At 53.0% G+C, this 461,373-nt stretch carries 416 protein-coding genes, 10 tRNA genes, 3 rRNA genes, 1 other RNA gene, 11 pseudogenes and 1 other annotated feature (2 of these 442 only partly in view); of the genes and pseudogenes, 222 read left to right on the top strand and 219 right to left on the bottom strand.

What is annotated here, in order from left to right; translation table 11 throughout:
- The 3 genes from KO116_RS12280 to ffs all read left to right on the top strand — a co-directional run.
- Positions 1 to 818 carry the 3' portion of a choline ABC transporter substrate-binding protein gene (locus KO116_RS12280; protein WP_035563663.1) on the top strand. 121 nt of this gene lie to the left of the window's left edge, so 818 of the gene's 939 nt are visible here — the last part of the coding sequence; the start codon falls outside the window, past its left edge; it ends in the stop codon at positions 816 to 818.
- A 99-nt stretch (positions 819 to 917) separates the two neighbouring features.
- Positions 918 to 994, top strand: a tRNA-Met gene (locus tag KO116_RS12275).
- Positions 995 to 1,046: 52 nt separating this feature from the next.
- An RNA gene (ffs, locus tag KO116_RS24670) (signal recognition particle sRNA small type) lies at positions 1,047 to 1,143 on the top strand.
- Positions 1,144 to 1,449: 306 nt separating this feature from the next.
- Here ffs and KO116_RS12270 read toward each other — a convergent pair.
- From KO116_RS12270 to KO116_RS12250, 5 genes are all read right to left on the bottom strand, one after another.
- Positions 1,450 to 1,818 carry a hypothetical protein gene (locus KO116_RS12270; RefSeq protein ID WP_035563666.1) on the bottom strand — a complete coding sequence of 123 codons (369 nt, stop codon included), beginning with the start codon at positions 1,816 to 1,818 and terminating at the stop codon, positions 1,450 to 1,452.
- A gap of 75 nt (positions 1,819 to 1,893) precedes the next feature.
- Positions 1,894 to 3,561 carry a phosphoethanolamine transferase gene (locus tag KO116_RS12265; protein WP_045812129.1) on the bottom strand — a complete coding sequence of 556 codons (1,668 nt, stop codon included), beginning with the start codon at positions 3,559 to 3,561 and terminating at the stop codon, positions 1,894 to 1,896.
- 24 nt (positions 3,562 to 3,585) lie between these two features.
- Positions 3,586 to 4,272 carry a phosphatase PAP2 family protein gene (locus KO116_RS12260; protein WP_022523382.1) on the bottom strand — a complete coding sequence of 229 codons (687 nt, stop codon included), beginning with the start codon at positions 4,270 to 4,272 and terminating at the stop codon, positions 3,586 to 3,588.
- Positions 4,254 to 4,631, bottom strand: a complete 378-nt coding sequence (locus KO116_RS12255; protein ID WP_022523383.1) for a diacylglycerol kinase — start codon at positions 4,629 to 4,631, stop codon at positions 4,254 to 4,256. The genes KO116_RS12260 and KO116_RS12255 overlap by 19 nt, the downstream gene beginning before the upstream one ends.
- 74 nt (positions 4,632 to 4,705) lie before the next feature.
- Positions 4,706 to 5,899 (bottom strand): glycosyltransferase family 9 protein, encoded by a 1,194-nt coding sequence (locus KO116_RS12250; protein ID WP_022523384.1) that lies wholly within the window; start codon positions 5,897 to 5,899, stop codon positions 4,706 to 4,708.
- A 293-nt stretch (positions 5,900 to 6,192) separates the two neighbouring features.
- Here KO116_RS12250 and KO116_RS12245 point away from each other — a divergent pair, with 293 nt between their 5' ends.
- The 3 genes from KO116_RS12245 to KO116_RS12235 all read left to right on the top strand — a co-directional run bounded on the left by KO116_RS12245 (position 6,193) and on the right by KO116_RS12235 (position 9,141).
- The gene (locus tag KO116_RS12245) at positions 6,193 to 6,855 is read left to right on the top strand and encodes a response regulator (RefSeq protein ID WP_022523385.1); all 663 of its coding nucleotides are present in this window, start codon (positions 6,193 to 6,195) and stop codon (positions 6,853 to 6,855) included.
- Positions 6,852 to 8,264, top strand: a complete 1,413-nt coding sequence (locus KO116_RS12240; protein WP_022523386.1) for an ATP-binding protein — start codon at positions 6,852 to 6,854, stop codon at positions 8,262 to 8,264. Before KO116_RS12245 ends, KO116_RS12240 begins: the two co-directional genes overlap by 4 nt.
- Before the next feature lie 187 nt (positions 8,265 to 8,451).
- Positions 8,452 to 9,141, top strand: a complete 690-nt coding sequence (locus KO116_RS12235) for a VIT1/CCC1 transporter family protein (protein ID WP_022523387.1) — start codon at positions 8,452 to 8,454, stop codon at positions 9,139 to 9,141.
- A gap of 107 nt (positions 9,142 to 9,248) precedes the next feature.
- Here the strand turns inward: KO116_RS12235 and KO116_RS12230 are convergent, their stop codons facing one another.
- From KO116_RS12230 to KO116_RS12220, 3 genes and pseudogenes are all read right to left on the bottom strand, one after another.
- Positions 9,249 to 9,818 carry a cytochrome b/b6 domain-containing protein gene (locus KO116_RS12230; RefSeq protein ID WP_035563672.1) on the bottom strand — a complete coding sequence of 190 codons (570 nt, stop codon included), beginning with the start codon at positions 9,816 to 9,818 and terminating at the stop codon, positions 9,249 to 9,251.
- A gap of 13 nt (positions 9,819 to 9,831) precedes the next feature.
- On the bottom strand, positions 9,832 to 10,113 hold the full coding sequence (locus KO116_RS12225) for a PepSY domain-containing protein (RefSeq protein WP_022523388.1): 282 nt from the start codon (positions 10,111 to 10,113) through the stop codon (positions 9,832 to 9,834).
- A gap of 733 nt (positions 10,114 to 10,846) precedes the next feature.
- A pseudogene (locus KO116_RS12220) lies at positions 10,847 to 11,727 on the bottom strand (IS3 family transposase).
- 66 nt (positions 11,728 to 11,793) lie between these two features.
- On the opposite strand from KO116_RS12220, the gene KO116_RS12210 reads away from it, so the two are divergent.
- From KO116_RS12210 to KO116_RS12185, 7 genes are all read left to right on the top strand, one after another.
- Entirely contained in the window at positions 11,794 to 12,420 is a 627-nt protein-coding gene (locus tag KO116_RS12210; protein WP_045812126.1) for an isochorismatase family protein, read from the top strand.
- A gap of 200 nt (positions 12,421 to 12,620) precedes the next feature.
- Positions 12,621 to 13,253 (top strand): pyridoxamine 5'-phosphate oxidase family protein, encoded by a 633-nt coding sequence (locus KO116_RS12205; protein ID WP_035563678.1) that lies wholly within the window; start codon positions 12,621 to 12,623, stop codon positions 13,251 to 13,253.
- A 1,257-nt stretch (positions 13,254 to 14,510) separates the two neighbouring features.
- Entirely contained in the window at positions 14,511 to 14,687 is a 177-nt protein-coding gene (locus KO116_RS25315) for a hypothetical protein (protein ID WP_158414213.1), read from the top strand.
- Positions 14,688 to 15,114: 427 nt separating this feature from the next.
- Entirely contained in the window at positions 15,115 to 16,062 is a 948-nt protein-coding gene (locus KO116_RS12200) for a pirin family protein (protein WP_035563681.1), read from the top strand.
- A 391-nt stretch (positions 16,063 to 16,453) separates the two neighbouring features.
- Positions 16,454 to 17,530: an HlyD family secretion protein gene (locus tag KO116_RS12195; protein ID WP_035563683.1), complete on the top strand. Its 1,077-nt coding sequence runs from the start codon at positions 16,454 to 16,456 to the stop codon at positions 17,528 to 17,530.
- Positions 17,527 to 20,250, top strand: a complete 2,724-nt coding sequence (gene rbbA / locus KO116_RS12190) for a ribosome-associated ATPase/putative transporter RbbA (protein WP_035563685.1) — start codon at positions 17,527 to 17,529, stop codon at positions 20,248 to 20,250. The genes KO116_RS12195 and rbbA overlap by 4 nt, the downstream gene beginning before the upstream one ends.
- A 1-nt stretch (position 20,251) precedes the next feature.
- Positions 20,252 to 21,367, top strand: a complete 1,116-nt coding sequence (locus KO116_RS12185; protein WP_035563687.1) for an ABC transporter permease — start codon at positions 20,252 to 20,254, stop codon at positions 21,365 to 21,367.
- Positions 21,368 to 21,373: 6 nt separating this feature from the next.
- On the opposite strand, the gene ftsH is transcribed toward KO116_RS12185, so the two are convergent.
- The 4 genes from ftsH to KO116_RS12160 all read right to left on the bottom strand — a co-directional run bounded on the left by ftsH (position 21,374) and on the right by KO116_RS12160 (position 25,557).
- The gene (gene ftsH, locus KO116_RS12180) at positions 21,374 to 23,221 is read right to left on the bottom strand and encodes an ATP-dependent zinc metalloprotease FtsH (RefSeq protein WP_035563690.1); all 1,848 of its coding nucleotides are present in this window, start codon (positions 23,219 to 23,221) and stop codon (positions 21,374 to 21,376) included.
- A 61-nt stretch (positions 23,222 to 23,282) separates the two neighbouring features.
- Positions 23,283 to 23,609, bottom strand: coding sequence for a TraR/DksA family transcriptional regulator (locus KO116_RS12175; RefSeq protein WP_008956633.1), 327 nt, complete (start codon positions 23,607 to 23,609; stop codon positions 23,283 to 23,285).
- Between the two features lie 78 nt (positions 23,610 to 23,687).
- A protein-coding gene (locus tag KO116_RS12170) for an IS3 family transposase (RefSeq protein ID WP_144408586.1) occupies positions 23,688 to 24,904 on the bottom strand; the annotation gives its coding sequence in 2 pieces (ribosomal slippage) (positions 23,688 to 24,619 and positions 24,619 to 24,904; 1,218 coding nt in all).
- Positions 24,513 to 24,629: a sequence feature (AL1L pseudoknot), on the bottom strand. Its footprint overlaps the gene before it by 117 nt.
- A gap of 194 nt (positions 24,905 to 25,098) precedes the next feature.
- A complete protein-coding gene (locus KO116_RS12160; protein WP_008956632.1) occupies positions 25,099 to 25,557 on the bottom strand; it encodes a hypothetical protein in 459 nt (152 codons plus the stop codon).
- A gap of 910 nt (positions 25,558 to 26,467) precedes the next feature.
- Here KO116_RS12160 and KO116_RS12150 point away from each other — a divergent pair.
- The 4 genes from KO116_RS12150 (at position 26,468) to KO116_RS12135 (ending at position 31,848) form a co-directional block, all read left to right on the top strand.
- Positions 26,468 to 26,971 carry a hypothetical protein gene (locus KO116_RS12150; protein WP_035558708.1) on the top strand — a complete coding sequence of 168 codons (504 nt, stop codon included), beginning with the start codon at positions 26,468 to 26,470 and terminating at the stop codon, positions 26,969 to 26,971.
- 286 nt (positions 26,972 to 27,257) lie between these two features.
- Positions 27,258 to 28,280, top strand: a complete 1,023-nt coding sequence (locus tag KO116_RS12145) for a zinc-dependent alcohol dehydrogenase family protein (RefSeq protein WP_035558705.1) — start codon at positions 27,258 to 27,260, stop codon at positions 28,278 to 28,280.
- Positions 28,281 to 28,415: 135 nt separating this feature from the next.
- Positions 28,416 to 31,154: an HAD-IC family P-type ATPase gene (locus KO116_RS12140; protein ID WP_052703762.1), complete on the top strand. Its 2,739-nt coding sequence runs from the start codon at positions 28,416 to 28,418 to the stop codon at positions 31,152 to 31,154.
- A 16-nt stretch (positions 31,155 to 31,170) separates the two neighbouring features.
- Positions 31,171 to 31,848 carry a DUF2238 domain-containing protein gene (locus KO116_RS12135; protein ID WP_035558699.1) on the top strand — a complete coding sequence of 226 codons (678 nt, stop codon included), beginning with the start codon at positions 31,171 to 31,173 and terminating at the stop codon, positions 31,846 to 31,848.
- Between the two features lie 443 nt (positions 31,849 to 32,291).
- Here KO116_RS12135 and KO116_RS12130 read toward each other — a convergent pair whose 3' ends face one another.
- Entirely contained in the window at positions 32,292 to 34,019 is a 1,728-nt protein-coding gene (locus KO116_RS12130) for a PHA/PHB synthase family protein (RefSeq protein WP_082072582.1), read from the bottom strand.
- Positions 34,020 to 34,451: 432 nt separating this feature from the next.
- Between KO116_RS12130 and KO116_RS12125 the strand changes: the two genes are divergently transcribed.
- From KO116_RS12125 to KO116_RS12110, 4 genes are all read left to right on the top strand, one after another.
- The gene (locus KO116_RS12125) at positions 34,452 to 34,955 is read left to right on the top strand and encodes an Hsp20/alpha crystallin family protein (protein ID WP_035558697.1); all 504 of its coding nucleotides are present in this window, start codon (positions 34,452 to 34,454) and stop codon (positions 34,953 to 34,955) included.
- Between the two features lie 58 nt (positions 34,956 to 35,013).
- Positions 35,014 to 35,667, top strand: coding sequence for a BON domain-containing protein (locus KO116_RS12120; protein WP_235272379.1), 654 nt, complete (start codon positions 35,014 to 35,016; stop codon positions 35,665 to 35,667).
- Between the two features lie 209 nt (positions 35,668 to 35,876).
- Positions 35,877 to 36,113, top strand: a complete 237-nt coding sequence (locus KO116_RS12115) for a winged helix-turn-helix domain-containing protein (RefSeq protein WP_052703761.1) — start codon at positions 35,877 to 35,879, stop codon at positions 36,111 to 36,113.
- Positions 36,114 to 36,382: 269 nt separating this feature from the next.
- On the top strand, positions 36,383 to 37,147 hold the full coding sequence (locus KO116_RS12110) for a DUF3750 domain-containing protein (protein WP_035558694.1): 765 nt from the start codon (positions 36,383 to 36,385) through the stop codon (positions 37,145 to 37,147).
- Between the two features lie 70 nt (positions 37,148 to 37,217).
- Here the strand turns inward: KO116_RS12110 and mntR are convergent, their stop codons facing one another.
- Positions 37,218 to 37,697: a manganese-binding transcriptional regulator MntR gene (mntR, locus tag KO116_RS12105; RefSeq protein WP_035558690.1), complete on the bottom strand. Its 480-nt coding sequence runs from the start codon at positions 37,695 to 37,697 to the stop codon at positions 37,218 to 37,220.
- 262 nt (positions 37,698 to 37,959) lie between these two features.
- Between mntR and KO116_RS25815 the strand changes: the two genes are divergently transcribed.
- The 3 genes and pseudogenes from KO116_RS25815 to KO116_RS25060 form a co-directional block, all read left to right on the top strand.
- Complete coding sequence (locus KO116_RS25815; RefSeq protein WP_327050453.1) at positions 37,960 to 38,430, top strand: metal ABC transporter ATP-binding protein; 471 nt, start codon at positions 37,960 to 37,962, stop codon at positions 38,428 to 38,430.
- The gene (locus KO116_RS25810) at positions 38,421 to 38,594 is read left to right on the top strand and encodes a hypothetical protein (protein WP_235272375.1); all 174 of its coding nucleotides are present in this window, start codon (positions 38,421 to 38,423) and stop codon (positions 38,592 to 38,594) included. The genes KO116_RS25815 and KO116_RS25810 overlap by 10 nt, the downstream gene beginning before the upstream one ends.
- 48 nt (positions 38,595 to 38,642) lie before the next feature.
- Positions 38,643 to 38,772 (top strand): annotated as a pseudogene (locus KO116_RS25060) (metal ABC transporter permease); the annotation flags it as partial.
- A 64-nt stretch (positions 38,773 to 38,836) separates the two neighbouring features.
- Here KO116_RS25060 and KO116_RS26315 read toward each other — a convergent pair.
- From KO116_RS26315 to KO116_RS12085, 5 genes and pseudogenes are all read right to left on the bottom strand, one after another.
- Positions 38,837 to 39,178, bottom strand: a pseudogene (locus tag KO116_RS26315) (NAD-binding protein); the annotation flags it as partial.
- 240 nt (positions 39,179 to 39,418) lie between these two features.
- Positions 39,419 to 40,378 (bottom strand): annotated as a pseudogene (locus tag KO116_RS26310) (cation:proton antiporter domain-containing protein); the annotation flags it as partial.
- A gap of 31 nt (positions 40,379 to 40,409) precedes the next feature.
- A complete protein-coding gene (locus KO116_RS12090; protein ID WP_035558684.1) occupies positions 40,410 to 40,859 on the bottom strand; it encodes a potassium channel family protein in 450 nt (149 codons plus the stop codon).
- Between the two features lie 35 nt (positions 40,860 to 40,894).
- Positions 40,895 to 41,020 carry a hypothetical protein gene (locus tag KO116_RS26075; RefSeq protein ID WP_268762322.1) on the bottom strand — a complete coding sequence of 42 codons (126 nt, stop codon included), beginning with the start codon at positions 41,018 to 41,020 and terminating at the stop codon, positions 40,895 to 40,897.
- On the bottom strand, positions 41,017 to 42,225 hold the full coding sequence (locus KO116_RS12085) for an MFS transporter (RefSeq protein WP_035558682.1): 1,209 nt from the start codon (positions 42,223 to 42,225) through the stop codon (positions 41,017 to 41,019). The genes KO116_RS26075 and KO116_RS12085 overlap by 4 nt, the downstream gene beginning before the upstream one ends.
- 166 nt (positions 42,226 to 42,391) lie before the next feature.
- Here KO116_RS12085 and KO116_RS12080 point away from each other — a divergent pair, with 166 nt between their 5' ends.
- Positions 42,392 to 43,735, top strand: a complete 1,344-nt coding sequence (locus KO116_RS12080; RefSeq protein WP_035558678.1) for a Na+/H+ antiporter family protein — start codon at positions 42,392 to 42,394, stop codon at positions 43,733 to 43,735.
- Positions 43,736 to 43,808: 73 nt separating this feature from the next.
- On the opposite strand, the gene KO116_RS12075 is transcribed toward KO116_RS12080, so the two are convergent.
- The 4 genes from KO116_RS12075 to KO116_RS12060 all read right to left on the bottom strand — a co-directional run bounded on the left by KO116_RS12075 (position 43,809) and on the right by KO116_RS12060 (position 47,465).
- On the bottom strand, positions 43,809 to 44,543 hold the full coding sequence (locus tag KO116_RS12075) for an RNA methyltransferase (RefSeq protein ID WP_035558776.1): 735 nt from the start codon (positions 44,541 to 44,543) through the stop codon (positions 43,809 to 43,811).
- Positions 44,544 to 44,723: 180 nt separating this feature from the next.
- Positions 44,724 to 46,367, bottom strand: a complete 1,644-nt coding sequence (gene groL, locus KO116_RS12070) for a chaperonin GroEL (protein ID WP_035558676.1) — start codon at positions 46,365 to 46,367, stop codon at positions 44,724 to 44,726.
- 84 nt (positions 46,368 to 46,451) lie between these two features.
- Entirely contained in the window at positions 46,452 to 46,745 is a 294-nt protein-coding gene (locus KO116_RS12065; RefSeq protein WP_008956441.1) for a co-chaperone GroES, read from the bottom strand.
- A gap of 234 nt (positions 46,746 to 46,979) precedes the next feature.
- A complete protein-coding gene (locus KO116_RS12060; RefSeq protein WP_035558673.1) occupies positions 46,980 to 47,465 on the bottom strand; it encodes an FxsA family protein in 486 nt (161 codons plus the stop codon).
- 200 nt (positions 47,466 to 47,665) lie between these two features.
- On the opposite strand from KO116_RS12060, the gene KO116_RS12055 reads away from it, so the two are divergent.
- On the top strand, positions 47,666 to 48,427 hold the full coding sequence (locus tag KO116_RS12055; RefSeq protein ID WP_035558670.1) for an SDR family oxidoreductase: 762 nt from the start codon (positions 47,666 to 47,668) through the stop codon (positions 48,425 to 48,427).
- A 110-nt stretch (positions 48,428 to 48,537) separates the two neighbouring features.
- Here KO116_RS12055 and KO116_RS12050 read toward each other — a convergent pair whose 3' ends face one another.
- The 3 genes from KO116_RS12050 to KO116_RS12040 form a co-directional block, all read right to left on the bottom strand.
- A complete protein-coding gene (locus KO116_RS12050) occupies positions 48,538 to 49,524 on the bottom strand; it encodes a hypothetical protein (RefSeq protein ID WP_035558667.1) in 987 nt (328 codons plus the stop codon).
- 58 nt (positions 49,525 to 49,582) lie between these two features.
- Positions 49,583 to 50,212 (bottom strand): hypothetical protein, encoded by a 630-nt coding sequence (locus tag KO116_RS12045; protein WP_035558664.1) that lies wholly within the window; start codon positions 50,210 to 50,212, stop codon positions 49,583 to 49,585.
- Between the two features lie 328 nt (positions 50,213 to 50,540).
- Positions 50,541 to 50,625 (bottom strand) — tRNA-Leu (locus KO116_RS12040).
- An 80-nt stretch (positions 50,626 to 50,705) separates the two neighbouring features.
- On the opposite strand from KO116_RS12040, the gene KO116_RS12035 reads away from it, so the two are divergent.
- Together KO116_RS12035 and KO116_RS12030 are read left to right on the top strand one after the other, a co-directional pair.
- Complete coding sequence (locus tag KO116_RS12035) at positions 50,706 to 51,410, top strand: ComF family protein (protein ID WP_035558663.1); 705 nt, start codon at positions 50,706 to 50,708, stop codon at positions 51,408 to 51,410.
- 54 nt (positions 51,411 to 51,464) lie between these two features.
- Positions 51,465 to 52,439: a serine/threonine protein kinase gene (locus tag KO116_RS12030; protein WP_035558660.1), complete on the top strand. Its 975-nt coding sequence runs from the start codon at positions 51,465 to 51,467 to the stop codon at positions 52,437 to 52,439.
- Positions 52,440 to 52,450: 11 nt separating this feature from the next.
- On the opposite strand, the gene KO116_RS12025 is transcribed toward KO116_RS12030, so the two are convergent.
- Positions 52,451 to 53,014, bottom strand: a complete 564-nt coding sequence (locus tag KO116_RS12025) for a hypothetical protein (protein ID WP_035558657.1) — start codon at positions 53,012 to 53,014, stop codon at positions 52,451 to 52,453.
- 341 nt (positions 53,015 to 53,355) lie between these two features.
- Between KO116_RS12025 and folE the strand changes: the two genes are divergently transcribed.
- Positions 53,356 to 53,907 carry a GTP cyclohydrolase I FolE gene (gene folE / locus KO116_RS12020; RefSeq protein ID WP_035558653.1) on the top strand — a complete coding sequence of 184 codons (552 nt, stop codon included), beginning with the start codon at positions 53,356 to 53,358 and terminating at the stop codon, positions 53,905 to 53,907.
- A 119-nt stretch (positions 53,908 to 54,026) separates the two neighbouring features.
- Positions 54,027 to 55,484, top strand: coding sequence for an NAD-dependent succinate-semialdehyde dehydrogenase (locus KO116_RS12015; RefSeq protein ID WP_035558642.1), 1,458 nt, complete (start codon positions 54,027 to 54,029; stop codon positions 55,482 to 55,484).
- 125 nt (positions 55,485 to 55,609) lie between these two features.
- Here KO116_RS12015 and purH read toward each other — a convergent pair whose 3' ends face one another.
- From purH to ppa, 8 genes are all read right to left on the bottom strand, one after another.
- A complete protein-coding gene (purH, locus tag KO116_RS12010) occupies positions 55,610 to 57,226 on the bottom strand; it encodes a bifunctional phosphoribosylaminoimidazolecarboxamide formyltransferase/IMP cyclohydrolase (RefSeq protein WP_179915198.1) in 1,617 nt (538 codons plus the stop codon).
- 50 nt (positions 57,227 to 57,276) lie between these two features.
- Positions 57,277 to 57,615, bottom strand: coding sequence for a DNA-binding transcriptional regulator Fis (gene fis, locus KO116_RS12005; protein ID WP_035558638.1), 339 nt, complete (start codon positions 57,613 to 57,615; stop codon positions 57,277 to 57,279).
- A complete protein-coding gene (gene dusB / locus KO116_RS12000; protein WP_082072581.1) occupies positions 57,612 to 58,664 on the bottom strand; it encodes a tRNA dihydrouridine synthase DusB in 1,053 nt (350 codons plus the stop codon). Before dusB ends, fis begins: the two co-directional genes overlap by 4 nt.
- A 99-nt stretch (positions 58,665 to 58,763) precedes the next feature.
- On the bottom strand, positions 58,764 to 59,678 hold the full coding sequence (gene prmA, locus KO116_RS11995; protein ID WP_035558636.1) for a 50S ribosomal protein L11 methyltransferase: 915 nt from the start codon (positions 59,676 to 59,678) through the stop codon (positions 58,764 to 58,766).
- A gap of 100 nt (positions 59,679 to 59,778) precedes the next feature.
- Complete coding sequence (gene accC / locus KO116_RS11990) at positions 59,779 to 61,119, bottom strand: acetyl-CoA carboxylase biotin carboxylase subunit (RefSeq protein ID WP_008956427.1); 1,341 nt, start codon at positions 61,117 to 61,119, stop codon at positions 59,779 to 59,781.
- A gap of 31 nt (positions 61,120 to 61,150) precedes the next feature.
- Positions 61,151 to 61,615, bottom strand: coding sequence for an acetyl-CoA carboxylase biotin carboxyl carrier protein (gene accB / locus KO116_RS11985; protein WP_035558633.1), 465 nt, complete (start codon positions 61,613 to 61,615; stop codon positions 61,151 to 61,153).
- A 357-nt stretch (positions 61,616 to 61,972) separates the two neighbouring features.
- Entirely contained in the window at positions 61,973 to 63,832 is a 1,860-nt protein-coding gene (gene dsbD, locus KO116_RS11980) for a protein-disulfide reductase DsbD (RefSeq protein WP_035558621.1), read from the bottom strand.
- Positions 63,833 to 64,011: 179 nt separating this feature from the next.
- Positions 64,012 to 64,542, bottom strand: coding sequence for an inorganic diphosphatase (gene ppa / locus KO116_RS11975; protein WP_035558619.1), 531 nt, complete (start codon positions 64,540 to 64,542; stop codon positions 64,012 to 64,014).
- 299 nt (positions 64,543 to 64,841) lie between these two features.
- Here ppa and KO116_RS11970 point away from each other — a divergent pair, with 299 nt between their 5' ends.
- Positions 64,842 to 66,557: a bifunctional protein-serine/threonine kinase/phosphatase gene (locus KO116_RS11970; protein WP_035558617.1), complete on the top strand. Its 1,716-nt coding sequence runs from the start codon at positions 64,842 to 64,844 to the stop codon at positions 66,555 to 66,557.
- Between the two features lie 85 nt (positions 66,558 to 66,642).
- Here the strand turns inward: KO116_RS11970 and KO116_RS11965 are convergent, their stop codons facing one another.
- Entirely contained in the window at positions 66,643 to 67,902 is a 1,260-nt protein-coding gene (locus KO116_RS11965) for a 6-phosphofructokinase (protein WP_035558614.1), read from the bottom strand.
- A 199-nt stretch (positions 67,903 to 68,101) separates the two neighbouring features.
- The gene (rnt, locus tag KO116_RS11960; protein WP_008957300.1) at positions 68,102 to 68,770 is read right to left on the bottom strand and encodes a ribonuclease T; all 669 of its coding nucleotides are present in this window, start codon (positions 68,768 to 68,770) and stop codon (positions 68,102 to 68,104) included.
- 192 nt (positions 68,771 to 68,962) lie between these two features.
- On the opposite strand from rnt, the gene KO116_RS11955 reads away from it, so the two are divergent.
- The 3 genes from KO116_RS11955 (at position 68,963) to KO116_RS11945 (ending at position 71,742) form a co-directional block, all read left to right on the top strand.
- Positions 68,963 to 70,183 (top strand): argininosuccinate synthase, encoded by a 1,221-nt coding sequence (locus KO116_RS11955; RefSeq protein ID WP_035558611.1) that lies wholly within the window; start codon positions 68,963 to 68,965, stop codon positions 70,181 to 70,183.
- Between the two features lie 67 nt (positions 70,184 to 70,250).
- A complete protein-coding gene (locus tag KO116_RS11950; protein ID WP_035558609.1) occupies positions 70,251 to 70,583 on the top strand; it encodes an HlyU family transcriptional regulator in 333 nt (110 codons plus the stop codon).
- Between the two features lie 31 nt (positions 70,584 to 70,614).
- Positions 70,615 to 71,742, top strand: a complete 1,128-nt coding sequence (locus KO116_RS11945) for a DUF294 nucleotidyltransferase-like domain-containing protein (RefSeq protein WP_035558607.1) — start codon at positions 70,615 to 70,617, stop codon at positions 71,740 to 71,742.
- Positions 71,743 to 71,752: 10 nt separating this feature from the next.
- On the opposite strand, the gene KO116_RS11940 is transcribed toward KO116_RS11945, so the two are convergent.
- From KO116_RS11940 to KO116_RS11925, 4 genes are read right to left on the bottom strand one after another with little or no spacing between them, the layout of a single operon-like run.
- Entirely contained in the window at positions 71,753 to 74,506 is a 2,754-nt protein-coding gene (locus tag KO116_RS11940) for a sensor histidine kinase (RefSeq protein WP_035558766.1), read from the bottom strand.
- A 2-nt stretch (positions 74,507 to 74,508) separates the two neighbouring features.
- A complete protein-coding gene (locus KO116_RS11935; RefSeq protein ID WP_035558603.1) occupies positions 74,509 to 74,718 on the bottom strand; it encodes a hypothetical protein in 210 nt (69 codons plus the stop codon).
- 13 nt (positions 74,719 to 74,731) lie between these two features.
- Positions 74,732 to 76,795, bottom strand: coding sequence for a 3'-5' exonuclease (locus tag KO116_RS11930; RefSeq protein ID WP_035558601.1), 2,064 nt, complete (start codon positions 76,793 to 76,795; stop codon positions 74,732 to 74,734).
- Complete coding sequence (locus KO116_RS11925) at positions 76,792 to 77,166, bottom strand: response regulator transcription factor (RefSeq protein ID WP_035558598.1); 375 nt, start codon at positions 77,164 to 77,166, stop codon at positions 76,792 to 76,794. The genes KO116_RS11930 and KO116_RS11925 overlap by 4 nt, the downstream gene beginning before the upstream one ends.
- A 237-nt stretch (positions 77,167 to 77,403) precedes the next feature.
- On the opposite strand from KO116_RS11925, the gene KO116_RS11920 reads away from it, so the two are divergent.
- Positions 77,404 to 78,480 carry a tRNA-queuosine alpha-mannosyltransferase domain-containing protein gene (locus KO116_RS11920; RefSeq protein ID WP_035558596.1) on the top strand — a complete coding sequence of 359 codons (1,077 nt, stop codon included), beginning with the start codon at positions 77,404 to 77,406 and terminating at the stop codon, positions 78,478 to 78,480.
- Here the strand turns inward: KO116_RS11920 and KO116_RS11915 are convergent.
- The 13 genes from KO116_RS11915 to KO116_RS11855 all read right to left on the bottom strand — a co-directional run bounded on the left by KO116_RS11915 (position 78,463) and on the right by KO116_RS11855 (position 92,018).
- A complete protein-coding gene (locus tag KO116_RS11915; protein WP_035558594.1) occupies positions 78,463 to 79,533 on the bottom strand; it encodes a carboxysome shell carbonic anhydrase domain-containg protein in 1,071 nt (356 codons plus the stop codon). The two genes, KO116_RS11920 and KO116_RS11915, sit on opposite strands and share 18 nt — an antisense overlap.
- A 12-nt stretch (positions 79,534 to 79,545) precedes the next feature.
- Positions 79,546 to 80,184, bottom strand: a complete 639-nt coding sequence (gene nth / locus KO116_RS11910) for an endonuclease III (protein ID WP_035558592.1) — start codon at positions 80,182 to 80,184, stop codon at positions 79,546 to 79,548.
- Between the two features lie 74 nt (positions 80,185 to 80,258).
- On the bottom strand, positions 80,259 to 80,960 hold the full coding sequence (locus KO116_RS11905) for an electron transport complex subunit E (protein ID WP_035558762.1): 702 nt from the start codon (positions 80,958 to 80,960) through the stop codon (positions 80,259 to 80,261).
- Positions 80,961 to 80,971: 11 nt separating this feature from the next.
- Positions 80,972 to 81,607, bottom strand: a complete 636-nt coding sequence (gene rsxG / locus KO116_RS11900; protein ID WP_035558589.1) for an electron transport complex subunit RsxG — start codon at positions 81,605 to 81,607, stop codon at positions 80,972 to 80,974.
- Entirely contained in the window at positions 81,604 to 82,644 is a 1,041-nt protein-coding gene (locus KO116_RS11895) for an RnfABCDGE type electron transport complex subunit D (RefSeq protein ID WP_035558586.1), read from the bottom strand. Before KO116_RS11895 ends, rsxG begins: the two co-directional genes overlap by 4 nt.
- Positions 82,641 to 84,314, bottom strand: a complete 1,674-nt coding sequence (rsxC, locus tag KO116_RS11890; RefSeq protein WP_035558583.1) for an electron transport complex subunit RsxC — start codon at positions 84,312 to 84,314, stop codon at positions 82,641 to 82,643. The genes KO116_RS11895 and rsxC overlap by 4 nt, the downstream gene beginning before the upstream one ends.
- Positions 84,298 to 84,909 (bottom strand): electron transport complex subunit RsxB, encoded by a 612-nt coding sequence (gene rsxB / locus KO116_RS11885; RefSeq protein ID WP_035558581.1) that lies wholly within the window; start codon positions 84,907 to 84,909, stop codon positions 84,298 to 84,300. Before rsxB ends, rsxC begins: the two co-directional genes overlap by 17 nt.
- Positions 84,910 to 84,921: 12 nt before the next feature.
- Positions 84,922 to 85,503: an electron transport complex subunit RsxA gene (rsxA, locus tag KO116_RS11880; RefSeq protein WP_007114112.1), complete on the bottom strand. Its 582-nt coding sequence runs from the start codon at positions 85,501 to 85,503 to the stop codon at positions 84,922 to 84,924.
- A complete protein-coding gene (locus tag KO116_RS11875; protein ID WP_035558579.1) occupies positions 85,500 to 87,098 on the bottom strand; it encodes a sensor domain-containing diguanylate cyclase in 1,599 nt (532 codons plus the stop codon). Before KO116_RS11875 ends, rsxA begins: the two co-directional genes overlap by 4 nt.
- Before the next feature lie 103 nt (positions 87,099 to 87,201).
- Entirely contained in the window at positions 87,202 to 89,238 is a 2,037-nt protein-coding gene (gene metG, locus KO116_RS11870; RefSeq protein WP_035558578.1) for a methionine--tRNA ligase, read from the bottom strand.
- A gap of 125 nt (positions 89,239 to 89,363) precedes the next feature.
- Positions 89,364 to 89,645, bottom strand: coding sequence for a hypothetical protein (locus KO116_RS11865; RefSeq protein WP_035558576.1), 282 nt, complete (start codon positions 89,643 to 89,645; stop codon positions 89,364 to 89,366).
- Positions 89,646 to 89,772: 127 nt separating this feature from the next.
- Positions 89,773 to 90,954 (bottom strand): 1-acyl-sn-glycerol-3-phosphate acyltransferase, encoded by a 1,182-nt coding sequence (locus tag KO116_RS11860; protein ID WP_035558574.1) that lies wholly within the window; start codon positions 90,952 to 90,954, stop codon positions 89,773 to 89,775.
- A 134-nt stretch (positions 90,955 to 91,088) separates the two neighbouring features.
- On the bottom strand, positions 91,089 to 92,018 hold the full coding sequence (locus KO116_RS11855) for a recombination-associated protein RdgC (RefSeq protein ID WP_035558571.1): 930 nt from the start codon (positions 92,016 to 92,018) through the stop codon (positions 91,089 to 91,091).
- Between the two features lie 176 nt (positions 92,019 to 92,194).
- Between KO116_RS11855 and KO116_RS11850 the strand changes: the two genes are divergently transcribed.
- The 8 genes from KO116_RS11850 (at position 92,195) to KO116_RS11815 (ending at position 103,271) form a co-directional block, all read left to right on the top strand.
- Positions 92,195 to 92,629, top strand: coding sequence for an acyl-CoA thioesterase (locus KO116_RS11850; protein ID WP_035558569.1), 435 nt, complete (start codon positions 92,195 to 92,197; stop codon positions 92,627 to 92,629).
- A 153-nt stretch (positions 92,630 to 92,782) separates the two neighbouring features.
- Positions 92,783 to 95,539 carry a DNA gyrase subunit A gene (gene gyrA / locus KO116_RS11845; protein ID WP_035558566.1) on the top strand — a complete coding sequence of 919 codons (2,757 nt, stop codon included), beginning with the start codon at positions 92,783 to 92,785 and terminating at the stop codon, positions 95,537 to 95,539.
- A complete protein-coding gene (gene serC / locus KO116_RS11840) occupies positions 95,523 to 96,626 on the top strand; it encodes a 3-phosphoserine/phosphohydroxythreonine transaminase (protein ID WP_035558563.1) in 1,104 nt (367 codons plus the stop codon). Before gyrA ends, serC begins: the two co-directional genes overlap by 17 nt.
- A gap of 5 nt (positions 96,627 to 96,631) precedes the next feature.
- Entirely contained in the window at positions 96,632 to 97,723 is a 1,092-nt protein-coding gene (pheA, locus tag KO116_RS11835; protein ID WP_035558560.1) for a prephenate dehydratase, read from the top strand.
- Between the two features lie 5 nt (positions 97,724 to 97,728).
- Complete coding sequence (locus KO116_RS11830; protein WP_035558558.1) at positions 97,729 to 100,008, top strand: bifunctional prephenate dehydrogenase/3-phosphoshikimate 1-carboxyvinyltransferase; 2,280 nt, start codon at positions 97,729 to 97,731, stop codon at positions 100,006 to 100,008.
- Positions 100,001 to 100,699 (top strand): (d)CMP kinase, encoded by a 699-nt coding sequence (gene cmk, locus KO116_RS11825; RefSeq protein WP_035558555.1) that lies wholly within the window; start codon positions 100,001 to 100,003, stop codon positions 100,697 to 100,699. Before KO116_RS11830 ends, cmk begins: the two co-directional genes overlap by 8 nt.
- Before the next feature lie 183 nt (positions 100,700 to 100,882).
- Positions 100,883 to 102,562, top strand: a complete 1,680-nt coding sequence (gene rpsA / locus KO116_RS11820) for a 30S ribosomal protein S1 (protein ID WP_035558553.1) — start codon at positions 100,883 to 100,885, stop codon at positions 102,560 to 102,562.
- Between the two features lie 334 nt (positions 102,563 to 102,896).
- The gene (locus KO116_RS11815; RefSeq protein WP_008957328.1) at positions 102,897 to 103,271 is read left to right on the top strand and encodes a histone-like nucleoid-structuring protein, MvaT/MvaU family; all 375 of its coding nucleotides are present in this window, start codon (positions 102,897 to 102,899) and stop codon (positions 103,269 to 103,271) included.
- Positions 103,272 to 103,501: 230 nt separating this feature from the next.
- On the opposite strand, the gene KO116_RS25805 is transcribed toward KO116_RS11815, so the two are convergent.
- Together KO116_RS25805 and KO116_RS25800 are read right to left on the bottom strand one after the other, a co-directional pair.
- On the bottom strand, positions 103,502 to 103,801 hold the full coding sequence (locus KO116_RS25805; RefSeq protein ID WP_235272373.1) for a hypothetical protein: 300 nt from the start codon (positions 103,799 to 103,801) through the stop codon (positions 103,502 to 103,504).
- Positions 103,802 to 103,872: 71 nt separating this feature from the next.
- Entirely contained in the window at positions 103,873 to 104,115 is a 243-nt protein-coding gene (locus tag KO116_RS25800; protein ID WP_235272561.1) for a helix-turn-helix transcriptional regulator, read from the bottom strand.
- A gap of 443 nt (positions 104,116 to 104,558) precedes the next feature.
- Here KO116_RS25800 and KO116_RS11805 point away from each other — a divergent pair, with 443 nt between their 5' ends.
- Complete coding sequence (locus KO116_RS11805; RefSeq protein WP_035558550.1) at positions 104,559 to 104,900, top strand: hypothetical protein; 342 nt, start codon at positions 104,559 to 104,561, stop codon at positions 104,898 to 104,900.
- 30 nt (positions 104,901 to 104,930) lie between these two features.
- On the opposite strand, the gene KO116_RS11800 is transcribed toward KO116_RS11805, so the two are convergent.
- The 6 genes from KO116_RS11800 to pilB all read right to left on the bottom strand — a co-directional run bounded on the left by KO116_RS11800 (position 104,931) and on the right by pilB (position 110,750).
- Positions 104,931 to 105,806, bottom strand: coding sequence for a DNA replication terminus site-binding protein (locus KO116_RS11800; RefSeq protein ID WP_144408585.1), 876 nt, complete (start codon positions 105,804 to 105,806; stop codon positions 104,931 to 104,933).
- Between the two features lie 51 nt (positions 105,807 to 105,857).
- Entirely contained in the window at positions 105,858 to 106,091 is a 234-nt protein-coding gene (gene yacG / locus KO116_RS11795) for a DNA gyrase inhibitor YacG (protein WP_035558545.1), read from the bottom strand.
- Positions 106,092 to 106,124: 33 nt separating this feature from the next.
- Positions 106,125 to 106,727: a dephospho-CoA kinase gene (gene coaE, locus KO116_RS11790; protein ID WP_035558541.1), complete on the bottom strand. Its 603-nt coding sequence runs from the start codon at positions 106,725 to 106,727 to the stop codon at positions 106,125 to 106,127.
- A 109-nt stretch (positions 106,728 to 106,836) separates the two neighbouring features.
- Positions 106,837 to 107,682: a prepilin peptidase gene (locus KO116_RS11785; protein ID WP_035558537.1), complete on the bottom strand. Its 846-nt coding sequence runs from the start codon at positions 107,680 to 107,682 to the stop codon at positions 106,837 to 106,839.
- Positions 107,683 to 107,744: 62 nt separating this feature from the next.
- Positions 107,745 to 108,974, bottom strand: coding sequence for a type II secretion system F family protein (locus KO116_RS11780; RefSeq protein WP_035558534.1), 1,230 nt, complete (start codon positions 108,972 to 108,974; stop codon positions 107,745 to 107,747).
- A gap of 3 nt (positions 108,975 to 108,977) precedes the next feature.
- Entirely contained in the window at positions 108,978 to 110,750 is a 1,773-nt protein-coding gene (pilB, locus tag KO116_RS11775; RefSeq protein ID WP_035558531.1) for a type IV-A pilus assembly ATPase PilB, read from the bottom strand.
- 302 nt (positions 110,751 to 111,052) lie between these two features.
- On the opposite strand from pilB, the gene KO116_RS26195 reads away from it, so the two are divergent.
- The 4 genes from KO116_RS26195 to KO116_RS11755 all read left to right on the top strand — a co-directional run bounded on the left by KO116_RS26195 (position 111,053) and on the right by KO116_RS11755 (position 113,279).
- Positions 111,053 to 111,460: a pilin gene (locus KO116_RS26195; protein ID WP_035558528.1), complete on the top strand. Its 408-nt coding sequence runs from the start codon at positions 111,053 to 111,055 to the stop codon at positions 111,458 to 111,460.
- Between the two features lie 244 nt (positions 111,461 to 111,704).
- A complete protein-coding gene (locus KO116_RS11765; RefSeq protein ID WP_035558525.1) occupies positions 111,705 to 112,154 on the top strand; it encodes an anti-virulence regulator CigR family protein in 450 nt (149 codons plus the stop codon).
- Positions 112,155 to 112,248: 94 nt separating this feature from the next.
- Positions 112,249 to 113,064, top strand: coding sequence for an inositol monophosphatase family protein (locus tag KO116_RS11760; protein ID WP_035558522.1), 816 nt, complete (start codon positions 112,249 to 112,251; stop codon positions 113,062 to 113,064).
- A gap of 138 nt (positions 113,065 to 113,202) precedes the next feature.
- Positions 113,203 to 113,279 (top strand) — tRNA-Pro (locus KO116_RS11755).
- A gap of 164 nt (positions 113,280 to 113,443) precedes the next feature.
- Here KO116_RS11755 and KO116_RS25790 read toward each other — a convergent pair.
- The 3 genes from KO116_RS25790 to KO116_RS11740 all read right to left on the bottom strand — a co-directional run bounded on the left by KO116_RS25790 (position 113,444) and on the right by KO116_RS11740 (position 115,148).
- On the bottom strand, positions 113,444 to 113,656 hold the full coding sequence (locus KO116_RS25790) for a hypothetical protein (RefSeq protein WP_235272371.1): 213 nt from the start codon (positions 113,654 to 113,656) through the stop codon (positions 113,444 to 113,446).
- Between the two features lie 284 nt (positions 113,657 to 113,940).
- Positions 113,941 to 114,456, bottom strand: coding sequence for a gamma-glutamylcyclotransferase family protein (locus KO116_RS11745; protein ID WP_052703760.1), 516 nt, complete (start codon positions 114,454 to 114,456; stop codon positions 113,941 to 113,943).
- A 41-nt stretch (positions 114,457 to 114,497) separates the two neighbouring features.
- Positions 114,498 to 115,148, bottom strand: a complete 651-nt coding sequence (locus KO116_RS11740; protein WP_045812123.1) for a helix-turn-helix transcriptional regulator — start codon at positions 115,146 to 115,148, stop codon at positions 114,498 to 114,500.
- 712 nt (positions 115,149 to 115,860) lie between these two features.
- On the opposite strand from KO116_RS11740, the gene KO116_RS11735 reads away from it, so the two are divergent.
- The 14 genes from KO116_RS11735 to KO116_RS24665 all read left to right on the top strand — a co-directional run bounded on the left by KO116_RS11735 (position 115,861) and on the right by KO116_RS24665 (position 140,825).
- Complete coding sequence (locus tag KO116_RS11735) at positions 115,861 to 116,373, top strand: hypothetical protein (RefSeq protein ID WP_035558517.1); 513 nt, start codon at positions 115,861 to 115,863, stop codon at positions 116,371 to 116,373.
- 148 nt (positions 116,374 to 116,521) lie between these two features.
- On the top strand, positions 116,522 to 116,872 hold the full coding sequence (locus KO116_RS11730; protein ID WP_158414212.1) for a lysozyme inhibitor LprI family protein: 351 nt from the start codon (positions 116,522 to 116,524) through the stop codon (positions 116,870 to 116,872).
- Between the two features lie 87 nt (positions 116,873 to 116,959).
- Complete coding sequence (locus KO116_RS11725) at positions 116,960 to 117,562, top strand: DUF1819 family protein (protein WP_035558513.1); 603 nt, start codon at positions 116,960 to 116,962, stop codon at positions 117,560 to 117,562.
- 129 nt (positions 117,563 to 117,691) lie between these two features.
- Positions 117,692 to 118,315: a DUF1788 domain-containing protein gene (locus KO116_RS11720; RefSeq protein WP_200897099.1), complete on the top strand. Its 624-nt coding sequence runs from the start codon at positions 117,692 to 117,694 to the stop codon at positions 118,313 to 118,315.
- Between the two features lie 94 nt (positions 118,316 to 118,409).
- The gene (gene brxC / locus KO116_RS11715) at positions 118,410 to 122,120 is read left to right on the top strand and encodes a BREX system P-loop protein BrxC (RefSeq protein ID WP_035558509.1); all 3,711 of its coding nucleotides are present in this window, start codon (positions 118,410 to 118,412) and stop codon (positions 122,118 to 122,120) included.
- 34 nt (positions 122,121 to 122,154) lie between these two features.
- Positions 122,155 to 124,278 (top strand): RecQ family ATP-dependent DNA helicase, encoded by a 2,124-nt coding sequence (locus tag KO116_RS11710; RefSeq protein ID WP_035558506.1) that lies wholly within the window; start codon positions 122,155 to 122,157, stop codon positions 124,276 to 124,278.
- The gene (locus KO116_RS11705; protein ID WP_035558505.1) at positions 124,278 to 125,828 is read left to right on the top strand and encodes a DNA-processing protein DprA; all 1,551 of its coding nucleotides are present in this window, start codon (positions 124,278 to 124,280) and stop codon (positions 125,826 to 125,828) included. Before KO116_RS11710 ends, KO116_RS11705 begins: the two co-directional genes overlap by 1 nt.
- Positions 125,829 to 126,200: 372 nt before the next feature.
- The gene (gene pglX / locus KO116_RS11700) at positions 126,201 to 129,905 is read left to right on the top strand and encodes a BREX-1 system adenine-specific DNA-methyltransferase PglX (protein ID WP_035558502.1); all 3,705 of its coding nucleotides are present in this window, start codon (positions 126,201 to 126,203) and stop codon (positions 129,903 to 129,905) included.
- Between the two features lie 44 nt (positions 129,906 to 129,949).
- Positions 129,950 to 131,317, top strand: coding sequence for an SIR2 family protein (locus tag KO116_RS11695; protein ID WP_035558500.1), 1,368 nt, complete (start codon positions 129,950 to 129,952; stop codon positions 131,315 to 131,317).
- A complete protein-coding gene (locus tag KO116_RS11690; RefSeq protein WP_035558497.1) occupies positions 131,314 to 133,404 on the top strand; it encodes an ATP-binding protein in 2,091 nt (696 codons plus the stop codon). The genes KO116_RS11695 and KO116_RS11690 overlap by 4 nt, the downstream gene beginning before the upstream one ends.
- A gap of 96 nt (positions 133,405 to 133,500) precedes the next feature.
- Positions 133,501 to 135,246 carry a DUF262 domain-containing protein gene (locus tag KO116_RS11685; protein ID WP_035558495.1) on the top strand — a complete coding sequence of 582 codons (1,746 nt, stop codon included), beginning with the start codon at positions 133,501 to 133,503 and terminating at the stop codon, positions 135,244 to 135,246.
- A gap of 53 nt (positions 135,247 to 135,299) precedes the next feature.
- Positions 135,300 to 137,930: a BREX-1 system phosphatase PglZ type A gene (gene pglZ, locus KO116_RS11680; protein ID WP_035558492.1), complete on the top strand. Its 2,631-nt coding sequence runs from the start codon at positions 135,300 to 135,302 to the stop codon at positions 137,928 to 137,930.
- 122 nt (positions 137,931 to 138,052) lie between these two features.
- A complete protein-coding gene (gene brxL / locus KO116_RS11675; protein WP_200897098.1) occupies positions 138,053 to 140,125 on the top strand; it encodes a protease Lon-related BREX system protein BrxL in 2,073 nt (690 codons plus the stop codon).
- Between the two features lie 289 nt (positions 140,126 to 140,414).
- On the top strand, positions 140,415 to 140,825 hold the full coding sequence (locus tag KO116_RS24665; protein ID WP_082072580.1) for a transposase: 411 nt from the start codon (positions 140,415 to 140,417) through the stop codon (positions 140,823 to 140,825).
- Positions 140,826 to 140,932: 107 nt separating this feature from the next.
- On the opposite strand, the gene KO116_RS11670 is transcribed toward KO116_RS24665, so the two are convergent.
- Entirely contained in the window at positions 140,933 to 141,808 is an 876-nt protein-coding gene (locus KO116_RS11670; protein WP_035558489.1) for a LysR family transcriptional regulator, read from the bottom strand.
- 138 nt (positions 141,809 to 141,946) lie between these two features.
- Between KO116_RS11670 and KO116_RS11665 the strand changes: the two genes are divergently transcribed.
- Genes KO116_RS11665 through KO116_RS11655 form a run of 3 tightly spaced genes read left to right on the top strand, consistent with a single transcriptional unit; the run spans position 141,947 to position 145,676 of the window.
- Complete coding sequence (locus tag KO116_RS11665; RefSeq protein ID WP_035558486.1) at positions 141,947 to 142,828, top strand: HalD/BesD family halogenase; 882 nt, start codon at positions 141,947 to 141,949, stop codon at positions 142,826 to 142,828.
- Between the two features lie 53 nt (positions 142,829 to 142,881).
- Positions 142,882 to 144,156, top strand: coding sequence for a M24 family metallopeptidase (locus tag KO116_RS11660; protein ID WP_035558483.1), 1,275 nt, complete (start codon positions 142,882 to 142,884; stop codon positions 144,154 to 144,156).
- A gap of 29 nt (positions 144,157 to 144,185) precedes the next feature.
- Positions 144,186 to 145,676 carry a CoA-acylating methylmalonate-semialdehyde dehydrogenase gene (locus tag KO116_RS11655; RefSeq protein ID WP_035558748.1) on the top strand — a complete coding sequence of 497 codons (1,491 nt, stop codon included), beginning with the start codon at positions 144,186 to 144,188 and terminating at the stop codon, positions 145,674 to 145,676.
- A gap of 57 nt (positions 145,677 to 145,733) precedes the next feature.
- Here KO116_RS11655 and KO116_RS11650 read toward each other — a convergent pair whose 3' ends face one another.
- The 6 genes and pseudogenes from KO116_RS11650 to KO116_RS11625 all read right to left on the bottom strand — a co-directional run bounded on the left by KO116_RS11650 (position 145,734) and on the right by KO116_RS11625 (position 151,803).
- Positions 145,734 to 146,576, bottom strand: coding sequence for a nitrilase-related carbon-nitrogen hydrolase (locus KO116_RS11650; RefSeq protein WP_035558480.1), 843 nt, complete (start codon positions 146,574 to 146,576; stop codon positions 145,734 to 145,736).
- A 97-nt stretch (positions 146,577 to 146,673) separates the two neighbouring features.
- Positions 146,674 to 147,558, bottom strand: coding sequence for a glycine betaine ABC transporter substrate-binding protein (locus KO116_RS11645; protein WP_035558478.1), 885 nt, complete (start codon positions 147,556 to 147,558; stop codon positions 146,674 to 146,676).
- Between the two features lie 42 nt (positions 147,559 to 147,600).
- On the bottom strand, positions 147,601 to 148,332 hold the full coding sequence (locus tag KO116_RS11640) for an ABC transporter permease (RefSeq protein ID WP_035558475.1): 732 nt from the start codon (positions 148,330 to 148,332) through the stop codon (positions 147,601 to 147,603).
- Between the two features lie 2 nt (positions 148,333 to 148,334).
- Complete coding sequence (locus tag KO116_RS11635) at positions 148,335 to 149,495, bottom strand: ABC transporter ATP-binding protein (RefSeq protein WP_035558471.1); 1,161 nt, start codon at positions 149,493 to 149,495, stop codon at positions 148,335 to 148,337.
- Positions 149,496 to 149,537: 42 nt separating this feature from the next.
- Positions 149,538 to 150,203, bottom strand: a complete 666-nt coding sequence (locus KO116_RS11630; RefSeq protein ID WP_035558468.1) for an ABC transporter permease — start codon at positions 150,201 to 150,203, stop codon at positions 149,538 to 149,540.
- Positions 150,204 to 150,716: 513 nt separating this feature from the next.
- A pseudogene (locus KO116_RS11625) lies at positions 150,717 to 151,803 on the bottom strand (IS3 family transposase).
- A 351-nt stretch (positions 151,804 to 152,154) separates the two neighbouring features.
- Here KO116_RS11625 and KO116_RS11615 point away from each other — a divergent pair.
- On the top strand, positions 152,155 to 154,821 hold the full coding sequence (locus tag KO116_RS11615) for a bifunctional acetate--CoA ligase family protein/GNAT family N-acetyltransferase (protein ID WP_035558461.1): 2,667 nt from the start codon (positions 152,155 to 152,157) through the stop codon (positions 154,819 to 154,821).
- Between the two features lie 104 nt (positions 154,822 to 154,925).
- Here the strand turns inward: KO116_RS11615 and KO116_RS11610 are convergent, their stop codons facing one another.
- The 5 genes from KO116_RS11610 to KO116_RS11590 form a co-directional block, all read right to left on the bottom strand.
- Positions 154,926 to 156,419: an MFS transporter gene (locus KO116_RS11610; protein ID WP_035558458.1), complete on the bottom strand. Its 1,494-nt coding sequence runs from the start codon at positions 156,417 to 156,419 to the stop codon at positions 154,926 to 154,928.
- A gap of 58 nt (positions 156,420 to 156,477) precedes the next feature.
- Positions 156,478 to 156,936, bottom strand: coding sequence for a universal stress protein (locus KO116_RS11605; RefSeq protein WP_035558455.1), 459 nt, complete (start codon positions 156,934 to 156,936; stop codon positions 156,478 to 156,480).
- 72 nt (positions 156,937 to 157,008) lie between these two features.
- The gene (locus KO116_RS11600; RefSeq protein WP_035558452.1) at positions 157,009 to 158,601 is read right to left on the bottom strand and encodes an antiporter; all 1,593 of its coding nucleotides are present in this window, start codon (positions 158,599 to 158,601) and stop codon (positions 157,009 to 157,011) included.
- A 238-nt stretch (positions 158,602 to 158,839) separates the two neighbouring features.
- On the bottom strand, positions 158,840 to 159,508 hold the full coding sequence (gene narL / locus KO116_RS11595; protein WP_027959366.1) for a two-component system response regulator NarL: 669 nt from the start codon (positions 159,506 to 159,508) through the stop codon (positions 158,840 to 158,842).
- Positions 159,508 to 161,406 carry a type IV pili methyl-accepting chemotaxis transducer N-terminal domain-containing protein gene (locus KO116_RS11590; RefSeq protein ID WP_035558449.1) on the bottom strand — a complete coding sequence of 633 codons (1,899 nt, stop codon included), beginning with the start codon at positions 161,404 to 161,406 and terminating at the stop codon, positions 159,508 to 159,510. The genes narL and KO116_RS11590 overlap by 1 nt, the downstream gene beginning before the upstream one ends.
- Positions 161,407 to 161,582: 176 nt before the next feature.
- Here KO116_RS11590 and KO116_RS11585 point away from each other — a divergent pair, with 176 nt between their 5' ends.
- The 3 genes from KO116_RS11585 (at position 161,583) to KO116_RS11575 (ending at position 163,040) form a co-directional block, all read left to right on the top strand.
- Positions 161,583 to 162,152, top strand: a complete 570-nt coding sequence (locus KO116_RS11585; protein WP_235272369.1) for a hypothetical protein — start codon at positions 161,583 to 161,585, stop codon at positions 162,150 to 162,152.
- Positions 162,153 to 162,222: 70 nt separating this feature from the next.
- Positions 162,223 to 162,615, top strand: coding sequence for a hypothetical protein (locus KO116_RS11580; protein WP_035558443.1), 393 nt, complete (start codon positions 162,223 to 162,225; stop codon positions 162,613 to 162,615).
- A gap of 11 nt (positions 162,616 to 162,626) precedes the next feature.
- A complete protein-coding gene (locus KO116_RS11575) occupies positions 162,627 to 163,040 on the top strand; it encodes a SirB2 family protein (protein ID WP_035558440.1) in 414 nt (137 codons plus the stop codon).
- Between the two features lie 14 nt (positions 163,041 to 163,054).
- Here the strand turns inward: KO116_RS11575 and hmpA are convergent, their stop codons facing one another.
- On the bottom strand, positions 163,055 to 164,227 hold the full coding sequence (hmpA, locus tag KO116_RS11570; protein WP_035558437.1) for an NO-inducible flavohemoprotein: 1,173 nt from the start codon (positions 164,225 to 164,227) through the stop codon (positions 163,055 to 163,057).
- Positions 164,228 to 164,385: 158 nt separating this feature from the next.
- On the opposite strand from hmpA, the gene KO116_RS11565 reads away from it, so the two are divergent.
- Positions 164,386 to 165,597: an NnrS family protein gene (locus tag KO116_RS11565; protein WP_035558434.1), complete on the top strand. Its 1,212-nt coding sequence runs from the start codon at positions 164,386 to 164,388 to the stop codon at positions 165,595 to 165,597.
- Between the two features lie 55 nt (positions 165,598 to 165,652).
- On the opposite strand, the gene KO116_RS11560 is transcribed toward KO116_RS11565, so the two are convergent.
- Positions 165,653 to 166,099, bottom strand: coding sequence for an Rrf2 family transcriptional regulator (locus tag KO116_RS11560; protein ID WP_035558431.1), 447 nt, complete (start codon positions 166,097 to 166,099; stop codon positions 165,653 to 165,655).
- Positions 166,100 to 166,383: 284 nt separating this feature from the next.
- Here KO116_RS11560 and KO116_RS11555 point away from each other — a divergent pair, with 284 nt between their 5' ends.
- Genes KO116_RS11555 through moaA form a run of 9 tightly spaced genes read left to right on the top strand, consistent with a single transcriptional unit; the run spans position 166,384 to position 177,390 of the window.
- Entirely contained in the window at positions 166,384 to 170,166 is a 3,783-nt protein-coding gene (locus tag KO116_RS11555; RefSeq protein WP_035558428.1) for a nitrate reductase subunit alpha, read from the top strand.
- On the top strand, positions 170,163 to 171,725 hold the full coding sequence (gene narH, locus KO116_RS11550; RefSeq protein WP_035558424.1) for a nitrate reductase subunit beta: 1,563 nt from the start codon (positions 170,163 to 170,165) through the stop codon (positions 171,723 to 171,725). The genes KO116_RS11555 and narH overlap by 4 nt, the downstream gene beginning before the upstream one ends.
- Entirely contained in the window at positions 171,718 to 172,530 is an 813-nt protein-coding gene (gene narJ / locus KO116_RS11545) for a nitrate reductase molybdenum cofactor assembly chaperone (protein ID WP_035558421.1), read from the top strand. Before narH ends, narJ begins: the two co-directional genes overlap by 8 nt.
- Positions 172,531 to 172,543: 13 nt before the next feature.
- Complete coding sequence (gene narI / locus KO116_RS11540; RefSeq protein ID WP_035558418.1) at positions 172,544 to 173,227, top strand: respiratory nitrate reductase subunit gamma; 684 nt, start codon at positions 172,544 to 172,546, stop codon at positions 173,225 to 173,227.
- A gap of 39 nt (positions 173,228 to 173,266) precedes the next feature.
- Positions 173,267 to 174,088 carry a peptidylprolyl isomerase gene (locus KO116_RS11535; protein WP_035558415.1) on the top strand — a complete coding sequence of 274 codons (822 nt, stop codon included), beginning with the start codon at positions 173,267 to 173,269 and terminating at the stop codon, positions 174,086 to 174,088.
- 35 nt (positions 174,089 to 174,123) lie between these two features.
- Positions 174,124 to 174,702, top strand: a complete 579-nt coding sequence (moaB, locus tag KO116_RS11530; protein WP_035558412.1) for a molybdenum cofactor biosynthesis protein B — start codon at positions 174,124 to 174,126, stop codon at positions 174,700 to 174,702.
- A complete protein-coding gene (locus KO116_RS11525) occupies positions 174,699 to 175,961 on the top strand; it encodes a molybdopterin molybdotransferase MoeA (RefSeq protein ID WP_035558409.1) in 1,263 nt (420 codons plus the stop codon). The genes moaB and KO116_RS11525 overlap by 4 nt, the downstream gene beginning before the upstream one ends.
- 53 nt (positions 175,962 to 176,014) lie before the next feature.
- Positions 176,015 to 176,422 (top strand): putative zinc-binding protein, encoded by a 408-nt coding sequence (locus KO116_RS11520; RefSeq protein WP_035558406.1) that lies wholly within the window; start codon positions 176,015 to 176,017, stop codon positions 176,420 to 176,422.
- Positions 176,419 to 177,390 carry a GTP 3',8-cyclase MoaA gene (moaA, locus tag KO116_RS11515; RefSeq protein ID WP_035558403.1) on the top strand — a complete coding sequence of 324 codons (972 nt, stop codon included), beginning with the start codon at positions 176,419 to 176,421 and terminating at the stop codon, positions 177,388 to 177,390. Before KO116_RS11520 ends, moaA begins: the two co-directional genes overlap by 4 nt.
- 146 nt (positions 177,391 to 177,536) lie before the next feature.
- On the opposite strand, the gene KO116_RS11510 is transcribed toward moaA, so the two are convergent.
- Positions 177,537 to 177,722 carry a hypothetical protein gene (locus KO116_RS11510; protein ID WP_008958040.1) on the bottom strand — a complete coding sequence of 62 codons (186 nt, stop codon included), beginning with the start codon at positions 177,720 to 177,722 and terminating at the stop codon, positions 177,537 to 177,539.
- Positions 177,723 to 178,193: 471 nt separating this feature from the next.
- On the opposite strand from KO116_RS11510, the gene KO116_RS11505 reads away from it, so the two are divergent.
- Together KO116_RS11505 and KO116_RS11500 are read left to right on the top strand one after the other, a co-directional pair.
- Positions 178,194 to 179,723, top strand: coding sequence for a UxaA family hydrolase (locus KO116_RS11505; protein ID WP_035558400.1), 1,530 nt, complete (start codon positions 178,194 to 178,196; stop codon positions 179,721 to 179,723).
- 37 nt (positions 179,724 to 179,760) lie between these two features.
- Positions 179,761 to 180,726: a GntR family transcriptional regulator gene (locus KO116_RS11500; protein WP_035558395.1), complete on the top strand. Its 966-nt coding sequence runs from the start codon at positions 179,761 to 179,763 to the stop codon at positions 180,724 to 180,726.
- 27 nt (positions 180,727 to 180,753) lie between these two features.
- Here the strand turns inward: KO116_RS11500 and KO116_RS11495 are convergent, their stop codons facing one another.
- Genes KO116_RS11495 through KO116_RS11475 form a run of 5 tightly spaced genes read right to left on the bottom strand, consistent with a single transcriptional unit; the run spans position 180,754 to position 185,726 of the window.
- Positions 180,754 to 181,644, bottom strand: coding sequence for an NAD(P)-dependent oxidoreductase (locus KO116_RS11495; protein WP_035558392.1), 891 nt, complete (start codon positions 181,642 to 181,644; stop codon positions 180,754 to 180,756).
- Between the two features lie 56 nt (positions 181,645 to 181,700).
- Positions 181,701 to 182,747, bottom strand: a complete 1,047-nt coding sequence (locus KO116_RS11490) for an Ldh family oxidoreductase (RefSeq protein ID WP_035558390.1) — start codon at positions 182,745 to 182,747, stop codon at positions 181,701 to 181,703.
- Positions 182,744 to 184,258, bottom strand: coding sequence for a tripartite tricarboxylate transporter permease (locus tag KO116_RS11485; protein ID WP_035558387.1), 1,515 nt, complete (start codon positions 184,256 to 184,258; stop codon positions 182,744 to 182,746). Before KO116_RS11485 ends, KO116_RS11490 begins: the two co-directional genes overlap by 4 nt.
- A gap of 3 nt (positions 184,259 to 184,261) precedes the next feature.
- Positions 184,262 to 184,702, bottom strand: coding sequence for a tripartite tricarboxylate transporter TctB family protein (locus tag KO116_RS11480; RefSeq protein WP_235272560.1), 441 nt, complete (start codon positions 184,700 to 184,702; stop codon positions 184,262 to 184,264).
- A 43-nt stretch (positions 184,703 to 184,745) separates the two neighbouring features.
- Positions 184,746 to 185,726 (bottom strand): tripartite tricarboxylate transporter substrate binding protein, encoded by a 981-nt coding sequence (locus tag KO116_RS11475; RefSeq protein ID WP_035558381.1) that lies wholly within the window; start codon positions 185,724 to 185,726, stop codon positions 184,746 to 184,748.
- A 248-nt stretch (positions 185,727 to 185,974) separates the two neighbouring features.
- Between KO116_RS11475 and KO116_RS11470 the strand changes: the two genes are divergently transcribed.
- Both KO116_RS11470 and KO116_RS11465 read left to right on the top strand, forming a co-directional pair.
- A complete protein-coding gene (locus tag KO116_RS11470; RefSeq protein ID WP_035558378.1) occupies positions 185,975 to 187,111 on the top strand; it encodes an iron-containing alcohol dehydrogenase in 1,137 nt (378 codons plus the stop codon).
- A gap of 30 nt (positions 187,112 to 187,141) precedes the next feature.
- The gene (locus KO116_RS11465; protein ID WP_035558375.1) at positions 187,142 to 187,930 is read left to right on the top strand and encodes an SDR family oxidoreductase; all 789 of its coding nucleotides are present in this window, start codon (positions 187,142 to 187,144) and stop codon (positions 187,928 to 187,930) included.
- A gap of 133 nt (positions 187,931 to 188,063) precedes the next feature.
- On the opposite strand, the gene KO116_RS11460 is transcribed toward KO116_RS11465, so the two are convergent.
- A complete protein-coding gene (locus tag KO116_RS11460; protein ID WP_035558372.1) occupies positions 188,064 to 188,951 on the bottom strand; it encodes an NAD(P)-dependent oxidoreductase in 888 nt (295 codons plus the stop codon).
- A 369-nt stretch (positions 188,952 to 189,320) separates the two neighbouring features.
- On the opposite strand from KO116_RS11460, the gene KO116_RS11455 reads away from it, so the two are divergent.
- A complete protein-coding gene (locus KO116_RS11455) occupies positions 189,321 to 190,070 on the top strand; it encodes a DUF6694 family lipoprotein (protein WP_035558370.1) in 750 nt (249 codons plus the stop codon).
- A 101-nt stretch (positions 190,071 to 190,171) separates the two neighbouring features.
- Here the strand turns inward: KO116_RS11455 and KO116_RS11450 are convergent, their stop codons facing one another.
- Entirely contained in the window at positions 190,172 to 190,372 is a 201-nt protein-coding gene (locus KO116_RS11450; RefSeq protein WP_035558367.1) for a hypothetical protein, read from the bottom strand.
- A gap of 168 nt (positions 190,373 to 190,540) precedes the next feature.
- Entirely contained in the window at positions 190,541 to 191,923 is a 1,383-nt protein-coding gene (ppnN, locus tag KO116_RS11445) for a nucleotide 5'-monophosphate nucleosidase PpnN (protein ID WP_035558365.1), read from the bottom strand.
- 147 nt (positions 191,924 to 192,070) lie between these two features.
- Here ppnN and KO116_RS11440 point away from each other — a divergent pair, with 147 nt between their 5' ends.
- Positions 192,071 to 192,979 (top strand): LysR family transcriptional regulator, encoded by a 909-nt coding sequence (locus KO116_RS11440; RefSeq protein ID WP_035558362.1) that lies wholly within the window; start codon positions 192,071 to 192,073, stop codon positions 192,977 to 192,979.
- Positions 192,980 to 193,004: 25 nt separating this feature from the next.
- On the opposite strand, the gene gcvP is transcribed toward KO116_RS11440, so the two are convergent.
- Positions 193,005 to 195,899: an aminomethyl-transferring glycine dehydrogenase gene (gene gcvP, locus KO116_RS11435; protein WP_035558359.1), complete on the bottom strand. Its 2,895-nt coding sequence runs from the start codon at positions 195,897 to 195,899 to the stop codon at positions 193,005 to 193,007.
- An 84-nt stretch (positions 195,900 to 195,983) separates the two neighbouring features.
- A complete protein-coding gene (gene gcvH, locus KO116_RS11430) occupies positions 195,984 to 196,373 on the bottom strand; it encodes a glycine cleavage system protein GcvH (protein ID WP_008958023.1) in 390 nt (129 codons plus the stop codon).
- 325 nt (positions 196,374 to 196,698) lie between these two features.
- Here gcvH and KO116_RS11425 point away from each other — a divergent pair, with 325 nt between their 5' ends.
- Both KO116_RS11425 and gcvT read left to right on the top strand, forming a co-directional pair.
- Positions 196,699 to 198,105: an alanine/glycine:cation symporter family protein gene (locus tag KO116_RS11425; protein WP_008958022.1), complete on the top strand. Its 1,407-nt coding sequence runs from the start codon at positions 196,699 to 196,701 to the stop codon at positions 198,103 to 198,105.
- Positions 198,106 to 198,229: 124 nt separating this feature from the next.
- Positions 198,230 to 199,342: a glycine cleavage system aminomethyltransferase GcvT gene (gene gcvT, locus KO116_RS11420; RefSeq protein WP_035558356.1), complete on the top strand. Its 1,113-nt coding sequence runs from the start codon at positions 198,230 to 198,232 to the stop codon at positions 199,340 to 199,342.
- A 97-nt stretch (positions 199,343 to 199,439) separates the two neighbouring features.
- Here the strand turns inward: gcvT and KO116_RS11415 are convergent, their stop codons facing one another.
- The 3 genes from KO116_RS11415 to KO116_RS11405 all read right to left on the bottom strand — a co-directional run bounded on the left by KO116_RS11415 (position 199,440) and on the right by KO116_RS11405 (position 202,235).
- A complete protein-coding gene (locus tag KO116_RS11415; RefSeq protein ID WP_045812120.1) occupies positions 199,440 to 200,306 on the bottom strand; it encodes a LysM peptidoglycan-binding domain-containing protein in 867 nt (288 codons plus the stop codon).
- A 32-nt stretch (positions 200,307 to 200,338) separates the two neighbouring features.
- On the bottom strand, positions 200,339 to 201,220 hold the full coding sequence (locus KO116_RS11410) for an acyltransferase (protein WP_035558353.1): 882 nt from the start codon (positions 201,218 to 201,220) through the stop codon (positions 200,339 to 200,341).
- A gap of 118 nt (positions 201,221 to 201,338) precedes the next feature.
- Positions 201,339 to 202,235 (bottom strand): LysR family transcriptional regulator, encoded by an 897-nt coding sequence (locus KO116_RS11405; RefSeq protein ID WP_035558350.1) that lies wholly within the window; start codon positions 202,233 to 202,235, stop codon positions 201,339 to 201,341.
- A 165-nt stretch (positions 202,236 to 202,400) separates the two neighbouring features.
- Here KO116_RS11405 and KO116_RS11400 point away from each other — a divergent pair, with 165 nt between their 5' ends.
- Complete coding sequence (locus KO116_RS11400) at positions 202,401 to 203,099, top strand: CoA transferase subunit A (protein ID WP_035558347.1); 699 nt, start codon at positions 202,401 to 202,403, stop codon at positions 203,097 to 203,099.
- A gap of 78 nt (positions 203,100 to 203,177) precedes the next feature.
- On the top strand, positions 203,178 to 203,840 hold the full coding sequence (locus KO116_RS11395) for a CoA transferase subunit B (RefSeq protein ID WP_035558343.1): 663 nt from the start codon (positions 203,178 to 203,180) through the stop codon (positions 203,838 to 203,840).
- Positions 203,841 to 203,920: 80 nt separating this feature from the next.
- Here KO116_RS11395 and KO116_RS11390 read toward each other — a convergent pair whose 3' ends face one another.
- Complete coding sequence (locus tag KO116_RS11390; protein WP_035558339.1) at positions 203,921 to 204,688, bottom strand: hypothetical protein; 768 nt, start codon at positions 204,686 to 204,688, stop codon at positions 203,921 to 203,923.
- Between the two features lie 139 nt (positions 204,689 to 204,827).
- On the bottom strand, positions 204,828 to 205,091 hold the full coding sequence (locus KO116_RS11385) for a GrxA family glutaredoxin (RefSeq protein WP_035558335.1): 264 nt from the start codon (positions 205,089 to 205,091) through the stop codon (positions 204,828 to 204,830).
- A 177-nt stretch (positions 205,092 to 205,268) separates the two neighbouring features.
- Between KO116_RS11385 and hybE the strand changes: the two genes are divergently transcribed.
- Entirely contained in the window at positions 205,269 to 205,694 is a 426-nt protein-coding gene (hybE, locus tag KO116_RS11380; RefSeq protein ID WP_035558332.1) for a [NiFe]-hydrogenase assembly chaperone HybE, read from the top strand.
- A gap of 55 nt (positions 205,695 to 205,749) precedes the next feature.
- Positions 205,750 to 206,523: a 3-hydroxybutyrate dehydrogenase gene (locus KO116_RS11375; protein WP_035558329.1), complete on the top strand. Its 774-nt coding sequence runs from the start codon at positions 205,750 to 205,752 to the stop codon at positions 206,521 to 206,523.
- Between the two features lie 70 nt (positions 206,524 to 206,593).
- On the opposite strand, the gene KO116_RS11370 is transcribed toward KO116_RS11375, so the two are convergent.
- From KO116_RS11370 to KO116_RS11360, 3 genes are read right to left on the bottom strand one after another with little or no spacing between them, the layout of a single operon-like run.
- Complete coding sequence (locus KO116_RS11370; RefSeq protein ID WP_035558327.1) at positions 206,594 to 207,133, bottom strand: response regulator transcription factor; 540 nt, start codon at positions 207,131 to 207,133, stop codon at positions 206,594 to 206,596.
- A gap of 42 nt (positions 207,134 to 207,175) precedes the next feature.
- On the bottom strand, positions 207,176 to 208,447 hold the full coding sequence (locus KO116_RS11365; RefSeq protein WP_035558324.1) for an ATP-binding protein: 1,272 nt from the start codon (positions 208,445 to 208,447) through the stop codon (positions 207,176 to 207,178).
- A gap of 7 nt (positions 208,448 to 208,454) precedes the next feature.
- Complete coding sequence (locus KO116_RS11360; protein WP_035558320.1) at positions 208,455 to 208,871, bottom strand: hypothetical protein; 417 nt, start codon at positions 208,869 to 208,871, stop codon at positions 208,455 to 208,457.
- A gap of 191 nt (positions 208,872 to 209,062) precedes the next feature.
- Between KO116_RS11360 and pyrC the strand changes: the two genes are divergently transcribed.
- A complete protein-coding gene (gene pyrC, locus KO116_RS11355; protein WP_035558317.1) occupies positions 209,063 to 210,100 on the top strand; it encodes a dihydroorotase in 1,038 nt (345 codons plus the stop codon).
- Positions 210,101 to 210,114: 14 nt separating this feature from the next.
- Here the strand turns inward: pyrC and mtnN are convergent, their stop codons facing one another.
- Positions 210,115 to 210,822, bottom strand: coding sequence for a 5'-methylthioadenosine/S-adenosylhomocysteine nucleosidase (gene mtnN, locus KO116_RS11350; protein ID WP_035558314.1), 708 nt, complete (start codon positions 210,820 to 210,822; stop codon positions 210,115 to 210,117).
- Positions 210,823 to 210,862: 40 nt separating this feature from the next.
- The gene (gene folD / locus KO116_RS11345; RefSeq protein ID WP_035558312.1) at positions 210,863 to 211,735 is read right to left on the bottom strand and encodes a bifunctional methylenetetrahydrofolate dehydrogenase/methenyltetrahydrofolate cyclohydrolase FolD; all 873 of its coding nucleotides are present in this window, start codon (positions 211,733 to 211,735) and stop codon (positions 210,863 to 210,865) included.
- A gap of 257 nt (positions 211,736 to 211,992) precedes the next feature.
- On the opposite strand from folD, the gene KO116_RS11340 reads away from it, so the two are divergent.
- The 4 genes from KO116_RS11340 to KO116_RS11325 all read left to right on the top strand — a co-directional run bounded on the left by KO116_RS11340 (position 211,993) and on the right by KO116_RS11325 (position 212,500).
- A tRNA-Pro gene (locus KO116_RS11340) sits at positions 211,993 to 212,069 on the top strand.
- 91 nt (positions 212,070 to 212,160) lie between these two features.
- Positions 212,161 to 212,237 (top strand) — tRNA-Arg (locus KO116_RS11335).
- 79 nt (positions 212,238 to 212,316) lie between these two features.
- A tRNA-His gene (locus KO116_RS11330) sits at positions 212,317 to 212,391 on the top strand.
- A 34-nt stretch (positions 212,392 to 212,425) separates the two neighbouring features.
- Positions 212,426 to 212,500: transfer RNA gene (locus KO116_RS11325), tRNA-His, on the top strand.
- Between the two features lie 112 nt (positions 212,501 to 212,612).
- Here the strand turns inward: KO116_RS11325 and amt are convergent.
- Positions 212,613 to 215,993 (bottom strand): ammonium transporter, encoded by a 3,381-nt coding sequence (amt, locus tag KO116_RS11320; protein WP_035558310.1) that lies wholly within the window; start codon positions 215,991 to 215,993, stop codon positions 212,613 to 212,615.
- Positions 215,994 to 216,320: 327 nt separating this feature from the next.
- On the opposite strand from amt, the gene KO116_RS11315 reads away from it, so the two are divergent.
- From KO116_RS11315 to KO116_RS11305, 3 genes are all read left to right on the top strand, one after another.
- Positions 216,321 to 217,562: an NAD(P)/FAD-dependent oxidoreductase gene (locus KO116_RS11315; protein WP_035558307.1), complete on the top strand. Its 1,242-nt coding sequence runs from the start codon at positions 216,321 to 216,323 to the stop codon at positions 217,560 to 217,562.
- Between the two features lie 237 nt (positions 217,563 to 217,799).
- Positions 217,800 to 219,389 carry a peptide chain release factor 3 gene (locus KO116_RS11310; RefSeq protein WP_035558305.1) on the top strand — a complete coding sequence of 530 codons (1,590 nt, stop codon included), beginning with the start codon at positions 217,800 to 217,802 and terminating at the stop codon, positions 219,387 to 219,389.
- 8 nt (positions 219,390 to 219,397) lie between these two features.
- Positions 219,398 to 220,165, top strand: coding sequence for a TatD family hydrolase (locus tag KO116_RS11305; protein ID WP_035558302.1), 768 nt, complete (start codon positions 219,398 to 219,400; stop codon positions 220,163 to 220,165).
- 12 nt (positions 220,166 to 220,177) lie between these two features.
- Here KO116_RS11305 and ygfZ read toward each other — a convergent pair whose 3' ends face one another.
- Complete coding sequence (gene ygfZ / locus KO116_RS11300; RefSeq protein ID WP_035558300.1) at positions 220,178 to 221,164, bottom strand: CAF17-like 4Fe-4S cluster assembly/insertion protein YgfZ; 987 nt, start codon at positions 221,162 to 221,164, stop codon at positions 220,178 to 220,180.
- A 174-nt stretch (positions 221,165 to 221,338) separates the two neighbouring features.
- Here ygfZ and KO116_RS11295 point away from each other — a divergent pair, with 174 nt between their 5' ends.
- The 7 genes from KO116_RS11295 to KO116_RS11265 all read left to right on the top strand — a co-directional run bounded on the left by KO116_RS11295 (position 221,339) and on the right by KO116_RS11265 (position 229,060).
- Complete coding sequence (locus tag KO116_RS11295; RefSeq protein ID WP_035558295.1) at positions 221,339 to 221,536, top strand: hypothetical protein; 198 nt, start codon at positions 221,339 to 221,341, stop codon at positions 221,534 to 221,536.
- Positions 221,536 to 221,943 carry an OsmC family protein gene (locus KO116_RS11290; protein ID WP_035558292.1) on the top strand — a complete coding sequence of 136 codons (408 nt, stop codon included), beginning with the start codon at positions 221,536 to 221,538 and terminating at the stop codon, positions 221,941 to 221,943. Before KO116_RS11295 ends, KO116_RS11290 begins: the two co-directional genes overlap by 1 nt.
- A 36-nt stretch (positions 221,944 to 221,979) precedes the next feature.
- Complete coding sequence (uvrB, locus tag KO116_RS11285; protein ID WP_035558289.1) at positions 221,980 to 224,004, top strand: excinuclease ABC subunit UvrB; 2,025 nt, start codon at positions 221,980 to 221,982, stop codon at positions 224,002 to 224,004.
- 4 nt (positions 224,005 to 224,008) lie between these two features.
- Positions 224,009 to 224,830: an endonuclease VIII gene (gene nei / locus KO116_RS11280; RefSeq protein WP_035558286.1), complete on the top strand. Its 822-nt coding sequence runs from the start codon at positions 224,009 to 224,011 to the stop codon at positions 224,828 to 224,830.
- 219 nt (positions 224,831 to 225,049) lie between these two features.
- Positions 225,050 to 226,555 carry a fumarate hydratase gene (locus tag KO116_RS11275; RefSeq protein WP_035558283.1) on the top strand — a complete coding sequence of 502 codons (1,506 nt, stop codon included), beginning with the start codon at positions 225,050 to 225,052 and terminating at the stop codon, positions 226,553 to 226,555.
- A gap of 112 nt (positions 226,556 to 226,667) precedes the next feature.
- Entirely contained in the window at positions 226,668 to 228,086 is a 1,419-nt protein-coding gene (cls, locus tag KO116_RS11270) for a cardiolipin synthase (protein WP_035558280.1), read from the top strand.
- 56 nt (positions 228,087 to 228,142) lie between these two features.
- Positions 228,143 to 229,060 carry a LysR substrate-binding domain-containing protein gene (locus KO116_RS11265; RefSeq protein WP_008957993.1) on the top strand — a complete coding sequence of 306 codons (918 nt, stop codon included), beginning with the start codon at positions 228,143 to 228,145 and terminating at the stop codon, positions 229,058 to 229,060.
- Positions 229,061 to 229,098: 38 nt separating this feature from the next.
- Here the strand turns inward: KO116_RS11265 and KO116_RS11260 are convergent, their stop codons facing one another.
- The gene (locus KO116_RS11260; RefSeq protein WP_035558278.1) at positions 229,099 to 230,193 is read right to left on the bottom strand and encodes a bifunctional nicotinamide-nucleotide adenylyltransferase/Nudix hydroxylase; all 1,095 of its coding nucleotides are present in this window, start codon (positions 230,191 to 230,193) and stop codon (positions 229,099 to 229,101) included.
- Positions 230,194 to 230,334: 141 nt separating this feature from the next.
- Here KO116_RS11260 and KO116_RS11255 point away from each other — a divergent pair, with 141 nt between their 5' ends.
- Positions 230,335 to 231,234: a YihY/virulence factor BrkB family protein gene (locus tag KO116_RS11255; RefSeq protein WP_035558275.1), complete on the top strand. Its 900-nt coding sequence runs from the start codon at positions 230,335 to 230,337 to the stop codon at positions 231,232 to 231,234.
- 24 nt (positions 231,235 to 231,258) lie between these two features.
- Positions 231,259 to 231,534: an acylphosphatase gene (locus KO116_RS11250; RefSeq protein ID WP_035558272.1), complete on the top strand. Its 276-nt coding sequence runs from the start codon at positions 231,259 to 231,261 to the stop codon at positions 231,532 to 231,534.
- A 43-nt stretch (positions 231,535 to 231,577) separates the two neighbouring features.
- Here KO116_RS11250 and KO116_RS11245 read toward each other — a convergent pair whose 3' ends face one another.
- Positions 231,578 to 232,519 carry a D-2-hydroxyacid dehydrogenase gene (locus KO116_RS11245; protein WP_035558268.1) on the bottom strand — a complete coding sequence of 314 codons (942 nt, stop codon included), beginning with the start codon at positions 232,517 to 232,519 and terminating at the stop codon, positions 231,578 to 231,580.
- A gap of 238 nt (positions 232,520 to 232,757) precedes the next feature.
- Here KO116_RS11245 and KO116_RS11240 point away from each other — a divergent pair, with 238 nt between their 5' ends.
- The 13 genes from KO116_RS11240 to KO116_RS11180 all read left to right on the top strand — a co-directional run bounded on the left by KO116_RS11240 (position 232,758) and on the right by KO116_RS11180 (position 243,743).
- Positions 232,758 to 233,057, top strand: coding sequence for an FmdB family zinc ribbon protein (locus KO116_RS11240; RefSeq protein WP_035558265.1), 300 nt, complete (start codon positions 232,758 to 232,760; stop codon positions 233,055 to 233,057).
- Between the two features lie 65 nt (positions 233,058 to 233,122).
- On the top strand, positions 233,123 to 234,904 hold the full coding sequence (gene aspS, locus KO116_RS11235) for an aspartate--tRNA ligase (protein WP_035558262.1): 1,782 nt from the start codon (positions 233,123 to 233,125) through the stop codon (positions 234,902 to 234,904).
- A 76-nt stretch (positions 234,905 to 234,980) separates the two neighbouring features.
- Positions 234,981 to 235,544 carry a crossover junction endodeoxyribonuclease RuvC gene (ruvC, locus tag KO116_RS11230; RefSeq protein WP_035558259.1) on the top strand — a complete coding sequence of 188 codons (564 nt, stop codon included), beginning with the start codon at positions 234,981 to 234,983 and terminating at the stop codon, positions 235,542 to 235,544.
- Between the two features lie 103 nt (positions 235,545 to 235,647).
- Positions 235,648 to 236,256, top strand: coding sequence for a Holliday junction branch migration protein RuvA (ruvA, locus tag KO116_RS11225; RefSeq protein WP_035558255.1), 609 nt, complete (start codon positions 235,648 to 235,650; stop codon positions 236,254 to 236,256).
- Between the two features lie 68 nt (positions 236,257 to 236,324).
- A complete protein-coding gene (gene ruvB, locus KO116_RS11220; RefSeq protein ID WP_035558252.1) occupies positions 236,325 to 237,362 on the top strand; it encodes a Holliday junction branch migration DNA helicase RuvB in 1,038 nt (345 codons plus the stop codon).
- Between the two features lie 44 nt (positions 237,363 to 237,406).
- Entirely contained in the window at positions 237,407 to 237,772 is a 366-nt protein-coding gene (gene ybgC / locus KO116_RS11215; protein WP_045812260.1) for a tol-pal system-associated acyl-CoA thioesterase, read from the top strand.
- A 58-nt stretch (positions 237,773 to 237,830) separates the two neighbouring features.
- Positions 237,831 to 238,526, top strand: coding sequence for a protein TolQ (tolQ, locus tag KO116_RS11210; RefSeq protein ID WP_008957981.1), 696 nt, complete (start codon positions 237,831 to 237,833; stop codon positions 238,524 to 238,526).
- Between the two features lie 11 nt (positions 238,527 to 238,537).
- Positions 238,538 to 238,975 (top strand): protein TolR, encoded by a 438-nt coding sequence (gene tolR, locus KO116_RS11205; RefSeq protein ID WP_035558246.1) that lies wholly within the window; start codon positions 238,538 to 238,540, stop codon positions 238,973 to 238,975.
- A 13-nt stretch (positions 238,976 to 238,988) separates the two neighbouring features.
- Positions 238,989 to 240,155 carry a cell envelope integrity protein TolA gene (gene tolA, locus KO116_RS11200; protein ID WP_035558740.1) on the top strand — a complete coding sequence of 389 codons (1,167 nt, stop codon included), beginning with the start codon at positions 238,989 to 238,991 and terminating at the stop codon, positions 240,153 to 240,155.
- Positions 240,155 to 241,441 carry a Tol-Pal system beta propeller repeat protein TolB gene (gene tolB / locus KO116_RS11195; protein WP_035558243.1) on the top strand — a complete coding sequence of 429 codons (1,287 nt, stop codon included), beginning with the start codon at positions 240,155 to 240,157 and terminating at the stop codon, positions 241,439 to 241,441. The genes tolA and tolB overlap by 1 nt, the downstream gene beginning before the upstream one ends.
- A 54-nt stretch (positions 241,442 to 241,495) precedes the next feature.
- Positions 241,496 to 242,041 carry a peptidoglycan-associated lipoprotein Pal gene (pal, locus tag KO116_RS11190; protein ID WP_035558240.1) on the top strand — a complete coding sequence of 182 codons (546 nt, stop codon included), beginning with the start codon at positions 241,496 to 241,498 and terminating at the stop codon, positions 242,039 to 242,041.
- A gap of 95 nt (positions 242,042 to 242,136) precedes the next feature.
- Complete coding sequence (gene ybgF, locus KO116_RS11185) at positions 242,137 to 242,937, top strand: tol-pal system protein YbgF (RefSeq protein WP_035558237.1); 801 nt, start codon at positions 242,137 to 242,139, stop codon at positions 242,935 to 242,937.
- 44 nt (positions 242,938 to 242,981) lie between these two features.
- On the top strand, positions 242,982 to 243,743 hold the full coding sequence (locus KO116_RS11180) for a YciK family oxidoreductase (protein ID WP_035558234.1): 762 nt from the start codon (positions 242,982 to 242,984) through the stop codon (positions 243,741 to 243,743).
- Positions 243,744 to 243,791: 48 nt separating this feature from the next.
- Here KO116_RS11180 and KO116_RS11175 read toward each other — a convergent pair whose 3' ends face one another.
- Both KO116_RS11175 and ubiG read right to left on the bottom strand, forming a co-directional pair.
- Complete coding sequence (locus tag KO116_RS11175) at positions 243,792 to 244,460, bottom strand: HAD-IA family hydrolase (protein ID WP_035558232.1); 669 nt, start codon at positions 244,458 to 244,460, stop codon at positions 243,792 to 243,794.
- The gene (ubiG, locus tag KO116_RS11170) at positions 244,461 to 245,204 is read right to left on the bottom strand and encodes a bifunctional 2-polyprenyl-6-hydroxyphenol methylase/3-demethylubiquinol 3-O-methyltransferase UbiG (protein WP_035558228.1); all 744 of its coding nucleotides are present in this window, start codon (positions 245,202 to 245,204) and stop codon (positions 244,461 to 244,463) included.
- 172 nt (positions 245,205 to 245,376) lie between these two features.
- Between ubiG and galU the strand changes: the two genes are divergently transcribed.
- The 7 genes from galU (at position 245,377) to KO116_RS11135 (ending at position 255,652) form a co-directional block, all read left to right on the top strand.
- Positions 245,377 to 246,267, top strand: coding sequence for a UTP--glucose-1-phosphate uridylyltransferase GalU (galU, locus tag KO116_RS11165; RefSeq protein WP_035558225.1), 891 nt, complete (start codon positions 245,377 to 245,379; stop codon positions 246,265 to 246,267).
- Positions 246,268 to 246,270: 3 nt separating this feature from the next.
- A complete protein-coding gene (locus KO116_RS11160; RefSeq protein ID WP_035558222.1) occupies positions 246,271 to 247,563 on the top strand; it encodes a nucleotide sugar dehydrogenase in 1,293 nt (430 codons plus the stop codon).
- A 9-nt stretch (positions 247,564 to 247,572) separates the two neighbouring features.
- Entirely contained in the window at positions 247,573 to 248,394 is an 822-nt protein-coding gene (locus tag KO116_RS11155) for a hypothetical protein (protein ID WP_035558219.1), read from the top strand.
- Positions 248,395 to 248,508: 114 nt separating this feature from the next.
- The gene (gene tamA / locus KO116_RS11150; RefSeq protein ID WP_035558216.1) at positions 248,509 to 250,362 is read left to right on the top strand and encodes an autotransporter assembly complex protein TamA; all 1,854 of its coding nucleotides are present in this window, start codon (positions 248,509 to 248,511) and stop codon (positions 250,360 to 250,362) included.
- 9 nt (positions 250,363 to 250,371) lie between these two features.
- Positions 250,372 to 254,436, top strand: coding sequence for an autotransporter assembly complex protein TamB (tamB, locus tag KO116_RS11145; RefSeq protein WP_052703758.1), 4,065 nt, complete (start codon positions 250,372 to 250,374; stop codon positions 254,434 to 254,436).
- Positions 254,437 to 254,447: 11 nt separating this feature from the next.
- Positions 254,448 to 255,074 carry a peptide-methionine (S)-S-oxide reductase MsrA gene (gene msrA, locus KO116_RS11140; RefSeq protein WP_035558213.1) on the top strand — a complete coding sequence of 209 codons (627 nt, stop codon included), beginning with the start codon at positions 254,448 to 254,450 and terminating at the stop codon, positions 255,072 to 255,074.
- A gap of 47 nt (positions 255,075 to 255,121) precedes the next feature.
- Positions 255,122 to 255,652 carry a c-type cytochrome gene (locus KO116_RS11135; protein ID WP_035558211.1) on the top strand — a complete coding sequence of 177 codons (531 nt, stop codon included), beginning with the start codon at positions 255,122 to 255,124 and terminating at the stop codon, positions 255,650 to 255,652.
- A gap of 27 nt (positions 255,653 to 255,679) precedes the next feature.
- Here the strand turns inward: KO116_RS11135 and can are convergent, their stop codons facing one another.
- Positions 255,680 to 256,327, bottom strand: coding sequence for a carbonate dehydratase (gene can / locus KO116_RS11130; protein ID WP_035558207.1), 648 nt, complete (start codon positions 256,325 to 256,327; stop codon positions 255,680 to 255,682).
- Positions 256,328 to 256,513: 186 nt separating this feature from the next.
- On the opposite strand from can, the gene gorA reads away from it, so the two are divergent.
- The 4 genes from gorA to KO116_RS11110 all read left to right on the top strand — a co-directional run bounded on the left by gorA (position 256,514) and on the right by KO116_RS11110 (position 260,585).
- Positions 256,514 to 257,896 (top strand): glutathione-disulfide reductase, encoded by a 1,383-nt coding sequence (gene gorA / locus KO116_RS11125; protein WP_035558205.1) that lies wholly within the window; start codon positions 256,514 to 256,516, stop codon positions 257,894 to 257,896.
- Positions 257,897 to 258,145: 249 nt separating this feature from the next.
- Positions 258,146 to 258,724 (top strand): diaminobutyrate acetyltransferase, encoded by a 579-nt coding sequence (ectA, locus tag KO116_RS11120; protein WP_008957963.1) that lies wholly within the window; start codon positions 258,146 to 258,148, stop codon positions 258,722 to 258,724.
- A 109-nt stretch (positions 258,725 to 258,833) separates the two neighbouring features.
- The gene (gene ectB / locus KO116_RS11115; RefSeq protein WP_035558202.1) at positions 258,834 to 260,102 is read left to right on the top strand and encodes a diaminobutyrate--2-oxoglutarate transaminase; all 1,269 of its coding nucleotides are present in this window, start codon (positions 258,834 to 258,836) and stop codon (positions 260,100 to 260,102) included.
- Between the two features lie 90 nt (positions 260,103 to 260,192).
- Entirely contained in the window at positions 260,193 to 260,585 is a 393-nt protein-coding gene (locus tag KO116_RS11110; protein ID WP_035558199.1) for an ectoine synthase, read from the top strand.
- Between the two features lie 98 nt (positions 260,586 to 260,683).
- Here KO116_RS11110 and KO116_RS11105 read toward each other — a convergent pair whose 3' ends face one another.
- Complete coding sequence (locus tag KO116_RS11105; protein WP_035558191.1) at positions 260,684 to 261,214, bottom strand: DUF3833 domain-containing protein; 531 nt, start codon at positions 261,212 to 261,214, stop codon at positions 260,684 to 260,686.
- Between the two features lie 227 nt (positions 261,215 to 261,441).
- Between KO116_RS11105 and KO116_RS11100 the strand changes: the two genes are divergently transcribed.
- Genes KO116_RS11100 through yidD form a run of 6 tightly spaced genes read left to right on the top strand, consistent with a single transcriptional unit; the run spans position 261,442 to position 266,195 of the window.
- Entirely contained in the window at positions 261,442 to 262,278 is an 837-nt protein-coding gene (locus KO116_RS11100; RefSeq protein WP_035558188.1) for an ATP-dependent zinc protease family protein, read from the top strand.
- A 38-nt stretch (positions 262,279 to 262,316) separates the two neighbouring features.
- Positions 262,317 to 263,840, top strand: coding sequence for an inactive transglutaminase family protein (locus tag KO116_RS11095; protein ID WP_035558186.1), 1,524 nt, complete (start codon positions 262,317 to 262,319; stop codon positions 263,838 to 263,840).
- Positions 263,837 to 264,835, top strand: coding sequence for an alpha-L-glutamate ligase-like protein (locus KO116_RS11090; protein WP_035558183.1), 999 nt, complete (start codon positions 263,837 to 263,839; stop codon positions 264,833 to 264,835). Before KO116_RS11095 ends, KO116_RS11090 begins: the two co-directional genes overlap by 4 nt.
- Positions 264,836 to 264,892: 57 nt before the next feature.
- The gene (locus tag KO116_RS11085) at positions 264,893 to 265,333 is read left to right on the top strand and encodes a transcriptional repressor (RefSeq protein WP_035558180.1); all 441 of its coding nucleotides are present in this window, start codon (positions 264,893 to 264,895) and stop codon (positions 265,331 to 265,333) included.
- Positions 265,334 to 265,374: 41 nt separating this feature from the next.
- The gene (hisI, locus tag KO116_RS11080; protein WP_035558177.1) at positions 265,375 to 265,845 is read left to right on the top strand and encodes a phosphoribosyl-AMP cyclohydrolase; all 471 of its coding nucleotides are present in this window, start codon (positions 265,375 to 265,377) and stop codon (positions 265,843 to 265,845) included.
- A gap of 17 nt (positions 265,846 to 265,862) precedes the next feature.
- The gene (yidD, locus tag KO116_RS24660) at positions 265,863 to 266,195 is read left to right on the top strand and encodes a membrane protein insertion efficiency factor YidD (RefSeq protein ID WP_082072684.1); all 333 of its coding nucleotides are present in this window, start codon (positions 265,863 to 265,865) and stop codon (positions 266,193 to 266,195) included.
- A gap of 9 nt (positions 266,196 to 266,204) precedes the next feature.
- Here yidD and KO116_RS11075 read toward each other — a convergent pair whose 3' ends face one another.
- The gene (locus tag KO116_RS11075; RefSeq protein ID WP_035558174.1) at positions 266,205 to 266,621 is read right to left on the bottom strand and encodes a SufE family protein; all 417 of its coding nucleotides are present in this window, start codon (positions 266,619 to 266,621) and stop codon (positions 266,205 to 266,207) included.
- 66 nt (positions 266,622 to 266,687) lie between these two features.
- Positions 266,688 to 267,851, bottom strand: a complete 1,164-nt coding sequence (locus KO116_RS11070) for a tyrosine-type recombinase/integrase (protein WP_035558172.1) — start codon at positions 267,849 to 267,851, stop codon at positions 266,688 to 266,690.
- A 225-nt stretch (positions 267,852 to 268,076) separates the two neighbouring features.
- On the opposite strand from KO116_RS11070, the gene KO116_RS11065 reads away from it, so the two are divergent.
- Positions 268,077 to 269,126 (top strand): DNA-binding protein, encoded by a 1,050-nt coding sequence (locus KO116_RS11065; protein ID WP_035558169.1) that lies wholly within the window; start codon positions 268,077 to 268,079, stop codon positions 269,124 to 269,126.
- A gap of 93 nt (positions 269,127 to 269,219) precedes the next feature.
- Here the strand turns inward: KO116_RS11065 and nfuA are convergent, their stop codons facing one another.
- Positions 269,220 to 269,843 carry a Fe-S biogenesis protein NfuA gene (nfuA, locus tag KO116_RS11060; protein WP_035558166.1) on the bottom strand — a complete coding sequence of 208 codons (624 nt, stop codon included), beginning with the start codon at positions 269,841 to 269,843 and terminating at the stop codon, positions 269,220 to 269,222.
- Positions 269,844 to 270,136: 293 nt separating this feature from the next.
- Between nfuA and metH the strand changes: the two genes are divergently transcribed.
- The 4 genes from metH to KO116_RS11040 all read left to right on the top strand — a co-directional run bounded on the left by metH (position 270,137) and on the right by KO116_RS11040 (position 277,525).
- The gene (gene metH, locus KO116_RS11055; RefSeq protein WP_035558163.1) at positions 270,137 to 273,832 is read left to right on the top strand and encodes a methionine synthase; all 3,696 of its coding nucleotides are present in this window, start codon (positions 270,137 to 270,139) and stop codon (positions 273,830 to 273,832) included.
- A 3-nt stretch (positions 273,833 to 273,835) separates the two neighbouring features.
- On the top strand, positions 273,836 to 275,179 hold the full coding sequence (locus tag KO116_RS11050; RefSeq protein WP_035558160.1) for an MATE family efflux transporter: 1,344 nt from the start codon (positions 273,836 to 273,838) through the stop codon (positions 275,177 to 275,179).
- A 137-nt stretch (positions 275,180 to 275,316) separates the two neighbouring features.
- Positions 275,317 to 276,969, top strand: a complete 1,653-nt coding sequence (locus KO116_RS11045) for a nitrite/sulfite reductase (protein WP_035558157.1) — start codon at positions 275,317 to 275,319, stop codon at positions 276,967 to 276,969.
- Complete coding sequence (locus KO116_RS11040) at positions 276,962 to 277,525, top strand: DUF934 domain-containing protein (protein ID WP_035558153.1); 564 nt, start codon at positions 276,962 to 276,964, stop codon at positions 277,523 to 277,525. The genes KO116_RS11045 and KO116_RS11040 overlap by 8 nt, the downstream gene beginning before the upstream one ends.
- A gap of 59 nt (positions 277,526 to 277,584) precedes the next feature.
- On the opposite strand, the gene smrA is transcribed toward KO116_RS11040, so the two are convergent.
- On the bottom strand, positions 277,585 to 278,175 hold the full coding sequence (gene smrA / locus KO116_RS11035) for a DNA endonuclease SmrA (protein ID WP_008957944.1): 591 nt from the start codon (positions 278,173 to 278,175) through the stop codon (positions 277,585 to 277,587).
- Between the two features lie 226 nt (positions 278,176 to 278,401).
- Here smrA and KO116_RS11030 point away from each other — a divergent pair, with 226 nt between their 5' ends.
- From KO116_RS11030 to KO116_RS11020, 3 genes are read left to right on the top strand one after another with little or no spacing between them, the layout of a single operon-like run.
- Positions 278,402 to 278,872, top strand: coding sequence for a gamma-glutamylcyclotransferase family protein (locus KO116_RS11030; protein WP_035558734.1), 471 nt, complete (start codon positions 278,402 to 278,404; stop codon positions 278,870 to 278,872).
- 58 nt (positions 278,873 to 278,930) lie between these two features.
- Positions 278,931 to 279,554 (top strand): NAD(P)H:quinone oxidoreductase, encoded by a 624-nt coding sequence (gene wrbA, locus KO116_RS11025; RefSeq protein ID WP_035558149.1) that lies wholly within the window; start codon positions 278,931 to 278,933, stop codon positions 279,552 to 279,554.
- Positions 279,551 to 279,940, top strand: coding sequence for a DUF2069 domain-containing protein (locus tag KO116_RS11020; RefSeq protein ID WP_035558146.1), 390 nt, complete (start codon positions 279,551 to 279,553; stop codon positions 279,938 to 279,940). The genes wrbA and KO116_RS11020 overlap by 4 nt, the downstream gene beginning before the upstream one ends.
- Before the next feature lie 7 nt (positions 279,941 to 279,947).
- On the opposite strand, the gene KO116_RS11015 is transcribed toward KO116_RS11020, so the two are convergent.
- The gene (locus KO116_RS11015) at positions 279,948 to 280,634 is read right to left on the bottom strand and encodes a cytochrome b/b6 domain-containing protein (RefSeq protein WP_035558143.1); all 687 of its coding nucleotides are present in this window, start codon (positions 280,632 to 280,634) and stop codon (positions 279,948 to 279,950) included.
- A gap of 237 nt (positions 280,635 to 280,871) precedes the next feature.
- Between KO116_RS11015 and pdxH the strand changes: the two genes are divergently transcribed.
- A complete protein-coding gene (pdxH, locus tag KO116_RS11010; protein ID WP_035558141.1) occupies positions 280,872 to 281,516 on the top strand; it encodes a pyridoxamine 5'-phosphate oxidase in 645 nt (214 codons plus the stop codon).
- A 59-nt stretch (positions 281,517 to 281,575) separates the two neighbouring features.
- Here the strand turns inward: pdxH and KO116_RS11005 are convergent, their stop codons facing one another.
- The gene (locus KO116_RS11005; protein WP_035558137.1) at positions 281,576 to 284,323 is read right to left on the bottom strand and encodes a bifunctional acetate--CoA ligase family protein/GNAT family N-acetyltransferase; all 2,748 of its coding nucleotides are present in this window, start codon (positions 284,321 to 284,323) and stop codon (positions 281,576 to 281,578) included.
- A 103-nt stretch (positions 284,324 to 284,426) separates the two neighbouring features.
- On the opposite strand from KO116_RS11005, the gene KO116_RS11000 reads away from it, so the two are divergent.
- Together KO116_RS11000 and KO116_RS10995 are read left to right on the top strand one after the other, a co-directional pair.
- A complete protein-coding gene (locus KO116_RS11000; RefSeq protein WP_008957937.1) occupies positions 284,427 to 285,368 on the top strand; it encodes a histone deacetylase family protein in 942 nt (313 codons plus the stop codon).
- A 106-nt stretch (positions 285,369 to 285,474) separates the two neighbouring features.
- Complete coding sequence (locus KO116_RS10995; protein WP_035558135.1) at positions 285,475 to 286,107, top strand: helix-turn-helix domain-containing protein; 633 nt, start codon at positions 285,475 to 285,477, stop codon at positions 286,105 to 286,107.
- Between the two features lie 17 nt (positions 286,108 to 286,124).
- Here the strand turns inward: KO116_RS10995 and KO116_RS10990 are convergent, their stop codons facing one another.
- The 5 genes from KO116_RS10990 to KO116_RS10970 form a co-directional block, all read right to left on the bottom strand.
- Positions 286,125 to 286,475 carry a TusE/DsrC/DsvC family sulfur relay protein gene (locus tag KO116_RS10990; protein ID WP_035558131.1) on the bottom strand — a complete coding sequence of 117 codons (351 nt, stop codon included), beginning with the start codon at positions 286,473 to 286,475 and terminating at the stop codon, positions 286,125 to 286,127.
- 3 nt (positions 286,476 to 286,478) lie between these two features.
- On the bottom strand, positions 286,479 to 286,769 hold the full coding sequence (gene tusB / locus KO116_RS10985) for a sulfurtransferase complex subunit TusB (protein ID WP_035558127.1): 291 nt from the start codon (positions 286,767 to 286,769) through the stop codon (positions 286,479 to 286,481).
- A gap of 10 nt (positions 286,770 to 286,779) precedes the next feature.
- Positions 286,780 to 287,145 carry a sulfurtransferase complex subunit TusC gene (tusC, locus tag KO116_RS10980; RefSeq protein ID WP_035558123.1) on the bottom strand — a complete coding sequence of 122 codons (366 nt, stop codon included), beginning with the start codon at positions 287,143 to 287,145 and terminating at the stop codon, positions 286,780 to 286,782.
- Between the two features lie 11 nt (positions 287,146 to 287,156).
- Positions 287,157 to 287,546, bottom strand: coding sequence for a sulfurtransferase complex subunit TusD (gene tusD / locus KO116_RS10975; RefSeq protein ID WP_008957932.1), 390 nt, complete (start codon positions 287,544 to 287,546; stop codon positions 287,157 to 287,159).
- A gap of 102 nt (positions 287,547 to 287,648) precedes the next feature.
- Positions 287,649 to 288,329, bottom strand: coding sequence for a Bax inhibitor-1/YccA family protein (locus KO116_RS10970; RefSeq protein WP_008957931.1), 681 nt, complete (start codon positions 288,327 to 288,329; stop codon positions 287,649 to 287,651).
- A gap of 173 nt (positions 288,330 to 288,502) precedes the next feature.
- Between KO116_RS10970 and KO116_RS10965 the strand changes: the two genes are divergently transcribed.
- Positions 288,503 to 289,084: a dienelactone hydrolase family protein gene (locus KO116_RS10965; RefSeq protein WP_144408584.1), complete on the top strand. Its 582-nt coding sequence runs from the start codon at positions 288,503 to 288,505 to the stop codon at positions 289,082 to 289,084.
- Here KO116_RS10965 and KO116_RS25475 read toward each other — a convergent pair.
- The 9 genes from KO116_RS25475 to KO116_RS10925 form a co-directional block, all read right to left on the bottom strand.
- Positions 289,081 to 289,251, bottom strand: coding sequence for a hypothetical protein (locus KO116_RS25475; RefSeq protein ID WP_200897097.1), 171 nt, complete (start codon positions 289,249 to 289,251; stop codon positions 289,081 to 289,083). The two genes, KO116_RS10965 and KO116_RS25475, sit on opposite strands and share 4 nt — an antisense overlap.
- A gap of 128 nt (positions 289,252 to 289,379) precedes the next feature.
- Positions 289,380 to 290,402 (bottom strand): LacI family DNA-binding transcriptional regulator, encoded by a 1,023-nt coding sequence (locus KO116_RS10960; RefSeq protein WP_035558119.1) that lies wholly within the window; start codon positions 290,400 to 290,402, stop codon positions 289,380 to 289,382.
- Between the two features lie 101 nt (positions 290,403 to 290,503).
- Entirely contained in the window at positions 290,504 to 291,436 is a 933-nt protein-coding gene (locus KO116_RS10955; protein WP_035558116.1) for a 3-keto-5-aminohexanoate cleavage protein, read from the bottom strand.
- A 34-nt stretch (positions 291,437 to 291,470) separates the two neighbouring features.
- Positions 291,471 to 292,439 carry a 3-hydroxyacyl-CoA dehydrogenase gene (locus tag KO116_RS10950; RefSeq protein WP_235272366.1) on the bottom strand — a complete coding sequence of 323 codons (969 nt, stop codon included), beginning with the start codon at positions 292,437 to 292,439 and terminating at the stop codon, positions 291,471 to 291,473.
- Between the two features lie 24 nt (positions 292,440 to 292,463).
- Complete coding sequence (locus KO116_RS10945; RefSeq protein ID WP_035558113.1) at positions 292,464 to 293,237, bottom strand: SDR family oxidoreductase; 774 nt, start codon at positions 293,235 to 293,237, stop codon at positions 292,464 to 292,466.
- A gap of 26 nt (positions 293,238 to 293,263) precedes the next feature.
- Positions 293,264 to 294,532: a TRAP transporter large permease gene (locus KO116_RS10940; protein WP_035558110.1), complete on the bottom strand. Its 1,269-nt coding sequence runs from the start codon at positions 294,530 to 294,532 to the stop codon at positions 293,264 to 293,266.
- Between the two features lie 2 nt (positions 294,533 to 294,534).
- Positions 294,535 to 295,062, bottom strand: coding sequence for a TRAP transporter small permease (locus KO116_RS10935; protein WP_035558107.1), 528 nt, complete (start codon positions 295,060 to 295,062; stop codon positions 294,535 to 294,537).
- A 59-nt stretch (positions 295,063 to 295,121) separates the two neighbouring features.
- On the bottom strand, positions 295,122 to 296,120 hold the full coding sequence (locus KO116_RS10930) for a DctP family TRAP transporter solute-binding subunit (protein WP_035558105.1): 999 nt from the start codon (positions 296,118 to 296,120) through the stop codon (positions 295,122 to 295,124).
- Positions 296,121 to 296,581: 461 nt separating this feature from the next.
- Positions 296,582 to 296,764 carry a hypothetical protein gene (locus KO116_RS10925; protein ID WP_045812118.1) on the bottom strand — a complete coding sequence of 61 codons (183 nt, stop codon included), beginning with the start codon at positions 296,762 to 296,764 and terminating at the stop codon, positions 296,582 to 296,584.
- 96 nt (positions 296,765 to 296,860) lie between these two features.
- Between KO116_RS10925 and KO116_RS10920 the strand changes: the two genes are divergently transcribed.
- From KO116_RS10920 to KO116_RS10910, 5 genes are all read left to right on the top strand, one after another.
- Entirely contained in the window at positions 296,861 to 297,343 is a 483-nt protein-coding gene (locus tag KO116_RS10920) for a hypothetical protein (RefSeq protein ID WP_052703757.1), read from the top strand.
- Between the two features lie 89 nt (positions 297,344 to 297,432).
- Positions 297,433 to 297,603 (top strand): hypothetical protein, encoded by a 171-nt coding sequence (locus KO116_RS25310; RefSeq protein ID WP_158414211.1) that lies wholly within the window; start codon positions 297,433 to 297,435, stop codon positions 297,601 to 297,603.
- A 33-nt stretch (positions 297,604 to 297,636) separates the two neighbouring features.
- Positions 297,637 to 297,963 (top strand): hypothetical protein, encoded by a 327-nt coding sequence (locus KO116_RS10915; protein ID WP_144408583.1) that lies wholly within the window; start codon positions 297,637 to 297,639, stop codon positions 297,961 to 297,963.
- Positions 297,960 to 298,103: a hypothetical protein gene (locus tag KO116_RS25305; protein WP_158414210.1), complete on the top strand. Its 144-nt coding sequence runs from the start codon at positions 297,960 to 297,962 to the stop codon at positions 298,101 to 298,103. The genes KO116_RS10915 and KO116_RS25305 overlap by 4 nt, the downstream gene beginning before the upstream one ends.
- Before the next feature lie 134 nt (positions 298,104 to 298,237).
- Positions 298,238 to 299,299 (top strand): potassium channel family protein, encoded by a 1,062-nt coding sequence (locus KO116_RS10910; protein WP_035558097.1) that lies wholly within the window; start codon positions 298,238 to 298,240, stop codon positions 299,297 to 299,299.
- Positions 299,300 to 299,337: 38 nt separating this feature from the next.
- Here the strand turns inward: KO116_RS10910 and KO116_RS10905 are convergent, their stop codons facing one another.
- From KO116_RS10905 to KO116_RS24655, 3 genes are all read right to left on the bottom strand, one after another.
- Positions 299,338 to 299,805 (bottom strand): flavodoxin family protein, encoded by a 468-nt coding sequence (locus KO116_RS10905; protein ID WP_035558094.1) that lies wholly within the window; start codon positions 299,803 to 299,805, stop codon positions 299,338 to 299,340.
- Positions 299,806 to 299,972: 167 nt separating this feature from the next.
- A complete protein-coding gene (locus KO116_RS10900; RefSeq protein WP_035558091.1) occupies positions 299,973 to 301,106 on the bottom strand; it encodes an endonuclease/exonuclease/phosphatase family protein in 1,134 nt (377 codons plus the stop codon).
- Between the two features lie 182 nt (positions 301,107 to 301,288).
- Positions 301,289 to 301,621, bottom strand: coding sequence for a hypothetical protein (locus tag KO116_RS24655; RefSeq protein ID WP_235272363.1), 333 nt, complete (start codon positions 301,619 to 301,621; stop codon positions 301,289 to 301,291).
- Positions 301,622 to 301,743: 122 nt separating this feature from the next.
- On the opposite strand from KO116_RS24655, the gene KO116_RS10895 reads away from it, so the two are divergent.
- From KO116_RS10895 to KO116_RS10875, 5 genes are read left to right on the top strand one after another with little or no spacing between them, the layout of a single operon-like run.
- A complete protein-coding gene (locus KO116_RS10895; protein WP_035558088.1) occupies positions 301,744 to 302,391 on the top strand; it encodes a peroxiredoxin in 648 nt (215 codons plus the stop codon).
- A gap of 50 nt (positions 302,392 to 302,441) precedes the next feature.
- Positions 302,442 to 303,350, top strand: coding sequence for an MBL fold metallo-hydrolase (locus KO116_RS10890; RefSeq protein WP_035558085.1), 909 nt, complete (start codon positions 302,442 to 302,444; stop codon positions 303,348 to 303,350).
- A 45-nt stretch (positions 303,351 to 303,395) separates the two neighbouring features.
- The gene (locus tag KO116_RS10885; RefSeq protein WP_035558083.1) at positions 303,396 to 303,824 is read left to right on the top strand and encodes a TIGR01244 family sulfur transferase; all 429 of its coding nucleotides are present in this window, start codon (positions 303,396 to 303,398) and stop codon (positions 303,822 to 303,824) included.
- Between the two features lie 53 nt (positions 303,825 to 303,877).
- On the top strand, positions 303,878 to 305,659 hold the full coding sequence (locus tag KO116_RS10880; RefSeq protein WP_035558080.1) for a SulP family inorganic anion transporter: 1,782 nt from the start codon (positions 303,878 to 303,880) through the stop codon (positions 305,657 to 305,659).
- The gene (locus tag KO116_RS10875; RefSeq protein WP_035558077.1) at positions 305,635 to 307,101 is read left to right on the top strand and encodes a dihydrolipoyl dehydrogenase; all 1,467 of its coding nucleotides are present in this window, start codon (positions 305,635 to 305,637) and stop codon (positions 307,099 to 307,101) included. Before KO116_RS10880 ends, KO116_RS10875 begins: the two co-directional genes overlap by 25 nt.
- A 105-nt stretch (positions 307,102 to 307,206) precedes the next feature.
- On the opposite strand, the gene KO116_RS10870 is transcribed toward KO116_RS10875, so the two are convergent.
- Positions 307,207 to 307,818, bottom strand: coding sequence for a LysE family translocator (locus KO116_RS10870; RefSeq protein WP_035558073.1), 612 nt, complete (start codon positions 307,816 to 307,818; stop codon positions 307,207 to 307,209).
- 142 nt (positions 307,819 to 307,960) lie between these two features.
- On the opposite strand from KO116_RS10870, the gene KO116_RS10865 reads away from it, so the two are divergent.
- From KO116_RS10865 to KO116_RS25780, 12 genes and pseudogenes are all read left to right on the top strand, one after another.
- Positions 307,961 to 308,446, top strand: coding sequence for an Lrp/AsnC family transcriptional regulator (locus tag KO116_RS10865; RefSeq protein WP_035558070.1), 486 nt, complete (start codon positions 307,961 to 307,963; stop codon positions 308,444 to 308,446).
- Positions 308,447 to 308,888: 442 nt separating this feature from the next.
- Positions 308,889 to 309,479, top strand: coding sequence for a rhodanese-like domain-containing protein (locus KO116_RS10860; protein WP_035558067.1), 591 nt, complete (start codon positions 308,889 to 308,891; stop codon positions 309,477 to 309,479).
- Positions 309,480 to 309,549: 70 nt separating this feature from the next.
- Entirely contained in the window at positions 309,550 to 310,038 is a 489-nt protein-coding gene (locus KO116_RS10855) for a hypothetical protein (protein ID WP_045812258.1), read from the top strand.
- 29 nt (positions 310,039 to 310,067) lie between these two features.
- Positions 310,068 to 310,256, top strand: coding sequence for a YgaP family membrane protein (locus tag KO116_RS10850; RefSeq protein ID WP_035558063.1), 189 nt, complete (start codon positions 310,068 to 310,070; stop codon positions 310,254 to 310,256).
- A 291-nt stretch (positions 310,257 to 310,547) separates the two neighbouring features.
- The gene (dsrO, locus tag KO116_RS10845; RefSeq protein WP_035558060.1) at positions 310,548 to 311,324 is read left to right on the top strand and encodes a sulfate reduction electron transfer complex DsrMKJOP subunit DsrO; all 777 of its coding nucleotides are present in this window, start codon (positions 310,548 to 310,550) and stop codon (positions 311,322 to 311,324) included.
- Positions 311,308 to 312,537: an NrfD/PsrC family molybdoenzyme membrane anchor subunit gene (gene nrfD, locus KO116_RS10840; protein WP_035558056.1), complete on the top strand. Its 1,230-nt coding sequence runs from the start codon at positions 311,308 to 311,310 to the stop codon at positions 312,535 to 312,537. The genes dsrO and nrfD overlap by 17 nt, the downstream gene beginning before the upstream one ends.
- Positions 312,530 to 315,625 carry a molybdopterin dinucleotide binding domain-containing protein gene (locus KO116_RS10835; protein WP_035558053.1) on the top strand — a complete coding sequence of 1,032 codons (3,096 nt, stop codon included), beginning with the start codon at positions 312,530 to 312,532 and terminating at the stop codon, positions 315,623 to 315,625. Before nrfD ends, KO116_RS10835 begins: the two co-directional genes overlap by 8 nt.
- Before the next feature lie 233 nt (positions 315,626 to 315,858).
- Positions 315,859 to 317,241, top strand: a complete 1,383-nt coding sequence (locus KO116_RS10830) for an NAD(P)/FAD-dependent oxidoreductase (RefSeq protein WP_035558050.1) — start codon at positions 315,859 to 315,861, stop codon at positions 317,239 to 317,241.
- 11 nt (positions 317,242 to 317,252) lie between these two features.
- Positions 317,253 to 317,594 carry a DUF5368 family protein gene (locus tag KO116_RS10825; RefSeq protein ID WP_035558047.1) on the top strand — a complete coding sequence of 114 codons (342 nt, stop codon included), beginning with the start codon at positions 317,253 to 317,255 and terminating at the stop codon, positions 317,592 to 317,594.
- Positions 317,595 to 317,695: 101 nt separating this feature from the next.
- Positions 317,696 to 318,251 (top strand): annotated as a pseudogene (locus KO116_RS10820) (cytochrome d ubiquinol oxidase subunit II); the annotation flags it as partial.
- A 501-nt stretch (positions 318,252 to 318,752) separates the two neighbouring features.
- The gene (locus KO116_RS25785) at positions 318,753 to 318,890 is read left to right on the top strand and encodes a YfdQ family protein (RefSeq protein WP_235272361.1); all 138 of its coding nucleotides are present in this window, start codon (positions 318,753 to 318,755) and stop codon (positions 318,888 to 318,890) included.
- Positions 318,891 to 318,950: 60 nt separating this feature from the next.
- Positions 318,951 to 319,133, top strand: a pseudogene (locus tag KO116_RS25780) (hypothetical protein); the annotation flags it as partial.
- A gap of 34 nt (positions 319,134 to 319,167) precedes the next feature.
- On the opposite strand, the gene KO116_RS10810 reads toward KO116_RS25780, so the two are convergent.
- Positions 319,168 to 320,255, bottom strand: a protein-coding gene (locus KO116_RS10810; protein WP_144408582.1) for an IS3 family transposase whose coding sequence is annotated in 2 segments (ribosomal slippage) — positions 319,168 to 320,003 and positions 320,003 to 320,255 — 1,089 coding nt in all. Because the reading frame shifts where the segments join, the coding sequence is not laid out codon by codon here.
- 95 nt (positions 320,256 to 320,350) lie between these two features.
- On the opposite strand from KO116_RS10810, the gene KO116_RS10800 reads away from it, so the two are divergent.
- Both KO116_RS10800 and ssb read left to right on the top strand, forming a co-directional pair.
- A complete protein-coding gene (locus KO116_RS10800) occupies positions 320,351 to 320,602 on the top strand; it encodes a DUF2303 family protein (protein ID WP_035558038.1) in 252 nt (83 codons plus the stop codon).
- Positions 320,603 to 320,654: 52 nt separating this feature from the next.
- Positions 320,655 to 320,870, top strand: a pseudogene (gene ssb / locus KO116_RS10795) (single-stranded DNA-binding protein); the annotation flags it as partial.
- On the opposite strand, the gene KO116_RS10790 reads toward ssb, so the two are convergent.
- Together KO116_RS10790 and KO116_RS10785 are read right to left on the bottom strand one after the other, a co-directional pair.
- Positions 320,865 to 321,164 (bottom strand): hypothetical protein, encoded by a 300-nt coding sequence (locus KO116_RS10790; protein ID WP_035558035.1) that lies wholly within the window; start codon positions 321,162 to 321,164, stop codon positions 320,865 to 320,867. The pseudogene ssb and the gene KO116_RS10790 overlap by 6 nt on opposite strands.
- 101 nt (positions 321,165 to 321,265) lie before the next feature.
- Entirely contained in the window at positions 321,266 to 321,616 is a 351-nt protein-coding gene (locus tag KO116_RS10785) for a cupin domain-containing protein (protein WP_035558715.1), read from the bottom strand.
- Between the two features lie 52 nt (positions 321,617 to 321,668).
- Here KO116_RS10785 and KO116_RS10780 point away from each other — a divergent pair, with 52 nt between their 5' ends.
- The gene (locus tag KO116_RS10780) at positions 321,669 to 322,688 is read left to right on the top strand and encodes an IS30 family transposase (RefSeq protein ID WP_035565798.1); all 1,020 of its coding nucleotides are present in this window, start codon (positions 321,669 to 321,671) and stop codon (positions 322,686 to 322,688) included.
- Positions 322,689 to 322,867: 179 nt separating this feature from the next.
- Here the strand turns inward: KO116_RS10780 and KO116_RS10775 are convergent, their stop codons facing one another.
- From KO116_RS10775 to KO116_RS10700, 16 genes are all read right to left on the bottom strand, one after another.
- Positions 322,868 to 323,716, bottom strand: a complete 849-nt coding sequence (locus KO116_RS10775) for a PhzF family phenazine biosynthesis protein (RefSeq protein ID WP_035555755.1) — start codon at positions 323,714 to 323,716, stop codon at positions 322,868 to 322,870.
- Between the two features lie 734 nt (positions 323,717 to 324,450).
- Positions 324,451 to 325,494 carry a hypothetical protein gene (locus tag KO116_RS10770; protein ID WP_035555751.1) on the bottom strand — a complete coding sequence of 348 codons (1,044 nt, stop codon included), beginning with the start codon at positions 325,492 to 325,494 and terminating at the stop codon, positions 324,451 to 324,453.
- Positions 325,495 to 326,058: 564 nt separating this feature from the next.
- Positions 326,059 to 326,352, bottom strand: coding sequence for a hypothetical protein (locus KO116_RS10765; RefSeq protein ID WP_035555750.1), 294 nt, complete (start codon positions 326,350 to 326,352; stop codon positions 326,059 to 326,061).
- 97 nt (positions 326,353 to 326,449) lie between these two features.
- Positions 326,450 to 327,085: a hypothetical protein gene (locus tag KO116_RS10760; protein WP_144408581.1), complete on the bottom strand. Its 636-nt coding sequence runs from the start codon at positions 327,083 to 327,085 to the stop codon at positions 326,450 to 326,452.
- A gap of 146 nt (positions 327,086 to 327,231) precedes the next feature.
- Entirely contained in the window at positions 327,232 to 328,767 is a 1,536-nt protein-coding gene (locus KO116_RS10755; RefSeq protein ID WP_045812117.1) for a YfjI family protein, read from the bottom strand.
- Positions 328,760 to 329,287, bottom strand: coding sequence for a hypothetical protein (locus KO116_RS10750; protein ID WP_052703756.1), 528 nt, complete (start codon positions 329,285 to 329,287; stop codon positions 328,760 to 328,762). The genes KO116_RS10755 and KO116_RS10750 overlap by 8 nt, the downstream gene beginning before the upstream one ends.
- Complete coding sequence (locus KO116_RS10745) at positions 329,277 to 329,693, bottom strand: hypothetical protein (protein WP_035555745.1); 417 nt, start codon at positions 329,691 to 329,693, stop codon at positions 329,277 to 329,279. The genes KO116_RS10750 and KO116_RS10745 overlap by 11 nt, the downstream gene beginning before the upstream one ends.
- The gene (locus KO116_RS10740; RefSeq protein WP_035555742.1) at positions 329,690 to 329,938 is read right to left on the bottom strand and encodes a hypothetical protein; all 249 of its coding nucleotides are present in this window, start codon (positions 329,936 to 329,938) and stop codon (positions 329,690 to 329,692) included. Before KO116_RS10740 ends, KO116_RS10745 begins: the two co-directional genes overlap by 4 nt.
- Complete coding sequence (locus KO116_RS10735) at positions 329,935 to 330,369, bottom strand: hypothetical protein (RefSeq protein WP_035555740.1); 435 nt, start codon at positions 330,367 to 330,369, stop codon at positions 329,935 to 329,937. The genes KO116_RS10740 and KO116_RS10735 overlap by 4 nt, the downstream gene beginning before the upstream one ends.
- Positions 330,366 to 330,602 carry a hypothetical protein gene (locus KO116_RS10730; RefSeq protein WP_035555739.1) on the bottom strand — a complete coding sequence of 79 codons (237 nt, stop codon included), beginning with the start codon at positions 330,600 to 330,602 and terminating at the stop codon, positions 330,366 to 330,368. Before KO116_RS10730 ends, KO116_RS10735 begins: the two co-directional genes overlap by 4 nt.
- Positions 330,599 to 330,805 carry a hypothetical protein gene (locus KO116_RS10725; protein ID WP_045812116.1) on the bottom strand — a complete coding sequence of 69 codons (207 nt, stop codon included), beginning with the start codon at positions 330,803 to 330,805 and terminating at the stop codon, positions 330,599 to 330,601. The genes KO116_RS10730 and KO116_RS10725 overlap by 4 nt, the downstream gene beginning before the upstream one ends.
- Positions 330,806 to 331,080: 275 nt before the next feature.
- Positions 331,081 to 331,299, bottom strand: a complete 219-nt coding sequence (locus tag KO116_RS10720; RefSeq protein ID WP_045812115.1) for a helix-turn-helix transcriptional regulator — start codon at positions 331,297 to 331,299, stop codon at positions 331,081 to 331,083.
- Positions 331,300 to 331,389: 90 nt separating this feature from the next.
- On the bottom strand, positions 331,390 to 332,142 hold the full coding sequence (locus KO116_RS10715; RefSeq protein WP_035555737.1) for a hypothetical protein: 753 nt from the start codon (positions 332,140 to 332,142) through the stop codon (positions 331,390 to 331,392).
- Complete coding sequence (locus KO116_RS10710) at positions 332,135 to 333,418, bottom strand: tyrosine-type recombinase/integrase (protein WP_035555734.1); 1,284 nt, start codon at positions 333,416 to 333,418, stop codon at positions 332,135 to 332,137. Before KO116_RS10710 ends, KO116_RS10715 begins: the two co-directional genes overlap by 8 nt.
- A gap of 161 nt (positions 333,419 to 333,579) precedes the next feature.
- Positions 333,580 to 333,670, bottom strand: a tRNA-Ser gene (locus KO116_RS10705).
- A gap of 48 nt (positions 333,671 to 333,718) precedes the next feature.
- Positions 333,719 to 335,425, bottom strand: a complete 1,707-nt coding sequence (locus KO116_RS10700) for a potassium/proton antiporter (protein ID WP_035555732.1) — start codon at positions 335,423 to 335,425, stop codon at positions 333,719 to 333,721.
- A gap of 152 nt (positions 335,426 to 335,577) precedes the next feature.
- Between KO116_RS10700 and KO116_RS10695 the strand changes: the two genes are divergently transcribed.
- Both KO116_RS10695 and KO116_RS10690 read left to right on the top strand, forming a co-directional pair.
- Positions 335,578 to 336,723, top strand: coding sequence for an ABC transporter substrate-binding protein (locus KO116_RS10695; protein ID WP_035555729.1), 1,146 nt, complete (start codon positions 335,578 to 335,580; stop codon positions 336,721 to 336,723).
- Positions 336,724 to 336,767: 44 nt separating this feature from the next.
- The gene (locus tag KO116_RS10690) at positions 336,768 to 338,156 is read left to right on the top strand and encodes a 3'-5' exonuclease family protein (RefSeq protein WP_035555724.1); all 1,389 of its coding nucleotides are present in this window, start codon (positions 336,768 to 336,770) and stop codon (positions 338,154 to 338,156) included.
- Positions 338,157 to 338,163: 7 nt separating this feature from the next.
- Here the strand turns inward: KO116_RS10690 and KO116_RS10685 are convergent, their stop codons facing one another.
- The 3 genes from KO116_RS10685 to KO116_RS10675 all read right to left on the bottom strand — a co-directional run bounded on the left by KO116_RS10685 (position 338,164) and on the right by KO116_RS10675 (position 341,797).
- A complete protein-coding gene (locus tag KO116_RS10685; protein ID WP_035555721.1) occupies positions 338,164 to 338,967 on the bottom strand; it encodes an alpha/beta fold hydrolase in 804 nt (267 codons plus the stop codon).
- Between the two features lie 42 nt (positions 338,968 to 339,009).
- Positions 339,010 to 339,678 (bottom strand): 7-cyano-7-deazaguanine/7-aminomethyl-7-deazaguanine transporter, encoded by a 669-nt coding sequence (locus KO116_RS10680; protein WP_035555718.1) that lies wholly within the window; start codon positions 339,676 to 339,678, stop codon positions 339,010 to 339,012.
- Positions 339,679 to 339,883: 205 nt separating this feature from the next.
- Positions 339,884 to 341,797 (bottom strand): propionyl-CoA synthetase, encoded by a 1,914-nt coding sequence (locus tag KO116_RS10675; RefSeq protein ID WP_035555715.1) that lies wholly within the window; start codon positions 341,795 to 341,797, stop codon positions 339,884 to 339,886.
- 304 nt (positions 341,798 to 342,101) lie between these two features.
- On the opposite strand from KO116_RS10675, the gene KO116_RS10670 reads away from it, so the two are divergent.
- Positions 342,102 to 342,422: an ArsR/SmtB family transcription factor gene (locus tag KO116_RS10670; protein WP_035555712.1), complete on the top strand. Its 321-nt coding sequence runs from the start codon at positions 342,102 to 342,104 to the stop codon at positions 342,420 to 342,422.
- Positions 342,423 to 342,511: 89 nt separating this feature from the next.
- On the opposite strand, the gene sohB is transcribed toward KO116_RS10670, so the two are convergent.
- Positions 342,512 to 343,555, bottom strand: a complete 1,044-nt coding sequence (gene sohB / locus KO116_RS10665; RefSeq protein WP_035555709.1) for a protease SohB — start codon at positions 343,553 to 343,555, stop codon at positions 342,512 to 342,514.
- A gap of 185 nt (positions 343,556 to 343,740) precedes the next feature.
- On the opposite strand from sohB, the gene KO116_RS10660 reads away from it, so the two are divergent.
- On the top strand, positions 343,741 to 344,052 hold the full coding sequence (locus KO116_RS10660) for an SCP2 sterol-binding domain-containing protein (RefSeq protein ID WP_035555706.1): 312 nt from the start codon (positions 343,741 to 343,743) through the stop codon (positions 344,050 to 344,052).
- A gap of 24 nt (positions 344,053 to 344,076) precedes the next feature.
- Here KO116_RS10660 and nudC read toward each other — a convergent pair whose 3' ends face one another.
- The 4 genes from nudC to KO116_RS10640 are packed head-to-tail and all read right to left on the bottom strand — an operon-like array spanning position 344,077 to position 346,867.
- Entirely contained in the window at positions 344,077 to 344,856 is a 780-nt protein-coding gene (gene nudC / locus KO116_RS10655; RefSeq protein ID WP_035555702.1) for an NAD(+) diphosphatase, read from the bottom strand.
- Entirely contained in the window at positions 344,849 to 345,586 is a 738-nt protein-coding gene (gene dnaQ / locus KO116_RS10650) for a DNA polymerase III subunit epsilon (RefSeq protein ID WP_035555700.1), read from the bottom strand. Before dnaQ ends, nudC begins: the two co-directional genes overlap by 8 nt.
- Positions 345,586 to 346,056 carry a ribonuclease HI gene (gene rnhA / locus KO116_RS10645; protein ID WP_008956920.1) on the bottom strand — a complete coding sequence of 157 codons (471 nt, stop codon included), beginning with the start codon at positions 346,054 to 346,056 and terminating at the stop codon, positions 345,586 to 345,588. The genes dnaQ and rnhA overlap by 1 nt, the downstream gene beginning before the upstream one ends.
- Complete coding sequence (locus tag KO116_RS10640; protein WP_035555696.1) at positions 346,049 to 346,867, bottom strand: class I SAM-dependent methyltransferase; 819 nt, start codon at positions 346,865 to 346,867, stop codon at positions 346,049 to 346,051. The genes rnhA and KO116_RS10640 overlap by 8 nt, the downstream gene beginning before the upstream one ends.
- A 154-nt stretch (positions 346,868 to 347,021) precedes the next feature.
- Here KO116_RS10640 and gloB point away from each other — a divergent pair, with 154 nt between their 5' ends.
- From gloB to KO116_RS10610, 6 genes are all read left to right on the top strand, one after another.
- Complete coding sequence (gene gloB / locus KO116_RS10635; RefSeq protein WP_035555693.1) at positions 347,022 to 347,789, top strand: hydroxyacylglutathione hydrolase; 768 nt, start codon at positions 347,022 to 347,024, stop codon at positions 347,787 to 347,789.
- A gap of 30 nt (positions 347,790 to 347,819) precedes the next feature.
- Positions 347,820 to 349,067: a transglycosylase SLT domain-containing protein gene (locus tag KO116_RS10630; RefSeq protein ID WP_035555691.1), complete on the top strand. Its 1,248-nt coding sequence runs from the start codon at positions 347,820 to 347,822 to the stop codon at positions 349,065 to 349,067.
- Between the two features lie 43 nt (positions 349,068 to 349,110).
- Positions 349,111 to 351,039 (top strand): extracellular solute-binding protein, encoded by a 1,929-nt coding sequence (locus KO116_RS10625; protein WP_035555688.1) that lies wholly within the window; start codon positions 349,111 to 349,113, stop codon positions 351,037 to 351,039.
- 77 nt (positions 351,040 to 351,116) lie between these two features.
- Positions 351,117 to 352,190 carry a microcin C ABC transporter permease YejB gene (locus KO116_RS10620; RefSeq protein WP_035555685.1) on the top strand — a complete coding sequence of 358 codons (1,074 nt, stop codon included), beginning with the start codon at positions 351,117 to 351,119 and terminating at the stop codon, positions 352,188 to 352,190.
- Between the two features lie 2 nt (positions 352,191 to 352,192).
- Positions 352,193 to 353,269, top strand: coding sequence for an ABC transporter permease (locus tag KO116_RS10615; RefSeq protein ID WP_035555682.1), 1,077 nt, complete (start codon positions 352,193 to 352,195; stop codon positions 353,267 to 353,269).
- Positions 353,262 to 354,845, top strand: a complete 1,584-nt coding sequence (locus tag KO116_RS10610; protein WP_035555679.1) for an ABC transporter ATP-binding protein — start codon at positions 353,262 to 353,264, stop codon at positions 354,843 to 354,845. Before KO116_RS10615 ends, KO116_RS10610 begins: the two co-directional genes overlap by 8 nt.
- 152 nt (positions 354,846 to 354,997) lie before the next feature.
- Here the strand turns inward: KO116_RS10610 and KO116_RS10605 are convergent, their stop codons facing one another.
- The gene (locus KO116_RS10605) at positions 354,998 to 355,702 is read right to left on the bottom strand and encodes a pseudouridine synthase (RefSeq protein ID WP_035555763.1); all 705 of its coding nucleotides are present in this window, start codon (positions 355,700 to 355,702) and stop codon (positions 354,998 to 355,000) included.
- Positions 355,703 to 355,704: 2 nt separating this feature from the next.
- A complete protein-coding gene (locus tag KO116_RS10600) occupies positions 355,705 to 356,517 on the bottom strand; it encodes an amidohydrolase (RefSeq protein ID WP_035555676.1) in 813 nt (270 codons plus the stop codon).
- A gap of 72 nt (positions 356,518 to 356,589) precedes the next feature.
- Between KO116_RS10600 and rarD the strand changes: the two genes are divergently transcribed.
- On the top strand, positions 356,590 to 357,498 hold the full coding sequence (rarD, locus tag KO116_RS10595; protein ID WP_035555674.1) for an EamA family transporter RarD: 909 nt from the start codon (positions 356,590 to 356,592) through the stop codon (positions 357,496 to 357,498).
- Here rarD and KO116_RS24640 read toward each other — a convergent pair.
- A pseudogene (locus KO116_RS24640) lies at positions 357,469 to 357,693 on the bottom strand (methyl-accepting chemotaxis protein); the annotation flags it as partial. The gene rarD and the pseudogene KO116_RS24640 sit on opposite strands and share 30 nt — an antisense overlap.
- Before the next feature lie 356 nt (positions 357,694 to 358,049).
- Here KO116_RS24640 and KO116_RS10585 point away from each other — a divergent pair.
- From KO116_RS10585 to KO116_RS10550, 7 genes are all read left to right on the top strand, one after another.
- On the top strand, positions 358,050 to 359,750 hold the full coding sequence (locus tag KO116_RS10585) for a SulP family inorganic anion transporter (RefSeq protein WP_035555671.1): 1,701 nt from the start codon (positions 358,050 to 358,052) through the stop codon (positions 359,748 to 359,750).
- Between the two features lie 224 nt (positions 359,751 to 359,974).
- Positions 359,975 to 361,135, top strand: a complete 1,161-nt coding sequence (locus KO116_RS10575) for a TAXI family TRAP transporter solute-binding subunit (RefSeq protein WP_035555666.1) — start codon at positions 359,975 to 359,977, stop codon at positions 361,133 to 361,135.
- Positions 361,136 to 361,185: 50 nt separating this feature from the next.
- The gene (locus KO116_RS10570; protein ID WP_045812114.1) at positions 361,186 to 363,195 is read left to right on the top strand and encodes a TRAP transporter permease; all 2,010 of its coding nucleotides are present in this window, start codon (positions 361,186 to 361,188) and stop codon (positions 363,193 to 363,195) included.
- 62 nt (positions 363,196 to 363,257) lie between these two features.
- Complete coding sequence (locus KO116_RS10565) at positions 363,258 to 364,670, top strand: enoyl-CoA hydratase/isomerase family protein (RefSeq protein WP_035555663.1); 1,413 nt, start codon at positions 363,258 to 363,260, stop codon at positions 364,668 to 364,670.
- Entirely contained in the window at positions 364,667 to 365,860 is a 1,194-nt protein-coding gene (locus KO116_RS10560; RefSeq protein ID WP_035555660.1) for an acyl-CoA dehydrogenase family protein, read from the top strand. Before KO116_RS10565 ends, KO116_RS10560 begins: the two co-directional genes overlap by 4 nt.
- A 7-nt stretch (positions 365,861 to 365,867) precedes the next feature.
- The gene (locus tag KO116_RS10555; RefSeq protein WP_035555657.1) at positions 365,868 to 366,986 is read left to right on the top strand and encodes an acyl-CoA dehydrogenase family protein; all 1,119 of its coding nucleotides are present in this window, start codon (positions 365,868 to 365,870) and stop codon (positions 366,984 to 366,986) included.
- A 47-nt stretch (positions 366,987 to 367,033) separates the two neighbouring features.
- Positions 367,034 to 367,813, top strand: coding sequence for an enoyl-CoA hydratase/isomerase family protein (locus KO116_RS10550; RefSeq protein WP_035555655.1), 780 nt, complete (start codon positions 367,034 to 367,036; stop codon positions 367,811 to 367,813).
- Here the strand turns inward: KO116_RS10550 and KO116_RS10545 are convergent.
- The 7 genes and pseudogenes from KO116_RS10545 to KO116_RS10515 all read right to left on the bottom strand — a co-directional run bounded on the left by KO116_RS10545 (position 367,795) and on the right by KO116_RS10515 (position 375,284).
- On the bottom strand, positions 367,795 to 368,754 hold the full coding sequence (locus KO116_RS10545; protein WP_035555652.1) for an NAD(P)H-dependent flavin oxidoreductase: 960 nt from the start codon (positions 368,752 to 368,754) through the stop codon (positions 367,795 to 367,797). The genes KO116_RS10550 and KO116_RS10545 overlap by 19 nt on opposite strands.
- Before the next feature lie 77 nt (positions 368,755 to 368,831).
- Positions 368,832 to 369,758, bottom strand: coding sequence for an electron transfer flavoprotein subunit alpha/FixB family protein (locus KO116_RS10540; RefSeq protein ID WP_035555649.1), 927 nt, complete (start codon positions 369,756 to 369,758; stop codon positions 368,832 to 368,834).
- 29 nt (positions 369,759 to 369,787) lie between these two features.
- Positions 369,788 to 370,536, bottom strand: a pseudogene (locus KO116_RS10535) (electron transfer flavoprotein subunit beta/FixA family protein).
- Positions 370,537 to 370,679: 143 nt separating this feature from the next.
- Positions 370,680 to 372,068, bottom strand: a complete 1,389-nt coding sequence (locus tag KO116_RS10530) for a hypothetical protein (RefSeq protein ID WP_035555641.1) — start codon at positions 372,066 to 372,068, stop codon at positions 370,680 to 370,682.
- A complete protein-coding gene (locus tag KO116_RS10525; protein WP_035555638.1) occupies positions 372,065 to 372,535 on the bottom strand; it encodes a PaaI family thioesterase in 471 nt (156 codons plus the stop codon). Before KO116_RS10525 ends, KO116_RS10530 begins: the two co-directional genes overlap by 4 nt.
- Positions 372,532 to 374,133, bottom strand: a complete 1,602-nt coding sequence (locus KO116_RS10520) for a class I adenylate-forming enzyme family protein (RefSeq protein ID WP_035555635.1) — start codon at positions 374,131 to 374,133, stop codon at positions 372,532 to 372,534. Before KO116_RS10520 ends, KO116_RS10525 begins: the two co-directional genes overlap by 4 nt.
- Positions 374,133 to 375,284, bottom strand: a complete 1,152-nt coding sequence (locus KO116_RS10515; protein ID WP_035555633.1) for an acyl-CoA dehydrogenase family protein — start codon at positions 375,282 to 375,284, stop codon at positions 374,133 to 374,135. Before KO116_RS10515 ends, KO116_RS10520 begins: the two co-directional genes overlap by 1 nt.
- 216 nt (positions 375,285 to 375,500) lie before the next feature.
- Between KO116_RS10515 and KO116_RS10510 the strand changes: the two genes are divergently transcribed.
- The 7 genes from KO116_RS10510 to KO116_RS10480 all read left to right on the top strand — a co-directional run bounded on the left by KO116_RS10510 (position 375,501) and on the right by KO116_RS10480 (position 382,824).
- Complete coding sequence (locus KO116_RS10510) at positions 375,501 to 377,024, top strand: 3-hydroxyacyl-CoA dehydrogenase (RefSeq protein WP_035555630.1); 1,524 nt, start codon at positions 375,501 to 375,503, stop codon at positions 377,022 to 377,024.
- A gap of 27 nt (positions 377,025 to 377,051) precedes the next feature.
- Entirely contained in the window at positions 377,052 to 378,260 is a 1,209-nt protein-coding gene (locus KO116_RS10505) for a 3-oxoadipyl-CoA thiolase (RefSeq protein WP_035555627.1), read from the top strand.
- 102 nt (positions 378,261 to 378,362) lie between these two features.
- Positions 378,363 to 379,184 carry an IclR family transcriptional regulator gene (locus tag KO116_RS10500; protein WP_035555624.1) on the top strand — a complete coding sequence of 274 codons (822 nt, stop codon included), beginning with the start codon at positions 378,363 to 378,365 and terminating at the stop codon, positions 379,182 to 379,184.
- A 93-nt stretch (positions 379,185 to 379,277) separates the two neighbouring features.
- Entirely contained in the window at positions 379,278 to 380,426 is a 1,149-nt protein-coding gene (locus tag KO116_RS10495) for an MlaE family ABC transporter permease (protein ID WP_035555620.1), read from the top strand.
- Positions 380,426 to 381,250: an ABC transporter ATP-binding protein gene (locus KO116_RS10490; protein ID WP_045812257.1), complete on the top strand. Its 825-nt coding sequence runs from the start codon at positions 380,426 to 380,428 to the stop codon at positions 381,248 to 381,250. The genes KO116_RS10495 and KO116_RS10490 overlap by 1 nt, the downstream gene beginning before the upstream one ends.
- 6 nt (positions 381,251 to 381,256) lie before the next feature.
- Positions 381,257 to 382,198, top strand: coding sequence for an MlaD family protein (locus KO116_RS10485; protein WP_035555615.1), 942 nt, complete (start codon positions 381,257 to 381,259; stop codon positions 382,196 to 382,198).
- Entirely contained in the window at positions 382,195 to 382,824 is a 630-nt protein-coding gene (locus KO116_RS10480; RefSeq protein ID WP_035555612.1) for an ABC-type transport auxiliary lipoprotein family protein, read from the top strand. Before KO116_RS10485 ends, KO116_RS10480 begins: the two co-directional genes overlap by 4 nt.
- A 25-nt stretch (positions 382,825 to 382,849) precedes the next feature.
- On the opposite strand, the pseudogene KO116_RS10475 reads toward KO116_RS10480, so the two are convergent.
- The 10 genes and pseudogenes from KO116_RS10475 to KO116_RS10430 form a co-directional block, all read right to left on the bottom strand.
- Positions 382,850 to 384,711, bottom strand: a pseudogene (locus KO116_RS10475) (protein kinase domain-containing protein).
- 11 nt (positions 384,712 to 384,722) lie between these two features.
- The gene (locus KO116_RS10470) at positions 384,723 to 385,997 is read right to left on the bottom strand and encodes a 2-oxo acid dehydrogenase subunit E2 (RefSeq protein WP_035555606.1); all 1,275 of its coding nucleotides are present in this window, start codon (positions 385,995 to 385,997) and stop codon (positions 384,723 to 384,725) included.
- Between the two features lie 38 nt (positions 385,998 to 386,035).
- Entirely contained in the window at positions 386,036 to 387,013 is a 978-nt protein-coding gene (locus KO116_RS10465; protein WP_035555603.1) for an alpha-ketoacid dehydrogenase subunit beta, read from the bottom strand.
- Position 387,014: 1 nt separating this feature from the next.
- Positions 387,015 to 388,217 (bottom strand): thiamine pyrophosphate-dependent dehydrogenase E1 component subunit alpha, encoded by a 1,203-nt coding sequence (locus KO116_RS10460; protein WP_035555600.1) that lies wholly within the window; start codon positions 388,215 to 388,217, stop codon positions 387,015 to 387,017.
- A gap of 134 nt (positions 388,218 to 388,351) precedes the next feature.
- Positions 388,352 to 389,125 (bottom strand): ABC transporter permease, encoded by a 774-nt coding sequence (locus KO116_RS10455; protein ID WP_045812113.1) that lies wholly within the window; start codon positions 389,123 to 389,125, stop codon positions 388,352 to 388,354.
- Positions 389,118 to 390,080, bottom strand: a complete 963-nt coding sequence (locus tag KO116_RS10450) for an ABC transporter ATP-binding protein (RefSeq protein ID WP_035555597.1) — start codon at positions 390,078 to 390,080, stop codon at positions 389,118 to 389,120. The genes KO116_RS10455 and KO116_RS10450 overlap by 8 nt, the downstream gene beginning before the upstream one ends.
- Complete coding sequence (locus KO116_RS10445) at positions 390,077 to 391,276, bottom strand: ABC transporter permease (protein ID WP_035555594.1); 1,200 nt, start codon at positions 391,274 to 391,276, stop codon at positions 390,077 to 390,079. Before KO116_RS10445 ends, KO116_RS10450 begins: the two co-directional genes overlap by 4 nt.
- A 27-nt stretch (positions 391,277 to 391,303) precedes the next feature.
- Entirely contained in the window at positions 391,304 to 392,230 is a 927-nt protein-coding gene (osmF, locus tag KO116_RS10440; protein ID WP_035555590.1) for a glycine betaine ABC transporter substrate-binding protein OsmF, read from the bottom strand.
- 98 nt (positions 392,231 to 392,328) lie between these two features.
- Positions 392,329 to 393,723: a cysteine--tRNA ligase gene (gene cysS / locus KO116_RS10435; protein ID WP_200897149.1), complete on the bottom strand. Its 1,395-nt coding sequence runs from the start codon at positions 393,721 to 393,723 to the stop codon at positions 392,329 to 392,331.
- Between the two features lie 26 nt (positions 393,724 to 393,749).
- Entirely contained in the window at positions 393,750 to 395,429 is a 1,680-nt protein-coding gene (locus tag KO116_RS10430; protein ID WP_035555584.1) for a glutamine--tRNA ligase/YqeY domain fusion protein, read from the bottom strand.
- A gap of 155 nt (positions 395,430 to 395,584) precedes the next feature.
- Here KO116_RS10430 and KO116_RS10425 point away from each other — a divergent pair, with 155 nt between their 5' ends.
- Both KO116_RS10425 and KO116_RS10420 read left to right on the top strand, forming a co-directional pair.
- Complete coding sequence (locus tag KO116_RS10425) at positions 395,585 to 396,085, top strand: peptidylprolyl isomerase (protein ID WP_035555581.1); 501 nt, start codon at positions 395,585 to 395,587, stop codon at positions 396,083 to 396,085.
- Between the two features lie 13 nt (positions 396,086 to 396,098).
- A complete protein-coding gene (locus KO116_RS10420; RefSeq protein WP_035555578.1) occupies positions 396,099 to 396,872 on the top strand; it encodes a UDP-2,3-diacylglucosamine diphosphatase in 774 nt (257 codons plus the stop codon).
- A gap of 72 nt (positions 396,873 to 396,944) precedes the next feature.
- Here KO116_RS10420 and KO116_RS10415 read toward each other — a convergent pair whose 3' ends face one another.
- The 8 genes from KO116_RS10415 to KO116_RS10380 all read right to left on the bottom strand — a co-directional run bounded on the left by KO116_RS10415 (position 396,945) and on the right by KO116_RS10380 (position 406,518).
- Positions 396,945 to 398,765, bottom strand: coding sequence for a SurA N-terminal domain-containing protein (locus KO116_RS10415; RefSeq protein WP_035555574.1), 1,821 nt, complete (start codon positions 398,763 to 398,765; stop codon positions 396,945 to 396,947).
- Positions 398,766 to 398,891: 126 nt separating this feature from the next.
- Positions 398,892 to 399,164 carry a nucleoid-associated protein HU-beta gene (gene hupB, locus KO116_RS10410; RefSeq protein ID WP_027335814.1) on the bottom strand — a complete coding sequence of 91 codons (273 nt, stop codon included), beginning with the start codon at positions 399,162 to 399,164 and terminating at the stop codon, positions 398,892 to 398,894.
- A 196-nt stretch (positions 399,165 to 399,360) separates the two neighbouring features.
- Entirely contained in the window at positions 399,361 to 401,772 is a 2,412-nt protein-coding gene (lon, locus tag KO116_RS10405; RefSeq protein WP_035555568.1) for an endopeptidase La, read from the bottom strand.
- Between the two features lie 247 nt (positions 401,773 to 402,019).
- Positions 402,020 to 403,300: an ATP-dependent Clp protease ATP-binding subunit ClpX gene (clpX, locus tag KO116_RS10400; RefSeq protein WP_008956869.1), complete on the bottom strand. Its 1,281-nt coding sequence runs from the start codon at positions 403,298 to 403,300 to the stop codon at positions 402,020 to 402,022.
- Positions 403,301 to 403,374: 74 nt separating this feature from the next.
- Entirely contained in the window at positions 403,375 to 403,992 is a 618-nt protein-coding gene (clpP, locus tag KO116_RS10395) for an ATP-dependent Clp endopeptidase proteolytic subunit ClpP (RefSeq protein ID WP_035555564.1), read from the bottom strand.
- 68 nt (positions 403,993 to 404,060) lie between these two features.
- Entirely contained in the window at positions 404,061 to 405,413 is a 1,353-nt protein-coding gene (gene tig / locus KO116_RS10390; RefSeq protein WP_035555561.1) for a trigger factor, read from the bottom strand.
- A 259-nt stretch (positions 405,414 to 405,672) separates the two neighbouring features.
- Positions 405,673 to 406,050 (bottom strand): hypothetical protein, encoded by a 378-nt coding sequence (locus KO116_RS10385; RefSeq protein ID WP_035555557.1) that lies wholly within the window; start codon positions 406,048 to 406,050, stop codon positions 405,673 to 405,675.
- A 3-nt stretch (positions 406,051 to 406,053) separates the two neighbouring features.
- Complete coding sequence (locus KO116_RS10380) at positions 406,054 to 406,518, bottom strand: flavodoxin (RefSeq protein ID WP_035555554.1); 465 nt, start codon at positions 406,516 to 406,518, stop codon at positions 406,054 to 406,056.
- Positions 406,519 to 406,661: 143 nt separating this feature from the next.
- Here KO116_RS10380 and KO116_RS10375 point away from each other — a divergent pair, with 143 nt between their 5' ends.
- Positions 406,662 to 406,868: a DUF2788 domain-containing protein gene (locus KO116_RS10375; protein ID WP_008956864.1), complete on the top strand. Its 207-nt coding sequence runs from the start codon at positions 406,662 to 406,664 to the stop codon at positions 406,866 to 406,868.
- A 148-nt stretch (positions 406,869 to 407,016) separates the two neighbouring features.
- Here KO116_RS10375 and KO116_RS10370 read toward each other — a convergent pair whose 3' ends face one another.
- The 13 genes from KO116_RS10370 to KO116_RS10310 all read right to left on the bottom strand — a co-directional run bounded on the left by KO116_RS10370 (position 407,017) and on the right by KO116_RS10310 (position 419,461).
- The gene (locus KO116_RS10370) at positions 407,017 to 407,316 is read right to left on the bottom strand and encodes an integration host factor subunit alpha (RefSeq protein ID WP_035555549.1); all 300 of its coding nucleotides are present in this window, start codon (positions 407,314 to 407,316) and stop codon (positions 407,017 to 407,019) included.
- A 127-nt stretch (positions 407,317 to 407,443) separates the two neighbouring features.
- Positions 407,444 to 409,825 carry a phenylalanine--tRNA ligase subunit beta gene (pheT, locus tag KO116_RS10365; protein WP_035555546.1) on the bottom strand — a complete coding sequence of 794 codons (2,382 nt, stop codon included), beginning with the start codon at positions 409,823 to 409,825 and terminating at the stop codon, positions 407,444 to 407,446.
- A gap of 26 nt (positions 409,826 to 409,851) precedes the next feature.
- Positions 409,852 to 410,871, bottom strand: coding sequence for a phenylalanine--tRNA ligase subunit alpha (gene pheS, locus KO116_RS10360; protein WP_035555543.1), 1,020 nt, complete (start codon positions 410,869 to 410,871; stop codon positions 409,852 to 409,854).
- Positions 410,872 to 411,030: 159 nt separating this feature from the next.
- The gene (gene rplT, locus KO116_RS10355; protein ID WP_007114344.1) at positions 411,031 to 411,384 is read right to left on the bottom strand and encodes a 50S ribosomal protein L20; all 354 of its coding nucleotides are present in this window, start codon (positions 411,382 to 411,384) and stop codon (positions 411,031 to 411,033) included.
- A gap of 64 nt (positions 411,385 to 411,448) precedes the next feature.
- On the bottom strand, positions 411,449 to 411,643 hold the full coding sequence (rpmI, locus tag KO116_RS10350) for a 50S ribosomal protein L35 (protein WP_007114345.1): 195 nt from the start codon (positions 411,641 to 411,643) through the stop codon (positions 411,449 to 411,451).
- A gap of 81 nt (positions 411,644 to 411,724) precedes the next feature.
- Entirely contained in the window at positions 411,725 to 412,216 is a 492-nt protein-coding gene (gene infC, locus KO116_RS10345) for a translation initiation factor IF-3 (RefSeq protein ID WP_008957470.1), read from the bottom strand.
- A 60-nt stretch (positions 412,217 to 412,276) separates the two neighbouring features.
- Complete coding sequence (gene thrS / locus KO116_RS10340) at positions 412,277 to 414,199, bottom strand: threonine--tRNA ligase (protein WP_035555538.1); 1,923 nt, start codon at positions 414,197 to 414,199, stop codon at positions 412,277 to 412,279.
- A 218-nt stretch (positions 414,200 to 414,417) separates the two neighbouring features.
- Positions 414,418 to 415,287: an OmpA family protein gene (locus KO116_RS10335; protein WP_035555535.1), complete on the bottom strand. Its 870-nt coding sequence runs from the start codon at positions 415,285 to 415,287 to the stop codon at positions 414,418 to 414,420.
- Between the two features lie 335 nt (positions 415,288 to 415,622).
- Entirely contained in the window at positions 415,623 to 416,090 is a 468-nt protein-coding gene (locus KO116_RS10330; RefSeq protein ID WP_035555533.1) for a DUF2489 domain-containing protein, read from the bottom strand.
- Positions 416,091 to 416,213: 123 nt separating this feature from the next.
- Positions 416,214 to 417,131 (bottom strand): heme o synthase, encoded by a 918-nt coding sequence (gene cyoE, locus KO116_RS10325; RefSeq protein ID WP_035555529.1) that lies wholly within the window; start codon positions 417,129 to 417,131, stop codon positions 416,214 to 416,216.
- Between the two features lie 13 nt (positions 417,132 to 417,144).
- Positions 417,145 to 418,194, bottom strand: coding sequence for a COX15/CtaA family protein (locus KO116_RS10320; protein ID WP_035555526.1), 1,050 nt, complete (start codon positions 418,192 to 418,194; stop codon positions 417,145 to 417,147).
- Between the two features lie 32 nt (positions 418,195 to 418,226).
- Positions 418,227 to 418,736 (bottom strand): hypothetical protein, encoded by a 510-nt coding sequence (locus KO116_RS10315; RefSeq protein ID WP_035555523.1) that lies wholly within the window; start codon positions 418,734 to 418,736, stop codon positions 418,227 to 418,229.
- Between the two features lie 14 nt (positions 418,737 to 418,750).
- Positions 418,751 to 419,461, bottom strand: coding sequence for an SURF1 family protein (locus KO116_RS10310; RefSeq protein ID WP_035555520.1), 711 nt, complete (start codon positions 419,459 to 419,461; stop codon positions 418,751 to 418,753).
- On the opposite strand from KO116_RS10310, the gene KO116_RS10305 reads away from it, so the two are divergent.
- Positions 419,460 to 419,651: a DUF2909 domain-containing protein gene (locus tag KO116_RS10305; RefSeq protein ID WP_035555517.1), complete on the top strand. Its 192-nt coding sequence runs from the start codon at positions 419,460 to 419,462 to the stop codon at positions 419,649 to 419,651. The two genes, KO116_RS10310 and KO116_RS10305, sit on opposite strands and share 2 nt — an antisense overlap.
- A gap of 5 nt (positions 419,652 to 419,656) precedes the next feature.
- On the opposite strand, the gene KO116_RS10300 is transcribed toward KO116_RS10305, so the two are convergent.
- The 5 genes from KO116_RS10300 to KO116_RS24635 form a co-directional block, all read right to left on the bottom strand.
- The gene (locus tag KO116_RS10300) at positions 419,657 to 420,517 is read right to left on the bottom strand and encodes a cytochrome c oxidase subunit 3 (RefSeq protein WP_035555514.1); all 861 of its coding nucleotides are present in this window, start codon (positions 420,515 to 420,517) and stop codon (positions 419,657 to 419,659) included.
- Complete coding sequence (locus KO116_RS10295; RefSeq protein WP_035555511.1) at positions 420,514 to 421,149, bottom strand: cytochrome c oxidase assembly protein; 636 nt, start codon at positions 421,147 to 421,149, stop codon at positions 420,514 to 420,516. Before KO116_RS10295 ends, KO116_RS10300 begins: the two co-directional genes overlap by 4 nt.
- A gap of 41 nt (positions 421,150 to 421,190) precedes the next feature.
- A complete protein-coding gene (ctaD, locus tag KO116_RS10290) occupies positions 421,191 to 422,825 on the bottom strand; it encodes a cytochrome c oxidase subunit I (protein ID WP_035555494.1) in 1,635 nt (544 codons plus the stop codon).
- A 48-nt stretch (positions 422,826 to 422,873) separates the two neighbouring features.
- Positions 422,874 to 423,989 (bottom strand): cytochrome c oxidase subunit II, encoded by a 1,116-nt coding sequence (gene coxB, locus KO116_RS10285; protein WP_035555491.1) that lies wholly within the window; start codon positions 423,987 to 423,989, stop codon positions 422,874 to 422,876.
- Positions 423,990 to 424,116: 127 nt separating this feature from the next.
- A complete protein-coding gene (locus KO116_RS24635; protein ID WP_008957483.1) occupies positions 424,117 to 424,290 on the bottom strand; it encodes a DUF2970 domain-containing protein in 174 nt (57 codons plus the stop codon).
- Between the two features lie 200 nt (positions 424,291 to 424,490).
- On the opposite strand from KO116_RS24635, the gene KO116_RS10280 reads away from it, so the two are divergent.
- Positions 424,491 to 424,703 (top strand): hypothetical protein, encoded by a 213-nt coding sequence (locus tag KO116_RS10280; RefSeq protein ID WP_035555488.1) that lies wholly within the window; start codon positions 424,491 to 424,493, stop codon positions 424,701 to 424,703.
- A gap of 27 nt (positions 424,704 to 424,730) precedes the next feature.
- Here the strand turns inward: KO116_RS10280 and hrpB are convergent, their stop codons facing one another.
- Positions 424,731 to 427,169, bottom strand: a complete 2,439-nt coding sequence (hrpB, locus tag KO116_RS10275; protein WP_035555485.1) for an ATP-dependent helicase HrpB — start codon at positions 427,167 to 427,169, stop codon at positions 424,731 to 424,733.
- Positions 427,170 to 427,176: 7 nt separating this feature from the next.
- Complete coding sequence (locus KO116_RS10270; protein WP_008957486.1) at positions 427,177 to 427,839, bottom strand: TetR family transcriptional regulator C-terminal domain-containing protein; 663 nt, start codon at positions 427,837 to 427,839, stop codon at positions 427,177 to 427,179.
- A gap of 189 nt (positions 427,840 to 428,028) precedes the next feature.
- Between KO116_RS10270 and xdhA the strand changes: the two genes are divergently transcribed.
- Genes xdhA through guaD form a run of 4 tightly spaced genes read left to right on the top strand, consistent with a single transcriptional unit; the run spans position 428,029 to position 434,086 of the window.
- Positions 428,029 to 429,486, top strand: a complete 1,458-nt coding sequence (gene xdhA, locus KO116_RS10265; RefSeq protein ID WP_035555481.1) for a xanthine dehydrogenase small subunit — start codon at positions 428,029 to 428,031, stop codon at positions 429,484 to 429,486.
- Positions 429,470 to 431,893: a xanthine dehydrogenase molybdopterin binding subunit gene (gene xdhB, locus KO116_RS10260; protein WP_035555478.1), complete on the top strand. Its 2,424-nt coding sequence runs from the start codon at positions 429,470 to 429,472 to the stop codon at positions 431,891 to 431,893. Before xdhA ends, xdhB begins: the two co-directional genes overlap by 17 nt.
- Complete coding sequence (gene xdhC / locus KO116_RS10255) at positions 431,890 to 432,765, top strand: xanthine dehydrogenase accessory protein XdhC (RefSeq protein ID WP_035555476.1); 876 nt, start codon at positions 431,890 to 431,892, stop codon at positions 432,763 to 432,765. The genes xdhB and xdhC overlap by 4 nt, the downstream gene beginning before the upstream one ends.
- Position 432,766: 1 nt before the next feature.
- Positions 432,767 to 434,086 (top strand): guanine deaminase, encoded by a 1,320-nt coding sequence (gene guaD, locus KO116_RS10250; RefSeq protein ID WP_035555473.1) that lies wholly within the window; start codon positions 432,767 to 432,769, stop codon positions 434,084 to 434,086.
- Positions 434,087 to 434,360: 274 nt separating this feature from the next.
- On the opposite strand, the gene rrf is transcribed toward guaD, so the two are convergent.
- From rrf to KO116_RS10220, 5 genes are all read right to left on the bottom strand, one after another.
- Positions 434,361 to 434,476: ribosomal RNA gene (rrf, locus tag KO116_RS10240) — 5S ribosomal RNA — on the bottom strand.
- 150 nt (positions 434,477 to 434,626) lie between these two features.
- A 23S ribosomal RNA gene (locus KO116_RS10235) occupies positions 434,627 to 437,517 on the bottom strand.
- Positions 437,518 to 437,784: 267 nt separating this feature from the next.
- A tRNA-Ala gene (locus tag KO116_RS10230) sits at positions 437,785 to 437,860 on the bottom strand.
- 97 nt (positions 437,861 to 437,957) lie between these two features.
- A tRNA-Ile gene (locus KO116_RS10225) sits at positions 437,958 to 438,034 on the bottom strand.
- A gap of 211 nt (positions 438,035 to 438,245) precedes the next feature.
- A 16S ribosomal RNA gene (locus KO116_RS10220) occupies positions 438,246 to 439,778 on the bottom strand.
- Together the 16S, 23S and 5S rRNA genes with 2 tRNA genes alongside form the textbook arrangement of a ribosomal RNA operon.
- A 448-nt stretch (positions 439,779 to 440,226) precedes the next feature.
- Here KO116_RS10220 and KO116_RS10215 point away from each other — a divergent pair.
- Positions 440,227 to 441,213, top strand: a complete 987-nt coding sequence (locus tag KO116_RS10215; RefSeq protein WP_035557588.1) for a cytochrome-c peroxidase — start codon at positions 440,227 to 440,229, stop codon at positions 441,211 to 441,213.
- A gap of 80 nt (positions 441,214 to 441,293) precedes the next feature.
- On the opposite strand, the gene KO116_RS10210 is transcribed toward KO116_RS10215, so the two are convergent.
- The 6 genes from KO116_RS10210 to KO116_RS10185 all read right to left on the bottom strand — a co-directional run bounded on the left by KO116_RS10210 (position 441,294) and on the right by KO116_RS10185 (position 449,344).
- A complete protein-coding gene (locus KO116_RS10210) occupies positions 441,294 to 442,286 on the bottom strand; it encodes an adenosine deaminase (protein WP_035557585.1) in 993 nt (330 codons plus the stop codon).
- Positions 442,287 to 442,335: 49 nt separating this feature from the next.
- Positions 442,336 to 444,042, bottom strand: coding sequence for a thiol reductant ABC exporter subunit CydC (gene cydC / locus KO116_RS10205; protein ID WP_035557583.1), 1,707 nt, complete (start codon positions 444,040 to 444,042; stop codon positions 442,336 to 442,338).
- The gene (cydD, locus tag KO116_RS10200; RefSeq protein WP_035557581.1) at positions 444,039 to 445,712 is read right to left on the bottom strand and encodes a thiol reductant ABC exporter subunit CydD; all 1,674 of its coding nucleotides are present in this window, start codon (positions 445,710 to 445,712) and stop codon (positions 444,039 to 444,041) included. The genes cydC and cydD overlap by 4 nt, the downstream gene beginning before the upstream one ends.
- Before the next feature lie 3 nt (positions 445,713 to 445,715).
- Positions 445,716 to 446,717 carry a cytochrome d ubiquinol oxidase subunit II gene (gene cydB, locus KO116_RS10195; protein WP_035557579.1) on the bottom strand — a complete coding sequence of 334 codons (1,002 nt, stop codon included), beginning with the start codon at positions 446,715 to 446,717 and terminating at the stop codon, positions 445,716 to 445,718.
- 2 nt (positions 446,718 to 446,719) lie between these two features.
- A complete protein-coding gene (locus tag KO116_RS10190) occupies positions 446,720 to 448,135 on the bottom strand; it encodes a cytochrome ubiquinol oxidase subunit I (protein WP_035557576.1) in 1,416 nt (471 codons plus the stop codon).
- Positions 448,136 to 448,366: 231 nt separating this feature from the next.
- On the bottom strand, positions 448,367 to 449,344 hold the full coding sequence (locus KO116_RS10185) for a calcium/sodium antiporter (RefSeq protein WP_035557573.1): 978 nt from the start codon (positions 449,342 to 449,344) through the stop codon (positions 448,367 to 448,369).
- Between the two features lie 412 nt (positions 449,345 to 449,756).
- On the opposite strand from KO116_RS10185, the gene KO116_RS10180 reads away from it, so the two are divergent.
- The 9 genes from KO116_RS10180 to KO116_RS10140 all read left to right on the top strand — a co-directional run bounded on the left by KO116_RS10180 (position 449,757) and on the right by KO116_RS10140 (position 458,740).
- Positions 449,757 to 451,079, top strand: coding sequence for a paraquat-inducible protein A (locus KO116_RS10180; RefSeq protein WP_082072575.1), 1,323 nt, complete (start codon positions 449,757 to 449,759; stop codon positions 451,077 to 451,079).
- A complete protein-coding gene (gene pqiB / locus KO116_RS10175) occupies positions 451,072 to 452,772 on the top strand; it encodes an intermembrane transport protein PqiB (protein ID WP_035557567.1) in 1,701 nt (566 codons plus the stop codon). The genes KO116_RS10180 and pqiB overlap by 8 nt, the downstream gene beginning before the upstream one ends.
- Positions 452,773 to 452,782: 10 nt before the next feature.
- Positions 452,783 to 453,388: a PqiC family protein gene (locus KO116_RS10170; RefSeq protein ID WP_235272544.1), complete on the top strand. Its 606-nt coding sequence runs from the start codon at positions 452,783 to 452,785 to the stop codon at positions 453,386 to 453,388.
- Between the two features lie 65 nt (positions 453,389 to 453,453).
- The gene (locus tag KO116_RS10165) at positions 453,454 to 453,951 is read left to right on the top strand and encodes a hypothetical protein (protein ID WP_035557564.1); all 498 of its coding nucleotides are present in this window, start codon (positions 453,454 to 453,456) and stop codon (positions 453,949 to 453,951) included.
- Between the two features lie 280 nt (positions 453,952 to 454,231).
- A complete protein-coding gene (locus KO116_RS10160; RefSeq protein ID WP_035557561.1) occupies positions 454,232 to 455,488 on the top strand; it encodes a DEAD/DEAH box helicase in 1,257 nt (418 codons plus the stop codon).
- 95 nt (positions 455,489 to 455,583) lie between these two features.
- Complete coding sequence (locus tag KO116_RS10155; protein WP_035557558.1) at positions 455,584 to 456,087, top strand: hypothetical protein; 504 nt, start codon at positions 455,584 to 455,586, stop codon at positions 456,085 to 456,087.
- 8 nt (positions 456,088 to 456,095) lie between these two features.
- Positions 456,096 to 457,307, top strand: coding sequence for an MFS transporter (locus KO116_RS10150; protein WP_035557555.1), 1,212 nt, complete (start codon positions 456,096 to 456,098; stop codon positions 457,305 to 457,307).
- A gap of 29 nt (positions 457,308 to 457,336) precedes the next feature.
- Positions 457,337 to 458,413: an asparaginase gene (locus KO116_RS10145; RefSeq protein WP_035557552.1), complete on the top strand. Its 1,077-nt coding sequence runs from the start codon at positions 457,337 to 457,339 to the stop codon at positions 458,411 to 458,413.
- 87 nt (positions 458,414 to 458,500) lie between these two features.
- On the top strand, positions 458,501 to 458,740 hold the full coding sequence (locus tag KO116_RS10140) for a DUF2789 domain-containing protein (protein WP_035557549.1): 240 nt from the start codon (positions 458,501 to 458,503) through the stop codon (positions 458,738 to 458,740).
- A gap of 39 nt (positions 458,741 to 458,779) precedes the next feature.
- Here the strand turns inward: KO116_RS10140 and KO116_RS10135 are convergent, their stop codons facing one another.
- Positions 458,780 to 459,196 (bottom strand): SRPBCC family protein, encoded by a 417-nt coding sequence (locus KO116_RS10135; protein ID WP_035557546.1) that lies wholly within the window; start codon positions 459,194 to 459,196, stop codon positions 458,780 to 458,782.
- A 221-nt stretch (positions 459,197 to 459,417) separates the two neighbouring features.
- On the opposite strand from KO116_RS10135, the gene queC reads away from it, so the two are divergent.
- The 3 genes in view from queC to KO116_RS10120 are tightly spaced (each overlapping or abutting the next) and all read left to right on the top strand, a layout consistent with a single transcriptional unit that may run on beyond the window.
- Entirely contained in the window at positions 459,418 to 460,125 is a 708-nt protein-coding gene (queC, locus tag KO116_RS10130) for a 7-cyano-7-deazaguanine synthase QueC (protein ID WP_035557543.1), read from the top strand.
- Positions 460,125 to 460,781, top strand: a complete 657-nt coding sequence (gene queE / locus KO116_RS10125; protein ID WP_035557540.1) for a 7-carboxy-7-deazaguanine synthase — start codon at positions 460,125 to 460,127, stop codon at positions 460,779 to 460,781. Before queC ends, queE begins: the two co-directional genes overlap by 1 nt.
- On the top strand, positions 460,781 to 461,373 hold the 5' portion of the coding sequence (locus KO116_RS10120) for a 6-carboxytetrahydropterin synthase (protein ID WP_035557537.1). The gene runs 253 nt beyond the window's last position; the window shows 593 of its 846 coding nt (coding positions 1-593); it begins with the start codon at positions 460,781 to 460,783; its stop codon lies off the right edge, out of view. The genes queE and KO116_RS10120 overlap by 1 nt, the downstream gene beginning before the upstream one ends.

Below are 461,373 nucleotides of genomic sequence, written 5' to 3'. Positions count from 1 at the left end.
TTACCGCCACCACTGCGCTCGCCAGCGAAGTCCTCGAAGGGCTTGGCTATGAACCAAGCGTGGATACGGTTTCCGTGCCGATCGCCTACGCAGGCATGCGCAACAATGATTTTGATGTCTTCCTGGGTAACTGGATGCCTTCGATGGCTTCTATCAGCGACCCCTATATCGAGCGTGGCGAGGTTGAGCGCCTGGTGGCTAACCTGGAAGGGGCGAAGTACACCCTCGCGGTGCCCCAGTATGTTTACGATGCCGGTGTGACATCGGTTAACGATCTGGCAGAGCATGCCGACCAGTTTGATCGCAGCTTGCATGGTATCGAGGCGGGTAACGACGGCAACGAGATGATCGAGCAGATGATCGATGATGACGCTTATGGCCTTGGCGATTGGCAGGTAATCGATTCCAGCGAAGCGGGAATGCTGGCTGAGCTAAGTGCCCGAGTACCCAACGAGCAGTGGATGGTGTTTTTAGGCTGGGAGCCGCACCCCATGAATTCCAACTTCGAGATGGCCTACCTATCTGATGCCGATGACTATTTTGGCCCAGATTTAGGCGGTGCGACGGTGCACACCAATACCCGTGCGGGCTTTGTGGAGGAGTGCCCCAATGTGGGAACGCTATTGCGCAACATGACGTTTACCCTGGAAATGGAAAACCAACTAATGAGCGCGATCATGGATGATGGCGAAGACCCTCGTGATGCCGCGCGTGATTACTTGAAGGCCAATGATGGCGTGCTTGACGAGTGGTTAGACGGCGTGACCACACGCAACGGCGAGCCTGGTGCTGAAGCCGTGCGTACTGCTATTCAATAAGTCAATTTCGATACGCTTTGTTAACTAGCAGGGCAAGCCGGAATCCGGCTTGCCTTTCATCGTTAAGATAGGCATAATCTGCACCCGTTGATGAGGAAAGGCTACGTAGCTCAGCTGGTTAGAGCACATCACTCATAATGATGGGGTCCCCTGTTCAAATCAGGGCGTAGCCACCACATCAGCATTAACACACTTATTTAACAACCGAGTGTGCCGTTATGGTGGCCCCTTAGGTCCTCCCGCAACGCTAAACTGCGAACCCCGCCAGGCCCGGAAGGGAGCAACGGTAGTGGTGGCTGCGTGTGCCGGGATGTGGCTTTTGGGGCCGCCTCCATTTTGGCTTTTCTAGTCTGTTGTGATATGAATTCCAGCCAAAATGCCATATTTTCCGGTTTGTCGTGACATAACCTATCTTTGTAGTAATTCTACGAAATGGGGTGGAGTCATTTATAAACACAAGCTCAGCCACCCCCGTGTCAGAAACTCTATAAATTTGTAGCGCAAAATCCATAACAGTAATAACTGTTGACTCGCTGCTCGAATTTTATGCATCCGCTATTTTCTTCATTCTTTAGTTTTACCTAGCTGCATAAACAAGGGTGCTTTGTCCCTGGATTAAATATTAAGTTTGCTAAACCAATAAATATAAAATTATTAAGGTTCCAACTCCTGCAGCTCCTAATGCGTCGAGCGTATCGAACAAATCATTTTCAACCATTTTCAATTCACTGAGAGAAAAATAGCGACCGAGTAACTGTGATATACCATTTGACGTTACACTTAATATGGCGATGGTGATCTCGATGTTTTCTATTCCCGTTAACCACAGCAGAGTCGCTAGTAAAGTAACTAAAACAACGCTGGCTCTAAAGGAAAGCCATTTAGCAGAATGAATAGAGGCGTTGACACCGCCTACCAAGCCCTCCGAGGTTGCCATTTTTTTGGGTAGAAGCCGTCTCCAAAAACCTTGGCTGGAGCCCAATAAATGCGATAAAACCATGTGCATACACCAGAATAGTTGAGCAGAGTGGAAAGCAGCTTGCCATGGAATACTTAACGATCACTTAAGCATTCATTAATTGGCGAGGCTCCGGCACGTTTGGCTAATATCTTTTGCCTGCTGGTAAACGTCCGTTGCTACGTCAAGCAAACCCAACACGCTGTGAAATAAGTTATCGTGCGAGGCGGCTTGATCAGAGACTTGGCGTAAGCAGTCCGTATCAAGCCCTTGCTGCTGTGAAAATGAGTTGGACAGCCACCACACCATAGGCACATGCGTCTGTTCGTCGGGGGCAATAGCGTAGGGAATGCCGTGCAGATAAAGCCCTTTTTCGCCAAGTGATTCACCATGATCCGAGAGATAGATCATCGCCGTTGCGTATTCATCCTGATGCTTTAACGTCTCAATCACCTGATCCAATACGGTGTCGGTATATAGAATGGCGTTGTCGTAGCTATTGGTAATGGCCTCTCTTGAGCACGTGGCTAAATCAGCGCTGTTGCAGGTGGGCACAAAACGCTCATAAGCAGGAGGGTAGCGTTGGTAATAGCTGGGTCCATGGTTGCCTAGCTGATGCAGCACGACCACCTGATCTGCTGAGGTACCGCTAATTTGCGTGGTTAATGCTTGAACCAGTGCTTCATCAAAGCAACGTCCATCTTGACATAAAGACGCATACTCCTCTGGCGAGAGCGCTTTTGTTGTCACTCCGTCGCAGACACCTTTACAGCCTGACTGGTTATCAAGCCAGGTGACCTCTAACCCGGCGTGAGCTAATACGTCCAGCAAGGATTCATGTTGCTGAGCATACGATTTAGCGTAATCGGCACGCCCTGGTAATGAAAACATGCAGGGTAATGAGACCGCTGTGCTTGTACCGCATGAGAAAACATCTGAAAAATTGATAACGTCAGGCTGCTGGGCAAGTTTGGGTGTGGTTTGGCGTTCATAACCATTTAACCCCCAATTCGCCGCCCGTACCGTTTCGCCCACCACGATGACGAGCAGTGTGGGTTTGTCACCCGCTTGTGAACTGATACTGGCGTCCTCACCCACCGGGGAACGCACCGTATTCGCGGAAGCGTGTTGGCTGGAAAGCGCCTGCGCCATCGAAACAATATAATTACCTGGGGTCACCAAGTAGCGAAGCTCTTTATTGTTGCGCATGAGTGACGACACTTCTTGATAAGATAAAAAGAGCGCTAACAGCAATATAACAGCGCTAGCAAGGCAATAAGCCGAGCGACGCAACATTGCCTTCTTCCAGGTTGAAGGTGTGATGTTAACGCGCCAAATCATGACGGTAGGCAAGCCAAAAAAGATTGCCAAATGAATCAGTAAACCAGCGGTGAGAAGTTCCTGTGCTTCGTTAGTGTCCGTTTGAAGCACATTGTCTAGCATGGAGGTGTCAAAATAGGTGCCGTAGTAACTGGTAAAGTAACTGACAAAGGCGGCAATCAGAAACAGCAAGGTTAATAAAGGTTTTACCAGCGTTCGAAAAGCAAGGCTCACGAAGATCAAATAGTTAAGGCAGGTCATCACCAAAAACATATTGGCAAAGGTTAGCCACGTCTGGACGGCAAGAGGGTCATAGCCAGCAAAGGCTTGTTGCCAAAAAGGGACATTGTAAAAAACACTGAATATGACAACACCCCATAAGACAAGCTGCTCCGTACTTAATGTGGGGCGATAATGCCAAGCGGTGCCTACAATTTTTGAAGGCAATGACAGCAAAGGGGGCATTGAAAGGCTCTCTATATGAAAAGATTAATGAACGCTGGGGGGTAATAAGAATCTTGAAAGGACAAAGCTTACGGTCCAACAAATCATGACGGTCCAGAGGTCATGGGAGAGAAAGTGCGCCCCGCGGAACTGTTGAGTGATCCCAAACGTAAGGCCAAGCCCTAAGCCCAGTGCAAGCCCTGCCCATCGCCAGTGGGGCCGTATGGCGGCAAAAAAGAAGTAGAGGGCTATCCAGGTATACCCTGCGCTGGCATGCCCGGCGGGAAAGCAGGCGGACGCTGGCATTGAGGAAGGCCGTATGCTGAGCAAGCCAATAAAGTCGCGTGCCCCACCATAGCGAACTAAATCCCAAGGGCATTCCATGCTCACTAGGTGTTTAATCGTTGCTACAAGTAGCGCTGAAAGAAGCGTTGCGGAAAAAAGATATAAAAGCGGCGTGCGATACGCTTTAAGACGAGTAACCACGGTGCTTAGTATTAATAGGAGGAGTGTGGCTAAACCCATCGCCAAGCTTAGCCATTTACCGCCTTTGTGAAGAATATCTTGGGTAATTAAGGTGTTTTTCCATGCCCAAGCATTACCCTGAAGGCGATATATAAAGTCCGTTATCGTAAAATCTATGTTTAGAGTGCTGAAGGCTGACATGGCGATTATAAATAAAAGCCAGGCGGATGCTACGGGTTTGAAAGAATTTAGTAGAGCAGCACGCATAGCCACACACCCATCATCATAAAAATGGTCATCATGACGGCGGCAGCCCCCATGTCTTTAGCACGCCCGCTAAGTTCGTTATGTTCTAGTCCAATACGGTCAATGGTGCTTTCGATGGCGGAGTTAATGAGCTCCACTATCACTACAAGGGTGAGTGAAGAAAACAGCAATGCTTTTTCCACTGAAGTGGCATTAACAAAAAATAAAAAAGGGTAGAGGACGAGGCATAGCATCACCTCTTGTCTAAAGGCAGACTCATTTATCCAGCAAGCTTTTAAACCCGATACTGCATTCATAGAAGCGCGGAAGATGCGTTTGAAACCCGTGCCATTGGGTTTTGACGTCGTTGAAATAGGCAAGACAGTACTCTCGATAACGTAACAGTAGGGTCACTATAAAGTGCAAAACTTAACGAACAGTTATGCGCTTTAATTCAGTGGCTAGAATGCAAAGGGGCAGCGCTGGGTGGTGGTGTTACCCACTGTGTTGGTTGATTTGTTGCCGAGGCCGATTGAACGGGATCCGTTGCGTTTTGTCCGTTAAGATTAGTGCGTATGGCTTCTATTACCGTGCTGATTTCTGGGTGCCACAGAATAGTGTCATAGGCTTCTCGTGGTACGAAAGCGAGTGATTTTTTTTGGCGTACCAGGGAAATGGTGGCGACATCGAGTGCTGCCGCTAAGTGCATAGGCCCAGAGTCTGGCGTCACGAGTAACCGCGCACGTTCCAAAACCGCGGCAAAGTGGCGGATAGGAAGCGGTGAGCATAAGCTGCCATAAAGTGATGACTTCAAACGCTTCTCAATAGGTGCTAGAAGCCTAAACTCCTCCGGTCCAAGAAATACAATATAGCGTATTTTACGGGCTTCCATGGCATCGATAAGCATTAACCAAAATTCCAACGGCCAACGCTTGTTTTGATGCCCGCCTACGAAGATCGCAATAAAATTTGTATCTGGTGGTTGTTCGCTATGAAGGCTGGCTAGCTGTTGTATTTTCGTTATTGCCTGATAGCGTTCCTGCTCTGTTATCTGGAGCAATGGCCGGTTACGGCAAGCAACACCGAGCGGACGTGTTAAGTTAACGATGGCATCGTAGGCATGTGATGACGTACCTTCCGCCTCAATGCTGTACCAGCGCTGGTGACCTTTACCTGAACCCATGGTGTACCGTGCCCCTATTAACCGGGTCACTATAAAACCGCTCGTTGATCCTCCACTCACTTGTACCGCCAGGTCATAGCGTTGTGCTCGTAGACGTCGTAATAATGTCACACACTGCCAAGGTCGAAGAATGGCGCTTCTCGACAGTAAAAAGAAATAATCAACAGGTCGTTGTTGCAACAGTGGCCATGTTTTATCAGTCGCTAAATAGTCTATGCGCGCGGAAGGAAAACGTTCACGAAAAGCATCGATGACAGGGGTACTAATTAGCGCGTTGCCTAGACGAAAATTGGGGCGAATAATGAGAATTTTTTCTACGCCCACAAGGCTGTCAATGGTTTCTGGTGTAGGTGCTTTGAGGATATACCGTATGCCTCCCAGTAAATATTGCTTCATTCTTTTTTCTAAAAAACGGGCCATTATTTTTAAATAATAGTTTGTTCTAATAAGTGTTAGTAATTGCATGTTATGGCGCTCTCTCAATTAATAAAAAATAGCCTGCCCACGGTTGCGACAGGGCATAATCAAAATAACTGTCACTGAAGGCACTGCTTGGGCTTTGCCCATGGCGAAAGAGGCAGCATGAGCCTAAATAACTTAAAGAAGAGTTAAACTGCGTAAGAAGTTCGAAAAGATAGGGTGGTTGGCTTACTGGTTGCATTCAGATGAGGTTGCTTTTTGAGAAGTAAGTTACCCTATTTAAGAAAAGCTTAAGTTTTGGTAGCCAAGATAGCGGCTTGTCGATTGAGGGAATCAGCATGCGTGCACTACTAATAGAAGATGATCCCTTGCTTGGGGATGGCATCAAGACGGCGCTGGAGCGCGAGGGCTACGCGGTTGATTGGTTTATGCTTGGCCGCGAGGCAATCAGCGCTATCGGCAGCGAGACCTTTAGTGTGATTATTTTGGATCTTGGGCTGCCCGATATGGACGGTATGCAAGTACTGCATTTACTCCGACAGCAATCTACTCTGCCTATTCTTATTTTGACGGCCCGTGATGCGATGGAAGACCGTATTGGGGGTTTAGATGCGGGGGCGGATGATTATGTGCTCAAGCCTTTCAATTTGCAGGAGCTCCTCGCCCGTTTGCGTGTCGTAATGCGGCGCGCTGAGGGGCGGGCCTCGCAAATATTGACGCTGGGTGCACTGAGTATTGATGAGGCTCTCCATGCGGTGAGTTGGCGGGGCAAAGACGTAAAGTTGGGCCGACGCGAGTATGCCTTATTGCTAGAGCTAGCTAGGCACCCTGACAGGGTGCTATCTCGCCCTCGTTTAGAAAATTTGCTTTACGGCTGGGGCGAAGAGGTAGAGTCCAACACGGTGGAAGTTCACATTCATCATCTGCGAAAAAAGCTTGAAAAACATCTAATTATTAACGTGCGGGGGATTGGCTACCGACTGGATAGCCAGGCGCAATGAGATCGATACGGCGTTATCTGCTTCGCACGCTAGCCATTACCATGGTGGTCGCTGGGGGCGTTGCGGTTACCGCGGCTTACTTAATTACGGATCACGAGCTAGAAGAAATTCTCGATACACAACTCAGTCTGCATAGCCGGATTGTGGCTGGCCAACTCGATCCAAACGCTACCATCGACGACTATGCTCGCCTTGCTGCGCGCATGGGCCTTCCCGCGCATCCAACCCAGCTATATCGTGACGGTATCGCCGTGCCCGTGAGCAGCTCTGAATCAGGTCCCAAGCTTTACCACGAGGAAGAGCTTAAATTAGTACTGGGTTTTTGGAATGCCGATGGCTCACCCAGGCTGTTAGGGGGCAAATGGAATGATGCAGGGCCTTTCCCCGCGCCTTTAGAGGAGGGTTTTCGCTGGGAAAGCTACGATGGTCACCGCTGGCGGGTTTTCAGCATGTTCGATGTTGCCAGCGATACCTGGATCAGCATGGGACTACGGGGTTCGTTTCATGATGAAGTGGTGGAGCGCATCACCTGGAACAATTTATTGCCGATGCTCTTGTTGCTGCCACTCCTTCTTTGGCTGATGAGTAGAGTTATCCGGCGGGGTGTTGCACCCATCCAAGCACTTTCCAGCCAGGTACAAGGTCGCTCCGCCCACGACCTGCGTCAAATCAATAATCCGGTTCCTCAAGAGCTTAATGGATTACGCCAATCACTAAACGACTTTATCGCCCGGTTGAAAGCCACGTTAGAGCGCGAGCGGCGCTTCACTGCAGATGCGGCCCATGAATTACGCACGCCCTTGGCAGCGCTGAGAATCCACTTAGATAATGCGCAGGCAGGGGGAGAGCAATCATTACAAAAGGCTTATGTCGGGGTTGAGCGGCTTCAACGGGTGGTAGAACAGCTGCTCATTTTGGCTCGTTTGGATCAAGTTGCCACAACCTCACCGGCCACTATTGACCTCTATCCGATTATTGCTGAATTGATAGCCGAGCTGTGGCCACTCGCTGATGAGCGAGATCAGCACTTGAGGCTAACAGGCTTAACCCGGTTGGAGGTTCGCGCCGACGAAGTCGAGGTGGGAATGCTCTTTCGTAACCTACTGGATAATGCCTTGCGCTATACGCCGGAAGGCGGTCAAGTGGAGGTAGAGTTAGCGCTTTGGGAGGGGTTGCCTCAACTCACGGTGAGTGACACTGGCCCCGGCCTCCCCGAGGCACTGTTGGATAAAGTCACTGAGCGCTTTCGGCGCGCGTCTGGCCAGGGTACCACCGGCAGCGGGTTGGGTTTATCGATTGTCTCGGAGTTGGCTCAGCGCCAGAACGCACGCCTTACGCTTAGTAATCGTACGCCCAATGGCCTGGCGGTCAGTGTGGTGTGGGAGCAAAACCAACATCAGGATCGCTGATTAGCTTACAGTGCTTTTCTTTGGAACAAGTGATTGAATCTAAATGCATTTCAACCGTTATATGCACCAGAGAATCGCACTGTTGCTACAAGCGCTGGCTAAAAATATGCCCTGAAGGCTGTTGCCACACAGCTATCTGCCACTCTCCCTCTGAAAAGAAAGGGGAAATCAATCACGAGGTGAGGCCATGCAACATACAGAGCACCATCGATCTAACCGTTCAGGTTGGCTGCGCGCAGCCGTCATGGGCGCGAATGATGGCCTTGTCTCGACTAGCAGCCTGATACTCGGCGTGGCAGCAGCGAGCACCGCGCATAGCGACATTATGTTGGCCGGTATTGCGGGGCTAGTGGCCGGGGCTATGTCGATGGCCGCCGGTGAATACGTCTCCGTTAGCTCACAGTCTGACACCGAACATGCGGATCTTGCGCTTGAGCGCCAAGCGTTGATAGAACATTTTGATGCTGAACTGGAAGAGCTGGCAGCGATTTATGAAGCGCGTGGGTTAACACCGGCGCTAGCCACGCAAGTCGCTGAACAGCTGATGGCAAGCGATGCGCTAGGCGCTCACGCCAGAGATGAGATTGGCATCACCGAGACAAGCCAAGCGCGCCCACTCCAGGCGGCCTTTTCATCGGCTGTGACCTTCACGGCTGGCGCCATGTGGCCGTTGCTAATCGCCTGGTGGGCGCCGCCGCCATTGCTTATTCTTCTGGTGGCGCTCTTCTCGATACTGTTTTTAGCCTTTCTAGGGGCGGCGGCTGCCCGTGTGGGTGGCGCGCCGATACTCAAAGCCTCGGTGCGCGTAATGTTCTGGGGCGCATTGGCGATGACCTTGACCTTCGGCATAGGCCGCTTGTTCGGTGTCGTGGCATAAATAAGGGATAGTGCAGCCATTGCTCTGTGTCAAACAGGTCTGAAAAGGCCACTCGTGCAAAATTAAGGAGTGGCCATTATCATTGCATTGTCTTAACAACATCTTAATTAAGACTGAACATCATGAGCCTTAGTGTTGGGGGTAGAGGTAGGGCGGCGGCGATAGCCATGCAACATGCTAGCGATCAAATTATCGCCTTGTTTGATGCTTTCTACCACTGCACCCAATACATGCAGTGGTACTAGAAAAAGAATCGCGTTGGCCATGAGTTCGTGGGCTTCTTCAACCCAGTCAACCCCCCAGAAACGATCCGTTTCTTCCATCATGTAGCCAGTAAGTCCCAGACCGAGGATTAGCCCAAGCAGCACCAGCATCATGATGGCGCCCAGCGGTGTATGGGTAATGCCGGTTTGCTCTATCTTGCTGTCGCGACCGCGCAGCACACATTGAAGTCGGCTCACGGTAGGCCAAAAGCTCCGCCAGCGTGCACTCCAGGGACCGATAAATCCCCAAAGGATGCGTACGACGATTAATGCCACCAAGGCATAACCGACCCATTGGTGTATATCGCCCCCTTCTTCGGTTAGCCATAAGTTGACGGCTACGCCAGCAACCAAAGCCCAATGTACCAACCTGACCAACGGGTCCCAAACACGGATACGGGTATTATCGGCCATGGTAACCTCCTGATCAGTCTTCGACTTCCTGCTTCACGATGCTGGCATCTACTGGGTTGAAATAGATCTCTACCCGGCGCTCCTGCTCGTCCCAGCCGTATATCTCGTAGCAGTTTCCCTCGGTGACCTTAAATTCTTTGATTTTGTAACCCATCTCGCTGATACGTTCTTCCATATCAGCTTGGCTGATCCATTCGTCACTGGGGGCATCAGTACAATGAGTCTCGGCCAGCGCAGCCGTGCTAGCCGTCAGTAACAACGCCGATGTTATAATCTTAGTGATGTGAGTTCGCATAAGTAATACCTCTTTTCGATGATGGGTGGCTGTGCAAGACATATTTGTCGATTGGCACAAGGATCATCCTAAATGAGGTAACTTATGGCAGGCTTAAAAAAAGGTAAGCAGCAAAAAAACTGATTATTGAGAACGTTTCTCTGGCGCCTGATGGGCAGATAAGTGAATAGCTGGGTTCGCTTTCAATTTCTTCGCAGGTTGCGGTTACCCCAGGCGATTAGGCCAACGACAGATCGCGCTGGCTAGCCATCGGTTTTATCACCTGGATTGCCAATTTACCGGGGCGGGGGAGTCGATGGTACTGTAAGGCGCTTTCGCGCAAATCGTCTGCCATGTGATTTACCTCGCTCGCTTTCGCTCACGGCGATAACGGTGACCACATCGCCGATCTTGTTTTTGTTTTGTATTGCTAATCGCCTAGCCACAATTCCATTTCTACAAGCCTTCCTAATTTTTAAATTAGTGGTCTCCGTTGTTTTGTCAATTTTTGTAATCTCAGCGACTAGTAGTTGGCGCTGTACACTTCAGGTGGGATCTACTTAGACGTCGTGTGAAATCTTTCAGTGGCAGCCCCGCTTATGAGGGTATTGAATCCCCTCGTGGGCTGCGTGCGTTATCGGTAGCGGGGATGATGTTGCGAGCTTTAGAAAATTGCGTCGACTCAGTTGCAGCATTATTTGGCATTCCAGCGTTATCATCGGCAGGATACCGATGTCTCGACGTCACCCCATTTTCAGTAGCAGCCGAGTTTAGAGTCAGAAGTAACTTTATCGTGTTTTAACATCAGTTGCTCGGCATAGGCTGAAGGTGTCAGTCCGCCAAGACTCTTCTTCGGTCTTTCCTCGTTGTACTCCCGCCGCCATGCTTCGATGACAACCTTGGCGTGATGAAGACTGGTGAACCAATGCTCATTCAGACATTCATCTCGAAAACGCCCATTGAACGATTAGATGTAGGCGTTTTGATTGGGTTTTCCAGGTTCAATTAAAAACAGGGCAATGCCATGTAGATGAGCCCATAACAGCATGGCACGCCCACAAAATTCCTTTCCATTATCCGTACGAATGGCGCTAGGTAGGCCACGTTGTAAAGCCAGTTGATCTAGAATCCGTGTTAACAACAGTCCCCCGATGGCACGTTCAGGCACGATAGCCACGGCTTCATGGGTAGCATCGTCGACAATGGTGAGGTTCTTTAACACTCGCCCGTCGGCCGTACGGTCAAACACAAAATCCATTGACCAGACCTGGTTGGCGGCACAAGGACGGCCAAGGGGCTTTCGCTCAGACGCAGGAACCTTCTTGCGCTTGCGGCGTTTTATCTGCAATCGAGCCGCCGCGTAGAGGCGTTCGACGCGCTTATGATTGACCCGTTCAGAGTGACCTCCATCTCCAGTAGCGACTCCTCGAGCAGCTTTTTCAAGCGTCCATTTTCGGCTTCGAGTTCTTTGAGTCGTTTGGTATCGGATACGCTCATGCCGCCAAACTTGCTGCGCCATAGATAGTAATTAGCTGCTGAGAAACCGTGCCGACGGCATAGCTCCTTGATGGGCAGTCCTGCTTCTGCTTCGCCTAGAAAACCAATGATCTGTTCTTCTCTGAAACGCTTCTTCATGTCCAATCTCCTGACTCATAGAATCGGACTCTAAAGTGTAGCGCTATTCAACCAGGGGGTGACGTAATGCTTCTGGATCCTGCCGACACGCTGGTTCTGCAGCTTGATCATCAGTCCGGCCTTTTCCAGACTGTCAAAGATATCCCGGTCGCTGCCCTTCGCCGCAATGTAGAGATGATTGCCAAGCTTTGTACGCTGCTGGAAGTTCCGGTGATTACCACGGCTTCGGAGCCTGCTGGCACTAATGGCCCGTTAATGCCGGAAATTCACCAGTTTGCTCCGCATGCTATTTATGTGCCGCGCAAGGGGGAAGTGAACGCCTGGGACAATGATGATTTTGTAGCCGAGGTCCGATCGAGGGGTCGCAAGACGCTCGTGATGGCTGGCGTTTGGACCAGTGTCTGCGTGATGTCTCCCGCACTTGATGCTCGAGAATCTGGTTATGAGGTCTATGCTGTAATTGATGCATCAGGTGATCCAAGCGAAATGGCATCTCGGGTCTCCCTTGCACGTTTTGTTCAGAGCGGTGTTAAGCCGACCACAACCAACTCACTGTTGTCTGAATTTCATCGCACCTGGGCTCGTCCGGAAGCAGCCGACCTTGCTCAGCTTTATGGGCTTGTCGCGCCAAACTATGCAGCTGTTACCGAAAGTTATTTACGGGCACAGCAGGCAGCGAGGGATGCCGGTTAAGGTAACTGTGTTTTGCCTGCGCAAGTGCCTGCAGCGCTGGTGATGACAATCATGGCTGGGGTTTGGGTGGTAGTTTTTGTGCCTATATGCAGAGGTTTTAGAGTTCACTAGGAAACGAGCTTTGTGTCATTAATGAAGAATGTTAAGCGCTAGCTTTTTAACCGCCTGCACTTCGTTCATGCTTTTTTTTGGGGCAGCCAATGACTTACGGTTTTATGGATATAGCTCTTACGCCCAGTGTACAAGCTGCTCAGGCAGAGATGGGCGTAGACCATCTCTGGTCTGGGTTCAAAGGCAATCGCACGTTTGACCGCTTCACAGATCAAGAAGCTACGTTCATTGCACAGCGAGATACCTTCTATATCGCATCTGTGTCAGAAACCGGCTGGCCTTACGTTCAGCATCGCGGAGGGCCTCCCGGTTTTCTCAAAATGATTGATGACCGGACGCTCGCTTTCATGGATTATCGAGGAAACCGGCAGTACATCAGTACTGGCAATTTCAAGGCCAATGATCGCGCCTGCCTGATTTTAATGGATTACCCTCGACGTGCTCGCCTCAAGATTTACGCACACGTTGAAAAGTTGGCGCTTGATGCTGATGCGGTGTTAGCTAAGCAAGTGGTGGATAAGGATTACGTGGCGAAACCGGAAAGGATATTCCGGCTGCGGTTGGAGGCATTCGATTGGAATTGCCCGCAACATATCACTCCACGCTTCACAGAAGAAGAAATCGCCAAAGGGGTTCAGCCACTTCGTGATCGTATTGAACAGTTGGAGCGTGAGAATGCGTTGTTACAGGTTCAGCTCGAACGTCAAGAGGGCAGCGATTGATGATCCTAACGCTTCGTATGCAGCTTTTCGTAGGGATTAAAATTGCTAAACCAGTACATCAGAATCTTGAGGATGAACGTCTTGCAACTATCCCATCCGACAATCTCCACAAAGGATAATCACGTACAGTTCTGCCGAGCTTGATTACGGAAATCGTAACCTTTCAGCTTGTACATTCATCGCGCACCTTACAACGTCACATCGTGCCACTTTGAGTGATGTGCAAAATGCGCCTTTACAAATGGGCATAGCGGTACGGCTTTCTCTGATGGGAGCAATAAGTGTCGGCCGACAGCATGCCACATTTTCCTGCCTCTCACGTCTAGAGCCAACCCTATGAGCTGGATGCCTGATATAGAGCCTAAATGTCCTTCCGCAGGTAGGTAACTTTGTTGTTCAACCAGACGTCTATTATTAGCAGTTATTAAATAATATTTTTTAAGTGTCAATTTTTAGTTCTGCGATTGTGCTAATAACTCCATTTTGTTGAAGTGATAACATTTTTATAAAGCAGAAAAAGAAGACTATTGGGGCGATAGCGTTACGCTCAGATTAGTGCCATAGTCGGGATGAGAACATCAGCCTGAGCTTTTGAGTATATAGGAAGCGGACGGTAGGTTTGTGTGTCAAAATCACATGATTTGGCAACTTTAAATACACTCGTTTGACTGAATGTAAAGAGGAAATAGAGAGATGAAGCTAAGTAAGAAAAAGATCTATAAGTTTCAGTTGTCACGTTCTGCTTATTTCAATTCAAAATATAAACGACAATTTCTGACGTTCAGTAACCCATAACTGCCAGTTGTATTAAGTTGGCCGTGTATTTTTTCTACAGAATATTATCGCAACTAGTTAATAAGATTCTATATTTTCTATGAGTCGTGCCATATTTTTTTTTCGAGAGAGGCGATTACCAAATCAGGCAAGAAATGGACAGTATTGTGTAATGCGCTTCACTCTTATTGAAGCTAATAATGTAGATGTTGGTGGAAAGTCTAATTAGTTTGGAGTCAAAAAAATGTAATGAAATACCAGATTGATGGTGGTTAAAGAGATGGAGTCTGCAATGGGTTCGACGCCGAATTGAAAATATACTGGCTGTTGGTCTAAGCGACAGGCTTTTCTTGTAATAAGAAGTATTAACAAGCGTTGGCGCGGAAGCAACATGGGTTCTCATCATCTGTAGAGGCGTTTTCGTACGTACCTTTTTCAGCTGTGGGAATGGAACAACACTAGTTAAGCAAAAGGAGTAAAATTATGAAAATGTTAAATGTGGCATTAATAATTACATTAATGCTTATCTCAGGTGTAGCACTCGCTGAGAAGGGATCGGGTCAGAAAAACATGATTGTTAAATATGAACCGGTGACTACGCAGCTAGACAGCGGCCCACGGGCTGATATTACATTCCGTGAGGGAACCAGAAGTCCTTAGACGAAGCTATCTCTAGCTGATGTAGCAAGTATTACCGGGTAGGCATAGCATCCTTCGGTCTGCCCGGTAATTTATAAGGTTTTATTTAAGAAGGTTTCATTAAAGTCAGCCGTTAATGAGGCAAAAATTCATACTTATGGTGTGCCGTTAATGACAAGCTGTAGGTAATAAAATATTTGGTGAAAAGCCAGTTATTGAACTTCCCTCTTAAATAATCGCCTATTATCTTGATAACGTTTCTTTTTTGACATGTAACTTTTCATTCAAAAGCGATGGAAGTCGCTCGCTCCTCGGGTAAGAAAGTCATACCCCTGTGCCGCTATACCCTTTTGCCAAGGGATAGTTTGCACACCATTCAGAGTGGCAGGCTCTATTATTGTAAGGTGCGTGCCACATTTTCCTGCCTCTCACGTCTGGAGCCAACCCTATGAGCTGGATGCCTGATATAGAGCCTAAATGTCCTTCCGCAGGTAGTCTGAACGACATAGAGACACTGATTATTCCCCGAGCACGAGACCTGGGTGGTTTCGAGGTTCGCCGTGCGCTTCCCGCTCCAAAACGTCAGATGGTGGGTCCGTTCATTTTTTTCGATCAGATGGGGCCTGCTGAGTTTCTTAAAGACGAGGGTATTGATGTTCGCCCACATCCTCACATTGGGCTTGCCACGGTTACTTATCTGTACCAGGGGGAGTTCCAGCACCGCGACAGTCTAGGCACTAATCAAATAATCCGTCCTGGTGCTGTTAATTGGATGGTGGCGGGTAATGGGGTCACCCATTCGGAGCGCACCAGTTCTCTCACTCGTCAGAACAAACATTCTATGTTGGGGATACAGACCTGGGTGGCGCTTCCCGAAGCTTATGAAGATAAGCCTGCAAGCTTTGAGCACCACAGCGAGGAGGCGCTGCCAATGCTGAAAGGTGAAGGCAAAGAAGTGCGCTTGATTCTAGGCACGGCTTGGGGAGAGCGGGCACCGGTACAAACCTTCTCTGAAATGTTCTATGCGGATGCCGTGCTGCAGCCAGGAGCAAAGATCCCATTGCCGGATGACCATGAGGATCGTGGTATTTATGTCATGTCCGGTAGTGTCATTATTGCAGGGGAAACATTCGACGCTGGCCGCATGATGGTATTCCGACCAGGCGATCCGATAACGGTGGTGGCGGGCGAAACAGGCACTAGGTTGATGCTACTGGGCGGTGAAACGCTAAATGGCCCCCGCTATATATCTTGGAACTTCGTCGCTTCTTCGCAGGAAAAGCTGGAGGCCGCCAAGCAGGCTTGGGTTGAAGCGGATTTTGAAAATGGTCGCTTTCGCCTTCCTCCAGGAGATGATGCTGAGTATATCCCTTTTCCTGGTCAGCTCGGTAAATGACGTTTTACAAAAATCTAACTGCCTGAGGTAGTTAGATTACTTCTACAAGTGAAATAATAATGATTAGCTGGCCATTAGGCTAAACCGCGGCCGCTGTTTAAGTCACAAGGAATACATAACTCACGACGGCTTCTTTAAGAGGAAATTGCTAGCCGATGGCAGAGAACCTCCTACTTAGGAGAGTCTGAATGCAACCATAGCACAGCATTAAACTGCAAGCTTATCTGATCAAGTATTGTTATCAGGAATGCAAGATATCTTGAGAAATTCTTGATCTGCGTCACCACGTTTAAATTTTCCAGTTTCATACTGATTGCAAAGGCTAATGCTGGCACTAGCCGTTATACGTTCTTTTCCTTTTGAATGACTAGTTAGTCTAGGATGTCGAATCGTGCCCTCCACGCTGAGAAAAGTCGTATGGCGAATGTTAATAATTGCCGGTGTTGCATTTATTGCCGGTGTGTTGGTGTGGCTGGAGCTTCGACCTGAGGGGCTGGGTGATGGTTTTGCCAGCGGTAATGGGCGAATTGAAGCGACAGAGATCGATATTGCTACCAAGCAGGCGGGTCGTATCGAAGCGGTGCTTGTTGGCGAAGGGGAGCAGGTCGAGCCGAATCAGCTCTTGGCGCGTATGGACATGAAAGTGCTAGAAGCCGAACTGGGGCAGGCCAGGGCACAGGTTCGACAGGCCGAAAGTGCGACACGGACCGCCCAGGCACAAGTCGCTCAACGACAGAGCGAAAAAACGGCTGCTGAGGCCGTCGTGTTGCAACGTAACGCTGAGCTGTCTGCAGCACACAAGCGTTATGACCGCACCCGGGCATTGGTGGCTCGCAATGCCTTGCCGAGGCAGCAACTCGACGATGACTTGGCCAGCCTGGAGAGTACCGAAGCCGCGCTGGCCGCTGCACGTGCGGGTGTGCTCTCCGCCTTGGCAGCCATCGAGGCAGCCGACTCAAAGGTTATCGAATCACAGGCGGCCATTGAGGCAGCCAGCGCTACGGTGGACAAGCTGGAGGCAGATCTTGAAGACAGTCAGCTGCGTAGTGACCGGGTGGCAAGGGTTCAGTATCGTGTCGCCCAGCCCGGTGAGGTGCTGCCAGCCGGGGTCGTGGTACTCAATCTCGTCGATCTGACCGATGTCTACATGACCTTTTTCCTGCCCGAGCGTCAAGCCGGTCGTGTTGCGCTGGGTGCCGATGTGCACTTGGTGCTGGATGCAGCGCCTCAGTATGTGATCCCGGCTAACGTCAGCTACGTCTCTAGCGTGGCCCAATTCACTCCCAAGACCGTGGAAACAGCTAGCGAACGTGAAAAGCTGATGTTTAGGGTCAAGGCCCGTATCGACCCCGCGCTACTTGAAAAGCACCTAGACAAAGTCAAAACCGGTTTGCCGGGCATGGCCTATCTCAAGCTTGATGATACGCTCGATTGGCCCGACGAATTGAAGGTCAACGTGACGCCATGAGCATTGATGGATCTGTGGTGCGGCTGGAAGGTGTTAGCTTGCGCTATGGTTCAGTGCATGCGTTATCCGGCCTAAATTTGGCCATTCCCGCTGGTTGTATGGTGGGGTTGATCGGGCCCGATGGCGTCGGTAAGTCCAGTCTGATGGCCCTGATTGCCGGTGCTAGAAAAATTCAGCAGGGTAGGGTTGTCGTATTAGACGGCGACATGGCGGAAGGGCGGCATCGCAAACAGGTGTGTCGGCGAATTGCCTATATGCCTCAGGGGTTGGGAAAGAACCTCTATCCCACCCTGACAGTCTTTGAAAATCTCGATTTCTTCGGCCGTCTATTCGGTCAGGATCGCCAGAACCGGCATAGGCGTATTGCCGAACTTTTGCATAGTACTGGGCTGGCTAGGTTCACGGAACGCCCTGTCGGCAAGCTCTCCGGGGGTATGAAGCAAAAGCTGGGGTTATGCTGTGCGCTAATCCACGATCCCGACCTTTTGATACTCGATGAACCCACCACGGGCGTCGATCCTTTATCACGGGCTCAGTTTTGGGAACTAATTGGGCGGATACGGAGCAAGCGTCCAGCTATGAGCGTATTAGTCGCCACTGCCTATATGGAGGAGGCGCGAAGTTTCGACTGGTTGGTGGTGATGGATGACGGGCAGGTATTGAATACTGGCGCGCCTAACGATCTGCTAGCAGCGACGGGAAGTGCAACGCTCGAGGAAGCTTTTATCAGGTTGTTGCCCGAGACTAAACGGCGCAGGTATCGCGAGTTCAATATATCGCCCCGCCAACCTGATGCCAATATAGCCATCGAGGCCCATGGACTGACCAAGCGGTTCGGCGATTTCGTCGCCGTGGATCACGCCGACTTTCGTATCGAGCGCGGTGAAATATTTGGTTTCCTGGGATCCAATGGTTGTGGGAAGACCACCACGATGAAGATGCTCACCGGGCTGCTATCCGCCAGCGAAGGAAAGGCATTGCTGTTCGATAAGCCCGTCGATCCGCGCGATATTGCTACGCGCAGTCGGGTGGGCTACATGTCCCAGGGTTTTTCTCTCTATACAGAGCTGACGCTACGTCAGAACCTTGAATTGCATGCGCACCTGTTTCATCTTCCTAAGGCTGAGCGTGCCACACGCGTGAGGGAGATGCTGGATCGCTTTGATCTCACGGCAGTGGCTGACAAATTACCGCCAGCGCTTCCACTGGGAGTGCGTCAAAGGCTGTCGTTGGCGGTGGCAGTTATTCACCGTCCTGAGTTATTGATTCTCGATGAACCCACCTCCGGGGTGGATCCGATAGCACGTGATGACTTCTGGCTGCTGTTAGGGCAGATCTCCCGTGGAGAGGGAGTGACGATTTTCATCTCCACCCACTTCATGAACGAGGCAATGCGCTGCGACCGGATTGCTTTGATGCATGCCGGGCGCGTATTGGCTACCGACACCCCTGAGAAGCTACTAGCGTCGCGTGGCTTACCCACACTAGAAGCTACCTTTATGGCGTACCTGAAAGAGGCTAGCAAGATAGATGAAGCCAAGCCCGAAAAGCCGACGACTACCTCTCTCAAACCGCACCCGCCGACCCGGTCAGGCGGGTTGACCGTTAGCTTGCGCCGAATGTTCAGTTACACCCACCGAGAGACTCTGGAGCTACGTCGCGACCCGATACGTGCCACGCTGGCGCTGCTGGGTACTCTGATCCTAATGTTTATCATGGGATATGGCATCAATATGGATGTCGAACATTTGACCTATGCCGTGCTCGACCGTGACCAGACCACGACCAGCCAAGCGTATACTCTCAATCTAACGGGATCGCGTTATTTCACCGAAAAGCCTCCTCTGACCGACTACAGCGATGTACAGCAGCGTCTACGCAGCGGCGACATCAGCCTGGCGGTGGAAATTCCGCCAGGGTTTGGCCGTGATCTCAAGCGTGGCAATGTGCCCAAAGTTGCTTACTGGGTCGATGGTTCCATGCCGGTCAGGGCCGATACTATCAAGGGGTATGTCGAGGGGATTCATGCGGACACCTTGGCTCGCTTGAGCGAAGGGGCTGGAGCTTTTTCTCCTCCCGTCGAGATTGCCATTCGCTACCGCTACAATCCCGACGTTAGAAGTCTGCCAGCCATGGCCCCGGCGATGATCCCACTGCTGCTCATGTTGATACCTGCGATGCTGACTGCCTTGGGAGTCGTACGTGAGAAGGAGCTCGGCTCTATTATCAATCTCTACGTTACGCCGGTTTCTCGGTTGGAATTTCTGCTCGGCAAACAGTTGCCCTACATCATGCTGGCGATGATCAATTTCGTCACCCTGGTGGCGTTCGCCGTGTTGGCCTTTGGTGTGCCGGTGAAGGGTAGCCTGCTGACATTGAGCCTAGGCGCGCTGCTCTATGTCATCTGTTCCACGGGGATGGGATTGTTGATGTCATCGGTTCTGCATAGTCAGATTGCCGCTATCTTCGGTACCGCCATCGCTACACTGGTGCCTGCGATCCAGTTTTCGGGGCTACTCTCTCCAGTTTCCGCGCTGCAAGGGGGTGCGGCTGTCATTGGACATATCTATCCCACCAGCCATTTTTTGATTATCAGCCGAGGCGTGTTTTCCAAAGCGCTCAGTCTGGGAGATCTGACACCGTATTTTCTGGCCCTGCTGATCACCATCCCCGTACTGACGTTATTGAGTGTTTTGGGTCTCAGGAAACAGGAGCGCTGACATGGCCAGGCTTGCCAATATTCTGCAACTGGGTATCAAAGAAATACGCAGCCTGTATCGCGACCCGGCTCTGATGTTACTGATCATTTACTCGTTCACTTTGGGTATCTACCTGAGTGCCACTGGCGAGCCGGAGGCGCCATTCCGAGCTAGCGTGGCCATTGTCGACGAGGATCGGTCTCAGGCATCCTTACGTATTGTTAATGCCTTTCAGCTTCCCTATTTTTTGCCGCCTGAATTTATCGATATTGGCCAGATGGATCGTGGCATGGATGCGGGGCGTTATACCTTTACACTTAATATTCCTCCTAACTTTCAGCGTGATCTGCTGGCCGCTCGACAGCCGGCCATTCAGTTGAATGTCGACGCTACCCAGATCAGCCAGGCATTTACGGGAGCTGGGCATATTCAACGGATTATCAGTGATGAGGTGGCCGATTTCATCGGAACATACCAGCACCCATCGCCGGGCCGCATTGAGGCAGTAGTTCATGCTGAATTCAACGCTAATCTCAACCGAAGTTGGTTCGGCGCCATTAATGAAGCTATCAATCAAATCACCATGTTGTCGATTATCCTGACAGGAGCAGCGTTGATCCGCGAACGAGAGCACGGCACCATTGAGCATTTGTTGGTCATGCCGGTCACCTCGTTCGAGATCATGTTGGCCAAGGTCTGGTCGATGGGGTTGATCGTGCTGTTGGCTTCGGTCTTCGCATTACGCATCATCGTCGAGGGTTGGCTGCAAGTACCTCTTCGCGGCTCGCAGACGCTCTATCTTTTCGGCGCCACGCTACTGCTATTTGCGACCACATCAATGGGAATTTTTCTCGGCACGTTGGCGCGCTCAATGCCGCAACTGGGCCTGTTAATCATTCTGGTACTGATTCCCCTGCAGATTCTGTCGGGTGGGATGACCCCGCGTGAAAGCATGCCTGAGCTTGTGCAGCGCATCATGTTTGTCGCCCCGACCACTCACTTTGTCGAACTTGCTCAGGCCATTCTCTTTCGTGGCGCCGGATTGGGAATTGTCTGGCCGCATTTGTTGGCGCTGGCCATCATTGGCAGCGCGTTTTTTTTGGGCGCCCTTTTAAGGCTCAGAAAAGCACAAGAATGATCCAGCTTATATGCGATCCGTCGCTGGCCTGTCAGCTATCTCTACTACTCCCCCGATGGGCGGAAAATCTTGGGCGGTCAGCGTCTCGCGCTCCAGCAGCATGGCAGCACCCGTCTCCAGTACCTGGCGACGGCGGGTCAGTATCTGGGTGGCGCTATCAAAAGCGTCGTCGACCAGCCTGCGTATGGCAGTATCGATTTCACGGGCTGTTTCCTCGGAGTAGGTCTTGGGCTTTGCGAGCCCAAATTTGTCGCCTAGAAAAGCTTGCCGGTCTTCCTCATAAATGACTTGACCGCCTTCCTCACTCATTCCGAACCGGGTGACCATGCTACGGGCAATATCGGTCACCTTGGCCAAGTCATCAGCCGCTCCAGTGGAGATTTCATTGAAAATCATGCGTTCGGCGGCTCGGCCACCCATCAGCACTGCCATGCGACTCTTTAGGTCGGCAACCGTTTGCAGGAAACGCTCCTCTGTTGGGCGCTGGATTGTATAGCCCAAGGCGCCCACCCCTCGTGGAATGATAGAGATTTTGTGTACAGGATCCATTCCAGGCAACGAAGCGGCGACGAGAGCATGGCCCATTTCGTGATGCGCTACTACGCGTCGCTCATGTTCATTAAGCACACGGCTTTTCTTCTCCAGTCCAGCAACGATGCGTTCCACGGCGAGTGTAAAATCGCTTAATGCCACCGCATCGGCATCACGGCGCGTGGCTAGCAGAGCCGCTTCATTGACCAAGTTGGCTAGATCAGCACCGGTAAACCCTGGAGTCAAGGCGGCTATCTGCTCGGCATCGACATCAGACGCCAACTTGTTGAGGTGTTTTAGATGTACATTGAGAATGGCAATACGTCCCCGACGCTCGGGGCGATCGACCAAAACCTGACGGTCGAAGCGTCCTGCACGCAGCAGGGCGGGATCAAGGATCTCGGGTCGGTTAGTCGCGGCCAGAAGTACAATCCCGGATGATGTATCAAAGCCATCTAGCTCAGTTAGTAGCTGGTTGAGGGTCTGTTCCTTTTCGTCATGACCGCCACCGAGCATACCAAGCCCTCGGGCGCCGCCGAGGGCATCCAGCTCATCAATAAAAATGATACACGGCGTGGCTTTTGCAGCTTGCTCAAAGAGGTCTCTAACTCGGGCTGCCCCCACGCCGACGAACATCTCTACGAACTCGGACCCTGAAATCGAAAAGAAGGGAACGCCAGCTTCGCCAGCCACGGCACGGGCCAGCAGCGTCTTGCCAGTGCCAGGAGGGCCAACCAGAAGGATGCCCTTCGGCACGTGAGCCCCCAGGCGACCATAACGCTGTGGGTCGCGCAAAAAGGCCACGACTTCCTTGAGTTCATCCTTGGCTTCGTCAATGCCAGCCACGTCGGCGAAGGTCACCTTGGTTTCGGTCTCAACATAAACACGGGCTTTCGATTTGCCCAGTGTCATCATGCTGCCGAAGCCTCCCTGACTTGATACCATACGGCGCAGGAAAAATCCCCAGATAGCGAATACGAGCAGGAACGGCAAGAGCCAAGAAAGCAGAGAGGTCAGCCATGACTCACTAGGCGCACCATTGAAAGTGACATCGTATTGGGCTAGCTCATTGGCCAAGGTCGGGTCGATGCGATAGGTGGTGAAGCCAGTAGTACCGTCGGAGAGTGGTGTATTGTAGGTGCCTTTGATCCGCTCTGAACTAACATCAAGCGTGTTGATGATGCCTTGCTCAAGATGATGACGAAACTCGGAATAGGGAATCGGTTCGTAGGAACGCCCCTCCGCAATGAAATCCTGAGCCAATAGGACAAAAATATAGCCGAAAATAAAAAAGAGGATATATGCTTGGTAACGTTTGTCCATGCTAACCTCAATGCGGCTTACTAGAGGCTAGAGGGCCTTATTGGAGGAGGTTTCGCCCTTGTTACAGATCAGCGCAGTTTTTGCAGCGGGTTGTGTAGGGCAAGGCCCTGAGACGATCTGGTGCGATGGGCTTGCCACATTTCTCGCAGAAGTCTCCGACCTGGGCAGCGATGCGTGCCAAGGCGCGTTCGGCCTGGGCCAGTTCTAGCCTAGCTTCTTCCTCCAGCCGCGCGACAACTTCGTCGTTTTGAACCTCTAGCGCCTGATCATCAAGATCTTTATTCAGAGCGCCACTGCTTCGATGCTGGTGTTCTTCATAGTGATGGATGCGGGCTTTGAGCTCTAACCGTAGGTTGTCTAGCCAGGCTTTTCTATCTTGAGTAGACATGATGTACCCGTTAATGTTGGTTAGTACGTGGCTCTATTGTGAACCGCCCCGGTTATTCCGGAGACCGGTTTGTTTGAGTCAGGCAGCTTCACCCGACTCTTCCAGTTGACGATAATACGTCCTTTCTCGTTCTACTGGTGGAACGTTTCCGATGGGTTCCAGCAGTCGGCGGTTGTTGAACCAGTCAACCCACTCCAGCGTGGCATACTCAACGGCATCCAGTCCCCTCCATGGGCCACGATGATGGATCACCTCCGTTTTGAACAAGCCGATGATGGTTTCAGCCAGCGCATTGTCGTAGGAGTCGCCGGTGGTGCCGACTGAGGCATTGATACCCTCGTCAGCCATACGCTCGGTGTAGCGGATCGAGAGATATTGGCTTCCCCTATCACTATGATGGATCAACCCTTGTCTGTGTTTTCGTGCCCACAGAGCTTGCTCCAGAGCGTCCAGCACCAGTGCCGTTCTCATCGACGTCGCTACACGCCAACCCACGATACAGCGTGCATAAACATCGATAACGAACGCAACGTAAACGAAGCCAGACCAGGTAGCGACATAGGTAAAATCGGCCACCCAAAGCTGATTAGGACGCATAGCCGTAAAGTCACGTTTCACTAAATCAGGTGCCCGTTTCTGGCCGGGATCACTGATGGTCGTGAAGGGGCGTTGGCCTCGCACCACGCCGCGAATTCCTAGGCGGCGCATGAGCCGTTCTACAGTGCAACGAGCAACATTAACGCCTTCACGGCGGAGTTGCCGCCAGACCTTACGGGCACCGTAGACGCAGAAGTTTTCTTCCCACACGCGCTGAATCTCAGCGGTAAGAAACGCATCCTGTCGATACCGGTCTGCCCGCCGTTCAGGATCAGCTTCAAGTGCCTTGTGGTGGTAATACGTCGATGGGGCGATTGGCAGTTGACTACAAATCGACTCGACCCCGAACTGAGCACGATGCTCGTCGATAAATGACACCATCAATTGGGTTTGCGGTCGAGCTCCGCCTGGGCGAAAAAAGCAGCCGCCTTACGGAGAATTTCATTGGCACGCTTCAATTCGGTGTTTTCACGCTCTAGCTGCTTGAGTCGTTCATGTTCAGACAGGTTAACCGAGCTGTTTTCCTGCGTGAGTTCTGTGCGTTTGCACCAGGCTCTCAAAGTCTCTGGTGTACAGCCGAACTTGCTGGCAATGGAGCAGATCGCCGCCCACTTGGACGGGTATTCGCCTTGCTGTTCAAGGACTAATCGAACAGCTCGCTCCCGGACTTCTGGGGAATATCGTTTTGGTGAGTTCATAACTCCATCCTCTCAAGATATGGAGTCTCCGGTAAAGCCGGGGCGGTTCAATTGAGCGGTATATGGCATCTAATACACTTGGTACAGCTCGCGTTATGCTCAAACCTGTTTTAATCGGGCCGACGGTGGCGTTACACCATCACGGCTTTCTGAGTAAGGTCCAACAGCATGAGCGCTAGAACTTGTAGCTGTGACTAAAGATCTTCCAGCTTTTCAGCGTCTCGTATCATGCGCATGATTTCGTGTTGTTCTAAAGCGAGGAGGCCATTCAATAATTCCTCGGTGGACGAGACTTCAGCCCGTGTCGATAAATAGCGATAGAGATCAATAATACGATCATGTACTGCTAGCAAAGAGCGCAGGACATCGTCAGTGCTCATGTTGGCAAAGTCTAAATTACCCAGTGTTTCAAGCTTGAAAGGGTACTTGTCAAAGTATTCTGCACACCACGTTTGGAGCGTGGCTTTCTCTGCATCCTCCTCGCTCAATGCTATGACCCTGCTAAGTTCTTGTTCATGTTGGGAAAGATAGTCAAGTAACATGCGCAGCTTTTCTTGCCGGGCATCCATGGCGGCGCGCTTCAGTGTATCGGCCAGATTGGCATGCAATTGCCGGGTCAGCTCCAATATGTCTTTAATGGTTTCAACCGTCATGCCCTTGTCCTATCTCAGGTTGGCTCTTGTTGGAAGTGATGCGTTACTGAGCAGTATCTTTAGATCTCACACCAAATGCGCTCTCTTAGGTCATCGCTGAGCTTTGATACCTTACGCGCGCGTTTTAACGTCGCTTCTGTCATATCACCAGTGATTTCATGATAGCAGGACACCATAGACGAAGGTGTTAGCAGACCCTCAAGGCCCAACATGCAGCTTGTCAGCTTGTTGCAGGAACTCGTCACGGTTGAAAAGAAGTCTAGTTCGTGACGCGTTGCGTCATTCAGTGTCTCTAGCCAAATTCGCTGCAACTTGATCGCTGTGTTAGTGGATTCCATCCACGGTTGAGACCACAAAACGAGCAAGTTTTCTGTGAGGGGTGATTTCAAAGGCTGTTTTGTAAGATCTGACGTTACCATTTTATTGTCCTCTTTGAAGGTAAGGCCGTATAGATGGCTTTAATGTTGTTGTAATATTTTATGTTTTTACCAGCCAGCCGACACTGACGTTTTATGGTGTCTATACAAAAAGTTAGCTAGAACTCCAATAATAACTTTCAAATAGTATAGACGACATGGGTGCACAAAAATTTGACCGTTGTCAGCTTTATGGCTTGAAATTTTTTATGGATAGTATGCTTGATTTCAAGGAGAGAGCTGCTGCTAAGGATGGGGTGCCTTGTTGTTTTGAAAATGGTAACCTAAATGATTAGATTTTTAGTTATCATGATAGTGATAAAGTATTAATAGTTGATTAGTTAAAAAACAGGTAAGATTTTAATGAGTGTTAATTTTTTAATGTTGATATAGAAAATTGACCGGTATCATAGAAAACGAGCTTTGCCTCACACTAGGATGCCCTTTGAAAAGCTGCCCATTGTTGGGCTTTTTTTGATGATTAGAGGGCTTTAATGATGGATAACTTGACAGCACTTACTTATCTACCGCAAGACCAGTTGAGCTTAGCTTATTTGCACGAGGTACGTGAGCTGAATCGCTACCGGGGCTTGGCACTGAGTTTTCTGCCCTTTGATCCACCTATTAGTCGCCTGATGGATGCGATTGGTATGGAGTGTGTGCACAGACTCTGCAGTTTGCAGGAAGTGGCTAGTCAGATGGAGCTTGGCGCTTGCGCAAATGCTAACCAGCAAAAGGAGCCTCCTTTTTTTAATAAAGTTAATAAGCACCTCTTCGTTGTTGATGAAAATATGGGGAAATACCTACTAGCAAATGCCGAAAAATCCGCTGAAGCGACGTGTACGTTTTTTGGTTGGCTGCTGGAAACAAATGCGACGCCTGAGCTACATCAGCCATTATTCGACTTTGTGACACAGAAAACGAAAGAGTGTCTTGTGCTCCGGGAGTGCCGTGAGCAGTGGGGAGTAGGCTCTTCTGAGTTAAGTCTTGCGATGTGATTAAAGCACCGTTTTGCACACAGCATATGTCAGCGGAGGAGCATATTTCTACTGACGCAGAGTGAGCCACGTTGAGAGGATTTTTTTGCGCTAGATCAATACTGTTATGAGTAAGTGCTTTTATTTGCTTAGAGAGCTTCTCTTCAAGAGAGCTTACGCTATAACTATTCATACTCTACTAATAGTTGCTGTGGTCGAAGCTTGGGTTTGTGCAAAAAAAATAGCGCACAAAAGCTAGGTAAGTAAAATTAATTAAAATTTATTTTTTAGTGCTTAGGGACATCGCATGAAGGCCATGGTGCTTGAGAAACAGGGTGGGCCGTTGCAGTGCCAGGAAAGGCCTATTCCTACGCCGGGGCCGGGGCAGGTACTGCTTAAAGTAGAGGCGTGCGCCGTGTGTCGCACTGACTTACACCTGCTCGACGGAGAACTACAAGACATCCGCTATCCGATTGTTCCTGGCCACGAAATTATTGGCCGTGTTGTTAAGTGTGGACCTGGTGTAGTGCTAGAGAAGGGAATACGCCTGGGCGTTCCTTGGCTAGGGTATAGCTGTGGTGAATGTCGTTACTGTTTACATGGGCAAGAGAACCTTTGTGATCAGGCGCGCTTTACTGGCTACCAGATTGATGGTGGCTTTGCTGAATATACGCTGGCGGACCATCGCTTCTGCTTTTCAATCGGCCCCGACTATAGCGCTGTAGAAGCAGCTCCACTGATGTGTGCCGGTCTGATCGGCTATCGTTCTCTAGTCATGTGTGGCGATGACCTGCAGCGTCTCGGTATTTATGGCTTTGGCGCGGCGGCGCATATCGTGGCTCAGGTCGCAAAACGGCAGGGCGTGGAAGTGTACGCCTTTACTCGCCCAGGCGATGAGGCGTCTCAACGATTTGCGCAACACTTAGGCGTGACGTGGGCAGGTAGCTCTGAACAGTTGCCGGAAGTGTCTCTTGACGCCGCTATCATTTTTGCACCTGTGGGGGAGTTGGTACCCCTGGCACTCCGCGCTGTGCGCAAAGGGGGAGTCGTCGTCTGTGGCGGTATACATATGAGTGACATTCCCTCTTTCCCGTATGCGCTACTGTGGGGAGAGCGCCAGTTACGCTCGGTAGCTAACCTGACTCGCCAGGACGGTAAGGCCTTTTTATCGCTGGCCTCCAAAGCGACAATTCGAACCAGTACAACGTGCTACCCGCTGCACGCTGCTAATGACGCACTGAAGGATCTCCGGGAAGGCAAGCTGACCGGCGCTGCCGTCTTGGTGATGGAAACACCTCCACCATCTGAGATGTTCGAGGTCGATTCGTAAGTTGGGTACTTTGCTTTCACTCACCATGATTACTCTGCTTGCTGCCATGACCGTGATGAAATCGATATCGTGACGGTGGTGCTCAAGCTGTAAAGGTTGCTTATTCCTTTTGGGTTCGTCTGCCAGGGAGACCGGATGGAGACGTCGACTGTTAAACACGCTACTGTTTCTCCATTGGATTCACCGCCCAGCGATGCCCATACCACGCGAGGTGAGGACGTCCTTGCGGCGCTAAGGACCTCAACCGCCGGGCTAGCAGTGGATGACGCGAAGCAGCGCCTCGTTACTTATGGAAGTAACCGGTTGCCAGAGGTGGCCGGTCGCCATCCCTTGTTGCGTCTTCTTGCCCAGTTTCATAACGCGTTGATCTATTTTCTGTTGGCGGCAGCGCTTGCCGCTTCGCTGCTAGGGCATTTCGTTGACGCTGCGGTCATTGCGGCGGTGGTTTTGGTCAACGCCCTGGTTGGATTTATGCAGGAAGGTAAAGCAGAAAAGGCGCTGAGCGCGATCCACAATCTCATCGCCCCCCACGCTTATCTGGTAAGAGAGGGAAGGCGAGTCAAGGTGCCCGTGGAAGAGATTGTACCTGGGGATATCGTGTCACTTGAGCCAGGGGACAGGGTTCCTGCTGATCTGCGGCTTATTCGTACGAGTGCTTTGCGTATCGAAGAGGCCATTCTGACGGGCGAGTCGGTAGCGGCAGAAAAACGCGAAACACCAGCGCCCAAGGACGCTGCATTAGGTGACCGGTACTCTATGGCCTATTCCGGGACGCTGGTGGCTACCGGGCAGGCGATGGGTGTCGTTGTGGCAACGGGTAGCGCTACGGAAATCGGGCGCATCAGTACTTTGCTACGTGAAGTACAACCATTGACCACACCGCTACTGCGCCAGATTAACCATTTTGGGGTGCGGTTTACCTGGATCACCCTGGCGGTGGCGGTCGTTCTCTTTGCCTTTGCGGTATGGGTACGTGGCTATGCTTGGCCGGACGCGCTGATAGCGGTCGTTGCTCTGGCAGTGGGGGCTATTCCTGAAGGCTTGCCAGCGGTTATCACCATTACATTGGCTATCGGCGTACAGCGCATGGCGCGTCGTCATGCAGCGATCCGGCAGCTACCGGCGGTAGAAACACTCGGCGCTACGTCGGTCATTTGTTCCGATAAGACCGGCACCTTGACGCGTAACGAGATGACGGTGCGACTGCTGGAAGTCCCTCATGGGCGGTACACGGTGACAGGCTCGGGCTATGTGCCGGAAGGGCGGCTGGAAGCTGCTTCTACCGATGACGCTACTGCGGATGAACAGCAGCTAGAGAGTGGTTGTTTAGTGCTTTCGGGAGTGCTGTGCAACGATGCTCAGTTGAACCAGGAAGATGGTGCTTGGCATGTAATGGGCGATCCCATGGAGGGAGCGCTGGTGGCGTTGGCCATTAAAGCTGGTTTGGAGCCGGAGCTAACTCGCCATGAATGGCCGCGACTTGATGAGTTCCCCTTTGATGCCAAGCATCGTTTTATGGCTACGCTTCATCGCCATTCAACAGGCGATTGTCGGATTTTTGTTAAGGGCGCCCCCGATGAACTACTGCAACGATGTGTCGCCCAGATAGATGGTGAAGGGACGGCATCGCTAGACCAAGCCGCCTGGGTTGCCAAGATCGCGAACGCAGCCGCCCAGGGAGAGCGAGTGCTCGGCTTCGCCGTTAAAGCAGTAGCTCCCGATACTGATAAGCTGGCTTTTTCCGACCTGGATGGGCTTGTCTTCATTGGCCTGATAGGGTTTATCGACCCCCCGCGCGAGGAGGCGGTGGCCGCCATTAAAGAGTGTCACTCCGCGGGTATTGCGGTGAAAATGATTACCGGTGATCACGCTGAGACGGCCACGGCGATTGCGCGGCAGCTAGGATTTGGAGAAGATCCACACGTCCTGACAGGGCGTGAACTTGATGATATTTCAGACACTGATCTGCCCGCTATCGTGACCGAAGCCAGTGTGTTTGCTCGCACCAACCCTGAACACAAGCTGCGTATCGTTCGTGCCTTGCAGTCGACGGGGGCGATCGTGGCCATGACCGGCGATGGCGTCAATGATGCACCGTCGTTGAAGCAGGCAAATGTCGGTGTTGGCATGGGACATAAAGGGACTGATGCGGCGAAGGAGGCCTCCCAGATGGTCTTGCTGGATGATAACTTCGCCTCCATCGTCGCTGCAGTGAATGAGGGGCGAGTAGTCTATGACAATATCCGCAAAGTAACCGCGTGGACACTGCCCACTAATGGCGGTGAGGTATTGGCGGTGATTGCCGCTATCTTGTTTAACTTCTCAATGCCGATGTCTGCGGTGCAGATTTTGTGGATTAATCTTGTCACGGCGGGCACCCTTGGCCTTGCTCTAGCGTTCGAACCGGCAGAGCCCAACGTCATGCAGCGCCGCCCTAGGCCCGCCAACCAAGGGTTGCTGACCCCTTTTCTGATCTGGCGGGTAGCGCTTGTGTCGTTCCTGTTTTTGGCAGCGGTGTTGGGCGTATTTTTTTACTCACTGGGGCGTGGGGATGAGCTGCCGATGGCTCGCACCTTGGTGGTCAATTTGATCGTCGTATTGGAAATTTTCTATCTATTTAATGTGCGCTATCTACACTACACCTCATTTAGTTGGCAGGGGTTACTGGGCACCCCCGCTGTGCTGTCTGCTGTCGCTGTGGTAGTAGTTGCTCAGGCGATGTTTACCTACTGGCCTGCTATGAATGCCCTTTTCGATACGCGTCCGTTAGCGGTTTTGGATGGGGTATTAATCATCAGCGTCGGCATGGTGATGATGGCTATATTGGAAGTCGAAAAAATAGTGATGCACCGAACAGGCTGGTTAAATCAATAAACAGAGGTAGGGGAGTGTGTCTAGGATTAAGCAAGTACGTGCTCGGCTACTAACGCTTGATCCATTTCCTGTATGGCTGTTTATTGGCTTCATATTGTTTTGGCTATGGCTAGCCATATCGCCTCATTATCGATCGGATTGGCTACTTGAGAATATACTGGTCTTTGTAGCGGTGCCCGTGTTGGGTTGGATGTGGTATCAGGGAGGCGTCTCGCCTCTGGCATGGTTAAGTATTTTTCTCTTTTTAGTATTTCATGAAATTGGCGCTCACTATACCTATTCGGAAGTGCCCTATGACCAGTGGTTGAAAACCCTGTTTGGGTTTTCTTTGGATCATTGGTTTGGCTTCGAACGTAATCAGTACGACCGATGGGTGCATTTTCTTTATGGGCTGCTCCTATTTCCATTGATGAAGGATCTTACGAAAGGGCTATTTCTATATGAGACAGTTTTATGCCGTTTACTACCTATATTGATGATTTTATCCCATTCGGCATTTTATGAGATTGTAGAGTGGTTGGCGGTTGTGCTCTTCCCGGGGGAATTGGGGGAGTCATACCTAGGTGCCCAGGGAGATATTTGGGATGCGCAGAAGGATATGACATTAGCACTTTTAGGAGCTTTCTTAGCAAGTACACTGAGTGTGTCAGTGCGCTATTTGGTAGCTAAAATTAACTCATCCACCAATAAATAGGCAGTTTGATGAGTGAGTAGAGGCTATTTTAAATACATCAAAGCATCACTTAAAGGAGTGATAGTATTGTGCTTTACTACTGCTAATAGTTGCATAAGGTGATAGATGAGCAATACTGGTTTTAGTATTCTATTTTTGATTTGACTATATGAAAAGCTTGCAGTTTATTAAGTTGTTTTATAGCGTTTCTTTGAGGCGTGATGCAGTAAGTATATAATATTTTATAGGGTTTGGACATGAAGCTTGTATGATTGCGTTTTAAGACTTATTTGGTTGCTGAAGTCGCTAAAAGTTATTACCTATCGTTTTGTGTTTTTTATTTATTTCTCTAATTGTATAGGGTTGATCCCACTATATTAGTGGGCGCCGATCAGTTTCGTTAGATAGCCAGGCTCGAAGAACACAATGTGAATAGCGTCTTCATTAAGCTAGCCATACAGGAGCTATGCTTTTCTGACATAGCTGCCTGGGGCGTTTTCGAGAGGTGGGTAGGGTTGTGAACCAACATGAGGTGCCTCGACAAGGGGGCCTGACCTTGCTGCCAGCCATGATTGCCATGCACCCCACCAGGAGCCTGGCTTAATTGCTGTACGCTCCAGCCAAGTGTCTGGATCAATATAGGAGTCACCTTCAAAGGCGGTGGCTATCCGATAATGCCGATGCGGTTGTTCAGGGGGACTAATAATACCCGCGTTATGACCACCGCTAGTGAGCAAAAAAGTAATCTCCGGTGCGTCTGCAAGAAGGTGCAACCTATAGGTGGATCGCCATGGTGCGACATGGTCCCACTCTGTGCCAACACAGAAAATAGGTATTTGTATATCGCTAAGCGCCACCGGGCGGCCTTCTACCCGCAAGCGTCCTTCGGCTAAGTCATTATTTAAAAATAGGGTACGCAAGTATTCAGAATGCATACGGTAGGGCATGCGAGTTGCATCGGTGTTCCAGGCGAGAAGGTCGTTAATGGGTTGCCTTGTGCCTAATAAATACTCGTTCACGACCCGGGACCAGATTAAATCGTTAGAGCGCAGTACCTGGAATACCCCTGACATTTGTTTCGTATCGAGAATGCCCTGAGCCCACATTAAGTCTTCAAGGAAAGCGAGCTGCTTTTCATCAATAAAAAGCATTAGTTCACCAGCTTCTCGGAAGTCCGTTTGTGCGGCGAAGAGTGTCATTGAGGCCAAGCGGTTGGCTCCATTTCTGGCCATCGCAGAAGCGGTAATGGCCAACAGGGTGCCGCCCAGGCAGTAGCCTACCGCATGTATCTTCTGACTAGGAAATAGGGTTTCGATGACATCGAGACTCGCCAGAATGCCTTGTTGGCGATAGTCATCCATCCCAATATCGCGATCTTCGTTCGTTGGGTTACGCCAGGAAATTATAAAAACCGTATGGCCATGATCGACTAAGTACTTAACAAGCGAGTTATGGGGGGACAAATCTAGGATGTAATACTTCATGATCCATGCAGGCACAATGAGTATAGGCATCGCATGTACTTCTTCTGTAGTAGGGGTGTACTGGATTAGCTCGATCAGATGGTTGCGAAAGATAACCTTGCCCGGTGTAATTGCTACATTTTTTCCAACGACATACATTTCAGCACCCGCTGACCTTTTGCCGAGATAGTGGTTTTGGATATCTTCACAGTAGTGCTGCAGGCCTTGCATTAAGTTGGCTCCAGCACTCTCAACGGTTTTTTGGAGCACAGCGGGATTAGTCAGTAAAAAATTGGAGGGGGAGAACACATCAAGCCACTGGCGGGCACCGAATTCTACTGCCTGCTCGTGATGCGGGGATAAGCCGCGTAGTCCGGTGGTGGCGTTATGCCACCACTGCTGTTGAAGAAGAAAGCCTTGATAAAGCAGATTATAGGGGAAGTAACGCCAGGCAGGGTCACGAAAACGACGATCCTGGGGCAGGGGGGCAATACAAGGTGTGGCATTGGGGTCGAAGGCCGAATGGCTAACCCAAGACAGCAAGCGTAGCTGTTTCTTCATTGCTTTTTTTACTAGATGAGCCTGAGTTCCAGGAGAAAGCTGGAGGCTTGATAGCCAGTCCAAGTAAGTTAGCATGGCCGATGTAGGAGAAATGCCAAGTGTTAGCCCTGCCAGTGATGCTCGTACCAGCCTGTCCAATTGTTGGTATTGTGTCTCATCATAAATCATTGTTATTAACCCTAGAAGCTGAGCGTTAGTTTATCTAGCAATAACATTTACTTACCTTTACTGATTCACTTCACCTGAGTGCCAGGTGTCGCTGATGCCACTGTGCTTTAAGCTGCCCGCATATATAACAAAAGCAATAATGAAAAAACATTGTGATATGAAATTCTATTGATAGGTTTAATATGGGTTGAAATTAACTACTACACAATAATTTTACTACCATTTTATAGGTGAGCTGGGGTGAAGCTGGTATTAATTGCTCTGGATCAAGTTTTTGCATATTAGTGCTTTTTATTACATTTACCACCTTTTAAATAAAAGTATTTGCGCTATAAATATACCATGGTTTGTAATGTAGCCATTGAAAAAATGAAGGATAAAGATGCAGTTTATCCCTTTTATTAAGTAAAAGAACTACATAGGAGTAGTGTCATGGAAAAAGCAATCAGCAAGCCTGTAATGTCGGAAAAAGATACGAGTTCACTTCCAAGTAAGCGCTCTTTAAGCCCGCTGGAAGAGTTTGATCGTATGATAGAAGGTTTCTTCGAGCGCAGCTGGATGAAGCCCTTTTTCAAGGAAGACTTAATAAAAGAACGGCTAGGTTTTTTCGGTCAACATAACCCTAAAGTTGACATCATTGATCGAGACACAGAAATCGAAGTGCGCGCTGAGATGCCAGGGATTGACCGAAAAGAAATAGACCTTGAAATAACCGAACATGCCGTGATGCTAAAAGGTCAGCGTTCCGAAAAAACCGAGGAAAAACAGGATGAGTATTACCATTCAGAAATTTGGCAAGGTTCCTTTTCTCGGACGATTGCCCTGCCAGTAGAAGTGGATGCTAAACATGCTGAAGCCAAATTTAAGGATGGCATATTGACAATCACTATGCCAAAAGCCAAACAAGCTTCACGGCGTAAGCTTGAAATCAAGTAGATAGAGCGTGTATTTCTAATTGATAACAAGATTGTCTTGCAAAACTACAGGAGTACAAATGATGCCAAAGTCAGACAGTCAAATTCAGAAAGATGTGCTTGCCGAACTTGAGTATGAACCCACTGTTCGTGCTTCGAATATTGGGGTAGAGGTTAACGGCGGCATTGTGACATTGGCAGGCCATGTGGATAGTTATGCAGAGAAGTGGCATTCAGAAATGGCAGCACAGCGAGTTAGCGGTGTTAAAGGCGTTGCCGTTGAAATGGACGTAAATCTGCCTGGAAATAACAATCGCACTGATGCAGATATTGCTCGTGCGGTTAAAAATACGCTGGAGTGGAATGTATACATTCCACATGACCCATTAAAGATAATGGTTGAAGACGGTTGGGTGACGCTAACCGGCGAAGTCCCTTGGGAGTATCAACGGCGTGTGGCTGCTAGTTCCATACGCTACTTGACAGGGGTTACGGGTGTGAGTAACCAGATCGTTCTCAAACCTAAGCCTACCGCTGCTGCTGTTAAGGCCGATATTGAGGCCTCACTTAAACGTAGGGCTATTCAGGATGCCAATGCGATCAAAGTCGAGGTGCACGATCACGACGTCATACTAAGTGGAAAGGCACACAGCATCGCGGAAAAAGACTTAATACACCATTCTGCATGGAGTTCGCCCGGCGTATGGAAGGTAATAGATGATATAAGGGTTTGAAGGTGACAGGTAATAAAATTTCAAAACGTAGAATGGTCATCGAATCTCTAGAAGGGTTCGATGACTCTATCTTTTTGCCTGCTTTTTTTGTTGGAGTGATCCTCTCTCCGGAACTCAGTATCAAAGAACCTAACCATCAAATTTGGCTATAACGCACGCCCTTTACAAGCCTACCTGGAACGGAAAAGTAGAACTACACCCGGCAACTGATGTTGGCGGAAGGCCGTATTGCGCTAACCCCTGTGGAGTTCGGTGTAATGCGCTACCTGGTTGAACATCAGGGCAAGGCAGTTTGCCGCCGTGAGCTTTTGCAGCATGTCTGGGGCACCCGTTATCAGGGCGGCAGCAATGTGGTTGACGCCGTTGTTCGTGTCTTGTGCCGCAAGCTTGGTAACCAGTCTGCGCGGGTCGAGACGCTCACAGGCGTGGGCTATCGTCTGCGTTGAGAGGCCATATAAGCTTTAAATTTATCCTTATTAATCAAGTTAAAGAAGCGATGATTTTCTTAACCTTTTTATTTAATTAATATTTATGGTTATTTTTTAACCTATGTTACATTTTTATTACTGACTAAAAAGGTAACGTATATCATAGTAATTGAACGGCTATTACATTTAGCTTCCGTTATTAGCGTTTTCCTCAAATCGACAATATATGCTTGCGTCCAGCTAGCTATCGCGGTACTAACAGTTATCTCTTAGCTTCGGGTAACACGATGAAAACGCTGCTGCGATGGCTGTTCACTCTCGTAGTGCTTTTAGCGCTGCTGCTAGTGGGGCCTGTATGGATATTGGCAAGTAATCAAGTGGTAACAGAAGGACATTGGTCATCGTTGGATCGCTCCTCCGCTGGGATCGCCCCAGACCCAGCCGCGATCTCCGAAGCCGTGGTGCAGGTCTATTCTGCCCGCGCCTATAATTGGCGCGGGGCGTTTGGCGAACATATCTGGATTGCAACGAAAGCAGAGAATGCTGATAGCTACCGGCTGCATCAAGTGTTGAGCTGGCGTCGCCCTACGGTAGTCTCTTCTATTGATACCCCCGATCGTGCCTGGTTTGGTAACCCGCCCACGCTGCTGGCCGATTACCGCGGTGATGCGGCTGCACAATTAATACCCAAGATAGAATCCGCTGCTGCTGACTACCCTCAAGCCGACCTTTATCGCGTATGGCCCGGGCCTAACAGCAACAGTTTTATCGCTTGGGTGATTCGTGAAGTACCAGACTTTGAGGTGACGCTGCCCGTTACCGCTATCGGCAAAGATTATATTTTCAACGGTATTTTGGCACCTGCGCCAAGTGGCACGGGTTACCAGCTCTCATTAGGCGGGGTAGCCGGTATTATGCTGGCGCTAGAAGAGGGCATCGAAATTAATGTTCTCGGCTTGAGTTTTGGTATTGATGTGATGCGTCCTGCCTTGAAGCTGCCAGGTATAGGGCGCCTTGGAATGCCCGCACGAGTAGCGAGCGGTGAGCTTTAATTTTCTGCAACCTGCGCTTATCCCATCACAGGAGCCTTGAAGTTTAACCCGATAGCTTCTTGATGAGCATTTAGCTTTTCTGCTGCTGCTCGGTAAATCGCTGCATTATATCCAGTGTTTCATCGCTCACGTGGTGCTCCATGCCTTCAGCATCAATACGAGCAGTGGCATCTTTGACCCCCAGCGCGCGTAAAAAATGCAATACGATATCGTGCCGAGCGCGTGAGGTTTCTGCCATTTTCTGGCCTGCCTCGGTCAGAAACAGAGAGCGGTAGGGCTTGCTAGTCACCAGCTCAAGCTCATTTAGACGCCTGATCATTTTCGATACGGTTGCCTGACTCACCGCCATGCGGTTGGCAATGTCCGCCGCACGCGCTTCGCCACGATGCGTCAGTAAATCCCCAATCAGCTCAACGTAGTCTTCAATCAGCTCGGTTTCATGGGCATTACGCACCGTTGCATACTGCTGAGCATGCTGCTCCACGGGCGGAAGGGCATCACCATGAATGCTTGGGGCGGTTAATGAAGCGTTCGGTTTAGAATCAGTCATTGGCAAATTATATCGGAAGCAGCGGTAATAATCATTGGATCGTACTTGGGATAGTAGCCTATTTTTACGCAACATTGTTAGCCAAGACTAAACTGTTTGCATAGTGCTTTTTTTCTTGAGTTACAGTCTACTTATCAGTAATACAAAAGGGATGAATATAGCTTTGAGCCTACCGCTATGGTTAAACACAGCAATGGTTAGAGCGCTTAGAAGCGATACCTGAGGAGCGACGGGTACTGTTAAGTGTGGCAATGTTCAGGCAATTGGTGAGCCGATTTCGACGCACCGTAAAGCGGGGCATATTGCTTATATGGCTCAGCGTGAAGCGATTGAATGGGATTTTCCTGTCTCGGTCTGGGAAACTGTGATGGGTGGCCGCTATGAGCATATGCGTAATGACCCCTTGTGGCGCCGTCTGCTGCCTTCACGTTGGTATGATTCCCGCCATGGTGAGGCGGTAAAGAGCGCGCTAGATGCGGTGGATATGCTGGCGTTGGCGAAACGCCCGATTGGCAAGCTATCCGGTGGGCAGAAAAAGCGTGTTTTACTTGCCCGTACGCTTGCTCAGCAGGCGGATATTTTACTGCTTGATCAGCCACTGGCGGGTGTAGACCCACCTAGTGAGCGGTTGATTTTAGACGTGCTGGCCGGTGAGCGAGAGGCCGGACGAACGGTAATCATGGTCACTCACGATATGCCGGGGCACGGCGCTACGTCGACCATGTGGTGTTGATCAACCGCTTTATTCGTGGGGTAGGCTCGCCTGATGAGATGCTCAGCGATGCCAATTTAGCTGAGCTTGCGGTGAGTTCTACCGAGCAGTCGGCGAATGATGTGCAGGTCGATAAAGCATCTCCCTTAACGGCAGCGCAGGGGGAACTAACGAGGCAGAACTAATGGCAACACTTGGCCTGTTTGGCGATGCGATCTCCCATGCGGTGCTGCCTGTTTGGCAATGTGCTGGGTGTTCAGCAATCGGCACTATTTGCTGACCTTAGTGGCCAGCGTGATTGCCCTGCTGGTGGTGTGGCTCGCTTATCGGCCGTTGCTGCTCTACGCGTTTGACCCCCAGCAGCTTTAAAACCGTGATGCTGATTTCAGTGGGCGTTAGCTCAGCGGTCTCGGCTAGCGCCAGATATTCACAACAGGGGTATTTGTAGGCTTTCCCAGGTTTTTTCGGCGATCCCGATGCCAGCACCCGTCATTAATAGGTACGTTTGATCGACGCCGGCAGCATGCAGAGGCGCGGCTTCATCCTGAAAGTGAATGCCCGCAATTATGTGGCCGGTAAATCCCGCTTTGCGCAGTTCGCGAGTAGCAATCAATTTGCTTTCAAGTTCCGGGGTGGCCAACGTGGCTGCCGCTAGATGGTTGATATTGAGATGATGCCAGAATCCCACGTCCTCAATATCGCCATAAAAAACTCGTCGTTGTGTGTTTATTTTATTGGGGTCTGAATCAATACCCACAGCAGACAACCCTTTATCAGTAAAAAAATCATAGGCGGCGTTACCGGTTCGGCCCATGCCCAGCACTAGAATGGTGGCACTACCTAAATCCACTGGTTGTTCATCGGGATGGCGAGCGTGTCGTTCAAAACGCAGCAAACTTTTTTCCCAACGATCAAAAAGCTGGTGGGCAATGCGATTTAGCGGGGCTGCGATGACAAACGACAGGGCAACGGTAATCGCCAGCGGAACAAGCCACTCTTCTAAAATGCTGGCAGCAACAATCAAGCCAAACTCACTGTAAGCCGTTAGGCTCAAGCCTCCCAGGAAGGCATTGCGCGCTCTGATGCGAAAAGCAATGAGAAGGGCAAAAAACAGAACCCCTTTTAATGGAAGCAGAACAGCCAGTAAAACTGCAAATAACAGTGCTTCTTTATCGGGCAAACCTGCCATGCCAATCTGCAGAAAGAAGCTGATTAACAGCACTTCTTTAAGCCCCCATAGCGCCTTGGATAACTCTTGCGCGCGAGGGTGCTTTGCAAGTAGCAAGCCCATTACTAGGGCGCCTACCTCGGAGCTTAATCCCACGGCTTCAAAGCCCATACCACCAACCGCAATGGCTAACACAGCACCTAATAGCACCAGAAGCTCATCGTGCTGAGCCATGTTCATTAGCCAATAAAGCACTGGTCGTAATAGCGGCAGTAAGAAAACTAGCAATGCCCAGGGGCTAGGGGAGTCACCGCTGTAGATGCTAAGAACCGCTAAGGCAACCAAGTCTTGAATAATGAGAATGCCAATCGCAATACGGCCGTGTAGGGCACGTAGTTCGCGTTTGCTTTCGAGCACTTTAGCGGCCAGAACCGTACTTGAGAAAGAGAGTGCAATCGCCAGCAGTATCGCTTTATCAAGGGGAAGCGAAAGAAAAATAACAAAACCTGCGGTAAACAACAGGCAGGTAATCACTAGGTGTATAAAAGCGCTACCCAGCACTACGGGTTCTGCCAAACTGCGTATATTGAGTTTAAGGCCAATGGTAAACAGCAGTAGTAGCACCCCTAAATGAGCAAGATGCTCAAGCAGTGGGCCCGCATCGATGGGTAGGCCAATACTGGGGCCAAAGGCATTAAGAGCAAACCCTGCTACCAAGAACCCCACGAGGGGTGGCAGACTTAGCTGTCGTGCCGCGATGCCAAAGATTAACGCTACCGATAAAATAACTACTTCAAACATGCCGCATCCCTTGAGCGCGTAACGGTGCTGATTATCTTCCAACCCGCCAGTGCTTTTGCATTTCTATAAAAGTGAACGATGCTGACCAAGTGATTAACACAAAGCCAGTTAATGCCAACGTGCCATATAAAAAACGCACTGGCCCCATGGCATAAATATCGCCATAGCCCACGGTGGTATAGGTCACCGCAGAGAAAAAGATGTAATCAAGTACGTTAAAGCTGTCGTACCCATGTAAAGCGCCAATACTCAACTGGTCGGTAAGCCACCAGCCCGTGATCCCAAACAGCCAAATTTCGACAATGTGTGTCATTAATACACCAAACGCCATCCCCAGGATTCGTTGTCGGTGTGGCCGTCGAGATTTTTCTATTTGGCGAGAGATAAGCCATAGGGCTTCATAGTGAAGCAGTACCGCAATGACCACGGTAACAAAGGTTGTTACCACAACCGCGATATGCTCGGGGTAAGGAATAGTCATGTTAGCAAGTAATCAACTTAATTGGCCTTTGCTCGTTAGCATAAACGGGTACCCATCAGTAGCAAAGTAGCGTCCATGTGCTGCCAGCCCCACCATGCGAGCATTAAACCGGTAAACAGCAGAATTGCCGCCATGACCTTAAGTAAATGATTGATTGTCATGGGGTCACCGTCGTTGGCTGCGAGCGCTCAAGCGGCTTTTCACTGATAAACCAGTGTAGTGCAGCGGCCACGACCGAGAGCACAATAGCAATTTGCCAGACTGTATTGTAGTGCCCGGTAAGATCATAAAAATAGCCGCCCAGCCAGACGCCCATAAAGGAGCCTAACTGGTGAAATAGAAACACGATGCCGCCGAGCATGGAGAGGTGACGAACACCAAATACGGAAGCCACAATGCCGTTGGTTAATGGCACAGTGGAGAGCCATAGCAACCCAATGGCAATACCAAATAAATAAGCGCTAACAGGGCTTAACGGCAAATAAACAAACGCAGTAATCACCACCCCGCGAATCAAATAGAGCCAAGTGAGCAGCTTGGGTTTTGACCAGATGCCGCCCATCCATCCCGCGGTATAGGTGCCTACAATATTAAACAGCCCCACTAACGCTAATACGGTCGTGCCTACTTGAACAGCAAGGCCCTTATCAAATAAGTAGCCGGGGAGGTGCACGGCAATGAAAACCACCTGAAAGCCGCAGACAAAAAAACCTAAACAGAGCAGCCAGAAGCCTTTTTGACCAGCTGCTTCGTTGAGTGCATCCTTCAGGCTTAAATCGGTTGCCGTTTTGGCGGAGGGCTTATCGCGCAGCATTGCCCCCAGGGGAATGATGATGGTTGCGATAGCCGCCATCGCCATAAGCGCCGCCGCCCAGCCAAGCCACTCGAGCAAGCCAAGGGTGCCGGGCAGCATGGCGAATTGCCCGAAGGAGCCTGCCGCGCTAACAATGCCCATGGCCATACTGCGTTTTTCAGGCGCCACCGCACGGCCCACGGCACCTAAAATGACCGAGAATGTAGTGCCTGAGAGACCAAGGCCAATCAATAGCCCGGCGCTGACCGTCATGCCCAGCACCGAGGTAGAGAGGCTCATAAACAGCAGCCCCAAGGCATATAATAAGCCACCAACAACGATAATCTTAGCCGCGCCGAAACGGTCAGCCAGCGCGCCGGTAAAGGGTTGTGATAAACCCCAAACCAGGTTTTGTAATGCGAGCGCAAAGGCAAACACGCCGCGTCCCCACCCCAGCTCGCTGCTGAGCGGCTCCATAAAGAGCCCGAAGCCATGGCGTAACCCCATGGCCGTCGAAATAACCAGGCTTCCCAATATAATCAGCAGTAGCGAGTGGCGAAGAACGAAGGCCATGATGTTCTCTTTATTGGCAGGCTAACAGTTAGCTCACTATCGCATGCGTTGTGCGCTTTTAGAAGCTAGGAGTAGGCAAGTAAGGCAGTATTAGTTTTACGCTATTAATCTGCTAAAATCCGCCCCCTTCGCCGTTAATGACCTCTTAATAGCTCTAGGGATTTTCATGAATGCAGTAATTCTTGCGGTGCTGGTGATGGTGGCGCTATCGCTGGCCCGTGTCTCGGTGGTATTCGCGCTTGTGGTGGGTGCGTTAGTCGGTGGTTTAGTAGGCGGTTTATCGCTTGAGCAAACGCTGGATGCTTTTAATGAAGGCGTGGGCGGTGGCGCCCAGGTGGCACTGGCTTACGCTACGTTAGGCGCTTTTGCAGTGGCTATTTCCCGCTCTGGCTTGCCGGATATGCTGGCTAACCGTTTGATAACGCTACTAGGCAAGGAAACGACCGTGGCACATCAGGTGCGGGTCAAAATGTTGCTGCTAACGGCGGTTTTGCTGGTGGCAATCTCTTCACAAAACGCTATCCCGGTACATATCGCCTTTATACCTGTGTTGATCCCGCCGCTGTTAACCGTGATGAATCGTTTGAGGCTGGACCGGCGGGCAGTGGCGTGTGCGCTAACGTTTGGTCTAACCGCGCCTTATATGCTGTTGCCAGTAGGCTTTGGGGCGATATTTCTAAACGATATTTTACTGGCTAACTTAAACAGCGCGGGTGAGCCGTTGGGGTTAGAAATCACCCGCGGAATGGTGCCCATGGCCATGGCAATACCGGTCGGGGGCATGGCTTTAGGCCTCATCGTTGCACTGCTATGGAGTTACCGGCGCCCCCGTGACTATCAGGCACAGGATATTGCCGCGAATGTTTCTGAAGCGCATGCGCCTGCTAAACCGCATATGCTGGGTCTGGTTATGTCTGGGGTAGCGATCGTCGCAGCCCTCGGCCTGCAGCTGTATAGCGGTTCGATGATACTAGGGGGTTTGGTAGGGATTGGCCTGCTTTCAATGGGCGGTATCTTTAAGTGGCGTGAAGCGGACGATCTGTTTACCAGCGGTATGCGCATGATGGCGCTGATCGGTTTTATCATGATTTCGGCGGCGGGTTTTGCTGAAGTGATGAAAACCACTGGAGAGATTGATGCCTTGGTATCAGGTGCGTTTGCCTTGTTCGGCGATAACCGTGGCCTAGCTGCGCTGGTGATGCTACTGGTTGGGCTATTTATTACCCTGGGTATTGGCTCATCGTTCTCTACCATTCCGATTATCGCAGCGATTTTCGTCCCGTTGGCAGTTCAGTTTGGTTTCTCGTCAATGGCGACCGTTGTACTGGTTGGCACCGCGGCGGCGTTGGGCGATGCTGGCTCGCCAGCGTCGGATTCAACCTTAGGGCCTACGTCTGGACTGAACGTTGATCGTCAACACGATCATATTTGGGACAGCGTGGTGCCGACATTTCTACACTACAACATTCCGTTAGTGGGCTTTGGTTGGCTAGCGGCGATGATGCTCTAAATATCTTGCGGCAAAACGACTCTATTAGAATCCAAAAGGGACAACGCTGGTTGTCCCTTTTTTATTTAACCCGTTAGTGTTTGGGTAGGTGAGATTCAAACGCGCTTAATAGCCCCCGCAGTAGCGAAAGTTCTTTGCGGCTGGGCTGGGCGCGGGCGAAGAGGGCTTGAAGCTGCTCTTCAGTGCGCGCGTGGGGCTGGGTTAAAAAGCCGCTCTCCTGCATTAAGCGACCCAGATGGGCTTGAAAGTGTAGGAACTGTTCACGGGTGGGCGGCGTTGCCTCCAGTGGGCGCTGGTAAGCAAAACCGCTATCTTCTTCTTTACGCCAAGCGCGGTGTACTTCATAAGCGAGAATCTGCACCGCCTGAGATAAATTCAGAATGCCGTAATCAGGATTGGCGGGGATGCTCACCTGATGCGTGCAGCAGCGGATCTCATCGTTAGTCAGCCCGGAACGTTCTCGTCCAAACACCAGTGCCACGGGCGACGTTTGTGCGTTCTGAATAACGGCTGCCGCCATCTCATCGGGTTCGTCAAAGTGGGGCAAGGGCAGGCTGCGCAAGCGTGCGCTGGCACCCACCACCTGAACGCAGTCATTAACCGCTTCCTCCAGTGTTGTCACTACCCGTGCATTGTCCAGAACATCAGTGGCCCCTGCGGAAAGGCGAGAGGCTTCTTCATCGGGAAACAAGCGCGGATTCACCAGCACCAGCTCGGTTAAGCCCATGGTTTTCATAGCCCGTGCCGCAGCGCCGATATTGCCTGGGTGGAAGGTCTGAACGAGTACGATACGAATATGCTGCAACATGCGCTGGTTTTGCCCTATAGCCTTATAAAAATCCGCGCTGATAGTACCACGTTCGCTCTGCGTAATGGGTGGAGGAAATGAGCCGAACGACCCACAAAACGCAACAACCCCGCACATGGCGGGGTTGTTGGTGACTGCCTTAATCGCTAGCAGTCTTGAGCAAAAGGGCTCAGGGGTGCATTACATCATGCCGCCCATGCCACCCATTCCGCCCATGCCACCCATGTCTGGGCCAGCTTCTTTCTCTTCAGGATCTTCAGCGATCATGCACTCGGTGGTGATCATCAGACCAGCAACAGAACCAGCGGACTGCAGCGCAGTACGGGTTACTTTTGCCGGATCCAGAACGCCCATTTCGAACAGATCGCCGTACTCGCCGGTCTGTGCGTTGTAGCCGAAGTTGCCGGTTTCATCTTTCACACGGTTGATAACAACGGCAGGCTCTTCACCAGCGTTAGCCACGATTTGACGCAGCGGTGACTGCATAGCGCGTAGCGCCATGTTGATACCGTGGTTCTGGTCTTCGTTGTCGCCCGTCAGGCCTTGTACTTTCGCCATAACGCGAACCAGCGCAGTACCGCCACCAGGTACGACGCCTTCTTCAACGGCTGCACGAGTAGAGTGCAGGGCGTCTTCAACGCGGGCTTTCTTCTCTTTCATTTCCACTTCGGTGGCAGCACCGACGCGGATAACGGCAACACCGCCTGCCAGTTTGGCAACGCGCTCTTGCAGCTTCTCTTTGTCGTAATCAGAAGAGGTGTCTTCGATTTGCGCGCGGATCTGATTAACGCGTGCTTCGATATCGCCTTCTGCACCAGCGCCATCGATGATGGTGGTGTTCTCTTTAGACATAGTCATGCGCTTAGCGGTACCCAGGTGATCCAGGTTCGCTTGCTCAAGCGTCAGGCCGACTTCTTCAGAGATAACCGTGCCGTTGGTCAGGATAGCGATATCCTGCAGCATGGATTTACGACGGTCACCGAAACCAGGCGCTTTAGCAGCGGCTACTTTAACGATACCGCGCATGTTGTTAACCACCAGCGTAGCCAGTGCTTCGCCTTCGATATCTTCAGCGATGATGGCTAGCGGCTTACCTTGTTTAGCAACCGCTTCGAGAACCGGCAGCAGCTCACGAATGTTGGAGATCTTTTTATCCACTAACAGGATGTAAGGATCTTCCAGTTCAACCGTCATGGTGTCCTGGTTGGTAACGAAGTAAGGAGACAGGTAGCCGCGATCAAACTGCATACCTTCAACGACTTCCAGCTCATCTTCAAAGCCACGGCCTTCATCAACAGTGATGACGCCTTCTTTGCCGACTTTTTCCATCGCTTCGGCGATAATTTCACCGATGCGCTTGTCACCGTTAGCAGAGATGGTGCCTACCTGAGCAATCGACTTGGTGTCGGTGCAAGGTACCGACATTGCTTTGATTTCTTTAACGGCAGCATTAACGGCTTGGTCGATGCCGCGCTTAAGATCCATCGGGTTCATGCCGGCAGTAACGCCTTTCAAACCCTCAGCGATAATGGCCTGGGCCAGAACGGTAGCGGTGGTAGTACCGTCACCAGCGGCGTCAGAAGTCTGTGAAGCGACTTCTTTAACCATCTGCGCGCCCATGTTTTCGAACTTGTCTTTCAGTTCGATCTCTTTGGCGACAGAAACACCGTCTTTAGTAACGGTCGGGGAACCGAAAGATTTTTCCAGTACCACGTTACGGCCTTTAGGACCGAGGGTTACTTTTACCGCGTTGGCAAGAACGTCAACACCGCGCGCCATACGCTTACGGGCATCATCTGAAAACTTAACTTGTTTAGCTGACATATCTGCTACTTCCTAAATTGAATGCAAAAACGTGAAAGTAAATAATCGAGGCGCTCATCAATCAAATGTGAGCCGCAACGACTGTTAGCCTTCAACAACCGCAAGAATATCGGCTTCGCTCATGATCAAGACTTCTTCGCCGTCGACTTTCTGTTTCTCAACGCCGTAGCCATCTTTAAAGATCACGTTATCGCCAACTTTAACGTCGAGAGGGCGGACATCGCCATTTTCCAGAATGCGGCCATTACCGACAGCAAGAATTTCGCCACGCGTCGGCTTTTCTGCTGCATTGCCCGGAAGCACGATGCCGCCAGCGGTTTTCTGCTCTTCTTCAACGCGACGGACGATGACACGATCGTGCAAAGGACGGATATTCATTCACGTTCTCCTGAGTAGGGTTGAAGCCCTGATGAGGGCGGTTAGTCTAAAAGTGTTCTCGAGGGAGTGACCCGCGAGAAGTGAAGACCTCACGGTCTTCCTTGTTAATGGCAGCTACCGTCTAGATCGCTGCCGAATTTGTGTACTGGGTGAAAAATGGGGGCTGCGGTTGGTCTTTCAAGGGGGCGAGTAAGAAAAAATTGCTTTTTTAGCAATTTTCTTCCAGTCCGAGCCTTAGTCGCGGCGTGGGGGCTCGTCTCTGCTAATAAAATCACCCTCAATCGGACCTTTCTGTTGGGAGGTGTTTGGGGTGTGGTAGTCCCTTGGTCGGGCCGAGGAAGCGTTGGGGTCTTGCTGCTGGCTGGCGATTTTTTTCAGACCTAGCCAAGTAAGTGCTTTAAACATCAATTGGCGTGCGCTAGGTATCAGGCATGCAAGGCCCAGCGCATCAGATAAAAAGCCTGGCGCCATTAATAAGGCACCACCAAAAATAAGCGCGGCGCCAGTCAATAGCTCACTAGAAGGAATTTCGCCGGCCTGCATACGCTGACGCGCGCGTGCAAAGGTTGATACGCCTTCTTTACGAATAAGATGTAACCCGGCAAAGCCTGTGCCAAGTACTAGGAGCAGGGTAGTGAGTAGCCCTATTTGGCTACCCATCGAAAAAAGCACCACAAAATCAAGTAGGGTGAACAGTGATATAAAAATAAGAATAGGCATGACTAACTCCAGAAAACGCTAGAAATAGCTAGAAATAGCGACTCGATAACCGTCTTAATTGCGTAATATGGTGACATGAATGTAAATAGCAAGCAGCTAACATTGCGCCTTCCAGCGGCGATGTAGCTCGATTAATGCCCATAATTCCTCTATGCTGCAATGCACAATGAACTGGTTGTATTTCTCGTAAGGAGTCAATAATGGTACTTGCCGATAAAGTAATCGCCGTCACCGGTGGGGCGCGTGGATTGGGTTATGCCATGGCACTGCGCCTGGGTAAGCAAGGCGCACGCATGGCGCTGTTGGATATGAGCGCTGAAGCGCTTGATCAAGCGGTATCAGCACTTGCTACAGAAGGGGTCGATGCTCAAGCCTTTGTGGTGAATGTTGCAGACGAGGCTTCTGTGACACAAGCGTTTGCCGATATTGCTCAGCGTATGGGGCCGATCAGCGGTTGCGTTAATAATGCGGGCATTACTCAGGATGCACTACTGGTAAAGGCCAAAGAGGGACAAGTGGAAAAACGCATGTCGTTGGAGGCATGGCAAAACGTCATAAACGTCAATTTAACCGGCGTTTTTCTGTGTGGTCGCGAGGCTGCCACGCAGATGATCGAAATGGTGCATGAGGGTGTGATTGTCAATATCTCCAGCATTTCCCGGGCAGGTAATATGGGGCAAAGCAACTATGCCGCTGCAAAAGCTGGCGTACATGCGCTAACGGTCACCTGGAGCAAAGAGTTAGCGCGCTATGGTATTCGGACAGGCACCGTGGCCCCAGGGTTTGTGGCTACCGAAATGACCGCCTCAATGCGGCCCGATATATTGGAACGTATCTCATCAAGCGTGCCGCTAAAACGCCTGGGTGATCCGGATAATATTGCTCAAAGCGTTGCGTTTATTCTTGAAAACGACTATTTCACCGGGCGTATGATTGAGTGCGATGGTGGGTTGCGGCTGTAGCATTTACTTGCTGTAACCAGAATGGGCGGCCTAGCATGGCCGCCCATTGTGCACGGTTAAAAGAGTCCCCTTAAAAGGCCGTGCTTAAAATCTGTTCTTAAAAACCGAGCTTAAAAATAGTCGCGACTAATCTTTCGCTGAAAATACATCTCCAAGCGCAGTGTCATGGCCCAGCGTGGGTCATAGCTAACATCGCGTTGAAAATGCAGTTCCGGAATCACATCGGCAAATAAAATGCCTTTATGGATGTCGCGGCGATAGCGTGTTTGCAGGTAGTAGTTAGTCATACGAGGATTTGAAGCGCTTTCACCGATAGCAATTGCCGAGTAGCGCAATGCGCTGCGGCGGTTAATGCGGTGATTGATTTCGGCAATTTCACTGTATTCCAGCTTATCTTCCTCTTCGCGCCACTGAACCGTAGAAATAAACCGCAAATGGCGGCGTTCGCTCAATTGGCGGCCGATATCCCAGCGCGTTCGTGCCGAATAGCCTTCATTGTTAAACCAGGAAACCCGGTTGTTCGATTCAAGCTGCCAAGGCCCTTCACCAAGCTGCCACAGCCGTTCGCTGGTAAAGCGAACATAAGGATCCAGAGGGAGGCGCAGACGAATACCAGCGCCAACGCGGTTGCTCCAATTTTCGCGCTTGTCACGACTTTCTAGCCAATCCAGGCCTAACGTAGAGCTACGGCGGTCGCGCTGGTCATTGGCAAGACGCCCTGATCCTTGCTCTTCAAGTGTACCTTGCGACTCTTCAGGATCACTCTCGATCACCAGACGTAAGCGTTCTTCCGAGGTAGGTAGGTCTATACGGTAACGAAGTGAAGTATCGCCGCGCGTACCATCCCCCTCCATCCAATCGATTTCTTGGCCAAAACGAAGATAAGACTCGTTCTTGGTCTGCATATGGTCGTCGGTGCCAAAGAAACCATCAATTCGGCGCGACGTGTTATCTACCCAATTACCTACGCTTTCACGAAACGGTTCAACGCGCTCTTCTGCCCAGGCAGGTAGGTCACTGTCAGCCTCTTCGGCATAAGCGCTAGCCGCAACCGTGGTCATTATGCCGAGCCAGCAGAAGGTTAGGATTTTATGCATCGAATGGTCTCAATCAAAGGTGCTCGCTGTTCAATATCAGCTTTGCAAAGGTAAGGGTTTAACGTGCTTTATGAGTCTCGATCTCTTTTGCCCATTCAAGTACGCGCTTACGTTGGCCACGGCTATTGAGTCGGTCTGTGTCAACGCTAGCCGGAATAAGCTGGCGGTTGGGCGATGCGTCTAGATCAAGATCAAAAGACCTCGAGGCGCCAGTGGGCATATCTTCAGAGCCGTAAATGGCAATGACACGAATTTCGAGTTGTATATTCTGCTCATGAAGCAGGCTGTCATCAATTTCCCAATATTGCTTAACCTGATTGACAATGTCGCCAAACGACTGAATATTAAGGTAATCCCCCGATGCTAACGGGCCTTGATGGGTGCGGTAGCTGGCTTCCTGTTGTTCGCTGCCGTGTTGCTGGTACTCCACCACATCCAGAGAGTAACTCTTTTTTTGAGTATGCAGCACCGCCACAAGGTGTTGAACATAGATTGCTTCGCTGCTCATATTGCTGATTAAGCAAATAGCATCCACACCAATCCCTTTGCCACGGTTAATGATCACTCGAGGGCGACGTTGGCGGACATAGCCGTTATAAAGCAATTGGGCATAGAAAACCCAGACGAAGAGGGTGCAAATACTTGCTATTGCCGAGATGGCTTGGGCATTATCGTTGAGCCATTCCATTATTAGAGATCCTTCTCATAGCTATTGGAGGTAGTCATTGGCGATAGTATTGGTGTCAATTACTCGCAGTAAGCCATTTCACATTGAGGCATAGACGAGTATCCGGTTAGTCGTTTTAACAGAGCCTAGCGGAAAAGAGGAGCTAAGTCAGCCTGTTAAAAGTATGTAATTTGGCAAATACTAAGCACGGAAAAAATGGCATTGAGCCATTAATGATTTAAAGCGAGGGATAAAAACGCAAAAAAAGCCCTAATCTCACCTAATCTAGGTAAGTATTAAGGTATTTTGAAGGGGGGTAAATCTAACTTATTGAAAAATAAAAACTAATTGGTGCGGATGGGGAGACTCGAACTCCCACACCTTACGGCACTAGAACCTAAATCTAGCGTGTCTACCAATTCCACCACATCCGCTAAGACGAGGCGTATATTATCAACTTCGTGATAGAAGTCAACCATGAGTTTAATATTACTACCTCGATCGGGGAGAAGGCATGAAGGTAAAACAATGGCTACAACGTGGCGGCCATTGGCTAAAGCAGGCCCTGCCTGGCTATTGCGCCTTTTGTTTGGCACCCGCCTTGGCGGGGCGGGGGTGGTGCACCGCCTGTTTGGTCGGGCTGCCGTGGAACCTGCATGCCTGTCGCCAGTGCGGTGACCCTGTTTCCCATGGGGCTAGCTTGTGTGGGCACTGTTTAATTGACCCACCGGCATTTTCGACCACCCAAGCGGGGCTTTTATATCAGGGGTCTATTAAAGAGCTGGTACATGATTTTAAATTTCACGCCTCTCCGCGGGCGGGTACGTTGTTAGCAGAGTTAATGGTATTAACGCCGCCGCCTACCCAAGCAGACGCACTGTTGTCGGTACCTATGCACCCAGCGCATGCGCGGGCGCGAGGATTTAATCAATCGCAGTGGTTAGCCGAGAGACTCAGTCGCCAGCTTGGTGTGCCATTGGTGTCTGCCAGGCGAGTAAAGGATTCTCCCTCCCAGCGCACGTTGAATCGCCGCCAACGGGTTGCCAATCTGGCGGGTGCCTTTGTCTTTGAATCACCGCCCCCGGCGCATTTATTAATAATCGATGATGTTGTTACGACGGGTTCAACGGGGCACGCACTGGCGCGCGCGGCGTTAGATGCGGGAGCAGAGCGTGTGGATATTTGGGCGACCGCGCGGACACCCCTGGGTAAGGATTGATAGAATAGTCTTTTCGCTTACTCAATAGCGCTTTCGCCAACCCAGGAGTGGCCTATGTCACACCCGTTTAGCTCTCTTTCGCCTGATTTAGTGATGTCTGCAGTGGAGTCGCTGGATATCTGGCCTGCGGGCGAGCCTTTTGCGCTAAATAGCTATGAAAACCGTGTGCTGTTGTTTCGTGATGGCGACGGCAAAAACTGGATCGTTAAATTTTATCGACCTGATCGTTGGTCAGACGCGGCGATTCAGGAAGAGCACGATTTTTTACAGGAGCTCGCTAGTCAGCAGGTGCCGGTAGTTGCGCCTTGGCGTGATAGGGCGGGTGTGTCGTTACACTCTTTTAAAGCGTATCGATTTGCGCTGTTTCCCCATTGCCCAGGCCAGGCGCCAGAGTTAGATAATCCATCGCACTTATTTGCCATGGGGCAGGTGTTAGGGCGGTTGCATAAAGTGTCGGCCAAAAAAACGTTTCAGCACCGTCCTCGGCTAGAAATGGCGAGTGGTATTTTAGATGCTCAGCAGCGAGTGCTGGCCAGTAATTGGCTGAACCGTCATCAGCGCCGGGCCTACGACCGTGTCATTGAAAAGGTGCATCAGCAGCTTGTAAAACATACGGTGCCCGCCAGTAGCATGATTCGCTGCCATGGTGATTGCCATTTGGGCAATGTGCTGGGGCGTGATGAGGACTTTACGCTGGTCGATTTTGACGACTGTATCATGGCGCCTGCTATGCAGGATATCTGGATGCTACTGCCCACGGATGACCCCCAGGGGTGGCGATCATATCTAAGTGAAATTACCGAAGGGTATGAGGAAACATGCTCATTTCCTACTGATCAGATGGCGTTGATAGAACCACTGAGAAGTTATCGTTTAATTAGGCACTCAGCGTGGCTGGTCTCTCGCTGGGATGATCCCGCTTTTCCCCGTGCCTTTCCCTGGTTGGCGGATAGTGGCTATTGGGATCAGCATATCCGCCAATTAGAGCAGCAGTGCCTGCAGTTAGACAATCCCCGCTGGCTGGCGTAAATAGGGGCGATTTAATCTGGTACGGCCTCTTCGCGGGGCACGGGGTTAGCGACGCCTTCTCCGTCAACTTGGCGGCGTTGCTCGTTCAATTCTTCAGAGGGGTTGTCCTGCTCTTTAATCTCTAGGGACTCATTCAGCGTGAGAACGAAAGTTTGCCCAGGAGAAAGCGTACACGGAGTGTCTTCGCACGCGATGCCATATTGGCCATCTTCGGCATACGCGCTGGCGCTGAATTCACCCGTAAAAATATCACTGTCAGCATCGTGTGTTTCAATGCAGGTGGCATCTTTTGTGGTAACACGAATGCGCTCATCGACTAATTGGGCATTGCCCACGATGACGCAATATTCCGGCAGCGAGTGCGAAGCTCTCTCAGCTTGAGTGGGGTGTAGCAATATGTCGTTAAGACGTGCTTGGTTTGACTCAAAGGTAAGCTCTTCAACAACCTCAACGCCAACAGTCGCTTCATTGGGCAGTGAAAGTGTCGCTTCTGCGGCGAAAGAAGGTAGCGGTGTGGCGAAATAAAAGGGGACCGCAATGGCGGTTAACCAAAAGGGCGTTGGCTTAAATGACATGGCGAACTCTCAATGGTGGTGCCTGAAGAAGTAAAGGCAATCAATAATAATGATTTATCATAGCACAGGCCCCTAGGTTGCAAAGTGAGCACCGCGGCGCTCTGCCGCAGTTAGAGAAGCCAACAGCAGGCGAGATGCGGTAAAATAATGGAATTAATTAATATTTGTTGTGCGTTTTTTATGAAAAGTATACTTTTTGTACAACTTGGGTAGAGAAAGACGTTGGTTAACGTCCCTCTAGTAGTCGTTTTACTTTTTTCATGCGCAAAGGGTTAGAGACCTAGGTGACCGTTTGGACGCGATTGCGCACGGTTTTGATACAGTTTTTGAAGAGGCTTAATATGTCCGATGATATCGCCGAGCACTATCGCCAGATAATTTCAGCACTAGGCGAAGACCCAAACCGTGAAGGGCTACGAGATACGCCGAAACGTGCAGCCAAGGCTATGCAGTTTTTGAATGCAGGCTACTCTCAGTCTTTGGATGAGATCGTTAATGGTGCGGTGTTTGCATCGCAAACGGATGAAATGGTGTTGGTGAAAGACATTGAGCTCTACTCAATGTGTGAACACCACCTGCTGCCTTTTATCGGTAAATGCCACATTGCCTATCTGCCAAACGGTAAAGTATTAGGATTGTCTAAGTTTGCCCGTATTGTCGATATGTTTGCACGCCGTATGCAGATCCAAGAGAATTTAACCCGTGAGATTGCAGATGCTGTTCAGGAAGTGACTCAGGCAACGGGCGTTGCTGTGGTCATTGAGGCGCGTCACCTCTGCATGATGATGCGTGGCGTAGAGAAGCAAAATTCCAGTATGACATCATCGGTAATGCTGGGTAGTTTTCGTAGTAATCAGGCGACTCGGCAAGAGTTTTTAATGCTGATTAACTGAGTCAACTGTCGGTAATTAGCGAGTAAAGCACGCGGTAAGCTTGGTCTAAAGGGGTGTTTCGTCTTAGCATGAAGAGGTTAATGAGCCTATAAGGCCATCATTTTGGTCAGGAGTCTGTCATGGAAGCGCTAAAAGAAACACAGCTGTATTGCCCCTTTGCCTATATAGACGGTAGTTGGGTCGCGGCGGATAGCGGCGAACAGATCACCGTATTAAACCCGGCAACCGGCGAAGCGATTGGCGATATTCCCCGCTTGGGAAAAGTTGAGACCGAGCGGGCGATAGACGCGGCGGATGCTGCACTACCGGCGTGGCGTGCCCTTACCGCTCAGGAGCGAGCGGATTTGCTGATGAAATGGCACGATCTGATGATGGAGCATCAGCAGGATCTCGCCATGCTGATGACCTATGAGCAGGGTAAGCCGCTCAAGGAAGCGGCGGGCGAAATTGCCTATGCGGCCAGTTTTCTGCGCTGGTTTGCCGAAGAAGCGCGGCGCGTTTATGGCGAAACCATTCCTGCCGCTAAAGCTAACCAGCGCATTGTGGTGACTAAGCAGCCCGTCGGTGTTGTGGGGGCCATTACGCCCTGGAATTTCCCTGCGGCGATGATTACCCGTAAGGCTGGTGCGGCACTAGCAGCAGGTTGCACGATCGTGGTTAAACCTGCCAGCCAGACGCCGTTTTCAGCCACTGCGCTCGCGTTATTGGCAGAACGTGCCGGTATTCCCCGCGGCGTGTTCAACGTAGTGCCGGGCAGTGCCAGCGATATTGCCCAAGCCATGACCCAGTCGCCCAAAGTGCGCAAGATTACCTTCACTGGCTCCACCGAAGTAGGGCGCAAGCTAATGGCGCAAGCGGCGGAGCACGTGCAGAAGATCTCGCTTGAGTTGGGCGGCAATGCGCCGTTTATCGTGTTTGAAGATGCTGATTTAGACGCCGCCGTAGAAGGCGCCATGGCCGCTAAATTCCGTAACGCCGGGCAAACCTGTGTTTGCACTAATCGCTTCCTGGTTCAGTCCAGCGTGATTAATGCCTTTTGCGAAAAGCTAGCGGTTGCCATGAACAGCGAGCTGCATGTCGGCGATGGCACTAAGCCGAATATTAATATCGGTCCGCTCATCGATGGCAATGCGGTTAAAAAAGTCAGTGAGCATGTGCAGGACGCCATCGATAATGGTGCAGAGCTGTTGTTGGGCGGGCATCCGCACCCGTTGGGTGGCAACTTCTTTACGCCGACGCTGATCAGTTTTGCGACTGATAAGATGAAGGTGGCCCACGAAGAGACCTTCGGCCCGCTCGCGGCTGTCTTCCCGTTTGACGATGAAGAGACGGCGATTGAAATGGCCAACGATACCCAGTATGGCTTGGCTTCTTACTTCTATTCGCGTGATCTCTCCCGCGTATGGCGCGTGGCTGAGGCGCTTGAGTACGGTATGGTCGGGATTAATACCGGCGCCATTTCTAATGCCGCTGCGCCGTTTGGGGGTGTCAAAGCCTCAGGCTTAGGCCGTGAAGGCGGCCATCAGGGCTTGGAAGAGTACCTCGAAACCAAGTATCTATGTATTGATCTTGGCTGAGCCCTAAGTGTTCTTTTTTAAGTAAGACGGGGTAAAAAAGCCCCCATCAGCGCGCTGCTGATGGGGGCTAGTTTTTTACAGCATCAGTTTGATGCCGATAGTGTGGCTAAACGTCGTGGCTGACCTTAGTGACGGAAGTGGCGCATGCCGGTAAACACCATGGCAATGCCTGCTTCGTTGGCAGCGTCGATTACTTCCTGGTCGCGCATGGAGCCACCCGGTTGAATGACGGCGGTAATGCCTGCGGCTGCCGCGGCATCAATGCCGTCGCGGAACGGGAAGAAGGCGTCAGACGCCATCACTGAACCAGGCACCGAAAGGCCTTCGTCGGCGGCCTTGATCCCGGCAATTTTAGCCGAGTAAACGCGGCTCATTTGGCCCGCGCCAACGCCCACCGTTTGGCCCTCTTTGGCATACACAATGGCGTTGGATTTGACGAACTTGGCCACTCGCCAGGCAAAAGCCAGATCACGCAGCTCCTGTTCGCTAGGGGCGCGCTGGCTGACCACCGTCAGGTTGTCACGGGTGACCATTCCGTCGTCACGTTCCTGCACCAGTAACCCGCCGTTGACACGCTTAAAGTCCAGCGCAGGCTGCTGCTCGCCGGGCCAGTGGGCGCCGACGTCCAGCAAGCGTACGTTTTGCTTATTCGCCACAATGGCAGCGGCTTCATCGCTGACCCCGGGGGCAATAATCACCTCGACAAACTGGCGATCAATAATTGCCTGGGCCGTTTCGGCGTCCAGCGGTGTATTGAAAGCGATAATGCCGCCAAACGCACTGGTCGGATCGGTGGCAAAGGCTTTGTCGTAAGCGGCTAAGGCGGTTGCGCCAATAGCGACGCCGCAGGGGTTGGCGTGCTTAACAATCACGCAAGCCGTTTCTGTAAAAGCTTTTACGCATTCAAAGGCGGCATCAGTATCGGCGACATTGTTATACGAAAGGGGTTTGCCTTGGAGCATTGTGGCGGTAGCGACACTAGGCTCGCTCGCCTGGGAGTCAACGTAAAAAGCCGCCTGCTGATGCGGGTTTTCGCCGTAGCGCATGTCCTGCTTTTTATTGAGCTGCAGGTTAAAGGTGCGAGGAAAGGTCTTATCGCTAGCATTCACTTGGCGACCCAGGTAGTCAGCAATCGCGCCGTCGTAGCCAGCGGTGTGTTCAAACGCTTTTACCGCTAAGTCAAAGCGCGTGGCGCGACTCACCTGGCCATCTTGAGCGGCCAATTCGCCTAGTACCCGCGCGTAGTCACTGCTATTGACCACGATAGTGGTGTAGGCGTGGTTTTTGGCGCAGGCGCGTACCATGGTTGGGCCGCCGATATCGATATTTTCAATCGCATCTTCCAGCGTGCAATCAGGCTTGGCAATTGTGGCGGCAAATGGGTAGAGGTTGACGACCACCATGTCGATCGGGGTGATGTCGTTCTCGGCCATGACCGCATCATCCTGACCACGGCGCGCCAAGATGCCGCCGTGAATTTTTGGATGCAGCGTTTTAACCCGGCCATCCATAATTTCGGGGAAGCCGGTGTGTTCAGACACTTCTTTCACTGCAATAGCATTTTCCTGCAGTAGGCGGAAGGTGCCACCCGTGGAGAGCAGTTCAACACCATGTTGAGTCAGGCCACGGGCAAATTCTACAATGCCGGTTTTATCAGAAACACTCAAAAGAGCGCGGCGGACGGGGGTGGCGCTACTGTCAGTCAAGGAAGAACTATCAGCCATGAGAGGATTATCAGCCATAAGAATGCTCGTATGCAGTGTCGAGAATAGAAAATAACAACGCCCCAGGGTTAGGGGGCGTCACCTTCGATAAGTCCGTATTGCTTGAGTTTTTTACGCAGGGTGCCGCGGTTCAAGCCGAGCACATCCGCCGCACGGGTCTGGTTGCCGTCTGTGTGCTCCAAAACGCAGGCGAGTAATGGTGCCTCTACTTCGGCCATCACCATGGCATAAAGGTCGCTGGCTTGGCTGCCATCTAAATGCTCAAAGTAGCGGCGCATTGCCGTTTCAACAGCCTCTCTAAGCGGCTGTGGCGGTGAGCTAGCAGCGGGATCCGCAAGCGTGCCCGTTAAATGGGAGTAGCCTTCGCTGGCACGGGTGTCGCTAGAGAGAAGATCGCGTTCGGTCATGCAGCATGGCTTCCTTTGGCTAGCAAACGTATGGCAGCACCGGGGGCCATCACGTCGTTGATCCAATCAAATTGCGTTTCAGGTGACGCTAACGCATTGAACTGCTGCTTAAGCGCGCGCTGCTGAGGCTGCGTAAAGCGTGGGTCGTCGCTGAGGTACCAGCCGACATGTTTGCGCGCAATACGCACACCCATAGTCGTGCCATAAAACTCATGCAACGCCTCGACATGCCCGTGTAGCACGTGGCGGCGCTCCACAAGGGTGGGTAGCGCCAACCGTTCCCCATGCTGAAGATAGTGGTTAATCTGTTGAAATATCCACGGGTTGCCCTGAGCACCACGGCCTACCATTACGGCATCAGCGCCGGTATAAGCGAGTACCTCGGCGGCTTTTTCCGGACTTGTTATGTCGCCATTGGCTATCACCGGTATCGAGAGGTGAGATTTTATCTCAGCAATCGTGTCGTACTCTGCCTGTCCAGTATAGCGCTGCTGGCGGTGACGGCCATGTACGGCGAGTGCTTGAATGCCTGCTGACTCAGCTAAGCGGGCAATTCGCAGGGCATTGTTTGATTCGGCACACCAGCCGGTGCGAATTTTCAGCGTTACTGGAATATCGACCGCCGAGACTACTGCGTCAAGAATCTCGGCAACCAAGACTTCATCGCGAAGGAGCGCCGAACCAGCGGCTTTGTTGCAGACTTTTTTCGCGGGGCAACCCATGTTGATGTCGATGATCTGGGCGCCCAGTTCGGCATTCAAGCGCGCCGCCTGGGCGAGCATCTCGGCATCGCCGCCAGCGATTTGTACCACGCGCGGGTCGGGCTCTCCGCGATGGTCCATCCGTAGCTGCGATTTGCGCGTGTGCCATAAGCTGGGGTCTGACGTCACCATTTCCCCCACCACCCAGCCAGCACCCAGCCGCCGACACAGCTGGCGAAAAGGTCGGTCGGTGACGCCGGCCATGGGCGCGAGAATTACCCGGTTGGGTAATGCATACGTCCCAATGGTGACGGGCTCATTGGTGGCTGGTGCATTGGCTACAGTCATGGCGTTAGGCTTTATGTGTGCTGGGCTAGCGGCGAGTAGGCGTTTCAAGGGGGCGTATGATACGCCTACTCGGTGATGGGGTGAAGGCCGTTTGCCGCTTTAACGCGGACGCTGGCCGTTAAGTCGCACCCAGCCTTCGCGAATCACTGGCTCCTCCATGGCGATTCCCTGTGCGGCATAGGCTTCATAAACCTCATTTGCCTGGTTCGCCAAGATGCCGGATAGCGCAATGCGGCCGCCAAGGGCCACATGCCCGGCAATCATTGGCGCAAGCTCAACCAGCGGGCCCGCTAAAATATTGGCGGTCACAACAGGATAGCCGCCGCCATCGCTTAACTGCTCTGGGTAATAAAGAGTTAAATCCGGCTCGGCAATACCGTTACGCTCGGCGTTGTCACGGCTGGCTTGGAGTGCCTGCGGGTCTATATCGGTGGCGTCAGCATGGCTAGCGCCGAGCTTGAGCGCGGCGATAGCGAGAATGCCGGAGCCGCAGCCCACATCCAGTACGGTCTGCTGGGCTAAGTGCCCAGCAACGGCCAGTTCATCCAGCCACTCCAAACACAGCGCTGTGGTCGGGTGCGTGCCCGTTCCAAAGGCCAGGCCGGGGTCGAGAATCAAGTTAACGGCGTCGGCATGGGGCGGTTCGTGCCAGCTTGGTACGATCCACAGCCGCTGACCCATCTGCAGCGGTGTGAAGTCATCCATCCATTCCCGCTCCCATTCCCGGTCAGCCAGTAGCTCATATTCGATGGTGGGGCAGGGCTCTTCAGGCATCTGTTCGGACCATGCCGCCTCAATACGCTCCAACATGCTTTCGACGCCCTCCAGATCATCGTACAGGCCGGTGAGGATGGTATCTTCCCATAGCGGTGTAGTGCCACGCTCTGGCTCAAATACCGGATCATCGTGGGCGTCCTGAAGGCCAATGGCCGTCGCTCCTTCGTCAAGCAGCAGTTCTTCGAGGAACTCTGCCTGTTCGGGAGCAACGTGGGCTTTGAGTTGAAGCCAGGGCATGGAGAGTCTCCGCGGGGCGAATTAAAGGCAAATACAGTAAAGACAAAAACGGGGTGGACATGGCCACCCCGTTGGGCATCAAGCATAGCGCTGGAAGACGTTAACTGCTGAGTTTCTTTTCCAGGTAGTGAATGTTGACACCGCCTTGACGGAAATAGCTGTCGCGAACTAAATCCTTTTGCAGGTCGATATTGGTTTTAATACCTTCCACCAGCAGCTCGTCAAGGGCATTGCGCATGCGCGTCAGCGCTATTTCACGGTCGGCGCCCCAGGTGATCAGTTTGCCGATCAGTGAGTCATAGTGCGGCGGCACGGTGTAGCCGGTGTAGAGGTGGGAGTCCATACGGACACCCAGGCCACCCGGTGCGTGAAACAGCGTTACCTTGCCAGGGGAGGGCATAAAGGTGCGTGAATCTTCAGCGTTAATTCGGCACTCGAAGGAGTGGCCGTTGAGCTTTACATCTTCCTGGCGAATCGACAGTGGTAGACCCGAGGCAATGCGTAGCTGCTCTTTAACGATATCGACGCCGGTGACCATCTCGGTGACAGGGTGCTCTACCTGAACGCGGGTATTCATTTCAATGAAGAAATACTCGCCGTCTTCGTATAAGAATTCAAAGGTGCCTGCGCCACGGTAATTGATCTTAATACACGCCTGGCGGCATGCTTCAAGCACTTGGGCGCGGGCTTCCGGGTCCAGGCCTGGCGCAGGCGCTTCTTCAAGCACTTTCTGGTGACGACGCTGCAGTGAGCAGTCGCGGTCATAAAGATGAATCGCGTTACCCTGGCCATCGGCTAGCACCTGAACTTCGACGTGGCGCGGTTTTTCGAGGAATTTCTCCATGTAAACCGTGCCGTCACCAAAGGCGGCGTGGGCTTCAGTGCGAGTAACGGTGATTGCCGAAAGCAGGTGGCCTTCGGTGTGTACCACACGCATACCGCGACCACCGCCACCGGAGGCTGCCTTGATGATGACCGGGTAGCCGATGCGACGCGCGGTGGCTAAATTGGTCGCATCATCGTCACCTAAGGGGCCGTCTGAGCCTGGCACCGTGGGAACGCCCGCTTCCTTCATCGACTGGATAGCACTGACTTTATCGCCCATCAGGCGAATCGTCTCTGCGCGGGGGCCAATAAAGGTAAATCCCGAGCGCTCAACCTGTTCGGCAAAGTTGGCGTTTTCAGACAAAAAGCCGTAACCGGGGTGAATAGCGGTCGAATCAGTGACTTCGGCCGCACTGATCAGGGCCGGAATATTTAAGTAAGACTGCGCTGATGATGCCGGTCCAATACACACGGCTTCATCCGCCAGGCGAACATGCATGAGTTCACGATCAGCTTTGGAGTGTACCGCTACGGTTTTAATGCCCAGTTCTTTACAGGCCCGTAGGATACGGAGGGCAATCTCGCCGCGGTTGGCGATAAGTACCTTGTCCAGCATGGGAGAGTCCACCCGTGTTGAAAATGAAGGATTAAGCGATGACGATCATGGGTTGATCGAATTCGACCGGCTCACCATCTTCTACCAGGATGGCTTCCACCACGCCGTCGCGGTCAGCTTCAATCTGGTTCATCATTTTCATGGCTTCAATAATACAAATGGTATCGCCTTGCTTGACGCTATCACCGACTTCTACAAACGACTTGGCGCCCGGCGCTGGGCTGCGATAGAAGGTACCTACCATCGGCGAATTGACTGCTTCACCACGGTAGCTGGCGCCCTGGGGCTCGGCTTCAGCGGTAAGTGCCGAGGCAGGAGCGGGGGCTGGTTGGTAGCCAGGATGCTGCGCATATTGCGGCATCGGCTGCGGCTGCCAAGAAGCGCCGTTAGGATGACGGCTGATGCGAACTGACTCTTCGCCTTCCTGAATTTCAATCTCGCTAATATTGGATTCTTCGAGCAGTTCGATCAGTTTCTTAACTTTGCGGATATCCATGGCATAGCCCCATCAATGTCATAAAAGAAGATTATGAGAAATAATCACACAGTAACCGTGGCCTATAGGCGAGCCGCTGTGCGGCGCTGCGCGGCTCATCTATAGGCGCAGTAAACCAAATTTAAAAATGAAGAGAACGCTGCATGTTAGCGAACGTTACCCCGTTCTCACCCCTAAAAAAGGAAGTTTTTAGCTAATATGGGAGCGGAGTTTGCCGAAAAAGTGCCAGGATGTCCAGCGACAGCCTTAGCCAGTGCTTAAACTGTCGCTGAATGTAGATTTAAACAACTGTTTGACGATATTCGCGTCAGAACGCTGCTTAAGTGTCTTAGTGGGCAAGACTCGTAGGGTGGTGGCTCAACTATTGGCAAGCCACTGGCTAACGGATTTAAGATGTTCATGCAGTTGGGCGGCGGTGACTTCGCCTTGAATGCGCGCATCACGAAGTTCTTTGCCTTGACTGAAAAACAGCAGGCTTGGCGGGCCGAAAAGATTGAACTGATCCAGCAGCTCACGACTTTGTGGGTCGGTCTGCGTCACGTCTGCGGCAATTAACGTGTAACCCTCTAGTGCCGCTGAAACACGTGGGTCAGGATAAACATCGCGCTCAAGCAGCTTACATGAAATACACCAGTCAGCGGTAAAGTGAACAAACGCGGGCCTATTAGCACTGTTCGCTTGAGCGATGGCTGCCTCAAGCGCTGAAAGGTTATCGACCTCAATAAAATCAAGCTCTGCCACTGGAGACTCTCCGGACACACTGGAGGTGGCTGCAAGAGGGCGCAGCGGGTTACTGCCACCTTGCGCGGCACCAATGACCAGCAAGACACCCCACGCCAGCAGCAAAACCCCTAGTGTTTGACGTGCCCGCGGCCACCCTTGCGGCTGATTGAAATTCAATGCACCCAACGCGAGTGCTGTGCCGATCGCGAGTGATGCCCATAGAAGTAGTGCAATGGGCGCAGCGACTAAACGCTCGATCATCCAAATTGCCACGCCCAGTAACAACAGGCCAAAGGCAATCTTTACGCCATTCATCCAGGCGCCCGAACGGGGTAACAGCGTGGCGCCAAAGGTGCCGACTAAAAGAAGCGGTACGCCCATGCCAAGACCCAGCGCAAAGAGCACCGCACCCCCCATGACTGCATCGCCGGTTGAGGATATAAACACCAGGGCTCCGGCCAATGGCGCGGTGACGCAGGGTGAGACCACCAGTACTGAGAGCGCGCCTGCTAACGCTAAACCCGCTGGGCCACTGCGCTGAGCGCGAGCCTGCCAAGCGTCAATACGGTTGGCCAAGCGAGGTGAGAGATTCAGCGTAAATGCCCCGAACATCGCCAGTGCAAAGAGCGTGAAGAGTACGGCGAAAGTGATAAGCACCGGTGCCGACTGTAAGCGCGCCTGAAGATTAAGGCCGGCGCCGAACAGCCCCATCAAGACCCCGACCAGTGCGTAGGTCAGCGCCATGCCCAGTACATAGCTTAACGAGAGGGCAAAGGCGCGTGGGCGGGTGGGGTTCTGGCCGACGACGATTGAGGAGAGAATCGGGATCATTGGGAGTACGCAGGGGGTAAAGGTAAGCCCAAGACCGGCAATAAAAAACAGTCCTAACGCTAACGGTAAGCTCGCATTGCTAATCAAAGCGCTAAAGCGTCTATCTTCGCTTTTGGGGCCTGTGAAGTCACTCTGTGAAGTAGAGGTAGCGGTTTTAATAGCGGCGCTATCTCCTTCTTGCCAGTTCGCAAATTGACTGGGCGGCTCAGTCTCACTCGCTTGTAGGCTCAAGCGTTCCGGTGGATAGCATAGCCCTGCATCCGCGCAGCCTTGAAAGGTTAACTCCACGTTTAGCGGGCCTGCGTAGGGGGCGCTGATCGGTACTTCAAATACCACTTGGTCGCGGAAGATGTAAACATCGCCCATGAATTCATCGTTGGTGAATGTGCCTTCGGGGATGCTGAGTTCGCCAAGTGTTATACCCTCAGTCTGACTGGAGACAGCAAACTGATGCCGATAAAGATAGTACTCATCGGTGATGTCGATACCGATAAAAAGCGTTTCTCCATCGTGCCAAGCGGTAGGCTGAAAGGCTTCCATTACCGGTAAAAATTCATCTTGGTTGCTAGACGATGAAAACCATTGGGCGTGTGCGCTCAGCGGTAACCAGCCAAGAAAAAAAACAAGTAAGGGAAGTAGGCTCAGGCGTTTAAGAGATAACACGGTGCGTCCTTAATCAATGGCATCGCAAGCTAGGACAAATAGCATACCGCAACCTTGAATCTCTCGCGTATACGCTGCGGTGACGTGACGCGGTCGCTAATGGTGCGTTAATCCTAACAACCTAAAAGGTCGCCCGAAGGCGACCTTTTCACATACACAGAAGCAACTGTACAAACCGATTACGCTTTCTGGTAAGCGGTAACGGATTTTTCAATCGCTTTGCGCGCAGCGTCAGCGCCTTCCCAGGACTCAACTTTTACCCATTTGCCTTTTTCAAGATCTTTGTAGTTCTCGAAGAAGTGGGCGATTTGCTGGCGCAGCAGCTCAGGCAGGTCAGTGACTTCCTGAATGTCATCATAGAGCGAGCTAAGCTTGGCGTGGGGCACGCAAATCAACTTGGCATCTTCACCGGCTTCGTCGGTCATGTTTAAAATGCCTACCGGACGAGCGCGAATAATGCTGCCGGGTTGAACCGGGTGCGGGGTCACGACCAGCGCATCCAGGGCGTCGCCATCGTCGGCTAGGGTATGCGGGATAAAACCGTAGTTGGCGGGGTAGAACATGGGGGTGGCCATAAAGCGGTCAACGAGTAGCGCACCCATGTCTTTATCAATTTCGTATTTGATCGGATCGTGGTTGGCTGGAATTTCGATCACCACATAAACGTCGTTGGGGAGATCCTTTCCAGCAGGGATATTATCGAAGTTCATCGTTGATTCCTTGGTAGTACTGTGGCTTGAGTCGTGCAGAGGTTAGGTAATCGTTACAGAGTCGTTGATGGCGAAGAATTATACGAACATGACTACGCGATTACCAATGCGACATAGGTGGGCCGGTGTGGTTTAGCCGTTGCCCTATTATGTGGGAAATCAAAAAGGAGCGCATATAAAAGCGCGCTAATACGATAGAGACGTTTGTTGGGCATCGTTTCTGCTTCGCTGCGTGTATCATAGGCAGGGTTTATTGACAGTGAAGTCCCTCGATCGAGTCGGCAGCCTAGGAGGATGACTTGTCGCACGCCCAGTTGCTCATCAGTTATGGTCAAGCATTTGTTGCGCCGGACCGGCGCCTGCACCGCAGCTCAATGTCGGTTCGCTTTCCTGAAGCGCCGCTGCTGCGCGCCAAAGGTGGCTGTGCCGTCATCAGCGACTCTATCTCACGTAATACCATGGCCAAGCAGGCCGGTGATTTAAGCGTGCGCGGCTTTCTGGCCGATTACTTCTCGACCCCTGATCACTGGGATGTCAAAACATCGGCGACGAGAGTGCTGCGCGCGCTCAATAGCTGGTGCTATAGCCAAAGCCAGCATGTGAAAGAGGGCAGTTTTGTTTCCTCCATGTCGGCGATGGTGTTCCGTGGCCGCGAAGCGCATCTGTTTCACATGGGCGACACGCTGGTGTTCCGTTTGCGCGGGGCCGAGTTTGAGCAGTTGAGTCGTGATCATGTCACCGACTTAGGGGGGTACCGTTATCCTTCCCGGGCGCTGGGCATGGATGGCAGTGTTGATATCGATTACACCCATATAGCGCTCAAACAGGGTGACCTGTTCTTGTTCACCACCCAGGGTGTGCGCGGTACGCTGCTGCCTTCCGACTATGTGCGCTTGATCCGCCAAGATGCCAGTGATCTGGATGCCGCCTGCGAACGGCTTGCCGATGAAGCGAAGCAGCGCGCCCAGGATCGTGGCTACGGTGGCGATCAGTTCTGCTTCCAGTTGGTGCGAATCGATGAGTTGCCTGACGAAGTGACAGAGCATCCCGGGCAGCTTTATGGTGACCTGCCGATTCCGCCCGAGCTGGCGCCAGGGGAGCGTTTAGACGGCCTTGAAGTTCTCGCTGTGCTGTCTCGCACGGCGCAGTCGCGGGTTTATCGCGTCCGCGATGTGCATAGTGAACGTGAAATGGTCATGAAAGCGCCCAGCCCGGAACTTTCGTTGCGCAACGCTTATCTGGAGCACTTCCTGCTTCAGCAGTGGGTGGTCGAGCGCGTCAATTCTCCGTTTGTGGTCAAGGTGATGGAGCCGTCGCGGCCGCGCCGTTATCTCTATTACCTGATGCAGCACATTGAAGGTGAAACGCTGCGACAGTGGGCCGAACGCCATCCTCAAGCCAGTTTAACGCAGCGCTTAGATATTGCTAACCAGCTGGGTAAGGCGGTGCAGGCGCTGCATCACCGGGAAATTGTTCATCAGCAGATCAATCCCGATAATATCCTGATCGACCCGCACGGCAAGCTGGTGCTGACTGATTTTAGTGCCTGCCATATGCGCGACGGCGAAGGGCACCGCCACTCGGGTGAGTTGCTCCGCCAAATTGGCTTTAACGAGCACACCGCCCCTGAGTATGCGTTGGCCGACAGCATTGGTCGGCGCAGTGACCAGTACTCGCTGGCATCCACGACCTACTGGTTATTGACCGGTGCTTTGCCCTATACGTTGACGCCCAATCGGCTGCGCAGCCATACTGATCTTGAAGAATTAACCTACCGCAGCGCGCGCACAACTAACCCTGAGATATCCCAGGACTTGGACGATGCGCTACGCCGTGCTTTGGATCCGCAGCGGGCTCTGCGCTTTAGGCGTCTATCGGAGTTCTTGCATGCCCTTAGGGTGCCGCTGGGGCGGTTGCCGAACCGGGAAGAGAGCCGCCAGGAGCCGCGGCGTTTCTGGCAGGGGGTAGCAGGTATATTGCTATTGCTGCTCGTGCTTTCCTGGCTGTTGCGTTAGTCGTCAGCAATAAAAAACGGGGCGATGAAATTATTCATCGCCCCGTTTTTTATTACCGCACAGCTTGTTTCGCTGCGCGGAGTGTTTACAGCGTAAAAGTAGGCAACTTGCGCTCTGCTTTTGCCAGTTTCAGCTTGGCCACTTTCGGCAAGCCATTCTCAAACGGGGGGAAATCCTCGCCCTGGATCAATGGTGAGAGGTAATCCCGGCACGTCTGGGTAATCGCAAAGCCGTTGTCGCTGATAAAGTCGCGGGGCATAAATTTCTCTTTATTGGCCACCTGAGACAGCGGGGCGGAGATGACATCCCACTGGTAAGGTGACTGAGAAATGCGGCGAATAGCGGGCATCATGGCATTTTTGCCTGCCAGTGCCAGCGTCACCGCTTCGCGACCCACCGCATAGGCTTGTTCAACGTCGGTTTTTGAAGCCAGGTGACGCGCGGCGCGCTGTAGATAATCGGCCACCGCCCAATGGTACTTATAGCCCAAATCCTGCTTGATCATACCCGCAAGTGTCGGTGCGACGCCGCCTAATTGGCGATGGCCAAAGGCATCGGTATTGCCTGCGTCAGCTAGGAAAGTGCCATCTTCGTAGCGCGCGCCTTCAGAAACCACGATCACGCAGTAGCCATATTGTTTAACGCTTTCTTCAACCCGCGCCATGGCCGCTTTACGGTTAAACGCAATTTCCGGAAATATGATCATGTGCGGCGGCTCGCCTTCGCCTTCGCCCGCTAAACCACCGGCAGCGGCGATCCAGCCCGCGTGGCGACCCATTACCTCAAGCACAAACACTTTCGTTGAGGTAGCGCACATGGAAGCGATATCCAGCGAAGCTTCCAGGGTTGAAGTGGCAATATACTTGGCCACACTGCCAAACCCTGGGCTGTTGTCGGTAATCGGCAGGTCGTTATCGACAGTCTTAGGCACGTGAATGGCGGTGAGCGGATAGCCCAGCTTCTCGGAAAGCTGAGAGACCTTCAAGCAGGTATCGGCGCTATCGCCGCCACCGTTATAGAAAAAGTAGCGAATATCGTGAGCTTTAAAGACTTCGATCAAGCGCTCGTACTGGGCGCGGTGAGTATCAATGTCTTTAAGCTTATAGCGGCAAGAGCCAAAAGCGCCGCCTGGTGTATGGCGTAGGGCTGCAATCGCTTCATCACTCTCTTGGGTAACGTCGATAAGGTCTTCCGTTAAAGCCCCGATAATGCCGTTATGACCGGCGTAAACCTTGCCAATCTGATCGGGTGCCTGACGGCAGGCTTCGATAACGCCGCAGGCGCTGGCGTTGATCACGGCGGTGACGCCACCGGATTGGGCGTAAAAAGCATTATGCTGGGCCATGGAAACGTCTCATCTCCTGAAAATGGATAAAATTAATCGACATCGTTTTATCACCGCCACACACGCTAACCGGCATTGTCGGTGGTAAAGCACATTGCTGTAATGCGGCAAAGTTTAGCGTAAAGCCTGGTTTTCTGCATTAATGGCTCTCTGCATTAATGGCTCTCTGCATTAGCGGCTAGGCGGCGGATGCCAGGTGCTAATCAGTGCTATCCATCTCTTGTTCGCGCTGAGCAAGCTGCCAGCCGCCCAAATCTTTATAGCGATTTACCATGGAGCAAAACAGCTCGGCGGTTCGCTCAGTATCGTAACGGGCGGAGTGGGCAGCTTTATTATCAAACTCAATGCCAGCTGCACGGCAGGCGCGGGCAAGCACGGTTTGTCCATATATCAAGCCAGCCAGAGTGGCTGTATCAAAGCTAGAAAATGGGTGAAATGGATTGCGCTTAATGCCGCAGCGATTCACCGCCGCGTTCAAGAAGCCTTGATCGAACGCCGCATTATGACCAACTAAGATGGCGCGAGTGCAATCGTGAGCTTTGATTGATTTACGTATAGGGCGAAAAATTTCATTGAGTGCTTCAGCTTCGCTAAGCGCGACCTGGCTGCGTAACGGGTCATCCAGGTTAATGCCGGTAAAATCGAGCGCCGACTGCTCAACGTTCGCCCCTTCAAAGGGGTGAATGTGGTAAGCATAGGTAGCATCAGGCAGCAGGTTGCCTTCCGGATCCATGGTCAGCGTAACGGCAGCAATCTCAAGTACGGCATCACCTTGGGCATTAAATCCCCCGGTTTCTAAATCAACGACCACCGGCAGGTAACTGCGAAAACGTTGGGCCATTAATTCGCGGGCAATTGCCTCGCTCATGCAGCTCTCCTTATGTTCAAGCGAGTAATAGTAAAGCGAGTAATCATTCGACATTAGCGGCAAGCCGCCGCTTTGAATGGGGTGATTCTAGCAGCTTTAGCCCCCAGGCGTCGTTGACGGTATTCGCTGGGCATTGAGAACGCTATACTCAGTGTCTGTCTCAAATCCAATCGCTTTTTAAAGGAGCAAAGAATGTCCGATGTCAAAAAGGTTGTGCTGGCATATTCAGGCGGCCTGGACACATCCGTTATCGTTAAGTGGTTGCAAGAAACCTACAACTGCGAGGTAGTGACTTTTACTGCCGACATCGGTCAGGGCGAAGAAGTCGAACCTGCGCGAACTAAAGCGCAAGCGCTTGGCGTAAAAGAGATTTACATCGAAGACCTGCGCGAAGAGTTCGTGCGTGATTACGTCTACCCAATGTTCCGCGCTAACACTATTTACGAAGGTGAGTACCTGCTGGGTACCTCTATCGCCCGGCCATTGATCGCCAAGCGCTTGATCGAAATTGCCAATGAAACCGGCGCCGACGCTATTTCACACGGTGCGACGGGTAAAGGTAACGATCAAGTGCGCTTTGAACTGGGTGGTTATGCCCTCAAGCCCGGTGTGAAAGTCATCGCCCCTTGGCGTGAGTGGGACTTAACCTCCCGCGAAAAGCTAATGGCGTATTGCGAAGAGCATAAAATTCCGGTCGATTTTGCCAATAAAAAGAAAAAATCACCGTATTCCATGGATGCTAACTTACTGCATATCTCTTACGAGGGCGGTATTTTGGAAGATCCTTGGGCCGAAGCCGAAGACGACATGTGGCGTTGGAGCGTCTCTCCTGAAGCCGCACCAGATACCCCTACCTACGTTGAACTGACGTATGAAAAGGGTGATATCGTGGCCATCGATGGCGAGCCGTTGAAAGCTCACGAAGTGCTGGAAAAGCTCAACAAACTAGGTGGTGATAACGGCATTGGCCGTTTGGATATTGTTGAAAACCGCTACGTGGGCATGAAATCTCGTGGCTGCTATGAAACGCCCGGGGGCACCATTATGTTGCGTGCTCACCGTGCCATTGAATCACTAACGCTAGACCGCGAAGAAGCCCACCTGAAAGATCAGCTGATGCCGAAATACGCGGAAGTGATCTATAACGGTTACTGGTGGAGCCCTGAGCGTCGCATGCTGCAAGCGGCCATTGACGAGACCCAAAAGAATGTAGCGGGTGTCGTGCGTATGAAGCTCTATAAAGGTAATGCGACCGTCGTGGGTCGTAAATCCGATGAATCGCTATTTGATGAGTCGATCGCTACGTTTGAAGATGATGCGGGCGCTTACAACCAGAAAGATGCCGAAGGCTTTATCAAGCTGAATGCTCTTCGCCTGCGCATTGCTGCTGGCAAAGGCCGAAAGCAAAGCTAATTTTTAAAGCGCATATGTTGATAGGGCGGCAGCTAATCGCTGCCGCCCGGCATATTAAGGAACCCCTATGTTCAAAAAATTATTATCCGGACTCTTTGGTAGTGATCGTCAGGCTGCTCCCGGCGCTACCACCAAAGCGGCTGATGCCGTGGAATACAAAGGCTATGAGATTGTGTCTCAGCCGGATGATCAAAGCGGTCAATACCGCGTTAGCGGTTGGATTCGTAAAGCTGATGCCAGCGGTGAAACCCTTGAACACCGTTTTGAGCGCTCCGATATGCTGCCAGGTCGCGAAGCGTGTGATGCCATGATGGTTACTAAAGCGCAGCGCTATATCGATGAAGTCGGAGAGGCAATGTTCGAGCCTGACCCACGTCGTGCTGGCGACAGTACAGAGTAAGCCGACACAAACGTTCGTAAAGGAGAGGCGTATGCGAGTAGTACACCAAGCCTCGCCCTGGCGCTCCTTATTCAACGAGCATGGACGTTTTAACACCGTGGCGCTCGACGCGCCGCTCCAGCATCTTTTCTCAAAACTCTCTTTACCTCAGACTTCTATTGCCGACGCCTATGCGTGGCAACCCTCCTTGGTTGAAACACTGATACATTACGATTTACCCGCTTGGCGTATTAGCCAAGTCATCAGTGATCATAATGCCTGGCTATATCGTCGAGCGATTGCGCAATCCCTTGATGAACTGCAGGCGCAAGGGTGGGGCACACCACCGGTCAATTACTGTGTGTTGATGTTAGGTTCGGCGGCCCGCTACGAGAGCCTGCTCGGCCCCGATCAGGATAATGCGCTGATTATCGATGATTACCCTGACCATCGGCATGTTGAGATTGACGGCTACTTTCAAGCCCTGGGCGAGCGGTTTACTCAACGCCTGGATGAAGCCGGCATTCCACTGTGCCGCGGCCATGTGATGGCCCGCTGGCCCATGTGGCGCAAGCGGATAAGTGAATGGCATGCACAGCTTGAAATCTGGAGCGCGGATCGGCGTGTGAAGCGCGTTCAGCAGACCAATATTTTGCTCGATTTTGCCCCCGTCGCTGGCAATTCAGCGCTTGCTGAGCAACTGGGCGTGAGCATCGCTTCAATACTTCCTAAAGCGTCACTATTTATGGATGAAATGGCAGCGTTACTTGATCAGTTGCCGGTCGCGCTGGACCGTTTTGGGCGAATCGCCTCAAGTCCGCATCTCGATGCCCCGCACGACCACGCCGTTAATCTTAAACACCAAGGCTTAATGCCGCTGATCAGCGCAGCGCGTTTGCTCTGCGTTCGTCATGGCCTGCGTGAAATAGCCACTCGAGAGCGCTTGATAAGGCTCAGTCATGTGGAAAATGTGCTGCCTAGGACGCAATCCGACCTATTGCTGGCAGTCTTTGAGCGACTTCAGCAGCGCCTGTTGGATCAACAGCGTATCAACAAAAGCGCTGGCCAAGCCGCTGACGGTTGGGTGGATCTTCGCCGCCTGCGTGAAGACGAGCGCCTGCTGTTAAAGTTTGATCTGCAGCAGATTAGAGCATTTGTTCAGCGCGCCAAAAGTGCTTAGCGGGATAGCATCAAGCGTGAGTGTCATTCGGCGCCGCGGGTAGCTCCAGTGTTAAACAGGCACCGCCCAGCGTTTTGGCATCCTCAACCCAGAGGCGTCCACCCAGATGGGCGATAATTCCACGGCTAATGGGTAGTCCCAAGCCACTCCCTCTGGGGCGCCCTCTGGGAATATCATCGTTCTGCTGTATCTGATGGAATTTTTCAAACACCCGTTCACGCTCATCCGCGCTAATGCCGGCGCCGTTATCCTCTACGCTTAAACGGAAATGGCGGCGATGGTGATAGAGCGACAGGCGCACTTTAGGCTGGTTTCGATCAGCAAACTTACTAGCGTTATCAAGCAGGTTAATAATCACCTGTTCTAAACGATCATGGTCGCCAACCACCATCGCTGGGTCTGCTTCTAAATGAACCTCTAGCTGGATACCACGCTCTTGGTGCAAATGCGCAATGGCGTCAATGCTATGTCGAGTAAGGGCGGCAAGGTCGAGTGGCACCGGGTTAAGCGTTAAACGGCCACTTTCCAGCCGGGCAAGGTCGAGAATTTCTTCGATTAAGCGCGAGAGCCGTTGGCTTTCGAGAACGATGACACCCAGAAAATGCTGGCGCTTTTCATCGGACAGCTGGCCGCTATCGCGCAAAATTTCGGCAAAGGCGCGGATGGAGGTAAGCGGCGTGCGGAGCTCATGACTGACCATGGCGACAAACTCATCTTTCAAACGATCCAGCTCCCGCAGCCGCTCATTAGCGCTGCGCAACTCTTCGCCGATCTGGACGAGCTCTTGGGATTTCTGCTCCAAGCGACGGTTGTACTCAAGGGTTTGTGAGGTGGTATCCAGAATGCTGAGAATCGACTCAATATCCAGTGCTTCGCCACGGACCACTGAGTTGATCAACACGCGGGCTGAAGAGCTGCCCAGAGCCCCCGCCAATGCCTGCTCTGCCCGTGTAATCAACTCGGCGGCAGCGGGCTCGTCCGCCACAAATGCGTTTTTGGTACTGCTGTGGCTGAATACTCGACGGGTAGTCTGGGCACCTAGATAGCGAACCAAAAGCTCTTTGAGTGCCCCCTGAGTGGTTTGACCGCGCATTAATGACGCAGAGAGTGATGTTGTTTGTAGATTGGGGTGCATGGCTTCGGTGAATAGCGCCGCCTGAGTTTGCTCCAGGGGCGTTGGGCGGGTAAACAGCGAAACACCGACTAGCAACCCGACATTGACCAGCATGCTCCAGAGCAGCGAGTGGGTGTAAATATCCCAATTTTCGAGTCCAAACAACGCATAGGGTTTCAACCAGCCGATTCCCCATGGCCCGTTTGTAAGTAGCGTGGCATCCAACCAGCCCGACTGGGCAAAGCCCGGCAACAGTAGCGTATAGCACCACACCAAGAAGCCCGCGATTAAGCCTGCTGTGGCGCCCTGGCGAGTCGCACCACGCCAGTAAAGGCCTATCAATAGCGCCGGTGCAAACTGTGCCGCACCTGCAAAAGAGACCAGCCCAATGGTGACCAGGCTGTATGAGTCGCCAATGAGCGCATGGTAGAGATAACCCAGCAGTAGAATAAGCACGATAGCGACCCGGCGAATTCCCAGTAGCCAACCGGCAAGTTCGCCTTTGGTACTTAAATGTAAGCGCCGCGAGCGCAGCAGTAGTGGCATCACCAGCTGGTTGCTAACCATGGTGGAGAGGGCGATTGTCTCGACGATCACCATGCCGGTGGCTGCTGAAAGACCACCAATAAAGACCAGTAGCGGCAGGCCTTCTAAACCTGCTGAAAGCGGTAGCGTCAGAACAAAGCTATCGGGATCACCTGCGCTCGCACCTAGCAGCAGGCCTGCCAGGGCGATAGGGATCACAAACAGGTTGATCAACAGCATATAGAGGGGAAATAACCAGCTCGCTCTCGCTAAATGCTGTTCATCGACATTCTCAACTACCAGTACCTGAAACTGGCGGGGCAGGGTTAAAAAGGCCAGGAAGGCGAGCACCAACATGCCCACCCAGCCGGTGGCGCCACCAGGAACGCTGTCCAGCCGCATGCTATCGACCAGCGCTGGCGTGGATGCCACCTGTGCAAACAGCGCAGCGGGGCCTTCAAACATCACAAAGACCACGAACACACCGACGGCCATAAAGGCGACTAGCTTCACCAGGGATTCCAGCGCGATGGCGGCCACCATGCCTTCGTGGCGTTCGCTAGCATCCAAGTGGCGGGTGCCAAAGAGAATAATAAACACCGCCAGCACCAGCGCGACCCAGAGAGACTTATCCATCCAAAAGTGTTCATCCACCAGCGTCGTGTCGGCCGCTTGTGGATAGTTGATAAGGACTGCATGGCTAACGGTAATCGCCTTCAATTGCAGGGCAATATAAGGCGTGATACTGATCAGGGCCATTAAGGCTACCAGTGCGCCTAAGCTGGTACTTTTGCCATAGCGGGCACTGATAAAATCGGCAATGGACGTAATGCGCTGGCGGGCGGCAATGCGCACCATCTTGCGTACCACAAAGGGTGCCAGCAGCATGGCGAGGGTGGGGCCAAGATAGATGAGTAAAAAGCTGGGGCCGAACTCTGCGGCGCGCCCTACGCTGCCGTAGAAGGTCCAGGCCGTGCAGTAAACGGCAATGGAGAGGGCATATACCGTGGGCGAGCCGATCAGCGATCGCCCTTGCTCGGCACGCCGGTCGCCCCAGGCGGCGACCACAAACAGCAGCGCTAAATAGCCAAAGGCAGTGCCCAGGATGACGGCGTCAGTACGCATCATCAGCGATCCGCACGGTGTTCCATTAGCCAAGCCGTCAAACCGATGACGACTGCCCAAGCGCAAAACAGATAAAGCGGTAACCAGCCGACGTTAAAGGAGGGAAGTCGGTCTATTACGATTATCAGCGGTGGACAGAACAGCAGTAAAGCGACCGCTACCAGGGCCATTAAGCGTTCGCTTTTGCGCGATTGAGTGCCTGAGTTTTTCATGTCGCTGTGTCCTTCATAAGGCACTCGCATCCTGTCGGTCAAAGGCATTGGCTTGCAGCGCTAACAGCTGTTCCAGGGTGTCGACGCCGCGGGCCTCTAAGCGTGGCAGCAGGGCTAGCCAGAGTTCTGCGGTGACTCGAGCATCGCCTAAGGCAGTGTGGCGGGTGCCGGGAGGGAATGCCAGATCGTAGCGCTGGGCAAGGCTATCCAGGTCATGCCCGTCCAAGGCTTCGTCCAGCGCCCGAGAAATCAGCAGGGTGTCGATGACGGGAATATCAAAAGCGACACCTTTGTGACTGATGGCGAGCAGATCAAACGCGGCGTTATGGGCCAGCAGTACGGCTTCGCCTACAAAGTCACGAAAGCGGGTAAGCACGATATCCAGCGGTGGTGCGCCCATGACATCGGCATCGGTAAGGCCGTGAATGGCCGTGCTGGCGGCAGGAATAGGCCGCTGAGGATCGACTTTTTGATCGAAGGCCTCGCTAGCCAACAGCCGCGCGTTGACCACGCGACAGGCACCCAGACTGATCACCGTGTCGCCTCGGCGCAGCTCAAGCCCGGTGGTTTCGGTATCAAACGCCACGACCTCCAAGCTGCGCAAGGAACGACTAGCCAGCGCTTCATCCGGCGGAGGCAGGTCGGCAATGCCAAAATCATGAAACTCGGGCCGTGGTGGTGCCGTTTCCCGCGGGGCACCGACGCGTTCAACGGCGGGGAGCGGAAGGCGCAGGCGGGCATGCACCCCATCATCGTCAGTCAGACTCCAGATGTCGCTGGCGTGTTGGCGTAGCACGTCGGCAACGCTGGGCGTGAGGGGCAGCGAGCTGAGCGGTTGCTGGCGCCACTCCGCCAATTCATGCTCGGGGATCGCTTTGCCGCGCCAGATAAGATCTAAATAGACACGCTTATTGCCCAGGCATATCTCACCTTCAAAGCCACTCTCGGGAAGGTGGGTACTGAGGTGCTTCACTAAAGAGTCGAACAGCGCAATCAGGGCGGGGGCATCGCCTTTAAACCAAGCGGGCATTCCCACTGGGGTAATTAAGCGATGCTCTGGATCTAGGCGTTCATCCAGGGCTTGCCAGAAATCGTTCGACCACATCGGCGTTAAGCGCTCGCCCTGATGCTGCATATCATCGAGCAGTTGGCCGATTTTGGCCACGTTGTCGCCTAACGTGATGCCTTCCTCATGAATGACGCGCTCAAACCGTTGACGCAGCAATGACGTGCTGGCTTCGTTTTGATGGCGGAGTTGGATCAGCGCATCGGCGGCGCTGGTGAGACTGGCGGTATGCTGGCGTAGGGGGGTCAGCATATCGGCCAATTCGGCTCTTACCCCCATTTCACTCGACCACGACGCCGTTGCATCGCCAAACGTCAGCAATGTTTCGCCATCGCTACCCGGCACGCGACGCAGTATCACTTTGAGCCAGCGGTTATCGCAGGGGGCGAGCAGCTCTCGCGGGGAGCCGTCGTTAGGCAGTTGGCTGAGTGCTTGCTGCAAGCTGGCCACAGGGAGCAGCGCTTCAAGTCGTTTGCCCAGGCCTAACCCTGTATTACCTTCAAAGAAGTCTTCTGCCGCTTGGTTAAACAGCATCACACGACGGTGGTAGTCACATAAAAGCAGGGGCGTTTCGAGTACCTGCAGCAGTGTTTCCAGCTCCTGACGAATGCGCGCCGCACTGCGTGCGCCGTCGGCGTGGGCAGTAGCGAGGCGGCTACGATCTTCGCGCCAGCTTTCGCGCACACGGCGTAAATCTGGCCTCAGCCCTTTTAGCCAACCCTCGGGTGGGTGTTCGTCACGGGCGTCGGGATTGGCAACCAAACGTGCCAGCTGAACCTGTAAATGACGCAGCGGTGTAAACAGCATGCGTTCAAGCACTAAGCCCACCAAAAATAGGGTCGCGCCGCCGGAAAAGCTGCCTATCCATAGCGCCATGCGGGTGACGCCTGTGGGCGCGAGCTGAGCATCCAGCCAAGCGGCAAAAATAGCCCCGCCCAATAAGCTGATGCCGCTTAGCGAGAGCCATAGGCCAATCAGGCGCTGGCGTTTGGGCAGCCCACCTCGGGTCATGGCTGCTCCTTAATGAGTAGCGCTTTGACTTTTTCCACCAAGGATTGGGTGGAAAAAGGCTTGGTAATGTAGTCATCAGCGCCCAGCGCCATGCCTTTTTCACGTTCTACATCACGGCCGTGAGCGGTGAGCATGATAATCGGCAGTTGGGCGGTGGCCTCTTCGTTGCGTAGGCGTTCTAAAACGTCAAAGCCGCTAATCCCCGGCAGGCTAATATCGAGCAAGAGTAGATCAGGTTGGCTATCGGTAACACGTGCTAGCGCCTGTTCACCATCTTCGGCTGTTACTACCTCAAACCCTGCTTGCTCCATTAAGAACTCAAGCGATAGAACAATGTTGGGTTCGTCATCGACGACGAGCACTTTGGCCATGGTGTTCTCCAGCTTTTATTTGTTTTAACGATGCATGCTTGCAGTCTAGATAGATCGAGACTGCCAGCCAAGACGACCTTGGCCGAATGCACCGGCAGATAAACTGCTAGCAGCGAGCAATTGAGCCTGGTTTGGTACACTGCTTAGCTCCTGTGCCATGGCTTAACATGCTATGCCTTAAAGTGCTATGTCTTAAAGTGCTATGGCTTACCACTGATCTGCTTGCTAAGGCTGTGAATGCGCGTACTACTGTTATCCGCCTACGAAGCGGTGAGTCATCGCTACTGGGCGCAAAGTTTAATGGCGCAACTTGATGAGGTGTCGTGGACGCTTTTGTCCTTACCTCCACGTCATTTTGCCTGGCGCATTCGCGGCAACCCGCTGAGCTGGATGTTGAAAGAGCACGATAGCCTTAGCCAGTCGTATGAGGTGGTGCTTGCCACTTCAATGGTGGACCTGGCGACGCTCATAGGGCTGTTTCCGCACCTTGGACGAGCCAAAAAGATCGTCTATTTTCACGAAAACCAGTTTGCCTATCCTAAGTCTAGCGATCAGATACCCCAAGTAGAGGCCAAAATGGTCAATCTCTACACGGCGCTAGCGGCGGATAGTGTGGTGTTTAACAGTGCCTATAATCGTGACTCCTTTATCGATGGTGCACGGGCGTTTTTGAAAAAAATGCCGGAAAATCTGCCTGCGGCAAAGCCACTGGAGGCGCTGCGCGAGCGGTCTCAGGTTTTGCCAGTACCCATTTCTGAATGTTCAACATCCCGCCAGCAAACGGCTGTTCAAAAAACGGTGCCACAGCGCATTGTCTGGAATCACCGCTGGGAGTATGACAAAAATCCTGATGACTTCTTTGCCGTGCTGTTCGCGCTAAGCGATGCCGGAGTGGCGTTTGAGCTGGCAGTGCTAGGGCAGCGCTTTCGCCAAGCCCCGGCCATTTTTGACGAAGCCGAGCAGCGCTTAGCCAAGCATATTGTGGCTTGGGGGCCGCAACCCGAGGAGGCGTACCGTGAGTTGCTAGATAGCGCAGGCATTGTGGTTTCGACCACCTGGCATGAGTTTCAGGGCTTGGCGATTATGGAGGCGGCTCAGCGCGGGGCGCTGCCCCTGGTGCCGGACCGGCTTTGCTTCCCTGCCTTATATCCACCTGGCTATCGCTACGACGGCACCCGAGAAGGGCTGTATGAGCGACTCAATGCTTGGCTGACAAAGCCAGCCGCGCGTCCTGTCACCCTTGATACTTCGGTTTGGGAGTGGCCCGCTTGGCGCGAGGCCTACCGCCAGCTTCTATCAGTCGAGCCGGTCTAATCTCCGCGTCGGCCAGTGCACCACGGCGGTATGGCGACGCATCTTTTGCGCAAGCATCGGGTGCTCACGGCGAATCACCTGCTCGGCAAACTCTGACAGAAAGTGGGATTTCAGCTCCGCGCGGGCGCGATCAACGCCGCTGTGCTGGTAAGGCGTCGAAGCCAGCAGCATAAAGCCATCGTCTGGGATGCGTCCGGCGCGCATATTGGTGTCAATGATAGTGGCCGCCTTGCCAATGGGGACTGCTAAGTCAGGCCCGTAGGGGCCGATGATCAACGCGGTGTTGGGCAGGTGCAAAAAATCAAAGCCTCGACCAATACAGATCACCCATTCGCGGTGCTCGATATCCAGCTCTCGTTCAACACCTTGCAGTTCACTAACGTGGGCGAGGTTGCCTTCTAGCAGGGGGAGTAAGTCCCGCTGCATGTCGTGGGGCATGTCTGGGCAAATGGCATTGAGTTGGCTGCTCAGCGCTTCAGGGGCGTGCCCAACCCACTCACTTACATCAAGGACTGCACCTTCGTACCCATGAATAATCAGTGCATCGCTGTCAGTTTCAAAACCGCACACCAGCGGGTAAACCTGCTGGTGGTCTTGGCCAAATAGCTTGCCCGCCTGATCGGCAATGGCGTAGGCGTGGGCTTTGGCTGCTTCGGTGTCACAGTTAAAACCGGCGCAGCCATGGGCTGAATTGCCGCGGGAAAAATGATAGGTAATCAACATTAGCGTCCCGCGACCCGCCTGAGCCGCATCGATAACCGTGTCCGTCAGCAGCTCGCCCAAATAGGGCCAGCCCAGATCAAAAATGCCGCCCAGGTTGCGAAACGGGGTAATGATTCCTAACGGCGTGCGCGTGGCGTGGGGAATATGTATCCGCCCATCCATACACTTCATTACCACGATGGAGGTGGTGTGCTGGGCCATATAGCGTTGCCGCGCCAGCCATGCCCCCGGGCTACAGAAGTGCTCGGCGTGTTGCCGTGACAGATCCAGTAGTGCATCAATACGCTGCTCAATGGGCTGATCATGCAGTAGCGTGGCAGGGGTAGGCATGAAGGACTCCGTCTAGGCGATTTCAGTTTTGTCTTTATAGTCGCACAAATCCTCAATAATGCAGCTACCGCAGCGGGGTTTGCGGGCAATGCAGGTGTAGCGGCCGTGCAGAATCAGCCAGTGGTGAGCATCTTGAAGAAAAGCCTTGGGTACATGGCGTAGCAGTTTCTGCTCCACTTCAACGACATCTTTGCCTTTAGCGATGCCGGTGCGATTGGATACCCGGAAAATATGCGTATCCACCGCCATGGTGGGCTGACCGAACGCCGTGTTGAGAATCACATTGGCGGTTTTACGGCCGACCCCCGGCAGGGCTTCTAACGCTTGGCGGGTGTTGGGTACTTCGCCACCGTGCAGGTTGACCAGCATATGGCAGGTTTTCATCAGATTTTCGGCTTTGGTGTTATATAGGCCGATGGTTTTGATATGTGCTTTAAGTTCGTCGATACCCAAATCAATGATCGCTTGGGGCGTATTCGCTACCGGGTAGAGCCGTGCGGTGGCTTTATTGACGCCCACATCGGTGGCTTGGGCAGAGAGCAGTACTGCCGCAAGCAGTTCAAAGGGGGTGCTCCAGTTCAGCTCAGTGGTGGGGTGCGGGTTCTCTGCCTGAAGGCGAGCAAAAATTTCATGACGCTTTTGGGCATTCATGGCGGGTCTCTTGATAAATGCGAATGATGAATATGAGCAACTGTTTACACGTCGATGTTTGAGTATCTTTCCAGCTATTTAATCGTGCCGGTGACCCGCACGCGACGCTCAGGCCGAGGCGTTGTGGAGACTGGCTTGGCGCGTGCAGCGCTGCGTTGATCAATGACGTTTTTCAGCGCGATTAACATGCCTGCCACAAAAAAAGCCCCAGGCGGCAGCACAAAAAACAGGAACTGGTAGTCGTCGGCTATCGTCAGCTGCCAATTGGCGGCTTGAGGCCCAAACAGCAGCGCCATATCGCTGAATAGTGTGCCTTGGCCGAGTAGCTCGCGTAGCGCGCCCAGCAGTACCAGTACGGCGCCAAACCCTAGCCCCATCATAAAGCCATCAATGGCCGCTGGAATGACAGGTTGGCGCGAGGCAAAGGCATCCGCGCGGCCTAAAATGGCGCAGTTGGTGACAATCAGCGGAATAAAAATCCCCAGCACTTGATAGAGCGGGTAGGCGTAGGCGGCCATCAGTAGCTCAGCGCAGGTCACAAAAGCAGCAATCACCATCACGAACGCGGGCAGGCGCACTGCACTGGGTACCTGGTGTCGAATCATTGAAATCGCTGTGCTGGCGCTCACCATGACCAACAGCGTGGCAAGCGCCAAGCCCAGCGCATTCACTACGCTGCCGCTAACGGCTAACAGCGGGCAGAGCCCCAGCAGTTGAACCAGAGCAGGGTTGTTCGACCACAGCCCATCTCGGGCCAGTTGGCGCCATTGGCTTATTGGATGGAGGCTCATGCGCCGGGCTCCTTGAAAGTAATGGGTAACGGAGTGTCAGCGGCATATTGCAGCGCTTCATGTACGGCATTCACCACGGCGCGAGGCGTTATCGTTGCACCAGTAAAAGCATCAAAGTGACCGCCGTCTTTAGCTACCGCCCAGTCTTCCGGTGGCAAGCTCGCTAACCCTAAGCCATTAAATCGCGTAATCCAGTCGCTGCGGCTCCGCTCAATATCGTCGCCTAGCCCAGGGGTTTCCTGGTGTTGAGTGACGCGCACACCGCTAATGCGCTGCTGTTCGTCAATGCCGATCAGTAGGCGAATTTCACCGTTATAGCCTTGCCTGGTGAGCACCGGCAAAATGACGGCACTGTTCTCGCTGTCGCTTACCCACCAGCCTTGGCTGTCGCTTTTTAACCCCAATGCTTCGGGATTAGGCAGTGTAAAGGTGGCTTCTATCACCTGGGTGACGGGTATATTTCCCAGCGTTTGGGGGAGTACTTCGTGTAGCTGACGGTGCTGGTAAGCCAACTGATGGGTCGCTATTCGCTCGGCGGTAAGTGCACGCGTGAGTGCAACGCTACCCGCAGTAACCAGAGCAAAGGTGCCCAATGCGAGAGCACCGCGCTGCATGGCTTGGAAGAGCGTCATGGCTGCTCACCCCGGGAGCTTTTTAGATGCCCCGTCGGGCGTGGCACGCTGTACAGGTCTAACAGCGGTACGCATAGATTCATCAGCAACACCGCAAACGCCACTGCATCCGGGTAACCGCCAAAGGTGCGAATAATGATAATCAAGGCGCCGATACCGGCTCCATAAAGTAGTTTGCCGCGACGGCTGGTGGCGGCGGAGACCGGGTCGGTGGCGATAAAAAACGCCCCAAACAGCGTCGCCCCGGTAAGCAGGTGAAAAAGCGGTGAGGCAAAGTGGCTGGGATCGCTGAGATAAAACAGTGTGGCAAGTAGTAATACGCTGCCAAGCATCGCGACCGGGATGTGCCAGCTAATAATTCGCTTTACGAGTAAAAGGATGCCACCCGCTAACCAAGCAAGGGCTACCCAGCGCCAGGCATCAAGCGTCCCATCGGGCAGTGGGTTAGTTGCCCAGAATTCGCTGGCAAGCACTGCCTCGCCTTTGTGTTTAAAGGCATCGAGCGGTGTGGCACCACTTAGGCCATCTAGCTGAGCCGTAGGTAGCGTTCCAGTGATTTGTGCCCACAAGCCCTCCGGGAGTAGTTCTTGGGGTGGCGCCCACAGCGTCATGTAGGTAGGAAACGACACCAATAGCAGCGCATAACCGATCATGGCCGGGTTAAAAGGATTGTGGCCTAAACCACCGTATAGCTGCTTGCCCACCACGATGGCGGCGATCATCCCAACGCCGATCAACCACCAGGGGCTAGCGGGGGGCAGCGAAACGCCGAGCAAAATAGCAGTGAGTAGAGCGCTGGCGTCATTCAATGTAACGCGAATGGGCCGCTTGCGGAGCCGCAGAACCGCGGCTTCAAGCGCTACACCCAATACAGCGGCTATTAATATATTGCTGAGTACGCCCAGACCAAAAAAGTAACTCATGGTGGCGATACCCGGCAGCGTCGCCACGATCACCCAGCGCATTAAGCTTGCTGTGGGCGGCACGAAAGTCGTCACGGGGGCGTCGTTAACGCCTGACGCGTGCATCATGCTCATGAAGACTCCTCGCTTGGGGAGGGGGCAGAGGCTGCTTGCTGTTCCTTCGCCTGGGCAAGTTGGGATTCGGCTGCTTTCAGGTTCTCTTGGGCAGTGGCAAGCTGCATCTCCAAATCATCTAGCGGCTGTTTGGGGTCTTCCTGGGCGACGCGTGCCAGGGTCTTTTCAGCTTTTTTAACCGATGCCTTGGCAGCGGCATGGGCAATTCTTAGGCCCCGTAAATCGACCTTTTCACTGCTGGCAACTGCGCTGGTCGGCGTGCGACGTTGTTGCGATTTGCGCGCTTCTTTGCGTGCCTGTTTTTCTGCCTCTTCCCGAGCGAGCCGCGCTTGGCGAAACTCAAAACGGTGCTTGGCGTACTCCGCTTTTGCTGTCTCAATCCGCTGCAGGCGTATCCGGCTTTTAGCCTCGCGGTAATCCACGACTAGCGGAATATGGCTGGGGCAGACGTAGCTGCAAGCGCCGCACTCTATGCAGTCGAACAAATGATAGCGCTCCATCTTGGCATCGTCGTTGGCGCGGGCGTACCAGTGCAACTGTTGGGGTAGCAGCAACACCGGGCAAACGCTTTCACACTCACCACAGCGTATGCAGGGCGATTCCACAGGGGCGGGTGGTAGTTCGACAATAGTCGCCGCGATTAAACAGTTGGTAAGTTTGGTAACCGGCGTATCGAGTGTTAGCAGCGGCGCTCCCATCATGGGGCCGCCCTGAATCACTTGGTGTAATGCTGTGTGATCTAGTCCGACTTGTTCCAGCAGTGCTTGGATAGAGGTGCCCAACCTTACCCAGCGATTACCGGGCTGACTAATCGCTTCGCCTGTTAGCGTGACAACCCTGGACACCAGCGGCTGACCATCACGCACGGCATGTAGTATTGCCAGCAAGGTGCCGGGATTATGGCACAGCACGCCCACATCGGCGGGCAAGCCGCCGCTGGGAACATTAAGGTCTAGCAGTCGCTTAATCAGTTGGCGCTCGCCGCCGCTGGGGTAGCGGGTGGAAATCACTTTGAGCTCAACGGTAATCGGCTGGCTCTTCTGTATCGCCTGACGCAGCGCTTCAATGGCCTCGGGTTTGTTATCTTCAATGCCAATAACGATATGTTGCGCGCCACACAGTTTGGCGATTATCTGTGCGCCTTCGAGTACGTCGCTCGCGTAATGTCGCAGGGTGAGGTCGTCGGCGGTGATATAGGGTTCGCACTCCGCAGCGTTAATCACCAAGGTGTGGATCGTATGCCGTTCAACCACTCTCGCTTTAATATGCGTGGGGAACCCAGCACCGCCTAATCCAACAATCCCACTCTCGTTTAAGCGTTCAAACAGCGCATTGGGGGCGGCGCGTTGCCAGTCGATACTGGGTAGCCGGTTCCACTCATCCTGTCCATCGCTATCAATGATGATTTGGGTAGTGCTCACCTCGCGCACCGTGCCGCTAATACTGGCGTGCAGATGGCTGGAAATCATGCCTTCGCGTTGGGCAATGACGCTACCTACTTTGACTGTATCGCCCGGTGCGGCACAGGGCGTGGCGGGCTGGCCGCTGTGCTGTTGCAGCGGCAGCGTCACTCGGCCAGGTAATGGCGCGTCGATCAGCGTGGCCTGATTCGATCGCTGTTTGCGCTCGGGCGGGTGAATCCCACCGGGGAAATCAAAGGCGTTCGACATGAACACTCCCAACGGCAGGCTGGCGGTCACTGGTAATTAAACCTGGGGAGTGCGCTATAACCGGTTGCCACTGGTGGAGCGGTGCCGTGCGCGGCAGCATATCGATACAATCCACGGGGCAGGGGTCAAGGCACAGATCACAGCCGGTACACTCATCTTCAATCACCGTATGCATTAACTTAGCCGCACCAATAATCGCATCGACTGGGCAGGCTTGAATGCACTTGGTACAGCCGATGCACTCCGCTTCACGAATAAACGCCACTTTTGCCTCGCTTTGAGCTTCACCGTCCAGGGGCTCAGGCTCCCGGCCTAATAGATCAGCGAGGGCGTGGATCGTCGCTTCGCCACCTGGCGGGCATTTATTCAGTGCATCGCCTTGATTAATCGCCTCGGCATAAGGGCGGCAGCCTGGGTAGCCGCACTGACCGCACTGAGTTTGTGGCAGCAGTGCATCAATTTGTTCCACCAGCGGGTTATCTTCCCGCTTGAAGCGTTCGCTCACCAGGCCTAGCAGGGCACCAAAACCCAGGCCTAAGCCGGTTAATACCGCAACGGCGCTAAGCATGCTGATAGCATCGAATGTGTCACTCATTATGCGCTACCTTCACCCTTGTACTAATCCGGAAAAGCCGAGAAACGCTAGCGACATAAGGCTAGCGGTCACCATGGCAATCGCCGCACCTTGAAATGGTTTAGGAATATCCGCGCCTGCCAAACGCTCACGCATGGCGGCAAATAGTACCAAAATAAGCGAAAACCCCAGCGCCGCGCCCAATCCATAGAGGGTGGTATGAAAAAAGCTCAGTTCGCGGTTCAGCGATAGCAGCGCTACGCCCAATACCGCGCAGTTGGTGGTAATAAGCGGTAAGAATATTCCCAGTACTTGATGCAGTAGTGGGCTTAATTGACGAACCATAATTTCTGTAAATTGAACCACCGCGGCGATCACCACAATAAAGCTGATGGTGCGCAGGTAGGTGACATCCAGCGGCACCAGCAGCCCATGATAGACCACGAAGCTAGCTGCTGACGCCAGGGTCAGTACAAAAGTGGTGGCCAGGGACATGCCCATGGCCGACTCCAATTTATTGGAGACGCCCATAAATGGGCATAGACCCAAAAATTGAACCAGTACGAAGTTATTGACCAGCGCAGTGCTGATCAAAATGATAAATAGCTCACTCATGATGGCGCACTGTGCGAAGAAATTGTGGCGTTGGCGAGCGAAGGCGTATAAACCTTGGCGCAGTGGCGCCCTGCAGCTTTGGCTGCGTAAAGCGCCTGGTCAGCGGCCGTCATTAATCCGCTGGGCGTCATCACACCTCCTATATCCAACTGGCTAATACCAATGCTGACGGTGACATACGAGGCCACTGGCGACATCTGGTGAGGATGCTTTAATTGGTCAATAGCATCACTAAGCGATTGGCTTTTTGCCATTGCTTGGGTGGCGGTGTTCGCAGGCAACATAGCACTGAATTCCTCCCCACCTGTGCGCGCGATAAAAAAACCATGGGCAGTGGCAACGTCATGCATCGTCTGCGCTACTCGTTGCAAACATATATCGCCTTCGGGGTGTCCGTAATGGTCGTTAAACAGTTTGAAATGATCAATGTCTATCATCATTACCGACAAGGGCTGACCTGTGTTCAAGGATATATTAACGACCTCTCGCAGGCGCTGATCGAATAATCGGCGATTGGGCAGACCGGTCAATGGGTCATGGGTAGATAGCTCGATAAGCTCTGCATTGAGCTGCTGTTGATGCTTGAACTGCTCTTGAAAGGCGCGTGCTAGGACGCCAATTTCATCTCCGCGTCCTAATAGATTGCTTGATCCCTTTAGATCCACGCTGGCTTGCTGAGTAAACTGGGTCAGAGTTCTGAGTGGCTTCAGAATAATACGCTCCAGTAGCAGCAGAACAAGGCCAATCACTAATAGCATCAAGCAGGCTGTCCATAAAAGTACGTAGCGAAACGTTTCTAGACTGGCCAAATAACTGGTGCGATTAAGCTGGGTTCCCAATGCTAACTGCTCGTTATGCGGGTAGGTAGTTAAATAGCGCTGCGCCTGGATCGTATTGCCTGAGATAGTGACGGCTGTGTCATTATTGATACCGCCTTCCACCATCGAAAGCGTCGTTGGTAGCCCTGTATAGTCTTCTATGATCGTCAACCAGGCATCGTCCATTGGCCTCACTTTGAATAGCCATCCTTGGGGCGGGCCGCTCTCATCAGTTCTCACAATGGGATTGGATGCTACCATTAGCGGCGTTGTACCCGCATACAGCCTGCTTTTCCCCTGTTCTGGATCTTCTTTAATAGAAGACTGCATCGTGCGAATTAGCCCCGACATCCAGCGGCACTCACGTTCTGCGGTATAGCAAGTGTGGTATTGGCCGGTAGCAGGATTGAGACCTGCTAGAAAATGTACATCGCCCTCCGCGTTGAAAAAGGCCATTAGCTGGTAGCGCATTTCTTCAAACATCTGTTGGCTAAAATTGGTATCCGTATAGCCAGGGTAGTTACCCTGAATAAATTCATAGGTATCGTCCCAGATCGACCAGTCTCGCGCTTGCGCTAGTAGCTCCTGTTGGCTGATATTGAGGCTGCGTTCAATTTGCGCTAGCTCCTTTATTACTACCGCACGCTCCTCCTTGTGAAGTGCTGGGAATATTACCCATTTACTCAGTGCAGCTAAGGAAATTAGGGCAAGGAGAAAAACGCCTCCCAAGGCTGCTAGAAAACGAAAACGTAAAGAGCGTGAGAAGCGCTGAACCATAAGGAGAGCCTGAACTAAGCGGTGATAAAGTAAGACATGAACAAAATAAAAACAAAAGGGGCAAGGGGGTTAGCCCTTGCCCCTCTAAAACACTGTGTGTCTACTACGTTACCCGCTGGCCCGGTTCGGCACCGGTGTCCGGGGAAAGCAGATAAATACCTTCTTCATTGGCTGAGGCTAGTACCATACCTTCAGACATTCCAAAGCGCATTTTACGCGGAGCCAAGTTGGCAACCATAACCGTCAAGCGACCTTCCAGTGCTTCAGGCGCGTAAGCAGAGCGAATGCCTGAGAACACATTGCGCGTTTCGCCCCCCAGGTCGAGGGTCAGTTGCAGCAGCTTATCAGCGCCTTCCACGTATTGGGCTTTGGTGATACGCGCAATGCGCAGGTCAACCTTGGCAAACGCCGCAAAGTCGATTTCAGCGGCGATGGGGTCATCCGCCAGCGGGCCTTTGGGCGTTTCTTTCAGTTTTTGCTCTTCCACAAGATCTTCCTTCGACGCTTCAATCATGGCATCAATCTTATCGCGCTCGACGCGGGTCATCAGCGGTTTGAATTTGTTGATCGAGTGATCGGTCAGGACAGCTTGGCGCGTGTGCCAATCCAACGACTCGACATTAAGAAATTCGCGGGCTTGCTCAGCCATCGCGGGCACTACCGGGGCTAGATACACCATCAACTGCCGGAACAGGTTAATACCGACCGAACATATCTCAAGTACTTCAGCGTCGCGGCCATCTTGCTTGGCCAGTGCCCAGGGCTCTTTATCTGCAATATAGGTGTTGGCCTCGTCTGCCAACTCCATAATTTTACGCATTGCCCGGCTAAATTCGCGGGCTTCAAAGTCGTCGGCAATATCATCACCGGCGGCAATAAAGCGGGCGACCATTTGCGGTTCTGCGCAGTGAGCCGAGAGAGTGCCACCGCCAATTTTTTTAACAAAACCGGCGCAGCGGCTAGCAATGTTAACTACTTTGCCGACTAAATCTGAGTTTACCCGTGCGGCAAAGTCTTCCAGGTTTAAATCCAAATCATCCACTTTGGAGGTAAGCTTTGCGGCAAAGTAGTAGCGCAAGTATTCCGGGTTGAGGTGATCGGCGTAGGTGGCGGCTTTAATAAACGTCCCGCGGGATTTCGACATCTTGGCACCGTCTACCGTCAGGAAGCCGTGGCAGTTGACGGCTGTCGGCGTGCGCAAGTCAGCGCCATGCAGCATGGCGGGCCAGAAGAGCGCATGGAAGTAGACGATATCTTTGCCAATAAAGTGGTACACCTCGGCGTCAGAGCCTTTTTTCCAGTAGCTGTCGAAGTCGATATCTTCGCGGTCACACAAGTTCTTGAAGCTGGCCAAATAGCCTATCGGCGCATCCAGCCATACATAGAAGTACTTGCCGGGGGCATCAGGAATTTCAAAGCCGAAATAGGGCGCGTCACGGGAAATATCCCACTCGTTAAAGCCGGACTCAAACCACTCCATCAACTTATTACGGATTTGCGGCTGAACGTGACCGTCGTCAATCCAGCGCTGTAGGAAGTCGGCAAAGTCGGGCAGCTTAAAGAAGTAGTGGGTTGAGGTGCGTACTTCGGGCGTTGCGCCAGAAATTGCTGAGACTGGATTAATCAAGTCAGCGGGGGTGTAGGTAGCACCGCACTTTTCACAGTTGTCGCCGTACTGGTCCTCTGAACCGCATTTAGGGCAGGTGCCTTTAATAAAGCGGTCGGCTAAAAACAAGCCTTTCTGGGGATCAAACATCTGCTCAATATCACGCGTGGCAATATGGCCTTTATCGCGCAAGCGCTTATAAATCATTTCACTGAAGTGGCGATTTTCAGTGGAATGAGTCGAGTGATAATTATCGAACCCAACACCAAAACGGGAAAAATCGGTTTGATGATCCTTGGAAACCCGCTCAATAAGCGCTTCGGGGGTTATACCTTCTTGCTCGGCGCGCAGCATAATGGCGGTGCCATGGGCATCATCAGCACATACGTAGTAGCACTGTTGACCACGGCTTTTCTGGAAACGAACCCAGATATCCGTCTGAATATATTCAAGCAGGTGGCCGAGGTGAATAGCTCCGTTGGCGTAAGGGAGCGCGCTAGTCACCAAAATATTGCGCGTGGCGGTAGTAGACATGGTGAAGGTTAATTCCGAGTGAATAAGGGTGCCGATCAGGCGGTAACTAAAAACACGGCGAAGTCACTGTGGGCTTCGCCGCTGGCTTTCCTTAGCAACGATTAATACGATGCTTTATACAACATTTAATACAAGGCCTGCTCTTCCTGAACCACTTCGCGCAGCAGTTCTAAAAAAAGCTTATCAGCCTCAGAGTGCTCAGCCGGATCTTCCGGAATATGCACGCTGGTAGTATCGGAAATTTCGTTAGCAATCCGTGCCATGGCCGCGGGGCTGTTGCCTTCGGTCAGTTGCTGCCTGGCGATCACAAGGGATTGCTCAAGAATTTTGGGGTCTTGAAGCAATTTGCGAATAAAGCCACGCAGCTCATTGATGACACGTGTTTTCTGGATTTCTGAACCGGACATGGGAGTCTCCTTAGGATCGCGAACGACGACAGGGCCAAGCGAAGCCAATCAATGCGTTGACCATAGCATTTTTTCTGCCAACGGGCATGAGTTGCACGGCATTAAACCTGCAGATTAAAACGCTGGTTTAAAGCGTCAATCGACCGGCTTTGTGCTTGACGGGGTTCGCGTATTGAGCAAGCCAATATGGCCTTAACGCCTCAGGTACATCGGCAAGTCGTGCATTGAAACGCTCCCTGTCTTGTTTAGTAATCGCTTTACGCGCTACTAATTCCGGTGCTTCACCCAATGCTTCAAGCGCTAAATAGTGGCTGGGAAAGAGGCGGTACCCGCCAATCACCTGACGATCAATCTCCGCGGCCACTTCATCGGGTGTTGCCATATCAGCACCAACTGGCGTACCAAAATGCAGCCGCACGCGTCCCTTAGAGCCGGTAATGCCAGCCACAATGGAGCGAATATCTTCAAACTCACTTTTGGCGTAACTGCCTTGGGTGTCAATATCGTACAGCTCCTGGGCTTTTTGCACGTCGCAGGGGTCATATTCATAGCTAATCGACACCGGCACCAGTTTTAGCTCAGCGATGGCCTCACCAAAGACCATGTCGCGCTCTGAAGCACGTCTCGCCATGATTAGCATTTTGATGATCGCAGGCTCGGTATGGTCGATACCGTTCTTTGCCCGGCCTTCACGTTGTGCCATCCAGATGGAGTGCTGGTCTTCGGTAATCGTGTGGCGAATATAGGCCGAAAGCTGTTGATACGCTGCCAGCATTGCCCGTTTGCCCCGTGCACTACGCGGCACAATAAAGCTTTTATTGAGTCGCATTAGGTCAGTGACATAGGGCTTTTTGAGCAAGTTGTCACCGATGGCGATGCGCACGGTGTCACGATTCGCTTGATAGAGCGCATAGTTGACGAAAGCAGGGTCCAGCGAGATATCGCGGTGATTGCCAATGAATAAGTAAGCGCCCTTGGGGTCAAGCTTATCAAGCCCAGTGACTTCAAATGCATCGGTAGTGGTACGAATCATGCGCTCCATATAATGCGCAATACGCATTTGAAATTCGTAGACCGATGTAACTCCTTTCACTTCACGACGGACCGCGCGACTGGCAAAGCCACGCGCCAGCGATGGCGCCCAGCGCGCCAAGCGCGGAAGCCGAAAGCGAGTCAGCGCATCCAGCAACTCATTGTCCCGTGAGAGCCTAGCAAGAACATCGGCTACTTCATGATCCATAAAGGGCCGAATGTCGGCCCATGGGTCTGTCTCGTTAGCAGTGTTAGTAGCGTTATTGTGATGAGTCATGCGAACCGTTGGATGATAAACCGTTGGTGATTAGGAAGGGTGTCGATTATGAGCGTTAAAGCGACGATTTATAAATCTGTCGCTAGAACACATTTTAGAACTATTTATTTTAGAACTATTTATTTTAGAGCTATTTATTGAGCTGCGGGTTCCCGCTGCGTCTCGCCGCCGAGCCACTCTATCAAGCGCGGAATATCGGTAGATAGTGCCTGCGCCATTAAAATAAAGTCTGTTTCCAGGCGGGCGAGCGCATCGTCACCGTCGTCAGCATGGTCGGCCTCTTCGATCAGGGCATCGCCAAAGCGCAACGATTTCAGCGCTAAATCATCGTGCAGCACGAAGCTTAACCGGCCTTCTAAGCTCATAGCGAGTTTGCTGGCCTGACGGCCGCTTTCGAGTAACTGCTGAATTTCATCACTGTCTAAATCGACTTGGCGCGCGCGAAGCACACCGTCATCGCCTTTCGCTTTGAGCTCGACTTGATCACCCAGCTGCAGATCGGCAGGGCGGCTAGCCACATCGCCCAGCCAAGTGGTCATGGCGCGAATGGGCAACGTTTGCGAACTCAGCGGAGTCACTTTCAAACTGCCTAGCGTCTCGCGCAGCAAGTCCAGGATATCCTCGGCCCGTGTGCGCGAGCTGGCATTGATGCCGATCATCTGGCCTTTGGTGTCCCACCAAAGATCAATTTTCTGGCTGCGAACAAAGGCACGAGGCAGCAAATTTTCAGTCACCTGCTCTTTAAACGCGGTTTTCTCTTTGCGGGTAACTTTACGGCTTTCGCTGGCTTCGATATCGGCGACGAGCTCGTCGACTTCTTCTTTGACTACCGAGGCAGGCAGTAGCCTCTCTTGGCGAAGGGCGGAAAGAAGGCGGTGCGATTGAATTTCGTGCACTAACTGCCCGCCGCCCATACGTCCAGCCGGGGCTGTCCAGCCCAGGCGGCGTGCATCAGCGTTACCGAGTGGTTTGGCGGCATGCTCTTGTAAAGCGCTAGCGAGCGCATCGCTGGATAACTCGGGCGCGTCGTGCAGGCGGTATAAATGCAAGTGCTTAAACCACATGAGGCCAATCCTGTTCAAAAGGTGGCACATTATGGCGAAAGCGGGGCATTCCTACCAGTGGATGCCATCAATCGTCTCTGTTGCACGTGTTTCAAACTTGTGTTTGATTGAGGGTTTGCCAACTAAATACTATTTGCCAATTAATTGCATTGTTTAACTGAACAGTAGGAGGGGTTATGAGTACATCGCTGTCACGGGTTCAATTACGCGTTCGTGGCTATCACTTGGATGGCTATGGGCATGTGAATAACGCTCGCTACCTGGAGTTTATGGAAGAGGGTCGTTGGGATTACTTCGATCAACACCCAGCGATGATCAAGGAGCTCCATCAGGCTGGTCGGGCGTTTGTGGTGGTTAACTTGAATATTGATTATTTGGCCGCGGCGCGTCACGGCGATGATTTAGAAATCATGACGGGTATCGTCGACGTCGGTGAGCGCAGCGGCCTCTGTCATCACCGCATCGTGCGCAAAGACGGCACCGTCATTGCCCAGGCAGATTTGACCTTCGTCCTTCTGGATATGCGGGCTAATAAAGCCGCTGCCATTGAGGGCGAGGTGCGTGAAGCGTTAACGGCGTTAATCTTGCAGAAAGAGGCATTTACCCCCTAAACGGCTTTGGTGAGCTCCCTGGCTGCCCTTGCTGCTTTTGCAGTGGTATGATGGCGAAGTATTTGCGCGCCGCTCCATTGAGTTTTTAGGGGCGGTGTTTTTAAGCGCTTTCAACTCTCGCAGTGCCAATGCAGTGCAAAGGATCTGACTTTCATGGGTGACATCGCCAGAGAAATCTTGCCCGTCAATATTGAAGACGAGCTTAAACAGTCGTATCTCGACTATGCGATGAGCGTCATTATCGGCCGCGCGCTTCCAGATGTGCGGGATGGCCTTAAACCGGTTCACCGGCGTGTGCTGTTTGCCATGCATGAACTGGGTAATGACTGGAATAAACCGTACAAGAAGTCGGCGCGTGTCGTCGGCGATGTCATCGGTAAATACCATCCGCACGGTGATAGCGCGGTATACGACACCATCGTACGTATGGCGCAGCACTTTTCGATGCGTCATGTGCTGGTCGACGGCCAGGGCAACTTCGGTTCAATTGATGGGGATAACGCGGCCGCCATGCGTTATACCGAGGTGCGTATGTCGCGCCTTGCCCACGAACTGCTCGCTGACCTGGAAAAAGATACCGTCGACTGGGTCGATAACTACGACGGTACCGAGCGTATTCCTGCGGTATTGCCTACCAAAACGCCCAATTTGCTGATCAATGGCTCCTCGGGCATTGCGGTAGGTATGGCAACCAATATTCCACCGCACAATATGCGTGAAGTGATTGATGGCTGCTTAGCCTTAATCGACGACTACACGCTGACCGTGGATGACCTGATGGAGTACATCCCCGGGCCTGATTTCCCCACCGGGGCGATTATCAATGGTCGCGCGGGTATCTTGTCGGCCTATCGTACCGGCCGTGGGCGTATTTATGTGCGCGCCTGCCACACCATCGAACATCATGATAAAACCGGTCGCGATCACATTATTATTAGTGAGCTGCCGTATCAGGTGAACAAAGCGCGGTTAATTGAAAAGATTGCCGAGCTGGTGAAAGAGAAGAAGATCGAAGGCATCGCTGAGCTGCGCGATGAGTCGGATAAAGATGGCCTGCGCGTGGTGATTGAAATCAAGCGCGGCGAGTCCGGCGAAGTAGTGGTCAATAACCTGTTTGCCCAAACGCAGCTGCAAAACGTGTTCGGGATTAACATGGTGGCGCTGGAAAATGGTCAGCCACGCACGCTCAACCTCAAAGAAATGCTGGAAGCCTTTATTCGCCACCGGCGAGAAGTGGTTACCCGGCGAACGCTGTATGAGCTGAAAAAAGCCCGTGAGCGTGGTCATTTGTTGGAAGGCTTGGCCGTTGCTATCTCGAATATCGACGAAGTGATCGAGCTTATCAAAGCTTCACCCAACGCGGCAGAAGCGCGTGAAAAGCTCCTCGCTCAAACTTGGCAGCCTGGTCAGGTGACCGCCATGTTGGAACGGGCCGGGGCTACTTCTTGCAAGCCAGAGGAGCTGGAAGAGGGCTTTGGATTAAATACCGCGGCCACCTCTTATCGGCTTTCGCCCGCCCAGGCGCAGGCGATTCTTGAGTTACGTCTGCACCGTTTGACGGGCCTTGAGACCGAGAAACTGCTCGACGAATACTTGAATATTCTTGAGAAAATTGCCGAGCTAACCGAGATCCTGGCATCAGCTGATCGGTTGATGGAAGTGATCCGGGAAGAGCTGCACGCCGTGCGTGATCAGTTTGGTGATGACCGTCGTACTGAAATTCAGGCCAGCCATCTGGATCTTTCGATTGAAGACTTGATCGCCGAAGAAGACATGGTCGTGACCGTGTCGCGCTCTGGTTACGCCAAGACGCAGCCGCTGTCGGATTACCAAGCCCAGCGTCGTGGTGGTCGCGGTAAGTCTGCCACCGCAATGAAAGACGAAGATGTGATCGAGCACCTGCTGGTGGCGTCTACTCACGATACCGTGCTGCTGTTCTCCAATCGCGGCAAAGTGTACTGGCTGAAAGTGTATGAAATGCCCAACGCCAGCCGCGGCTCGCGTGGCAAGCCGCTGGTCAATATGCTGCCGCTGGAAGAGGGCGAAGCGGTTAACGCGATCTTGCCGGTGCGCGACTACAATCCTGATAACTACATCTTCTTTGCCACGGCCAAAGGTACCGTCAAGCGCACCAGTCTTGAACAGTTCTCGCGCCCGCGTAGCGTAGGTCTTATCGCCATTGACCTTGAAGAGGGCGACCGCTTAGTGGGCGCTGCCATTACCACCGGTAATGATCATGCCATGCTGCTGTCGTCTAACGGCAAGGCGATTCGCTTTGAAGAGGGTAAAGCCCGCGCCATGGGTCGTACTGCTCGCGGCGTGCGTGGTATGCGCTTGGCCGGCGATGCGGAAGTCATCAGCTTGATTATTCCCAAGAGCCAGCAAATCGACGCCGAAGCGGATGCCGAAGAAGAAACTCAGAATGGTACGCAAGAGAGCGTCGTGACCGAAACCGCCGATGGTCAGATCTACATTATGACCGCCAGTGAGAACGGTTATGGTAAGCGCACGCGCCTGGAAGAGTTCCCGCTGCGTGGTCGTGGTGGTCAGGGTGTTATCGCCATGCAAACCAGCGAGCGTAACGGTTCGCTAGTGGCGGCGATGCAGGTTTATGACAGCGATGAAATGATGCTGATCACTGACCGTGGCACGCTGGTGCGTACGCGTGTTGAAGAGGTTTCAACCACCTCGCGTAATACTCAAGGTGTGATGTTGATTCGTTTGGGTAAAGAAGAAAAATTAGTCAAAACCGTTCGTGTTGATGAGCCCGCCGAAGTCGATCTGACTGGTCTTGAGGAAGGTGCCGAAGAGGGTGCCGAAGCTAGCCTTGAAGAGCGACCTGAAGACGTTCAGACGAGTGAATCATCCGATGACGCACAGGAACCGGGGACTGATGACACGTCATTATAATTTCTGCGCAGGGCCAGCGGCCCTGCCAGTAGCCGTACTGGAACGCGCCCAGGAAGAGTTACTGGACTACCATGGACGTGGCCTTTCCGTCATGGAAATGAGCCACCGCAGCGACGAGTTTGTTGCCATTGCTGAACGTGCAGAAGCTGATTTTCGTGAGCTTCTAGGCGTGCCAGATAACTATAAGGTGCTGTTTTTGCAGGGCGGCGCCAGTATGCAATTTGCCATGCTGCCGATGAACCTGCTGGGACAGGGCGGTAGCGGCAACTTCATTCAGACCGGTATCTGGGGCAAAAAAGCGCTTAGCGAAGCAAAGCGCCTTGGGTTCGCTTGTCATGTAGCCGCAAGTAGCGAAGCTAATGGCCACATGGCGGTGCCTGCGCTGGATACCATTAGCGTTAGCGATGACGCGGCCTATTTACACTACACGTCGAACGAAACGATTGGTGGCTTGGAGTTTGACTATACGCCCAATGTGCAGCGTGCCGATGGCGCTAGCGTACCGTTGGTCTGCGATATGTCGTCAAATATCCTGTCTGGGCCGATCGATGTTAGCGATTTCGGCGTGATCTACGCGGGCGCGCAGAAAAATATCGGCCCCGCTGGTTTAACGTTGGCCGTCGTTCGTGACGACTTGTTAGGCAAAGCCCAAGCCAACATTCCTTCGCTGTTTGATTACAAAATGCTGGCCGAAGCGGGTTCGATGGTGAATACGCCGCCGACCTACGCTTGGTATTTGGCGGGCTTAGTCTTTCAGTGGCTAAAAGACGACATTGGTGGACTAGCAGCGATGGACGTCATTAATCAGCGCAAAGCCGATAAGCTTTATGCGGCGATTGATGCCAGCGACTTTTATAGCAACCCGATTGCTAAGCACAATCGCTCGCGTATGAACGTACCGTTTGTCTTGGCCGATGCGGCGCTGGATAAAGCGTTTTTACAACAAGCCGATGCGGCGGGGCTGCTCAATTTAAAAGGCCACCGCAGCGTGGGCGGTATGCGGGCTAGCCTATATAACGCAGTGCCTGAGTCTGCGGTAGATGCGCTGATCGCATTTATGGCCGATTTCGAACAAACAAGGGGCTAAACACCATGTCCGACACGTCGATCAATCTGGATGAGCTGCGCCAGCGAATCGATCAGCTAGATAGCGATATTCTGAATCTGATCAGTGAGCGCGCCAGCTGTGCCCAGCAAGTGGCGCATGTGAAGCTGGCCGAAGATAAAGATGCGGTGTTCTACCGCCCTGAGCGAGAAGTGCAGGTGCTGCGGCGCATCATGGCCTTGAATAAAGGCCCACTTGATTCAGAAGAGATGGCGCGGCTGTTTCGTGAAATCATGTCGGCGTGTTTGGCATTAGAGCAGCCGGTTAAAGTGGCCTATTTGGGCCCTGAGGGCACTTTCACTCAGCAGGCAGCGCTCAAGCACTTTGGTGAAAGTGCGGTTAGTTTGCCCATGGCGGCGATTGATGAAGTGTTTCGTGAAGTTGAGGCGGGCGCTGTGCATTACGGCGTGGTGCCGGTGGAAAACTCCACCGAAGGGGTAGTCAATCACACTCTTGATACCTTTATGGACTCCTCCATCAAAATTTGTGGCGAGGTGGTGCTGCGTATTCATCATCATCTGTTGGTCAGTGAAACGACCCGCCGCGATAAAGTGTCGCGTATCTATTCCCACCCGCAATCCTTCGGGCAATGTCGGAAATGGCTCGATGCTCACTATCCCCATGCGGAGCGCGTGCCGGTTTCCTCTAATGCGGAAGCGGCTAAGTTAGTCAAAACCGAGTGGCATAGCGCGGCCATTGCGGGGGATATGGCAGCGAAGCTATACGGACTTACTCACATTGCTGAAAAGATTGAAGATCGACCCGATAACTCGACGCGGTTTTTGATTATTGGTAACCAGGATGTGCCCATGGCAGGCGAAGACAAAACCTCCATTGTCGTCGCCATGCGCAATCAGCCGGGGACGCTCCACGCTCTGCTTGAGCCGTTTCATCGTCATCAGATCGATTTAACCCGTCTCGAAACGCGCCCTTCGCGCACCGGCGTTTGGAACTATGTCTTTTTTATCGACTTTAAAGGCCATCGTGATGAGCCCAAGGTCGCGGCAGCGCTTGAAGAGGTGCAGCTGCGAGCAGCGGACTTGCGTGTGCTGGGTTCCTATCCGATAGGGGTACTGTGACATTAATGGATGGAAGCAGCGTAACAACATCATCTTGTCATGAGTCGCGCTTATTAATTGTTGGTCTGGGATTGATTGGTGGTTCGCTTGCGGCAGCCCTGCGCGCTTCAGGATTTAAGGGGCAGATTGTTGCCTGTGATCCTGATAAAAATGAAATCGCCCGCGGTATAGAGATGGGGCTGATCGACTCAGGCGGTACCCATCTTGCGGCGCAGGTGAGTGGCGCTACCATGGTGGTGCTGGCGGTGCCGGTGCTGGCAATGGAAAGTGTAATGACCCATTTGGCGGGTGTCCTGGCATCTGCGTCACCGAGTGTGGTTATTACCGATGTTGGTAGCACCAAGGCCGCTATCCGCGCCTGCGCCCAACGAGTATTTGGTCAAGTGCCTACCAATATGGTGCTGGGACACCCTATTGCCGGTTCAGAGAAAAGTGGTGTGGCGGCGGCGAATCCACGCCTTTATGTGGATCATAAGGTGATACTTACCCCCGAGCCCAACGTAGATGCCGACGCTTTGATGCGAGTGCGTTGCTTGTGGGAAGCCTGCGGTGCCGATGTGCTGGAAATGGGCGTAGAGCGCCATGATCAAGTGCTGGCGCGTACCAGTCATTTGCCCCATCTGCTTGCATTCTCATTGGTGGATACGTTGGCCCGTCAGGATGAGCGCCTCGATATTTTCCGTTACGCAGCGGGTGGTTTTCGCGATTTTACCCGTATCGCGGGTAGCGACCCGGTGATGTGGCGGGATATTTTCATTGCCAATAAACAGGCGGTTTTAGCATCGTTGGATGATTTTGAAGCGGGGCTTTCGCGCTTGCGTCAGGCGGTAGAAGCCGGTGACAGCGATGCGCTGATTGCCACCTTTGATCGGGCCAGCCATGCCCGGCACTATTTCGACTCCTTATTGAATAAAACCAGTTATCAGGCGGAATATCATATGCAACCACAAGGTAAGGTCACCTACCGTGTGCAGCCGGGCGGTCAAGCCCAGGGGCGCTTGCGCGTACCGGGCGATAAATCCATGTCGCATCGCTCCATTATGCTGGGCGCGCTGGCAGAGGGTGTTACTGAAGTAAAAGGCTTTCTGGAAGGCGAAGACAGTCTGGCGACCCTGCAGGCGTTTCGTGAAATGGGTGTGGCGATCGAAGGGCCACATCAAGGTAAAGTCACCATCCATGGCGTTGGCATGCACGGTTTAAAAGCCCCCGCAGGGCCGCTCTATGTAGGCAATTCGGGCACCGCCATGCGGCTGTTTTCCGGCCTGCTCGCGGGTCAGGCGTTTGATAGCGAGCTAACCGGCGATGAGTCGCTGACCAAGCGCCCCATGGGGCGCGTGGCTGACCCGCTACGCTTAATGGGAGCCACTATTGATACGGCTGAGGGTGGTCGCCCACCGCTGAAAATTCACGGCGGCGCTAACCTCAAGGGCATTCATTACGATATGCCCATGGCCAGTGCCCAGGTGAAATCCTGCCTGCTGTTGGCGGGGCTTTACGCGGAGGGCGAAACGCGGGTGCGCGAACCTGCGCCGACCCGTGATCATACCGAGCGTATGCTCAATGGCTTTGGTTATGCGGTTTCCCGAGAAGGCGATACCTGCTGGCTGCAGGGTGGCGGTAAGCTAACAGCGGGCCCGATTGATGTGCCTTCTGATATCTCTTCTGCAACCTTCTTCTTGGTTGCGGCGGCGATTACGCCAGATGCTGATATCACGTTAGAGCACGTGGGAATTAACCCTACCCGGATAGGCGTCATCAATATTCTGAATTTGATGGGGGCCGATTTAACGCTTGAGAACGAGCGCGAAGTAGGCGGCGAGCCGGTAGCCGATATTCGTATCCGCTATGCACCGCTGAAAGGCATCGATATTCCCGTTGATCAAGTGCCGTTAGCGATTGATGAATTTCCTGCCCTCTTTATTGCTGCCGCCAACGCCGATGGCGTGACCCGTCTAAGAGGCGCCGAAGAACTGCGCGTCAAAGAGTCTGATCGCCTCCAGGCGATGGCGGATGGCATGGCTATTTTGGGTATTAAACACACCCTGCTTGACGACGGTATAGATATTGACGGCAATGGCGATGCGCAAAAAGCGAGCTACGGCGGCGGGCGTATCGATAGTCTGGGCGATCACCGTATTGCCATGGCGTTCGCGATTTCATCACTGCGTGCGAGTGCAGAAATTGAGATTGAAGACTGCGCTAATGTGGCGACCTCTTTCCCAGATTTCGTTGAATTAGCCACGCGCATCGGCATGCGCGTTAGCGTGGAGGGTGCGCATGAATGATCGCGCTTCAGCTGTTCCCGTTCTCACCATTGATGGCCCAGGTGGGGCGGGTAAAGGCACCATTAGTGGTTTAGTGGCGGAACGCCTGGGCTGGCATTTACTGGATAGTGGTGCACTTTATCGGCTGACGGCTCAAGCGGCGGTTAAGCATAACGTAGCGGTTGACGATGAGGCTGGGCTTGCCCGCTTAGCGGAGCAGTTAGATGTGGCCTTTCCGGTTGAAGATGGCCAGCCGCGTACGTTGCTAGAAGGAGAAGACGTTGGCCAGGTGATTCGTACCGAACAGGCTGGCGAGCGTGCCTCACAAGTAGCGGCGTTACCTGCCGTACGCCAAGCACTGCTGCAGCGGCAGCGCGATTTTTGCCAAACGCCAGGGTTGGTCGCGGATGGGCGTGATATGGGCACAGTGGTCTTTCCCGATGCCCCGCTAAAGATTTTTTTGACGGCAAGCGCCGATGAACGGGCGCGTCGACGTCATCTGCAGTTGCAGGAAGCCGGGGTGAATGCTAGTCTTTCGAGTCTTTTGAAGGAGATTCAGGCACGCGATGCACGCGACACGCAACGCAGCGTGGCCCCTCTCAAGCCGGCAGATGATGCCATTACGCTTGATACCACGCGTCTGAGCATACCGGAAGTGGTTGATCGACTGACCGAACTGCTCGCCCAAAGAGGGCTGGTAAGCGGCGTGTGATTCTCCCTTGCGGCGCTTTTGGATAGGTGTCACGACGTGGCAGGGCACTAAACTCACATCGGTGAGCCCGGTCAGGTCTAACCAGCGTTAACACCCCCAAAGGCTGAGTGACATTAGGCCCGCACTTGCTGGTGGTGCGGAGAAGGCATTTATGCCTCAACAACGTAATTACGTAGGAACACCATGAGCGAAAGCTTTGCTGAGCTGTTTGAACAGTCTCTTAACGACATCAACATGGAGCCAGGCGCAATTGTCGCGGCTCAGGTTGTCGACATTGACGGTGACTGGGTTACTGTCAACGCTGGCCTAAAATCTGAAGGTCAGATTCCGGCGTCACAATTCCGCGATGAACACGGTAACCTGAACATCGCTATCGGTGACGACGTGCACGTTGCACTGGAAGCCGTTGAAGATGGCTTCGGTGAAACGCGTCTGTCTCGTGAAAAAGCCAAGCGTGCAGAAGCTTGGAAGATTCTGGAAGCAGCCTTCGAGAAAGACGAAATCATCAAGGGCGTTATTAACGGTAAGGTTAAAGGCGGCTTCACAGTTGAAGTTGACTCTATCCGTGCCTTCTTGCCTGGCTCGTTGGTTGACGTTCGTCCGGTTCGCGACACTGCGCACCTGGAAAATAAAGAGCTGGACTTCAAAGTTATCAAGCTCGATCCGAAGCGCAACAACGTTGTGGTATCACGTCGTGCGGTTCTGGAAGCAGAGAACAGTGCCGAGCGCGAAGCGTTGCTGGCGACTCTGCAAGAAGGCCAGCAGATCAAGGGTATCGTTAAGAACCTGACAGACTACGGCGCTTTCGTAGACCTGGGTGGTGTTGACGGCCTTCTGCACATTACAGACATGGCGTGGAAGCGTATCAAGCATCCGTCCGAAATCGTTGCCGTTGGCGACGAGATCAACGTCAAGGTTCTGAAGTTTGACCGTGAGCGCAATCGCGTTTCACTGGGTCTGAAGCAGTTGGGCGAAGATCCGTGGGTCAACATTAAAGAGCGTTACCCAGAAGGCATGAAAGTGCACGCAGTCGTCACTAACCTGACTGACTACGGTTGCTTTGCCGAGCTGGAAGAGGGTGTTGAAGGTCTGGTTCACGTCTCTGAAATGGACTGGACTAACAAAAACATCCATCCGTCTAAAGTCGTTCAAGTAGGCGATGATGTTGACGTCATGGTGTTGGATATCGACGAAGAGCGTCGTCGTATTTCTCTGGGTATTAAGCAGTGCACTGCTAACCCTTGGGAAACCTTCAATACTGACTACAACAAGGGCGATCGTGTTTCCGGTACCATCAAGTCAATTACTGACTTCGGCATCTTTATCGGCCTGGAAGGCGGTATTGACGGTCTGGTTCACCTGTCTGATATTTCTTGGACTGATACTGGCGAAGAGGCCGTACGCAGCTTTAAGAAAGGCGACGAAGCTGAAGCCGTTATCCTGTCTATTGATCCTGAGCGTGAGCGCATCTCGCTGGGCATCAAGCAGATGGATTCTGACCCCGTTGCTGAGTACCTGTCAGTCAACGATAAGGGCAGCATCGTAACGGGTCGCGTCATTGAAGTTGATGCTAAAGAAGCTCAAGTTGAATTGGCGACTGACGTTATTGCTGTGCTGAAAGCCTCTGAAATCAGTGCTGACCGCGTAGAAGATGCGCGCAATGTGCTGAATGAAGGCGACAGCGTTGAAGCGCGTATTGTGAGTGTTGATCGCAAGAGCCGCCAGATTAATCTGTCGGTTAAAGCGAAAGACCAGGACGATACGCGTCAGAACCTGAAGAAGATTTGTGAGCAAGAGCCGGAAACTGCGGGTGGCCCGACTACAATCGGCGACCTGATCAAGCAGCAGATGGGCCAAGACTAATTATCGATTAGTTATTGGTTGATAAAAGCGCCGCCCTTATGGGCGGCGCTTTTGTTTGTAAGTGTTGAACGCTTCTAATAGATGATACATAGATTCACATAGCAATGATGCGCTATTAGGGTTATAAAACACTTTAAATAGCAGTTGTGTTTTTAAAAAACGATTAGTAATTGAGTAAAAATCAACTAGACTGTTGTCAGTTAGTCTTTTTGCAGCAATAATGTCCCAGCATTCTGAACTAGTAGGTGCCAAGGTTGTCAAGTTAGCACCTAAACCAGTTGAACCCCTTTCAGTTGGACCCCGTTCAGTTGGATACGATACTAAAGGAACCTCGATGTCATTACTTAACGAATATATCCAAAAAGAACAGCAGCTGAAGCAGCTTCAAGAAGACCTACAGCGCTTAGAAGGCGATCAGCGCCTTAAAAGCGAGTTGGAATTCAAGGCCAAGCTTGAAGCGCTTATGACTGAGTTCGGCAAGCGTCCCAGTGACGTCATTGCTTTATTAGATCCCGCTTCTGACCAGCGTAGTGTTAAAACGACGGCTAGTGGCAATGCGCGCCGTAAGCGTCGTCTTAAAATTTATAAAAACCCTAAAACTGGGGAAGTCATCGAAACGCGCGGTGGCAATCATAAAGGTCTGCGTAGCTGGAAGGATGAGTACGGTGATGAAGCCGTCGAATCCTGGCTGGTTCGCATGGAAGATTAAGCAAGTTAATAACCGGCATTTCTTTACAGGAGTGCCGGTTTTTTTATGATCTCTGCTCAGCGGTGCCTCAAAGACGTTATCCTTCCTGCTGGCCTATAAGCGGGAGCCGAAGCTCTAAATAATGTGCTTTCCATAAGGCCTGAGGCGGTTGGCCGCTTACGTGGAAGCTATCCTGACTGTAAAGCACGTGCGTGATGGTCTGCGCCAATGCACCATAAAGATCAGCTAAATCACCCAAGCGTACTTGAATAGTAATGGGTTGGAATATCGACCCGCCGATAAGGCACCGGTAAGGCAATGTCTTGAGCGTTATCTATTTGTTCAAGGTAAAGACCTACGTCTGTGCGGTAAGAATGATAATATTCATTATTAAGTGCATCCACTTTGGCCGATAGTATAGCAGGCAGTGAAATGGTGGTTGTCGATAGGCTTAATCGCGCCGGTAAGCAGGCTAGCTGCTCGTTATGATAGCTTGCATCCCCTAGCCCTTTAATACGCTCGGGAGCTTGATAGAGGCGAATTCGGATCATTTGGCGGTCACTGGCTTTTTGGATGTTCGTCTTGAGGCCTGAATTAGGCATTGAATATGACAACGCGCTTTTTAGTGGTTCCGAAAATTGCGCGGCCTGAGCTGATAGCGATGCTGAAATGCGCGTGAAAAGGATGAATGATTATGATACCCACAACATATCGCAATTTGCGCTATATTGAGAGGCGTAAGGGCTAACAATACAGCCGCCCGTTCTAACCGTCTTTTTTTGCGGTAGGCGCTCGGCGTAATTTGAAAGCTTTGGCGAAATTGGCGCCGTACTTGGGAAGACGAATAACCAGTATGGTTAACCAGATCTTCAATACCAAGTGGCTTATCAAGTGTGTCCTGCAGCCAGATCTTAGCTCATGTCATCGCATTGAACATTATCTGGCCTCTCATGCGTGAATCGTGCAGGTCGTGCTTATCTCGCCTGTAGTGCACTCTCCCTGTGCGTTAGTGTTGGTAACCTAGCTGAAGAGCAAATGTTCAGCGTTTAGATAAGAGTTGAATCTCTGTTCAGGCTACTTGTCGCTATGTTGATGCTAAGCATCAATTTTTGAGTTATCGCTGACTGTGGCGTATTTGATAAAATGTTTGTCACCCTCGTGTGCCTAATGATGTTGCCTTTATGCTGGCAACAGGGTGGAAGAGGCAAGTTTGCTCATTATCTTTATGCATTTGTGTACAGTTTTTGCAAAAAACGCTACGTATGTAGCCATGTCGACCATTTCAAGCAAGGTGTAAATGAAACATCGATGAAATATCAAAAGGTTCAAAAGCCGGTAGATGAGCGTGAGAAGCTGCGTAAATTTCGTGAACTAGACGATGCCTTTGCGCAGGCGTTACGTCAGTTAGACGATCCTGAAAGCGATTTTGATATACCGACGGGGCCGCCGGTAAGGTCGCTTGCGGCATTGGAGCAAGATGATGTAGAAGCCAAGCAGAAGGAACAACAACAAGAGCAGGAGCGTGTGTTCAAACAGCGCTTTGAAGCTTTGCTGAATGAGTATGGTATTGACCATGGCGATCTGGCCGAACTGGTCGAAACACTACTTGGCTATGGGTTATGGCAGCAGGATCAAGTGCCAGGTAGTTAGCACCTCTACTATATCCTACGTGTGGTATTGCTAACGGTAGCGGTAAACGCGCAAACTCGGCAGAAATACATCTGGCTCAAGCTTTTCATCGCGCCGCCGTGCCCGTGTGCGGGTGGTGGGGGGCTGTAAAGCGGGCAGGTTTATGTGTGGCAGTCGCTGGTCATTGTCTGGCACGAAGATAGGCATGGCGGCATTCAGCGCCCGCCTTGTATGGCCATCATCGAGTGGCTCGGTAAAAAATAGATTTGCCCGCATAAGAGGAGCCTGCGTTTGCACCTGGGCGAGCACTTCGCCGCTTGGGATGCCGGCTAGTTTGCGTAGTTGAATACGGATATGCGCTGCATCGGTATCAAGCTTTAAAAGCTTTTGCTCAGCCTCTTGAACGCTCAGCCGCTTTATGGAGCGACCACTGCTATACCACGCAAAGCGAACCCGAGAAACGGGGGCTTGTGCGATGGGCAGTTGACGCCAACTCTGCTTAAGATGCAGACGGGCAAGCCCATTGCGCCGTAACGCTTCATCAACGTAGGGATGGCGTTGCGGCAGGCGGCTTTTGGCGTCGCTCAAGGTTTGTGGAAAAGCCTGTTTAATATGCTGCAGCAGCTCAGCAAAACTTTTTTTAGCTTGATTCACGGTGTCTACCGCTGCCAGTAATTCATCATTAGCAGCCACAATGGCAATGTAGTTGCGCGTTTCGCGACCATCCTGATCTTGTTCATGCCACATATCGAAAAGCGCTTCGCGTAGCCAGTGGCGAGCGGGAGTGGTTTGATGAAAGACCCACGATGCCGGTTGTTGGCGTTCAAAAAGCGAAACAGCGGTCTCAATCGTGTTAATTAAAGTGTCAAACTGCTGCTCCAGCTGAAGCAGCAGATGATAGGCCGAAGGCGATGGTTGCTCAGGCATTGTGGTAGCCATGTGGATTGCGGGACTTAAAACGTCGATTGCCTGGGTGCGTTAGGAGAGCGGCGCATCCTTGTCGGCTTGCGCCAACAGTGCCTCTATATCAGCTTCATCCATCGCCGATTCGCCCGATATGCGGTGCGACTCATCGGCCCAGGCACCTAAATCTAACAGTTGGCAGCGTTTGCTGCAGAAAGGGCGATAGGTGCTCTCAGGCAGCCAAGGCACGGGCTTAGCGCACTGAGGGCAACTAACTTCAAGGGGGGAATCGTTTGCAGGGCGAACCATAAAAACTCCAATTGCGTTAACGGGGGCGATATCTCAGTCGTTAAGCAGTTGACGGTAGCGTTGATCCAGCCGCACCACTTGCTCCATCATGCTGCGGTGGTCACCGCTGTTATCTATCACGTCATCTGCCTGTGCTAGCCGCTGTTCGCGGGAAAGCTGGGCGGCGAGAATAGCATGCACTTGGCTTTCGCTCACCCCATCACGTTGCTGGGTTCTCGATAATTGTAGCGCTTGTGGTACATCGACCACGACCGCTCGGTTGACCAGCGCATTTTGGCCCGACTCAAATAGCAGCGGTGATACCAGCAGCACATAAGGCGCGCCTTGTGTTTTAAGCTGCGCTAAGTGCTGCAATAGACGTTCTCTTATTTTGGGGTGTGTGACTGATTCTAACCACCGCCGCTGCTCTGGGTCTTTAAAAATAATAGCGCGTAGGGCCGCGCGATTAAGCGTGCCATCCTGATGGATGACCTGGTCACCGAAGCGGTTTTTAATGGCTAATAGTGCCGGTTCGCCAGGTAGGACGATTTCTCTGGCGACATCGTCCGCATCGACCGAGGCAGCGCCGAGCGTTTCAAAGGCGCGCGCAACCGTCGATTTGCCCGACCCAATGCCACCGGTTAATCCGATAATCATCTGCTGCCTCACTTAGCTCAGTTTTCAATAACCCAAATTCACTAGCTCAGTTTTAATAGCCCAAATTTAATAACCCAGCTTTAATAACCAAAATAACAATCGTTAAACGTTAAATAAGCAGGCTGAGATACAGCGCCATTAGCTCATCGCCAACTAATAACGCTACCCAACCAGCGAGGGCAAGAAAAGGCCCAAAGGGTAATGGTTTGCCACGTAAGCGAGGCGCGCAGGCCTGCGCAGTTAAACCAACCACCGCGCCAAGCCCTGCGGAAAGTATCAAGATAAGTGGTAAAAAGCTCCAGCCTAGCCAGGCACCCAGCGCGGCCAGCAGCTTAAAGTCGCCAAAGCCCATGCCCTCTTTACCGGTGACGAGTTTGAACAGCCAATAAAAACTCCATAGAGAAAGATAGCCCACCATTACGCCAATAACGGCATCGGAGAGCATAAACGGCTGGAAGAGTAGCTGAAAAAGTAAGCCTGCCCACAGTAGCGGGAGTGTAATGATATCCGGCAATAACTGGGTGCGAAGATCAATCACGGCGAGTGCTAACAGCATCAGGCAGGCGCCGTAAATAAATAATGACTCTGCAGTGAGGCCATGGAGTGCCACTACCGCCAAGGCCAGTAGGCCACCGGCCATTTCCACTAGCGGATATTGTATGCTGATGCTCGTTTGACACCCTGCACACCGCCCGCGGCGTTTAATCCAGCCAATCAGCGGCAGGTTATCGTGCCAGGCAATCGGGGTTTCACAGCGGGGGCACATTGAGCCTGGTGTGGCCAAATTGAAGCGTGGCGAGTGTTCCTCATCCAGCTCAAGCGCTGCACGTGCTTCATGCCGCCAATGGCGCATCAGCATGACCGGTAGGCGCGTGATAACCACATTAAGAAAACTGCCTAAGCACAGCCCAACCAATAAAGCCATGAACCATACAATCAGTGGAGGGTAATGCATGAATGTCCCTATACGAATGGGTTAGTTGCCGGTGTAAGGCATTTTAGAAGGCCGCGCCTAAGTTAGAGAGCCGAGCCTAAGCTGAAGATTGGCAAGTATATAGACACAACGACGCCGCCCACCAGTACGCCCAATACGACGATAATAATCGGCTCCATTAGGGAGGTGAGGGCGTCGACTTTATTGTCGACTTCTTCTTCGTAATAATCAGCGACGCGGTTCAACATGGCATCCAACGACCCCGACTCTTCGCCGATGCTGACCATTTGAATTGCCAGGGGAGGAAAGCGGTTGGTCATGCGCATGGCAAAGTGTAGCTGCTGCCCGGTCGCGACATCTTTACGGGTTTGTATGACGGCGCGTTCATAAACTTTATTGCCCACGGCCCCAGAGGCGGTCTCTAAACCTTCCATCAACGGTACGCCGGAAGCAAAGGTCGTTGCTAAGGTGCGCGCAAAACGGGCAAGGGCGGATTTATGCATAATGTCGCCGATCACCGGTAAGCGAAGCACCAAAACGTCCATGCCATAAGCAATTTTGGGTGAGCGTTGAACGCTTATTTTGATGGCTAGCCCCGTGGCCACCAGGCTACCCAGGGCCACAAGCCAATAGCGCTGAGCAAGTTCGGATAAGTTAACGGTCATTTGAGTCAGGGCAGGAAGCTCCGCATCAAAATTACTAAACATGCTTTCAAACTGGGGGACGACCTTAATCAGCAGCAGCAGGGTGACCGATATCCCGACGATCATCACGGCGCTAGGGTACCAAAGGGCTTTCTTAACGCGCGCTTTTAGTGATTCCACTTTTTCTTTATAAGTCGCGACACGATCCAGCATCTGATCCAGCGCACCGGCTTGTTCGCCAGCATCGATGAGGTTAACAAACAATTGATCAAAATGTTTTGGGTGACGGCGTAACGCATCAGAAAAGCTTGACCCCGATGAAACATCGCTCCTCATCTGCTCTACCAACATCGCCATGGCAGGCTTTTTCAGACTTTCGCCGACGACTTGGAAAGCCTGTAACAAAGGAATACCGGCGCGAATCATGGTCGCCATTTGGCGCGCAAACACCATCACGTCGGTAGGCTTAATACGGCCTGCGCCGCTGAGGCTGTTTATTTTGCGAATGCGCTTAACATTGATGCTTTGCCCCGCCAGTTCAGCCGTTACCTCCGCTTTATTACGGCCAAGGGTTTCGCCGCTCAGTGCTCTGTCTTGAGGGCCTTTGCCCGCCCATTTCCAACGATAAAGTTGAAGAGATGGGCGACGCTTACGCCGAGCGTTTGCCATGGTTTACTCCTTACTGACGCGGTTAATTTCTTCAAGGCTGGTAATCCCCCGCATGACTTTTAATAAACCGCTCTGGTGCAAACTGGGGTAGCCTTCGCGGCGCGCCTGCTGATCGATATCCATCGCGTTGGCGTTGCTCATAATTAATTGGCGCATGGCTTCCGTAATGGGAACGACCTCATAAATACCCACGCGACCTTTATAGCCATGCGTGCAGTGCTTACAACCTACCGGCTTGTAAATAGTGGCCTGTTGAATTTCTTCATCGCTAAAGCCCTCTTTGCGCAGTGCCTCGTGGGGGATAACAACCGGCTCCTTGCAGCGTGGGCAGAGTTTACGCGTTAAGCGTTGGGCAATAATCAGGCTAACGGCGCTGGCGATGTTAAACGACGTTACCCCCATGTTCGCCAGCCGCGTGAGCGTTTCGGCGGCTGAGTTAGTGTGCACGGTAGAAAGCACCAAGTGGCCTGTCTGGGAGGCTTTAACGGCAATGTCAGCGGTTTCTAAATCCCGAATTTCACCCACCATGACCACATCCGGGTCTTGGCGCAGAAATGCCCGTAGCGCACTGGCAAAATCAAGCCCAATTTTAGGTAACACGTTGACCTGATTAATACCGGCTACTTTAATCTCAACCGGATCTTCCGCCGTGCAAATATTGCGCTCCACTTTATTGAGAATATTAATGCCGGTATACAGCGACACGGTTTTGCCACTGCCAGTGGGGCCCGACACCAGTATCATTCCCTGGGGCTGATTGAGGGCACGTTCATAAAAGTGACGTTGATCATCAGTAAAGCCTAATTGCTCGATGCCGAGCTGGGCCGCGGAGGGGTCGAGTATACGCAATACCAATTTTTCGCCATACACCGTGGGCAGTGAGTTGACCCGAAAATCGAGCGAGCGCGTGCGCGATAATTTAAGTTTTATCGCTCCGTCTTGGGGCAGGCGCCGCTCAGAAATATCCAGCCGCGCCATAATTTTCAAGCGGGCGGCAACACGGTTACGCATCCCCAAGGGAGGGCGTGCGACCTCAATTAAGATGCCGTCAATACGAAAACGGATACGATACTGCGTTTCGTAAGGCTCGAAATGAATGTCGGAGGCACCACGACGAATCGCATCTAATAAAATCTTATTAACAAACTTAACGACGGGGCCATCATCACTGTTTTGGGGGGCCTCTTCCAAAGGCACTTCGCTGTCTTCGGCAACGCTCAGCGTCGATAACTCATCGTCGAGGTCATTAAACTCGTCCAGCATGCCACGTTCGCTTTGCGTTAATGCTAAATAACTACTCAGCGTGGTGGCTAGCTGGTCCATCGGGGCTAATATCCCTTCAATGCTAAGCCCAGTGGCAAACTGTAACTCATCAAGCTGGGTAAGCGTGGCGGGGTAAGGCACGGCCACCGTTAAACGGTGCCCATGACGGGCCAAAGGCACCACATTTAAGCTTTGCAGAATCCTCACTGGGTAGTCAGCAACAGGGGGCAGCGAGCTAATACGAACGGTTTCTAAATTGATAACCGCTAGCCCGTACTCGTACCCTGCGGCAATCGCCGCAGCGGTGGGGGGCACAAGCCCGCTTTCAACCACGTGTTCTAACAGTGAAATATCGTTTTCCACGGCGGCGCTAGCGGCCGCCGCCGCCTGCGCTTCGGTTAGCAAGCCGTGCTTGATTAAACGCTGGGCAATGCCGCGCTGCCCGCCGCGTGCGGCGGCGTGGCTTAGGGTTGACTCATAACTTAAGGTTGATTCGGTAGTCGCTTGGCTCATCGGACGCTCGCCTGGGTTCCCACAATGCGGCTCACTTTTACCACAGTTAGTCGCTGAGGACAGTAGTGATAACGTAATGAGACGGTAATCCTAAAGAGGCAGGGCGCTGGTTAATATTGGGAGGAGAGTGGAATGAGAGCGGAATGAGATTAGGTTGATAAAAGTAGTCCTCAATTCATTGAAAATTAGTCAAATGTAAGTTAGTGTGATATTTGTAACGCCAGAATTGAAAACCTTCATCCCGATGGTGTTTCACCTAAAAACGCATTCTTTCTATACCGGCTATACAGGGAACAAACGATATGCAAAGCACTTTTCAACCGATAACTCGCAACACCAAGCAAGGCGGTTTCACGCTAATTGAGTTATTGATCGTTGTGGCGATCATTGGCGTTTTGGCGGCAGTGGCTATTCCGCAGTATGGTAACTATGTGGAACGTTCTGACGCTACAGCAGCATATCAAGAGGCTTCATCTTATAGAACTCCTGTGGATGCCCAGCTTTTTGATAGTGCGGCTCCTTTGGACCTAGATGTTAGTGAAACAGACAATGTAGACATTACAGGCGATGCTGCAGGTGCTGATGTTACTATTGTGTCAAGACGTGATGATGATGATGTAACCTTTAGTCGTGATGCAGATACGGGTGAATGGACGTGTCTAAGTACGTTTAGTTACTCCTTGGATAACTGCCCCGTTGCTGCTGAGTAACCTTATCTGTAATGAGTGTTAGAAGTAATGTAGAGAAGACTGCCTGTATCTACATTAAATGACACTAGCGGCCAACAGAAATGCTGGCCGCTTTTTATATCTGTCAACTGCATTGGCCAGCAACATCCTATTGGCCCAAAAAACTGGCTCGGCAGTTGCCCTACATAAACTCCCTTATCCTTCCTCAATCCCTACGCATTTATTCTTTACACTGTCAGCTCTAACGTTGAGCGAGGAGCTTACAGTGACCCCTATCAAACTGATTATCCTAACTGCCTGTGGCGCACTGCTACTCAATAGCGCTGCCTTTGCCCAACCCGACCATGCCCCGGCCCACGGTGCGCGGGATAAGAGCAACAGTAGTCATCACCAGACCCAGCAGCACGACGCTCACCATACCGAAAGCGCTCAATATGAGCGGGTTGATTTACCCCGCATTAATGAGGGTGAACTGCGCCAGTTATTGCGCCAGCACGATGCGCCGCGAGCTGAATCATTGCCGCCGGGTGTTCAGCGCAATTTAGAGCGCGGTAAGCCGCTGCCGCCGGGTATCGCCAAGCGCTTTGATGGTCGGCTAGCCGCTCAGTTACCGCAATACCCAGGCTATGAATGGGAGCGGGTGGGGGCGGATGTTGTCTTGATCGAAGCAGCCACCCGCGTTGTGGTGGATGTTCTGGTCGATGTTTTGCGCTAACAAGCATGATGGGAAGTCGGCATGACTCGAAAATTACGCCTCTGCGGCTTATGGTAGAGGCTCTTAGCAGCATCGCCTTCTAAAGGGAGAGTCAATGAGCGACGACACATTAGCGGCACGTCTTGAGCGAGCCATTGCCATCGCCGAAGAAGCCGGGCAGATGATCATCCAGGCGCGTGAGCAACAAGGTTTTTCGCAGCGGTTGAAAAAAGACAATGAGCTGGTGACCGATGTGGATGTGGCCGTTGACCAGCTCATTAGCCAGCGGCTGGAAGAGCATTTTCCTGGTGAAGCACGGCTGAGTGAAGAGCTCGCCCCCGAGAACGCTGTGCATGTGCAGGCGCCGCAGCTTTGGGTAGTGGACCCCATTGATGGCACGGTCAACTTTGCGCAGGGGTTGCGCCATGTGGCGGTGTCCATCGGCTGGATGGAAGAGGGCATTGCTAAGGTCGGTGTTGTACACGCACCGTTTTTAGGCGAAACCTTTAGCGCGGCAGAAGGCGGTGGGGCTTTTTGCAACGGCCAGGCCATCCAGCCTAGCCGTGCTGATTCACTGGCTCACACCCTGGTAGGAACAGGATTCCCCTACCGCAAAGAAGGGCGCAAGCACCTTTTAAAGCGGTTAGAGGCGGTGCTGGTTGAATGCCAGGATATCCGCCGTAACGGCGCGGCGGCCCTCGATCTGTGCGATGTGGCCTGTGGCCGCTTAGATGCGTATTACGAAAGCGTCTCGCCCTGGGATTTTGTCGCGGGCTGGGTCATTGCACGCGAAGCCGGGGCGCGGGTAGGCCACTTATATGAACCGCCCAAATCGGTACCCGAAGACCTCTACCCAGAACACTTGCTGGTCGCTGCGCCGGGTGTCTATGACGCCATGGCCTATCTGCTGCTCGACGCTGACCAACACTAACGAGAAAGGGCGGATCGCGTTAAGGCGGTGAAAGACAAATACTTGAAAAGAAAGCGCTATAAGGGCTTTTCATTTATGCAAGAAACCGCTAGTATACGCACCGTCTTGAGGCAAATATGTAGCAGCCAATAAAGACAGCGGAGCGTGGCGCAGCTTGGTAGCGCGTTGCAATGGGGTTGCAAAGGTCGCAGGTTCGAATCCTGTCGCTCCGACCAAAAAAGACATATAAAACGGTCACTTAGCTAATCGCTACAGTGGCCGTTTTTGTTTGTCAGCGTTTCAGGAGGCCTTTGGCACGCTGCGCTCACCGCGTTAATCAGAGATACCCTAGACGGAGCTCGTCTTGATGCCTCCAACGATATCGTTCAGTTGACGCTGCTTAAATCGCATCTCGCCAAAACTGCACCGATGTTTCTGACACTATGCCCTGCTGAGTACCAATATCTATTACGGCTTTCTGAAAAGCCTGAGCAAGCTCTGGCGCATGGCACAACGCTAACGAAAGGATCATACGAGTAATGCGTAGATGATTATGGCCACCCGCTTTCAACCAAGTATGCGTTTGGATCGAGAGGTTGGGCTGTGATGACATGGTTTTCGCGTTCCAGCCTAAAAAGTCCAGCATTACATCAAGGGACCGTTGCTGGTGTAGGCGTAAAGGATGATTCTCTCTCAAAAGTCGCTTGCACTTCGGACGTCAGTAAAGGCGCAAAGGTGTTAAAACGGCCCATTTCCGGAGTAGGAAACAGCCACTGAATATAGTCGTGGTGTGTTCCAGGCAGAAATAGCGGAGTCTCCAGATGTTTTCGAGTCGACGCCCCTTATGATCGTGGCCTTCCCCGCGGTAAAAGGTGATTAAACGCTCATCATTGCCCATTATGCTCCCCGCACTAACGGTACATCGAGGCCATGTAGCTCCATTTCGCGTGCGTGGCGTTCGGTGTCTGGGTCAAGTCGGGCTTCAATTCGTTCTAGCGCGCGGACATAGGCTGCGGGTAATCCGTGTTCTCGTGCGCCCGCTAACACATGGTGCTTGTACCACGTATAGGGGCGCATACCCATGGAAGTAATTTTGCCAACATATGCCTGTACTTCAAATTGTCCGTCACCCGCTAGGTCTGTTACCGTCAGCCATGTTTCATCGTAGGCAGCGTTGAGCCCTTCATAACGATCCAACGTCAGCTTATGGTGCGAAGCGACTTCCCAGATAACGCCGTAGACAGCTGACTGATCGGATGCCGGTACAATATCGCACTTGCCAGAGCTGTCCCCGCCTTGCTGATGAAAGGCCAAGCGATACGCCGGTAGAAGGGCGGTGGTCACAAAACGCGCTGGAATCCGCGCGGCTAAGCGCTGGGTAGACATATTAGAGCCATAAGCAAAACACAGCACCGTTATCTCCTTCCAGTAGGTTGGCTATCGTTGGCAAGTTGTTAAGAGGTCGCGTGCGCCAGTACGTTGACATTGGCGCCCATGGCCATCAGCCACCACAGCGTTTGTTGATCATCGGGCACCTCGGCTTTTAGCTGTTGCCAGTTGCTATCGGGTAGTGAGGTCAGCCGCTGAGTTTCCGATAGTGGAGTCTCGCTGAGCAACCACGCGACTTGTGGCGCTACTTGGGCGACGAGTATGACGGGGGCTTTGCCTTGCAAATATCCAAACGCTCCACCCGCTATGCAATTGTCTAAGTCAAAGCCATGCAAAGGTCGCCAGGTCGAATCACTGATATTGGCTGTTTCGATGCGGTGCATGACGAACTGACGAATATCGTCATAGCCGTTCACTGTCGCCGACAAATACGTCACGCTGTGTCGGCTTACGAGCCCTTGGGGATGAAGGGTGAAGTACTTTTCTGTTTTGGACGCACGGTATAAATACACGACATCTACCGGTTTCTGCTCCAGCAGGGCTTGAGAAATGATTTGCCACGTCATTTCATTAAGCGCCGCAGGAATAAGCGCTTTGCCATTGGGTATGGCGCGAACTTTACGTGCCCATTGGCTCAAGCCGTTAGAACTCATCTCATCAAGTAGCCGCCGCGCATCCGTAAAGTGCAGTGATAACTGCCAACGTATCCATAGCATGCCTTTCCTCAAGGGTGAGGTGTCATAAGCTACGGTATGGGTGCGACAACTTAGGCCGCATAAAAGCGAAGAATACCTATTGCTGTTTCGATAGCCAAGCTTAAATGGGGGAACTGATCTCTCCTGAGTGGTGTACGAGAAATAAACTGTACCTTGGCTCGGCTTTCGCCATGAACCTGATGCATGATCGCAACCATTCACTAACTGGCTCGCACGGTTAAAAATCTGAGGTGGTTTTTGAGCATTTATAACCTTCAATAGCAAAATATTAGTCTTCTGCTCTGGTAGCTAGTTCAATGTAATGATATCCTCATTATTATTAGTATTTGATAGCTTATTATTAGTCTCGCATTGCGGCACAGGATGTCGCAGCCTTCGGTTATTTTCTTGCCATACCTTTTGTTGCTACTTAGTAAAACAAAGATTCTTGCTTGTCGGCCCTCTAAGAGCCAGACGCCTGTGCTTTTATCCGCGACGGTAAAAATAGGTTGACTGCCGCGTGAACGCCAATGCAACGAGGGATGTTACATCCTTGCCATCGAATAAAAAGGCCTGCTCCTCTAAAAATAGAGGGAGGAATACAGGTTAGCGAGAGAGATATTCGCGAAAAAAGCATTTGGCATCATGCCAGAGAGACGTGACTAAACCAGTCGCGCAATAGAAAAGTGGCTCAAGCCACTCATCCAAAAATGGAACATTAGGGATCATTAAAATGAAAATGCTCAAGTTGACTGCTGCTCTTGCCGCCTTATCACTGGTGACAGGCTGTGCCTCCATCGTGGGTGACAAAGAGCAAGGCATCACGATTAACAGCAGCCCGAGCAATGCCAATGTGTTGATCACCGATGAGCGCTCTATGCAGGTTCACTCGGCTACCACGCCGACGACTGTGCAATTGCGTAAATCTGACGGCAGTTACTTCGGTGGTAAGACTTACAATGTGGAAATCTCCAAAGATGGCTACGAAAGCCGCACTATGATGATTAATTCTAGCCCAAATGGCTGGTTCATTGGTGGCAACCTGATCTTTGGCGGTTTGATCGGTTGGCTGATTGTTGATCCTCTGTCTGGCGCTATGTATAACCTTTCACCTGATATCATCAATGCAACACTTGGTGAAAGTGTTGCTACCAGCGATGACGGTAATTCCGAGATTACGCTTGTTTTGGTTGAAGATGTGCCTAGCCATTTGCTTGATCAGATGGAATATCTCGGCCAAATCTAAGCCATTAACAGCACCGCCTCCGGGCGGTGTTTTTGTACTGTGATTTCAGGAACCAAATACCATGACTCATGTCGGGGTATTTGCTCTATACATAGGATTTAAAACATGGCAGCCAACTATAGCCCTAGTGTCATGCTTAATATTGCCAGTGGCAGCAACAGCACAAAGCAGCACTGAGGATGAGTACGCCGCCCGCTTTGGTAAATGTATGGATGCCTCTGGTGGAGTGACTGTTGAAATACTGAACTGCATTGCTGATGAGATTGCTACTCAAGATGCGCTTTTGAACGGGGCCTATAGCGATGCCCGCCGCGATCTTTCCGAAGAACGCCAACAGGTGCTGCTAAACGCCCAGCGCCACTGGATCAACTATCGTGATGTTAACTGCGATTTCTACGCCAACATCGGAGGAACACTCGCACAAATAGCCAGCAATGAATGCTTCCTACGTGAAACCGCCGAACGCGCTGCTGAGTTGGAAAATATGGTGGGTTGGTAAAGCTAAGGACTTGAGTAGGCACTAGGTCGTAGGCTGTTGCAAATTGGTTTACAGTAATGCTCTGCACGTTAATAGGGTAAACCTCTTGTGACGCTTTCGTTTAGCTACAACTCAGACCTCATTGGTGGTGGATTGATGGTGCGTGAAAGCCGTGCAGTTGCAGCGCTATTGCTGGGCGAGGTAGATGACGCACACTGGCATCAAGCCATCATCATTGAAAACCGGCTACAGAAGAATCGCCCAGCGACAGCCAAGCGTGCAGCGCAGGCCATCCGTAAACGCTTAGAGAAACTAGAACCCTCTTTTTGGAAAGCCCTGCACGATGGAGATGATCAGCTAGCGTCGCAGGTATCGTTTTGTGCTGCCATGGCGCGCAACCTGCTGCTGGTGGAGTTTCTCGAGAGCGTGGTGGCCGATGCGTTTTTAACGCGGTCTGAAAAGCTTCAGTCCTATCAGTGGGATGAGTTTCTTACCGAACGTGCTAACCGCGATGCAGCAATTGCTACCTGGGCAGAAAGCTCAAGGCGCAAAATGGGTCAGGTAGTGTTTCGGATGCTGACAGAGGTCGGCATATTGGATTCCAGTCGATCGCGTCGACTTCAGCCTTTCTTGTCCCGCCCCGAGCTGAAGATGCTGCTTGAAACCCATCGCCATACCCGATTGCAAAATTGTCTTCAAAAATTGCGCTAAGCATTTATATATTGGGCAAACCTCATTATTGAACTAATGAAAACTTAGTAGACCTTGCGGCTATGGCTGTAAGCAACGTAATCTTGCCCACAATATGCCCAAAACATGCCCGACATAGAGACGCTCCGCATGTCACATAATGAGCAACACCTACCACCTACCAGCGTTATGTTCCATGAGGATGACCAGCTTCGGGCACGATTAAACCAAGTCGCCGAGAAAATCACTCGACCGGATTTTTTAGCAGGCCAAGGGTTAGGTAACGAAATCGGCTTCTGGATTTTTGATTACGCTCCTGAGCACGAGCTTCAGGTACGTGCCTATCTGAATTTTCTACCGTCTCTGATGGCGCGCCAGTACCCCAATATCAATGTGGCGCAGGTCAATTTGCTTCACGTGCTCAAAGATTACCTGACCGAGCGCGGCTTTCTTGATAAAGCTATTGCCATGCAAAAAAGTAAGGGCGATGCAGCGCTGCTTAAAGCGCTGCGCGGGCCGCTGCACATGGATAAGTTTGCTCCCTACCTCATCCGACACTCTTTGTCGCATGAGCCTGATATCGTGCTGTTAACGGGTGTCGGCAGCCTGTGGCCAATGATACGGGCGCATAGCCTGCTGAACGCGCTGCATGGTCCGCTAGGGCATAAGCCTTTGGTACTGTTTTACCCAGGCCGCTACGATGGTCAAACGCTCACGCTGTTTAATCAAATCCAGAGCAATAACTACTATCGAGCGTTTGCGCTCGTGCCTTAATACAACGTATCTGTCCATTTGTCGCGTTACGTTTTCACTTATTTGCTGAAGTTACCCAGCCGCGGGATTAACGCGGCTCACGGATAGGATTGTTATGCGCATTCAAGAGCTTTTTCTCAAGCCGCTCAGCCGGTCAATCAATGGCGTTGTAAAGGCTGATCAGCGTGACCAGGAAACCATCTACCAAGAGCTAGATGAGTACGTGGTCACCAATGAACTAGAAAAGCACTTCCGCGCCTTTTTTGAATCCTACACCACCCCGCTAGACGACCCCTCCATTGCCAACCGGGTAGGCGTCTGGGTTAGCGGTTTCTTTGGGTCGGGTAAATCGCACTTTTTGAAAACGCTCTCTTATCTGCTGGAAAACACTGAAGCTTACGACGAACACGGCCATGCCAAGCGGGCGGCGGATTTCTTTGATGAGCAGAAGCTGGTGGACAGCTCCATACGGGCTGATATCACCAACGCGGTACGCGAACCCGCCCATGTGGTGCTATTCAACATCGACAGCAAGGCCAGCTCTAACGACGATGGCAACCCCATCCTCAACGTCTTTCTGCGCGTATTTAACGAGTACCAAGGCTTTAGCTCGGATTACCCGCACATTGCCCACATGGAGCGCCACTTAGAAAAGCGGGGCGTGTATGAGCCTTTCAAGCAGGCGTTTAATGACGCCAGCGGCATGGCGTGGGAAGAGGAGAGGGACGGCTATCAGTTCTACCAAGATGACATCGAGCAAGCGATTAGCGTTGCTCTAGAGCTTTCCCCAGAAGCTGCCCATAAATGGTTTGAAGAGTCAGAAGCCAATTTTAGTGTTTCAGTGGAAAACTTCTGCCACTGGGTGAAAGAGTTTTTGGAATCCCAATCATCCACACGGCGCATGGTATTTATGGTGGACGAAGTCGGCCAGTTTATTGGCAGCGACACGCGCCTTATGCTGACCCTGCAAACACTGACCGAAAACCTGGGCACGATTTGCGGTGGTCGCGCCTGGATTGTGGTGACGTCTCAGGCAGATATGGACGCAGTGCTAGGCGAAATGACCGCCTCAAAAGCCAACGATTTCTCCAAAATTGCCGGGCGCTTCAAAACCCGCTTATCGCTCTCAAGTTCCAACTCTGACGAAGTCATCCGCAAGCGCCTGCTGGTGAAAACCGACCCGGCACGCGCTGAGCTGGAAGGCGTGTTTGAAGCCAAAGGCTCCATCCTGCGTAACCAGCTGACCTTTGACCGCTCAGGCCCCACGCTGAAAAATATTGAAGGCGTGGATAGCTTTATCGCCAACTATCCCTTCGTGCCGTACCACTTCCAGCTGGTGCAAAAAGTCTTCGAAGAGATCCGCAAGGTAGGGGCCACCGGCGCGCATCTTGCCTATGGCGAGCGCTCAATGCTTGATGCTTTCCACATGGCTGCCAAAGCTGTGCAAGAAAAATCGATTGGCGCGCTGGTGCCGATGCACTGCTTTTATACGGCGATAGAAGGCTTCCTAGATACGGCCGTAAAACGCACCATCGACCAGGCCAGCGAAAACCCTGTGTTAGAGGCGTTTGATGTCGAAACGCTGCGCACGCTGTTTATGATCCGCTATGTGGATCTTGTCAAAGGCACGGTCGACAACCTCGTTACGCTCTCGCTTACCCAGATTGACGATGACCGGATTGCTATTCGTGAGCAATTGGACGCGACCTTAGCGCGATTAGAAAAAGAGAGCCTGATTACGCGTAATGGCGATGAATACCAGTTCCTCACCAATGAAGAGCGCGACATTACCCGCAAAATCAAAGCCACTGAAGTGACCAGCAGCGATGAGAACAAAGAGCTATCCAGCCTGATCTTTAAAGACCTGCTGCGTGATCGCACCAAATACCGCTACCCGTTGAACAAAACCGACTACAGCATTGGCCGCTACCTGGATGGCCATACCCTGGATGGCCGCTACCAGAGTCAGCTAAGGGTAGAGGTGGTGTCGCCCTTAGACGTGGAGTACGTGCAGCTTAGCGACGCAGGCTGCATCCACAAAAGCGGCGACAACGGCGGACAGGTGTTGATTAAGTTACCCGACGATAAACGCTTTACCGACGAACTGCGCACGCTGTTAAAAACCGACAAGTTTATCCGCTTGAACCTATCGGCCAACGACCACAGCGTTGAGCGCATTTTGGCCGACCGTGGCCGGGAAAACCAAGAGCGCAAAAAACGCCTGCGCGTTCGTCTGGAAGAGATGTTATTAGATGCAGACGCCTATGCGCTCGGCCAAAAGCTGGAACTCAATCGCAGCCAGCTAAGCACCCGCCTGGATGAAGCCTGCCGTTACCTGCTGGAAAACACCTATAACAAGTTGGGCCAGCTGACGGTGCTTAACCCAGAGCCCATGCGTGAACTGCAAGCCGTGTTAACAGCAGATGATATTGGTACACAAAACCTTAATTTAGACGGAGAAGAGGGCAACGCCCAGGCAGTAAAAGAGGTGGAGCAGTATATCTCGCTGCACAGCGGCGAGCCCGTGCCGCTTAACCCGCTGATTGAGCGTTTTAGTAACCGACCATTCGGCTGGCCGGAAGGCGAAACGCTGCTTATTCTAGGACGCCTGCACGCCGCTGGCCGTTTGACCTTCCACACCGCTGGCCCTGCGCTCAACGGCAAAGAAGCTTTCGAGCTGCTTAATAACGCCCGCCGGCGCAGTGAAGTACGCATTCAGAAAAAGCGCCAAACTGAAGATGCAGTGCTGAACAAAGCCCGCAACCTCACCAAAGACCTGTTTGGCCAGCTAGGCCCCGGCAGCGAAAAAGAGCTATTCAGCTACTATGTGGATCGCTTATCCCGCTGGCGCCGCGAGCTAGAAGCGTACAAAAGCAAAACCGACGTGGGCAATTTCCCAGGGCGAAAAGCCATTGAAAGCTCACTGTTGGAAGTAGAGCGCCTACTGCGCCTAGACGACAGTTTCGACTTCTTTAAAGAAGTGGCCAGCCAGCAAGACACGCTGCTCGATTTAGAAGAAGACTACCGCGACCTAAGCGACTTCTTCACCAAGCAGCTCACCACCTGGCAGCAGCTAGAACAATCGCTCAACCGGTTTGCGGTGAACCGCCTGGAGCTAGAAAAACACCCTGAGGCCCAGCAAGCGCTGGCCGAATGTGAGCGCATTTACCGCGCCGATGCCCCCTACGCCATGTTGAACAAAGTAGATGGCCTGGTGCGCACGTTGGACGACATTAATACCCGCTTGGTCACCGAAAAACGCGAACACGCCATTGCCCGTATCGACACGCGCATCGCCAAGGTGAAGGCAGAGATCGAAAAGAGCGGCATTGCCACCGCCGATCTAAGCAATCGCTTACTGCACCCACTGCAGCAGCTCAAGGTGTCGATCAATCAGTCGGTTAGTATCGCGCAGATCTATCAGCTGCAAACAGAAACGGCCGTTGAGCAAGAAGAAGAGAGCCTGGATGCGCTGCATAAAGCCCAGGCCGAGGCTGCCAAGCTCCAGCAGGCTGAGCCCGCACCTAATTCAGCAGCCGAGGGCACCACGGGTGGGGATTCCGGAACATCCATCAAATCACCGGATAACACCGCCGCCGCACAAACCACACCGCATGGCAATGGCTACCGACCTCACACAATCACGACACCCGCTACGGTGAATGCACCCAAACCTGTGGCGCGAGTGCGTGTAAGCGACGTGCTCAGTCGTGTGCATAGAGGTGTCTACCTGGAGAGCCAAGCCGAGGTAGATGCCTTTATGGATGAGCTTAGAAAAGAGCTGGAAGGGGCGGTTTTAGCAGGCAAGCGTATTAGCATTAAATGATAATAAAGTGTTAAAACGGAAGGTGAAATCATAGATGGATAGACAGAACGCCGAGCAATTGCTAAAAACAGCCCTCAATGACAGCTCTGCTCTATTTCGCTCTGGGCAATGGGAGGCGATTGATGCAATAGTCAATCAGCACCGCAAGCTGCTGGTGGTTCAACGTACTGGATGGGGTAAGAGTTCTGTTTACTTCATAAGCACTCGTATTTTGCGAGACCGTGGCTTCGGGGTCACCATCATCATCTCGCCTTTGCTGGCCCTGATGCGCAACCAGATCGAGTCGGCTCGACGGCTTGGTATTAGAGCCTCCACCATCAATTCGACGAATAGTCATGAAGAAGAGGCTGTAAAAAGGGCGCTGTTCGCGGGTCAGGTTGACTGCTTGCTGATATCACCAGAACGCTTAGCCAATGATAATTTCGTGCGAACCGTGCTTATGCCGGTTGCTGACCACATCGGGTTACTGGTAATTGATGAAGCGCACTGTATCTCCGATTGGGGACATGACTTCCGGCCTGACTATCGTCGCATCGTGGCAATTCTTCGGCAGCTTCCGCCTGGTGTTCCGGTTCTAGGAACAACAGCTACCGCTAATGACAGGGTCATAGAGGATATCCGCACCCAGTTAGGAGATATCCTGATTCAACGTGGCCCTCTGGGACGTGAAAGCCTAGCGCTGCAGGCGATAACGTTACCGGATCAGGCTTCTCGACTTGCCTGGCTGGCCAATGTAATCCCAACGTTGCCAGGCACCGGTATCGTTTACACTCTGACGACCCGCGATGCCGATCAAGTAGCCGACTGGCTGCAGCGCCAGGGTATTGAAGCCAGCGCCTACTATTCTGACGTTACTCCTCCGCAATGGCTGCAGGCGCAGGGGCTAACGGATAAAAACCGTTATCGTGAGTACCTGGAAGACCGGCTGCTCTGTAATGAACTCAAAGTGCTGGTAGCCACTGGGGCGTTGGGAATGGGCTACGACAAACCAGATCTTAGCTTCGTTATCCACTACCAAGCACCTGGCTCTATCGTCGCCTATTATCAGCAGGTTGGCCGCGCTGGGAGGGCTATTGACTCTGCGCTTGGCGTGCTGATTGCTGGACACGAGGATGACGATATTCATGACTATTTCCGGCGCTCTGCATTTCCCTCGGACCATGAGGTCAGTACGGTGCTGGATACACTCGCACAGTTCGACGGTTTGTCCGTTGCGCGCATTGAGCAGAATGCCAACCTAAAGCGCAGCCAGATCGAAAAGACCCTAAAAATACTCAGTGTAGAATCGCCTGCTCCAGTGGTGAAGGAAGGCAGTGTCTGGAGGCGTACGCCAATAGCTTATCGGCCAGATCATCAACGCATCCACTACCTGACAGAGATTCGTAAGCGTGAGTGGCAGCAGGTCAACGACTACATCAACACCAAGGGCTGTTTGATGAACTTCCTGCGCTTCTCTCTGGATGACCCGCAGAGCGAAGCATGTGGGAAGTGCGAAAATTGCCTGGAGCATCCGCTGATGCCAACCAATGTTGATGCGCAGTTGGTTCATCAGGCTGCCGCTTATCAGCGCAATGCCGAGATGCCGATAAAGCCAAGAAAGCAGGTTAACGCCAATGCGTTTCAGCAGTATGGCTTTCAAACAAGCAGAGGGAGCCTGGTAGCGGGGTTGCAGGCACAGGAAGGGCGCGTGCTCTCGCGTTGGAACGATGGGGGATGGGGCCGGCTAGTCAAGCAAGGCAAGCAACAGAGCCAATTCAGTGACGAGTTGGTGGAGGCCATGGCCGAGATGATCGAACAGCGCTGGCAGCCCCAACCTCGCCCCGGTTGGGTCTGCGCGGTGCCTTCTTTTAACCATCCGCATCTTGTGCCGGAATTTGCATGGCGGCTAGCTAACCGGTTGGGTCTACCCTATATCGAAGCAGTGCGTAAGATCAGGCACAATGAGCCCCAGAAAGGCCAACAGAACAGCTTCCATCAGTCCCGTAATCTGGACGGCGTCTTCCAAGTAGCCAATAGACTACCAAGAGAATCTGTACTGTTGGTCGATGATATTGTGGACTCAGGTTGGACGATGACCGTGATCGCCGCGCTTTTACAGCGTGCCGGTACGGGGCCTGTTTTCCCTGTAGCTTTGGCATCTAGCTCGGTGAATGATTGATGATTATTTCTACTGCCGCTCAGGCAACCCTGCTTCTGACTAGCTATTTCAGTAAGCCGGTTAAGGGGTCTATTAAACCCTTGACGCCCACTGAATGGGGGGCCTTTGCGCAATGGTTGCACGAGCAGGGCCACACGCCAGCCGATCTGCTAGTACAAGATAGCAGCGACATACTCCAGGGGTGGAGCCATCCCAAGGTGACAAGAGAGCGTCTGCAAGCCCTGCTCCAACGTGGCAGCAGCATGGCGTTGTCTCTGGAAAAGTGGCAGAGATCGGGTCTATGGGTGATTACCCGCTCCGATTCCGGATATCCTCGGCGTTTAAAAAAGCGTCTGAAGCACGCCGCTCCACCGGTATTGTTCGGCTGCGGTAATGTTGAACTTCTCAACACCAGTGGTCTTGCCGTGGTGGGCTCGCGCAAGGCAGGTGATGAGGATCTAACTTATGCTCGCAGGGTCGGCGCAATAGCCGCCAAGGCAGCCGTCGGAATCGTATCTGGTGGGGCGCGTGGCATTGACGAAGCTGCCATGCAGGGAGCAATCCAGGAAGGAGGCTCTGTCACCGGCATCCTCAGCGAAGGCTTGCTCAAGGCGGCGACGTCTAGCCAGTGGCGCCAGGGCCTAATGAGTGGTGGTTTGGTGCTAGTTTCCCCTTATTATCCGGAAGCGAGTTTCCATACCGGCAATGCCATGGGACGCAACAAGTACATTTACTGCTTGGCAGATGCCGCAGTGGTAGTGCACTCCGGCAGCAGTGGTGGTACCAAGGCGGGTGCTGAAGAGAATTTGAAGAAGGGCTGGGTGCCGCTTTGGGTCAAGCCCACGAAAGACCTTGAAGCCGGAAACCATGCGCTGGTAAAGGCTGGTGGCGTCTGGTGCGAAGAGAATATTGAGCAACTAGACATAGGATCGATGTTTACTACTGCCGCAACGCACTCCTCTCAGCAAATGCCTGATCAGCCGAATACTGTCTCGTCTCGTGAACCTGATATCAACACTCGTGAACCTGATATCAACAACGATATCGAGACCAATGAAAGTGAAGAAGACAAGGCCCAGAGCGATGTCGCTGACGCAAACGATATCCAGTATGAACTTGCAAACAGTGAGCCTAAGCCACCCACTACTTCCGAAGATACTGATCGGAAGGTGTCCTCAAAGTCGGTCAAGGCTCCTCAACCAGACTTGTTTGGTGGAAACACCGCCAACAATGAAAAGGCAGAAGAGACCACATCAGCAGTTGTGCCTGAACAAGCCACGTACGAGTCCAACTACACGATGGAGCCGGATGAACCACTAGCTGACCCTGCCGCTCATAGAATTGGTGCCGACCCCTGCCGTTTTGAGCAGATCGATTTCTATCAGCTGTTCCTGAACGAGATGCAACGACTTGCAAAAAGTCCCATGACAGTTGACGAGATTACCGCCGAAACCGGCTTGCACAAGACACAGGTAACCACATGGCTGAAGCAGGCCGTAGGAGCAGGAAAGGTGGAAAAGCTAGCTCGTCCGGTGAAGTATCGTGCGATTCCAGTGGAACCAAGTAAGTAGACGAGGTTGAACGCCTTGGACATTATTTCAGCGTCCACATTTTCTATGCATGATCGCCACATCTTACAGATACAAGCCTTGATAACACATAAAAAGACCTAGTTGCCAAACGGAAGCTTTCTGTCTTTGAAAACCAGTCATTTCGTGTGAAGCGACCACTGGGTCACTGACCCAGCCACCGATCCAGTAAGCACTTCGGCCAGAGTCACGGCCATAGTACGGCCAGAGTCACGGCCATAGTACGGCCAGAGTCACGGCCATAGTACGGCTAGCGTCAGTTCAGTAGATGGCTAGCAAGCCTAGACTAGTCACGTACAGAAAAACCAGAACACCTCGGCCAAGCCACGCAGGCGGCCCGATAAGGAATTCACCATGAACACCGCCAACATCAAAAAATGCGCCCCCAAAGCCCGCGCCCGCTTTATCGACACCATGAAGCGCCAGGCGGCCCGTGTGGGCATTAGCCCAGATGGCAAAGGCGGTGCTGTCATTGCCCCCTTGGAGCAAAAGGGCGATGTGTTGGTGATGACCGCTCAGGACGGCCAAACCCATACCGTACCTGCCCACCTAAAGCGCGCACGGGAAGCGCTGGCCGCGTGGGTGCAGCGCGATGGCTTTACCCAAGCGATAGAGCAGGCCGCCCATAGTTGGTTCAACCGCCTGTGCGCCATTCGCTATATGGAAATTCACGGCTACCTAGGCCACGGCCGCCGCGTGCTGAGCGGGGCAGGGGGCGAGGCCGGGCAATACCAACTTCTGGATGAGTGCTTAGAGGTAGACCTGCCAGGGTTGGACACCGCCCGCGTGCGCGAGTTAAAGCTCGACGGCACTCAAGATGAAACCCTCTACCGCGAGCTGCTGCTGGCCCAGTGCCACGCCCTGCATGACGCTATGCCGTTCCTGTTCGAGCCGTTGGACGACGCCAGCGAGCTGCTGCTGCCCAACAACCTGACCAAAACAGATTCGCTAATCCGCGAGCTGGTGGAAGCCATTCCAGAGGAAGACTGGCAGGATGTAGAAGTGATCGGCTGGCTCTACCAGTTCTACATCAGCGAGAAAAAAGATCAGGTGATCGGCAAGGTGGTGAAGAGCGAAGACATTCCCGCTGCCACCCAGCTGTTCACCCCCAACTGGATCGTTCAATACTTGGTGCAGAACTCGGTAGGCCGCCAGTGGCTGCAAACCTACCCGGCCTCGCCACTCAAAGGCCAGATGCCTTACTACATTGAGCCCGCCGAGCAGGAGCCTGAGGTGCAGGCACAACTGGACGCCATCACCCCGGCCAGCATCGACCCCGAAACCATCAAGGTACTCGACCCTGCTTGCGGCTCCGGCCATATTTTGGTGGAAGCCTATAACATTCTGAAGGCCATCTACGAAGAGCGCGGCTACCGCACCCGCGACATCCCCAAACTGATCCTAGAAAACAACTTGTTCGGCCTGGATATCGACGACCGCGCCGCCCAACTGGCGGGTTTTGCGCTGCTGATGAAAGCCCGCGAAGACGACCGCCGCATTTTAACCCGCAACGTGCGCCTAAACGTGCTGGCCATGCAGAGCAGCCAACACCTGGATGCCAATACCCTATGGCGCGACCTGAACCTGACCGGCGACTGGCACCAGGGCCAATCTCAAAGCCTGTTTGATAACGAGCAGAAGGAGCTTTCCAGCAACGACGCCACTTACAAGCTGATGGCCGACTTAATCGAGCGCTTTCAGGATGCCAAAACCTTCGGCTCGCTGATTGAAGTGCCCAATGAATGGGAAACAAAGCTGAAAGCACTGCTAGAAGAGCTGAGCGAACTCACCAACAGCGGCGATATGATGCAAAAGGCCGCCGCTCAGCGGCTGGTGCCGGTGATACAACAGGCTTGGGTATTGGCCCAACGCTATGACGCCGTGATTGCCAACCCGCCGTATATGGGCAGTAAAGGCATGAACAAGGCGCTGAAGGGTTACGCCAAAAATGCCTACCCCAACAGCAAGTCAGATCTGTTCGCGATTTTTATGGAGCATGGGTTTAGCCTGCTGGCACCGCAGGGCTATAACGCCCAGATCAATATGCAGTCATGGATGTTTCTTTCCAGCTACGAAAAGCTGCGCGATTGGCTGCTGGATAACACCACCATTATCACCATGGCGCATTTGGGCGGCAGAGCCTTTGACAGCATCAGCGGCGAAGTTGTCTCCGCCACTGCCTTTGTGATGGAGAAAATCGCCAAACCGGAGTATCAGGGCACCTATATACGGCTGGTGGAGGGTAAATCCGAAGCCGAGAAGAAAAGCGCACTGCTAGAAGCCATTCAGAACCGCGACTGTGGCTGGTTCTATGATGCCAAGCCGGATGATTTTAAGAAGATTCCGGGGAGTCCAGTAATCTATTCGGCAACGCCTCAAACCTTGAATAATTTTGGAGAACTCAAGCCGCTTGAAAGCCTGGCAGACTGCAGGGCAGGGCTAACCACCGGGGATAATGAAAAATTCCAAAGGGAATGGGCTGAGGTTTCTCTCAAAAGTCTCGGCCTTGAATTTAGAAGTCGTGAGGAGGCTCTAAAAAGTGGCTGTAAATGGTTTCCCTGCAGTAGCGGAGGCAGCTTTAAAAAATGGTACGGAAACCAAGATACAGTCGTCGACTGGTATAAAGACGGTCAAGAAATTTGCGAATTCTCTGCACCTGATGGAAGGTTGAAGGCAAGCCCAAGAAGTCGACATAATTACTTTAAAGAAGGGCTTACTTGGGGAAAGATAAGTTCGGGTAAGTTCTCTCCTCGATATATGCCAACTGGTTTTATATTTGATGATACGGGACAGTCTGCTTTCCCACGTAGAGAAGAGTTTAGTGCGGTTGATCTAACAGCTCTAGCATGTAGTAAGACTTCTTCGTATTTTTTATCATTCATAAGTCAGACAATGTCTTTTAATAAGGGGGATATTGCACGAATACCTGTTCCATCAGTCTTTCCAGACATTAGTTTTCAAGCTGAGAGGTGTATTGAGGTTTCTAGGAAAGATTGGGACTCTCATGAGGGCTCATGGAGCTTTAGTGAATTACATTTATTGGCTTGCAATAGGCAAGTTTTTTCTTTAATAGAAATTTACAAAATAATTACCCGCTTTTGGTCAAGCTTAGTCTTAGAAGTCATGTCTCTGGAAGAGTCCATAAATTTAAAATTTATTGAGGCGTATGGGCTTCATGATGAGTTAGTTCCTAATGTTGAGCTTAATGACATTACGCTCCGGGTTAATCCACATTATCGCTATGGAGGTAACCGCAGCGAAGAAGAGCTGGAAACCTTGCTCCAGTGTGACACCCTCAAGGAGCTGGTTAGCTACGCCATCGGCTGCATGATGGGCCGCTACTCGCTGGACAAGCCCGGCCTGGTTCTCGCTAGCCAAGGCGAAGCCGTCCGCGACTACCTCGCCCAGATCCCCGTCCCCAGCTTTGCCCCGGATGACAACGCCATCATCCCGCTCACCGATCAGGAGTGGTTCCCCGACGACGCCACCAACCGTTTCCGGGACTTCGTGCGAACTGTGTGGGGCGAGGAGCACCTGCAAGAAAATCTCGATTTCGTAGCCGAAAGCCTCTGCCTACACGCCATCAAACCCAAGAAGGGCGAAGCTGCGTTAGAGACTATCCGACGCTACCTCAGCACCCAGTTCTTTAAAGACCACCTGCGCACCTACAAAAAACGCCCCATCTACTGGCTGTTCTCCACCGGCAAGCAGAAAGCCTTCGAGTGCCTGGTCTACCTGCACCGCTACAACGAAAGCACCTTGGCCGAGATGCGCACCGACTACGTCATCCCGCTCACCACCAAGCTCGCCAGCTACGTGGAAAAGCTAGAGCAAGACAAAGACGCCAGCACTTCCGCCGCCGAAGCGAAAGCAATCGAGAAAGAGCTGAGCAAACTCTACAAACAGCAAGCCGAACTCAACACCTTTGACGAGAAGCTGCGTCACTATGCCGACCAGCGTATCTCGCTGGATCTGGATGATGGGGTGAAGGTGAATTATGGGAAGTTTGGGGATTTGTTGGCGGAAGTGAAGGCGGTGACGGGAGAAAAGGCTCAGTAAAATTCGGGTTAAGGGCAGTGACTCAATTATAAGGGAGAGGTGGAATGAGTACTGAAAAACACATACTAAAAGTCAGGGATGATGCATCTCCTATCAAATTTGAAGGTGATCCCTCCGTCGGCAGATTTCAGTGTGAAACCTTTTCTGAAACATCTTGGCTGAACTCCGGGGAGTTTGGCTACAAGGAGCTTCGATCTCGTATCGAGCCATGGCTGACATCGTTGTTTCAAACGGAACATCTTTCTCTACTTGCTGGTTCTGGCTTGACCCACGCGATTCATTTCATTGCTGCTGGAAAACCAGCCGCTGGCATGAGCAGTGTTGATTTCATGTTCTCAGATAAAGAAATCAAGAACGCTGCACAGGAGTCTGCTGAACGGTCTGGGCGAGATCAGGCGAATATTGAAGATCAGCTACGTGTAGCAAATGAACTTCTTCGAGGCTTAGAAATTCTTGGGAAGACTACTGATGCCGAAGCTGTACGGACTGACCTTGAAACAATAATTGGTGATTTTGGGCTTTCAATCCTTCAGAGCGAGCGGAATATTGCTGAGGCTGGAGAGCGTGAAAGACAGGAGGCTTGGAATACACTTATCACTTTTTTGATGAGCTTTGCCAGCCGGATCGGCGTTCGTGATCGGTTAAATATTTTTACAACCAATTACGATCGGCTGATTGAGGCAGGTGCAGAGGTCGCTGGCCTCCATTTGCTCGACAGATTTCTTGGAAACCTGATGCCCGTTTTTAGGTCCTCTCGGCTCGATCTGGACATGCACTACAATCCCCCTGGTATTCGGGGTGAGCCAAGATACCTGGAGGGTGTGGCACGTTTTACAAAACTCCATGGCTCCGTGGATTGGATTCAAGCCGAGCAGGATATCCGGCGTATTGGGTTACCGTTTGGTGCTGAACAGATTAAGCCATACCTGGGTGCGCCCGGTTTGCAGGGTGTAGACGCGAACAAATTGATGATCTATCCGAACTCCGCGAAAGATAGAGAAACGGCTGACTATCCCTACGTTGAGTTATTTCGCGATTTTGCGGCTGCAATCTGCAGGCCTAATAGCACGCTTGTGACTTACGGATACAGCTTCGGGGACGAGCATATCAACCGCGTGATTCGCGATATGCTCTCCATACCGTCAACGCATCTTGTCATCATTTCGCGTGAGGATAATCTTGGCCGCATCACCAAGACCTATGACGATCTTGGCCGATCATCGCAGATTAGCCTGATGGTTGGTTCTGGCTTGGCCGACATCCAGAACCTCACAAAATATTTTCTACCAAAAGCGGCCATCGATAAGACGACATCCAGAATGTCAGAGTTATTGCGTCAACGTTTCAACTCTGAGCAGCAAACACCAGACCGTGATGAAGAGGGAGGTGATTCCGGGGGGGAGCAACCATGAGTATGAGCCCTATGGCCTATGCGGACTCTCTGAGGATCGGAACCATCGATTTTGTCGCTCCGGATGAGATTAAGGTCTTGCTCGATATCGAGGCTCCGGACAACGTTGCCCTGAACACGGGCACGCCTAGGCCTTTCCCGAGAATAAATGGATACGTTTTGATTCCCAGCGATGAGGGCTACCTCGTTGCCCAAGTCGAGTGGATAACAGTCGAAAGATCTCAATTTCCCAAACGCCAGGGCATGCAAGATTTTGGTTTGATCGATCTCCCGTACCCGCTGCGGAAAATGAGCCTGAATCCGATTGGTTCGTTACTCCAGGAGGACGAAGACAAGTTTTCATTTCGACGTGGTGTCGATTCCTATCCCACAGTTGGAAGCCCAGTCCTGCTTCCCACACAAAATCAACTCAGATCGATTGTTGAGTCCGGAACAAACAAGCATGTGAAGATCGGAGTGAGCCCGTTGGCCGCAAACGCCTCGGTATGCGTTGATCCTGATCGTTTGTTTGGGAGACATTTGGCCGTTTTGGGCAATACTGGTAGCGGTAAGTCCTGCTCCGTAGCAGGGCTCATCCGTTGGTCGCTCCAGGCTGCAAGAAAGGCCCGAGAAGGAGGTGACCCGAACGCAAGGTTCATTGTTCTGGATCCCAACGGTGAGTATGCAAATACCTTTAAAGATCTCGGAAACGTTCGTATTTTTTCTGTGGAGGGGGATGAAGAACAAGGAGTTCAGGCACTTAAGGTGCCAATGTGGTTTTGGAATAGTGAAGAATGGAGCGCGTTTACCCAGGCTAGCCCAAGAGCGCAAAGGCCAACCTTAGTACAAGCGCTCCGCTCAGTGAGAGATGGGTCTTTTGAACACAATGTAACCCCAAGCAATGAAATGCGTAGATATCTACGAACGCTAGTTGGAATCATTCAACAAGAGAAATCTACGGGGCGGCCGTGGTCAGGTCCGGGTCCGGTTAAGGGATTTGTCGAGAGACTTGCAAGTTGGCAGGACGCGCTCAAAAGATCTAATGACTACTCGGCGAATGAGAATAAATGCATTAGAGGCTTATATGGCTTGATTAACGAGTATCGTACAGCTCGTCGTGCTGATTGGCCCGGACCTTTCACGAAAGCTGAGATAGACGAATTACTGAACCAAACAAAAGCTGCCCATTCTGTATTTGGTGGGAGTGATACGGATATTCTTCCTATAGATGCAGATGTCCCACGCGAGTTCTCGGGGGCGGATTTTTTGCGAAGTCTGGAGGTAAACGCTGAGCAATTAAATGTTTCTGACTATGTGGAAACGATGCTCATGCGAGTGAGAACACTTCTCGGGGATAGTCGGATGAAGTCAGTCTCTGGAGAGACAGATGGACTCTCTCTGACCGATTGGTTGGAAAATTATATTGGCGCGAGTAACGCAGCCAATGGCTCGATAACAGTTATAGATCTGTCTTTACTACCGGTAGAAGTTGTGCATTTGGTTACTGCTGTAATTGCAAGGATGACGCTGGAAGCCTTGCAGCGGTACCGAAAGAATAATCACGGAAAAATCTTACCTACAGCCTTGGTTATGGAGGAAGCTCATACCTTCATAAAACGGTACAACGCTGATATAGAGAACCAGAGCTCTGCTGCCATTTGCTGTCAAGTCTTCGAGAAGATTGCTAGAGAAGGTAGAAAGTATGGCCTGGGGTTAGTGCTTTCCTCGCAACGGCCCAGTGAGCTATCACCGACTGTTTTATCTCAATGTAATAGTTTCCTCCTCCATCGCATTAGCAACGACAGAGACCAAGAGCTGGTGCATCGTTTGGTACCAGACAATCTTCGAGGCCTTTTGAGAGACCTTCCGTCTCTACCCTCACGCCATGCGATTTTGATGGGTTGGGCTTCGGAGTTGCCTGTGCTTGTGCAAATGAATTCCCTTGCAGAATCTGAGCGGCCAACCTCCGAGGATCCAGATTTTTGGAATGTTTGGTCTGGATCTGAAGAGCTTGAGGACGGTAGCTATCAAGATATCCAGCGACCAGTGGATTGGGATTCGATCTCAAGGGACTGGCAGGAACGAAACGATAATGGTGAGAGTAGCTAGAGCTAAAACGGGATGATGGGCTGGCCAGTCAAAAATGGTCAAAGATTAATCTGGTAGCTAAACCATCGAAAGCAAAATCAATATAGTGGAGATACTATGTATCAGGCAGGTGGCACCATCTCTTCATTAATTGACCAGGTGAGGAATCATGAATTAATTCTCCCTGCGATTCAGAGGGAGTTTGTATGGAGACCTGAGCAGATCTGCAACCTGTTCGACAGCCTACTTCAGGGCTACCCGTTTGGCACATTCCTATTTTGGCGCATACAGCCTGATAATCGTGGAAAGTACCAGTTTTACGACTTTGTTACGCATTATCATCAGCGAGACAATCCTCACTGCCCGCCGCTAAAAAACCTTCCTGCCCGCGAGCTGGTTGCCGTACTGGATGGTCAACAGCGTATTACAGCTCTGAACATTGGCCTTCAAGGATCTTACAGCCAAAAAATCCATGGAAAGTGGTGGACGAGTCCCGATGCGTTTCCTCTCAAGCGACTTTATATCAATTTGCTGGGACAGCCTGAGGACGAAACAGGTAGCCGCTATCAGTTCGAGTTCCTAACAGACAAGCAAGCTGGTGACAGATCCGAGGGGGAGTACTGGTTCCGTGTTGGGCGGATTCTAGAAGAAGACAGAGACGATTTGCACGATGAACTTAATGATGGGTGGAAGGGCGATAGAGAGTCCCTCAAGTCCGCTAGAAGTGTCCTTAGACATCTGATCACCACAATATTAGACAAAGATAAGATTGCTTACTATGAAGAAAAAGAGCAAGACCTTGAACATGTCTTGAATATCTTCATCCGTATGAACAGTGGGGGGACTGTTCTCTCATATTCGGACTTGTTGCTGTCCATAGCTGTTGCACAGTGGAACGACCTGGATGCACGAGAGGAAATCCATGCTCTCGTTGACGAAATGAATGAAACAGGGGATGGTTTTTCCTTCAGTAAAGATCTAGTCCTGAAGGCAGGATTGATGCTGTCAGATATTGGCAGTGTTGGCTTCAAAGTCGATAACTTCAATAAAGCTAACATGGCTATCCTTGAGAAGAACTGGCTTGAGATACGAACTGCTCTTCTCCTTACGACCAAACTCTTGGCTACTTTTGGATTCAACTCGCAGAACCTGCGTGCAGATAGCGCAATTTTGCCGATTGCCTATTACCTATATACTCGAAAGCTGGATGATGGTTATTTGTCCCGTTCAGAATATGCGAAGGATCGCGAAGTTCTGCGCAAGTGGTTTATTAAATCGTTGTTAAAGGCGTCTGGTATTTGGGGCAGTGGTCTTGATACTTTGCTAACCAGCTTGCGCCGAGTGCTTAAGGAGGATAGTGAGGCAGGCTTTCCAGCGGAGAAGCTGAGTTCGGTGATGGCGGCCCGGGGTAAGGCACTCCACTTTGTTGACGAGGAAGTCGAAGAGCTGGCCGAGTTGGAGTACGGTGGTAAAAGAACCTTCGCGCTGCTTTCTTTGTTGTTCCCGGGATTCGATTTTTCTCGACATTTTCATGTAGACCACATCTACCCGAAAGGACTTTTCACCACAAGCAAGCTGAGAAAGGCTGGTGTGCCTGAGGAAAGAGTTGAGTCTTTCAAGGCATGGAACAATCAGCTTCCAAATCTTCAATTACTTGAAGGAACCATCAATAACGAGAAGCGCCAAAAAATGCCTCTGAAATGGTATGAGGCTTCTTGGCCGGACCCTGAGGCGCGTTTGCGTCATCTTCATTCCCAAGGGATAGACCTGCTACCAGATGACGTCGCAAAGTTTGATGATTTTTATTTGCAGAGAAAGGCGCTATTGATAAAAAGAATCCAACAAGTAGTTAACAGTTATTAAGCCTAGCAATTTAATTTTGCTATAACTTTTTTTCAGCATGGATAGAATTCTCAGTGCAGCTCGAACAACTCCAGCAGGGCTTACAACACGCCTTCTTCACCGACTACCATCGGATTGTTTTCTGGTATGACGCCCCCGGCCACTTTGCAGAGTCGCTGAGTGACCTCGCGCTGGAAGGCATTCAGGTGATCACAATGGCAGGGGAGTCGACCCTTGGCGTAAAGCTACGCCTGGAGCTGGAAGAGCCTGACACTCCCACGCTGCTCTACTTTCCCTACGCCGAGCCAGCACCGGAAGACGACTGGCTGCTGGATATAAAGCTTTACTCAGGGCGGTTCTACGCGGATCGCGTCTCGATGATCTTTAATGAGCTGGGCCTTACGCGCCATGTGCTGCGCGAGCATCTAGCTCAGCGGCAGGCGTTTTTAGCCAGCCGGAAACGTCTTGAAGGGTTAATGCGTTTAGTCAAGCCTTCCATGAGTGAAGATGAGCTGGACCTTGCGATGCTGGCCGTGGTGGTGGGGGCAGCGTCAATAGAGGTGGCGACGCTGCTGTTTCATCTGGCAGAAGAGGCGGTGACCCACGAGCTGGGGTTAGAGGCGAATCCGGCAGCTTTAGTTGAGTCCGAAAAGTACGCCCTGGTGCCTGCGTTTGTACGTGTCCTACAAGCCGAAGTCGGTTACCCCGCCAGCCGTGAAGAGCTGAGTGGTGAAACGCCTCTGAATTTCGGCCAGTTAATGTTGCGGTTACTGATTACCGGCTATTGCGAGAGTATTTCTGATATTCCTGACTGGGCACGCCAGGTGGCGATTCCCTCTGTTAATGCCCGTGCATCTTCGCGGGCGTTGCTGACTCGCTGGCGGGATAGCTCGCGTTTTTACCCCGCGTTCGATGTGATCTCCGGGTGGGTGGCGGATGCCCAGCGTATTGATGACAAGCTGCAGGATGTGCCGCTAGAGCAGTTAAGCCATGTGGCGACGTTTGAGGTCGTGGAGAAGCAGATCATTGTGGATCTTTGCCAAACAATTCCCACCGCTAATGTTCGCGACCTGCGGCTATTCGATAGCATTATTGTTGAGCGGTTAGATGGCTATTGGGCGTCTCGGCATAAAAACGATGCCCGCCGCGAGCGTTATCGGCAGCTGTACGCAGCGCTCACCGCGGCTATTGCACTGTTCAGCCTGCGCCACCAACATGCCAAAGGGTTTCACTTTGAGAGCGTTGAGGCGCTGTACCACGCTTACCAAACCGACCTCTACCGTTTTGATACGGCTTATCGCCACTACGCGGTGGCATCTGACGCGACCGGTGTTGAGCTGCTGAAAAACCTGGATACGGCCGTCGAGCGCTGTTACGACGAGTGGTTTTTGGGCCAGCTGACGCGCAACTGGAGCGAGCGTGTAGAGGCCGAACAGCGGCTGACGCACTGGAAGCTGCCTAACATCCCTAATCAACAAAACTTCTACCGTGACTGGGTGCAACCTCAGTTAGCCGCTAGCCGCCAAAAACGCGTGGTCGTGGTGATTAGCGATGCCTTCCGTTATGAGGCTGCCGAAGAGCTGCGCGAGCGCATCAATGCCAAGCGTTACAGTGAAGCGACGTTGAAAAGTCAGTTGGGGGTAGTGCCTAGCTATACCACGCTGGGCATGGCCTCGCTGCTGCCGCACCGTGAGCTAAGCTATCAACCAGGCAGTGATACGGTGTTGGTGAATGGTCAATCGACCCAGGGCACCGTCAACCGCAGCAAACTCTTAAAGGAAGCGCTGGGTGGTGAGGCTATGGCGGTCACCGCCGACGAGGTGAAAGGGTGGTCTCGGGAAGAGGGGCGCGAAAAAATTAAAGGCGTCCAGCTGATGTACGTTTACCACAATGTGGTGGATGCCCGTGGGGATTCCGCTAACACCGAAAGCGAGACGTTTGCGGCGGTGGAAGATGCCATTGATGAGCTAGATCAGCTGACCCGCAAGATTTTGATGCACTTGAATACTAGCACGGTGCTGGTGACGGCAGACCACGGTTTCTTATTCCAACGTAGCGCCTTGGATGCCACCGATCGCACGGCGCTTACGGACAAGCCTGCCTCTGCGTTCAAAAGCAAAAAGCGCTATGTGCTGGGTGAATCCCTGCCTGATAACTCCAGCGTTTGGCATGGGCATACCCGCGATACCGCAGGCACCACCTGCGCCACCCAATTCTGGATACCCAAAGGCGCGCACCGTTTCCATTTTGTGGGCGGGGCGCGCTTTGTGCATGGTGGCATCATGCCTCAAGAAATCGTTGTGCCGGTGCTCACGATACAGCAGCTGCGTGGCGAAAAAGCCGAGAAACGCAGTACCCGCAAGGTCGAAGTAATCTCACCGAAGGCATCGTTGAAGATGGTCAATAACATTCAGCGCTTCGACCTGCTGCAAACCGCAGCGGTGAGTGAACGCTTGCGGCCTGTCACCCTTTCAGTCGCGATTTATGAAGGCAGTCACGTGGTCTCCAGTGAAGAGGTAATCACCTTCGATAGCGCGAGCGACAACATGAACGAGCGCATGAAGTCGGTACGCCTTTCACTCTCGGGCACTTCGTTTGACCGTAAAAATGACTACTTCCTGGTGCTGCGCGATAAAGACTTAGGCACCGAGCGGGAGCGCTACCGGGTGGTGATCGACTTGGCCTTTACGGATGATTTCTTCTAAGCCAGTGATCGTCCGGCAAGTCGCGATGCAGGTAACGACTTGTCATCTGTCAACGCTTTGCCAGTTAGCTTTCTCACACACAAAATTGTGCTCTTTTTCGCCGTTTAGGAGTGACCGTCTACATGGATTTCGAGCCATCTTCCGCTACGCAAATGACTGATTCGCTCCACGACGCAGACTTGGACACGCTGCTCAATAGCCACTTTGCTGGCCGAGTGGTGCGCAAGGATCTAACTCAGCGTGTGAAAGAGGGCGCCAACGTACCGGTTTACGTGCTGGAGTACCTGCTGGGTATGTACTGCGCATCTGATGATGCAGAGGTGATTGCAAAAGGCCTGGAAAACGTTAAAGCGATTTTGACGAATAACTACGTTCGGCCTGATGAAGCGGAAAAGGTGAAGTCCATCGTTCGGGAGCGGGGCAGCTTCAAGGTCATTGATCGTGTCACGGTGCGACTGAACGAGAAGAAAGACCGCTATGAAGCAGCATTTAGCAACTTAGGCATCAAAGATGCTGAGATCTCCGCAGGCATCGTAAAAGAGAACGAAAAGCTGCTAGTGGGCGGTATTTGGGTCATCGCCACGCTCAGCTACTTCCATGAAGAGGGGCAGACAACATCACCATTCAGTGTCAGCCTGCTCAAGCCGATTCAAATGCCGCACATGAATATGGACGAGCTATTTGAAGGGCGGCGTGGGTTCACCAATTCACAATGGCGTGAAGTACTGATCCGCTCGATTGGCATGGAACCCGCTGAGCTAGACGAGAGCGTGCAGTGGCACTTGCTCGCCAGGATGATCCCGTTTGTTGAAAACAACTATAACGTTTGTGAGCTAGGGCCACGCGGCACCGGCAAAAGCCATATCTATAAGGAGTGCTCCCCCAACAGTATTCTGGTCTCCGGCGGGCAGACAACGGTAGCTAATTTGTTCTACAACATGAGCTCACGGCGCATTGGTTTAGTCGGCATGTGGGACTTGGTGGCGTTCGATGAAGTAGCGGGTATCTCGTTCAAGGATAATGACGGGGTGCAGATCATGAAGGATTATATGGCGTCTGGTTCATTCGCCCGTGGGCGTGAGCAGATGGAGGCATCGGCCTCGATGGTGTTTATAGGCAACATCAACCAGAGCGTTGAGTCGATGGTGAAAACCAGCCATCTGTTGACGCCATTTCCTGATGCGATGATCGATGCGGCGTTTTTTGATCGCTTCCATGCTTACATTCCTGGCTGGGAAATCCCCAAGATGCGGCCATCGTTCTTCACTCAGCGCTATGGGTTTATCGTCGATTATCTGGCTGAATTTTTCCGTGAAATGCGTAAGCGCAGCTTCGCAGATGCGATTGATCGTTACTTTTCTCTGGGCGACAACCTCAATCAGCGTGACGTGATCGCGGTTCGTAAAACGGTGTCTGGCCTGCTGAAGCTAATGTTCCCCCATGGGGAGTACACAAAAGACGATGTACGGGAGTGCCTGGAATACGCTATGCAGGTACGTCGTCGTGTGAAGGAGCAGCTGAAAAAAATTGGAGGCATGGAGTTTTACGATGTCCATTTCAGCTACATCGACAAGGAGACCCTGGAAGAGCACTTTGTTTCGGTGAAAGAACAGGGCGGCGGTGGTCTGATTCCAGAAGGCCAAGGTAAGCCGGGCGTGGTGCATACTATTGGCCTAAGCGATAAAGGCATGCCGGGTGTTTACCGCATCGAAATGCAGGTAACCGCAGGCAGCGGCAAGCTGGCGATGTCGGGACTATGGAATTCCACCGCAGCCAAAGAGCAGGTCAAAATGGCGTTTGATTACTTCAAGGCCAATGCCAGCCGCATCAGCGGTGCCCGTAAGGTCATGGAGCATGATTTCCACCTCCATGTGGTAGATCTGCAAAATAGCGGTGTCCTGCGCGATTTGTCGTTAGCCAGTTTGGTGGCGTTTTCATCAGGCCTTGTCAGCAAGCCGACGCAAAGCCAAATGGTGGTGCTAGGCGATATGAGCCTGGGCGGAAGTTTAAAACCCGTTCAAAACCTTGCAGAGTGCCTGCAGGTCGCCTTTGATGCCGGCGGTAAGCGAGTCACCCTGCCGATGAGCAGCGCCATGGATATTTCCACCATCCCCGGCGAGCTATTTACCAAATTTCAGACTAGCTTCTATGCAGAGCCAATCGACGCAGTCGTGAAGGCGCTCGGAGTTGATTAAGGATAATCTATTCATTTACACCATGGATGCGTAGTGTATCTCTTGCACGTTTTCGTTCGGTTCTTAGCTCAAATAAAGCCGATGGAGTGACGATTACCGTGCTGCTCACGTTCTTCCAGGGCAAGGGCATCCAGTAGCTTATTCAGGCGAATGGGTAGCCCACGTAAATCCAGTTGATCTAGTGCTGTACGAACGTTCCTAGGCTTTGTACGAAAAGTCTTATCTGCTAACTTTTCCTATGCAATAGCCGCATAGGGGAAAACGATGGTCGGACGTTACGAGATATCTGATGACCTTCACTTTGTCACCCGGCCAACAGTCAGTGTCTCGCCACTTCATCTCTACCTTAGAAAGAATCCACCTGCCAGGTAGAACGGGTCGGCCCCGTAAGCGTAGTCGTTACATAGTGGCGGATAAAGGTTATGACAGCGATGAGCTACGCCGCTATTGTGACAGACACGGTATGAAGCCCGTGATAGCTCAGCGTAATATGCATCGAAGAGCCCGTCCTGGATTACCAAGGCGGTTTGATAAACATAAATATCGGCAACGCAATGCGGTAGAACGCTGCTTTGGTTGGCTGAAAGAGTTACAGCGAATCGCCACACGCTATGAAAAATTAGCCAGTAGCTTTAGAGCGATGGTATGCGTTGCGTGCATCGACCGTTGCTTGCGAGCCAACTTTTTGTACAAAACCTAGCTTTTCTTCCGCCGACTTCGCACAAATGCCATAACAATGGCTCGAAAATGTATGATGAAAATAATAGGGCTGAACGGTGGGGTACGTTGGAAATATAAACAAGTTTACTACGCGCCTAGATGTAGGCATTCAATGCCATTATGGTCAGTAACTGCTGCTTCTAGCGCTTGGCAAAATGCTTGAAAGGCTTCACTGGAATGGCCAGGGCGCTGGTGAAGCTCTATTTCCACATGCCCAAGATCAGGTAATCCATCGGCTTCTGTCACGATACGACAACCTGGCGGAACACTGCGCGGTGTCTTAACGGTTAGCGCAAGTCCATTTTGCACAGGGACATTAATGCCGGTCGGGGATTGGCTAATGTAGCGAAGCTCCCAGGGTTTTTCCTCACGTCCGAGTGCTGACAACGCATGCGCACGAAAAATGCAGCCTTCAGGGTTTAAGGCCAATGGAAGTATTGGCCATTGCGCCAACGGTACATGTTCAGCAATCACCCACACCATTGGCTCCCAACCGAGTAGTTGCCCTGATTGAGTGGGCTTATGTCTAACCGACAGCACGACATCCAACAACCCTTCCTGAAAGCGCTTCACCAGCGCGTCGCTGATATCACACTGTACCTCTAACTGAATATGGGGAAACTGTGCCGAAAAGCGGGGCAGCAGATCTGGCAAGTAGGTAGCCGCTTGTTCTTCAGAAGTGCCTAGTCGAATGATTTCGCCATGTGTCCCTCCTTTAAGTAAGTCTTTGGCTTCATCTTCTAACTTGAGTATGTGGCGTGCGTAGGGCAGCAGACGTTCTCCGGCGGCCGTTAGCAACACGCTGCGGCTAGTGCGCTCAAAGAGTGACTGCCGCATCTGATCCTCAAGGCGCTTTATTTGCAGGCTCATCGCCGATTGGGTTCGATGCAACACCTTACCGGCGGCGCTAAACCCTTGGCATTCCGCCACGGTGACAAAGGCGCGAAGTAAATCCGTATCCATAATTCATGAGCCTTTTAAATGGGTCGTATCTCAACTATTCATTTCTATTATGAGTCATCCATCACTACCCTGTCCAAAACGTTATTCAACGTGACCTTATTCACCAGATTATTCGTTAATTCGACAGGAGTATTTTTCATGCAAGCGACTGCGGTTGCTCCATCGGCGAATACATTAGATGGCCTTATCGATCTCAAAACGTATCCCATTGATGCGCTGGACAGTGAAACCGGACGTGCGTTAATCGCACAGTGTCGCAGTCAGCTAGGTGAAGATGGCTGCGTCGTGCTTAAAAACTTTGTTCCTGAGGAGGCTCTAGCACGTCTTGAACGGGAAACAGAGCGGCTGTCGCCGGATGCTCATTACAACCAAACGGAGACGAACCCGTATAACAGTGAAGGAGACCCTTCACTGCCGGCCACACATCCCAAAAATCGCTTTGACGATCGCACGAATGGTTTTGTGGCAGGGGATCGTATCGGTAGTGACACTATTATCCGACAAGTGTATGAAAATCCAGAATTTCAACGCTTTATCGGGGCCGTGGTGGGAATGGAAAAAATTCACCAGTACGCCGACCCGTTGGCGGACTTAGTGGTAAACGTGTTGCGTGAGGGCTGCCAGCACCCTTGGCACTATGACACCAACGAGTTCATTGTCACGATGATGACGCGTCAATCTCATGGTGGCGGCCGTTTCGAGTACGCGCCGGGGATCCGTAGCCCTGAAGGTGAAAACTTCGCAGACGTTGAGAAAGTCATCGACGGGGATCGCTCACAACTGAAAACCCTTGATCTTCAACCGGGTGACTTACAGGTGTTCTTTGGTCGCTACTCTCTCCACCGAGTGACGCCGGTTGAGGGAGATAAAGAGCGCCACACCGTCATTTTTGCCTACGCCAAAGAGCCAGGCTTTGTGGGTCGGCCGGAACGTGCTCAGCGTATCTTTGGCCGCATGGCACCAGTTCATGAACAAATCCTTAAAGACGGCATGCAGCGTAGCGATAGCCTAGCAGATTAGGAGTCGTTTAGACGTTCCCCGCGACTCCAACCAACCCTGAGGCGAGAGATAGCATGAGTATTGTCGAAAGCGAAAACCTTACCGATAACGAACCTGATCAGATTCCAGTGGTGCCGTCGGCGCCGATGGGCAACGGCGATAGCATTCCCACCGCCTTTGATCCTAAACAGCTGCGCGCTGGGCGGCTTCAGCGTCTGCGTGCCATGATGGCGGAAGAAGGGTATGCAGCACTGGTGCTGTTTGACCCGAATAACCAGCGCTATGCGACAGGGTCGCGCAATATGTTTGGTTACTTCCTGCGTAACTCCACGCGATACGTTTATGTCCCGCTGGAAGGGCCAATTATTCTATTTGAGTATCCCGGTAGCGCGCACGTGTCCACTTGGCTTGAGACCATCGATGAGGCGCGCACCTCTAAGGTGGTGTGGTCAGCGGTGAATCAGCGCGATGGCATGTCGTCTGACCCCTTTGGTGTGGAAATTGCCGAATTGGTTAAGGAACACGGCAGGGGTAATAAGAAAGTGGGCCTTGACCGTTGCGCGCTTAATTTAGCGCGTGCATTAGAAGCACAGGGGCTTGATGTCTACGATTGCATGCAGGATACGTTGCACTGTCGTCGCATCAAAACGCCTGAAGAAATCGCTTGTTTGGCTCAGTCGATGGCCGCCAGTGAAGCCGCCGTGGCGGAAGTCGAAGCCGCGATTAAACCGGGCATCACTGAAAACGAGCTGTTTGCGATCATGTACGGCGAGGTGATCAGAGGCGGGGGCGAGTTTATCGAAACCCGTCTTCTCTCTTCTGGGCCGCGTACAAACCCTTGGTTTAATGAAGCCAGTGACCGCAAAATTCGCCCTGGCGAGCTGGTCGCACTGGATACCGACACCATCGGTTGCCACGGTTACTACTCGGATTTCTCGCGCACGTTCCACGTTGGTCCAGGCAAACCTTCGGCCTATCAGCGCGAAATATATCGCATGGCGTACGACCAGGTACACCACAATATGGGCTTGCTTAAACCGGGCATGAGCTACCGTGAAATTGCCGATAAAGCCTGGAAAATCCCCGATCGCTTTATCGACCGCCGCTACCCATCGATCATTCATGGGGTGGGGATGCATGGTGAAACGCCGCTGGTCGCGCACCATATGGATTTTGATAAGTTCTCCAAGGACGGTGTTCTAGAGCCAGGCATGGTGGTGTCGGTCGAAAGCTATATTGGCGAGGTCGGCGCGGCTGATGGTGTCAAACTCGAAGAAGAGGTATTGATTACCGAGACCGGTATCGAAAAGCTCTCACGCTATCCCTTCAACGACGAGCTGCTAAAATAAGGAAGTGTAATCCCGTGATTGATTCATCGCTGACGACTGTTCCCCACTGGATAGGAGGGAGCCCCGTAGAAGCAGCTCGTTACTTCCCCGTGGTAGATCCAGCCTTTGGTAAAACGGTGCGCCAAGTGGCAATGGCGGACACGCAAACGGTCAATTCAGCCGTGAAAATGGCGCTAACGGCGTATCCCACTTGGCGTGATATGCCGCCTAGCAAGCGCGTACAGGTCATGTATCGCTTCAAAATGCTGTTAGAGCGTGATGCTGAGGCGCTGTGTAAGCTGATTAGCGAAGAACATGGCAAAGTGTTGGAAGATGCCATGGGAGAACTCAAACGTGGCATTGAAAACGTCGAATACGCATGCGGTATTCCTGAGCTATTAAAGGGCGAGTATTCCCATAACGCTGGACCGGGTATTGATACGTGGTCAAACCATCAGCCGGTGGGGATTGTCGCGGGCATCACACCGTTCAATTTTCCCACGATGGTGCCGCTATGGATGTTCCCCATAGCGATTGCATGTGGCAACTGTTTTATTTTAAAACCGTCAGAGCAAGTGCCCTCCGTGGCGATCAAAATGGCGGAGCTACTTGAAGAGGCAGGCCTGCCCGCCGGTGTGTTTAGCGTCGTACAAGGAGACCGCGAAGCCGCCGATGCGCTCATCGAGCATTCAAAGGTTAAAGCGCTGTCGTTCGTTGGTTCTACGCCGGTAGCCAAAGCAATATACCAGCGTGGTGCCAGCCTGGGTAAGCGCGTGCAAGCATTAGGTGGGGCGAAAAATCATGCGGTCATACTGCCTGATGCTGACCTTGAGAATGCGGCTAATACCTTGATTGGTGCCGCTTATGGTAGCGCTGGTGAACGCTGCATGGCGATTTCGGTGGTTGTTTGTGTGGGAAATCAAACCGCTGATGTGTTGGTAGACAAGATTGCTGAAAAAGCGAAGCATCTCAATATTGGACCCGGAACAGAGCCGGGGTTGGATATGGGCGCGTTGGTAAACCCAGCCCACCGTGATCGGGTGGCAGACTATATCGGTCAAGGCGAATCAGCTGGAGCAGTATTAAGACTCGATGGTCGCAAACATCCGCTAGTGGAAAACGCCCCTGGCTACTTTATGGGCGCGACGCTATTTGACCACGTCACTTCAGCGATGCGTATTTACCAAGACGAGATTTTTGGCCCCGTCTTGTGTGTCGTTCGCGTGGATGACTTTGATCAAGCCGTTGAACTCATAAATGCTCACCAGTATGGAAATGGTACCTGCTTGTTTACCCGCGCTGGTGAAGCAGCACGCCGCTTCACCGATGAGGTTGAAGTCGGCATGGTAGGTATTAATGTGCCGCTACCCGTACCGGTAGCCTTTCATAGCTTTGGTGGGTGGAAAGAGTCACTGTTTGGCGACTTGCATGCCTATGGGCCCGACGCTGTGCGCTTTTACACTCGGCGTAAGGCAGTCTTACAGCGCTGGCCGACGGAAAGTGCCCAAGAGACGGCACAGTTTAGCTTTCCCTCCCACTGAACCTACCTTTACCCCCTGCCCGCCGGATACTTACTCTGGCGGGTGAGCTGGCCGTTGCTAGCGATAACCCGCCATAAGCTCCCTGACCAGTGGGGTATCCGCATCACGATGTGTGGGTAATTCAAAGCGTGCTTTGGCAATCGCGGTACGGGAAAGATCCGCCATAATCAGCACTTCTTCATCGTCGGCTTGCGCAAGCGTCTCACCACCCGGGCCGAGAATGCGCGAGCCGCCCCAGAAGTGGCTGTCACCCTCCGGCCCAAAGCGGTTCGCCATAATGACCGGTGTGCCATAGGTCATGGCGTAAAACCGGGTATTCAATGCCCAATTTTCTTCATTGGAAAAGTCCTCACTGACGATGCCGCTAGCTGAGTTAATCGGCGCGCAAAGCACCGTCGGGCGAGCGAGCAGGGCGGCATGCACTAATGCTGGGTTCCATAAGTCGGCACAAATCAGCTGAGTGGCCGACCAGCCAGGGCAAATATCGGTATGCGTGAGTTCACTGCCATGGGTAAACCACTTGCCTTCTTCCAGCCCGCCATAGGTGGGCAGATTAAGCTTGCGATGCACGCCCATTAGCTGGCCGTGCTGAAAGATGGCCAGCGCATTGTAGTACTCACCGGGGCTCGCCTCTTCGACAAAACCCATCACGACCTGCATAGAACCACAGGCATTGGCTAGCGTTTTAAGGCGTGGGTCTTCCAAGGGCATCGCCACCTGCATCACTTGGTTCGCTAGGCGATAACCTGTCAATGACAACTCGGGGAATACCAACAATTCCATCCCTTTACGCTTTGCCTCGGCAATTAGCGATAAATGGCGGTCGATATTGGCGTTCAACTCACCCAATGTTGTATTGATCTGCGCGGCACCGACGCGAAGCTTGTCTTGATAATGCATTGGCGTCTCCATTGAAAAAGCCGCTCAAATAGAGCGGCTTTGCTGTGATGTGATGGCAAGACACTATGCCAGCGCTATGAGCATGTGCCTAGCGGTGTTAGAGCAAATCATTCTCGTCTAGGAAGCTCTCTGCCACGTCTTCGATTGACTCACGCTCAACGTCCACGCTGGCATTGAGTTCGGCCATCGTCGCGTCGTTTAAAAGTGCCGAGAGTTTATTCATCTGGTCGGCAAGCTCAGGATTAGCTTCCAGGGTTTCCGTGCGCACCACCGGAGCGAGCGCATAAGACGGGAAAAAGCCTTGATCGTCTTCAAGCACGTAAAAGTCAAAGGCAGGAATACGGCCGTCGGTGGCAAATACGAGGCCGACGTCGACTTCTTCATTGCGCAGTGCTTGATAGACTAAGCCTGTATCCATTCGGCTCACTTCGCTGCGACCAACACGAAAGTCGTAGGCTTCCATTAGCGGGCGCCAACCATCTTCACGGGCGTAGAACTCGGCATTGAGCGCAAAGGTTAGACCCTGCTCATTATTGACCGCGTCGGCCAGGTCAGAAAGCGTTTCAATGCCACTTTCCTCGGCGGCAGCTTCGCGCATGGCGAGCGCATAAGTGTTGTTGGCCTCCGACGGTTCAAGCCAGGTAAGGCCTTTCTCGGCGTCGAGTTCCTTGACCCGTTGGTAGGTTTCTTCAGGGCTTAGGCTTTCGCTGATGTCGTTGTAGTTGATCAGAGACGTGCCGGTGTATTCCCAATAAAGATCAATCTGACCATTTTCCTGCGCTTGGCGAAGAATGGCCGAGCCCATGCCTGAGCGGCTATCAACATCGTAACCGAGGTTGTCCAGATACTGTGTCGTCATGGTGGCCAGTATCTGCTGCTCGGTGAAGTTCTTACCGCCAACGCTAATGTCGTTGGCGTTTGCGAGCGAAACGCTGCTCGCCAAGGCAATACTAGTCAGTGCTGTAGTAAATGTTTTCATCATCGAATCCTTCTTTTGTTAGAAAAGCTTCATGAGTGGCGGGGCTTAAGTGCGACCGGGATTGACCCCACGAGGGACAACTAGAAACGCAATAACCGCGATCAGCGCATCGACCACGATCGCTAACAGCGCGGTCGGAATGGCACCGGAAAGCATCATGACCGGGTCATAAAGATCAATGCCGGTAAAAATAAGCTCACCGAGACCGCCCGCACCGATCAAAAACGCCAGGGGAACAGTGCCCACATTGATCGTTAGTGCTGTGCGCATCCCTGCAAAAATTACATAGAGGGCATTGGGCAGCTCGACTTTGAAAAGCCGTTGCATCGGTGACATGCCAATCCCCGCAGCCGCTTCCATGAGTGCTGGGTTAACTCCCTTCAATCCCGTATAGGTATTACGGGTAATGGGTAGTAGCGTGGCCACAAAAAGGCCAAAAACAGCCGGTACCGTGCCAATGCCTAAAAAGCTCATCGACAGCGCAAGCACGGCTAGGGTGGGGATAGTGGTCCCAACGTTGAGCACTTGCATGAGTGATTCGGCTACATTCGCCATTTTGGGGCGCGATAGAACAATACCCAGCGGAATGGCAAAGAGAATTGCCAAGCTACCGGACATCACCGTGAGCCAGATATGCTGAACCATCAAATACTGAACGTCAGGTAGATACCACAAAAACTCATCAATAACGCCGCTAGACTGGCTCCACACTCCGGCGAAAAAAATGGCCACCAGCACCAGTACCTTAAGCGCCCCTTTTATGGATCGAATAGGCATGGTTATTCCTTAATGGCCGCAGATGGCTTGCGATCATCCCCTTGGCGAGCGCGATAGCGTGCGCCTAGGTGGCTGGTCATGGCGCGCTGGGTTATTTGGCCGCACACCGTTCCTTCTTGGTTGACGCAGGGCAGCCAAGTTTGGTCGTGAGCAAACATCAAAGAGGCGGCTTTGCGTAGGTCATCGTCGAGATCAACAACCGCAGGAACAGCTTGGAAGTGATCGCGGCAATAGCCTTTAGTAGTGCGGGCGACGGAGCGGCTAATAATCCCGGCGGGCTGCTTCCGTTCATTCACCATCAAAATAGCGTTTTGATAACCGTAGTCGTCAATTTTCGCCAACGCTGTCTCTAACGTATCGCTTGGCAAGACGGTGCCGATTTCGTCGGTAACAATCTCACGCACTTTTACCAGGTTTAACCGCTTAAGCGCACGGTCTTCACCGAGAAAGGATTCCACAAAAGCGTTTTTGGGCGCCGCCAGCAAGTCATCGGGCGTGGAGTACTGAACCAGCTTCCCCTCACGGAAAACCGCTACGCGGTTGCCCATTTTGATAGCTTCATCGATGTCGTGGCTTACGAACATGATGGTTTTGTTGAGTTCCTGCTGCATTTTAAGGAACTCATCTTGAATGACGGCCCGGTTGATCGGGTCGATAGCCCCAAACGGTTCATCCATCAACATCACTGGCGGGTCGGCGGCGAGTGCACGGGCCACCCCAATGCGTTGCTGTTGACCACCCGATAACTCACTGGGGAAGCGCTTAAGAAAGGCATCCGGCTCCAGCGCGATCATCGCCATCATTTCGCGTGCCCGTGCTTTGTATTTGGCCTTATCCCAGCCCAATAGCTTGGGCACAATGGTGATGTTTTCCTCGATGGTCATGTTGGGAAACAGACCAATTTGCTGGATCACATAGCCAATATTGCGACGCAGTGTCTGAGTATCGAGGCCGGTTGTATCCTCGCCATTGATAAACACTTTGCCAGCAGTGGGCTTAACGATCCGGTTGATCATCTTCAACGTGGTGGTTTTGCCGCAGCCCGATGGCCCCAAGAGGACACAGATTTCCCCTTCAGGCACTTCCATATCGATATGGTCAGCGGCCACCACCGCGCCTTTCGGCGTATCGAACACCTTGGTCAGGCTATCAAGTCGAATCATATGGGTGTCTCTTATAGTAGCAATTACATCAAGAAAGAGGCGTTAGGTCGCCGCAGCCTCACGGCTCATTCCTTTAGGGGTTAGGCGCTTTTGTAAATACAGTAGTGAATAGTCAACGATAATGGCCAGCAGACTCACAGCAATCGCGCCGACGATTAGCTGGCGTGGATCCGATTGAGAAATGCCCCGGCTAATAAAGGTGCCTAATCCACCGGCGCCGATGTAGGCGGCGATCGCCATGACGCCAATATTGAGCACTACGGCCGTGCGTACGCCAGCCATGATGACCGGGATGGCGAGTGGAATTTCAACCAAACGCAGGCGCTGATTGGGGCTCATGCCAATGCCTCGAGCGGCTTCTCGTAATGCCGGATTCACATTATTAATCGCTGTGTACGTGTTGCGGATGATAGGTAGCTGGGAGTACAGCAATACCGCGATCACAGCTGGCACATAGCCGATGCCATGCCCGATGAGCGATAAAACCGGAATCATGATGCCAAAAAGGGCAATTGAAGGGATGGTAACGATGATGGACGCTAGATAGAGCACACTTTGTGCGACACGCTCATTTTTAGTAATGGCGATGCCGATTGGCACTCCCGTCAAGGTGGCAATGCCAACGGCAACGCCAACAAGGGCAATATGCTCGACTGTGCGTGACAGCAGCAGACCTGCATTATTCAAGGCGAAGTGAAATAGCTCCAAACGCTGCCTCCTGATTATTAATAGTTATATAAGAGCCGTTATAAAACTGCTCATGTACGCTAATGGTGGCTAGAGCGCAGTCCGTCAGGGCACATATCTCTTGATGTGTTTAGAACAAAAGTAGTTTAACAAAAGGGACGCGTGATTATTGAGTATTAGTATGATGATGGGTAATAGGCACAATCAGGGAGCGTAATAGTTAATTTTTATGAATCAGTGCACTTTACTTACGCTTCGGCTGTTCTAGTGGCTAAGCCCTTCAGTTTGATTGGGTGGCTAGGCTAAATTATTTAGTAGTGTTTTTTTTATTAATGGAAGCTGATCAACGGAATCTCTTTTTTGCTCCGATAGGGGCCGCATTCTTGGAAGTATAATCTTCACGCAAATATTCGCAGCGAACAGATTGAAGCGCAACAGCGAAAGGTGACTGGCCTTGGAGAGTAGGCATGTAGCACAGGCGGTTAGCCAATGGGTAATCCCCCCATTTATAACCGGGGCGATAAGTAGAGTTGGTTAGGCAGCCATGGCCACCTTCTGTTTCGGTGTTATTCCACCCAATGCCATATTCGGTCGCTCGTGGTTGTACGTCCAAAGCCAGCGTGTGGCAAAATCCTGTACTTCAGCGACCGAGTCGAACAGATAATGGCTCAGCCAATCATAACGGACTGTTCGGTTGTAGCGTTCGATGTAAGCATTCTGCTGTGGCTTGCCAGGTTGAATGTACAGCAGCTCAATGCCGTTCTGCTTCGCCCAACGGGTTAGTTTGCCACTGATGTATTCCGGGCCGTTGTCGCATCGAATGGCCTTGGGTCGGCCACGCCATTCGATCAACTGGTTTAAGGAGCGTATCACGCGCTCTGCTGGCAGTGAGAAGTCAGTATCGATGACCAGGCCTTCCCGGTTGTAATCATCGATCACGTTAAACAACCGGTACGTTCGGCCATCGGCCAACTGATCATGCATGAAGTCCATCGACCAGCAGTTGTTCAGAGCCGTGGGTACAACCAATGGCGCTGGCTTTTCACGTACCAATCGCTTTTTCGGCTTGATGCGCAAGTTCAGCTCCAATGCCCGATAAATTCGGTAGATGCGCTTATGGTTCCAGCGAAAGCCCTTCACGTTGCGCAGATACAAGTAACACATTCCAAAGCCCCAGTTACGCTGATTGTGGGTCAGGCGCACCAGCCAGTCAGCGATAACGGCGTTCTCATGGCTCAGCTTCGCCTGATAGCGGTAACAGGTTTCACTGATCCCGAAAATCTGACAGGCCAGCCGAATACTGCAGCAACCGGCCTCAACGACATTCTTTGCCATCTCGCGGCGTTGAGATGGCTTTACCACTTTCCCTCGAGGGCTTCCTGGCGCAGCTCTGCCTTCAATCGCTCTTCGGCATACATCTTCTTGAGGCGCTGGTTCTCGTCTTCCAACTCCTTGAGGCGCTTCATCATGGGGTATCCATACCACCGTACTTGGAGCGCCATTTATAAAATGAGGCACTGCTCATGCCATGCTCGCGACACAGTTCAGGGACCGGCACGCCAGACTCAGCCTGCTTCAAAATCGCCATGATCTGGCTGTCAGTAAAACGTGATTTGCGCATGTGAAATCTCCTGTTTTTTCAGGTTACAAAATTCCACTTATCAACGCGATTATTTTTCGGGGGGATTACCATTGTCTTGGTTTCTCCTGTGAAGTTAAAGCAGTATAAATGTCCTTGGCCTAGCTGCCTTACGCGATACACGATGACTTGACGGTCATCATGGTTCGTTTAAATAATTTCAAGTTAAATTTTATGTAGCCATCTCGGTATACTTTATTAGATAGTCGTCTTGATGTTTTTTCGATGCAAGGCGTGAGAACGGCGATTTAGCTGTAATATTTCTTCCTTAACTAACGTTGATGAACGCGCAGCATACCGCGCTGACCTGCCATTGCTAGACGGAGATGTTCAATGTCAATTCGCAATTTAGATGCGTTGTTTTCTCCCACCACGATCGCTTTGATTGGTGCCAGCAATCGCCCAGGCTCAGTAGGTGCTGTGCTGGCGCGTAACTTGTTTGATGCCGGATTCGAAGGGCCGATCCTGACCGTGAACCCAAGAGAGCGGGCTATCCGCTCGGCTCTCAACTACCACACGGTAAGTGAGCTGCCGCTAGCGCCTGACTTGGCCATTATTGCGACGCCACCAGATACGGTCCCCGGGCTTATTCGCGAGCTTGGGGAGCGTGGGTGCCGGGCTGCAGTGGTGATTACCGCGGGCTTCGGTGAAGGTGAGCATGCCGATGGCCAAGTGCTCAAACAGGCGATGCTTGATGCGGCAAAGCCTTTCTTGATGCGCATTGTTGGCCCTAATTGCTTGGGGGTCTTGGCACCGCACCGGGGAATCAATGCCAGCTTTGCGCATATCATGCCCCAAAAGGGGAATGTCGCCTTTGTGACGCAGTCAGGCGCGGTGGCTACTTCTATCCTCGATTGGGCGTCAGCGCGGGGGGTCGGCTTTTCGCATGTGGTGTCCCTCGGTTCGATGAGCGATGTCGATTTCGGCGATATGCTCGACTACTTGGCCCTCGACCCCAAGACGCATTCCATTCTGCTTTATGTTGAGGCCATTACCGAGGCACGCAAATTCCTATCGGCGGCCCGCAAGGCCTCACGTAATAAGCCTGTGGTGGTGGTTAAAGCAGGGCGCAGCGATGCTGGCGCCAAAGCCGCACTGTCACATACCGGGGCGCTGGCGGGTGCTGATGCCGTTTACGATGCAGCGTTTCGGCGCGCAGGTATGCTGCGGGTCAATACACTTGATGAACTGTTTCAAGCCGCAGGCACCCTGGCCACCGGTATCCACGTTAAAGGCGACCGGCTAGCTATTCTCACCAACGGAGGGGGAATCGGTGTGCTGGCAGTGGATGAGCTGGCCGAGATGCAGGGTCGCTTGGCCGCGCTTTCTGAAGCAACGCTAGCGCGTTTGGATAGTGTGCTGCCACCCACGTGGTCGCATGCTAATCCGGTTGATATCCTCGGCGATGCGCCGGGGGAACGCTACACAAGCGCACTTGAAGCCTTGCTTAACGAGAAAGAAGCGGATGCGATTCTTGTTATGAACTGTCCCACCGCGGTCGCAGATAGCCTGGACGCTGCCCAAGCGGTGGTTGATACCCTGGGGTCGCAACGCCCGGCCGTTCTTACCTGCTGGCTGGGAGAAGGGGCGCCAGCTAAGGCCCGCCATTTGTTTGCGGCACAAAAAATTCCAACCTACGAAACGCCTGAGCAGGCCATCCGGGCCTTCTGGCACTTATCCAGCTACTGGCGAAACCAGCAAACGTTGATGGAAACGCCACCGCCCATTTCCACTGACGCTACCATCGATAAAGCCAGCGCGAACGCTATTATTGACCAAGTCCTTAAAGATGAGCGCAACGTGCTGACCGAGCCAGAGGCCTCGGCAATATTGTCGGCTTATGGGATTCCAACCGTCCCTGCCATTGCTGTGCATACACCGGAAGAGGCGAGTGAGGCAGCAAAGCAGTTGGGCTTCCCGGTCGTGCTGAAGATCCTCTCGCGTGATATTTCGCATAAGTCTGATAGCGGGGGCGTGCAGTTGAACCTGGCCTCGCCCGGTGCGGTGGCACAGGCGGCCGAGGATATGCTGGCGACGCTGCGCCAAGTGGCGCCTGAGGCGCGGTTAGATGGTTTTAATGTGCAGCCGATGATTCGTCGCCCTGGGGCGCATGAGCTGATTTTAGGTGTCGCGGAAGATAGCGTTTTCGGGCCGATTATTATGTTTGGCCAGGGAGGCACGGCAGTAGAGCTAATCGGTGACCGGGTGGTGGGTCTCCCGCCACTCAACCCGCTGCTAGCACAAGAAATGATCCAGGCGACACGTATCTCACGTTTGCTGCGCGGCTACCGTGACCGCCCTGCGGCCGACTTGGAAGCGATTTCTCTCACGCTCATTAAACTGTCACAGTTGATCAGCGATCTGGATCGCGTGGTTGAACTGGATATCAACCCGCTACTGGCCGATGCTACCGGAGTGATTGCCTTGGATGCGCGCATCGTGGTCAGGGCCGACCGTGAAGAGCGGCCTCCGTTTGCTATACGCCCCTATCCGCAGCAACTTGAGCAAACTATCGAAACACGCAATGGCCAACATTATTCACTGCGCCCTATTCGTCCCGAAGATGAGGGTGCGCTGGTGGATATGCTTCGTTATTCCACGTCCGATGATGTGCGGCTACGCTTCTTTGCTGCCATCCGGCGGTTCGACCATGCCTTCGCCGCCCGGCTGACTCAGATCGATTATGATCGGGAAATGGCGTTTATTGCGATGCCACAAGGTAAACAGGAAATCGTGGGTGTTGTCCGTTTGTCTGCTGATCCCGACAAGGAAAAGGCGGAGTTTGCGATCATGGTGCGTAGTGACATGAAGGGCACCGGGCTTGGCTATCGGCTTATGCAGCAGATGATCGACTATGCGCGTGAAAATGGCCTTCAGCAGGTCTTTGCCGATGTTCTGCGAGAAAACCATGCCATGCGAGAAATGGCGAAAGAGTTTGGTTTCGTGGTCCAGTCAACCAAAGATGAAGCAGATACCGTCATGATTGTGCTTAATCTGTAACGCCGCTATCCGGCAACTGCCTGAGTTGGTAACCCAGGGAGCTATCTTGGTCATCTGCTCTGACACCCCGGGTTATGTGTGTTAATTAACGATGGTCTGAATGTTCAAGGTTTCGCATTCTGTAGCGCTTGTTCTTCGATGGCCCTATCGACTGAAGAGACATAGTACTCGTCGTCGAAAGCGCCTTCTGGTTCCTTGAGCCACACTAGGCAGATCACCCAACTGATGAAGGCACCCGTCGCGATGATGTAGAAGAACTGCGACGGTGTGACAAACGTAAAGATGGTTAGGTAAACCACCGCGCCAACATTACCGTAAGCGCCCGCCATGCCCGAGATTTGACCAGTTATCCGGCGCTTGATGGAGGGAATGATACCGAAGGTTGCCCCCTCAGCCCCTTGCACGAAAATCGAGGTGCCGATGGTCACCGCAATGGCCAGAATGAGTGGCCAACTCGAATTGAGCATGGCCATTAGCAAGAACCCAACGCTAATCCCAAACATGTAGCACAGCATCACAAAGCGCCGGTTACCCATGCGGTCGGAAACCATGCCGCCCATGGGGCGCGCCACCAGATTGACGAACGCGAATGACGCAGCGATCAGGCCGGCCGTAGCGGCATTCAGGCCCCAGGTCTCCTCAAAGAACATGGGCAGCATCGATACCACTGCGAGTTCAGCGCCGAAGTTGGCAAAATAGGTGCTGTTAAGCGCCGCCACACTGTTGAACGAGTATTTATCATCTTCGGGCACCCCCTTACGCAGGATTGGCAGGTTGACCCGCAGGATCTGTACGATCTGATAAATAACTATCGCCACAATGACGAGATAGGCGATGACCGCCCCAGTAACTGATAAATAGCCCATATACTGGATACGCCAGACCAGGATGGCGAGTACGCCGACCAGCGGGATGGTCCAGATGATCAGCTTGATCATATCGCCCCAGGAGCTCACTTCCATGGCGGCGGTCTTGCGTGGCTTGCGGTGGGCCTGGGCATCCGGCCCATCGGTAATCGCGAACCAGTAGTAAACACCGTAAGCGGCCATAACAATAGCGCTCTGGGCGATTGCCCAGCGCCAGCCATCGGGGCCACCGTACATGCTCAAGGCGATGGTCGGCAGCGACATGGCCGCTACGGCGGAGCCGAAGTTACCCCAGCCAGCGTAGAAGCCTTCAGCGAAGCCGATGTCTTTCGGCTTGAACCACAGCGCTGTCATGTGGATACCGACCACGAAGCTGGCACCAATCGAACTCAGCACCAGGCGCGCCACCAGCAGTTGCGTCATGCTGTTACCGAAAGCAAACGCCAGCGCCGGTAGCGCCATAGTGACCATGAGCACCGAGAACACCCGTCGCGGGCCGAATCGATCCAGCGCCATGCCGACGATGATGCGGGCGGGAATGGTCAAGGCCACGTTGCAGATGGCGAACAGCTTGAGATCATCCGTGGTCAGCCAGTCGACGCTCTTGAGCATGCTCGACGCGAGCGGCGCCATGTTGAACCACACGTAAAAGGTAATAAAGAAGGCAATCCAGGTCAGGTGCAAGGCCCGAATCTCGGGGCTGCGAAACTTGAATACAGCGGAAACTTTCATGGTCGTATCGTCCTGTGTCCCAAGGGTGGTCTTTACCAAAAGTAGGGGTAGGGGCTGCTCAAGGGCTGGGTAGGATCAACAAGGGACACTCGGCGCGCCGAGCCAGGAACGAGCTGACGCTGCCGAAAGTCATGTAGTCGAGTTCATCAACAAAATAAGTCAACGACTTGGCGATGATGCCGCCGTCCGGCTGATGGCTATGGCGGGCAATTACTAGTAGGTCTGGCGAGAGTTTGCGAGTGGCCTGCAGCAACATCTTGCGTGCATCCCCTTCGGCTAGAAGCTGCTCGGCTTGGAAGCCCTCGCCGATGGCGAATGCCACACCCTCTTGAAGGTGTTGTTTAACCTCATCGTGCTCCTGCTGAAAAAGCGCCTCGTTGTTATCGGTAGCGTCGAGGGGATTCTCCACCACGCCGACCAGTACCAGCAGAGGTTGGTTACAGCGGAACATATTGACGACCTGAGCGAGCGCCAGCTTGGCGTTTCGCGAACCGTCATAGGCGATCATGATTTTCATGGTGTCCTCCCGCATTGGGGTAGGGGGTGAAGACCCGGAGCTTGGCTCCGGGCATAAAGAAGCAAGCCCTATTTAGGGGTTCTTAACGTAGGCACCTTTGCGTAGGTAGAACCACCAGTTGATGACCAGGCAGATGGCGTAGAAGACCGCAAAGCCGTACATGGCAAGTTCCGGTGTGCCGGCCTGGATTTGCTCGCCCATTACCCGCGGGGCGATAAAGGCGCCATAGGCAGCGACGGCTGAGGTCCAGCCAAGCACCGGGCCTTTCTGCTGCTGGTCGAAAATAACCCCGATGCTGCGGAAGGTAGAGCCGTTGCCGATACCACTGGCGGCGAATAACACGATGAATAGCAGCAGGAATAGCCAGAAGAATTGATTAGGATCTGTGGCGTTATAGGCCTGCATCATCACGTAGCCGGTGGCGATAGAGGCGACCACCATGACCGCAGAGATTATTTGGGTGACGATGGAGCCACCCACTTTGTCGGAGATCCATCCGCCCAGCGGACGGATCAGAGCGCCCACGAAGGGGCCTATCCAGGCCCAGGTTAAAGCGCTGGGCGCCTCTGGGTTGGCCACGCGAATCAGCGTACCATCGGCTGTGGCTTCCATCATGTTGCCGAAGATGACGTTGATAGAGAGCGGCAGGGCTGCAGAGAAGCCGATAAAGGAGCCGAAGGTCAGAATGTAGAGGATGGTCATTGACCAAGTGTGCTTATTGGAAAATATTGCGAACTGCTTCTGGATATTGGGCTTGATGTCGCCAGGAATCAGGCGCAACAACACCAGAGTCAGAACAATGGTTAGCGGTAGGGCAACCCACATATTAAGCCAGCTGAGAGCCAGCATGCCGACGATGGCAGTCACCATGCCGACGCCGTAGAGGCCCAATATTTTGCTGAAAGCCGCCAGCGGCGAACCAGGGTTGGGCGTAATAGTGCGAAGATTGTTCATACCGAACCAACCGGCGAACGCTAATGGAACCAGGAATACAAGCCAGATAAAGCCAGCATTCTGGATCCAGGTATCGGTACCTGCTTCGATCCTGCCGATCAGCGTACCGCTAGCGCTTTGCAATTCCATCGGTGAACCGGCTATAGCGCCGAAAATGCCGACGGTCATTACCAGCGGGATGACAATTTGCATGGTAGTGACGCCGAAATTACCAAGGCCTGCATTCATGCCCAGGGCGTAACCTTGCTGCTTGCTGGGATAAAAAGTGGAAATGTTGCTCATTGAACAAGCGAAGTTACCGCCACCGATACCTGAAAGTAGCGCCAATGCCTGGAATACCCAGAACGGCGTGCCTGGGTTCATCAAGGCGATACCAGTGCCGGCTGCGGGGATCATCAATAGCGCGGTGGTCAGGAATATGGTGTTCCTCCCGCCAGCGATGCGGATCATGAACGATGCTGGGATGCGCAGGGTGGCACCTGCTAGACCGGCAAGCGCCGTCAGTGAAAATAGCTGGTTAACCGTGAACGAAAAACCCAGGTTCTGCATCTGGGTGGTAATCATTCCCCACATCATCCAGACAGCAAAGCCCATCAGCAGGCTGGGGATGGATATCCATAGATTGCGGTTGGCAATGTGCTTGCCTTCCTGTTCCCAGAATTGGGCGTCTTCGACATTCCATTTCTCAATGTCGGCATTTCTCTTGCTCATGGCGATTTCCCCTTGGCATCAAACCTGTCTGCATCTAGCAGTTAGAAAGCAAGATACGCTGAGGGAAGAAATTGGGGAATAGCTGGAAATAGCATGAAAAACAGCGACATACCTCTTGAGAGGTAGTCGCTGAAAAGCCTGGATTCATTGATTTTAAAGAGAAAAAATCGAGAAGGGGTAAAGGCGGGGCAGAGCAAAAGTATTCTGGGAGTCTTTGGAGGTAACCACACAGAACCGACTAGTGATCGATACCTTCCTGGACTGCCCAGACGGCGGCTTCGACACGTGAGCGTAGGTTGAGCTTTTTGAGCAGGTGCTTGACGTGAACCTTGACCGTGCCTTCGGTAATATCCAGCTTGCGCGCGATGAGCTTGTTGGAGAGTCCGCCAGCAAGCTGTTGCAGAATTTCGCGTTCACGCTGCGTTAGGCTATGAATATCCGGGGTGGTGGGGGCATTGCGCTGATTACGCAGGGCTTCAGCGAGTAGGGCGGTCAGGCTTTCGCTGATGACCATGCGCCCCAAAGCAGCCTGACGCAGTTGGCGAACCATGTCTTCAGGCTCCATATCCTTTAACAGGTAACCGTCGGCACCGTTACGCAGTGCGGCGACAACATCATCCTCATGGTCGGAAACAGTGAACATCACCACACGGCCGCTATAGTTGGCTTCCCGTAGGCGGCGCAAGGCTTCTAAGCCATTGACGCCCGGCATGTTTAAATCCAGTAAAACCAGGTCAGGCTCAAGTTTGAGGGCCAGTGCAATGCCTTCTTCAGGGTCGCCCGTCTCGCCAACCAGTTCAAGATCGTCCTCTAGCTCAAGCAACTGAGCGACGCCACGCCGGAGTAGCGGGTGGTCATCAATAATCATCAGGCTGGCGGGTGTATCGTTGGCGGTGGTCAGCGTCATTAAGAAGTCCCTGTACCTAAGTGAGAGTCGGAGGCAGCCGTCACAGGCTGCTGCTGAATTAAGCGAGCGGTCAACGGGGTGAAGACTATCTCAATGCTGGCCCCCCCTGTGGGACGATTGGTGATACTTAGCTCCCCGTTCAGGGTAGTGGTTCGGTCGCGTATGATCACCAAACCGTAGTGCATAGGTGGCGAGCTATCGTCTTCCAGGCCTATGCCGTCATCCTCAATACGCACTAGCAGGCGAGCATCGGCGAAGCGCACAGTGACTCCAGCCCAGTGGGCTTGGGCGTGCTTGTGGGTATTGGCCAGCGCCTCGCGAATGATCTGCAGCACGTGAATTTCTTCATTGGGGTTAAGTAGGTAAGGCGGCACATCGTACTCAAGCTCGACCGTTACCTCCATGCGCTGGCTAAACTCATCGACGGTCTGGCGTAAGGCAAACTGCAGCCCCGGTCCCTCAAGTTTGAGCCGGAAGGTAGTGAGCAGCTCACGTAGCTGACGATAGGCGCTGTTTAGGCCGGTACGCAGCTCGTCGAATACCGCAGACTGCATCTCTCGGGTGGCTTCTTTTTGCTGCATGCGTTCGAGTCGAGCGACCTGCATTTTGAGATAAGAGAGCGATTGGGCTAGAGAATCGTGAAGTTCCCGCGCAATGATGGTTCGCTCGTTGATCAGCGTAACGTGCTGCTGCTCCTCGATACGTCGCTGCAGGTACACCGCCGTGGCGAGCTGGTCGGCTAACATGGTGAGCAGCCGACGGGTGCTATCGTTGAGGCGCTCCTGGGGATACCACACTTCCAGGGTACCTAGCAGCGTATCGCCTACGCTAATCGGTAGCAGTAAGCACTGTGACTGGTTATTGGACACCATCTCCAAGGGGCGAGGATCGATCAGGCAAGCGTGACACTCCTGGTCACGACAATACTCTGGTCGGGTACGCGAGTGGGTTTCTAAAACCGGCATTTCCCGTTGGTCGAAAGGATCGTTGAGAGAAAGCCGTATCGGCCCGATATCCAGCAGCTTTTCCAGTTCGCGTAACATGGGCGCTGCGCTAGAGCAGAGATCATTACCGCCCCCATACAGCGAGCGGCTGGCATCGTGCATTACCCGCAGCGCCTGATTGCTACGTTCAAGCTCCTGCTTCTTGCGCGACACCTTGTCTTCTAATGCGGCGTAGCTTGTTGCCAGCTCGGCAGACATCTTGTTAAAGGTATGGCCCAACAAAGCCAACTCGTCGCTGCCGCGAAGCTGTGAACGCGGCTTGAAGTTACGCTGTGCCGCCTCGCGGGCAAGAACCATCAGTTGACGCAAAGGCACTACCAGATTGAAGCGAACATCGTAGAGGGCTATCGAAACGACAATAGCGATCAGTACCAGAAAGAGCACTTGCATCATCCCCAGCAGCCGCACCTTGGCCTCCGTGCTCTCTTCCAAATAGGTCACCAGCACTTCAATGTCATTGACCATCGCCACGATCATCATTTCTAGCGTATCGAGGTCAAGCGCAGTGGCTGGGGACGGTGCCTCTAGTGCCGGACGAAGCGTGTGCTGCCAGTAAACCTGAAGTTTCTCCAGTTGACGGCGGCGCTCATGACTATCATCAGCAGGGATTGTTTGTTGTAGCGTTGTGCCATGCAAACGCTGATCGAAGCGCGAAATCAGACCTTCGAGCTGCTCTTCGCTTGTCTCCTCTGGAGCATACTCCTGGCGTTGCAATGCCCCCATGATCTGATAGGCATTCATGCGTAGTGAGCCAGCGACATTAATCGCGGCCGCATCGCCACGGCTGCTGTTAGACATTGCCATGGTCAGGGTGATGCTGATAAGGGCCATCCCGCTAATGGCAAGTAAGGACGCAATGATGCGAGCAACCAGGGAGCGCTGAAGTAATTTCATGGCATTTCCGATAGCGCGGAAGAGGTAAGGGAGTGTGGCACTGTCTGCATTTCGATACGAGGGCTATTCCTTTGGGGTTAGCCGACCTACCTCCGATGTTTTTTGACCTACGCCCAGTATTTACAGACAATTCTTACATGTCTTCCGATGTCTTTATACCCTCGCTGGGAAACGCCATGCCATCATCTGTGCCGCCTCCCACGTTGGAGACATCAAAACAGCCAGTCGATGGTTATCAAATACTGGTAGCTATGCTGTTAATGCCACTGGCAAGCGCTTTAGCGGTGGCTGGCTGGACACTTTATGCCCTGCTCGCAAAACAACCCCTCTATGTGCTGGTACCGTTGAGTAGCGGTGTGCTGTTGGCTTGGCCGGCTTGGTATATCGCCAGGCGGGGAGACACCTGCCGCTTGATGCAGTGGCTATTACTGGGGCTAGCGTTGGCGCTGGGCGGGTTTGGGATGGCTAGCCGACCGTGGGAGTTTTTGTTAGTGGGGGCTGGGCTTGGACTGGGAGGTGCGGTGATTACGACCGGCATCGCCCACGCCAAAGGCTGGATGCCTGGTCGTTGGGTGAGTCTTTGTGTCGCCCTTTTTCTGGCTTTAGCGGCGGGGGTAGGGTTTTCCTTGCGGATGGCGCCCCTGGTCGTCCAAGCCTATGGTTGGCGCGCAGCGCCATTCAGTCTGCTGATCCCACTGTTGATGATAATGCTGCTGCTATGGCTTTTTGTAGAGTCACCCGAGTAACGTCATCTACTAGTCTCACCTACTGATTCTTAACTACTGATTCTTAACTACTAGCGATAAGGCTCCTTTTATGACCATAGCGACGTTTGCCGATTTACTGCAGGAAGCACGTAAACAACCTAAGCCCCAGCGACTGCTGTTTGTGTTCGTTCGCGCAGAGCTGCCTGATTTCCCTGATGCTGACCAGCGGCGCCGCTTCGAACAGGGTGAAGGGGGTGTGTTGGTGCCTGTGGTATGCGTAGATAAGTCGACGGAGGAATTGACCAGCATGGCGGTGTTGGTCGAAGAGTCACGCCGTACCGAGATCGAATGGGATCTAGTCTTCGCTGCAGCCATGGACGATCCAGAAGATGATACCGAGGTTGAACGGCAGCTCCAGCGTATGATGGAGTCGCTGCAAATGGGTAATATCACCGCCTATCTAGCTCTCGATCATCACGGCGATGCGGTTGACGTTGGTTAGGGACGGCTACCATGGAGCACTATTTCCTCATCAAGCACCTGCACATGACGGCCGCTGCGCTGAGCATCACGCTCTTCGTAGTGCGCGCCTGGTGGTCGGTACAGGAAAGCCCGCGGCTCAACGCCCGTTGGGTCAAGGTATTGCCCCATCTCATCGACACGGCCTTGCTGGGGCTTGGGGTGACCTTGATGGTATTGCTTTCCGTATGGCCCTGGCAGCTTCCTTGGCTTGGCGCCAAGTTACTGGCGCTGCTGGCCTATATCGGTATTGGCACCATTGCGATTAAGCGCGGGGCAACGCCAACGGTGCGAGCCTTGGCAGCATTAGTGGCGTTGGCCATCTTCGCCTATATGATGGGGGCCGCTATTTGCCACAGCCCGCTTTCCTGGTTGGCATGGGTTAGGGCAATAAACCCTAAGCTCTAACCAGGGGACAGGTGTCAGGCTGCTTCGAGAGGGCGCGAGGGGCCAAAGTGCTCGAAGTGGCGGCGATCCTCATCGACACCCAATTCAGACAAAGCACTATTGATTGCCGTCATAAATCCTTGGGGACCCACAAAATAGCAGCGTGTCTTAAGGTCTGGTAGGTAGTGAGCTAATAAACTGCGGTCGATACGACCAATATGCTCGGCTTCGTTGCCGCGCTCATGAATGCGGACAGCCTGAAGGTGTTCAGGGTACTCGCTCTCTAGCGCTTCTAATTCGCCTTTAAAGGCATCATGCTCGGCATCCAAGGCGGCGTGTAGATAGATGACCTGCCGCCCAAGTGACAAGGCATGGCGAGCCATGGGAAGTAGAGGCGTTTGCCCAACCCCTCCACTGGCAAGCAGCAGGGGTTCGTCACCCTCAACCAAGGTAAGGTCACCAGCTGGTGGTAACAGTTCCAAGATATCGCCTGGTTGTAAAACATCGTGGAAGTGGCGGCTTACTTGGCCCTGTTCTTCGCGTTTGATCGAGATTCGATAGCTTTGGCCATTTGGCGTATCTGAGAGGCTGTAATGCCGATAAACCCGCTCGCCATTAATGGTTAGTCGTACACCGATATACTGGCCTGGCTCGTGATCAGCCACGCGTTCCCCATCCTCGGGCTCAAGGATAAAAGAACGAATTAAGGCACTTTCCTGCTGGGTACTGGCGATAGTGAAACGACGTGTGCCGCGCCAGCCGCCTGGGCGCTGCTCGAACTCACGATAGCGCTGATCTTCAAGATCGATCAAAAGAGCGGCGAGCTCTTTATACAGAGCGCCCCAGGCGTCGGCGATTTCTGGTGTCACGGCATCACCGAGTACTTCGCCAATCGCCGCCAGCAAACATTCACCGACGATAGGGTACTGTTCAGGGAGAATGCCTAGCGAGATGTGTTTACTGACCACAACATCCAGCGTGGCCCGCGCCTGAGCTGGGTTGCTGCGTAGTTGGACATAGGCCAAAACAGCGTTGGCCAGGGCACGGGGCTGACCACCGCTTTGCTGATGAACCTCATTAAAGAGCGGTTTGACCTCTGGGTAGCGGGTAAACATTAGCGGATAGAAGCGCTGGGTAATCGCATTCAGGTGTTCGGCCACGACGGGAGCGGTTGCGTTGATCAGTTTTTCCTGCTCATGTGTTAGCACTGTTAATCCCTCGGCATATTAAGAAGTATTTAAAATGAATCTTAATGCCTTGGGTCTATAAACGCCAGCCATAAGATGTATTTTTGATACATGTCATGGTCTTTGTTGATGGCTAGGCGCACAATCATATTTCCAAGTAATTTAGTCGGGATTACGCCATGCCAACGACCACCTCATCCCAGCCTGCTTCTAAGGTTGAGCATCTGCCATTAATGCGTCTGGCTTTTCGGCCCTTCTTTCTGCTGGCCGCGCTGTTTAGCGTGGTGTCCCTATTGGTGTGGTTGGGCTTCTGGCACGGCAATATTTTGCTGCGACCTTATGGAGGCCTGGTGTTCTGGCATCAGCATGAGATGCTGTTTGGCTTTGCCACGGCGGTGGTAGCGGGATTTTTGCTTACTGCCGTACGCAACTGGACCGGATTGCCGAGCTTAAGCGGCGCGCCGCTACTGGGTCTGGTGGTGCTATGGCTATTGGGTAGAGTGCTGATGGCTTTTCCCATGGATTTGCCAGGATGGCTGCTGCTGGCGGTTGACCTTGCATTTCTTCCAGTGGTCGCCATTACTATGGCGCGTCTGGTTATTACCGCAAAGCGTTGGCGCAACTTGATCTTTATACCTGTGCTGTTGCTGTTTGCCACGGCTAACCTGGCGATGCACTTAGGGGTGATGCAGGGTGACGCCGAGCTGATCCGCCAAGCCGCCTACTTGGCCGTACTGTTAATCACACTGATGATGACCGTAGTGGGCGGACGTGTGATTGCCATGTTCACTGCCAATCGTTTGGGCCGCACCAAACCTGAACCTATTGCTTTGCTCGAAGGAGTGACGCTGGTGAGTACGGCTGGCGTAGTCGTGCTGCAGTTGGTCATCATGTTGGGGGTTGCCATTCCTGCTTTATTAATGGGGGGAGTGATGCTCTTAGCGGCGTTGGCCAACACTGTTCGCATGGCGCGTTGGGGTGGGTTGCATAGCTGGCGTGAACCTTTACTTTGGGGACTGCACGGCAGCTACGCCTGCATTCCGCTAGGTCTTGTCATGTGGGTCTTGGCACTCATGGGGCTGATGCGCGTTGAACTTGCCGTGCACGCCCTGACCATTGGTGGCATGGGCACCATGATGCTGGCCATGATGGCCAGAGTTTCGCTAGGTCATACGGGCCGCCCCATACGCACTTTGCCCGGTATTGGTGTGGCGCTGGGCTTAATGCTAATAGCCGCCTTGGTGCGCTCACCCGTCTTGGCGTTATTTCCCCAGATCACCCACTGGACCTATACGCTGAGCATCATCTTCTGGTGCGTGGCCTACGCAATATTCGTCGTGCACTACACTTGGCCGTTGATGCAGGCGCGAGTCGACGGTCAGGATGGCTAGAAAGTGCTAAGTGCTAAGTGCTAAGTGCTAAGTGCTAAGTGCTAAGTGCTAAGTGCTAAGTGCTAACGGTAGGAATGCGCATAAGTTGCGCCAATTGAGATTGTTGGCTGCCCAGCAGGTCGGCCAATGTGTAGCGGTCGAGCACGTCTAGAAATGCTGACAGTGCATCATTAAGAATCGGTTGAAGGCGACATGCTGGTGTAATGATGCAGGCATTGTCGCTATGAAAGCACTCCACTAACGCCATGTCATTTTCCATCTCGCGTACCAGCTCGCCTAACCCAATGGTTGCGGGGTCACGTGTCAGCAGTAAGCCGCCATTCTTGCCACGAATAGCGGTAACGTAGTTCTTCTGACTAAGCTCCTGAACGATTTTCATCAAATGATTGCGGGAGATATCAAAGGTCTCTGCGATCTCATTAATAGTTGAGCGCTTTTCTCCCTTTACAGCGAGAAAAATCAATACGCGTATCGAATAATCGGTAAATCGGGTGAGATGCATGGAGTGAGCTTTGCTCCGAGGGCTAGCTAGTTATTAAACAAGTATGTTGTATGAATGTTCAGTAAGTTGCAATGAGAAAAGCCAACACTGGCGCGCGGCGCACGGTGTAATTTCAACAACACCCAGCGTCTATTCCTTTACGTTGGCCGCTCTATCACCTTGGGGGTAGACAGGGTGTATATGGAGGTAATCACGCAGTAATTCGCTTGTCGATCACGCAGAATCCACTCCATGGAACCCGCACTGTCGGGTATGCAAATTTCCGAGGAGCCAGGAGATCGACCATGAGTCACTTCATAGATCGGCTGAATTTCTTCCGCAAGTCCCGCGAGCCTTTTGCCAACGAACACGGTGAGCTACGCAGCGAATCCCGCCAGTGGGAAGATAGTTATCGTGCCCGCTGGCAGCACGACAAAGTAGTACGCAGTACCCACGGGGTGAACTGCACCGGCTCCTGTAGCTGGAAGATCTACGTTAAGAACGGTTTAGTTACCTGGGAAACCCAGCAGACTGACTACCCCCGTACCCGTCCCGACCTGCCTAACCATGAGCCGCGTGGCTGCCCCCGCGGCGCCAGCTACTCCTGGTATCTGTACAGCGCCAATCGCCTGAAGTACCCATTAGTGCGCAAGCCGCTGCTGGCGCTATGGCGCGAAGCGCTGAAGGCTAACCCAGACCCGGTAGACGCCTGGGCGTCTATTGTCGAAGACCCCGCCAAAACTAAACAGTATAAGCGTGCTCGCGGCATGGGCGGCTTCGTTCGCGGTAATTGGGACGAGCTCAACGAGCTGGTGGCGGCCTCTAACGTTTACACCGCCAAGCAGTACGGCCCCGACCGTATTCTCGGCTTCTCGCCGATTCCTGCCATGTCGATGGTCAGCTACGCAGCGGGTAGTCGCTATCTGTCGCTGATTGGTGGCGTCTGTATGAGCTTCTACGACTGGTACTGCGATCTGCCGCCAGCGTCACCGATGACCTGGGGCGAGCAGACCGACGTACCTGAGTCCGCTGACTGGTACAACTCCGGCTACATTATCGCCTGGGGCTCCAATGTGCCCCAGACGCGTACCCCGGATGCCCACTTCTTTACTGAAGTACGTTACAAGGGCACCAAGACGGTCTCAATCACCCCGGACTACGCCGAAGTCTCCAAGCTGACCGACGAGTGGCTGTCCGCCAAACAGGGCACCGATGCCGCCCTGGCGATGGCCATGGGCCATGTCATCCTCAAAGAGTTCCATCTCGATAACCCCAGTGCCTATTTCACCGACTATGTGCGCCGCTATACCGACATGCCGTTCCTGGTGGAACTTGAAGTGCGTGAAGATGGCAGCTTCGCACCGGGACGCCAACTGCGTGCCAGCGATTTTGATGCTGCCTTGGGTCAAGAAAACAATCCCGAGTGGAAAACCGTTGCCTGGGACGAAACTCGCGACCAGCTGGTGGTTCCGCGCGGTTCCATCGGTTTCCGCTGGGGCGAAACTGGCGACGAAGTGGGCAAGTGGAACCTGGAATCGCTGGACGCCGCAGGCACCGAAATCAAACCGCTACTGAGCCTGGCTGACCATCACGACAGCGTCGCGCGCGTGGCGTTCCCTTACTTTGGTGGCATCGAACACGAGCACTTTGAGCATGTCAAAGGAGCTGGCGTGGGTGCTGCTGACGACCTGCTATTTCACAATTTGCCCGCCAAAAGGCTTAAGAGAGCCGATGGCAGCGAAATGCTGGCGGTCACCGTTTTTGATTTGATGTGTGCCAACTACGGTATCGACCGTGGCTTTGTCGGCGACGGCGAAGATGATGGCGCAACCTCGTTTGATCAAATTCGCCCCTATACTCCCGCGTGGCAGGAGAAAATCACCGGTGTCTCAGCAGAGCAGTGCACCCGCATAGCCCGCGAGTTTGCTGACAACGCTCACAAAACCAACGGCCGTAGCATGATCATCGTCGGTGCCGGTATGAACCACTGGTACCACATGGACATGAACTACCGCGGCCTGATTAACATGTTGGTCATGTGTGGTTGTATCGGTCAGAGCGGTGGCGGCTGGGCCCACTATGTGGGACAGGAAAAACTGCGTCCGCAGACTGGCTGGACGCCTTTGGCCTTTGGCCTCGACTGGCAGCGTCCGCCGCGTCATATGAACTCCACCTCGTTCTTTTACAGTCACTCCTCCCAGTGGCGCTACGAGAAGCTGGAGATCAAAGAGATTCTTTCGCCGTTGGCCAAGGCCGAGGATTACCCCGGCAGCCTGATTGACTTTAACGTGCGTGCTGAGCGCATGGGCTGGCTGCCGTCAGCACCACAACTGGACACTAACCCGCTACGCCTAGCGAAAAAAGCCGAAGCGGCGGGCATGTCTACTGCCGACTATGCCGTTCAGCAGCTCAAGAGCGGTGAACTGCGCTTTGCAGCGGAAGACCCGGATGCACCGGAGAACTTCCCGCGCAATATGTTCATCTGGCGCTCCAACCTGCTGGGCAGCTCCGGTAAGGGCCATGAGTACATGCTCAAGTACTTGCTGGGTACTCGACACGGCATTCAGGGTAAAGACCTGGGCGACTTCGGCGGCCAGAAGCCTGAAGAAGTCGTATGGCGTGACGAGGCGCCGGAAGGCAAGCTCGACCTGCTGGTGACGCTGGATTTCCGCATGTCCACCACCTGCCTTTACTCGGATATCGTGCTGCCTACGGCAACCTGGTATGAGAAGGACGATCTTAATACCTCCGATATGCACCCTTTTATTCACCCGTTGACTGCGGCGACCGACCCGGCTTGGGAATCGCGCAGTGACTGGGATATTTACAAGGGTATTGCCAAAGCATTCTCCAAGGTGTGTGTAGGCCACCTGGGCGAAGAGACCGACCTGGTCACGCTGCCGATGCAGCACGACTCGCCTGGAGAGTTGGCCCAGCCGGCGGTGATGGATTGGAAGAAGGGCGAATGCGCGCCGATTCCCGGCAAGACCATGCCATCGCTTATTGAAGTCAAGCGCAACTACCCCGACACCTATGAGCGCTTCACTTCTGTTGGGCCGCTGCTGGAAAGTATCGGTAATGGCGGCAAGGGCATCGCCTGGAATACCGATGCTGAAGTCGAGCTGCTGGGCAAGCTCAACCATCGCAAATTGGATGGCCCGCATAAAGGGCGCCCGTTGATCGACAGCGCTATCGATGCTGCCGAAATGATTCTGACCCTGGCACCCGAAACCAACGGCGCCGTGGCAGTAAAAGCGTGGGAAGCGCTCTCCAAAATTACCGGGCGTGACCATACCCACCTGGCAAGGCCCAAACATGACGAAAAAATCCGCTTTCGCGATGTCGTCGCCCAGCCACGCAAGATTATCTCCAGCCCTACCTGGTCCGGCCTCGAAGATGAGCATGTCTCCTATAACGCTGGTTACACCAACGTTCACGAGCTGATCCCCTGGCGCACGGTAAGTGGCCGTCAGCAGTTCTATCAGGATCACGCCTGGATGCGCGCGTTCGGCGAAAGCCTGCTGGTCTATCGTCCACCCATCGATACCAAGGCAGCCAAAGGTTTCCGGCTTCCCGCCGACAACGGCTTCAAGAGCAAGGCGCTGAACTTCCTCACGCCGCACCAGAAGTGGGGCATTCACTCCACTTACTCCGACAACCTGATGATGTTGACGCTCAACCGCGGCGGCCCGGTGGTGTGGCTCTCCGAGGCGGACGCGGCGGAAATCGATATCGAGGACAACGACTGGATCGAGGTCTACAACGCCAACGGCTCGATTGCGGCACGGGCAGTGGTCAGCCAGCGGGTCAAGGCGGGCATGGTGATGATGTACCACGCCCAGGAGCGCAACGTGAACGTCCCTGGTTCTGAGGTCACCGGCACGCGGGGCGGTATTCACAACTCGGTCACCCGTGTCTGCCCCAAGCCAACCCATATGATTGGGGGCTACGCGCAGCTCTCTTACAGCTTTAATTATTACGGCACCGTCGGCTCAAATCGCGATGAGTTCGTGTTAGTGCGCAAGATGAAACACGTTGACTGGCTGGATGGTGAAGGCAATGACAGCGTTCAGGAGGCCGTGAAATGAAGATTCGTTCCCAGGTAGGCATGGTTCTCAACCTTGATAAGTGTATCGGTTGCCACACCTGTTCGGTGACCTGCAAAAATGTCTGGACCAGTCGCGAAGGTATGGAGTACGCCTGGTTCAACAATGTTGAGACCAAGCCCGGTATCGGCTATCCCAAGGAGTGGGAGAATCAGGCCAAGTGGAAGGGCGGCTGGATGCGCCGTACCGATGGCCGGATAGAACCCCGTATTGGTGGCAAATGGCGGGTGCTGGCGAACATTTTCGCCAATCCCGACCTGCCCGAAATGGACGACTACTATGAGCCGTACACCTTCGACTACCAACACCTGCATACCGCCAAGATCGGTGAACACCAGCCGGTGGCGCGCCCACGCTCGCTGATTTCCGGCAAGCGCATGAAAAAGATCGAATGGGGACCCAACTGGGAAGAGATCCTGGGCACCGAGTTCGCCAAGCGACGTAAAGACGCCAACTTCGACAAGGTGCAGGCAGATATTTACGGCCAGTTCGAAAACACCTTCATGATGTACCTGCCGCGCCTGTGCGAGCACTGCTTGAACCCCACCTGTGTAGCGGCTTGCCCGAGCGGTGCCATCTACAAACGGGAAGAGGACGGCATCGTTCTAATCGACCAGGACAAGTGCCGCGGCTGGCGGATGTGTATCTCCGGCTGCCCCTACAAGAAGATCTACTACAACTGGAAAAGCGGTAAGTCCGAGAAGTGCATTTTCTGTTACCCGCGTATCGAGGCCGGTCAGCCGACTATCTGCTCCGAGACCTGTGTGGGCCGCATTCGCTATCTCGGCGTGCTGCTGTATGACGCTGATCGTATCGAGGAAGTGGCAAGCTCACCTGACGAACGTGATCTCTACCACCGCCAGCGCGAGATCTTCCTTGATCCCAACGATCCGGAAGTGATTGCCCAGGCCAAACGGGATGGTATCCAGGATAACGTTATCAAAGCCGCCCAGGCCTCACCGGTCTACAAGATGGCTATCGACTGGGGATTGGCACTGCCGCTGCACCCGGAATACCGGACGCTGCCGATGGTGTGGTACGTGCCGCCGCTGTCACCGATTCAGTCCGCCGCTGAGGCGGGGCATGTAGAGTTCGATGGCATCCTGCCCAAGATCGAATCACTGCGTATCCCGGTGAAGTACCTGGCTAACCTGTTGACAGCCGGCGAAGAGGCGCCCGTTGTGTTGGCACTCAAGCGCTTAATGGCGATGCGCGTTTATATGCGCGGCAAGCATGTGGACGGCGCCCCCAATGCCGAAGTGCTCGATGCCGTGGGGCTGAGCGTCTCCCAAGTAGAGGAGATGTACCGCTACCTGGCGATTGCCAACTACGAAGACCGTTTCGTGATTCCCACCAGCCATCGGGAAATGGCCACCGAAGCCTTCCCCGAGCGGGGGGGATGTGGCTTTACCTTTGGTGATGGTTGCCACGGTGAGAGCCAGCCCAGCCTGTTTAATGGCCGTAAGCAGACCAGCGTGTTGGTAAAACCGGTAGAGGTCTTCGACCCGCAGCCACAACTTGAGGAGTCTCGTCATGACTGAAGCCGCTACCCAATCGTCTACCCCGGTAGAGCCGTCGTTCGAGCCGCTACAGGGCATGCGTAGCCTACGCGTACTGGCCCGTTTGCTCGATTACCCGACCCAGGAACTGCAGGATGCGTGTGGCGAGCTAATCGAAATCCTCAATGCCGAGAGCCGCTTGGGGGCGGCTCTCAAGTCGTCGCTAATGGAGTGGTGTCAGCGTCTCCAAGAGGGCGACCTGCTTGAACTGCAGGCCGAGTACGTCGCCATGTTCGACAAGGGGCGCGCTACCTCGCTGCTGCTATTTGAGCACGTTCACGGCGAATCCCGTGATCGTGGTCAGGCCATGGTGGATCTGATGGCCGAATACAGCGCTGCCGGTTTCGAGCTGGATGCCCGTGAACTGCCCGACCATCTGCCGGTGTTCCTTGAGTACCTCTCGATGTGCGATGAAGCCGAGATCGGCCGCTGGCTGGGGGAAATACGCCATATCTTGGCGCTGCTGACCGCACGACTGGAGGAGCGGGGAGCGGATCACGCGCTAATACCGCTGTCACTGTTGGCGTTAATCGGGGCCGAGGACGATGTCGAAGAGCATCGGCCCCAGGTCAAAAAAGAAGCGCCTGACAACACGCCCGAAGCATTGGACGCCGTGTGGGAAGAAGAAGCGGTGCGTTTCTCGGCAACCTCTGACGAAGACTGCGCGCTGCAGTCTGCCGAAGGGCGGCGGCTTGCCGAGCGCAAAAAAGCAGTGCACAGCGACCCCGTCAAAATCATGCCGTCCGCCTGGAGCGCTTCCCCTTCCTCAACCGTGGCCGATCGCTAAAAGGAGAATCGCCATGTTCATAGAATATCTGCAGCATCTTATCTACGGCTATTACCCCTACCTGGCCGGTACGGTGTTCTTGGTCGGCAGTCTCGTGCGTTACGACCAAGGCCAGTTCACCTGGAAGACCGGCTCCAGCCAAATGCTGTCCTCAAAAAACATGCGCCTGGCCAGCAATCTGTTCCATATCGGCATTATCGTGATTTTCTTTGGTCATTTGGTGGGCATGCTCACGCCGCACTGGGTCTACGCGCCTTTCCTGCATGCCGGTACCAAGCAGCTAATTGCCATCGTGGTCGGCGGTATTGCCGGTGCCATGTGCGTGGTGGGCGGCGCCATGTTGCTATATCGGCGATTGGTCAATCCTCGCGTAAAGGCGTCGTCGAGCTTAATGGATACCTTGATCCTGGGTTTGATCGTCTTACAGGCATGCCTTGGCATGGTGACCATCATCTTCTCGTTGGGCCATATGGACGGCGAAATGATGCTGACGCTTTCCAGCTGGGCGCAGTCGATAGTCTTCTTCAGCGGCGGTGCGGCGGATTACATGCAGGATGTGTCGTGGATCTACAAACTGCATATCTTTATTGGCCTGACCATCATTCTGCTGTTCCCGTTTTCGCGCCTGGTGCATGTGTGGAGCGTGCCGTTCGGCTATTTGACTCGCCGTTATCAGATTGTCCGTAGGCGCAGTTAAAACCGGCTTGTGCACGTCCAGGCCTAGAGGAGAAATAACATGCAGATGATTGATATCGAACAACTACCAGGGGGTGCCGCCCCGCCTCCGGTACGTGTCGGCGACACACCCATCGATGAAGCAACGATTGCGCTGGAGATGCAGTACCACCCCGCCGAAACGGCGGGGGAGGCCCAGCTTCAGGCAGCTCGGGCGTTGGTGGTCAGGGAACTACTGCGCCTGCGTGCTAGCGTCCTGGGCCTACTATCGACACAGGAAGTTAGCGAAGCACAGGAAGATGCGGCGATTGCTGCCTTGCTCGAACAGGAGCTTGAGGTGCCGGAACCGGGGGAAGCCGATTGCCAGCGCTTTTTTGAGACCCACCGCGAGCGCTTCAGCGAACCAGTGCAGTTACGCGTGCGGCATATCCTGCTCGCGGCCGCACCCGATGATTCCCAGGGTCGCGACGACGCTTACCAGCTGGGCGAAAAGCTACTCGAACAGCTTAAGCAGATACCCGAACGTTTTGCCGAATTTGCTCAACACCACTCCGCGTGCCCTTCAAAAGAGCTGGATGGTGATTTGGGCTGGCTGGTATCGGGGCAGACTGTTCCAGAGTTGGATCGCGCTTTGCAGCACTTGCCCGAAGGTCTACACGAGCGCCCCTTGGCGTCTCGCTATGGCTGGCATGTGGTGAGTATTGACGAGCGGCGAGACGGTAGGGCGTTACCTTTCGATCAAGTTATTGACCGGGTGCGCCATAGCCTACGGGAACAGGCAACGCGACGCGCGCTGCGTCACTATTTGCTGGCGTTAGAGAGCGAAATAGGCGTTGAAGGAATTGTTCTGGATGACGATGCTGGCGGCAGCTTGATGCAATAGCTTGAAGCAATAGCAAAGCTAATAGGAGAGGCTTGATGTCCCATGTTCCTGAAGATGCTCTTTTCACTCCGCTTGGCATCGCGGTGCTAACGGTTTCCGATACGCGTGGCTTCGATGAGGATGGCAGCGGTGACCTGCTGGTTAAATATCTGAGCGAAGGCGGCCATAGCCTGGTAGAGAGGCGCATTGTTGCCGATGATATCTATCAGGTTCGTGCCGTGGTCTCGGAATGGATTGCGCGAGCAGATATTCACGCAATTCTTGTTAATGGCGGCACTGGCTTTACCGCCAGGGATACCACCCCCGAAGCGTTGATACCGCTGTTCGACAAAGCGATTGAGGGGTATGGCGAGCTGTTCCGCCACTACTCTCTGAAGACCATCGGCACAGCGACGATCCAGTCTCGCGCCGTAGCGGGGGTGGCCAACCGAACGATGATGTTTGCGATGCCCGGCTCGCCCAAAGCGTGTGCGTTGGCGTGGGACAAAATAATCGCTTTGCAGCTGGACTCCCGCACTCGGCCCTGCAACTTCGCCGCCATGGTGCTGCCTTCAGCGACCCCGTGCAGTGGACGCCAGAAAGCGACTTCTTCCAATGAGGTGGAGCGCTTATGAACTGTCACTGCGCAGAAATAGTCACGCCCGGCTTGTTAGATCTGTTTGATGCACGCCAACGGCTTATCGATACAGCCACGCCCATTAATGCAGTAGAAACCATCACTCTAGAACAATCGGCGGGGCGAGTGCTGGCAGAAACGCTGGTCGCACCTCTCGATATGCCAGGTGTGGATAATAGCGCTATGGATGGTTACGCACTGTGTCTGGCTGATTACCAAGCAGCACCTGGCGGTGCAGGTTTACCCATTCTTCAACGCGTACCGGCTGGCGCAGGCGTCATGCTGCTACCAGAAGGAGGCTGCGCGCGTATTTTTACCGGCGCGCCGGTGCCCATGGGGGCAGATATTGTAGTGCCTCAAGAGCGGGTAACCCTTGATCAGCGCGGGCATATACACCTCGAGGGTAGCTTGGTGCTAGGCGCTAACATTCGCCGCCAGGGCGAGGAGACTCGCATAGGCACCCCGCTGCTCGCTGCGGGTAAGCTTCTTGATGCCGCGTCGATTGCGCTGCTGGCAAGCCATGGAATCAATGCCGTGACCGTCAAACGGCGCCTGAGGGTGGCACTGCTTTCCACCGGCGATGAGCTGATTGCCCCAGGTACGGCACGATCACCGGGACAGGTATACGACAGCAATCGCGCCATGCTTAGCGTACTGCTAGCGCAAGCTCAGTGCGATGTGCTGGACTTGGGCGTCATCGCTGATTCGCCGCCGTCATTGCATCAGGCTTTTGAGCACGCACAAAACGCTGCAGATGTGGTGATGTGCACCGGTGGCGTTTCGGTAGGCGAGGAGGATCATGTACGCCCGGTGATCGAGCAGCGCGGTGGGTTACATTTTCATGGTGTCGCCATGAAGCCAGGGAAGCCCTTTGCGTTCGGTTATCTGGGCGCGGAGCCTTCTTCCTCCACACCGTTAATGGCGCTGCCGGGTAATCCCGTGGCTTCCCTGGTGGGCTGGCAACTGCTCGCGCTGCCGTTTATTCATGCTATGCAAGGTAGAGCCGTAGCGGCTCTACAGTGTTACCCGGTAAAAGCGGGCTTTTCTCAGCGTGGCCCCCAAGGGCGCTGCGAGCTATTACGGGTGGAGCTGGATTGGTCACAGGGGACTCCCGTGGTGCAGTTAGCGGGCGGCCAGGGCTCGCATATGCTCAGCGCGGCTAGCCAGGCCCATGGTTATTTAATGATTAACCCCGCCACGCAGGTAACTGAAGGGGCCACCTATCACTATTACCCCATCAATCAGTTCGCCGCTTGAACAGCTTTTCCTATCGTGGCCACTGACCTCGTTTGTTTTTCATAGGAGAGGGTATGTCTTCACAATACAAACCCCGCACACTGATTTATGCCTGCTCCGGCTGCTCTGATGTGGCGCAACTGGCCAATAGCGTTGCCCTGCGTCTTGACCATGCAGGAGAGGCGGAAATGTCCTGCATTGCCGGTGTCGGCGGTGGTGTGCCCGGTCTGGTGCGCATTGCCCGCTCCGGGCGCCCTATTGTAGCCATTGATGGGTGTCAGATGCATTGCGCCAGCCACTGTCTTTCCAAAGCGGGCGTTATATCCACTGAGCACGTCAAGATGTATGAGAACGGCCTGCGTAAGCGGCGGGGCCAATTTTATGATGAGGAAACCATTGAAGAGGTCACTGCCGAAGTTAAAGGGCTCATAGCTCGGCTACCCGTTAACGCCAGTGCCCAAGCAGAGGAGCCCTCAGAATGAGTGCGCTAGTCGATGGGTTTGGCCGTACGGTGCGTTACCTGCGCATATCGGTGACTGATCGTTGTGACTTCCGCTGTGTTTATTGCATGGCTGAGGAAATGACCTTTTTGCCTCGCGCCCAACTGCTTACTCTTGAAGAGATAGCTATGCTGTCGCAGGCTTTCGTCGAGCTGGGGGTGGAAAAAATCCGTCTAACGGGCGGTGAGCCGCTGGTACGCCAGGGCGTACTAACGCTAGTGCAAAAACTCGGTGCATTGGAAGGCCTGCGCGAGCTGGCGATGACCACCAACGGCTCAGGGTTGGTCAAGCATGCCGATGCTTTGCGGCAAGGCGGGCTACATCGGCTCAATATCAGTCTCGACTCACTCAAACCTGAGCGTACAGGTAATCTTGGCCAAGTGATCGCGGGTATTCGCGCAGCACGTTGCGCTGGCTTTCAGTCAATTAAACTCAACGCCGTATTGCTCAAGGGACGTAACGACGACGAAATTATCGACTTGGTAAACTTTGCCCGGGATGAACAAGTCGATATAAGCTTTATTGAGGAGATGCCGCTGGGCGCTATCAGCGAGCATAACCGTGGCGAGACCTTTCTTTCTACCGATACGGTGCGGGAGACCATAGAAAACCACTATCATCTCTTACCCACCACCGAGACCACCCTAGGGCCATCCCGCTATTACCGTATGGCAGACAGCCAGTCGCGGATTGGCTTTATTTCTCCCCATAGCCACAATTTCTGTGCTGCCTGTAATCGTGTTCGAGTGACGGCTGAAGGGCGGCTACTGCTTTGTCTGGGCAATGAGCATTCGGTAGATTTACGCGCCGTCATGCGGCGTTATCCGGGGGACACCCAGCGGCTTAAATCGAGCATTGTGGCGGCAATGAAGAAAAAACCTGAGCGTCATCATTTTACTACCGATGGTGAGGTTCAGGTTGTGAGGTTCATGAATGCAACAGGTGGTTAATTTAGTTTTGAGTTTGGCCGCTATTAGCCGTGTCAGTGGTTAGCAATTGCAAGCGCCCTGTCGGGAAAGTAGTCAAAAGCCCACTTAACAAGTTCTTCTGCGGAAGTTTCAGGTTTCCCATCTATGCAAACCAAGTTGCCTAGCATTTAAGGACGATTATCGATATTGCCAGGGCGCTGTGCTGTTGTATCGCGAGGGGTAGCCTGCGGCTGTTGAGGCGTCCGCTTTGCATCATTGCGACTACGAACATCTTTCCAAGCGTCCTTGGCTTTCTGTCTGTTTGCTGGCTTACGCAGCCAATTGACGACTGCCATTACGATCCATTTCCTCATGCGAACCTCCTGGTACCTAACTGCTTAGGAGCATATTCGTTATAGCATTGGTGTTAAGTCCCAGCCATTCAAGATGGACTAGGGTTTGTAACAATATCCGATGCGCCGTATTCCTCTGAGTTCCTGATTTTCTACTTCAACCTACCTCAGGCTAAGTTTTCAGCCCTCCATATGCTATTTCACTATTCTCTATGCGGTCATGCCCTTAATCTTCTTTTTTCGCTCCTTAAGCGTAGCAGAGAACCCATTTTACACCTGTGTGGCTAACCAGCTTCCTCGCTCTGTTTTATAGCTATCGACATGCGCTTCGGGAGAAAGTAAACTGACCTTGATTGAATATTGCACACAATGATCATTAAATCGACGATAGTATAATATGCCCAGTACAACAATTCTAAACGCGCTGGTGAAAAGGCTGATGGCGGGGTACTGAGTGATTTGCAAACGTCTAAGAGGCTTAGGGAGAAAATAATGGAGCTTATCAATAGTGTACCTGCGGTCATTAGGTTGAATCTTCATGACAACGTTGGCGTGGCGAGTAGGGCTGTTCCAAAGGGGTATCCCATTGACGATGAACAGCACACTGCCCATGAGAATATTGATGCTGGCCATAAGGTTGCGTTAACGGTCATTGAGCCAGAACAGCCCATCTTCAAATATGGTCAGATTATTGGGTTGGCAACGCGGCGTATCGAGGCCGGTGAACATGTGCATACGCATAATATTGTTATGTTGGAACGTGACACATCACTGGAGCATTTCAAGCCAGCGCCAAGGACATCGGTGACTGACAGCCAGCGCACCTTTAATGGCTACCATCGTGCCAATGGACAAGTAGGCACCCGCAACTACATCGGCATTCTTTCCACCGTGAACTGTTCAGCCACGGTCTCAAAAGTGGTTGCAGAGCGGCTCAATGCCAGCGGTGAATTTGAGGCATTAGGCTTTGATGGCGTCGTGCCGGTCACCCATGGCTCAGGCTGCGCAATGAATACGGAGTCTGAGGGGTTTGCTTTTCTTGAACGGGTATTGAATGGCTATGCGATCAATCCGAATTTTGCCTTTGTGCTTATTATTGGTTTAGGTTGCGAAGCGAATCAGGTTAAGCAACTGGTTGAAAAATATGGACTGACCGATACATCAAGAATATTTTATTTCAATATTCAGAGCGCTGGCGGTACTCGAGCGAGCATTGAGAAGGCATCGGAAAAAATCCGTCAAATGTCGAATGACTACCGTGATGCCGAGAGACGCCCAGCCCCGTTGAGTCACCTTACCGTGGCACTGCAGTGTGGTGGGTCAGATGGCTATTCTGGCATTACTGCCAACCCCGCCCTGGGACATGCGGCTGATCTTATCGTCCAACATGGCGGTAGCGTTATATTGAGTGAAACGCCTGAAATCTATGGTGCTGAGCATTTGCTTCTCGATAGAGCCATCAATGAAGACGTTGCGCGTAAGCTGCTCGAAAGGATCGAGTGGTGGAAGCACTACACGCAGATCAATGGGGCTGAATTAAACAATAATCCTTCGCCGGGAAATAAAGCAGGGGGCTTGTCCACCATTCTTGAAAAATCGCTGGGTGCCGTGGCTAAGAGTGGTTCTTCGAGCCTTAATGATGTGCTTGAGTATGCACAACCGTTGAAAGAGTCAGGTTTTAATTTCATGGATAGCCCCGGCTATGATCCGGTATCCGTCACGGGTCAGATTGCTTCAGGCGCAACCGTCGTGTGTTTTACCACGGGACGCGGCTCTGTCTCCGGGTTTAAGCCCGCGCCGTGTATTAAGCTGGCAACCAATACGCAGATGTACGAAAGCATTCTCGAAGATATGGATATTAACTGTGGCACCATTGTGGATGGTACCGCCACAGTAGAAGAAGTGGGCGAGCATATTTTTGAGAAGATTATTTCGATTGCCTCGGGCGAACAGAGTGCCAGTGAATCGTTGGGTTATGGTAACAATGAATTTGTGCCGTGGATGGTGGGTGCCGTTACTTAACAACCCTTAACTAACACCTATGTAATGAGTGGCTTGAATGTCGCAGTCGTTAAAAGACCAGCTTTACGAGGCGCTTAAGCGAAGTATCAACAGTGGCCACCTTGAGTCAGGCTTAGTGCTGCTCGAAGGCAATATTGCAGAAATATTCGGTATGAGCCGCTCTCCTGTTCGCCAGACATTAGGACGTTTGCATGATGAACAGTTAATTTGCCGTTTCGATGGCCGTGGTTACTTGGTGGGGGCAACGGCCGTTGAGCCTATCAGGCGGAATCTAACCACGGCCGATTTCAGTGCGTTGGGCGAGGACGCCAAGATTGAGCGCACGGACACTTGGCGCGCTATAGCTGATGTTGTGGAACATGATGTTGTCTTGAGTTCGATGAAGGGCAGGTTCGAACTCAACGAGCTCCAGCTGGCAAGAAAATACAGTGTCAGCCGTACGATTACGCACCGAATTCTACTCTATCTGCAGTCCATTGGGGTGGTTGAAAAAGTGAAGTACACCAGTTGGTCCATTGTGCCGCTGGACAATGATCGACTGCATAATCTTTATGAAGCGCGTAGGCAGTTGGAGCCCTTTATGATTGCCAGGGCTACGCAGATTATGCCCGAGCAACAAATCTCCCATTTCATTGAGAAGTTAGAGCAGACGGCGGCGAAGTATCCTAACGTCGCAGGCGCGACACTGGATGAACTTGAAAGCGATCTGCACTACAGAACCGTGAGCATGGGTGGCAATCAAGAAATTTTTGACATGCTAAGGCGCACCCATCCTGTTCTGCTTATGAGCAAGCATCTGCTGGGCTCTAGCATGGCACTGCCAGACAAAGATCCGTTCTTTCATGACCATCTGAAAATCTTCGACAGAATGCGTCATAAAGAGGGTGAGCAAGCAAGCCAAGCGCTCTCTGCTCACTTGGCAGGCTCCGAAGCCAAGGTTCAAGAGCGTCTTAGCGATTTTCGTGACCACGGCGTTCTCGACATCCCCGATTACTTGCGCTAACGATCACGATAAAGATAGTTTGTGTCATTAATCGAGGGGCATTTCGTTTCGACGCCTGAGTTCTCGTATCAAAGCACTATGGTCGAGCTCTCCGTCGCCATGGGCAACAAGGTCCGTGAAAAGGCTATTCACCAGCGATGTGACGGGCAGGTCAAGCGACAGCTCTTTGGCGAGCCCAATGGCCGTTTGGGTATCTTTTAGTTGCCATTTGGCGGGGCCGCCCGGTGCGAAGTCATTGGCAATCATACGGGGGGCATGGGCGCGCAATATGGTGGAATCTGCGAAACCACCTAACAGTGCCTCGCGAACTTTAGCGGGATCAGCGCCACCGCGTTCTGCAAGAAGCACCGCCTCTGAGACAGTGGCGATCGTATTGGCGACGATTAATTGATTGGCTAACTTCGCCAGTTGCCCGGTACCTGCAGGGCCGACATGAACCGGGTTGCCCATTATCCTAAGTAGGGTACTTGTGCGCTCGAAGGTGGCTACTTCACCGCCGACCATAATCGCCAAATTACCCGCTTTGGCACCTTTTTCACCTCCTGATACGGGGGCGTCCAGATAACCAATCCCGCGCTCAGCTGCGGCCTTGGCTTGCTGCTGTGCAGTTTCAACCGGGATCGAGCTCATCACCACCAGCGTGCTGTGCGGCTTCATGGCTGCCAATAGACCGTTGGGTCCCAGGATCACCTCATCGCAGACAGGGCCTGAACTGAGCATGACCACCACAACGTCTGCTTGCTCAGCCGCCTGCTGGAAAGTCTCGCTTACCTCGGTGCCCAGTGAGGTAAGGGCTTGTGCTTTATCCGGGGTGCGATTCCAGACGCGCACCTGATGTCCCGCCTTGGCAAGATTGGCGGCCATCGGCCCACCCATAATGCCTGTGCCAATAAAGCCTATTGTTGTTGGTTCGCTCATGATGATTGCCTCACTGCTCTGGTCCTACGATGATCAATTTTTTGCCGCAGCTATCTTTAATAACGACCCTTCAGTGATGAGTCATCAATCGCTTTTTGTAGCTCAGTCACCACATCGTTCGGCAGCGGAATACCTTGTTCCAAGTACTTATCTCGACGACTAAGCCCGGCTTGACCAGGCATTCGCACCGGATACTGGGGGTTGACCGGCTTGGAACTCAGGCATGCTTCGATTAAATGATCTGTTTCATCAAGGAAAGCACTCTGTCCCGAGAAAAGGGTGGGGTTGATCACCATGACAGTCACCGAGGCCCCCCAACCAGTGGGCGCATCTTTACGCCCAAATCCGCCTAATGCGGAGGTCAGTGCTTCCACCATCAACCCCATCGCAAAACCTTTATGACCGAACTCCTGGCCGCCGAGCGGCAGGATGCTACCTTGTGGGTCGCTGAAAAAATCCGCTGGATCGTCGCTGGCAAGCCCCGTATTGGTAAGGATGACGGGATGTGCCATTTTGGTTTGCTCAGCGTGTGCTTTACCCACACTGCCATTAGTGACGGTCGACATGCTAACGTCCATCATGATCGGTTGGACGCGACTGGGGATGCCCATGGCAATAGGGTTCGGTGTGTAAACTGGCGAAACGCCTCCATAAGGGGCGACCGATTTCACCGCTGGATCCGAGGTCATAATGATCGGCATCAACCCTTGCTCAACAAAAGGCTGTAAATACGAGGCCAAGCAGGCGATATGGTGCGAACGTTTTATGGTCACAATACCAATGCCAGACTCTCGTGCTGCATCAGCACTTCGCTCAAGCGCTTTTTGCACTAAGTAGGGGCCAAGAATATAGTGGCCATCAACAAGGGCAGCGACTGAGCTGATCTCTTTTGAGGTCATCGCGTTGTGATCACCGCACGCATGCCCCGATTTCAAATCTCTTAAGTAACCGTTCGCCAGTTTGACGCCATGGGTATGGTGCCCCAATAAATCCCCTTCAATAAGAATACTGCTGGTTGTCTCACTCACTTCACGTGAAGCACCGGCCTCCATGAACAGGGTAACCAGTACCTCTTCCAACCAGTTTTTTGTATAGCGTTTCATGAAATCCTCGGTGCTTTGTGCTGACTGTTATGTTTGAATTTTTTGTAGGCCATGGTGATTAGCGGAGAAAGCCATAGCAAAATAACGAGGGCACCTAGACCTGCACTAATAGGGCGGGAAAAGAAGCTGAGTAGATCGCCATTGCTTTTGAGCATTGAGCTCATAAAACTGTTTTCCAATGTCGTTCCTAACACCAAGCCAAGAATCGCAGGCGCCATGGGAAAGTCACATCGGGCGAGAATTGAGGCGATAAAGCCGATCAGCAACATAATCCATACATCAGTAATCGAATTATTGATGGAGAAGGCGCCTACAATGCAGAAGCATAAGATGATCGGCATTAGGATTTTACGGGGCGTTAAGATAAATACCTTGGCGGATTTTATCGCCGCATAGCCAATCGGCAACATGATTAAATTGGCAAGAAAGAACACGATGAAAAGGGCATAGATCAAGCCGGTGCCATCCATAAAAATGGTGGGGCCAGGATTCATGCCTTTCATATAGAGTACGCCGATAACAATGGCGGTTATCGAGTCACCCGGAATCCCGAATACCAGGGCCGGCACCCAAGCGCCGCTAATCCCCGAGTTATTGGCGGAGCTGGCATCGACAATGCCTTCAATATGGCCGGTGCCGTAGGCCTGTTTCTGTTTAGAGCGGCCTTTGCCAACGGCATAAGAGATCCACGCCGCAATGTCAGCCCCCGCGCCGGGAAGTGCGCCAATCAGTGTTCCAATCGAGCTCCCTCTTATCATGTTCGGCCAATAAGCTTTTATATGCTTTGGTGCCTGTTTGAAAACGCTGTCTTTGGATAACGACGGCAGCTCTCTTCCTTCATTGCGTGAACCATAAAACAGCATGAGTTCGTTGAGGGCGAACATGCCGATCATGACGGGAATGAAGTTAATGCCCCCCATCAAGTCTGGAATGCCGAAGGTGAAGCGGGGCGCGCCACTCATCATATCCAGACCGACCGTCGATAATAGCAGCCCGATCATTAAAGAGAGGAAGGCTTTAACCCTGGAACCAATTGCAATAAAGATCGAACAACTTAACCCCAGCAGCGCCAACCAGAAGTATTCATAAGAACTAAACTGGAGCGCCACCTCGGCTAATGAAGGGGAAACAAAGACCAGGATTAATGTTCCGAATAGACCGCCAAATACCGAACAGATCAAGTTCATGCCCAGTGTTTCTCTGGCTCGGCCCTTGTGCGCCAATAGATGTGAATCGGCGACATAGGCAGCCGAAGAGGGCGTACCGGGAATGTTCAAATAGGTGGCGGGAATATCCCCGGCAAAGATAGCCATGGCCGATGTGGTAACAATGGCGGCAATAGCGGGGGTCGGATCCATGTAGAAGGTAATCGGTACCAAGAGTGCAACCGCCATCGTGGCGGTTAACCCTGGCACCGCTCCCACGAACACACCAAATATGGCGGCCGCAAAGATAACCAGCATGGTTTCTACATTGAAAACGAGCTGCAGCCCTAACAGAAAAGCTTCCATAATCTAACCCCAAAAATTCATTAGCCCTTCAGGAAGGGGGATCAGCAGGTATCGCGAGAATAGGAAATAAATCGTTAGCGACGCGACGAAGGAGACCAGTAGTGCTAAAGGTAGGGAAGTTTTTCTCACCAGCATCAGTACGAACATAATGATGGCTAGGCAAAGGGCCGCGCCAAGAAACTCGCTCGCGAATATATAAAAAATAATGAGTGCTATAGGGAGGAGCGAGACAAGCACGGAGCGTAAGTCGAAGAAATTTCCCACATTCGCATTGGTGCCTGACAGTTGACGTTTTAGCGTAGGTAGCTGCGTTGCCGAAAGTACTAGGCCCCCTATGAGAAACCCTCCCCCAATGAGGGAGGGAAACAGAGATGGACCATATTGAAGACTCGCCATTGTTGGGTACTGACTAGCGACAGTTAACACGACGGCGCCAAGCAGCATGAAGGCTAGCCCCAAGAGGAGATCTCTCATGTTGATTATCCCCTTATTGGCTCAGACCAACGCTCTCAACAATGTCGCCATACACGGCATCCATTTCGACCATTAGCTCACCAAACTCTTCGGCATTGCGCCACTCAGTACCAAAGCCTTGTTTAGCCATGAAGCCTTGATAGGTATCGCTGTTGTAAGCGGCCTCTAGCGCTTCCTCAAGGGTCGCTACGATTTCCTCATCCATCCCCTTAGGACCGGTGATGCCACGCCATTCACCGACGAGATAATCGCTTCCGATCGCTTCATTAATCGTAGGGACGTCGGGGAAGCTGTTAATGCGCTCTGGTGCCATTACGCCAAGGCTTTTGGCACGCCCGGCTTCGATCATTGAGCGACCTTCGGGAACAGAGCTCGGCACAATATCGATACCACCGGCAGCAAGTTCCGTCATTGCTGGCGCCGCGCCCTGGCTGGGGATCCAGGTCACACGGTTGGCTTCAAGCCCCTGATCCATTAAGAAGCCTGCAAAGGCTAGATGCCATACGCCACCTTGACCTGTACCTGAGGCTTTAAAGGTGCCCATGGGTTGCTCAGCAATAGCATCAACGAGTTCTTGGACTGAATCGTAAGGCGCATCGGCGGCTACTTGAATGCCGGCGTAATCAAAGTTGATCTGGCCAATCGGAGTGAAATCTTCATACGTCAGGTCGGTCAGGCCCTGCCAGTGCATCATATTGAGCTCACCGGTAGCCAAGCCCAGGGTATAACCATCCGGTTTGGCACTCGCCATAGCACTGTGGCCGACCACACCGCTACCACCGGTACGGTTAACCACATTCACCGTTTGACCCAATTGTTCTTCTAACGCCGCGGCAATAGTACGCGCGGTTGCATCGGTGCCGCCACCTGCGGCCCATGGAACGATGATAGTGATGGGTTTTTCAGGGTAGGCCGCCAGCACCGAGCTGGATGCCGTCAGCAGTAGCAGAGCAGTAATGCGCTTGAGCGATTTTGTTTTGGTGCTTGTTTTCATGTGAGCCTCGGGTTTTTGTGTATTTGTAGGTTGGCAAAACAAATCTAGCATTAACGACCATTGTGTTCAATAATCATATTTTGTAGACTTTAGTTCAATTTTGACGCTACTTCTCTGACTTTTCTGAACGGGGACTGGGTCGAAATTACGCTTCGCGATATCGGCTTGTGGCGTTGCATCAACAGGCTTGTTAGCAGAGCGAGAGTAAGTTATTACTTAAAAACACTAACAATTCCAAAGGTAATGAAATGGCAATAATCAACTACGTCACTCAAATTCAATTTGATTTCGGGGCCGCCTCGTTGCTGCAGCAGGAGTGTGACCGCCTGGGTATTCGACATCCCATGGTGGTGACCGATGCGGGAGTGCGGGCTGCGGGTATTGTCGACCAGGTACTGAAGCATCTCCGTGATCCTCATCCAGCCATTTATGATCAAACGCCCCCCAACCCCAATGAGGCCGCCGTTCGTCAAGCCGTTGCGCAATACCGTGAGGGTGGTTTCGATGGCATCATTGCCATTGGTGGCGGCTCCTCCATTGATCTTGCTAAAGGCGTGGCTATTTGCGGTACCCATGAAGGCCCTTTGAAGTCCTTCGCTGTGGTTGAGGGAGGCTCAGAGCGAATTACCGCTGCGACGGCACCGGTTATCGCGATTCCAACAACGGCAGGCACCGGGAGTGAAGTCGGCCGGGGGGCGATTCTGATTCTGGAAGATGGGCGTAAAGTCGGCCTGTTATCACCCCACTTGGTACCTAAATCTGCTATTTGCGACCCCGAGTTAACGTTGAGTCTGCCCGCACAAATGACGGCAGCCACGGGGATGGACGCCTTATCCCATTGCCTTGAGACGTTTATGTCGGCGGCCTTTAATCCGCCTGCCGACGGCATTGCGTTGGATGGACTGCGCCGCGGCTGGCTGAATATTGAGCGGGCGACACGAAACCCCGATGATCGGGAAGCACGCATGAATATGATGAGTGCCTCAATGCAGGGGGCGATGGCCTTTCAGAAAGGATTAGGCTGCGTACATAGTTTGAGTCATTCATTAGGCGGTATTAATCCGAGGCTTCACCACGGCACGCTCAACGCCATTTTCCTGCCCGCGGTTATTGAGTTCAACTCCAGCTGCGATTCTGTAAAGCATGAGCAAAAGCTTGAACGCATCGCTCAGACGATGCAGCTCAATAGCCCTACTGACATTGGGCCTGCTATTAAAGACATGAGTAGGCGTCTCGATTTACCCATGGGGTTAGCGGAATTGGACGTGTCTGAAGAGTTATTCCCCCGAATTATTAAAGGCGCCTTGGCTGATCACACTCATAAAACGAATCCCCGCGTTGCGAGTGAGCAGGATTATCAGTGGATGCTTGAGCAATCCCTATAAGTCGATCACTGGCGAAACAGGAGCAGAATAATGGAACTGGGAATTGAAGGACGTTGGGCACTGGTGTGTGCCGCGAGTAAAGGTCTCGGAAAAGGGTGTGCAGAGGCGTTGGTCATGGAGGGAGTGAATGTCGTCATCAACGCACGCTCCTCCCAGTTGTTGGAAGAAACAGCGGCACATTTACGGCACCTGAATCCGAACGTGACGGTGCTCACCGTGGTGGGGGATATTTCACAAAAAACGACACGCCAAGCGGCGCTAGCCGCTTGCCCGCAAATAGATATATTGATTAACAATGCAGGCGGTCCGCCCCCTGGTGACTTTCGAGATTGGTCACGTCAAGACTGGTTAGACGCTGTCGATGTCAATATGGTCACACCGATTGAGCTCATCAAGGCAACGGTTGATGCCATGGCGGAACGGGGCTTTGGCCGGGTGATCAATATCACCTCTGCAGCCGTTAAAGCGCCCATCGATATTTTGGGGCTATCCAATGGGGCCCGCAGTGGATTGACGGGTTTTATAGCGGGCTTGGCTCGTCAGCCTCAACTTGCCGGGCGAAACGTAACCATTAATAATTTATTGCCCGGCTCATTTGATACTGATCGCTTAAAGAGCACTCATCAAAACGTCGCAAAATCGTCCAACCAGGAATACGAGAGCGTACGGGAGACCTTTCGTAAAAAAGTACCTTCACAGCGCTTCGGCACTGCGGAAGAGTTTGGCGCCTTCTGTGCGTTTCTGTGTAGCGCTCAGGCCAGTTATATGACCGGCCAAAATATACTGCTGGATGGTGGCAGTTACGCGGGTACGTATTGAGCAACACGCGTAGCGGATAGTGTGATTTAACAACATCGACGTGGCGAATTTAGTTAATGTGCATTCGTTACGCCGATGTTGTATCTGCTTTTAATCAGCAGACATCCAATGTCGGCTCGCTGAACGGGGCGGCTTACTGATTTTGCTCATTACGCAGCATGCTTGCGTCGTAAAGCCGGGGCACATATTGATCGTTGCCCAACGCCTGTTCAGCTTGCTTTAACACCTCGCGCAAGGCGGGCAGCATCATACTATTAAAACCAGACGCAGCTATCGTTTCGCTTAAATACCCCATGTCCTTACCGGCATTACCCAAGCTAAAGCGCAAGCGCGTTTCATCTGCTTCAAGCACCCAGGGCATCACGGCGTTGAACATGGCGCTATTGGCGCCTCCTTGTGAACACACTTCATATAACTTGTGTTGATCAACATCCAAGTTAGCCGCCATCGCCGCGGCTTCCGCCGCCAGAGCAGCGGCGCCAAGCGAGAGATAGTTATTGATCAGTTTGAGTTTGTGCGCTGAACCTAGCTCTCCAACATGAAATATATTTTCAGCAAAGGCTTCTATGGCTGGCCAGGCCTGGTCCACTATCTTTTGACTACCTCCCACCATGACATTGAGGCGTCCTTCGCGTGCCTCCTTGGGCGTTCTTGCTAATGGGGCGTCCAGCAGGTGGCATCCTGCGGCTTCGATACTCGCGGATAACCGTTGTGTCGATTGAGGTAGCGATGTCGAGCAATCGACGATAATTAAACCAGGATTCGCGCCAGCAAGAAGACCCTCAGTGCCCAGAGTAATGTTTTCCATTTGCTCACTGGTACTGACACAGACAAAAACTAAATCACTTCGTGAGGCAACTTCAGCAGGAGTTCCTACCTCGTTTGCTCCCAACTGACATAGTGCTTCGATTGGTGCACGATTTCGATGCGCCATGATAGTCAAAGGAAAATTATGCTTAATAAGGTTGGTGGCCATACCCTGGCCCATCAAGCCAAGTCCTATAAAGCCAATTTTTAGCATTTTCTTACTCCCTTTTATAAGGTTGTTAGGGTGGCAATAAGAGTAAAAAGAGAAGGTGGTTGTGCATCGCTATGAATTCAGGTTACACCCTCTTAGGCAAGCCAGCATCTCACTTTGATTTTGTTTGTTCTGCAACGTAACTACTAGTAAAGAGAATACGATGACGGCGTGCCACTATGGTGATGGCAAATTCATCCCGCCAGCACCAAAGGGTAGTGATAAATAGTACTTTCCGTTAAGCTCCTCAGCAATTTTTACCATTGTCTGCGTTGAGGTGAGTGTATGTGTAGCCTTCTAAGGCTGTCTGCAATAGCACTATCAGTACTCATGATAGCGGGTTGTTCAGACCCTAAAATTGACACAAGCTCCATGCCAGCGTCAGTCGTCTCGGTCGAAAAAGTGCGCAACTCGCTGCCTACTTATAAGCGCGACGATTTTGATCAAGGGCTCATCATTATTTCGACGGCATCGACATTTAACAGCATTGACATTCTTAATCCTAACCGTATGAACGCGGCGGAGATCGCTGAGTCAGCCAATATGCAAATGCATGGATTGACTGGCGATCAGGTTATTGAGCGCGCCGATCAAATACTTCGCGAGCGCCGGTCACGAGAGCGTGAGCAGGCTATGCGTACGCTAACACGACTGGAAGAGAAGCAAGCTAAGGCGAACAGCGACCAGCAGCAGTTAGCGCGTTTCAGTATTGATAATGCTCGCTATTACATGAGTGAGAGCCCTTATGGTGCTCCTGAGCCGGTGATTGATCTTGAAGTAACGAATGCCACTGATAAGGTCATATCCGCGCTTTCTTTAAGAGGGCGCGTTATCAGTCCTGACCGCTCACAGCCTTGGATCGATGAACAATTCTACTACGTTATGCCAGGGGGAATTGAGCCGGGAGAGACGCTGGCCTGGAGTCTTGCGCCTAATCGTTTTGGCCCCTGGGGAGAACCTCAGATACCTAGTAATGCAGAACTGACAGTTAGCTTGGAAGGCCTGCGAGGAGCTGAAAAGCAGCCATTATGGGACTCCCCAGCGCTGAGCGAAAGCGAAGTTACCAAGCTAGAGCGTCTTCGGGAGGAGTATGGCGGTGTGGCGTTATCGAACGTGGAATAAGCATCGTATGGAATACATAAGGGAGGCTGTACTATAAAACGCCCTAACGTTTGAATGTTAGGGCGCATATATTTTAGCGGTTACCCGCTATTTGAAGTTATTTACTCTTTGGCTTCATGATCTGCCAACGCAGCCACTATGGCTTCTTCCCACTGTCCTTCCGTTAGCCCCCAATGTTCCATTTCTGCTTGGTCGGGGCTGCCTTCGGCGGCATCGCGTAATTTATCAACGCTACTACTTTCATAGCAGTGTTTGGCAAAATCCTTTGTTTTTACGTCTTGTAACTGATTAATCATCGGCATGGTGAGTTCCTTTCAATAGTGATGGGGGCAATAGTGACTGGTGCATTGTCCACGCTAAGTGTAGCTAATCAGGCCAATTTTTTCTGAAATGGTTCCTGTTGCCAGGGGCTGATCGCGCCAGCAGCACACAGCCGCCACCTAATCGGCGGCTGTGGTACGGTTTTGCTGTTATTTAAGTACATAGCAGGGCGTGTAAGGCTGGCCATCTAGCTTCATGCGACCCTGTGCCACAAATGAGGTCAACAGCTCATCCAAGCGCTGCATTAGTTCAGGTTCAGCTGTCAGCACAAAGGGGCCATGGGCTTCAATGGCGCGAATACCGTCTTCTTTAACATTGCCCGCTACAATCCCGGAGAACGCCCGGCGGAGGTTAGCGGCTAGCTCATGAGTCGGTTGGAGGCGGTGAAGCGCTAGCGCTCGCATCGCTTCATGGGTCGGTTGAAACGTTGCCTGAAAATCGCGCGCAATGGTTAACCGCCAGTTGTAGTAGAACGCATCCTGGTGCGTACGCCGGAATTCAGCAATTTCGTCGATGCCATGGCGCATGGTGCGCGCCACCGCCACCGGGTCGCCGGTGATAATCGTGTAGTAGCGACGGATTTCTTCACCGAGCGTATAGACCAGGAATTCATCGATTTTCTGAAAGTAGGCGGCAGAATCGGCAGGGCCAGTGAAAATTAATGGGAAGGGGATATCTTTATTGCTTGGGTGCAGCAAAATACCCAATAAATAGAGAATCTCTTCCGCTGTGCCAACCCCGCCTGGGAAGACGATAATGCCGTGGCCGAGGCGCACAAATGCTTCCAGGCGTTTCTCAATGTCCGGCATTACCACTAGTTCATTAACGATGGGATTGGGCGCTTCGGCGGCGATAATGCCAGGTTCTGAAATACCTAAATAGCGGCCCTCTTTACGGCGTTGTTTTGCATGGGCGACGTTTGCGCCCTTCATGGGACCTTTCATAGCCCCTGGCCCACAGCCGGTACAAATATCTAAATCACGCAGACCTAAGTGGTAGCCGACGTCTTTGGTGTACTCGTACTCTTCACGAGAAATAGAGTGGCCGCCCCAGCAGACCACTAGGCTAGGGTCGCGGCCAGGTTTCAACGTGCCCGCTTTGCGCAGAATATGGAAGACCGCATTGGTAGTGCCTTCGCCAGTGCTAAGGTCAAAGCGGTTGTGATGTTGAATTTCGTTATAGACGTAAACGATATCGCGAATGATCGAGGAGAGGTGTTCGCGGATGCCGCGGATCATACGGCCATCCACGAACGCTTCCGCTGGCGCGTTAGTCAGCTTTAAGCGGATGCCGCGATCTTGTTGCAATACTTCAATATCAAAATCTTTATAGGCTTCTAAAATCGCCAGACTGTCGTCACTTGGGTTACCACAATTTAAAACCGCCAGTGCACAACGCCGAAGTAAATCATGAAGGCCACTTTGAGAGGTTTTATGTAGGCGATTAACTTCATGCTGAGAAAGTACTTCCAGGCTTCCTTCTGGGGAAATGATGCTGGAAAGGGTGGCGCGGGGTTGAGCAGTTGCGGTCATCAGTGGGGCTGTCCCTAGTCGTTTGAGTGCTATTGGCAGTTTACCATGCCCTGGCAGCCGGTACAGCGGCGCATCGGCTACCCAGGCCGCTGTGCTACTATGAACCCTGTTTAAAAGGATGGCTGCTAAAGACAATGGTTCTTTACTATGTTTAACGCTCAATACTTCCGTACGTTTATTACGTTAGTGGAAACAGGCAGTTTTACCCGTACCGCTCATCGTTTGGAAATGACGCAGCCCGGCGTAAGCCAGCATGTTCGCAAGCTAGAAAGCTACTTAAATAAAGAGCTGCTGGAGCGCAAGGGGCGTAGTTTTACGCTAACGGAAACGGGGCGGCGAGCTTATGATTATGCGTTGAAGTTGTTTGCTGAGCATGAACAGTTTCGTCATGGCTTAGATGACGACTCACTAGACAGTGGCGACTGCCGTATTGCGTCACCGGGAAGTGTGGGTCTGATGTTTTATCCGTATATTTTGGGCCAGCAGCAAATGCACCCCAATTTAACGGTCAACTATAGTTTCGCTTTTAACCATGAAATTGTGAATGATCTGTTAGATGGACGCTACGATATTGGCATCGTCACGGAGGCGATGAACCATCCTGAACTTCATTGCTCTATTTGGCACCAGGAGCCTCTCTGTTTAGTGGTGCCCGCTGATTTTGCTGGCAGCACACTGTCAGATCTAATGGGCATCGGCTTTCTCAATTATTACGACGGCATCAACCACGCTAACGCGCTATTACGGGCTAATTACCCGGATGATTTTCGCTCCATGACGCATTTCCGCCATCAGGGCTTTACCAATGAAGTCAGTATGGTGCTGGATGCGGTCGCCAGGGGGCTAGGCTTTACTGTTGTTTCGAGACTGGTGCTGGAAACGTCTCCTTGGCAGCGCCAAGTCAAAGCACTCAATCTGCCCAATGCGGTCAGTGAAGTGCTTTACCTGCTTCGCCGTCGCGACTCGGTACTGCCGAAACGCTACGAAAAGCTGTTAAACGGTTTTCACGCCCAGCGTGTGCAAGAAAAAACGCCCCTGATGCCATCGAACAGTTAAGGCAGCAGGGGCGTTTGAGTGGCGTTTAGTCGCGATACTCGTCAATGCTGGGGCAAGAGCAGATCAACTGACGGTCGCCAAACACGTTATCAACGCGGTTAACGGCGGGCCAGTATTTAGCGGCTTGCACAGCAGCGGTTGGGAAGGCTGCCAGCTGACGGTTATAAGGCCGTTCCCAGGCACTATCCATCAGATCCGCCTGAGTGTGCGGCGCATTGACCAGCGGATTATTATCCAGCGGCCATTCACCGTTTTCCACCCGGGCGATCTCGTCACGAATGGCGATCATGGCATCGCAGAAGCGATCAATTTCATACAGTGACTCCGACTCGGTCGGCTCGATCATTAGCGTGCCTGGCACCGGGAATGACATGGTCGGTGCGTGGAAGCCGTAATCCATTAAGCGCTTGGCAATATCCTCTTCGCTAATCCCGGAGGCCGCTTTGAGCGGACGAATATCGATGATGCATTCGTGGGCGACGGTGCCGTTCTGGCCACGATAGAGAATAGGGAATGACGCTTCCAGTCGCTTGGCAATGTAATTGGCGTTTAGGATGGCAAGCTCGGTGGCTTCACGCAGGCCCCGCGCGCCCATCATTTTAATATAGGCCCAAGAGATAGGCAGAATAGAGGCGCTACCAAAGGCCGCCGCGGAGACAGCACCGCTATCGCTATTCACACCGTTGATAGGCGTTACCACGTGATTGGACACATAGGGCGCTAGGTGCGCTTTAACGCCGATAGGGCCCATGCCTGGGCCGCCGCCGCCGTGGGGAATGCAGAACGTTTTATGCAGATTGAGGTGGGACACATCGCCGCCGAAATCGCCGGGACGCGTCAAGCCCACCTGAGCGTTCATATTGGCACCATCAATATAGACCTGGCCGCCATTGTCATGCACTACTTTGCACGCTTCGCGCACGCTAGTTTCAAACACGCCGTGGGTCGACGGGTAGGTGAGCATAATGGCAGACAGCTGATCGCGATGCTGCTCGGCTTTCGCGCGTAAATCTGCCATATCAATATTGCCATTTTGATCGCATTCAACCACGACCACTTTCATCTGCACCATCGCCGCGGAGGCAGGATTGGTGCCGTGAGCGGAGCTAGGAATCAAGCAGACATCACGATGACCTTCGCCCTGGGCCGCTTGGTAACGGCGAATCGCCACTAAGCCTGCATATTCCCCCTGCGCGCCGGAATTAGGCTGCATGGAGAGATGATCATAACCGGTGACTTCGACCAAAAATGCCGAGAGTTCATCAATCATCTGATGATAACCAGCTACTTGGTCGCGAGGTGCGAAGGGGTGCAGGTGGGCAAACGATGGCCAGGAAACGGGGATCATTTCGCTGGTGGCGTTGAGCTTCATGGTGCAGGAGCCGAGCGGGATCATCGCGTGAGCAAGCGACAGATCCTTATTCTCCAGGCGCTTCAAGTAGCGCAGCATTTCAGTTTCGCTGCGGTAACGGCTAAAGGTCGGGTGGCTTAAAAAGTCGCTTTCGCGCTGGCAGGTAGCGGGAATACCTGTGGTGCCGTTCGCCACCACCTGCTCGTCCAATACTGTAACGGCAAGGCCGTGCTCATCGCCCAACAGCACATCAAACAAGGCGGCTACGTCGTGAGCGGTGGTGGTTTCATCCAAGCTGATGCCCACATTGCCATTGGCGAAATAGTGCAGGTTAATATCATGGGTCATGGCGCGGCCATGAATCTTGCCTGCATCTACGCCCGTCAAACATAGCGTATCAAACCAGCTGTCATGAGCGAGCGTGACGCCTGCCTGCTTAAGGCCTTCAGCCAGTAGGGTGGTCAAACGGTGAACACGGCCCGCAATTTTGCGCAGCCCCTCAGCGCCGTGATAGGTGGCATAAAAACCGGCAATATTGGCCAGCAGTGCCTGGGCGGTACAGATATTCGAGGTCGCTTTCTCACGGCGAATATGCTGCTCGCGAGTTTGCATCGCCATGCGCAGGGCGGTATTGCCGCGGCTATCTTTGGAGACGCCGATAATCCGCCCTGGGATTGAGCGCTTGAGCTTATCTGACGTGGCAAAGAACGCTGCATGAGGCCCACCAAAACCCATGGGTACGCCAAAACGCTGGGAGTTGCCCACCACAATGTCGGCGCCAAACTTGCCGGGCTCTTTCAGCAGCACCAAACTCAAAAGGTCGGTCGCCACGCAGGTCATGATGTTGCGATCGGCGGCCGCGCTCAACAGCGGTGCCAGGTCACGAACTTCACCGCTGGCAGACGGGTACTGTACCAGGGCCCCAAACACATCGTGGGCTGCCAGTTCTTCAGCCGGGCCCATCATCAGTTCGAAACCAAAGAACTCCGCACGGGTTTTAACCACGTCCAGTGTTTGTGGGAATACATCGTCGGCGACGAAGAAAGCGTTGGATTTGCTCTTCTTATTGCCGCGCTTACACAGCGCCATGGCTTCGGCGGCAGCGGTGGCTTCGTCAAGCAGTGAAGCATTCGCAAGCTCCATGCCGGTTAAATCCATTACTACTTGTTGGAAGTTCAGTAGGCCTTCCAGGCGGCCTTGAGAGATTTCCGGTTGGTAAGGCGTATAAGCCGTGTACCAACCGGGATTTTCCAGCACATTGCGTTGAATGACCGCTGGCATGTGCGTGCCGTAATAGCCCTGGCCAATATAGCTTTTAGCCACGCGATTTTGCCGCGCCAGCTGAGCTAAGTACTCTAACGCTTCGGATTCACTGCGCGGATCGTCTAGCGACAGTTCGCGCCCAAGGCGGATATCGCTTGGCACGGTCTGCTCGATCAGATCTTCCATGTGCTGCATATTGAGCGCTTTTAACATCGTGGTAACGTCATCACTACTTGGACCATTATGACGTTTGATAAAAGCATCGTGGTCGGCCAGCTCGGCCAGGCGGCGTGTTTCAAGAGACATGAAGAAGATTCCGAACGTTAAGAGAGAGCCGTGCAGGATAATAAGCGAAGCGCCTGCCAGAAAAGGCAGGCGCCTGAGTATGCTTTATTCGTCAGCGCTGAGCGTTGCCTGGTAGGCATCGGCGTCTAACAGGCCATCAATGGCATCGCTGTCTAAGCGAACTTTCATAATCCAGCCGCCTTCATAAGGCGCGTCATTGACTGTTTCGGGAGCGTCTTCAAGGGCTTCATTCACTTCAATCACTTCGCCCGCAACGGGGGAGTAAAGATCAGAAGCGGCTTTAACCGATTCAATCACACCAAACTCTTGGCCTTTTGTCAGCGCCGCACCCACTTCCGGCAGTTCCACAAAGACGACATCACCCAGTGCTTGTTGGGCGTGATCGGTAATACCGACGGTAACGGTGCCATCTTTGTGGTCAAGTACCCACTCGTGGCTTTCAGCGTAACGAAGATTGGCAGGAAGGTTGCTCATGATGTTTTCCTATATGAAACAGTTTTCTGGACCCGGGCATACTAGCGGTTGTCGCTCGCCTTGGCGACTGTCGGCTAGCGGAAAGCGAGCGAATAAAGATGCATGTTAACGTGTTTCCAATCGGAAACAAATTTCTTATCTGCTCCCTTTAAACGTAGTAGAGCGAGGTATTTTGATTCCGTTATTCTTTTGTGTTTGGTTATGAAAAAAGCGGCATCCTCTATGCGCAAGCGACATCACCATAGAAGACCACTAGCCACATAGTGTAAAACATGCAGATTCTGGGTTAACAAATGCAACAAACTAACAGGGTGAGGAGAAGCACATGGAAACATTAACTAGCCTCTTGGGGGCAATCAACGGCGTGGTGTGGGGACCCATCATGTTGATCTTGCTCCTGGGTGTAGGTATCTACCTGCAGATTGGCTTGAAACTGATGCCGATTAGAAAACTCGGTATGGGTTTCAAGCTAATGTGGGCAGGACGTGAGCCAAAACCCAGCGCTGATAAAGCGGTGAGTAAAGAGGGCGATGAGGGGGAAATATCTCCCTTTGATGCGTTGATGACAGCGCTGTCGGCGACCATCGGTACCGGTAACATTGCTGGTGTCGCCACCGCGATTGCACTAGGTGGCCCTGGCGCGGTTTTTTGGATGTGGATTACCGCGCTAGTAGGGATGGCGACGAAATTTGCCGAAGCGGTATTGGCTGTCCGTTACCGTGAAACCGATAGCACTGGTTTCCACGTCGGTGGGCCAATGTTTTATATCAAAAACGGCTTGGGCAAAAAATGGCTCTGGCTGGGCGGTGTCTTTGCTTTCTTTGGCGCCGTGGCTGCTTTCGGTATTGGTAATACCGTGCAGTCGAACTCGGTAGCCGATGCCATGGATGCCACTTTTGGTGTGCCGCACTGGATCACGGGTGTGATCATTATGGTGCTGGCAGGGGCGGTAATTCTAGGTGGCATCAAGCGTATCGCTAAGGTGGCGGGTAAACTGGTCCCCATCATGGGCATTGCCTATGTGGTGGCAGGCCTGCTGGTATTGATCATTAACGCCGGCCAGATTGGCGAAGCTTTTGGCTTAATCTTTTACTACGCCTTTAACCCGATGGCGGCGGCCGGTGGTTTTGCCGGTGCAGCGGTTATGGCGGCGATTCGCTTTGGTGTGGCGCGCGGCATTTTCTCTAACGAAGCGGGTTTAGGTAGTGCGCCGATTGCCCACGCAGCGGCAAAAACCAAAAATCCGGTTCGCCAGGGCTTAATCGCGATGCTGGGTACCTTTATCGATACCATTATTGTCTGCACGATTACCGCGCTGGTGATTTTGACTTCTACCGTATGGATCGACGGTGAAGCCGGCGCATCGCTGACCGCGCTCTCTTTTGACGCCGCACTGCCAGGATTCGGCAATCAAATTGTCGCGGTCGCCTTGGCAATCTTTGCTTTTACCACCATTCTTGGCTGGTCATTTTATGGTGAGAAGTGCTGCCAGTTCCTGTTTGGCACGCGTTCTATCATGATCTATCGCGTGCTGTTCGTGCTGGCGATCCCGCTAGGCGCCATCGCTCAGTTGGGCTTTATCTGGTTAATGGCGGATACCTTCAATGCCATGATGGCCATTCCCAACCTGATTGCCTTGGCACTGCTTTCGCCGGTAGTCTTTAAGCTAACCAAGGACTATTTCGATGGCAAAGATGTGCTGCCGGGTGAAGAGCTGGAACACGATCAATAAAACCTTCAGCTTATTAGGTGAGCTGCAAGTATATGTTTGATGTATAGCTAAATGGAGTCGGGAAGGCACACAGGTGGCTTCCCGTTCTCTTTTGAGAGTGAAGAATTTCTAAGAGGAATCCCCCATGTCTGAATTAAAGCAAACGCCACTGCACGCGCTGCACCTCAAGCTGGGTGCCAAAATGGTGCCTTTTGCTGGCTACGAAATGCCTGTGCAGTACCCGCTGGGGGTCAAAAAGGAGCATGAACACACTCGCCAGAAGTGCGGCCTGTTTGACGTCTCACACATGGGCCAGATTAGTGTGTCCGGCAATAATGTTGCTGAAGCGCTGGAAACCTTGATACCCGCTGATTTAGTGGAGCTTGCAAAAGGCGCTCAACGGTATGGGCTATTCACCAGCACGGAAGGCGGCATTATTGATGACCTGATGGTGGTCAACGCAGGCGATCATTTTTATCTCGTAGTGAACGCTGCTTGCAAAGATCAGGATTTAGCGCATTTGCGTTTAAATTTAGCTTCCACCCATGAGGTTGAAACATTAGATCGTGGCTTGCTGGCGCTCCAAGGGCCCCAGGCGCGAGATGTGATGCAGCGGTTGTGTCCTGAAGCGTGCGAATTAGTGTTTATGCAGCATGGCCGCTTCACTATTGCGGGGCAGGAAGTGTGGGTGAGCCGCAGTGGCTATACCGGTGAAGATGGCTTTGAAATTTCAGTCGCGGCTGATGCCTGCGAAGCCTTCGCCGAGCGGTTGCTGGCAGAACCTGAAGTAGAGGCTATTGGCTTGGGCGCACGGGATTCATTGCGTCTGGAAGCAGGGTTATGCCTCTACGGGCACGATATGGATATGCAAACGACGCCTGTTGAAGCCGGGCTGATTTGGGCGATTGGTAAACCGCGTCGCCATGGCGGCGAACGTGCAGGCGGTTTTCCAGGCGCTGACGTTATCCTGCATCAAGTTGACGCCAAAGATCATACCCGCAAGCGCGTTGGACTGTTAGCCGACGGTCGTGCGCCTGTAAGAGAGGGGGCAACACTGGTAGACGAAGCGGGCAATGAGATTGGGGTGGTGACATCGGGCAGCTTTGGACCGAGCATCGGTAAACCGGTGGCGATGGGCTATGTGACCCGTGAGCTGGAGGCACCGCAAAGCACTGTGTATGCGGTAGTGCGTGGTAAGCAGTTACCCATGGTGGTTACCACTATGCCGTTTGTTAAACCTGGCTACTATCGCGGCTAACAAAACGGCAGACACTAGCCTAAACCCCACGGCCCCTGTTTAAGCAGGGGCCGCTTGGTTTTTAACAAGTGCTTTAACCAGTGCTGTACGAAGAGCTTTAGCGCAGCACCTGCCTAGGATCGATGGGTTTACCACCCTGGCGCAGATCGAAGAGGAGATCGTAGCGCTGGGTTGCATCACTTTGGCCTACTTCGCAAAGCGCATCACCCGCGCTCACCTGCTTACCCACCTCGACCAATATGCGGTCACAAAGGGCGTATACGGTTTGAAGGTTGTCGGCATGGTGCACAATCACTACTTCGCCAAGCTGGCGCATACCATCAGCAAAACGTACTTCACCGGCGGCGACGGATTTTGCCTGGGCGCCCGCTTGTGTTGCCAGCAGCATTGGCTGGAGAGTGCCACGGCTATCTGGGCCAAAGCGGCGAACCACACGATAATCATCCAATGGCCAGGGCCAGCGTCTAGCTGAAGCGGGCAGCGCCTGACTGGGGGCACTACTGGGCGCGGCAGCGGGTCGGTTAGGGCTAGATGAACCACTACTGCTAGCAGCGGTTCGAGGCGCAGAGCCGCCAAGCGGAACGCTAACGACTTGACCTACTCGTAAGTTAGTGGGCGTGGCGCTAGGGTTGGCGCTCTGAATACGGCCGCTGGTGGTACCAAAATGGCGGGCGATACTCGAAAACGTATCGCCGGGGCGAATTTGGTAACGATAAGGACCGCCGGAAGGTGCGCGCTCTTGCTGAGTGGGGATCAATAACCGTTGGCCTACCTCTAGCCGTCGTGCATTCACACCTGGGTTAAATCGTTGTAATCGTTCTAGCGGCACATTAGCGCGGCCCGCCATTTTCCCGAGTGTGTCCCCGCGCTGTACCTGCACCCAATTGCCACTAATCTGAGTAGCACTAGGAGCCGCCGCACGCTGAGATGACGATTGAGGCGCATTGGCACAGCCGACAAGCATTCCGGCTAATAGGCAGGTGCTTAACAAGCCAATCAGTCGTGATCGGTTTTGCCGTCCAACAGGCCATCTTTTTCCCGCCAGAGTGAATTGATCCATGTGTGGAAACGTTCCTTATGCTGCTTTTCGTCGTGGTTATTAGGTGCGTACATCCACTGAGGAATATCTAGTTGCCGTGCGTGCAGCGTAATGGGCGCTTCATTACCGCACAAAAAACCCCAAAAAGTGGGGGATGGGTTGGTATAGCTAATCGTTACGTCCAGAATACCATCTAATTGACTGCCTAGCAGGCTAAGTACCTGGGCAACGCCACCTGCTTTGGGGCGCAACAAGTGGCGATAAGGGCTTTGCTGAGCATCGCGCTTGGCGACGCTAAAACGTGTGCCTTCGACAAAATTAAAAATCGCAATCGGGGTATTACGTGCCTGTTGGCACATACGCTCGGTAGACGTGCGGTCTATGGTGGCAAGTTTGGGGTTTTTAGCTATTTGTTCACGGCTAAAGCGACGCATGAAGGGAAATTCAAGTGCCCAAAAAGCCAAGCCCACGATAGGAATCCAGATTAATTGACGTTTGAGGAAAAACCGCGGCATCGGTATGCGGCGGTGTAACGCCATGAATAGCATAAAGATATCCGTCCAACTGCGGTGATTGGATATCACCAGCCACCATTGATGGGGGCTCAACTGCTCGGGAACCGTGATCGATACGTCAGGCTTAAGCCAGCGCCGCATCCACCACAGATTAAAGCCGATCCAGTTGAGTGCCACGGCATTTAAACCCAGCAGCACCTTCTGTTTCAGTCGCTGCCCGGGAACAATGAGTTTGAGTAGCGTCAACAGAATTAGAGGTACGCCCCAGAATAGCGTGTTGAGGGTTAGCAGCAGAGCGCTGACAAGCCCTTTTAAAATAGGCATACCACGTTTCCTTACCGTCAGACGAATAGCGTAATACTGAATGCTAAATGATCCTAGCCACGCTGCCCAGCAGAAACCCAGTTCGTCTCATCAACTGTCTCAACAACATAGTAAGGGGTTAGTCGCGAGGGAGCGAAGGCGCTTGAACAGTATTAAGCAGTACAGTGCGAAGCGCATGGGCGGCAACGGAAAGCTCTTGATGCGTCAAAATACCCACTCGGCAAGAGATGGCTGGGGCTGTTAGCGGTATGCACCGGGCGCCCAGCTCATGCATTTGTCGAATACACATAGAAGGCACCGCGCTCACCCCTAACCCGTCAGCAACCATTCTTCCGACGGTGGAGAGCTGGTGGCTTTCAAACGCCACAGGCAGTTCCATGTGTTGTTTCCGCAGCTCCTGTTCCAACAAGCGGCGCACCATAGAAGGGCGCTGCAGCGTGATAAAGTCGTGATTGAGTAGGGTTGGCCAAGTTAGCTGCGAGGCTTGATTTAGCGTGGAAGTTGGCGGTACCACAGCGACAAAATGATCTTCAAACAGGGGGGTGAACAGTAGGCTGCCCGCGCCTTCCGGTGAAAAAGCGATACCCATTTCCACCTGTCGAGAGCGCACCATTTCAGTGACTTCTTCATTGATCACGTCGTGCACTGTGATATTGATTTTGGGATATTGCTGGCGAAACTTAACTAACGCTGCGGGTAATAAATTACAGGCGAAAGCAGGCATGGCGGCGACGCTTAACCGGCCCAGCTGAAGCGTGAAGCGCTGGCGCAACCGCTCTTCGGTATTATCCCATTGGGCCAGCAAGTGTTTGGCCAGCGGTAGCAGCGACTCGCCTTCTGGGGTTAGCCTAACGCTCCGGGTGCTCCGGATTAACAATTTCCCCCCCAACGACTCTTCTAACCCCTTGATCGCCAAGCTGAGCGCTGGCTGGGATAAATGCAGCCGCTCACAGGCCTGGGTAAAACTGAGCGTTTGGGCGACCGCGAGAAAGGCGCGCAGCTGTTTGACGGTCATAAAGTGCCTTTTATAAGTTTTACCAATAAATTGATAAGAAAAACAAACTTAACAAATATATCATCTGGCACAACACTGGCACTATCGTAAGGGGCGGTCTATGTATTATTGACAGCCCATATCAATGACCACTCATATTTAATGACAACAACGTGAGGCACAACAATGGCAGGATTCGATAAGCGAGTATCTTCCTACAAAGAAGCGATGGAAGGCATTGAGAGCGGTATGACCGTCATTGCTGGCGGCTTTGGCCTATGTGGCATTCCCGAAAACCTGATCGCGGAAATCAAGCGCCGCGGCGTTCATGATCTCACCGTGGTTTCAAATAACTGTGGTGTGGATGGTTTTGGCTTGGGGATACTGCTTGAAGATCGTCAAATCAGTAAAATTCTGGCCTCTTACGTAGGTGAAAACGCGTTATTTGAGAAGCAAATGCTGAACGATGAAATTGAGGTGGTGTTAACGCCTCAAGGCACGTTGGCGGAAAAAATGCGCGCAGGTGGCGCGGGTATCCCTGCTTTTTACACTGCCACCGGCTACGGCACGCCGATTGGCGAAGGCAAGGAAGTACGTGTCTTCAATGACCGGCACTATATTTTAGAAGAAGCCATTATTGGTGACTTTGCCATTGTGAAAGGCTGGAAAGCGGATCGCTATGGCAATGTGATGTATCGCCATACAGCACAAAATTTTAACCCCATGGCCGCCACCGCGGGGAAAATCACCGTGGTAGAAGTTGAAGAAATTGTGGAGCCGGGTGAGCTTGAGCCTAGCCAGATCCATACGCCAGGCATTTATGTGGATCGGATTATTCAAGGCACGTTTGAAAAGCGCATTGAAAAACGCACGGTGCGTAGTTAAGTCACCGCTTTTTTAAAGACTTAAATTTCAAATATCTCACTCGCTTCCTATTTAACGATTCAACAAGAGGTAGTCACCATGGCTTTAACACGAGAACAGATGGCCCAGCGTGTCGCTCGCGAACTTCAAGATGGCTTTTACGTCAATTTGGGCATTGGTATTCCCACCCTGGTTGCCAATTACATTCCAGACGGCATTGATGTCATGCTGCAATCCGAAAACGGACTGCTGGGGATGGGCCGTTACCCCACCGAAGAAGAGCTTGATGCGGATATGATCAATGCGGGTAAAGAGACCGTGACGGCGCGCCCGGGCGCGGCGATTTTCTCTTCAGCTGAGTCCTTTGCCATGATTCGTGGTGGGCATGTGGATTTGACCGTACTGGGCGCCTTCGAGGTTGATCAACAAGGCAATATCGCCTCGTGGATGATCCCCGGCAAGCTTATCAAAGGCATGGGCGGCGCGATGGATCTGGTGGCTGGCGCTGACAATATTATTTGCACCATGACGCATGCCTCTAAACATGGTGAATCCAAACTGCTGGAAAAATGCGAGCTGCCGCTGACGGGGGCTGGTTGTATTAACCGTGTTTTGACCGATCTCGCTTATCTGGAAATCAAAGACGGTGCATTTATCCTCAAAGAGCGTGCGCCCGGCGTTAGCGTTGAAGAAATTGTCGAAAAAACAGCGGGCAAACTAATCGTGCCAGACCACGTGCCTGAAATGAGCTTTGACGCTTAATAAGGCACCCCGTCAGCTTTTAAGTCGAGTAGCATTAGAGATAGTGAGATAGTGAGTCGCTAACTGAAAGAGTTAGCGACTCATGCCATTTCACAGCGTGTGTGATGGGGTAGAAGGACGTCGGCTAGGCGCTCGTGACTATGCTCTACATGCTTTTGGACGAGCGCCAGCCCCCCTAAGCAGAGGCGATGCTCATCGCCATCGGCGAATACGGCTTTCTGCGGTGTCGTTGGGTAAAAACGATGGTCAAGCAGCGGTGACACCGTAAAAACACCGTTCTGCTGCTCTTGCAGGCTCAGCATACCTACCTCTTTGAGACGTTGATCCAAAACGGCTAACGGTTCGCCAAGCTGACCACAATCAAAGCCCGCATGGTGCAAGCGGGGCCCCCTCACTGCAAGCCATGCGGCTAGCGGATGGGCCTGCTGCAACTGCTGATAAAGTGCCCAGGAGGGCATTGGCCAGGGTCTACCGCGACAGAGTAAATTATGCCCTTTGCAATCCTGAGGATGCGATTGACGCACCAGTCCTTCAATTGCTTCTCGCGGCGCTTTAGAAAGGGTGCCTATTTGCAATTCGGCAAGCACCAGCCAGCTACTGCCATCGCTGGGGGCTAGTAAGTGCACGAGTAGGCCTTTGTCCGCCATGGCGTAGTGACTCATAGCGCGGTAGCCCATGTGGGCTAAATTGCTGCTAAGCGCGGTAGCCGAAAAAGGACCGTAGTTGAGTGTGACTAACGTTAAATATTCGGCTGCGGCCGAGAGTGGCCACAGCCTCAATGCCCCAATATCGGGGTGTGTATGTACGTAGTCTAGCCACAGCTGCTGAACAAACTCCTGACGCTGCATGGTGAACTCCTTGCCCAAAAGTGGCACACCTCGCGTGGGCCATGAGTAACTGCACAGTATAGGCAAGCAAGGCAGGCAAGGATTCAACGGGTATTAACGAGGGTTTTAACGGCAGCACAGTGCCAAACGCCAATTACTATTAAACGGCGAGGAGCTGTTTGTCGCGGACAAACTGATCAAACTCGGTAAAGCCACCGACATGAGTTTGATCCACGAACACTTGCGGTACGGTATGAATGGGTTTGCCAGCGGTCTTGGCGATATCTTCCTTAGTAACGCCTTCAGAAGGCATATCGACATAGCGGTACCCTTCAATTTTTCCGGCTTTTTCCAGATGATCTGCAAGGTGTTTAGCACGTACACAGAAGGGGCAGGACATCCGACCAAAAATAACCACAAACATAGGTGGCGCTCCTTTACGATAAGCAGAATAAGTTACAAAGTGGAACGTAACCGAGTGAAAAGTCTTTGCGGCACGATAATCTGCGCCCATTGTGGCTTAGCAACGCTTATTTCGCCAATAGCAGCTCGCTACATTGCCCATTAATGCCTGTTATCACCTGGAAAAAATCACACGTTTATGTATACGCTGACTGCTGACGAATACGCCCTTCTTGCTGAACTGGCGAAGGCCTATCGAGATGTGCATTTACCTTCCATGAAACAACAGGAGGGATGGAATCCGCGCTTAGGATTTGATGCGCTATGCTTTCAGCATCATTGTGCAGGAAATATGGTGGGCGCGTTGATTACACCCTGTGAGCTTTGGCTGGTCGTGGTGCCTGATCAATCCCATCTTACGGAACCTTTGGCAGATTCGCTGACACTTTCCTTACCTTCAGGCGCCTATCAGCTATCTCTTGAGAGCCTGCCTGGTGGCTATGAGCTCTATAAGCGCGCCATCTTGCACAATCTAGAAGAGCTCGAGAATATGCAGGAGGCTGCTAGGTTGGCGCAGCAAATGATGGCGCGTTTAATGCAACCGGTCGATGAGCCTGACGCTTAACCACGTACCGCTATACTGAAAACACCTTCTGACCACTTATGACAAGGAATTGCCCATGACTTCCTCATCCGTTTCAACGCCGCGTGTAGCGCTGGTCACCGGAACCAGCAGTGGTATCGGTGCCGCGGTTGTTAAGCACTTTTGCGAGCTAGGCCATCAAGTGCTTGCGGTCGACTTTAACCCGGCGGGAAAAGCGATAGCTGAACAGGCTGGCGCTGCCTTTTTTGAAGCTGACCTGACAGACCCAGATGCCTGCCGTGCGGCGGTAGCCGATGCGGTTAAGCGTTTTGGCGGAGTTGATATATTGGTCAATAATGCCGGTATTCAACATGTAGCTTCGATTGAGACCTTTCCCGAGGAAAAATGGCGGCAGATTATGGATCTGATGCTGACCGCTCCCTTTCTGCTCACGCAAGCGGCCTGGCCGCACATGCGCGAAAAAGGCTGGGGACGCATCGTTAACGTGGCTTCAATACATGCCCAGGTGGCCTCGCCTGGTAAAGCAGCCTACATCAGCGCCAAGCACGGGATGATTGGTCTGACCAAAACCGCAGCGTTGGAAGGGGGGGAGCAAGGGATTACCGCAAACGCTGTTTGCCCCGCCTATGTGAAAACGCCACTGGTGGATAATCAGATCGCCGATCAAGCTAAGTTGCACGGTATGGATGAGCAGGAAGTGATTGAGAAAGTCATGCTCAAACAGGCGGCGATCAAGCGCTTGATCGAGCCTGATGAGGTGGCGCAACTAGTCGCCTATCTGGTGTCCGATGCCGCCGGTGCGGTGACCGGGTCAAGCTTTAATATTGATCTAGGCTGGACAGCGCATTAAGCGTTCAGGCCTCTGCCATAAAACATTTTAGTGTGGTGGGGCTTGGACTAGCGGGCAATTAACCAACAATCTAACGCCGCACCGGGCGTTTTTGTAATTTGCGCTGCAGAGTACGGCGGTGCATGCCCAGTGCTCGGGCGGTGGCCGATATATTGCCGTCGTGCTCCTGGAGTACCTTCTGAATATGCTCCCAGGTAATGCGGTTAATTGAAGGTGGATTATCAGCCAACTCAATATCAGGGTCGCCACTTTGGCGCTCAAAGGCCGTTAGCACATCATCAGCATCTACCGGCTTGCAGAGATAATTAACTGCACCAAGCTTGATGGCCTCAACGGCAGTCGCAATGCTGGAGTAGCCTGTCAGCACCACAATGCGACACTGGGGTGAAATGGCCAGTAGCTCGGGAAGCAGCTTTAAACCTGAACTATTTTCCAATTTTAGATCAAGGGTCGCCATCGTGGGCAAGTACTGGGCGGCCATTGCCAGGGCCTGATCGGCATTATGGGCAACAATGACTTCGTAACCACGCCGCGTTAAAGCGCGATTTAGCACATGACAAAACATTTCATCGTCATCAACAATCAGCAGGCGTTGGTCTCGCGTTTGCATGTTGTCCTCAATCCATTAAAGGCGATGCTTGGGCAGCCGGGTTTAATGCGGTGCCGCGCAGCGGGGCAGCGTAACTTCCGTTAGCGTACCCCCTTCCGGGTGATTATACAGGCTTACCCCGCCTCCAAAGCGATTGATAGTGGCGTGGGTTAAAAACAACCCTATGCCCATGCCTTTGCTTTTTGTGGAGATAAACGTTTCCCCTAACTGGTCGGCAATCGACATGGCCACCCCTGGGCCATGGTCGCGTATATCAATGACTACACTCTCATCCTGCCAGTCTAAACGAATCGCAATGTGCTCAGGGTTGGCGTCGGCGGCGTTGTTCAATAGGTTCGTTAACGCTTGGTCAAGCGTGGCATCAACCGCAAGCCATGGCCTGCTACGCTTCTCGGCCACCTCGAAATGATGGCTCACATCCGGCCTTAGCACTAGCCAGCGCTGCACAACGCCTGCTAGCCAAACTTCTGCGTCAAGCACTTCAGGCTCTGCCATCCGGCGCCTATCCGCATTAGAGACTAAGTTTTGCAGCCGTGATTTGCAGACGTCCACCTGCTGGCGCAGCAGGGTAATGTCTTCATGCAGCTCAGAATCAGGTAGCGCGTCGGCCTGCATTTCCTTGAGTAGCACCGCCATGGTAGAGAGCGGCGTTCCCAATTCATGCGCTGTGCCAGCGGCTTGAGTGGCTACTGCCAATACCTGTTCATTACGCAACGCGGCTTCCCGGGTGCGGGAAAGTGCCTGGTCCCGGCTACGCAATGCGTGGGCCATTTTGTAGATAAAAAAGGTCACCAATCCTGCTGAGAGGCCAAAGTTAAGCCACATGCCCAATATGTGCAGGCTCAAGGGGCTGTCGCTATTAATATGACCCAATTGCGGGATGGGGAAGTAAGAGAACATTAAAAAGGTATAACCCGCCATAGCGCAGGCGGCAATGATCCAGGCGTGGCGCCAGGGCAGGGTGGCGGCGGCAATAGTAACCGGCACTAAGTAGTAGGTAATAAAAGGGTTGGTGGAGCCCCCGGAAAAGTAAAACAGCAGTGTAAGGCCTGCAATATCGGCCAGTAGGTGCAGTAGATACTCCAGGTGGGTAACGGCCCGTGGGCGACCCAGCCGCCACCAGGTGGCGATATTAAGTATGCCCATGGCTATCACCACGCTCACCACAGCAGTCACTGGTAAATCGAAGGCTAGCAATTCGACACCCACAATAATGGCCAGTAAAAAACCGGTCCAGGTGATGCCGCGCACGATAGTGAGCCGCACTAAATTACGGTTGGGCGTAGAGAGCGGAAGTGGTAGAGCCGTTGGCATAATGAGCTTACTTAGTCCTGGTTTTTAGGCCATGAATCACAAACTTAATAAACAACGTCATGACGTAGGTGGCCCAGCCAGCAGAGGCCAGGATATTAAATAGCAGCATTTTAGGTGGCAGCCAGGCACTGCCTAATAGGGCTTCCAACATGATGTGGAAGAACATCGCTAGCAGCAGAGGCAGGGCTAAAATATGAATCCACATATCGGTTCGCCGCTTGCGAATATGGTAGCGACCTAACAAAAAACGCAGTGGTCGATGCGCCCAGCAGAACACCACGAGAGCACCAATCACTAACAAACTGGCAAGGGTAGGCTCCGTGCTGCCCATATGGACTGACAGCGAAATTGACCAAGCCAAGCTTAGCCATAACACGCCCTCCAGACTGGCAATGACATCCGCATAACGTCGCACATTCTGCATAAACAATCGGGTCCTTAACGTTAAAGCGAGCTATCAACCCTAGTCGTTAAGACGGGTTCATTAAGAAAAGTGCCGCCATGATACGACACTTGGGCAAATGTGTGGCGCTCGAAGAGTGGATTTATCCAATCGCGCAATTGCGTATACTGTCGCTATCATTTTTCCGACATCACTCCAGTACAGGACTCGCCGTGGACACTGTAACACTGACCCGCCCCGATGATTGGCATCTTCATTTACGCGATGGTGAAGCGCTAAAGGCGGTGGTAGGCCATACCGCCGCACAGATGGGGCGTGCCATTATTATGCCTAATCTAACTCCGCCGATCACCACAACCTCCCAGGCGATTGATTACCGTCAACGTATCCTAGACGCCTTACCTGCGGGCAGTACTTTTGAGCCCTTAATGGTGCTTTACCTTACCGATACCACGCCCCCCGAAGAGATTGAACGCGCAGCACAGAGCGGCATCGTCAAAGCGGTCAAGCTTTACCCAGCGGGTGCCACTACAAATTCTGACTCAGGTGTGACCGACTTGGCCCATTGTGATGCCACGATTGCCAAGATGGTTGAAGTAGGCATGCCCCTGTTAGTGCATGGCGAGGTCACTACCGCTGAGATTGATATTTTTGATCGCGAAGCTGTGTTTATCGAAAAAGTGATGAAGCCATTGCTGGCGCGCCACCCAACGCTGAAAGTGGTGTTTGAACATATCACTACTCAGCAGGCCGCAGAGTTTGTCGCGCAAGCGCCGGACAGCGTGGCCGCTACCATTACCGCCCATCACTTACTGTTCAATCGCAATAAAATGTTGGTCGGTGGTATTCGCCCTCACTACTACTGCTTGCCGATTCTCAAGCGTGAGCAGCATCGTCAGGCGCTTTTGAAAGCAGCCACCAGCGGTAGCCACAAGTTCTTTTTGGGCACCGATAGCGCGCCTCACTCTCAGGGTGCTAAAGAGTCAAGCTGCGGCTGTGCAGGTGCTTATACCGCCCCCGCCGCCATTGAACTTTACGCTACTGCTTTCGATGAAATGAATGCCTTGGACAAACTGGAAGCCTTTGCCAGCCTTAACGGGCCGCGCTTTTATGGCCTGACGCCTAACGCTGACACCATGACGCTAGAACGACGCGAATGGCGACTGCCGGAGAGCTACTCCTATGCCCAAGGCGAGTCGATTATTCCGCTATTGGCGGGCGAATCGCTTGGATGGGCTATTAAGGCGTAGCCCTGAGATACCAGCTAGCCTTGGCTAAGCTGCTTCAGCATTTGATCGACCATGCGCGATGAGTGGTCGGCAGCTACTTCCAAAAACTCATCAAAAGAGAGGTGGTTGTCGCCACTGCCTGGAATGTCAGAGAGTGCGCGGATCACGACGAAAGGACACTGGTAGAGATAGCATGTCTGAGCAATCGCAGCGCCTTCCATCTCAACGGCCAGCATGGTGGGGAATTGGGCGCGGGTTGCTTCTACGCGAGCCGGGTCGGCCATGAAGGCGTCTCCTGTGGCGATCAGCCCTTCGCGTATGTTGACCTCACCTAATGAAGCAATGGCGTTACGGGCAATGTCTCGTAGCGCCGTGTCGGCCTGATAGGCGGCGGGCATCCCCGGTACTTGGCCCATCTCATAGCCAAATACGACGGCGTCAACATCATGATGGCGTACTTCATCAGAGATGATCACATCGCCAATCTTTAAATCGGTGGCAAATCCACCCGCCGAACCGGTATTGATAATGACATCGGGTTGGTGGCGCTCTAATAAAATAGCGGTACCCACTGCGGCGTTGACTTTGCCAATGCCTGACTGCAGCACAATCACCTCAAGGCCATAACGTGTTCCAGTATGGAATGTAAAACCCGCGTGTTCATAGCGTTCAGCATTGTCTAGCTGCGCTACTAAAGTGCTTACTTCCTGCGCCATTGCGCCAATAATACCAATACGCTTCACTGCGCCATGCTCCTGCATAAAAGGGATGAAAATGTATTAATCAGGCGTGATCTTGGGGCGTTAAATCGTGCCGTTCAGCGGCTTCAAGCGTATTTTCGAGCAGCGTTGCGACGGTCATGGGTCCCACGCCGCCCGGAACCGGGGTAATAAAGCTAGCGCGTTCAGCGGCGGCGGCGAAATCAAGGTCGCCTTTTAGCGTGCCATCTTCCTGGCGATTAATACCTACATCAATCACGACAGCTCCTGGCTTAATCCATTCCCCTTTAACGATGCCTGGCTTGCCGACGGCTACCACCACAATGTCAGCGCGGCTAACGTGGTCTTTAAGGTTCTGGGTAAAACGGTGGCATACGGTAGTGGTACAGCCCGCGAGCATCAGTTCAAGTGCCATAGGGCGGCCGACAATGTTAGAAGCGCCGACCACGGTAGCATCCAAGCCGCGTAGCGCGATGTCGCTTTGCGCCAGTAAGGTCATGATGCCTTTAGGGGTGCAAGGGCGTAGCGCAGGCATGCGCTGTGCTAAGCGACCAATGTTGTAAGGATGAAAACCATCAACATCTTTATCAGGACGAATACGCTCTAAAATAGGGCCGGCATCTAAGTGCTTGGGTAGTGGCAGTTGAACCAGTATTCCGTCTACGGCCGGGTCGCTATTGAGCTGATCAACCAGCGTTTCTAAGTCATGCTGAGAGGTCGCAGTGGGCAGAGTATGCTGGAAGGAAAGAATGCCTGCCTGTTCGCAGGCGCGGTGCTTATTACTGACGTAAACGTGAGAGGCGGGATCATCTCCTACCACAACTACGGCTAGGCCCGGTGCTCGTGCGCCTGCATCTTTACGTGCGGCAACCTTCTCGGCAACCTGTTGGCGAACAGTAGCAGCGATGGCTTTGCCATCGATTAGTTGGGCAGTCATGTAGAGAAATCCCTGTGGACGTGGAAAAGGGCTAGGCGGTGTCTCGAAGCCTTTTGACGTAATGGCTTTTAAGACAGTACCTAGTGCTGCTAGCGCAGTTGGCTACGCTTTCTAAGGCGGTAATTTTCGCACGCTAGGGCATCCAGGCAAAGCGCCTTCACGAACAATCACTTTAATGGTTGACTTTAAAATTAAAAATAGTAATATATGCCTCGCTTGAGACGGACCAAGCGGTAGCGTCTAGGGTGATGAAAAATCGGGATGTAGCGCAGTCTGGTAGCGCGCCTGCTTTGGGAGCAGGATGTCGGGGGTTCGAATCCCTCCATCCCGACCACACCTAAACGTGAAAGGTAGTAGCTTGCTTTTTCAAGCTTTGGTTGTGGTCTAGTGCTCATCAGTATTCGTTATTTCTGAATGCTTTTTGTGCGCCCATAGCTCAACCGGATAGAGCAACGGCCTTCTAAGCCGTAGGTTGCGGGTTCGATTCCTGCTGGGCGTGCCACCTAATTTCAGTGGTAACAACCCGTCAGAGAATCATTCTTCAAGCATGTAATACTTGTTTCTACGTAAGATTGTCTATGGTGGGTGTAGCTCAGGGGTAGAGCCCCGGATTGTGACTCCGGTGGTCGTGGGTTCAAATCCCATCATCCACCCCAGTGACAATGTTTACGTTTCCAGTTTTAGGTTGTGGTGGGTGTAGCTCAGTGGTAGAGCCCCGGATTGTGACTCCGGTGGTCGTGGGTTCAAGTCCCATCATCCACCCCATTACCCGCATGTACTCTTCTTGTTATCTCCTCCTGTTTTTAGTTTCTATTTTTCGGTTTTTATGCCCTTTATTGGGTTTTTTTGTTTTCGCCTTTTAAGCGCTCTCGTTTTTCTAACGAGGCATCACTCGAATACGGTTGCCGGCCATATTGGTAAGCGGTTCAGGCATTCCTAATAAATACCCCTGCGCATAATCAATCCCTATCTGATGCAGTGTGTCCAGCGTAGCCTGGGTTTCAACAAACTCTGCGATCGTCTTGATCCCCAGTGCCTTACCCACCGAGTGAATTGCCTCCACCATTGCCCGGTCAATCGGGTCTTGATGCACATTGCGGATGAAGTTACCGTCAATTTTTAGATAATCAACGGGTAGCTGTTTCAAATAACTGAACGAGGAGAGTCCGGTACCAAAGTCATCAAGAGCAAAACGGCAGCCATAAACTCTCAAGGTATTAATGAGTGTCTTTACGCTGGATAGCTGGGCGATCGCGGTACTTTCAGTAATTTCAAAACAGAGCGTGCCGTGGGGTAGGTCTGCTGTAGAGACCTTGGTAATCAGATCCTGACAAAAATCAGCATCGGACAGCGAAGCCCCTGATAAATTGATACCCCACAGGCTATATGTTGGTGGAGAGGATTGGCGATTTTGATCTCCTAGCCATGCCAGGGTATTACGAATTACCCAACGATCAATGCGCACCATAAAGTGATAGCGCTCAGCGGCAGGTAAAAAGCTTCCAGGGGCGATAAGTTCACCATGCTCTTCCAGGCGGAGCAAAATCTCACGATAAGCGGGAGCGTCACCGTATATAGCTTTAATCGGCTGGGCAAAAAGTCGAAAGGCATCGTTATCAAGACCATTTTGCAAGCGCTGAACCCACTGCAGTTCACCATGCCTCTCTAGTAACAAATGGTCATCGGGTTGATAGCAGTGGATGCGATTGCGTCCCGCCTCCTTTGCGGCGTAGCAAGCTGCGTCAGAAGCGTGAAGTGCTTGACTAAGCTGCATGGGTTGAGCAGCGTTGAGTTCAACCAAGCCAATGCTAACCCCAATCCCAAAGGTGTGCTCTTGCCAGGCAAATCGGTAATTTTCGATATCGCTGCGCAGAGCTTCGGTAATGACAAGCGCTCTATCAAGACCGCAGTCGGGTAGCAGCAGGGCAAACTCATCACCACCCAGGCGAGCGGCAATATCGCTACTGCGCACATGGGATTTCAGCTTTAATGACACTTGCCGTAACAGCTCGTCACCCGCTAGATGGCCGCAGGTATCGTTGACTATTTTGAACTGATCAAGATCGAGGTAGCAGAGGACATGTTGGCCATCATCGCGATTAAGCAACGCGTTAAGCGCTGATTCAAATGCACGCCGATTGAGTAAGTCGGTTAGATTATCGTGACTTACTTGGTAACTCAGTTGTTCTGTCAGTTGGCGAGTGAGGCTTACATCTTGAAAGACAACGACTGCCCCTAGAGTGATACCGCTGCGAGAGCGTATCGGTGAGGCACTGTGTTGGATGGGTGTGTACGATTGGTCACACTTTACCAGTAGGCAATGCTCAGTGGAGTGCACGGAAGTTAATTGCGTTAGCACTTGCCGGGCTGGGTTGCTGAGCAGTTCGCCACTGGCTTCCTCGAGTAATTGATATACCACATGAATGGGTTTATCCATTGCCTCTTTGAGTGACCAGCCGGTTAAGCGTTGCGCTTCTGTGTTGAGAAACGTGACGTTGCCGCTGGCATCGCAGGTGATAACGCCATCACCTATAGAAGCCAGCGTCGTGCGGGCAAGATCACGCTCCCGGTTTAACTGCTCTTGGAGCTGTCTGCGCTCAGTAATATCGCGCACCATTCCAGAACGCTCTGATGCAGAGCCGCTAGCGCCTTCGCTAACCTGAATTTCCAAATAGCGAATACGCTTGTCATCGCAGCGTCGTTTAATTTCATGCCGCGCCCCAGGGGTTAACGTAAAGCCAGGCAACAGATGTGAGACGGGTTGACCCATAAGGCTGGCTGCATTGATGTTGAAAAGCTGCTCTGCTCCAGGGTTAAGGCTGGTTAAGGTCCCGTCTGCTTGCCAAGTGATCACTCCATCGCGCAGGTTCCGCAGCATGACGCGAGTGTGACCAACGGCGGTTTCAAGAGCCGCCGTTACCCGGTTATAGCTGGCCGCTATTTCACCCACTTCGGTAAACGGGTCGGCTTCAATGCGTTGGCGTATATCGCCCTGTTGTTCATGCTGGCGCATATGTTCGAGCAGTTGGTTCAGCTCGTTGTTGGCGCCATGCTCGGCTAAATTGAGGCCCATTTTTTCTGCGTCAGGTGAGACGCGTAAGGGCAGGAAGCGCCGGGTGATGCGAAAAATCAGCCATGCGCTGCCAAAACTCCAAACACCGCAAACGACAACGCCAAGTAGCTGAATGCCGAATTGAGCGGGTCGGGACAGGCCGCTATCCAGTTGTGCCATATCCGCCACCCAGGGGAGTGCGAGCGTGCCCCAAATGCCGGATATCAAATGGGCAGGTATGGCGCCCACGGCATCATCGATACGCTTACTTAGCAGCCATTCGCTGGTCAGTACCATTAGCACGCCGCTAACCGCCCCCAAGCCAAATGCCGCCGGGAGCGAGATCACATGCGCGCTGGCGGTGACGGCGACTAGGCCTGCAATGGCGCCATTAATTGCGTACATCACATCGGCGTAACGACGTGTTCGCATTCCCATGAGCATACCGGAGAGAATGCCGCCCACGGCTCCAAGCACGGTATTAGCCAATATGCCTGGTATCTGGTCGGTAACCGCCAGCGTGCTACCGCCGTTAAAGCCAAACCAACCTAATATCATAAATAGCGCGCCAAGCATCGCGAGTGGAAGGTTGCCAGAGGGAAAAGCGGTAGGAGGCTTGCCGTTTGCGAAACGACCGCTGCGTGGGCCGATGCAGAGTACCGCTGCCAGGGCTACCCAGCCGCCTACACTGTGAACCACTGTGGAGCCAGCAAAATCAACAAACCCCAGAGCCCCTAGCCAGCCTGCGGCACCACCTAATAGCCCACCCCAAGCCCAGTGTCCGAATACGGGGTAGATAATTAACGCGATCCATAGCGCCGTCCAAATATACGCTAAAAAGGGCATGCGTTCCGCCACTGCACCCGACACAATGGTGGCGGCGGTCGCGCAGAACATTGTCTGGAAGATGAACACCGTGATCACCCAGCTACCCGAAGCATCTAACTGCCAGCCGAATAACGTCGTGCCTACAGCGCCGCCCAACGAATCACCAAACATGATGCCGAATCCGATGAGCCAAAAAACACTGACGGCAATCGCAAAGTCCGCTACGTTTTTCATAGCGACATTAATCGCGTTCTTGGTACGCGTTGTGCCAGCCTCTAAGCATAGAAAGCCAGCTTGCATCACAAATACCAGAGCGGCTGCCCAGAGTACCCAGAGCGTATCGATCAGCGAGCTATCCAGATTTAGCGTTGCAGGCATGGTGTTTTCCTTTATCACGAGTGCGAGGGCATCTTTTGGTGCGAACGCTTCTTTTTAGTGCGTTATGTGTTTTGCGCTGGGAAGGGAGAGGCCGTTACGGCGGCGTCAATCGCATACCTTTCAGGTTGCCTAATAGAAACTAAGCAATTGTTATGCCGCTAATAGTTTTGTCATCCTTTTTAGCTCTTTATGCAGCATTAATTACTTATTTCAAGCTTTAAAACAGCGGTTTCTACTATATTAATGCGGTTGATTTGGTGATATTTTTCAAATAGTTATTACTTGTCAATAATAGTGCTGAATCGACAGCGGGGGGAGTGCATCAACATGGGACGTCAAACGGTAGTTTTAGGAGCAGGGATGGTAGGTGTCAGCATTGCTTGGCATCTGCAACAACGCGGTCATGAGGTCACCGTGGTAGACCGTCTTCAGCCTGGCCGAGAAACCTCGTTTGGCAATGCAGGCATTATTCAGCGAGAAGCCGTTAGGCCTTACCCCTTTCCACGGGATGTCAAAACGCTCCTGAGCGTGTTGCCTAACCGACGGGTTGATATTCGCTATCGTCCTGCGGGTATGGTGAATGCCGCTTCCCCACTGTTGCGCTACTGGATGAACTCAGCACCGAAGGCTTACCAGAAAATCGTGCCGGAATACGCGTCTTTGATTCAGCAGTCACTGAAGACCCACGGCCCGATGATTGAGGCTGCCGGGGCGGAACACTTAGTGCGCAGGCAGGGATGGCTTGAGCTTTACCGTACCCCTGAAAAGTTGGCCGCACGGTTAAAAGATGCTGAAGAGGCGCGCCGTCTTTATGGTGTTCAATTTGAGCAACTGGATCGGGCTGCGCTGATGGAGAAAGAGCCTTCCCTTAGCGAACATATTATCGGCGCGATTCATTGGCTCGACCCCTGGACCGTGGCCGACCCAGGCGCGCTGGTCGCGGCTTATGCCCAAGCATTCAGCAATGATGGCGGACGCATTCTGCAGGCGGACATCACCTCTGTTCAGCAGGTGGGTGGCCGGTGGCAGGTAAGCACCGCCGCCGAAACGTTAGAAGCAGACGACGTCGTGGTGGCGCTAGGGCCTTGGGCGGGTAGCTGGCTGAAGGAGCTTGGTTACCATTTCCCTACCTTTGTGAAGCGTGGCTATCACATGCACTACGCCCCGCAAGCAGAGGCCAAGCTAAATTACTGGGTCATGGATGCCGAAATTGGCTACCTGCTGGCGCCGATGAATGCGGGTATCCGCTTGACTACCGGGGCAGAGTTAGACCGTCTTGATGCCCCCGCCGACGTTAACCAACTGGGTGCGGCAGAGAAAGTGGCTCGCAGTGTGTTTCCATTAGGGGAGCGCCGCGATGAAGCCCCCTGGAAAGGTGCGCGGCCGTGCCTGCCCGATATGAAACCGGTGATTGGCCCAGCGCCACGCCATTCTGGCCTATGGCTTGCTTTTGGTCACGGTCATCAAGGGTTTACGTTAGGGCCCGCTACCGGCCACTTGTTGGCGGATATGATGGAAGGGCAGCCAACGGCTATCGATATGGCGCCATTTCGCGCTGACAGGTTTTAAATAGACCTATCACTATTAATGCTTAGGCAGACTAAGCCGATAAGGTTATAAAAACGCTGACTTGTTCAGCGTTTTTTTTGGTCTTTTTCAAGGGCGTCACGTTTGACACCACCCGCGACAACAGCCGCCTCCAAGCGTTACAATTGCCGTAATGGACATAGCTCAACGCGCGTTGGCCAGTTAGCGAGAGCTTCTGATCGAGTGCTGCGGATGAGACCCTATATTTGAAGAGGCACAATGAAAGAGACTCAATTAGCCCGTGAAGCTGAGCTTCGCAGGACATTCGCTATTATTTCCCACCCCGACGCCGGTAAAACAACGATCACCGAAAAGATGCTGTTGTTTGGCAACGCCATCCAGCTAGCGGGCTCGGTTAAAAGCAAGCGCAATGATCGCCACGCAACGTCGGACTGGATGAAAATGGAGCAGGAGCGGGGCATCTCCGTCACTACCTCGGTGATGCAGTTCCCCTATGGCGGGCGTATTGTCAATCTGCTGGACACACCTGGCCACGAAGATTTCTCTGAAGACACCTACCGTACGCTCACGGCGGTTGACTCTGCCTTGATGGTGATCGACGGCGCCAAGGGCGTTGAGGATCGTACGATTAAGTTGATGGAAGTATGCCGTCTGCGTACCACGCCGATCCTCACCTTTATCAACAAAATGGATCGCGATATCCGTGACCCCATTGAGGTAATGGATGAGGTCGAAACGGTACTCAATATTCAGTGCGCGCCAATGACCTGGCCGATTGGCATGGGGCGCCACTTTAAGGGCGTTTATCATCTGTATAACGATGTGGTTCACCTCTACACCCAGGGGCAGGGTAGCCGTATCCCCGATGATAAACGCATTGAAGGCCTAAATAATCCTGAAGTAGATGCCGTGTTGGGTGAAGACCAAGCAGAAGAGCTGCGCATGGAAGTGGAACTAGTGCGTGGTGCCTCCCATGAGTTTGACCTGGACGCCTATCGTCGTGGTGAGCTTTCGCCGGTCTATTTCGGGACTGCGATGGGTAACTTCGGGGTGCGTGAAATGCTAGATGGCTTTGTTGAATACGCGCCGCCCCCCCAGGCCCATGAAACCGATACCAGAGAAGTCACTTCTGATGATGATCGCTTCACCGGTTTCGTGTTTAAAATTCAGGCCAATATGGATCCCAATCATCGCGATCGCATTGCCTTCTTGCGGGTCTGTTCAGGCAAGTACGAAAAGAACATGAAGATGCGCCATGTGCGCATTGGCAAAGACGTCAAAATTGCCGATGCGCTGACCTTTATGGCCTCTGACCGCTCGCAGGTCGAAGAAGCGTGGCCCGGTGACATTATCGGTCTGCACAACCACGGTACCATTCAGATCGGCGATACCTTTACCGTCGGTGAAGATATGCGCTTTACCGGTATACCGCACTTTGCACCAGAGCTCTTTAAGCGCGTGCGGTTAAAAGACCCGTTGAAAATGAAAGCGCTGCAAAAAGGCTTGCAGCAGCTTTCTGAAGAGGGCGCTACCCAGGTCTTTATGCCGATGGACAATAATGACCTGATCCTTGGCGCTGTGGGCACCCTGCAGTTCGATGTGGTGGCTCATCGCCTGAAAGAGGAGTACAAGGTCGACTGCTTGTATGAAGGCGTCAATGTGCAGACTGCCCGCTGGGTCTACTGTGAGGATGCTAAAAAAATCGAAGAGTTTAAGCGTAAAGCCAGCACTAATCTGGCGATTGATGGCGGTGGCTATCTCACTTATATCGCGCCGACTCGGGTTAACCTGCAGATGACTCAGGAGCGCTGGCCGGACATTCGCTTCCAACCCACCCGCGAACACTAAGTATTGATATGTTAATCGACGCGCACTGCCATCTCGATTTTTCTGAGTTCGATCATGATCGAACTGAGGTGTTTGAGGCTGCCAAGGCGGTGGGTGTGGTGCGCTTCGTGGTGCCGGGTACAACCCGGGCCCGTTGGCAACAGGTGCTGGCGCTGGGCGAGCGGGATGACACCTCGGTTTGTCTGGGGCTTCATCCGTACTTTATGCAACAGCATCAAGAGGCCGACCTTGAGGCGCTCGACCTAGCTCTGAGCGAGCATCCTGAAGCTGTTGCGTTGGGCGAGTGTGGAATTGATGGCCGCTTTAGCGACACGCTGGACGCGCAGTGGCATTACTTTGATGCTCAATTGAGGCTCGCTAAGCATCACTCACTGCCGATAGTGGTGCACTGCGTTCATGCTAACGATAAGGTCGCCAAGCGACTTCGCCAGCTTGCGCTACCTCAAGCTGGGTTAATTCACGCTTTCTCAGGCTCTATTGAGCAGGCGACGAAATTTCTCGATTTAGGTTTCAAGCTGGGGTTGGGCGGCGCGGTAACCTATGAGCGTGCCAAGCGGTTGCAGCGAACCGTTGAGGCACTGCCCGATGACGCTTTTGTGCTTGAAACCGACAGTCCTGATATGCCGCTTAGCGGCTACCAGGGCAAGCGTAATGAACCGTGCCGGGTAGCGGAAGTATGTAGTGTGGTGGCTGCCCTGCGCGGTCAAACGCTGGAACAGGTCGCGACCATGAGCAGTCATAACGCCACAACGCTGTTTGGCTTACCTCACGCTTAGAAAGCGGCAAGGCTAGTTATTCAGGCCAACCGCCAACTGTTCGGGGTCAACTCGCTCAATCGTATAGGGTAATGGTAGTAAAGTGGCTGGCGCCCCTGCGAGAAATACGGGCACTGTTTCTTCCATGACCTTGGTGCTCATTACTGCAAGCAGCTCGACGTCGCCTTGCTCGTTAAATGCGCTTACCACGACTTCGCCCACCGCTTTATCGTCACTGTTCGTCAGGTTGGCGCCTACTTCGGGTAGCGCTTGTGCCCCCACGCTAATATGCATCAGACGCTTTTTAACCTGCCCGCGAAAGTGGGCGCGAGCGACAACTTCCTGGCCGGTATAGCAGCCTTTCTTGAAGCTAATCCCGCCTAACGCTTCCCAGTTAAGCATTTGCGGTAAAAAGTGATCTTGCTGGGCGTCGGTTAGCCACGCTAAGCCACTGCGAATATCCTCAAGCTGCCATGCGTTACGGCCTTCATCGTCGTCCTGTATCGATATTTTATCGCCGTTGATATCGTGATCGAAACACAATAGCCATCTCGGTGTCCTACCGGGGTAACGCAACGCGCAGAGCTGGTCATTGTTGCTGTGAGTGCCAACCTGCTCAGGAAAGTTCTGCTCAGGAAAGTGCAGGCCAAGCTGGTCAGCAGGTGATTGGGCATTGTCGCCAGTGCCGATGAACGTAAGGTTAGGCAGTGCCGTCAATTCGGCCTTATAGAAGGCGGCGAATTTTTTAAGATGGTTGGCTAAACTCTCTAACAGGGTGCTGCTTAGTAGCAGCCGAAAATGGTTTTCCCCCATGCGCAGCAATTGGGCATTGGCTAGCATGCGGCCCTTAGGCGTGCAGAAACAGGTCAGCGGCGCAAAGTGTCCATCGGCTAGGTTGACTTGGGCGCTAGTCTGCCCTTGAAGGAACTTTTCTGCATCGGCGCCTTTCACATCCAGCGCGGCTAAGTGAGTAAGGCGGACGCTGCCGAGGGCGGAAGTGCGTGAGGTAACGGTCGCCATAAAAAACTCCTGATCAAAGTGGTGATTTGTCAGCCATTCTAAGCTTGCGGACAAATGGATATGCATGTATTGCCCTTAAGTGCGGGCAGTCGGCATTAATTGCAAGGCACTATTAGCGTGCTAGACTCTTTCCCTCGTAGGAGTCTTGCATAGGCCAATAGGCAGGGAAACGGTATGGCGCAGCAATCATTAACATTCCAGGGTGTTAAATCGGTCGAGCAGGTTAATAAAATTACCACAGCACTCATGATGCTGGACGGTGTTGACAGCGCCGAGGTCGGCCGCCACGGGGCTGATATCGATGGGCGTGCAAAGCGTGAAACGCTGATTAACGCCATTGAAAAACTCAAGCTTGGCATCAAGGTATCCTAATGCACATACCCATTAGCGTCATTAGTGAGCGCAACCATGCCTTTAGGCTGCGTGTTGAAGTCGATGGTCTGGAAGCTTTGTATGCCGATGTACCGCCAGTGGTTGGCGGCGAGGGCAGTGCCCCTGATCCGCACGACTATTTCGATATCGCCTTGGGCACGTGTAAAGCAATTACCGTGCAAATGTACGCCAAGCGTAAGGGATGGCCGCTTGAAGGAGTGACCGTCACGGTACAGCGCGATGATAGTCAGGAAAGAAAAGGTATTTACAAACTGGGTGTCGCCTTAACACTGCACGGTATTAATGACCCTGTGCAGCGCGCCAGGCTTGAAGAAATCAGCCATCGTTGTCCCATCCAGCGTTTGATGACCGAGTCCACGGTTGAGATAGAGACACGTCTTGTTTAGTTACCCTTAAAATAGTTTTCCTTTTTTGGAGCATCGATGAGCAAAGCCTTTCGATTACAGTCAAAATTTCAGCCTGCCGGTGACCAGCCAGCCGCCATTAAAGGGCTGATTAGTGGCCTGGAATCAGGGCTTGCTCATCAAACGCTGCTAGGCGTTACCGGCTCGGGCAAAACTTTCACCATGGCCAATATCGTCGAACAGCAGCAGCGCCCGACCATTGTGATGGCACCTAACAAGACCCTTGCTGCCCAGCTTTACGGTGAGTTCAAGGCGTTTTTCCCGGATAACGCGGTAGAGTATTTCGTTTCCTACTACGACTACTATCAGCCGGAAGCCTATGTGCCTTCGTCTGATACGTTTATCGAGAAAGATGCCTCTATCAATGACCACATTGAGCAGATGCGCCTCTCGGCCACTAAGGCGCTACTGGAGCGCCGGGATGCGCTGATTGTGGTGTCGGTGTCAGCCATTTACGGTCTGGGTGACCCGGACCAGTATCTAAAGATGCGTCTCCACTTTACCCGTGGTGAATTGATCGATCAGCGCGCCTTCCTGCGTCGGCTGGCCGAGCTGCAATATACACGTAATGATATGGACTTTCGGCGCGGTACCTACCGGGTACGTGGTGACGTGATCGATATCTTCCCCGCTGACTCTGATGAAGAAGCGGTGCGTGTCGAGCTGTTCGATAGCGAGATCGATACGATTCGCTTGTTCGACCCGTTGACCGGTGCCGTCAAGGGCGAGGTGCCGCGTATGACCATCTACCCTAAATCGCACTACGTGACGCCGCGGGAAACCATTCTAGGCGCCATTGATGCCATTAAAGAAGAGCTCAAACAGCGACTTGAGTGGATGCGCAAGCATGAGCGTCTAGTCGAAGCGCAACGCCTGGAGCAACGTACGCTTTATGACATCGAGATGATGCTGGAATTGGGCTACTGCAACGGCATTGAAAACTATTCCCGCTATCTATCTGGGCGTGCGCCCGGCGAGCCCCCGCCGACATTTTTCGATTACCTGCCCGATGATGCGTTGCTGTTTATCGATGAGTCGCATGTGAGCGTGCCCCAAGTAGGCGGCATGTATAAAGGTGACCGTTCGCGCAAAGAAACATTGGTGGAGTATGGTTTCCGACTGCCTTCAGCGCTGGATAACCGACCCATGAAGTTTGAGGAGTGGGAAGCGATTTCCCCGCAGACTATCTTTGTCTCTGCCACTCCTGGGCGCTACGAGGGCGAACACGCCAGTCAAATCGTTGAGCAAGTGGTACGTCCTACCGGTCTGTTGGACCCTGAAATTGAGGTGCGCCCGGCCAGCACCCAGGTAGATGATTTGCTTTCGGAAATTGGTCTGCGTACCGCCGTAGGTGAGCGGGTACTGGTCACTACGTTAACCAAGCGCATGGCAGAAGACCTGACCGAGTACTTTGACGAGCACGGTATTCGGGTTCGCTATCTGCACTCGGATATCGATACCGTTGAGCGTGTTGAGATCATTCGTGACCTTCGTTTGGGCAAGTTTGATGTGCTGGTGGGTATTAACCTGTTGCGTGAAGGGTTGGATATTCCCGAAGTGTCGCTGGTGGCCATTTTGGATGCCGATAAAGAGGGCTTTCTCCGCGCTGAACGTTCATTGATACAAACGATTGGTCGCGCTGCCCGTAACGCCCACGGCAAGGCGATTCTCTACGGCGACCGGATTACTGACTCGATGCGCAAAGCCATCGATGAAACCGAGCGTCGGCGAGCGAAGCAGACTGAGCACAATCTAGAGCATGGTATTACGCCGACGACGATAACGCGCTCGGTGTCCGATATTCTGGAAGCCGCCCAAGCGCCGGGCAAAAAGAACAGCCGTCGGCGCGGCAGTGAACGTAAAGTGGCGGAAAGTGCCGCTGAATATGATGTGTCCACCATGAATAAGCATGATCTGCTGGGCGCAATCAGCAAGCTTGAAGATGCCATGTTCGAAGCAGCGCAAAACCTGGAGTTTGAAGAGGCGGCGCGGCTACGCGATCAGCTCCATCAAATGAAAGAAAAACAGCTGGCGCTGGGCTAGCAGTATGCCAGAAGGGCCAGAAATTCGTCGGGCGGCCGATCGTGTTCAGCAGCAGATAGGCGGGCGGGTAATTGACAAAGCTTGGTTCGCCTTTCCCGAGCTGGCCAGCCAAGCAGACTCTTTCACTGGTGTTCAGGTGTCCCGGGTAGAGACGCGTGGCAAAGCAATGCTGATCCGGTTTGCTGATGAGCGGGTACTTTACTCACATAATCAACTCTATGGGGTTTGGAAGCTGCATAGTGAGGATAAACCTCCCGACACAAAGCGCACGTTACGCGTTCGTTTGACGGCAGAAGGGCGCTGCGCAAGTCTTTACAGCGCTTCCGATATCTCGCTTTGGCATTGCGACAATCTCGCCGAGCACCCTTTTTTGGCCCGTTTAGGGCCTGATTTATTGAGCCAGGATGTAACCCCCACGGATGTTCTGCAGCGGTTAAATCTCAAGCAGTTTCACCGGCGAAGCTTGGGTGCGCTGTTGCTCGATCAAGGATTAGTGGCAGGGCTCGGCAATTATCTGCGCTCTGAAATCTTATTCTTTACCCAGTTGCCGGCCAGCGCTCGGCCGGTAGATCTCACCACCAATCAACAACAATTGCTTGCGCACTTTATTATCGAGACAACTCGGCAAGCGTACCAAACCGCAGGTGTGACCAATCAAGAGGCCTGGATTGAACAGGCTAAAGCAGCGGGTGAGTCACGTAAGCAGTGGCGTTTTGCGGTATTCGATCGCGCAGGTCTCGAGTGCCACCGCTGTGGTGCGGTGATCGAGCGCCGAATGATGGGATCGCGAAGGCTCTACTATTGCCCGCATTGCCAAGGCAGTTAATAGCTTCGAAGAGTTAATACCACGCTTTATTGAGCATTTATACCGTTATCTTGTTTGCTGCCAAGAATTACTAAAGCACTAATTTCTGTAGCCAAGACACTACCGAGGAGTGCTGCCGACAGCAGGGCAATACGGTATACTGGCTACACGCTAAGACGGCACCTGCGCCGATGCGCAAGAATGCCGCTGACTAGACGATAACCTAGGAGCTGTTAGTCCATGACCGTGATTCGCCAGGACGACGTTATTCAAAGCGTTGCCGATGCTCTGCAGTACATCTCTTACTACCATCCCAAAGATTTCATCGACGCCATGGCGGCCGCCTACGAGCGTGAAGAGAACCCCGCTGCGAAAGACGCTATTGCGCAAATTCTGATTAATTCGCGTATGTGCGCCACCGGGCATCGCCCGATTTGCCAGGACACCGGCATCGTCACCGTGTTTGTTCACGTGGGCATGAACGTTACCTGGGAAGCGGACATGAGCCTGGATGACATGGTCAACGAAGGTGTCCGTCGCGCTTATTTGCTGCCTGATAATGTCCTGCGCGCCTCAGTACTGGCCGACCCTGACGGTAAGCGGGCCAACACCAAAGACAACACTCCCGCCATTATCCATCATCAGATTGTGCCTGGTGACAGCGTGGATATTCACGTGGCTGCGAAGGGCGGTGGTAGTGAAGCCAAGTCCAAATTTGCCATGCTTAATCCTTCCGACAGCGTCGTGGATTGGGTAATGGAACAGCTGCCGAAGATGGGCGCAGGCTGGTGTCCGCCCGGTATGCTGGGCATTGGCATCGGCGGCACCGCTGAAAAAGCGATGATGATTGCCAAAGAGGCGCTACTGGATCCCATCGATATTCAGGATCTACAGGCTCGCGGGCCCAGTAATCGCGCCGAAGAGATACGCTTAGAACTGTTCGATAAGGTCAATAAGAGCGGTATTGGCGCGCAAGGGTTAGGCGGCTTAACCACCGTGCTGGATATTAAAGTAAAAGACTATCCAACCCATGCCGCCAATAAGCCTGTAGCGATTATTCCCAATTGCGCAGCAACCCGTCACGCCCACTTCAGCCTGGATGGCTCAGGCCCTGCGGCGCTAAAAGCCCCGAAGCTTGAGGACTGGCCGGAAATCACTCGCGAAGCAGGCGATAACGTCAAGCGTGTCAATCTTGACACCGTAACGCCCGCTGAGGTCAAAACCTGGCAGCCAGGCGATACGCTACTGCTGAACGGTAAGCTGTTAACCGGCCGTGACGCTGCCCATAAGCGTATGGTGGATATGTTAGCCAAAGGTGAGCCGCTGCCTGTTGATATGAAAGGGCGCTTCATTTATTACGTGGGCCCGGTTGATCCTATCGGTGATGAAGTGGTGGGGCCCGCAGGCCCAACAACCGCCACGCGAATGGATAAATTTACCCGCACCATGCTAGAAGAAACTGGCCTGTTAGGTATGGTAGGAAAGGCAGAGCGTGGCCAAATCGCCATTGATGCTATTCGTGACAATGAGGCGGTGTACTTAATGGCGGTAGGGGGTGCAGCTTATCTGGTTGCCCAAGCGATTAAAAAATCCCGAGTCGTCGGCTTTGAAGATTTAGGCATGGAAGCGATCTACGAATTCGAGGTCGAAGATATGCCGGTGACGGTAGCTGTCGATAGTCTGGGCACATCAGTGCATCAAACCGGACCTGCGAAGTGGAAAGAGATTATTGCTCAGTCAGCGTAGCAAAAGTGGTAAGAAGGTTGATTAGGCTTTGAACGCCTTGCTTTTTAAGCGCATAAAGGCCTCGCTGACGGCGAGGCCTTGTTCTTTGTGAGGGCTTTTTAAGGACGTGGCTATGACCTCCTGGTTGCTAGGGACCAGCATCTTATTGATTCATCTGCTGGGAATCGTTTCGGCGATTATGGCATTGATGTCCAGTCGCACCTCTCAAGGGGCCGTTGCGTGGATTATATCGCTGCTGACTTTCCCTTACGTGGCGCTTCCTGCTTACTGGTTTTTTGGACGGCCGCGATTTTATGGCTATGTCTCTGCACGGGGGCAGCGTGACACTGTTCTACGCCGCGTGCTGGTACGTTACCGAGCTAATGTAGAGCCTTTTGTGGCGCCCTCTAGTAATGCAGATATTCAGGCGGTTGAGCAGCTTGCCATGATGCCCTTAACCTATGGTAATCACGCCACGTTATTAATCGACGGGCCAGTGACCTTTGAAAGCCTTTTTGACGGCATTGATCGTGCCGAACAGTATGTATTGATACAGTTTTTTATTGTCCGCGGCGATGCTCTCGGACAGCGCTTGAAACAGCATTTACAACACGCTGCCCAGCGTGGCGTGCGCGTCTATTTTCTCTACGATGAGGTGGGGAGTCGTCAATTAAATGATGGTTACCTAAATGATTTAATCAGTGATGGGGTAGCCGTAAGTGCTTTTCGTTCATCAAGGGGCTTTAAGCACCGTTTTCAGCTTAACTTCCGGAATCATCGCAAAGTAACGGTCATCGATGGCAAAGAGGGCTGGATAGGAGGCTTTAATATTGGGGTTGAATATTTAGGCAAAGATCCTCGGCATGGCCCTTGGCGTGACACCCACTTAAAACTTGAAGGTCCCAGTGTATTGGGCTTACAAGAAGCGTTTTGGGAAGATTGGCACTGGGCTACCGATGAAGTGATTAGCCTGAACTGGATGGCTGAGACGTCTTCTTCAACTGATCATCATGTAGTTATTGTGCCCTCTGGGCCTGCAGATCGTCAGGATACTGCCAGCCTGCTGGTACAACAGGTTATTCATAGCGCAAAACAGCGCCTATGGGTGACCAGTCCTTACTTTGTTCCTGACCAAGGGGTTCAGGATGCACTGCGACTTGCGGCCATGCGCGGAGTAGATGTACGTGTCATGATTCCCGAACGACCAGATCACTTATTGGTTTTCCTATCAGCCTTCTCGTTTCTACCTGATATGTTAAGAGCAGGCGTAAAAATATACCGTTATCTTCCTGGATTTTTACATCAAAAAGTAATGCTTGTAGATAACAGTGCAGCCACAGTTGGCACCGTAAATCTGGATAACCGTTCATTTCGGTTAAATTTTGAAATAACCGCCTTTATCCCTAACCAAGACTTTGCTGCTAGCGTGGAAGTTATGCTGGAAAATGACTTTTCACAATGCCGCCGGGTCAGCATTGATGAAATCAACCAGCGCTCAATGTGGATGAAAGTCGTATCACGTGCTGCCTATTTAATGGCGCCCGTCCAATAGACCGCAAAATAGGAAAACAATATGCATGCACGAAGGGTGAGACAAGGAGTCCTGGGGTGAATCTCGAAACAAAATGGCTAGAAGATTTCGTAGCACTTGCCAGCACACGCAGCTTCTCTGCATCAGCTCGACAGCGCCACGTAACGCAGCCTGCATTTAGTCGGCGCATTCGTGCACTGGAGCAGGCCGTTGATGTCACTCTTGTCGATCGTTCAACTACCCCTGTTGGGCTAACACCGGAAGGGCAGCTGTTTTTAGTTACCGCCCGTAATTTGGTCGAACAGTTAAACGAATCGCTTAGCCATTTGCGTGGTCTTTCGATTGCCAATGAAGCGCTGGATATTGTCGCCGCTCACTCCCTGGCATTAAGCTTTTATCCGCCTTGGATTTCCCGTTTACAACAGGGCTTAGGCGAATTGCCGACACGCCTAGTGGCAATGAACGTAGGTGAGGCGATACATGTGCTACGTGAAGGCAATTGCGATTTAATGCTGGCTTATTACGACCCCTTTGCCACCATGCAGCTCGATGCCGAAGTGTTTCCTTCCTTCTCGATCGGTAAGGTCAATATGCTACCCGTCTCGCTACCCGATGCACAGGGAAAAGCTAAATTTTCCCTTCAGCATGACACTTCCATCCCTTACCTTTCCTATACGCAGGGTGCATTTTTGGGGCGCAGTGTGCGTATGCTGCTGAAGAATGATCCGCTACGCATGAAGCTGCGTACCGTGTATGAAACGGCCATGGCCGAAGGCCTGAAAGGGATGGTGCTGCAAGGGGTAGGCGTTGCCTGGATACCTGATTTCTGTATTCGTGAGGAATTAAAAAGCGGCCGCTTGGTCAGGGCGGGCGACCCGAGCTGGGACATTCCCTTAGAAATTCGCTTATACCGCTGCTCAATGGTGCATAAGCCCGGCGTGGAGCGTTTATGGCGGCAAATGATGAAATTACCCAGGGATTTCCTGCAGGCATAAACGTCTCAAGCGTGTGCCTTTCTAATCCCTTGAGTTTTTTAGCTGCTGCCAAAATCGGCAGGCAGCCCGAGAAAATTCTGAATAATAAAAAAGTGGTCTTCAAACAAGCTCTCAGGTTCAAGGTCAGCAAGTGCCACCCAGCGCGCATGATCTCCCCCTTTAACAGGCTTTAAGCGAGGCAACTGCTGGTCTGGACGTAACGCAAAGTAGAAAGCTTCTGCCAAAGTGCGCCCGCGCCAACTGCGGTGGGGTTCATCAAACAGCCGCTGGCCACGTAGTGACCCCTTAAGCACAGGCTCGGGGACTTTTAATCGCAACCGTTCGCGCAGTTCACGCAAACAGGCATCGAGTAAACGCTCATGAGGATTAATAAATCCGCCTGGCAGGGCGTAAAGTCCTTTACCCGGTGCCGCCGTACGCCGTACCAGCAATACATGACCCGACTGCACCACGACTGCATTTACTGTGACAAAAATAGGCGGGTAGGGCGCATGGGCCCACGCCTGACGGTATTGATCCAATAACTGCTGCTCTTCCAGCAGGCGCTTATAGGCGCTGACGTGGCAAAACTTCTTTACACTTTCGACAACGCCGGGGGGCAGGTCGTGGTAAGCCCCCGTACTCAAGTAGTCATCGGTGGAGCTAGGCGAACGGAACAGGCGCTCACGAATTTGACTCGCTGAAATCCCTTCTACCGACGGTACACTGACCGACTCCCATTGAGGGAATAGCGACAGGTAGTAGCTAGACTGTCCGCGACTGGCTCCAATCAAACCAATGCGCGGTAGGCGGGCATTGGCAGGGGCGGCTAAATCACGCACTTTGCGCTGAACATCGCGCACCCAGACATCATCATTGTAGAGTGCGTCCAGTAGCGGGGTAATCTCTAAGCGTTGATTATCAGCCTCATCAAACCCTGAGCGGAGCATGGCTTGGCGTTCGTCAAATCGCCACGGGTTACGCAATGAGCGTGCTTGCCACGCAGAGCCCACCAGTACAATCACTTGCCGCGCGCGTTTTAGTGCTTCTCGAATAATCGCCAAGTGGCCAAGGTGAGGTGGTTGAAAGCGACCAATAAACACCAAACAGTCGAAATCGCAGGCGGTAGTAGAGCGCGCAATATCGGTGGCCATCCAAGCTTCCTTTTGGTTTGGTGATGTTAGGGGTCAACGTACCAGAAAACTGCGCTAAAAGCTGTGGTTAGGTATGCTAGAAAAAATAGGCTGTTGATTACGTTTAAAATTAGCCTTATACCAACGACACAGGGAGTGGATATGATAAAACGTGCGGCTAATTTTTGGTGGAAAGTCACCCAAGACGCCACCTCATTATGGCTGGAACGCAATGCGTTTAGCTATGCGGCTTCGCTCGCGTTTTATACGCTTTTCTCACTGGCACCCACGATTATTATTGCAGTCACGGTCATCGGTGTTGTGATGGGAGAAGAGGCCGCTCAGGGACAAATAGTCGCTCAACTGCAGGGCACTTTAGGCATGGATGCCGCCGTCGCCATACAAGAAGCCGTTGCTCAGTCCAGAATAGAAGAGTCGGGTTTACTACCCACATTATTGGGTGTGGGCGCACTAGTCGTAGGTGCTACAACGGTCTTCGCTCAGATGCAGTTCTCACTCAATACGATTTGGGGCGTCACTGCAAAGCCGACCTCAAATAGCGCTTTACGGTTTATCAAGAGCCGATTGCTATCGCTGACGGTCGTGCTTTCTATTGGCTTTATACTGCTTGTTTCATTAGTGTTAGGGGTCGTATTGCGCGGTATGCTTTTAGCGGCGGATAACCTGCTCCCATTTGCTAGTCTATTTACCACGACGCTTGAATCACTTATTTCAGTCGCCATGGTGACAATGCTATTTGCAACTATTTTTAAGGTGCTTCCCGATGTGGTGCTTCGCTGGCAGGACGTGCTGATTGGCGCTGTTGTGACAGCCGTCCTGTTCACCATAGGACGCAGTGTTATCTCAGTTTATTTGGCTTATACAGCCACAGCCTCTACTTACGGGGCAGCCGGGTCAGTGGTAATGATCTTGCTCTGGGTCTACTACAGTTCGCTAATACTGCTATTCGGGGCAGCATTCACTCGTTCTTTATTGCTGCGCCGAGGACGACCATTGATTCCGCGCAATAGCGCGGTGTTGATTAAGCACGAGTATGTGTAAAGTGCGGGTAGTAAGGGAGGAGATATGACGAATTGCTGCGTACGCGCCGTGGTCACGGGTAAAGTACAGGGCGTCTGGTATCGTCGCGCTACTCAAGAGAAAGCGCTTCAATACAACATTACCGGTTACGCCAAAAATCTACCCGATGGACGCGTCGAGGTGCTTATGTGTGGGCATACCGACGCCGTCAAGCTGTTAAGTGAATGGCTATGGCAAGGGTCAGAAGGGGCACGCGTCACTCACGTTGAGCTCGATGTGCTCGATAATTGCCGCGCACCTAGCCACTTTGGCACCCAATAGGGCCATTGAAGGCCCTATGGTAAGTCAGAATGTATTTTCAAAGTTAAGAAGCGTCTTTCCAATCACGTATATTGTTAGCCGTCAGGCTAACAATATTTTGGCGGGCTTCCGGCGTTATCCACGCGTTGTGAGGAGTAACGATTAAGTTCAGCGATTCGTTGAGAGCGTCCAGCAGTGGGTGCCCCTCTCTAGGCGGTTCAGCAGGTAGTACATCAACGCCCAGCCCACCAAGCTTTCCATTGCGCAGTGCTTCGAGCGCGGCGATTTCATCGATAACGCCGCCGCGGGCGCAGTTGACCAATAGCAGCGAGGGCTTAACGCGAGACAAGCGCTCTTGATTTATCAAATGTTTGGTGGCGTCGCTCAAAGGACAGTGCAAGCTGATAACATCGGCATCGGGAAGTAGCTCATCCAGGGCAGGGCGCTCATCATTCGCTTCATTGCCTGGGCGAGCAGCAAACGTCACTTGCATACCAAAGGCCTCTGCCAGACGCGCCACTTCTGTGCCGAGTTCGCCTTGACCCACCATTACTAAATGCTTGCCCGATAGCTGTAACGTAGGATAATCCTGCAAACAGAAGAAGGCGCTGCGCTGCCATTCACCTGCAGCGACATCACGCTGGTAGCGTGGAAGCCGATTGGCCAGCGCAAGCATCAACATCAAGGTGTGCTGGGACACGCTGGCGGTGCCGTAAGCAGCAACATTTTTAACCGCGATACCCTGCTCTTTGGCGGTATTTAGGTCGATATTGTTAAGGCCTGTCGCTAATACGCATATTAATCGCAGTTTAGGCAACTGCTGCAGGGTCTCAGCGTCCAGCACTACTTTGTTTACGATCGCAATATCGGCGTTAGTAAGGCGCTCAAGCGCCTGCTGAGTCGTACTTTGCTCAAACACCTCAAGGTGTGAGACCGACTCTTTAATGGCGCTTAAATTGATCTCAGGGCCTAGGCTTTGTGCGTCCAGTATCACCGCATGAGGCATTTTATTCTCTCCAATAGTTACCGAAGGCTGCATAACCTTGCTCGGCAGGGGTCACAAAAGGGTATAATGGCGGCGCTTTATCAACCGCAGCCTTGGAATTTATCCCGACTGGCCACATATTGGCAGCCTAGCAGCGTTTGTGTTCGCCACTATTCTTTTCTTTCAGTTCTGGATCTATCGGGACTGGGTCTTAAAAGAACGTAGTTTGTCAGGGTTGAGCTTTTTAGGAGCCATTAACATGCCCATCTATGAATATGAGTGCAAGGCCTGTGGCCATCGCCTGGAAAAATTGCAAAAAATTAGTGCCGATCCTCTCAAGGATTGCCCTGCATGCCAAAGCGATGGCTTGGAACGACTTGTCTCGGCAGCGGGCTTCCGCTTAGCCGGCGGTGGTTGGTATGAAACCGATTTCAAAACGGGTAGCAAAAAGAATCTGGTTGCTGACGGCAAAACTGCTTCTGCAGATACCGCTAAATCAAGCGATACCAGCGCTACCCCCAAGAGCGTTACTCCCAGCGACAAAGGCGCCGCGGCATAGCTGCGGCAGTCAGGATCGGGACGCCCGCGACACACTAATTGCCACGTAACAGAACAGGATTTGACATGCGCAGCCATTATTGCGGCCAGCTAAACGAAACTTTGGTGGATCAAACGGTTACGGTATGCGGATGGGTTCATCGCCGCCGCGACCACGGTGGGGTCATTTTCCTCGATATGCGCGATCGCGATGGCATCGCTCAATTCGTTGTCGACCCTGATACCGCCGAGGCGTTCGCCACTGCCGACCGTGCCCGTAGTGAGTATGTCCTGCGCATCACTGGACGCGTTCGGCTGCGCCCTGAAGGTACTCAAAACCCCAACATGCCAACAGGCATGATTGAAGTGCTGGCGAAGGACGTCGAAGTACTTAATACAGCGATTACGCCGCCTTTTCAGCTTGATGAGCATGGCAAAGTCGGTGAAGAGGTGCGTCTTAAGCACCGCTATATCGACCTGCGTCGCCCGGATATGATCGAGAAACTGCGCCTGCGTTCGCGTATTTCACACAACGTACGCGCGTACCTCGAAAACCAGGGCTTCCTGGATATCGAGACACCGGTACTCACTCGCGCCACCCCTGAAGGTGCGCGTGATTATCTCGTCCCGAGCCGTACCCACGCAGGCAGCTTCTTTGCCTTGCCGCAATCACCGCAGTTGTTTAAACAGCTGTTGATGGTGGCTGGCTTTGACCGCTATTACCAGATTGCCAAGTGCTTCCGCGATGAAGACCTACGCGCCGACCGTCAGCCTGAGTTTACGCAGATTGATATCGAGGCGTCGTTCGTGGAAGAGAGCGACATCATGGGCATTACTGAAACCATGATTCGTCAGCTGTACCAGGATGTGCTGAAAGCCGAATTACCAGAGTTTCCGCGCATGACCTGGCAGGAAGCGATGGATCGTTTTGGTTCTGACAAGCCGGATCTACGCATTCCGTTGGAATTGACCGATGTTGATGACCTTATGCAGCAGGTCGATTTCAAAGTCTTCTCTGGTCCCGCCAGCGCAGATGATGGCCGTGTTGCCGCGCTGAAAGTCCCCGGTGGTGCCAAGCTTTCGCGCAAAGAGATCGATGAATACACCAAGTTTGTCGGCATATACGGCGCCAAAGGCTTGGCGTGGATCAAAGTCAACGAGCGCGCGAAAGGGCTTGAGGGTCTGCAGTCGCCGATCGTCAAGTTCATGGAAAATATCGTTGCAGAGTTGCTTGATCGTGTGGGCGCAGAAGATGGCGACATCATCTTCTTCGGTGCCGATAAAACACGTATCGTCAACGAAGCCATTGGCGCGCTGCGCGTTAAGTTAGGGGCTGACCTGGAGCTCTACACGCAGGAGTGGGCGCCGCTATGGGTCGTCGACTTCCCAATGTTTGAAGCTGACGACAACGGTCGTCTTAGCCCGCTTCACCACCCCTTCACAGCACCCTCTTGCAGCCCAGAAGAGTTAAAGGCTGATCCAGCTAAGGCTCTGTCGCGCGCTTACGATATGGTGCTCAACGGTACAGAGCTGGGCGGTGGGTCTATTCGTATCCACGATCAGACCATGCAGAGCACCGTTTTCGAGATTCTGGGGATTGGTGAAGAAGAGGCTCAAGAGAAATTTGGCTTCTTGTTGGATGCGCTCCAGTACGGCGCACCGCCCCATGGTGGCTTAGCTTTCGGTTTGGATCGCCTGGTCATGTTGATGGTGGGGGCTAAAACCATTCGTGAAGTTATTGCCTTCCCGAAAACCCAAAGCGCTGCATGCTTAATGACCAATGCTCCGGGTGAAGTCAGTCCTGAGCAGTTAAAGGATTTGAATATCCGCCTCCGCCAGAAAGCCAAGCCAGAAACAGCCACTGAGTAAACTGGTTGTTTGAGTGCCTACCACCGACGCCCCGGCGTCGGTGTTTTTGTATATAGCCACCACGAGTTTCGATGACATGGATGAACAAAAGCCGGCCAGCACGATCCGTATCCTGGGCATCGATCCTGGATCGCGAATCACAGGTTATGGGGTAATCGATGTGGTCGGTGTGAAGCCCTGCTACGTGGCGAGTGGCTGTATCCGTACCGCGGAAGGGGCTCTAGAGCAGCGTTTGGCGCAGATTTATGCGGGTCTTAGCGAAGTGGTCGGTTTGCATTGCCCGGATCAAGTCGCCATCGAGCGGGTGTTTATGGCCAAAAATCCTGATTCCGCACTAAAGCTAGGTCAAGCACGAGGAGCGGCCCTGGTTTGCATGGCCAATCATGGGTTAAGCCTAGCCGAGTATGCCGCGCGTCAAATCAAGCAGTCAGTCACTGGCCAAGGAGGAGCGGATAAAGAGCAGGTGCAGCATATGGTGACCGCTATTCTGCAGCTTTCCGCCACACCTCAGGCCGATGCCGCGGATGCATTAGCCATTGCGCTAACGCATGCTTATAACGCTCATGCCTATAACAGTAGCGACTCGCCTGCGTCGCCAGCACGGGGTCGCCGCCGCTCCACGGGCCGCTGGCGACTTTAATTCCTTGCTGTGTTGGTGAACTACTGGTCACCTGTACAGAGTCGCTTTATAGTAAACGTTTGTTTTTCACTCTCTTGTTATTCACCCCAGTGTGAGCGATTTTATGATTGGACGTCTGAGTGGCCAGTTATTGGCAAAGCAACCTCCTTGGATAGTGATCGACGTACATGGCGTAGGCTATGAGCTGGAAACGTCAATGAATACCCTGGTGGCACTTCCCGCCGTCGGCGAAAATGCCTCTCTGTTCACCCACCTCACTATTCGTGACGACGCCCATCTGCTGTATGGTTTCGGCAGAGAGCATGAGCGCGCCTTATTTCGAGCCTTGATTAAGGTCAACGGTGTAGGGCCTAAGCTTGCTTTAGCGATTTTGTCGGGGATGGATGAAGACGCCTTTATGCGCTGCGTGCGTGACGATGACAGTAAAGCACTGACAACCCTGCCAGGTGTGGGTAAGAAAACCGCTGAGCGGCTGATTATTGAAATGCGCGATCGCTTCCCTGAGTGGGAAGACGGTAGCAATGCGTTACTGCCTCTTGAGGCCGCTAATGGTCGAGCATCTTCTCGCGATAGCCTTGCCGATGCAGAAGCGGCGTTAGTCAGCTTGGGCTATAAACTCACTGAAGCAGCCAAAATGCTTGCCGATATCGACCCCAATCAGTCAACCGAGTCGCTGATTAAGGCTGCCCTGACTCAACGTATGAGCGGCTAAGTGGATGGCTTTGACTGCGTTAGACGTGGGTAAAGATTGCATTTGAATCGTCATAAAGAAGAGCCTCTATGCTAGAACACGACCGGCTGATCGCCGCTGAACCTGAACAAGGAGAGGGGCGCATTGACTACGCTATTCGCCCTAAGCGGTTGGATGACTATATTGGCCAGCCGCGTGTGCGTGAACAGCTGGAAATTTTTATCGGCGCCGCAAGGCTGCGCGAAGAGAGCCTGGATCATACCCTGGTATTTGGCCCCCCTGGGCTAGGTAAAACGACGCTCGCGCATATTATTGCCACCGAAATGGGGGTCGGCATGAAGTCGACTTCCGGCCCGGTACTAGAGCGGGCGGGGGACCTCGCCGCCATGCTGACGAATCTAGAGCCTGGCGACGTACTTTTTATCGATGAGATTCACCGCCTGTCACCCGTCGTCGAAGAAGTGCTTTACCCCGCCATGGAAGATTTCCAGCTGGATATCATGATTGGCGAGGGCCCGGCCGCGCGCTCTATCAAGCTGGACTTGCCCCGTTTTACCCTGGTGGGCGCGACCACCCGAGCAGGGTTGCTGACCTCACCGCTGCGCGACCGCTTCGGTATTGTTCAGCGGCTTGAGTTTTATAACCTCGAAGAGCTGACCGAAATTGTGTCGCGATCGGCTCGCCTAATGGGCGTTAAGACCAGTCATGAAGGGGCAGTTGAGGTGGCCAAGCGCTCACGTGGAACGCCGCGAATTGCCAACCGGCTATTGCGTCGAGTGCGTGATTACGCCGAAATGAAAGGTGACGGCGTTGTCGATGTCGCCATGGCTGATGCCGCGCTTAATATGCTCAACGTTGATCATCATGGATTGGATCACATGGACCGCCGGTTATTGCTGGCAATGATCGAAAAATTCGATGGTGGCCCTGTGGGCATTGATTCACTTGCCGCTGCCATTAGTGAAGAGCGCGACACCATTGAAGATGTGATCGAGCCGTATCTTATTCAACAAGGCTTGATTATGCGCACGCCGCGTGGCCGTGTCGTTACCCGCCAAGCGTGGCTGCACTTTGAGCGAGTACCCCATGAACAGGCAACCGATATGGAAGGGGAGCGCCGTCCGTGAGCGCTAGTAAGCAAAAAGGATATCGCCTGCCGCTGCGCGTTTATATGGAAGATACTGACGCAGGCGGCATTGTCTACTACGTTAACTACTTGAAGTTTATGGAACGTGCACGGAGTGAATGGCTGCGCCATTTAGGCCTTAATCAGCAAACGCTGCTAGACGAAGGTACACAGCTAGTGGTATACCGCTTGGCCTGTCACTATGCGAAACCAGCTCGTCTGGATGACGCATTGGAAATCAGTGCCCATGTTACGGAGATTGGGCGTTGTCGCATGACATTTGACCAGCAAGTTTGGCGTAATGAGGAACTCCTCTGCTCTGCCACAGTCGAGATAGCCTGCTTGAGCGTCGAACGTATGCGACCTAAAGCATGGCCAGCATCACTTAATATTTTGATACGGGCCTCTTAACCAAGAGGTCACTCACTGCGTCGGCAATACCGACCCTAATAGATTGATGAGGGCACCTGTGAACGATAACACCATGTCCATTCCCCACTTAATAATGAATGCCAGCACCGTGGTGCAGCTGGTGATGTTGCTACTGTTGGTGGGGTCAATCCTCTCTTGGGTGGTGATTTTTCAGCGTAGTATTGCAATGCGTCGAGCCAAGCAAGAGTACAACCAGTTTGAGGAGTCTTTTTGGTCGGGTGTCGACTTAAATGAACTCTATCGTGAAATCCCCGCTGATGACCCACGCCATGGTGCCGAGCATATTTTTCAAGCAGGGTTTCGCGAATTTAACCGCTTAATGCCTAAAACCCGTGATGCGGATACTGTATTGGAAGGCGTACAACGCAGTATGCGCGTTGCTTGGTCGCGTGAAGAAGATCGTCTAACCCAACACTTGGTGTTTCTGGCGACGGTTGCTTCTGCCAGCCCTTATATCGGCCTTTTCGGTACCGTATGGGGCATCATGGGGTCATTCCAAGCGCTGTCACTGACCCAGCAGGCGACGCTCGCAACGGTTGCTCCCTGGATTGCTGAAGCATTGATAGCAACAGCCATGGGTCTGTTTGCGGCTATCCCGGCGGTCATTTTTTATAACCGCTTGTCCAATACATCTTCTCGCTTACTCGGTAAATATGAGGATTTTGCCGAGGAGTTCCACGCTATCCTGCACCGTAATTTACAAGGTCGTGATGGCAAGCCAAGCGCGAGTTAAGGGAGACAGCCATGCAAGGACCTTTCAATCGCAGTGGTAAAGGCAAGCCAATGGCGGAGATCAATGTGGTCCCTTTCATTGACGTCATGTTGGTACTGCTCGTTGTGTTTATGATTACGGCGCCCATGTTAACCCAGGGCGTACAAGTTGAATTGCCGCAAGTTACCTCTCAGCCTATAGAGACGCAGGAAGATAATGACCCCATTGTCATTTCGGTTGATAGCGAGGGTGCATATTTCATCACGTTGGGAGAAGACTCTAACTCTGTCTCTTTGGATGAGATGGCCGCGCGGGTAACCACGATCTTAGAGCGAAGTCCCGGCACGCCAGTAATGGTGCGTGGTGACCGCAATGTGGCCTATGGACAAATTGTTGTCTTGATGAGCACGTTACAAGGTGCTGGTGTGGCTAACGTGGGGCTGCTTTCTGAGCCGCCGCAAGATGGGTAAGGGCCGCGCGCGCATGACAGTAAATTCACCGCGTGATCCTCAAGATGTCGACTATAAGTGGCCGACTGTTCTGGCGATAGCTGTGCACATTTCGATTGTCGTGTTTAGCTTAATCAGTTTGCCGACCCGCAACGCGGAGCCCGATAGCTCTTCGATTGTTCAGGCAACGCTGGTGAGTACGAAAACGTTTACCGATCAGGCACAGCAGGCAACGGAACAACAGGCGGCGATGAATGCACCGGCTGAAGCGCCTACTGAGCCCGATGCACCAGAAGAGCCGTCGGCCAGTGAACAGCAAGCCGCCGCCGAACAGCAAGCGGCCGAAGAAGCTGCCCGACAGGCAGCCGAAGAGGAGGCGCAAGCATTAGAAGCCGCGCGAGAGGCAGCTGAAGCAGAGGCCGAACGCCGGGCTCAAGAAGTGGAAGAGCAGGCTGAGCAACAAGCCGCTGAAGCTGCCGAACGCAAGGCCGAGGCGGAAGCCGCTGCTGAGCGTCAACGTGAAGTCGAAGAGGCGCGGCGTCAGCAAGAGGCTGCCGAGCAGCAACGCCAGGAAGAGGCCGAAGCCGAACGTGCGCGTGAAGCGGCAGAGCAGCAGCGCCGTGAAGAGGAAGAGGCCGAACGTGAACGTGAAGCAGCAGAGCAGCAGCGCCAGGAAGAAGCAGAAGCCGAACGTCAGCGTGAAGCAGAAGAAGAGCAGCTTCGTGAAGAGGAGGCGGCTCAGCGAGCGCGAGAGGCGGAAACTCAGCGTCAACGTGAAGTAGAAGAGCAGCAGCGGCGCGAAGCCGAAGCAGAGCGCCAACGCCAGGCTGCAGAAGCCGCAGAGGAGGCCATGCAGCGACAGCTGGCGGGTGAAGCAGAAGCCGCGGCCAATGCTCAGCAGGCCGAGCAGGCAGCCAATAGCTTTATCAATATTGTCCGTCGCGCTGTTGAGCAGGCGTGGTTGATTCCTGCCGGTGCAAGTGATTCGATGAGTGCTACCCTACAAGTGAGGCTAGGACCGTCTGGAGAAGTATTGGCAACATCGATCGTGACATCCAGCGGCGATAGTGCTTTTGACCGGTCTGTGATGCAGGCCGTGGAACATGCTGCACCGTTTGGTGAATTGCGAGATTTACCAGCCGATCAGCAGCGTAATTTACGTCAGTTTAATCTGCGATTTACCCCGGGGGATGTTCGCTGATGCAAAGCTTGAGCAAAGTGTGGTTGTTCTGTGTGCTGCTGCTAGTCAGCAGTGTAGCGAGTGCCAATTTAACCATTGAAATCACGCGAGGCAGCGATCAAGCACTGCCTATTGGCGTAGTACCGTTCGCAGGTTCAGACGGGATGCCCGAAGATGTTGCGCAGATTGTCCAGGATGATCTTGAGCGTAGTGGCTATTTTGATCCGCTAGAGCGTAGCGCGATGTTTGAACAGCCCAATCAATCTGACGATGTTCAATTCGATACTTGGCGTTCATTAGACGTACGCTACTTAGTCGTAGGTAGGGCAGAACAGACCAGCGGCGGTTTTGAAATACAGTTTGAGCTGATGGATATTAGCGGCCAGCGGCGGATGATTGGCGAAACCGTAACGGTGAGAGGTAATGACCTACGCGGTGCCGCTCACTATATTAGTGACCAAATCTTTGAAGCGATTACTGATATTCGTGGTGCGTTTTCAACTAAAATTGCCTATGTCACCGCACAAGGTGTTGGAGACAACATGCAGTTCGGCCTGTACGTTGCCGACGCCGATGGACGTCGCAGTGAGCAGGTATTGACCTCTGACGAACCTATTATGTCGCCCGCATGGTCACCGGATGGCACCAAGCTTGCTTATGTCTCGTTTGAAACTGAGCGCCCAGCTATCTATATTCAGGATGTAGCAACCGGCCAGCGGATAAAAGCAACGTCATTTGATGGTATCAATGGCGCGCCAGCGTGGTCACCAGATGGTCGCCGTATCGCGATGTCTCTCTCCAAAGACGGCCAGCCAGAAATTTATATTATGGATGTGGCTAACCGCTCCGTAGAGCGTATTACCAACAATAACAGCATTGACACTGAGCCCGCTTGGGCACCTGATGGTCGTAGTTTGCTATTTACCTCTGATCGCAGCGGTGGTCCCCAGCTTTACCAGTACTCGATGGGCGGTGGAGAAGCCGAACGCTTGACGTATACAGGTAATTACAATGCCCGTGGACGCTTCTCACCAGACGGGGAACAGATATTCTTGATCCACCGCTCTAGCCGCGGTTACCAAGTGGCAAGACAAGATTTAAGCGGCGATCGCTTAGTAATCTTAAGTGAATCAACAAGAGATGAATCTCCTAGTGTTGCGCCGAACGGGACCATGGTAATCTTCGCTACCCAACAGGGTAACAGTGGGGTGCTAAGTGCTGTTTCTGCCGATGGTCGCTCATCTTTTAGGCTGCCATCAGCACAGGGCGATGTACGTGACCCAGCTTGGTCACCCTTCTTAAATTGATCGACACAACTGATTTACATCGAAATTTTTAGTTTTCAGGCAAGGAGTCTGATTATGCAACTTAAACCGTTGGCTCGCTCATTAGCAGCAGCGCTATCTATCGTGGTAATCGCTGGCTGTTCCAGCACCGGCGGAACCCAGGACGGTGACTCGTACGGTAGCCAGGATGGCAGTACTACCGGTTCCAGCACCTCTGGTACAGGTACGGGAAGTCAATATGGTTCTTCCTCAGGCTCTGGTTCTAGCTCGGGCCAGCAGGCTGATTCGCGTATTCCAGAAGTACGCACCATCTATTTCGATTACGACCGAGATACGATCAAGAGCGAGTATGAGTCTGTCGTAATGTCGCATGCACGCTACTTGCGTGCCAACCCGAGTGCTCAGATGGTTCTACATGGGCATACGGATGAGCGCGGAACTCGTGAATACAACATGGCGTTGGGTGAGCGTCGTGCTAATGCTGTAGAGCGGTTCCTGAACATTCAGGGTGTCTCTCCTTCACAAATGAGCGTTGTTAGCTATGGTGAAGAGCGTCCGGCCGTTAATGGTCAGGACGAGAGCGCCTACTCGCAGAACCGTCGTGTTGTATTTAACTATTGAGCATTTAATTACTGAGCATTTAACGATTGAATGCTTAACCACTGATGAATTCGGCGTGCGGCTTATCGCACGCCGTTTACGTCTACGGAGTCATTATGAATCACAGTCTCAAGCGTTACGTTGAGAGGCTGTGCGGTGCGGGAGCCTTAGCGCTCCCGCTGTCCGTATTGCCTTTAATGGCCGTCGCTCAACAGCCGCTCGTCCAAGATCTTTCCAACTCTGACGCTTCCAGCAACAGCTTCTATCAGCAGACGCAGCGTCAGGAAGCCTCCAGCGGTAATCTGGTGTTATTTAACCAGGTACAGGAGCATCAGCAGGAAATCCAACAACTGCGCGGTCAGATTGAAGAGTTGCGCCACCAGTTGGAGCAGCTGCGTCGTCAATCACAGCAGCAGTATCTCGATATTGAAGACCGGCTGATGAGCAGTGGGCCAACGCAGATTGAGCAATCAACCCCAGCGGTTGAACCTGAAGCGGCCGAGGAAGTGGTTAACGCGCCCTCTACTCGCAATGTGAGTGAAGAGGTGCAAGCCGATTACCAAGCGGCCTTTGCGCATGTTCAAGCACGCCGTTTTGAGGAAGCTATCGCGGCGTTTGAAGCCTTTGTCAATGATCATCCTGATTCCAGTTTAACGGCCAATGGCCACTATTGGCTGGGTGAGTTATATTCGGCTGAAGGCAAGTTGGACGCTGCTGACCAAGCGTTTAGCCGCGTTATTGACGAGTATAGCGGTAGCAGCAAAGTACCTGATGCGATCTATAAGTTAGGTTTAGTGAAAGCGCGTCAAGGCGAAGCGGAGCGTAGCCGTGAGTTACTTGAGCGAGTGCGTGACGATTACCCGCAAAGCAGTGCCGCGGGCCTTGCCAGTGATTTTTTACGCCAATCAGCAAGTTAAATTTTGCTCTTTATCGCTTCTAAGAATAGTTTCAAGGAATCAGCATGAGCTGCAAGATCGACTATCAACCAGCGCCCAACCTATTGGAAAATCGCATCGTGTTGGTAACCGGCGCAGGAGACGGGATTGGCCGCGCGGCAGCATTAAGCTATGCGCAGCATGGGGCCACCGTGATTCTATTGGGGCGCACCATTGCCAAATTAGAGCGTGTTTACGACGAAATAGAAGCGGCAGGCGGGCCTCAGCCTGCGATTTTTCCACTCAATTTTGAAGGCGCCACGCTCAAAGATTTTCATGATATGGCCGAAACGCTGGACAAAGAGTTTGGTCGCTTAGATGGTCTGCTACATAACGCGGGTTTGCTAGGCCGGATCACGCCATTTGAGCAATACAATCCTGAACTTTGGCAACAAGTGATGCAGGTTAATATCAATGGCCCTATCTGGATGACTCAAGCACTGTTACCCCTGCTGCAACAGTCTGAAGATGCCTCCATTATCTTCACGTCATCCAGAGTTGGGCGGAAAGGGCGTGCTTACTGGGGGGCTTATTCCGTCTCTAAATTTGCCACTGAAGGCTTTGTCGACGTATTGGCTGATGAGCTGAGTAATCAGTCACATATTCGGGTGAATTCACTTAACCCAGGCGCCACACGCACCCAAATGCGACGTACGGCGTTTCCCGGCGAAGATCCCTTCACACTGCGTACGCCGGAAGAGATTATGCCGACCTACCTGTGGCTAATGGGGCCAGACAGCGCAGGCACCAGCGGGCAAAAGCTAGATGCCCAACCTCCCCGTACATAACCGTTTGTTTTGAAAAACGCGTCGATGCCCGCCCGCCATCATGCTTGTCTAGAGCTTGAACTCGCCTAGGGCATCGACCAGCGCCGCACACTCTTCAAACCAAATATCAGCGGGCCACTGTTGGTAGTCATCCTCTTCGCTGATATAGCCATAGCCAACCGCGACAGCGGTCATACCGGCGGCGGCGGCGGCCTCCATATCACGCACATGGTCACCGATGTACCAGCAATGTTTAGGGTCAACGCCAAGGCGGCGGGCAGCTTCCCAAAGCGGTTCAGGTGCTGGCTTTTTAACGCTGAGATCATCCGCACATAGCAGTGCGCCAGGCTGCAGCAGCAGAGCTTCTAGTAGCGGCAAGGTATAGCGGCGCGGTTTGTTGGTGACAATCCCCCAAGGCCGCTGATCGCCGTGCCACTCTTGTAGCCACACATCAAGCGGCGAGAAAACCCGGCTGTGTACCGCTACGGCTTGCTCATAAGCATCAAGCAGAAACTGGCGTGCTTGATTGTGTCCATCAGCAGAGGCCTCTAAGCCCAGCGCTAGCGTAACCAGCGCACTGCCGCCATTAGAGACTTGGCGGCGAATTACCTCAAAGGGTAGCGGCGCTAACCCATGGTGAGCACGCAGTGCATTGGTCGCTTCTGCCAAATCGGGGGCCGTATCTACCAACGTTCCGTCCAGGTCGAAAAGTATTGCTTGAGGTGCTTGCATCGGCATTTAATCGCTCACCTTACGGCAGTACATCATGTAATTGACTGATACATCATGGCTGACTAAGCGATAGTGACGCGTAAGCGGATTGTACGTCAGCCCTGTCTGTTCACGTACTTCTAAGCCACTGGCACGCGACCAAGCCGCCATTTCAGAAGGGCGAATAAATTTTGCGTAATTGTGTGTCCCCCTAGGCAGCAGTCTAAGTACGTACTCGGCGCCTAAAATGGCGAACGCATATGACTTGGGAGTGCGATTAAGCGTGGAGAAAAATACATACCCCCCCGGGCGAACAAGAGTGCTGCAGGCACGAATGACGGAGGCAGGGTCGGGTACGTGTTCTAGCATCTCCATACAGGTGACAACATCATAAAACCCCGGCTTTTGAACGGCCATGGTTTCCACGCTGATATGCTGATAATCAATCTGAACGCCACGCTCTTCTGCGTGTAGTCGAGCTACCGCCAAAGGCGCTTCACCAAGGTCGATACCGGTAACTGTAGCACCGCGGTTGGCCATGGATTCGCTTAAAATACCGCCGCCGCAGCCTACATCAAGCACCTTTTTACCCGCTAAACCCGCACGTGCATCAATAAAATCAAGACGAAGAGGGTTGATATCGTGAAGCGGTTTAAATTCGCCCTGAGTATCCCACCAGCGGCTAGCAAGTGCTTCAAATTTGGCAACTTCCGCTGCATCGACATTGCCTTGAGTATGATCAGCAGTGCTATCCTGTGGTGTCGCTTGCATATTGTGGCTCCCGTTGTCATAAAGCATTGAGCGATAAACGTTGGCGACTAATGACTGGTAATTGCCTATTCGCACTCGTTATCGCCATTGGCGAGGTGGTATCCACTCACGCCTTCAGTATTATGGACATTCTAACCACTCCTGTGTCGGAACGCATGAAAAGGACCTCTCTATGATTCGTAAAGCTGTACTTCCTGTTGCTGGGTTTGGTACCCGCTGCTTGCCAGCGTCAAAAGCAATTCCCAAGGAGATGATTACGATTGTCGATAGGCCAGTCATTCAGTACGTTGTCGAAGAGGCGATTGCTGCTGGCATTCGCGAAATTGTATTGGTCACCAGCAGCAATAAAAGCGCTATCGAAAATCACTTCGATACCCATGCTGAACTGGAATCTAGCCTCGAAAAAAAGGGCAAGCATGAATTATTGAAGGTGTTACGTGATTTGGTTCCTGATGACGTCAATATCATCAGCATTCGACAGGGCGTTCCGTTAGGGCTTGGACACGCCGTGCTTTGTGCTCGTCCGATCATTGGCGACGACGAACCGTTTGCAGTCCTGCTGCCCGATGTGTTGGTAGATAACAGCGCCAATGCTGCAACCGATTTGGCCGGCATGTTGGCGGCGTTTGATCAACATAAAACAGCGCAGCTGATGGTAGAAGAGGTGGCGTGGGAGCAGGTAGAGAAATATGGCATTGTGGCACCCGCCGGTGATGTGCCCGCGGCAAATGAGTCAGCAGATTTAGCTGGCATGGTGGAAAAACCTAAGCGAGATGCTGCCCCTTCAAATCTAGCGGTAATAGGTCGATATGCGTTACCAGGCAGCATTTTCTCAATACTGGAAAAAACAGCGCCCGGTGCCGGTGGCGAAATTCAGCTGACCGATGCGCTGGAGACGCTGCGCGGACAGTCCGGTGTTCAGGCATATCGCATGCAAGGTATCACCTACGATTGTGGCCATCCATTGGGTTATCTTGAAGCCACGCTCGCCTATGCGCGCCGTCACCCAGAGTTTGGAGAAGCTTTTCAAACCTTGCTATCACGTTACCACCAGGGAGCGTAATGTATGCGGGTGTTACTTTACGGTAGCGAATTAAGTGCAGCGACGGCAGCCGCTGCGTTGGCTTGGGTGGGACATCAGGTTCAGTGGTTGCCCCATGCGGATGCGCCTTGGTCAGCACTGTCACAGGTTGATTGGTTACGCAGCGAACCTCATTTAATGACCCATCTTGAGCAGGGCTTGGCAGAGGGTACGCTGCAGGTCATTGAGCAACTTAAAGATGCTGCTACTCCAGAAGTGATTTGGCTGGGCTTGTCACCTAGTCAACGCTCAGAGGCGAGAGCACTACTTGAGAACCCGTTATTAGCGGATCAGCAAGGCATCGTGCTGATCAATAACTCAACGTTTCCGGTAGGCGAGACCGAACGCCTGCATACGTTAATGGGGGCTCAGCACTCCAGTGTGGCACTGCCCGATACGTTAGAAGAAGGTCGTGCATGGGACTCTTTCACACGCCCAACCCGGCGCTTGCTAGGCTGCGATGATGCGACAGGAGAGCAAGTTACCAGAGAGCTATTACGCGCCTTTAATCGGCGTAGCGAAGTGTTTCAGTGTATGCCTCGCCGCGCTGCGGAGTTAACTAAGCTGGCCATTAACGGCATGTTAGCCACGCGTATCAGTTATATGAATGAAATCGCCGGTTTGGCTGATACTCTAGGCGTGGACGTCGAACATGTCCGCCAGGGGATGGGGGCCGATTCGCGTATCGGGTTTGAGTACCTGTACCCTGGGTGCGGTTTTGGAGGCCCTAACTTTTCCCGCGATTTGATTCGCTTGGCCGATGTGCAACTGCAGAGTGGCCGGTATTCAGCGCTGCTTGAGCAGGTAATGGATATTAACGAACAGAAAAAAGAGACGCTGTTCCGCAAGCTGTGGTCCCATTTTTCCGGCGAAATGGCCGGAAAAACCGTGGCGATTTGGGGAGCTGCGTTCAAGCCCGGCACTGCACGCATTGACCACGCGCCCGTATTAACACTGCTTGAAGCACTTTGGGCGCAGGGAGTTAAGGTTCAGCTACACGACCCTGCCGCCGTACCAGCTCTCCATGCTCTGGTAGGCGAGCGCGAAGATTTACGCACCTTTACTCATGACCCCTACCAAGCCTGTGAAGGCGCCGATGTACTGATGTTGGTAACGGAATGGAAAACCTATTGGAACCCAGACTGGCATCGGCTGGGCTCGTTATTAAACGCTAAGCTCGTATTAGATGGACGCAATATTTACGATCCTGAATTTGTTGCCAGCTGTGGATTAATGTATCGCGGGATAGGCCGTCGTGCTGACCCGAAGACTCTCTGAGGAACTGTTATGCCAGACGCCACTGCATCCTCTCGTATCGTACCCGATGTGGATCAAAGCTTGACGGCGCAGCATTTGCGCCACCGAAAGGGGCCTACTTTGTGGCCGCTATGGCTATTCTTGTTATTAATCATTGCCCTATTGGGTGCGGCGGCGGCTGGACTTTGGTACGAACGTGAACGACTGTTAAATGAGTTACATCGGGTAAGCGGCGAAGTGTCCAATGTTCATGCTCGCTTGGATTCGGATGACACCGATGTACAAGATGCGATAACCTTTGTACAAGCTCAGATGTCGACGCTTTTTCAAGAGCAAGAGCAGCTGACCATTGCGCTGACCGATACTCGCGAAGAGTTGTACAGTCTGCTAACAATGAATGAGGACATGGCCTCTAGTGATTCGATCAATTCGTTGCTGCAGCAGCTGAACCAGCTTAATGAGCAAGCAGAGTTGCGCGACAGTCAACTGTTGGCGATGCGGGAATCATTGAATGCCCTGGAACAGGCTGGAACCTCAGGACGGCAAAACTTGATTGAGGAAGTGTCCCACCTTGAGCAACTGACCGAACAACGCCTGTCCGTACTGGATAGTCAGATCAGTAACATTAGTAGTGATTGGGACGAGCAGTTATCAGCGCAAAGAAATGCCATTGAGTCGCGCTTTGATGAGCTGGAGGCTTCTGTTGCTGAGGTTGAAGTGTCACCGGATCAAGATGCTCTGGCGGCATTAGAGCAGGAATGGTCGCAACGATTGAATTCGCTAGAGAGTGATGTTCGACAAGTCCGTCAGGCACAGCTTGCCTTTAGTGCCCAGTTAGAAATGCTACGTTAAAAGGTAGTCAGGATAGTTGTATCGCGTTGATGCGTTCTAGTGCCGAAGAATATTCTATAAGCCTTTGAAATGACTAGATAATGAAGCCGCTGATTTAGGTTAGGATAAAAATGTATGGGAAGACAACGGCGATGGACTTCAGCCACCGGTCGCACAGTGTTGGTAGTGCTACCACTATTTTATGCATCACATGGGGTATGGGCGTTAGAGGCGAGCATCACGGGTGTTTCCGATGAAGTCGAAAGTAATATTCAAGCCTATCTACAGAACGTAGAGGCTGAGCAATACACCGAAGCGCGTTTAGAAGGTGAGGTTCGTCAACGTACTGAAGAAGCCATGCGTGTGTATGGGTATTATGAGCCTGATATTACTTTTGAGCACACCGACAATGAGCTTGTATCGCTTGAGATTGAGCCAGGGCCTCAAATTGAAATTGAAATTTTATCAATTAATGTCGAAGGCGATGCCAGTAACGACCCACCGTTTCAACAAGCAGTAGAAGACTTCCCGCTAGAAGAGGGTGACGCACTGCGGCATGCCCCGTGGGAGCGGCTGCGTGGTCAATTTTCTGGTTTGGCTATCGAGCGCGGTTACTTTGACTGGGGCTTTACGGATCGGCGTATGGAAGTCCGTCCGTATTTACAAAGTGCGCGCCTCTATATGGATTTTGACAGCGGCCCCCGCTACCAGTTTGGACAGACTTCAATAACGGGTAGCCACATAGAGATCGACCGATTACTCCGTATACAGCCGTTTGAAAGAGGCGATCCCTATCTAGCGCAAACACTAGCTGACTATAACCAATCACTTGCAGAAACCGGCTGGTTTAGCTCAGTGTCAGTGCGGCCGAGACTTGAAACAGCGCAAGAGCTGGTGGTTTCTCCGCCTGGTGGTGGAGACGCCTGGTGGAGCGAGGCGACTGCTTCCCAGCCAGAGCGCCCACGAGTCACCGGCGCAGCTTTAACCAGTGCACTAAGCATTAATAAGCCCAGTGATACGCAGTTACCTATTGATGTCAGTGTGGAGCCTGCTGATCGCCACCAGTTTGAAGTCGGCATTGGCTACGCTACCGATGTGGGGCCCCGTCTGCGTTTTGGTTGGGAACAACCATGGATCAATCGTTATGGTCATAGTCTTGACCACGACCTCTATTTATCCTCCCCGGAGCAGCGGTTTACCGGGGTATATAACGTTCCGCTAGAAGACCCGCTGCGCGATAGCTACCAGCTGCAATACGGTATCCGTAATATTGACGATAGTGATACCCAATCATTAGAAGGCACCGTTGAAGTGGCTCGTCGCTGGGAGTTTGATAACGATTGGGTTCAAACTCTGTACTTCCGTACTACTTATGAAGACTTCGAACAGGGGGGCGAAGCCGATCAAGTATGGCTGTTTTATCCTGGTATTCAGTGGTCGCGAACCCGGACACGCCCTCAGCGCTTTCCATTATGGGGCGACCGTCAGCAGCTCTCTTTAGAGTACTCGGATAAGGTTTGGGGGTCAGATGCACAGTTCACACGCGTTACGGCCGATACGGAATGGATTCGCACTATCGGCAATGATAACCGCTTCTTGGCGCGGGTTAGCTTAGGCGCCATCGAAACCAATGACTTTGCCAAAATCCCACCTTCGTTACGCTTTTTTGCCGGTGGCGACCGCAGTGTGCGCGGCTACTCCTATGAAAGCCTTTCGCCACGCAATGAAGAAGGGCGGCTCCGGGGCGGCCAACAATTGCTGACCTCAACCCTTGAGTATCAACGGCGTGTCACTGGGGGTTGGTGGGCAGCCACCTTCGTGGACAATGGCGATGCGTTTGACAACTGGGGACCTAACGATTTGAAAACAGGCGCCGGCGCCGGGGTGCGCTGGGTTTCACCGGTCGGACCAATTCGCTTTGATATCGCACATCCTTTTGACCACGAAGACGCTTGGCGTTTGCACTTTTCCATTGGACCGGAATTCTAGGAGAGAGATTTGTCTCAGGTTGAAACAGCGACGTCTGATAAGCGCCAGCGACTATCACCCAAATACCGTACCTGGCTTCTATTATGGAGCCTTTTGCGCCTGATTATCGTATTGCCAATTTGGCTGTTTGGGATTACGGCGCTGCTTGTTGGGGTAGCGTTATCGCCTTGGGGCACTGGTGTATTGCTCTCGCAGGGGGAGCAGCGAGACTTATTCACCTATGCAGGCCATGAAGGTGGGCTGCTTGATCATTTTCTGATCGATGATTTCCAACTGCAGCTGGGTGAAACCCGTATCACCGTGGATGAATTTGAGCTTGCGTGGGCGGATGACTGCGTCATGTCGGGCCGGTTATGCATCGACACGCTCCGCGTGGTAGGCGCTAATGTTCGTTTAGGCGCATCGGGCGAACAGGAGCCGCCGCCAGAAGAGGAGGGGTCGCCACTCGCTATTCGTTTTCCCTTCCCGATCGAGCTACGTTCGCTACAGCTTGACGATGTCAGCCTACGCCTTGCCGACGGCACCGAGGTCGCATGGCGCTCGTTAAGCTCAGCGGCTGTTGCTGAAGGCAATCAAGTGCGACTTGAGCCGACCCACTTGGAGCAACCTCGCCTTTATTTGCCGCCATCAGAAGGCGTGTTACTAACGCAAGCCACTGAAACACCACTTTCTGCTGAGGCTATCGATGCCGCTATATTGCTCCGCGAACCGCAAGACGAGGCCGTACTGGCAGTAGAGTCTCTAGAAGAGCAGTTAGAAACACGAGAACGGTTGGAATTACCTGACATTACCTTGCCGGTGGATATTCAAATACCCGAATTTACGCTTAACGATTTTCGCCTGGAAGGCGCCACTGAGTATCAAGTTGAACGCCTTCAGCTTGAACTGATGACCGAGGGCGACCGCGTTGAGTTAACCGAGCTTGCTGTCGTTACGCCAGACGTCGAGGCTGAATTAACCGCAAAGGCGACTTTAAGCGACAGTTACCCACTTGAAGCTCGTTTGAACGTAGAACTTTTTTTAGCTGAGAGGTTTCCTGAGCTGGATGGCGAGACCTTGACGTTAACGCTGTCTGGCCCACTCGATGCCCTTGAAGCCCAGCTGGAGGCATCCGGCGCGGTAAACGCGTCGTTAAATGGCCAAGTAGACGCGCTGGCCCCCACGCTGCCATTTCAAGTGCAGTTACAAAGTGACCGGGTCCAGTGGCCGCTCGCCGTTGAAGGAACGGCGCAAGCCGACGGCGATGGGGTCACCAACCCTTATGTGGTCGATGAGCTGGATCTACAGGTGACCGGAAACCTGAGTGAGTATAGCGCTCAGCTCGCGATGGCCGTTGAAGGCCCCAGCGTGCCGCGTACCCAGATTAACGTCAGCGGTGAGGGCGACCTTGAACACTTTAGCTGGCAGCCGCTTAACCTGGCCGTAGGCGAAAGCTCCCTGCGCAGTGAAGGCACCGTTAGCTGGTTAGCTCCCTTGCAGGTGAATGCGAGTATCCGTTTGGATCAGTTCGACCCCTCTCACTTCGTGGAGCAGTTAGACGGCAGTCTGAATGGCGATATTGAGTTTTCCTTGTTCCAGCAAGAGAGCCCGCAAGGTGCCGTGTGGGCTGTCAGCGTACCCAACGTGTCGATTGATGGTGTCCTGCGCGACTACCCCCTAACACTGCAGGCAGCTCTGGACGCCAACAGCAGTATGGAGCTGGATATTAAACAGCTGCTGTTTACCCAGGGGGATAATCGGTTGGAAGCGGCAGGCCAAATCAGCGAACAGGCGATGTCATTAAATGCCGACATTGCGCTACGCCAGCTGCAAACCCTCTCGCCGGATCTGGCGGGCAACATTGTGGGAACGCTGGCAGCTAGCGGTAGTTTTGATCAGCCGCAATTGCTGGCTGATTTACAAGGCGATGACGTGCGTTTCGGCGAAAATCGCATTGCACAGCTCACGCTAAATGCCGATGTGCAGGGAATCGATGATCCTGCCCTTGATGTGCAACTGGCACTGCAAAACGTCAATGGCGGTGGCCAAGCGCTGTCTACCATGAACGTAAATTTAGCCGGGCGTTTCTCAGAGCATCGTCTTGAGCTTAATGCCCAGGGTACGGACAACAACGTATTAAGTCGCGCGCAACTCGCCCTTAGTCGCGCGCAACTCGCCCTTGATGGGCGTTTTGATCAGCCGAATCAATTGTATCAGGCTCGGATAACGCCACTGGAAATCGTTTCCGAAGCGGGCGATATTCGCCTTGAAGCACCCTTGGATCTTCGTTACAACTTGGCGAGCGGTCAGGCGAACCTTTCACCCTTCTGCCTACGCCGTGAGCAGGGCGGTCTGGTTTGTTCTGAAGAGGAAATAAATGCTTCTGCTCAACAGGGCAGCGCCGTGCTTTCATTACGTGAAGTGCCTATGGAAATGCTGGAGCCTTTTTTACCCGAAGAGTGGCAGTTAGAAGGCGACACAACGGCGGATCTTAACGTTAATTGGCGTCAGGGCGGTGCACAGTGGCAGGCAAATCTTCAGGTGCTAAGTGAACTCGCAGTCACTGCCATCAATGATTATGGTCAGCCCGTGCAACTGCCAGAAATCAATTTAGACGCCCAGATTGAGGCTAACCAAGCACAAGCGGATGCCAATGTAACGCTGTCCCTTGCCGAGGCAGGCGATCTAAACCTGGATTTATCGATCAATGACCCACTAGGGGCAGGCGAGCTAGATGGGGAGCTGCGTGCAAACGATGTTTCACTGCAACCTTATCGCCCTATGCTCGTCGGGATGGAGCAATTGGAAGGGGATCTGACAGGTAGTGTGCAAATTTCGGGCACTACCGCTCAGCCCGGTTTACAGGGCCAGCTTGGGTTACGTGGTATTCGTGTTAATGGTCCTGATATTCCCGTTGACGTACAAGATGGTGAGTTGCTGGTCTCCTTTGACGGTGAGCAGGGCGATATTGACGGTTATCTGGCGGCCGAACGCGGGCGTTTGGAAATCACCGGTGATGCTTACTGGCCAAGCGGTGACGATTGGCGCATTGGCGTCGATCTAAATGCTGTTCAAGAGCCTATTCTGATCGTATTGCCACAGTTTGGTCGTCTAGAAGCTGCGCCTGATATTCGAGTTCGTGTGACCCCAGAGACATTACAAGTAAGGGGAGATATCAACTTGCCCTGGGCAAGACTTGAAATTGGCGATATGCCGTCGTCGGCCGTTACGCCTAGCGGTGATGAAGTGATTATCACCGAGCGCGACGATCGGCAGGCAGAAATTGAGGCACGGCGTGCTGCCGCCAATGGTGATGAGCCTAGCGCTGCAGATGAACTTGCCGCTACCGGCATGGCCCTTGATGTGCTAGTAACGCTAACGCTGGGCAGTGATATGCAGATATCGGCCTACGGCTTAGAGTCCGGATTGGGAGGCTCGTTAGAAATTCGTCAGGGTGGCGGTGCATTACAGCTATTTGGCGATGTCAATTTAGTTGATGGGCGCTTCCAGGCGTTCGGTCAAGACTTGGTCATTCGCCGCGGTGAACTACTGTTTAGCGGCCCCCCCGGGCTACCTACCCTCGACTTTGAGGCCATCCGTCATCCCGATGTCACTGAAGATGACGTTACTGCTGGCCTGCGTGTCACCGGTAGTGCCGAAGCCCCCAATGTACAGATCTTTTCTGAACCAGCGATGAATGAAGCACGTGCACTTTCATATCTACTACGGGGCCGCGCTCCGGATGCCTCTGGCGGTGGGGTGGATAGCGCACTGACCACGGCGTTGATTGGTATGTCGTTAGGACGCACCGGTGGCGCAGTGGGCTCGATTGGCGAGGCTTTCGGCATTGACGACTTAACACTGGATACCACCGGCGCAGGCGATGACAGCCAAGTCGCCGTCAGTGGCCAACTGACCGACGACCTTAGGATTAGTTACGGCGTGGGAATTTTCTCGCCGATTGCAGAACTAACACTACGCTATACGCTGTGGCGTAATCTTTATCTTCAGGCCGTATCGGGTACCAATCAGGCGGTGGACTTGATCTACACCTTTACCCGTTCCGGTGACCCAAAAATCTTACAGCAGCAATGAGTGAGGGCGATATGTCGCTATTTTCTTCTTCAAGTACCAGTCGTGTACTGCCTGGCCGTGATACCCCTATAGAGACCAGCGATGTTCACTCCATCAGCGGGCATTCATTGCGCCCTCCGTTTCCAGAGGGCCATGAAGAGATTGTGCTGGGGATGGGCTGCTTCTGGGGCGTTGAACGTCTGTTTTGGCAATTGCCCGGCGTCTATGTGACCGCGGCAGGTTATGCCGGCGGTGAAACGCCCAACCCCACCTATGATGAGACCTGCACAGGGCGTACCGGTCACACCGAGGTGGTGAGAGTGGTCTACGATCCTAAGCAGGTCGATCTGGAATCGCTGCTACAGGTGTTCTGGGAACAGCACGATCCTACCCAGGGAAATCGCCAGGGCAACGATATTGGATCGCAGTATCGTTCGGCTATTTTCACCACCAACGAGGCTCAGCAAGCAGCCGCTGAACAAAGCGCGTCCGCATTTCAGCAGGCGCTTGACAAGGCAGGCAAAGGGCAAATCACTACCGAAATAAAACCGCTTGAAGCGTTTTATTATGCAGAGGCTTACCATCAGCAGTATCTCGATAAAAACCCCAATGGCTACTGCGGCTTAAAAGGCACCGGTGTGACGTGTCCGATAGGCTAAAAGCGAGTTTTAACCAAGCCAACCAGCGCATTATAAAGGAAGCCATTATGCAGCAGCGTTATCACCGAAAGCGGGCTTTCAAGCGTAGCGCGATAGGCAGCACTTTGGCGCTGCTGCTGTGTGCGCCGTTATCCTGGGCGAGCGAGGAGGCCACTAGTGAGCTTTCGATGCCTCAAACCGTTGGCGACACTCAGTTCGCCAGCGAGCGTGACGCAGTGATGTGGCGCCAGCAAGAGCTCAAAGATATTGAAAGCCTGGTTCGTCAGCTGCGTTTTGACTTAATTAACAATCAAGATGTAGAGGCTGCCGCCCCGCGCTTAGCGGAACTCCAAGAGCGTGCGACTGCCCAGCAGCTACTGCCTGCTTTTATTGCGGGTACGCATGGCGGTGGTTCTGAGGCGCGCGCCTCTATTTGGGAAGAGTGGAATGAGTTTGCCGCTGGCTTTACTGACCTTGAGGATAAAATCACTCAGTTGGTTGAGGTTGCCGAACAGGGGGATACCCGTAACACGGCGCGAGCACTTTCAGAGGTAGGTGCTAGCTGCAAGAGCTGCCATCGCGCCTACCGCTACGACTAGCGTCTCAGTAGGCGCTAAAAGAGAGACTTAATCGCCTGATTGTATGCGGTCAATGCGGTAAAGCGTTTCCACTTGCTCTAAGCCACTGATGGTGCAATTCAGGTCTTTAACGCGACCATCACTTAAACCGTAAACCCAGCCATGTACCGAGATTTGCTGCCCGCGCTGCCAGGCGCGCTGCAAAATCTTGGTACGGCACAAGCTATTCACCTGCGCTTTAACGTTGAGCTCGCACATACGGTCAATTTGGTCTTCCAGAGGAAGATGGTCTAGCGAATCACGGTGACGGTTGTACTGTTCGCGAACCGAATGTAGCCAATAATCGACCACACCGCATTCGCCACCCATCATGGCGGCCTTAATGCCCCCACAACCATAGTGTCCAACAATCATAATATGGCTGACTTTAAGCACATCCACCGCGTACTGAACCACTGACAGGGCATTCATATCCGTATGGTGGAGCAGGTTCGCTACATTGCGATGAACGAAGACTTCCCCAGGCGGCAGCGCAATAATTTGATTGGCGGGCACACGGCTATCCGAACAGCCAATCCATAAATAGTCTGGGTTTTGCTGATTCGAAAGCCGTTTAAAGTAGTCGGGGTCCTCTTCGCACATGCGCTCAGCCCAGGCACGATTGTTATCGAGTAGCGTCGCAATAGAGTCAGACATAGAGTCTCCAGCAAGATTAAATAGAGTTAAGTCGCTGATCGAGAAGCGGAATAATAAATCTTAGTAAGTATAAGGGATTGAACAGTATAAAATAGCAGCAAATGGTTTTAACCTCCCCCGACAGTCAGGTCAATATCCTTGTTTGGCCGTCAGGGGTGGGAATATTTAACTTCACAGGAGCAAACGATGGCAGACGTTTCCGAATACGAATATGACCTCCTGGTGATTGGTGCAGGCTCCGGCGGCGTACGTGCTGCGCGTATGGCAGCCGCCACCGGTGCCAAAGTGGCGATTGCCGAAGACCGATACCTGGGCGGTACCTGTGTCAACGTTGGCTGTGTGCCCAAAAAACTTTACTCATACGCCGCCCATTTTCAAGATAGCTTTGATGACTCGGCCGGTTTTGGCTGGCGGTTGACTGGCCCTGCAAGCTTTGACTGGGCGACGCTGCGAGATAATAAAATAAGCGAAATCAAACGGCTAAACGGTATTTATCAGCGGATGCTGGAGGGTGCCGGGGTAACGCTCTTTAATGCACGGGCTCGGCTGGCTGATGCGAATACGGTGATGTTGAGCGGAGAGCATGGCGATATTTCGATAAGCGCAGAAAAAATCCTGGTGGCCACGGGCGGGTGGCCATGGGTGCCCGATTTTCCGGGTAGTGAATATGCGCTGGACTCCAACCAGATCTTTGATCTCGATACGTTTCCCAAGCGCTTTCTGGTTTTGGGTGGCGGTTACATCGCAGTCGAGTTCTCCAGCATTTTCAACGGGCTTGGCAGCGAGACACACCTTATCTACCGTGGCGAACTGTTCTTGAAAGGATTTGATCAACAGGTTCGTGAATTCACCTGTGCCGAAATGGAAAGAAAGGGGGTCAATCTTCACTTCAACACCAATATTGAGCGTATTGAAGCCACCCAGAATGCCTACAACGTTCATCTCACCGATGGGCAGGTAATGGAAGTCGATGTGGTGCTGGCGGCAACTGGGCGCAAAGCTAATATCAAAGACCTGGGTCTGGAGGCGCTGGGTATTAACCTGGATGAGCAGGGCAAGATCCCTGTCAACGAGCGTTTTGAAACGGCGCAACCGTCGATTCTTGCGCTAGGCGACTTAATCGCCGGCCCAGAACTGACGCCAGTGGCTTTGGCAGAAGCGATGCAGCTGGTGGATGTCCACTTTGCCGATACCGTCCCCCAGCCGCTCGATTACACCACGATTCCAACCGCTGTTTTTTGCCACCCTAACATCGGTACGGTAGGGCTCTCCGAAGAGGCGGCTCGTGAAAAATTCACCAATATCCGCGTTTATAGCACCAATTTTCGGGCTATGAAGCACACTTTGTCGGGTAGCCAAGAGCGCACCTTAATGAAATTGGTGGTAGACGATGCCACTGATGTGGTGGTCGGGGCTCATATGGTGGGCGACGACGCAGGTGAAATCATTCAGGGTATAGCTATCGCGGTAAGGGCAGGCCTTACCAAGTATGACTTTGACCGCACTGTGGGTATCCACCCAACAGGAGCAGAGGAGTTCGTCACCATGCGTACGCTCACGCGTACTTGATCCGTTGCTGATGTTACAGAAATCGCATGTGAAGACAGATTTAGGTGTGCCCATTGGCACGCCTTTTTTTGTCGGCGAGTTGGGCTATTCTAAATCAGTAACGACGGATCTGAGCGCGAGCAGATAGCTAACAAGCCGCCTCTCATAACAAAAAATTATGGAAAGCAGGGTAGTGAATAATATGGTTTTTGAATTGCTCATAATCAGCTGTTATAATGATCGTCAAATTCGCTACAGCGAAGCATAACTATGAGTACGCCCATACAACCGTTTACCCCCTCTGCTGACTTGGCCAGGCCTACAGTGGCCGATGCCGTCGTTGGTCATGCAGAGACACCGCTGTTTATTCGCAAACCTAATGCGGATGATGGCTGGGGAGTGTACGAGCTTATCAAAGCCTGCCCGCCGCTGGATGTGAATTCTGCCTACGCCTATTTGTTACTCGCTACACAGTTTCGTGATACCTGTGCAGTCGCTACCAATGAAGAGGGTGAAATCGTTGGTTTTGTATCGGGCTATGTCAAAGATAATGCCCCGGATACTTATTTCTTATGGCAAGTGGCCGTCGGCGAAAAAGCACGCGGTACGGGGCTTGCGCGCCGCTTGGTCGAGGCGATTATGTCGCGCCCCGAGCTTGACGATGTGCATCACCTTGAAACCACGATTACCCCAGACAATTTAGCCTCTTGGGGCTTATTTCGTCGCTTGGCCGCGCGCTGGCATGCGCCGCTCAATAGCCGCGAATATTTCTCTACCGAACAGCTCGGAGGGGAGCATGACCCGGAAAACCTGGTCCGTATCGGTCCGTTCCAAACAGACCGAATCTAATACGTGCGTTTAATCGTCAATAGCACGTAGTGAACATACTGTTTTTCCCGCTCATGTTGCTCCGGGCTAGCAACGCCTAATGGCATAATGATTGACCAAGGAGGTCGCAATGCAGACCCAGACGCTTGAACGCATGGAATCCAATGTACGTACTTATTCTCGTTCATTCCCGGTGGTGTTTACCAAAGCGCAAAATGCGCGCCTAACCGATGAGAACGGCCGTGAGTACATTGATTTCCTCGCCGGCGCGGGCACGCTTAACTACGGCCACAATAATCCGCACATGAAGCAGGCAATGATTGATTACCTGTCAACGGACGGTGTTGTGCACGGTCTGGACATGTGGACCAATGCCAAGCGCGATTATTTAGAAACGCTTGAAGAAGTAATCTTCAAACCACGCGGTCTTGACTATAAAGTACATCTACCGGGGCCGACTGGCACCAACGCTGTCGAAGCCGCTATTCGTCTGGCCCGTGTTGCTAAAGGCCGTCACAACATCGTGACGTTCACCAATGGCTTCCACGGTGTAACGATGGGCGCTTTGGCTACCACCGGTAACCGTAAGTTCCGTGAAGCCACGGGGGGGATCCCGACGCAGGGTGCTAGCTTCCTGCCCTATGATGGCTACATGGGCGAGCATACCGATACGCTGGATTACTTTGAAAAACTGCTGGGCGACAAATCCGGCGGTCTGGACGTTCCCGCTGGTGTTATTATCGAGACCGTGCAAGGCGAGGGTGGTATCAACGTGGCAGGCCTGGAGTGGCTGAAGCGTTTGGAAAGTATTTGCCGCGCCCATGATATTCTGCTGATTATCGATGATATCCAGGCAGGTTGTGGTCGTACCGGTAAGTTCTTCAGCTTTGAGCATGCTGGCATCACGCCAGACATTATTACCAACTCGAAGTCACTCTCTGGCTTTGGTCTGCCATTTGCGCATGTGTTGATGCGTCCAGAACTGGATAAGTGGAAACCGGGCCAATATAACGGCACCTTCCGTGGCTTCAGCTTAGCGATGGTGACAGCGACCGCCGCGTTAAAAAAATATTGGACCAACGATACCTTTGAGCGTGATGTTCAGCGCAAAGGACGTATTGTAGAAGAGCGTTTCCAGAAGCTTGCGGCACTGCTGACTGAGAGCGGAATGCCTGCCACTGAACGTGGGCGTGGTCTGATGCGCGGCATTGACGTGGTATCGGGAGATATCGCGGATAAAATTACCAGCAAAGCTTTTGAGCACGGCTTAATAATTGAAACCAGTGGTCAGGACGGTGAAGTCGTGAAGTGCCTGTGCCCACTGACCATCAGCGATGAAGACCTGCTTAAAGGCCTGGATATTCTGGAAATGTGCGTGAAAGCTGTTGCTAGCGAGTAATTTGGCGTTAGGATAAAGCGTAAACTCACACCTGTTTCTTTAGGGAACTGCGGCTGGTAATCGCTAGCTGCTATGCTATGGAGTACTTCTATGATCGTTCGTAATCTCGAAGAAGCGCGCAAAACAGAACGCCTAGTCACCGCTGAAAATGGTAATTGGGACAGCACACGTCTTGTTTTGGCCAATGATAATGCTGGTTTCTCGTTCCATATTACCCGCATTTTCCCCGGTACTGAGACCCACATTCACTACAAAAATCACTATGAAGCAGTGTTCTGCTATGAAGGTGAAGGTGAAGTTGAAACCCTGGCCGACGGCAAAATCTGGCCGATCAAAGCAGGTGATATTTATCTGCTAGACCAGCATGACGAACACCTGCTGCGCGGTAAAGAGAAAGGCATGACCGTTGCCTGTGTCTTCACGCCGCCGATCACCGGTAATGAAGTTCACCAGGAAGATGGCTCATACGCAGCCCCAGAGTAAACATAACGCTAGCATTAGATAACAAAAGCAGCCTGCTAAATGAAGCGGGCTGCTTTTTTGTTGAGCCTGGGTTTTATGCAGAGAAATTTACTATGGGTTTATATTTTCTCAAACACCAGGGTAATTTCACCCAGCGTGAAGCCGAATTTGCGCATGGCGGTTCGATTGATCAAACGGCCATCTGGCTGAAGGTACATCCAGTCATCCATGGTAAATGAGATCATTCGGCCATCAACTTCGATATCTAACGGATAGCGCATGTGGAAGACATGACCGTATTGGTGTGCTTCAACTTGGCCATCTACATCGTTGGCGGTGCCAATCCAGCGGTGCTCATCAATGCGTTCAAATGTCCAAACGCGGCGATCGGTTTCACCGTCTGAAAAGACGAAAGACTCATCCAGTGTGAGAGTGTCATTTTCGTAGGTGCCTTGGATATCTACGCTGAAACGTCGCTGTACCTCACCGGAGTAATCCTGCACCATGCCCCAGGCTCGGGTGGTGCCCGCAAAGTATTCGGCGATATCCAGGCGGGGTTCAGAATCAGCGTAGTCTTCAACATCAACGCCAGCACAACCAGCCAGCAAGAAGAGTAGTGTGAAAAAACTAATGCGCAGGGAGCGGGTCATGGAGATATTTCCTATATTGAAATGGAAGCTGGTACAACTATGGTAAAGTATTTCCATAGCATAGAGCACCTAAGTGGCTGTGGCTACTGGGCACCTCCGGGTTCGCTTAATATATATTATGTTAAATAAGGTAAATTGTGTGTCTGAATAATCGTGATGACGTTGGACACTAGTCCCCCATCTCCTTATTATTCCCTCCACCTATTTGTCCAAGGATATCTCTCGTTATGCGCCCAGGTGTTTTGTGGCTAATAGCTAGCTTGTCGCTTTCAATCGCAGGCTGTGCAGCAACCCAGCCAGAAACTAATGAACCGCCTCCCCTAAGCGAAGCGTCTTTCAATACTCGTATCCTTGAATTAGAGAGCCAATTGGCGCAGCAATGCGACACCCGTTCTGAGCTTCAGACACGCCAACTTGATCAGCAGCAGGTACTTACTGCCGACGTACGTGAAGTCGGTAGTTTGTTACGTTCGCTACGCCAAGATGTCCAGCAGTTAGAAGCCCGTGGTGAAGAACCTGTCATCATCCGCGAAGAGTGTGAAGTTGATGAGACGCTAAGCACGAAAACGCTACTGGGTCGTAGTGAATGGGTTGGTTTTCCAAGCCTGGGTACCTACCTCAAGGCGCGAGTCGATTCAGGAGCTAATACCTCATCGCTGTCGGCCGACGAAATCACCCGCTTCGAGCGTGACGGTGAAGACTGGGTGCGTTTCAAACTAGCGCTAAACGACGACGATGTGGCCGTTGAGTCACAGCGTGGTGAATGGGTAGAGGCGCCTATTGTTCGTCGGGTTCGTATTCTTCAAGCTTCGGGTGAAGAATCCCGCCCGGTTATTTCATTATTAATGACGTTGGGACCTATCCGCGAAAACGTCGAGTTCACGCTGAATGACCGCTCACATTTAGAGTATCCAGTGCTACTGGGTCGGCGCTTCTTAATGGATATCGCGGTAATAGACGTCGCCGATACTTACTTACATGACCGTCCCGAGTTTCCTGGTGGCGAGCCAGCCGATCAAGCTGCTGAAGATGAAGCAGTTGATGACGACGATACAGAAGAGTAACTGCTCTCCCCTGGCGCTTTACGTAGAAAGGAATCTCCATGTCACGGTTAATGTTTTATATTATTGTCGGCTTGCTGTTGGTCGCGGGTATTGCCACCAGCATACATCGCCATGTGCAGTTTGAAATCCCCTGGTTACCCGGTGAACAACGCCAAGTCTGGGAGATTGAAGCGGGCATAAACTTCAATGCTCAAGATGGTCCTGTGCAAGTCGATTTGGCGCTGCCTTCTCATCAGGCTGGCTATCGGGTATTAACCGAAAATACAGCATCGTCAGGGTATGGCTTGGCCTACCAAGCAGATGAGCTAGGCCGTACCGCGCAGTGGACGATTCGCGAAGCGGCTGGCAGCCAAACGCTATATTACTCTGTTCAAATGCTGGTATCGCAAGATGCCCGAGCACCGTCGCAAACGCCGCCTGAAATGACCCCAATAACGCCATGGGAAAGCCCTTATGACACGGCGGCTAGCCAGCTGATCGAACAAGCCTGGGCTCGCAGCGCCAATAACGCGACGTTTGCCCGGGAACTGATCCGAGACGTGAATGGTGAGCGTCAGGGCGAGAACGCGCGTCTTCTGTTATCTCAGGAAAACCCAGCAGCGTTGGTGGTCCGATTGCTCATCCAAGCGGGTGTATTAGCGCGCGAAGTAAGCGGCCTGCTATTAGAAGATGGACGTCGCCGCCAAACACTTAGTAGTTGGATTCAAGTGTTTGACGAGTCTGGTGAACAGTGGGCCATTTTTCATCCGCTGACAGGCGAGCAAGGCAAACCCGAAAACCTACTGTTATGGGAAACGGGTGGTCGAGCTGTTTTAGAAGTACAAGGTGGCACCAACTCCCGGGTTACCTTCTCAATGATGACCCACGATCAGCCGGCTTCAGCCGCGGTGCGCAATCACTATTCCGAAGACACGCTGCTGAATTTCTCCATTCATAGTCTGCCGTTGGAAGAACAGGCGCTATTCCAGACCATTCTGCTGATTCCGATTGGCGCGCTAATGGTGGTGTTTTTACGTGTCTTGGTAGGCATAAAGACATCCGGTACTTTCATGCCGGTTTTGATCGCCCTCGCCTTCATTCAAACTACCCTTCCCACGGGTTTGATTGGCTTCCTGCTTATCGTCGCGGTCGGACTGATTATCCGTAACTATCTCTCTTACTTGAACTTGCTGCTGGTGGCCAGGGTCTCCGCGGTTATCATCACGGTGATCGCGATCATTTCTATCTTTACTGTACTGGCCTATCGCATGGGGCTGAGTGCTGGCTTAACGATTACCTTTTTCCCGATGATCATCCTTGCCTGGACTATTGAGCGGATGTCGATTTTATGGGAAGAAGAAGGTCCTAAACAGGTGTTGATTCAAGGTGGCGGTAGCTTGATTACGGCTATCCTTGCTTACCTGGCGATGAATAATCCCTGGGTGCGTCACATCACATTCAACTTCCTGGGCGTGCAGTTGATATTGATGGCGTTGATTTTGTTGCTGGGCAGTTACACAGGCTACCGCCTATTAGAGCTGCGCCGTTTCAAACCAATTACAGATGATGAGAAACCATCATGAGTTGGTTTAACAATTGGACCTGGCCAACGCGCTTGCGTGATAAGGGTATCATTGGCATGAATCGGCGTAATATTCGTTATATTGGTCGCTATAACAAACGCCGACTCTATCCATTAGTGGATGACAAGCTTAAAACCAAGCTGCTGGCTCAGCAGTATGGCATTACCACGCCAGAGCTAATCGGTACGGTGACGACCCAGTTTGGCGTAAAGCACATTGGTGCCATGCTCACGGGGCACGCAGGCTTTGTTATCAAGCCTGCCAAGGGAAGCGGTGGCAAGGGAATTTTGGTGATTGAAAAGGTGGAGGATAACGCCTTTATCAAACCCAGTGGTGCCAAGCTAACGCTTACCGATGTTGAGCGGCACGTGTCGAATATCCTCTCAGGGCTATACTCGCTGGGCGGCTCGCCTGATGTGGCGGTCATTGAAACGCTAATTAATTTCGATGAAAGCCTGATGGATTACACCTATGAAGGGGTTCCCGATATTCGGGTTATCGTCTTTAAGGGCTACCCTGTCATGGCCATGATGCGTCTCTCTACGGCGGCTTCTGATGGCAAGGCTAACCTGCACCAAGGGGCGGTAGGCGTTGGTTTGAACATTGCGACCGGCGCCGCATTGCGTGCCGTTCAGTTTGACCGGCCCTGTTTTAGTCACCCTGATACGGGGCACGACCTGGCTAGCTTGGTCGTGCCACAGTGGGAAACGCTACTAAATCTGGCGGCAGGCTGTTATGAAATGACGGGATTAGGCTACTTGGGAACCGACATGGTGTTAGACCGTAAATACGGTCCCATGCTACTTGAGCTTAACGCCCGGCCAGGGCTGGCGATTCAAATGACCAATGGGGAAGGCTTGCGCCGCCGTCTTGATCTTATTGAGCGTCAGCCTGATGGCGTGCCTGCAAAAGAGCGCGTTGCCTTTGCGCAGCACCATTTTGCTCGCCAAAGCGAACTGGTAGAAAGCCCTGACACCTCCTCCGCCAGCGCGTAGACTGATACGAGAGACTAGTGAAGAGAGCCTAGGCTAACCACGTTCAACGAGTTGCCCATGACCCAAGCGAATACACTACTGCAGCAGGCGGAGTCTCAATGTCATCTCCGCGGCGTTCGATTCACCCCTATCCGCCGGCGTGTACTTGAGCTAATTGCCGAAAACGGAGGTGGCTTGAAGGCATATGATCTGCTCGATAAGCTCTCTACGGAACACGCTGCTGCTCGGCCACCAACGGTTTACAGAGCGCTTGAGTTCTTAATTGATCAAGGCCTGGTGCATCGAATAGAGTCACAGAACTCCTACGTAGCCTGTGCATGTCCCGAGCATGTTCACGGCTTTCAGCTGCTCATTTGTCGTCACTGTGGCTATGTGGAAGAGCTGCATCTAGACGAGATAAGTGATCAACTGGTGGCATTGGCCAAGAGTCAAGGATTTAACGTTGAGCGCCAAACGATTGAGCTCCAGGGGCTCTGCCAAGATTGTCGAACAAGCTGATGTGTTGAGCAGCTATGTTAAACAGCTAGCGAGTAAACAGTATGTCCCGTTTTGACCAAGTGGCTCCAGACGCCCTTTTTAAGCAGCTTGAGCGAGCCACGCCTGATGATACTCTTCCCGCTGTCGCTACCCTACTGACGGCAGTTTGCTTTAATAGCGATGGCTTGATTCCTGCCATTGCCCAGCAGCATGACTCGAAAGAAGTCTTGATGATGGCATGGATGAATCGCCAGGCGCTTGAAGAGACGCTAACCACTCAGCGGGTCTGTTACTACTCGCGCTCACGGGGAAAATTGTGGCGCAAAGGTGAGTCATCGGGCCAGCAGCAGCTGCTTGTTTCTGCTGCGCTAGATTGCGATGGTGATACGCTGTTGTTGCAGGTCGAGCAAACGGGGCCTGCTTGCCACACCGGGCGGCGTAGCTGTTTCTATATTGCCGTGGATGGAGAGCAGGCCTCAATTACCAGCAAGCCGCTGATTGATCCTGACGATCTGTACGGCAAAAAAACCTAGTTCTGCCTATGCAAGCTATGACTCGGTTAATATCAGCCCTGCGCTCAGGTTCGCGCTGGGTATTGATGAAGGTGATGATTGGCTGCGTTAGAGTCTATCAATATACGCTTAGCCCCCTTTTAGGCCCACGCTGCCGCTTCTGGCCAAGCTGTTCGTCTTACACGATTGAAGCGATTCAGGTGCATGGGCCAATAAAAGGCGGCTGGATGGCCGTAAGGCGGATCGTTAAGTGCCACCCAGGCAATCCTGGCGGTATGGATCCAGTGCCCGGCGGCCGCAGCGAACAGCTTTGTCGCGAGGATGATGAGAAAGCATCGTCGTCCTCTTGCTGTGATCATCACCCTCGCTAGCTTGTTAGCCTACTTCTGCTGCGCTACTGCGTAGATCTTCTCCAGCATGGCGTGCAAGCCGTTGCTGCGCGTGGGTGAAAGGTGTTTATCCAGCCCCAAATCGGTCAAGAAGTGTGGCTCGGTGGCACGAATTTCAGCCGCTGTGCGCTCGTTATAAATACGCAGCAATACGGCAATCAGGCCGGATACGATAGCGGCATCAGACGTTGCCTTGAACACCAGCTTGTCTCCCTCCTCCTCATGGCGCATCCACACGTTTGACTGACAGCCCTGAATTTTAAGCTCCTCGATCTTCCACTCTTCTGGAAAGTCAGGCAGCTGCTTACCCATATCGATAATGTACTGATAACGATCCATCCAGTTATCAAATATCTCGAAATCTTCGATTAGCTCTTGCTGGGCCTGTTCGGCGCCGGAAGTGCTCATGCTATTTCCTTCTCTATTGGAATTGGCTGAATAGTGGCGACTGACATTTTGCGTCTCATTGAGCCATTATAACGGCTCAAAGGAGTCTTGAGGGAGGTTGTGTCCTGAAACAGTCAATCGATGGCGCTGCTGCTCGCGATGCCACTCGTTGTCTTCGCTGTGCAGATAGCGTGAGGTGGTATCGAGGCGCGCGTGACGGGCGCTTTCGGCCAGATGGCGCAGGCTAATGCCCGATTGAGCCTGATGGGTGATCGATGTGTGCCTTAACCAGTGCGGCGTTGCCTGGTTAAGCGCGGTCACATGTTCCGATGCTCCGTCGATATCTTCAAGTGCTTGTGCCGCCTGCTGAAACGTTGCGCGAATAAGCCGATAAAGCTGGTTATGGCCCAGGCCACGCTGTCCATCCAGAGCGCGAAGCACCGGTGCCTCAGCTTCAAACTGCTCAGGGTATTCAGACAATCCCAGCACATGGCGCCACTGGCGCAGACAATCCAGCATATCGTCAGGCAGCGGAATGCGTGCCATCTTGTTTCCCTTGCCCACCACATGCCACCACCAGCGCCCTTCGCTGCGCTGAAAATCCCCCATGCGCGCATCGGCCATCTCGCTAAGGCGCGGTGCCAGCAAATAGGCAAAGCCAAAGATAAAGCGCCGTCGTGCATGTTCAAAACGGGCACGACTGCCCTCCCCAGCCTCTAACGGGCTATTCAGCCACTCCCACAGCCACGCCCACAAATCACTTTCCAAATAGCGCTCAACACGCGGCGTTTGATTACTCAGGCGTCGCGATTTATCGCGCATCAAGCGAAACGGGTTGTGGTTAACCCACCCGGCTTCTACCAACCAAGCAAACATACCTTGCAGTATCACCAGGCTTTGACGGCGGCTAGCAGGAGACAAGGCACCACGAAATGGTCGCCATGCTGGATGGGTGCGTGGCTTTGAAGGCCCAACCCACTGCTCACTTGGTTGTGGGTCGGCGAGAAAGGCTTCAAAGCGGCGCAGGTTTTCGCGGTTGATATCGGCCAGCGTGTGCCTCTGGCTGGCAAGCCAGAGCAGCAACCGCTCCGCTTCGCGACGGTACGCTTTCCAGGTTTGTGGACTATCCACGTACTCTTCAAGCCATGCGGTCACTGCCTGGGCATCGTTTTGGGCGCTGATACGTCCGCCACTCGGCGACTCTTTCAATATCTGTAGTTGACCAGTGGGTGTCATAACTTCGTTCGCCATGCCCGTCCCTACTCTCTTCTTTTAGCCGGTTTTTGCATCCTCTTACCTTAAGTATGTCTCTGTAGTCATATAAATTCAAGATAAGACGGGTAATCTTGAATTTATGGACAATATCATAAATAATTTTACGTATTACATAATACGTAATTATTGCCTTTTGAATCATTAATGCCGACAATGCGACGACAAATCCCGTAAGAAAAGCCCGCAAGGAAGGAGCGCTTCATGGCCCGCAACGGCATTCAGTACAGCGATGTGCAACAAGCAATAGATGCCCTGCTGGCTCGCGGCGACACGCCCAGCGTGCAGCGCATCCGCGATGTGCTGGGCACCGGTAGTTTCACCACGATTAGTGATCACTTTCGCCAGTGGCGCAGCGAGCGGGAGCAAAATCGCGACGTGCCGCCGCCCAAGGGTGTGCCGGAAGTCGTGGTAACCATGGCTAGCGAGCTATGGCGCGAGGCCCAGGAGGTAGCGAATCAAGCGCTGCTCCACTATCGCGAAGATGCCAATCGCCAGGTTGCAGACGCCCAGCAGCTCGCAGAAGATGCAAAACAGCAGGCCGCTAACGCCGAGCAGCGCGAAAGCGCCCTCGCCGAGCACTTGCGTCATATGGAGCAGCGCATGGAGGCGTTAAACCGGGAATTAGCTGCGAGTCAAACCAGTGAGCACCACTGGCACCAGCTTGCTGAAGCGTCACACAGTGAAGTCAATCAACTGAAGCAGGCGCAACAGCAGCTAAAGAGTCAGCTAGAGGCGCAGCGTGATACGCATAGCCAAGCCCTTAGTGAGCAGCAGGTGGCGTGGGAGCAGCGGCTGGCACAAGAAGAGCAGCGTCATGAGGCAGCGGAAGGCAGACTAATGGCGATGCTGGATAGTGCTCAACAGGCACGCGCCCAGGAGGAGAAGAGTTACCAAAAACGCCATCTGCAGTCTGAGCAGCGTGTGGAAACATTAAGTCAGGAGCTAAAAACAAAGCAGCAGGCCCTGCATCAGCTGCAGCTGGAAGGCAACGAACGCGAGCAACGGCTTAGTGGCCAGATGCAACAAATCACATCGCTTGAAAAGCAGTTGAAGGCGCTTACCCTACAGCTGAATGAGTCGAAGGTGGCGCTCAAGAAGCAGGCCCAACAGCATGCCGATCGCGAAACCGAGCTACAGCAAGCGTGGCAAGAGAAGTTGTGGAACCGTATGGAGGCGTTGCAAACACAGCTAACGGCGCTTCCCGACGCGCTTTCACATCAGAGTGCCAAGGGTAATGAACCAGAACAGTGATCAAAGCTGCGTTCTTAAAAGACAGGTCTTAAAACGGAGAATATAAAGAAGCCCAGCTGTTAAAGGCTGGGCTTTTGGTGCGATACCGTTAGTTTAACGGTAGTAAGCGTTGGTCGTATCGGTATGGTCGGTGACGTCGCGAATGCCGGCAAGCTCGGGAATACGCTCCATCAGGGTTTTCTCAACGCCATCTTTCAGCGTTAAATCGACCGCTGCACAGCCCTGGCAACCACCGCCAAAGGCTAATACCGCATACTGCTGCTCGGTGAGCTCAACAAGCTTTATTTCACCGCCATGGGCCGCCAGCCCAGGATTGATCTCGCTGTAAAGCACGTAGTTGATACGGTCTTCAAGGGGACTATCCGCATTGACCTTCGGCATTTTGGCGTTGGGTGCTTTGATCGTCAGCTGACCACCCATGCGGTCGGCGTTGAAATCCACCACCGCTTCTTCCAAAAAGGCCAAGCTGTTTTTGTCGAGAAATACATTGATTTTCTCGAGCTCCAGCGTGACATCGGTAGGCTCTTCTTCGCCGGGACGGCAGTAAGCCAAACACGTTTCCGCGTAGGGTGTACCCGGCTGGGTAATGAAAATGCGTACGGCAATACCCTCAACGTTCTGCTTTTCCAGCAGTTCTGCCAAGTATTCCTGCGCGCTGTCTGTGATATCAATACCTTGGGTATCGATTTTAGTATCTGCTTCGCTAGTCGTGGTCATGAGGGCTGTCTTCCTCCCGTGGTAGTGGCGGCGCCACTTCACATGTCATTTGTGTCTATGGTAAGCAAAACAGCGCGCTGACACAATCCCGACTGTTTTAGTCGGCTATTTTAAACAGCTCTTTTTACGAGCGACTATTAATTATCTTTCCTTATCTTGCGTATAGCCTCCGTAGGGGCGCCTTTTGCCATCCCTTTTGTTATCATTATGCGCCTTATAACGACAGATGCTGCTTTTTCCGACGATAACAACATCCCCTTTGACGACTGTGACGCTGGAGAACTCCCCCTGCCATGGCTGATAGTGCTTTGATCGCAACCCTCACCCAACGCCTTGCCCAACGTATCCTGATTCTGGATGGCGGCATGGGCACCATGTTGCAGAATGCCCAGTTGAGCGAGGAAGATTTTCGCGGCGAACGGTTTAGCGACTGGCCCTCGGATCTCAAAGGCAATAATGATCTGCTCGCGCTTACCTGCCCCGAAGTGGTCACGCGGATTCACCGTGACTACCTGGAAGCCGGTGCCGACATTATTGAGACCAACACCTTTAATAGCACTCAGCTGTCACAGTCTGATTACGGCATGGAATCGCTGGTGGTTGAGCTTAACCGCGAATCAGCACGCCTTGCTCGCGAGGTGTGTGATGCAGTGGCCGCTGAAACCGGCGTGCCCCGCTATGTTGCCGGTGTGTTAGGCCCCACCTCGCGCACCGCGTCGCTATCGCCGGATGTAAATGATCCCGCTAAGCGTAACGTCACCTTTGATGAGCTGCGCGAGAACTACTATGAAGCCGCCGAAGCGCTGATTGCAGGCGGTGCCGATCTAATCATGATCGAAACCATCTTCGATACGCTTAACGCCAAGGCAGCGATCTATGCCCTGGAAGAGCTATTCGATGACCGCGGTGAGCGCTTACCGGTAATGATCTCCGGCACCATTACCGATGCCTCTGGCCGCACGCTTTCGGGTCAAACCACCGAAGCGTTCTGGAATTCGGTGCGCCACGCTCAGCCACTCTCGGTGGGCTTAAACTGCGCGCTGGGTGCAGAAGAGCTTCGCCCCTATCTGGAAGAGCTCTCTACCAAGGCCGACACCTTTGTCTCCGCGCACCCCAACGCGGGGCTTCCTAACGAATTTGGTGAGTACGACCAAACGCCGGAGGAGATGTCGGAAATTGTCAGCGAGTTTGCGGCTAGTGGCCTGGTCAATATTATCGGCGGCTGCTGTGGCTCCACTCCTGAACATATTCGTGCCATTGCTGATTCTGTTCGTGATATGGCGCCCCGGGTCATTCCCGAACGCAGCCACGCCTGCCGTTTATCCGGTCTTGAGCCGTTCAATATTGAGGCCGACTCACTGTTCGTCAACGTCGGCGAGCGCACCAACGTCACCGGCTCGGCGCGCTTTAAGCGCTTGATTGTGGAAGAGGACTTCACCACCGCCTTGGAAGTCGCCCTGGAGCAGGTAGAAAGCGGCGCCCAGGTCATCGATATCAACATGGACGAGGGTATGCTCGAGTCCAAGGAAGCCATGGAGCGCTTTCTAAACCTGATCGCCGGTGAGCCTGACATCGCCCGCGTGCCGATTATGATCGACTCCTCTAAGTGGGAGATCATCGAAGCGGGCCTGAAGTGCGTTCAAGGCAAGGCGGTGGTGAACTCCATCTCACTCAAGGAAGGCGAAGATGCCTTCCGCGAACAGGCAACCAAATGCCGACGCTATGGTGCCGCTATTGTGGTGATGGCGTTCGATGAAGAGGGCCAGGCAGACACCTTTGCGCGTAAAACCGAAATTTGTCAGCGCGCCTACCGCCTGCTGGTCGATGAGATAGGCTTCCCCGCCGAAGACATCATCTTCGACCCCAATATCTTTGCCATCGCCACCGGTATTGAGGAGCACAATAACTACGCGGTCGACTTTATCGAAGCGACCCAGTGGATTCGTGACAACCTCCCTCACGCGATGATTTCCGGCGGCGTATCTAACGTCTCTTTCTCGTTCCGCGGTAACAACCCGGTGCGCGAAGCGATTCACTCGGCGTTCCTTTATCATGCGATCCGCGCGGGCCTCACCATGGGGATCGTTAACGCGGGTCAGCTCGCGGTCTATGACGACCTCCCCGCTGAGCTGCGCGACGCGGTTGAGGATGTGGTGCTCAACCGCCGCAGCGACGGCACCGAGCGGCTGCTGGATATTGCCGATAAGTACAAAGGCGACGGCAGCGGGGCTCCCAAAAAAGAAGACCTTGAGTGGCGTAGTTGGCCGGTTAACAAGCGTATTCAGCATGCGCTGGTTAAAGGGATTACGGTGTATATCGAAGATGACACCGAAGAAGCCCGCGCCCAGGCTGAGCGCCCTATTGAGGTCATCGAAGGCCCGTTGATGGATGGCATGAACGTGGTCGGCGATTTATTTGGCGACGGCAAAATGTTCCTGCCTCAGGTGGTCAAATCAGCACGAGTCATGAAACAGGCCGTGGCCTACTTGATCCCTTATATTGAGGCTGAGAAAAGCGAAGAGACCAAAGCCAAAGGCAAGATCGTCATGGCCACGGTCAAAGGCGATGTGCACGATATCGGTAAGAACATCGTTGGCGTGGTGCTGCAGTGTAATAACTACGAAGTGATTGATCTGGGGGTCATGGTTGCCGCCGATAAGATCCTGCAGGCGGCCAAAGATCACAACGCGGATATTATTGGTCTTTCCGGACTGATCACTCCATCGCTGGATGAAATGGTTCACGTGGCCAAGGAGATGCAGCGTCGGGGTATGGATTTACCGCTTCTGATTGGTGGTGCCACTACCTCTAAAGCGCATACCGCGGTCAAGATCGAACCGCAGTATGAGCATCCGGTGATTTATGTCACCGACGCTTCCCGTGCCGTTGGGGTAGCGGGCAAATTATTGACGCCAGCTTTAAAAACACCTTACGTCGCCGAGATCCGTGAAGAGTACGAAAAGGTCCGCGTGCGTAACGCCAAGCGCCGCCCTAAAGCAGCAGACCTGGACTACACTCAGGCGCGCAAGCGGCGCTTCCGTACCGATTGGAACGCCCACACCCCAGCTGAGCCCAATATGCTGGGGCTAAAAACGTTTGACGACTACGATCTTGAAGAATTGATTGAGCGCATCGACTGGACACCCTTCTTCATGAGCTGGCAGCTGGCGGGCAAGTATCCCAAAATCCTCGACGATAAGGTCGTTGGTGAAGCTGCCCGCAACCTGTTTGAAGACGCCAAGGTCATGCTACGCAAGTTGGTAGAAGAGAAGCGCGTGCAGGCACGCGGCGTAATCGGCCTGTGGCCCGCCAATAGCGTGGATGATGACGTGATCGAAGTGTATGCCGACGAGTCGCGCAGCGAAGTGATTGAACGCCTCTTTCATATTCGTCAGCAAACGACGAAAGGACGCGACGGTATTTGCTACAGTCTGGCTGATTTCATTGCCCCAAAAGAGAGCGGCAAAGGCGACTGGATTGGCGGCTTCGCGGTCACTACGGGCCACGGCGTTCATGAGCTATCCAAAGCTTATGAGGCCGCTGGCGACGACTACAATGCGATTATGGTGCAGGCATTGACGGATCGCCTTGCGGAAGCCTTCGCCGAGCGCATGCACGAACGGGTGCGCAAAGAGTTTTGGGGCTATGTGCCGGAAGAAACGCTGGACAACGATGCCTTGATCGCCGAGAAATACCAGGGTATCCGCCCCGCGCCTGGCTACCCCGCCTGCCCGGATCACACCGAGAAAGCCACGCTATTCCGGTTGCTTGATGCCACTGAAAATACCGGTCTGGCGTTGACCGAAAACTTCGCCATGTGGCCAGCGGCGGCGGTTTCCGGCTGGTACTTTGCGCACCCACAGTCGAAGTACTTCTCCACCGGTAAAATCACCCGCGATCAGGTTGAGGCCATCGCCGCACGTAAGCAGATGCCCCTTGAGGAAATGGAGCGCTGGCTCTCACCGGTGCTCTCCTACGCCCCGAGCTGATTAATGCTGTTAGTCGCTCGCCGTCACGGCAAGGTTATTCGCCTTGCCTTACCTATCATGCTGGGCATGCTCTCCCAGAGCATGCTCAACTTGATCGATGCCGCACTGGTAGGGCATTTAGGCGAGGTAGCCCTTGCTGGCGTGGGAGTCGGCGGTTACGCCATGTTTATGCTCAGCGCTGTCGTGTTTGGACTCTCCTCAAGCGTGCAGTCACAAACTGCTCATCGCGTCGGTGCTGCCCACACAGAGATCGCCCACCCGCTTAGGTCGGGGCTGGTGATTGGGCTTGCAGTTGCCCTGCCGCTTACTCTCTGGGCCTGGTGGCAAGCGCCGCTGCTGATTAGCTTGATTAGCCAAGCCGATGACGTTCAAGCCGTTGCGGTTGGCTATTTTCGTTGGCGGGTGGTGTCACTGATGGCCATTGCGCTAACACTCTGTTTTCGTGGCTACTGGAATGGTCGTCAACAGACGCATCTCTACTTACGAATTATTGTGGCGGTTCATTTGCTCAACGTGGTAGTCAGCGCCGTTTTGATTTATGGCCTGGGAGGCCTGCCTGCAATGGGGTCTAGCGGCGCGGGTGCCGGTACGACACTGTCGCTGTTTGTAGGCTTGATTGCGTGGTGCTGGGTAAGCATAAAAAGCCCCTCTAGCGCGCATTTTTTGACACACCTGCCAAGCTTAGCCACCCTGCGTACTACTCTGGTTCTTGCCGCCCCCCACTCTTTGCAGCAGCTGTTGTTCGCAGCGGGTTACGTGGTACTCATTGGGGTATTAAGCCAGCTGGGCACGGCCAGCGTTGCGGTGGGTCATGTGTTGATTAATCTGTCGCTGTTGCTGATCTTGCCCGGAGTGGGGGTTGGCGTTGCGGCCATGAGCCTGGTGGGTGAAGCGCTAGGCCGGGATGCTCAGCAGGAGGCCCACCGCTGGGGGCTAGATGCGCTGCGGGTCGCCTGGTTGCTCCTGCTTGTTCTGGCGCTGCCGATGCTGCTTGTGCCCGAGCAAGTACTCGCACTCTTTTTTACCAACAGTGAGCTAGTCGCGCTGGGTAAACTTCCGCTGCAGCTAACCGGCGTGATGATTGTGCTGGATGCCGCCGCTCTGGTGCTTGCCCAGGCGTTAATGGGCGCAGGCGCCCAGCGCACGGTCATGATGCTAACCCTGGGGATGCAGTGGCTGCTTTTTTTACCCCTGGCCTGGTGGGTGGGGATTGGCTTAGAACAGGGTTTATTAGGTATTTGGCTTATGCAACTGCTTTACCGATTGATAAACTCAGCCGGTTTTTTATGGGTATGGCAGCGCCGCCGCTGGCTGGCCCCGCTTTCTAACTCGTTGACTGGCCCATGATATGTGTTCTAAATAGCTTTTAGAGATAAAAAGATAATTATATATTCTTTTGTAGAATATGACGCCCGCGTTAAGGTGACACAATATTAACATCCATCTCAACGTGACCATTTCGCTTTTTAGCAGGATCGTGCCACATGTACCGTTATGATATTCACGACCAAACACTGGTTGATGAGCGTGTCGCTCAGTTCCGCGACCAAATGGAACGCTACCGCGCTGGGCGTTTGGGTGAAGAAGAGTTCCGCCCATTAAGGTTGCAGAACGGCCTCTATATTCAACGCCATGCGCCCATGCTGCGCATTGCGATACCTTACGGCATGCTGGCGGGTAATCAGCTACGTGCCCTTGCTGAGATTACTCGTCGTTATGACCGTGGTTACGGCCACTTCACCACACGACAGAATCTACAGCTGAACTGGCCCGCCCTTGAGGATGTGCCGGATATTTTGGCAGATCTGGCCAAAGTACAAATGCACGCGATCCAGACCAGCGGCAACTGTATCCGTAACACGACCAGCGACCAGTTTGCTGGTATCGCCAATGATGAAGTGGAAGACCCGCGCCCCTGGTGCGAGCTGATTCGTCAGTGGTCTACCCTGCACCCTGAATTTGCCTACTTGCCGCGTAAATTCAAAATCGCAGTCAGCGGTGCCGCGCAGGACCGCGCCGCGATTCAGGTTCACGATATTGGCCTGCGTCTGTGGCACAACGCTGACGGTGAGCTGCGCATTAAAGTTTTGGCCGGCGGTGGGCTTGGCCGCACGCCAATGATTGCGGACGTGGTACGCGAAGATCTGCCCTGGCAGCACCTGCTGACCTATCTGGAAGCTTGTGTGCGGGTTTACAACCAGTTCGGTCGTCGTGACAACAAGTTCAAGGCGCGGATCAAGATTCTCGTCAAAGCACTGGGCATCGAAGAGTTCCGCCGCCGGGTTGATGAAGAGTGGGCACACCTGAAAGATGGCCCGCAAACACTCAACCAGGCGGCTGTTGATGCAGCCAAACTCCACTTCCCTGAGCCAGATCGTCGCCCGGTTGCCGAGAACGCCAACGAAGCGTTCGACCTACTGCGTACTGAAAACCGCAGTTTTGCACGCTTTGTGACCAATAACGTCTCGGATCACAAGGTGCCCGGCTATAAAGCAGTAACGCTTTCCCTGAAGCGTCGTGAGCATGCGCCTGGCGATGTGACTGCTGATCAGATGGAAGCCGTCGCCGATTTGGCTGATCGCTACAGCTTTGGTGAAGTACGCGTTACCCACGAGCAGAACCTGGTGCTTTCTGATGTGCCGGTCGATGAGCTGGAAGCACTGTGGAAAGAGCTTGAGGCGCTGGGTATGGCGAACCCCACGGTAGGTACGCTTAACGACATAATCTGCTGCCCTGGCGGTGACTACTGCAGCCTAGCCAATGCGGTCTCTATCCCTATTGCCCAGGCGCTGCAGGAACGCTTTGAAGATCTAGACTTCTTGTATGATCTTGGCCCGCTGGATCTGAATATTTCCGGCTGCATGAATGCCTGTGGCCACCACCACGTGGGTCATATCGGCATCTTGGGCGTCGATAAAAAGGGCGAAGAGTTCTACCAGATCTCCATTGGCGGTAACTCCACCGATGATGCGTCACTGGGTAAAATTCTAGGCCCATCATTTTTCCGCTCTGACGTGCCGGATGTCGTCGAAAAAGTATTAGAAGTCTATGTGGCGCAGCGCCATGAAGACGAGCGGTTCCTGGATACTTACCGCCGTATTGGCTTAAAACCCTTTAAGGAGCGTGTCTATGCCTAATAGCCGTGTGCCTAATAAAACAGATGAGACGCAAACTGAAGCAGTTGAGCAGACGCCAGTACATGTTGATCATTTGATAGCTTACGGCGAGCTAGCGGCAGAGAACGCTTGGTGTGTCTCCTACGATGTGGAAACGCTTCCCGAACAGCGCCCGGCGTTTGTACCACTAGCGCTGTGGCAAGCCAACCAGGAGGATGCCGAGCTGGCGCCACTTCTCACCAGCGACACCGAACTAACAGCCGAGTTGGCGCAACAGCTTGGCAGTGCCCAGGCCATTGCGATTGACTTTCCTGCCTTCACCGATGGGCGTGGCTACAGCCTGGCGCGCCTGCTGCGCGAGCGCTACGGTTATGAGGGCGAAGTTCGTGCAGTGGGCGACGTACTGGTAGATCAGCTGGACTACATGCGACGCTGCGGGTTTTCGAGTATGGCATTGCGCGATGATCAGCACCCAGAGGATGCCCTGCGTGCGCTAAGCTTTATCAGCGTTCGCTACCAGCCTGATGTGGAAGAGCGTCAGGCGCTGTTTGAACGCCGCTTAACCGCTAGCGAGTAGTTTTAAAATGACGTAAAAGGGCAGCTTCGGCTGCCCTTTTTGATGGTTAGGACGGCAGATTAGCCTCGTCGCTTCTGCTGGCGCTCGCGGTTATTGGCTTTGGCACGGTCACTCTTGCGCAGCATGACCCAGGTAGCGCCTAGCCCCCCTTCTGAAGACTGGGCGGATACATACGCCTGGACTTCCTCAAACTGGCTGAGCCATTTGGCAAGATAGGAACGCAGCACGTTGGCAGGACTGTCGATTTCGCGCCCCCGGCCATGAACAATCATGACTGAGCGCAAGTCATGGGCATAGGCTTCCTGAATGAACGGGAACAGCATTCGGCGGCACTCACTTAAGGGTCGCCGCAGCAGGTGCAGCTGTGATTGAACGCTATAACCGCCGTGCTTTAATTTATCGACCACGCCTTGCTGAATACCCTCACGCCGATACTCCATCGGGTCGAACGGAGGAAGCAGGTCGACAAAGTCATCGGATAGAAAGTTGCGCGCCCCCATCTCCTCTTCCGCCCATTCACGGCGAGCCAGCTGCGCCTCAGAAGGCCTTTTGCGATTAGCGCCAGGATCTGCACGATTGCTTGGTGGTAGTGGCTTAACATCGCCGATGAGATCACGAAAATCCATATCATCACGAAGTGGCTGATTCATTGCAGGCTCCTCCGGCAGGATCAAAAGACCATCTATGTTACCTAGATAGCCTAGCAAATCTGACCACTTTGCTTAAGCAGATAAAATAAGTCGATTACTCAGGATGTGAAGCATAGAGCTCAAACACATGGGGCTTAAATTATAGAGCTTGTTTTCACCAAGTTGGCACGCCAAGCTATACAGCCACTTTTTCATCATCAATCAGAGGCGCTTTGGTTTGGCTAAAATGGTGTGGCTTAAACGCCTTTTTGTTATCGCTGGCGTGGGGTTGCTCAGTCTAGCGGGATGGTTATGGTTAACCATGCTGAGCCCGTGGTTTTACGACCGCCCAGAAGACCTGGCCGACATCGAACAGCGCCCTCATCAGGTCTTCGTTTACGGCACGCTGCGCTACGCGCCCATTCGCTTGGTGGTTATGGGCAGTTTCGGCGTCCCTGAAAAGGCCACTCTGGAAGACTATCAGCGCGATGGGTTGGACCTTTCCCCCCAGCCTGGGAGTGATGTAGAAGGCCTGCTGCTCCATGTGGATGCTGATGAACTGGCCCGCCTTGACCGCTATGAACGGCTGGGTATTCGCTATGAGCGAATGGAAATCACCCTCCGCGATGGCACCCGCGCCTGGGTTTATCTGCGTTTACCGGTACTAGAAAATACGTTTGTACCGGACGCGGACTTACCAATAGCTCTGGTACCATAGGCAACCATGTTATGCGCTATTTGCGTGACAGCTTCCATGATCCTAGCCAGGAATAATGATGAGTGAAATGACTCCGTACGTTTTGGTGCTCTACTACTCCCGCTCTGGGGCAACGGCCACCATGGCGCAGCAAATTGCCGCTGGTGTAGAAAGTGTGCCCGGTATTCAGGCGTGCTTGCGAACAGTGGCACCGGTTTCAACTACCTGTGAAGCCGTCGATCCCGAGATTCCTGAACAGGGCGCGGTCTACGCTGATTTGGACGATTTACGCAACTGCAGCGCACTGGCGCTCGGTAGCCCAACACGGTTTGGCAACATGGCCGCGCCGCTGAAATATTTTATCGACTCTACCAGTAGCCTCTGGATGAACGGTGCGCTGATTGATAAACCCGCCTGCGCTTTCACCTCGACATCAAGCCTGCACGGTGGCCAAGAAAGCACACTGCTAACCATGCTGGTACCACTACTGCATCATGGCATGGTCTATGCGGGCGTGCCGTACAGTGAAACCACGCTGCTGGAAACTCACACCGGCGGTACGCCCTACGGTGCCAGCCACTTGGCCGGTACGCGCAGCGATCGCTCGGTGGATGAACACGAGCGCGCGCTATGCGTGGCCCAGGGCAAACGCATAGCGCGGCTCGCCCTCGCCCTGCACGCTATGCGTCAGGAGGCATTATGAGACAGTGGTTAGAAGACGTAGAAGCCCGTCATGGGATTGATAAGCTCACACAGCGAACCCGCCAACTGGTGTTGGCCAGCTTTGCTATTTTATTGGTGCTGGTTATTTACCGAGGCTTTCTAGTACAAGGCGACGAGTTTAACTGGCGCCCGGTGTTAGCCTTTGTCCTGCCCCTGGTACTGTTCCTGCCCTCTATCATTGGCCAGCGAGCCCGTGGTCATGCGTGGCTGGCATTTGTCAGCCTGCTCTATTTTACTCAGGGGATAATGTTGGCAACGTTGCCCGGACAAAGTGCGCGCGGGCTTTTAGAAGCGGCCGTTTCGCTGGCTCTATTTGCGGGCTGCATGGGCTATGCGCGTTTCCGTAGTCGTCAGCTACGTCAATAAATAACGTTTAAAACCAGAGCCATACGACAACACCAGCAGCTATTAGCAGAGCACCCAGTGCTCGTAAACGCAGCATGGAGGCAGTTAACGGCTCATTGTGAGCATCGGTCGGCTGCTGGTGAAAGCGCTTGGTACCTCCCAGCATCGCCGCTAATAGCGGCTCTCCAAGCAGCCGATGCACTACCAGCCCGACCAAGTGCAGTCCAATTAAGATGATCAAGAGATCGCTATTCCACTGATGCAAGGTTCGCAACTGGCTGCTAGCACCTTCCCCAAATAAGCCATAGAGTGGCGCCTGAAAAAAGATGTCGTCGCTCAAAAACACACCGCTGACTGCTTGAAAAGTGAGCGAGAGCAGCATGATCACCACCATCCAGCCGCCTAACGGGTTATGGCTGGCATAAGCACTCGGCTTTCGCTGGATGAGTGCCTTTGAATAGGCCATTGTTTTAGCCGGTGGATACAAAAATGTCTTGAATCTCGCATAGACACTACCCAGCACGCCCCATAACCAGCGAAAGACAAGTAACCCGAGTATCAGGTAACCTGCCTGGGCGTGTACCTCAATGGGAAAGAGAAAAGGCGCACCGCTAGTCTTGGTGGTATAAAATGAGATCAACACTGCCAGCACCAATCCCCAGTGAAACAGGCGCATCCAACTATCCCATACTTCAATTGCTACCTTGCCACGCATAGCCCTTTCCTCTATCAGCAGTGATGAGCTAACCGGTGGTGAGCCCGTATGGGTGAGACAGCTTCGCATTAATTCTAACTTTCTCATAGAATGCGGGACAGTTAGTCGCAACCAAGTTTGTCTCTACGGGAGAAGTGACCGTCGTGAATAGTTGCGTTAAACATTCATTGATGGCGATCACTTGAGCTTTAAAGGCAGACCAGCGAACATGGATTAAATTCAAGGGAGAAGCATTCGATGACACGTAATATAGCCGATATCAGGCGTGATTATGAAGGCGGCAGGCTTGATGAATCCCAGGCACCTGACGATCCATTCGTGTTATTCGCTGAGTGGTTCACTCTTGCGCTGGAAAAAGAGGGCAAGGATGGTAACGCCATGACGCTTGCCACCGTTGACAGCCAAGGCAGGCCCCATGCCCGGGTAGTACTATTAAAAGGGTTTGATGAGCGCGGCATGGTCTTTTTTACCAATTACCATAGCCATAAAGGCAGCGAGTTGAGCAATGTACCCTTCGCTGCCATGACATTCTGGTGGCCTTCGCTCTCTCGCCAGGTGCGTATCGAAGGCCCCGTTGAGCCGGTGTCAGCCGATGAGTCCGACGAGTACTTTGCCAGCCGCCCACGCGGCAGCCAGCTAGGTGCGTGGATTGCGACTCAGAGCGTTGTGATTCCCGATCGCAATTGGATCGAAGAGCGCCAAAACCGTTTCGAACAAGCCTACGATGGTCAGAACATCCCTCGCCCTATCCATTGGGGTGGCTATCGCGTCGAACCGGAAATGATCGAGTTTTGGCAGGGCCAGCCTAGCCGCTTGCACGACCGGCTGCGCTTTGAACGCCGCGATGGTGGTGAATGGAGCCGCTTCCGGCTGGCGCCATAAATCGTAACGATACGCCTAAGGCCTGACGATAAAAACGCAGGCCTTTTGGGTTGCGCATCTTAGTCTGGCAAACTTTCCAGGCGGTGCCGTTGCCACTCGCTTTCGGGTTCGTTGAGACGCAGCACGGCATCTATGACCTGCTCTTCCATGTTGTAACGGCTCTTGAATCCCAGATGTTTCATCAAGGCCCGCATCGGGTGGTTGTCGACCATGATTTTGCCGATCATTTCCAGCGTGCCGATGTTGGTGCAGTAAGCAATCATCTTATTCATCAGCAGGCTGCCAATGCCCAGCCCCTGTAGATCATCACGAATGATGACCGAAAATTCGGTACGGATATTGTCCGGGTCGTTCCATACCCGCACTACCCCTAGCATTTCCTTGCTGCCATCTTCGCTCAAGTGTTCGGCGATAAACGCCATCTGGCGGTCATAATTGATATGCGACAGGATCGACAAATCGCGCTGAGTAAGATTGGACTTATTATGGAAGTAGCGGAAGCGAATACTCTCTTCCGACAACTGGCGGTGGAAGGTGGTAATCAAGTGGGCATCTTCAGCGCGAATCGGCCTTACTTCCACCTTCCAGCCATTTTTGAGTGTCACCCATTCACGCAGCTCTTCCGGATACGGCATGATCGCAAAACGCGACGGCGTACCAAGGTCCATGGCGAAATCCACAGCGACCATGCCATCGCGATTAAGCAGCAATGGGTTCACTTCCAGCCCGCGCAAATCGCCCAAATCCGATGCCATCTGCGATAGTTTCACCAGCATTTGGCACAGGTGCTGTATATCGCGATCAGGGTCAGCGGAGTGTTCACGGATTAGCGAAGCGGCATGGGTTCGGCCCACCACATCGGCTGCCAGGCTCATATTAAGCGGTGGCAGCGCTACTTGGCGGTCAGCCAGCACGTTAACCTTGTAGCCGCCGATACCAAAGACGATCAGGGGCCCAAACACAGGGTCGCGAGTGATACCGGCGCAAATTTGCATCGAGTGTTTGCCACGCTGCATAGGCTGCAAACAGTATTCGCGTATCGCATACTCGGGGAATTTCTCAGCCACCTTGTCGCCCAGCCGCCGCACGCCTTCAGCTACCTGTTCGGGTGTTTCCAAATCCTGCAGCAGGCCTGCCGAAATTTTATGTGGGTGCTTACGGTAGCGATAAGGACGGCAGTTGCCTTCATGAACCACCTTAAGCGCTTTGGTGCCGGGGATTTCGGTCGCCCGGGCAAGCGCTTCTTCCGGGTTGGCCAGATAGACGCTTGGCGCGGTTGGGATACCATATGCCTCCAGCACCTGGGCTGTTTCCGAGTGGGTCAGCGTCTGCCTGCCCTGCTCTTTTGCCCCTTTGATCAAGGTGCGGCACTGGGCACGAATTTCCGGGCTGGTTGAAAACGGCAAGCTTGGCGGGATTTCCTGCAGCAGTGCCTGAACGCGCTGGTAAATCACCATATGCATAAACGCCTTGACGGCTTTTTCCGGCGAAATATAGGTCGGAATTCCGGCCAGATTACAGGCGTGTCTGGCGTTGAGTGCCTCTTTTAGGCCCATCCAACTAGTCAGCAGGTTGCGGCGGAACTTCTTACGGTTATCGATTAGGGCTTGGGCTGTCACCAGAGATGGGGCCATGCGTGTGGGGGCATGAACCACTAACACGGCGTCTACGTTGGCATCGGACGCGACAATCTCCAGTGCCTGGACAAAACGCTCGGGTGAGGCGTTACCGCCCAAATCCACCGGGTTCTCGCCCGGTTTACTCATATCGACTTCGCTACGGTGTAGCGCAGCCTGGGTTTCGGCGCTAAATTCAGCCAATTTGCCGCCGGCACTAATTAACTTGTCGATGGCCAGCATGGCAGGACCCAAACCATTCGAGACAATCGCCAGGCGGTCGCCCTTCAGCGGCTTCATTCGCGAGAGGGTTTCCAGCGCGTCGAGCAGTTCATCGGAGTCATCAACCCGCACGACCCCCGCACGGGCAAAAGCGGCATCAAACACCACGTCGCGGTTGGCGATACCAGGTGTCGGTGCCATGCCGGAAATATCCGACTCTGGCGTACGGCCGCTCTTGATAGCCAGTACCAGACGGTTACGCGAGGCGTCACGCACAGCGGTCATGAAGTGCTGCGCGTCACTGATCCGCTCCAGGTGCAACAATATGGCCTGCGCGGGAGAAAACTGATTAACGTAATCGATTAGATCCGGCAGCAGCACATCAACGCTGTCGCCAACCGTAATCAGATGTGAAAAGCCGACATCCCGCCCCGCGGCCCAATCGATCATCGCATTGGCGAGCATGCCGGACTGGCCAAGGTAGGCGACCTTACCTGCCTTCACCGGCTGACTGGCATACGAGGCGTTGAGTTTTTTACCCGGCACAATCAACCCCATGCACTCCGGGCCCAGCACACGAATACCGGAGACGCGTGCCGCACTCAGCATACGTTCGCGAATCGAGCCCTTGTTGCCCTTGTCGCGATCCAGATAAGCGCCTCCGGAGAGCACCAGGGCAGCCTTGACGCCGTGCTGACCAAGCTTTTTGATCAGGTCAGGTACGCCCTCGATAGGCGTGCAGACCACGGCCAGATCAGGCACCTCAGGCAGTTCACTCACCCGGCTCACGCAGGGGGCGCCGAATACCTGCGGGTACCCCTTGAGATTGACCGCCCAGAGCGCCCCCTTGAAGCCGCCCTCTTGAATATTTCTCAGCACTAAACCGCCCAGCGATGCGGGCTTTTCAGAGGCGCCAAACACCGCTAGTGTATGAGGTTCAAAGAAATGGTGTAAAAAGCGCGTGCTCACGAATGAGTCTCCCCTGACTAAATAGCGGCTGTACGACTTATTGACACTGTCGCGTAGGGCATGGAGGCGATTAAGGTGGCATCAATAATAATGGAGCGTTTGAATGATTACCGCCTACCTTACCCACCCAGACTGCTCATTGCACCATATGGGGCCGGAGCATCCCGAAAGCCCTCAGCGTCTGGAGGCTATTCGCGCTCGCCTATCGCTTGCTGGTCTATTACAGCAGACCATGCAGGCAGATGCCAAAGAAGCCTGCGAAGAAGCCCTGGCTAGGGTACACCCCTTGCGTCATCTGCGCGCTCTGGAAAAGTGCTTGCCCAGCGAGGGCATTGTTACGCTAGATAGCGACACCATGATGAACCCTAACAGCCTGAAAGCCGCGCGCGTGGCTGCGGGGGCAGTCATTCGTGGTGTTGACCAGGTATTTAAACGTCAGGCGGATAACGTATTTTGTGCCGTAAGGCCGCCCGGCCACCATGCCGAAGCCAGCGATGCCATGGGGTTCTGTTTTTATAATAATATTGCCGTGGGCGCGGCTCATGCCCGGGCCAAGTATGGCGCCAAACGCATCGCTATTCTCGATTTTGATGTACACCAGTGCAACGGCACCATCGATATCTTCAAAAATGATCCTGAGGTGCTGATCTGCACCAGTTTTCAATACCCGTTTTATCCCTGGCGCTATTTGCGCAGCGAGTGGCAAAACGTCGTCAATACGCCGCTGGAAGTGGGTAGCGACGGACGCGAGTTCCGTCGCGTTGTGGAAAACCATTGGCTGCCTGCCTTGCACGCCTTCAAGCCCGATCTCGTCATGATTTCCGCCGGGTTCGATGCCCACCGAGATGACCCGATGGGCGATCTCTGCCTGGAGGACGAAGATTTCTATTGGGTAACGCATTTGGCAATGGAGATCGCGACACTCTATGCCGACAACCGAATTGTCTCGGTACTTGAGGGCGGCTATAACCCTAAGTCGCTGGCCAGTGGTGTCGAGGCGCATCTCAAAGCGCTGTTGGGTCTGCCCTTTGCAGAGGTACCCTAGTGCTGGCATCTGATTGGCAACCACTCTTGGCGGCCTGGCGGCTGTGATATCATGGGCGTTTTACAGCTACTTCTAGCCCAAGCCAACGCAGCCAATTTGACAATTTATGACCGCTACTTCTGAACAGCATGCCGCGCTGCGTATCGCATCGGGAAGCAAACCGTTTGTTGAGCCGCTGCGCCTGGGCGAACGGCTCAAGCAAATCCGTCTTGCCAATCAATGGACTCTGGAAGATGTCAGCCAGCGCACGGGGCTTGCCCGCTCGACGCTCTCTAAAATCGAGAATGATCAAGTCTCTCCTACGTTCAGCGTGGTACAGAAGCTGACCACCGGTCTCAACATCGACCTACCCCAACTGCTGACACCACCTAAACGGGAGCGTTACACCATGGGGCGGCGCGATTTGACCCGGAAAGGAAAAGGCCAGCTGCACCCTACGCCGACCTACGAGCACGAGTTGCTGGGGCATCAACTCGCCCAGAAACGTATGATTCCGTTCAAAACCATTGTGCGGGCACGCAGCTTCGACGAGTATCATCAGTGGGTACGCCATGATGGCGAAGAGTTCTTGATGGTGCTGCATGGCGACATCATGCTCTACACCGAATTCTACGCCCCATTGGTACTGGCAGAGGGTGACAGCATCTACTTTGATAGCGACATGGGGCATGCGCTCGTTTCCACCAGCCAAGACGACGCAGTGGTGCTTTCCGTGTGTACCCGTGGCGATGCGGCGTAGCGAACGCAAATAGTACGTTATAGGCAATTGGTAGGTTTGGGTAGCCCGGCCAGACGGGCAATTCTTTTTGCCGGACTGCCAGGAAAGAGCTGCATAAGATAAATCGAGCGTCCCTTCTCTTCTCCCAGCGCGTTTTTCGTTGCCTTGACGAGTGGCCGCATGGCCGGCGCCATTTCGTAGCGTTGGTAAAATGTCCGAACAACCTCAATGATTTCCCAATGAGCAGGCGTAAGCGGCAAGCCTTCTTCTTCTGCCATCAGGTTAGCGACGGTATCGCTCCACTTTGACTGATCAACTAGATAACCTTCCGGATCTAGCTCCCATTTTTGTTCTGAATCAAGATAACGGTATATTTTTGGATCTAACATGAGTTAATACCAAGTAACTGTCTTTGTGTATTGCTCCGTAAGGGCTACAAAGCCGTCCATCTCCAGGGTAGGCAGTTGGTGCTCGGCCGCAATACTGGCAAGGCCACGTGACTTCAAGTCCTCCAATAACAGGAAGATTCGCGAAGGGCACTGCTCCCAAGCCTCCCAGGCAGGGGCAAGCGCAGCAGTGACCGCCTCTTCAATCAACAGGACGCTATCCTGCGCCCCTACCGCCTGCTGCATTTGAGCAGCTGCACTGCTATCAGGCGCTTTGGTGAGGATGTGTAGAATCATAGTAGCCCCACTAAAAACTAAGAATGTTGCTGTGCTGCTGCAATAACCCAGGCACTTGCTGTTCCGCTAGGAGGGTCACTCCTTCTACGAGGGCATCCGTGGTTAAGTGCATGCCTTTCAGCGCCTCTTCCGTTACCCATAGTTTCTCAATATCGTACATTTCCAACATGTCGATAGTGGGCAGCGTCGCTTTTTGCCCGGCAGCCCCACTGCCCTGCTCTTTCAGCAAAGCCAGTATCCCCTGTCCCATGAACAGTAGATGCACGGGCTGGCCAAACGCCGCAGCCACCAAGGCAGCATCTAACCCTTCACGCAACCAGCTTGAGTTGTGAGGAGCGTGTCGAATAATCACTAACAGCGCGTTGGGCGTCGCCATGGGGTCTCCTTTTAAGCAAAAGTAATGAGGCGATCGGCACGTTGCTGCAACTCAAGCAGCTGGCCAAGACCGGTCAACTCAAAGGGAGGTGAGAGATTATACGCCTGCTTTCCATGACGCTGCGCTTCCGACTCATTCATCAACCCGCGCCGCAGGGCAGCGGCGATACAGACGTCCAGGGGGACCGCATGTTGCTGGTGCAGCTCAGCCCAGGCGTCGTGCATATTGAGTTCGTCCTGCGGTGGCGCCATCAGAGAAGAGGCATTATGAACGCCGTCGTGATAGAAAAAAACACCTGCGAGTTGATGCCCACGCGCCAGCACAGCATGGGCAAAACGCAATGCAGAGTGAGGGGCCGGGCTGCTGTACGGTGCGCCCATTACCAATAAGCCGTACTGCATCATTTTAATACCTAGTTGTTAATACCTAGTGACGGTGGCCCTAAAAAAAAGACAGACCCTAAAAATAGGGCCTGTCATATCATCTAGTAGCGCTCCCAGAGATCAATCGTTGCTCATGATACCCAGAATTGAAAGAAGGCTCACAAACAAATTGTAGATCGAAACGTAGAGCGTCACGGTGGCGAGAATATAGTTGGTCTCGCCAGCACGGTGAATGATCTCGCTGGTTTGATACAGGATGGCAGCTGAAGCAAACAGCACAAAACCAGCCGATACCATCAGTGAAAGCGCAGGAATGTTAAAGAAGAACCCAGCAATCATGGCAAGAATCAACACGATGGCACCTGCCATCAAGAAGTTGCTCAAGAAGCTAAAGTCTTTCTTGGTGGTTAGCGCCACCGCTGATAGACCCACAAACGTCAGACCGGTCATGGCCAGCGCGTTCATGATCAGCGCACCGCCGTTAGGCAGGGTCAAGTAGGCAGAAAGGATCGGCCCTAGCGTAAAGCCCATGAAGCCGGTGAAGGCAAACGTTGCCAGCAGACCCGCTGCAGAGTTAGCGGTTTTGTGGACAAGGAACATCAGGCCGTAGGCACCAATGAAGAACACAAAGATGTTCATCTGTTGAATACCAAGTGCAACTGCGGCACCTGCGGTTACTGCCGAAAACAGCAGTGTCATTGCCAGTAGCGCGTAGGTGTTTCGCAACACCTTGTTAGTACTAACACTATTAGCAACGCCGCCCGACTGGGGACGTGCCATACGTGAATCGTTGTAAGCCATGTGTTCATGCTCCCTAATGGTATTTCCAACAACTGACAAGCATGCCGTCACCGAGTTCCAGACGCAAGCCTTTGTCTATTTCACACTATCTTCTTCGCCAATGGTTATTCAACGTTGAATCAGCTTAGCAAGCATTGTTTATGCTTCCTGAATACTCAATTGGACACGCTACTATGAAAAAAATTCTGCTCTCTGGCAGCACTTTAACTCTCTTGGCAATCGCACTGCCTGCTTTAGCATTCTCGCCCGCGGGGGAAGATATCTCGTACAGCGTGAACGGAGAGGACTTCCAAGGCTATTTTATTACTGGAGGAAACAACGCAAAGGGCAGCGTATTAATTGTCCATGACTGGGATGGCCTGGATGACTATGAGCGCAAGCGCGCCGATATGTTGGCCGAGCAGGGCTACGACGCCTTTGCTGTTGATCTCTATGGTGCAGGCAACCGCCCCCAGGCGGTCGACGATAAGCGAGCTGCCACTAACCGCCTCTACCAAGATCGAGAGCGTATGCGTGCCCTAACGCTGGGTGGTTTAGCGCAAGCGAGAGAACAAGGTGCTGCTGAACAAACGGTCATAATGGGTTACTGCTTTGGCGGTGCGGTGGCGTTAGAAATTGCGCGTTCCGGCGAGGCGGATAATATTGCCGCCTATACCAGTTTCCATGGCGGACTAACGACACCCGAGAGTCAAGCTTACTCAAGTGAAACAGCGCCTATATTTATTGCCAGCGTTGTAAACATACCCGCAGCTTAGCTCTGAACTTCTTCTTCGTCGTCTTTCTCATCTTTGTGTGGCGTAACGACTGTCGCTGCTGTTTGAGGCGCATTTTGCGGGGTATTGTAAAGACGAGCATCAATCACATGCAGTACCGCCAATTGCGCAAACAGCACCGCAAAACAGACGATTAAACCTTTTAACATGAGGATTTTCCTTAGGGAGCTAATAAGCCAAGCTAAGGAAATAATAGCGCTAAATCTAGTAAAGACAATGGGTAATAACGTGAATTAAATAGCGACTGACTGCCCTTTGGGACGTATAAAAATCCCTATTAAAACGCCGAAATATGAGACGTGCTCTGGCGTATCCTGGGTGTTACCGGTAGCACTAGCTGTTCAGGTAGTGCTTCAGGGTTGTTAATATGTTTTAGTAACAGTTCCGTGGCCTTAACAATCATTTGCTCGACGGGTTGCTGCAAGGTGGTCAGCGAATGGCTTGGCCAAGAAGACATCACCATATCGTCAAATCCCACTACTGAGACATTATCGGGCACCGTTAAATGCAGCTCATCTCGCAACGTTTCCATTACAGCAATAGCCATCAGGTCATTGGCAGAAAAGAGTGCATCGGGCATCTTTTCGAGTTTACGCGCTGAAAATAGGCGGCGCGTGGCATCACAGGCGTCATCGTAACGATAATGCCCTATATCGTATGAGAAGCATGTTTGCCCTTCTGCCGCTAAACCGGTCTTAAACCCCTCTTCACGCTGTCGGTTAGTGGTGGACTCAGGAATCCCGGCCAAATAGGCGATGCGTTGGCGTCCCAGTGAAGCCAAGTAGCGCCCTGCCCAGTAGCCCCCTTGGTAGTTGTCACTGCCGACTTGGCTTATGCCGGAGTATTCAACGGTGCGGTTGATGATCACTACCGGGATGCCAAAATCTGCTACCTCTGCCGCCTGGTGCTGATTCAGCGTGATCGCCAGCATCAGCACTCCTTCAACCTGGCTACGAATCAAATCATCCACCACCATGTCAAAATCGCCGTTCCGCGGGGCGAAAAATAGCAGAAGATGGTAGCCCTGCTCTTGTAAAAATCGGGAGGCTTTTTCAAGTAAATACGCGTAAAACGGGTTTTGTAGACTGTAGGTCACTACCGCTATGGTGCGGCTTGAACGCGTAATTAAAGAGCGTGCGATGGTGTTTGGTCGGTAACCAAGCTTTCGAGCCGCGTCCATCACTTTTTTGCGCGTTTTCTCTGACACACTGGATGCGGGTGAAAAACTGCGGCTAACCGCTGATTGTGAAACACCGGCAAGGTGAGCGACATCGCGTGACGTGATGGATTTTCTTTTCATTGATTCAACTTAATTCGCTATGAGTTATGGGACTTGAACAGGAATTTTTGGGGTAATAAAACCAGAAGGCCCTGGCTGGGGCCTTCAATAGCGTTGAGCATTTAAAAGCCAACCTTATCAGCACCTTTCAGTTCGAGCATTTCCCGCGCTTCATCAGGGGTAGCAATATCAAAAGAGAGTGACTCTAACAGCTCGCGTACCCGCTTAACTTGGCTAGCGTTGTTTTCAGCCAACTTTCCGGGTTCAAGCCATAGCGAGTCTTCTAACCCTACCCGAACGTGTCCACCCATGGCAGCCGATTGCGCAGCAATCCGCATCTGACTACTACCGGCACCAAGAACTGACCATTCGTAACGCTCACCAAACAATCGGTCAGCGGTACGTCGCATGTGAAGAACATCTTCGGGGTGAGGGCCAATGCCTCCCAGGATGCCAAACACACTCTGTACAAATATCTTACCGTCGACCACTCCCCGGTCCATCAGGTTACGGAGGTTATATAGGTGGCCGATATCGTAACATTCACACTCAAAACGGGTGCCATTCTTCGTCCCCAGAGTGATCGCCTTTTCAATATCCGCAAAGGTATTTTTAAACACCAAATCACGGCTATTCTCCAGGTGGTCACGCTCCCACTGATGCGCAAAGGTTTGATAACGATTAAGCATCGGAAACAGGCCAAAGTTCATCGACCCCATATTCATCGATGCTAATTCAGGCTGGAACTCCATTGCCGGTCGCATGCGCTCTTCAACCGTCATATGGGGACTTCCACCCGTCGTTAAGTTAATCACCGCGTTGGTAGAGGTCTTAATCTTGGGTAAAAACTGCTCAAATATGGCGGGATCTTGAGTCGGTTTGCCATTAACAGGGTCCCGGGCATGCAGATGCAAAATGGCCGCACCCGCTTCAGCCGCAGCAATACTGGCGTCGGCAATTCCCTCAGGCGTTACCGGCAGGTGTGGCGACATCGATGGCGTATGAATAGCCCCGGTCACCGCACAGGAAATAATAACTTTACGTTTTTGAGCCATGTTAAGGCCTCCTTATTGTAATAGTTTAAGCGTCTTATTCAGGCATTGAGCGTTGATGGGCCATCAGCGCCATCAATCTGCGATCGCGCCACTCATGACGAGCGGACAGTTCAGCACTGGGCAGTAAGTCACGGCGCTCTTTATCCAGGGCCTGCAACGTTGCTTCATCCCAGGGGTTCTCTCTGCCCCGCTGTTGGTCTACCTGATGATACAAAGGACCATAACGATTGGCGTAATCCACGACGCCCGCCGGTGCGTTGAGGTCAATGGTTTCAAATGGCCCCATAAACGACCAACGCAGCCCAAGCCCGTATTTCACGGTTTTATCGAGGTCTTCTGCGGAAACGTATCCATCACGGAACAAGCGCAGGGCTTCATTGAGCAAGGCGCCCTGCAACCGATTGAGTACAAACCCCTCAATTTCTTTACGCACCAAAATGGGTGCCTGCTGGGCGGCTTCCATTAGCGCTAATGTAGTATTGGTCGCAACGTCTGAGGTTTGCGGCGTGGGCACTACTTCCACCAATGGAATTAGATAAGGCGGGTTAACGGGGTGCGCAACCAGGCACCGCTCGGGATGACGCAAATGATCGCTAAATAGCGAAGCGGCAATGCCAGAGGTAGAGCTGGCCAAAATAGTGTCGTCTGCGACTACCGATTCAAGCTCACCATAGATGGCTCTTTTGTCCTCGACATTTTCAGGGCCACACTCTTGCACATATCCCACTCCCTGCATGGCGCTAGCAAGGTCGCCATCAAAGCGGATGTGCGTCATCACTTGCTCCACGCCATCGACTAAACCTGCTTGCTGTAAACCGACAAGCGATTGCCGAACAGCCGCGCCAGCATTTTCAAGTGCTGCGGCATTAACGTCATATACACTCACCGTAAAACCAGCCCTGGCAAACACAATCGCCCAGGCGCGACCAATTAAACCAGCGCCGACTATGCCAATCGTCATTGCGGTTGGGTGAACCGGCGAGCTTTCAGTTACTGATTGCATGAATATTGCACCTCTTCTTTGTATTTATAGTGTTTCAACATTGCCACACACGCTTAGTGCCTGACCGGAGATATTGGAGCCACCAGGAGCAGATAAAAATAGCGCCATCGCGGCAACGTCCGTGGGTTCTACCATTTTGCGCATAGAAACCTTGGCTAGATTCTCTTTCTCCATCGCCTCATAGCTGATTCCCCGCTTGGCAGCGCGATCTTTAATCACATTCTCAATCCGCGGGCCGCGAACAATACCGGGCAGTATGGCGTTTACACGAACACCATCTGGGCCCAGCTCGCACGCCAAGCTCTTGGTGAGACCGACGACCGCCCATTTACTCGCCGCATAAGGCGTACGATAAGCAAACCCCAATCGCCCGGCGACAGAGGCAAGGTTGATCATTAATCCCTGGCTTTCACGTAGCAGTGCGGCTGAGCGATGAGCAACCCGATACTGGCCGTTCAGGTTGATATCAATGGTACGAACCCACTCCTCTTCACTGATCTCCTCAATGCCCGCGGTCGGCCCCGCTATTCCAGCATTGTTAACCACCACATCAAGCCCGCCCAACTGCTTTACATCATCAAATAGACGGGTGATCTCGGCCTCTTTGCTAACATCCGCTAGCGTATACGTAATGCCCTCCGGTAAGGCACTCAGTGCTGCTTCGTCCACATCGCATACATGCACCGTTGCGCCTGCCTCTTTGAAGGCCTGGGCGATCACTAAGCCAATGCCATTTGCGCCTGCGGTAACCAGTACCTTTAATCCTTGACGCGGTATTAAGCTTTCAATGACTGACATGTTTATTCTCCTTTTTATTAGGGGTATCAAAGTGACGGTAGCCACGTGGATAGCGCAGGTATCAAGCTGATAATTAAGACGTTGACAAGTACGATGGCGACGAACGATAAGATGGCACTCGTTAAGCGGGCGACACCGATATTGGAAATCTGCGAGGCTACAAAAAGATTTAGGCCAACGGGAGGCGTAAACATCCCCATCGCCAGATTCACCACCATGATGATGCCGAAATGAACCGGGTCGAAGCCAAAGCTAATCGCTATCGGCAATAATATCGGTACGAAAATAAGAATGGCGGCAGCGGCTTCAATGAACATACCCACAAACAGCAGCAGCGCATTGGCCATAATGATAAATGCTAAAGGGCTACCGATGGTTGAAAGCACAAAGTCCGATACCATGGTTGGCACTCTCAGGCTCTGCAGAATTCTTCCATACAGTCCAGCTGCCGCAATAATGCTTAACACCACGGCCGTGGTAACCGCTGATTCTTGCAAAATGCGCATTAAATCCCGCAGTTTAATTTCGCGATAAACCACGAAACCAATGATAAATGAGTAGGCAACGGCAATCACGGCCGCTTCGGTTGGGGTGGTGATCCCGCCGTAAATGCCTCCCAAAATGATGACCGGCATGAGAACTGCCAGCAACGCTTTACGGGCCGCTAACAGCATCTCTTTAGGCGTGCTTTTCTGGTTGCCCCCGATGCCGTTTTTACGGGCAAAAATGTAGGCAAATATCAGCAGCGATATGGTGACTAATATGCCAGGCAGGATACCGGCAATAAACATATCGCCCACCGATACGTTTGCGGCAATCGCATAAAGAATTAGTGGAATGCTGGGCGGAATAATAACGCCAAGAGCCCCTGCCGCTGCCTGATTTGAAGCCGCATAGCTGCCTGGATAGCCTTTCGCCATCATTGCTGGGATCAAGATGGAACCTATGGCGGCGGTTGTCGCGGCGCCTGAACCGGAAATGGCCGCAAAGAATAGCGAGGTAACGATAGCCACCATAGCCAACCCGCCGGTCATCCCACCCACCAGGGTATTAGAGAAATTAACCAAGCGTTCAGAAATGCCGCCGTACTGCATTAACGATCCCGCCAGAATAAAAAACGGAATCGCCATTAAGGGAAAGGAGTTCACCGAACCAATCAATTGCTGGGTCACAATCAGCATAGGCATTAAATCGCCATGCCATACCGTCACGGCTGATGCCAACCCTAAAGAGAAAGCAATAGGAACCCCAACCAGAAAAAAGCCTAATAGCAGGAGGAACAGCATGATGGCCATGATTAGTTAACCTCCGGCGGCTGGATGTCTGCCCGTTTGAGGTGCTCTTTACCCACCACTTCATCGATTAAAAGTGCCACGCTATTAACGAGAATAACGATACCGCCTAGCGGGACAGCCATATAAGGCCACATCATTGATACGCGAGTGCTGGGTGCCGTCTGGCTGGCCACGCGGCCGACAAGGTCGAACCCATATATCACGATAATCAGTGCAAATAGCGCCGAACAAAGCACTACTAACACTCTTAGTACACTGGAGAAACGAGGTCCTGAATACTCAAGTAGAATATCGACAGAGATAAGTGCGCCTTTGCGATAAGCGAAACCCGCCCCAATAAAGGTCAACCAAATCATCGCGAAACGCGCTATTTCATCAGAAAAAAATAGCGGTTTTCCGACGACAAACCGAGCGAAAACTTGCCAGAAAATCAGTACGGTCATGGTCAGCAACAAGAACGCCAAGCCCCAACCCACTACACGATTAAACTGATCAATCACTCTGTTGATCAGTAACAGAGAAGACTTCATAGCTGCCTCACCATTAGCGAAAGAGCGCGGGAGACATTTCTCCCGCGTATTTCCAGGGATCAGTAATCGAAATTAATAGCAGCCTCAACGAGGTCTTCACCCACTGTCGGTGACCACTGTTCAATCACAGGACGGACAGCCTCACGGAAAGGCTCAAGGTCGGGATGAGTAACTGTCATACCTAGCTCTTCGAGTTGCACGAGGTAGCGCTGTTCAAGCTCCTGGCTAGCCTCACGCTGAAAAGGCAACGCAATTTGTGCGGCTTCCAGAATAACCGCCTGGTCTTCTTCACTAAACGAATTGAACAGATCCAACCCCATCATCAACGGTGCCGGTGAGTAAACATGCTGAGTCAGGTTCAAGTAGTCCTGCACTTCATAAAAATTTACATCGTAGATGGTCGGTAACGGATTCTCCTGGCTATCCATGACCCCTTGCTGCAGAGCGGTATACACCTCGGTCCAGGCCATCGGAGTAGCATTGGCGCCCAACGCTTCCCAGGTGTCCACCTGCACACGGCTTTCTTGGGTGCGGTGATTGATACCCTGCAAACCTTCTGGGCTGTTAAGTGCACGCATTGAATTGGTGTTGTGGCGGAAGCCATTTTCCATCCATGCTAAGAACTTAACGTTCATTTGCTCTTCAGCAAGCTGTGCAAGCGTTTCGCCATGCTCACTGTCCAGGAAAGCATAGGCATGGTCATGGTTTTCAAAAATATAAGGCAAATCAAACAGCATGAACTGATCGACAAAGCCGCCCATTGGACCAGTAGAAGTAATGCCGGCATCAATAATGCCGAATCCCATTCCCTCTACGACTTCACGCTCGGCCCCTAAGGCATTGTTATAATGCGGTTCAATACTCAACCGCCCTTCTGAAAGGCGTTCTAACTCTTCGCCAAACTTCAATACGCCAACGCCCTGCTGAGAATCAGGGCCAAGGGGCAAGCTAACATCAATAACTCGCTCGGCTTGTGCAGCGGCGCTGGTGGCCATTGCTAGCGCAACCGCACCCGCTAATACAGAGATTGTTCGCGGAGTAAGCTGGATGTGATTCATTCGTTAAGCTCCTTTTGTCATTATTTTTGTTGCCGATACAACGCCACGCTCTTGGGAATCAAAGCCTGGCTACGTTCAACCTCCCTAGTTCTAGATGAAAAAGACTACGTATTCAACACGGTAATTCCTTTGCTTTTGATAACCAATATAACCATTTGAAATAAATAGGATATACTTTAGTATCATATTATGAATACGTAGTCTTTTAATTTCCAAAATATTCGCTTTGAAGGGCCGGATATTCATGCTTAGCGCCTTAATTCATGGCCCAGTAGCACTGGAAACGATTAGGGGAATTTTTGGTGTCTATCTTATCGTCTAGAAAGGAGCAGATTGCTTTGCATCTAGAGATAGACACTCAAAAAATAAAGCGCAACCATGCGAGAGCTTAGAATTCCTCATTGCGTTGCCAAGCTAGGAGCCTTACTAGGGAGACAAAATTTTAATAAGCAATGAAAGGGTCACTCCTTAACAGAAACATCCCGCAAATCTTCAACTGTGACTCCATCTGGTAAATCAGACTCCTCCGCAGGTATCCAAACAGGTGATAAGTCACTATCTTCCCTGCCGTCTTCATGCTTATGACCGGGAATGCGGTATACAACCTGACGGTGGTGATGATCCCATGCGAATATACGATCCATGCTCATTTTCCTAGTGGTAAGGTGTTTGAGTAAGACATAGCCATACGCCATGATGTTCCGCTGGTAAATTCATCCATGGAACGGGAGATATTAGCAATGAACGTTACTAACGCTTGTTTAGCCAGCGCGGTGGCTGCCTTAACGCTAGCGGCCTGTTCCCAAGAAAGGGATAGCAACAACCCTGAAAGACAAGACTCCCGCAGCAGTTCGGCTCAAGAACACCGACTAACGCCTCTTTCACAAGACGATATGAGCAATGCTGAGCTAGTGGGTGAGCTAAGCTGTGCTTTTACTTCTGATAATGAATCCGTCTTACTGATTGCCATGGGTGTGGTTGCTTCAACATCACCTGCTGAAGGGCTCATCAAGCTAAACAATGAGCTTTACCATGTCGGTGCACCTGGAGGCTTTGATGGCATGCTGCGAGGCACCACCTTTGAAGGTGATGGCGGCGCTGTTGAAGTTTCCATTACTGGCGAACCACAAGGCAGCGGTGAATCTCCCCCCTCTCCAGCAGAATTAATGGTCGTCGGGTCAGATCAATCGGCTATCAAAGGCCAGTGGACCTGCGGCCCCTAGACTAAAATTGCCATCCGTCGATCATCGACACGCTCATTAACGATGATGTTCAATGACGTAAGGATTATTTTGCTGACAAGGAGTTATCAATGAAAACGTTTATTCTTTTCTGCCTTTTGGCCTTTATGCTTGTAGGTTGTAGCTCAGGCCCAACCTCTTCCAGAACGGCAGACTGCCGACAACTTGCTGAAGAAGCTGGCGACACCATGGTTTATGGCGACTGCATACGCGGAACCCAAGTAAATAAGGCTGGCTTTTAATTACTGTTTTTGACATTAATGACAGGTGATCGTTTGAAAGAACCTCATGATGGTAAAGACCCGCAAGAGGCTCTACGTGCTAGGCTCAACAAAAGCTTACAGGAACGCAGGGCCTCAGCAGTACGCAGGAGAATAGGCGCCCGAGCAACCCGGCAGCAGTTCCTGGAAGCGACTCGCAACGTGGGCGTGATCGTAGTGGCCACTTGCTTCACGGCGGGCTGGGTAGTCACCAATCCCAGCTTAAATACCGATAATGTTTGGATGGGCGTGGGACTGGGTATACTCTTGATCTTTGTCGGGTCGTTCGGCTATGGTTATGTGGAGCGGGATAAAACCTCAGATGAGGAAAGTAAGCTATGAATGAACTTATTCTTGCCAGTATGTTGATGAGCCTTGCGGTAGTATCAGGCGGTATGGTCTGGAGTCAGTACCGCGAGCACCACGGTAAAAAATCACTTACCGAGAGCGCATTTTCCTGGATTGCCAAGCGCTTCGCTTAAGAGCTACAGCTTATAAATAACAAAGGGTCGCTACTTGCGACCCTTTTTGTTTATTCCATAGACGCTTAAACACTCAATTCTCGACTTCCGCGCCAAACAAAGAACATGCGCACTTATTACTCTAAGAGACCCAAATGCCTGTAATCCAGCGACTGCTTCGCGTCCTCAAAGCATCAACTCTTCAAATCTCATGGACATTTCTTCTGCTAGTAGTCCTCGCACACATGGGCACTACCTGGGCGTTTTTTTCCATGGTCGGCGAAACAATGGCCGACTCCATTACCGATTGGGTTTACTTTTATGTGGTGGTTGCCAGCACTGTCGGTTTCGGTGATTTCAGCCCCGAAACAGTGGCTGGCAAATGGATCACCACGCTCTATCTCATTCCAGGCGGCATTTCGCTGTTTGCAGCGTTGATTGGTAAAGCCACTGTCACACTTTCAGTTTTTTGGAGACTGCAAATGCAAGGAAAAGGCGATTTTAGCCACCTAACCGGCCATACCCTCGTTATCGGCTGGCACGGCGAAACCACAGAACGTATTTTGGATATTCTCAAAGCCGACAAAAGCCTACCTGACGAGATAGTGCTTTGTGTGACCAAAGAGATGAGCAATCCACGCCCAGCCGATCTGAAGTTTATTAAAGGCGAGAGTTTTTCCAATGCTGATCTTCTCAAGCGGGCGGGGGTTGAGAACGCTAGCCGTATTATTATTTATGACACAAGCGATGATCGGGTGGCCACTGTCGCACTGAGTGCCTACAGCCTAAAAGGAAAAGGTGCCCATATTGTCGCCCACTGCGCAAATCCTGACACCGCAGCGATGCTACGTCGCACCTTACCCGGTATCGAATGCACCCAGGCGCTGGCACTTGAAATGCTGGTACGCTCCGCTTCAGATGCCGGTATTTCGCGAGTGGTTAATGAGCTACTTGCCGTCGATCGCGGCGCTACGCAGTATCAAACGAAGATAAGTAAACCGCCTACTGGTGCCACTTTTGGCGACCTTTTTATACAGGCGAAAAAGATCTGCAACGCCACCGTTTTAGGGCTCGCTAGCGGCCAGGACGATAGCGAAGGCAACATGCTCAACCCTGCCACGGACCGTCCATTACAAGATGGCGATATCGTCTACTACATGGCCAATACACGGCTTTCGGAACAACAAATGGTAGGCTTGCTCAGCGAGTCCCGCTAAAGCAATTCCCCCTTCGCTCCGCCTAACGCACGCAGGTGTCAGTTATCTTGATTAGGGTATGGGGCTTGCTTCAGTAGCGTTGCGAGATGAACACAGTTACGAGTAAGTCCCGCTGTTGCGGTTTGAACGACCTCTGGCGTCTGCTTCAAATCTTTGAAATCGGTTGACTGCATTGCTTCGCCTACCCAGTAGGTAGAAGCATTCGCTGGAATCGTGAAACCGACATCGTTCAAGCCCTGGAACAGTTCGGCGATAATATGATGCGCGCCATCTTCATTCCCCACCGCCACGACGCCCGCAACACAACCGTATGAGACAAGCCGCCCCTGGTCATCTGTCTCATCCAGAAAAGCATCAAGCCGCTCTAGAACGCGCTGGCAAACACTGGAGTGATGCCCTAACCAAACCGGGCTGCCCAAGATGAATATATCGGCGTCTAGGATTCGCTGACGAAGTTGAGGCCAATCATCCCCCTCTATCTTCTTAATGAAAAGATCGTGCTTCATGCTGGCTAAAACAAAAACCAATGTCACTGATGCCTGCGCATGCTTCAATCAAGCGAATTTAAATAAACCTATCTGTAAGTAGAGAGTTATCTACACTATAGCTAAATACTAGGGAGCCTATGATTAACACTATGCCAGATCAAGCAGTTAGCTTAACCATAGCTGCCCTACTCTGAAGCACCCGCGTCATGCTCGGCGGCGTCTTCTTCTCCTTCTTCAACCATTTCCTGGGCCTCTTCCTCTTCTTCTTCTGACGCTTCGGGCTTTTCCTGGTCTTTACGCCCAACGGCAAGTGTCGTAACGATGCCGAAGTGGTCGGAGCCAATCACTTTGACACGTTCAAGCTCAACCAGATGAAGCCCGTCAGAGACGAACAGATGGTCGATTGGGTAGCGCCAAAACGGGTACGCCGAATGGTAAGTACTCAGCAATCGTCGGCCACGACGGGGGTCTTTTAGATCGCTCAAATCGGCAAACAGCCGCGTGGTATGCGACCAGCCCACATCGTTAAAATCGCCGGTGACGATCCAGCGATTATCCGGGTCTTCTTGCACATGCTCGGCTATCAGCATAAGTTCCGCATCGCGTTCGCGGCTGTCCCGTCTTGCCTCGGCATCCTCGCTCTTGATATCTTCTTCAAGGCCGGGGGGTACAGGATGAGCGCCAACAAACCGCACGGCACCCATGCCTGGCACATCAAGGGTGGCGAAAACCGACGGTCTGCGCTCAGAAACTAAGTGTTCCACCTTCTCCTCCAAAAACGGATAACGCGACCAAAGCACCAGTCCCTGGCCTTCATCACGCACCTCTCCCACCCGATAATCGTAATAGTCGTCCAGCGGTGCCAGCCCTTCTTCCCACGCGCTATCAACTTCAATCAACAGTAAGAGATCGGGGTCCTCACGCCGCACCATCTCTATCAATTCGGAGTAATGATCGTTTTTGAAAGTAATATTGGCGGTCAGCACTTTTAACGCTGTCCGGTCGTCATCGGACCGCATTTCCGCCGACGGAACCTCGGTGGGCCAAACGGGGGTAAAGGGCAAGATGTGGTAAAGGTGCCACCCAGCAATGGCCAGGATAACGGCTACCCAGGCGGCATGCTCTTTTCGTGGGCGCTTGAGCCACGCATGGATAGCTAACAGAAGAAGCGGAAACACCAACGCGGCGGTTAACTGCAAACGAGGAAAATCCCACAGCCTGACCCACCACTCACCACTGGGTAACAAAGGTAGAAGACATACCACCACCATTAAAAGAACCAGCACTCGGCTGGCCCACAAAAGAAGCTTTAAAAACATGAAACCTCTCAAACGCAGCAACGGCGGCCGTTAATCTCGCATAAATGTAGCCTAATGCGTAGTAATTAATAAGAAAAATCGTGAATTCCGCAACCGGGGTGATGATCACTAATCTGAATTGGTTTGGTAAGCTAATCGTCTTAGCGAATCGCTTCAAAGCCGAGTTTATGTCAAGCAGGCAGCTATCGACTGCGGAGAGATTGGCCAACCCGCGTCTCAAGTATTGTTTCTCTCAGCATTGTTGGCCATAGCCGTGCACATAGGAAGGCCGCCTTTCGCCCTAAGCAATAAGAGAGCACGCTCGCCAGTAGCTCCGCATTGCGGACTGGTCGCGTTAGATCGGTGTAGGCCAAGCGCTGATACATATTGGAATCGCCACCCGAGGCGTAAACGCGGGCTGCAAGGGATGCCGTGTGCAGGGCAATCGCAATGCCATACCAGCAAACGACGGGATAACCGCTGCTTGGGCGGGAGCAGGCTTGGCTGCGAGTCACCGGGGGAGCGGAAATAACCATAAGGAACACCGGAAACTGCCAAGGGCTCCCTATCAACTCCATAATGCCATACTATTATCTATTGATAACAAAATGATCTATCTTTATTCCTGAAAGAAAAATTCACTTCTCAGGAATTCGACATGTCTAACGAAACCTTCCAACCCGTAATGCCACAAATTAATCGTCCAGCACCGGCTTTTACCGCGAAAACCACTCATGGTGAAAAGTCACTCACTGACTATTTAGGTAAATGGCTGGTTTTATTCGCCCACCCGTCGGACTTTACCCCAGTGTGCACCACGGAATTTTCGGCATTTGCGAATTACGCAGAACAGTTCAAAGAGGTCAACACGGAGCTGCTGGGCCTTTCCATCGATAGCATTCACTCGCACATCGCATGGACACGCAGCATTAAAGATAACTTCGGCGTTGAAATTACCTTCCCGATTATTGCTGATCTCAACATGAAAGTGGCAAATGCCTACGGAATGATTCAGCCAGGTGCCAGCGACACCGCTGCGGTTCGCGCTACTTTTGTGATTGACCCAGAGGGTGTGCTGCGTGCCATGTTGTACTACCCGATGACTAACGGTCGCTCGGTGGAAGAAGTGCTTCGCCTGGTTAAGTCCTTACAAACAAGCGATGAGCATGGGGTGGCGACACCAGAAGCCTGGTTGCCCGGCCAGCCGGTCATCGTCCCACCACCCCACACCTCGCAAGATGCGGAAGCTCGTAAATCAGCAGGCTATGAATACACCGACTGGTACTTCTGTAAAAAGGCCCTTTAATGCTGGAAGCTCCTTATCCTGATATACCTCACATCTTAGGAGGACTACGTATGAATACTTTTAAGCTTTCAAAGCACACGGGAACAGGCACGCCCGATGTCGCCGGTTTTTTTGACCCACGTACCTTTAGCATCCAGTACGTGGTGAGCGACCCCGCCACCAAGCAGTGTGCGATTATCGACCCCGTATTGGATTTTGACGAAAAGTCCGGCGCGACCGCGACCCATTGCGCCGATGAACTGCTAGCCTATATCGAAAAAGAGGGACTGTCGGTAGTGTGGATTCTCGATACCCACCCCCACGCCGACCACTTCTCTGCGGCACACTATTTAAAAGAAAAGACAGGTGCTCCCACGGCTATTGGGCAGCATGTCACCAAAGTGCAGACGCTTTGGAAGGAGATCTATCACTGGCCAGAAATGCCTACCGATGGCCGCCAGTGGGACACACTGTTTAGTGAAGGCGCCACCTTTAACATCGGTGAACTGAATGCTCGCGTACTTTACTCGCCCGGCCATACGCTGGCCTCGATTACCTATGTGATTGGCGATACGGCCTTTGTGCACGACACTCTATTCCAGCCAGACTTTGGTACCGCACGGGCAGATTTCCCCGGTGGGGATGCCAAGGTATTGTGGCACTCCATTCAGCAGATTCTATCGCTGCCCGCTAACACACGGCTGTTTACCGGCCACGACTATATGCCCGATGACCGCGAGCCCCAGTGGGAAAGTACGGTCGCTGAGCAGCGTGAACATAACCCGCATTTAGTCAACATGAGTGAAACGGATTACATCTCTCTACGCCACAAGCGCGATAGTGAATTGCCCATGCCCAAACTGATTTTGCACGCTCTACAGGTCAACACGCGTGGTGGAAGACTGCCGGAGCCGGAAGCTAATGGTAAGCGCTACCTAAAAATTCCGCTGGATGCCCTGGAAGGCGCCGCTTGGGATTAATAAACCATTAATGTTCAGAACCTCTACGATAGAAGGAGCATGACCATGCAAACGCAGCCTTTAGAAACCGATGTCGAGATTACCTCGGCGCTCACGGTAGAAGAGCTTGAGCAAGTAAAAGCAAAAGGCTTCAAGACGGTTATTTGTAACTGCAAGCCTGGAGAAAGCGCTGAGTTTCCGGGTGAAGAGGCCTACCGTCGAAAAGCCACAGAGATTGGCCTTCAGTGGGCGCACATTCCGGTTACTCCCGGTGACTACAGCCAAGCGGATATTGCCGCCTTTGCTGAGGCGCTAAAGCAACTTCCCCGGCCTATTTTGGCTTTCTGCCGCACCGGTAAGCGGGCTACTCATCTATGGGCCTACGCTAAGCGTCAAGCGGAGCAGTGCGATCTGGCTGAGCTATTTACCGCTGCAAAAGCAGCAGGCTTCGATTTGGAAGAGCATCGGCGAGGGCTCGAAGATCAACCAACCTAACCGTGCGACGACATTAGTCGTGATGACACTATATCAGCAGGCGAGTACGTCACATGAGCATTGAGCGTTGGGTGCCACTGTTCGGCTGGCTACGCAGCTATAACCGGAAGCTGCTCTCTCGGGATGCTCTAGCCGCGATAATTGTGACGCTAATGCTGGTGCCGCAGGCGCTGGCCTACGCTCTTTTGGCGGGGCTACCGCCGGAAATGGGCCTCTATGCCAGCATGCTGCCACTGGTTCTGTATGCCATTTTTGGTACCAGCGCTAGCTTAGCGGTGGGGCCTGTCGCCGTAGCGGCACTAATGACCGCTTCAGCGCTGAGTAATTTTGCTTCCCCTGGTAGCCCGGAATACATTGGGGCAGCGTTGGTGTTGGCGGCGCTTTCAGGTCTGATATTGATCGCCATGGGTGTGCTGCGGCTAGGCTTTTTAGTTAATTTCTTGAGCCATCCGGTAATTTCGGGATTTATAACGGCTTCGGGCATACTCATTGCGATTAGCCAGCTTCGACATATCCTCGGCGTAGAAGCCTCTGGCCATAACATCATTGACCTTATGGGGGCGCTACTGAGCCAGTGGCAGCAGGTCAATATAACGACACTGCTGATCGGACTAGGAGTGTGGAGCTTTCTGCTGGTGTGCCGCAAGCGGTTAAATACGTGGCTGACGGCTATCGGTGTTTCTGCCAGCATTGCCGGGCTCATCGTGAAAGCCGCTCCGATCTCAGCGGTGATTGCCACCACATTGCTGGCCTGGGGGCTAAACCTAGAGCAGCGTGGGGTAGCACTAGTTGGTGCGGTACCCAGCGGTCTACCTGCCCTTGCACTGCCCAACCTGGAACAATCGCTGTGGCTTAGCTTATTACCCGCAGCACTGCTGATTAGCCTGGTGGGCTTTGTGGAATCGGTATCGGTGGCGCAAACACTGGCTGCCAAGCGCCGCCAGCGTATAGATCCTAATCAAGAGTTAATTGCACTAGGCATGGCTAATCTGGGCGCTGGTATCAGCGGCGGTTCGCCGGTGTCTGGCGGGTTTTCCCGCTCGGTAGTCAACTTTGAAGCAGGCGCGGCAACACCGCTGGCCGGAGCATTCACGGCGCTGGGCATTATGCTTTCCACACTACTGCTAACCGACCTACTGGCATTCTTACCCACAGCGACCCTGGCAGCTACCATTATTGTGGCGGTCGGCACGCTAATTGACCTACCGGCGGTGAAACGTACTTGGCAATACTCCCGTAGCGATGGCTTGGCCATGGTGGCCACCCTACTGCTCACTCTGCTGCACAGCGTGGAGCTAGGCATTATAAGCGGCGTAGTGCTCTCGCTTGGGCTGCATCTATACCGTACCAGCCAGCCCCACAGCGCGGTGATTGGCCGCGTGCCGGGCACCGAGCACTTTCGTAACGTCAAGCGCCATCAGGTCGAAACCGATGAGAACGTTGCGATGCTGCGCATCGATGAAAGCCTATACTTCGCCAATGCCCGTTATTTGGAAGACACCGTCATGGCCTTGGCCGCCCGCTCACCCTCGCTTAAGCATATTGTGCTGACTTGCCAAGCAGTTAACGTGATTGATGCGTCTGCGCTCGAAAGCTTAGAGGCGATCAACGCGCGACTAAACGATTCAGGCGCCAAGCTGCACCTAGCGGAAGTAAAAGGGCCAGTGATGGATCGGTTACAACACACTGACTTCTGCCGCGAGCTAACCGGACAGGTGTTTTTTACGACTTTTGATGCTTGGCAGGCACTGGCCCATCCCGCCGAAGCCAACTCACCACTCTTGCCAACACAACGAGAGGAGACAACGTCATGCAACAGCGACACGCCAAGATAGCCATTATTGGTGCAGGTAGCGCCGGCCTTAGCGCGTGGCACGCCGCACGCAAGCATACCGATGAGGTAGTACTGATAGAAGCGGGCACCTATGGCACGACCTGCGCCCGCGTGGGTTGCATGCCCTCTAAGCTACTCATCGCCGCTGCCAATGCAGCACACAACGCGCGCAAAGCGGAGATGTTTGGTATCACTGTCAAACAGGTAGTGATCAAAGGCGAAGCTGTGATGGCAAGAGTCAAACATGAGCGCGATCGCTTCGTCAGTAATGTAATGAAATCGATGAAAACGATTCCTGAATCCAACCTACTGCGTGGCCACGCGCGTTTTATAGATCCACATACATTGGTCATAGATGAGCATACCCGGCTCACCGCTGAGGCCATCATCATTGCCACGGGTTCGCGGCCCACATGGCCAAAACTGCTGGAAGGCGCTGGCAATCGGTTAATCATTAATGATGACGTATTCAACTGGGAAACGTTGCCTGCATCAGTCGCTGTGATCGGCCCTGGCGTTATTGGCATGGAGCTTGGTCAAGCGCTTAGCCGATTAGGTGTGAAAACTCGCACGTTTGGCGTGGGGGGTGCGATTGGGCCTTTTCAATCTGAAAAACTCCGGCAACTGGCGGACGAGACATTCAATCGCGAGCTGTATCTGGATGCTGATGCCAATCTCGACAAGATTGAACAGACCGATAACGCCGTTGCCATTACGTTTTTCGAACGTGACCGGGGGCAAAAACTCACCGAAACATTCGAGTATGTCCTTGCCGCAACAGGGCGTCGGCCCAACGTGGATCAGCTAGCCATCGAGCAGGCCGGACTCAAGCTGAATAAACACGGCGTACCTGAATTTAATCGCTTTACTTTGCAATGCCTAAGTACACAAAACACACCCAGCCATATTTTTATCGCAGGTGATGCAAATCAGTCGGTACCGCTACTGCACGAAGCCATCACAGAAGGCAAAATCGCAGGTCGAAATGCCGCTCATTTGGATGATGTGCAAGTGGGTCAGCGTAACGTCCCCCTGGCGATTGTATTTACCGAACCCCAGATGGCAATTGTGGGTGAGAGTCGCGCTACGTTAGACACTCGTTATGGCGGCTGTGGCTGCATCGCTGAAGGCGGAGTTTCCTTTGCTGATCAAGGCCGTGCACTGGTCATGGGGGAAAATAAAGGTTATTTCGAGCTATATGCGGAGCACGGCAGCGGACAGTTTTTAGGCGCGGAGCTATTCGGACCCCAGGTTGAGCACATAGCCCATTTGCTTGCCTGGGCACTGGAGCAAAAGCTAACCGTCAGCCAGATGCTCGCTATGCCCTTTTACCATCCGGTACTTGAAGAGGGTTTAAGGTCAGGGTTGCGCGATTTACAGGCAAATCTTCAACAAGGGCCTGCCATTACTGAGCACTGTATGGAGTGTGGCCCAGGCGATTAAGGAAATGACTAAAATAACTAACCTCCCTCCCTAATCAGCCTCATTCCTCTAGGCGGCCAAGTCCTGCGTCTGCTTGCGGGGCTTTATTACACTAGGATAGCAATTTTAAGCGGCTAACCGCAGCGCAAAGCCAATAAGCAGCGTTCCAAACACCCATCGCTGAAATATTTGCCGTTTGTGCTGGCTGGCAAACCAGCGTTGCATCTGCGCTCCCAGGCAAGCATATAGCACATCATATAGCAGCCCCACCCCCACTAGCACCGCTCCCAGTAAAGTGAACTGAAGTGCGACGGCGCCTTGCTGGGTATGTATAAATTGGGGCAGTAACACCGAACAAAAAAGCAGCGATTTCGGGTTCAGCAAATTAGTTAGAAGCCCTCGACGCCAAGCTAGATAATAGCTGCCATTGAGTGATGCTTGGTGATGATTACTATCAGCGCTATGCCGACTACGGATAAGTTGCACACCTACCCAAACCAAGTAAGCTGCGCCCAAGTAACGAACCACATCAAATAGCCACGGGGCGGCGGTAAATAGCGCCGCTAGACCCAACCCTGCTAATGCCACATGCAGCCCTCGGGCGATGCCTAGCCCTAGCGCTGTGGCTAGCCCATGACCACGCCCCTGAGAGCTACTGGTATGCAACACAAGTAACATATCGGGACCAGGAATTAGGTAAACAATGGCTAATGCACTAATAAAAAGACCAATTTCCATCGCTGCTTCCTTAAGACCACAAATAGTGTCTTCGCAAGCGCTATGGTACCTTTAAAGGGGTGAGCGTTTTCTTGCCATTTTGACTTTAAAAATGATATTTATTGGTATTTTGTGTCAATTGTTAATAGGAAAATGCTTACTCATGCCAATTGGCCAGTTAGACGCTATCGACCGCCGCATTCTTGCATTGCTCCAAGGTGATGCCCGTTTAACGAATGTGGAACTCGCGGAGAAAGTAAACTTGTCGCCATCTCCCTGTTTACGCCGAGTGCGACGCTTGGAAGCTAGCGGTATTATTCGTGGTTACCATGCTGAGCTTGATCGGCGAGGTGTCGGACTTGAGCTAACGGTGTTTGTGGGTATCAAGGTTGAACGTCACCATGAAGAGCAGGCTAATGCCTTCCGTGAGGCAGTAGTCAAACTGCCAGAAGTCGTTACTGCGCACTTAGTCTCTGGGGAGTCTGATTTTTTACTGCAGGTAGTGGTGCCTAGCTTGGCGGCTTATGAGGCGTTTCTAACGGGTACACTGCTTCGCCTACCCGGGGTGAGTGATATTCGCAGTAACTTTGCTATCCAGCCGGTGAAAGAGTACGGCACCTTACCATTAGCTAACAACAATAAGACCTAGTTGTGAAACTTGTTGATAGTGGCGCGCTCGTTTGATGCAATTTAACGCTAAACCCACGAATACCCATATGAAAAAGGTGATTAGCCAAAGCCTGGCTATTCCTCGTCACCAGTAGCCGCATAAAGTCAGCCTACAGCGGCGCTTGATTTGGGTACTGTGCGCCAGTAACGCCTTAAGATATCCGAGTTGTCATCCTGTTTTAAGTTTTCTCCTTCTGAATCCACCAAGGCTAACTGTTTCCTCTGGGGCCTAGACAATGGAGCAATGCTTGTCGTTGTCGTTGAGAAAAAAGACTCCCTCATCGTTACGTCATTTCACGACCTCGAAAAATCATATGGGCTTGATATGGATCAAGCTGCGGCCATATGCCTCGTGTTTTTAAGCGAGAAGAGGTCTATCCTCAAACAATAAGACTTAAGTTATTACGTTAGAGGAAATAGTTATGAAAAGTTCTTTAATGCCAATGGCTACCGTCATCGGAATCACGATGGCCTTAGGAGCCACACCCTCTATTGCAGACGAAGTCGAGGCCTACCGGGAAACAACGTTAGGTCTCTATGTCACGGCCATTGAGGCTCATGACCTCATGCAAGATAACGATCGTGCTGTACTTATCGACGTACGCGACCCCATTGAGATCAAGTTTACTGGCTTCGCCGAGCCCACCGATATCCATGTGCCCTGGGTGATAGCCGAGCGCGATAATTTCGATGAAGAAGCGAAGACTTGGCCAGTAGTCAAAAACGCTGACTTCGAAGAGCAAGTAAGAGCCAAAATAGAAGCGCTGGGCGTAAACAAAGAAGATCCAATCATTGTCATGTGTCGCTCCGGTGCCACCCGCAGTGCCCCCGCTGCCGATGTGATAGCCGAGATGGGATACAGCGAAGTCTATTCCATGACCGACGGTTTCGAGGGTGAAAAGCTCAAGGAGGGTAATTCCCAGGGCGTAAGAGCGCAGGATGGCTGGCGCAATTCGGGTCTTCCGTGGAGCTATGACATCAACCCTGATGTGGCATGGCGCCCTGCCCATTAACAGTCCGATATATGGGTCACTGCTTGAGCAGCAGGGCCAAGATACTGATCAAAACCAACGAGGTGACCCCATGACTATTACACATAAGACCAGCAATACGATCTTGACACTGGCAGTTGCTACTGCTGCTATCGGTTTCTCTAGTTTCTCAATGTCTGACAGCCATGGCAGAAACGGAACTGAAGATCAGGCCTTAGTTATCCTTACTAGCGACTCACTGCAGACCCAAGGCATGGCCATGATTCTATCCAACGCCATGCAGCAGCAAGGCACTCACCTGCATATACTGCTTTGTGATGCTGCTGGTGATTTGGCCGTCGGGGGATACACAAGTGCGGAAGCTATCAACACGCCACCGAGCAACCCGGCAGGCCAAGTCAAGCCGGAAGGCATGCTTAATATGCTTTTAGATAATGGCGCCACCGTGGATGTGTGTGCCATTTACCTGCCCAACAGCGAAAACGAAGAAGACGACCTTCTTGAAGGCGTGGGTGTGGCGGCACCTGGCCACATAGCGGAAATGATGCGCGATCCGTCCATTCCTGTTTACAGTTTTTGAGCACTCAAACTTAAATTAAGGAGTTAATTATGAGTCGCAACGTCGGTGGTATCGATAAAATCTTACGCATCCTGATAGGGATTGCACTGATCGTACTGGCCCTAACAGGCACTATCGGGGTGTGGGGCTGGATCGGCGTATTGCCGCTAGCCACCGGGCTATTTAACTTCTGCCCAGCTTATAAATTAATAGGCTTCACTACCTGCAAAACTAAATAGTGTCTATTAAGCAAACAAGACCATAGAAATAGCGCTTGCCATGTTTATTAGCGCAAGCGCTATTTTATATATGTGCGCTAAAAATTACCCGTGTCGCCATTCAATTGTTTAATGCTAAATGAAACTCCGTATACAGAACAAACACTTAGCCATTTAACATTAAGGGAGCATTAAGAGATATACCCTAACCCATTGACACGTATCAATTTTCACCTTTAACAAAAGGCGTAACCTAAGCGTATTCCGACCATTCGCCCATGCGAATGCCGTTTAATTCGCCAAGGAGGCGCTATGGACGCAATACGCCGTTCGCTCTTGGGTCAAATGGCACGTTTAAGCGCCGGCGCTGCGCTGATACCGTTTTCAAGCCTTGCCCAAGCTGGCATCAATCAGCAACCTGCCCGCCGTGAAGGCGATCCCACTAAACGCTACGGCATGCTTGTCGATTTACGCCAGTGCATCGGCTGCCAGGCCTGTACGGTGTCGTGTCATATCGAAAACGCTGCACCGCTGGGCCAATTCCGCACCACGGTTTCCCAGTATGAAGTACAGCACCAGGAAAGCGGCGAATTAGCCACCTTTATGCTGCCCCGGCTGTGTAACCACTGTGAAAACCCGCCCTGCGTCCCGGTTTGCCCCGTAGAAGCCACTTACCAGCAGCAGGATGGCATTGTGGTGGTCGATAGTGACCGCTGCGTGGGATGTGCCTATTGCGTTAACGCCTGCCCCTACGATGCTCGCTTTATTAACCAACGCACGCAAACCGCCGACAAGTGCACCTTCTGCGCCCATCGTCTAGAAGTCGGTCTATTGCCCGCTTGCGTTGAGAGCTGCGTAGGTGGTGCCCGCGTGATTGGGGACATGCGCGATCCTCAAAGCCAAATCAGCCGCATGATTTACGAACATCGCGATGCATTGATGGTGCTACAACCCGAAAAACACACCCTTCCTCAGGTGTTCTACCTAGGCATGGATGAGCGCTTCACCACGCGTCCTACGGCAGAACCCGTCGCGCTGGAAGTACTCGACCCCCACGGTCAGGAGATGGGCTATGAATTCCACCATTGAGCTACTGGCACCGCGCTATGACATCGCCTGGTACCCGTGGGCGGTGCAGTACTTTTTCATGATTGCGGTTTCCTACGCCAGCCTGTGGCTAGCCGCCCCAGCACTGGTATTCGGCAAAAAAGCCTGGCTGCCTACCGCGCGTCTGGCGCTAATCGCTTGCGTTAGCACTACGCTGGTAGCGCCCGTTGCGCTACTCGCGGATTTGCACCAGCCGCTGCGGTTCTGGCACTTCTACGCTTACGCCAATAGCCACTCGTGGATGTCGATTGGCAGCGTTGTTCTGCCGCTTTATTTGGTTAGCGTGCTTGGCCTTGCTTGGCTGGCATGGCGGCCCGCGCTGCAGGCGCAGCGCAGCGCACCAGGACTCAGCGGCATGCTAGCTACTTGGCTTTCACTGGGCAGTGGCATAACGCCACGAGCACTGGTCGCCGTGGTAGGTCTGGCTGCGCTGGGGCTTTCCAGCGGCATTATGCTTTACACCGGTGCGGAGCTTGCAATCGTAAAAGCCCGCCCGCTTTGGAACACCGTATGGCTACCGCCTATGCTGGCGACCACGGGGTTTATCGCCGCCTCCGGGCTGGTATTAGTGCTGAACCGGGTTAGTGGGCTTTGTTCGCAAACCGCTATACGACAGATGCTGTATGTGCTGCTAGTGACCTGTGCACTAGCAGGCTTGGTTGCAATTAGCTGGTTTTTGGATGGCGTGAATGCCCACGTAGGCTCTGTTGCCGCCGCATTGGAATCCGTGCGTCATAGCGACTCGTGGCGCAATACCGCCCTATGGGGAGGGATTACCGGCTTAGCGCTCTTTGCCGCCGTGTTGTTTTTACTGACTCGCCCTACCCTGCGCCAGAAGCACGCGCGCGGTGTCCTAACCTCTAACCAGCCAGCACTGTTTGCCTGGGCATGGTTGTTAGGCCTCGTAGCCATACACATGGGCTGGATGTTCCGCTGGGTGGTGCTGATGGATGTTCAGCATGTGGCCCGCAACAGCGCAGGCTTTCATCACTACGGCATTCCCGCGGGCTCTTCCGGTATTTTAGGCATTGTTGGCACCTTCGGCCTCTGGCTCGCCGCTATTCTACTGATTGAACTGTTTATTCCCTGGCGGCAGGCCCAACAGGGCGGCCTTATAGCAACGCCCACTCACGCTACCCAAGATGCTTCTACTCATTCTCTCACCGCGAAAAAAGGAGCGTCTAGTCATGTCTAAGTCTGCTCAAGACCCGTCACGCCGCCGTTTTCTAAAAGGCGCTGCCGTCGCCGGTGGTGCAGCCACTTTTGCCGTGGGCTATGCCGACCCTTTGGCAAAAATGGCTAAGGGCATTACCGGTAGCGCGGGTGAAAAACCCAGTCACCATATTCATGGCAACTCGCTGACCCCAGAATATCGAGTCGATTTAGACACTGGCGAACTCACCTTAACCCCCGGCCAGCGAGTCGCCTTCACTATTTGCTACGGCTGTACCACACGGTGCGGCGTGAGAGTTAGGGTCGATGACGCCCTTGGCGAAGTACTGCGGGTATCAGGCAATCCCTACCACCCGCTGTCCACCGACGACCATTTACCCATGCGTACACCGGTGGCGGATGCACTGCGCAGTGTTAGCGCCTATGGCGAACAGGGCCAGACAAACCGCTCCACCGCCTGCGCCCGTGGCAACGCCATGATGAGCCAAATTACCAACCCTTTCCGTGTCGACCACTGTTTAAAAAGAGTAGGCAAACGTGGCAGCCGTCAATGGCAGAAAATCTCCTTTGAGCAACTCATTGAAGAAATCTGCGAAGGCGGCGACCTGTTTAACGAAGGCCACGTTGATGGACTGCGCGATATTCGCGATCACGACACCCTGATCGACCCTGATAACCCTGAATATGGCCCCAAGGCCAACCAATTAATGGTGATGGAAGCCACTGACTACGGGCGCTCAGATCTACTCAAGCGCTTTACCCTCAATGCCTTTGCTACCCGCAATTATGGTCACCATGGCGCTTACTGCGGGTTGGCTTTCCGTATGGGATCTGGCGCGGTGATGAACAATATCGTCACCAACGCCCACGTTAAGCCGGATATCCAAAACGCACGTTTTATCATGTATATCGGCTGTGCGCCCAGCCAAGCGGGCAACCCGTTTAAGCGCCAAGGCCGTTTGATTGCCCAAGCCCGTGCAGCCGGTACGTTGGAGTACGTAGTGGTCGACCCAGCGCTCAATGCCGCCACCTCCCACGCAGCCGACAACAACCGCTGGGTGCCTATTCGTCCTGGGACAGACAGCGCTTTTGCCATGGCAATCATCCAGTGGCTACTTGACAACCAGGGCTATGCTAGCAACTTCCTAGCCCTGCCCGGCAAAGCCGCCGCCGATGCAGCGGGCGAAACCACCCACTCCAACGCCACTCATTTGGTAATTGACACTTATGAACACTCGCGCAGAGGTTATTTTCTTCGCGCCAGCGACCTGGGCCTAGCAGAAGCGGGTAGCGATGCTGACTCGCCGGTGGTAGTGGCCAATGGCGAACTCGCGCTAAGCGAAGAGGTGATGACCGCCGAGCTCTTTGCCGAACGTCCGGTTGAGCTTGCCGATGGCACCACCGTGACCGTCAAAAGCAGCCTGACGTTGCTAAGCGAATCTGCCCACGAGTACGACCTAGACACCTACGCAGAACATTGTGGCATTCCAAAGGCGACGATTATTGAATTGGCCAGCCGCTATGCCAGCCATGGCAGAAAAGCCGCGGTTAACTGTCACGGCGGCATGATGTCGGGTAACGGTTTCTATGCCGCGTTTAGCGTGCAAATGCTGAACCTACTGGCGGGCAACTACAACATGAAGGGTGGCAGCGCCGTGGGCGGTGGCACTTACAGCGGTACCGGCGAGGGCCCACGCTACGATTTAGCCAACTTTCCTGGTAAGCGCGCGCCGCAGGGGGTATTTCTATCCCGCTCGCGCTTCCCCTACGAAAAGTCTTCCGAGTATCAGCGCAAAGTCGCCGCAGGCGAAAACCCTTACCCGGCTAGAGCGCCGTGGCGCTCGCTGGCGCCGCCGACGCTCACAGAGCACCTACCCTCGGCACTAGATGGCTATCCTTACCCCATCAAAGCGGTGATTGGCTGTATGGCTAACCCGATTTACGGTCAGGCTGGCCTAAAAGGCGTCATTGTCAATAAGCTGAAAGACCCCAAACGGCTGGGACTCTTTGTTGCCGTGGATGGTTTTATCAATGAAACCAACCGCTACGCCGACTACATTGTGCCTGATTCTGTAATGTACGAGGTGTGGGGCTTTACGGGCGCGTGGAAAGGCACCCTGGGCAAGCTGACCACCGCCTGCTGGCCCGTGGTGGAGCCGCGCCAGCAAAAAACCGCTGAGGGCGAACCGGTGTCTATGGACAGCTTTTTTATCGCTGTGGCCAAACGGCTTGGCCTGCCCGGCTTTGGCGACAACGCAATTCCCGATGCCCAGGGCAATCTGCACCCGCTCAATCGCGCAGAGGATTATTATCTGCGGGCCGCGGCCAATATCGCTTTTCAAGAAGAACCATTGCCAGAAGCCGACGATGCTGATGTTGCCCATGGAGGCATTGCCCCACTGGTGCCTAAAATCGCACGAACGCTAAAAACTGATGAACGCGCTCGAGTCGCCTATCTCTATGCCCGGGGTGGACGCTTTGAAGATGCCAGCGAGCACTTCATCGGTGAAAAATTGAAATACCAGTGGAAGCAAACGCTATGTGTTTACAACGAATCAGTCGGCACCAGCATTGATACCACTAATGGCCTGCCCAATAGCGGCGTCCCCTGCCATAAGCTGCCTCAGATGGCGAACAAGCAACCCATGCGCGAGGTGTTTTCGGAGCAAGAGTGGCCGCTGTTGGCGTTCTCGTTCAAATCCAACCTGATGAACTCTTACGCTATCGGCAGTGAGCGGCTGCGTATGATCAAGCCTTACAACCCGATACAGATGCACCGCCAAGACGCAGAGCGCTTTGGTATCCAGCACGGCGATACCATTCGCATAGAAAGCCCTGGCGGAAGCGTAGTCGGGTTGGCGCTAGTCAGTGAAAGCGTAATACCTGGTGCCTTGGGCATTGAGCACGGCTATGGCCACCGGGATTTAGGCGCAACGCCACATATTATCGACGGTGAATCTCAACCGGATATGCCTTGGATGCGCGCGGGTATCAATATCAACGATCTAGGCTTTAAAGACCCCACGAGGAATGTGGATGGCACTTGGCTTGAGCCCATCAGCGGGGCCAGCGTGCGCCAGGGTTTGCCGGTAAGGGTTAGTCGAGTTTAGCTGATAATCGTTTTTCAGAGCTGACGGATCATTCGGTGGGAATTACTGCAGAGCTTCCTAACGAATGAGTGATGAAGCTCATTGATACATTTTCAAATTTACTTCTGACTTTTTATAAAGGGCTTTTCTGTTAAGTAAGACAAAATGTTTATGGCTTTCTTACGCAAAAATCAAATAATGGAATAAGGATATTCCCAAAATACATATATTAGCCCACGCTGAAGGAGTCTTCCATGCAAAAATCACCGTTATTGACACGAAGAGAGTTATTGAAAGTTGGCTCTGGGCTGAGTGTGGGTAGCTTACTACCGTTCAGCGGGTTATCTGCTAGCACTCTGCGAACACAAGCACATATCGTGATTGTTGGTGGCGGTGCAGCAGGCATGGCAATGGTGAACCGACTCGCCAGACGCCTACGGGGAGGAACTATCACACTCGTGGAACCTCGCGAAACTCACCACTACCAACCGGGCTGGACAATGGTAGCTTCTGGGATATGGGCGGCAGAAAGAACAACGCGCCTTAATGCACAGTTTCTTCCACGAGGAGTCAAATGGTTGCGTGACTACGCAGACAGCATTGATGCTGACAGCAAGCGTATAACTCTCGTCAGTGGCGAAACGCTGGAATACGATTTCTTAATTGTGGCCTCCGGCATTCAGCTCAATTACCACTTGATCGATGGTATGACACCAGCGTTGGTGGGGCAGCACGGGATTGGCAGTGTGTATGCAGGTATCGAGGGAGCATCACGCACTAACCAGGCCATTCAAACGTGGCTCCAGAGCGGTCATGGAAGAGGAATATTTACCGCGGCCCCAACACCCGTAAAGTGCGCCGGGGCACCGCTAAAAATGACATTCACAACACTAAGTCGTTTAGAAGACACCGGGCGACGTGACGCTTTTGATGTGGACTATATGGCTCCCGGCGCTAGTCTTTTCTCTCAACCTTGGGTCGATGAGTTCATTAAGCAGCGCTTTGATAGCCAAGGCATTAACCGACGCCACCACTATCGACTTTCCGCCATTGACCCTCAAGCCAAACAGGCTGAATTTGCTTTTGTAGGGCCTGAAAGCGAGTTCACATCCCACCACCAACTTCGAGAAGCTGAATTCAGACGCGATGACCAGCCAACAGTCATCGCAGACTACGACTTTCTTCATGTCGTGCCTCCCATGAGTGCCCATGATTTTGTCAAACAGAGTGCTCTCATCGCACAAGACGGTCCGTTTAGGGGCGAGTGGTTAGATGTTGATATCCACACGCTGCAGCACAACCGTTACCCCGAGGTATTTGGCATTGGCGATGTGATTGGTGCCCCAATTAATAAAACAGCCGCCAGCGTTAAAGCGCAAGCACCGGTAGTCGAAGAGAACCTACTTGCCGTGATGCAAGGGAATGCGCTTCCTGCAAGCCATAGCGGTTATACCTCGTGCCCCATGATTACCGGCATAGGCAAGGCCATGCTGGTAGAGTTTGGTTACGCCGATAACTTCGCATTTATGCCTTCATTCCCTTTTATTGATCCCACTGAAGAGTCCTGGGCCGTATGGGTAATGAAAGACCGCATGCTTCAACCCGCTTACTATGCTGTGCTTGAAGGCAAAGCATAAGGAGAGCTGACATGTCCATTAACGGTATGCTGACCATATTGATGTACGCCTTAGCACCCTTTAGGTGGCTGCTCATAATGGGATTAATCATTATCATCGCCCTGCACCTGCTCACTTATCGACGCGGCTATAAGATCACTCACCACCGTAGCCGTCTCACCAACCTATTAGCCCTATTAATCGGGCTAACAGCCATACTCTGGATTCCTTGGCTCACTCACTCGACGCTTGGCTATGTAGCAACAGTATTTGACTGGATAGCGCTGCTAGGTGCTGCCGCTGCCACGAGTGTTATGGCATTTATCATCTTGCATCCCTTGAGCTATTTGATTAGCTTTCGGGACAAGGAATGACCTTACCAATGACAGCACGTGAAGGATTAGCGTTTGCTAACCCCAGTCAAACGGCTCATATAAGAGTGATGCACCGTACCTTCGCGCCTCATGTGCACATGGGAGCTGTTGTAGGTGCCTACATCCAGAGGTTTGCCGTTGAAGATTTTCGCTATGTCGGCGGTGCGCTCGACTGGTTAACGCCTTTCACAGTGCTAACAGGGTTAGGGCTGATGGCAGGCTATGCGCTCCCTGGCTCATTATGAAAACAGAGGGGCATGTACAGCAATGGGCCTATGCGATTACACCAAAGTTGTTGTTAGCAGTACTGGTCGTGTTTGCCATGGTGAGCACCTGGACACCACTTGTTAGCCCTGAGGTATATAGTCGCTGGCTGGAACAGTCCAGCTTATTTGGGTCTTTCCCCTGCTGACCTTAGTGTGCTCAGGCATGGTTTACCGAACGGTGAAGCGCCAAGATGAAGGCCTCCCTTTCGTCATGTCTCTTGGCATCTTCCTGTTTACCTACCTTGGGCTAATTGCAAGTAAGTGGCCCGTGATTGTGCCGCCTAACTACACCATTTGGGATGCCTCTTCTGCACCGGAATCCCAGCTGTTTCTGTTGATAGGCTTTCTGTTTGTTATTCCCATTGTGCTGGCCTACACCGCATGGTCCTAATGGGTGTTTCGCGGTAAGGTCAAAGTGGGAGAAGGCTATCACTGATCTAACCACCCTCAGTTCACTTTAAGGGGAGCGCCATTATGGGCGGTGGGCCAGCTTTCACCTATGCTGCCCAAGCCCTTGAGGCGTTCGATAGTTTCGCCAGTCAAGACTAAGCGGCCTTGGCATGCGTCCCCACCCTCTTTTAAACATTAAGAGGGCCAACCCAGCTCTCCTAACGATGAAGAATTACCGTTGGCAGCGAGTAGTAAGGATAAGGCATGAACCTATGGCTATTAGCCGCTAGCACTCTCATCGCCAGCATACTGGTTGCTATTCTCTTTCACTGTTTTCATCAGCACCTGCGCCAACAACTTACCGCACCCGTGAATCAGTTATTGCCGTTTTACAGAGATCTCTCGACTCGCAAAGAACGATATACCTCCCCTTTTAAGCTTTCAGTTCATCACCGTCTTGACGATATAGTATCTATCTCGACCGTATTACTGCAGTTATTCTATGGATCCAGGAACCAAGGGGCTGATAGATTTTATTGCCTACGTGGCGGGTCGCCAGAGCGAAGCGCCTGTATTCATCGACCGCGACGCCATGGCCGCATGCTCCTATCTGGATATCGGTGTTAAAGAGCGCCCCTGACACTGTGACCATTCCGCAACACTCAACCTACCTAAAACACCAGAGTTCACCGCCTACCTTCGCGCCGATTCCAATACCTTAGATCAAGAAGAAATGGTCGAGTTGGTAGAGGACTGGGGCCACCTGCTGGAATTCGAAAACAACAAAGGCGAGCCATTAGAGCGCGGCAAGGTGATTCACGCTTTCCGCAAAGTCAGCCTCGACGACCTCACGAGCATCGAAAGCGACAAACAGGAACGGTAATCCCCCCATTTTTAGAGGGCTTCAAAAGTAGACCTCAGGCCATCATGGCCAACTTCTGTTGAGGAGTGATTCCTCCGAGTCCCATATTGGGTCGTTCGTGATTGTAGTGCCAGAGCCAGCGAGTAGCATAATCCTGGACTTCTTCGGTGCTGTCGAACAGATACTGTGCCAGCCAATCGTAACGCACCGTGCGGTTGTAACGTTCGATATAGGCATTCTGCTGGGGTTTGCCGGGCTGGATAAACGCCAACACAATGCCTTGGTTTTCCGCCCAGTTCGCCAACTTGCCGCTGATGTATTCAGGGCCGTTGTCACAGCGAATAGAGCGCGGTTTGCCCCGCCACTCAATGATCTGCTCCAGTGATCGGATAACGCGCTCTGCCGGAAGCGAGAAGTCTACTTCGATGCCAAGGCCTTCGCGGTTGAAGTCATCAATCACATTCAGCAGCCGGTAGCTGCGACCATCGTTGAGCTGGTCGTGCATGAAGTCCATCGACCAACTGTCATTGATCATTTCCGGCACGGCCAATGGCTCCGGCTTTTCACGAACCAGGCGTTTCTTGGGTTTTATCCGCAGGTTCAGTTCCAGCTCCCGATAAATTCGGTAAACCCGTTTGTGATTCCAGCCAAACCCTTTGACGTTTCTCAGGTGCAAAAAGCACAGGCCGAAGCCCCAATTTCGCTGGTTATGGGTCAACCGGGTTAGCCAGTCGGCGATCTCGGCATTCTCGCTGCTGAGCTTGGCCCGGTAGCGATAGCAGGTCTCGCTGATGCTGAACATCCAGCAAGCCAGTCGAATACTGATGCGCTTCTCATTGACGGCTTTCTGCGCCATCTCACGGCGTCGAGACGGCTTCACCACTTTTTTTCGATGGCTTCCTTGAGGATGTCCGCTTTCACTCGTTCCTCAGCGTACATCTTCTTGAGCCGTCGGTTTTCATCCTCTAGCTCTTTCAGCCGGGCCATCATGGACGCATCCATGCCGCCGAATTTAGCTCGCCACTTGTAGAAAGTCGCACTGCTCATGCCATGCTCACGACATAGCTCTGGAACCGGTGCGCCGCCTTCGGCTTGCTTGAGAATTGACAGTATTTGGCTGTCGGAAAAACGTGATTTTTTCATGCAGAATCTCCCTGCGCTTAGCTTACGGAAAATTCTACTTTTGAACACTCTGGTTTTTCGGGGGGATTACCGAACATTCTAGCCGTGGGAGCGTGATGAATAGCGTCACCGTCAAAAATGCCGACCGCTTGCCCACTGTTATTAATTGGAAGCTTACTACTTACGAGGGCCTGTCAGAGCTCACGCTGGCAATGCGCGTATTCAGCAAGACCAAAGGCGGTCCATCGTTTGGATTGCGTGCTATTGCTCTGGATGCCGCTAAAGAAGAGATTGCCGCCGAGTTCGCCAAGCTGGTAACGGACGGCCTGCCAGAGAGCGAGTGCTTGCTGGGCACCTTCCAAGCTTAACAGCAGCCCATAAGCACAGAGGGCCTTCGGGCCCTTTTTATTAGGAGGTCACATGGCCCGAGGCATTAATAAAGTCATCTTGATTGGCAACCTGGGCCAAGCCCCAGAAGTACGCTTCACTCAAGGCGGTACCGCTGTCGCCAATCTCAACATTGCCACTGGTGACAGCTGGATGGATCGCAATAGCGGCCAACGCCAAGAGCGAACCGAGTGGTATCGAGTCATCTTATTCAAGAAAACGGCAGAGATTGCCCAGCAGTTCTTAAAGTGTAGTGGTTAAGTAAAACGGGATGTTTCTCCTTTCGCCATCAGATTTAGCGGATTGCTCGGTGCAATTCCAATACGTGTGATCGAGTGCAGAGCGAAAGTTATGGATAATGTCGCCAATAATGATTGCTCCTTGATTGGCAACTTCCTCATCCTTCTTCGCAAACGTCGCTTTCTCGCCAGTTTTGAAATTGGTCTCCACAAAATACCTGAAAGGCTTATGTTTACGGATCAGAGCCGCCAACTCAGCGTAATGTTTTTCAGCTCTTTGGTCCTTAAGGCATGCGCTATTCATGGTTTCGCTCTAACGCCGCGTTAAGTAGTGAGCAACGCCACTGATTCAAACCAAAAATGCCGAGCGTTGCTAATCTGCCTTAAACGCTTTGTTATGGCGATTTACTTTAGACTTGCTTGAATAATTAGTAACTCAATTTCATTGTTCGATGTATTAACCAAACCATGGGTGCCAAAACGTTTATTAACTATCATATCTCCTGAAGCCACTTTTCTTTCCTCACCTTCAATGGTCATAGTGCCTTCACCTTTCAAAATGATATACATTTCTTCATCGTTTCCATGAGTATGCTCGCCCATGGAGCTGCCCGGTGGCATGACAACACGAATAGCGAAATCCCAAGCACCATCAAAATCTTTACGCCTGAACGCACGATAGATGTCTATTGATCCTTCTCCATCATGACTATTTTCATCCACTTCTTTATCGCAAGTATAAAAATTACGTATCACGGCGGTCTCAATGAGCAAGTGCAACACGTGACCCATCAGGTACGGTGTTGCTATGACTTACTGCTATCGCCATCTCACTGCTGAAGACCGAGCCGCCATCATGATGATGCGAGCGACTCATTCAATCCGATCCATCGCCACTCATCTGGGCCGTGCACCGAGCACCGTGTCGCGAGAACTCGCTCGCCACACGGTCGACCCCATCAAGGGCTACGATGCCGGCTTGGCGGGCTACCGGGCTCGCCTGACGCGGCATCGGCCACGTCAGCGTCCCAAGCTGCATCCCGACGGCGAGCTCTTCGAGCTGGTGGTCTACCTGCTGCGCAAGTACTGGTCACCGGAACAGATAGCCCGCACACTGAAGCGCATGTCTCCTAACGAATCACGTCGACAGGTCTCGCATGAGGCCATCTACAACGCGCTCTATGTGATGCCCCGTGGCAGCCTCAAGAAAGAGCTCATCGCCTGCCTGCGGCAGGGCAACGGCAAGCGTCGGCCACGTAGCCGTGGCAAGGATCGACGCCAGCAGATTCCCGAGCTCGTTAGCATCCATATGCGGCCGCCTGAGATCGAAGACCGCCTGATGCCTGGCCATTGGGAGGGCGATCTCATCATCGGTGCCAACAATCGCTCCGCCGTCGGTACGCTGGTGGAGCGCACCACGCGCTTGGTGATCCTGGCGAAGATGGATGGCACCACGGCCACCGCGGCGGCCGTTGGCTTCAGCGACAAGCTCAATGAAGTGCCACGAGCCCTGCGTCTGTCCATGACCTACGACCAGGGCAGAGAGATGGTGAAGCATGCCGAGATCACGCAGAAAACCGGTACGGCAATCTACTTCGCTGACCCGCATAGCCCATGGCAGCGGGGCTCCAACGAGAACACCAACGGACTGTTGCGGCAATACTTGCCGAAGGGCACGGATCTGTCGGTCTACAGCCAGGAAGAGCTCGACGAGATCGCCGACTCACTGAACACGCGGCCGCGCAAGACACTGGACTGGCGCACGCCGCTGGAAGTTTACGCCGAGGTGCTCAAGAAATCGGTCGCTGGCCCGAGCACCCTTCAATAGCGTTGCGCTTGGAACTTGAGACCGCCCACCTTTCCCGAACTCCTTTCTGATTGTTTCCCGCAGATCTGCTGAGCGCCATAACGGTTTCGCTCATCTGCCGCTATGGAGCACTAGCGGAATAGCGGTCAGGTGCAGCGCCTCGTTATACATCGAAGTTAATGTTGACATCTTTCATTCCGCTATATTTCAACTTCACCGTTGATGCAAGTAAAGGTGTCGCCACCCACCCAAATAGTGCCATCAGTGTCCCGATTTATACGTGGTCGACCCTTCCTACCGAGCCGCGTACCTTGGCTTGAAACATAAGGAGCTTTCACGCGCCCACTGGTAATTAGCCATTCCGCCAGGGACGCATTGAGACTGCCCGTTACAGGATCCTCTGTCTTTTGCCCATGCTCATCGCTAAAAATCGCTCGCACCTCAAAAGCGCACTCCGAGCCTTCGGGATAGGGACCGACGAGACCGATATCGAGGTTACCATTGCCAGAACGACGACTAAAATCGGGCTCTATAGATAGAACGGCATCCGCACTTGCGAGTAATATTCCAACCCAGCCAGGTCCATTGTCGACCCACTGAACATCAACAAATTCGTTGCGGTTGATACCCAAGACGGTCGCTAACTCTTCAACAAACGACTCTTCAACCTCGCCGGACCGTAATAGTGAGGGAGCCGAGAACGCGAGACCACCATCGGACCTGATTGGCACCAAACCGGCTCCGCATTCTTGAATGATTCGGTCACGTAGTTTGGGCTTACCACCAGCTTCTAGCCATGCATGACAGGTACCAAGTGTAGGATGGCCCGCGAATGGAAGTTCATGGGTAAGCGTGAATATCCGGACACGGTAGTCGGCCTCGTCAGACCTTGGAGGCAGGAGAAAGGCACACTCTGATAAATGCATCCAGCGCGTGAAATTCTGCATATCTTCGGTAGAGAGCCCCTCAGCGTCCAGAACAACCGCGACTGGATTACCCGTGTAGCGATGCTCTCCAAAAACGTCGATTTGTTTGAACCGTCTCCTCATTAAAGACACCTTCCCTCAATTTAAATGATGGTATAACAGGTATTAGACTGCTGATATTATGAATGGAGGAACGTGCCAGCACGCTCCTCCGACAAATGCAGCTTAAAAAAATCTACGCTAAGCCATTGATAGATATAATTACAAATTTCCATTAGGCTGAATATCCAAAGTTCGCACGCCTGCTGCATTTCCCGACACGTTCGCTCAGGGTCGATATCGGACTATCGAAATTTCTCACAATTCTTAAGAAGACAGTATCTTAATGAAAAGAGGGTGTCACCTCTCACGAGCGTGCACGCATGAAACTTTTACTGAACTATGGTTCGAGGGTAAATGACAAAGAATCAGCAGTAAGTGAGACAGCGCCCAAAACATTTCAGTTTTACTCAATGAGAGCCAAAACCAAAGTATGGGCTAGGGTATGGTCTGACTGAATTACAGACACAAAAAAGCCGCTGAAATCAGCGGCTTATTCGTAATATGTGGCGGAGGGACAGTCCGCTTACGGCTCTTTTAATTCATATACTTAGCATACATTTTTATTTTTACCCAACATACCACCCAACATAAAAAAAGGCGCTTGGGTGCGCTTTGATGCGGCATTATGCGATGCTTTTTTCTGTTTTGGTTGGGTTGTCGGCCACGGCTAAGGAGCAAAGCCTGTCGACTGTCGGCGTTTTACTGACGCGGCGGCACTGTCCGACTAATCCGCCCTGCTTAGAATAAACGCAGTCTTAAATTTTCAGCGTAACGTCAACGCCGTGAACGTTGCCCGCTGTGTTGTAATGATGAAACTTGATTCCAGGCAGCATAACGGCAACTTGCTCCCCCGTGCGTGGTCGGCGCCCTTGCCGCTGCGCTACAGCCTTCTCGTAACCATTCCGCGCTTCATAAAGCTGTTTCGTAATGCTCTGCATCTCTTCAGCTTCTAAAAAGTCGATTAAGCGCTTTTCGCTTTCCTTTGTTTGCTCTTCGTACACATTTAACGCCACCTCATTGTGCAGCAAGCTCAACTCTTCCGCTTGTTCTTCCACCTTACATAACTTCGACTCAAGCCCTCTTCGTGCTGAAGATCGTTTATCGGCCTCTTCTTTTGCCTTAGTCGCTCGTGCTTTTGCTTTGGCGAGGGCAGCGGCTGCACTTCGCTGCTCTGAATCGGTGGAGTCTCCTAACGCTGCTGAAGCCTCAATGTCGTCTAGTTGTTTTTGTGCGGCTCTAGCTTCCCTCACTGCTTGCTTAATAGCACCGTTATCATCCGTCATGCTGTCGAGAGCTTCCCGGACGCGAGCCTTTTCGCTGTTTAGCCGTGCCTGCTCTTTTTCCAGCATCTCCAAGGCTTTCAGATCGGCGTGTGGTGGATTGCTTACAAGGCTTTGGAGCTCAATTTCTAATGCATCTTTTTGGCCTTCCAGGCTTTCAAGTCGCTGCAAGGTGGCCTCAGCGGCCTTATTCGCCTCTTTTAATTCTGCGAGCTCTTGTTTGGGCTGAAAAGCTAAGTCAGTGCGGCCTTTGTCCATAAGATCGGCTACATGTTTGCTAAGTGCTGCGGTGATGCTTTGCCGCTCTTTATCGGTGGGTAAGTGCTGAAGATCACGACGAAAGCCCATATGGGCTTTGGCATCCATGGCGGCATGCCGGGCTTTATTTTCTGCAACCGTGTGGCTGGATCGCGCCTCAGTGATTGCCAATTCATCAATGGCCACCTTCAAACTTTTGCGGCGGATTAGCCATGCTTGCCATTCGGCTTCTACTTTCGATTGCTTCCGTATTCCAAACATATGATTAACCTCTTGTTAGCTCTCGGTGGCCAAGTGCGTCTAGTAATAGAAGCCAACCAGCCGCGTTAGCGTCCCCGCTTTCCGCTAATTCGTTCAGAAATTGCGTTAGCTCTCTTCGCCTGCGTAGTGTCATACCTACTTGCTGGCCTCTTGGCTTCGTCATAACTCCAGACCCATGTATATATAAACAGTATCATTATATATGCTTTGCACCCTCTTTATAGATGTTTTATTTGTGCTTTTCGCTACTTCGCATGGCTTGTGAGAAACCGGTTTAACCAAGTCGGTAGCAAAGCACAAAAGCGCGTCTAGTACCGGCTCTGATCACGGTGCAACCGTATCGCTAGCTTTTGCAGATTAGGTTGTTTTAGTTGGTGCTTCAGAATGGGAAAAAAGGAGCATCCCCAGCAACCACGCAGTCTATAGGCCAAAGGGGAAGCGATAACAAAACAACAACCTCGCCTTGGAAAGTTCTCATAAATAGCGCGAAATCGAGAGTCTGCGCCCCCGTAGCTACCGGTACGGCCGTCCAGGAGGACCCAGGCGTTTTTCAGGACCAGCGGCTTACGGCTGCAGATCTCGCTTCCAGCGCTCCAGGTGCCCGGGGGTGCAACCTGCGTCAATATCGGTCAGCGCTTCATCAGCAAGCTGATCAAGGCGGCGCTGTATTCGCTTCACGCCAGCATTATCCCCCCGGCCTATGGCCCAAGATAGGCGGCGCTCCAAAAGTTCGCGCTCACTTTCTAGGCGTTCATCCCGGTACTCTTCAGCCCCCCGGTAGGTGTGCTTAAAGGCGTTATCGTTAATCTTGCGGGCGTCGGTCGCGAAGTTTCGGCGGCTTTGATTGGTGCGGCGCATAGTACCCCCCGGTGGTTGGCGTGATCGTCTTTACTGAATGAATATACAGTTTCAGCGCTCAGGCGTAAAAAAAGCCCAGCAGGTGCCGGGCTGGGGGTTACTGAAGGCGCTTAGACTTATGGCCACTCATTAGCAGGAGGTTGGCAGCGCGGCGGCCTGCATTGTCCTTAGCGTGGCTGCGTGGTTCTTGCTGCTCTGCCTGCTGCCACGCTTCAACGTACTGGCGGGCTAGGCGCATGGCGTGACCTGGGGCCAAGGTAACCAGCCTCACGCGGATATAGCGCTTATCTTCAGCCACCAGCGGGCAATGCCGCTCTATCATCACCAGCCAGGGCTCTATGATGGGCATAACGGTTTGCTGGCGGTTTGTGGTGGGCACCTCACCAACAGGTTCAGGCAAAGCAGGCCAGCAGGCTTTGGCAGCTGCCATGGTGCCCATGTCTGTTAGCAGGTGGCGGCATTGCTGGCGGGCACTAGGTAGGTCAGGTGCTACCGTAAACGCATCATCTAGGGCTGCGATAACTTCAGCACGCACAGGATTAGTCAACGGCATCAGCCTTTCACGTGCCAGCCTCTCAAGATCGCCACCAAGGTCACGACCTATGGCCTTCAGCGTGTCTAACATGGCATCTACATCGCCAGCACCTCCCCCCTGTTTTTCCTGAAATGCCTTAGTTGTGTTACTGACTTTTCTGACAGATTTGGATAAGTCAGTTTTGTCAGTTGCACGCATGGGGCTTTTCTGGATTGCAGCGGCAGCACCTGCCGTTTTGCTAAATGCCCCAGTTGTGTCACTGACTTTTCTGACAGATTCTAATAAGTCAGTTTTGTCAGTAACACACATAGGGCTTTTCTGGATTTTAGATAGCCAGCGTCCCATTAGCGCACCTCCCCAACCGGTACCAATTCCGGGTGCCAGTGGTAATCCGTTCTAGGCTTAGTGGTGGTTGGCACTTCCAGCGCGGTCAGGTGGTGGTGTTCCACCAGCACGTCAAGAGCGTCACGTACTGCCTCTGTGCTATCCATGCCTGTCCATTGCTTGCGGCGTACGTCTCGCGATGTGAACGGGGTAGGCAGCTTATCCCGGCGCTTAACTATCAGCGCGGCCCCTATGGCTCCCCGGTTGGTGGCTGCGCTGTATAGGCGCTCTGCATGGGTCTTTAGGTAGTCTGCCCATTCAAGGGCGCGGGCAGCGGCTACCCCGCCAACGGATCCACCTTCCCCCTCTATCAATTCAAACAGCAGCGCCAGCCCGGCGATGGTCTGGGGCATCTTGAGTAGGTGGCTTTCCAGCGCTGGCGCCAGGTCGCTTTCACGGGCCTCAGCGTTGATACCTTCCATCCACTCAATGAATAGCGCCTGAGCCTCTGGGGTGAAGCGCCACGCTGGCGGCTCACCTTCGGCATCGGTTTCTAGCGCCAGCCCTTGCAGCCTGTAAAAGGTTTGCTCGTATGCGTGCCGTGCCTGGGGGTCAGGGGCGCGGTCACGCCAGCGCCATTGCCTCAGATCGTCTGGCCACACGGCTAGCTGAAGGCGCTGAACCAATCCATCGTTGGCGGTGCCATTGCTGGCGCTGCGTACGATGGGGGCTATCTTGTCGGGTTGAATGCCGCCAATCATGGATAGGGTGCAGTTCTCTATCTCGATGGTGCCCCGGCCTATGCGGTCATAGGTAAAGCGTCCGTTACCGTCAAAGCACTCGAGGTAAAAGGCGCGGTCGCTTTGGTAGTCATCCTGCGCCAGCTTACCTAACCAGCCCGCTAACTCATCACGCACCAGGATAAGGCCGTTGGGGTTCTCGTTTAGCAGCTCCCCTAGTTTTTCAACGGTGGCGTCATTAACGATAAGCCGCGGCTTACCTGGGGCCGGTGCTTCATACTCGGCCTCTACCAAAACGGCTAACGCTTCGTCTCGCTTGCCCTGCTGATGTAGCTTTTTGGCTTTGTCCTCCGTGGCCTTCTTTTCCAGCTCAGCCAGCTTTTGCTCTGCCTTGTACTGCTGAAGGGCTTCGCTGTGGTTGTCGCTGGCGTCTTGCTGGATCCGCACCAGCGGGGCAAGTGCGGCTTTCATGCTGGGGCTTTTCATGGCGCTGGGGCGTCCAATGATCGCGCCCCATTGGTTGGGTGTGACTGTCCAATCATCCCGCTGCTTGGGGCATACCAGCACCTTACGGCCTACCAGTGCAGACAGCGCACAGATTGCCGTCACGGCTACAAAGTCAGGCGGGCACTGCTGGCGGTCGGCTACGTCCATCACATAGGCGCTGATAGCATCAGGCAGCATGTCAGGCTGAAACGGGGCTACCGGTGCCAAGGCGCTAGGCAGTGGCAGTAATGGCTTGGGCGCTCCGGGCTGGCGGTTCTGGGCGTAATCATCTAGCCAGGTAGCCCCCCTTGCTTGTGTAGCCTCATACATGGCAACCCACCTCCCTTGCCGCGTTACGCAAACGACCGGCAGCGGTGGCCAGTCGGTCAAGATCGGCACGCGCCAGCCGTTCGCCCCGGTGTGTGGCTTCCGCTGCTAGTAGAGTAATCAGCGCCTCTTGTGCTATGGCGCTTAGCACGTCACGGGGAACCCAACGCTCACCAGGGCGCCTGCTGGCGTGGTAGTCATCCCGGTCACGCTGCGGGAACAGATCTTTAAGCTCTAGGCCCACGGCTGCTAGCACGTCCGGCGTGGGGCACTCGGCAAAGCACTTCACTAGGACGGTGCCGTCTGGCGTTTCACGTACTGCAAGGCTCGGTGATCGGTCTTGGTGGGCTGGACAGCACGCCAGCCAGCGACCGGGGCCGTTCTCTTTCACCTTTTCCAGGCGTGACAGCAAAGCGTAAACGTCCGGGCGTGTGCTATGCTCAGGCTTCGCGTTTGCTTTGGTAGGTGGCGCGACAGCCCGGCCATTGCGCCGGGCTGCTCTGTTTTGGGTGCTAGCTTCCATCGCTACCCCCTGCCTTATCGGCTACCTTGATCGTGCCCACCATCAGGCCATCACGGCCCATGCGAATATCAGCATCTTCAGCGGTTACTTGCAGCATCCGCGGGCCTTGCTCGAATTGCTTGGCGGCGTCTTTCAGCAGGTGCGCTAAGTCGTGGGCATCATCGGCACACAGCGACAGCACCACACGCTTTGACGCCTGGGTGATCGGGTGCTGGATGAAGCTCATCGCTTCCAATAGCGCGTTGGTGGCTTCCGATATGTGGTGACAGGCATGGGCATAGTGAGCAATGGCTTCAGCGGCCACGCTATCAGCTTGAAGCTCTTCAGCTAGATCGTCCACCTTGTCACCAATGGCCACCAGCGCGGTTACTTGGTCTAAGGTCAGGTGCGTTTGGCGGGTATTCATACATCACCCCCAGCGCCAGCGGCCTTGCGGGCTTCTAGCTCGAGGATGGTGTCAGCGCGTGAGCTGGCGTGATGCGATAGGTGCTTAATGGCCGTGACCATGCAACCGCGGTGGAAACGCCCAAGCATTTGCGGATCGTCTTCACTGCCTTCTCTACAGCCATCCTGCTCGAGCAAGTCCGCCAGGCCAACAATAGCGGCCATCATGTCTTGGATGTCTTCGGCGTGGGTCTGAGTGTGATTCATGACACCACCTCCCACTTATCGCCGCTTAACACTTCAATTCGAACTTCAGTCAACGGGACAGCGCTAGGAACAGCAAACCATTGCTTTGGGTTGACGCCTTGCTCACTTCCTACCTCTTCCATGGCGTAAACGTGGCGCTTGGGGATGCCTGCAAACTTGCTGGCTGCTCGCCAGGGCATCAGGCGTGTATCATCAGCAGGCAATGCAAACCGCACACAACCGACGCTGTTTCGATATTCTGCAAAAGTGAGCTGTTGCAAGAAGCCACCCATCCAACGCGACTTTGTTGCAGTCGGCTCCCAGAACGGATGCGCTGAAAACCAGAGTAACGGCTGCTCGCCTTCCTGATCGGCGCGGGGCAGCAAGTGCCCGGCCTCGAGTATCAAGGGCAGCTTTTGGGTCTGATTGGTGTAATGGTAAACCTGTTTCATGACACCACCCCCTGCTCTTGCGTGGCTTTATCAATAGCCTCAAGGGCGTCATAACCGCGATTGGCTAACTCATCAATGGCAGATAGCAAGTGACCCATATGGTTGTCATTGAGGGTAACTGTTTCGCCCTCGCAGCCTTTGCGGGATAGGTCTTGCTGGATGATGTCAGTAAGGCCGCTAATGTTGCCTAGCAGATCCTCTAGTTTGTCGAGCTGGGGCTTAACGGAACTCATGCCACACCCCCGGCGCTGCGTTGTGCAGTTTCCAGGGCGCGGGCTTCTAGCTGTTGGGCTTTTTCAATGTGGTGGTTGTAACGCTTTAGGCGGGTGCTGGCGCTGCTGTTGGCAAACAAGGCGGCTTTCGCCATTGCTCGATGGGCAGCGGCACGGCTGGATAAGTTGCGGGTAATGACGTTGGACAGGCGTAGTAATGCCATGGGTGTGACTCCTAGAGTTGAGGAGCCGCCCCCGACTGTCGCCAAACAGTTGGTGGGGGTGGCTGTACGCAGGTTGGCGAACCGGCACTCTAGGAAACCGGCAGACCCGAAGGTCTCCCACGCACAACCACCATAATCATGAATGCCAGGCATTAAAAAAGCGCCTGATTCATGGTGGGCGCTAGTGCGCCTAGAAGTATTCGGGTCGCCAAACCCGGCTGACGATTTTGCGCCAGCTCCATCAGCGTAAACGCAGGGCGTCGCATTGGCAAGCATTAGCACGCCTCCCGCTGGTTTTTTTCCCATGCTTCAAGGTCTGCCAATGCCCAGCGCGTAACGTTTGGGCCTAGTTTGATCGGTGCAGGAAAGGTGCTTTCTTTTGCCCAGCGGTAAATGCTGGCGCGGTGGACGCCGTAGCGGTTAGCGGCTTGTTCAGCGCTTAGGAATTCATTGCCGGGCTTGGCGGGTATCTGGGGTTTCGTTTTCGCTGTCATGCTGCTTTACCTCGTCGTATTGGCTAACGGGGTAAAGCATGGCGTTGTGACGGATTGGAGTAATTGTCAGTTTTTTACTCTTTTTGACAATTACGACTTATTGGAATTACCAAAGCTATCCATTTTATTGCCTAATTTTTTCAATTCTTTTTGCATTCCAGGCGCATAGTACGCACGGCTTACCACCGAAGCAGACATACCATACGGCTCGCCAGCAAGTTCAAATAATGGTTCTCCTATGGGATAGCGTTTAGGATCCTGGCGATTTTTATTAAAGACGGTTAGCACCGCCGAGAACCTTTGTTCAGCGCGTTTATCTACTTCGCGCTTGGGGTGTGACTGTAAACCAAACTCCTGCCCGATATACTCCACATGCTTAGAACGGTAAGAGCTTGCAGCGTGCCCAAGCATCTCCATTTGGATAGTTTCAAGGGGCTGCCACCCATGGGCGTAAACATTCGACAGGGCATCGATTGCAGCCAGCAAATGGCCTAAATCCTCTCCATGCTTTTCAATGAGTTCAACCGTTTTTTCCTCACGCTGGCGCCTAATACAGCCAACATCAAAAATCACTTGTGCCATATTGGTGTAACGGGTGATTTGTTCCCGCTGGCGCCCACAGACATACTGGAAAATAACTCGAGCGGCATCTTCCCTTGGTGAAGTGACCGGGCCATCAAGTATCCAGGGTGGTGGCGCAAACTGTGCATCAGGGCGACGCTCGTAAGTGCGCTTACGCGGAGTTAAGTTGCAAAAGCCATATTGACCGCGGTGAAGGTATTTGCCCAACCGCTCTAGCACTCTGTCCAGATCGTCTTGGATCGCCTTCAGATCATCATCCATCGGTGGCCACCTCTCCCCTGATCGGTGCAACATTGCCAGCGCCAGCCGGGGCAGGCACGGTTACGAAAGCGGCCCACTGATCCATCACGCGGGCACGCTTGGCGTATAGGTCGCTGCGGCGGTAAGCCGCCTCTGTGCCGTTGCGGATGCTATGCGCCAGTGCTGCCTCTGCCACTTCGTGAGGGGTACCGGTGCGCTCTGCCATCCAATCCCTGAACGTTGACCGGAAACCGTGAACCGTTGCCCGGTGATCCTCTTTCATGCGGCGGAGTAAGGCGGTCATGGCGGCATCAGACAGCAGCTTGCCTTGAGGGCTTATAAAGACGTATTCCCGCGCCTGGGACTGCTCTTTGAGCAAGGCCAATGCTGGCGCGGATAAGGGAACGCGGTGTTCCTTGCCTGCCTTCATGCGGCTGGCGGGTATCGTCCAGGTGGCGTTGGCCAGGTCTATTTCATCCCAGCGAGCGCCACGGGTTTCACCAGAACGGCAGCCGGTCAGGATCGTGAACGCCAGGCACTTGGCCGCGTCCCCGGTGCGCAGATCGAGGGATTGCCAGAACGTCCGCATGGCGGCGATCGGCATGGCGCGGTGGTGTTCCACCTTCGCCACTTTGGACGGTGACGGCAGTATGGTGTCGAGGTTGCCTTTCCAGCGTGCCGGGTTATCGCCGCTGCGGTGGCCGTTGACGGTTGCCCAGCTCAATACCGCTTCAATTCGCTGCCTAACACGGGTAGCGGTTTCCGTTTTGGTTTCCCAGATCGGTTGCAGCACTTGCTTGACGTGTACCAGCTCAATATCTGAAACGGCCATTTTTCCCAAGGTGGGAAAGGCGTAGGTTTCTAGCGTGGCTTGCCATTGCTTACCGTGCTTTTGGTTGCGGCTCTCTGCCTGCTTAATCTTGATAACCGCGGCGGCCGCATCGGTGAAGGTGATAAGCGCCAGCTCAGCAGCGCGGCGTGATTGACCAGCGGCTTTTCTTTCGGCAACAGGATCTATACCAGCATCCAGCTTTTCACGAATAGCGCGGGCCTTCTCGCGGGCCAGTGCCAACGTGACACCGGGGTAACTCCCCAGTCCCATATCACGACGCACTTTGAACGGCTTACCAGATTCAGCTAGGCGCGTCTCACCAGTGGCGTAACGCAACACCCACGACCGGGTGCCAGTCTTGGCGACCTGCAGATATAAACCAGGCACTTCACCAGCGGCATAGAGGCCGCGTTGTGTGAGTCGCTTCACTTCCAGCGCGGTTAACGGCTTCGTTTGTCTTGGCATAACGGGCTCCTAACTCCTTACCCAACATCCCACCCAACATAGAGTTTGCGCTTGTGTGCGATGCTGTGCAACCCGATAAAACACCATGCGAACGTAAGTTATTGATTATGCGGAGTACAGACGAAAAAAAGCCCGCGATTAGCGGGCCTTTTAAAGCGTTATGGCGGAGGGACAGGGATTCGAACCCTGGGTAGGTTATTCACCTACGCCGGTTTTCAAGACCGGTGCATTCAACCGCTCTGCCATCCCTCCGGCTTATGGGTGCGTATAATAACAGCTTTCCCTTGGAAGTCAACGCCTTTAGTACAAACGTAACCCGACGCGGGTAATCTTGCCGCCTTCCATATCGCTGACTACCCAATGAATACCGTGCCAATCTACATCATCCCCGACGACCGGGTGCCCACCCACGCGTAGGGCAATAAACTCAGCCAGGGTCATGTTTTGCTCACCGGGGCTTAGTGTTAGGCCATAGGCCTGGGCGATATCCTGCATTTGTGCGCTGCCATCCAGGGTAAAGGTGCCGAAGAAGGCACGTTCCTGCTTGAGTTTGGCATCGCCATTGAATAGCCGGTTAAGGGAGTACAGGTCTTCTGAGCGGCCGATAACGCAAATCACGTCCCCAAGTTTTAAGCGCGTGCTGCCCTTGGGGTGAAGCATGGTGTGGTTGCGGAACAGCGCCGAAATCAGCGCCCCGGATGGGAAGCGGAGAAGCCGGATAGGCACGTCCTCCAAATCCTGGTTCTCTACGCCGTAAACAAATAGCTCAAAATCGTTTTCTGGCAAAATGCCCAGCGGGCCGCGTCGGTTAGGCACGGTGCCTACCGGTACTTCTACCTTCAACCACTTGGCCATCAGCGTCAGCGAGCCGCCTTGAATTAGCAGCGACATCAATACCACGGCAAACGCGACGTTAAAGTAGAGTGAAGCGTTTTCAACCCCACCAATCACCGGGAAGATAGCCAGTACGATGGGCACTGCCCCTCTTAAACCGACCCAGGCAATAAAGAAGGTTTCCCGCCAGCGGAATTTAAAGAACGGTTTGATAGTGATCAGCACGGCCAAGGGGCGCGCAACAAAGATAAGCGCCAGCGCCACCAAGCCGGCAGGTAGTGCCACGTCCCACAGTTCACTCGGCGTCACCAGCAGGCCAAGCACCAGGAACAGGCCAATCTGGCTAAGCCATGCGAGGCCATCGTGAACAGGGAGGATAAAGTTGAGATGGCGACCCGGCTGATTACCAATCATCAAACCGGCCAAGTAGATAGCCAGGAAGCCGCTGCCACCCAGCACACTGGTTAGGCCAAACACACTGAAGCCAAGCGCTAATGCCAACATCGCATATAGGCCGGGTGCCAAGTCTAGCCAGCGCAGCAGTTTAGCGCTCAGCCAGCCGCCACCCAGGCCGACAATCAAGCCAATGCCGAACTGGGCAATAAAAAACAGCAGCGTTTCGGTGGGGCCACCAATATCGCCAACTAACAGCTCTACCAGCATCAAGGTTAGGAAAATCGCCATCGGGTCGTTGGTACCCGATTCAATTTCAAGCGTGGCGCCTACCCGCTCGTTAAGATTGACCCCGCGGCCACTGAGCATGGAGAACACCGCAGCGGCATCGGTAGAACCAACAATGGCACCGACCAACAGACCCTGCACGATGGTGAGATCAAAAATCCACATCGCGATCACGCCAACAATAGCGCTGGTGATAAAGACCCCAAAGGTCGCGAGAGAGAGCGCGGGCTTAAAACCTACCCGGAAGGTTTTGAGGCGAGTACGTAGACCACCGTCTAACAAAATCATGGCGAGCGCGAGATGGCCGATTGCAAAAGCCATGGAGTAGTCATCGAACACAACGCCTAGCACGCCTTCTTCACCTGCTAGCATACCTAGCCCAAGGAAGATCAGCAGTAGTGGCACACCCATCATTGACGATAAGCGGCTGGCCAAGATACTGAGCGCCATCAGCGAGCCGCCTACCAAAAAGAACATATAAATTGCGTCCATGACTCTCCGTCTCTACATCAATACAGCGCTATTATTACATGTAACCGTTGAATTTACTGTGTCTTCTCCACGCGCCCTTGTGGTTAAAGGGCTAGTCAGAAGCTTTCCCGGGCGGCTACACTTCGCCGTTACAACATTTGGAGTTACTGACTATGTTGCGCTGCCTGTCACGCTATTGGCACCCTACCCTGTTGAGCCTCATCTTTACGTTATTATTTTTTAATTCAGCTAGTTACGCAAATGAAGAGAATGAAGTAAGCAGTCATGAAACCGCCCCCCTAACGTTGGATACCGACGTTGAGGTGCCGGATGGCTTATGGCGACCCGTTGAAAGGGAAAGTGAAAGTGATACCGAAGCAGCGCCCACTATGGCACTTTCCCCAGCCCCGCCTCTTGAGCCACCGCCGGTTAAACACCTGACGCTGATGCTGGATTGGTACCTAAGCCCACAGCACGCTGCCTTGGTGATTGCGAAAGAACGAGGCCTGTATATTAACCAAGGGCTTGAGGTAGAGATTCAGTCACCGGCCGACCCTTCCATCGCCATCAAGCTGCTAACCGCAGGCGAGGTTGATCTAGCGTTAACGCGCCAGCCGCTGCTTCATCTACAAGCCCATAACGGCGCACCGATTATCCGGATTGCGACACTGATTGAAACGTCGCTTACGGCGGTCATTGTGGCGGGGGAAGAACAAGCGGAAACTGAAAATACTTTGGCAGGGTTACATTACGGTTATACCACTGGAGAAGGCCGCGACCTGAGTATTCCTCGGTTACTACCCCGCTCAGTACAGCAAACCGATGATTTCGCAGCACCGGTCAACTTACACTTCGACCCAATACGAGCAATGCGGGAAGGCCAAATCGACGCAGTCTCGGATGGTTTTTATCACTACCTTCCCCAGCAGCTAGCAACGGAAGGGATTAACACCCACATCATTCGTTTCGATGAGCTGGATCTTCCCCGTAGTGACGGCTTAGTAGTGCTGGCCAATAGCGATACCCTTGCCCGCCGCGCCGATACGTGGTCTCGCTTTGTGCTTGCCCTTGAGCAGGCGAGTCACTGGATCGTCGACAATCCTGATGCTGCCTGGGAGCTGCTCATTAGTACCCACCCGGTGCTCGATAATGACATTAATGCTGGGGCCTGGGAGGACATCCTGCGACGCATGGCGCTTAACCCAGCAGCACTAGATAGCCGACGTTATGCCGCCTTTGAAACTTTTTTGCAGCAAACGGGCATTACTAGCGATGTGTTGCCGGTATCGCGTTTAGCGGTAGATCCGCACACGTTATAATCAGTAATCACATACCGATAACTCTCTCACTACGTTGGCGACGCATGAGCGAAACAGCATTAATCTTTGTCGATGTTGAGACCACCGGCACCCGGGCAACCCGCGACCGAATTACCGAAATCGTCGCCCTGAAAGTCGTTAACGGTGAGCTGGTTGATCGCTGGTCGAGCTTGATATACCCAGAATGTAAAGTGCCCGCGCAAATCACCCAGCTCACCGGGATTCGTGACGATATGCTGAGAGAGGCGCCACGGTTTACCCACATCGCCGAATCACTACGTGAGTGGCTTGGCGACGGGCAACTGGTTGCTCACAATGCGCGCTTTGACTACAGCTTTTTGCGCAATGAGTTTAAGCGCGCGGGGCAAGATTTTCGCGCCTCATTGATATGCACGCTGCGTTTATCGCGGCGGATAGCTCCCCAGGAGCGTCAGCACAATCTGAAAGCGTTACTTAACCGCTACGGCATTTCACCTATCCGCCACCACCGGGCTGGTGATGATGTGGATGCCCTGTGGTCACTCTGGCAAACGTGGCAAGTTGAGCACAGTGAAGAAGCATGGCAGAACCTGCTGGGTGATGAGCGACGCCACCGAACATTGCCCGCCCATTTAGACAGCGCTCAGCTTGAAGGGCTGCCCACCTGCCCTGGCGTGTACCTGTTTTACGGTCACAATCGGCTGCCGTTGTATGTGGGCAAAAGCGTCAATCTACGCAGCCGCGTACTAGGCCACTTTCAGCATGATCACCAGGACGATAAAGAGATGCGCCTAGCTCAGCAGGTGCAACATATCGAATGGGAGGAAACCGCTGGCGATTTAGGCGCCCAGTTGCGTGAGGCGCAACTGGTGAAAACGTTAATGCCGATTATGAACCGGCAGCTACGCAAGCAGCGCAAGCTGACCACCTGGCACTGGGAGGCAGAAGCCAACCACCCGGAACTGCTTAGCGGAAGTGCCATGAGCCTGCCAATCAGTGGCGCACTGTACGGTTTGTTCCGCAATGCACGAGAGGCTAAGAACACATTAAGAGCTGTTGCTGAAGAACAAAAGCTCTGCCCGCGAGTACTGGGGCTTGAAAAAGGTAAGGGCCGCTGTTTTGCCAATCAGGTGGGTAAGTGCCTTGGCGCCTGTCATGGCCAGGAGTCGATTGCACAGCACACTCAGCGAGCCAAGGCGGCGCTCATGCAGCTACAGGTTAATGTGTGGCCCTGGCCAGGCAGTATTGCCATTGAAGAGCAAACAGCGAATAGCACAGCGCCTGCTTGGCACGTGGTTCGCCGATGGTGCTACCTGGGCAGTGCGGCAAGCCTTAACAAGGCCAAAACCCTAGCCGATGCGTCCGCAAGCTTTGATGTAGATAGCTACCGTATATTGAACCGCTTTTTGCGTTCCCCGGAACAACATGGCCTAACGGTCATCCCGCTCGGTTAAGACTGCCCTATTGAGCGTCAATGAACGCCATGACGGCTTGCTGAAACGCTTCTGGCTGGTCAGCATGTAGCCAGTGGCCGGCGTTTTTGAGCGTTACCACGCGGGCACGGGGCAGCACGTCGCGCAATGTAGGTAGCATATCGTCTGCCACATAGTGGGAATCGCCACCGCGCAACACCAGCGCTGAGCCTTCGTAGGGCTGCTCGCCATCCGGCACGCCAATAATGTCACTATAGCCCTGCTTGATATGATCCAACCCAACGCGTAGCGCCATCAAGTTGTCCTCATTGCGCATCAGGTTGGTGGCTAAAAACAAGCGTGTCGGCCGGGAATCGACATGTTCGCCCAGCAGGTTATCGGCTTCACGGCGATTTTTGGGCTGCCCTTGCCGCACGTTGTCCAGCGCGGCAAACACATCATCGTGACCGTGCTCGTAAGCCACCGGAGCGATATCGGCCACGATTAATGATGCCACTCGCTCAGGCGCCAAGCGTGCCAAACTGATCGCCACCTTGCCGCCCATGGAGTGGCCAAGCACATGCGCGCGCTCAATCGAGAGCTTATCCATTAGCGCAAGCACATCATCCACCATAGTGGCGTAACGCATTCCCTCGGCATGGGGGGAGCGGCCGTGGTTACGTAGATCAAGCGCAATCACTCGGCGGCTACGCTGCCATACCTTTAAGTGCGAACGCCAGTTATCAGCACTCCCCAACAAGCCATGTATCACGACTAGCGGCGTGGCATCCGCGGCGGCTTCGTCGGCGGGCATATCGATAAAGTGCAAATCAACAGTGGCAACGTTCATCATGCTTGCTCCTAAGCCTTGGCGATTATGGTGGACTTTATACGATTAGGCCGTACGGGTTGCTGTGTCCATTTGACCTGTCCAGACCACCAAGCGGCGCGTAAGCCAGGCCAGCAACAAACCATACAGCGGCAGGAAGAACAGCAGACTAATGGCGAGTTTGATCGCATAGTCCACGGCGGCAATTTCCATCCAATTGGCGGCCATAAACGGGTCTGGACTGTTATAGAACGCTGCCGAGAAGAACGCAAAGGTATCCGCTAGATTACCCAGCACCGTCGAACAAACAGGCGCCACCCACCAGGCCCACTGGCGCAAGCGGTCAAACACCTGAACATCCAGTAATTGTCCAATCACATACGCCAAGAAGCTGGCGAGGGCGATGCGGGCGACAAATAGATTCCACTCCGAAAGAGCCTCAATCCCGGCAAAGCTGCCGCGGGGAAATACCACGGATACCACATAGGAGACCAACAGCGCGGGAAGCATAACGCGCAGAATAATCGATCGAGCCGGCCCTTTACCAAACAGGCGAACCGTTAGGTCAGTGGCTAGAAAGATAAACGGGAAGCTAAACGCGCCCCAGGTGGTATGAAAGCCAAACAGCGTAAACGGTAGCTGAACAAGATAGTTACTGGCGGCAATAATGCCAATATGAAAAGCCACCATCACCAGTAGGCAACGGCGGTGCTGAGTCTCACTCAATGCAAACATGCGGGTCGACCTTTTTTTAATAGATAAGAGGGGTTAGGGAACCCTCGCGTAGTAAGCGCATAGCTACATCAACGTTGATAAAGCTGGCGCTGTTCTCGGGAGCGCATTATACGGCTTCTACATGACATTAAAAGCCAGGCAATGAAAGCTGCCACCCCCTGGTAATCTGCATGCACTCGCACTTGGCTAATAAAAAGTAGCCGCATCAATCCAGTGGTGTGGCTCTATCAGCGACACCTACCGAGCGTTCGCGCATGACGGCGTGAACATCGGCTAGGCTGGTGGGGTCATCAATGGTCGAGGGAATACCAAACTCTTTGCCGTCGGCAATCGTACGCAGCAGTTTGCGCAGAATTTTACCCGAGCGGGTTTTGGGTAAGCGCTCGACCACTAACACCTGCTTGAAGCAGGCAATAGGGCCAATATGCTCGCGAACCCGCGCAATTAGCTCGGCCTCCAGTGTCGCTTCATCGCCATTAAAACCATCTTTAGGAATCACCAGGCCAATCGGCAGTTGCCCTTTAAGATCGTCATGAATCCCAATTACCGCGCACTCTGCAACTGCAGGATGAGCACCGACCACCTCTTCCATTTCACCGGTCGAGAGCCTGTGCCCTGCCACGTTAATGACGTCATCGGTGCGGCCCATAATGAACAGGTAGCCCTGCTCATCAAAATAACCGCCATCACCGGTTAAATAGTAGCCGGGGAATGCAGCCATATAGGCACTATGAAAGCGCTTCTCGTCGCGCCATACGCCGGTCAAACAACCAGGCGGCATGGGCTGTTTAATCACCACACTGCCCTGCTCCATGGGTTTGGCCTGCTCGCCGTCGCGGTTGAGCACTTGCACATTGAAGCCAGGAACGGGGAACGTTGCGGATCCTGCCTTGGTGGGCACGGCTTCTAAGCCGGGCAAGTTAGCGGCGATGGGCCAGCCAGTTTCAGTTTGCCACCAGTGATCAATGACCGGCACGTCCAAAAGGTCATCCAGCCAGTGAAACGTGGGTGGATCGAGGCGTTCACCGGCCACGTAAAGATGCTTTAGGCTGCTGATATCGTAGTTCTGTAGCAGTTTGGCATCGGGATCCTCTTTCTTAATCGCGCGAAACGCCGTCGGCGCGGTGAAGAAGCTCTTCACCCGATACTCCTCGATTAACCGCCAGAAGCTGCCCGCATCGGGGGTTTTTACCGGCTTGCCCTCGTATACCACCGTGGTGCAACCAAGTAGCAAGGGGGCGTAAACAATGTAGGAGTGCCCGACGACCCAGCCCACATCTGAAGCGGTAAAGAACACTTCACCGGGCTCCATGGCGTAGATCGCGTGCATCGAATAAGCCAGCGCCACCGCGTAGCCACCCGTATCGCGCATAACGCCTTTGGGTTTTCCGGTGGTGCCTGAAGTATAGAGGATATACAGCGGGTCGGTTCCCTTCACCGGCACGCACTCAGCAAATGGCGCCTTCGCAACCAGCTCTTCCCAGTCGTAGTCGCCCTCCTCCAATTCAGCTCGGTGCGCTTCCCGCTGATAAACGACACAGGCATCCGGCTTATGGGCGCTTAATTCAACGGCTTGGTCTACCATTGGCTTATAGGGCAATACCTTGCCCAGCTCGATACCGCAGGAAGCGGCAACCACCACTTTAGGCTCGGCGTCTTCAATCCGTGCCGCCAGTTCATGGGGGGCGAAGCCACCAAATACCACCGAGTGTATGGCACCAAGCCGGGCGCAGGCGTACATAGCCACCAGCGCTTCGGGGATCATTGGCATGTAAATCACCACCCGATCACCCTTCTCCACCCCTAACTGCGTCAACGCCCCCGCAAAGTAAGCCACTTTGTCGCGCATATCCCGGTAGCTAATGGTGAGTTTGGCTTGGGCGGCGGGCGAGTCCCAGAAAATCGCTGCCTGGTCACCGCGGCCATTTTCAACGTGGTAATCAAGTGCGGCGAAGCAAAGGTTCATTTCACCATCGCTAAACCATCGCGCATGCTGCTGCTCATCGTAACTGAGGATGGTTTGAGGCGGCGTATACCAAGGAATTCGTTTGGCTTGCTCGGCCCAGAACGCTTCTGGATGCTCTATCGACTGCTGGAAGGTATGTTGGTAGCGGCTCATGATGTCTCTGTCTTTATTGTAATGAGGATACGAGATGATTGTTGACACTGTATAAAGTAAATCGCCCGCCCACCCTCATACTATGGGCTAAAAAGCGACTAAAGTAGCAGCCTGATCAGCAGCATTGTCGACAAGAAAGCGGCCTTCGGCCTACCATTGATTAATCGTTAAACAGCGACTTGGACAAAACTCGCTAAATTAAAGATCATTAAACAACTTGATCCTCGCGACGCGACGATGCCACTACAACGTATAACAATGCTCATAAAAACGCTGAAGTAACAGTGTAGGCAAGGAGATCATTATGTCTGCTTCTACAAGCGCCGCTACACGCCTGCTTGAACATAACTGTCGCGCTATTGAGGCAGGGACTAACCTGCTAAAAGCGCTGGCCAATGAAAAACGCCTGCAAATACTCTGCCTACTTGCCGAAAAAGAGCTGTCAGTGACGCAGATTAATCAACAACTTGCATTAAGCCAGTCGGCGCTTTCACAACACTTAGCCATTTTGAGACGTGATGAACTCGTCAATACCCGGCGGGAGTCACAAACCATCTATTATTCGCTGAGCAGTGAGAGCGCCAAGGCAGTGATTGCTACCCTGGCACACCACTACGCAGCATAAAGCTCTTAATAGTTTTCAACATCGCTAAAAATCATACAAAATAACCGTAGCTGTTAACCTTAGCTATTAACCATAGCCCAGAACGATGCTCAGCGCCGCTGCCAACCAGCGGCGTCGATCAAGCCAAGCGCTTTGAGGGCTGCTTTTTCAACGCCTTCCGACACTGCCAAACCAAGTTTACGAGTCACTGTTTTAGGGGGCTCAAGCTTGACTGTAAAGACACGCGCCTCGGCCATGCGCTCAACCAGATAAGCTTCGCTGGTGCCCACACTGTCAACAAGCAGCTGGGGCAAGGCCTCGCTACCGTACCAAATCTCACCTGTCGCAATCGTTTCAATGTCCATGCTGGGACGCCGCTCAGCCACATAGCTTTTGAATAAGTGGTGAGTATTCTCTAAATCTTCGAGGAACTTTGCTTTTCCCTCTTCGGTATTTTCACCCAACACGGTCAAGGTACGTTTGTATTTACCGGCGGTTAGGAGCTCCACGTCAATATCGTGGCGTTTTAGCAAGCGATGAATATTGGGCACTTGCGCCACCACCCCAATAGAGCCGATCACAGCGAAGGGGGCTGCCTTGATATGCTGGGCGGTACAGGCCATCAGGTAGCCACCGCTCGCTGCCACCTTATCAATACATACGGTTGTGGTGAGCCCTGCCGTACGCAAGCGGTCTAACTGTGCGGCTGCCAACCCATAAGCGTGTACCAGGCCACCGGCGGATTCGAGCCGAATCACCACCTCGTCATTTTCGGCGGCGACATCAATAATAGCGGATACTTCCTGACCAAAGCGCTCAGTTTGCGATGCCTTCAGGTCACCGTGAAAATCGAGCACCCAAACCCGTGGTTCATGGGTAGTATCATGGTTAGCTTTTTGCGCTTTATGGCGTTTTTTATCTTCGTTGCGAAACGTCTTTAGCAGCTTTTTACGGGCACCTGGTAACGTGGCCGTCAACCGCAGACGACGACCGCGACGGCGGCGTTGCTCATTCAGCGACTCAATGTGAAGTTTTAAGTCGCTCTCTTTGTCTTGTTTCGTTCGCGCCATCAAAAATAAACCAATGCCTATCAGCAACATAACGATGGTGGTTTGCACGACAAACGTACCTATTTCCGCTATCCATTCATTCATCGACGTTCTCCATTGGTCAGCTTGAGTCTTTTAGGATGGGCGCTCTGCCCCGATAAGATGTTGCGGGTTTGACCACGACGCTTGATTGAAACGCGTGTATGAAATAATCTTGCTCGCCATCACGATTGTTTCTTTGGGCTATTATCGCTAGCCTGGGTCTGATTTACCTAATTGAGAGAAATTTTATGTCTAACAACACCCTTGAGAAGTTGAAAGCGCGCTTTAATCCTGAAGCGGCAAAGGGCATGAACGAAGTGTTCCAGTTCCACTTCTCAGACGCGGGTAGCTACTACTTAAATATCCAAGATGGCACGCTGGATGTACAAGAGGGTGAACACGATGATCCTTCCGTTAGCTTAAGCCTAACGACTGACACGCTAAAAGGCATCATGAGTGGCGATATCAATGGCATGACGGCATTCATGACCGGCAAGCTAAAAGCAACCGGCAATGTCATGCTGGCCACCAAGCTGACCAGCCTATTCCCTAGCGAGTAATGACATATCGGCACGCGGCGCCGTCTAGCGCCAGCGTGCCAAATGAGTTTCGATTAGTTCGCGTGAAATTGAATAAGGTGGCGGTAGCGATGGTAGCTGGCGAGGTGAAAACCATGCAGCATCGCTGATCTCTACCCCGTCAATGCGAATACGCCGGGTTGTCGCTTCAGCAAAGTAGCCAAACATCAGCGAATGGGGAAACGGCCAAGCCTGGCTCTGGTGGTAACGCAGTTGGTCAATATGCACGCCCACTTCCTCAAACACCTCCCGGTGAACGGCCTCTTCGGCGGACTCACCCGGCTCAATAAATCCGGCCAAGGTTGAATAACGGCCTGGCGGAAAACGCGGGCTACGCGCCAGCAGCATCGCCTCACCGCTAGTCACCAGCGTAATAATGCAGGGCGAAATACGCGGATAATTGCGGTGCCCGCAGGCATCGCAATGCATTGCAAATTCCGCGGTAAGCTTGGTAGCTGGCGCACCACAGCGCCCACAGAAACGGTGATTCTCCAACCAGGCACCCACCTGCAACGCCGTTGAAAGTAGGCTGAACCAGCCGGTAGAAAGCTCGCTCATCCACTGTCGACCATCGATCCAGCTACTTTCCGCTTGGGACTCAACCAACAGTGCGACCGGCTCATCATCCCAATAACACAGCGGCTGCATCTGTTCTGTCCAGGGCTGAAAGGGTTGTAGCGGCGTTAGCTCATCACTACCGCTTAGCGGTGCAGGCGCCAGCATACTGCGCGACAGGCGAATAACCCGCCCGGCCTGTTCATGATGGGGGATTTCTCGCCTAAGCATCGCTTGCCATACCTTCAAACCAATTCAATTGATGCGCTTCACACTTGGCTTTATGGGCCACCTGCTCCTCGTCGGTTGGGCGCACAACGCGCAACTGACCTGGAGTAAGCGTCATACGTTGAATCGACAGACCTTCACTGGAGGTATCCGCCTGCTCCTGTTCTGCTGCGGAGGCCGCGTCTAACGTCAGCGCGGTTTGCCCGCCGGTCATCGCCAAATAAACTTCAGCGAGAATTTCAGAGTCTAATAGCGCGCCGTGCAGTACGCGGTGGCCATTATCGATATCGTAACGTTTGCACAATGCATCCAGGCTATTACGCTGGCCGGGGTGCATGGCTCGGGCCATCGTCAGGGTATCTAATACCGCGCAATGATCGCGCACCGGCCCCAATGCGGGAGCTTTACGCTGCTGATTAAGCATACCCAGTTCGTGGTCGATAAAACCCACATCGAAGGGGGCGTTATGAATCACCAGCTCGGCGCCTTCGATAAAGGCCCAAAACTCGTCGGCTATTTTCGCGAAAACCGGCTCACTGGCGACTCTAGCGTCGTCAATCCCGTGAACGGCAACGACTTCTGCGTCGATATGGCGTTCAGGGTTGATATATTGATGGTAGGTGCGGCCAGTAAAACGGCGGTTGACCATCTCAATCGCGCCAATTTCTACTAAACGATGACCATCTTTAGGGTCGATACCCGTGGTTTCAGTATCTAGGATCACCTGGCGCATCATGCTCTCCTCTTGTGATGCTCATCAATGGCTTCATTGGCTAACGCGTCGGCACGCTCATTGCCGGGATGACCGCTATGCCCTTTCACCCAGTGCCATTCTATTGTGTGTCGCTGGGTCTCTTCGTGCAGGGTTTTCCACAACTCAGCATTTTTGACTGGTTGCTTGGCGGCGGTTTTCCAGCCGCGCTTTAACCAGTTATGAATCCACTGGGTTATGCCCTGTCGAACATATTGTGAGTCGGTCCATAGCGCGACTTCACAGGGAGTGTTTAGCGTTCGCAGGGCCATAATCGCAGCCATCAACTCCATACGGTTATTAGTGGTATCTGATTCATAGCCTTTCAAGGTTTTCTCATGCTGGCCGCTCGCCAGCACCACACCCCATCCGCCGGGGCCTGGGTTGCCCCGACAAGCCCCATCGGTATACACCGTTACCCGAGGCAGTTGCCCGGCAGCCTCTTTAGTCAATTTCTTGATCCTTTGATTGATGCGTCTGAGCTTGTGTTGGGAGCTCTTGATAGGATTGATAGTGAGCCGATGAACCTGAGCGGGTAACGCCTAATGAAGCGGGAGACGTAGGCGCTTTTAAACCAAACTTCAGGCGTTGCACTGGCGCTTGGCGTTGACGCCTGCGGGCTTGAATCATATAGCTCTCGCCTAGCGGTAGGTTATGCCTACGCCCCAGCGACTCCCAATATTCACCGCATTTAGCACTCGTCCGTCCACGAAAACAGCAATAGTCTACGCGCTCTACCTCGAAGTCGACAAACGCCAACCAGTCGCGTAGGCGGTTAACAGAGCGCCAAGTGCCATCCCAGGGGAACTGCTGTTGGCGTTTTCGCCATTGGCGGGCAAGGCCTCCGACACCGATCGGATTAAAGCCAAACAGTACCAGTATCCCATTGTCGGCGGTGACCCGCGCGGCTTCCTGAAGCGCGAAATGGGCGTCGGTTAAATACTCCAGCCAGTGATGAATAACCATGACATCTAAGCAGCGATCCGGCAGCGCTAACTGATCCGGCGGGCATATCAAGGTGCTCTCGTTCTCAGCCATTGGCCTTGTGGGTGACCAGCGAATGGAATGAGGAATCGCCGACATGGTCATTAAAGCTGGCCCCATACTCAATTCCAAACTGTGGCCACCCACGCGCGATTCCACCACGGGACCTAAACAGGCACGTTGTGTTTCCCATAGCGAACGCCCGGCCTCTGATTGCCAATACGGTTGGCAATTTATTAAGCGCTTGGCGAGTGTCGTGGCCGTTGTCGAATTTGACATGAACAGCGCTTCCCTCCACAGTAACGGCTTTTCAACGCCTTGGTTACACTGATTTAGCGCCACTTTTTAATTAAGTTAAGAAGCGCAATGTTTTGCGTGTTTACGCATGTTGGTTACTGAATTCTGTATTTTCGCAATTTAAAGGATCTCGCCGATGATGAGCGTGACACCGATCCCAGCTCTAAGCGACAACTATATTTGGCTATTAAGACAAGATAACAGCCAAAGCGTTTGCGTGGTGGATCCAGGTGAAGCGGCCCCTGTGATCGAGTTTCTTGAGCGTGAGTCGTTAACGCTAAAATCCATCCTTATTACGCATCACCACCATGATCATACGGGTGGTTTAGCGGAATTAATTAAACGCTACTCGCCTCACGTTATCGGCCCAGCCAACCCCAACATTGAAGGGATTGACGAGACCGTTGGCGACGGCGATGAAGTCCGCATTATGGGCCGTTTATTCGACGTAATAGCGACACCGGGCCATACGCTGGATCATATCAGCTACTTCACAGCGGGCATCCCTGCTCTTCTTTTTTGCGGTGACACTCTTTTTTGCGCTGGTTGTGGCCGTTTATTTGAAGGCACCCCAGAGCAAATGTTTGCCGCGTTGAACAAATTTGCGGAACTACCTGAAGATACACTGGTCTTTGCAGCCCATGAGTATACGCAAGCGAACCTGACGTTTGCTCGTGCTGCGGACCCTGAAAACGAAGACGTTAAACACGCCTTGCAGGAGTGTGAAAAGGCGCGGGCATTGGATCGCCCCACCTTACCCAGCACGATAGGACGCGAGCTGAAAATTAATCCCTACCTGCGCGTGGGCACCGATAGCGTGCGCCAAGCAGCAGGCACCCAGGGTGTTAATGATACTGATCTCGCTACGTTTACCACTCTGCGCGAGTGGAAGAACCGTTTTTAAGAACGCTATCGAAACCAAACGAATGCAACTATGACCTATCGAACGATTCGCCAGCGCTTGATGCTGAGCGCTGGCAGTACCGTAATTATGGGCCTAATGTTAGCCGCTGCGGCAAGCTCACAAGCCTCTGCTCCAGCCTACGAAACCACCGCAAGTGCGACAACAGCCTTACCTCAAGGTGTTACCAGCACGTCGCCAACCGATAAAAAGCCCTATCCTACGCCTTTCCAAACCCATTTTTGGGAGGCGCTAGAGCTTGAACCCCAGAATGCCTGGACGACCCTGCGTAAAAGCTTCCAGTGGCAAGAGAAAACATTGCCAGTAGAAGCTCAAGCTCGAGTGGATGAATGGATTGAGCACTACCGTTCAAGCCCTGAAAACATTGTCACAATCACCGAACGCGCCACTCCCTGGCTTGCCTGGATTACTCAGCAAGTCAGTGAGCGCGGCCTACCTGGTGAAATCGCGTTAATTCCGTTTGTCGAAAGCTCTTTCGACCCAGGTGCACGAAGCCACCGCGGGGCGGCAGGTCTTTGGCAATTTATGCCCCGCACCGGCGACGCATTGGGGTTAGTACGTAATGGTAATTACGATGGCCGTCTGGATGTTCTGACCTCTACCGAGGCCGCGCTGGACTACCTGGAAATGCAGGCCGACCAGTGGTACGAGGGTGACCTCATGCTCTCTCTGGCCGCTTATAACGCAGGCGCTGGCACCGTCAATCGCGCCCAGCGTCAGGTACAGGGCCAAGGGTTAAGTGGTGACTATTGGGACCTATCCCTGCCCTACGAAACCATGCAGTACGTTCCCAAGTTGAAGGCGATCGCCACAATCATTAACGATCCTGAAAAATACGGTGTGAGCTTACCTGAGATTCACATCGACCCTGCCTTCGCAAAAGTTCAGTTGGCCCACGCAGTGAGTCTGTCTGAAGCCTCGCAAATGCTGGATGTCAGCAAAATGGCACTGGCTGAGCTGAATCCGGGTTTACTGAATGGCAGCATCGATCCACGCAGCGCGCAGACACTGCTGGTACCCGAAGAAGTGGATAAACAAGTGCTGGCTCAATTATCACAGGGTAATAGTCAGGCACAGGGCAATAGCCAAGCGCTTGCGCAAAATAACAGCGCAGATACGCACCGCGTTGAAAGGGGCGATAGCCTCTCAGCGATTGCGGCCCGCTATAATATTGATCAACAAGACCTGATACGCTGGAATTCGATTGACCGCCCCAGCGCTTTACAACCGGGGCAGTTACTGACACTTTCAGGGCGTTGAATCCGGGTTTACTAGTTGGCTTTGTTCACATGGGATGTCACCAATGCCGCGAGGTCTGTTTTTTGCGAAAGCATTTCTACTTATCAGTGGCTTGCTAATACATGTATCGATACTCGCGTCAGAAGCAGCGACCACTAGCGATTCTTCCCACAGCACTGTCGGCAACAACGTGGTGGGCGATTTAAATACGGATGCCAACAACGTGGTGCCGGTTGAAACAGTCCACGGGGTATCGCTTTACGATAGCCCAGAGCTACCGGCAGACTTCCCCTACTTCCCCCATGTAAACCCACAAGCCCCCAAAGGCGGCACTATTACCCATACCGCCGTTGGGGGCAGCTTCGATTCAACGAATCCGTTTATTATTCGCGGCACACCGGCCACTGGCGTTTCGCAAATTTATGACACCTTGATGGCCAGCAACCCCAATGAGCCCTTTAGCCTGTATGGTTTATTGGCTGAAGGCGTGCGCCTGGACCCCGACCGGGAATGGATTGAGTTTGACCTTCGCCCTGAAGCACGCTTTCAGGACGGCGAACCCGTCACCGCCTACGATGTGGTGTTCTCACTTAACCTGCTCAGAGAAGAAGGCAATCCGTTTTATGCCAGCTATTATGCGGGTGTGAGCGAAGTGATCGCCCTCAACGAACATCAAGTGCGCTTTACCTTCAGCGATACCAATTCCCGAGAACTGCCGCTAATCGTTGCTCAACTGCCTATCCTCCCCCGCCACTACTGGGAGCCACGCGAGTTCACATCGCCTACCCTGGCGGCTCACCCCGGCTCCGGCCCCTACCTCATCAGTGAAGTTGACCCAGGCAGGCGAATTGTTTACCAGCGCGATGAGGATTATTGGGGAAAAAACTTGCCGGTTAATGTTGGCCGCTACAACATTGACCGCATCGTTTATGACTACTATCGCGACCGCGATATCGCCTGGGAAGCGTTCAAAGCAGGCCTAACAGATTTTCGTACGGATGCCCGCGCGGCCACCTGGGCGATTGGCTACGACTTTCCTGCCTATGAAGAGGGCTTGGTGAAGCGGCTGACGGTACCTGACGTCAACCCTTCCATGATGCAGGCCTTTGTGTTCAACCTGCGCAAAGAGAAGTTTCAAGACCCACGGGTACGCGAAGCGTTAAGCCTTACCTTCGATTTTCCGTGGCTCAACACCAATATTTTCTACGACACCTACCGGCGTACCGAAAGCTTTTTTCAAAATTCGGAGATGGAAGCTACCGGGCTACCTTCGGAAGAAGAGCTGGCGCTGCTCGAACCGTTTAGGGAAGAGTTAATCGCTTCACATGGGTCTGACCGCCTGTTCACCGAGCCGCTGCCCATTGATCAACCCCTCAATCTGCGTGAGCGTCTACGCAAGGCACTGGCGCTTTTGCGCGACGCGGGCTATCGCGTTGAAGAGGGAGTACTGGTCAACCAAGCCACCGGCCAGCCACTCAGCCTTGAAGTGCTGCTCTACGATTCGGGTCTTGAGCGAGTGGTTCAACCCATGCTGCGTAACATGGCCCGCCTAGGAGTGCAGACCTCGCTGCGCATCGTTGATATCAATCAATATTTAAACCGGCAGCGCAATTACGACTATGACATAGTGATTAGCCATTTCCCCCAGTCGAACAACCCGGGTAATGAGCAGCGCGACTTCTGGACCAGCGCCGCCGCCGAGGCGCCGCAAAGCCGCAACCGGATGGCGCTCGCCCACCCAGCGGTCGATGCGCTGGTGGAAGCGATCATTAGTGCCGATGGTCGTGAGGAACTGGATACCGCCACGCGGGCGCTGGATCGGGTGCTGCGCTGGGGGTTTTACGTCATTCCTCACTACCACTCCGGCGAAACCCGCATTGCGATCTGGGACAAGTTTGGCTATCCCGAGCCCTTTCCGGAGTATGCGATGGATCTGGATGCATGGTGGGTGGATACCGAGCGTGAAGCAGAACTGCAGCGCCAGCGCCGCTGAGACTGTCTTAATTACAGCGACTTATTCGCAACGGCTTATCCTCAACGGTTTCATCGTTATAAACCTCGGAGTGCTCTGTGGCCCGCTACACCCTACGCCGACTGCTGCTAATGATTCCGACCCTTTTTGGGATCATGCTACTCAATTTTATTATTGTTCAGGCGGCGCCGGGCGGGCCGATTGATCAGATGCTGGCACGTTTTGAGGGCGCGGACGCCATGGCCAGCACCCGCTTGGATATGGGCGGTGCCGATGTGCAGGTAAGTGACGATTCTCGTGGCGCTCGGGGCATCGACCCACGCTTTATCGAACAGCTAGAACAGCAGTTTGGTTTTGATAAACCCGCCCACGAGCGCTTTATTGGCATGATGGCGGATTACCTCACGCTCGATTTCGGCACCAGTTTTTTCCGCGACCGCCCAGTGACCGAACTGATGATTGAGCGGTTGCCGGTGTCCATTTCGCTGGGGCTATGGACCACGCTGCTGGTCTACCTGATCTCGATCCCCTTAGGTATCAAAAAAGCGCTACGCCACGGTTCCCGTTTCGATGTCTGGTCGTCGGGGTTAGTGATTGTCGGCTACGCCATTCCGGGCTTTTTGTTTGCGATATTGCTGATCGTGCTATTTGCCGGCGGCACCTACTGGGACGTGTTTCCCCTCCGCGGCCTGACCTCGCCTAACTTCGACCAGCTTACGGCCTGGGGCAAGGTCAAAGATTACTTCTGGCATATCACGCTGCCGGTTATCGCCGCGGCAATCGGTAGCTTTGCCACACTCACCATGCTGACCAAAAACAGCTTTCTGGATGAAATTCACAAGCAGTATGTGATTACCGCACGCGCCAAGGGCGCCGATGAACGACGGGTGCTCTATGGTCATGTTTTCCGGAACGCCATGTTGATTATTATCGCCGGTCTACCTGCCGCCATGATCGGAATTTTCTTTACCGGTGCGTTATTGATAGAAGTGATCTTCTCCCTGGATGGCCTCGGCTTGCTCGGTTTTGAGGCGGTGATGCAGCGGGATTACCCGGTTATTTTCGGTACGCTGTTTTTGTATACCGTGATCGGTCTGATCCTTAAGCTGATTTCCGATTTGACCTACGTGTGGGTTGACCCACGTATTGACTTTTCGACCCGGGAGTCATGATCATGGCCTCTCTTTCTTCTTATTTTTCGCCCATTACCCGCCGCCGGCTGGCGGCCTTTAAAGCCAACCGGCGTGCCCGCGTATCGCTTTGGCTGTTTACGGCTCTGTTTGTGTTTAGTCTGTTTGCCGAGCTGATCGCCAACGACAAGCCCATCGTCATGCAATACGACGGCCAATGGTACGTGCCGCTGCTGGTGGATTACCCCGAAACCGAGTTCAACGGGTTTCTTCCCACGCGTACCGATTATCTGGATCCGTTTATTCAGCAACAGATTAAAGAGCACGGCTGGGCGCTGTGGCCAGCCATCCCATATTCCTACCAAACCCTGGACATGAACATGACCCGCCCTTCCCCGGCACCGCCGGATAGCCGCCACTGGCTGGGCACCGATGATCAGGGCCGTGATGTATTAGCACGTGTCATTTATGGCTTTCGCCTCTCGGTTGCTTTTGCACTGGTGCTCACTGCAGGCTCGCTGGTGATCGGCGTTGTGGTTGGTGGTGTGCAGGGCTACTTTGGCGGCAAGATTGATTTGATCGGTCAGCGAGTGACTGAAATATGGTCGGGCCTTCCGGTGCTGTTCCTGCTCATCATTTTAGCCAGCTTTGTTCAGCCGGGGTTCTGGTGGTTGCTGGGGATCATGCTGCTCTTCTCATGGCTTGGCCTGGTCGATATCGTGCGCGCCGAGTTTCTGCGTGCGCGTAATCTGGAGTACGTGCGTGCCGCCAAGGCGATGGGATTGCCCTCGCGCCTGATCATGTGGCGCCACGTGCTGCCCAATGCCATGGTCGCGACGCTAACCTTTATTCCGTTTCTGTTTACCGGTGCCATCGGCACCCTGACCGCGCTGGATTTCCTCGGTTTCGGCCTGCCTCCCGGCGCGCCCTCGCTGGGCGAACTGGCAGCGCAGGGCAAGAACAACTTACATGCCCCCTGGCTGGGCATCACGGCGTTCATGACGCTGGCAATCATGCTTTCGCTATTAGTGTTCATTGGCGAAGGCTTGCGCGACGCCTTCGACCCCCGTCACGTACAACAGCGCCAAGTAGGCCCTGCCCAGGAGACACAAAATGCCTAACTCACTCCTGCGCATCGAGAATCTCAACATTGCCTTCGATGATACGCCCGTGGTGCATGCGCTATCGCTCACCCTCAATGCGGGTGAAACCCTGGCAATCGTCGGTGAGTCGGGGTCAGGCAAATCAGTCTCTGCGCTCGGGATGATTAACCTTTTGCCCAGCAATGCCACCGTCAAGGGGGGGCGTTGGCTGGGTGACACCGATCTGTCGACATTGACCCAGGACCAGTGGAACACCGTGCGCGGTAATCGTGTCGGATTTATTTTCCAGGAGCCGATGACATCGCTTAACCCGCTCCATCGAGTTGGCAAGCAGATCGGCGAAGCATTGCGTTTGCATCAAGGCTTGCGCGGCCAGGCGGCTCGCCAACGCTGCAAAGCGCTACTCGAACAAGTGAAACTGCCGCGCCCGGAAGAGTTACTGAATGCTTGGCCTCATCAGCTTTCGGGCGGACAGCGCCAGCGGGTGATGATTGCCATGGCAATTGCCAATAACCCCTCACTGCTGATTGCCGATGAGCCCACCACCGCCCTGGACGTGACGGTGCAGCAGGAGATACTTGCCCTGCTGCGTGAACTGCGCGACCACCACGCCATGGGCATGCTGTTTATCAGTCATGACTTGAACTTGGTGCGCCGTCACGCGGATCGCATCTGCGTCATGCATCAGGGGCGGATACAGGAAATCGGACCGGTTGAGCAGGTCTTTCAACACCCGCAAAGTGATTACACCAAAGCGCTGCTCGCCGCTGAGCCGGAAGGTAGGCCCCAAGCCATTGAGCAAACAGCGCCGCTATTAACGGCTCGCCAGTTAAGCGTGAGCTTTAAGCGCCCAAAGACCGGCTTATTTAAGCGCCAGCCCCCCGCTTTTGTGGCGGTACACCCGACGGATTTCCAAATAGCACCGGGCGAAACCCTGGGCATTGTGGGTGAGTCCGGCTCGGGTAAAACCACGCTGGCGTCAGCAGTCATGCGGCTGGTCACTAGCCAAGGTGATGTTACCCTTGGCACCGATAAACTAAGCTCCCTGTCTGGGGATGATTTGCGGCGCCAGCGCCACCGTTTTCAGATGGTGTTTCAGGACCCCTATGGCGCCCTTTCGCCTCGCATGCCGGTGTTTGATATTGTCAGTGAGGGGCTGCGCTTTCATTACCCACACCTGACTGACAAAGAAGTTTCCCAGCGGGTTAACCAAACCCTTCACGAAGTGGGTTTGCCCGAGAGCTGTGCTGCGCGCTACCCCCATGAGTTTTCCGGTGGTCAACGCCAGCGCATTGCCGTAGCAAGAGCGATTATCTTAGAACCAGAATTACTGGTGCTGGATGAGCCAACCTCTGCGTTAGACCGTACCGTGCAGAAGCAGCTAGTCACCCTATTGCGCGATCTGCAGGCACGCCGTCAGCTAAGCTATTTATTTATTAGCCACGATTTAGCCGTCGTGCGCGCCATGGCACACCGCATTATGGTGTTCAAGGATGGCGAAGTGGTCGAACAAGGCCCCTGCCTAGAGGTGCTTTCAGCGCCACAGCATGCTTATACCCAAGCGCTAATTGCCGCTGCGCATCTGACTCATTAGTTCTGACTTACCAGCTCTTATTTACTAACTTTATTGAGCCACGATACTTAATATTGCTGACGGCAGCCATAAAGATAACGGTATAAAAATTCAGATAAAATAAAGCCGCTTACCCTGCTGGGAAGCGGCTAATGGAGATATTAACCAAGGACTCAGAAGAGCGCGACTTCTTCGGCGGTTAATTCTCGCCATTCGCCGGGCGCCAAGTTGGCATCCAAAGCTAAGTCACCGATAGAGCTGCGATGCAGTGAGTTCACGTGATTACCCAAGGCAGCAAACATACGTTTCACCTGATGATAGCGCCCTTCAGTAATAGTGAGTTCTGCCTGGGTGGGCGACAGCAGCCGAAGTGTTGCGGGCTGCGTCGGCGTCTCCTCCCCATCCAGCATCAGGCCATCGGCGACTTGGCCAATCGCCCACTCCGCCGCGGCGCCTTCCATAGGCTCGGCTAGCTCGGCGATATACACCTTGGCGCAGCGATGGCGCGGAGATGTGACGCGGTGAGACCACTGACCATCATCGGTTAATAGCAGCAAGCCAGTGGTATCCACATCTAACCGCCCTACCGGCTGTAACCGATCCGCTTTGGGTAGATCAATTAGATCGATTGCTCTTTGGTAGAGACCGCGGCGAGCGTTACATTCAACGTCGACGGGCTTGTGCAGCATAATGTAGCGAACGCCTACCAGCGCTAGCCGCTCGCCGTTGAGTACCACCACATCGTTATCGGTATCGATTTGGGTCGCTGACTGTTTGATCGGCTCACCGTTCAGGGTCACTTCGCCATTTTTGAGTGCCCGCTTGGCGAGGCTGCGGGTTAACGGTGAGGTTTCACTCAAAAAGCGATCAAGGCGCATCATTAACCGACTCCTGGCAGCAGCTTAAAATGGTCGGCATCTTGCCAGGCAGGAAATTTTTCACGAAAAGCATCAAGGGCAGTTTTATCCAGCGTGCCCGTTTCTATAAACGGGGTATGGGCAGGTTTATCAATTAACGCTTCGCCTTTGAAGTCGACCAATAAGGAGTCGCCGCTATAGGCAAGTCCTTTGGCATCCTCTCCAACGCGATTAACGCCAATTACATAGCTTAGGTTTTCTACCGCGCGGGCCTGTAGCAGCGTACGCCAAGGGTGGCGACGCGGTGCTGGCCAATTGGCGATACACAGCAGCGCATCATACTCGAAATGCTCACCTTCTGCTGGCTGCTGGCGCATCCAGACCGGAAAGCGCAGATCGTAGCAAACGCTCAGCAACAACTTAAAGCCATTAAGCTCTACCACTTTACGCTCACTGCCCATGCCGTAGCGCTCATGCTCACCGGCCATACGGAATAAGTGGCGCTTATCGTAGTGGGTTAAGTCGCCCTTAGGCGTTGCCCATATCAAGCGGTTATAAAACTCGCCATCCTCTTCGATCGCCACGCTGCCGGTCATCACGCAGTTACGGGCCTGCGCCTGAGTCTGCAACCAAGTCACACTTTGGCTTTCGGCCATCGGCTGAGCCATTTCACGGGAATTCATGGTAAAGCCGGTGGCAAACATTTCAGGCAAAACAATAAGGTCGGTATCACGGCTATCCAGCCCACCGAGTAACTTCTCAAGATGAGCGTGGTTGGCTTGTGGGTCTTCCCAGCGCAGATCGCACTGCACCAAGCTGGATCTAAGTTTAGTCATTAAACACCTCCGTTCCGCCAGAGTTATTGCAATGTTTATGCTAGATTAGCATCTTTAAATAATGAGGCTGCTATGCTTCCTACTCCAACACGCGATCCAGCTGCCGTCAAAGGCGTTATGTTTGGCCTAACGGCCTATACGATGTGGGGCTGTTTTCCGCTATTTTTTGCCCTGTTTGAGGGCGTCCCCGCCTTTGAAATATTGATTCATCGGATCATTTGGGCGTGTCTGTTTTTGATCGGTTTGATTACCCTATTACGCCGCTGGCCGCCCGTTGTTGCAGCGCTGGGCGAACCTAAGCGACTAGGCCGTGTGTTGGCCTGCGCGCTATTAATAGCGTTTAACTGGGGTATCTATATTTATGCGGTGGAGTCGAAGCAGGTGTTACAGGCGAGTTTGGGCTACTTCTTAACACCACTAGTGAACGTCGCGCTAGGCATGTTGGTACTGCGGGAAGTGATGGCCAAGCTGCAGCTGGTCGCCTTGGGTTTGGCCAGCGTTGCTATTGCCACGCAGTTTGTCATGCTGGGTGAGCTGCCCTGGATTAGTTTACTGCTGGCGTTAAGCTTCGGTAGTTACGGCCTGTTTCGTAAGCAAGTGCCGCTAGACGGCCTATCAGGGCTGTTTGTGGAAACCCTGTTGCTATTTCCCCTCGCCTTGATCGCCTTGACCTGGTTAAGCTGGAACGACACCTCACATTTTTTACAAAATACTTCAACCACCAGCTTACTGGTCGCCAGTGGGGCTTTAACTGCGCTGCCGTTAATGGCCTTTGCAGGCGCAGCCCGCCGATTGCGTTTGGCGACCCTGGGCTTTTTGATGTACATCAACCCGAGTATTCAATTCCTGATCGCGTTAACCGTTTTCGGTGAGCCCCTTGGGCTTATCCAGTTGGTGACCTTTGTGCTTATCTGGAGCGGGCTTGCGCTCTATTCCTGGTCAGCGTGGCAGTCACGCTCGCGCTACGCGGCGGCTAGTTAAGCAAGTGGTGATGAGTCGGTGTCTGCGGCGCCTTTCAGCGTAGGCGTCGATGCTGTATCCCGTTCCGGCTGATAACCCACTCGGAAGCCACCCCAATGCTTGCTCCTGCACATACACTGGCACTGAAAGGTCGTGCATGATTTCTTCGCTGTCCCGCTTGTAGGTCTGCAGCAACAGCGGCTTTTTAGCACCGCCCCCCAATGCGGCACATATCAGAGCGACATAAATCCAAACGCCGCCTTGAGTGGCAAGACCAACCGACAACGCCACCATCAGCACTGGAACTAGCAATAGCAGTACACTCATGAGCAGCACCCTTTTATTGATGTTGTTGAGTATCAAACAGTCTTAGTAAGAAGGTTTAAATGTCCTTTATGCCTATGCTTAACGGGTTATGCTAATGAAAGAAGTAGCACTTTGGGGGGAAGACGCAAAGTATTAAGCGCTTCGTCATCATGGAGTTACCGCCGTGCAAATGAACATAAGCACTGCAATGAAATGGAATATCCCTTACTCTCTTTGTTCTGCCACTCCGATAACACCTGGAACCCATGCTAAAGCGCTATTTGCCGATCCTGACGTGGCTACCCCACTACCATAAACGCCTATTGGGGGCCGATCTCTTGGCGGGCTTGATCGTCACGGTGATGGTCATTCCCCAGTCGCTGGCCTATTCGCTGCTAGCCGGACTGCCTGCCGTGGTAGGCCTCTACGCCAGCATCCTGCCGCAACTGGTCTATACCCTGTTTGGCACCAGCAAGACCCTTGCCGTCGGGCCGGTCGCCATCATCGCTTTGATGACCGGTGCCGCACTCTCCTCCGTGGCGGTCACAGGCACAGAGACTTATTTACAGGCCGCGCTCATCCTGTCCCTGCTTTCCGGTGGCATGCTGGTAATCATGGGGCTGCTTAAAATGGGCTTTTTCAGCAATTTTCTCAGTCACCCGGTTATTTCCGGCTTCTTAACGGCGTCGGGCATATTGATCGCTGCTAGCCAGCTGGGCAGCTTGCTGGGGGTTGAGAGTAGTGGCTTTACCCTGGTGGAACGCCTTGTCACCCTGGTGCCCAATTTAGCCACTTTCAACTTACCCACCTTACTGATCGGCAGTGGAACGCTACTGTTTTTGATCGTTATGCGACGCCATGGTAAAGCCGCCCTGCACTCAATGGGCTTGCCACGCACCCTGGCAGACTTGATTGCCAAAGCAGGGCCGGTCTTTGCCGTCGTGATTACCACCCTGGTTACCTGGTACTGGCAGTTGGGCGATAAAGGCGTCAGCGTTGTGGGACAAATTCCAGGCGGGTTACCCGCACTGAGCTTCCCTTTGGGAGACTACTCACTGTGGCGGGCTCTTGTGATCCCCGCGCTGCTGATTAGCCTGGTCGGCTTTGTGGAGTCGGTTTCCATGGGCCAGATGTTGGCCGCGAAGCGGCGCCAGCGTATCTCTCCCAATCAGGAGCTTGTGGGCCTTGGTGCCAGCAATTTAGCCGCCGGGCTTTCCAGCGGCATGCCGGTCACTGGGGGATTATCCCGCACGGTCATCAACTACGATGCAGGCGCACAAACGCCTGCGGCAGGTGCCTTTGCGGCGCTAGGTATTGCGCTGGTCACTATGTCATTCACCGGCTGGCTCTACTACCTGCCCATCGCGACCCTGGCCGCAACGATCACCGTTTCGATTTTGACGCTTGTGGACATCCCCATGCTGCGGCAAACCTGGCGCTACTCCCGCAGCGACTTTGCCGCCATGGCGGTGACGATTTTGCTGACACTATGCGAAGGCGTTGAGGCGGGCATCATCAGCGGGGTAACGCTCTCTATTGCGCTATTTTTGTACCGCACCAGCCGCCCTCATAGCGCCTTGGTAGGCCGCGTCCCCGGCACCGAACACTTTAGAAATACTACCCGCCACGATGTCGAGACGGTCAATACCGTTGCCCTGCTGCGCATTGATGAGAGCCTCTATTTTGCCAATGCCCGCTATTTGGAAGACACCGTCTATAACCTGGTAGCGAGCCACCCCGAGCTTGAGCACGTTGTATTGATCTGTTCGGCGGTTAACCTGATTGATGCCTCGGCGCTAGAAAGCCTGGATGCCATCAACGCCCGCTTAAAAGACTCCGATGTAAAACTGCATTTATCCGAGGTCAAAGGCCCGGTAATGGATCAGCTAAAGAAGAGTGACTTTCTGGATGCGCTTACCGGGCGGGTATTTTTAAGCACCTACGCCGCTTGGCGCGAATTTTCTTAACTGCATTGCTCTCGCTACCGCTCTGAAAAACCAGGCTTTTGCCTGGTTTTTTTATGCCTGTTGTTTACCAACGGGCACCGCTGCTGACAACAGCATTGACAGCCACCCAGCGGCTTCTCTACTATCAGCCGACCACTTAGCAAAATCAAGTACCGCATAGCAAAACACTATGTAGCCAAACGTAACTAAAACCTTAAGCACAACCACAATAAAGGAGCATCCCAATGCATCCATTTGCTCACCGCCTACTCATCGCCGCCTTACCTTTATCGCTACTCGGCGCAGCAGTCAGCCACGCCAGTGACATTGAACTCCCCGGTACCATGGCCTGGACGGCCTACGGCACTAACTCAAGCGGCTATGCCCAAGCCGTCGCCATCGGCAATATGCTGCAGAACAAATACGATTCATCAGTGCGTATCCTGCCGGGGGACAACGATGTTTCACGGATGACGCCGCTTAAGCAGGGCCGCGTTGACCTTTGCGCCTGCGGGATCGCCAGCTACTACGGCGCTGAAGGGGTAATGATGTTTGCCGACCGCGACTGGGGTCCTCAGCCACTACGCGTCATTACCACTTCCACTGCCTCTTTTGGTCTTTCCCTTGCGGTTGCGGGCGACCTGGACGTTGAAACGCCCGCTGACCTGGCCGGCAAGCGCATCGCCTATATCCGCGGTGACGATGCGCTCAATAAAGGCACCGAAGCTTACCTTGCCTTTGGTGGCTTGACCTGGGATGACGTAGAGCGGGTTGATTACCCCGGCTACGGGCGCTCGTTCGACGGCATTATCGCTGGCGATGTGGATGCCTCCTTTACCACCACGGTGACCCCGCCAGCCCAGCAGCTGGCCAGTAGTCCGCGCGGCATTAGCTGGCCAGTGCTAGACCCCAACGACGAAGCAGGCTGGGAGCGCATGGCCGCCGTTGCGCCCTACTTCCGCCCGCACGAAGTCACGTCTGGGGCTGGTGGCATCAGCGCCGAAAACCCGGTGCCCAGCGCTAGCTACCCATACCCCATTGTGGTCGCCAACCAAGACCTGGATGACAACGTCGCTTATGGCCTAATCAAGGCCATGCAGGAAAATTTCGACGACTACAAAGATAACGCCCCAGGGGCGCTTGGCTACGCCTTGGAACAGCAAGATCTTCAATGGGTAGTGCCGTTCCACGATGCGGTCGTGGAGTACTACAAAGAGATCGACGTATGGACTGATGAAATGCAGGCCCATCAGGATAAGCTGGTTGAACGTCAGGATGTACTGCTAAGCGCCTGGGAAAGCTTTATGCAAGACGCCCCCAGTGATGACGAGGCGTTTACTGCCGACTGGATGGAAGCCCGAGCCACCGCGCTTAGCGATGCCGGTTTCGAACCGATCTTCGAGTAATACGCCACGGGGCGGCACTTGCCGCCCCCTGCTGATTGACGGATGCCCTCATGACCACAGATATCTCACCTGCCAATAATCAGCAGGTTAAAGAAAAAATCAGCCAAATTCGTCAGCTTCCCCCTGCGCTGCGCTGGATCCCCGCCACGGTCACCGTCATCTTGATGGCGATGACGCTGGATTATCTTTTCAACATAGGCTTACTGACGTTCGTAACCGGCTTGGAAACACAGTTCTACTATGCCGTTGTGGCACTACTGCTACCGCTGGTTTTCTTGCTTTGGCCCATGCGGAGTCGCCAACAAGAACAGCCTATCCCTTGGTACGACTACCTATTGAGCGCTATAACGCTAATCGTTGGCGGCTATTTTGTTTATAACGCAGTCCCTATTTTAGAGCGCGGCTGGGCGTTTTCTGCGCCTGAGATCGCTATTTATGCCAGCTATGCCTACTGGCTGCTCATTATCGAAGCGGCCCGCCGGGCAGGCGGTTTACCGATTGCTATCATTGCGGGGGTCTTCTCTCTTTACCCGCTGGTGGCGGATATCGTCCCCGGCCCTATCCAGGCGTTTCCTTCGACGCTTGAACAGACCGCTATGTACCACACCATGAGTACCGAAAGCATCATGGGGGTGCCGCTGCAGGCGTTCGCGGGCCTGGTGATCGGCTTTTTGGTCTTTGGTGTCGTGCTGCAAAAAAGCGGCGGCGGTAAGTTTTTTATCAACCTGGCATTTGCGCTGCTGGGCCATGTGCGCGGCGGCCCCGCTAAGGTGTCGATTTTCTCCAGCGGCCTGATGGGCTCGATGAGCGGCAGCGTTATTAGTAACGTACTAACCACCGGTGTTTTGTCGATTCCCGCCATGCGTCGTATCGGTATGAGCCGCTCCTTTGCTGGCGGTGTGGAAGCCTGCGCCTCAACCGGCGGTGTATTGATGCCACCGGTGATGGGCGCAACCGCTTTCGTCATGGCCATGTTTCTCGACATTCCCTATTCCGCGGTAGCACTGGCTGCCGTCATTCCTTCAATTCTGTATTTCTTGGGTCTGTTTATTCAGATTGATGCCTACGCGGCCCGCCACGACATTAAAGGCTTGCCCGCCGTTGAACTGCCTTCGCTATGGCAAACCCTCAAAGAGGGTTGGTACTTTATTTTTGTCTTTGCTTTATTAGTTTGGATGCTGCTGATTATGCAGCGCGAAGCCGTGGCACCTTTCTACGCCACCGCGCTGCTGTTGGTGCTCAACCAGCTTTCCAAACATAACCGCTGGGGCTGGAAGGATGTAGCCGATACGCTGTCGTCTGCGGCCAAGCTGTTTGCCGAGTTAATCGCTATTTTGGCTGGCGTGGGCATGCTGGTGGGTGCACTTTCGATGACCGGCCTTTCCGGCACCATCGCTAACGACTTTATCAATATTGCCGGTGGCAGCGTGCCGCTGCTGCTGATTATGGGCGCAGTTACCAGTTTTGTGCTGGGTATTGGCATGACCGTGACGGCTGCCTATATCTTCCTCGCCGTTGCTCTAGCCCCTGCACTGATTCAAGGCGGCGGACTGGATCCCATGGCCGTACATATGTTCATTCTCTATTGGGGCATGCTGAGCTTTATTACCCCGCCAGTGGCACTGGGTGCCTTTGCCGCGGCTACCGTGGCCGGAGCCCGGCCCATGGAAACGGGCCTGCAGGCGATGCGTCTGGGTAGCGTGATCTACTTTATTCCCTTCCTATTCGTACTCAACCCCGCGCTGATTATGCAGGGCGCGCCGCTGATGATCGTGGCTGTCTTTATCCAGGCGGTCATCGGCATCATCCTGTTTGCTTCTGCCATGCAGGGTTACCTGATGGGGGTTGGTCGACTGGGCTATGGCGCGCTGCAAGAGATCGTGATTCGTGCCTTGATACTGATCGCTGGCCTACTACTGGCGCTACCGGGTGGTGGGATGGTGCCGCTTAGCCAGTGGGAATTGATCGGTCTGGCCGCAGCCGCGCTGGTACCCGGTGTTTTGATGGCACGCTTAAGCCAGCGCCACCATCGGCGTTCGCAAAGCGCCTCTGCTGCGTAACAGATGGGGCACCAAGCGTACTCTTTTCAATTCACTATCATGCGAAATACGAGAGCCTAACTATGTCCGTTCATTATCAGCGTCACGGCGATATAGGCGTTATTCAAATAGCCAACCCGCCGGTCAATGCCTTAAGTCACGCGGTACGCAGTGGCTTAGTCGATGCGCTTAAAGAGGGTGTTGCTGACGCAGATGCTAAAGCGCTGGTCGTGCTCGCCGATGGCCGCACCTTTATTGCCGGGGCAGATATTCGTGAGTTTGGTAAGCCGCCTCAAGCCCCTCTGCTGCCCGATGTGATTAACCAACTGGAAGCCTGCCCAAAACCGCTGATTGCCGCCCTGCACGGCACAGCCCTGGGCGGTGGATTGGAAGTGGCTTTGGGCTGCCACTATCGAGTGGCACTGGCGGGAACCCGGGTGGGTCTTCCGGAGGTTAAGCTGGGTCTACTGCCCGGCGCTGGTGGCACCCAGCGTTTGCCGCGTTTAGTAGGCGTTGAGCGCGCCTTAGAGATGATCACCAGCGGGCGTTTTGTGGAAGCAGAAGAAGCACTTGAGGCAGGCATTATCGACGCCATTAGCAGTGCTGAAACACCGCTTGAAGCGGGTTTAGCTGTGGCCCAAGCAGTGCTTGCAGACAACTCAATGGCACGTGTTACGGGCCAACTGCCAGCGCCAGCGGCTAATCCCCAGGCAATCTCCGCTATGTTGGAACGGCTGCATCAAGACGCTGCCGAGCTCTTCTCACCGTTTCGCATTGTGGAAGCTGTGGAGGCCTCTGTGACGGCTGAATCACTCCAAGACGGCCTGCGTCGTGAGCGGGAGCTGTTTTTGGCCTGTATGGACTCCCCTCAACGCGCCGGACTTATTCATCTCTTTTTCGCTGCGCGTAGCCCCCATATGGTGCCTGAGGTTGAGAAAGCCGACGCGTTTAAACACGTTGCGCTAATCGGCGAAGATCCACTGTTTGAGCGCCTGCAAAAAGCCGCACAAAAGGCGGGCATTACCCTAACCAGTGCACCAGACAACGCTACTGAACTCTGCCTGTTGGCGCCAAATGCAGCGAGGGAATCAGGCACAGCGCTCCCTACCATCGCACTAGAAAACATTGGCATCAGCCGCGGCAGCGATAGCGCGCTAAGCCTTATCGTTGCTGAAAACGGCAGCATGGTAGAGCTGGTCAACTTAAGCGCAGAGCCACTTACCCAACAGCGAGCGGCACTCACTCTTAAAGCATTGCGGTTAAACGTTGTGGTCAGCCGACAGCAAAGCCTTCTGAATACGCTGCAACTTGCTAGCCAGCAGGCTACAGCGAGCGACAGACAAACTGCCCTTGAACAGGCGAGCGTCGGCATCGCAAAGAACGGCTTCTGCTACCGCGAGAGCGATATCGATTTGTTGGCGGTGGAAGTACTGGGATACCCGCGTCACTTAGGTGGGCCTCACCGTCAATCAACCCTTAAGGACACCCCCCTATGAACCTCACCTTTAGCCCCGAAGAGCAGGCCTTTCGCGCAGAGGTTCGCCATTTTCTAGCCGATGCGCTGCCCAGCGACATTAGTGAACGCGTGCGCCTAGGGCGCCACCTGCGTGCCGATGATCACCTGCGCTGGCAGACCCTCCTCAGCGAACAGGGCTGGCTAGCCTCTAACTGGCCTAAACAGCATGGCGGCACAGGCTGGGGGCCCGTGCAGCGGCATATATTTGATGAAGAGTGCGCCGCGGCCCACGCGCCGACAGTCGTGCCCTTTGGCGTTAATATGGTGGCGCCGGTGATTATGAAATTCGGTAGCGCTGAGCAAAAGGAGCATTACCTGCCGCGTATTTTGAGCAACCAGGATTGGTGGTGCCAAGGCTACTCTGAGCCCGGCGCAGGGTCTGATTTGGCGGGACTGAATACCCGCGCGGTGCGCGATGGCGACCACTATATCGTGAATGGCCAGAAGACGTGGACGACCCTAGGCCAGCACGCCAACATGCTGTTTTGCTTAGTACGTACCGACCCAGAAGCGAAAAAGCAGGCAGGCATTAGTTTTCTGCTGATTGATATGCAAACCCCTGGCATTACCGTGCGGCCCATTATTACCCTGGATGGCGCCCATGAGGTTAATGAAGTCTTTTTAGATAACGTTCGAGTGCCGGTTGAAAACCGTGTCGGTGAAGAGGGCCAGGGCTGGACCTGCGCCAAATTCCTGCTCACCCACGAACGCACCGGCATTGCAGGGCTTGGCCACGCCAAGCAGGCGCTGCGTCACTTAAAGTCACTGGCCAGCCGAATCGAGCATCGCGGCAAGCCGCTGCTGGAGCTGCCCAGCTTTCGCCACCGTGTCGTCAAAGCCGAGCTTGAATTGATGGCGTTGGAAGTCACCAACCTACGCGTGATTGCCGCGGCCCGGGATGGCGGCGTACCCGGTGCAGAAAGCTCGCTACTCAAAGTACGTGGCTCAGAGCTTCGCCAGGAGCTAAGCGAACTCACCCGCCGAGCCCTTGGCCCCGCCGCACTGCCATTCTTCCCCGACTTCCTGCATGGCGAAGGCAGCCTGGATGACGAGCGCGCCCAAAGCGCGGCCGCCAGCGCCCAGTACTTCAACCGTCGCAAGCTGTCGATTTATGGCGGTGCCAACGAGATACAGAAAAGTATCGTCGCCAAAACCATTTTAAACATGTGAGGTCACCATGGATTTTGCTTTAACCGACGAGCAGCGCATGCTCGAAGAGACGCTCACCCGTTTGGTGGCCGACCAGGTATCGCCCGAACAGCGCCGTACTATGCTTGCCGCTACTCCCAATGGTGCTTCTGCGCTATGGCGCACTTTTGCCGAGCTGGGCCTGCTGCATATGCCCTTTAGTGAAGACGTCGGCGGATTAGGCGGCGACGGCACCGACCTGATGATTATCATGCAGGCGCTGGGACGCGGCTTGGTGCCAGAAGCCTATCTGGCCGGTCTGGTGCTGCCAGGTCAACTGCTGGCGTTAACTGCCAATAGCGATCAGCAAACCCAGTGGCTAACCCCGCTGCTTGAAGGCGAACACCAGCTAGCCTTTGCATGGCAAGAGCACAACGCCCGTTACGACGCCTTGGCGATCGCTACCCAAGCGACCCAGCAAGATGGGCAATGGCAGTTAAGCGGCAGAAAAGACGTCGTCCTGAACCTTGAAGCAGCAGCGGCTAGTCTGGTTACCGCTCGATTGTATAACGGCAAGCTAGGTCTATTTATCGTCCCTGCGAATGCACTGGGCACATCGTCGCACTTTTACCGCACTATCGACGATCAGCCCGCCGGTGATTTGACCCTGGACAGCGTCACGCTGCCGCCAGCCAACTGCCTGAATGACGATGTCGGCGATACGCTGGCAGAGGTTCTCGCCCTTGGTCGTGCCGCACTGTGTGCCCAAGCTATCGGTGCAATGGAAGAGGCCTGCGATCAGACCCTGGCCTACCTAAAAGAGCGCAAGCAGTTTGGCCTGCCGCTATCTACCTTCCAGGCGCTTCAGCACCGCATGGTGGATATGCATCTGCACCTGGAACAGTCGCGCTCAATGGCGATTTTAGCTGCCACTAGCCTGACTCTGCCAGCCAGTGAGCGGGATTATAAAATTGCCGCGGCCAAGGCGTACTGCGGCGAATCGGCGCGCTTTATTGCCGAACAGGCGATCCAACTCCACGGCGGTATGGGGATGTCCGAAGAGTGTTATGTCGCCAGCTACGCCAAGCATCTGGTAATGTTCGATCACCATTTAGGCGACAGCGACTACCATTTTGAAACGGTCAGCGAGCTATTAAAGGTTGCCTAACGATATTGCCTAACATGTTGCCTTGAAAAGTTAAAGTGGAGCGCTATATGCCAGACCCTCTCAGCGAGTTAGTCACTGTTAGCGCTATTGATGATGGCATCGTCGAAGTAGCGATTGCGCGCCCAGAGGTACGTAATGCCCTCAATGAAGCCACCGCCTTGGCACTCAATGAGGCGCTAGCGGCAGTGGCAATTGATGAACAGGTTCGCTGCGTGATTCTGCGTGGGGAAGGCAGCGCGTTTTGCGCTGGCGCTGATCTGGCGGAGTTTGAGAAAGCCACGGCTGAGCCCGCCAGCGAGCGGCTGGAAACGCTCTTTCTACCCGCCCTGCGCAGTTTAATGACGATGGATAAGCCGGTGATAGCGGCCGTTAACGGAGCTGCTGCAGGTATAGGCGTTTCTTATGTGCTCGCCAGCGATATGGTGGTGATGGGCAGCTCTGCTTATCTCAAGCTTGCCTTTATCAATATTGGTTTGATTCCCGACGGGGGCGCCTGCTGGCATCTGGTACGCAAGCTTGGCCATGCTCAGGCGTTTGAAATGGCCGCCTTGGCAACCCCCATTGCGGGTGAGCGCTGCGTCGCACTCGGCTTGGCTAACCGCGTCGTCGAAGATAACCAGGTGCTAGCGGAGGCGCGTTCGCTGGCCCAAGCGCTGGTCGCGCAGTCATCCCAGGCATTAAGCGCTACCAAACGCGCCCTGCGTGAAGCCGCACAACGCTCGCTGAATGACACGATGACGTTGGAGGGCGAGTTACAGGATCAGTGCAAAGCCTCTGAAGATTTCCAGATACGCCTGGCGGCATTTCGTCAAAGCCGGCGTAAGTGATCCAGCGCTTGCTGGTAGTCCTGTCGCAACGTGGCTATCTCGTCGGCCACGCTATTAAGTGTGGAAATACTGCCTACGCCCTGCCCCGCCCCCCAGATATCCCGCCACGCTTTGGCTTTGCTGCTATCCCCCGAGCCGTAGCGCATAGCACTTTTATCGCCTTCAGGCAGCGCATCCGGGTCCAATCCTGCCTGTTCAATACTCTGACGTAGATAGTTACCGTGCACCCCAGTAAACAGGTTGGTATAGACAATGTCCCCCGCGGCGGCGTCTAACACCATCTGCTTATAGGCGGCTTGAGCGTTTGCCTCTTGGGTGGCAATAAAGCGCGTGCCCATATACACCAAGTCAACGCCTAGCGCTTGAGCGGCAACGATCTGTTCGCCTTGGGTAATCGCCCCCGCCAGCACCAGCGGCCCGTCGTAGAAGCGCCGCACCTCGGCCACAAACGCAAAAGGGTTTAAGCGTCCGGCATGGCCGCCCGCACCGTGGCACACCAATATTAAGCCATCGACACCAGCATCAACGGCCTTCTTGGCATGGCGCAGCGTGGTGACATCATGAAAGACCAGCCCACCATAGGCATGCACTTGTTCCACCACTTGATTAGGCGCGTGCAGGCTGGTGATCACCAACGGCACCTTAAACTCGGCGCACAGTGCGACATCGTGCGCTAAACGGTCATTGGTAGGATGAACGATTTGATTAACCGCAAAGGGCGCCGAAGGCTGTTCTGGGTGATGCTGATCATACTCCGCCAGGGTTTGCGTGACCTGCTGCAGCCACTCGCGCAGGGCTTCCGCTGGGCGGGCATTGAGCGCTGGAAAAGCGCCAATAATGCCTGCCTGGCACTGGGCAATCACCAACTCAGGCCCTGAGACGATAAACATCGGAGAGCCGATCACCGGCAGAGTTAACGAAGCGGTTAGGCGCGTTGGCATAGGGCAACTCACTATTGTTATTGTAAGGTCGTTAAAAAGTCCCTTACGGGGCTTTTACGAGACTCTCTTAAGGGCGTTTACAGCTTGCTCTCAAGCTCCGGCAGTATCTCGAATAGATCGCCCACCAGCCCGTAGTCAGCAATCTGGAAGATCGGCGCCTCGTCGTCTTTGTTGATCGCGACGATGACCTTGGAGTCTTTCATACCCGCCAGGTGCTGGATGGCGCCGGAGATACCCACGGCAATATACAGATCCGGGGCAACGATCTTACCGGTCTGACCAACCTGCATATCGTTGGGCACAAAACCTGCGTCTACCGCGGCGCGAGAAGCGCCAATGGCCGCGCCTAGTTTGTCGGCAATGCCATCAAGCAGCTTGAAGTTTTCGCCGTTGCCCATGCCGCGACCACCGGAGATCACCACCTTGGCACCGCCCAGCTCAGGCCGATCAGATTTCGCCAGCTCCTCTTTGACAAAGCTGGACTGGGTGTTTTCCACCACGGTGTCGACCGCTTCAATCGGTGCACTGCCGCTAGCGCCTACCGCGTCAAAGCCGGTGGTGCGGATGGTGATGACCTTCAGCGCGTCATCGCTTTTAACCGTGGCGATGGCGTTACCGGCATAGATCGGGCGCAAGAAAGTGTCGGCACTCTCCACACCAAGCACATCCGACAGCTGGCTAACATCTTTCAGGGCCGCCAGGCGTGGCAGCACGTTTTTGCCGGTGGTGGAGGCGCTGGCCAGCACGTGGGTGTAATCACCAGCCAGCTCAACCAGTAGCGCACCCATGGGCTCGGCCAGTTGGTGGGCGTAAACGGCGTTATCGGCGACGCGCACTTTGCTCACGGCGTCAAGCTTGGCGGCAGACTCGGCCGCGGCTTGCACCTCTTCACCGGCAACGAGAACGTCGATATCGCCGCCGATGGCTTGGGCGGCCGCCACAACGTGTGCGGTGGTGCCAGCCAGTTGGCCTTCGTGTAGATCAGCAAGTACCAGAATGCTCATGGAATCAGCTCCTCTTTAAAGCACCTTGTTCAAAGTACTTTGGCTTCGTTTTTGAGTTTATCGATCAGTTCGTCTACCGAGGCGACTTTAACGCCACCCTTGCGCTCCGCTGGCGATTCGACTTTTAGCAGGCTCACCTTGGAGGCAACCTCGACACCGTAATCGGCGGGGTTTTGACATCCAGCGGCTTTTTCTTGGCCTTCATGATATCGGGGAGCTTGGCGTAGCGCGGCTCGTTGAGGCGCAGGTCGGTGGTCACAATCGCCGGCAGCGTCAGGGCAATGGTTTGCAGACCGCCGTCGATTTCACGGGTCACATGCACCTTGTCACCGTCGACCGCCACTTCTGACGCAAACGTGCCCTGGGGCAGGCCGGTCAACGCGGCAAGCATCTGGCCGGTCTGGTTGTTGTCGGTGTCGATGGCCTGTTTGCCGAGAATCACTAAGCCCGGCTGCTCTTCCTCGACCACTTTAGCCAGTAGCTTGGCCACGGCCAGGGATTCGGCGCGCTCATCGGTTTCAATATGAACGGCACGATCCGCGCCCAGCGCCAGTGCCGTACGCAGCTGCTCTTGGGCGGTTTTGGGGCCAACGGTGACGGCAACCACTTCTGTGGCCACACCCTTCTCTTTCAGGCGTACCGCTTCTTCCACGGCAATTTCGCAGAACGGGTTCATGGCCATTTTGACGTTAGTGAGATCCACGTCCGAGTGATCCGCTTTAACGCGAATTTTGACGTTGTAGTCGATAACGCGTTTAACCGCGACGAGAATTTTCATAAGGCGTGCTCCAGGCGATTAATAAATACTTCATGCGATTAACAAATATACAGTTTCGCATAGCAGAATATTGTTTCACTTTATAACAAGAACAATAAAAAAACGCCGGACAAAGGTCAAGCGCTTCTTTATTGTGGCGCCCCTTAAAAAGGTGACCAGACAAACCACCCCGCTAACAGTGGAATCGAGGTTACCAGAAATCGGCCGTTCCAACGGTAGCCAATGCGTGTGGCGGGCACCCCGGTAAACCGCGATAAAATCAGCATGGATGCCGTCATCGGCGACGACATTAGCGCCAGCGCCCAACCTACCATGAGTGACGCGCCAATTAGCGGCGGCGTCAGGCCCTCAATAGCTAATTGTGGCAGTAAGCCCACCAATAGCGTCACCGTTACAATCGGATTAACGCCTATTTGGGCAAGCCCCACCACCATTAGCATAGCCAGCACGGCATTAAAGGCGGCCCACTGATTTAACACGGTTAATAGCGGTGCCAACTGTTGTGTATCCACTAGTCCAACGCATAAGTGGCCTAAATAGCCCGCTGCTCCCAACACCACGATTTCATTGGCACTGGGCGACAGCAACCAAGGTAGCTGACGATGCACCACCGTCATTGCCGCAGGTAGCCCGCCATAGCCGAGCCTGCGTCGCTGCCAGGCAAGCCATAGAAATGCACCGGTAGGTGCGCCCAACAGCGCGGCAATAGGCAGCCGTAAATCAAGCAGCCAGGCAATAGAGAACACCAGCGCGACAATACCGACAAGCAACACGCTAAACTGCGCCAGCGGGCGTAAAGAAGGTGAAGTTGCCTGTGCTTTATTGGCAGGCGGATGCGGACCGGTTAAGTAATCCACTGCCCAACCCGCTAGAAAAATCAGCATTGCGGCGCCCAAAATATACGGCGCAAGCTCAAGCCAGGTGACTTGAGGAAGGCTCGACAGCACGACGGCGACGCCGATACCCATGGGCGAAATAAGTGGCGCCAGGGAGAACCCACGCAGCAGCGCCAGCATCATGCGCCGCTGGCGAGCTTCGCGAACCCAGGCGCGCCCTTGGGCGGCGCCTAGCGTGTTGCTTTTTTCGATCATGGCGGCGAACAGATTAAGCACGCCAATATTAAGGATAATTCCAAACAGTGCCGAACCTAACGACAAAATGGGGTAGCGGCGGCTGGGGGGTTGATGCAACATACTCTGACCGCATCGGCGCACCAAACGGGAACGATAGGCAGGTAAGCGCAGCATACTCAGCGCCACCACAAAGGTGGCAAAAAAAGCAAAACGCCCGCTGGCCTCAAACAGCAGTTGAGCGGGGTTTGGCGATCGCCACAACGCGACTAGCGTCAACACGCCCGCCACCAGCAGCAACCCTTTGGCCATACGGGTAAGCTGACCCACCAGCGTTGCTAAATAGAGCAGCAATGCGCCAATGCCAACCGCCTGCCAAAATAGGTTGCCGACCACCAGATGGTATAGCGTTGCCAGAGTGACTAGCAGCAGTAGCGAGACCCGCAGACGGGCTGGGCTCACTCAGCAGGCTCCCCGGGGTTGTTATCCGCAAAGCCCTCAGGCGATTCGCTACCTCTGCGACGGCGAAATGAACCTTCACCCATGGCCACTAAAGTGCCCTGTTCATCGACGATCTTGCCGCTGCTCATATAAGTCTTCTGACCGCCACCGCGCACACTGCCTGTTGCCCTTAGCACGCCCTGCCGAGCGGGTCCAACAAAGGTGGTAGTCAGTGACAGCGTCATTCCCCGGCGAATATTGCCGGGTACGTCACAGTGCAGACCTGCCAAGCTCAGCGCACTATCCAGCATCGAGGCCAATACGCCACCGTGCACATTACCACTACGGTTTAGATGTTTGGGCTCGATAGTGAGCTCCACCACGGCGCGGTCTGGCTGCCACTCAACCACCTGCATGCCCAGCAGTTCGTGATAGCCCATCAGCGCTTGTTGAGACTTATCTGACGTATGTATTTGCGAAGGGCTCATAACCCGCTCTCCTGCTGTGCTAAATCCCGCAACCGCCCTTTAAGAATTTTGCCGCTGGCGGTGGAAGGTAGCATATCCATCAATACAATTTGAGTAGGCCGTTTGTAAGGCGCCAACCGCTCGGCGATAAACGCCTTGAGCTCCGCCATATCAACGTCAACGCCCGGCTCACACTGCACAAAGGCCACGACTTCTTCGTTACCGGCGATCTGGCGCCCTACCACGGCAGTTAGTGTTACTGCCGGGTGCTCGTTGATCACCGCTTCCACGTCCGGTGGGTAGATATTGAAGCCCGAGCGGATAATCAGCTCTTTGCTACGCCCCACGATATACAGCTGGTCATCATGATCGAGCTTGGCAATGTCGCCGGTGTTGAGCCAACCCTCTTCGGTCAGAGTAGCGCGGGTGGCTTCCGGTTGGCGAAAGTAGCCTTTCATAATATTGGGGCCGCGCACCCACAGTTCACCCACTTCATCACCGGGCTGCTCGGAAGTGCCGCTATCGCTTAGCGGTTCCAGACGATACTCCAACAGGGGCAATACACGACCAACAGTGCTGTTGGTATGGCGATCATCAATACGGGTTTGACTGATGGTGGGGCTGGCCTCGGTTAATCCGTAGCCATTATGTAGCGTTAGGCCAAAGGCTGCCTCCACCCGCACTTTGGTGTCGCTATCCAACGGCGAACCACCCGCAGACATGTAAATCAGCTCAGGCGCTTCAAGAGTGCGTTGCTCGCGTTTTAAAAACTCTAACGCCCGGGCATACATAGCGGGCACGCCCTGGAGCACGGTGATTCGCTCCTGCTTTAGTGTGTCCAGCATATGCGCTGCATCAAAACGCGGCACGGTATAGAGGCAGGCGCCGTTATACAGCGACCCCATACAGACCGATGAGAGACCGAACACGTGAGACATAGGCAGCACGCCATACACCCGTTGGCCTTCGCTTAAGTGACGCATGCCGCCTGAGATTGAGGCGATATAGAGAATGCCACGATGAGTCAGCATGACGCCTTTAGGGGTGCCGGTCGTGCCCGAGGTGTAGATCATGGCGGCCACCTGTTCGGCACCGCTCGCGCAGACCGGCTCGGGGTCGCTCTCGTATAGAGAAGAAATCGCCAGCCCACCCAACTGAGGGTGCTGATAGCGGTCGGCGGCGTGGCGCTCGGCGTGCTGGCACGCCTCTGGCGACGCATCGCAGGTATAGAACACGCGCCGGGGCAAGCAGTTGCCCTGGATCAGGTCAACTTCCTGAGCTGAGAGGCGCGAATTCACAATCGCTACCCACACATCCATCTCGCTGGCGGCCAGCAATAGCACGACCAGGGCGCGGCAGTTTTCGCTCACCGTCATAATCCGGTCGCCTGGGCGAATATCCAACGCGCTTAACCAGTCGCAGGCGGCGTGTATTTCTTCACCCAGCTCTGCATAACTCCAACGCACACTGCCATCCACAATGGCGGGCTGATCACCCATACGTTTGGCATTTTCAAGCACGCGGGTGCTGAGCCGCTCGGGAAGCTCAGCCACTAGTTCGCTAGCGAGACGTCCAAAAATACTTTCATCCGGCGCTTGGTAAGGTACCGACAAAGCCATTAGGACGCCTCCCGCACCATATTCCGAGCAATCACGATCTGCTGAATTTGCGTAGTACCTTCGTAAATACGGAATAGCCGTACATCACGGTAGAAGCGCTCAACGGCGTACTCGGACATATAGCCCGCGCCGCCGTGCACCTGCACGGCGCGGTCGGCCACACGGCCTACCATTTCGGCGCAGAACAGTTTGCAGCAGGAGGCCAGCGTCGAAACATTTTCGCCGTCATCTTTGCGCCGTGCAGCGTCCATTACCATGGTTTTGCCTGCGTAGGCTTCGGTTTTGCTATCTGCCAGCATGGCTTGAATCAACTGGTGCTCGGCAAGGGCAGCACCAAACTGCTTACGCTCCATGGTGTAGCGTAAAGACTCTTCCACTAAGCGTTCAGCCACACCGACACAGACTGCAGAAATGTGCAGCCGTCCGCGGTCCAGCACCTTCATGGCCGTTTTAAAACCTTGCCCCTCTTTACCGCCAATAATGTTTTCGGCGGGGACCCGGCAGTTATCAAAAATAATATCGCAGGTGTGAGCCCCCTTTTGGCCCATCTTGCTATCCGCCGCGCCGCGCACTAAGCCAGGGGTGTCGCCTTCAACAATAAACGCAGAAATACCGCCCGCGCCTTTATTCTCCGGGTTGGTGCGTGCCATCACAGTGAACAGGTCAGCTTCGGGGCCATTGGTGATATAGCGCTTGGTGCCGTTCAAGATGTAGTGGTCGCCGTCGCGCACCGCGGTCGTCCGCAGGCTGGCCGCGTCGGAGCCTGAATCCGGCTCGGTCAAACAGAACGAGCTAAGAATCTCCCCCGTTGCCAAACGCGGCACATACTTGGCTTTCTGCTCGTCGGTGCCATCAATCAAAATGCCCTGGGCACCAATGCCGTTGTTAGTACCAAACACCGAGCGGAAGGCGGGCGACGTTTTACCTATCTCCATCGCCACCAACGCTTCTTCTTCCATGGTCAGCCCCAGGCCGCCGTACTCTTCTGGAATCGAAAGCCCAAACAGCCCCATCTCTTTCATTTCAGCAAGGATTTCCGGCGGTACCGCGTCCTCCTCTGCCAGTCTCGCCTCATTGGGAATTAGGCGTTCACGGACAAAACGGGCGATGGTATCGACAAGCTGGTTAATCAGTTCGGGATCGCGAATCATGACGGCTCCTGGTGGCAACGGGTTTTATAGTTAGCGTTATCATTAGAAGTAGCGCTGAGCATGGACAATGCGCATATTTTGCATAGCAAAACTATTGTTCACTATTCTTGTCAGGCACTTTTGCATAGCCTAGGATGTCAGTCAATAATTGAAACACAGTTCTGCAATGCAGAATCAAAATCTATAAAGCACTCACTTGCAGCGAGGATTTGGCGTATGGCTAGCGAATCAACACCTTCCCCCTTCACCACGCTTGGCATTGTCGGCACTGGCGCCATGGGCCGTGGCATCGCTCAACTGGCGGCCCAAGCAGGCCTAAAGGTCATACTGTTCGATGTTAAGGAGGGTGCTGTAAAAGAAGCCAAAACGTTTATTAACGGCCTATGGGAGAGAAGTGCTGATAAGCAGCGCATCACTAAAGAGCAGGCGCAGCATTATAGTGAGCAGTTAACAGAGGCAAGCGAACTCGCCGCGCTGGCCCCCTGCGATATCGTCGTAGAAGCCATTGTCGAGAAGCTTGAGGCCAAGCAGGGTCTGTTCAGTGATTTAGAAACGATTGTCAGCCAGCAGGCCGTGCTAGCGACCAATACCTCTTCACTATCCGTCACCGCCATTGCCGCTACCTGCCAACACCCTGAGCGAGTGATTGGTTTCCACTTCTTTAATCCCGTCCCACTGATGAAGATTGCCGAGGTCATTCCTGGTTTACGCACCGCCGATGAGGTCACCCAGCGGGTGAATGCTCTGGGCAAAGCCATGGGCCACTTTACTGCCCAGGCTACCGATACGCCTGGATTTCTAGTCAACCACGCCGGGCGCGCCTTCGGCACCGAAGCGCTGCGTATTCTAGGCGAAAGCGTTACCGACCCAGCCACCATTGATCGCATTATGGTTGATCAGGGTGGTTTTCGAATGGGGCCGTTTACGTTGCTGGACCTTACCGGACTGGATGTCTCCCACGCGGTGATGGAATCGGTGTATCACCAGTATTATGAGGAAGCGCGCTTCCGCCCTTCACCGCTAACGCGGCAGCGCTTGGCTGCAGGCTTGCTGGGGCGTAAAACCGGCGAAGGCTTTTACCGCTATGTGGAAGGCAAGCAACAAATGGCGGATGAGCCCGCTATCGCTGAGGTGTCTCCTTGCCCGGTGTGGATCAGTCAAGACGACCCCGAATCCGCCGCAGCGCTCGCTGAATTGGTCAACACGGCGGGCTGGCCATTAGAGACCGGCCCACAGCCCACTGAGCAAGCGCTCTGCCTGCTGACGCCTTTTGGTGAAGACGCTACTAGCTGTGCGCTGCGCCAAGGGCTGGACGCCAAACAGTGCGTGGCGGTGGATATGCTCGCGGGGCTAGATAAACGCCGCAGCATGATGACCACACCGATAACTCAGCACACCTTCATTCAAGCAGCGCAAAGCCTACTCAACCACGACGGCACCCCGGTGAGCACGCTTCAAGACAGTAACGGCTTTGTTCTTCAACGCGTTGTTGCCTGCATCGTTAACGTTGGTGCCGAGATTGCCCAGCAAAGCGTCGCGGAACCCGCCACTATCGACCGCGCAGTTGAGCTGGGTTTGGGCTACCCCTTCGGCCCGCTACTTATGGGTGACCATTACGGCGCCACGCGTATTATGACGATACTCAATAACCTGCTCGAGGCCACCGGTGACCCACGCTATCGCCCTAGCCCATGGCTGCGCCGTCGTGCCGCTCTGCAAATGTCGCTAACGACTGCTTAACAACAACTTAACAACAGGAAAACCATCATGCAAGACGCCTATATTTACGACGGTTTACGCACCCCTTTTGGCCGCCACGGTGGCAGCTTGGCGGCTATTCGCCCCGATGAACTGCTGGGGCTGACGCTGAAAGCGCTGGTCGCCCGCAACCCCTTTGCGCCGGAAAGCTATGAAGAGGTGTTGGCAGGCTGCACCAACCAGGCAGGTGAAGACTCCCGTAACGTGGCCCGCCACGGTGCATTGTTGGCAGGCCTGCCTATTGAAGTGGCGGGCCAAACCGTCAACCGGCTTTGTGGTAGTGGCTTGGCGGCGATGATGGATGCTGCCCGGGCAGCTCGACTGGGTGAAGGCGAGCTGTTTTTGGCCGGTGGCGTTGAGTCCATGTCCCGCGCACCTTATGTATTGGGTAAAGCAGACTCCCCTTTTGCCCGCAACCAGCCGATGTTCGACACGGTGATAGGTTCACGCTTCCCCAACCCCTGGATTGCCAAAGAGTACGGCAGCCACAGCATGCCGGAAACCGCCGATAACATTGCCCACGACCTGAATATTGGCCGCGATGCCAGCGATGCGTTTGCCGCCCGCTCCCAGGCGCGCTACGCCCAGTCACTGGCAGCCGGCTTCTACGACGGCGAAATGTTGGGTGTTGAGGTTCCTCAAGTGCGCAAACAGCCGCCCCTGCTGGTAGATAAAGACGAGCATCCACGTCCGCAAAGCACGGAAGATAAATTGGCCAAGTTAGCCGCACTGTTTGAGGGCGGCGTGGTGACCGCAGGCAACGCCTCAGGCCTTAACGACGGTGCCGCCGCCCTGATTGTGGGCACCCAGGCTGCCGGTGAGCGTGTAGGCTTAACCCCACGCGCGCGCATTGTCGCCAGCGCCGTTGCCGGTGTTGCGCCGCGGGTGATGGGGTTAGGGCCAGTACCCGCTTCACAAAAAGCGCTGGCGCGTGCCGGGCTTACCCTTGAGCAGATGGATGTGATTGAAATTAACGAAGCGTTTGCCGTTCAGGTGCTTGGCTGCGTGCAGCAGTTGGGGCTCTCCGTCGACGATCCACGCTTGAATGCCAACGGCGGCGCTATCGCCATTGGCCATCCCCTAGGGGCTTCAGGAGCACGCTTGGCGCTTACGGCTCTCCGACAGCTTGAAACGACCGGTGGGCGCTATGCGTTGGTTACCATGTGCATCGGCGTCGGTCAGGGCATTGCCACAATTATCGAGCGTCTGGACAGCTGATTTAGTGTCAAACAGCCGCTATTTCGTTGATAGGCATGAACGCTGCGTCTAAGTAGATATGCGATACTGGGCGCCATAAGCCACCTATTGTTGGGATATTGAATGCACCCCACCGACACTGATGCTGACGACCCGCAGTTGCCCGGAAAAGATCGCAACTTTGTGACTGCGCTCGCGCGCGGCTTAGAGTTGCTGCGCGCCTTTGGCGCAGGTGAAGAGTATTTAGGCAATGCTGAGCTGTCCAACCGTACAAGTATTCCTCGCCCGACGGTGTCACGGTTAACCTATACCCTGACCCAGTTGGGCTATCTCCAGCACAATACCCACCTGGAGAAGTATCGGCTCGGCCCAGGTGTCTTAGCTTTGGGGTATCGCTTTCTCGCTAACATGGGCATTCGCGAAATTGCCCGTCCGCATTTACAAAAATTTGCCGATGCTACCGACTGCAACGTTAGCCTGGGCGGCGCTGACCGCAGCGATATGGTTTATTTGGAAACCTGCCATGGCCACGGCCCGCTAATCATTCGCCTGGACACGGGCTCCCGCCTGCCCATTGCCACTTCTGCGATTGGCCGTGCCTGGCTATGCGGCTTGTCTGACGAACGGCGCCAGCAGGTGCTCCAGGAGTTGGCCAGCGAGTATGGTAGTGACTGGCCGCGTTATGAAGCGGGTATACAACAGAGCTTTAAAGACTATGCGCAGTACGGTTTTTGCCTCTCTGAGCAGGATTGGCAGCGCGATATTAGCGCCGTGGCGATGCCGCTGATTTTGGAAGATGGCGCCGAGGTCATGGCGATTAACTGCGGCGGCTCCAGCCTGCGCTTGGATCACGACCGCTTGGTTAATAACTTAGGCCCTCGTCTCAAGGAAGTCGCTAATCAGATTAAGCAGGAACTAGCGCCAAGAGACCGCTCGGCACGGTAAATTCAAGCTAGGGAGACTTTAACTAACGCCCGTTTGAATGCATCATAGACTTCTAAGCAAGCGCATCGATACCAAGAGCGCCAAGGAGTGGGGATGCCAAGCGAGTGGATAGCGCGTCATGATCAAACAGTAACCCTCAAAGGCGAGTGGACGCTTGCCAACTACCGGCATATCAAAACGGCGCTTATTCACACAGAGCTCATTAACACAGAGCTCATTAACACAGAGCCCGGCAAGCCAACGGGTGCGACAGTTTCGCTAGACGCGATCACGCGCCTTGATACCGCTGGTGCCATACTCATCGTTGAGCTGATTGGCGTTGAGAAAGCGCGTGCAGTAGCCGACTGGGCAGCAGAGCTGCCGAGAGAGCAGCAGGCACTGCTTGTGCGTATTGCCGAAGCCATGGAAGCGCCGCTTGATGCTCCTCCTCCTTCCTATTCACGTATTAGCCAAGCGCTTGCCAGTGTGGGCCAACAAATGGTGGGGCTTTGGTCTCAGCAGCACCAGCTGCTGGCCTTTATTGGTCTTGTCATGGCCACCCTCTTCCATCTGGCATTGCGGCCACGCCACTGGCGTTTAACGGCCACCGTTGCCCATATTCAGCAAAGCGGTCTTAACGCCGTACCCATCGTCGCACTACTCACCTTTATGGTGGGTGCCGTCGTGGCTTTCCTTGGCGCTACCGTTTTGCAGGATTTTGGCGCCACCATTTATACCATCGATCTTGTTGCGTTCTCTTTCTTGCGGGAGTTCGGCGTTCTGCTTGCTGCGATCCTACTCGCAGGACGAACCGCCAGCGCCTTTACTGCCCAGATCGGCGCCATGAAATCCAACGAAGAGATTGATGCCCTGCAGGCCCAAGGGCTAGATCCTATCGAGCTTTTGGTACTCCCAAGGGTAATGGCGATGTTAATTAGCCTGCCCATGCTCGCCTTTGTAGGTATGCTCAGCGGCTTAGCGGGTGGCGCCATGGTCACCTCCCTATCACTGGATATTTCACTTACCCAGTTTATGGCCACGTTGCAAAAAGACGTATCGGTGACGCATTTTTTGGTAGGCCTTAGCAAAGCACCGGTGTTTGCCTTTGTGATCGCCGTTATTGGCTGCCTTGAAGGCTTTAAGGTCAGCGGCAGCGCGCAGTCGGTGGGAGAACACACCACGTCAAGCGTCGTTCAATCGATTTTTATGGTGATTCTGATTGATGCCGTCGCCGCGCTGTTCTTTATGGAGATGGGCTGGTGATAGATTCAGCTAAATCGACACCACAACCCGATCAACCGGTGATTCAGGTAAAGGGATTAGTTAACCGTTTCGGCGCCCATGTAGTTCATGAAAACCTGGATTTGACCCTTAAGCGCGGAGAAATTCTTGGCGTTGTGGGCGGTTCAGGTACCGGTAAATCAGTGCTTTTGCGTAGTATCGTTGGTTTGAAACGTCCCAATGGCGGCACGGTTGAAGTGCTTGGCAATACGCTTAACGAGCTAGACGACCAACAGCGCAGCCAAATAGAGCGGCGCTTTGGCGTGCTGTTTCAGCGCGGAGCCCTGTTTAGTTCGCTGAACCTGCAAGAGAATATTGCGCTAACGCTGATTGAACATGCCAAGCTACCCCGTGAAGATGCCGAACATCTTGCCAGAGTAAAGCTCTCGCTGGTCGGTTTACCGCCCCAGGCTGCGCTTCAGTTCCCTGAATCGCTGTCTGGCGGCATGGTGAAGCGCGCGGCGCTGGCCCGGGCTTTAGCACTGGACCCCGACATTCTATTTCTTGATGAACCGACGGCAGGGCTTGACCCTATTGGCGCGGCGGCTTTTGACCAGTTGCTGGTCACCCTTCGCAATGCTTTAGGATTCAGTGTTTTTCTGGTCACCCATGACTTGGATACGCTATACGCCGCTTGCGACCGGGTAGCGGTACTCTCGCAAAAACGCGTATTAGTCGTAGATACCATTGATAAAGTGGCGGATACCGACGACGAGTGGGTTCAAGACTACTTTCACGGGCCGCGTGGTCGAGCCGCTCAGCGTGCTCATGCCGCCTTTTCAACGAATGCTTACACTCAGGAGTGAGGGTCGATGGAAACCCGCGCACATCACGTTTTGATAGGTCTGTTCACACTGGGAACCGCCGTCGCGGCGCTGCTGTTTGCACTATGGATGAGCTACGCAGCCGGTGAACGTAGCTACCAGCCTTACCGCATTCTATTTGAGCGCAGCGTTAGCGGCTTATCGGTCGGCAGCCGAGTGCAATATAACGGTATTGAGGTGGGGGACGTCACCGAGCTTAACCTTAATCCTGATGACCCTCGGCAGGTGATTGCCCATATCCGCGTTTACGATGACGCACCGATCAAGACAGACACCCGGGCAAAACTTGCCTTTGCCAGCATCACCGGCAGCATGTCTGTGCAACTCCACGGCGGCACCCCTGAAGCCCCGCTGCTGATTGACCAAACCGATATCGAAGCGCCGTTTATAAGCGCAGACCCTTCGCCCATCGCCACGCTGTTCGATGAAGGCGAAGATATGATCGAGAACATCAACTCAATCCTGAAAAACGTTAACGAGCTGTTTGACGATAATAACCGTGATCAGGCAGGCAATATTTTAACCAACATTGCTCAGATTACCGAGATGATTGCCGCCCAGCAGAACGCCTTGGATCAAAATATGGCGCTTTTCGGCGAAGCCACTCGCCAAGCAACTAACACGCTTAGCAGCATCGACGCACTTAGCCAGGAAGCGACACAGCTGCTGCGTCAAGAGGGCCGGCTGGTAATGCAGAGCGCCGCCGAGGCGAGCGATGATGTGGCACGTGCGGCTCAGCGTATTGAGCAATTAGTAGAGACTAACGCTGGTGCCATCGAGGGCAGCCTGCAGGGCGCGCAAGATATTGCCCCAGCGCTCTCTTCGCTGCGCTCCACGCTCGATACATTGGATCGTATTACCCGCCAGCTAGAGGAGAGCCCAACAGACTTTTTTCTGGGCCGTGATCAGGTAGAGGAGTTCCGCCCATGAAGTTACGCCCCGCTGTTTTCGTTTCTGTTGTCTGCGTTACTGCCGTACTGCTGATGAGTAGTGGCTGTTCAATATTGCCCGAAAGTGAGCCAGCGACGCTGTATCGTTTGCCCAGTAGCGATATACAGCCCGTCACATCAGATTCTATGACCACCCGCCAACGCCTTGCTGTGGCTGCTCCGCAGGCGGGGCATTTACTGAGTAGCAACCGTATTGTGGTTTACCCAGAGGGTAATGTGGTTAATGTGTACGAAGCTGCCCGCTGGCAAGAGAATGCCCCTGCTTTACTCCAATCGCGCTTGATCACTGGGTTACAGCAGAGCCGCCTATTCGCCAGCGTGGGTAGCGATAGCCTGCCTTCCGAGCAACTGCTGCTCAGCGAACTACGTCACTTTCAGAGCGACTACGCTACCCGTCCGCCCACGGTGAAAGTTCAGCTCGATGTTCAGCTCGTCAGCACTCAAAACCGCGCTTCAATCGCGTCTCAAAGCTTCACCACCAGCGCGCAATCAATAAGCACCGATATACCTGATGTGGTTAATGCGTTTGGTATCGCTAGCGACGAGCTTGCTGAGGAACTGGTCAACTGGCTGGCCAATCAGGAGGAAGCTAATCCCCTTGATTAAGCTAGCAGTGACTAAGCCAGCGTGATTAGGACGTTGTTGCCCTTCGGACATACTCCCGCGGGTCGCGGGGGTAGTAGCGTTCGGGTTGGCTTTCAAGATGAGTAAAATAACGGGTGTCTTTGTAGGGCATCTTCATGTAGCCCGAGACGCCTAGACCCTCTATTTGGTCTACCGAGGCGAGAATGCGCGCCAGCAGCGTGCGGAACTCTCCCTCTCGAACCGGATCCAGCAGGCGGTAGTAGCTATGTATTTTGAGGTGCTGTGGCAGCGCTTCAAAAATGATCATGCCAGTATGGTGAATATCATTGAGCTGCTGCAGCACATGCATAATCGCCTCGGGCAGTACCAACAGCTCTTCTGGGTCGGGGCCATCCTCAAAGTAGCTGTGCTGACGGGTGCGATCCTCGAGCTCCGGTACTGCGCTCAACTCATAGCCTATCGCCATGCTGGGTTCGCTAACGAAAGCTTCATCCACGGAAGCTCGTTCTAAGTGCAGTGTTTGCCGCGCGTTAAACAAGCAGCTTTTAAACACGCCCTGGCGGTGAATTGCCCGCGCCAAGTGCACCATATTATTGACCGCTTCGATAAACGCAGGTTTCAGCGTCGGGTCGTGTAAATTTAACGACGAGTCGATATATACCCCTTCCCGCTCCCAGCGTACCGCCAAGCCCCCACCACCGGATATTTGCCCAAGCGGCTCACCGACGCCAAAAAGGCCTTTTCGGTTTCACCCATACCCTGCATAAACTGTTTGTAATAGCGGTCGAGTTGTACGTCGTTGACATCATTCAGGGTTTGTTGAGCATGCTCTTCCTGTGAAAAGGCTTCGCGCAGGAAGGCTTTGCGCGAGCTATAGACCACGGTATCGATCTCCTGATGCGCGGGGCGCGCCCATACCGGCACCAGCGGTACATTGTGCGATGCGGGCAGATCGATCATTACGACTCTGGCCATACGCGACATGTGGTTTAGAAAGTAGTCGCCTGCTTTGCGCCGCACCTGAGGGTCAGGGTCGAGCATTCCATCCAGGGTGCGGGCAAACTCCATCGGTAACCCCAGCGAACTGGCGGGAATGGCACGATGGCCAAATCGACACGACTGCGCCGACGCCAGCGCATACAGGGTTCCCGCTGCTCCCTGCTCATCGAACCGCGGCGATGACAGTGCGCCGTTTAACTGCTCTTCGCCAATAAAGTAAACATCGCCCAATCGGGCATTGGTTTGCTGCAGATTATCCGACATCAGCTCCATGACGTTCGCGCCCACAAACTGCAGTTGAGCATCCAATTGGGCAAATACCGATGAGCCCCAGTCGATTAGCGCAATAGACTCCTGCTCGGCGTCATACACCAAGTTAGAAGGCTTGATATCGCCATGTACCACCGGCCGTGCCTGGGGGCCTGACTCCCGGCGCAGGGTAAGCAGGATGTCGGCCAACTGCGCCGCCATGCGAACAATCAAGCGGGGTGACAGGCGCCCCTGTTTAAGCGATACCTGCTCTAGATTCCAGCCGGGGGCACGCTCCATCACCAGAATGGACTGCCCCCGGGAACGCTGGTAGGCAATGAGACCTGGAATGCGAGGATGGGACACCTGCTCGAGCATAAACGCCTCCTCTTCGAGGCGTTCCTGCAAGTGCGTGGGTAGGGTAATGCGCGAGAATTTAAAGACATAGTGCGCTACAGCACCTTGGTGGACGGTGCTGCCAGCAAATACAAAACCGTAGGCGCCCTTGCCAATGAGCTCGATGCCCTGATAGCCCAACTGGGAGAGCTGCGCCTGGCACAGCGCCACCCAGTCTTTCAGCTTGCGGGCATCGTGATGACTCAGCAGATAAACCGACTGCTCTTCGGGTATGTAAAACTGCTGAAGCGGTGCCTGGGACATAAGTCGCCCTGCTAGCCCAAGTGAAGCAGCATGGTCTCTGGGGCTTCCAGAAAGCCCTTCCAGGCATTACAGAAACGCGCAATGGTACCACCGTCGATAAAGCGGTGATCGCCCGCCCAGGTGATGGTCATAATCGCGCGGCGCTGCACCTCACCCTGCTCATCAAAGCGCGGTAACCATTGGGTTTTACCAATCGCCACAATGGCGGCTTCTGGGGCGTTAATAATCGGCGCGGCGTAGGTGCCTCCCAGCGCTCCGATATTGGAAATACTAATAGTGCCGCCTTTTAGATCGGCTTGATCCACCCGCCCTTCTCGTGCCGCCGTGGTTAACCGGCCGACTTCCCGCGCAATCTCCAGCAGGGTTAGGCGCTCAACGTTTTTAACATTGGGCACCATAAGGCCCGCTTTGCTATCGACAGCCATACCGATATTACACTGGGGATAATAATGCAGTTCATCCCCCGCTGCGTTTAACTGGGCATTAACGATGGGTTCTTCGGCGACCGCCAGTGCCATGGCTTTCATAAAAAACGGCATTAGCGTCAGCCGTTCGCCCTGTGCCTCGGCTAGCGGCTTTAAGCGCTCCCGCAGCGCCAGCAGTGCGGTCACGTCAATCTCTTCGCCGTAGTGAAAATGGGGAATGGTGCTCGCCGCTTCCACCATACGCTTGGCCATCACCGCGCGCACGCCGCGCAGTGGCTCTACCCTGGGCGCGCTGCTTTCGGCTTGGGTTTTAACCGCTGCTTGGCTGGATGGGGTAGCGGCTTGCGATGCTTGGTCAAGATGCGTTAGCACATCCTCTTTTAGCACTCGGCCATCTTTACCGCTACCCGCGATCTCCGTGAGCTGTAAGGCGTGTTCACGCACTAGACGTCTAACGGCGGGGCTGGCTGGCACCTTGTTAGATAAGCGGCCAGCAGCCGGCGTAGCTGTAACGGTGGAGGGTTCTGCCGCCCGTTCGCTCGGCTTTTCACTGGCGGCCGATTGGGCCATTTCTGTCTCGGCCTCACTCTTATTGTTGCTAGTCAGGTCGCTGGTTTGATTCTCCCCCTCCACCTGATAAGCAAATAGCGGCGCATGCACTTTAGCAATTTGGCCCTGGGCCACATACAGTTTGGTCACGACGCCGGCTTCGGGGGCGGTAATCTCCACCAGGGCCTTGTCGGTCATGACCTCAACGATAGGCTGGTCTTCTTCAATTTGATCGCCTTCAGCGACGCGCCATTCGACGACTTCGCACTCGACAATACCTTCGCCAATATCCGGCAGTAAAAAATCGCTCATTGTTGTTCTCCCCATGCGTACTTAGGCATTAATAGCCACTAAAAGTTGACGCTTTCGCGAATCGCTTCAAAAATCTTCAGGTGATCAGGCAGATACTCTTTTTCCAGCACCAGCGGAAAAGGCGTATCCAGACCCGTCACCCGGGCAATGGGCGATTCCAGGTAGAGAAAACAACGCTCTTGAATAGTGGCTGCAATTTCACCGGCAAAGCCGCCGGTTAATGGAGCTTCGTGGCTGACGACCAGGCGGCCAGTTTTAAATACGGATTCCGCTACCGTGTCGGCATCCCAGGGTAGCAGTGAGCGTAGGTCGATCACTTCACAGGCGATGCCCTGCTCTTCGGCTAACTCGACCGCTTTGCCGATCACCTCCATCTGCGCGCCCCAGCCCACCACGGTAATATCCGTGCCCTCTTTGGTGATTTCGGCTTCGCCAATGGGAAGCTGGTAATCCTCTTCGGGCACGTCGCCTACCGAAGCGCGATAGAGGCGTTTGGGCTCCAAAAAAAGTACCGGGTCCGGGTCGCGAATAGCGGCAAGCAGTAGCCCTTTGGCCTGATAGGGGTTGCGCGGCACCACCACCTTTAACCCAGGTGTATGGGTGAAATAAGCTTCGGGGGATTGTGAGTGATAAAGGCCACCGGCGATGCCGCCGCCGTAAGGGGTGCGAATGGTCAATCCGCCAACGTTAAACAGATCGCCTGAGCGGTAGCGGAACTTGGCGGTTTCGTTAACGATCTGGTCAAACGCGGGAAAGATATAGTCAGCAAACTGTATTTCTGCCACAGGCACCGAGCCCTGGGCCGCCAAGCCGTTGGCAAAGCCGATAATACCCTGCTCGACAAGAGGTGTGTTGAAGCAGCGCGCTCTGCCGTACTTCTCCTGCAGGTGACTGGTGGCCCGAAATACGCCGCCAAAAATACCCACGTCTTCACCAAAGCAGATGACTTTTTCATCCTCTGCCATGGCGATATCCAGTGCATTATTAATTGCCTGGAGCATGTTCATGGTCGCCATGTTACGCCTCTCCCTGGGTATCAGTCTCGGTGCCTACGTCTAGATCCAACGACTGCGCCCCGCGGGGATAAGCCTCGGGGTAGCGACGGATATGGCGTTTTAACTGATCGAATTGGCGCTGCAGCGCTGGGGTGATATCGGCATACACATCGCTGATCAGACTCTCTAGCGGCGGCGACGAGCGCTTCTCAGCCCGCTTCATGGTTTCCAGCACTTCACGGCGCAGGGTTTCCTGCTGGGAGGCCTCCTCCTCTTCACTCCACCACTGCTTTTTCAAGAGCCATTTTTGTAAACGCAGTACGGGATCCTTGGCGCGCCACACCTCCTCCTCATCTTTCGAGCGGTAGCCAGAAGGGTCATCGGAAGAGGAGTGCGCGGCAAGGCGATAGCTCATGGCCTCAATCAATACCGGCTGATTTTGCTCAACGGCGATCTTGCGTGCCTGCCGAGTTGCCTCATAAACAGCCAGCACGTCGTTCCCATCTACCCGGATCACGTGCATATGGTAGCCAAAGGCACGCGGGGCGATACCGTCGGCGGCAAACTGCTCGACGGCAGGCGTGGAAATGGCATAGCCATTGTTACGGCAGAAGAAAATCACCGGCACCTGATGCACTGAGGCCATATTCAACGCGGCGTGGAAATCACCTTCGGAGGCAGCGCCTTCCCCAAAAAAAGTTAACGTGCAGTGACCGTTACCAGCCAATTTTTGGCCGTAGGCGTAGCCCGTGGCCTGAGGAATCTGAGTCGCTAAGGGAGACGAGATGGTCATGTAGTGCAACTTGCGTGACCCGTAGTGAATCGGCATTTGACGGCCTTTGCCGTAGTCCAGCTCGTTGCCGAACAGCTGATTCATAAATTCGTCGATCGAGAAGCCGCGATACATCAAGGCGCCCTGCTCGCGGTACTGCGCCATAATCATATCGGCGTCATTTAGCGCAGCGGTGGCGCCCACTACGGCGGCCTCTTCCCCGGTACACTGCATGTAGAAGCTCAACCGCCCCTGGCGCTGAGCGGCCATCATGCGTTCATCGAGAATACGCGTGGCCAGCATTGCCTGGTAAATGCGCCGGGCATGGTCACGTTCAAGCGCCGGTTCAATGGCGCCGTCATGTAACTCGCCTTCCGGACAGAGCAGGCTAAAGGTGGGAATCGAAAATTCGTCGCCGGTCATGAAGTCCGGCTGGTGCACGTACTCAGTCATCATTATTGTCCTTGTTTTACCCCTTTTGAGGGCAGTGTTGTTGGTATTGGCCATTTTTGCCAGTGGATTTATCTGCCATGGGCCAATACAACTACTGCGACAGTAACGCAGCACAAGCACTTTAGGGATACAACTTAAGCCGCAGAGAGCCGAGAACGCAGTGGTTGTTGCAGCACTTCAAACAGGCTGTCGACCGTCAATGCCAATAACGCAATGGTCAGCGCCCCCTGAACTACATAGGCCATATTGCCGTTAACGATGCCGGAGATAATCGGGTCGCCAAGGTTACTGGCTCCAACAGTCGCCCCCAGAGCAGCCGTGGCGATATTAATGGTGACAGAGGTGCGAATGCCCGCCAGGATGACTGGGGCCGCCAGCGGCAGCTCGACATAACGCAATGTCTGTGTCGGTGTCATGCCCATGGCGTGTGCGGCGGTCTTTATGTCGATATCAACCTCCTGCAGTCCGGCAAGCGTATTACGCACGATGGGCAACATGCCATACAGCATCAAGGCGACAATGATGGGCAAGGTACCAAATCCGAGTACAGGTACCGCCAGCGCCAGCACGGCCACCGGCGGAAAGGTTTGTCCCAGCGAAGCCAACTGCCCTACCAACGGTAAAAAATCACTGCCGCGATCGCGAGTCACCACAATGCCAGCTGAGACGCCTACGACGACGGTCACAATCGCCGCTATTCCCACCACAAGGAGGTGGCGCCCCAGCAGCACATAGAAATCAGCGCGGTCATAAATCACCTGCCTGGCATCGGGTTCTATCCAGCGAAACAGTGGCTCGGCAGCAGACATGGCCACAACGCTGAGCAACAGCAGTGCTCCCCACACCAGTGGCCAAAGCCACAGCGGGGCTCTTTTGCGTGGCTGCGCGATACTCAGCGAATTACTCACGCGCACTTCCTTTATCCAGTTGTGCTTCCTTGATAATCCTGCGCAGCGATAGCTCGCCAATGGGGACATCGTGCTGATCGACTACCGTAAGCCTATCGCTGTGGTCGCGCAGCATCATGGAAAGCGCCTGACGCAGCGAAAAATCGGCCGGGATTCGTGATTGAGCGGGCAGAGTCGGCCCCATGGAGGTCATGTGATCTTTAACGCGGGTTAAAGCAGCCTGTTTGAGCCCCCGTTCAAGCCCTCCCAACAATGACTCGACAAACGAGTCGGCTGGCTGTTGCAACAGCGCGAGCGGAGAACCCTGCTGCACGATTCGCCCTTCGCGCATCACCACCAAATGATCCGCTAGTTTGAGGGCTTCATCCATGTCATGGGTAACGAAGACCACCGTTTTGTGCAGCCGCGCCTGTAGTTTGGCCAGCTCATCCTGAAGCTTTTCACGGGTAATCGGATCAAGGGCGCCGAAAGGTTCATCCATCAGCAAAATATCGGGGTCCGCGGCCAATGCCCTTGCCACACCGACTCGTTGCGCCTGCCCACCTGAAAGCTGGTGAGGATATTTATGCGCAAACTCCCCGACAGGCAAGCCTAGCAAGTCCATCAACTCTTCGACCCGCCCCTGGACATCGGCGGCTGACCACTTCAATAAACGCGGTACCAAACCAATATTGCGCGCCACGTTCCAGTGAGGGAACAAACCGGTGTGCTGAATGACATAACCAATCCGGCGGCGTAGCTTTACCGGGTCATACACCTCAATGGCCTGGCCATCCAGAATAATGTCACCCTCGCTATGCTCGATTAAGCGATTGATCATGCGCAGCGTGGTCGATTTACCACAGCCGGAGGTACCTACCAGCGCACAAAATTTGCCCTTAGGCACACGCAGCGAAATATCATCCACCGCGGTTTCTTCACCAAATCGCTTTGAAACATGGGAAAGCTCAATCATCGTGTTCCTCCGGGGCGCAGTGCTTCTGCCAGGGCGCCCAAGCCCGCATCCACGACCAGAGCCAGCATTAAAATGGGCAGTGCGCCGAGCAGAACCATGTCCATGGCTGCTTGACCCAAACCCTGAAAAATAAAGGTGCCGAGCCCACCCGCCCCGATCAAAGCGGCAACGGCGGTAAGACCAATGGCCTGAACCGTGGTAATACGCACCCCCTCAAGTAGCACCGGCAGCGCCAGCGGTAGCCGCACCTGCCAAAAACGCTGGCCAGCACGCATTCCCATCCCCTTGGCGGCTTCCAGGGTATCGGGGCTTACTTCTTCAAGAGCGATATAGGTGTTACGCACCATGGGGAGCAGGCTATAGGCAATCAGTGCGATCAAGGCAGGCGTCGTACCGATCCCGCTAACGCCAAGCTGGCCTAGCAATGGCACGTTGGCAGCAAGCCAAGCAAGCGGCGCCAGTAGCAGGCCAAACAAGGCAAGACTGGGAATGGTTTGTAGAAAATTGAGTACTGCGAAAGCGCTTTTCTGCAGCCGTGCATAGCGGCGCATCAGCATCGCTAGCACTAAGCCAACCACCACGCTAATACTGACGGCAACCCCAACCAGCGTCACGTGCTGACCAATAGCTCTCAGAAACTGCCGATCACGCGCCTTAAACTCCTGCACCAAGGCAAGGCTATCCAGCCACAAAGTTGCACACAGCCACCACACCAATGCCACGCCACATAACAGCAGCGTGGGCCAGAGACGAGTGAGCTTTAAGCGTAAGCGTATTTCAATTAAGCACAGTAGTAATACAAACAGCACTACCCAATACGCTGCCCCCAGGCCTAAACGCGCCTGGGGCAGTTCAGGGTCAATCAGTAAATAGCTGCTGGCAATTAACCCCACGGGCATGAGTGCCATCAAGGTCATTACTGCCGCTAACAGAGCGCGATAGTGCCGGTGACTCGGTTGCCACGCTAATATGCCAATGAAACTGAGCAGTAATGTGGCTAACAGCGCGCCGGGCCAGCCTAAGGCCTCAAGCGCGCCGTAGCTCGTTCCCTGAACAATCCGATTGGGAGCCATGCTAACCACGTCCAAACTCCAGAATGCGGCCAGCATGATAAGACTGAGGCTAACAAGCACAGTGTTAGGGTGCCGCCCATCCCAGCGAAGCCGAGGGGTGGACAATGCATCCAGCAACGACATTAATTAGCTATCCCAGGCATAAACACATTAATCAGCTAGCGTATCCAGATAGTCGCTGGCCACTTGGGTCGGTGACAGCCCGTTAACGGCAACATCTGCATTTAGCGTTTGCAGAGTGACCAGATCAAGGGTGGCAAAGACCTCGTTGAGCAGCGCTTCCATTTCGGGATACGTTTCCAGCACGCTTTCACGCACCACGGGGGCAGGCTGGTATACGGGCTGCACGCCTTTAGTATCTTCCAGTACGACCAGACCCAGTGCACTTAAGCCACCGTCGGTGCCATAAGTCATGGCGGCGTTAACGCCACTGGTTTGCTGGGCGGCGGCACGCATGGTGGCAGCAGTATTGCCACCCGACAGCACCAGCAGTTGCTCATCGCTCAATTCAAAACCGTAGGCTTCCTGAAACGCAGGTAACGCCTGTGCGGATTCCACAAATTCAGCGCTGGCGGCGAATTTGAACTCCCCTCCTTCCGCCAGATAGGCCGCGAGGTCTTCTAAACTGACCAATTCATTTTCAGTGGCTACGTCTTCGCGGACGCTCATTGCCCAGGTGTTGTTAGCACTAGCTGGCTGCAGCCAGACCAAGCCTTGTTCCGCGTCACGCTCTTTAACGGTTTCGAACGCTTGATCCGCATCGTTCCACACTGGACTGTCGGCCATATCAAAAAAGAAGGCACCATTGCCCGTGTACTCAGGGTACACATCAATTTCGCCAGCTTCTAATGCCGACCGCACAACGCTAGTACCACCAAGCTGTAAGCGGTTTTCGGTAGCAATATCGTTGCGTTCCAAGGTCTGAATGATCAGCTCACCCAACACCGACCCTTCCGTGTCGATCTTGGAGGACACCACTACCGGCTCATTGGCGCTGGCCTGGGAAAGGGAAAAAACGGATACGGCGCAAGCAACGATTAGGGGCTTAGCAATGATAGGATTAGCTGAAAAGCGCATCTTGAAATTCCTTTTGAAGTGGGCTTTTTACTGAGGCTCTTATGAAGTATAAGAGCCATCAGCGTTTAAGTCAGAGCCTAAGATAAAGCCATCGGCGTTTAAGTTGCTTCTAACACCCAAGAAGTACCTTCGCGTGAGTCTTTAAGAATAATCCCTAGGGCTGAGAGCTCATCGCGAATCGCATCCGCCTGAGCGAAGTCCTTATTCGCTTTCGCCTCAATACGTTGAGCAATTTTCGCTTCAATCTCGCTTTCGCTAAGCGGCATACCCTGTTGCTGCGTGCCTTTCAGGAAAATTTGCGGCGCCTGCTGAAGCAGCCCCAAAATAGCCCCTAGCTGCTTGAGCTCGCCCCCAAGCCTAGCGGCCTCGTCGGGCTGCTCCTGCTTGGCGCGATTGACCTCACGCGCCAGCTCAAACATGACCGCCAGCGCTTCAGGCGTGTTGAAGTCATCGTCCATGACCTGAGTAAAACGCTCTCGGTAAGGGGATGCCTTACTGCTGGCAATAGTGTCAGTGTCGACGCCTTCTAGCGCTGTGTATAAACGTGTCAGCGATTTGCGTGCTTCGGTCAGTGAATCCACCGAATAGTTGATCGGGCTACGATAGTGACTGGCCACCAGCAGAAAGCGCACCACTTCAGGGTCGTGTTCGGCCAGTACATCGCGAATGGTGAAGAAGTTGCCCAGAGATTTGGACATCTTCTCCTTGTTCACCCGCACTGCCCCAGCGTGCATCCAGGTGTTGACGTAGGTCTTGCCAGTGGCCGCTTCGCTTTGCGCAATCTCATTTTCATGATGCGGAAAGGTTAGATCCGGCCCGCCACCGTGAATATCGAAGGTATCACCCAAGCAGCAGGTCGACATCGCCGAGCACTCGATGTGCCAGCCGGGACGCCCATTCCCCCACGGCGACGACCAGTGGGCCTCACCCGGTTTGGCAGCCTTCCAAAGTACAAAGTCGAGTGGGTCTTCTTTATGAACATCAACATCCACCCGAGCACCAGAGCGCATATCGTCTAGTTGGCGATTATTGAGCTTGCCGTAATTGGCAAATTTGCGTACACGGTAGTAAACATCGCCGTTATCGGCCGCATAGGCAAAGCCTTTTTCAATCAGCGTTTCAATCATTGCCACGATATCGTCGATATGACCGGTGGCGCGGGGCTCATGAGTCGGTGGCAAAACAAACAGACGCGCTTCATCTTCGTGCATGGCGGCAATCATGCGCTCGGTTAGCGCGGTGATGCTTTCACCATTTTCGTCAGCACGCTTCAGTATCTTGTCATCAATATCGGTAATGTTGCGCACATAGTTAACATCGTAGCCACGCTCACGCAGGTAGCGGGTGATGACGTCAAAGGCGACCATGACGCGGGCATGACCAAGATGGCAATAGTCATACACCGTCATGCCGCAGACATACATGCTGACTTTTCCCGCTACAAGCGGGGTGAAAGGTTCTTTGCGACGCGTCAGCGTATTGTAAATATGCATATGGCTATCCATGTTTTTCCTGGCCTTTAGCCCTTCTGCTTGATTTTTGCCCAGCTATCTTTTAATCCAACGGTGCGGTTAAACACTAAATGCTCTGGCGTGGAATCATGACGATCTGCACAGAAGTAACCGACGCGCTCGAACTGGAAGCGTGATTCGGGCGTGGCCTCCGCAAGGCTTGGCTCGCCAATTGCCTGACAAACGACCAGCGATTCCGGATTTAAGTGCTCTAGGAAGTCGACATCTTTGTCACGATCTGGTTGCTCAACGGTGAACAGGTTGTCATACAGGCGCACTTCCACTGGCAAACCGTGGTCAGCACTTACCCAATGAATAACCCCTTTCACCTTGCGGCCTTCCGGGTTTTTGCCCAGCGTATCGAAATCCACTGAACAATGCAGCTCGCTGATGTCACCGGCCGCGTCCTTAATTACCTCGTCACAGCGAATCACATAGCTATTGCGCAGACGCACTTCTTTACCTGGCGCGAGGCGGAAGAACTTCTTAGGCGCATCTTCCATAAAGTCGTCTTGATCGATGTAAAGCTCCCGAGTAAAGGGCACCTTGCGCATCGTCATATCTTCACGTGCAGGATGCCCTGGCACTTCATACATCTCTTTGTGATCTTCCGGCACATTGGTGAGCACGACTTTCAGCGGCTTTAACACACACATGGCGCGCGGGGCATTGTCTTCAAGATCCGAGCGAATGGCGTGGGTTAACATGGCGATATCCACCAGGCCACCGTCGGCACGGGTAACGCCAATCATCTCGCAGAATTTGCGGATAGAGGTCGGCGTATAACCGCGGCGACGCATGCCGGAGATCGTCGGCATCCGTGGGTCATCCCAGCCATCGACAATCTGTTCGTCCACCAACAGCTTCAACTTGCGCTTGGAGGTTAACGTGTAATCAAGATTGAGACGGGCAAATTCGATTTGGCGCGGCTTGGCGGGCACAGGAAGGTTATTTAAAAACCACTCATACAGCGGGCGGTGATCTTCAAACTCCAGAGTACAGATCGAGTGCGTAACACCTTCAATGGCATCCGACTGACCATGGGTGAAATCATAAGAAGGGTAGATTTTCCACTTATCGCCCGTTTGGTGATGGCTGGCGTGGCGGATGCGGTAAAGGATAGGGTCGCGCAAGTTGATATTAGGCGACGCCATGTCAATTTTAGCGCGCACGACCTTTTCACTTTCACCAAATTCGCCTTCGCGCATTCGCGCCAGCAGATCAAGGTTCTCTTCGGCGCTACGCTCACGGTAAGGGCTGGGGGTGCCCGGTGCCGTCAGCGTGCCGCGGTACTCGCGAATTTCATCCGGCGAAAGATCGTCCACGTAGGCTTTTCCTTCACGCATCAAGTGCTGCGCCCAGGTATAGAGCTGGTCGAAGTAGTCAGAAGCAAAACGCACAGGGCCTGCCCATTCAAAGCCTAGCCAGGTGACATCCTCTTTGATCGCATCGATGTACGCCTGTTCTTCTTTCGCCGGGTTGGTATCATCAAAACGCAGATGACATTCGCCACCCATTTGCTCCGCCAGCCCAAAATTGAGACAGATCGACTTTGCATGGCCGATGTGCAAAAAACCGTTGGGCTCGGGGGGGAAGCGTGTCACGATTTTAGTGACCTGGCCGCCCTCGATTTCGTCGCGTACTTGGTTGCGAATGAAGTTCGGCGCTGGGGTGGTCTCGTTGGTCATGGTGGTGTTGATAACCTCGTGGTGGATGGCGTACTGAGCCGTGAGAACATAGGATACTCCTATGGCCCTTCGCGGTGCAGGGCAAAACCGCTATTATAACGTGACGCCGATGCACAGCGCCAAGGCGAACGCCTTTATTGAACAGGAATTTATCCATGATCGTATTACAGACGAACCACGGTGACATCACCATCGCGCTTAACCATGAAAAAGCGCCGATTAGCGCGGCGAACTTTGAGCAGTACGTTCGCGACGGGTTTTATGACGGCACCCTGTTTCACCGGGTGATTGACGGATTCATGGTCCAAGGCGGCGGTTTTGATAAAGACTTCGAGCAGAAGCCGACCGTTGACCCGATCGAGAACGAAGCCGACAACGGCTTAAAAAACACTATCGGTACGCTAGCCATGGCTCGCACCCAGGACCCGCATTCTGCCACTGCGCAGTTTTTTATTAATGTAGGCGACAATAGCTTTCTTGATCACAGCGGTAAAAGTCTTCAAGGCTGGGGCTATGCGGTATTTGGCGAAGTCGTTGACGGTATGGAAGTGGTCAACGAGATTAAAAACGTGGCCACTACACGCCGCGGCATGCACGCCGATGTACCCGCTGAAGACGTGATCATCGAACGCGCTTACATGAAGGAAGCGGAATGACACTGGGAGCTTTATGCGCACATTGCTTGTTGCCGACCTGCATCTAAGTAGCGACACCCCTGAGATTAATCAGGGGTTTTACCGCTACTTAGAACATACTGCCCCAGGAGCCGATGCTCTTTATATTCTGGGCGACCTTTTTGATGCCTGGATGGGTGATGACCTTCTTGATGCCACTGACCATCCGCTCAGCATTGTGGCTCAAGAGGTTATTAAGCGGTTGCACAAGCTTAGCAGTGACGGCACCACTGTTTATTTGATGCATGGCAACCGTGATTTTTTACTCGGCGAGCGCTTTGTTAACGCTTGTCAGGCGATGCTGCTACCTGACATTGAGGAAGTCGAGATTCAGGGGGTACCCGTGGTACTCCTTCATGGCGATAGCTTATGCACCCAAGATGAAGCCTACATGGCTTTCCGTCAGCAGTCGCGCAACCCAGAGTGGCAAACTCAGATATTGGCTCTACCGCTGGAACAACGTCTAGAGCTGGCCAAAAGCCTACGCATGCAGTCGGGCGAGGCTAACGCCAATAAAGCTGAGGCAATCATGGATGTGACACAGCAGGAAGTAATTTTGCTGATGGAGCGGTTTGGTGTTGCCACTATGATTCATGGTCACACTCACCGCCCTCACGTACATGACCTGACGGTTGAAGAAGTACCCGCCAAACGTTATGTGTTAGGAGATTGGGATAGCCAACGTGGCTGGGATATCGTGGTTGAGCGCTCAGATCAAACGGCACCAAAGTTGCGTCAGTTCTCTTTCACCGAATTACCTGACGCCTGACCTGAGACCGCTATTTACGGATACAAAAAAGCCGATCGCGAGATCGGCTTTTTTGAACCTGCTTAAGCGATTCTATTGCTCTATGTCTGCATCGCTGCGCAAGTCATCAACCAAACCTTGGAGAACCGATTGAGCACGCAGTTGTTCCGCCATTTGTGAGACAAACGTTTCCATCTGCTCATCAATTTCACCGTCACTCACGCTATCCAATGCTACAACGGCAACGCCTTGGGGAAGTTCAACGGCACGATAAACGCTCTCACCCTCATCAGGCCGTGGCATGCGGAAAGCTTCCTGAACAATCGTTTGAGGTACGGTGGTATCTGCTTGGCGACTAACGTTATTAGCTTCGAGCCAATCGACATCCAACTCCTCACCTGCTTGCAGTTCTGAAATCAATGATTGCGCCTCTTCACGCAATGCTTGCTGCTGCTGCTCAGCGGCTACGGATATTTCGACCTCCTCGCGGACCTCATCCAGAGGCAGTAACGTTGCATCGCGCTGTTCAGCAATACGCAGCACCATCCGACGATCTTGGTCTAACTCGATAACTTCACTGTTATAACCCTCTTTCAGCACGTCGTTGCTGAACGCCGCTGACATCACACCAGGCTCGGATAAAACGCCTTCCGCTTCGTCATCACGGGCAAGCCAATCGCTCTCATTAAGGGTAAGACCAATGCTTTCAGCAACGCTTTGCAGATCATCCGCAGCGAAGCTTTCATCAATTAGCTGCTGAACTCGCTGATTAAATTCATCATCAACATCGCTCAGCGCCACTTCCCGCGCCAGCTCATCGCGCTGCTCTTCAAATGTTGGGCCTTGAATATCCGTCACCTGAATAATGTGAAAAGCATTATCCAATTCAACCGGCTGGGATGCATCACCCTCTTCTAAAGAAAAAGCTGCTTCATCAAAGCTATCCCCAAAGAAGCCACGGCTGATTACCCCAAGATCCCCACCCTCTTCGGCACTGGCCGTATCATCAGAGTAGCGCAGAGCGGTATCGGCAAACGATTCACCGCTATCCAATGCTTGCCTGGCTGTTTCAGCCATTTCCTGAGCTTCGTCACGAGTACGTTCATCACCAAAGGTAATCATGATATGGGAGACTTGGCGGTCAGCGTCACGATTCTGCTCGCGCCATGCATCCCGTAGCGCCTCTTCATCAACATCGCGGCCTTCTGCCATTGCCTGACGATCAACTATCACATACTCAAGACGCACCTGTTCGGGACGTTCATAGCGCTCTTGGTGGGCATCATAATAGGCTTGCAGGTCGTCTTCACTGACATTGATATCAGCCTCGACGTCATCACCATCTAGCACCACATAGCGTAAGCTCCGCTCCTGGCGCTGCAACTCTGCCAGACGCTCTTGTTCATTGGGTAAGCTAAAATCGCTGAAAGCTAGACCCTGCTGTAAATGCTGTCGCTGGATATCGACGCGCAATTCTTGACGGAAAGATAATGGCGTATAGCCCGCGCCCGCTAAGCGGTTACGAAAAACTTCAGCAGAAAAACGACCATCCTGATCATGGAACTCAGGCAGACTGACAATCAGTTGATCAAGTTGCTCTTCTGAAACAGCAAAGCCACCCTCTTCGGCGTACTGGGATAACAGTTCCTGGGTGATGAGCTGGTCAAGCATGTCGCTGCGTAGGGCTCGCTCTTGCTCAGGCGGCACCTGCCCTGAGCGTAAAGCGCGCTGCACCCCGAGCTCAACCTGCTGACGCATGATGGGCTGCCCGTTGACACTCGCTACTTCGTCTGGATCGCTGCCAAAAAGCCCAAACAGTGATTCAATCCCGAAAAGCGCCATGGCCGCGACCATAACACCGATAATAATTTTGGCACCCCAGCTCCTGGAGCCATCTCGAATACTTTGCAGCATGCTAGCCTCAGATAGTCACAGCCAAACACATCGACCCGCTAAATCCTAACAAATAGGGGGCCAGAAAATAACATGGGCGCATCGCCAATGCGATGCGCCCATTAGGTTACAGCAAACGCGGTCAAATTAGTTGACGGCGTCTTTCAGCGCTTTACCTGCTTTGAAGCTGGGTACTTTGGCAGCACTGATCTGGATTGGCTGTCCCGTTTGCGGGTTGCGGCCAGTTCGTGCAGCACGTTCTTTGATCGCGAAGGTACCAAAGCCTACTAGTGATACGCTGTCGCCCTTCTTAAGGCTATCGGTGACAGACTCCACCATGGCATCCAATGCGCGGGTTGCCGCTGCTTTCGGGATATCTGCAGACGCGGCAATGGCTTCAATCAGCTCGGACTTATTCACTCTTCACCCCTTGACTGTTTCAAAAAATGGCTCTGAACGGCATGGTCACCGATAGGTACAACGATCAAAGCATAGCTGCGTTTTATAGCAACGCCTTGAAACACCTGTCAAGCAACCATGTCGTGAGATACCCGCCACACAAAGTAGCGGGCACAAATATTAAGTAAAATTAAAGACCAAAGAGGACTTTAACAGCTTAATGGGTACTAGCAACTACGGTATTACTATACGATGCGTCGGTGCTTTTCAACGGTGCACCCTCTTCTACCTTATCAGCTAGCGCTACGGCTAAGACATCATCTATCCAACGTACCGGACGAATATCAAGTGCGCCTTTGATATTGTCAGGTACTTCCTTGAGATCACGACGGTTTTCTTCAGGAATTAGCACTGTCTTTATACCACCGCGACGGGCTGCCAGCAATTTCTCCTTCAGACCGCCGATGGGCAACACTTCACCGCGCAGATTGACCTCACCGGTCATTGCCACATCACAACGTACCGCCCGCTGCGTGTAAGCAGAAACGATCGCGGTCACCATGGCAATACCCGCGCTTGGGCCATCCTTAGGCGTAGCTCCTTCGGGCACGTGGATATGCAGATCCTCTTTTTCGAACCGCTCAGGATCAATTCCATATGCTTGTGCTCTAGCTCTAACCACGGTATGTGCCGCGCTTACCGACTCTTTCATGACATCACCGAGTGAGCCAGTTTTGTTAATTCGCCCCTTACCCGGCGTAACCACTGACTCAATATTAAGCAATTCGCCACCGACCGATGTCCAGGCAAGCCCAGTGACTCGGCCAATTTGATCTTCTTGCTCAGCCAGACCGTAACTATAGCGACGCACCCCTGCATAGTGCTCAATCTGTTCGGCCGTTAAGCTCTGACCATCTTGATCAGAGGCAGGGTCACGCTCATTTTCAAGGCGTTCACGTAGCACTTTACGCGACACTTTGGCGATCTGACGCTCAAGCTCACGCACACCTGCTTCACGAGTGTAATAGCGAATAAGCTCTAAAAGCGCGCTATCTTCCAGCGTTAACTCCTCACCCTTCAAACCGTTTGCTGCTAACTGCTTAGGCAATAAGTAGCGCTTAGCGATGGCCAGTTTTTCATCTTCGGTGTAACCCGGCAGACGAATAATCTCCATACGATCTAGAAGCGCACTAGGAATATTCATCGAATTAGCCGTACAGATGAATAGTGTTTCTGAAAGATCGTAATCGAGCTCCAGATAGTGATCGCTAAAGCTGTTATTTTGCTCAGGATCAAGCACTTCAAGCAATGCAGAGGCTGGATCGCCGCGATGATCCATGCCAAGCTTGTCGACCTCATCCAGCAAGAACAGGGGATTTTTAACCCCAGCACGGCTCATCCGCTGCATCAATTTACCCGGCAGCGACCCGATATAGGTGCGGCGATGGCCGCGAATTTCTGACTCATCGCGAACGCCACCCAGCGCCAAACGCACATACTTACGATTGGTGGCACGGGCGATAGATTGGCCGAGAGAGGTTTTACCCACTCCAGGCGGGCCCACCAAACACAATACAGGTCCTTTCATCTTGCGCACCCGCTTCTGCACGGCAAGATACTCTAGGATGCGCGCTTTTACCTCTTCGAGGCCGTAATGGTCTTCATCCAACACTTGCTGAGCTTTGACGAGATCGTGCTTCACACGTGTGCGCTTCTTCCAAGGCACCGCGACTAGCCAATCCAGATAAGAGCGCACAACGGTCGCTTCAGCGGAATTTGAAGCCATCATTTTGAGCTTGTTAAGCTCTTGCGTCGCTTTCTCAGATGCCTCCTTGGGCATACCGGACTCTTTAATCGCGAGCTCGTACTTTTCAGCCTCATTGGGCACATTATCCAGCTCACCCATCTCTTTCTGGATGGCTTTCATCTGCTCATTGAGATAGTACTCGCGCTGCGTCTTCTCCATCTGCTCTTTAACCCGCGAGCGGATGCGCTTCTCCACTTGCAGCAGATCGATTTCAGACTCAATCAGCGCCATCAGGTGTTCAATACGATCGCGCACGCGATCCATCTCAAGCAATTCCTGCTTATCACCAATCTTCAGCGACAGATGAGCACAAATGGTGTCCACCAAGCGGCTTGGGTCTTCAATCCCTGATAACGAGTTAAGTACCTCGTTAGGGACTTTCTTAGACAGCTTGACGTACTGCTCAAACTGATTGAGTAATACGCGCACAAGCGCTTCTTGCTCACGACTAGTAAGCGGCTCACTCTCTCGTGGTGTTAAGTGCGCCTGCGTGTAGCCGGCTTCATTCTCTTCAACGCTTAGTACATCCGCTCGAAAATTACCCTCAATGAGTACTTTAACCGTGCCATCAGGAAGCTTGAGCAGCTGCATAATGTCAGCCACGGTACCCATAGCATAAAGATCAGCGTTATCCGGCTCATCCTGAGACGCTTCACGTTGAGCCACCAGCAATACACGCTTATCAGCCTCCATCGCTGCTTCAAGCGCCTGGATAGACTTTTCACGACCAACAAAAAGGGGTATTACCATTTGCGGATAAACGACCACATCGCGCAACGGTAAAAGGGGTAGACATTGTGTCTGTTCGGCGTTCTGCTGCATCGCAGACGTTCCTCGGCAAATCGGATGAGTACTTAAAAAAGAGTACTTGGAAAAGTACTGCGCAGTCGTCAGTAAGCGATGTTCAACCACATTAGCATTGAGCGGACTAGGCAGTAATACTTCACGACAAAGCTTTTCAACGGCAAGGCTCTTCAGCGACAGGGCTCTTCAACAACAAGGGGTCGCCTAAGCGACCCCTTGATTTTAGCGCAAGCGGTTAAAGCTGGGCCGACTGGTCAATTAGCCACTAACCATCAGTGCCGTCGACTAGCGCTTCTTCTTGCTGGGAATAGATCAAAAGAGGCTCGCTCTCACCGGCAATCACTGAACCGTCAATAACGACTTTACTGACACCTTCAAGTGATGGAATTTCGTACATGGTGTCAAGCAGCACTGACTCTAGAATAGAGCGCAGGCCACGCGCGCCAGTCTTACGCTCCATCGCTTTCTCAGCCACAGCACGTAACGCTTCATCTCTGAACTCAAGCGTCACATCTTCCATTTCAAACAGCTTAGCGTACTGCTTAACCAGCGAATTCTTGGGCTCGGTCAGAATCTGCACCAATGCATCTTCGGTGAGCTCCGTTAGTGTGGCGATGATCGGCAAACGCCCTACAAACTCAGGAATCAAGCCAAATTTCACTAGATCATCAGGCTCTACGTCAGCCAGCAGTTCACCCACCCCACGGGAGGACTCCTTGCTTTTCACCGCTGCATTGAAGCCGATACCGCCCTTCTCAGCACGGTCACGAATAACTTTCTCCAGCCCCGCAAACGCACCGCCTACGATAAACAGAATATTGCCCGTATTAACTTGGACAAATTCCTGCTGGGGATGTTTGCGTCCACCTTGAGGTGGCACAGAAGCCGTTGTACCTTCAATAAGCTTCAGCAATGCTTGCTGGACGCCTTCACCCGAGACATCACGCGTAATTGAAGGGTTATCCGATTTGCGTGAAATCTTGTCGATTTCATCAATATAAACAATCCCGCGCTCGGCTTTCTCAACGTCGTAATCGCACTTCTGCAACAACTTCTGGATGATGTTTTCGACATCTTCACCGACATAGCCGGCTTCCGTCAGCGTGGTTGCATCCGCAATGGTAAAAGGTACATTCAGTAACCGTGCCATCGTCTCCGCTAACAGCGTTTTACCGCTACCAGTGGGACCAATCAGCAGAATGTTTGATTTACCTAATTCTACATCGCCGTCGCGCACATCTGTTTTCAGACGCTTGTAGTGGTTATACACCGCTACGGAAAGCACCATTTTGGCGCGATCTTGTCCGATGACGTAGTCATCAAGCGTATGACGTATTTCGCGAGGCGTAGGTAAACGCTCCTCATCGCTCTCGGCATCGGCTTCGAGAACTTCCTCGCGAATAATGTCATTACATAAGTCGACACACTCATCGCAGATATAAACGGACGGGCCCGCAATCAGCTTACGTACTTCGTTTTGATTCTTTCCACAAAACGAGCAGTAGAGCAGTTTGCCACCTTCGTCCTTGCCTTTGCCGTCGGCCATTCGCATACCTCTATCACTGCGGCGGCTTACGCCGCCGGAAAAGCTCGTTAGAAAAGCAGAATCCTATTACGCTATCAGGATGTAGGCCGCTTATCCAGCACTGCGTCAATCAAGCCATACTCTGTGGCTTTACTGGCGCTCATGAAATTATCCCGATCTGTATCACGCGAGACAGTTTCGATATCTTGGCCCGTATGGTGGGCAAGGATTTGATTCAGCTTTTCGCGAATACCCAGAATTTCACGGGTATGAATTTCTATGTCAGAAGCCTGGCCTTGGTAACCACCCAGCGGCTGATGAATCATCACCCGTGAATTGGGCAAGCAGTAACGTTTACCAGCAGCACCTGCTGTCAATAACAGCGCACCCATGCTGGCCGCTTGGCCAATACATACCGTAGACACGTCCGGCTTCACAAACTGCATAGTGTCGTAAATCGACATCCCCGCGGTGACCGAACCACCAGGCGAGTTAATATACAGGTGGATATCTTTATCTGGATTTTCTGACTCCAGAAACAGTAACTGAGCGACGACCAGATTAGCCATGTAGTCTTCTACAGGGCCTACCAAAAAGATCACACGCTCTTTCAAAAGGCGTGAGTAGATGTCGTAGGCTCTTTCCCCTTTGGCGCTCTGCTCAACCACCATGGGCACTAAACCGCCAGCGTTTTGAATATCAAACTCACTCATTCAGGTGATTCCTTGCGTCCGGGAAGGGAAAGGCGCACCGACATAAAGGTGCGCCACGTTCCAGGGTGTTAGGCGCTAGCTTGCTCGCCTTCTTCAGCACCCTCATCTTGCTCAGCCTGCTGTTGCGCAGCGGCAAGGGCTTGCTGATAAGACATTTCAACGTCTTTAATGTTCGTTTGCTCAAGTAACTTAGCCACCGCCTTCTCTTCGAGAATGGCAGATTTCACCTGGGTTTTCAGCTGCTCGTTACCCATGTAGTAGCTAACCACTTCATCAGGATCTTGATACTGCTCAGCCAGCTCGGCTACTTTTGCCTTGATAGCATCATCGTCGGCATCAAGTTCGTTTGCCTTGATGACTTCTGCCAGCAACAAACCAACCTGAACTCGGCCTTTAGCCTGCTCTTCGAAAAGTTCATTGGGCAGCTGGCTAACATCAAAATCTTCGCCTAAACCAAACTGTTGAGCCGCCTGACGCTTCATGCCATCTGTTTCTTGCTGAACCAGTGCGCTCGGCACAGGAATTTCATTCACCTTTTTAAGTGCATCAAGTACTTGCTGCTTAACCCGGTTATCAACGGCTTGTGATGCTTCACGGGTCATGTTCTTCTTGATTTCGGCGCGGAATTTTTCCTGATCGCCGCCTTCAACGCCAAAACGCTCGATAAACTCAGCGTCAACTTCGGGCAGTTTCTGGCTGCTGACTTTGTGAATCGTTACCTTAAAAGTGGCTTCTTTGCCAGCCAAGTGCTCAGCCTGGTAATCATCAGGGAACGTGACGTTAAGGGTCTTCTCTTCGCCCGCTTTAGCACCAATTAACTGCTCTTCAAAACCTGGAATAAAGCTATTGGAGCCAATGACCAGTGTGTGACCTTCGGCACTACCGCCTTCGAACGGTTCATCACCAATATAGCCTTGGAAGTCGATAGTGACTTGATCACCGTCGGCGGCAGCAGCATCAACTTCTTCCCATGCGGCATTTTGCTTACGCAGTGTATCGATCATCTCCTCGACATCTGCATCGCTAACGGACACCACCGGGCGCTCTATATCAGTACCTTCAATTGAAGCCAGCTCTACCTGCGGGTAGATTTCCATTACTGCCACGAATTCAAGGTCTTTGCCTGATTCATTAACGGAAGGTTCAATTTGCGGGAAGCCCGCCGGGTTGAGGCCTTCATCAGTAATAGCGCGCACGTAACGCTCACGCATTACTTCGCTAACTACCTCGTTACGTACGTCTTGGCCGTAGCGCTGCTGGACTACTGCCATTGGCACCCGGCCCTGGCGAAAACCATTCAAGCGAACATTCTTCGCGGTGTCTTTCAAGCGAGCACTCACGGCCTCGTCAATTTCGGCAGCCGGCACTTGAATAGTAATGCGGCGTTCGATCTGGGAGGTCGTCTCGACAGAAACTTGCATGAATTGTCCTCTAACGGCTGGGCGTTGTGTTGATTGCATGTAATAAGTTCAAGGGGGTAATTTTAAGAACCCCAACGCATAGTGGCAAGCGCCATGCTCGCAACATGGGGGCAGTGATGTTAAAAACAAGGGAATAAGCGAGCAATTAACCGCTTTAAGGCGTGTTTAGCTTCATTATTAGCCCCATGCTGCGTAATTTACACCATTCTACTGCTTTGTACGTCTTGCAGCGACTTTTTCAATCGCCGTACCAAAAACACTAGCGAGCCTGGCCCTCGCCAGCCCACCATAGGCCTACTGCGTGCATCAGTACGCCAAGCGTTGCACCATGGGAAATGAACACCTGCCAACTAATCCACTCCGTAAACAGCGCGTGCCAGCCACCCATTACGACCATTCCTAGCAGTAACATAACGGCTAACCGTTTGCATAGCTGCGGCAAGCGGCGACGCGCCGCCACAGCCAATAAGCGCCACTGAATAATAGCCGCAAAAGCCACCAGTGCTAAGGCGAAGAAAATCAGCGTCTGGCGGGTTTCATGCCCGCCCGCCATGTAGCGAGGCAGGGTTGCCAGCATAACGACACATAAGCCCAGCGCAACACTGATGCGCTCAGGCGAGGTGGGCGTTCGCTGCATCGCTCAAGCCACCTTTAACTGCTGGTCAACGATCCACTCTTCCACCCAGGGCACAGCCGCATCGTCGGCCATAAAGGTCTCCATGGCGTCGATTTCTAGGCGCTCCCCTAAGCGAGTCGCGCCATAATCCGCCAGCAACTCATCTAGCGCGCGGCCTGCACCGCAAAAAGTATCGCCATACGAGCTATCACCGAGGGCAATGAGCCCGTAGCGAAGCGTGGTAAGCGCGGGACTTTGTTCACGCAGCTGCCGGACAAAGGGCACAAAACTGCCGGGAAAATCTCCACTGCCAGTGGTCGAGACACAAAACAGCGCCAAATCGGCGCCACCACTGACAATATCATCGACAGATGGCTGCTCAACAATCTCCACAGCGTAACCGGCCTGTTCAAATAGGGGTTTCACTTGCTCTGCCACATCAAGGGCACCGCCGTACATGGTACCCACCAAAATATTTAGCTTCGGCATCGTCACTCCCCTGTCAAAGTGTCACAGTGCCAACCCGCAAGTCGACAAATACCCGATGAATTTGCTCAAATATTAACATGGCTGGTTAGAATGAAACACATTACCCGTAATGCTTGGCCCATATACAACCCCTAGGAGTAACTATGCAGCAAACCTTTGAGACGTGGATCACTCCGATAATGATCGGGGGATTAATTATATTTATGTGTTTTATTATCTGGGATTTGGCTAAAAAGTCCAACGCTGGCAAATTTGGCACCATCATGCTGTTTGTCGTGTTGGGAGCAGGTATGCTGGGTTACGTTATCAAGGTGGTGATTACGTGGTTAATAGAAGGTGGCGGCATGTAGTCGCAAGAAAACCCTCATGACTTGAGACTCGGCGCTATAACAAGAAAAGGAGCGCCCATAGGCACTCCTTGTAAAGAACATGAGATTATCTAGTGTTATGAACCTTAAGCTTATAAAACAGATGCTCATACGCCTATAGTTCAAAATGCTACTCACCGACCCCGTAATGCTCTACCTGCTGCTTAAGCTTTTGCCCTGGACGAAAAGTTACCACCCGCCGGGCAGAAATCGGAATTTCTTCACCGGTTTTAGGGTTTCGTCCCGGTCGCTCGCGCTTATCACGCAGGTCAAAGTTACCAAACCCCGATAACTTCACCTGTTCGTTCTCACGAAGACAGGCTCGAATCTCTTCAAAAAAAGCTTCGACCATGGCCTTCGCTTCTCGTTTGGACAGGGCTAGCTCAGCATGCAAATGCTCAGCCAGTTCTGCTTTGGTCAACGCACCCATAAGGTTTCTCCTTATCCTTGAAGCAGATACAGCGTCAAAGCACCGTATCAACCGTACAGTAGCAAACGCATTGCCAAGAACGTGATAAGCATCGTGGCGTAGCCTAAGCAATAACTTAAGTTACTTACTAGCCGCGCAGCTCCGCATCCAGCTTGACACGCACTTGTGTCACAATTGAATCGACCAACTGATTGATTTCTTCGTCGTTTAGCGTGCGCGATGGATGCTGCCAGGTCAAGCCCAACGCAATACTCTTATGCCCTTCGGCTACGCCTTTACCTGAATAGACATCGAATAGCTTGATATCCTGCAGATACTCCCCCGCTTGCTGCTTGGCGCAATCGAGTAATGCCTGCACAGGTGTCGACTCATTGAGTATAAATGCCAAATCACGCCGCACCTCTGGAAAGCGAGATAGCGGCTCAAAGGCTGGCACACTGCCTTGGCTTAGCATATCCAAGCGCACTTCAAACAACACAGCATCCATTTTCAGGCCTAGCGTTGCTCGCACTTGCGGGTGCAGCGTACCTATCCAGCCTGCTGGCTCACCGTTATGCAACAGCTGCGCACTTTGCCCAGGATGAAGCGCGGGGTGCTCTGCGGGCTCAAACCGCCAAGTATCGGCTTCGCCACCTAAAGCGATGACGCTTTCTAAATCACCTTTCAGATCATAAAAGTCGACACGGTCTTTTGCGCCACTCCACCCTTCTGCTTCACGCGGGCCACACACCAATGCACCCAGCATCGACACCTGTGACAAAGCATCCAACTCGCCGTTAAATACTAGCCCGGTTTCAAATAAACGCACGCGAGCTTGCTGACGATTGAGGTTGTACTCCATGGCACGAACCAAGCCAGGAAACAAGCTGGCCCGCATCACCGACAAATCAGCCGAGATAGGGTTAGCAAGCACGGGGGATACGGCGTCTGGTAGCAGTGTCGCTTGCAGCTCGGGCGCCACAAAACTGTAGGTAATCGCCTCTTGAAAGCCACGTGCGACCATCTGACGACGCAGCCGCGCCTGCGTGAGCGTCGCTTCGTCTGCAGAACGAAGCGCCAAGCGTGCTGCAGGGCGACGTACCGGCAAATTATTATAGCCATGGATACGTGCCACCTCTTCGATAAGGTCTTCCTCAATGGCCAAATCAAAGCGCCAAGTAGGCGCGGTGACTGCCCAATCAGCACCCTGCATACTGACATCAAGCCCCAGACGCTGAAGAATATCGGTCACATCATCGCTATCGAGAGTCTTGGACAGCGCCTGCTCTAAACGGGCACTGCGCAATAAGATTGAGCGCTCTTCGGGCATATGCTTAACGCTTAGCGCTTCAACAACAGGCCCAGCTTGGCCACCGCAAATGTCAATGAGTAACTGTGTGGCCCGCTCGACCGCAATGGGCGTTAACTGTGGATCAACTCCACGTTCAAAACGATGAGATGCATCAGTATGCAGACCGTAAGAGCGCGCTTGGCCAGCAATAGCAAGCGGCGTAAAGAACGCAGATTCAAGGAAAATAGTCTGAGTGTTTTCGTTAACGCCTGAGTTTTCACCACCCATTACGCCTGCCATCGCTAGCGGGCCGGAATGATCGGCAATGACTAGCGTTCCAGGGCGTAGCGACACCTCATGACCATCAAGCAGCGTTAAACGCTCACCCGGCGTGGCCATGCGAATAACCATGCCACCTTGAAGATTATCGCGGTCAAAAGCATGTAACGGCTGGCCCAACTCAAGCATCACGTAGTTAGTGACATCTACGGCAGGATCAATAGAGCGTACGCCGCTACGACGCAGCCGCTCAACCATCCACAGGGGCGTCTCAGCCTTAATATTGACACCTTTAATAATGCGGCCCATATAGCGAGGGCATTGCTCTGGCGCCTCGACACTAATCGCAAAACTATCGTCAATCTCAGTGGACACCGACGCTATTGCAGGACCACTCACCGCCAGCCTATTAAGCACTCCTACTTCACGCGACAATCCTTTAATGCTTAAGCAATCACCACGATTGGGCGTCAGGTCGACCTCAATGGTCATGTCATTCAGGTGCATGAATTCTCTAAAATCAGCACCCACTGGAGCGGTTGCTGACAATACCAGAATGCCTGGTGACGTCTCTTCTTCAAGCCCCAATTCAGATGCTGAACAAATCATACCCCGTGATTCAACGCCACGCAGTTTGGCTTTTTTTATTTTAAAATCGCCCGGCAAGACACCGCCCACCTGGGCAAAGGGCACTTTCTGCCCAACATCGACATTAGGCGCCCCGCAGACAACCTGGACTGGCTCACCACTGCCGTCATCAACGGTACACACATTGAGCTTATCTGCGTCAGGATGCTTCTCTTTACTCAGCACCTCTGCCACCACGACTTTACTGAATTCGGCTGCAACTGCTTCAACAGCGTCAACTTCCAAGCCCGCCATGGTGATTTGGTCAGCCATGGCCTGTGTATCAAGCTGCGGCGAAACCCATTCACGCAACCACTGTTCTGAAAATTTCATCGTTGATCCTGTATTCGGCGGCGGTCTTAAGCGAATTGACGTAAAAAACGCAGATCGTTTTCAAAGAACAGGCGTAAATCGTTTACGCCGTAGCGCAGCATTGCCAAACGCTCAGCCCCCATTCCGAAGGCAAACCCCGTATAGCGCTCGGTATCAATACCCGAGTGACGGAAGACTTCAGGATGTACCATGCCGCAACCCATCACTTCCAACCAGCCACTATGGGAACATACACGACACCCCGCACCACTACACATCACACACTGAATATCGACCTCGGCCGAGGGCTCAGTGAATGGAAAGTAGGAAGGACGGAACCGGACGGATAGGTCGTCACGTTCAAAAAATGCCTGCAAAAAGTCTTCGATCGTCCCTTTAAGATCGGCAAAGCTGACGCCCTCATCGACCAACAGCCCCTCGACTTGATGAAACATGGGCGTGTGGGTCAGGTCTGAGTCGCTGCGATACACGCGCCCTGGGCAAACAATACGGATAGGCGGCTCACTGCTTTTCATCGTGCGTACTTGCACCGGTGAAGTGTGAGTACGCAGCAGCCGCGTAGCATCAAAATAGAAGGTATCCGCCATGCCACGGGCAGGGTGGTGGGCAGGAATATTGAGCGCTTCAAAATTGTGATAATCGTCTTCAATTTCAGGCCCTACTGCCACATCATAACCAATACGCGTGAACAGACCCTCTATACGCTCAAGCGTACGCGTCACCGGATGTAGCCCCCCCTCGGCCTGGCCACGCCCTGGCAACGTGACATCGATACTCTCAGCGGCCAAACGGGCATTCAGCGCAGCACTTTCAAGCTGCTCACGCTTGGCATCAATTTCATCGGCTAGGGTTCCCTTGGCCTGATTAATACGCTCGCCCGCTGCAGGACGCTCTTCTGCTGACAGCTTCCCCAGGCCTTTCAGCAAGGCAGTTACCTCACCTTTCTTACCTAAGTAGCGTACTCGTAATTCGTCTAGTGCAGCGACACTCTGCGCAGCCTGAATGGCGTCGCGAGCCTCAGACACCAGAGTAGGAAGGTGATCCATCCGTTTCACTCCGAATTAAGCGGTGTCCACCCCTAAGGATGGCGTGGCACGTTGAAGGTAACAAAAAAACAGGGGAAGAGCGGCTGCTCTTCCCCTGGATGGGTCACTCAGAAATGACCTCAGGCACGTTGCATGGGCAATCACCCAATGCAAACTACCTTATTGGGCAGCCTTGGCTTTTTCCACGATGGCAGCAAATGCGGCCTTCTCGTGTACTGCCAAATCGGCCAATACTTTACGGTCGATTTCGATACCGGCTTTCTTGAGGCCGCCAACAAAACGGCTGTAAGACATACCGTTGACACGTGCACCGGCGTTGATACGCTGAATCCATAGCGCACGGAACTGGCGCTTACGGTTGCGACGGTCACGGTAAGCATACTGACCAGCTTTGATAACGGCTTGCTTGGCAACGCGGAAAACGCGTGAACGGGCACCGTAGTAACCTTTAGCAAGCTTCAACACTTTTTTATGGCGACGACGCGCTACTACGCCACGTTTAACTCGAGTCATAACACACTCCTGACTTTAAGGCTGAGGCGAAAAAATTTTGCACTCAGAAAAACGAAAACCCGACTTATAGATTCGGCAGCATACGCTGGATGAGCGCTTTATCAGATGCATGGATCTGCTTCATTCCACGCAGTTGACGCTTACGCTTGGTCGTCTTCTTGGTCAAGATGTGGCTACGGTGAGACTGCTTGTGCTTAAAGCCATTAGCAGTCTTCTTGAAGCGCTTGGCAGCGCCGCTGTTGCTTTTGATTTTCGGCATGAGGAAAACTCCGCTCGATATTTTTTAGAAAACCCAGGGCCGACCACCTGTTTACGGTGGCCCGTTGACATCGCCGTTGGATCACTTCTTTTTCGGGGCAATAATCATGATCATCTGGCGCCCTTCCATTTTCGGGAAAGACTCTACCGCTCCGATCTCTTCCAGGTCTGCCGCAATCCTTTCCATCAGCTTACGACCGATGTCCTGGTGCGCCATTTCACGACCACGGAAGCGCAGTGTGACTTTGCCCTTGTCACCACCTTCCAAAAAGCGCGTCAGGTTTTTAAGCTTGACCTGATAATCGCCTTCGTCGGTGCCAGGACGGAATTTAACTTCCTTAACCTGGATTTGCTTCTGCTTCTTCTTTTGAGCCGCTTTCTGCTTCTTGGTCTCAAAAACGAACTTGCCGTAATCCATAATCTTACAGACGATGGGATCGGCATTCGAAATTTGCACGAGATCTAAGCTTTCAGATTCAGCACGCTCTAACGCTTCGGTGGTGGGCACAACACCCAACTGCTCACCGTCGCTACCAATAAGACGTACTTCTTCTTCGACAATTCGCTCGTTCATTGGTGGGCGTTTATCTGCTGGACGCCCTCGCTGGTTGCTTCTCTTGATCGTTCCGTCTCCTTAGGCAATTGACGATGTCGCCAGGGCTGCTCTCTCGGCAGTATGGCGTTCAATAAATTCATCGACCGTCATTGTACCGAGGTTTTCGCCGCTGCGTGTTCGCACGGCCACTGAGTCAGCTTCGACTTCCTTATCTCCTACCACCAGGAGATAGGGAACTTTCTGTAACGTATGCTCACGGATTTTAAAGCCGATCTTCTCGTTCCTCAAGTCCGCTTTAACACGTAAGTCACTTTTTTGCAGACGGCTCTCCAAATCAAGCGCATATTCACGCTGTGAATCGGTGATAGTCATGACGACTGCCTGCTGTGGCGCAAGCCATAATGGCATAGCGCCTGCATAATGTTCAATCAAGATGCCAATGAAACGCTCCATAGAGCCAACGATAGCACGATGCAACATCACTGGCGGCTTCCGATGCCCCTCTTCAGTCACATATTGGGCACCAAGTCGCTCTGGCATCATAAAGTCGACCTGCATAGTACCCACTTGCCACTCGCGTCCCAGGCAATCTTTCATATGGTATTCAATCTTGGGGCCATAGAACGCGCCTTCGCCAGGAAGTTCCTGCCATTCGACATCACAAGTTTTTAACGCACTACGCAGCGCATCTTCTGCCCGGTCCCAAACCTCATCACTACCAATGCGTTTTTCGGGGCGAAGAGCAATTTTAATAGCAATATCTTCAAAGCCGAAGTCGCTATACACCTTCAACGCTTGACGATGAAAGTCAGTTACTTCTGGCTCAACTTGAGCTTCGGTACAAAAAACATGACCATCGTCTTGAGTAAATGCACGAACGCGCATGATACCGTGTAAAGCGCCTGAAGGCTCGTTCCGGTGGCAACCGCCAAACTCACCAAAACGAACGGGGAGCTCGCGATAGCTACGTAAGCCAGAATTAAATACCTGAACATGACCAGGGCAATTCATAGGCTTGAGGGCATACTCACGCTTTTCTGACTCGGTAAAAAACATTCCGTCTGCGTAGTTATCCCAGTGTCCTGACTTTTTCCAAAGCGATACATCCATTATCTGAGGGCAGCGAATTTCTTGGTAGCCACCCTCTTTATAAACGCCTCGCATATATTGTTCGATCTGCTGCCATAGCGCCCAGCCGTTAGGGTGCCAAAATATCATTCCCGGCGCCTCTTCCTGCATGTGGAAGAGATCCAGCCGACGCGCCAATTTACGGTGATCGCGCTTCTCCGCCTCTTCAAGACGTTTGACGTAAGCCTTAAGCTGTTTCTTGTCGCCCCATGCGGTGCCGTAGATACGCGTCAGCATGGTATTGGCAGCATCGCCACGCCAATAGGCCCCTGCCAGCTTAGTGAGCTTGAAGGCTTTTAAGTGGCGAGTATTAGGCACGTGCGGCCCGCGGCACATGTCGGTGTACTCTTCATGATGATAAAGCCGGATCGTCGCATCATCAGGGATATCGCGAACAATTTCCTGTTTGTAGGGCTCATCACGATGCAAAAAGGTCAGCATTGCCTGGTCACGATCAACATACTCGCGCACCACATCGTACTCACGCTCGATCAGTGACTGCATACGCGCTTCGATAGCTTCCAGGTCTTCCGGTGTAACGGATTGACCAAACTCAATATCGTAGTAGAAACCATCTTCAATAACAGGCCCAATGGCCATTTTGGCCTCGGGGTACATCTGCTTAACCGCATGACCAATGAGGTGAGCGCAGGAGTGGCGAATAATTTCCAGCCCTTCAGCGTCACGGGCAGTAATTATCGCCACCGCTGCGTCCCGCTCAATCAGGTCAGCGGCATCTACCAGCACACCATCGATCTTTCCAGCGATGCAGGCCTTAGCCAAACCAGGGCCAATGGATTCTGCAAGCTGCATAATGGTCAGCGGTGCTTCAAACGTTTTTTGGCTGCCGTCGGGCAGAGTAACAATAGGCATTCATGTTCCTTGAGCGCAGTGGTGATCCATACCAAGGATCACATTTCGCTATCAATGGTCTTGGAGGGTGCAAAAGTCCCACTAAAAACAGCGACAAGATTAGCAGAGTTACCTACCGCTTAAAATAAAAACGGGAGGCATATGCCTCCCGTTTCTGTACCTGTGGATTGCAGTTAACCATTTACAAGTCGTCTACAAACCTCAGAAGATAAGTGAACTTAGTTCCACTCATCCAATTCAACGCGACGGTTCTGGAAGCGACCTTCTTCAGTCTCGTTAGACGCGATCGGCTGCTCTTCACCGTAACCTACTGCACGCATACGGTTAGCTTCTACGCCACGGCTTACCAAGTAGTTAGCAACTGATTGAGCACGCTCTTGTGACAAGTTTTTGTTGTACTCGTCAGAACCGCGTGAATCAGTGTGGCCTTCGATGCTTACGCGAACATCAGGGTTACTGACCAAGCGCTCAGCAACACCGTTCAATACATTCTGAGCATTAGAGGTTAACTGAGCAGAATCAAACTCGAAGTTAACATCTTGCAGAACGACGCTATCCGGGCAACCCAATGCGTTAACTTCTACGCCAGCAGGGGTGTTCGGGCACTGATCACGGTAATCTGGAACACCGTCATTATCGGAATCAAGCGGGCAACCATTAGCGTTAACTTCCACGCCGGCAGGAGTGCCTGGGCACTGATCACGGTAGTCCGGCACGCCGTCACCGTCGGAGTCTAGCGGGCAACCTTCAGCGTCAACAGCAACGCCTGCAGGTACTTCACCATAGCTCGGGCACTGAGGAGCAACCGGTTCAGGAGTACGATCAGCACATAGCAGACCGCCAATGGCCGCACCAGCAGCTGCACCAGTGTAAGCACCGCTCTCTTCATCAGAACTACTGCTGGTGGCATAGCCGATGCTGCCACCGATTAAACTGCCTGCCAAACCACATACTGCAGGATGCTGATACCAGCTACCATCGCTGCTAGCGCTTGATTGGCTGGAGGACTGTGAGGCCGAGCTGGCACAGCCAGATAGACCTACTACCAGTGCGGAACCGATTAGCAAGCCAGTCGTTGATTTTTTCATGCAAGACTCCTTCTTGATCCAATGCTGAAATGGCCATAAGTGACCAAATCTATCCAATGCTTCTTATTGCGAGAGCATCCATTTTTCGCCTGTTCCAGATCGCTACGGTTGGTATCAAGCTACCAGTACGATTAGTGACGTACCAATCACTCAACACCCAAACGATACAGAACGGTGTGCCTATCATTAACGCTTAAGCGCAAGAAGGCAACAATGCCAAGATATCAACTTCTTGCCAATACCGACATCACTCAGCATAGCAAAATTGCCGCAATCGGCACTAAAAATTAGCTTGCTATGCAATTTTGGCGGTTAAAACCGCTCAAAATTAATAGTTAATGCAACGCACTTTTGCCTTTCGCACGCCATTTTAATACTGCTTGAGCAGCTTCCAATACGGATTCGCGTAAATCATTTTCTGCCATCACCCGTTCTTTGTCTTCCTGCATACGCTCTCGAGCAGTCAACTGTTGCCGGGCGGAATGCGTATTTAGATGTTGAGTGCGGCTATAGTGTTCAGCAAAAGCCTTAAATTCAGTTCGTTCCGTTAAGCTAGGATCAATGATTTCAAGTAGAACCTTACACCGCCAAGCCCCTTCAGTGATATCGACCTGCTCCTGAACCAAAGCACTCGCGACATAATCAAGATTTTCTAGACTGTTTTGTTGGGCGCGAGCGTCCTCATCGCGCCGATAAGCTTCTCGACGACTTACCTCTTTGCGCAACGACCATGCGTAGAAACACAGCCCTACAATGACTGCAATCGCTACGGCGAGTAATACCAGCGCTACCGTTGAGCTCATGAAACTCCTCATTAAGCGGATAAATTGCTTGACGAAAATTGTACACCTTTATACCACTATTTTACCAATAGCACCTAGGCTTGCTTCTCCTCTTACTGCATACCTGTCCAACTTGTCTTCGGATCACCAAGCAAGCGCCGCAGCGTAATGATCAAGTAATAGCGCACTGAAAACGCCTAATAAGTAGCGAATTGAGAACCAGAAAGCGCCGATAGGTGCAGTAGCATCGTGACCGCGCCAAACCCGCCAGTTCCAAAACATAAAGCGCGCATTCAGGCTTATCACAATGACTAAATAAAGCACCCCACTCATCCCGATCATTACCGGAAGTAGAGTGGTCAATACCGTTAACCAGCCATACAACCAAATTTGTAGCCGTGTAAACGGAAGACCATGGGTAACAGGCAACATTGGGATGCCTGCTCGTGCATAATCATCACATTTATGAATCGCCAGTGCCCAAAAGTGCGGCGGCGTCCAGGCAAAAATAATCAGCATTAGCAACAGCGGCTCAGAAGATACTTGACCAGTAATGGCAACCCAACCTAGCAATGGTGGTGCCGCGCCAGCCACACCTCCAATAACAATATTTTGGGGCGTAGCCCGCTTTAAAAAAGCAGTATAAATCAATGCATAACCAATCAAAGAAGCAGAGGTTAGCGCAGCTGTTAAAACATTAACCTGCCAAGCTAATAGCGTAACACCTGCAACAGAAAGCAAGCACGCCCAAGACAACGCGATTGTCACGGGTAGCCGTTTACTCGCCACTGGACGACAAGAAGTTCGTGTCATTACCGCATCCAAATGGCGGTCAATAACATGATTAAAAGCAGCTGCACCACAAGAGGCTAAACCGATACCGGCCAAACTAATAATTACTTTCGTCAGTGGTGGTAGGCCTTGGGTTGCCAATGCCATCCCCACGGCAGCACACACTAACATGACAACCACTACTTTAATTTTACAGAGCCCAAGCAATTCTCTCCACCCCCACACCATTGAAGGCAGAGCTGAAGGTAGTGTCATTGTTATATTTCGCATGCGCTCCCCTTCTTTAGTCAGCAATAACGTTGCGATAAAACAGATTAGAGCTCTTTGAAAAAGCGCCAGCTTCATTGTAACGCCAGCACCACCAAGCCCATACCAGACCAACAGAGAGTGCAATGGCCCCTGCCGTATGTAGCAACGCAAGCCATAAAGGCAGCCATAACAATACGTTAGCGACACCTAAAATAGCTTGCAGCATGTATAGAGAAACCACAATCGCTAGAGGTCTAGCGACATTCTGCCAATGCCGATATCGTAACCAAAGCGCAACCAACCCGGCTCCTAACATGAGTGCGCCTAAGCGATGAACAACGTGGATAGCAGTGCGTGCATCAGCATGTAGCTGCCCATGTAAATAATTAGGGCCAACAGTTTGGGTAACATGAAAACCCTCGCTTACATCTAATTCAGGCCACCACTGACCATTACAGGTAGGGAATCCTTGGCAAGCGATGCCTGCATAGTTGCTAGTCACCCACCCACCCAACGCTAACTGCACCACCAGCAAGCATGCCGCAATACCCCAACAGGCATTGGTTCGGCGCGGTTCAGTTATGGATTTTTTACGAGCACGACGTAAGCGTAGGTGTAACCAAAAGAACAGTAGTAATACACTCAGCCCACCCAAAAGGTGGAGAGTGACGACTTGCGGCCAGAGTTGTAGCGTAACCGTGAAAGCACCGAAGGCACCCTGCAATATGATAACAACTAAGAGCGTCAAACTTAGCCGCCATGGGTAACCTGACCGTTGACGCAATGGCCAACCCAGCGCGACAACACTTATTACCGCCAGCCCTAGCAAACTAGCGATGTAGCGATGGGCCATTTCCACCCACGCTTTAAACGGTTCTAACGGCACATCGGGATGGCGCAGGGTGGCATGATCGCTATCGGGGACCAGCAGCTTTCCATAGCAACCTGGCCAATCAGGACAGCCTAAACCAGCATCGACTAACCGTGTCCATGCACCAACCAGCATTACCACTGCGGTAAACAGGGTACCTATTAACGTTAATCGCACTAACCAGCGTAAGCGGCGCTCATAGGAATCGGGCATGATGCTTCCTTAACAACAAAGATTAGTGCGCTTCATAGAGGGTTTACTTTAAAAAGATGCTGTATATCGTCAAGCACGTATTTGGTCGCGACGTTTTCATCAAATGCTAACGCCGGTCGTCCTGTAGGATCGAGCAACCACACTGAGTTTTCTTTCCGCCATGAGGGAAAACGCCGCCATTCACTAGCCACTTCGCCCGGCAATGGTTCAAGCTCCCCGCCGATGCGCAAACGCGTTAATCTTGGCGCCTCGCGTCCTAAAGCACGATGTAGTCGCCACAATTCATCTTGGCGAGTTTCACACTGCAGGGTGCAGTCAAATGCCAGAATCCATTTGTCTTCTTCACTCACGGCAGACGTTGTTAATGGCCATTCATGAAGAGCGGGTAATCCCAGGTCTACATCACCATGTGCCGTATGGCGATCAGGAATACCAATACGGAACTCGACCATTCCCCAGGCAACAACCACGGGAGCCGCGAATATCACAAAGATCAGCATTAATTTGAGCCGCTGGCGCCGGATATATTTAGCTTCCTGCATATTACTCACCCTGCTTATTTTTTATTCAATAACGACTCTTCTTGAGTTGCATCGCAACGCAATTTTCGCCCCCCAAAAAACATTACCACCAGGGCCGCCAGGGCCAGCCCCCACCACTGAAACGCATACCCTATATGTCGGCTGGGCGGCATAACACTGGCCTTCCACCAAGGAATCAGAACGCCATCACCCTCACTAGCATGCAACCAGCCTGCATAGCTAAACGAACCTAGTGAAGCACGCCAAGGTTCAAGACTTAACTGCTGCAACCTGACACCTTCTCTATTTTCTCCATATAGTGGCCCGCCCTCTTGTACTTCCTGCCACTCACCGGTCAACTCAACACTGCCACTTGGAGTAGTGGCTTGGGGTGGGTCACGATGAGGCCCCGTTGCTAAAAAGCCTCGCTGCACCAACCAAAGCTGACCGAAGCTATCACGCAGTGGCGTTAGTACTGCTACCCCTAACCTTCCCTCTACAGTCCGATTATCTAAATAGAGGGTATGCTCTGCCAAGTACTCACCCCGTAGGGTTACCTCTGCTCCTTGGGCTGGCTGCACGGTAGGTTGTACCAATGCAGGTGCCGTTTCGCGAACGGCCAATGCTAATCGCTTGTCATCTGCCCGCTCCCACTGCCATAGTCCTAAATAGGCGCCTAATGCCACCACCAAACTCCAGAAAAAACACCAGCTATAAAAACGCCATTGTCGAGAGGTTTTCATCATGTGGTTACAACTACTCATTGCCGCTGTATTCGTAGCGATGGTTATCAGCCTCGCCATGGGAGCTGGCTTTTTGCTGCGTGATCACTCTTCGTCTCGCCGCTTGCTTGTGTCTCTTAAATGGCGTATCGGACTTGCTTGTTTATTAATGATTCTCATCATATTTGGCTTTTGGTCCGGCCAGCTAGGCTAGGCAATTTATAAAACGTAAACGAAAATAAAGAGTCCAACCCATACCACATCAACGAAATGCCAATACCAACATGAGGCTTCAAAACCAAAATGATTTTCATCGGCAAAATGGCCTTTCACTATTCGTACTAACATGGTGGCAAGAATGATTGTGCCGATAATCACATGCAACCCATGAAAGCCGGTCAATATAAAGAACGTTGCGCCAAAAATACCGGCTTCCAATGTAATACCGTAATGCGCGTAAGCCTCATAATATTCAATGCCTTGAATCATTATAAAGCAGCACCCTAATAGCACGGTACCGGTTAGCCAGTTACGACATGTCCGCCGGTAACCGACTTTTAAAGCCTCATGGGCAACTGTTAGCGTGATACTTGAAGTGATCAAAATTAGCGTATTAACGAGAGGAAGTTGCCAGGGGCTAAAAACTTGTTGAGGGCCAGCAATTGAAGCATCGGGTGGGTTCAGCAGGGGCCATGTAGCAACAAAATCTGGCCACAGTAACGCTGAAACCCCTTTAGCGCCCTCACCACCCAGCCAAGGAAGGGTGAACATCCTTACGTAAAACAACGCCCCAAAAAAAGCGGCGAAAAACATGACTTCTGAAAAAATAAACCAACCCATGCCCCAGCGAAACGAACGATCCATTTGAGCATCGTAAAGCCCACCACGAGACTCACTGATCACATCCCGAAACCATAGCCCCATCACAGCCACTATGCCCAACACGCCTATTAAAACCAGCGGCAGCCCAGTATCGTACACGAGCTTAATGCCGATTCCGGCCATCATTGCACCGAGTGCCACCGAACCGAGAACAGGCCACCGACTACTCGCTGGAACGTAATAGCTACCACTGCTCATATCGTTTCTCCCGCCGCGTTATTGTTCTTTGCTTCGTTTTTGGGATCGTTCTTAACACCGTGATTGATTATATTATTCAGTGAGGCGGTCTGTATCGCACGTTCAATGGGATACAGGGTATACACCAGCGTGATGGTATTAATATCTGCTGGAAGATCTCGCGCCAACTGAAACACTAACGGGATCGTCAAGCGCTCATTACCCTGCAACTGTTGCTCTTCAAAACAGAAACAGCTTACTTTGCGTAAATGGCGCGTTGCATTTGAAGGGGAAACGCTAGGTACTGCCTGCCCCCAACTTTCTTTATGACTATTATTAGTAAACGTAAAGTCGACTTCTGCCGTTTGCCCCGGATGCACGCTCATTTGATGCATTTCAACGCTCATCTGCCACGGTAAGCCTGGACTGCCCCGCGTTATAAATTGCACATTAATGTAACGGGACTCATCTACCTCTTCGTGCACGATACTTTGTGCCGTAGCATCAACCTTGCCATTGATGCCGGTAATTTGACAAAACACGTCATACAACGGAACTAGCGCAAACGCAAAGGCGAACATACCCACTAGCACAGCCATTGTTCTAATAACTGTTCGACGCACGCCTACTTGGTTTTGCTCTCGACTTTCCATAACACCTCTGGGCCTACTGGCCTGTGTGGTTTATGTCATTTTTAATGGGAAGTACGATGAAAAACCGGCGGTGTTTCAAAGGTGTGCAAGGGTGCGGGACAAGGGACTGTCCACTCTAAATCTTCCGCGCCCTCCCAAGCTTTTGCTGGCGCTTTTTTACCTCCCCGAACGCACAGGATGATGCCTAAAACAAATAGCAACTGTGAGGCGCCAAAGAAGAAAGCACCAATACTGGAAAGTAAGTTAAAGTCGGCAAACTGAAGAGCATAATCGGGAATACGGCGCGGCATACCGGCTAACCCAGCGAAATGCATGGGGAAGAAGGTTAGGTTGACACCGATAATCGAAAACCAGAAATGCCACTGGGCAAGCCGTTCGTTAGGGTAATGCCCTGTCCATTTCGGCAACCAATAATAAACACCTGCCATGATGGCAAAGATGGCCCCAGGGACTAACACATAGTGAAAGTGGGCAACGACGAAGTAAGTATCATGATATTGAAAATCCGCAGGCGCGATCGCCAACATTAGCCCTGAAAAGCCACCAATAGTAAACAGCACGACAAAGGCAAGGGCAAATAGCATCGGCGATTCAAAACTGATTGAGCCACGAAACAGCGTAGTGACCCAATTAAACACTTTCACCCCAGTAGGTACGGCAATCAGCATCGTTGTATACATAAAAAACAGCTCTGCTACTAAAGGCATCCCTACCACAAACATATGATGAGCCCAGACCAAAAACGATAGAAACGCAATCGCCGCTGTGGCATAAACCATTGATGCATAACCAAACAACGGTTTTCGTGCAAAAGTTGGTATGATCGCAGAGACAATACCAAAGGCGGGCAGGATCATGATGTACACTTCAGGATGGCCAAACGTCCAGAAGAGATGCTGAAATAGAACTGGGTCGCCCCCACCCGCCGCGTTAAAGAAACTTGTGCCAAAATTAATGTCCATAAGCATCATGGTGATAACTGCCGCTAAAACCGGCATTACCGCGATCAGCAGAAAGGCCGTAATTAACCAGGTCCAGACAAAAAGCGGCATATCCATTAAACGCATGCCCGGTGCACGCATGTTTAAAATAGTTGCGATGATATTAATTGCCCCTAATATCGAACTGATACCCGCAAGGTGTAATGAAAGTATAAAAAAGGTCGTAGAGGGAGGCGCATAGTTGGTCGATAGCGGCGCATAAAAAGTCCAGCCGAAATTTGGACCGCCACCTGGCATCAAAAGAGTTGAAAGCAGTAGCGTAAAGGCAACCGGAAGCAGCCAGAAACTGAAGTTGTTCAATCGAGGTAGCGCCATGTCTGGCGCGCCGATCTGCAGCGGAATCATCCAGTTAGCTAACCCAGTGAATGCCGGCATTACGGCGGCAAACACCATGATCAAACCATGCATCGTGGTCATCTGGTTAAAAAATTCAGGCTGGACTAACTGGAGACCCGGTTGGAAAAGCTCGGCCCTCACCACCAAGGCAAAGATACCGCCAACAAAAAACATTGTTAGTGAGAAAATCAGGTAAAGAGAGCCAATCTCTTTATGATTTGTGGTCAATAACCAGCGTAATATACCTTTCGGCGGCGCAGGATGGGCATGGCTTTGCCCATCGGCGACGGCGGTAGTGCTATGTTGCACATGTGGCTGAGGGGGCAGTTTGGGCGACATGATACTCTCCGAAATATTGTAGTTGTCTAAATAAGTGGCGCATCAGCATTATTGGGCAATTAACTCAGCTACTTCTGAAGGCTGCACCACATCTCCCGTATCGTTACCCCAAGCATTTCGCGTATAAGTTACTACAGCAGCAATTTCCACTGGATTTAAGGTGCTACGAAAAGCTGGCATTGCAGCACCCGAAACACCGTTGATTACTTTATTGAGATGCCAATCCACATCACTAATAAGCTGTTCGTTATTTGCCAGTGCAGGAAAAGCAGGCGGCGAGCCCTGACCTTCGGCTTGATGGCAAGAAGAGCAGATCGATTGATAAATTTCCTGACCGCGTGCTACTAGCTCCTCCATAGCCCATTCACGATCAACGCCCATGGCCTCTTCGGCAGCCGCTTCTTTACGCTCGGCAAGCCAACCATCAAACTCATCTTCTTCCATCGCATGAACCACGACAGGCATAAACCCGTGATTGATACCACATAGCTCAGTGCACTGCCCACGGTAGATACCCGGCTCATTGATCGTTACCCAATTTTCATTGATAAAACCAGGAATCGTGTCTTGTTTGACAGCTAAGTCGGGCACCCACCACGAATGAATAACATCATCAGAGGTCATCAAAAAGCGCACTTTGCGGTTGATGGGTAAAACAAGCGGCTCATCCACTTCTAATAAGTAGTGTTCTCCCCGCGTTTCAGCTCCGCTGATCTGTGTCCGTGGAGTGCTCATATTAGAAGTAAACGCGACGTCCTCGCCCAGATACTCATAGCGCCAGCGCCACTGCTGTCCTGTAATCATAACGTCTAACTCTGCATCTGAAGAGTCGTACATATTTTTTAGCGTTGCGGTAGCAGGGACGGCCATGCCAACCAGAATCAAGACAGGAATAGCCGTCCAAAGCACTTCTACACTGGTGTGCTCATGAAAGTTGGCGGCTTTGGCGCCTTTGGAGTGGCGATAGCGAAACAGGGAGTAAAACATAGCACCAAACACTACGAGGCCGATGACGACACATATCCAAAAAATCGTCATGTGAAGGCCAAAGATATCGGCGCTAACATCGGTTACACCAACAGGCATATTCCAATCATTGGCATTAGCCTGCGACCCGCTCGCAGAAAGGGTAATGACTAACAGCCACCGCCACGCTGATCGCATAGAAACCTCCAGACTTATTGTTGTTATCTCCTGCCTTTAGATGAGAGCAGAACTAAATGAGATATTAGCAGTATAGAAAATATGTTCCATTCGTCACGCTTTGCTTACTTAACGCTATCAACGCTTTTCAGCGGGCAGCAAACGTTGCCAAAACGATAAGCACCAAAACGAACAGCAATGTAATGACTATCCCAGTAACGATGTACGCTGCAGGCTTGCCACTACTAAAGTCTTCCTGTCGCTTTTGGTTACTCTGGACCCCAAGCAAGGCCGCTAATACTGACTTCACCACTGACCACATAAAACCTCCGATTAGGGCTGGTGTGACAACGCACATTGAGGATTCATGGTTAACATTCATTATCATAGACAGACAAAGGTATTACGTTTGGATAAACGGAAAAAATCTAAGCATTTACAGGCAGGTAAATGGCAATCTATAGTTCCGATTATGCGATACTAATTTCCCCCAGGATCAAGCGCCACCCAATGGAGTGACTTATGCTCAAGCGCCACCTCGCCTTACCCATCACACTGTTTGTGATTATTCCACTGCTACTGGCAGGCTGTACGACTTACACTTGGCCGGATGGGTCTCAGGAAACCGTCATCGGCGTGGTGCCTGAAGAAGAGAATCAACGCTATGAGGAAGAACGCGTAGATGGCGTGCGCTATCGCATTCCAGATGAAATCCCGGAAAAGCGCAGCGAGTAATTAGCGAAGTGTAGGTAGCGAAACCGGTCACGCCTTTCGCTTGGTATGCGCGGTAGCGGGTGCTGTCAATGGGTCTTCAGGCCAGGGGTGCTTTGGATAGCGACCGCGCATCTCTTTGCGCACTTCGGGGTAACCCTTTTGCCAAAAACTAACTAAGTCCTGGGTGACTTGCAACGGCCGACGCGCGGGTGAAAGCAGATGGATCATTACGGCAACGGCACCATCAACAACGGTGGGCGTTACCCGCCAGCCAAAGGCCTCTTGCAGTTTCAACGCTAACACAGGCGGCCGCTGGGAAAGACACGGCAAGTAGTCTAAGCCAACCTGTTTGCCGCTAGGCACCTCTAGCGCTAACGGGGTTAACCGCTCGAATTCACTTTGTGCTTCCCAGGTCAGTGAATTGAGCAAATAGCGCTCTAGCGGCAATTTCTCAATTTGACTCAACCGTTTAATACCGATTAGGTAAGGGCCTAGCCAGCTCTCTAATGAGGCTAATAGCACCGGCTCGGACCAGTCGGGCCACTCGTCACCCTGGTACTCGCGAAGTAGCGCCATTCGACCGCGCAACTGCTGTAAATTATCGCCAAATAACTGCTCGGGCCGCTGGCGTAGTGCATTCAATAGCGCCTCTTTCACCGCGTCCTCGGGTAAGTCTGCTAAAAGTCGTTTGGCAATGACGAGGCTGCCGTGTGCTTGCACCTCTTCACCCATTAAACGGCCCTGCTCTTGCGACCACGCGACTCGTGGCTGCCATTGGCGAATACCAGGATATAGCGAAAGCAGCGACTCAAGTGATAACGGTTCGCCTGAGATGATCCGCGCCTGGTCGCCAGCCACGCCATTTAATGCAACGGCGACACCGTAGGCTTGATGCGCCAACGTATCGTTTAACGGCAGTGTAGCGGTTTTGCCATTGGCCAGTCGAAACTTACCAGGCTCTATTAACTGGCCGATGCGTTCTGGGTATGCCAGTGCCAAGAGCGGCCCAAGCGGTTGGAATATGGCCTCATCAAGCACGACCCCTGCTTTCCTAGCAAGCCTAAGGGCTTCGCGCTGCCATTGAGGAAAACGTTTAGGCTGACTGAGCCGGAGTGCTAACGCATCATGCAGCGAGCGCTCTGAGCTGTCACGCTCCTCCAGTAGGGCTGCTAGCCCACAGGCCAGGGAAACAGCATTGAATTCTGCAGCACGTTCCAGCATCACGGCTATTCGCGGTTCGACTGGCCATTGGGCACAGCGACTGCCCAAGGGGGTTAGCCTGTGCTGCTCGTCTAATATACCAAGCTGCACTAAAAGCGCTTGACCACTGCGCCAAGCACTTTCTGGCGGCGGCGTCACCCAACTCAGCTCATGGGGCGATGCTACCCCCCAACACGCCAGCTCAAGCACCAGCGATGAGAGTTCCGCTTGCTGAATTTCTGGTTCACCGTAAGCTGTTAGTGGCTGCTCATGGGCCCAGAGCCGAAAACAGACGCCCTCCCGTTGCCGGCCTGCGCGACCCCGCCGCTGGTCGGCGCTAGCACGGTTGATTCGTCGTGTGGTTAACCACGTTAGGCCCGTGCGCGGCTGAAAAAGCGGCACTCGCTCTAAGCCACCGTCAATCACTACATTGACGCCATCCACCGTAATGCTAGATTCGGTAATCGCAGTGGAGACAATAATACGCTGTTGTGAAGTGTTTGCTGCTAATGCCGCTTGTTGCTGCGCGATACTCATCCTACCGTGCAGCGGTCGTATCGCGAGGTCAGGTAGCGCCCTTTCCAACGCTTGTACTAGCCGATTTATCTCGGCCACGCCCGGCAAGATCACTAATACATCCTGCGTATCAGGCATTAAAAGCGCTTCATTGACTACGCGAAGAGCATGGCTAACACTCTCCTCGCTATTTAAGGAAGGACGATAAAGCATTGTCACCGGATACTGGCGACCATGACACACGATGGTGGGTACCTGCTCCCCTAACACTCGCCTGAGCGCCTTGATGTCCAGCGTTGCCGACATTACCAGCAGGCGTAAATCGTCACGAATACTGCTTTGCACATCCAGCGTAAGCGCCAACCCTACATCGGCGTCTAAACTTCGCTCATGGAATTCATCAAAGATGATCCCGGCCACGCCTTCCAGCAGCGGGTCATCCTGCAGCATGCGAGTAAGCACCCCTTGAGTAACAACTTCTAAGCGAGTTTGCGCGCTAACACAGCTATCGCCGCGCATGCGATAGCCCACTGTCTGACCGACCTTTTCGCCTAACTGCTGAGCCATATAGTTAGCCGCCAATCGCGCGGCGACTCGCCGTGGCTCTAGCAAAAGCAGCTTCTGCCCTTTTACCCAATCGGCCCTAAGCAGAGCAAGCGGGACACGGGTAGTTTTGCCAGCGCCTGGCTGGGCAATCAGCATCAGACGGTTGCTGGTAACCAGGACGTTTTTAACGTGATCAAGATGCTGATCAATCGGCAAATCGCTCATTTAGCACTCACTTTTCCACCAAGTGAGCGTTAGTACTTGCCTGAGTGATTCCGCACCCTTTTAGGATAACGTGCTCAAGAAAGGCTGAAATTGATTCAACATCCTCTTCAGTTAATGCATCTCGGCCTAGAATACCGCTTACCTGAGCGCTATATTCAGTGTAGTGCTGGGTAGCAGACCAAATTAAGAAGATTAGCCACTTGGGATCGACGGTGTCCATTTTACCTTGCGCAGACCACTGGCGAATGATCGCGGCACGAGAAGCCACCCATTCACGCAGTTCACCGGCCAGATAGTCACTCAAGAAGGGAGCGCCGGCTAAAATTTCCGCTGCAAACAGTTTTGAGCCTTCGGGGTAGCGCTGACCAAGCACCATTTTGGCGCGGATAAAATCACTCAGCACAGTCGCTGGATCACTCTCCGGGGTAATATCTTCAAGCACCTTGTTCCAGCGATGCATCATGCGGTTAAGCAGTCGCACATAAAGCGCCTGTTTACTTCCCATGTAGTACAAAATATTAGCCTTAGGGAGACCGGCCCGATCAGCGATCACTTGCAAGCTCGCTCCACGGTAACCGTACTGAGAAAACACTTCTTCAGCGGCCATCAGAATATTTGTCTCAACTTTTTCACGGCTGGGGCTTTCATGAGTGACGGATACAGCGGTCATTTACAATGTCCCTTAATAAGCGTCGGCGGGTAGGCTTGTCGCCCCAAATAGAGGCATTTCGCATAAGCTTGCCCCACTCCCGTGCAGCGATCAAATACTTGCAAGGCAGACCATTTTGTCTCAAGCTCAACTTATATTGACCGATCGGTCAGCACAATCCCGGGCTATACAACAACAGTGGAGTTTGGCATGGCAACGATTGCGTTCCTGCTCAATGGTGCCCCCCACCAGTGTGAGGTTTCACCGAACACGAGCACTTTAACCTTATTACGCGAGCATTTGGCGTTAACAGGCACCAAAGAGGGCTGCGCATCGGGTGACTGCGGTGCTTGTACCGTAGCAATTGGCGAGCAAAACGCTGACACCCACACGTTTACCAGTGCCAACGCCTGTATCACACCAGCCCATCAACTTCAGGGTAGGCATTTAGTCACCGTTGAAGGGCTAGCTAAAGAGGGACGTCTGCACCCAGCCCAAGAAGCGATGATCGAATGCCATGGTAGCCAGTGTGGTTTTTGCACGCCGGGTATTGTTATGTCACTTTTCACACTGCATAACGACCTTACCCAGCGGCCTGCTCCGCTACCCCCAGAACGCCTTGAAGCAGCCCTGGGTGGCAACTTGTGCCGTTGCACGGGCTATCGCCCTATCCGGGATGCTGCGCTGCGCATGAATGATATGCCCTATGAGCGCCCCCAATGGCAAGACGCGGCGCTGTCAACGTCAGAAAATGATGCTGAAATAACAGACCCTACAGCGAAAACACCTTTTTTTGCCCAGCCCCTCTCCTTGACAGCCCTAACACGGCTGCGCCAAGAAGCCCCTCAGGCACGCTTGGTGGCAGGAGGCACAGACCTTTGGTTGGAAAGCACGCAGCGCTTGGCTTCGCTTGATCAGTTGATTGATGTTTCTCGCGTTGCCGAACTGTTAACAGTAGCAGCGACAACGTTTGAAGGACAACCTGGCTGGTGGATTGGCGCCGGGGTCACCTATACTCAGCTTGAACCACTGTTTGAAGAGCATTTCCCCGCCTTTGCTCATCTGCTGCACCGATTAGGCTCTCAGCAGATCCGTAACCGGGGAACGCTGGGTGGCAATATCGCCAATGCCTCTCCTATTGGTGATACGCCACCCGTGCTACTTGCCTTGGGTGCTCAGGTGGAACTTGCCAGCACCAACGGCAAGCGTTGCTTAGTGCTAGAGGATTTCTTCCTCGATTACAAAAAGACCGCTTTGGCGGCTGATGAAGTCGTTTCGCGGATTTTCATTCCGCAGCCGGTTGAGGACAGTCAACTACGCGTCTGGAAGTTATCCAAGCGTCGTGAAGATGATATTTCCGCGCTAATCGGTGCCTTCAGCTACCGCATTGAACAAGGTACCTTGCAGGATGTACGCATCGCTTTTGGGGGAATGGCCGCTACTCCCAAGCGCGCGAAAGCTGCTGAAGCAGCGCTCGAAGGGAGCACCTTAACTGCGGAAACTTTTCGCGCCGCTCAGCAGGCACTCGATGACGACTTCCAGCCCATGAGTGACGTGCGGGGCAGTCAGCATTATCGCCAGCAAGCCGCCAAGAACCTGATTGAACGCCTCTATCTCTCCCTTTCAGTGTCCGACCACGAGGTGATGCTCCATGCGTACGCTCACTAAACTGGACGGCGATAGCAGCCGTGCCCGCCGTGAACTGCACGACCACATTCAAGGCTCTGGCCCCTTGGCGCGCCATACGGTCGACAGTAGTGGCCAGCGACAGGCGGGAAGCGCAAGCTTTCACGAGAGTGCGGAAAAGCACGTCACCGGCAAGGCCGCTTATATTGACGACTTATTACTGCCTGCCGACGCGCTCCATGTAGCGCTTGGCCTATCGCCCGTGGCCCACGGCACCTTAACGCAGCTTGATCTCAGCAAGGTGAAAGAGGCCCCAGGGGTAGTCGATGCCATTACCTTTCATGAAGTGCCAGGGCATACCGATATCGGGCCGGTCTTTCCGGGCGATCCTATTTTTGTCGATCAAGCGATCAGCTATGCAGGTCAATGCCTCTTCGCCGTTGCCGCAACGTCGCTGCAGGCGGCACGCCGTGCCGTCACGTTAGCCACCATTAGCATCAATGAGCAGCCTGCCAGCTTAGACCCAGTGGGCGCGACGGAGCGTGAAGAGTTTGTGCGCCCGACTCATGTGCAGACCTGTGGTGATTGGCAGCAGGCGCTTGATCAAGCGGAACAGATTGTTGAAGGCGAGTTATTCGTCGGCGGACAAGAGCACTTCTATCTGGAAGGCCAGGCCTGCGTGGTTCATCCCACCGAGGATGAGGGCGTTATCGTCCATACTTCCAACCAGCACCCCAGCGAAACCCAGAAGCTGGTGGCGGAGGTGCTCGATATTCCTTTTCATGCCGTCACCGTAGAAGTACGCCGTATGGGCGGTGGCTTTGGTGGCAAAGAGACTCAGGCGTCTCCCTGGGCGTGTATTGCTGCGATTATTGCCCGCCGTACCGGCAAAACGGTTCGACTCCGCTTACCGCGCAGCGAAGATATGCGTGCCACGGGTAAACGCCACCCCTTCCATAACCGCTATCGACTCGCCATTGATTCCGAGGGCGTTATTCAGGGTGGCGAGATCACGGTGATTGGTGACTGCGGCTACTCGCCGGATCTCTCCGACGCTATCGTTGATCGCGCCATGTTCCACGCCGACAACGCTTACTCGCTGGGGGATGCCCAGGTAGTCGGTCATCGAGCCAAAACCCATACCGCCTCTAATACCGCATTCCGGGGCTTTGGTGGCCCCCAAGGGATGATGATTATCGAAGCGGCCATGGATGATATTGCCCGCCAGATTGGCGAAGATCCGCTCACCGTGCGTAAGCGCAATTTCTACCGCGAGGGTCGCGACGTCACCCACTACGGCCAGCAGGTCGATCAGTTGCAGCTGTTGCACACACTCGTTGAAAGGCTAGAAAGTGACAGCGAATACTGGTCGCGGCGCAAAGCGGTCAGTGACTTCAATGCCACGAACTCAGTGATAAAAAAAGGCCTGGCACTTACGCCGGTCAAATTTGGCATTTCATTTACCGCCCAGCATCTGAATCAGGCGGGCGCCCTTCTGCATGTTTACACCGACGGCAGCGTGATGATCAATCACGGCGGCACCGAGATGGGCCAAGGGCTACATACTAAAATTTGTCAGGTGGTGGCTCGTGAGCTGGGCCTGGATCTGGAGAAGGTACGCATTACCGCTACGCGAACCGATAAAGTCCCCAATACCTCCCCTACCGCCGCTTCCAGCGGTGCTGACTTAAACGGCATGGCTGCCCGGGATGCGGCCAGCAAACTACGTGAACGTCTGTTCGATTTTGCCGCCGAGCACTATCCCGAGGGTTTGGATCGGGAAGGCATGCGCCTGGAAGACGGCATGTTAGTGGCCGGGTTCGGCGAAAGCGAGCGCAGTATTCCGTGGGGAGAATTGGTGCAAACGGCCTATCTGCATCGGATATCGCTTTCTGAAAAAGGCTTCTATGCTACACCGCTGATTCACTATGACCGCTCAGTCGGCCAGGGTCGCCCCTTTTATTACTATGCATTTGGCGCGGCAGTGGCTGAAGTGAGCGTGGATACCCTGAGCGGCGAATATCAGGTTGACCGCGTTGATATCTTGCACGATGTGGGCGACTCGCTTAATCCCGCTATCGATATTGGCCAAGTGGAGGGGGGCTTTATTCAGGGAATGGGCTGGTTGACCAGCGAAGAGCTGAAGTGGAACGATAAAGGCGTGCTGGTCAGCGATGGGCCCGCGACCTATAAAATCCCCACCTTTGGCGACCTACCGCCTATCTTCAATGTTGAGCTATTGGAAGGCCATCCCAACTCCATGGCCAGTCTCTACCGTTCAAAAGCCGTGGGTGAGCCCCCTTTTATGCTGGGGATTTGTGTCTGGTCGGCGCTGCGTGATGCGCTATCGAGCCTGACTGATTACGCCATCTCTCCCCACTTAGATACACCAGCCACGCCGGAGCGGGTCATGCTGGCAGCCAACGCGATCAGGAAGAAAGTGCTGTGAGTTCTAGTCAACACCCAGAAAGCTGGCATGCGGCGCTACACCGCTTACAGCGCGATGGCATACCCCATGTACTAGCCACTCAAGTGACCAGCGCAGGCTCAACACCCCGCGAGCCTGGCGCACGCATGGTGATCACCGACGATGCGATTTTCGATACGCTAGGTGGCGGTACCTTTGAGTGGCAAACCATTACCGCTGCACGTGGATGTTTGACAGAACAGCGCTATGGCCTCAGCTTGGAAGCCTTCTCTCTGGGCGGACGAAGCGGCCAGTGCTGTGGAGGATTTGTGAATATCCTCTTGGAAGCCTTTCCAGGCACTACAACAAACATCGCGATTTTTGGTGCAGGCCATGTAGGGCAGCAAATTGTAAAGCTAAGTGCGCCGCTTCCCTGGCAGTTGCACTGGTACGATAGTCGAAGCGATGCGTTTGCCGAACAGTACCAGCAGCAGCCGCGACTTAGCTGTTATTCACTCCAAGACGCACAGCAAAGTGTTGCCGCCTTGCCTGCTGATAGCCACGCGCTGGTATTGACGCACAACCACGACGAAGACTATGCGCTGATCAAAACGCTGATCGAGCGCGATGACGTCGCATCGATTGGGCTGATTGGTTCGGACAGCAAATGGGCGAGCTTTGAAGGACGTCTTAAGCGCGAGGGTTACTCCGCCGATCAAATGGCGCGGGTGCGAAGCCCCATCGGGCGCATTCACGACACTAAGCTGAGTAATAAAACGCCCTATGCGATTGCTTTAACGGTGGTGGCTGAACTGCTTTGGCTAACGGACACGCCCTCCTCTCAAGAAAAACGCGGCCTTGACTCCCAGGCAGTGCGAACGCTAATGACCGACTCTCCGACGACCCCGAGTTAATATGAATTCTTCTACCGATACGTTCATTCGTGCCGAATTGATTAGTTTTGTCCGCGACCCTGGCGATGGCAATACGCCCGAACCGGGCAGTTTAGAGCATTACGGCGACGGCTTGCTGTGGTTGAAAGGCCAGCATATTCATGCCGTCGGCCATTTCCCCGAGCTCTCACCTTCACTACCCAAAGGGGCTGACGTTCTCGATTATCGTGACAAACTGATTATGCCGGGGTTTATCGATACCCACGTGCACTATGTCCAGCTGGATATCATGGCTTCTTATGGCCGCCAACTGCTTGACTGGCTAAACGACTACACCTTTCCTGAAGAGTGTCGCTTTGCTAATCATGCCCATGCAGAAGCGCTGTCTAACGCTTTTTTGGATGAGATGCTACGTGCGGGCACTACCACTGCCCAGGTATTCGGCTCTAGCCATCCCGGCTCCGTAGATGCATTTTTCACCGCCTGTCAAAAACGTCAGCTGCGCATGCTGGTAGGTAAAGTATTGATGGATCGCAATGGGCCAGAGGCACTCATGGATGGTGCATCAGGTATTGCTGACAGCGAGCGGCTTATTGAAGATTGGCACGGCAAAGGCCGCCTGGGCTATAGCGTCACACCGCGCTTTGCGCCTACATCGACCAAAACGCAGATGGATGCGGCAGGCGCCCTGCTTCGTAATGATCCAAGTCTCTGGTTACAGACCCATTTGGCTGAAAACAGCGGTGAGTTGGACTGGGTAGCCGAACTGTTTCCAGGTAGCCGCGACTATTTGGCCGTTTATGAGCAAGCAGGTCTCGTTGGCCCACGCAGTACCTTTGCCCACGGTATTCATCTCGATAACGGTATGCGCAAGCGATTGGCGGATCGAGGCGCCAATATTGCCTTTTGCCCCAGCTCCAATCTCTTTCTTGGCAGCGGTTTATTTGACCGTGAGGCCGCCAAACAGACGGGTATGGCATTTACCTTTGCCAGCGATATCGGTGCAGGCACTGACTTATCGGGCTTTGGCACGCTGAAAGCGGCCTATCAAGTGGGTCAACTAGGTGGCCAACCGCTTACTGCCTGGCAAGGCTTTTATGGTTTAACCAAGGGGAATGCAAAAGCACTCTCGCTGGATAGCCACATCGGTCAGTTAGCTCCCTCACTTGAGGCTGACTTTGTGGTGATTGACACCCAGGCAACATCGCTGCTGTCTCGACGTATCAGTCATTGCACCACGCTCGGCGAACGGCTGTTTGCGCTAATGATGCTGGCGGATGATCGTGCTATTTATGAGACATGGGCAGGTGGGCAATGCCAGCATCGTAGAGATACTATCTAATCACAGTGCAACGGTGGCAGCTTCAGCTCACGATGACGGGTGCCACCGAAAGTTGAGATGGCCACGTCGCTGCGCTCCTCGCCATGACATGCGCGGGCCACAGCCAGTGACTCTCCATGTGTCATCGCGAGCGAAGCGTGGCGATCTCGAGGTTTCTTACCGTCGCAGGACGAGATGGCCGCGTCGCTGCGCTCCTCGCCATGACATGGCTTTTTTCTTTCCTTCCAGGCAACAAAAAACCCAGCCGGGTGGCTGGGTTTTCTGCGGTATAGGTGCCTGACGATGACCTACTCTCGCATGGGGAGACCCCACACTACCATCGGCGCTAAGCGGTTTCACTGCTGAGTTCGGCAAGGGATCAGGTGGTTCACGCGTGCTATGGTCGTCAGGCGTAACTGGCGGTATATCATGCTGACGCGTTGTTGCTAAATTGCGATCGTCTCATTGCCTGCCGCCTGTTCTCATTGAGTCAGGCCACACGCTGCGTATCCGGCTTTTTAATGTCTCGTCATCATCGCGACCAGACCCCTTGGGTGTTATAGGGTCAAGCCTCACGGGCCATTAGTACACGTTAGCTCAACGCCTTGCAGCGCTTCCACACCGTGCCTATCAACCAGCTGGTCTCGCTGGGCCCTTCAGGAGGCTCTAGGCCTCAGGGATGTCTCATCTTGAAGGGGGCTTCCCGCTTAGATGCTTTCAGCGGTTATCCCGTCCGACCATAGCTACCCGGCAATGCCACTGGCGTGACAACCGGAACACCAGAGGGTCGTCCACTCCGGTCCTCTCGTACTAGGAGCAGCCCTTCTCAAACATCCAACGCCCACGGCAGATAGGGACCGAACTGTCTCACGACGTTCTAAACCCAGCTCGCGTACCACTTTAAATGGCGAACAGCCATACCCTTGGGACCGACTTCAGCCCCAGGATGTGATGAGCCGACATCGAGGTGCCAAACACCGCCGTCGATGTGAACTCTTGGGCGGTATCAGCCTGTTATCCCCGGAGTACCTTTTATCCGTTGAGCGATGGCCCTTCCATACAGAACCACCGGATCACTAGAACCTGCTTTCGCACCTGCTCGACGTGTCTGTCTCGCAGTCAAGCACCCTTATGCTCTTGCACTCAATGCACGATGTCCGACCGTGCTGAGGGTACCTTCGTGCTCCTCCGTTACTCTTTAGGAGGAGACCGCCCCAGTCAAACTACCCACCACACACTGTCCTCGATCCGGATAACGGACCTGAGTGAGAACGCCAATGATGCCAGGCTGGTATTTCAAGGGTGGCTCCCTCCGAACTGGCGTCCAGAGTTCAAAGCCTCCCAGCTATCCTACACAGGCAACATCAGCGTCCAGTGTGAAGCTATAGTAAAGGTTCACGGGGTCTTTCCGTCTAGCCGCGGGTACACCGCATCTTCACGGCGATTTCAATTTCACTGAGTCTCGGGTGGAGACAGCGTGGCCATCATTACGCCATTCGTGCAGGTCGGAACTTACCCGACAAGGAATTTCGCTACCTTAGGACCGTTATAGTTACGGCCGCCGTTTACCGGGGCTTCAATCAAGAGCTTCGCCTTGCGGCTAACACCATCATTTAACCTTCCGGCACCGGGCAGGCGTCACACCCTATACGTCCGCTTGCGCGTTAGCAGAGTGCTGTGTTTTTAATAAACAGTTGCAGCCACCTGGTATCTTCGACCGGTTCGGGCTTAGAGAGCAAGTCTCATCACCCTACGCCGGCGTGCCTTCTCCCGAAGTTACGGCACCATTTTGCCTAGTTCCTTCACCCGAGTTCTCTCAAGCGCCTTGGGATTCTCTCCCTGACCACCTGTGTCGGTTTGGGGTACGGTCGCACATGATCTGAAGCTTAGAGGCTTTTCCTGGAAGCGTGGCATCAGTGACTTCCTGACCGTGGTCAGTTCGTTTCGTGTCTCGGCCTTAAGGGTCCGGATTTGCCTAAACCCTCAGCCTACTCACTTTCACCAGGACAACCAACGCCTGGCTCACCTAGCCTTCTTCGTCCCCCCATCGCAACCATGTCCGGTACGGGAATATTGACCCGTTTCCCATCGACTACGCCTTTCGGCCTCGCCTTAGGGGCCGACTCACTCTGCTCCGATTAGCGTCGAACAGAAACCCTTGGTCTTCCGGCGAGGGAGTTTTTCACTCCCTTTATCGTTACTCATGTCAGCATTCGCACTCGTGATACCTCCAGCAGACTTCTCAATCCACCTTCATTGGCGTACACGACGCTCCTCTACCGCTCATCCTAAAAGGATGAACCCGTAGCTTCGGTACCTGGTTTAGCCCCGTTACATCTTCCGCGCAGGCCGACTCGACTAGTGAGCTATTACGCTTTCTTTAAAGGATGGCTGCTTCTAAGCCAACCTCCTAGCTGTCTGAGCCTTCCCACATCGTTTCCCACTTAACCAGGATTTCGGGACCTTAGCTGACGGTCTGGGTTGTTTCCCTTTTCACGACGGACGTTAGCACCCGCCGTGTGTCTCCCACGCGTTACTCACCGGTATTCGGAGTTTGCCTCGGGTTGGTAAGTCGGGATGACCCCCTAGCCGAAACAGTGCTCTACCCCCGGCGGTACTACATGAGGCGCTACCTAAATAGCTTTCGAGGAGAACCAGCTATCTCCGAGCTTGATTAGCCTTTCACTCCGATCCACAAGTCATCCAAATCTTTTTCAACAGATCCTGGTTCGGGCCTCCAGTTGATGTTACTCAACCTTCACCCTGCTCATGGATAGATCGCTCGGTTTCGGGTCTATATCCAGCGACTGTGTCGCCCAGTTAAGACTCGGTTTCCCTACGGCTCCCCTATACGGTTAACCTCGCCACTGAATATAAGTCGCTGACCCATTATACAAAAGGTACGCCGTCACCCAACAAGTGGGCTCCGACTGCTTGTACGCACACGGTTTCAGGATCTATTTCACTCCCCTCTCCGGGGTTCTTTTCGCCTTTCCCTCACGGTACTGGTTCACTATCGGTCAGCCAGGAGTATTTAGCCTTGGAGGATGGTCCCCCCGTCTTCAGTCAAGGTTTCTCGTGCCCCGACCTACTCGATTTCACATGATCAGATTTTCGACTACGGGGCTATCACCCGCTACGGCCAGACTTCCCAATCTGTTCGCCTAATCAGTCTCATGCTTAAGGGCTGGTCCCCGTTCGCTCGCCGCTACTAGGGGAATCTCGGTTGATTTCTTTTCCTCAGGGTACTTAGATGTTTCAGTTCCCCTGGTTCGCCTCGTACACCTATGTATTCAGTGCACGATACTCATCTTATGATGAGTGGGTTTCCCCATTCAGAAATGCCCGGGTCACAGGTTGTTGCCACCTCACCGAGCCTTATCGCAGGCTACCACGTCTTTCATCGCCTCTGGCTGCCTAGGCATCCACCGTGTGCGCTTCATTGCTTGACCCTATAACCCGAAGGAGTCTGGATGTCGCAATGATCACGTTTCATTTTGCCGGATACGCTGACGCGTATCACAATTTAAGAAGCACTTCTTGCGAAGTGTTCTTGTCAGCATGATATACATTGTTAAAGAGCAGCTGTTCAATGAACAGTGATAAAGCGGCATTCTGTAGCTATAGCAACACTTATAGCGACTACAGCGCAGCGACTTATCAATGGTCACGAAACATTCACAAACGGTATTGAGGTTAAAACAGGATAGTAAAGGAAATGGTGGAGCCAAGCGGGATCGAACCGCTGACCTCCTGCGTGCAAGGCAGGCGCTCTCCCAGCTGAGCTATGGCCCCAATACTAACATCACGCAAATTTGTGTAAGACGAGGCGCATTATTGCGACGCATAGCCTGCTATGCGAGTAATAATGCAACGACGTATTACGCAAATTTGGTGGGTCTGGGCAGACTTGAACTGCCGACCTCACCCTTATCAGGGGTGCGCTCTAACCAACTGAGCTACAGACCCATTTACTGACTACTCTTACAACCGCGTCGGCTGGCCGACCTCACCCTGCTTTCCATTTAAGGTCAGGGGGTGCGCTCTAACCAACTGAGCTACAGACCCGGCTATTTAACCATTACGCTTAAAAGTCACGTAACAGCTAAACTAACTACCGTTTGCTCTATATCTGATCAGGTAATTCATTGTGGACGCTTACCAACGGTGACGCATCGTTTAAGGAGGTGATCCAGCCGCAGGTTCCCCTACGGCTACCTTGTTACGACTTCACCCCAGTCATGAACCACACCGTGGTGATCGCCCTCTTGCGTTAGGCTAACCACTTCTGGTGCAGTCCACTCCCATGGTGTGACGGGCGGTGTGTACAAGGCCCGGGAACGTATTCACCGTGACATTCTGATTCACGATTACTAGCGATTCCGACTTCACGGAGTCGAGTTGCAGACTCCGATCCGGACTGAGACCGGCTTTAAGGGATTCGCTGACTCTCGCGAGCTCGCAGCCCTTTGTACCGGCCATTGTAGCACGTGTGTAGCCCTACCCGTAAGGGCCATGATGACTTGACGTCGTCCCCACCTTCCTCCGGTTTGTCACCGGCAGTCTCCTTAGAGTTCCCACCATTACGTGCTGGCAAATAAGGACAAGGGTTGCGCTCGTTACGGGACTTAACCCAACATTTCACAACACGAGCTGACGACAGCCATGCAGCACCTGTCTTACAGTTCCCGAAGGCACACCAGAATCTCTTCCGGCTTCTGTAGATGTCAAGGGTAGGTAAGGTTCTTCGCGTTGCATCGAATTAAACCACATGCTCCACCGCTTGTGCGGGCCCCCGTCAATTCATTTGAGTTTTAACCTTGCGGCCGTACTCCCCAGGCGGTCGACTTATCGCGTTAACTTCGCCACAAAGTGCTCTAGGCACCCAACGGCTGGTCGACATCGTTTACGGCGTGGACTACCAGGGTATCTAATCCTGTTTGCTACCCACGCTTTCGCACCTCAGTGTCAGTGTCAGTCCAGAAGGCCGCCTTCGCCACTGGTATTCCTCCCGATCTCTACGCATTTCACCGCTACACCGGGAATTCTACCTTCCTCTCCTGCACTCTAGCCTGACAGTTCCGGATGCCGTTCCCAGGTTGAGCCCGGGGCTTTCACAACCGGCTTATCAAGCCACCTACGCGCGCTTTACGCCCAGTAATTCCGATTAACGCTTGCACCCTCCGTATTACCGCGGCTGCTGGCACGGAGTTAGCCGGTGCTTCTTCTGCGAGTGATGTCTTTCCTACCGGGTATTAACCGACAGGCGTTCTTCCTCGCTGAAAGTGCTTTACAACCCGAGGGCCTTCTTCACACACGCGGCATGGCTGGATCAGGGTTGCCCCCATTGTCCAATATTCCCCACTGCTGCCTCCCGTAGGAGTTCGGGCCGTGTCTCAGTCCCGATGTGGCTGATCATCCTCTCAGACCAGCTACGGATCGTTGCCTTGGTAAGCCATTACCTTACCAACTAGCTAATCCGACATAGGCTCATCCAATAGCGGGAGCCGAAGCCCCCTTTCTCCCGTAGGACGTATGCGGTATTAGCCTGGGTTTCCCCAGGTTATCCCCCACTATCGGGCAGATTCCTATGCATTACTCACCCGTCCGCCGCTCGTCAGCATCTAGCAAGCTAGATCTGTTACCGCTCGACTTGCATGTGTTAGGCCTGCCGCCAGCGTTCAATCTGAGCCATGATCAAACTCTTCAGTTTAAGATCTATGCGGTTCTTACCTGCCACTCGAAAGTGACAGAAGCGAACCAAACTTGGCTCAAGGTTCAAACGAATTCATTCAAAACAGGTTTCGAAAAACCTTATTGCTTGAGTCGCTTGCCTTGATATTGGGTGATTTGTCACCAACGTCAGCAAGCGCCCACATGAATTACCTGATCAAATTGTTAAAGAGCTAGTCGATGAGGCCGTGCCCCGTTGACGTGTGCGTATACTACCCGATCCACCGCTAGGGTCAACAGTGATTTGAACATTTATGACTAAAAGTCGTTAAAGATTAGGGCTCACCCTGCACGCACTATAAAGCAATGCAAGATTTGATCTGGGTCAAAACGGCTATCCCCCTCTCCCATAAGCTTACAGATAGTGGACGTTGAGGCTCTTCGCACGAAGCCCAAAACGCCGATTATAAAAGCGAGGGAGATTAAACATGACCATAAAAGCCACCTTACTACCCGCACTGGCGGCCAGCAGCTTTCTTGCTGCAAGCTTAGCCATGGCTGACGATGGCTTGGAAAATTACCGCCAACGTTTCGAGGCACTGCCTTACCTTCCACCAATCCCTGCGGACAACTCATTAACAGAGGAGAAGGTAGAACTCGGTAACATGCTGTTCTTTGAACCACGCATCTCGTCAAGTGGCGTTATCAGCTGTGCCACCTGCCACAATCCAGCGCTAGGCTGGGCTGACCGAATTCCCCGCGCTGTTGGCCACGATGGGCAGGTCGGTGAACGTAATACCCCCACCGTGTTGAACAGTGGCTTTTTAGGATCACAATTTTGGGATGGCCGAGAGCCTGATTTAGAAGGCCAAGCACTGGGCCCTATTGAAGCACCGGTGGAAATGGCGATGGATCTGGAAATGGCCCTGGAGCGGCTGGTGGGATTCGAGCTCTATCAGGAAAAATTCAACGCCGCCTATCCTGATCAAGAAGAACCTATCACCGATGATAATCTGGCCCACGCGTTAGCCGCTTTCCAACGTACGCTCAATACACCCAACTCACCTTTTGATCGTTACCTACACGGTGATTTAGAGGCAATTAACCAACAAGCCAAAGACGGTATGGTGGCTTTTGTTGATAATGGCTGTATCGCCTGCCATCGCGGTCCTGCTTTAACCGATAGCCAATTTCATGCGATTCAGGTTCCAGGCTCAACCGATTTAGGTCGTTACGTAGTCACCGAAGAAGAGAGTGATAAGTACCGTTTCAGGACACCTACGCTGCGCAATGTGGCGGTGACGTATCCATATATGAATAACGGAGCGACTGAGACACTGAAAGAAGCGGTCGCTATAATGGGCAAAGAAATGCTCGGACGGGAGTTTGATGATGACACTATTAGTGCTATTACCGCGTTTCTCAATACACTAACCGGTGAAATGCCTGATTTTGACGTACCTGCATTGCCCTAAACTATCGTTTTAATCCGACACTTAAAACTATCGCCTCAATGCGAACAACCGCCTGATCAGCGCGACCAAGCGGTTTGATGTTATACAGCAGCCAAACGAGCCAGCAACTCTTCGCGACGCTTTGGAGTAACAAAAGCTTCTTCAATAGCATTGCAGGTTAGCTGACGAAATACCGCTTCATCCCAACCAAACGCCTCGACGCAAGCAAGGTGGTTGGTCAGCATCCCGCCTCCAAAATAGGCGGGATCATCCGAGCTAATCGTTACCTTGAGCCCTTCAGCCAACAGCTTAGGAAGCGGATGATCACGCAGATCTTCCACCACCTTTAAACTCACGTTAGAAAGTGGGCAGACCGTTAATACAATTTGCTCGCTGCGCAAACGTTCAACTACCTCATTACTTTCCAAACACCGCACACCATGATCGATACGTTGAACATCAAGAAGATCCAGGGCTTCTTGAATATATTCTGCTGGGCCTTCCTCTCCTGCATGGGCCACACGAACAAGGCCAAGCTGCTTAGCGCGCTCAAATAAATCCACAAACCCAGCAGGCGGATTATTTTGCTCAGCACTGTCTAAGCCGATCGCATCCAGCAGCTTCCAATACGGAGCCGCTTGCTCCAGGACATGTAACGCCTCCTCAGCAGGGCGATCACGTAGAAAAGCCATAATCATGCCGATAGAGAGATCGAGAGTTTCTTCAGCTTCCTGCTTGGCTTTTAATAATCCCCCCATGACCACTTCAAGGGGAACGCCACGTTGCAGATGCGCCTGAGGGTCAAAGTGCATGTCGATATGAACAACACCTTCCTCCCGCGCACGCTTGAAATAATCCATCGCCAGGTCATAAAAGTCTTCTTCATTACGAAGCACGTTCATGCCTTGAAAATAGAGGTTTAGAAACCCCTGCAGATCGCTGAAATGATAAGCATTTTTAGCTTCTTGAACAGTCGCATAAGGCAAATCAATGCCATTGCGCTGCGCTAACGCAAACATTAATTCTGGTTCCAATGAGCCTTCGATGTGCAAATGGAGCTCTACTTTGGGAAGGTCGCGTAAAAATTCGTGCATGGAGGGCTCCTAGCTGCCTTATCAATTAATTAATGTCATTCATTATCGATTATTTCAGCGGGCATTGGCTAAGTTTACCGGCATCTAAATGCCAGTGGTACTCGATCCCAGGCAATAGTTTTAGCGAACTCACTTGATGTAGAAAGAAGATAGCCGTTCGATTAATCAGCCATTTATCCAAGGAAGCCGCAATATGCTTAGCTGTCGCTGAATCAACACCAGCAAACGGCTCGTCTAGAATCACGACTTGAGGGTTACTTAGCATCAGACGCGCTAAAGCTAAACGCCTGCCCTGACCACCCGAGAGCTGATGACCTTTCTCCCCCACCGCTGTCGCCAACCCTTTTGGCAACTGCTCAACCCAACTGTCCATCGCTACCGCCCTCAAGACCTCCCAAAGCATCTCATCGCCAGCGGTGGGGTTGGCAATACGCAAATTCTCGGCTATCGAAGCATCAAAAAGATCTACCTGCTGGGTGAGCATGGCAAAGTGATGAGCACGGCTTTCGGTCGAAAGTTGCAACGATGGCACCCCGCCGACCATCGCCTCTCCCTGCGTCGCTTTTAAGCGCCCCATTAACAGGCTGGCTAAAGAAGATTTACCGGCTCCGGAGTTGCCGGTTATCACCGCTCGCTTTCCGGCGGGCAGGTAAAACTCAACCTTACTTAACGCGGGCCCAAGTGTATGGGCATAGCGCAGAGAGAGCTGATTCGCCTGAATATCTAGGCCGCGCCCTTCTGGTAGAGTAGCAGAGGCCTTACTTGCCGTTGGAACATCGGCTAATTCATTTAAACGTTGAACCGCAGCATGGCTCGCGCCTAGCTTTATAAAGCTAGCAGGTAGCGTAATAAACGCCTCATTGGCACCCAGTGCTATCAATGCAGCCATCACCAAAATAGGCCCCGCTACCAACTGCTGACTAAACACTAGGCTAGCCAACCACACGACTGCGACTACCATGACGCCGCTAACAACACTCACCACGCAATTTAATAGCGCAGTCTTACGCCCTAATCGGCGCGAGTTGCTAAACGCCTGCCGCTCTTGACTGGCGATAAGCGTACGGTGCCACTCGGCCGTTTGGTAACTCATCAACTCAGCCGAGGCCTGCACCTGGTCAACCACTAAACGACGCAGCAACTGCTGATCAACCACCTGCTGATAGCTTTGCGACCCCCCCCAAACAGCAGCCAAGAGTGTTGCTACTAGCCACAGCACGCCTAGTGTCAACGCCATCAGAACGGCGACGCCGGGCAACCAAATAGCCACAAAAAGCGAGACGGCTACCACGCCGAGCAGCGCAACTAACGGTGGCACCAAGAGCCGGAGATAAAAGTTATCCAGCGTGTCGATATCCGCCGTTAACCGGCTTAGCCAATCGCTGGCACGCTCACCGTGCAAGCGGGCATCGTCGAAGTGGGTTAAATAACCAAATACCCGATACCGCAAGTCAGCCAGTAGCGTTAGCACCGTATTATGGTTATACAGCCGCTCAACATAACGGGCGATGGTACGCGCCAAGGCAAAAAAACGAATGCCACCGCCGGGCACATAAACATCCAGTCGCGTTGGAAGGCCTAAGGATAGAGCGATCCCTGTCAACGCGCTGGCAGTAATAAACCAACCCGACAGGCCCAGCAGCGCCAGTCCTGCTATCAGGGTGATCCATACCAGCAAAGCGCCTAACAAGAAGCGCCTGCGCCTCCGAACTAGAAGCAGCAACCAAGGGCGGAATTCACGGTAAGTCCCCATCATGAGACCACCTCTACCAGCTCGCCCTTCTCAAAAGCAAAGTGACGATGAGCAACGGCGATGACGGCGGGGTGGTGAGTAGCGATCACCAGCGTTCGTCCCTCTTGCGCAAGCTCAAGTAGAGCAGTCATAACGAACTGCTCTGTCTCTTGATCTAAACTCGCCGTGGGTTCATCTAACAGTACCAGTGGAGCATTACTGAGATAAACGCGGGCAAGTGCCAAACGCTGAGCCTGCCCCCCCGACAGTCCAACTCCACGCTCACCAATTAATGTATCTAGGCCTTCGGGCAGTTGGGTTAAAAGAGCCCCAAAACCTGCGCGCTGAAGCGCTGCAACCATTTCTTCACGAGAAGCGTCAGGAGCCGCTAAGCGGAGATTATCAATCAAGCTTCCGTGCAGGAGACAAGGCTGCTGATCCAGCCAGGCATAATGGCTATTCACCTGTCGCCAGTACTCTCCCGCACTGGGGGCGATAAAGTCCGCCAGCAGCGCCAACAGTGTCGACTTTCCGCTACCGGAGATACCGCTAATCGCCACCACCTCCCCCTTTTGAATAGTGAGAGTGATCGGGCCTATTACTTGCCCTCGGCTGGGATAAGCAACGCAGGCAGCCGTTAATTCGATGGCTGATCTTTCCGACAGCGGAGGCAAATGACGATGACCGCTCACCAAGCTTGGCTGATTAAGTATATTCACTACACTTTCGGCGGCACCGAGTGCCGCCGCGCGATCATGGTAGTGCTGAGAAAGCGTACGAAGAGGCTGGAAAAACTCGGGAGCGAGCAGTAGCACCGCTAAGCCAGAAAAAAGCGTCAGTGACGAAGATGGCCCGTACTCGATATAGCCCAACAGGCCAAAACCGACATACATGGCCACCACTGCAATCGCGACTGAAGAAAAGAACTCGAGGACGGCAGAAGAGAGAAAAGCCAAACGCAAAGTACGCATACTCAGACGCCGATATTCGTCGGTGGCATACCAAACATCCTGCTGTGCGGCGGAGGTACGTCCAAATAGCTGCAACGTCGTCATACCGCGCACCCGATCAATAAAATGCGCAGACAATCGCGATACCGCAACGAATTGGTCACGGTTAAGGCGTTCCGCCCCCATACCGACCAACGCCATAAAAAGCGGAATAAGCGGTGCAGAAAGCAGCAGGAAAAGTGCCACCAAGTAATCAAGCCAGCCTGCCACCGCCAAGATCAACAGTGGTAAACAGAACGTGATACGCAGTTGAGGGTAAAAACGCGCGAAATAACCCTCTAGCGTATCGATGTGTTCAACCACTTGACTGGCTAATGAACCACTATGCTGACTGGTAAGCCAAACGGGACCTAATGCAGATAATTTATCGAGCAACTGAGCTCTGGCACGCTGACGTATTCGCAGGCTCGCTTCCAAGCTCAGCGTTTCATGCCCCCACTGAAAGGCGGCGCGCAAAAGCACACAGCCCACCAATAGAGAAAATATCGGCAGTAAAGACATTGGCGACTGGTCGTGAATTACCAATTGATCAATAAGCCAGGCAAGACCCACTACTATCACAACCGTTTGACTACCTGCCAGTACGCCGCAAAGTGCAGAGCCTAGCAGACGTTTACGCTCTCCCCTGGCCAATGTTTGAAGCCAACTGCGCGGCGAAAGGGAGAGCGTTTCTTCAGTTACCATGAATCAGTGATATCCCTCGCCTACACGCACCTTGCCGCGGAATACCCAGTAGGTCCAAGCGGTATAGGTCAATATAATCGGAATAACAAACACCATTCCCACCAGTAAAAACAGCTGTGATTCAGGCGAAGAGGCTGCATCCCACAGCGTATAGTCTGGCGGCACGATGACTGGCCATTTACTTACAATTAGACCTAAATAGGTAAAGACATAAATACCAATAGTCGCTAGGAAAGGTACGCCTTCACGACGCTTTTGAACCGAACGAAAGACGATAAAAGCACAGATCAGTGCAGAGACGGGGAAAACCCAAATTAGCTGAATATTACCGAACCACCGCTCCCACACTAGTGGATTGATGAACGGCGTCCATAGGCTGATCACGGCAAAAACAAACAGCACCAGCGCCAGCAGCATTGGGGTAATTTTGTAAGCCCAATCTTGCACATGACCTTCTGATTTAAGAATTAACCAAGTGGCCCCCAACAGGGCGTAGCCTGCCATTAAACCAAGCCCGGTCAGCACTGAGAAAGGCGTCAGCCAGTCAAAGGCGCCGCCTACATAGGCGAAGTTTTCCACTGGAAAGCCTTGAATATAAGCCCCGACAACAGCTCCTTGAGCGAATGCGGCGATAGCCGATCCCCAGCAGAAAGCGCGGTTCCACCAGCGCCGATTGCGCCTGGATTTAAAACGGAATTCAAAAGCTACGCCACGAAAGATCAAGCCCGCCAGCATTAAGAAGACGCCGATATATAAAGCCGGCAAGAAAACTGAATAAACCAGCGGGAAAGCGCCCAACAAACCAGCCCCGCCTAGCACCAGCCATGTTTCGTTGCCATCCCATATCGGTGCCACTGAGTTCATCATCACATCGCGGGCATCTTCATCAGGAGCAAAGGGGTAAAGAATCCCCAGCCCCAAATCAAATCCGTCCATCAACACATACATCATGATGCCGAAACCGATGATAAAGGCCCAAACTAACGTCAGATCAAACATTTCCATGTCTAGCTCCTCACCGGGTCAACGTCATCGTCAAAAGGGGTATGCGCAGCAGACATTGGGCGCATGGGCCGCTTGAAGTTCTCATCGGTTGTATCGCGCTCTTCTTCAGGCAGCATACCGTTGCGCACCACGCGCGTGAGGTAATAAATGCCCGCATAAAACACCACGGCGTAAACCAAGATATAACCAATCAGAGTAAATAGCGCCATAGGGCCCGTTAGTGAAGGCGTTAAGCCTTCGGCATGCGTCATCATTCCATAAACGAGCCAAGGCGCACGACCTGACTCAGTCACGATCCAGCCCGCCAAGACAGCGACAAATGGCATAGGAATCATGGCAGTCAAGCCTTTTAAAAATAGCCGTTTATCAAAGATACGACCTTTGATGCGTAACACTAATCCCGTTAACGCCACTGCAATCATGAGTAGGCCAATCCCTACCATGACTCGGAAGGCCCAGAAAATGATCAGCACTGGCGGCTGCTCTTCAGGCGCCGCCTCGCTAATCCCCGGCACCTCCCCATCAATAGAGTGGGTCAAGATGATGCTGGCCAGATTAGGAATACCCAGCTCAAAGTGATTGGTTTGCGCATCTTGATCAGGAATAGCAAATAACAACAGCGGCACATTGCCGGAGGTTTCCCAATGCCCTTCCATCGCAGCCACTTTAGTCGGCTGGTGCTCTAACGTATTGATGCCATGGAAATCGCCAATAACGGCCTGGGTAGGTGCCAAAAACAGCAACAGCCAAAGGCACATTGAGAGCGCACGGCGGTTAGCTTCTGGGTCCCGGTCACGCAACAGAAACCATGCGCTCACCCCTGCGACAACAAAGCCACCTGTCAGGAAGGAGGCAACGGCCATATGCATAAAGCGGTATGGGAACGACGGATTAAAGATCGCCTCTGTCCAAGAGGTGACGTGGAAACGGAAGTCGATCAGCTCTACCCCTGCCGGCGTGTGCAGCCAACTGTTAGCCGATAGGATCCAAAAGGACGAAATAAAGGTGCCCACCGCCACCATAATGGCCGCAAAGAGGTGGACGCCTTGAGGAACCTTTCCACGCCCAAATAGCAGCACGCCCAGGAAAGCCGCTTCTAAGAAGAAAGCTGTCACCACTTCATAGCTCAGCATAGGGCCGAGGAAATTCGAGGATGCTTGTGAAAAATTGCTCCAGTTAGTACCAAACTGGAAGGACATCACAATGCCAGACACCACCCCCATGCCAAAGACAACGGCGAACACCTTTGTCCAGAAGAGCGACAGGCGGTCCCAGGCTGGATTTTTCGTTTTGAAGAACAGCCCATGAAGCAGCGCAATGTAGGACGCCAGACCAATAGTAAACACGGGGAAGATCGCGTGAAACGACACAACGAATGCAAATTGCAATCGCGATAATACGAGCGGATCAAGTTCCATTTCACTCTCCTAAGGCCTGAATCGATATTCCATCAACGAGTTAACACAAGCTTAGTTGAGCCTTAATGGCAGCGCACTTTTAGTTATAAGCACTAAGCTTATTTCTTAACTATGTTAATTTTTTAAACATATTATATATTAAGTTACCATCATACATTGACAACCTAACACCCAAGATGGGTCGCATTGACGCACCAAGCACCATAGCGCTGCGCTATTAGGAACATACGTCTAACGAGACATAATAACGACGCTTACCATATAGCCGGTGTACGCGACAAAAAGCGCCAGCAATATCCCACCTTCCAAACGATTAATGCGCCGTGGGCGACCACGCCAAGAAAACGCAAATAGAATCATCAGCAGTGTCATACCCGTCATCACGCTCCAGTCGCGCACCAATACTTCCCGACCTGCTTCAATGGGCGCAATAACCCCCGCTAGGCCAACGACCGCCAAGCTGTTAAACAGGTTAGAACCGACCACGTTGCCCAACACCATATCGTGTTCTTTCCGACGCAGAGCGCTAATAGAAGAGGCGAGTTCCGGCAGCGAAGTACCAATAGCGACGACGGTTAGACCAATAATCAAATCACTGACACCGAAGCGAACCGCAATTTCAACCGCCCCCCACACCAATAGACGTGAACTAGCGATCAAAAACAGCAGCCCTACCAGGGTCCACATAATGGATTTACCCCGGGACATCGGTTTGCTATCCAGGGTCTCAGCTACTTCAGATACGATTGCGTCGTCAGGCTGACTACGTGAGCGAATAATACTAACAACGATAAAAGCCACTAATGCCAGTAAAAGACAGACAGCTTCCCAGCGTGCTACAAAACCGTCCAGCAGCATCAAGCCAGTCACCAGCATGACTAGCATAAGTATTGGCATTTCTTTACGGATAACGCTGGAATGAACGGCTAATGGCGAAATAAGCGCTATTAGCCCCAGTATTAAGCCAATATTAGCAATATTAGAGCCGTATGCATTACCTACCGCCAGCCCTGGGTTACCATCTATTGCCGCCAGCACCGATACCATCATTTCTGGGGCCGAGGTACCAAAACCGATGACAAGCATCCCAATCAACAGCGGCGAAAGCCCAAGCCAACGCGATGTGGCTGCAGCGCCATCAATAAACTTTTCAGCACTCCAAACCAATAATATCAAACCAAACACAACCGCTAATGTGGGAAGCAGCATTTCATTTCCTTCATGGCATAATGAACGGCACTAATTTCAACGTTTTGTAGCTTAGCGCCCCCTCATAGCGAGGGCGCCAAGATGATTTTACTAGCAACGCTAACCATCACGTTGCGACCTCTTGCTGAGGAGCTATCCTGGCAGAGAAGCAACCGGCAGTGCTGTTCATCCGCCGCCACTCGCCATTGCGCCGCAGCATCGTTGTCTAAACTGATGCCATGGTCAAGCGGCTTGGCTATGTTTTTGAACATTATTTCAGTGACATAAACTTGCTAAAATGTGTAATTAACAGCTTAATTCGCCACATCCTAGTAGTTTAGCTAGGTATTCGCACTGAGAGTTTTGGTTTTTGCCTCCACAACGATTGATAAAGCGCCGCGCACTACCGGTTAACACCCCCCTTGTTGACCTCATGCCGCCTGAGACTCGAACTCAGCGAAGGCGTTTGCGCGCCTGTCATGAATGTGACTGGGTATCCGCACTACCACCACTCAGCTCTGGTGAAAGAGCAAGCTGCCCAAGGTGCTCGCATGTATTAGTCAAACGCCATCGCTACCCTGCTCAGCGCAGCATGGCGCTCGCCATCGCATCTCTCATTGCACTAATGGTGGCCGTCTCATTTCCTTTTATTAGTTTTACCGTTAGCGGGGTTAGCAACCGCATTGAGTTAACCCAAACCGCCACTGCCCTGATTGGCTTTCATCAACCGCTCGTCGCAATCGCCATCATCATGACCATAGTGGTATTGCCAGCGGTATACCTGCTTGGCGTGCTTTGGCTCCAGTTTGGCCTCTTGCGGGATCACCCTCTGCCTTTTAGCCGCGATATAGCCCGCTCATTAGCGCATTTAACGCCATGGATGATGGCCGACGTATTTATTATTGGCGCCCTGGTAAGCCTGATCAAAATAGCGGGCCTAGCCGATGTTGAGCTAGGTATATCCTTTTGGGGTTTTTGCGTGTTTGCACTGCTACTACTGATGACCACTCAATCTATCGACGCAGATTGGATGTGGTTCTCGCTAGAGGGAGAACCCCTGGCCCCCGACGGCACTCAAACTGGAATCCCTGCCGCTGGCCAAGGGCTAACTGGCTGCCCCACCTGCGGGCTTATTAATCGTCTATCGCCACAGGGCCGAGGACATTGTATTCGCTGCCATGAAAAGCTTCACCAGCGGTTACCGCATAGCTTACAGCGCACATGGGCACTGCTGGGCGCCTCCGCGATTATGTACATTCCTGCTAATGTTTACCCTATTATGACCACCACAAGCTTGGGCAACTCTTCACCATCAACCATCATAGGCGGTGTCGTTCAACTGATACAGATGGGCTCCTGGCCAATTGCAGCCGTCATTTTCATAGCCAGCGTTATCGTACCAGTCGGCAAATTAGTTGCCTTAACCTGGCTTTGCCTAGTCGTTAGACGCAGCAGCGTCTTGAATGCCCAAAGCCGTACTCGGCTTTATCGCTTAACGGAATTTATCGGCCGCTGGTCGATGGTCGATGTTTTTGTGGTCGCTATTTTGGTGGCGCTGATCCGCGCAGGATCATTAATGTCAATTACACCAGGTCCAGCTGCACTCGCCTTCGGCTCTGTGGTTGTGTTAACCATGTTGGCGGCGATGACATTTGATCCACGCTTAATATGGGATACATCACCTCCCCATAGAAACTCTCTTCGCCACTTTCTTCTTCGCCGTAAAGCGGCCACCAAGGAACCTGTTGATGGCTAATGAAACAACTCCGCCTACTTCCAACCAGGCTAATGCTGACTCCGCCAGCGAACAGGATTTAAATAAGGCCAAGACATCGCGTCAAACGCGCCTTTCTCCTATTTGGGTAGTGCCTATCGTCGCCATTGCGATTGGCTTATGGCTGGTATATGACAACTACTCCAGTCGGGGCACCCAAGTCACGCTTACCATGGATAATGCAGAGGGCATCGAAGCGGGCAATACACTGATCCGCAGTCGCAATGTTGAAATTGGTCGTGTACAGAGTGTGCGTCTATCCGATGATCTCTCTCATGCAGTATTAACCGCACGCATCCAGCCGGAAGTCGAGGATATGCTGCGCGAAGATAGTCGCTTCTGGGTGGTTAAACCGCGCATTGGGCGTGAAGGGATTAGTGGCTTGGGTACCGTACTATCCGGCGCTTACATTCAGCTTGAGCCCGGCACTGAAGAAGCACCTAGACGCGAGTTTCCTGTCAGCGATATCCCTCCCGTCGCCCCGGCCGGGCAGGCAGGCCTGCGACTAAGCCTAACCAGCCAACTGGGAAACTCCCTTCGCGTCGGCGACCCGGTTTCCTATCAGGGCTACACCGTGGGGCGCATTGAAGAAAATAGCTTTGAACCTGATTCACGCACTATGCAGCATCAGGTATTTATTGAAGAGCCGTATACCGACTTAGTGACCGACAGCACACGTTTTTGGACCTCTAGTGGTATTGATTTTCGTTTAGGTGCTGATGGTGTACGCGTTAACGTCGAATCCATTGAAGCCTTACTCGGCGGCGGCGTTACGTTTGGCGTACCTGAAGACCTACCTATGGGGCAGCCAGTCGAAGCCAATACGCGCTTCACCCTTTATGCTGATGAAGATGCGGCACGAGAAGGCACCTTTAATCGTTACTTAGAGTATGTACTGCTGGTAGATGAAACGGTTCGCGGTCTTTCAAAAGGAGCCCCTGTAGAGTTTCGCGGGGTGCGAATGGGCACTGTTGCCGCCGTGCCCTGGAACTTTACCGCTCCTCAGCCTGACTCGCGCGCGCGCTTTGCAATTCCTGTCTTGATACGGATTGAGCCGCAGCGCCTGGGTATTGAAAATAGCGATATTAATCTAGAAGAGTGGCAAGCTCGTTTCGAGCGCATGTTTGGTCTGGGGCTTCGCGCGTCACTCAAAAGTGGCAATCTGCTGACAGGCGCACTGTTTGTCGACTTAAACTTCCAACGAGACCCTGCCGACGAGTATGTCGCTGAACGATTCTCTGAGCGCGACGTATTCCCTACGGTGGCGGGCGGGTTTGCGCAGATTCAAGCACAAGTGACCGATTTGCTTGAGAAACTGAACAGCCTTGAGGTTGAGCCGTTACTTGCTGGCTTGGATCGTAATTTGCAGGCCTCTGAGGGTGTTCTTAATGAAGTACGTGAAGTAAGCGCTTCTCTCAATCAGCTGCTGAATGATCCGGAGACCCAGGCGATTGGTGGCAACCTAAACGGGACTCTTGAGGAACTACGTAGCACGCTGGAAGGGCTGTCTCCGTCATCGTCCGCTTACCAAGAGCTCACCACTGCCATCGAACGACTGGATCGCTTAATGCGTGACTTGCAGCCACTTACCCGCACGCTTAACGACAATCCCAGGGCTCTGCTGTTTGATAACCTGGATGCCCAAGACCCCATTCCGCGCGCGCCACGTGATTAAGGAGCCCTCCATGCTTATAGGGACGAGTATGACGAACTGGATCAAGTGTTTACTGCTACTAATGATCTGCGCACTGGTAACCGCTTGCGCCAGCAGTGTTACTCCCCCTGCGCGCTATATGCTACCGAGCGACACTGTGAGCAGTACCACTAACCAGCCAGAGGGTACACTCGTACTGAGTAGCCCTCGACTTGCGCATTATCTTGACGTTGACGGCATAGTGATGCAGTTAGACGATATTACGCTGAACGCGGCACGTGAGCATCAGTGGGCGGAAGGGTTGGATAGGCAGTTAGAACGCCGCATGCGCGCCAATTTATCGCAAGCGATGCCCACGCTCAGGGTGATGCGCGCAGAGGGCGAACCCGCTAACGCATTGACCCTGCGCCTTACTGTTGATCAATTCCAAGGCCGTTTTGATGGTGTCGCCGTCGCGAGTGGCCAATGGCAATTAGTCAACAGTGCTGGCGAACTGTTGGTAATGGAGAATTTCTACTCGGAGACACCGCTTGAAACAGATGGCTACCCAGCGCTCGTGCGCGCTCTGAGCGAAAGCTGGGATCAAGCCGCCGAGCTTATCGCCAATGAAATACGCCAAGGCAATTATTTTAATTAATTCAAGGCTTACTAACCACGGTTTGCTGAACTACGCTAAATATCAGCCTTCTCAGGAATGTTCTCATGATAGTTGAAACGAACAACACTGCTGAATTGCCCGCTGAACAACTGCGCGAGGCGGTCAATGCGTTAATGCAGACAGTGACCTCCCTGCTGGAGGGAGAGGCGACACTCGCAACCCTTGAAACAGCATTGCATAGTCACGACGCTCTACTCGATCAGTTAGCCATTCACTCGCTCGACGCGTCAACGCTAGCCGCGCTTGAGCGTATTGAGCAATTTATTACGCTGCACGCGGGAAATTACTATCAAACCACCTGCGCCGAGCTCGATAACAAACAAAAAAATCGTTTTATTTCTCTTTTTGCACGACGACTACTCGCCCTTGATGGGTTGGGACCGGCGACGGCACAACAACTATTTCAGCTAGGCGTATTCACACCCGAGCAATTTTTTGGGTTAACACCTGGCGAGCTTGCCCAGCTGCAATTACCGCCCGCGACATTAGCTCGGTTGATCCCTCTTCATGCCCAGCATTCACCACTGACACAAGAGAGCTAAACAGGCTGGCATTGTATATTCGTGTTACACTGCTCGGCTAATTACTGATACGTAAGTTTTCTGATGTGCCCGTGCACATCAGTCTCAGCATTTCTTAGCGCTGTAATCTTCACGTCTCCTTTCACGGTCATCCACGGCTAACTAACGACCATCGCGGCATGTTGAGATATCTGGCACACTTCGCTGCCGCGAAGGTCAATCAACCTCGCTTTTTGAACATTACATCTAGTGACAATAACCACTTACCGGTATTAACTCACTAGGTGATTGCGGAGAACGCATGAGCTTTTCTGAACTTGGCCTGCACGCCGATTTATTACGCGCTGTCACAGCGCAAGGTTACACTGAGCCTACCCCGATACAACGACAGGCTATTCCCGTTGTACTTGAAGGCCGCGACATGCTGGCCAGCGCCCAAACCGGCACTGGTAAAACCGCTGGTTTTACGCTGCCAATGCTGCAACGCTTAAACACCGGCAAACGACCTGGGAAACGTCAGGTACGTGCACTGGTGCTAACCCCTACCCGTGAGCTTGCCGCTCAGGTAGGCGAAAGCGTGTCGACCTATGGCCAGCATCTGGCACTACGCTCCCACATTATTTTTGGTGGCGTCGGCCAACAGCCTCAAATCGATGCACTAAAAGCCGGTTTGGATGTACTGGTTGCCACCCCAGGCCGCTTGCTGGATCTTCACCAGCAAGGGCATGTGGATCTCTCCTGTGTAGAGATTTTAGTGCTTGATGAAGCCGACCGCATGCTGGATATGGGCTTCATTCATGACATTAAGCGCTTGCTGCGTCTGGTCCCCAAAAAGCGCCAAAATCTGCTGTTCTCGGCGACGTTCTCTAATGAGATCCAGACCCTGGCACAACAGCTGCTGGATAATCCGGCGATGATTGAAGTAGCGCCGCGTAATGCTACTGCCGATAAAATTGAGCAGGCGATTTACCGTGTTGATCGCGAGAAGAAACGTGAGTTGCTGGCCCACTTGATTCAGCAAAACGGCTGGTTCCAGGTGCTGGTATTTACGCGCACCAAACATGGCGCTAACCGCCTTGCAGAGCAGCTCTCCAAGCAGGACATCCCTTCCATGGCGATCCATGGCAATAAAAGCCAGGGAGCTCGCACTCGCGCGCTAACGGCATTTAAGAGCGGTGACCTGCAGGTACTCGTGGCCACCGATATCGCTGCTCGTGGACTGGATATCAATGAGTTGCCCCACGTCGTCAATTTTGACCTACCCAACGTGGCGGAAGATTATGTCCACCGCATTGGCCGCACCGGTCGTGCTGGCAGCAATGGCGAAGCCGTTTCATTGGTGTGTGTCGATGAAGATGCCTTGCTAGGCAATATTGAGCGGCTAATCAAGCAGAAGCTAACAAAGCACATTGAACCTGGCTTTGAGCCCGACCCCAGTATCAAACCTGAGCCCATCGAAAATGGCCGACGCAATCAACGTCAGCCTCGCGCTAAACGCAAACCCGAAGGCCAGAGTGCCAATACCGGTGGCGAGCGTAAACGTCGCGCGCGGCGCTAGCTCAGAGTGCAGGAATATGCGAAGGTGTCGTTTTTGCATATTCCAAGCCGCTGTTTCCAGCAGCTATTTTAGCCAATACTTTTCACGGAGTGATTATGGCGTCTTCTCAACTGATGGCCGAGTACCGCCAATGGCTGACGTTTCAACGTCAAGAGCAGCTCAGCCGCGAACATCAAGGGATCGTACAGCGCTTAGAGGACGCCCGGGCGTCGGCTAATCAGGTGGTACAGGCCTATCGCAGCATGGCTGAAAAAGCGTCGGTTGAAGGCGCCTGCTACCGCACGATTTTCTTACGCCAACGGGATGACAACCACGCACTTCCCTGCGAAGGCTGGCTATTTGTGCGCCGTGTGCTTAGCGAAGGCAATAGCACTCGTGTACGCGTTACCTTGCTTGAAACCTTTACCCTTGAAGATGGCATCTTGGCGCCAGGCGATAAACCTGCTCGCAAGCTTACTTTAGAAATATTTGACCAGTTGAATATGGATAAAGGCATGCGCACAAACGTCAGGGTCGACTGTCTGGACACTCCCCAGGACTACCACTTCATTACGCTACTCGATGCCGTTCGCGGAGACTTGCGTCCCCACCTTAAGTAAATACTCGTATGGCAACGCGTCGCTCGATTACGTTTATTTTGCTGATGGTTGTGGTGGGGCTTAATTTACGCCCCGCCATGTCTTCGGTTGCCCCATTGCTTACTCGCCTGCAAGAAAGCGCGGGGCTTTCCGCTACTGCTGCGGGGCTACTCACCACGCTCCCAGTACTGTTTTTAGGCCTCTCCGCCCCACTTGCCCCTGCCCTGGCTAAACGCATAGGCAGCGAACGGGCGCTGAGTGCGGCACTGACACTGCTGGCTGCTGGGTTGATTTTGCGTGGTTTACCCCTCCCCGGTGGGCTCTTTATCGGCTCAGCAATGGCAGGCTGTGCGATCGGCATTGGCGGCACCCTGCTACCGGCCCTGGTTAAGCGTGAACTCCCCGACAGCGCAGACCTGCTCACCGGCTTATACACCATGGCGCTCTGCTTAGGTGGCGCGTTAGGAGCCGGGTTTAGCGTCCCATTAACGCAACTGCTCGGCAGTTGGCAGGCGAGCTTGATGAGCTGGTCATTGCTGGCGCTATTCGCGCTGGTGCTGTGGCACTTCCAAATGCCCCGCACCACAATGACAAGCACGCCTACAGCGCGCAAAAGCGGTATTTTACGGCTTCTTAAACAACCGCTCACCTGGCACGTTATGCTGTTCATGGGCATTCAATCATCCATGGCGTACATCGTATTTGGCTGGCTGCCTACACTGCTGGTTGATCGCGGTTATAACGAGGCCGATGCGGGCTGGACCATGGCGATTTCTATTATGTGCCAGCTTGCCTCGGCACTGAGCGCCCCCTGGCTTGCACGTATGGGACGTGATCAGCGCCCCGCGCTATTGATTGTGCTGCTTAGCACCGCCCTTGGTCTGTGGATGCTGCTGATCGCGCCACTAATATGGAAATGGCCAGGCGCTGCACTACTGGGTATCGGCCAGGGCGGCAGCTTTAGCCTGGCGCTAAGCCTGTTAGTCTTACGCACAGCCAACTCGCGCCTTGCCGGTCAGCTTTCTGGGCTCGTTCAGGGCGGGGGTTATACATTGGCAGCACTAGGGCCTTTTGGTGTGGGGATTATGCTGCAATCGGGCGCCAACACATCACAGATAGCTTGGCTGTTAATCGCACTGATCACGGTTTGCTGTGGCTTCGCGCTACTGGCGGGCCGCAATCAGCGATTGGATGACCAGAGCGGCGAACTTTTGATACAGCGTGTAACGCCCACTTTCTGATTAACAGTTTTCGCATAAAGCCCCAGGAGATGGCGATGCCCCCCTACTCCCCTCTAGCCGACAGTGTTCCCACCCAAGAGCGCATTTTAGTTATTTACACGGGCGGCACCATCGGTATGCAACAGCATGCAGAAGGACTTGCGCCTGGCGGCGACTTTACAACTCGCATGGCGACGGCTCTTAACCAGTTACCACTTGCCCAACAGCAATTACTTCCACCTTACCAGGTCATCAGCTACGCCACGCTGATTGACTCAAGTGCGGCTACTCCGCTCACTTGGCAACAGCTCGCCCGTGATATTAACGACCAGTTAACGGCCTACGCCGGTTTCGTGATTATTCACGGCACCGATACACTCAGCTGGACCGCCGCTAGCCTTGCCTATCAACTTCAGGGCTTAGATCGACCAGTGGTCGTCACGGGCTCAATGTCGCCCTTGGAATCGCCCGGCAGCGATGCCTTGGACAATTTGCACGGCGCGCTGCAGTTTGCTGCTAAGCCTGAACTCCAAGAGGTGGCTATTTACTTTGCAGGGCAATTACTGCGGGGCGTCCGCGCCATCAAGCAGCATAGCGAAGCAGCCAACGCCTTTGCCAGCCCCAACTACCCACTGCTCGGCGAGCGCGTAGGCGACGATTTTGTTTATTACCCCAGCCGCGGGCTTGGCCTGCAACAGCGTGGCGCACCGCGTTTCGAGCTCCCCGACTACCGACTGGTCAATCAGGGAGAGATCGTTCGCATCGCTCTTTGGCCGGGCATATCAGCTTGGCAGTTGGACGCCTGGTTGAGCGATTCGCGGGTTAAAGGGGCGTTACTTCAGCTTTGGGGCGCTGGCAACCTCCCTGGCGACCCCAGTGTGCTGGACGTTCTCGCCAGGGTCAGGGGGGAAGGCAAGCTGCTCGCCGCCATTAGCCAGTGCCCACAGGGCAGTGTCCACCTGGGTGCTTACGCAGCTGGGCATGGGCTGAGCAATGCAGGTGTACTCGCAGGCGATGATATGACGCCAGAGGCGGCTTTCACCAAGCTGGCTCACTTACTGGCCCAGCCACTCGCGTTAGAAGACCGGCAACAGCTCTTTTTGACGTCGCTAGTCGGTGAACGCTAGCAAATCAAAGCGGTTGAATAGTGGCGTAGGCTGAGAATCCAGCTATGTTATAAGAAGACTTTTAACCGCTTGAAGGAGCAACAAATTATGGAAAAACCGGTACACCATTTCAGCGAGCTATTCGAGCAATTGGGACTGGCATCTGACGCAGATTCAATCGAGCGCTTTATCCAACGCAACGCCCCGCTCCCAGAAACGATGCCGTTGGCTGAAGCCCCCTGCTGGAACGAGGGTCAGGCAGAATTTCTAAAAGAAGCGGTAGAGGAAGATGCGGATTGGGCAGAGGTCGTCGACCACCTTGATGCCTCGATGCATAAAACTCAATAACTCATCGGTTTGATCAACACCACGCCGCCTAGTGCGGCGCTATCGATTTAACCGTGCCTCAACGCGTTCGAGAATCTGACGGCTGACTTTACTGACTAGCGGCTTGGCCGCTTTGTTAACGGCTTTCTCCATTAAGCGGTTGCGAATTTCATAGCTTAGCGTCAACGCCACTTCGGTACCTTCTGGCACTTCGCGAAGGCGATAGCGGCCCTGATTCTTGACGCCATTCAGCGACTCCCAGGCAAGCACATTGGGTGGCTGAATCTCAGTAACCATGACATCAAACGCCCAGTCCATACCCACAGCGCGTACGTGCCAGCGATAACGATTTTCGCCCAAGGTCTCTATTGACCGAATCAGATCCGAGTAATCGGCAAAATCCTCGACGCGGCGCAATAGATCAAAGACGCGTTCCGGCGGAGCGTTAATGATTTCACTATGTTCAATCGTTGCCATTGGTTCGCCTCTAACAACATGGATGGTTAGCGTAGCATGTTGATATTAATGCTGCCCACCTACGCATTTTTCACCTCAATGAGGTACGGCGATAGACGCCAGAACTGGTCAGATTAACGGCTATTGCGTAAACTGCCGCCCTTCCGGACCGGACCCCGGAACGCCGCGCCAGCAAATTGCTGCTCGCGATCAATAAATTCTCCGACAACGAGTGTTTTCTCATGTCATCAATACCCCCTGTGGCCGCTGATAGCGCCACGACCGTCGTTATCTACTCCGGTGGAATGGACTCTTTTACCGTACTTCACCGCGCGCTGCGCGAAGGGCTTACCGTCCACGCCCTCTCGTTTGACTATGGCCAGCGGCATGCTCGTGAACTCGACACTGCTCGTCAGGTATGCACCACGCTTGGCGTGCCCCACCAGGTGGTCGATATTCGCGCTATCCACGGGCTGATTAACAATTCAGCGTTGACCAACCCAGACCAAGCGATGCCCCACGGCGACTACGCCGCGGACACTTTACGCGCTACGGTGGTGCCTAATCGCAATATGATTTTACTCTCTTTGGCGATTGCCAAAGCGGTCAATATTGGCGCAGAGCGAGTCGATTACGGTGCCCATGGCGGCGATCACATATTGTACCCAGACTGCCGTCCCGAGTTCGTTGAGGCAATGAACCATGTCGCAGGCATTGCCAACTTCGAGCCCGTCACGCTCCACGCGCCATACCTCTCCTCAAGCAAGGCCGAGATTTTGCGTGAGGGCTTGGCCATGGGCTTGAACTACCGCCACACCTGGACATGCTACGAAGGCCGTGAATTAGCCTGCGGCGTTTGCGGTAGCTGCCGCGAACGACTAGCCGCCTTTGCCGCTAACGGGGTGACAGACCCACTGCCATATACCTCAGACACCGCAGGACAACGCTGATGTATCAAGTTAAAGAAGCGTTTTATACCCTGCAGGGGGAAGGCGCCCAGGCTGGTAGAGCAAGTGTTTTTTGTCGTTTTAGCGGTTGCAACCTGTGGTCGGGCCGCGAAGTGGATCGTGCAACGGCTAAATGCACGTTTTGCGATACCGATTTTATTGGCACGAACGGTATCAACGGTGGCAAGTTTGCCACCGCCGAAGCCCTTGCCGAACACATCGCAGCCCTTTGGCCTACCCAAAGCGGTGGTGACAAGCCCAAAGCAACTCCCTATGTCGTGTTTACCGGTGGTGAGCCTTTGCTGCAGCTTGACGCGGCGTTGATTGCCACGCTACACCGCCATGGGTTTGAGGTGGCCGTCGAAACCAACGGCACGCTGGCGCCACCCCCTGGCATTGATTGGCTGTGCGTTAGCCCCAAGGGCAACAATCCCTTGGTCGTTACCCATGGCGACGAATTAAAGCTCGTTTACCCCCAGGCTGATGCGCCCCCGGAGCAGTTTTCAAGCTTGGATTTTCACCACTTTTTTTTACAGCCGATGGATCTTGCTCCCCTACACCAGGACAAGACGACCGTTGCTGAGACGACCGCTTACTGTATGGCTAATCCACAGTGGCGTCTTTCGCTGCAAATGCATAAATTAGCAGGTTTTGATTAATGGCTTTATTCGTTCAACAACTGACCCATATCGATGTCTCGCTTTGGTGCGCCAAGCGCGGCTTGGTCGGCTGTAGCTGGCAGGTAGACGCGGTGCTGGAAGGCGAGCTGGGTGAAGACGGCATGCTTTTCGATTTTGGTGAAGTGAAGCCGTGGATCAAACGCACTCTGGACAGCGGGCTAGACCATACCCTGCTGGTCCCCACCGAGGCACCAGGCATCAGTGTCTCCGAATGCCCTGAAGGATTATGCGTTCGCACCACGACGCCCTACCCGATGGAAGTACGCGGGCCGAAAGAGGCATTCACCCTGCTTCCCTGGCAAGCCATTACGCTTGAAATGGTCGCCGAGCATTTAAGTCACCAACTGACCGAGCAGCGTCCTGAAAATGTTGACCGGGTTTCCCTGACACTGAGCGATGAACCCAACGACGGTGCCGCATACGGCTACAGCCACGGCCTGAAACGACACGCAGGAAATTGCCAGCGCATTGCCCACGGCCACCGTTCACGACTGTATATCTGGCAGCAGGAGGCGCGCCAAACCCTGCTTGAGCAACAGTGGGCGGCACGGCTGGATAATCGCTATCTTCT

Source organism: Halomonas sp. KO116, assembly GCF_000734975.2.
GTDB lineage: Bacteria > Pseudomonadota > Gammaproteobacteria > Pseudomonadales > Halomonadaceae > Vreelandella > Vreelandella glaciei.
The sequence above is the reverse complement of the archived record's forward strand: the minus strand, read 5'-3'. Positions and strand labels throughout refer to the sequence as shown.

Coding starts and splice junctions, on each gene's coding strand:
- KO116_RS11455 (WP_035558370.1), top strand. CDS start 189,321: ATGCCAGCGTCAGTCGTCTCGGTCGAAAAAGTGCGCAACTCGCTGCCT.
- ruvA (WP_035558255.1), top strand. CDS start 235,648: ATGATTGGACGTCTGAGTGGCCAGTTATTGGCAAAGCAACCTCCTTGG.
- narH (WP_035558424.1), top strand. CDS start 170,163: ATGAAGATTCGTTCCCAGGTAGGCATGGTTCTCAACCTTGATAAGTGT.
- coaE (WP_035558541.1), bottom strand. CDS start 106,727: ATGATTATCGGATTAACCGGTGGCATTGGGTCGGGCAAATCGACGGTT.
- groL (WP_035558676.1), bottom strand. CDS start 46,367: ATGTCAGCTAAACAAGTTAAGTTTTCAGATGATGCCCGTAAGCGTATG.
- KO116_RS11955 (WP_035558611.1), top strand. CDS start 68,963: ATGTCCGATGTCAAAAAGGTTGTGCTGGCATATTCAGGCGGCCTGGAC.
- KO116_RS11315 (WP_035558307.1), top strand. CDS start 216,321: ATGGGACGTCAAACGGTAGTTTTAGGAGCAGGGATGGTAGGTGTCAGC.
- rsxA (WP_007114112.1), bottom strand. CDS start 85,503: ATGAGTGAGCTATTTATCATTTTGATCAGCACTGCGCTGGTCAATAAC.
- KO116_RS11500 (WP_035558395.1), top strand. CDS start 179,761: ATGTCGCAGTCGTTAAAAGACCAGCTTTACGAGGCGCTTAAGCGAAGT.
- KO116_RS11470 (WP_035558378.1), top strand. CDS start 185,975: ATGGCAATAATCAACTACGTCACTCAAATTCAATTTGATTTCGGGGCC.
- KO116_RS11710 (WP_035558506.1), top strand. CDS start 122,155: ATGGATAGACAGAACGCCGAGCAATTGCTAAAAACAGCCCTCAATGAC.
- KO116_RS10735 (WP_035555740.1), bottom strand. CDS start 330,369: ATGAAACAGGTTTACCATTACACCAATCAGACCCAAAAGCTGCCCTTG.
- rnt (WP_008957300.1), bottom strand. CDS start 68,770: ATGAGCGAGGCAATTGCCCGCGAATTAATGGCCCAACGTTTTCGCAGT.
- KO116_RS10860 (WP_035558067.1), top strand. CDS start 308,889: ATGAAAAGTTCTTTAATGCCAATGGCTACCGTCATCGGAATCACGATG.
- cmk (WP_035558555.1), top strand. CDS start 100,001: ATGAATGATCGCGCTTCAGCTGTTCCCGTTCTCACCATTGATGGCCCA.
- KO116_RS11640 (WP_035558475.1), bottom strand. CDS start 148,332: ATGCCTATTCGATCCATAAAAGGGGCGCTTAAGGTACTGGTGCTGGTG.
- gcvH (WP_008958023.1), bottom strand. CDS start 196,373: ATGAGCAACCTTCCTGCCAATCTTCGTTACGCTGAAAGCCACGAGTGG.
- gcvP (WP_035558359.1), bottom strand. CDS start 195,899: ATGTCTCTTGAAACACGCCGCCTGGCCGAGCTGGCCGACCACGATGCT.
- KO116_RS11375 (WP_035558329.1), top strand. CDS start 205,750: ATGACTTCCTCATCCGTTTCAACGCCGCGTGTAGCGCTGGTCACCGGA.
- KO116_RS10315 (WP_035555523.1), bottom strand. CDS start 418,736: ATGCAGGAAGCTAAATATATCCGGCGCCAGCGGCTCAAATTAATGCTG.
- yacG (WP_035558545.1), bottom strand. CDS start 106,091: ATGGTTCGCCCTGCAAACGATTCCCCCCTTGAAGTTAGTTGCCCTCAG.
- KO116_RS11405 (WP_035558350.1), bottom strand. CDS start 202,235: ATGACCGTCAAACAGCTGCGCGCCTTTCTCGCGGTCGCCCAAACGCTC.
- KO116_RS10215 (WP_035557588.1), top strand. CDS start 440,227: ATGACCATAAAAGCCACCTTACTACCCGCACTGGCGGCCAGCAGCTTT.
- KO116_RS11510 (WP_008958040.1), bottom strand. CDS start 177,722: ATGAGGAAATGGATCGTAATGGCAGTCGTCAATTGGCTGCGTAAGCCA.
- KO116_RS10640 (WP_035555696.1), bottom strand. CDS start 346,867: ATGTCAAATTCGACAACGGCCACGACACTCGCCAAGCGCTTAATAAAT.
- guaD (WP_035555473.1), top strand. CDS start 432,767: ATGAATTCTTCTACCGATACGTTCATTCGTGCCGAATTGATTAGTTTT.
- KO116_RS10445 (WP_035555594.1), bottom strand. CDS start 391,276: ATGTCGTTGCTGGATGCATTGTCCACCCCTCGGCTTCGCTGGGATGGG.
- KO116_RS11650 (WP_035558480.1), bottom strand. CDS start 146,576: ATGCATTATCAAGACAAGCTTCGCGTCGGTGCCGCGCAGATCAATACA.
- KO116_RS11815 (WP_008957328.1), top strand. CDS start 102,897: ATGTCATTACTTAACGAATATATCCAAAAAGAACAGCAGCTGAAGCAG.
- KO116_RS10610 (WP_035555679.1), top strand. CDS start 353,262: ATGCCTAACTCACTCCTGCGCATCGAGAATCTCAACATTGCCTTCGAT.
- hybE (WP_035558332.1), top strand. CDS start 205,269: ATGTATACGCTGACTGCTGACGAATACGCCCTTCTTGCTGAACTGGCG.
- KO116_RS11100 (WP_035558188.1), top strand. CDS start 261,442: ATGCGCCCAGGTGTTTTGTGGCTAATAGCTAGCTTGTCGCTTTCAATC.
- KO116_RS12185 (WP_035563687.1), top strand. CDS start 20,252: ATGGCCAGGCTTGCCAATATTCTGCAACTGGGTATCAAAGAAATACGC.
- KO116_RS11965 (WP_035558614.1), bottom strand. CDS start 67,902: ATGGCCCAGCATAATGCTTTTTACGCCCAATCCGGTGGCGTCACCGCC.
- KO116_RS10945 (WP_035558113.1), bottom strand. CDS start 293,237: ATGTCAGTCATTGAAAGCTTAATACCGCGTCAAGGATTAAAGGTACTG.
- KO116_RS11305 (WP_035558302.1), top strand. CDS start 219,398: ATGTTAATCGACGCGCACTGCCATCTCGATTTTTCTGAGTTCGATCAT.
- KO116_RS11275 (WP_035558283.1), top strand. CDS start 225,050: ATGACCGTGATTCGCCAGGACGACGTTATTCAAAGCGTTGCCGATGCT.
- metH (WP_035558163.1), top strand. CDS start 270,137: ATGGCTGATAGTGCTTTGATCGCAACCCTCACCCAACGCCTTGCCCAA.
- KO116_RS10675 (WP_035555715.1), bottom strand. CDS start 341,797: ATGAGCCGCTACCAACATACCTTCCAGCAGTCGATAGAGCATCCAGAA.
- KO116_RS11070 (WP_035558172.1), bottom strand. CDS start 267,851: ATGGCGAACGAAGTTATGACACCCACTGGTCAACTACAGATATTGAAA.
- KO116_RS10430 (WP_035555584.1), bottom strand. CDS start 395,429: ATGACCAACGAGACCACCCCAGCGCCGAACTTCATTCGCAACCAAGTA.
- KO116_RS10505 (WP_035555627.1), top strand. CDS start 377,052: ATGCAAGACGCCTATATTTACGACGGTTTACGCACCCCTTTTGGCCGC.
- KO116_RS10755 (WP_045812117.1), bottom strand. CDS start 328,767: ATGTATGAGGCTACACAAGCAAGGGGGGCTACCTGGCTAGATGATTAC.
- KO116_RS11585 (WP_235272369.1), top strand. CDS start 161,583: ATGCCATCATCTGTGCCGCCTCCCACGTTGGAGACATCAAAACAGCCA.
- KO116_RS10605 (WP_035555763.1), bottom strand. CDS start 355,702: ATGCGCCTTGATCGCTTTTTGAGTGAAACCTCACCGTTAACCCGCAGC.
- infC (WP_008957470.1), bottom strand. CDS start 412,216: ATGAACGAGCGAATTGTCGAAGAAGAAGTACGTCTTATTGGTAGCGAC.
- KO116_RS12250 (WP_022523384.1), bottom strand. CDS start 5,899: ATGCAATTACTAACACTTATTAGAACAAACTATTATTTAAAAATAATG.
- msrA (WP_035558213.1), top strand. CDS start 254,448: ATGTCGCTATTTTCTTCTTCAAGTACCAGTCGTGTACTGCCTGGCCGT.
- accB (WP_035558633.1), bottom strand. CDS start 61,615: ATGGATATCCGCAAAGTTAAGAAACTGATCGAACTGCTCGAAGAATCC.
- KO116_RS11950 (WP_035558609.1), top strand. CDS start 70,251: ATGTTCAAAAAATTATTATCCGGACTCTTTGGTAGTGATCGTCAGGCT.
- KO116_RS11505 (WP_035558400.1), top strand. CDS start 178,194: ATGGAGCTTATCAATAGTGTACCTGCGGTCATTAGGTTGAATCTTCAT.
- KO116_RS11075 (WP_035558174.1), bottom strand. CDS start 266,621: ATGAGCACTTCCGGCGCCGAACAGGCCCAGCAAGAGCTAATCGAAGAT.
- KO116_RS26075 (WP_268762322.1), bottom strand. CDS start 41,020: ATGACAATCAATCATTTACTTAAGGTCATGGCGGCAATTCTGCTGTTT.
- KO116_RS11780 (WP_035558534.1), bottom strand. CDS start 108,974: ATGGCAAACGCTCGGCGTAAGCGTCGCCCATCTCTTCAACTTTATCGT.
- KO116_RS12150 (WP_035558708.1), top strand. CDS start 26,468: ATGATGGATAACTTGACAGCACTTACTTATCTACCGCAAGACCAGTTG.
- yidD (WP_082072684.1), top strand. CDS start 265,863: ATGACTCGGTTAATATCAGCCCTGCGCTCAGGTTCGCGCTGGGTATTG.
- ctaD (WP_035555494.1), bottom strand. CDS start 422,825: ATGTCGCCCAAACTGCCCCCTCAGCCACATGTGCAACATAGCACTACC.
- brxL (WP_200897098.1), top strand. CDS start 138,053: ATGGATTTCGAGCCATCTTCCGCTACGCAAATGACTGATTCGCTCCAC.
- KO116_RS11365 (WP_035558324.1), bottom strand. CDS start 208,447: ATGCCAACGGCTCTACCACTTCCGCTCTCTACGCCCAACCGTAATTTA.
- KO116_RS11260 (WP_035558278.1), bottom strand. CDS start 230,193: ATGGCCACCGATATTGCGCGCTCTACTACCGCCTGCGATTTCGACTGT.
- KO116_RS10920 (WP_052703757.1), top strand. CDS start 296,861: ATGAACGTTACTAACGCTTGTTTAGCCAGCGCGGTGGCTGCCTTAACG.
- KO116_RS12090 (WP_035558684.1), bottom strand. CDS start 40,859: ATGACTATTCCTTACCCCGAGCATATCGCGGTTGTGGTAACAACCTTT.
- KO116_RS11400 (WP_035558347.1), top strand. CDS start 202,401: ATGGCAGGATTCGATAAGCGAGTATCTTCCTACAAAGAAGCGATGGAA.
- KO116_RS11605 (WP_035558455.1), bottom strand. CDS start 156,936: ATGAAAATCATGATCGCCTATGACGGTTCGCGAAACGCCAAGCTGGCG.
- KO116_RS10415 (WP_035555574.1), bottom strand. CDS start 398,765: ATGCTGCAAAGTATTCGAGATGGCTCCAGGAGCTGGGGTGCCAAAATT.
- osmF (WP_035555590.1), bottom strand. CDS start 392,230: ATGCGCTTTTCAGCTAATCCTATCATTGCTAAGCCCCTAATCGTTGCT.
- KO116_RS10880 (WP_035558080.1), top strand. CDS start 303,878: ATGAGCATTGAGCGTTGGGTGCCACTGTTCGGCTGGCTACGCAGCTAT.
- KO116_RS11015 (WP_035558143.1), bottom strand. CDS start 280,634: ATGCGTGGCAAGGTAGCAATTGAAGTATGGGATAGTTGGATGCGCCTG.
- KO116_RS10295 (WP_035555511.1), bottom strand. CDS start 421,149: ATGGAAAGTCGAGAGCAAAACCAAGTAGGCGTGCGTCGAACAGTTATT.
- KO116_RS11370 (WP_035558327.1), bottom strand. CDS start 207,133: ATGCAAACGCGAGACCAACGCCTGCTGATTGTTGATGACGATGAAATG.
- KO116_RS12060 (WP_035558673.1), bottom strand. CDS start 47,465: ATGCCTATTCTTATTTTTATATCACTGTTCACCCTACTTGATTTTGTG.
- KO116_RS11850 (WP_035558569.1), top strand. CDS start 92,195: ATGAGTACATCGCTGTCACGGGTTCAATTACGCGTTCGTGGCTATCAC.
- KO116_RS11685 (WP_035558495.1), top strand. CDS start 133,501: ATGTATCAGGCAGGTGGCACCATCTCTTCATTAATTGACCAGGTGAGG.
- KO116_RS10485 (WP_035555615.1), top strand. CDS start 381,257: ATGGAAACCCGCGCACATCACGTTTTGATAGGTCTGTTCACACTGGGA.
- KO116_RS10525 (WP_035555638.1), bottom strand. CDS start 372,535: ATGAGCCCTTCGCAAATACATACGTCAGATAAGTCTCAACAAGCGCTG.
- KO116_RS10145 (WP_035557552.1), top strand. CDS start 457,337: ATGGCGATGCCCCCCTACTCCCCTCTAGCCGACAGTGTTCCCACCCAA.
- KO116_RS10850 (WP_035558063.1), top strand. CDS start 310,068: ATGAGTCGCAACGTCGGTGGTATCGATAAAATCTTACGCATCCTGATA.
- ppa (WP_035558619.1), bottom strand. CDS start 64,542: ATGAACTTCGATAATATCCCTGCTGGAAAGGATCTCCCCAACGACGTT.
- KO116_RS11095 (WP_035558186.1), top strand. CDS start 262,317: ATGTCACGGTTAATGTTTTATATTATTGTCGGCTTGCTGTTGGTCGCG.
- KO116_RS10680 (WP_035555718.1), bottom strand. CDS start 339,678: ATGTTTGCATTGAGTGAGACTCAGCACCGCCGTTGCCTACTGGTGATG.
- KO116_RS12210 (WP_045812126.1), top strand. CDS start 11,794: ATGCTTCTGGATCCTGCCGACACGCTGGTTCTGCAGCTTGATCATCAG.
- KO116_RS10995 (WP_035558135.1), top strand. CDS start 285,475: ATGACCGCTACTTCTGAACAGCATGCCGCGCTGCGTATCGCATCGGGA.
- KO116_RS11855 (WP_035558571.1), bottom strand. CDS start 92,018: ATGTGGTTTAAGCACTTGCATTTATACCGCCTGCACGACGCGCCCGAG.
- KO116_RS11135 (WP_035558211.1), top strand. CDS start 255,122: ATGCAGCAGCGTTATCACCGAAAGCGGGCTTTCAAGCGTAGCGCGATA.
- KO116_RS10630 (WP_035555691.1), top strand. CDS start 347,820: ATGACCTATCGAACGATTCGCCAGCGCTTGATGCTGAGCGCTGGCAGT.
- KO116_RS10300 (WP_035555514.1), bottom strand. CDS start 420,517: ATGAGCAGTGGTAGCTATTACGTTCCAGCGAGTAGTCGGTGGCCTGTT.
- KO116_RS12080 (WP_035558678.1), top strand. CDS start 42,392: ATGAATGCAGTAATTCTTGCGGTGCTGGTGATGGTGGCGCTATCGCTG.
- folD (WP_035558312.1), bottom strand. CDS start 211,735: ATGACTGCCCAACTAATCGATGGCAAAGCCATCGCTGCTACTGTTCGC.
- KO116_RS10160 (WP_035557561.1), top strand. CDS start 454,232: ATGAGCTTTTCTGAACTTGGCCTGCACGCCGATTTATTACGCGCTGTC.
- KO116_RS10470 (WP_035555606.1), bottom strand. CDS start 385,997: ATGAGCGATTTTTTACTGCCGGATATTGGCGAAGGTATTGTCGAGTGC.
- pqiB (WP_035557567.1), top strand. CDS start 451,072: ATGGCTAATGAAACAACTCCGCCTACTTCCAACCAGGCTAATGCTGAC.
- lon (WP_035555568.1), bottom strand. CDS start 401,772: ATGCAGCAGAACGCCGAACAGACACAATGTCTACCCCTTTTACCGTTG.
- cydB (WP_035557579.1), bottom strand. CDS start 446,717: ATGGAAATGTTTGATCTGACGTTAGTTTGGGCCTTTATCATCGGTTTC.
- KO116_RS11800 (WP_144408585.1), bottom strand. CDS start 105,806: ATGCCTGAGCAACCATCGCCTTCGGCCTATCATCTGCTGCTTCAGCTG.
- KO116_RS10890 (WP_035558085.1), top strand. CDS start 302,442: ATGAATACTTTTAAGCTTTCAAAGCACACGGGAACAGGCACGCCCGAT.
- KO116_RS10965 (WP_144408584.1), top strand. CDS start 288,503: ATGAAAAAAATTCTGCTCTCTGGCAGCACTTTAACTCTCTTGGCAATC.
- KO116_RS24635 (WP_008957483.1), bottom strand. CDS start 424,290: ATGTGGTCAGTGGTGAAGTCAGTATTAGCGGCCTTGCTTGGGGTCCAG.
- ybgF (WP_035558237.1), top strand. CDS start 242,137: ATGAATCACAGTCTCAAGCGTTACGTTGAGAGGCTGTGCGGTGCGGGA.
- KO116_RS12015 (WP_035558642.1), top strand. CDS start 54,027: ATGGAAGCGCTAAAAGAAACACAGCTGTATTGCCCCTTTGCCTATATA.
- KO116_RS10480 (WP_035555612.1), top strand. CDS start 382,195: ATGAAGTTACGCCCCGCTGTTTTCGTTTCTGTTGTCTGCGTTACTGCC.
- pheS (WP_035555543.1), bottom strand. CDS start 410,871: ATGGATCACCTTCCTACTCTGGTGTCTGAGGCTCGCGACGCCATTCAG.
- KO116_RS12045 (WP_035558664.1), bottom strand. CDS start 50,212: ATGGAATGGCTCAACGATAATGCCCAAGCCATCTCGGCAATAGCAAGT.
- nudC (WP_035555702.1), bottom strand. CDS start 344,856: ATGCTTAGGCGAGAAATCCCCCATCATGAACAGGCCGGGCGGGTTATT.
- KO116_RS10270 (WP_008957486.1), bottom strand. CDS start 427,839: ATGACCGCTGTATCCGTCACTCATGAAAGCCCCAGCCGTGAAAAAGTT.
- KO116_RS12055 (WP_035558670.1), top strand. CDS start 47,666: ATGGTACTTGCCGATAAAGTAATCGCCGTCACCGGTGGGGCGCGTGGA.
- KO116_RS11580 (WP_035558443.1), top strand. CDS start 162,223: ATGACCATAGCGACGTTTGCCGATTTACTGCAGGAAGCACGTAAACAA.
- wrbA (WP_035558149.1), top strand. CDS start 278,931: ATGAGTGAAATGACTCCGTACGTTTTGGTGCTCTACTACTCCCGCTCT.
- amt (WP_035558310.1), bottom strand. CDS start 215,993: ATGCCTGCAACGCTAAATCTGGATAGCTCGCTGATCGATACGCTCTGG.
- narJ (WP_035558421.1), top strand. CDS start 171,718: ATGACTGAAGCCGCTACCCAATCGTCTACCCCGGTAGAGCCGTCGTTC.
- KO116_RS10750 (WP_052703756.1), bottom strand. CDS start 329,287: ATGGAAGCTAGCACCCAAAACAGAGCAGCCCGGCGCAATGGCCGGGCT.
- KO116_RS11425 (WP_008958022.1), top strand. CDS start 196,699: ATGGAAACATTAACTAGCCTCTTGGGGGCAATCAACGGCGTGGTGTGG.
- KO116_RS11360 (WP_035558320.1), bottom strand. CDS start 208,871: ATGCAGAATGTGCGACGTTATGCGGATGTCATTGCCAGTCTGGAGGGC.
- KO116_RS10190 (WP_035557576.1), bottom strand. CDS start 448,135: ATGGAACTTGATCCGCTCGTATTATCGCGATTGCAATTTGCATTCGTT.
- KO116_RS11720 (WP_200897099.1), top strand. CDS start 117,692: ATGTCACATAATGAGCAACACCTACCACCTACCAGCGTTATGTTCCAT.
- KO116_RS12085 (WP_035558682.1), bottom strand. CDS start 42,225: ATGGCCTTCGTTCTTCGCCACTCGCTACTGCTGATTATATTGGGAAGC.
- KO116_RS11895 (WP_035558586.1), bottom strand. CDS start 82,644: ATGAGCATGATGCACGCGTCAGGCGTTAACGACGCCCCCGTGACGACT.
- KO116_RS12065 (WP_008956441.1), bottom strand. CDS start 46,745: ATGAATATCCGTCCTTTGCACGATCGTGTCATCGTCCGTCGCGTTGAA.
- KO116_RS11560 (WP_035558431.1), bottom strand. CDS start 166,099: ATGCATCTCACCCGATTTACCGATTATTCGATACGCGTATTGATTTTT.
- KO116_RS11065 (WP_035558169.1), top strand. CDS start 268,077: ATGGCCCGCAACGGCATTCAGTACAGCGATGTGCAACAAGCAATAGAT.
- KO116_RS10420 (WP_035555578.1), top strand. CDS start 396,099: ATGCGCACATTGCTTGTTGCCGACCTGCATCTAAGTAGCGACACCCCT.
- KO116_RS12120 (WP_235272379.1), top strand. CDS start 35,014: ATGATGCCAAAGTCAGACAGTCAAATTCAGAAAGATGTGCTTGCCGAA.
- nfuA (WP_035558166.1), bottom strand. CDS start 269,843: ATGACCACGACTAGCGAAGCAGATACTAAAATCGATACCCAAGGTATT.
- KO116_RS10135 (WP_035557546.1), bottom strand. CDS start 459,196: ATGGCAACGATTGAACATAGTGAAATCATTAACGCTCCGCCGGAACGC.
- KO116_RS10320 (WP_035555526.1), bottom strand. CDS start 418,194: ATGCCCGATTCCTATGAGCGCCGCTTACGCTGGTTAGTGCGATTAACG.
- cysS (WP_200897149.1), bottom strand. CDS start 393,723: ATGCATATTTACAATACGCTGACGCGTCGCAAAGAACCTTTCACCCCG.
- KO116_RS11945 (WP_035558607.1), top strand. CDS start 70,615: ATGCGAGTAGTACACCAAGCCTCGCCCTGGCGCTCCTTATTCAACGAG.
- KO116_RS10935 (WP_035558107.1), bottom strand. CDS start 295,062: ATGAAGTCTTCTCTGTTACTGATCAACAGAGTGATTGATCAGTTTAAT.
- tolB (WP_035558243.1), top strand. CDS start 240,155: ATGCAAAGCTTGAGCAAAGTGTGGTTGTTCTGTGTGCTGCTGCTAGTC.
- KO116_RS25315 (WP_158414213.1), top strand. CDS start 14,511: ATGAAAATGTTAAATGTGGCATTAATAATTACATTAATGCTTATCTCA.
- nth (WP_035558592.1), bottom strand. CDS start 80,184: ATGAATGCCCAAAAGCGTCATGAAATTTTTGCTCGCCTTCAGGCAGAG.
- KO116_RS11480 (WP_235272560.1), bottom strand. CDS start 184,702: ATGCTGCTTGGCGCCGTCGTGTTAACTGTCGCTAGTCAGTACCCAACA.
- KO116_RS10515 (WP_035555633.1), bottom strand. CDS start 375,284: ATGATTCGCGATCCCGAACTGATTAACCAGCTTGTCGATACCATCGCC.
- KO116_RS10330 (WP_035555533.1), bottom strand. CDS start 416,090: ATGAGCTCAACGGTAGCGCTGGTATTACTCGCCGTAGCGATTGCAGTC.
- KO116_RS11250 (WP_035558272.1), top strand. CDS start 231,259: ATGACGAATTGCTGCGTACGCGCCGTGGTCACGGGTAAAGTACAGGGC.
- rbbA (WP_035563685.1), top strand. CDS start 17,527: ATGAGCATTGATGGATCTGTGGTGCGGCTGGAAGGTGTTAGCTTGCGC.
- KO116_RS10760 (WP_144408581.1), bottom strand. CDS start 327,085: ATGCGTGCAACTGACAAAACTGACTTATCCAAATCTGTCAGAAAAGTC.
- nei (WP_035558286.1), top strand. CDS start 224,009: ATGCCAGAAGGGCCAGAAATTCGTCGGGCGGCCGATCGTGTTCAGCAG.
- KO116_RS25475 (WP_200897097.1), bottom strand. CDS start 289,251: ATGTTAAAAGGTTTAATCGTCTGTTTTGCGGTGCTGTTTGCGCAATTG.
- ygfZ (WP_035558300.1), bottom strand. CDS start 221,164: ATGGCGACCGTTACCTCACGCACTTCCGCCCTCGGCAGCGTCCGCCTT.
- KO116_RS10155 (WP_035557558.1), top strand. CDS start 455,584: ATGGCGTCTTCTCAACTGATGGCCGAGTACCGCCAATGGCTGACGTTT.
- KO116_RS12035 (WP_035558663.1), top strand. CDS start 50,706: ATGAAGGTAAAACAATGGCTACAACGTGGCGGCCATTGGCTAAAGCAG.
- KO116_RS10780 (WP_035565798.1), top strand. CDS start 321,669: ATGACTTACTGCTATCGCCATCTCACTGCTGAAGACCGAGCCGCCATC.
- gorA (WP_035558205.1), top strand. CDS start 256,514: ATGGCAGACGTTTCCGAATACGAATATGACCTCCTGGTGATTGGTGCA.
- KO116_RS10830 (WP_035558050.1), top strand. CDS start 315,859: ATGCAAAAATCACCGTTATTGACACGAAGAGAGTTATTGAAAGTTGGC.
- prmA (WP_035558636.1), bottom strand. CDS start 59,678: ATGCCCTGGCTTCAACTCAAAGCCCACGTTGCTCCCGAACAGGCAGAG.
- tamA (WP_035558216.1), top strand. CDS start 248,509: ATGGGAAGACAACGGCGATGGACTTCAGCCACCGGTCGCACAGTGTTG.
- tig (WP_035555561.1), bottom strand. CDS start 405,413: ATGCAAGTTTCTGTCGAGACGACCTCCCAGATCGAACGCCGCATTACT.
- KO116_RS10900 (WP_035558091.1), bottom strand. CDS start 301,106: ATGTTTTTAAAGCTTCTTTTGTGGGCCAGCCGAGTGCTGGTTCTTTTA.
- KO116_RS12160 (WP_008956632.1), bottom strand. CDS start 25,557: ATGACGGTTGAAACCATTAAAGACATATTGGAGCTGACCCGGCAATTG.
- KO116_RS11740 (WP_045812123.1), bottom strand. CDS start 115,148: ATGCTATGGATACGTTGGCAGTTATCACTGCACTTTACGGATGCGCGG.
- KO116_RS10465 (WP_035555603.1), bottom strand. CDS start 387,013: ATGGCGACCATGAACATGCTCCAGGCAATTAATAATGCACTGGATATC.
- tolA (WP_035558740.1), top strand. CDS start 238,989: ATGACAGTAAATTCACCGCGTGATCCTCAAGATGTCGACTATAAGTGG.
- ectB (WP_035558202.1), top strand. CDS start 258,834: ATGCAGACCCAGACGCTTGAACGCATGGAATCCAATGTACGTACTTAT.
- KO116_RS11590 (WP_035558449.1), bottom strand. CDS start 161,406: ATGAAATTACTTCAGCGCTCCCTGGTTGCTCGCATCATTGCGTCCTTA.
- KO116_RS11645 (WP_035558478.1), bottom strand. CDS start 147,558: ATGATGAAAACATTTACTACAGCACTGACTAGTATTGCCTTGGCGAGC.
- ectA (WP_008957963.1), top strand. CDS start 258,146: ATGAGTACGCCCATACAACCGTTTACCCCCTCTGCTGACTTGGCCAGG.
- rsxC (WP_035558583.1), bottom strand. CDS start 84,314: ATGTCGAACGCCTTTGATTTCCCCGGTGGGATTCACCCGCCCGAGCGC.
- KO116_RS11475 (WP_035558381.1), bottom strand. CDS start 185,726: ATGAAAACAAGCACCAAAACAAAATCGCTCAAGCGCATTACTGCTCTG.
- KO116_RS10940 (WP_035558110.1), bottom strand. CDS start 294,532: ATGGCCATCATGCTGTTCCTCCTGCTATTAGGCTTTTTTCTGGTTGGG.
- KO116_RS11255 (WP_035558275.1), top strand. CDS start 230,335: ATGATAAAACGTGCGGCTAATTTTTGGTGGAAAGTCACCCAAGACGCC.
- KO116_RS11465 (WP_035558375.1), top strand. CDS start 187,142: ATGGAACTGGGAATTGAAGGACGTTGGGCACTGGTGTGTGCCGCGAGT.
- KO116_RS11875 (WP_035558579.1), bottom strand. CDS start 87,098: ATGGTTCAGCGCTTCTCACGCTCTTTACGTTTTCGTTTTCTAGCAGCC.
- gyrA (WP_035558566.1), top strand. CDS start 92,783: ATGGGTGACATCGCCAGAGAAATCTTGCCCGTCAATATTGAAGACGAG.
- KO116_RS11450 (WP_035558367.1), bottom strand. CDS start 190,372: ATGCCGATGATTAATCAGTTACAAGACGTAAAAACAAAGGATTTTGCC.
- KO116_RS10510 (WP_035555630.1), top strand. CDS start 375,501: ATGGCTAGCGAATCAACACCTTCCCCCTTCACCACGCTTGGCATTGTC.
- thrS (WP_035555538.1), bottom strand. CDS start 414,199: ATGCCTATTGTTACTCTGCCCGACGGCAGCCAAAAAACGTTTGAAGCA.
- KO116_RS12245 (WP_022523385.1), top strand. CDS start 6,193: ATGCGTGCACTACTAATAGAAGATGATCCCTTGCTTGGGGATGGCATC.
- serC (WP_035558563.1), top strand. CDS start 95,523: ATGACACGTCATTATAATTTCTGCGCAGGGCCAGCGGCCCTGCCAGTA.
- KO116_RS11935 (WP_035558603.1), bottom strand. CDS start 74,718: ATGAAAAACTCAGGCACTCAATCGCGCAAAAGCGAACGCTTAATGGCC.
- ruvB (WP_035558252.1), top strand. CDS start 236,325: ATGCTAGAACACGACCGGCTGATCGCCGCTGAACCTGAACAAGGAGAG.
- KO116_RS10730 (WP_035555739.1), bottom strand. CDS start 330,602: ATGAGTTCCGTTAAGCCCCAGCTCGACAAACTAGAGGATCTGCTAGGC.
- tusD (WP_008957932.1), bottom strand. CDS start 287,546: ATGCAGTACGGCTTATTGGTAATGGGCGCACCGTACAGCAGCCCGGCC.
- clpP (WP_035555564.1), bottom strand. CDS start 403,992: ATGAGTGAGTTTGATATTCAAAACGCTGGCGGTTTAGTGCCCATGGTG.
- KO116_RS10185 (WP_035557573.1), bottom strand. CDS start 449,344: ATGCTGCTTCCCACATTAGCGGTTGTGTTTGGTTTGATATTATTGGTT.
- brxC (WP_035558509.1), top strand. CDS start 118,410: ATGCGCATTCAAGAGCTTTTTCTCAAGCCGCTCAGCCGGTCAATCAAT.
- KO116_RS11440 (WP_035558362.1), top strand. CDS start 192,071: ATGTTTAACGCTCAATACTTCCGTACGTTTATTACGTTAGTGGAAACA.
- KO116_RS11635 (WP_035558471.1), bottom strand. CDS start 149,495: ATGATTCGACTTGATAGCCTGACCAAGGTGTTCGATACGCCGAAAGGC.
- KO116_RS12030 (WP_035558660.1), top strand. CDS start 51,465: ATGTCACACCCGTTTAGCTCTCTTTCGCCTGATTTAGTGATGTCTGCA.
- KO116_RS11410 (WP_035558353.1), bottom strand. CDS start 201,220: ATGCCTATTTTAAAAGGGCTTGTCAGCGCTCTGCTGCTAACCCTCAAC.
- KO116_RS11490 (WP_035558390.1), bottom strand. CDS start 182,747: ATGAAACGCTATACAAAAAACTGGTTGGAAGAGGTACTGGTTACCCTG.
- KO116_RS11415 (WP_045812120.1), bottom strand. CDS start 200,306: ATGCTTGTCGGCTGTGCCAATGCGCCTCAATCGTCATCTCAGCGTGCG.
- cydD (WP_035557581.1), bottom strand. CDS start 445,712: ATGGTAACTGAAGAAACGCTCTCCCTTTCGCCGCGCAGTTGGCTTCAA.
- KO116_RS10700 (WP_035555732.1), bottom strand. CDS start 335,425: ATGGACGCAATTTATATGTTCTTTTTGGTAGGCGGCTCGCTGATGGCG.
- KO116_RS10425 (WP_035555581.1), top strand. CDS start 395,585: ATGATCGTATTACAGACGAACCACGGTGACATCACCATCGCGCTTAAC.
- KO116_RS11555 (WP_035558428.1), top strand. CDS start 166,384: ATGAGTCACTTCATAGATCGGCTGAATTTCTTCCGCAAGTCCCGCGAG.
- pheT (WP_035555546.1), bottom strand. CDS start 409,825: ATGAAATTTTCAGAACAGTGGTTGCGTGAATGGGTTTCGCCGCAGCTT.
- KO116_RS10745 (WP_035555745.1), bottom strand. CDS start 329,693: ATGAATACCCGCCAAACGCACCTGACCTTAGACCAAGTAACCGCGCTG.
- KO116_RS10695 (WP_035555729.1), top strand. CDS start 335,578: ATGTTGCGCTGCCTGTCACGCTATTGGCACCCTACCCTGTTGAGCCTC.
- KO116_RS11535 (WP_035558415.1), top strand. CDS start 173,267: ATGCAGATGATTGATATCGAACAACTACCAGGGGGTGCCGCCCCGCCT.
- KO116_RS10375 (WP_008956864.1), top strand. CDS start 406,662: ATGCAGCAAACCTTTGAGACGTGGATCACTCCGATAATGATCGGGGGA.
- KO116_RS11705 (WP_035558505.1), top strand. CDS start 124,278: ATGATTATTTCTACTGCCGCTCAGGCAACCCTGCTTCTGACTAGCTAT.
- KO116_RS11310 (WP_035558305.1), top strand. CDS start 217,800: ATGAAAGAGACTCAATTAGCCCGTGAAGCTGAGCTTCGCAGGACATTC.
- gloB (WP_035555693.1), top strand. CDS start 347,022: ATGATGAGCGTGACACCGATCCCAGCTCTAAGCGACAACTATATTTGG.
- KO116_RS10450 (WP_035555597.1), bottom strand. CDS start 390,080: ATGATTGAGCTTTCCCATGTTTCAAAGCGATTTGGTGAAGAAACCGCG.
- KO116_RS10180 (WP_082072575.1), top strand. CDS start 449,757: ATGCCGCCTGAGACTCGAACTCAGCGAAGGCGTTTGCGCGCCTGTCAT.
- ubiG (WP_035558228.1), bottom strand. CDS start 245,204: ATGCAAGCGACACCACAGGATAGCACTGCTGATCATACTCAAGGCAAT.
- KO116_RS10540 (WP_035555649.1), bottom strand. CDS start 369,758: ATGAGCATTCTGGTACTTGCTGATCTACACGAAGGCCAACTGGCTGGC.
- KO116_RS10775 (WP_035555755.1), bottom strand. CDS start 323,716: ATGAGGAGACGGTTCAAACAAATCGACGTTTTTGGAGAGCATCGCTAC.
- KO116_RS12075 (WP_035558776.1), bottom strand. CDS start 44,543: ATGTTGCAGCATATTCGTATCGTACTCGTTCAGACCTTCCACCCAGGC.
- KO116_RS11735 (WP_035558517.1), top strand. CDS start 115,861: ATGAAAATGCTCAAGTTGACTGCTGCTCTTGCCGCCTTATCACTGGTG.
- galU (WP_035558225.1), top strand. CDS start 245,377: ATGATTCGTAAAGCTGTACTTCCTGTTGCTGGGTTTGGTACCCGCTGC.
- KO116_RS11660 (WP_035558483.1), top strand. CDS start 142,882: ATGAGTATTGTCGAAAGCGAAAACCTTACCGATAACGAACCTGATCAG.
- ruvC (WP_035558259.1), top strand. CDS start 234,981: ATGGATGAACAAAAGCCGGCCAGCACGATCCGTATCCTGGGCATCGAT.
- KO116_RS10740 (WP_035555742.1), bottom strand. CDS start 329,938: ATGAATCACACTCAGACCCACGCCGAAGACATCCAAGACATGATGGCC.
- KO116_RS10765 (WP_035555750.1), bottom strand. CDS start 326,352: ATGCGCCGCACCAATCAAAGCCGCCGAAACTTCGCGACCGACGCCCGC.
- KO116_RS10875 (WP_035558077.1), top strand. CDS start 305,635: ATGCAACAGCGACACGCCAAGATAGCCATTATTGGTGCAGGTAGCGCC.
- KO116_RS10550 (WP_035555655.1), top strand. CDS start 367,034: ATGCCAGACCCTCTCAGCGAGTTAGTCACTGTTAGCGCTATTGATGAT.
- KO116_RS11290 (WP_035558292.1), top strand. CDS start 221,536: ATGCACATACCCATTAGCGTCATTAGTGAGCGCAACCATGCCTTTAGG.
- KO116_RS11395 (WP_035558343.1), top strand. CDS start 203,178: ATGGCTTTAACACGAGAACAGATGGCCCAGCGTGTCGCTCGCGAACTT.
- KO116_RS11485 (WP_035558387.1), bottom strand. CDS start 184,258: ATGGAAGCTTTTCTGTTAGGGCTGCAGCTCGTTTTCAATGTAGAAACC.
- KO116_RS10305 (WP_035555517.1), top strand. CDS start 419,460: ATGTGGTTACAACTACTCATTGCCGCTGTATTCGTAGCGATGGTTATC.
- KO116_RS10565 (WP_035555663.1), top strand. CDS start 363,258: ATGTCCGTTCATTATCAGCGTCACGGCGATATAGGCGTTATTCAAATA.
- KO116_RS12230 (WP_035563672.1), bottom strand. CDS start 9,818: ATGGCCGATAATACCCGTATCCGTGTTTGGGACCCGTTGGTCAGGTTG.
- KO116_RS10380 (WP_035555554.1), bottom strand. CDS start 406,518: ATGCCGAAGCTAAATATTTTGGTGGGTACCATGTACGGCGGTGCCCTT.
- KO116_RS11565 (WP_035558434.1), top strand. CDS start 164,386: ATGCCAACGACCACCTCATCCCAGCCTGCTTCTAAGGTTGAGCATCTG.
- moaB (WP_035558412.1), top strand. CDS start 174,124: ATGTCCCATGTTCCTGAAGATGCTCTTTTCACTCCGCTTGGCATCGCG.
- KO116_RS10460 (WP_035555600.1), bottom strand. CDS start 388,217: ATGACTGAGTACGTGCACCAGCCGGACTTCATGACCGGCGACGAATTT.
- KO116_RS24655 (WP_235272363.1), bottom strand. CDS start 301,621: ATGGTTATTTCCGCTCCCCCGGTGACTCGCAGCCAAGCCTGCTCCCGC.
- tolR (WP_035558246.1), top strand. CDS start 238,538: ATGCAAGGACCTTTCAATCGCAGTGGTAAAGGCAAGCCAATGGCGGAG.
- KO116_RS11155 (WP_035558219.1), top strand. CDS start 247,573: ATGCCAGACGCCACTGCATCCTCTCGTATCGTACCCGATGTGGATCAA.
- KO116_RS11090 (WP_035558183.1), top strand. CDS start 263,837: ATGAGTTGGTTTAACAATTGGACCTGGCCAACGCGCTTGCGTGATAAG.
- cyoE (WP_035555529.1), bottom strand. CDS start 417,131: ATGCGAAATATAACAATGACACTACCTTCAGCTCTGCCTTCAATGGTG.
- clpX (WP_008956869.1), bottom strand. CDS start 403,300: ATGGCCGACGGCAAAGGCAAGGACGAAGGTGGCAAACTGCTCTACTGC.
- KO116_RS12050 (WP_035558667.1), bottom strand. CDS start 49,524: ATGCATAAAATCCTAACCTTCTGCTGGCTCGGCATAATGACCACGGTT.
- aspS (WP_035558262.1), top strand. CDS start 233,123: ATGCGCAGCCATTATTGCGGCCAGCTAAACGAAACTTTGGTGGATCAA.
- KO116_RS11670 (WP_035558489.1), bottom strand. CDS start 141,808: ATGGATACGGATTTACTTCGCGCCTTTGTCACCGTGGCGGAATGCCAA.
- KO116_RS12225 (WP_022523388.1), bottom strand. CDS start 10,113: ATGCGAACTCACATCACTAAGATTATAACATCGGCGTTGTTACTGACG.
- KO116_RS25790 (WP_235272371.1), bottom strand. CDS start 113,656: ATGTCATCACAGCCCAACCTCTCGATCCAAACGCATACTTGGTTGAAA.
- KO116_RS11600 (WP_035558452.1), bottom strand. CDS start 158,601: ATGAGCAAGAGAAATGCCGACATTGAGAAATGGAATGTCGAAGACGCC.
- KO116_RS11000 (WP_008957937.1), top strand. CDS start 284,427: ATGATTACCGCCTACCTTACCCACCCAGACTGCTCATTGCACCATATG.
- KO116_RS10520 (WP_035555635.1), bottom strand. CDS start 374,133: ATGGCTTTGTCGGTACCTTACCAAGCGCCGGATGAAAGTATTTTTGGA.
- KO116_RS10555 (WP_035555657.1), top strand. CDS start 365,868: ATGGATTTTGCTTTAACCGACGAGCAGCGCATGCTCGAAGAGACGCTC.
- dsrO (WP_035558060.1), top strand. CDS start 310,548: ATGGACGCAATACGCCGTTCGCTCTTGGGTCAAATGGCACGTTTAAGC.
- KO116_RS11830 (WP_035558558.1), top strand. CDS start 97,729: ATGGATGGAAGCAGCGTAACAACATCATCTTGTCATGAGTCGCGCTTA.
- KO116_RS10960 (WP_035558119.1), bottom strand. CDS start 290,402: ATGAAAAGAAAATCCATCACGTCACGCGATGTCGCTCACCTTGCCGGT.
- ybgC (WP_045812260.1), top strand. CDS start 237,407: ATGGAAGATACTGACGCAGGCGGCATTGTCTACTACGTTAACTACTTG.
- KO116_RS10790 (WP_035558035.1), bottom strand. CDS start 321,164: ATGAATAGCGCATGCCTTAAGGACCAAAGAGCTGAAAAACATTACGCT.
- KO116_RS11920 (WP_035558596.1), top strand. CDS start 77,404: ATGCGCGTACTACTGTTATCCGCCTACGAAGCGGTGAGTCATCGCTAC.
- pglX (WP_035558502.1), top strand. CDS start 126,201: ATGAACACCGCCAACATCAAAAAATGCGCCCCCAAAGCCCGCGCCCGC.
- KO116_RS12125 (WP_035558697.1), top strand. CDS start 34,452: ATGGAAAAAGCAATCAGCAAGCCTGTAATGTCGGAAAAAGATACGAGT.
- queE (WP_035557540.1), top strand. CDS start 460,125: ATGTATCAAGTTAAAGAAGCGTTTTATACCCTGCAGGGGGAAGGCGCC.
- KO116_RS10150 (WP_035557555.1), top strand. CDS start 456,096: ATGGCAACGCGTCGCTCGATTACGTTTATTTTGCTGATGGTTGTGGTG.
- smrA (WP_008957944.1), bottom strand. CDS start 278,175: ATGAATCAGCCACTTCGTGATGATATGGATTTTCGTGATCTCATCGGC.
- KO116_RS10560 (WP_035555660.1), top strand. CDS start 364,667: ATGAACCTCACCTTTAGCCCCGAAGAGCAGGCCTTTCGCGCAGAGGTT.
- KO116_RS11690 (WP_035558497.1), top strand. CDS start 131,314: ATGAGTATGAGCCCTATGGCCTATGCGGACTCTCTGAGGATCGGAACC.
- KO116_RS10170 (WP_235272544.1), top strand. CDS start 452,783: ATGCTTATAGGGACGAGTATGACGAACTGGATCAAGTGTTTACTGCTA.
- uvrB (WP_035558289.1), top strand. CDS start 221,980: ATGAGCAAAGCCTTTCGATTACAGTCAAAATTTCAGCCTGCCGGTGAC.
- moaA (WP_035558403.1), top strand. CDS start 176,419: ATGAGTGCGCTAGTCGATGGGTTTGGCCGTACGGTGCGTTACCTGCGC.
- KO116_RS12110 (WP_035558694.1), top strand. CDS start 36,383: ATGAAAACGCTGCTGCGATGGCTGTTCACTCTCGTAGTGCTTTTAGCG.
- KO116_RS10370 (WP_035555549.1), bottom strand. CDS start 407,316: ATGGGTGCGTTGACCAAAGCAGAACTGGCTGAGCATTTGCATGCTGAG.
- KO116_RS10545 (WP_035555652.1), bottom strand. CDS start 368,754: ATGCCAACGCGCCTAACCGCTTCGTTAACTCTGCCGGTGATCGGCTCT.
- KO116_RS10835 (WP_035558053.1), top strand. CDS start 312,530: ATGTCTAAGTCTGCTCAAGACCCGTCACGCCGCCGTTTTCTAAAAGGC.
- KO116_RS11175 (WP_035558232.1), bottom strand. CDS start 244,460: ATGCCGATGCAAGCACCTCAAGCAATACTTTTCGACCTGGACGGAACG.
- accC (WP_008956427.1), bottom strand. CDS start 61,119: ATGCTGGACAAGGTACTTATCGCCAACCGCGGCGAGATTGCCCTCCGT.
- KO116_RS11615 (WP_035558461.1), top strand. CDS start 152,155: ATGTCAATTCGCAATTTAGATGCGTTGTTTTCTCCCACCACGATCGCT.
- KO116_RS25805 (WP_235272373.1), bottom strand. CDS start 103,801: ATGATCCGAATTCGCCTCTATCAAGCTCCCGAGCGTATTAAAGGGCTA.
- xdhB (WP_035555478.1), top strand. CDS start 429,470: ATGCGTACGCTCACTAAACTGGACGGCGATAGCAGCCGTGCCCGCCGT.
- KO116_RS12175 (WP_008956633.1), bottom strand. CDS start 23,609: ATGTCTACTCAAGATAGAAAAGCCTGGCTAGACAACCTACGGTTAGAG.
- KO116_RS10910 (WP_035558097.1), top strand. CDS start 298,238: ATGCCTGTAATCCAGCGACTGCTTCGCGTCCTCAAAGCATCAACTCTT.
- KO116_RS11390 (WP_035558339.1), bottom strand. CDS start 204,688: ATGCAGCGTCAGGAGTTTGTTCAGCAGCTGTGGCTAGACTACGTACAT.
- tusB (WP_035558127.1), bottom strand. CDS start 286,769: ATGATTCTACACATCCTCACCAAAGCGCCTGATAGCAGTGCAGCTGCT.
- KO116_RS12240 (WP_022523386.1), top strand. CDS start 6,852: ATGAGATCGATACGGCGTTATCTGCTTCGCACGCTAGCCATTACCATG.
- KO116_RS11240 (WP_035558265.1), top strand. CDS start 232,758: ATGCCCATCTATGAATATGAGTGCAAGGCCTGTGGCCATCGCCTGGAA.
- KO116_RS10925 (WP_045812118.1), bottom strand. CDS start 296,764: ATGGATCGTATATTCGCATGGGATCATCACCACCGTCAGGTTGTATAC.
- KO116_RS10825 (WP_035558047.1), top strand. CDS start 317,253: ATGTCCATTAACGGTATGCTGACCATATTGATGTACGCCTTAGCACCC.
- KO116_RS12115 (WP_052703761.1), top strand. CDS start 35,877: ATGTTGGCGGAAGGCCGTATTGCGCTAACCCCTGTGGAGTTCGGTGTA.
- KO116_RS12270 (WP_035563666.1), bottom strand. CDS start 1,818: ATGGTTTTATCGCATTTATTGGGCTCCAGCCAAGGTTTTTGGAGACGG.
- KO116_RS10625 (WP_035555688.1), top strand. CDS start 349,111: ATGCCGCGAGGTCTGTTTTTTGCGAAAGCATTTCTACTTATCAGTGGC.
- KO116_RS11040 (WP_035558153.1), top strand. CDS start 276,962: ATGCCTAATAGCCGTGTGCCTAATAAAACAGATGAGACGCAAACTGAA.
- KO116_RS11105 (WP_035558191.1), bottom strand. CDS start 261,214: ATGACCCGCTCCCTGCGCATTAGTTTTTTCACACTACTCTTCTTGCTG.
- KO116_RS12200 (WP_035563681.1), top strand. CDS start 15,115: ATGAGCTGGATGCCTGATATAGAGCCTAAATGTCCTTCCGCAGGTAGT.
- KO116_RS11805 (WP_035558550.1), top strand. CDS start 104,559: ATGAAATATCAAAAGGTTCAAAAGCCGGTAGATGAGCGTGAGAAGCTG.
- rpmI (WP_007114345.1), bottom strand. CDS start 411,643: ATGCCGAAAATCAAAAGCAACAGCGGCGCTGCCAAGCGCTTCAAGAAG.
- KO116_RS10140 (WP_035557549.1), top strand. CDS start 458,501: ATGGAAAAACCGGTACACCATTTCAGCGAGCTATTCGAGCAATTGGGA.
- KO116_RS11915 (WP_035558594.1), bottom strand. CDS start 79,533: ATGCCTACCCCTGCCACGCTACTGCATGATCAGCCCATTGAGCAGCGT.
- KO116_RS25310 (WP_158414211.1), top strand. CDS start 297,433: ATGAAAACGTTTATTCTTTTCTGCCTTTTGGCCTTTATGCTTGTAGGT.
- hrpB (WP_035555485.1), bottom strand. CDS start 427,169: ATGAGCGATTTGCCGATTGATCAGCATCTTGATCACGTTAAAAACGTC.
- KO116_RS10885 (WP_035558083.1), top strand. CDS start 303,396: ATGCAAACGCAGCCTTTAGAAACCGATGTCGAGATTACCTCGGCGCTC.
- KO116_RS11930 (WP_035558601.1), bottom strand. CDS start 76,795: ATGACCCGAGGTGGGCTGCCCAAACGCCAGCGCCTGATTGGCCTATGG.
- KO116_RS10930 (WP_035558105.1), bottom strand. CDS start 296,120: ATGAATCACATCCAGCTTACTCCGCGAACAATCTCTGTATTAGCGGGT.
- KO116_RS11385 (WP_035558335.1), bottom strand. CDS start 205,091: ATGTTTGTGGTTATTTTTGGTCGGATGTCCTGCCCCTTCTGTGTACGT.
- KO116_RS10990 (WP_035558131.1), bottom strand. CDS start 286,475: ATGTTAGATCCAAAAATATACCGTTATCTTGATTCAGAACAAAAATGG.
- KO116_RS11575 (WP_035558440.1), top strand. CDS start 162,627: ATGGAGCACTATTTCCTCATCAAGCACCTGCACATGACGGCCGCTGCG.
- KO116_RS10600 (WP_035555676.1), bottom strand. CDS start 356,517: ATGACTAAACTTAGATCCAGCTTGGTGCAGTGCGATCTGCGCTGGGAA.
- KO116_RS11110 (WP_035558199.1), top strand. CDS start 260,193: ATGATCGTTCGTAATCTCGAAGAAGCGCGCAAAACAGAACGCCTAGTC.
- metG (WP_035558578.1), bottom strand. CDS start 89,238: ATGTCTACTACCGCCACGCGCAATATTTTGGTGACTAGCGCGCTCCCT.
- KO116_RS11495 (WP_035558392.1), bottom strand. CDS start 181,644: ATGAGCGAACCAACAACAATAGGCTTTATTGGCACAGGCATTATGGGT.
- KO116_RS10720 (WP_045812115.1), bottom strand. CDS start 331,299: ATGACAGCGAAAACGAAACCCCAGATACCCGCCAAGCCCGGCAATGAA.
- KO116_RS10585 (WP_035555671.1), top strand. CDS start 358,050: ATGCTAAAGCGCTATTTGCCGATCCTGACGTGGCTACCCCACTACCAT.
- KO116_RS11045 (WP_035558157.1), top strand. CDS start 275,317: ATGTACCGTTATGATATTCACGACCAAACACTGGTTGATGAGCGTGTC.
- KO116_RS26195 (WP_035558528.1), top strand. CDS start 111,053: ATGCAAAGCACTTTTCAACCGATAACTCGCAACACCAAGCAAGGCGGT.
- KO116_RS10500 (WP_035555624.1), top strand. CDS start 378,363: ATGCACCCCACCGACACTGATGCTGACGACCCGCAGTTGCCCGGAAAA.
- KO116_RS10895 (WP_035558088.1), top strand. CDS start 301,744: ATGTCTAACGAAACCTTCCAACCCGTAATGCCACAAATTAATCGTCCA.
- KO116_RS11925 (WP_035558598.1), bottom strand. CDS start 77,166: ATGGCCAAAGTGCTCGTCGTCGATGACGAACCCAACATTGTTCTATCG.
- KO116_RS11695 (WP_035558500.1), top strand. CDS start 129,950: ATGAGTACTGAAAAACACATACTAAAAGTCAGGGATGATGCATCTCCT.
- KO116_RS11460 (WP_035558372.1), bottom strand. CDS start 188,951: ATGCTAAAAATTGGCTTTATAGGACTTGGCTTGATGGGCCAGGGTATG.
- narI (WP_035558418.1), top strand. CDS start 172,544: ATGTTCATAGAATATCTGCAGCATCTTATCTACGGCTATTACCCCTAC.
- cydC (WP_035557583.1), bottom strand. CDS start 444,042: ATGATGGGGACTTACCGTGAATTCCGCCCTTGGTTGCTGCTTCTAGTT.
- KO116_RS10660 (WP_035555706.1), top strand. CDS start 343,741: ATGTCTAACAACACCCTTGAGAAGTTGAAAGCGCGCTTTAATCCTGAA.
- KO116_RS10310 (WP_035555520.1), bottom strand. CDS start 419,461: ATGATGAAAACCTCTCGACAATGGCGTTTTTATAGCTGGTGTTTTTTC.
- KO116_RS11520 (WP_035558406.1), top strand. CDS start 176,015: ATGTCTTCACAATACAAACCCCGCACACTGATTTATGCCTGCTCCGGC.
- KO116_RS10685 (WP_035555721.1), bottom strand. CDS start 338,967: ATGATGAACGTTGCCACTGTTGATTTGCACTTTATCGATATGCCCGCC.
- KO116_RS10165 (WP_035557564.1), top strand. CDS start 453,454: ATGATAGTTGAAACGAACAACACTGCTGAATTGCCCGCTGAACAACTG.
- KO116_RS12025 (WP_035558657.1), bottom strand. CDS start 53,014: ATGTCATTTAAGCCAACGCCCTTTTGGTTAACCGCCATTGCGGTCCCC.
- KO116_RS10575 (WP_035555666.1), top strand. CDS start 359,975: ATGCATCCATTTGCTCACCGCCTACTCATCGCCGCCTTACCTTTATCG.
- KO116_RS11085 (WP_035558180.1), top strand. CDS start 264,893: ATGACCCAAGCGAATACACTACTGCAGCAGGCGGAGTCTCAATGTCAT.
- tusC (WP_035558123.1), bottom strand. CDS start 287,145: ATGGCGACGCCCAACGCGCTGTTAGTGATTATTCGACACGCTCCTCAC.
- KO116_RS11860 (WP_035558574.1), bottom strand. CDS start 90,954: ATGACTCATCACAATAACGCTACTAACACTGCTAACGAGACAGACCCA.
- KO116_RS10385 (WP_035555557.1), bottom strand. CDS start 406,050: ATGCAGCGAACGCCCACCTCGCCTGAGCGCATCAGTGTTGCGCTGGGC.
- mntR (WP_035558690.1), bottom strand. CDS start 37,697: ATGACTGATTCTAAACCGAACGCTTCATTAACCGCCCCAAGCATTCAT.
- KO116_RS11245 (WP_035558268.1), bottom strand. CDS start 232,519: ATGCCTCATGCGGTGATACTGGACGCACAAAGCCTAGGCCCTGAGATC.
- rsxG (WP_035558589.1), bottom strand. CDS start 81,607: ATGACGCTCTTCCAAGCCATGCAGCGCGGTGCTCTCGCATTGGGCACC.
- rarD (WP_035555674.1), top strand. CDS start 356,590: ATGCTTCCTACTCCAACACGCGATCCAGCTGCCGTCAAAGGCGTTATG.
- KO116_RS24665 (WP_082072580.1), top strand. CDS start 140,415: ATGACCTTCACTTTGTCACCCGGCCAACAGTCAGTGTCTCGCCACTTC.
- KO116_RS10495 (WP_035555620.1), top strand. CDS start 379,278: ATGCCAAGCGAGTGGATAGCGCGTCATGATCAAACAGTAACCCTCAAA.
- rsxB (WP_035558581.1), bottom strand. CDS start 84,909: ATGAGTGACACATTCGATGCTATCAGCATGCTTAGCGCCGTTGCGGTA.
- gcvT (WP_035558356.1), top strand. CDS start 198,230: ATGTCTGAATTAAAGCAAACGCCACTGCACGCGCTGCACCTCAAGCTG.
- KO116_RS10725 (WP_045812116.1), bottom strand. CDS start 330,805: ATGGCATTACTACGCCTGTCCAACGTCATTACCCGCAACTTATCCAGC.
- KO116_RS11760 (WP_035558522.1), top strand. CDS start 112,249: ATGAGCGACGACACATTAGCGGCACGTCTTGAGCGAGCCATTGCCATC.
- KO116_RS11160 (WP_035558222.1), top strand. CDS start 246,271: ATGCGGGTGTTACTTTACGGTAGCGAATTAAGTGCAGCGACGGCAGCC.
- dusB (WP_082072581.1), bottom strand. CDS start 58,664: ATGACTGTAGCCAATGCACCAGCCACCAATGAGCCCGTCACCATTGGG.
- KO116_RS11610 (WP_035558458.1), bottom strand. CDS start 156,419: ATGAAAGTTTCCGCTGTATTCAAGTTTCGCAGCCCCGAGATTCGGGCC.
- KO116_RS12140 (WP_052703762.1), top strand. CDS start 28,416: ATGGAGACGTCGACTGTTAAACACGCTACTGTTTCTCCATTGGATTCA.
- ppnN (WP_035558365.1), bottom strand. CDS start 191,923: ATGACCGCAACTGCTCAACCCCGCGCCACCCTTTCCAGCATCATTTCC.
- rpsA (WP_035558553.1), top strand. CDS start 100,883: ATGAGCGAAAGCTTTGCTGAGCTGTTTGAACAGTCTCTTAACGACATC.
- KO116_RS10615 (WP_035555682.1), top strand. CDS start 352,193: ATGGCCTCTCTTTCTTCTTATTTTTCGCCCATTACCCGCCGCCGGCTG.
- KO116_RS10690 (WP_035555724.1), top strand. CDS start 336,768: ATGAGCGAAACAGCATTAATCTTTGTCGATGTTGAGACCACCGGCACC.
- pal (WP_035558240.1), top strand. CDS start 241,496: ATGCAACTTAAACCGTTGGCTCGCTCATTAGCAGCAGCGCTATCTATC.
- KO116_RS10670 (WP_035555712.1), top strand. CDS start 342,102: ATGTCTGCTTCTACAAGCGCCGCTACACGCCTGCTTGAACATAACTGT.
- KO116_RS11295 (WP_035558295.1), top strand. CDS start 221,339: ATGGCGCAGCAATCATTAACATTCCAGGGTGTTAAATCGGTCGAGCAG.
- KO116_RS11030 (WP_035558734.1), top strand. CDS start 278,402: ATGGTGTGGCTTAAACGCCTTTTTGTTATCGCTGGCGTGGGGTTGCTC.
- KO116_RS10950 (WP_235272366.1), bottom strand. CDS start 292,439: ATGCAATCAGTAACTGAAAGCTCGCCGGTTCACCCAACCGCAATGACG.
- KO116_RS11865 (WP_035558576.1), bottom strand. CDS start 89,645: ATGTCCGGTTCAGAAATCCAGAAAACACGTGTCATCAATGAGCTGCGT.
- KO116_RS10210 (WP_035557585.1), bottom strand. CDS start 442,286: ATGCACGAATTTTTACGCGACCTTCCCAAAGTAGAGCTCCATTTGCAC.
- purH (WP_179915198.1), bottom strand. CDS start 57,226: ATGGCTGATAATCCTCTCATGGCTGATAGTTCTTCCTTGACTGACAGT.
- KO116_RS11525 (WP_035558409.1), top strand. CDS start 174,699: ATGAACTGTCACTGCGCAGAAATAGTCACGCCCGGCTTGTTAGATCTG.
- cls (WP_035558280.1), top strand. CDS start 226,668: ATGACCTCCTGGTTGCTAGGGACCAGCATCTTATTGATTCATCTGCTG.
- dnaQ (WP_035555700.1), bottom strand. CDS start 345,586: ATGCGCCAGGTGATCCTAGATACTGAAACCACGGGTATCGACCCTAAA.
- KO116_RS10715 (WP_035555737.1), bottom strand. CDS start 332,142: ATGGATGATGATCTGAAGGCGATCCAAGACGATCTGGACAGAGTGCTA.
- pheA (WP_035558560.1), top strand. CDS start 96,632: ATGTCCGACACGTCGATCAATCTGGATGAGCTGCGCCAGCGAATCGAT.
- ftsH (WP_035563690.1), bottom strand. CDS start 23,221: ATGGACAAACGTTACCAAGCATATATCCTCTTTTTTATTTTCGGCTAT.
- KO116_RS25305 (WP_158414210.1), top strand. CDS start 297,960: ATGAATGAACTTATTCTTGCCAGTATGTTGATGAGCCTTGCGGTAGTA.
- coxB (WP_035555491.1), bottom strand. CDS start 423,989: ATGCGATCAGCGTGGCGGTGGCTGTTAGTCATTACCCTTTCTGCGAGC.
- xdhA (WP_035555481.1), top strand. CDS start 428,029: ATGGCAACGATTGCGTTCCTGCTCAATGGTGCCCCCCACCAGTGTGAG.
- fis (WP_035558638.1), bottom strand. CDS start 57,615: ATGACCGAACGCGATCTTCTCTCTAGCGACACCCGTGCCAGCGAAGGC.
- KO116_RS10970 (WP_008957931.1), bottom strand. CDS start 288,329: ATGGCTTACAACGATTCACGTATGGCACGTCCCCAGTCGGGCGGCGTT.
- KO116_RS11785 (WP_035558537.1), bottom strand. CDS start 107,682: ATGCATTACCCTCCACTGATTGTATGGTTCATGGCTTTATTGGTTGGG.
- KO116_RS10800 (WP_035558038.1), top strand. CDS start 320,351: ATGAATAGCGTCACCGTCAAAAATGCCGACCGCTTGCCCACTGTTATT.
- KO116_RS10955 (WP_035558116.1), bottom strand. CDS start 291,436: ATGGCTCAAAAACGTAAAGTTATTATTTCCTGTGCGGTGACCGGGGCT.
- KO116_RS10865 (WP_035558070.1), top strand. CDS start 307,961: ATGCCAATTGGCCAGTTAGACGCTATCGACCGCCGCATTCTTGCATTG.
- KO116_RS10770 (WP_035555751.1), bottom strand. CDS start 325,494: ATGTTTGGAATACGGAAGCAATCGAAAGTAGAAGCCGAATGGCAAGCA.
- can (WP_035558207.1), bottom strand. CDS start 256,327: ATGTCTGACTCTATTGCGACGCTACTCGATAACAATCGTGCCTGGGCT.
- KO116_RS10905 (WP_035558094.1), bottom strand. CDS start 299,805: ATGAAGCACGATCTTTTCATTAAGAAGATAGAGGGGGATGATTGGCCT.
- KO116_RS12205 (WP_035563678.1), top strand. CDS start 12,621: ATGACTTACGGTTTTATGGATATAGCTCTTACGCCCAGTGTACAAGCT.
- KO116_RS10335 (WP_035555535.1), bottom strand. CDS start 415,287: ATGAAAAAATCAACGACTGGCTTGCTAATCGGTTCCGCACTGGTAGTA.
- KO116_RS11180 (WP_035558234.1), top strand. CDS start 242,982: ATGAGCTGCAAGATCGACTATCAACCAGCGCCCAACCTATTGGAAAAT.
- KO116_RS12235 (WP_022523387.1), top strand. CDS start 8,452: ATGCAACATACAGAGCACCATCGATCTAACCGTTCAGGTTGGCTGCGC.
- sohB (WP_035555709.1), bottom strand. CDS start 343,555: ATGAATGAATGGATAGCGGAAATAGGTACGTTTGTCGTGCAAACCACC.
- KO116_RS10570 (WP_045812114.1), top strand. CDS start 361,186: ATGACCACAGATATCTCACCTGCCAATAATCAGCAGGTTAAAGAAAAA.
- KO116_RS25785 (WP_235272361.1), top strand. CDS start 318,753: ATGGATCCAGGAACCAAGGGGCTGATAGATTTTATTGCCTACGTGGCG.
- KO116_RS12130 (WP_082072582.1), bottom strand. CDS start 34,019: ATGATTTATGATGAGACACAATACCAACAATTGGACAGGCTGGTACGA.
- KO116_RS11050 (WP_035558160.1), top strand. CDS start 273,836: ATGCTGTTAGTCGCTCGCCGTCACGGCAAGGTTATTCGCCTTGCCTTA.
- nrfD (WP_035558056.1), top strand. CDS start 311,308: ATGAATTCCACCATTGAGCTACTGGCACCGCGCTATGACATCGCCTGG.
- KO116_RS11940 (WP_035558766.1), bottom strand. CDS start 74,506: ATGCGTACTGACGCCGTCATCCTGGGCACTGCCTTTGGCTATTTAGCG.
- KO116_RS10710 (WP_035555734.1), bottom strand. CDS start 333,418: ATGCCAAGACAAACGAAGCCGTTAACCGCGCTGGAAGTGAAGCGACTC.
- KO116_RS12265 (WP_045812129.1), bottom strand. CDS start 3,561: ATGCCCCCTTTGCTGTCATTGCCTTCAAAAATTGTAGGCACCGCTTGG.
- KO116_RS11665 (WP_035558486.1), top strand. CDS start 141,947: ATGCAAGCGACTGCGGTTGCTCCATCGGCGAATACATTAGATGGCCTT.
- pdxH (WP_035558141.1), top strand. CDS start 280,872: ATGACACGTAATATAGCCGATATCAGGCGTGATTATGAAGGCGGCAGG.
- KO116_RS10280 (WP_035555488.1), top strand. CDS start 424,491: ATGCTCAAGCGCCACCTCGCCTTACCCATCACACTGTTTGTGATTATT.
- KO116_RS10855 (WP_045812258.1), top strand. CDS start 309,550: ATGACTATTACACATAAGACCAGCAATACGATCTTGACACTGGCAGTT.
- rplT (WP_007114344.1), bottom strand. CDS start 411,384: ATGACTCGAGTTAAACGTGGCGTAGTAGCGCGTCGTCGCCATAAAAAA.
- KO116_RS12260 (WP_022523382.1), bottom strand. CDS start 4,272: ATGCGTGCTGCTCTACTAAATTCTTTCAAACCCGTAGCATCCGCCTGG.
- narL (WP_027959366.1), bottom strand. CDS start 159,508: ATGACGCTGACCACCGCCAACGATACACCCGCCAGCCTGATGATTATT.
- KO116_RS10870 (WP_035558073.1), bottom strand. CDS start 307,818: ATGGAAATTGGTCTTTTTATTAGTGCATTAGCCATTGTTTACCTAATT.
- KO116_RS12145 (WP_035558705.1), top strand. CDS start 27,258: ATGAAGGCCATGGTGCTTGAGAAACAGGGTGGGCCGTTGCAGTGCCAG.
- queC (WP_035557543.1), top strand. CDS start 459,418: ATGTCATCAATACCCCCTGTGGCCGCTGATAGCGCCACGACCGTCGTT.
- folE (WP_035558653.1), top strand. CDS start 53,356: ATGTCCGATGATATCGCCGAGCACTATCGCCAGATAATTTCAGCACTA.
- pilB (WP_035558531.1), bottom strand. CDS start 110,750: ATGAGCCAAGCGACTACCGAATCAACCTTAAGTTATGAGTCAACCCTA.
- KO116_RS11020 (WP_035558146.1), top strand. CDS start 279,551: ATGAGACAGTGGTTAGAAGACGTAGAAGCCCGTCATGGGATTGATAAG.
- hisI (WP_035558177.1), top strand. CDS start 265,375: ATGTCCCGTTTTGACCAAGTGGCTCCAGACGCCCTTTTTAAGCAGCTT.